Raw genomic sequence first — 444463 nt, forward strand, 5'->3', positions numbered from 1 at the left:
CCGGGTGAGGGGTAAAAATCAGCGGCCTTTTTTTAATGCAGTATTGTTAAATCTCTGTCCGCTTCAATCGCGTTTTTTTGCCCTCATTGTTCGAAATCATTCACCAATCATCAGGTTGCGACCGCCCTTGCGGAACTGCTCGGACATGCGCAATTCCGCCTTCATCCAGGTCTTGAAGGCCTGCACGTCGGGACGTTCGGTCTTGGCCGGGTCGGTAACGAAGTAGTAGCGGTTGGGCGGCTCGATGGCGACGTTGAACAGCCGCACCAGTTGCCCCTTGGCCATGGCGTCGCCGCTGACCAGCGCATCGCCCATGGCCACGCCTTGCCCGGCGATGGCCGCCGATTGCACCAGGTGCGCGTCGGAGAAGACGATGCCGTTGCGCACGTTGAGGTCGCGCACGCCGGCGGCGGCGGCCCAGAGCAGCCAGTCGGAGTGGTCGACCATGTGCAGGAACGGCAGGCTGGCGAGGTCTTCCGGCGAATCCAGGCCGCCGATGGAATTGAGCAGCGACGGGCTGCACACCGGAAAGGTGTCGAGGGTGGCGATCAGGTCGACGTGCAGGTCCGTCCAGTCGCCCACGCCGTAGGCGATGAACAGGTCGACGTCGCGGTTGGAGACGTCGTCGGGAATTCGTGGCGCGACCAGGTTCAGCTCCACCTGCGGGTGAGCGCGCTGGAACTTGCCGATCTGGTGGCACAGCCAGTAGGTGGCGAAGCCCGGTGTGCAGCTCACGCACAGGCGGCCGGAGACTTCCTCGGCGTTGGCGAAGCGCCGTGCCTCGTTGAGGATCGCCAGGGCGCGCTGGGTTTCCCGGGCGAAGCATTCGCCGTGGTAGGTGAGGGCGATGCCGCGGCCGACTCGCTCGGTAAGCGGGATGCCCAGGCAGTCCTCCAGGCTGTGCAACTGGTGGCTGACGGCGCTGCGGGTCAGGCTCAGTTCGCTGGCTGCGCCGGACAGGCTGCCCAGGCGGGCGACGGCGTCCAGCACGCGCAAGGCGGTCATCGAGGGGAAACGCATGGCTCGCTCCAATTTCGAAGTGGAGCCTTTATCCCTGAGCGGGGCGGTGGTGTCGAGTGGGGCGGGTGCGGGAGGAAAGTAGCCGTGAGGTTTTTGTAGGGCATGAAGTGTCTACGTTCCTGGCGCCCCTTTTGCGCATATCGCGGACGGAGTCCGCTCCTACGTGGGCGCATGACGCCGGTGTTCGCAGGGAGCGCCGAGTCATCCGCGATGGATTTCGCGGACAGGGTCCGCTCCTGCGGGGGAATACCGTGCCGTGCGGTTCGCGAGCAAGCTCGCTCCTACGAAGAGCCCATATCTCCGGCTTTTGGTTTTGCTCTGAAGACTTCCAGTGAAACATCCGCGCACTCCGAGCGCCCCTTCAGGAGGCCGAGTGGAATCGGAGTTTCAGGGGTTGAGCGGCATGGATGCCGCGAGAGCCGCGATGGGCCAGGGATGGCCCTTCGCGGCGTGCCCCTGAAACTCCGATGGAGCGAGGGAACCCCGGCGAAGCCGGGGCCGGATGCAGGGGCAAGACCTTTGGTTACTTTCTGGCGTTTGAGAAAGTAACTCGCCCGAGGGGGCGAAACAAAATCTCTCAGCACACGCCGAAGCGGCGCAGAAACACCCACCCCCGATTCGGCGGATAACGCCTTAGGCGTTATTCGCCCTACGAAGAGCAAGAGCATCGCGGACAGAGTCCGCTCCTACGAGAGCAGAAATCCCGGCGCTGGCCTGTAGGAGCGCCCCATGGGCGCGATCGCGGCATGGCCCGCTCCTACAGGGGAGTTCAGCCGGTTGTCAGCGCAACTTCTCCATCATCTGGTAGTACCACATCCCCGCCGCCAGCATCGGATTGCCGAACACGTCGCCCATGGGCACGCGGATGTGCTTGCACTGGGCGAAGGTGTCGAACTTCTCCAGATCGCCGGTCATCGCCGTGGCCATGATCTCGCCCATGATGTGGGTGGTTGCCACGCCGTGGCCGGAGTAGCCCTGGCAGTACCAGACGTTCTCCGACAGCTTGCCCAGCTGCGGGATGCGGTTCATCACGATGCCCATGGCGCAGCTCCACTGGAACTCGATGTCCACGCCCTTGAGCGCCGGGAAGGTGCGCTCGATGCACGGGCGCAGCTCGCCGGCGATGTCGCGCGAGTCGCGGCCGGAGTAGTTGGCGCCGCCGCCGAACAGCAGGCGGCCGTCGCCGGTCATGCGGTAGTAGTCGAGCACGAAGCGGCAATCGTAGACCGCCAGGTCCTGCGGGTTGATGCGCTTGGCCAGCTCGCCCAGCGGCTTGGTCGTGACGATGCCGCCCATGGCCGGGAAGATCATGCCCTTGAGCTGCTTGCGTTCCAGCTTGTGGTAGACGTCGCCGGCCAGCATCACCTGCGCGGCGTTGATCCGCCCGCCCGAGGTGACCACCGCCGGGCGCGGGCCGTGGACGATGTCCAGCACCTCGGAGTGCTCGAAGATCAGCGCGCCCAGGCTGGCGGCGGCCTTGGCCTCGCCGATGCACAGGTTGAGCGGGTGCAGGTGCATGTTGCGGGTGTTCTTGATGGCGCCGCAGTAGAGGTCGGACTCCAGGTGCGCGCGCACGCCGGCGCCGTCCAGCAGGGTGATCTCGTCGCCCAGGCCACGGCGCTTGGCTTCGTCGTAGGAAGCCTTCAGCTCGTCCATGTGCGAGGGTTTCATCGCCGCGTGCAGGTGGCCGAACTTCAGGTCGCACTGGATGCCGTACTTCTCCACGCGACTCTTGATGATCTCGTGGCCGCGCCAGCGCAGGTGCCAGATGAAGTCGTCGACGTCGTCGCCCAGCCACTGGCGCATCTGCTTGCTCATGGCGGCGTCGCCCGAGAGGCTGCCGGTGACCTGTCCGCCGTTGCGCCCGCTGGCGCCCCAGCCGACCTTGTTGGTCTCGACGATGGCCACCTTGTAGCCGCGCTCGGCCAGCTCCACGGCAGTGGCGACACCGGTGAAGCCGCCGCCGATGATGGCGATGTCGACGTTCACCTCGCCTTGCAGCGTGGGGTAGCTGGTTTCCTCGTTGAGGCTGGCGGAGTAGTAGGACTTCGCGCGCTCGGGGGCGGGAGTGGCGGGTTTCAGTGCAGCGTTCATTTCGGTGTTCCTGTTGTTATTCGTTTCCCCTCACCCTAGCCCTCTCCCGGAGGGAGAGGGGACGGTTCGGTGCGGGCTGTGAATTCGGTTTTTGCCGGGCGTTTCAGTGAGCGCAGGGCTCATCTCGGCACATTCGGCCCCCTCTCCCGCTTGCGGGAGAGGGCTGGGGTGAGGGGCTCTTGAGTAAGCGCCTCAACAGCGCACTCTCACGCCTGCGTCAGATACCACCGCCAGTCCTGCTCGCCGACCTCACCCATGAACTGGCGGTACTCGGCCTGCTTCACTTTCAGATAGACCCCGAGGAATTCATGCCCCAGCGCATCGCGTGCCCAGCTGGAGCGCTCCAGCGCGCGCAGCGACGTCAGCCAGTCGGTAGGCAGCAGCTCCTTGGCCTGGGCATAGCCGTTGCCTTCCACCGGCGCGCCCGGATCGATGGCCTCGCGGATGCCGCGATGGATGCCGGCGAGAATGCCGGCGGCGGCCAGATAAGGGTTGGCGTCGGCGCCGCAGATACGGTGCTCCACGTGGCGGGTATGCGCCGGGCCGCCCGGAACGCGCAGGCTCACGGTGCGGTTGTCGCAGCCCCAGGTTGGCGCCAGCGGCGCATAGCTGTTGGCCTGGAAGCGGCGGTAGGAGTTAGCGTTGGGGCAGAACAGCAGCAGCGAGTCGAGCAGGCTTTTCAGCATGCCGCCCACGGCCTGGCGCAGCAGCGGCGTACCGGCTGGGTCTTCGCTGGCGAACAGGTTGTTGCCCTCGGCGTCGGCCAGCGAGACGTGCATGTGCATGCCGGTGCCGGCCAGGTCGTCGAACGGCTTGGCCATGAAGCACGCCTGCATGCCGTGCTTGTGCGCCACGCCTTTCACCAGGCGCTTGTAGCGCACGGCCTGGTCCATGGCGAGCAGCGCTTCGCCGTGCTCCAGGGTGATCTCCACCTGGCCCGGTGCGTATTCGGAAATCGCCGTGCGCGCCGGAATGCCCTGGGCCTTGCACGCCGCATAGAGGTCGGCGAGGAAAGGCTCGATCTGCTCCAGCTCGCGCAGGCCGTACACCTGGGTAGCGCGCGGGCGGCCACCGTCGGCATCCAGCGCCGGTTGCGGGCGGCCGTTGGCGTCGCGCTTGGCGTCCAGCAGGTAGAACTCCAGCTCGCAGGCCATCACCGGGTGGAAGCCTTCGGCTTTCAGTTGGTCGATCACATGGATCAGCACATGGCGCGGGTCGGCGATGTCCGCCGGTTTGCCTTCCACGGGGTGCATGCTGACCTGCACCGCCGCCGTGGGAATCTGCCGCCAGGGCAGGCGTACCAGGCTGCCGGCCAGCGGGTAGGCGCGGCAGTCGATATCGCCGACGTCCCAGACCAGCCCGGAGTCCTCCACATCCTCGCCATGGAGGGTGAGCCCGAGGATGGTGCTGGGCAGCGGCCGGCCGGACTGGTACACGGCGAGCAGTTCCTCGCGGTGCAGCAGCTTACCGCGCGGCACGCCGTTGGCGTCGAGGATGAACAGCTCGACCATTTCGATATCGGGGTTCTGGGCCAGGAAATCCTGGGCTTCTTGCACGGAGGCGAAATTCATGGGGCTCTCGATAGCATCCAGGCGGATGCGCTGACGACCTGCAGGCCAGGGCCGCACCACGGGTGCGGGGATAAAAGGCAGGCAAGCGATGCAACGGGTTACGTCTTGTTCGAGGAGGGCGCATGCCCCCCTTGAGCGTAGTTCCGTCGATGGCGTTCGGGCGCGGCGGCCCGTCAGTGGTTGGCGCTATCCGGTGGACGCGCGTGGCGGCAATGCCAGAGCGCCCAGAAGGCCAGTTCGAGAGGCAGGGTCAGCGGTTGCAGTTCGAGCCAACGGGCATGTTTGCGCGGCAGACGGATAGCGCTGCCGGCCTTGCGGGCGGCGACGGGTTCCAGCGGTGCGGGCGAAACGAGCAGGTGCATGTTGGACGGGATGGCTGACGATGCGAGCAGCGTCGCACAGGCTCATGCGTTTATTAAATGTGATTTTCGAGATGCTTAGATTTGAAAAATCGAAACTGAACGCCCGAGGCTCATCGCCACGAGCGCCGTTCCAGACGCGTCGGGAGGGGATCGGATGCAGCCGGTCGTGTGCGCTGATGGGCAATCGAGCCTCCCCTACACTGGGTGCATCTTTCGTCAGAACCGGGTCAGCCCATGTGCCGCATCGTCTTCGCTCCCTCGATCCAGCGCCATGTCGCGCTGGAGGAGCGCGAGCTGTCGGCGCCGACCTTGCGCGCGGCACTGGAGGCGGTATTCGTCGAGGCGCCGGCCTTGCGTGGCTACCTGCTGGACGACCAGGGCGGGTTGCGCCGGCACCTGACGATCTTCATCGACGGCCTGCGCCTGCGCGACCGCGTCCGCCTGAGCGATGCGCTAGCGGCGGATAGTGAGGTCTATGTGGTGCAGGCTCTAAGTGGCGGTTGAGGAGGCGGACTATGGATGATCGACTGCTGGTAGCGACCCGCAAGGGGCTGTTCACCTTTCAGCGCGACGTGAACGGCTGGCAGGAAGCCCGCCGCGAATTCCTCGGCGAACCCCTGAGCGTGGTGCTCGCCGATCCTCGCGACGACACCCTCTATGCTGCGCTCAATCTCGGCCACTTCGGCTGCAAGCTGTGGCGCCAGCGTCCGGGCGAGGAATGGCAGGAAATCGCGGTGCCGGTCTACCCGCCGCAGCCCGACCCGCTGCCGGAGCCGAAGGAGGGCGATGCGCCCCCCGCGCCCTGGACCCTCCAGCAGATCTGGTGCCTGGAAACCGGCGGCGCGGCCGAGCCCGGCGTGCTCTGGGCCGGGACCATTCCCGGCGGACTGTTCCGCAGCGCTGACGGCGGCGACAGCTGGGAGCTGAACCGTCCGCTGTGGGACCGCCCCGAGCGCGCCCGCTGGTTCGGTGGAGGCTATGACTGGCCGGGTATCCATTCCGTCAGCGTCGACCCGCGCGACAGCCAGCACCTGACCGTGGGCGTGTCCTGCGGCGGCGTCTGGCAGAGCGATGACGGCGGCGCCAGCTGGCGCAACACCACGGCGGGCATGTACGCCGACTACATGCCGCCGGAACTGCGCGAGGACGGCGCCATCCAGGACCCGCACCGCCTGGTGCAGTGCCCGGCGCAACCGGACCGCCTGTGGGTACAGCACCATAACGGCATTTTCACCTCTACCGACGGCGGTGCGCGCTGGCACGACGTGCAGGTCAAGCCCTCCAGCTTCGGCTTCGCCGTTGCGGTGCACCCCACCGAGCCGGATACCGCCTGGTTCGTACCGGCGGTGAAGGACGTCTGCCGGGTGCCGGTGGACGGGCGCTTCGTGGTCACCCGCACGCGCGATGGCGGGGCCACTTTCGACGTGCTGGACAGTGGCCTGCCGCAGGGGCCGGCGTTCGATCTGGTGTACCGCCACGGCCTGGCGGTGGATGACGACGGCATCTGCCTGGCGATGGGCTCCACCACCGGTGGCCTGTGGCTGTCGGAAAGCGGCGGCGACCACTGGCAATGCCTGTCGGCCAACCTGCCACCGATCTACTGCGTGCGTTTCGGTTAGGTTCCGCGTCCGGCATTGCAGCGCCAGGGCAGGGGAGTGCCCCGGCGCGGCCTGCACTAAAACCCACCGCTGATCTGATGGGCAGATATCGGGCTAGTCACGCTGCGATAAACAATCTATAAAAATATAGATTGTTTATTTGTAGATCGTTGCCATGACCGTTACCACGCTCGACCCCGCCGACGCCTTGCGCCTGCACCAATCCGCCGAATCCGCCTGCCAGTTGCTCAAGGCCCTGGCCAATACCGACCGCCTGATGCTGCTCTGCCAACTGGCCCAGGGCGAGCTGAACGTCGGCGAGCTGGAGGCCTGCACCGGCATTGCCCAGCCGACCCTGTCGCAGCAGCTGGCGGTGCTGCGCCGCGAGGAACTGGTGGAAACCCGTCGCGAGGGCAAGCAGGTCTACTACCGCATCGCCAGTCAGCAGGCGCTGGCGGTGATCGAGACCCTGTATCGCCTGTTCTGCGTGGAGGCAACGGAATGATCGACTGGACCAGCTTCACTCCCGTCAGTGCCCTGGCCGGTGGCGTGCTGATCGGGCTGTCGGCGGGGCTCTTTGCCGTGCTCGATGGCCGCATCGCCGGCATCAGCGGTCTGCTGGGCGGGCTCTTCAAAGGTTCCGGCTGGCGGGGTGAGGGGCCGTTGTTCCTGCTTGGCCTGCTGGCGGCGCCCTTGTTGTGGGCGTTGTTGCGGCCGCTGCCGGAGATTCATTTCGAAGCGGGTTGGGCGACCTTGCTGGCGGCGGGGGTGCTGGTCGGCGTAGGCAGCCGTTTCGGTTCCGGCTGCACCAGCGGCCACGGCGTCTGCGGCCTGTCGCGGCTGTCCGGCCGCTCCCTGGTGGCAACCTTGTCGTTCATGGCCACCGGCTTCATCACCGTGTTCATTCTGCGTCACCTGCTGGGAGCCTGAAGCATGGGCAAGATCGTCGCGTTTCTGGCCGGACTGCTGTTCGGCGCCGGCCTGCTGCTGTCGGGCCTGGCCAACCCGGCGAAGGTGCTGGGTTTTCTCGATCTCGCCGGGCCCTGGGACCCGTCGCTGGCGCTGGTGATGGTCGCTGCCATCGGCACGGCGCTGCCGTTCTTCGCCTGGGCGCGGCGGCATGATCGGGCGCTGCTGGGCGGTCTCATGCAGTTGCCCAAGCGCCGCGACCTGGATGGCCAACTGATCGGCGGCAGCCTGTTGTTCGGTGTCGGCTGGGGCATCGCCGGCATCTGCCCGGGGCCGGCGCTGGTGACCTTCGCCGCCGGCTACTGGCAAGGCGCGCTGTTCTGCCTCGCCATGCTGGTGGGCATGGGGCTGCACGCCGGCTACGAATGGCAACGTGACGCGAAGAGGAGACCCGCATGAGCGCCACTATCCAACCCTTCTTCGATTCGGCCACGTCCACCTACAGCTATGTGGTGAGTGATCCGCAGACGCTGTGCTGCGCGATCATCGACCCGGTGCTGGACTACGACGCCGCCGCCGGGCGCATCGGTCATGCCAGCGCCCGGCGCATCGTCGATTACGTGCGCGAACAGGGCCTGGCCGTGGAGTGGCTGCTGGAGACCCACCTGCACGCCGATCACCTGTCCGCGTCGGCCTGGCTCAAGGGTGAACTGGGCGGCCGCCTGGCCATCGGTGCGAACACCACCCGGGTGCAGCGCACCTTTGCCGGGCTGCTCAACCTGGGCGGCAGCTTCCCCTGTGATGGCAGCCAGTTCGACCACCTGTTCGAAGACGGTGAGCGCTTCTTCATCGGCGAGCTGGAGGCCGAGGCATTGCACACACCCGGCCATACCCCCGCGTGCATGACCTATCGGATCGGAGATGCCGCTTTCGTCGGCGACACCCTGTTCATGCCCGACTACGGCACCGCCCGCTGCGACTTCCCCGGTGGCGACGCGCGTCAGCTGTACCGTTCCATCCAGCGGCTGTTCGCACTACCGGAAGAGACCCGGCTGTTCATGTGTCACGACTACCTGTCGGCGCACCGCGAGGAGCATGCGCACGAAACCACGGTCGCCCGGCAGCGCCAGGACAATGTGCACGTGCATGACGGTGTGGACGAAGAGACCTTCGTCAGCATGCGCCAGCAGCGCGATGCGACGCTGCATGCGCCGGCGCTGATCTGGCCGTCGATCCAGGTGAACGTGCGCGGCGGGGTGTTGCCCGAGGCGGAGGACAACGGCGTGCGTTACCTGAGGATTCCGCTGGATCGGATGTGATCGCCGCAGCGGACTCCGTCCGCGATGCTCTTGTGCAATGCGGATCGCGGACGGAGTCCGCTCCTACGAAAGCGAGGCAGACGCACCTGTAGGGGCAACTGTCTTCTACCGGATTATTCTCTGCCCACGTCCCCCTCACCCCAGCCCTCTCCCGGAGGGAGAGGGGGCAGTCCGAGCCGACTGACGCCAAGGTTTCATCCTGCATCGAACGGTCCCCTCTCCCCCTGGGAGAGGGCTAGGGTGAGGGCAGGCCCGAGCACAGGACGCTCTCGTAGGAGCGGGCCATGCCCGCGATCGTGCCCATGGGGCGCTCCTACAGGTCTGCTCCGGCGTTACAGGAGCAGACTGCGTATATCCCCCAGCAACTCACCCAGCCGTTTGGTGAACCGCGCCGCCGCCGCCCCGTTGATCACCCGGTGGTCATAGGACAGCGACAACGGAAGCATCAGCCTCGGCTGGAAGGCCTTGCCATCCCACACCGGCTGAATCGTCGCCTTGCTCACGCCGAGGATCGCCACTTCCGGCGCGTTGACGATGGGCGTGAAGCCGGTGCCGCCGATGTGGCCGAGGCTGGAGATGGTGAAACACGCGCCCTGCATGGCGTCGGCCGAGAGTTTCTTGGTCCGCGCCTTCTCCGCCAGCTCGGCGGCCTCAAGGGCGAGTTGCAGCAGCCCCTTCCTGTCCACGTCGCGGATCACCGGCACCAGCAGGCCGTCCGGGGTGTCCACGGCGAAGCCGATGTGCACGTACTTCTTGCGGATCAGCGCCTTGCCGCCGGGGGCCAGAGAGCTGTTGAAGTCTGGCAGTTCGCGCAGCAAGTGAGCACAGGCTTTCAGCAGGATCGGCAGGATGGTCAGCTTGGTTCCGGCCTTCTCGGCAACCGCCTTCTGCGCGATGCGGAAGGCCTCCGCCTCGGTGATGTCGGCGGACTCGAACTGGGTGACGTGGGGCACGTTGAGCCAGCTGCGATGCAGGTTGGCGGCGCCGACCTGCATCAGGCGGGTCATCGCCACTTCCTCCACTTCGCCGAACTTGCTGAAGTCGACTTCCGGGATCGGCGGGATGCCCGCGCCGCCGGTTGCTGCTGCCGCCGCGCCGGACTTGCTGCTTTGCAGTTGTTCCTTCACGAACGCCTGCACGTCTTCCTTGAGGATGCGGCCTTTCGGGCCGGTGCCCTTTACCTGCGCCAGCTCGACACCAAACTCGCGGGCGACCATGCGCACGGCCGGGCCGGCGTGAACCTTGGTGCCGTCGCGGCTGGGGGCGCCGACCGGAGCTGCGTCCGCAGCCTTGGGCGGTTCGGCGGCCTGCGTGGCGGGGGCGGTGGGTTTCTCCGCACTCGGTGCCGGCGAGGGGGCTGCTGCCGCAGGCGCACTAGCCGCCGGCGTACCGTCTGCGGTTTCCAGTTCGAGGATGTCGTCGCCTTCCTTGAGCGTGTCGCCGATCTTCACCTTGATGGCCTTCACCACGCCGGCCTTGGGCGCGGGGATCTCCATGCTGGCCTTGTCGGATTCCAGCGTCAGCAGGCTCTGGTCGGCTTCGATGCGGTCGCCGACCTTGACCATCAGTTCGATGATCTCGCCCTGTCCGTTGCCGATGTCCGGCACCTTGATGGTTTCCACGCCGCCACCGCTGGAGACAGGTTGCGGCGCGGGGGCGGCAGCCGGTTTCGGTGGTTCGGCGGCGGGCGGGGCAGACGTCTGGGCCGGAGCTTCAGCGGCGGCGCCTTCCGCTTCCAGTTCGAGAATCTCGTCGCCTTCCTTGAGGGTGTCGCCCACCTTCGCCTTGATGGCTTTCACCACGCCGGCGCGGGGGCAGGGGATTTCCATGCTGGCCTTGTCCGACTCCAGCGTCAGCAGGCTCTGTTCGGCCTCCACGCGGTCGCCGACCTTGACCAGCAGTTCGATGACTTCGCCCTGGCCATTGCCGATGTCGGGTACGCGGATGATCTCGCTCATCGTGCTTTCCTCAGCAATCCAGCGGGTTGGGTTTTTCGGGGTCGAGGCCGAACTTGGCGATGGCCTCGGCCACCACCTTAGGCTCGATGTCGCCACGGTCGGCCAGGGCCTCCAGGGCGGCCAGCACCACCCAGTGGCGGTCCACCTCGAAGAAGTGGCGCAGCCTGGCGCGGGTGTCGCTGCGGCCGAAGCCGTCGGTGCCCAGCACCTTGTATTCCTTGCTCGGAACCCACTGGCGGATCTGCTCGGCGTAGACCTTCATGTAGTCCGTGGAGGCGATCACCGGACCCCGGCGCCCGCCCAGGCATTCCTCGACATAGCTGGACCTGGGCTTCTGCCCCGGGTGCAGGCGGTTCCAGCGTTCCACCGCCAGGCCGTCGCGGCGCAGTTCGTTGAAGCTGGGCACCGACCAGACGTCGGCGCCGACGCCGAACTCCTCGCGGAGGATCTTCGCCGCCGCCTCGACCTCGCGCAGGATGGTCCCTGAACCGAGCAGCTGCACGTGGTGCGCGGCGGAGCGGCGGTCCTCGTCGAGCAGGTACATGCCCTTGATGATCCCGGCGGCGGCGCCCTCGGGCAGCGGCGGGTGCGGGTAGTTCTCGTTCATCACGGTGATGTAATAGAAGACGTCCTGCTGCTCCTCCATCATCTGCCGCACGCCTTCCTGGATGATCACCGCCAGCTCGTAGGAGTAGGTCGGGTCGTAGGTACGGCAGTTGGGGATCACCGAGGCCAGCACGTGGCTGTGGCCGTCCTCGTGCTGCAGGCCTTCGCCGTTGAGCGTGGTGCGCCCGGCGGTGCCGCCGAGCAGGAAGCCGCGGGTCAGGCTGTCGCCGGCGGCCCAGGCCAGGTCGCCAATGCGCTGGAAGCCGAACATCGAGTAGAAGATGTAGAACGGCAGCATCGGCTGGCGGTAGTTGCTGTAGGCGGTGCCGGCGGCGATGAAGGAGGACATGGCGCCGGCCTCGGTGATGCCTTCCTCGAGGATCTGGCCCTTCTTGTCCTCGCGGTAGAACATCAGCTGTTCCTTGTCGACGGGCTCGTAGAGCTGGCCGACCGAGGAGTAGATGCCCAGCTGGCGGAACATGCCTTCCATGCCGAAGGTGCGCGCTTCGTCGGGGATGATCGGGACGATGCGCGGGCCCAGCTCCTTGTCCTTGACCAGCTGCGAGATGATCCGCACGAAGGCCATGGTGGTGGAGATTTCCCGGTCGCCGGTGCCGTCGAGCATGGCCTTGAGGGTGTCGAGCGGCGGTGTCGGGATGCGCTCGCTGTTGCCGTGGCGGTGGGGCATGAAGCCGCCGAGGGTGGCGCGACGCTCCTTCAGGTAGCGCGCCTCGGCGCTGCCTTCCTCGGGGCGGTAGAAGGGCAGCTTGGCGAGGTCATCGTCGCGGATCGGGATGTCGAAGCGGTCGCGGAAGGCGCGCAGGCTGTCCACGTCGATCTCGTGGATGTTGTGGGCGATGTTCTTCGCCTCGCCCGTGCCGGTGCCGTAGCCCTTGATGGTCTTGGCCAGTACCACGCTGGGCTGGCCCTTGTGGTTCACCGCCGCATGGTAGGCGGCGTAGACCTTGTAGGGGTCATGGCCGCCGCGATTGAGCTTCCAGATTTCCTCGTCGGAGAGGTCCTTGACCATCTCCAGCAGCTCCGGCCGCGCGCCGAAGAAGTGCTCGCGCACGTACGCCCCGTCCTTGGCCTTGTAGTTCTGGTAGTCGCCGTCCACCGCCTCGTCCATGCGCGCCTGCAGCAGGCCGGCATGGTCCTTGGCGAACAGCGGGTCCCAGAAGCGGCCCCAGATCACCTTGATCACGTTCCAGTTGGCGCCACGGAACACACCTTCCAGCTCTTGGATGATCTTGCCGTTGCCGCGCACCGGGCCGTCGAGGCGCTGCAGGTTGCAGTTCACCACGAAGATCAGGTTGTCCAGCTTCTCGCGCCCGGCCAGGGAGATGGCGCCGAGGGATTCGGGCTCGTCGGTCTCGCCATCGCCGAGGAAGCACCAGACCTTCTGTTTGCCGGCAGGGATGAAGCCCCGGCTCTCCAGGTACTTCATGAAGCGCGCCTGGTAGATCGCCTGGATCGGCCCCAGCCCCATGGACACCGTGGGGAATTGCCAGAAGTGCGGCATCAGCCGTGGGTGCGGGTAGGAGGAGAGACCCTTGCCGTCCACCTCCTGGCGGAAGTTCACCAATTGCTCGTCGCTGACCAGCCCCTCGATGTAGGCGCGGGCGTAGATGCCCGGCGAGGCATGGCCCTGGAAGTAGATCAGGTCGCCGGCGTGTTCCTCGGTGGGGCCGTTGAAGAAGTAGTTGAAGCCGATGTCGTAGAGGGTCGCCGAGGAGGCGAAGGTGGAGATGTGGCCTCCCAGGGACGGGTCCTTGTGGTTGGCGCGCATCACCATGGCCAGGGCGTTCCAGCGCACCAGGGAGCGGATGCGGCGCTCCATGAACAGGTCGCCGGGCATACGCGCCTCGTGTCCGGCCGGGATGGTGTTGCGGTACGGCGTGGTGATGGCGTAGGGCAGTTGGGTGCCGGTGCGGCTGGCCAGCTCGCCGAGGCGGGTCATCAGGTAGCGGGCGCGGTCCTCACCTTCCTTTTCCAGTACGGATTCCAGCGCGTCCAGCCATTCCTGGGTTTCCACGGGGTCGATGTCGTGCATGGTCAGGGGTCCTGGTTACGGGGTCGGCTCTACGCTATGCCGGCTCCGGGGCCAGTCCCACCGCCAGTTTGGCGGAAAGGTCGAAGTCCGTTTCCGAACTTCGCTGCCTGCCGCCGGCACGCGCGCGTGGGTTAGAGCTTAGTCAGCCCGGGCGCGCCTGTCGGGGCAGGTCGTCGAATCAGCGCGTGCCGTCCAGTCGCAGGTCCTCGCCACGCGCCCATTGCGCCACTGCCAGCCGATTGCGTCCGTCCTGCTTGGCCTGGTAGAGCAGCCGGTCGACCGCCGCCACGAAGTCCAGCGGGCGATCCCCCGCATGCGGCACAGCGGTACCGACGCCCAGGCTGATGGTCAGCAGCGGGGCGACGCGGGACTGCTCATGGGCGATGCGCTGCTCGCGGATGACGTGGCGGCAGCGCTCGGCGACCTGGGCCGCCGCCTCGCTGTCGGTTTCCGGCAGCACCAGGACGAACTCCTCGCCGCCGAAGCGCGCGATGAAGTCGCGCGGGCGGTGCAGCGCGCCGGCCAGCGCCTTGCCGACGCTGCGCAGGCAGTCGTCGCCCTGGACGTGGCCGTAGTGGTCGTTGTACTGCTTGAAGTAGTCGATATCGAGGAGGACCAGCGACAGCGGCTGGCCGCTGCGCTGGGCACTGCCCCATTCGGTGTCCAGCACCGAGTCGAACATGCGCCGGTTGGCCACGCCGGTCAGGCCGTCCTTGTAGGAATACTCCTCCAGCTGGCGCTGCAGCATGATCAGCTGTTCCTCGGCGCGCTTGCGCTCGCTGATGTCGAACATGAAGCCGACCAGCGATTCCACCTCGCCGTTGGCGTCGCGCACCACGTGCACCACGTCGCGAATCCACACGTAGTCGCCGGTGGCGGTGAGCGCCCGGTAGTCGGCCTCGTGGTCGGTGCCCTCGCGCGACTGCGACACGCAGAAGCCCACGACCCGCTCACGGTCCTCGGGATGCATGCGTTCGGCCCAGTCGTTGGCGCTGATCCAGCTCGACTGGCTCCAGCCCAGCAGCGCTTCGATCTGCGGGCCGATGTAGGCGAAGGTCATGGTCTTCCAGTCGATCTTCCAGGGGATGGCCTGGGTCGATTCGAGCAAGGTCTTGTATACCGCGCTGTCGGAAGGGGCGTCGTACTGCATGTGCGCATCCTGGTGGCAAAGTGCCTTGTTTATACCGTACTCCCATGCCTCCCGGCGTGTCGCCGGGCGACAGAGAGGCTCGCCTGGCGCGCCTTCTCGACGGGCGGTCATCGGCCTGAACGCTCGTGTGCCCGGCGTCCTCAAGGTCCAGGTGGGTGGTAACGACATCTTCAGCAATTCATGACGCCATCTTCACACTCTCGGCGCTACGTTCTCCTCGCCCGACATCCGACACCCAGCCGTGCGATGTGAGCCCAGGAGCGGGCAGGGTCTCGGTGTGCCACAGAGCATTCCGGGTAGGGCAGGGAAGCAGCCTCGAATGCCAGCCAGCGGAAATCAAATGCCAATGCCCTTCGCCCGTAACGTGCGACGAATCCTTGCCAAGCGCTTGCTGGTGGTGCCGCTGGTGGTACTCGTCCTGGGGCTGATCAGCGGCTTCTGGCTCATTCGCCCGCCGGCCGCCGAGAACATCGCCCACGACCAGGCCAGTCTCGATGCGCTGCGCGAGCACTGGCGCAAGGGTGACCTGATCGTCCTGGTGCGCCACGCCGAGCGTTGCGACCGCTCCGATTCCCCCTGCCTGGCCTCGCCCGAAGGCATTACCGTGCGTGCCCAGGCTGAAGCCCAGGTGCTGGGCGAACACTTCCGCGTACTCGGCCTGACCGACAGCGACATCCTCAGCAGCCCGAAAATCCGCGCCGAGCAGACCGCTGCCTCGATGTTCGGCCAGGCCCCGGCGCAGCAGGAGTGGCTGGCCAGCTGCCGGGGCTCGATGCTGCGCGATGCCCGGCAACACAAGGTTCCCCACCGCAACCTGATCCTGGTGACCCATAGCGAGTGCATCGAGGATCTGGAGGCCACCGTGAGCATCGCCGAACCGGCGACACCCGACTATGCGTCGTCGCTGTTCCTCATCAGCGACGGCAGCACCGCACCCAAGCTGCTCGGCTACCTGGATGCCGATCAATGGGCCGCCGTCGCACCGATCCGTTGACCCCGCAAGGACCCTGCATGTCCGCAACACGTTTCTACCTGATCACCCTGGGTGTACCGCTGCTTCTGGCGGTACTGCTGTTCTGCACCTTCGACCTGACCAACCTGGATGTGCTGATCAGCAACCACTTCTACGACCCGCTGACGAAGACCTTCGTGCTGCAGCACGACCGTCTGTTCGAGAAGCTGACCCACAAGTTGCCGCGCATCCTGCCCAACTCCCTGGGTGAGCTTTCGGTGATCGGGATGGTGCTGTCCTTCGCCTGGACGCTGTTGCCCAAGGGACGCTTCACCGCCTGGCTGGAGCAGGTGCGGGTCGCGCCGGTGCTGCGCTGGTTCGTGGCGCATCGCCGCGACTTCATCTTCCTGGTGGTATCGATCGCCATCACCACCGGCATGGTGCATTACTTCAAGAGCCACACCAGTGTCTGGTGCCCGGTGGAAACCACGCTCTACGGCGGCGTCCACGAGAAGCGCGAGTGGTTCGAGAACTTCAGCCTGCTGCACGAGGCGGGCGAGGGGCGCTGCTGGCCGGGCGGCCATGCTTCCAGCGGTTTCACCCTGCTGGCGCTGTATTTCGTCGCCCGTCGTTATCGCTGGCAGCACGCCCGCAAGCTGTTCATTGCCGTGATGACCATCGGCATGATCTACGGCACCACCCGCGTGCCCCAGGGCTGGCACTTCGTTTCGCACACCTTCTGGTCGGCCATTCTCGTGTGGCTGACGATGCTGGGCACCGCCCTGGCGTTCTACGGGCGTGAGCGTCTGAGCCAGCCCGCTTTGGGTGCGATCCGGCAGACGCCGGAGTCGGTGGCCGAAGGGATTTCCGTCAGCGCGCGCTGATGCTGCTGGAGGCGCTGCCCAGGCGGTAGCGCTCCAGTTCCTGCGGCGTGAGTACGCGCATCTTCTGCGGTTCGATGCCCTGCATGTCGTCGGCCAGGGCAAGTGGGATGTCCATGTCGCGCAGGTAGCCGCGGGCGTTGTACGCGCCGCTGGCCAGGGACGAGTCGCCGCCCGGGTAGTAGGGACGGTGCAGGCCGACATAGCCGCGCACCGTCTTGCGCTTGCCGGCGGCCAGCAGGTAGACGCATGAGCCCTGGCACAGGCTGTTGGACGGCACCAGCGTCTCGAAGCCGGACTCGCGCAGCAGGCGCCCCATCTTGATCGACTCCGCCGCGCTGCCGCCGATGCTGTCGAGCAACGCCACCTTGCGCGCGAACTTCCCGGGATTGCCCATCAGACCCTTGAGCAGTCGCTCGTAGTCCCCAGGGGCGATGTCCTCGGAAATGCGCACCGCCAGCACCGGGCCGACCTTGCTGTGCTGCACCGGTTGCACCTCGACCTTGGCCAGGGCAGTGGCGGAACACAAAAGGGTGGCGCAGAGCAGGGTGACGCGGCGCATGGGTGGAAAGTCCTGTCAGAGGGTTCATTCAGAAGCCGCCGAAGATACCGCGAAGCACCGGCGCCTTGCACCTCCGAGTTGCCCGCCGGAGCTCAGCTCGCCCTGGACAGGCAGGTGCGCAGCAGGCGGCGCACCGATTTGTTGATCTTGCGCCGCTCGACGTCTTCCGGGCCGAACCAGCGGCAATCGGCGATCTCGTTTAGCGGTACGGGTTGCTGGGCCGGGTCGATCGGCGCCTCGAACACGTAGTGCAGCGTCTGGTACAGCTCCAGCGGCGCGAGGTAGCTGAGCTGCGCGGCGTGCAGGCCGGTTTCCTCGTTCAGTTCGCGCAAGGCGGCCTGGCCCGGGCGCTCGTCCCGTTCGATGCGCCCGCCGGGCAGGTTCCATTTCGACCGGGCCTTGCGGACGAAGAGGATCTTGTCGTCGAGACGGCAGATGACCGTCGCACGTTCCTTCAGCGATTTACCCATGGCGGCACCTCTGCGGCAAAACCAATCACTCTGCAAACCTCGGACGCGTCGCCATGGATGAAGAATTGCTGGGTGGGGTAGTCAGTTACGTAGATGAAATGCGCGGATGGTAAGGGCCGGGCTTCAGCGGCGTCTGTAGGGGGTTTCCTAGCATCCTGCTTCGACATCCTGACTCTCGAACGTCCGGGGTATTTTTTCTTCAGACGGCAGGGCGCGGTGGCATGTTCCTTGAGATTCTTCCCCATGACCCTTTCTCCTTACCTCAGAGCGCGGGTGCTTTTTTCTGTAAGCATAAGAGGTCGGAAGAAAATCTCCATCGGCTAAATGGGTTAGGCCAATAATCTCGACGTGCGGTGAAGTTCAGGGCCGGGACGGGGCCTGCACGGGCAGACGTACGCGGGCCTGGAGGCCGCCTTCGGGACGGTTGCTCAGCTTCACGTCGCCGCCCAGGCGTTGCATCGCGCGGTTGACGATGGACAGGCCCAGGCCTGCGCCATTGGGGTTGCCTTCGCTGTAGAACCGCTCGAAGGCCCGCTCCAGCCGGGCTTCCTCGATCCCCGGGCCGCTGTCCTGCACGGTCAGCAGCAGGTCGTCATCCTGGCGTTCGAGGGCGATGCGCACGGTGGCGCCAGCGGGGGAGAAGTTCACCGCGTTGCTGACCAGGTTCTGCAGGACCACTTCCAGCGCGCCGCGATCGCTTCGCGTGAGGTAATCGCCGCTGGCGATCTCAAGGTCCGGTTCCACCTGCTGGCGCAGCATCCAGGGCGTCAGCTCGGCGAGACTGTCGGTGATCAATGCCTGTACATCCAGCACCTTCCAGTGGCTACGGTCGGCGGCCGGCTCCAGGCGCGCCAGGGTCAGCAACTGGTTGACCACCCGGCTGAGCCGATCGACCCCATCGATCAGGAAGTCCAGGGCCTTCTGCCGCTCCTGCTCGCTGTCCGCCTGGGTGGCGTTCTGTGCGTGCAGGCGCAGGACCGCCAGGGGCGTGCGCATTTCATGGGCCGCGTCGGCGATGAAACGATGCTCGCGGTGGAGCAGGGATTCCACCTGGCTGAGCAGGCGGTTGAGCGCCGCCTGCATAGGCTCCAGCTCGCGCGGCAACGGCACCAGTTGCAAGGGTTCCAGCGAATCGGCATGTCGGCCACGGATCACCCGCGCCATGTTCTGCAGAGGTTCCAGCCCCCAGCCGATGGCCAGCCAGACCAGCAGCGCCAGCGCCAGGCTGCCGGCCAGGTAGGGCATCAGGGTGTGGCGCACGATGCGGCCGACCAGATCGTCGCGCACGTCGTAACGCTCGCCCACCCAGATCACCAGCTTCTGCGCCGGTACCGGCAGCACGAAGCTGCGCCACTGCTGGGCGTCGAGGGTCTCGTTGCTGAAGCCGGGAGCCTTGGGCGGCGTGTCGAAGGTCGGCGCGCTGGGGGAGCGCACATGCAGCTCGCCGTCATCGCTCCAGACGACGAAGGCCAGCTTGTTTTCGTACGGGTGGCCAGGGCGCCCCTCGCCGGACTGGCTGAGTGCCTCATTGAAGGCGTGGTACAGCGTCTGTCGCTCGGCGCCGGCCAGCGGCAGGCTCATCACACCCTGCAGCAGGCGGGCGTTCTGCGCCAGGTGGGCGTCGTAGATTTCGGCAATCTCGTGGCTGCTGTCATGGTAGTTGTACAGCGCCAGCAGACCCGTGCCCACCAGCAACAGAAGCATCACCCGCCACAGGGTGCGGCTGCGCAGCGAGGTCATCAGGCTTCCACCAGGTAGCCGATGCCGCGCACGGTGCGGATCAGGCCGCTGAACAGCTTCTTGCGCAGGTGCGAGATGTGCACTTCCAGGGTGTTGCTTTCGGCGCTTTCATCCCAGCCATAGAGCAGCTGGGTCAGGCGGTCGCGGGTGAAGACCCGGCCCGGTTGCGCCAGCAGTTCGTGCAGCAGCTGGTATTCCTTGGGCGTGAGCACCACGGCGCGGCCCTGGAAAAAGACCTGCTGGGTCGAAGGGTCGAGGCTCACCCCGGCGTGCTCGATCAGCACCCGCGCCCGACCGCTGCTGCGGCGCAGCAGCGCGCGCAGGCGGGCCTGGAGTTCATTGAGGTCGAAGGGTTTCACCAGGTAGTCGTCGGCGCCGGCGTCCAGCCCGGCGATGCGATCGTCCGTGGCGTCGCGGGCGGTGAGGATCAGCACCGGCACCGTCGAGCCCGACGCGCGCACGCGACTGAGCACCTGCAGGCCGTCGAGCCGTGGCAGCCCGAGGTCGAGCACCACCAGGTCGAACTCCTCGGTCTGCAGGGCGTGCAGTGCGCTTGCGCCGTCCTGCAGCCAGTCGATGGTATAGCCCTCCTGGCGCAGGCCGGTGCGTACGCCTTCGCCCAGGGCCTGGTCGTCCTCAACCAACAGCAAACGCATGATCAGTCCTGTCCTGCCTGGATTTCCCTGAGTAAAGCATCGAACTCGCCGCGCCGGGCCCGCTCATGGCCGGGTGGCCGTGGCTGCCGTCAGGGCTGTTGCTCGTGGCGGCTGTGGCGGCGGATCAGTGGCAGTTGCTTGCGCAGCGCGCGGTCGACGATACCGGGCAGCATGCCATTGATGCGCACGAAGAGTTTTTCCGGCCAGCCCAGGTACAGTTCGCTGCGTTCGGCTTCGATGGCGGCGAGCACGGCCCGGGCGACGTCGCGGGGGTCGTCGCTGCTGGCCTTGAGCGCTTCGTTGAGTGCCATTGCCGCCGCGCTGTTCATGCCGGTACGGGTGGTGCGCGGAGCGACGTAGAGCACGTTCACCGAGGTGTCCGCCAGCTCGCGGCGCAGGGCCTCGGAGAACCCGCGCAGGGCGAACTTGCTGGCGCAGTAGACCGCATAGCCGGGATAACCGATGGAGCCATAGATGGAGCCGACGTTGACCACCAGCGCCTGGCGTTGCTCGCGCAGGGTCGGCAGCAGCAGGCGGGTGAGGTGCAGGGTGGCGCCGATGTTCAGTTCGATCATGTCGTCGAGGCAGGGCTCTTCCAGCTGGTCGAGCATGGCGAACTGGTTGACCCCGGCGGCGTTGATCAGGAGGTTGGCGCCGCCGTTGCGCCGCAACGCATCCAGCACGGCCTGGCGATCGGCGCCATGGCGCAGGTCGGCGGCCTGCCAGCGCAGGTGTTCCGGGTAGCGCCGCATCAGCTCGTCCAGTGCCCCGGCGTGACGGCTCACCGCCAGGACCCGGGCGCCGGCCGCGCAGAGTTGCTCGGCCAGTGGCAGGCCGATGCCGCCGCTGGCGCCCGTCAGCACCACGCGGCATTCAGACAGACGCATGCTGCACCTCGTCCTGCTGTGCCCGGGCACGCGGCAGGCCACGGAACATGTCGGCGTACAGGCGGTAGACGACCTTGGCCGCGTGGGTCACCGCTTCCTGGTCGGCCGGGTCCTCCAGGCGGTTCATCAGGCGGCGGTAGGTCTGCATGTGGTCCTGGTCCAGCGCGCCGTGGGAGCTCAGGTAGCTGAAGGCTTCCGGGGGCAGGCCGAGGCTGCTGCGGATGCTGCCGGCGGCCTGGCTGGCGAGGGCGATGCTGGTGCCTTCGAGCACGTTGACCATGCCGAACAATCCCACCGGGTTGCCGCGCTGGATGAGGTCGTAGAGGAAGGCCACCATCAGCTCGATGGCCAGCGACGGGCGACCGCTGCGCACGGCTTCGGCGTCGCCGCCGCAGGCGGTGATGTCATCGAGAATCCAGCGTTCGTGGCCGTATTCCTCGTCGATGTATTCGCATACCGCGCCGCGCAGCCACTCCAGGTGTGCCGGCAGGCGCGCGCCGCAGGCCATCATCAGCGGAACGGTATGGCGGACGTGGTAATAGGCCTGGGTCAGGAAGGCGATGTAGCCCTCCAGGCTGACGGTGCCTGATAGTGCCTCGCGAATCACCAGGACGCCGAACAGCGCCTCGCGCTCCTGGGCGGTGGCGGATTGCAGGGTGTCGAAGAAGGGCATGGGACAACACCTCACTCGGTGACCATTTCGGAAAGGGTTTCGCGGTAGCGCTCGAGGATGGCCGCGCGGCGCGGGCGGCCATTGGGGGTGAGCAGGCCGCTGGCGCTGCTGAAGGGTTCGGGCAGGCGCGCCCAGCGGTGTACCCGGGCGTAATCCGGCAGCTGCTGGTTGCACTGGCGCACCGCCTGTTCCAGGGCCTGGTCGGTGCAGGCCGGGTCCACCGGCCAGAGCAGGGCGAGGTTCTGGTGCAGGCCTTCGCCGTGGACGAAGGCCTGGAGCACCATGCCGTTCTGCGTCAGTTCGGCTTCGATCCACTCCGGGTTGACGTTGCGGCCGAAGCTGGTGATGAACTGGTTCCTCTTGCGCCCGGCGAGGTACAGATAGCCGTCCTCGTCGAAGTGGCCGAGGTCACCGGTTGGCCACCACTGGCCAAGGTGCGGCGGTTCGCCGAGATAGCCGAGCATGGCCGAGCCGCTGACCAGCACCTCGCCATCGTCGGCCAGTTCCACCTGCACGTGGGGCAGGGGGCGGCCCACGCTGCCCGGCCGTTCCGCGCCGGGGCGGTTCAGGCAGACCACCGAGGCGCACTCGGAGAGCCCGTAACCCTCGAACACCGGCAGCCCGACGGCGGCGGCGCGCTGCAGCAGCGACGGCGCCACCCGTGCGCCGCCCACGGCGACGAACTTCAGCGGGCCGGTACGCATCCCGCCGCGCTCGATGGCGGTGACCAGGCCAAGCAGCAACTGCGGCACCAGGATCAGGCTCTGCGCCCCGCTCAGGGCGATGGCGCCGAGGAAGCGCTTCCAGTCCACGCTGCTCGAACCCCCCAGGCCAATCTGCTCACTGGACAGCAGGGTCAATGTGGCGCCGGCGTAAAGGGCGGCGTACAGGCCGAGGTTTTCCAGCAGCACTGCCAGCGGCAGGATGGCCAGATGACGGCTGGGCTCCGCGGGCCGGCTGGCGACTTCCAGCTCACGGGCGACACGCAGCAGGGCACCGGCATCCAGGCACACGCCCTTGGGCGTGCCGGTGCTGCCTGAGGTGTAGGTGATCTTCGCCGTGCCCAGGGGCAGGCCGGCGTCCACCACGGCCGGGCGGTACCAGAAGGTCTCGCCGCGACTGAAGCCGTTGCGGCGCAGTTCGTCCTCCATGCCGGGTTCCACCAGGGCCAGGCTGGCCTGGCTTTGCATCAGGCAGTGGGCGCGCTGGGAGGAGCTGAAGAAGGGCGGCAGGATCAGGCAGGGGCGTTGGCTGAACAGGGCGGCGAGGTCCCAGATCAGCGCCTCCGGGCCATTGTCCAGGGCCAGGGCCAGGGCGCCTCCCGGTTGTGCAGCGAGGTGCGCCGCGCGTTGTTCCACGGCCTCCAGCATCTGCGCATAGCTGTAGCGCTGGGTTGCGCCACGCAGCGCCAGCTGCTCGCCATGGTTGCGGGCGTGGTGGCGCAACAGATGCAGGAAGTCGTCCAGCTCAGGCTGCATGTTCGTGTCTCGCCCGGTAGAGCAGTACCGGGAAGCCCAGGCGCTGGTAGGTCCCGCTGTTCTCCAGTTGTTCGTGGCCGTAGCGGATGCTGCCGGCGAACACCTGGGGATGCTGGTCGTAGTAGGTGCCCCATTCGGCCAGCTCGCCGTTCAGTCGCGCCGGGTCGGCCGGCGCCAGGACCGTGGGTTCCAGGCCCAGGCGATGGAAGCTGTTGAGCAGCGTCGCCGCGCCGGTGAATGCCACCCAGCGCAGCCCGCGCGCGGCCAGCAGCCAGGTCATCGCGGCGATGATCAGGCGCGCGCTGCCGGCATTGCGGGCCGCCAGGTTGCCCACTTCCGCCAGCTCCTGGCGCGGCACGGCGTAGCCGGCGATGCGCGATACCGGGCTCTCCAGCGGCTCGTCCAGGTAGCGTTCGAGAAACAGCGACTCCCGTTGCGCCAGGCGGACGCCGGCCACCGCCACCAGCGCGCCGTGGCGGTCGCGCAGACTGAGCAGCTCGGGCAGGTAGTGATGCAGGTTGGCGTGGTGGGCGCGGCCGAAGCGCTCATGCACGAAGGCTTCGATCTCGCGTCGTTGCGGGTCGTCACGGCCAATCAGACCCAGGCTCGCCAAGTGCGTGTCGCGCGGGCCGAAACGGAACGGAAACAGCGACTCCCATTCGAATTGCGTCATGACTCCCCCCACGATGGTGATAACTCGTTTGGGGGAGTATTCGCCGCGAATCTGAATGCAATCTTAAGGGACGCGCCGTTCAGGCCATGTCGCTGCGCTCGAACTCCTCGGCGAGAAAGTCCAGCAGCGCCCGCACCGATGGCAGCAGTCCGCGCCGCGAGGGGAACACCGCATGAACCACCCCGGTGCGCGGCGACCAGTCCGGCAGCAGGTTGACCAGGTTGCCGTTGTTGAGGTCCTCGCATACCACCACCGCCGGCAGGTGCACCGCGCCGACCCCGGCCAGCGCGGCCTGGCGCAGCGCCATCAGGTCGTCGGTGACCAGTCGCGGGTGGTGGCGCACCTGGGCGCTGGCGCCCTTGGGGCCGTCCAGCTGCCAGTGGTATTCGCGTTGCACCGAGCCCCAGTGCAGCGTCGGCAATGCCGCCACGTCGGCAGGAATCGGCCGCGCCGTCAGCCGCTCGCGCAGCGACGGCGCGCCCACCACGCGCTGGCCGCTCTCGCCCAGCACCTTCATCACCAGGTCGGTGCTTTCCAGCGGCGGGAAGCGCACCCGCAGGGCCACGTCGATACCTTCCTGGATCAGGTCCACCTGGCGGTTGGTGGCGTCCACGTGCAGCGCCACCAGCGGGTGCTCGACCATGAAGCGCGCCAGCATCGGTCCGACCCAGAAGTTCAGCAGGGCGGTGGGACAGCTCAGGTGCACCACGCCCTGAGGCTCGGAGCGGTGGCGTTCGATCACCTCGGCGGCGCCCTCGGCTTCCACCAGCATCGCCAGGCAATGGCGGTAGTACTCCTGGCCGATCTCGGTCACCGAAAAGTGCCGGGTGGAGCGCTGGATCAGGCGGACGCCCAGGCGCTCCTCCAGTGAGGCGATGCGCCGGCTGAGCTTCGACTTGGGCTGGTCCAGGGCGCGACCGGCGGGGGCGAAGCCGCCATGTTCGACGACCTGGGCGAAGTAATAGAGATCGTTGAGGTCTTCCATTTCAGTGTTCTCCAGATGGAACTCTGAGGTGAATTATCGCCGTCTACCGACCACATTGTTGCAGATTTATCGTGTCTCCCATGCACTACAGGAGGCACCCCATGAAACAGATTCTCGGCATCTACAGCGCACCCCGGCCGCACTGGGTCGGCGATGGCTTCCCGGTCCGCTCGCTGTTCTCCTACGACAACCTGGGCGAGCACCTGAGCCCCTTCCTGCTGCTGGACCACGCCGGTCCCCATGACTTCACCCCCAGCGCCAGCCCGCGCGGCGTCGGCCAGCACCCGCACCGCGGCTTCGAGACGGTGACCATCGTCTACCAGGGCGAACTGGAACACCGCGACTCCAGCGGTGGCGGTGGCCGCATCGGCCCCGGCGACGTGCAATGGATGACTGCCGGCGACGGCATCCTCCACGAGGAATTCCACTCGCCGGAGTTCAGCCGCAGCGGCGGCACGCTGCACATGGCGCAGCTCTGGGTGAACCTGCCGGCCCGTGACAAGCGCACCGCCCCGGCCTACCAGACGCTGCTGGCGGCGGACATTCCGCAGATCGAGCTGCCCGACGGCGCCGGCACCCTGCGGGTGATCGCCGGCCGCTATGACGGCGCGGCGGGGCCGGCCCATACCTTCAGTCCGCTGGATGTCTGGGACATGCGCCTGAACGCGGGCCACACGCTGGACCTGCGGGTCACCGCGGGGCGCAACACCGCCCTGGTGGTCCTGCGCGGCAACCTGCGACTGGCCAGCGGCGAAAGCCTGCGTGAAGGGCAGCTGGCGTTGTTCGACCGGCGCGGCGACAGCCTGCTGCTGGAGGCGGACAGCGACGCCCTGGTCCTGCTGCTCAGCGGTGAGCCGCTAAACGAGCCGATCGTCGGCTACGGCCCCTTCGTGATGAACAGCGACCGCGAGATTCGCGAAGCCATCGACGACTTCCGCGAAGGTCGCTTCGGCCAGCTGAGCCGATGAGTGTCACATCCCGGACTTGGCGGGCGCCTAGTCTGGAACATCTCCCCCGCTGGAATGCGAGGGGCACCGAGGGCCGGGACGGCCCTTCCGAGGAGAACCACCATGAGCAACTTCTCTCAGATCGCCAACTTCAACGGCCAGCGTCCGGTGATCGACCCCGACGACACCGCCATGCTGCTCATCGATCACCAGAGCGGCCTGTTCCAGACGGTCAAGGACATGCCCATGACCGAGCTGCGCAACAACGCCATCACCCTGGCGCGGATCGCCACTCTGGCGAAGATTCCGGTCATCACCACCGCCTCGGTGCCGCAGGGGCCGAACGGCCCGCTGATCCCTGAAATTCACGAAGCCGCGCCGCACGCCCAGTACGTGGCGCGCAAGGGTGAGATCAATGCCTGGGACAACCCCGAGTTCGTCGCCGCCGTGGAGAAGACCGGCAAGAAGACCCTGATCATCGCTGGCACCATCACCAGCGTGTGCATGGCCTTCCCCAGCATCAGCGCGGTCAACGCCGGCTATCGGGTATTTGCCGTGATCGACGCCTCCGGCACCTACTCGAAGATGGCCCAGGAAATCACCCTGGCCCGCGTGGTACAGGCCGGCGTAGTACCGATGGACACCGCCGCGGTGGCCTCGGAAATCCAGCGCACCTGGAATCGCCCCGACGCCGCCCAATGGGCCGAGGCCTATAGCCTAATCTTCCCTCACTACCGTCTGCTGATCGAAAGCTACACCAAGGCGCAGCAGGTAGTGACCGAGCACGAAGTACTGGACTCGCAACGCTGACTCACCCCTTGCCCGGCGCTCGCGCCGGGCTTTCCAACTGCAAACGAGGAAATGCCATGAGCAAGCCCTACGTCCGTCTCGACAAGACCCAGGCCGCCGTACTGCTGGTCGATCACCAGGCCGGTCTGCTCTCGCTGGTACGCGACATCGAACCGGACAAGTTCAAGAACAACGTCCTGGCCCTGGCCGACCTGGCCAAGTACTTCAAGCTGCCGACCATCCTCACCACCAGTTTCGAAACCGGCCCCAACGGCCCGCTGGTGCCGGAGCTGAAAGACCTGTTCCCCGATGCGCCGTACATTGCCCGTCCGGGCAACATCAACGCCTGGGACAACGAGGACTTCGTCAAGGCGGTCAAGGCCACCGGCAAGAAGCAGCTGATCATCGCCGGCGTGGTGACCGAGGTCTGCGTGGCCTTCCCGGCGCTGTCGGCGCTGGAGGAGGGCTTCGATGTGTTCGTGGTGGCGGACGCTTCCGGCACTTTCAACGAGGTCACCCGCGATGCCGCCTGGCGCCGCATGGAGGCCGCCGGCGCGCAGATGATGACCTGGTTCGGCGTGGCCTGTGAGCTGCACCGTGACTGGCGCAACGACATCGAAGGGCTGGCGGCGCTGTTCTCCGCGCACATCCCGGATTATCGCAACCTGATCACCAGCTACAGCCTGCTGACCGCGAACAAGTAACGCGCGCCAGATGGCACAGCTCGCGCGGAGGCCGGAAGGGCAGCTCCCTCCGGCACTCCACGCGACCTGACGCCGGCGTCATGCCGGCGGCCGGGGAGGGTGGGCAAGCGGCGTGATGTAACGATTGCCGAGCGACCAGTGCGACACGCCGTGCCGCGCCTCCTGCAACAACTGGAAGAAGCGGATCAGGTAACCCGTCTCGAAACACTTGCGAGCCATGCCGACGCTGAAGCGCTGGCGCGCCAGGAACAGTGCATTCCACGGCGCGGACAAACCGTCCGGCGCCAGGCTGCACTGTGCCTCATGCATGCCGCGCCGCAGCAGGTCGAGGTTGCGGCCCTGGCTCGGCGTCAGCGGAATGCGCCGGCAATAAGGCGTCGCCGCAATCTCCCGGACATTGCTCAGCACCCGCAGGTGGGCCAGCCAGAAACCCTGCTCGATGTGCTCCCGCGTCGTCTCCAGCAACGCCAGCGCCGGTGCGTCGTTGCGTTGCAGCAACATCGTCCACAACGAATCGATGGCCTGCATGGCGGTCGCGTAGTGCGCAATCGCCGGATCAGGACCTGCGTTCATCGACATTCCCATCCGACCTGTTCCGTGGATGTTCCAGCGCGAGTTCATAGAGCTGGCGCGCCTCGCCCACCAGTGGCGCGAGCGCCGAGGCGAACCGCGCGGTGGCATGGATCAGGCCGCGATCGGCGTCGTCTTCCATCAGCCGCAACAGGTCCTCCACCGCCGTCAGGCGCCGCAGCGCGGCTTCATGCAACTGCTGGGGCGGCGCCAGCGCATTGATGAAGAACACGCCCTCGCCGGGTTGTGTGGCCAGGGGAACGAGTTGTAGTTCAAGCATGGTGTGCCTCCGGATGGAGGGCGGGGAAGGGCAGTGGGGAAGGGCGGTGCGCGGGGATAAAAGGGGGGAAGTGCATTGGCTGTGCTCCTCTATGGATGAGGAACCGCCAGTCAACCGTCCTACGGGTGGAGAGGCGGTCCGTGCAGGGGTAGGAACCCGGAACAGAGGAGCAAGAACCGGCAGGCCGAAGCCTCCCTACACGGACCGCCATAGAACACCACATCTGCAGGACGGACTGCTCCCGCATTTATGGCTTTGGCGCTATCGCTGTCGTTTGCTCATTGCTCGGGGTCCTACGCCCGGCCGCGGTGTTGCTGCGGCGACCAAGAGGCTAGAGACGGCGCTTGTAGGCCCGCAAGGCTAAAGGAACGTAAGACCTTTCGCTTGAAAGCTGCGACGGAACATCAGGACATTGCTGACGGAATGAAACAGGTCTCACCCGCGTACGATTCTGCCGACTGTTCAGAGTGGCCATTCACGAAGCCATTCCTTAGCTGTAGGAGCGACCGCTCAGCAGGACAATACCGACCGATACAAAACGGCCGGTTGCATCAGGCAGAAACCGGCCAAAAGCGGACTTTCAGACTGGGGAAGTAAATGCCTCATTTTCTTCGTTCGCTTGGGCAGCAAGCCGTCTTTATTCTCAGGCTGATGGCGCTATCGAATTAGACCAATAACAGGCAATATTATAACGCCTTATTGATACTATCCTTAGATATTCTCAGGAGGCCAGCGACGCCCTCGAGAAGGAATTCACGCCATGCACTCCTTGATCAAAATACACATCAAGAACTTTCGCTCATGTAAGGAGGCGATTTCACCCTACTGGTTGGCCAGAATAATATGGAAAAACCTACGCATCCTTGATGCGATCAGGTTGGTGTCTGCACCTAAAATATTTGCGAGGCAGGGTATGAGTCCTGGTTTTTATTTAAATAGCAAATAATGGCGAATAGCTGGAGCGGTTGATAGTTAAGGTCCGGAAGTTAAGGCCTGCAGTGCGTCTGGCTTGGGCTGGTTCCAATGAGATTATCGGTTTCCTAGACTGTTCGTAAGTAGGGCGTTGTATACGGGGCAATGAAAAGCCCTCCGGAGAGGGCTTTTGTAGATACACGAAGATTACTTCTTCAGAGCTGCTTTTTGCTCGTTGGAGCCATAGAGCTTGACCAGATTTTTTTCGATTGCTTTGTAAGCCAGATCTTCCTTGTCAGCTGCTGCTTTAAGCGCCTTGGCAGTTGGGAGCTTGTCCGGGCCCTCTGACACAGTTACCTCAACCTGCTGGAATCTCCTCTCTTTATCTGTCTCAAAGCTGTTGGCGGCTTTGGCTAGCTGCGATACCGTATAGGGGCTTCCGCTAATCATATGATCAAGAGTGATGCTGGTCGGCAAGTCTCCTAACTTAGTCGTTATGGTTAATTTTCTCTCAAGGCCATTTACGGTTCCCTTATGGAGAGGTCTTGGGTAGAATAAGTTCGTTGGGACAATAGTATATAGTATCGTATTTGTCTTTTCAGTGGCCACAACGTGGAGTTCAAGAACCATCGTTGGATCATCTTTCAAGCCATCGAATGGCTTAACGTCATCTGTTACAAGAATTGTAGGCGTGCTCGCGTGATAGTCTCCTAGCTTTCCAGTATCTGCGTTGTTCGCCTGTGCAAATTTATCCATAGCTGCTTTCCCATCACCATTCGGATAATACTTCCCGGCGATGACAAGAATGCAGAGGTCTTGGTCAGAGTTTGTAAGGGTTACGGTTTTTTCTCTTTCCTTGTCAAATTTGGCTGATGCCTCTGCAAGTGCTGCGTCGATAGCCTTTTTCTTTTTCTCGGGATCTGTTTCTGATTTATATAAGGCCATCGCTTGGTTTTTCGCTTTGAGCAATATACCCTCTTTTTCTTTAGCTATGGCCATTATGCTTTCTTCTTGTGGCCAATAAGGCTGCCTGCCCTCTATTGATAAGGAGCTTTTGCCGGATATTGTAACGTCCGAACTGAGATAGTCAGCCTTTGCTTTCATGTACTCTGCGAGGTAGTCAAGCCCTTGCTTTGCGACGAATAAGCCAATCTCTACCCCAAACGCACCTTCAGGCCGGGTGGATAGATAATCGCACCCACTACCATTTCTAATGAAAAGTCTGGTTTCAGCCCTGGCTACAGGGTTTTGTATGTTTATCTTTTTGTAGTCTACACTGCCAGTTCCGAAGACGTCTGACGTCGTCTGACTGGCACAGCCAAACAGAAAAATAATTGACGCGGCAGCTATCAGGGGTTTCATTTTGTTACTCCATTCGTAGTGATCAGCTTGGCGTAATTAACCCTTTGCTTGTTGCTTGGCTCGCAGCCGTTGTAAGAATTACTACTGCCGGAGTGAATGCCTAGAAGTAATAGCTTGTCTCTTTTGGTGTCATAGCCATATATGGGGGCCCCAGAGAATCCTGCAACACTATTGCAGGCGTGAATTAGGCATCCATTAGGGTACTGCTTTAATATCTTACAAAATCCTTCCCCGTAAGGGCTCCAGATAACTTTTTGGTTGTACTTTGACTTGACAATATTAGGGTCTGGCAAGTCATAGCTTCCGGCGTTGTCTAATATTTCGGCCAGGTTAGTGTGAATAACCATGGATGGAATGAATAGATCAGTATTCCATTCGATGTCTGAGCCGTCGGCAATCAAATCTGGTATTTCTGCATTGTCGGGTGTCTTTGTTTTAATAAATGATACGTCGCAATCAGTTCCGCAGTCGGTTATCTCTAGTCCTTTAATTGGGATGATCTCGTTTCCAGTAATTATGCTGTAGCTGCTGTTTATGCAGTGTTTGGCTGTAATCCATACGCCAGGTTTATATACGGAGATTGCGCATACGTGCCTAACGCTGGTGTCAACCAGCGAAGAAAGGTCACTCAGAGCTCTAAGGTAAGTTAGCCGTTTGGATGTTTCCGGATATGCACTTGAAGTGACGGTATCAAGCCCGGTAAAACAATCATAGACATAGCGCTCGTCCAGGCCGCCTTTGCATTTGCCTGACTGAGAAATTCGATTTTGCAAGTCAATCTTATCAACCCGGTTGCCCAGATAATTCTTTACCAGAATGCCGCCAGTAACTCCGTCCACAGTGATCTTATCTATATCTTTTGGCTTGGGTGTATCCAGAAAATTGTTCAATGGTACCTTGGGGATGTATTCGATAAGTGCATTGTCCGGGTGGTAGGCCCCAAGATCTGTGGAAGAGTAGGTCTTCCAGTATTGCTCATATATTTCAGTTTTTGATCCTGGGGTATCCTTCAGCTTTCTTTCTTGCTCAACTTGAAATTTTATAATTTTGTCAGGAGTTAAGAGCATATTCTTCATTTTGTTATTATTTGGGTCTAACCACCAGCGACCCGAATTTTCAGCTCCAGCTGCCGGAGCATTATCACCAATTAGATCGGCTGCATTAGAGATTGAGAGCGCAAAGGCAATGAAAAGCGCTGCGAGTGCTTGCGTTATGTTTTTCATGAGGCTCAATATCCTTATCGAGAGTGTGTTTTAGTCTCTGTAGACTATGCTCTGAAAAACGTCCAATTTTCTCAAAAATGATACAATATTTTGGCGGGATCGGGGAGTTGCTTGGGGGAGGAGGTTAAGCCAAGATTTCAGTTAGAAATTTTCGAAATAAGGATAAATATTAAATTAGTGAAATTCGTCTATGGTTGAGATTCTGAAGAATCTTTTCTTAAATTTTTTGGCTAATATTGCGCGTGGCATAAAATTCTTCTGAGCTTCTGTCGAGTTATCTCTCTGTAGCTGAAGCGCTATCTAGGAAATTTCATTTGGATACAACACTGAGATAAACAGAGTGCTAAGGGGCGAGTCGATTACTCGGGTGCCGTCGACGCAGGACAAGTCTGATTCGCAATCGTTAGAAAACACGGAGCGTCGGGATTAGCTACTAGGTGGGAGACTTGGCATACTGCGTTCTCTATCGAGGGTTAGATAATGACTACATGCAAAAACTGGAGTGCCGTATGCCAAAATCCAAGAGATGACAGTGGTGACCTTATCGTTGAGCTTCCGCCAGAGCTTCTGGGCAGGCGCGGAAGGGGTCTGGGGATTGAGAAAGAAAATGAGTGTTTCTCTTTGAAGCTCAAACAACATACTGGGGATGAAGGGGGTAGCAGACAATCCCTCTTAGGCTTGCTTCGAAGTCGGTACTCTGTCATTAGCATGCCGTAGCATGGACTGCTCAAGGGAAAGATATGGTCGCAACTGAGAAGCGCTATCCGCGGGCATCTTTTGGGCGAAAGCTGGAGAGGATTTGCTCCAGGTTGGACGAATCATCCGAACGAGTTGTCGAGCACGTCGACCCGCTTGGAGGAAAGCAACTCCCTCACATTGCGATTTCATCCCTTTGGGTCGTCGGATCTTACGCCCGGGGCGCATTGGAGTGCGGCGACCTTGATCTAGTGATGGAGTACAGCTCTTGGGATGGCTGGTTGCCGAGCAACGGGAAGATCTGCAAGACATTCTTTGGCACGCTTCCATTGGTGCGCTACTACTGCGGCACGCCGGACAAAAACACCTCAGGTGTCGTGTTTCCAGATGCTGTCTTAGTATGGTCAGGAAAGGGCTGCGACTGGAAAGGTGCCCTCGACTCTATTCAGATCGATCCGACTGCAGGCCGGGCTGCCCGTGAGACAGACTGCGTTCCACTGCGCGGTGAACAACTGCGCTGCTACGGCGGTGAGATGGTCGAGGTCGCCGAGCTGATCCAGCATGGTGTACTAGAGAGCGAGTTTATACCGTTCGAAGGCGAGATCCTTAGCCCTCTCAGAGACGATGAGATGGAGGCGTCGGAGAGGCGCCGGTTCGTGAATCTCGGCAAAAAGTCCCAAGAGCTCATTGCCCCTCTGTACCGGCTGATGCAGCAACGAGAGCCCTGGGGAGAATGGTCGCGGACATCCAATTCAGAGATGCATTGCGGGGGTTCTGTAGTTCGCCTAGGACGGCCTCACCTTGAGGTGAGCTGCTTCGACAATGATCCGACCAAATATCAGCTACTACTGGTTCCGCATCTTAGTGCTCGTGGACCCAACGGTGCATGGATTTTAAAGCGCGGAGCCAACCATCCTGACGTCAAGGCCTTTTCCAACCGACACGTGTTTGCCGTGTTCTCGAGCGGTTGCCCAGATGTCATTCATGAGTACGAAGGCTACTGGTGGGTTCGAACGCTCGATCTTTACGTGTCGCGTCAAGAGGCAGAAGAGGCTCTATTAAATTGGGAGCCTGCACCTGAAGACGAGATGGAGGTTGGTGAGGTAAGGGGGCTCGAAATCCTCAGGCTGCTGGGAGTCACAGATTCCGTCCAGATCGGAGATAGACAACTTGCGCTGACGTGGCGCGGAGCTCGCAATCTCGACAAAGGTCAGTCGACGCTCGCTGAGGTCGTTGAGGCGCTTCCTCTGGTTGAGGCCTTCGCGTATGGCGTCGAGGCATGAGAGAAAAAGGGGGACAGATTTATTTAAGTACTCTAATCCTGATCTCCAAGGCAGCTTTAGAGTAGAAAAATAAATCTGTCCCCTTTCGCCGTGTCCCCTTTTCGCTGTTCTCCAACCATATCCCCGATTACCGCAACCTGATCACCAGCTACAGTCTGCTGACCGCCAACAAGTAAGGCGGCCCGTCCAGGCGCCGCACGTGCAGGTGCGGCGGCTGGGCCCGGTGGTCCGGTCGGCTTCGTGAAGCCGGCCGGATGCACCGGACCTTTCCTGCGCGAGTGATTCGCCTCTGTTGGCCGCTAGTGGGCGACGACCCGGTTGCGCCCCGTCTGCTTGGCCTGGTAGAGGCGCTCATCCGCACTTTTCAGCACGGCCTCCGGCTCGCCGTCGCCAAAGGCGACGCCGATGGAAATGGTCAGGTGCCCGACGCCGGGCACCTCGGTCGCCTCGATGGCCCTGCGGATGCGTTCGGCGATGCCGCTGGCGATCTCCAGCGAGGTGTCCGGCAGCAGCAGGATGAACTCCTCGCCGCCGGAGCGGCAGGCCAGGTCCTCGCTGCGCGAGTGCTGCTGGAGCGTCGCTGCGACCTGCTTGAGCGCAACGTCCCCCGCATCGTGACCAAAGGTGTCGTTGACGCGCTTGAAGAAATCGATATCCAGGGCCAGCACCGAGTATTGCAAGCGGGTTTCCTGCAGCAGTTCCAGTGCCGAATCCAGTGCCCGCCGGTTGGCCAGTCCGGTCAGCGGGTCGCTCTGCGCTTCATGGCTGAGTTGGCCCAGCTTCTGTTGCAGCAGCTGAACGCCGGTGAGCAGCGCCTGGCGAATGGCGGCGGCTTCGGCATACCAGGCCTTCACGTCGTGCAGCTGCCCTGTGGTCTCCGGGGCGGAGAGGTGGTTCGCGCCCTTGGCCAGTTGCCGCAGGGGGCGGGTAATCAGCATCGCTCCCAGCCAGATCATCACCAGTCCGACCAGGCTCGCCGGGATGATGTCCATGAGCATGGCGATCATCAGCTGGCGCAGCGGCGCAAGGGTCACCGACCGTGGCTGCTGCGTGACCACCGCCCAGTTGGCATCCGGCACCGGCGCATAGCCGGAGAGCATCGCAATCCCCTGGTAGTTGATGATCGGCATTGCGCCGCTTTCACCGCGCAATGCGGCATCCACCGAGAGGCTCGCGCCCAGCACGTTGCCGAGCTTCGACGAGTCGGGGTGATAGAGCAGACGCCGGTTGCGGTCGGCGACGAAGGCGAAGGCGCCGTCATGCTGGAAGTGGCTGCTGATGATCGAGTGCAGCACGCTCTGCTTGAGGATGTACACCGAGCCGCCCACTACGCCGAGGAACTCCCCCGAGGGGCTGACGATGGGTTGGGAAATGAACACCACCAGATTCCCCGCCACCGAGACGTAGGCCTGGCTGACCAGCGGGCGGCGCTCCTTCAGCGCCTGCAGCACGCCCACCGAGCGCAGCGTGGTGCCGACGATCTGCAGCGAGTCCGGGTAGGCCTGCTGTACCCGGCCGTTGGCGTCGACGATGGCAATGGAGTTGAAGTACGAATCCTGCGCCTGCAGGCGCATGGCCTCGGCCCGGATGACCATCGGGTCGCCCATGTTTTGCGACAGGATGGCGGCGCTGTAGCTCAGGTTGCGGTGCGCCGAGGCGAGGAACTCGCCGATGCCGGAAGCGACTTTCGCGGCATAGGCACTGTTGGCCTCCAGCTGCGAATGAATCAGCGCGTCGCGTTGTACCCGGTAGGCGACGAACAGGCTGTTGCACAGGGTGGCCAGGGTGGTCAGCAGCACGAAGACCAGGATCAGCCCGCGCAGGGTGATGGTGCAGCGTCTGATCATGCCGGCCGCCACTCCGACCCTGGAGGGAGCAGGGCGGGGATTTGGGCGCTGGAAACTGCTGTTGCGGGGTTGGCGGGTTGGGCCATGGAGATGCTCGGATCCGGTCGGGTCGGGACGCGCCGCCATGCAGAGGCGCTTTGCAGAGCATAGGCAAGAGTCGGCGGATGGCCATGGTGCATTGTTTGGGGAAATGTGGCGAGCGAACGGCGGCAGGGACTCGGGGTGGATCAGTCCCGGGCAGGCGGCAAAGGCTGGAGTGGGTTCAGGGGCGACCGATCCTCATGTTGACGGGCCAGTTGACCGGGTGGCGTGTGGCAGGGTTTCCCCAGCAGGCGGCCATGTCGTCGGCGAACTGGCGCAGCAGGTCTTCGCGCCCGGCCTCCCTGGCGCTGCGCACGGCCGACCAGGTCGAGACGTAGCCGAGGAACTCCTCGAGGTTCCATTCCAGGTGAATGGAAATCTCCGGGCCCCGCAGTTCGGCGAAGGGGAACTCGATGGTCGCGTAGCCGTTGTCCACCAGCGAGCGTTCGGCGGGCCAGTAAGGCCCGATCTCCCGCCAGTAGAACTGCTCGAAGCGAACGCCCAGCGCGCCTTGCAGGCGCAGCACGCCGTAGCTGATCAGCGCCAGGATCGCATCGGGTTTCGCGATCCGCCGCACTTCGGCGTAGAACCTGGGCAGGTCGAACCAGTGCGCGGCCTGCGCGGCGGTGATCAGGCTGGCGCTGCGGCTGGGCAGGGGAAGGTCTTCCGCCTGGGCGCAGGCGTAATTGACGTTCTCCTGAGGCGCCGAGTGGGCGATCTGATCCCGGCTGGGATCGAAGCCGACCACGGCGTCGAAGTGTTCGGCCAACTGCCGGGTCAGCTGGCCGCTGCCACAGCCGACGTCGACCGCGAGCAGCCGGTCGGGCGCTATCGAGGCCAGGTAGGCGGCGAGTTCCGCCGGGTACTCGGGACGAAAGCGCGCATAGGCTTGTCCGCCCTGGTCGAACCAGTTCCTCAGGTTGTTCATGACGTGCATCCCTCGTTTCGAGGCCTTGCTTGACGCTGGCCAGGCGCAGCGGGAAACCCTGGGTTTCGAGTGCCTTGGCAGTGCCTTCCCGTTCGCGGCGGTGCCTGTTGAGCTTGTTACATCAGGGCTGATGCCATTGGCAAGGTGGCCGCCCGGTCCGACCGCGATGTGTCGAAAGGCCAGTAGTCCGGTGCAGCAGACATGGCGAACCACAGGGGGCGGATCGAAAGCTGGCCGAGCTGCTTCAACTGCTCCGCACGGCTGTTCAGGGCGAAGGTGATTTGCTATGTATCGACGTGCCCTTACGCCACTGCCGAAGTTCCTGCATGGACCAGATACTGTCGTTCCTGTCCGAGACCGTCCCCAAGGCCAAAACCGTAGAACAACTCACGCGCCCATTGCTGGCCCTGCTCGAAAGGGTCACCGGAATGGAGTCGACCTACCTGACGACCATCGACCTCGAACAGGGGGTTCAGCGAGTGGAGTTCGCTCGCAATATCGGTTCGATGGAAATTCCCGAGGGGCTGGTCGTGCCCTGGGAAGACACCTTGTGCAAGCGCGCGCTGGAACAGAACCGCCTGTTCTCGGATGACGTTGCCGAATGCTGGGGCGACTCGGATGCCGCCAAGGCCCTGGGCATCAAGACCTATGTGAGCGCACCCATCACCGCCCAGGATGGCCGGGTGCTCGGTACGGTGTGTGCGGCCAGTTCATCGAAGGTCGCCCGCTCTCCGGACGTCGAGCCGATCCTGAAGCTGTTGTCCGGGCTGCTGGCATATTCCCTGGAGCGGGAGCTCCTGGTCGAGCGCCTGCAATCGGCGAATTCCGAACTGGCGAAGCTGGCGCTGACGGACGCCCTGACGGGCCTGCCCAATCGGCGTGCCATCCTCGGCGAACTCGAGCGCATGTTCGCGCTGGCCCTGCGCGAGCGGATGTACGTGCTGGTCGGCGTCGTCGACCTGGACGGTTTCAAGTGCATCAACGATACCCACGGTCACCATGCTGGCGATGCCTTCCTGCAGGGCGTCGCCGGCCGGCTGCAGGGCAGCCTGCGCTCCAGTGACATCCTCGGGCGCGCCGGTGGCGATGAGTTCATCGTGATCGCCCTGGGGACGCCCGCTCCGCAGCAGGACCAGGCGAGCGACAGGCGGCATGCCGCCGGCCTGCTTCAGGAGCGGCTGACCAATGCCACGGTCGGGCGTTACGCGCTGGGCACCGGGCACGGCGATATCCAGTATGACGGCGCCAGCGTCGGCGTTGTCGCGGTGCTGCCCGACAGCGTGGACGTGGATGAGGCGATCAAGCTGGCCGACCGGGAAATGTACAAGGTGAAGCAGCGGCGCAAGGTCTCCGGGTAGCGCCGGAGCCGGGCGGCCCTCGGTCGCTCAGCGCTTCACGCAGACGAACAGCGCATTCCCGGACGCGCCGTCCCAGGGCGTGATCCGCTCGTAGTCATGCTCGAAGACCTGCACCTCGAAGTGCGGCTGCAGCAGCTCCTGCAGCTCGGCGAAGCTCAGGGCGACCATGGGGTGTTTGTCCTGCCAGGTCCGGGTCACCCCCGCCGTGGTTTTCTCGATGCTCAGGCGCAGTGCCTGCTGCTCGCCCTCGCTGCCGTAATACCAGCCCGAACCGAAGGTGAACCGGCTGCCCTCGTGCTCCACGGAATGGCGCACGAATGAGCGGTTGTCGATCTGCAGTTTGTCTACGCTGTTGAAGCAGAACACACCGCCATCCGCGAGCGCGCGGTGGACGCTGTCCAGGCACGCGCGCAGCTGCGCAAAGCCGGCGTTGTAGTGTATCGAGTAGAGGAAACAGGTGATCAGGTCCTGGGGCTCGTCTACCTGGAAGTCCGCCATGTCCTGCCGACTGAAGCCTGCCTCGGGGCAGCGCTGCTGGGCGATGTCGAGCATCGGCTGGTTGATGTCCAGGCCGGCGCTGCGGTAGCCGAAATCGACGAAATGGCGCACATGGGGGCCGGTGCCGCAGGCGAGGTCGAGGTGCCGGCGGCCCTGATTGCCGAACAGCTGGTGCAGCCGGCGCACGCAGTGGCTCTGCGCCTGATAGTCGATGTCGGCGCACATCAGGTCGTAGTAGGCGGAGAGATCGGTGTACAGCGCGTTGGAGGACATAGGCGGCCAGAGGGTTCGAAGGCGCGACATGGTACCTCAACCCCGCGCGCTTCTCGCCGAAACCAGACGCCTCGCACTTGTGGTGGCCCGCTTGAGGGAGGTCGCCCGGCAGACGCCATTGCGTTCCTTTGGCGGCCAACCTCGCCAACCCTGTGACTTCCCACGCTGCAGCGAGCATCGCAGCTGAAACAAGACTTATCAGGCAGGTCCGCCGTGCACCCCTTGAAAACCGAACTCCACAACGAGCTTCACGCTCGTCCCTCGATCTACTTCAGCGAACCGGCCTATGTCTTTCACCTGGCCCTGGTGGAAAACGGGCACGACCTGAAACGCCTGGTCGACCAGCTTTCCGGCATGGGGGCCGGGGAGGAGCAGCAGGAGGGCGCATGCGGCTTGCTGACCCTGGAGGGCTGCTCGGTCAAATGGGAGCGCCATACCGAATTCCTGACCCTGACCATGGTGGTCCCGAAGCCGGATGGGGGAGAGTCCTGGCCCGCGATTCCAGAACGCCTGCGATCCCTGATCAGCGGCTACGAGCACGCCCTGATCAACGCCACCCAGGTGCTGGTCGAGGCCGAGCGCAACTGCAAGGACCCGAGCGTCGATTACGGATTCAAGGACCCCGCCGGCTCCACCATCGGCGGCGGCGATGCCGTGGTCTGGAGTGACTTCAGGCTCAGCGAGAACGGGATGAATCGCATCCTGCTGGTGAACCGGGGCCTGAATGCCTACCGGCTTGGACGCATGGTTCGGCGCCTCCTGGAAATCGAGACCTATCGGATGATGGCGTCGCTGACCCTGCCTGCCGCCAAGGCCGTGCACGCGGAGATGAAGACCTGCGATCAGGAGCTCACCGTGCTCTCGGAGCAGAACGCGGTTGCCGCGAGCAGCGAGGTGAGACGAATCCTCGATGACATCGCCACCCTTTCCGCCAGGATCGTGCGCCTCACGGCACGCTACCGCCTGCGCTTCAGCGCGGCCGAGGCCTACTCGCAGATCGTGTTCGAGAGAATCGCGGAGCTTCGCGAAAGCCACGTGGGGGATTCCCAGCGGCTCGGTATCTTCATCGAGCGGCGCTTCCGTCCCACGGTGCGCTATTGCGCCGTCACCTATCAGCGCCTCGAGCGCCTGGGGGACAGCGTCGCCCATTTGGGCGAACTGCTTCAGGCCCGGGTCCAGGTAGAAGTCGAGGAGCAGAACTCGGCGATTCTGAAGAGCCTGAACACCCGCGCTACCGCGCAGATAAAGATCCAGAAGGCCGTCGAGGGGCTCTCGATCATCGCGATCAGCTACTACCTGCTGAGCCTCTTCAAGTTGCTGTACGAGGGCTTGCGGAGCATCGGCTTGCAGATCACGCCCTCGCAGGCCGGGGTCTACATCGTGCCCATTGCCGTGTTCATCATCTCGGCCATTGCCGCGCGTATCCGCAAGGCGAAGGAAGAGGGCAGCGAATAGCCCCGCCTCCTTGAGTGCCCGGTCAGCATAGCCTTGTCGCCGTGCCAGGCCGGGCGTTGCGCCAGGACGGCCGGTGGCCGTCTGCGGCGCTCGGCGGGCGACTGCGAATTTCGTTGCTCAGCAGCAACAAAAAACCTCGTTTCGCGGGGCGCCGGCGTGAGCTTAAATGCGCCCCGCAACCCACTCTTGCCGCCTCCCCTTGTGAAGTTGACCTTGCCTGGCCTCACCGACAGCCAAGGTGATTTTGCTCGCCCGGGGAGGCGGATTTTTTTTGCCGGGTGGGTGCGCAGGGCGGGGCGGCCAACGCGGCGAGGTGTACGCTGCGCAAGCCGTGGTTCGGCGTCCATCCATCCGCCCATCCTTTCCTTTCGAAAGACCCCATCCCTGGACCGTTCGGGCCATCAGCCCCTCGAAGCGGGCGAGGCGCCATTCCATCGGACCCTGTCAGCGCCGGGCAACCGGACGTGAAAACGTGGCTGCATGTCGACCATTTTTTTCATTGGGTTCGAACATATTTTTAATATTTTTCCTCAGTCCGAAGCTGACGCACCATGCGCGCCCCATTCCAATAACAACGTCCTTTGAGGCGATCGAAACAGGAGTGCCCTGGTGTACGAACTCCATGATCGGCGGCAGCGTGCCGCCCGGCGGACTTTCATCGACAGCCTGAAGCGCATCGGCTCCCGCTTCCCGGCACGGGATGGCACGCGCTAAGCGTCGACGCGCCCACCCGATACGAAAAAGTCCCGACCGGCATCACGCCAATTTCGCCCGCTGAGCGTCATGCGCTCAATTTCCATGAGTCAGCCATGAAAAAAATAACAAGCGTAATGGACACCACCATCCCGACCCATCAGCCCCATGGCGAGTCGAGCTCGCCGCGCAGCTTCCGCAAGTCCCTGGGCATTACCGCGCTCGTCGTCTTCGGGCTCGCGTACATGGTGCCGCTGGCGGTGTTCACCACCTATGGCCTGGTCACCCGGATGACCATGGGCCACCTGCCCACGGCCTATGCCATTACCCTGGCTGCCATGCTGCTGACAGCCTACAGCTACGGGCGCATGGTCCAGGCCCACCCGTACTCCGGCTCCGTCTACAGCTACACGCGCAAGACCTTCGGCGCCTGCTTCGGCTTCATGGCCGGCTGGACGCTGCTGCTCGACTACATCTTCCTGCCGCTGCTCAGCTACCTGCTGATCGGCATCTACATGTCCGAGTACTTCCCGACGGTTCCCGCGGCGGCGTGGATCCTGGGTTCCATCGCGCTGGTGACCTTCCTCAACCTCATCGGCATCGAGTCCATCACCCGCGTGAACTGGATTCTCATCGTTGCCCAGGCCGTATTCCTCGTGGTGTTCATCGCGCTCTCGCTGAGCCACCTGAACGGACAGGCCGAGCCGGTTTCGCTGCTCACGCCGATCTATGACGAGCACTTCAGCTTCCCGCTGGTGATGTCCGGTGCGGCGGTGCTGTGCCTGTCCTTCCTCGGTTTCGACGCCGTCTCGACCATGGCGGAAGAGACGCCCAACCCCAAGCGCCAGATTCCCGTGGCCATCATGCTGGTGACCCTGATCGGCGGCCTGCTGTTCATCATCGCCGCGTACTTCGGCCAGCTGGTATTCCCGGAGTGGACGACCCTGACGGACGCCGACTCCGCCTCGCTGGACGTGATGCGCCGCATCGGTGGCGAAGGGCTGGTGACCTTCTTCACCGCCACCTATGTGGCGGGCTGTTTCGCGTCCGCGATGGTGTCCCAGGCCAGCGTATCCCGCGTGCTCTTCGCCATGGGCCGCGATGGCGCGCTGCCACGGGCATTCGGCAAGCTGGTGTCGAAGAAGCGCGTGCCGGCCACCGCGATCATGCTGATCAGCCTGCTCTCGCTGATCGCGCTGTTCGTCACCCTGGATACCGTCGCCAACATGATCAGCTTCGGGGCGCTGTTCGCCTTCTCGGCGGTGAACCTGGCCGTGATCAAGCACTACCTGATCGACCGGAAACTGCGCGGCGCACGTCACTTCCTGAGCTACGGCGCGCTGCCGGCGCTGGGCTTCCTCAGCACCATCTGGCTCTGGTCCAGCCTGTCCGGCATGACCTTCCTGATCGGTTTCGCCTGGATGTGCCTGGGCTTCATCTGCCTGCTCAGCGCCACTCGCATGTTCCGCGATCAGTTGCCGGAACTGAACATGGCGGAGTGACAGTTCGCCTGCAAAGCCCCGCGGGGCGCGGATAGTTCTTTTCCTCTCCGAGCGTCCCGCTACTGGAAAAAATCAGTCTAAGAAGTCCCGGGCGTCCCGCCGGGACTTTGCTAACCTCAAATCCAGTAGGTGAGAACGCAGACTGATGCGCAAGTGGATAGCAAGGAGACGTGGGGCACGTTCCCGGGGTACACGGCTGCAAGTGCAAGAGTTGTCCCATAGGCCGCGTGAAGTGGAGAGGTTGAATCTCTTCCGCCAGATTCCTCAGAAACCTTGTAAGCCGGAGACCAGCGCCGGCCACCTACTAAACCCCCCAGAAACCAAAGCCCGACTTTCATGTCGGGCTTTTTCTTTTCCGCTCGCCGGTTGCGGGCTCGAGTGCGTACTCAGCGCTCGATGAAGCCGATCTAGCCAGCGAAGCGGCGAAGGAAATCCGCCACCGCCTCCAGCACGACCGCCTGCTGTTCGCGGTGCGGGACGTGGCCGCAGCCGGGCAGCGACTTCAGCACCGTGGGCACATCGGGCACCGAGGTGAAGCGCTCCGGGTGTGCCATCGAACCGTACTCGTCCTGCTCGCCGTGCAGGCTGAGGATCGGACACTTCACCCGCGCCAGTTCGGCATCCAGGTTCCAGTCGCTGAAGTCGTTCGACAACCAGGTGTCGACCCAGGCGCGCAGCACCCAGAAGGCCTTGTCGCCGTGGTACTTCTGCAGGCGCTCCAGCTGCCCCTCCCGGGCGAATTCCTGTTCGGCGGCGCGGATGCCGTCGCGGGTCTGGTGCTCGACGAAGGCCTGGGCCGACTCGGTGATCAGCGCCGCGCAGGCCTGCGGATGCCGCGCCACGCAGGCCACCGCCATGGCGCCGCCGACGCTGTGGCCGAACACCACGCAGCGTTCGAAGCCGAAGTGCCGTTGCAGCGCCGGGAAGCTCTCCCGCGCCTCGTCGTCGATGAAGTCCAGGGGCAGGGCGCCGGGGTAGCGCCCGGAGCGACCGAAGCCGAGGCGGTCGTAGGCGATCACCGGGCGGCCGGTGGTGCGTGCGAGATGCTCCGGGAAGTCCCGCCACAACGCCACGCAGCCCAGGGAGTCATGCAGCAGCACAATGGGCACGTCGCTCGCATCGGTGGGCGTCCAGTCCTGGGCGAAGAGCGGGCCTTTCCCGGTATCGATCCAGTGCTCGCGGATGCTGACGGGCGACGACATGAGGTTCTCCTGTGCGGCGGGGTTTCGTTCGGCCATGGTACGCCGGCGTGCCGGCTCATAAGGAAGCCTTAAGGCAGAAGCGGGATGATGACGACTCGCGGCCGGAGTTGTCCCGGATAGTGCTCACAACGGGTCCGGTCGCTTTTTTTCCCTTTCCCATGGGCGTCCGGTTGCGTTGCGAACCGCGACGCTGCATCCCCCCGGTCCTACGAAAAAACGGACGGAGGGCGAATGCCGCACGGTTCACTCCAGCCGCGAAAGAATGTCCCAGGCCAGTTTCACCCGCGCCTCGTTGGGGTAGTTGCGGTTGGCCAGCAGCACGATGCCACGCTGCTTGGTCGGCACGAACGCCACGTAGGCGCCGAAGCCCGCGGTGGCGCCGGTCTTGTTCACCCATACCTTCTGCTGCGGCGGCAGTGGCGGGGTGATGGCGGTGACCGTCTGGTTGCCCTGGATCATCTGGCTGCCGTTGTACTGCTGCAGCTCCGCCAGCTTGGGCGGGTAGGCGTACTGCTCCCAGATCAGGTCCTGGGTCATCGGGCCGACCTTGTAGTAGCCGGTGCGGGTGGCATCGAGCGCGGCCTGCATTTTCTCCCCCAGCTTGACCCGGCCCAGCTGGATCTCCACGAAGCGCAGCAGGTCGCGGCTGCTGGTGCGCACGCCGTAGGCCACGTCGGCCAGCACGTCGGGGTTGATCCGCACTGGCGCGTCGTCCTTGTCGTAGCCCTGGGCGTAGTAGCCCTGGCGGGTCACCGGCACCTCGATATGGGTGTTGGAGAGGCCCAGCGGGGCGAACACGTTGCGCTGCATCGCCGTCGTGAATGGCAGGTCGAGCGCGCGCGCGGTGGCGAAGCCGACCAGGGCGATGCTGGGGTTGGCGTAGGTGCGCTGGGTGCCGGCGAGGTACTGCGGCTGCCAATCGTTGTAGTACTCGGTGAGCTGCGCGGGCGTTTGCACCTCGTCGGGAATCTGCAACGGGAAGCCGCCGGCGGTATGGGTGGCGAGGTTGATCAGGCTGACCTTGTCCAGTGCGCTGCCGCGCAGCTCCGGGATGTACTGCGTGGGGCTGTTCTTCAGCGACAGCTTGCCGGCGGCCTGGGCGAAGGCGGCAAGGGTGACGGTGAAGGTCTTGCTGATCGAGCCGACCTCGAACAGCGTGTCGCTGGTGACCGGCTGGTGATTCTCCCGCGAGGCCAGGCCGTAGTTGTAGAAGCGCTGCTCGCCGTTATCGGTGACGCCGATCGCCAGCCCGGTGATGCCGTTTTCGCGCATCACCGCCTCGGCGGCCTTCTGCACCCTGGCGTCGAAGTCCGGCGCCATGGCGGCATTGGCCGGGGGAATGCTGGTGAGGGTGAGCGAGCAGCCGAGTGCGAGCAGGCCGGTCAGGCGCATGGCGAACATCCTGTTGCGAGGGACAAGGGCTGACCCTAGCACCGCCGCACCCATCCCTCCAGTGGCGAGCCCGGCGACAGCCTGCGCTACGCCGCCAACCCCGCCGGTGGTAGCATGCGCGCCCCATGCACTACGCCGACCTCGACCAACGCCTTGCCGACCTGGGAGCGCTGCCCCTGCACCGCGCCCGGATGCTGCGCGCCTGGCTGCAGGGCAGGGCGCTGGACAGCGGCACGAAGCGTCAGGCCAGCGAGGACTTCCTGCCGCTCAGCGTGCGCAACGGCGTGGCGGACATCGTCGCCGAACTTGAGCAACTGGCGCGCCTGCATTCCCGCCACCCCGGCGCAGACGGCTCCGAGCGCCTGCTGGTGCAGCTGCGCGACGGGCAGATGGTGGAAAGCGTGCTGCTGCCGCGGGGCGGCGTGTGCGTGTCCACCCAGGTCGGTTGCGCGGTGGGCTGCCTGTTCTGCATGACCGGCAAGAGCGGCCTGCTGCGCCAGGTGAGCGCCATGGAAATCCTCGTCCAGGTGGTGCTGGCCCGCCGTATCCGCGCGGTGAATCGCGTGGTGTTCATGGGCATGGGCGAGCCCGCGCACAACCTCGACAACGTGCTCGAAGCCATCGACCGCCTCGGCACCGATGGCGGCATCGGCCACAAGAACCTGGTGTTCTCCACCGTGGGCGACCCGCGTGTGTTCGAGCGCCTGCCGCAGCAGCGGATCAAACCGGCGCTGGCGCTCTCGCTGCACACCAGCAAGGCCGAGCTGCGCGAACGACTGCTGCCGCGCGCGCCGAAGCTCAGCCCGGACGAACTGGTGGAACTGGGCGAGACCTACGCCCGCCAGGTGGGCTATCCCATCCAGTACCAGTGGACGTTGCTCGACGGCATCAACGACGGGCAGGACGAACTCGACGGCATCCTGCGCCTGCTCAAGGGCAAGTTCGGCGTCCTCAACCTGATCCCCTTCAACAGCCTCGAAGGCGACCAGTACCGGCGCCCGGATGGCGAGCGCATCCTTGAGATCGTCCGCTACCTGCACAGCCAGGGCGTGCTGACCAAGGTGCGCAACAGCGCCGGGCAGGATGTCGACGGCGGCTGCGGGCAACTGCGCGCCCGCGCCACCGGTTTGATCGCCACGTCGCGCCGGCGCTCGCTGTCGTAGGAGCGGACTCCGTCCGCGATGCTCCTGCTCTATCCGCCGTCTTGCTCGGTGTTCCCGCGCCGCTTCGAAGTGTGCTGAAAGATTTTGTTTCGCCCCCTCGGGCGAGTTACTTCTTCCAAACGTCGGAAGGCCGCCCCCAAAGAAGTAACCAAGAAGGCTTGCCCCTGCATCCGGGTCCCGCTTCGCGGGACTGATTCGCTTCGCTCACCCTTCGGGCCAGCCTGCGGCTGTTACTACGCTGCGCTTCGTTTCCCTCGCTCCATCGAAGTTTCAGGGGCCCGCCGCGAAGGGCCATCCCTGGCCCATCGCGGCTCTCGCGACATCCATGTCGCTCAACCCCTGAAACTCCGATTCCACTCGGCCTCCTGAAGGGGCGCTCCGGTGTGTGCGGATGTTTCGCTGGAAGTCTTCAAGAGCAAAGGCAGAGCGTCCTGCTCCCGTAGGAGCGGACCTTGTCCGCGAAATCCATCGCGACGGAATGCGTGCCTACTGGAAATACACCTCGGCATGACGCCAGAACCTGTAGGACCGAGGGGGACGCCCAGTCCTTGCTCGCGAACCATGGCTGATCGCGGACGGAGTCCGCTCCTACGTAGACGTGAAGCTCAAGTGTTCCTCCGGCGGGAGCGGATGCATCCACGATGGATTTCGCGGACAAGGTCCGCTCCTACAAGGGACGGACGCACCGAGTTCAACCTGTAGGAGCGGGCCAAGCCCGCGATATCCCGATAAGCCGTCGACGGACAACCGCAGGTCGGCCCCAGGCAACTCCCGCGCCGCGCACCGACCTATGGTGACGGGCCCTTCACTGGATCGACCCGGAGCTGAGATGTCCGACTTCATTACCGTACTGCGCGAAACCTGTCCGACCCCGGTGCTGGACGCTACCAAGTGGAAGCGCATCGGCGGCGACCCGCACACCGTCAACCTCAATGCCTACCTCTCCAAAGACGGCAGCAAGATCATGGGCACCTGGATCTGCACCCCCGGCAAGTTCGAGGTGAACTACGAGAAGTGGGAGTACTGCCACTTCCTCGACGGCTACTGCATCATCACCCCTGAGGGCGAGCAGCCGATCCACCTGCGCGCCGGCGATGTGTTCGTCATCGAACCGGGCATGAAGGGCACCTGGGAAGTGGTGGAGACCGTGCGCAAGTACTTCGTCTTCGCCTGAACCGCGCGGAACGAGAAAAGGAGCCCAAGGGCTCCTTTTTTCATGCAACGAGGATCGACTCATCGCCCACCGACCAACCGGCCGCCGAGATGCAGCGCCGGCCGGTTATGCGTTCCCACGAGTAATGGGTACAGTGGCCGTCCCTTTCACCGGAAGAGAGTTGGCAAGATGGTCACCTGTTACCTGCGTTACGTACTGGACCCGTACAAGCTCAAGGAATTCGAGCACTACGGCCGGCTGTGGATCCCGCTGGTGGAGCGCTTCGGCGGCCAGCACCACGGCTATTTCCTGCCATCCGAAGGTGCGAACGACATTGCGCTGGCGATGTTCACCTTCCCGAGCCTGGCCGATTACGAACGCTACCGACAGCTATCGATGGAAGACCCGGACTGCCAGGCTGCCTTCCGTTATGCGGAAGAAACCCGCTGCATCATCAGCTATGAGCGGAGCTTCTTCCGGCCGGTGTTCGGCGCCTGATCAGCCGCGGCGGCGAACCTGTCCGTCCGGCGCCGGCTTTGCCGGCGGATCGCGGATAAGATCCGCTCCTACGAGATCAAGAGTTCCGGGTTATGCGCCCTACGAGCGACACCGACGTGACACTGTAGGAGCGGACCTTGTCCGCGAAATCCATCGCGGCGGAGTCCGTGGTTGCAGGTGCACGCCGGTGTATTACGCGAACCGGCCATCTCCGGCCTGCCGGCGGATCGCGGATAAGATCCGCTCCTACCCAGGTATCAAGTTCGGTAGGAGCGGACTCCGTCCGCGATCGCTACCCGTCGGCAGAGGATCAGCGAGAGCGCGCCATCAACGCCGCGCCACCACATCCCCGCTCCAGCCACCCCCCAGTGCGCGGAACAGGTCGACCAGGGCGAGCTGCCGCTGGGTGCTGGTCTCGATGTAGGCCGCTTCGTTGATGAAGTTGTTGCGCTGCGCGTCCAGGTAGCGCAGGTGGCTGTCGACGCCGCCTTCGTAGCGCGCCTTGGCCAGCTTCAGCGTCTCCTGGGTGGTGTTCACCAGGGCACGGCGGGCGGCCTCCTCGCGGCGCAGGGTATCGGTGGCGGCCAGCGCGTCGGCCACTTCGCGGAAAGCGGTCTGGATGGTGCCTTCGTAGGCGGCCACGGCGGAGTCCTTGCGCACCTTGGCCAGGTCCAGGTTGGCGCTGTTGCGCCCGGCATCGAAGATCGGCAGCGTCAGGTTCGGTACGAAACTCCAGGAACGCGAGCCGCCGTCGAACAGCCCGGACATTTCCGCGCTCGATGTGCCGAAGCTGCCGGTCAGGCTGATGCGCGGGAAGAACGCCGCCCGTGCCGCGCCGATGTCGGCGTTGCGCGCCTTGAGCTGGTGCTCGGCGGCGAGGATGTCCGGGCGCCGCTCGATCAGCTCCGACGGCGTGCCGGGCGCGATGTCCTGGATCAGCATGGCCTTGGGCTGCGGTACCTGCGGAATGCGTTTGGCCGCGTCCGGCGTGCCGAGCAGCAGCACCAGGGCGTTGAGTGCCTGCTGCTTCTGCCGGGCATTGCTTTCCAGTTCGGCGCGGGACTGTTCCACCAGCCCCAGCGCTTCCTGATAGTCCAGCGCGGTGGCGGCACCGGCCGTGCGGCGTTTGCCGATCAGGCCGAGGGAGTCCTCGCGGCTGGCCAGGGTCTGCTCGGTCAGCAGCAGTCGCCGCTGGGCGCCGTCGTAGCTCAGGTAGGCCTGGCTGACCTCGGCGACCAGCGCGATGCGCGCACTGCGGCCGGCTTCCTCGGTGGCCAGGTACTGCTCCAGGGCTGCGTCGGTCAGGCTTTTCACCCGGCCGAACAGGTCCACTTCGTACTCGGGCAGCGCCAGGCCGACCTGGTAGTTGCTGCTCACGCCGGAGCGCCCGTCACTGGACAGGTCGCCCGGCAGCCGCTGGCGATTGCCATTGGCCGTACCGCTCAGCCCCGGCACCTGCTCGGAGCGCTGGATGCGGTACTGCGCACGGGCCTGCTCGATGTCCAGCAGGGTCTGGCGCAGCGAGCGGTTGTTGTCCAGGGCGATATTCACCAGGTCGCGCAGCTCGCCGTCGACGATGAAAGTCTGCCAGTCCAGGTTGCTCGCGGCCTGGCCAGCCTGCGCGGCGGGGCCGCTCCAGTTCGCGGCCACCGGCGCTTCGGGGCGTTCATAGGTGGGGGCCATGGAGCAGCCGCCCAGGAACAGGGCTGGGGCCAGCGCCAGCAGCAGGGCCGACGCGGTAAAGGCGGGTTTGCGCATGGCGGTCACTCCGTGGCCTCGAGGGTTGTGTGGGCGGGCTTGGGTTTGCGGCGCAGCAGCGACAACAGCCAGACGAAGCAGATGGGCACGAAGATCACCCCCAGCAGCGTGGCGCTGAGCATCCCGCCGATCACCCCGGTGCCGATGGCGCGCTGGCTGGCGGCGCCGGCGCCGCTGGCGATGGTCAGCGGCACCACGCCGAGGATGAACGCCATGGAGGTCATGATGATCGGGCGGAAGCGCAGGCGGGCGGCCGCGATGGCGGCTTCGCGCAGGCTGTAGCCCTTCTCCCAGAGCTCCTTGGCGAACTCGACGATGAGGATCGCGTTCTTCGCCGCAAGGCCGATGATGGTGATCAGGCCGACCTTGAAGTACACGTCGTTGGGCAGGCCCACGACCATCACCGCGAGCACCGCGCCGAGGGCGCCGATGGGCACGATCAGCATCACCGACAGCGGGATCGCCCAGCTCTCGTAGAGCGCCACCAGCAGCAGGAACACCACCAGGATGGCGAGGGCGAACAGCTGGCTCGCCTGGCCGCTGGCGACCTTTTCCTGGTAGGACAGGCCGGTCCATTCGTAGCTGATGCCGGCCGGCAGCTCGGCGACCAGGCGTTGCATTTCGGCCATGGCTTCGCCGGTGCTCACGCCCGGTGCCGCGTCACCGGCGATGCGGATCGACGGGTAGCCGTTGTAGCGCACCAGTTGTACCGGGCCTTCTTCCCAGCGGGTGCTGACGAAGGCGGACAGCGGCACCAGCTCGCCGCTGGCGTTGGGCACGTAGAGCTTGAGCACGGCTTCCGGGGTCATCCGTTCGCCCTGTTCGGCCTGCACCACCACGCGTTGCTGGCGGCCGGCGTTGGCGAAGTCGTTGATCACCGACGAGCCGAAGGCGGTGGACAGCGCGCTGCTGATCGACTCGAAGCTGACGCCGAGGGTGCGCGCCTTGTCGCGGTCGATTTCCAGGCGCAGCTGCGGCGCCTCGGCAAGACCTTCCATCATCGCGTAGAGGATCTTCGGGTTGCCGTTGGCCTGCCCGAGCAGTTGGTCGCGGGCCGCCAGCAGCGCCTCGCGGCCGAGGCCGGCGCGGTCCTGCAGGCGCAGCGAGAAGCCGCCGGAGTTGCCCAGGCCGTCGATCGGCGGCGGGGTGACCGCCATGATCGCGCCATCGCTCAGGCCGGCGAAGCGCTCGTTGGTCAGCGCGGCTTCGGCGTCGGCGGACTGCTCGGCGCTGCGCACGGACCAGTCCTTCAGGGTCGGGAAGGACAGCGCGGCGTTCTCGCCCATGCCGGAGAAGCTGAAGCCCATCACCAGGAACACCGAATCCACCGCCTTGCGGGACATCAGGTAGCGCTCCAGCTCCTGGCCGGTGAGGTCGGTGCGCGCGCGGGTGGCGCCCGGCGGCAGCTGGATGTCGACGATCATGTAGCCCTGGTCTTCCACCGGCACGAAGGATTCCGGCAGGCGCACGTAGGTGTAGCCGAGCACGGCGATGATGCCGGCGTAGACCAGCATGTAGCGCCCGGCACGCTTGACCAGCGCGCTGTTGAGCAGGGTGTAGCGCTCGGTCAGGCGGGCGAAGGCACGGTTGAAGGCGCCGAAGAAGCCGCGTTTCTCATGGTGGCCCGCCGGGACCGGCTTGAGCAGGGTGGCGCACAGCGCCGGGGTGAAGGTCAGGGCGAGGAAGCCGGAGAACAGGATCGACACCGCCAGCGACAGCGAGAACTGCTGGTAGATCACACCCACGGAACCGGCCATGAACGCCAGCGGCAGGAACACCGCCGCGAGCACCAGGGTGATGCCGACGATGGCGCCGGACACCTGGCCCATCGCCTTGACCGTGGCGGCGGCGGGGGAGAGTCCTTCCTCGGCCATGATCCGCTCGACGTTCTCCACCACCACGATGGCGTCGTCCACCAGGATGCCGATGGCCAGCACCATGCCGAACATGGTCATCATGTTCACCGAGAAGCCCAGCAGGTACATCATCGTCAGCGTGCCCAGCAGGCACACTGGCACCACGATGGCCGGGATCAGGGTGTAGCGGACGTTCTGCAGGAACAGGAACATCACCAGGAACACCAGCACCATGGCTTCGATCAGGGTGTGGATCACCTTCTCGATGGCTACGTCGACGAAGCGCGAGGTGTCGTAGGGCACCGAGTACTCGACATCGTCGGGGAAGTTTGCCGACAGTTCGGCCAGGCGCTCCTTGACCAGTTCGGCGGTCTGCAGCGCGTTGGCGCCGGGTGAGAGCTGGATGGCGCCGGCCACCGCCGGCTTGCCGTTCAGGCGCGAGGAGAAGTTGTAGCTTTCGCTGCCTACTTCCATGCGCGCGACATCGGCCAGCTTCACGGTGGAACCGTCGGGATTGGCGCGCAGCACGATGCGGCCGAATTCCGCCGGGTCATCCAGGGTGCCTTTCACCGCCAGGGTGGCGGTCACTTCCTGGGCCGTGCTGCCCGGCGAGCTGCCGAAGGCGCCGGCCGGCACCTGCACGTTCTGCCCGCGAATGGCGTTGCTCACGTCATCGATGGAGAGGCCGTAGCCGACCAGCTTTTGCGGGTCGATCCAGACGCGCATCGCCGCTTCGGAAGAGAAGAACTGCAGCTTGCCGACGCCTTGTACACGGCGCAGCTCGTTGTTGATGTTGCGCGCGGCGTAGTCCCCCAGGGCGGTGGTGTCGCTGCGCTGGGCGCCTTCCTTGTAGTTGAGCGCATAGATCAGCAGGAAGCCGGCGCTGGTCTGCTCGACCTCCAGGCCCTGGGTGAGCACGGCCTGTGGCATGCGCGCCTCGGCCTTCTTCAGGCGGTTCTGCACGTCCACCTGGGCCAGCTCCGGGTTGGTGCCGGGCTGGAAGGTGACCACCACTTCGGCGGTGCCGTTGGAGTTGCTGGTGGACTCGAAGTAGAGCAGGCCCTTGGCGCCATTGAGCTCCTCCTCGATCACGCTGGTGACCGAGTCCACCAGCACCTGCGCCGAGGCGCCGGGGTAGGTGGCGGTGACGGTGATCTGCGGCGGCGCCACGTTGGGGTACTGCGCCACCGGCAGCAGCGGGATGACCAGCAGGCCGGCCAGGGAAATGAACAGCGCCACCACCCACGCGAAGTTGGGGCGCATGATGAAGAACTTGGACATGGAATATTCCTCGCGGCGAGCCCGGCCTTACTGGCGTGCCGCCTGTTGCTCCTGCGTCTGGCGCGGTTCGACCTTGCTGCCCGGCTGCAGGCCGGTGAGGCCGCCGACTATTACCCGGTCGCCGCTGGCCAGGCCCTGGCTGATCTGCCAGCGCGAACCCTGCATGGCGCCGGTCACGACCGGCCGGGATTCGACGCGGCTGTCGGCGCCGATCACCAGCACATGGGCGCTGCCGTCGCTGGCGCGTTGCACGGCGCGTTGCGGCACCAGGATGGCCTTGGCATCGCTGCCCTGGGGCGCGGTGACCCGCACGTACATGCCCGGCAGCAGCACGCCGTCGGGGTTGGCGAAGCTGCCGCGCAGCGAGACCTGGCCGGTGCCACGGTCCACCGAGATGTCGGTGAACAGCAGTTCGCCCTGGCGTTCATAGTTCGTGCCGTCGACGCGGATACTCAGTGCCTGGCTCTGGCCGGCGGACAGGTTGCCGCCCTTGAGCGCCTCGCGCAGGCGCAGCGCGTCGGCCACCGGTTGGGTGAAGTCGGCGTAGATCGGGTCGAGCTGCTGGATGCGTGCCATCAGCGTCGCCTCGCCCTGGCCGACCAGCGCGCCCTCGGTGACTAGTGCACGGCCGATGCGCCCGGAGATCGGCGCCTTGACCGAGGCATAGCCCAGGTTCAGCCGCGCGCTTTCCAGGTCCGCCTGGGCAGAGCGCACCGCGGCCTGGGAGCTGCGCATGTCGGCGGTGGCGCTGTCGAAGTCCTGCTGGCTGACCGCTTCGATCTTCACCAGCGGTTCGTAGCGTTTGACCCGGGCCTGCGCCTCATAGAGCGAGGCTTGCGCCCGCGCCAGCTCGCCCTCGGCACGGGATACGGCGGCCTTGAGCGGCGCCGGGTCGATCTGGAACAGCAGGTCGCCGGCCTTCACATCGGCGCCTTCGGCGAAACGCTTCTGCAGCACGATGCCGGCCACCCGGGCGCGGACTTCGGCCACGCGCATGGGCTCGATGCGCCCCGGCAGTTCCGAGGTCAACACCAGCGGCTCGGTGACCACCGCCACCACATCCACCGGACGGGCGACCTCGGCGGCTGCTTCCGGCTCGCCCGAAGGCCCGCAACCGGCCATCGCCATCGCCGCTACTAAAACACTGATCGTCCCTATTGCACGCACGCTGCCCATGATTCACCCGGGTCTGTCTAACTGGAAAGGTGCGTATGATCCTTTTAAATTTAAAATGAGTCAATATTGTCTCATTTGCTTCATGGTTGTATAAAATGTGTCATCTCCTTTCAAAACGGGGGTCTCTTTCTGCACAATGAGACAATCCGATATCCAGTTCCGAGGCTACGAATGACACTCACTGCCCACGATGAACGTCTTCTCAACGCGCTGGCCGTGGCCATCGTCGATCGCCCGCGGGCGACGCTGAAGGAGCTGGCGGAATCGGCGGGGGTGAGCAAGGCCACGTTGCACCGCTTCTGCGGCACCCGCGACAACCTGGTGCAGATGCTGGAGAGCTATGGCCATTCGGTGATCCGCACCATCCTCGAGGCTGCCGAGCTGCAGCAGGATCCGTCGCTGGACGCGCTGCGTCGGCTGATCGCCGAGCACCTCAAGCACCGCGACATGCTGGCCTTCCTGATCTTCCAGTTCCGCACCGAGAGCCTCGACGTGGAGACCGCCACCGAGCGCTGGAGCTACTACATCGACGCCGTGGACGCCTTCTTCCTGCGCGGCCAGCAGAACGGCGTGTTCCGCATCGACATCACCGCCGCGGTGTTCACCGAACTCTTCCTCTCGATGCTCTACGGCATGGTCGACGCCGAACGCTACGGCCGGGCGGCAAGCTCCAGCTCGGCCAGCGTGCTGGAGCGGTTGTTCCTGCAGGGGGCGCTGGTCCAGGCCGGATAGGGCATTGCGTCCAGGGCAGGGGCGATGGGTTTCCCGGCTTTCCCCAATGGTCGGGCGCTGATGTATTTACCGGCTACGCTGAACCTAAGGAACAAGGGCCAGGAGGGTGATTCGGCAGTAAGGCAGTAGAGTCAACGTGAGGCCGTGGAAATGGTTACGGGTTTCCCCGCTCCATTGCATTCCCGACGCGCCAGCGGCGGGAATGCGAAATGAATACGCGATCAGCCTGTGTTTCCTCCCCAACGCTTCTGGTCACCGCCATCGGTTCCTTCTCCGCAGAAGCTGTTATCACTTCGTTGCGCCATTGTTCTCACATGCGAATACTCGGCAGTAGCACCGTCCCCGAAGAGTGGACGGCGACTTCGGCCTTGCTCGACGGCGTGCATCAGGTGCCCGTCGCACGGGACTCGCGGGCCTATGTCGGCAGCGTCCTGGACCTCTGCGAATCCGAAGGGGTCACCCACGTGCTGCCGCTGACCGATGCCGAGATCGATGCCTTCGCGCTGCACCACCAGGCGTTCTCCCGGCGCGGGATCACGCTGTGCATGTCGCCGGTCGAAGGGGTGCGCATCAGCCGCGACAAGTGGCGCGTCTTCGAGGTGTTCCGCAGCGACCCGAACATTCACACCATCGCCACCTGGCTGCTGGAGGAGCTGCCCTCCACGGGGCTGGCCTTCCCGCTGATCGCCAAGCCGCGCGGGGGCCGCAGCAGCGAGGGGCTGGAGCGGATCTACGATGTACATGACCTGGTGTACTTCCGCCGCAAGCTCGATGGGCGCGGCTATATCGTGCAGCCGCTGCTCGAAGGCGAGGTGTGCGTGGTGGACGTGGTGCGCCAGCGCGACAGCGGATGTTCGGCGGCCATGGCCAGGCAGGAGCTGATGCGTACCTCCAACGGCGCCGGCATGACCGTCAGGATGCTCAACGACCCGCTGCTGATCGATGCGGCGCTCGGTGTCGCCCAGGCCCTCGACATGAATGGCTGCGTCAATGTCGAATTCCTCATGCACGATGGCGTGCCGCTGCTGATGGACATCAATCCCCGGTTTTCGGCCGGTGTGGCCTTCAGCCAGCTCTCGGGCTACGACATGGTGGCCAACCATTGGCGGTGCTTCTCCGGGGAGGCACTCGATGAGCCGGTCATGCCCGAGCCGCGCATCTATGTCCGCCGTATCGTGGAAGTTGAGCCCTGGGTCCCGGAGAGCTGAGTGGGCCGGACGAGTGGCTGGGCGCGACGCATTTCCGTACCATTGCCGGCCTTTTGCGCAACACCCGTCCCGAGCCGAACCATGAAACCCGCCCGCCTGCGTGCCGACATCCTGGCAGGACTGACCACGTCCTTCGCCCTGGTCCCCGAGTGCATCGCCTTTGCCCTGGTCGCCCACCTCAACCCGCTGATGGGCCTGTACGGCGCCTTCATCCTCTGCACCCTGACCGCGTTGTTCGGCGGTCGGCCCGGCATGGTCTCCGGCGCGGCCGGTTCGATGGCGGTGGTGATAGTCGCCCTGGTGGTGCAGCACGGCGTGCAGTACCTGCTGGCCACGGTGCTGCTCGGCGGTCTGGTGATGATTGCTTTCGGCCTGTTGCGCCTGGGCAAGCTGGTGAGGATGGTGCCGCACCCGGTGATGCTGGGCTTCGTCAACGGGTTGGCTATCGTCATCGCGCTGGCCCAGCTGGAGCATTTCAAGGACGGCGAACACTGGCTCAGCGGCAACCCGCTGTACCTGATGCTCGGCCTCGTGGCGCTGACCATGGCGGTGGTCTATCTGCTGCCGCGCCTGACCCGCGCGGTGCCGCCGGCGCTGGTGGCGATCCTCGGCGTGGGCCTGCTGGTCTACCTGTTCGGCCTGCCGACCCGCACCCTGGGCGACATGGCGCACATCGCCGGCGGCCTGCCGCAGTTCGCCCTGCCGGACATCCCCTGGAACCTGGACACCCTGCGGATCATCGTGCCCTATGCCTTCCTCATGGCGATGGTCGGCATCCTGGAAACCCTGCTGACCCTCAACCTCACCGACGAGATCACCGAGAGCCGGGGCTTCCCCGACCGCGAGTGCGTGGCGCTCGGTGGCGCCAACATCGTCTCCGGGCTGTTCGGCGGCATGGGCGGTTGCGCCATGATCGGCCAGACGGTAATCAACCTCAGCTCCGGCGGCCGTGGCCGGCTGTCGGGCGTGGTGGCCGGGGTGATGATCCTGCTCTTCGTGCTGTTCCTCTCGCCGCTGATCGAGCGCATCCCGCTGGCGGCGCTGGTGGGCGTGATGTTCGTGGTGTCGCAGCAGACCTTCGCCTGGGCCTCGCTGCGGGTACTGAACAAGGTGCCGCTGAGCGACGTGCTGGTGATCATCGCGGTGACCGCGATTACCGTGGCCACCGACCTTGCCATCGCCGTGTTCTGCGGCATCGTCATCGCCGCGCTGGACTTCGCCTGGAAGCACGCCCGTGAGTTGTACGCCGACGTGCACGACGAGGCCGATGGCAGCCGGCTCTACCGCGTGCATGGCACGCTGTTCTTCGCCTCCACCACGCCCTTCCTCAACCGGTTCGACCCGGCGGGCGACCCGCAGCAGGTCACCCTGGACTGCGCGCACCTGAGCTTCGTCGACTACTCGGCCATCGCCGCGCTGAAGACGCTGCGCGAGCGTTATGCCCGGGCGGGCAAGCACCTGCGTGTGGTGCATCTGTCGGAGCGCTGCAAGCAGCTGCTCAAGCGGGCGGGGGAGTAAGGCGTACGACCGTTCGCGGTTGTACGCCCTTTCAACAGTTACCCAGCGCTGACAGCGACGGACACCAGCGCCCCAAGATAGAGGCCGAAACCGAACACCAGGTGCGTGGCCAGGCTCTTGACCCGCGCCTTGCCCGGCGCCGGCGTCCGGGAGGCGGCGATGCCCAGGCCCAGCGCGGGCTGCATCACCAGGTAGGGCAGGGCGACCGTGACCAGGCCGAACAGCAGCGCCGGCAGCGGACCGGGCCGGGACAGCCAGTCGGGGCCGCTCAGTACCAGCAGTGCGGCAGCGAAACCGATGCCGATCAGGTAGTGGGCGATCCAGCCCAGCGCCCGTTCGCCGGGAACCGGCGCGGCCTTGCCGATGGCCGGGTGGTGGAAGCGGCCCTGGCGCATATGGCCGATCCAGCGGCCGACCAGGGCGTAGTCCAGCGAAGGGACGCCAAACACGCGCTTGAGCAGCAGCGCCCAGCCATCCATCAGCAGGGTGGCGACGATGCCGATGAGCAGGCTGTGAAGCAGGAAGGTGATGATCGGGTTCATGCGGGGCTCCTGAGCTAGTATGGTGAAACTCCGATCAACACAGCATTCCAGCTCAAGTCGACTTGAGGTCAAGCATGAAGGAAATGGATATCGGCCAGGTGGCGCGCTGGTCCGGCCTGCCGGTTTCGACCCTGCGTTACTACGAGGAGAAGGGGCTGATCCGCTCCATCGGCCGCAACGGCATGCGCCGGGTGTTCAGCGACGAGGTGCTGTCGCGCCTCTCACTGATCGCGCTGGGCCGCGAGGCGGGGTTCTCCCTGGAGGAGATCGGCGCCATCTTCGTCGGCGGCGCGCGGCCGGTGATCGATCGCGATCTGCTGCGGGAAAAGGCCGATGAGCTGGACCGCAACATCCGCCGGCTCAGCGCGATCCGCGACAGCCTGCGCCACGCCGCCGAGTGCCAGGCGCCGGATCACCTGGCCTGCCCGAAATTCCAGCGGTTGATGAACGTCGCCATCCGCGCCACGTCCCGTGGGCGGACGGAAAAGCCGCGCAGGGTGGTCCGTCAGTCCCGTGGCCGGGGCGGCGACAGCGAGGCGCCGGCGACGTAGAAGAAAGCGCCGATGACGATGCAGCCGGCGAGCATCACGAACACCCAGTACGGCGCCCACAGGCTCAGGACGAAGCCGACCAGCACCGGGCCGGCGGCGCCGCCGAGGTTCGACAGGTTCTGCGTGCCGTAGTACACGCCGCGCAGGTGCGGCGGGGCGATGCGGTCGATGAACATGTACTCGGCGGGGATCACGATGATCTCGCCGAGGGTGAACACCACCATCGCCAGCCCCCAGTGCACCACGTTCTGCGCCAGGCCGAAGCCGACGATACCCAGCACGAACAGCCCCAGCCCGACGATCAGCCAGCGTTGCAGGTGGTCGTTGTCGATGCGCTTGCCCAGCAGGTACTGCAGGGCGAGCACCGAGACCGCGTTGACGCCCAGCAACGTCTGGATCACCTGGTAGGCGTATTCCGTGCTGCTGGTGCTTACCAAATACTGCGACAGGTAGGCGGAGAACTGGCCGAACACCACGGCGGTGAGCACGCCGCCGACGGTGAAGTACATCAGTCGATGGTCCCTGGACAGCACGCCCATCACCGCGACGAAGGAGGGCGGCGCGCTGCCCCCGGCCGGGCGCATGTCGCGGTCGCCGTAACGCAGGAAGGCCAGCAGGAAAACGACGCCGAGGGCGGCGGAGACCATGAACGGCAGCATCTGGCTGACATGGGCCAGCGCCGCACCGATGAAGGGACCGATGGCGTAGGCGAGGTTGATCAGGGTGTAGCGGATGGAGAAGGCGCGGCCCTGCTCCCCCGCCGCGAGCAGGCGGCCGAACAGGGTCTTCACCACCACGTCGGTGACCGAATAGGCGAAGTTGAAGCCGAGCAGGAACACGAAGAACAGCCACAACTGCCGGGTCAGCAGCATGCCGAGGAAGGCGGCGACGAAGCACAGGCCGAAGCCGAGGATCAGCCGGAAGCCCGGCTGGCGGTCGATCAGGTAGCCGCCGTAGAGGCTCAGCAGCGCACCGCCGAACAGCGAACCGCCCATGACCAGGCCGATGCGGTCGACGGGCAGGTCGAAACGGGTCGACAGGTAGATGACCAGGTAGGGCAGGGTGATGCCGCGCGCCAGGGTCAGCAGGAAGGTGGCGCAGAGCAGCAGGTTGACCTGGAGCGGATAACGCTTGAGCGCGGCGAGCATTCCTTGCCTCGGCGGTGGCGAAACGGTGTGCCCCGATCCTAGCAGCACCACGATGGTGCGTGGCAATCGCCGGAGGCCCTGGCGGCCCCCCGGCGTGCCCGCAGCCTCAGCCGGCGGGTTTCTTTTCCCGCGCCCGCAGCGCCTTGACCGTCTCGCCACCCACGCCCCAGCTGTCGGTGGGGATCTCCTGGATCACCACGAAGGTGCTCGCCGGCGGCTTTCTCAGCACGCGTTCCAGCAGTTCGGTCACGCCTTCGATCAGTTGGCGGCGTTCCTCGGCGGTCACCCCTTCATCGGTGACCTGAATGTTCACGTAGGGCATCTCGGATTCTCCTTGGGTTTGTTACCAGGTGCCGGTGGTGGAACCACCGTCGACGTTGAGGATGGCACCGGTGACGAAGGTCGAGTCGGTCAGGTAGAGCACGGCGTCGACGACGTCCTGCGGCTTACCGATCCTGCCGGTGGGCGCGAGGCCGCCGAGGAAGGCGCGGGTCTGCTCATCGGTGGCGTGCATCGGGGTCTGGATGATCCCCGGCGCCACGGCGTTGACCTGCACGTGCGATCCCGCCAGCTCCAGGGCCAGGCCGCGTACCGCGCTGTTCAGGCCGCCCTTGATCAGGACCGGCAGCAGCGCCGGCACCTTGGCGTTGGGCTGCATGGCGATGGCGGCGGTGATGGTGACGATGTGCCCGGAGCCATTGGCGGCCATGTGCTGCGCGGCAGCCTGGGACGGGTAGAAGAAGCCCTTGAGGTTGGTGTCGACGATGCGCTCGACCTCCGCCTCGCTGTACTCGGTCACCGGCTTGGCGATGAAGATGCCGGCGTTGTTGACCAGGATGTCCACCGTGCCGAAGGCCTCGGTGGCCTGGGCGAACAGGCGCCGGGCGGTTTCCGGTTGGGCGATGTCGCCTTCCACCATCAGGAAGTTGGCCGGGTTGCCCAGCTTCTGTGCGGCCTCCTGCAGGCGGGCCAGGCTGCGGGCGTTGCCCACCACGTTGTAGCCGCGCGCCAGGTAGGCCTCGGCGATGGCGAAGCCCAGGCCGCTGGAGGCGCCGGTGACGATGACGGTCTTGCTCATGATCGAATCTCCTGAAGGTGAGGCGGGGCGGTGTGCCCGCGTCGTGGAGGTCAATCTAGGTTGCAAGCGCTACTTGAAAAATGGGGTTCATGGCATTTGAATTGATACCTCATGTAATGAATCGGCTGCGCCATGACCCGCCATTTCGACGATCTGCAACTGGGCAGCATCGAGCTGTTCTGCCTCGCCGCGGAAACCGGCAGCTTCACCGCCGCCGCCAACGAGGCCGGCATCACCCCTGCGGCGGTGAGCCGCTCGGTGGCGCGCCTGGAGGAGCGCCTGGGTGTGCGCCTGTTCGTCCGCACCACGCGGCAGATGCGCCTGACCGAGGGCGGGCGCAACTACTTCGAGCAGTGCCGCCAGGCCCTGGGTCAACTGGTGGATGCCGAGCGCGAGGTCACCGGCGGCCAGAGCGTGCCGTCCGGCCGGTTGCGCATCAGCGTGCCAACGCCCTACGCGCATTACCGCCTGCTGCCGCTGCTGCCGGAGTTCCGCCGGCGCTATCCGCAGGTGACGCTGGACATCCACGTCAGCAACCGCAACATCGATTTTGCCGACGAGGGTTACGACCTCGCGGTACGCGGCCGCGAGCCGGCGGATTCGAGCCTGGTGGCGCGGCGCCTGGAAGATGCCGAACTGGTGATCGTGGGCACGCCGGAATACCTGCGCCGCGCCGGCATGCCGCAGACGCCTGACGACCTCGCCCGCCACGACTGCATCCAGTACGACCTGCCCAGCACCGGACGCCCGGTGCCCTGGTCATTCCGGGTCAATGGCCGGGCCGTGGAAGTGGAAACCTCCGGTAATTGCACCGTATTGGAAGACCACCTGGCCACCGCGACGCTGGTGAAGCATGGCGGCGGGTTGATGCAGGCCTATCGCTTCACCGTGCAGGCGGAGCTGGCGGCCGGTGAGCTGGTGGAAGTGCTGCGCGACTACGGCGGCACCACGCGCCCCTTCCTGCTGATCTATCCCCACGCCCGACATGTGCCATCGCGGGTGCGGGCGTTCATCGAGTTCATGCTGGAGCAGCGGCAGGGGCGCTAGCGGCGGCTATCAGTGCGCCGGTGCCTTCTGCGCGGCCAGGTAGCCGCCCAGGCGCCGGCCCATCTCCTCGCCGAGGGCCTGCAGGCCGCTCATGGGGCGGATCATCACTTCGAACTCGACGATCTTGCCGGTTTCGTCGAAGCGGATCATGTCGATGCCCTTGAGGTCGCGGCCGTTGACCTGGGCGCTGAACTCCAGGACCACGCTCAGGCCGTCGGCGGTGGCCAGCTGGCGGTGATAGACGAAATTGCCGAACACCTGCAGCACGGTGCCGAGGATGGTCGCGGCCACCGGCGCGCCGGGGTAGGGCGTGTGGGCCATGGGCGAGCGGAACACGATGTTCGGCGCCAGCAGTTCCGGCAGGTTGGAGAAGTCCTTGCGGGCAACCATCTGGTGCCAGCGCTCCAGGGAAGCGGCGGCGTGGGTGTTCAGGTTGAGGGCGGACATGGGATTACCTCCTGATCGCTCTTGTCGTTTGATCAGGACGATACGGCCGCGCGCCGGACCTGCTCAATGATCGGAAATGACAGAAGACTGATCCTGCTGCGCAGTTGCCCGGCGGCCGACGCGCAGCAGATCGCAAGCAGGCCCTCAGTGGGTCCAGGGATTGATGAAGAAGCTCGCCAGTTGCGGATCGTCGCCCGGATCGACGTGCTTGACCGGACGCGGCAGGGCACCCAGCACGGCCTTCCAGAACGCCGCTGCCAGGGCGTCGCCCGTGTAGTAACGCACCAGCCAGGGGCCGGGGTTCTCCAGCAGCACGCGGGTGACCACGGTGCGGCCGACGCCCTGGCGGCGGTACTTCTTCAGCACGAACACGTCCGCCAGCTCCAGCGCGTCGATACCCGGCAATTCGCTGCCCTCGATCAGCACGAAGCCGGCGATGAAACCGTCGACCAGGATCAGGTTGGCGCTCCACTCCGGCTCGCTCCAGTAGCGCGCCAGGTGCTCCTCGTGGATGTAGAAGCGGCCGTCCACTTCCACGTCCTCCTGTTCCCAGTCCGAGGACTCGTAGGCGTAGAACTGGTAGAGGTTGCGGATCAGCTCGATGTGTTCCGGGCCGGTCGGTACCAGCTCGATGGGATGCTCGGTCATGTCGATGCTCGCGGCGGTGCGCGGGGCGCACGGCGGGGAAGGGCCATCAGGTAAGAGATATCAGGTAAGTGTCGCGCAAACCGCCGGCATTGCCAGCGGCGCTGCGGGGGTGTCCGTCAGATCATCGGGTCCCAGCGCTGCGACCAGTCCGGGTCCTGCGCCACCACCTCGCGCAGCAGGGTGAAGGCCTGTTGCAGCGCCTGGGAGTCGCGGTCGCGGGAGTATACGAGGTAGGTCGGGTAGCTGAACTCCGGCGCCTTCGGTACTCGGCGCAGCACCTTGCGGTCCAGGTAGCTCTGCACCACCCGCGTGCGGAAGTAGCCCGAGCCGCCGTTCTCCAGGATGTACTGCAGGGCCAGCGGGCCGAGGTTGAAGGATACCGGAGCCTTGGACAGCTCCGGCAGGGCACTGTCGTGCAGTTGGCGGAAGCCTTCGCCCCAGTCGATGTAGACGTAGGGCTCCGGGTTCTGCGCGCGCACCAGGATCAGCTTTTCCTCTAGCAGCTGTTCCACCTGCATCCCTGGCCAGTAGGTCGGGTGGTAGACCAGCGCCGCGTCGAGCACGCCCAGTTCCAGCTGGCGCAGCAGGCTCTGGCCGTCGCCGATCTCGGCGCGCACCGCGTGGTCGCCGATCACCTGGCGGATGCGGCTGACCCAGCGCAGCATCAGCGGGTTGCACAGGCTCACCTCGCCACCGATGTGCAGCACGTTGTGGATGCCCTCGGGCAACGGCAGGTCGCGCTGGGCGGACTCCCAGGTCTGCAGGATCTGGTTGGCGTAGGTGACGAAGGCCTCGCCGTCCGGGGTCAGGCGCGCGCCGGCGCGGTTGCGCACGAACAGCGTGCAGTTGAGGTGCGCCTCCAGTTTCTGCACCCGCGCGGTGACGGCGGTCTGGGTGATGTGCATGCGCTCGGCGGCGGCGACGAAGCTGCCGTGGCGGACGATTTCCAGGAAGGTGCGGGTGAGGTCGATGTCCATTCAAAGGCTTCTGCGCGAATCAGGCGGCCAGTTTAGCGGAAAGTGCGGCTAGCCCAGGTGGGCGAGCAGATCCCGGTGCAGCGCGGCGATCAGGTCGGTCTGGGTGATCACCCCGACCAGCTCGCCGCCTTCGAGCACCGGCAGGCAATGTAGGCCCCGGTCGGAGAGCAGCGGGATCAGCTCCACCGCATGGGCGTCGGCCTCGACATGCAGCACCGGGCTGCTCATCACCTGCCCAAGCACGCGGTCGCGGCGCAGGCCGAGGCTGCCGAGCAGGCGCTTGAAGCGGCCGCCCTTGCACCAGGGGGCGAGCAGGTCGATCAGGCTGACGATGCCCACCAGGCGGCGCTCCTCGTCGAGGATCGGCAGGGCCTTCAGGTGATGCTTCACCAGCAGGCGCAGGGCATCGCGGACCGGGGTTTCCGGGGCGGCGCAGACCAGGTCGCGGGACATCATCTGCCGCGCGCGGGTGTCGCCCATGCTGCGGCGCAGGGCGTGGCGCTCGGTGCTGCGGACGAGGCGTTCGAGGTCGTCGCGGGTGATGTCGACGAAGGCGCCCAGTTCGTCCAGCGCCTGGTCCAGGTCTTCGGCCTGGATGCCGACCCGCTCGCCGGGGGCGGGGTCGCGGGTGTGGTGATCGTCCTTCTGGATCGTCCGTCGGCGCGGGTAGGGCATGCGCGTGAGGTTGTTGAACAGCACCGCCAGCAGCACCAGCACGAGGCCGCCGCAGATCGCCGGCAGCGGCGCCATCCAGGCCGGTTCACCGGGCAGCGGCGCGGCGAAGACCATGCAGAAGGCCAGCGCGCCGCCTGGCGGGTGCAGGCAGCGCAGTGGGTACATCAGCAGCAGGCTCAGGCCCAGCGCGAGGGCGGCGCTGACCACGCCGGCCGGCAGCCAGAAGCCGAGCAGCAGCGCCACCAGCGAGGCGCACAGGTAGCTGCCGATCACCGACCAGGGCTGGGCCAGGGCGCCGGACGACACGGCGAACAGCAGGACTGCCGAAGCGGCCCAGGGCCCGGCGAAATGCAGCGCCACCGAGGAGCCGAACAGCAACCCGCAGGTAATGGCGCTGAGCAGGAAGGCCAGGCTGGCGCCGATCGATGCGCGCAGCCATTCGTGGGGGCGGGTGTGCGGAATGTCGGGAAGGTACGCGGCGGCGCGCTGCCGCCAGCCGGTCAGGGAGGGCATTGGAAGAAGGTCCGGAAAAAAGACGGGCTCTTGCGGCAAGAGCCCTGCAAAGTGCCGCAGGCGGCACGCGGGAGGCCCCGTCCCTGGGGCGGGAAGTTCAGGCGCGGAAGCGATCCGGCGGAGCGGGTTCCGGCAGCGGCTCGACTATCCGCTCGCAGCGCCGGCCGGTGGCGGCGGTCATGCGCCGGGCGGCGTCCGGATCGTCGGCGAAGGGCAGCAGCGCGGCCTGCTCGAAGCTGTCGCCGCGACAGGCGCGCCAGCAGGCGAGGGCGCAGGCCAGCAGGCCGGTGAGTGTCAGCAGCATCGTCGCGCTCCTCAGGCCGTGGCCGGCGTGCCCTGGCTCACCGGCTTGGCGCCGCGTACGGTGAGCCAGGTGTTCCAGGCCATCAGCAGCATGCCGCTGGCGAAGGTGGCGCCGCCGATCAGCCGCACGATGTAGCCCGGATGGCTGGCCGCCAGCGCTTCGACGAAGGAGTAGGTGAGGGTGCCGTCCTCGTTCACCGCGCGCCACATCAGGCCCTGGGTGATGCCGTTGACCCACATCGAGGCGATGTAGAGCACGGTGCCGATGGTGGCCATCCAGAAGTGCGCGTTGATCAGCCCGACGCTGTACATCTGCTCGCGGCCGTAGAGCTTCGGGATCATGTGGTAGAGCGCGCCGATGGAGATCATCGCCACCCAGCCCAGGGCCCCGGCGTGCACGTGGCCGATGGTCCAGTCGGTGTAGTGCGACAGCGAGTTCACCGTCTTGATCGCCATCATCGGCCCCTCGAAGGTGGACATGCCGTAGAACGCCAGCGATACCACCAGGAAGCGCAGGATCGGGTCGGTGCGCAACTTATGCCAGGCGCCCGACAGCGTCATCATGCCGTTGATCATGCCGCCCCAGCTCGGCGCCAGGAGGATCAGCGACATCACCATGCCGAGGCTCTGCGCCCAGTCCGGCAGCGCGGTGTAGTGCAGGTGGTGCGGGCCGGCCCAGATGTACAGGGTGATGATCGCCCAGAAGTGCACGATGGACAGGCGGTAGGAATAGATCGGCCGCTCGGCCTGCTTGGGCACGTAGTAGTACATCATGCCGAGGAAGCCCACCGAGAGGATGAAGCCCACCACGCTGTGGCCGTACCACCACTGGATCATCGCGTCGGTGGCGCCCGAGTAGATCGGGTAGGACTTGAGCAGCGTCACCGGCACCGCCAGGTGATTGACCACGTGGACCATCCCGGTGACGACGATGAAGGCGCCGTAGAACCAGTTGCCCACGTAGATGTGGCGCACCTTGCGCCGGGCGATGGTGCCGAAGAACAGGTAGGCGTACACCAGCCACAGCACCGTGACCCAAAGGGCGATGGGCCACTCCATCTCGGCGTATTCCTTGGAGGTGGTGATGCCCAGCGGGTAGCTGATCACCATCGCCACCAGGCTCGCCTGCCAGCCCCAGAACAGCAGGTTGGCCAGGGAGTCGGAGACGATCCGCACGCGGCAGGTGCGCTGCACCACGTAGAAGGACGTGGCGAACAGCGCGCTGCCGCCGAAGGCGAAGATCACCAGGTTGGTGTGGATCGGGCGGATGCGCCCGAAGCTGGTCCAGGGCATCTCCAGGCTCAGCTGCGGCCACACCAGCTGGGCGGCGATGAACACGCCCATGAGCATCCCGAGGATGCCCCAGCCCAGGGTGGTGAGGGTGAAGCGCCGAACGATGTCGTAGTTGTAGGTCGTTTCGTGATCGAGAGGTATCGCGCTGTCCATCGGGATTCCGTCGTACTTCGGTTGGCTGACGGCTCCCTGTCCGCCGAAGGGGTACCGGCGGACGGGCAATGGCGCGGGGACCAATTGCCGCAGGGGGAGCCGAAACAGTCTGAACAGACGGCAAGGATGCAACAAACGAATAATAATGCAGCGTCAGTGCATTAATTTTGATATCAACCCTTGTGACTGCCACGCAAGCGCTCTGGCGCGCCTTGCTCAGGATCAAGGTTGGCGTGCACGGCGCCGGAAATGACGAGGTAGCGCGTGCGGCGCAAGCATTCGAAAAACTGCTGCTTCAGTGCAATTCAATTCATTTAAATCCGCGTCCCGGGACGGTCTAGCATGGGCCTTCGCGATCACCGAGGGACCTCCTATGTCCGCCATCCCCACCGACCTCATCGACTGGCTGCAAACCCTGATGCGCGCCGAACGCGCCGGTGCTCGGGTGATGCTCGACAGCCTGCGGCAGACCGACGAGCCTGCTGTCCGCCAGCGCCTGGAACACCTGCACCAGGGCGAGGCGGAAAGCTGCCGGCGCCTGCGCACCTGCCTGGAGCGTCTGGGCGCGCAGCCGGACAGCGGCATCGGCGACTTCCACGCCAGCGCCATGGCCATCGACGACCTGGCGCTGCGCTTCGACTTCATCGGCCGTGGCCAGCGCTGGGTGGCCCGGCAGATCCGCCAGCGCCTGCCGGAGATCGAAGCGCCCTGGCTGCGCGAGGAGTTGCAGGTGGTACTGCGGTTGCATGAGGAGGGCGAAGGCTGAGGCCCGATCCGCTCAGCCCGAGGTCGCCCCCACCGACGCCAGCAGCCAGTCATGGAACAGCTGCGCCGAGGGTGACAGCTGGCGGTGCCGCAGCGACACCAGGTACTCGCCGCGCTCGGTCACCAGCGCATGCTCGGTCACCCGCTGCATCTCGCCCCTGGCGACCGCCTCGTCGGCCATGAAGCTCCACGCCAGGCCGATGCCCATGCCCTGTTGCACGGCGCGGTAGGCGAGGGTGAGCTGGTTGAATACCGGGTCGCTCTCGGCCGGCTGGTAGTCCTTGCCGAAGTGGCCGAACCAGTCGTGCCAGTCCAGGCAGCTCCAGGCCGAGGTATCGAGCTGCACCAGCGGCGCGGCGGCGAGTTGCTCCAGCGTGCGGATGGCGGAGACGTCGAGGTCCGGGCGCGCCACCGGGTAGACGATCTCCGGCAGCACGAACTGGCTGTTCAGCGTGGTCCAGTCGCCGGCGCCGTAGAGGATGCCGAGGTCGAAGTCCACCAGGCTGGCCTCGTCGATCTCGTTGATCGCATGCACATGTACGGCGATGCCGGGGTGCGCCTTGTTGAACTCGATCAGCTTGGGGAACAGCCAGAACTGCGCCAGGGCGTGGGTTGCCAGCACCGACACGGCGTTGCTCTGGTGCACATTGCGGATGCGCCGCACGCTGTGCTGCAGGCGGTCGAGCAGCATGTCCACGGTGCCCAGCAGCTCGGCGCCGGCAGCGGTGAGGGTGACGCCGCGCGGCTTACGCTCGAACAGCGGCACCTTGAGGCTCTCCTCCAGCGCGCGCATCTGCTTGCTCACCGCGCTCTGGGTGAGGAACAGCTCGGTGGCGGCCAGGGTGAAGCTGCCGCAGCGGCCGACGGCCTCGAAGGTGATCAGGGTTTCCAGGGGCGGCAGGGTGCGCAGGTAGCGGCTGATGGCGGTTCTCCGGTCGGCTCTTCGGTGAATCTCTTGAGACATTCCTGTGGGGAATGTCTGGGTGCGGATTTATCCTTGGTCAGACGCTAGCACAGGCGCTACCGTGGCGGCAGTTTCTGGGCATTTACCGATATAACGAGGTTGTTGGAGATGAAGCGCGGGGTGGTCTATGCAGGCATGGCGGGTGCGATCTGGGGCGGGGTCATCCTTGCGCCGTCGCTGGTGCCGGAATTCAACCCGCTGCTGATCAGCTCCGTACGCTTCGCCCTGTACGGCGCCATCTCCCTGCTGATCGCGCTGCCGGTGGCCGTCGGCCTGTTCCGAAGGGTCAGCCGCGAGGACCTGTCGATGCTGGTGCGCCTGTCGCTGGCCGGCAACCTGCTGTACTTCGCGCTGCTCTCGGCGGCGGTGCAGTTCGCCGGGGTGGCGGCGGCCTCGCTGATCAACGGCATCATGCCGCTGGCGATCAGCTATTGCAGCCGCTCCGAGCACGACTCGCTGCCTCTCTCGCGGATGAAATTCCCGCTGGCGCTGGTGGCCCTGGGCATCCTCTGCATCAACCTCGATCCCACTGCGCTGACCGCCGCCGGCGGTACGCCGGGCGAGCGCATCCTTGGCGTCGTCTGCGCCTTCTGCGGTGTTGCCTGCTGGTCCTGGTACGCCACGGCCAACGCGCGTTACCTGAAGGCCAGCCACTTCAACAGCCACGAATGGTCGACGCTGATCGGCGCGGTCACCGGCGTCATGGCCATCGTGCTGGCGGGCATCGGCGTGCTGGTCGCGCCGCAGGCGGTGCCCACCGGCATTGCGGCGGACCGCTGGATGGCGTTCCTCTGGGTGTCGCTGTTCCTCGCCGTATTCGGCTCCTGGGTGGCCAACGGCCTGTGGAACGCCGCGACCCGTCGCCTGCCGATGAGCCTGGGCGGGCAGTTGATCGTCTTCGAAACGCTGTTCGCCTGTGCCTACGCCTACCTGCACCAGCAGCGTCTGCCGAGCCCGATGGAGGCCCTGGCCATCGTCCTGCTGATTGTCGGCGTGCTCTGGGCCATCGGCCTGCACCGTGCTCCGGCGGAAGCTCCGGCGCGCGCCGTGGAGTCCTGAGTCAGGTCTTCGGGCTGCCCTGCAGGCGCGGGCTCCAGTCTTCCACCGCGCCATTCTCCAGACGCCGCTCCAGCGTCCGACGCCAGTTGGGCGCGAGCGGCAGTTCCAGGCATTGGCGCAGGGTATCGGCGTCCACGCGTTTGTCGAACAGCACGGCGGAGAGCCGCTGCAATGGCCAGTCGGCATGGCGCCGCTCCACCAGTTCCAGCGTCGCTCCGGCGGCCACCGAGCCTTCCTCCAGCACCCGGTAATACCAGCCGGTACGCCCGGACTCCTGCACGCGCAGGGCCATCTGCGCCACCTCGAAACGGTCATTGAGCTTCCAGCACGGCATCCGCCCCTGGGACACCTCCAGCAGTGCGGTGCCGGCACGAATCCTGTCGCCCAGGCAGACGTCCGCCTCGGTCCAGCCGTGGGAGCTGAAATTCTCGCCGAAGGCTCCGGGTCGACTCAGCAGTGGGTGTTCGCCGAGTTCGGCGCTCCACTGCGCGTAGTGCTCGCGGGGGTAGTGGTGGATGGCCTTTTCCACGCCGCCGTGGACGCGCAGGTCGCCTTGCTCGTCGCTTGCAAGGCCCAGGGTGGTGATCGACAGCGACTCCTGGCGCGGTGTCTTGGCGATGGCGCTGCGCGAGCCGGGACGAGTGAAGGGCACGGCGCGGCCGGTGAGAAGGGTGTCGAGGGAAATACTGGGCAGGCTCATGGACGCTCCCGTGGATGGTGTCGATCAAAAACTACCTGGACAAAATCGTTCAGATGGGTAGCCTTCGTCAAGGTATCGAATCGATACAAAGTGTCGCATCCAATGATTCCACCAAGGAGATCCCATGCAGAAGTACCGCCTCACCCTCCAGCGCCACGGTCAGTTGCTCGGCCATTTCGACTCCGACCTGCCCTGGGCGCGCGACGCCGTGCGTGCCATCGCGGACGCGCTAGATGGACAGGGCTTCGTCCTGGAGTTGCAGGTTGCCGACGGCGAGCGCCGTCTGCTGGAAAGCTCGCCGGCCGGTATCAAGCTGCTGGCCTGCGAGCCGCTGTATCGGCCGATGGCGCTGGAGAACCTGTAGCAGCAAGCTTGCTCGCGAACCTTGGACGCGCCGGCCTTGCCGGCGAATCGCGGACGGAGTCCGCTCCTACACGGGAGCGTGCCTGCCTGCTTTTGTCCTACAGGGAAGTCCATGCAACGTAGGAGCGGACTCCGTCCGCGATGCCTTAATCGACCTGGCCACCCTGAGCTGACGCGGCACGCAGAATGCGCCCGGCGTGCCGCCCCACCGGAACGGCCGCCGGGCCGGTAGTTAACGGGCACCCTGGCTCCGCTGCATCCTGCGCGGCGGAGTGTGCGATGGCTACAGGGTGACCACGACCTTGCCGAACTGCTGATTCGATTCCAGGTAGCGGTAGGCCTCGACGATCTCGTCGAACGCGAAGCGACGGGCGATGACCGGCCGCAGCGATCCGTCGGCCAGCCCCTCGACGATGAAATCCTTGGCCGCCTGCAGGCGCGCCGGGTCTTCCAGCACTTCGTAGACGCGGTAGCCGCGCAGCACCAGCGAGCGGCTCAGCACCTCGAACAGCGGGAAGGGCGTCGGTTCGGGGCTCAACCCGCCGTACTCGATGAGCATGCCGCCCTCGGCCATGGCGGCGGTCAGCGGCTCGAAGATCGGCCCGCCCACCGGGTCGAACACCACTCGCGCACCGACGTTGCCGGTGATCTCCAGCAACCGCGCGCGCAGTTCTTCCTCGTCGCTGGCGATCACCTCGGCGGCGCCCGCTTGCAGCAGCGCATCGCGTTTCGCCGAACCGCGGGTCACCGCGATCGGCACCGCGCCAACGCGCCGGGCAATCTGGATGGCGGCCAGGCCGACGCTGCTGGAGGCGGCGGTGATCACGACGAAGTCGCCAGCGCGCAACCCGGCGACCTGCACCAGCGCGCCGTAGGCGGTGAGGTACTGCATCCAGGTGGCGGCGGCATCGCTCCAGGCCTGCCCCGGCGGGTTCTTCACCAGGCGCGCCTGCGGCACCACCAGGTGTTCGGCATGGGTTGGCTGTTCCTGCATTGACGTGGGTGGCAGCACGCTTACCGCATCCCCGACAGCGAAGCCGTGAACCTTGCTGCCCACTGCCTCGACGATGCCGGTGGCCTCCAGGCCGAGGCCCGAGGGCAGTCGCGGGCTCTCGATGTAGCGGTCGGTGCGCAGCAGCACCTCGGCACGGTTCAGCCCCAGGGCCTTGACCCGGATGCTCACTTCGTCCGGGCCGGGCTGGCGGATTTCCAGCGGTTCGATACGCAGGACGTCCGGCCCGCCGATCTGGTGGAAGCGAACGGCCCGTGCGGTGACTTTGTCCATGTGAAGCTCCTATACGAAAGTGATTCGACGTAAAGCCACTATCCGGCATGGAAAAAAGGCAATAAATGGCGTATAGAAGCGTTGAGTCGAAACCAGGAGTTACGAATGGATCGTCTGACCAGTATGTCGGTGTTCGTTCGCGCGGTGGACCTCGGGTCCTTCGCGGCTGCGGCCGACGCCCTGGAAATGTCCGCGCCCATGGTGGGCAAGCATGTACGCTTTCTCGAAGAGCGCCTGGGCGTCCGCTTGCTACAGCGCAGCACGCGCCGGCAGAGCCTCACCGAGGCCGGGCGGATCTACTACGAACGCTGCCGCGCCTTGCTCGCCGATGCGGAGGCGGCGGACATCCTCGCCGCTGGTGAGGTGGCCGAGCCGCGTGGCCGGCTGCGGGTGGCCATGCCGGTGCATTTCGGCCGGCGCTGCGTGGCGCCGGTCCTGCTGGAACTGGCGCAGCGTTATCCGCACCTGGAACTGGACCTGCGCTTCAGCGACCGCCTGACCGACCTTGCGGAGGAGCAGATCGACCTGGCCATCCGTACCGGCGAGCCGGAGCCACGGGCCGGAGTGATAGCCCGCCGCATCGGCCGGCAACGCATGGTGGTGTGCGCCGCACCGGCGTATCTGGCGCAGCACGGCAGGCCCGCAGGCATCGAGGAACTGGCTCAGCATCAGTTGCTGGTCTATCACCGCTCCGGGCGGATCAACCCCTGGCTGTTCCCCCGCGAAGGGCAGGCGCCGGTGGAGTTCGCGCCGAACTCGCGGCTGCGTTTCGACGATCTGGCGGCCATCGCCGATGCGGCGGTTCGCGGCATGGGGCTGGCGTGGTTGCCTTACTGGCTGGCGGGCGAAGCCATCGTGGCCGGCGAGCTGGAAGAACTCCTGCCGGAGCAGCCGGGCTTCCTCTACGGCGTCCACGCCACCTGGCTGCAGACCACTCAGTTGCCGCGCAAGGTCCGTCTGGCCATCGATGCGCTGGTCGAGGTGATCCCCGGACTGGTGATGCCGGGGCTGGCGGAGTAGTGCGGCTGCGTCAGTTCGCCGGCGTGAGCCGCAGCACGCGATTGCGCCCGCCCTCGGCCAGCAGGTAACCGTCCTTGCCGTCGGGGACCAGGGCCTGGGGTGCCTTGAGGAAGGACAGCACGGTCTGCGGTTCGCCCTTGCCGTCCCACAGCAGCAGGCGCGCGCGGTGGGTGGAGTCTTCGCTGATCCAGATGCCGCGCTTGTCGCACATGACGAAGGTAGGCTTGTTCAGGCCGCCGAGGATTTCCGGGTCGCGGCCGTCGTCGCTGAGCTGGCGCAGCGTGCCTAGGTTCTTCTGGGTGTAGAGCAGGCGGCCGTCGCTGCAGCGGGTGATCGACTCGGCTTCGTCGAGGCGCTCGCGCACCACGTTCAGCTCGCCGTCGCTCCAGCGGTAGCGCAGCACCCGGCCGCTGTCGTGGCGGTCCTCGATGGCGTAGAGGTAGTCGCCGTCATCCCACAGCCCTTGCACCGAATTGCCCTGGAACAGCGTGCTGAGCTTGCCGTCCCGGAGCATCTGCACCGGCTTGTCGTCCGCTTCCTGGCTGAACACCCAGCCGCCACGGGCGGCGATCAGGCCGTCGGGCTTGGACAGGCCGTCGATCACCACCTTGCGCTCGCCGCCCGGGGTGATGCGCAGGATGTTGCCCTGGCCGTCCTTCAGCTCCTGGCTGACCAGCAGGCCACCGTCGGGCAGGGGCACTACGGATGCGGCCTTCTTCACGTCGCGTTGCGACACCTCGATGCGCCAGCCAGCGGCGGCCTGGACCGGGTAGAAGCTCTGCCAGCTGAAGAATCCGGCGGCAGCGGCAAGGATGATGGCGGTGGCCAGGAAGGCGATGCGCAGGAGGGAGCGGCGGGGGGAAAGGGTCATGGAGGGCGCGATCGAATCGTTATGGTCGGAAGGAACGGCTGGACATTCCCTGCCAGCCGGTACGGCCGTGCATGGTAGCGGCTGTCGCCGGCCACGGGATAGCGGAACCGCCGCACAGGCGCATTTGCCTGCATCCCGCAGAGTCGTCGGCAGGCCGCCGCCAGCGGGCGAGTTTTCGTACGGAACGCCGATGCGGGAGGAGAAAGAAGGCAAATTAGTGGCAAATGGCCTACAGTTCGTAAGTCCTTTGCTGAGGGCAATTCAGACGGCTGTTGCGGACAGGAAGTCAGCAACAGCCGTTTTTCTTTGTGTGCGGGATCAGTCGGCCAGGCGTACGACCGAATCGGCCCTGAGGGCAGTCATCTCGGCCCTGGGCTGGCGTACCGGCGTGCCGCGCAACAGGCCGGAGAGTTCAGTGGTGGCTACCGGCTTGCCGAACAGGTAGCCCTGGGCGGCCACGCAGCCAAGGCTTTGCAACTGGCGATGCTGGCCGGCGTTCTCGACGCCCTCGGCCACCACGTGCAGCCCCAGTTCGCGGCCCAGCGCCAGGGTGTTGGTCAGTACGGTGAGGCGGCGCGGGTCACCGCTGTTGAGGTTGGCGAGGAAGCCGCGGTCGAGCTTCAGCTCGGTGAACGGCAGCTCCACCAGCCGCTGCAGGGTGGAATGGCCGCAGCCGAAATCGTCGATGGCCAGCCCGCAACCCAGCAGGCGTAACCGCAGTACGTTCTCCAGGCTCAGCGGCGGTGCGTGCAGCGGCGAGGTTTCGGTCAGCTCGAAGGTGACGTTTCGCGGGTCGATTTCCCGGCGCTGCAATTCGCGCTCGACGCTGGCGGCGAAGCCGGTCTGGGCGATCTGCTCGGCCTCCAGGTTGAAGGACAGCTCAAGGTCCGTGCGCCCGTGGGCCCGCAGGGCGTCCTGGGCCTGTTCAATGAGGTCGAACAGCAGCGCATCGAGCATGCCGCCGCGACGCAGGGCCGGCAGGAACCGCTCGGGCAGCAGTACCTGGCCGTCCTCGCGGTGCCAGCGGGCCAGCACTTCGAAACCGTAGACCTGCGCGGTGGCCACCGTGACCTTGGGTTGCAGGGCCGCGCGTATCTCGCCGCGCCCCAGCGCCAGGCCGATATCGCCGTCGTCGACGCTGTCCCGCTCGCACGGCGCCGTGGCCTGCTGCGGGGATTGCAGGGCGAAATCGCTAAGCAGGGTCCGCAGGCGCTCCAGGGTGGCCGGCTCATTGCCCAGCCAGAACACCTTCATGCCCTGCAGTTGCAGCAGGTGCGCCAGCGCCGACCAGGTGCCCGGCGCCATCTCGCCGCTGACCACCACGCCATGGGCGAGCCGCTCGCGGGCCACGGTCTGGAGAAATTCCAGGCGCGGCACCGGGTCGATGCGCACATCGCACAGCAACAGGTGCACGCCGCCCACGCCGCGCAACCTGTCCAGCGCCAGGGCGTTGCTGGAAACCTCGGAGAGAAAGCTGTAGCCGAGATGGTGGAGGGCGGTCACCGCTGTCGTACGGTGCAGGCCGGATGCCTGCAGGATCAGCGCGGAAAGGGGGGGCATGGAATGCTCCGGTGGGCATTTGGGGTGGCAGCATTCTGTGGATTGGCGCGCGCTTGATGAGGCGTCGAATTCCACTCTTGCTGTCAGAGAAATCTCATTCGCAGATTTCTCCGACATCCCACCGCTCAGCGTTTTCCGTAGCCCTGCGTCACCCGGTCGATCACCACCGCCAGCGCGACGATGGCAAGGCCGGCCTCGAAGCCACGCCCCACGTTCAACGTCTGGATGCCCACCAGCACGTCCTCGCCCAGCCCGCGCGCGCCGATCATCGAGGCGACCACCACCATCGACAGCGCCATCATCACCGTCTGGTTGAGGCCGGCCATGATGCTCGGCATGGCTTCCGGCAGCTCCACGTGGCGCAGCCGCTGCCAGCGCGTGGCGCCCAGACAGCGCGCCGCCTCGCTCAGCGCCGGGTCGACCTGGCGCAGGCCCAGTTCGGTGAGGCGCACCAGCGGCGGCAGGGCATAGATCAGGGTGGCGAAGATCGCCGGCACCTTGCCCAGACCGAACAGCATCAGCACCGGAATCAGGTAGACGAAGCTGGGCAGCGTCTGCATGACGTCCAGCAGCGGCAACAGCACTCGCCGCGCCATGGGCCGGTAGGCTAGCGCGACGCCCAGCGGCACGCCGATCAGCACGCACAGGCCGGTGGCGACCAGCACCAGCGCGCAGGTCTGCAGCAGCTTGTCCCACAGGCCCACCACACCGATCAGGAACAGCAGTCCCACCAGGGTCAGGGCGCGTATCCAGCTGCGTCCGGCGTGCCAGGCAAGCAGCCCGACCAGCGCCAGCAGCAGCCACCAGGGCACGAGGCGCAGCAGGTTCTCCAGCGCCACCACCAGTTGCAGCAAAGTGTCGGAGAGCTGGCGCAGGCTGTCGCCGTAGTGCAGTACCAGATTGTCTACCCACTGGTTCACTGGCCCGGCAATGGAGTAGTGCAGGCCTTGCGGGAACTCCGAACTCATAGGGCGGCCTCGACCCGGGCGCGCTGCTCGGCCGGCAGCCAGCCCTGCCATACCTGCGGGTTGGCCTTGAGGAAGTCGCGCGCCGCGTCATGCGGGGGCTGGCGCGTTTCGCTCATCTTCGCCAGGGCGGCATTGAGCAGGTCGATGGGGATGTCGACCTTCTCGAACATCGCCACCAGCTCCGGGTATTGCTTGTGGAAGGGCGCGGAGACGCCCACCGACAGCTTCGCCGGCAGCGAGCGGCTGCCGCGTGGGTTGGGGTTGTCGGGGTCGGACAGGGTCTTCCAGGCTTCGGCGTCGAACGGCGGCTCTTCCAGGCGCACCAACTTGTAGCGGCCCATCAGCGGGGTGGGCGACCAGTAGTAGAACAGCACCGGCTTGCCGCGGCGGATGGCCGAGGCGATCTCGGCGTCCATGGCCGCGCCCGAGCCGCTGCGGAAGTTCACGTAGCTGTCCGCCAGGCCGTAGGCCTTGAGCTTCTGCGAGTTGACGATCTCCGAGGTCCAGCCGGTGGGGCTGTTGAGGAAACGACCCTTGTCCGGCGACTCGGCATCGCGGAACACCGCGCGGTAACGCGGCAGGTCGCTCACCGAGCGCAGCTCCGGGGCCTGCGCGGCGATGCCCTGCGCCGGGTCGCCGTGGACCACGTAGTCCGGCACCCACCAGCCTTCGTCGGCGTTCTTCACGATATCGCCCAGGCCGTAGACCTTATGTGCGGCTTCGGCCTTGACCCAGGCGGGACTGCGCCCGGCCCATTCCTCGGCGATGACCTGGATGTCGTTGCGCGCCAGCGCCGTCTCCAGGCTCACGGTGCTGCCGGGCAGGGTGTCGGTGGGGTAGCCGTAGCCCTGTTCCACCAGCAGGCGGAGCATCTCGGTGATCAGGCTGCCGCTCTCCCAGGTCAGTTCACCAAAGTGGATGGGTTTGCGTTCCTCGGCGGTGACGCCCTGGCCCAGCAGGCCCAGGGCGAGCAGGGCGGTGCCCAGCCAGCGGGTGATCGTGTGCATGTGCAGATCCTCGTCGTGCTCGGGGGAGGTACGTCAGCCTTGTAGAGTAGATGGTCCCTTCCGGCGCGACCGGCGAGGGCGCTCAAGGTGGCCTTGCGCCGCCTCGTTCCGGGCCTTGGTCAACAGGCTGGATGCGGTCTCGAAAAAGTTCGAGGCTTGCATCGGCCGGCGCCTGCCTCAGATCAGCCCTACGCCTTCCCCCCGGGATTAGAACGGAATCAACGACCCGGCAGGGCCAGTTTCGGAAGGAGTCGAATCATGAAACATCTACCTCATGTGGAAGGCGGCGCGGGCGACGGCAAGGTCGGACTGTTCGGCCTCACTTCACTGATCGTCGGCAGCGCCATCGGCTCGGGCATCTTCGCCTTGCCCGCCACGCTCACGGGCGGTGCCGGCGCCCTCGGTATTCTCTGCGGCTGGGCCATCGTGGCCTTCGGGATGCTTTCGCTGGTCTCGGTCTACCGCAATCTCACGCTGCGCCAGCCCAGCATCGATGACGGCATCTACGGCTGGTCCAAGGCCGGTTTCGGGCATATCGCCGGCTTCATCGGCGCCTACGGCCACGGCGCCGGCGATGCCATCGGCAACGCCTCCTACCTGGTGGTGATCTTCAGTGCCCTGGGTGCCTTCGGGGTGTTCTCCTACTTCGGCGACGGCACCACCTGGCCGGCGATCTTCGCTGCGTCCGCACTGTTGTGGGTGATCAACGCGCTGGTGCTGCGCGGGGTGAAAACCAGCACCACGGTGAACAACGTCGCCACCGTGGCGAAGGTCGTACCCATCGTCCTGTTCATCGGCCTGGCCCTCTACCACTTCGACAGCCGCGTGTTCATGACCGACTTCCGTGGCCAGAGCCACGGCACCTCGATCTTTGAACAGAGCAAGACGGTGCTGCTGGCCGCCATGTGGACGCTGATCGGCCTGGAGTCCGGGACCATCTACGCCACCCGTGCGCGCAAACTCTCCGACGTGGCCAAGGCCTCCACCCTCGGTGCGATCATCGTCTCGCTGCTGCTGGTGGGGACATCGGTGCTGGCGCTGGGCATCCTGCCCGCCGCGCAGATCACCCAGCTGCACCAGCCGTCGATGGCCGGGCTGATGGCCGCGATGGTCGGCCCCTGGGGCGGCATGCTGATCAATCTCTGCCTGATCGTCTCGGTGGTCGGCGCGCTGATCGCCTGGGTCGCCCTCAGCGCCGAGGAGGTGATGCTCTCCGGCCGTGGCCACAGCGCCACCGCCTGGCTCGGCCGGCTCAATGCCAACGGCGCACCGCGCAACGCCATGTGGCTCACCACCGGCATCGCCCAGGCCATGATGCTGGTGGCCGGCTTCAGCCATGCCGGTTACCTCGCGCTGCTGTCGTTCTCCACCTCGCTGGCGCTGATCCCCTACCTGCTGTCGTCGATGTACTCGTTCAAGAGCGCCTGCATCGGCCGTGGCTATGAAGGCGACAAGGCCCATGGCCGCTATTGGGAAATGGCCCTGTCCGCCTTCGCCGTGTGCTTCGTGCTGTTCATGCTCTATGGCGCGGGCCTGAAGTACGTGCTGCTGGCCGCTGTGGTCTGGGCCATCGGCCTGCCGCTGTTCATCCTCGGCAAACGCGAGCAACGGGAAAAACTCAGCGCCGTGGAATGGATCGTCTGCCTCGCCGTGATCGCCATGGCGCTGGCTGGCCTGCTCGGTCTGTGGAGCGGTCACCTGGTCCTCTGATACGTCCCCAATGCCCCGGCCCAAGCGGGCCGGGGCAGCTTCAAGGCCGCCCTGGGGCGGCCTTCTGCCATGCACCGTCCGGGCCATTTCCGGTCGACCCCCTGTTTCTCGCGTGTTACGGTCCAGAGACTCCCTCAACCGTCCGTTGTGGCTTCGCAGGCGCAACGGCACGAGCTGCAACCGGAGAAATGGCTCATGTCACGTCCCCCGCAACGAGGACCTGTCGACACGGCCATGGCCCCGCTCAGCGAGGTCTCAGCCACTGCGTTGCTGCAACTCTGGCTTGGCCAGTGCGCGCAGACCGCGGTGTTCCTGGATGTCGACGGAACCCTTCTGGACATCGCCGAAACCCCCGGCGCGGTGTACGTCCCGCCCGGACTGGTCGATGCGCTCAGCGAGCTGCATCGGCGTCTCGACGGTGCCCTGGCCCTGATCAGCGGCCGCCCGGTCGATGAACTCGACCGGCTGTTCCATCCCCTGCGCCTGCCCGCCAGTGGCGGTCACGGCGCCCACTGGCGCGAGACCGGCGAGAGCCCCTTGCGCCGCACCACCAGGGACCTGTCCGCCTGCGTGCGCGTACAGCTCAACGCACTCGCCTGCGCCCATGCCGGCGTATTGGCCGAGGACAAGGGCAGCAGCTTCGCCCTGCATTACCGCGCCGCGCCCGACAGCGCGCTGGCCCTGCGGGTGGCCCTGCAGGCGCTGCTCATCGCACCGGAAGGCGCCGGCTTGTGCCTGCTGGCCGGCAAGCAGGTCTACGAGATCGTCGCCGAGGGCGTCGACAAGGCCGGCGCGGTCCAGCGCCTGATGACCACCCCGGCCTTCGCCGGGCGTCGCCCACTGTTCGTCGGCGACGACATCACCGACCAACCCGCCCTGGCCCTGATGCCCAGCCTTCAAGGGCTGGGACTCTCGGTCGGGCGCACGCTGCCGGGGGCGAGTGCCGTCTTCGCCGACGCGGCGGCGGTTCGTACCGCACTCATAACGGCGGCAGGAGGAAACCATCGATGACTGAACGGCACGACGGAGCACTGGAACTGGGTCTGATCGGCAACTGCCGCGTGGCCGCCCTGGTCAACCCGATGGGGCGGCTGGTGTGGTGGTGCTACCCCAACTTCGATGGCGACCCGGCGTTCTCCCGGCTGCTGGCCGGTGACGAGGAAAAGGGCTTCGCCGACGTGCTGCTCGACGGCCAGGTCAGCCATACGTCCGAGTACCAGCGCAACACCGCGATCATCACCACCATTCTGCGCGACGACCGCGGCGGGGTGGTGCGCATCACCGACTTCGCGCCGCGCTTCCTGCAGTACGGCCGGGTGTTCCGTCCGGCCCAGCTGTGCCGGCTGATCGAGCCGCTGGAAGGGCTCCCCAGCGTCACCCTGCGCATACGCCCGACCCACGGCTACGGCAAGCCGCGCCGCAGCGTGGCGGGCTCCAGCCACATCCGCTACCTGGACGGCGACGAGCCGATCCGCCTGACCACCGACGCGCCGCTGTCCTACCTGCTCAATGAAACCCGCTTCGCCCTGCGCCACCCGGTGAGCATGGTGATCGGCATGGACGAGCCGCTGGACAACGCCCCCGGCGACATCGTGCGCGAGTTCCTCAAGCGCACCCAGGGCCACTGGCACGACTGGGTGCGGGGCCTGGCGATCTCCTTCGAGTGGCAGCAGGTGGTGATCCGCTCGGCCATCACCCTCAAACTGTGCAACTTCGAGGAAACCGGCGCGATCATCGCCGCCGCCACCACCTCGATTCCCGAGGCGCCCGGTTCCCGGCGCAACTGGGACTACCGCTACTGCTGGCTGCGCGACGCCTACTTCGTGATCCTCGCCCTCAATCGCCTGGGGGCCACCCGCACCATGGAGGGCTACATCGACTTCATCACCACCGTGGCCAGTGGCGACGCCGAGCTCAAGCCGCTGTACGGCATCATCCCCGACCTGGACCTGCGCGAGCGCGACGAGCCGGACCTCGCCGGCTTCCTTGGCCATGCCCCGGTGCGCGTCGGCAACCAGGCGGTGGAGCAGAACCAGCACGACGTGTTCGGTTCGGTGGTGCTCGCGGTGCTGCAGAGTTTCGTCGACGACCGCTTGCCCAGCCCCAGCAGCGAGGGCATGTTGCAACTGCTCGAATCCCTCGCCGAGAAGGCCGTGCACGCTGCCTTCGAGCCCGACGCCGGCATCTGGGAATACCGTGGCCGCCAGCGCATCCACACTCATTCCGCGCTGCTCTGCTGGGTCGCCTGCGACCGCGTCGGGCGCATCGCCCGCCGCCTTGGCCGGGCAGAGCAGGGCGCCGCCTGGATGGAGAAGGCCGCCCGCCTGCGCGAGCGCATCCTCGCCGAAGCCTGGAGCGAGCGGAAGCAATGCTTCACCGGGGCCTTTGGCCATGACGACCTCGATGCCAGCGTGCTGCTGATGAACGAGCTGGGCCTCATCGAAGCCGACGATCCGCGCTTCATCGCCACCGTCGAGTGCATCGGCCGCGAACTCAACGTCAACGGCCAGCTATTGCGCTACGCCGCACCCGATGACTTCGGCGTACCGGAAACCGCCTTCCTGGTGGTCAAGTTCTGGTACCTCGACGCGCTCGCCGCCATCGGCCGCCGCGACGAAGCCCGCGCCCTGTTCGAGGAGCTGATCGCCGCGCGCAACCGCTACGGCCTGTTATCCGAGGATTTGCACCCGCACACCGGCGAGCTCTGGGGCAACATCCCGCAGACTTATTCCATGGCGGGGCTGATCAATTCGGCCATGCGCCTCTCCATCGGCTGGGAGGAAGGTCTATGCCGCGCCTCGTGGTGATTTCCAACCGGGTGATGGTGCCCGATGAAAACCATCCGGCCGCGCCGGGCGGCCTCGCCGTCGCCATCGAGGCCGCCATGCGTGAGCACGAGGGCCTCTGGTTCGGCTGGAGCGGCCATGTGGCCGAGGAGCCGGGCCCGCTCACCACCCTCGAACGCAACAACCTCACCTACATCCTCACCGACCTGCACCCGCAGGACTTCGACGAGTACTACAACGGCTTCGCCAACCGCGTGCTCTGGCCCATCCTGCACTACCGGGTCGACCTCGCCGAGTTCAGCGAGGCGGACTTCGGCGGTTACCGGCGGGTCAACGAATTCTTCGCCGAGCGCCTGAGCCCGCTGCTGGAGCCGGACGACGTGCTCTGGGTGCACGACTACCACCTCATCCCGCTCGCCCTGGCCCTGCGCGCCCGCGGCCACGCCAACCGCATCGGCTTCTTCCTGCACATTCCCATGCCGCCGGCCGACCTGCTCACCGCGATGCCGCACCATGCCGAGCTGATCCGCGCGCTCACCGAATACAACCTGATCGGCTTCCAGACCGAGAACGACGCCAGCAACTTCGCCCGCTACCTGACCCGCGTGGTCGGCGCCGCCACGCCCGACGGCCGTCGCTACCACCTGGAGGACCAGCACTTCCGCGTCGGCGTGTTCCCGGTGGGGGTGGACGCCGACGGCTTCCGCAAGCTGGCCGAGGACGCCTCGCAGAGCCCGGCCGCCGATGACCTGCGCGAAAGCCTGGGCGGCCGCGCGCTGATGGTCGGCGTGGACCGCCTCGACTACTCCAAGGGCATTGTCAACCGCCTGGACGGCTACGAGCGCTTCCTGGAGCGCTACCCGGAGTGGCGCAACCGCGTGACCTGCCTGCAGATATCTCCCGGCAGCCGCCAGGACATCCCCGAATACGCCGACATCGACGCCGCCGTCAGCGCGCGGGTCGGGCACATCAACGGGCGTTTCGGCGCCGTGTCCTGGGTCCCGCTGCGCTACGTGGCGCGCAACCATCGCCGCGAGGACATCGCCATGGTCATGCGCCACGCCCGCATCGGCCTGGTGACGCCCCTGCGTGACGGCATGAACCTGGTGGCCAAGGAATTCGTCGCCGCCCAGGACCCGGACGACCCCGGCGTGCTCATCCTCTCCCAGTTCGCCGGCGCCGCCGCGGAACTGGGCGGCGCGCTGATCATCAACCCCCACGACCGCGACGCCCTGGCCGATGCCATCAACACCGCCCTGCATATGCCGCTGAACGAGCGCCGGGCGCGCCATCGCGACATGTACGCGGTGCTGCAGGCCAATGACATCAGGTTCTGGGGGCCGAGCTTCATCGATGCGCTGACCCGGCCGGGGAGGGCGTTGAACTGGTTGTCGAACCATTACCTCGGGCATTGAGGCAGGGTTGCTCTTCGTAGGAGCGAGCTTGCTCGCGAACCGAGGCTGCTCGCGGACGGAGTCCGCTCCTGCGTAAGAGCCGCATGTATCCGTAGGAGCGGACTCCGTCCGCGATGCTCGTGCTCTACGTAGGGCGGATAACGCTTGAGGCGTTATGCGCCCTACGAAAAACATCGCGGACCGAGTCCGCGCCGACGAAAGCGGCGTTTTGCACGGGGCAAGCCGCTCCGATTGAACAATCGAAAATTCACCCGCCCGACGGGCTGAAAGGCCCGTAAATCGGGACTTTGCGCCTACTCGACCCCCGCTCCGAACCCTCGACCGCCCGTCAATTCCCCTCACCGACGTGAAAAAAAACTACCAATTCCCTACGTCCCATGTATTCTGCTCCCGCTGCCTGCCCGGTAAAGCGCCGCGACTTGATGTTCTGTCTACACGATGTTCCATCTCCTCGGCACCTCTTCACTACGCATTCAGCTCATGGCCGGTCGGCAATTCGGCTGGCCCTTAGCAATCTACATCTGGAGACAACATCATGTCCGATCGTCAAAACGGCACCGTCAAGTGGTTCAACGCTGAGAAGGGCTTCGGCTTCATCACCCCGGAAAGCGGCCCGGACGTATTCGTTCACTTCCGTCAAATCGAAGGCAACGGCTACAAGTCCCTCGACGAAGGCCAGAAGGTCAGCTTCATCGTGACCGCCGGCCAGAAAGGCCCGCAGGCTGAGCAAGTTCGCGCCGTCTAATCGACGCCACTTGTCGAAAAAGCCCCGCATTCGCGGGGCTTTTTCATTTCTGCGGCAGTCAGACACTGCCCTCGCTCTCGATCACCAGAATGCGCGCCTCGCCTTGCGGGTGGGCCACATGCTCGGTGCCGATCGAGGCGTAGAAGATATCCCCTGTTTCCAGCATGACCCGATGCTCGCCCTCCGCATCGCGGTAATGCATCTCCACCCGGCCGTCGAGCACCGCGAACACCTCCTCACCGTCGTTGACGTGCCATTTGTACGGCTGGTCGGTCCAGTGCAGGCGGGTGGTGATGCCGTTCATGTTGGCGATATCCAGCGCGCCCCAGGGACGGCTCGCCGTGAATTGCTTGCCACGGATGATTTTCAAGGTGCGGTCGCTCCATCGAGTTTTCGCCGATGCTACGTGAGCAACGGCCGGACGGTACAGCAGGGGCGGCTCATCCATCGGCGCCTTCAGGTCATCCTACGACTCTGCCCGAACCAGTCGCTCGACCAGCCGCCGTGTCAGCGGGGCGATGACCAGCACCAGCGGGAAGGCGATGCACCAGCTGCTGAGCCAGGCGCCCAGCCAGAGCTGGGTGAGGCCGGGGACGAGGCCGACGGCGCGGAAGGTGGAGAGGCCGGAAACCAGCAGGGTCATCACGCCGGAGAGGATCAGCGCGAATAGCAGCGGGCTGTAGCGACGGGCGATCATGCGTGGGCCTCCAGCACGGTTTCCATGTGCGGCTGGTGCAGGCGCTGCAGGGTTTCGGCGAAGTGCTGGCCGAACATGCGCGCGGTCTTCAGGTCGCCGGGAGCGAAGTCCGGGGCGGTCTTGTCGGCCTGGGCCATCAGTCCGGTCCAGGAGCCGAGTCGGTTGGCGGCTTCGTCGTAGGGCACGCCCAGGTGCTGCTCGGGGAGGATTGGGTTGCCGGCCCAGAGCATCCCGTGCTGCATGCAGAAGGTGAACAGCGAGATCAGCGTGGACTGCTTGTCGCCGGCCGGCAGCGCCGAGACGGTGAAGCCGGCGGCGAGGCGGCCGCGCAGTTTCTGCTGGCGCCAGAGCGGGCCGGTGGCGTCCATCAGGGCTTTGAGCGGTGCCGAGACGCCGCCCAGGTAGGTGGGGCAGCCGAGGATCAGGCCGTGGTAGGCGAGCAGGGCGTCCGGGCGCTCGATCAGGTCCTGGGCCTTGAGCAGGTGCACGTCGCAGCCGGGCACCAGGCTGGCGCCGCTGGCGATGGTCTGGGCGATCCGCTCGGTGCGGCCACTGGCGCTGTGGTAGAGGATGGCGAGGGTCTTCATGGTTTCTCCGTGAGTTCACGCAAGGGGAAGGGCGCGTCCGGTGTGCTCGGAGCGGGCTTGGTGTAACCCTACGAGTTCAAGTGAACTTGAGGTCAAGGGAGAATTGCGAGGAGCGTCGAGGCTGAGGAGGTTGTTCGGCGTATCGGTGGCGAGCCGGTGTTTCCAGGGAAGGGAGATGGGTCGGTCGCGGTTGAGGGCGGGGACGGTCTGATCGTTTGGGAGCGGGGTACGCCCTCACCCTAACCCTCTCCCGGAGGGAGAGGGGACCGTACGGTGCAAGATGAGGTAGTGGCGTCAGCCGGCGCGGATTGCTCCCTCTCCCTTTGGGAGAGGGCTGGGGTGAGGGGCTCTCGGTCCGCTCAAAAATCAGGCCAACCCCAACACCCTCTCCAGCCACTCGCAGAACTGCCCAGCCTGTGTCGTCCGCTCGCTCTGCTGGTGCACCAGCAGCGACCAGTTCGGCCCGCGCACGGTCTGCTCGCATAGCGGCGTCAGCAGGCCGCTCTCCCGCGCATCGCCGGCCAGCAAGCGGCTCACCAGGGCAATCCCCAGGCCCTGGCCGGCCGCATCCAGCAGCAGCCCCGGATCGGAGAAGTTCAGCCCCGCGCTGCGCTGGCCGATATCGGCGCCGCCTTGCAGTTGCCAGTGCGCCCAGTCCATTTCCCGTTCGCCGTGCAGGGTGGTGCGCGTGTCCGCCGGCTGGTCGAGCAGGCGCGGATGGCAGGCGGGGTAGAGGCGGTCTTCCAGGAGGATGCGGAAGCGGCATTCGGCCTGGGCGGTGAGGTCGTCGCGCACCGCAATGTCGATGGTCTGGGTGGCCATGTCCGGGGTTTCGCTGGTGGTCAGCAGCCACAGGTCGATCTGCGGATGGCGTGCGTGGAAATCGCCCAGGCGCGGCACCAGCCAGTGGCGGGCGAAGGCCGGGGTGGTGTTGACCACCAGTTGGTTGGGTTTGCGGTACTGGTCCAGGCGGCGGATGCCGACTGCCAGTTGCTGCAGCAACGACTGGGTGGTGCTGAGCAGGTCGAAGCCGGCGTCGGTGAGGGCCACCTTGCGGCCACTGCGATAGAACAGCGGCTGCTCGACGAAGCTTTCCAGGCTGCGGATCTGCTGGCTGATGGCGGACTGGGTGAGGTGCAGTTCCTCCGCCGCCTTGTGGAAGCTGCCCAGCCGGGCTGCGGCTTCGAAGCCGCGCAGGGTGTTCAGGGGAGGCCAGTGTTTGAGCATGATCGATAAGTTCTGCTGATCAGATTTGCACAAAATCTATCGTTTGTTGTCGCTGTTTCACAGGCCTAGGATGGTTTCAGGCGCCGCTGAACCCTTTTCCTTCGATAAAAATTCCTAACCAAAGGCTTTGTGTATGCATCTCAACGATAGGCAGAACGGCTGGCGCATGCCTGCCGAATGGGTACCTCACGCGGCGACCTGGATGGCGTTCCCGCATAACCGTCCGCTCTGGGAGGGCGGCTGGGGCGTGACCCTGGAGCAGGTGCAGGAAGACTTCATCCGGGTGGCCAACGCCATCGCCCGTTTCGAGCCGGTGAAGCTGGTGGTAGACCCGTCCGCCGTGGCCCGTGCCGACGCGTTGTGCGGTCCGAATGTGGAACTGGTCGTGCTGCCCATCGATGACAGCTGGTGCCGCGACTCCGGGCCGACCTTCGTCTGCCATCCGCAACACGGCGTGGCCGGGGTGAGCTGGCGCTTCAATGCCTGGGGCGGCAAATCGGTGCATACCCTGGACGAGGGGCTGGGCCGGCGCGTGCTCAATCACCTCGGGCTGGACTGCTTCGGCACGCCGCTGGCCAACGAGGGCGGTGCTATCCACGTGGACGGCGAGGGCACGCTGATCACCACCGAGTCGGTGCTGCTCAATCCCAACCGTAACCCCGGCGTGAGCAAGCACGAGATGGAGGAAATCTTCGCCCGCCTGCTGGGCGTGACCAAGACCATCTGGCTGCCGGGCGACCCGCAGTACGTTACCGGTGACATGACCGACGGCCACGTCGATGGCGTCTGCGCCTTTGCACGTCCCGGCGTGCTGCTGGTGGATGCGACTCGCGATACTTCGAGCACCTATGCCGAAGTCGCCCGCGAGAATCGTCGCGCGCTGGAGTTGGCCACCGATGCCAAGGGCCGTTCCTTCGAGCTGATCGAGCTGTTCGAGGCCAGCGCGGCGGTGGACCCGGACGCGGAAGTCTTCTGCGCCTCCTACACCAACTTCTACCTGGCCAACGGCGCGGTGATCATGCCGGCCTACGGTATCGCCGCCGACGACGAGGCCGCTGCCGTGCTGGCTCGCGCCTTCCCCGGCCGCGAGGTAGTACCGGTGCGTATCAACCATCTGGCCCACGGTGGCGGCGGGGTGCATTGCATCACCCAGCAGCAGCCGGCCTGGCCGCTGGGAGGTCTGTGATGAGCAAGCTGACCGTTGCGGTGCTGCAGTTTTCCTGCAGCTGGGACCTGCCGCGCAACCTCGACGAAGCCGAGCGCCACGTGCGCGCGGCGGCCGCGGCCGAGGCCCGGCTGATCCTGCTGCCCGAGCTGTTCGCCACGCCGTACTTCTGCATCGAGCAGGACCACGCCCATCTGGCGCTGGCTCAGTCCTATGACGACAGCCCGCTGCTGCAACGCTTCGCCCGCCTCGCGGCGGAGCTGAACGTGGTGCTGCCGCTGAGCTGGTTCGAGCGCGCCAGCAACGCCTACTTCAACTCGCTGACCGTGGCCGATGCCGATGGCCGCCTGCTCGGGGTGTACCGCAAGACGCACATCCCCAACGCCATCGGCTACCAGGAGAAGGAATACTTCAGCCCCGGCGATACCGGCTTCCGCGTCTGGGATACCGCCGTCGGCCGCATCGGCGTGGGCATCTGCTGGGACCAGTGGTTCCCCGAAACCGCTCGCTGCCTGGCGCTGCAAGGCGCGGAAATCCTTTTGTTCCCCACCGCCATCGGTTCCGAGCCGGGCGCGGCGCACATGGATTCCCGCGACCACTGGCAGACCGCCCAGCGCGGCCACGCCGCCGCCAACCTGCTGCCGGTGCTGGCGGCCAATCGCATCGGCGAGGAAATCGCGCCCGGTGACGAGCGCCTGCGTATGCGTTTCTACGGCTCGTCCTTCATCACCGACCACAAGGGGGCGCTGCTGGCGGAAGCCGGGCGCAACGAGGCGACCGTGCTGGTGCGCGAGCTGGACCTGCACCTGGCCCGCGAAGAGCGCCTGACCTGGGGCGTGTTCCGTGATCGCCGCCCGGAAATGTACGGCCGCTTGCTCGGTCTCGACGGCCAACATCTTCACTCACGCTGGCAAAGCCAGGGAGTCTGACCATGAAATCGATGCTGATCGGCGCGCTGGGCCTGTCCCTGGTCTGCGCCCTGCAACCTGCGGCGGCGGAGGAGGAGAAGGTCCTGCGCCTGTTCAACTGGGCGGATTACTTCGCCCCCGACACCCTCGACGGCTTCACCCGCGAAACGGGCATCCGGGTGATCTACGACGTGATGGATGGCAGCGAGACGCTGGAAGCCAAGATGATGGCCGGGCACAGCGGGTACGACCTGGTCTTCCCCGGCGACACCGTGGCCGAGCGGCTGATGCGCGCCGGCGCGCTGCAGAAGCTCGACACGAGCAAGCTGGAGCACTTGCAGGAGATCGAGCCGGGGCTGCAGGCCCTGCAGACCCGCTATCCCTATTCGCGGCATGCCGTGGTGCCCTACACCTGGGGCAGCATCGGCCTGACCTTCAATCGCGCGAAGATCGACCAGCGTATGAGCGACGCGCCGGTAAACAGCCTCGACCTGCTGTTCAAGCCGGAGCTGGCCAAGCGCTTCGCCGACTGCGGCATCTCGCTGATCGACTCGCCGGACGAAGTGCTCGCAGTGGTGCTCAACTACCTCAAGCGTGACCCGCGCAGCGGCAAGCCGGAGGACCTGGCCGATGCCCTGGCGGTGCTCAATGGCATCCGTCCGTATATCCGCAAGTTCCAGTCGCAGCCGGTCACCCAACTGGTCAACGGCGACCTGTGCCTGTCGCTGGGCTACAGCGGCGACGTGATCCAGTCGCAGCGCGCCGCCGACGAGGCGGGCAAGAAGGAGCGTTTCGAATACCGCGTGCCGCGCGAAGGCACCTCGGTGTGGATGGACACCATGGCGATCCCCGCCGACGCGCCGCACCCGGAGTACGCCTACGCGCTGATCAACTACCTGATGCGTCCGGAGGTGATGGCGGCGATCAGCAACGCCACCGGCTACCCGACCTCCAACGCCAAGGCGCGGCCGATGGTGGATGCGAGCATGCGCAACAATCCGGACATCTATCTTGATGAGAGCGCCTACGCACGGCTGTTCCCCGGCAAGGACATTCCGCAGCGCGACATGCGTGCGCGGATGCGTACCTGGACAAGTTTCAAGACGGGCACTGGAACCGGTAGCTGAGGAGGCAGCATGATGACCCGCAGGAACCTGCTCGGCGCCGGCATGACGCTGGCGGCGGGGCTCGGGCTGGGCCTTGGCCGCGTAGCGCTGGGGACGGAGCGCTGGTACATGCCGGACGAGCACCGTCGGCAGGAACGGGTGTTCGTCGCCTACGCGGCGTCGCCCGAGATCTGGAAGGACTGGGCGGGTGCGGTGAACGCGACGATGGTGCGGCTGGCCCGCACCATCGCCGAGTTCCAGCCGGTGACAGTGCTTTGCCGGCCGGAGCAGCTGGCCGAGGCCAGGCGCGCCTGTGCCGGGCCCAATATTGACTTCCTGGCGCTGCCGCTGGATGACATCTGGGTCCGTGACTACGGCGGCTGCTTCCTGGTGAACGACGCCGGTGGCCTGGCCCAGGCCGATTTCAATTTCAACGGTTGGGGCGGCAAGCAGCAGGCCGGGCATGATGGCGAAGCGGCGGCGGCCCTGGCCGAGGACCTGGAAGCCCAGGCTTTCATCAGCAGGCTGTGCGGCGAGGGTGGCGGCATCGAGGTGGATGGCCAGGGTACGGCCATCTTCACCGAGAGCTGCTGGGTCAACGACAACCGCAATCCCGGCTGGACGCGCCCGCGCATCGAGGCTGAACTGAAGCAGCGCCTGGGGCTGAGCAAGGTCATCTGGCTGCCGGGCATTCGCGGCAAGGACATCACCGATGCCCATGTGGATTTCTACGCGCGCTTCGTCGAGCCGGGCGTGGTGGTGGTCAACCTGGACAACGACCCGCAATCCTACGACTACGCGGTGACGCGCCGGCACCTGGAAATCCTCAAGACCGCGACCGATGCCGAGGGGCGCCCGCTACGCCTGCACGGCCTGCCGCCGCCGCGCCATCCCAAGCCCAGCCAGTACAACCGCGACAATCCGGACTTCGCCGCCGGCTACATCAACTACCTGCCGGTGAATGGCGGGGTGATTGCGCCGCGCTTCGGCGATGCGGAAGCCGATGAGCACTGCCATGCGCTACTAGGGGAGCTGTATCCGGATCGGGAGATCGTGCAGCTGGATATCGACCCGATCGCGGCCGGGGGAGGGTGTATTCACTGCGTGACCCTGCAGATGCCGGCGGTGTGAGCCCAGCCGCCTGTTGCTATTTGTAGGAGCGAGTGCAGATGCGCAAACGACCCTAACACCGGCCTCGCCGGCGGATCGCGGGCATGGCCCGCTCCTACAGGGTGATGCTGGCGCTTCCTGTGAACCTGTCCAGGGCGTAGGGCGCATAACGCCTCTGGCGTTATCCGACATATGGCGGCGGATAACCCGTTCCGGGTTATGCGCCCTACGAACTGGATCAGTGCTCGGCGAATGCGGCCTCGACCAGCGCCGGCAAGGCCACACCCGCCGCGCTGGCGAGGGCGAAGTCGCGTTCGCCGTGCAGCGGTCCCGGCGTCGGGTTGATGTGCAGCAGCGTGGCGCCGGCGCGCCAGGCGACATGGGGGATTTCCGCTGCCGGGTAGACCACGCCGGAGGTGCCGATCGAGATCAGCAGGTCACAGTCCTCCGCGGCGGCGAAGGCCTGGTGCATGGCATTCATCGGCAGGCCTTCGCCGAACCACACCACGCCGGGGCGCAGCGGAGCGCCGCAATGGGCGCAGGCGGGCGGGGTGACGTGGCGGCCGGCTTCGGGCTCGTCCGGGATCGGCAGTGGCTCGTCCGGCTCGCGCTGGCAGGTGAAGCAGCGTGGGCGTTCGAGCTGGCCGTGGAGGTGGATGACGTCGTGGCTGCCGGCGCGCTCGTGGAGATCGTCGACGTTCTGGGTGATCAGCGTGAGCTTCGGCACCTTGCCGGCCAGCGCGGCGATAGCCAGGTGAGCGGGATTGGGCCGGGCGCGGTGTACGAGGCTGCGGCGCCACTGGTACCAGCCCCAGACCAGCGACGGGTCGGCGCGGAAGGCGTCGGCAGTGGCCAGCCGGGACGGCTCGAAGCGCGCCCAGAGGCCGGTGAGCCGGTCGCGGAAGGTGGGGATGCCGCTTTCGGCGGAAACCCCGGCACCGGTGAAGACCACGACATGACAGGCATCGCGCAGGGCTTCGAGCAGGGCGGGTTCGAAGGTCATGGCGCGCTTCCAGAAAGGCTGGACGCGTTGTCCAGTCGGTTGCGGCCAGCACCCTTGGCGCGGTACAGGGCCTGGTCGGCGGTGCCGATCAGGGCAGCGGCGGGGGCGTCCGAACCTGCCGGGAGAGTGGCGATGCCGATGCTGGCGGTTACCCGGCCGAACGGGCTGCCTACGTGGGTCAGGTTGCTCTGCCAGAGGTGCTGCAGGAACTGCTCGGCCACGGCCTGCGCCCCGGCGTTGTCGGTGTTGGGCAGGATTACCGCAAGCTCTTCGCCGCCATAGCGCGCCGCCAGGTCGCCGGGGCGCCGCACGCTGTCGGCCAGCAGTTGGCCGATGTTGCGCAGGCAGTCGTCGCCGGCGGGGTGGCCGTAGGTGTCGTTGAAGCGCTTGAAATAGTCGACGTCGATCAGCAGCAGGCTCAGCGGGCTCTGCTCGCGGTAGGCGCGGCGCAGTTCGGCGGTGAGGCGGTCGTCGAAGCTGCGGCGGTTCTGCAGGCCCGTGAGCGGGTCGCGCGAGGCCAGCACTTCGAGCTGGTGGTTGGCCTTGAGCAGTTCTTCGCGGGCGGCCACCAGCAGGCCTTCGGTGCGGATGCGGCGCTGGATCGCGAGGATCATCAGGATGCCGATGATGACGATCACCAACAGCAGGCCGACCGCGATGGCCACCGTGCGCATGGCATCGGCGCGCCAGGAGGCCAGGGCTTCGTCCTTGCCCAGGGCGACCGCGGTCACCAGCGGGTAGCGCTCATTCTTGCGGAAGGCGTAGATGCGCTCGATGCCGTCCAGCGAGGAGTTGAAGGAGGCGGTGCCGACCATGGCGTGGTCGAGGTAGCCGGTGAAGATCGGCGAGCGCGACAGCACGCGGCCCATGTCGGCCTGGCGGAACGGGTAGCGCACCAGCACCTGGCCGTTGCTGGTGGTGACGCCGATGGCGCCGTGCTGGCCGATGTCGATCTTGCCGAACAGCTGGAGGAAGTTCTCCACGCCCAGGGTGGCGGAGATGACGCCGGCGAAGCGGCCGTCGGGATGGTTGTAGCGGCGGCTGACGGTGATCACCCACTTGCCGCTGGAGCGGCTGCGGATCGGTTCGCCGATGTAGGCGTCGGTCGACGGGTTGTCGCGATGGTGAATGAAGAAGGAGCGGTCGGCGCTGGTAGCACCGGCTGGAACATTGCCATTGGAGACCATCAGCCAGTTGCCGTTGGCGTCGTAGATGACGATGCCATCGAGCTGATTGAGCAGCGATTGCTGGCGCTGAGCCAGGTGGCGCAGACGCTCCAGTTGAGCGGGGGTGGTGCCATCGGTTTCCAGGCGCTCGGCCAGGCCCAGGAGCAGCATGGAGCTCTGGGTGATGATGCCTTCGACGTAGGTGTCCAGCGCCTGGGTCAGGTTGAGGTTGTGGGTGTAGGCCTTGGCGAGGGTGCGTTCGCGGGCGGCCCACAGCTCCCAGGCGGTGGCCATTGCCACGGTCAGGCTGATGACCGTCAGCAGGAGTACGGCAAGGCGGATGTCGCGTTTCAATCGGGCCTCATTGAGTCAGTAGCGGTGGCGTCTGCCACCCGGCAGAGAGACGCCGGCTGGGCGCGCCGGGTTACGTTGCGCAGGTCAAACCGTCGACGGGCCGCTGAGTTGCACGCGGTTGCGCCCGTCCTGCTTGGCGCAGTAAAGGTGCTGGTCGCACCGCGCAAGCAGGTCGAGCGGTTCATTCAGGCCCTCTTCGCTGGCCAGCGCCGCCCCGAGGCTGATGGTGAGGTAGCGCAGGTCGTCGGGTCGGTGCTGGTGTTCGATGTTCAGGCTGGCCACCTGCTCGCGCAGGCGTTCGGCCACACGGCGCAGATCGTCGACGCTGCCGGTTTCAAGCAGTACGACGAACTCCTCGCCGCCATAACGATAGACGCTGGCGCGGCCGCCGCGCAGGCTGCCGACCAGGGATTCGGCGACCCTGCACAGGCAGCGGTCGCCGCTCTGGTGGCCGTAGTGGTCGTTGTAGGGTTTGAAGTAGTCGATATCCACCAGCAGCAGGGCGAAGGGCCGGCCGTGGGCGCGCATGCCGTCCCAGCTGGTCTTGAGCTGGGCGTCCAGGGCGCGGCGGTTGCCGACGCCGGTCAGCGCGTCGGTGCTGGCCAGCTCCTGAAGACGCAGGTTGAGCGAGGCCAGTTCGGCGCGCTGGCGGCGCTCCTCCTGGTCGGCGAGGAAGGCCTCGCGCACGCCGCGGATATTGGTCCAGCTGATGAACAGGCTGAACAGCGCCACCGGCAGGTAGACCAGGGTGAAGATCAGCACGGGCTTGGTCGCGCCGTCATGGATCAGCCAGACGTTATAGAGAATGATCGTCGAGATGATCGCCGAGATCAGGGCAATGCCCCTGAACGAATAGCGCACCCCGAGGTTGCCGAGGAGGATGAACACCACCGAGGCATAGAGGAAGAAGGGCACGTCGGGCGAGGCGCTGCGCTTGAGCAGTTCGAACCAGGCGAGGGTGGAGATGATGTCGTGCACCGGCATCAGCAGGTCCATCAGCAGAACGCTGCGGCTGAAGCGGAACACCAGGAAGATGTTGAGCAGGCCGATAAGGCTCAGGCCGGTGCGCAGCAGCAGCGATTCCTTTGCCATGTCTGGGATCAGCAGGGCGTCGGCCAGCACGTAGGAATCGTAGGCCGCCATGGCGATGAAGTTGATCGCCAGCAGGAAGCGCCGGTAATGCCGGATGACATAGGCCTTGTAGGCGACGCGCAGGCTGGGCGGCATCTTGCCCTGGGACTGCCGGGAAGGCTCGGCGGAAAACTCGGGTAGGGTCATCGGGGGGAGCCTGTGTCTGCCGTCCTGGCGAATGCTGGCCAGTGGCTAGAGTAGGGGGCGGTTCGAGCGCCGTCCAGCAGGTTGGTATACAGCGGGGCGAGCGCGGGGCTGGATTGGATCTTTCACCTGTGCCGCTAATGGATCTTTATGCGGTGCCAATGCATCGGCATGATGGCGCCATCCCCTGATTTCGAGGCCAGCATGTACGTACCCGCACACTTTGAGGAAAACCGCCCTGATGAGCTGCACCGGCTGATCCGCGAGCATCCGCTGGGCATTCTGGTGACCGCTCATGCCGGCGTGCTGGACGCCAACCACCTGCCTTTCGAACTGCTGCCGGACGGCGACAGGCCCCTGCTGCGTGCCCATGTCGCGCGCAACAACCCGGTATGGCAGGAGGCCGATGGCGAAGAGGTGCTGGTGATCTTCCGCGGTGACCACGCCTACGTCTCGCCCAACTGGTACCCGAGCAAGCACGAGGCGCATCGCCAGGTGCCGACCTGGAACTACCAGGTGGTGCATGTGCGCGGCCGCCTGAAGGTGATGGACGAAGAGCGTTTCGTGCGCGGCGTGGTCGGGCGCCTGACCCGTACCCACGAGGCGGGCGAGGAGCGGCCGTGGAAAATGAGCGATTCCACGCCGGAGTTCATCAGTGGAATGCTGGCGAACATCGTCGGCATCGAGGTGGAGATCAGCGAGATCGTCGGCAAGTCCAAGCTCAGCCAGAACAAGGAGGACCGGGATCGGCTGGGGGCTGCCGGGGAGCTGGAGCAGCGCGGCAGCGTGGAGCTGGGCGGGGCAATGCGGTCGGTGTAGGAGCGGACTCCGTCCGCGATTGCTTCCAGGCAACCTCATGGCCGGATCGCGCAGAGGCGCCGCTCCTACGGCAGCGCATTGGCAGCTATTCGTCGCATCGGCGTGGACTGGGGCCAATCGCGGACGGAGTCCGCTCCTACGCTCACGGGTGGTTTGTAGGATCGGGCCACGCCCGCGATCAGCGCGGAGGGTGCTATAGCCCGCCCAACAGGTCGTGGGAATCCAGCAGGCGCCAGGCGATTTCCGGATTTTTCTCCATGCTCCGGCGGATCGCAGCCGGGATGGCCTGGCGGGTCTTGCGGCAGAGGCCGGGCTGGTCGTCGAAGTCGAATTCGATGCCGCGCACGGTCCTCACTTCATTGAAGCCTGGGGCAATGTGCAGGCGGATGCCGAGCTGCTCGAAAAGCTTGTGCTGCATGCGCTGCAGGTCGGCCAGGTCCTTGAGGTTTTCCAGACGCTCCAGCAGGCGCTGCTCCTCGTGCCGGGTCAGCAGCAGGATGCGCAGGTCCGCGCTGGGATTCTCCAGCAGCCGCTCGCGGTGGCAGTCGCAGGCACCGGGCGGGCATTGCTGGCGGAGCGGGGGCGTGGAGGTCATGTTCCCGATCATAGCGGGGGATCGGGGCTTGTTGTAGGAGCGAGCTTGCTCGCGAACGAATTTCCCGGCGGCTCCGGCGCAGGGCGGTTCGCGAGCAAGCTCGCTCCTACAGGGTGAGTGACCGGCGGACTTAATGCGCCGGCTTGCGAATGGTCTTGAGCAGGTCTTCCGGGCTGATCTGCCCGACGATGTTGCTCACGCCTTCGCTGCCCGGCTGCGGCAGGCCGAGGATGTGGCCCTTGATCTTGCCGATCACATGCATCTCGCACGGCTTGCAGTCGAACTTCAGGGTCAGCACTTCGTCGCCGTGGATCAGCTGCATCGGCTGCACCTTGGTGCGCACGCCGGTGACGCCCTTGGCCTGTTTCGGGCACAGGTTGAAGGAGAAGCGCAGGCAGTGCTTGGTGATCATCACCGGCACTTCGCCCGTCTCTTCGTGGGCCTCGTAGGCGGCGTCGATCAGCTGCACGCCGTGGCGGTGGTAGAACGCGCGGGCCTTCTCGTTGTACACGTTGTACAGGAATGACAGGTGCGACTCCGGGTAGACCGGCGGCGGGTTGGTCTCGGCTTTGCGGCCACCGCGGGGGTGGGCCTGCACGCGGGCTTCGGTGAGCGCGTCGATGGCCTCGCGGCGCAGGGCCTTGAGCTGGGAGTTGGGGATGAAGAACGCCTGCGGGGCGTCCAGCTCGATGCTGTCGGCGTGGTACTGGGTGGTGCCCAGCTGGCCGAGCAGGTCGTGCAACTGCTCCAGCGCCTGCTCCGGCTTGTTGGCCGCGCCGAACGGGCCGTCCAGGACGACGCTGGCGGTGACGCCTTCCTCGCTGGTGGCGGTCAGTTCCAGGCGTTCCTCGCGCAGCCTGGCGACCCACGACAGGCCGACGCGACGCTCGGCGGAGGTCTTGAGCAGCGCCTGCTGCCAGTTGTGGTCGAGGTTGCGCGACAGCGGGTGGTTCGGGCGCAGGCGGTAGAGGCCTTCCGGCATCTCGTTCGGCTCGACGCGGTAGCGGTAGCGCTTCTCGCCGTCTTCCTCGAACTCGCCTTTAGGTTCGGCGATGTTGGCGCGGAAGCCGACCACTTCGCGCTTCACCAGCACGTTGAGGCCGTCGCCATTGGACAGCGGGTCCTTGGTCACCACCAGCAGATCGCGCTTGCCGACTTTCTCCACGGTGCCCACCGGCAGGCCGGTGAAGGTTGGCGAGTCGAAGGCGCCGATGTCGATCTTGCGTTCGCTGACGAAGTAGTCGGTGCTGCCGCGGTGGAAGGTCTTGTCCGGGTCCGGTACGAAGAAGTGGTCGGTGCGGCCGCTGGAGGCGCGGGCCAGGTCCGGGCGTTCGGCGAGGATGCCGTCCAGGCGCTGGCGGTAATAGGCGGTGATGTTCTTCACGTAGCCCATGTCCTTGTAGCGCCCTTCGATCTTGAAGGAGCGCACGCCGGCGTCCACCAGGGCGCTGAGGTTGGCGCTCTGGTTGTTGTCCTTCATCGACAGCAGGTGCTTCTCGAAGGCCACCACGCGGCCCTGGTCATCCTTCAGGGTGTAGGGCAGGCGGCAGGCCTGGGAGCAGTCGCCGCGGTTGGCGCTGCGGCCGGTCTGGGCATGGGAGATGTTGCACTGGCCGGAGAAGGCCACGCACAGCGCGCCGTGGATGAAGAACTCGATGGCGGCATCGGTCTCGTCGGCGATGGCGCGGATTTCCTGCAAGTTCAGCTCACGGGCCAGCACCAGCTGGGAGAAGCCGGCCTGATCGAGGAACTTCGCCCGTTCCAGGGTGCGGATGTCGGTCTGGGTGCTGGCGTGCAGCTCGATCGGCGGGATGTCCAGCTCCATGATGCCCATGTCCTGCACGATCAGCGCATCGACACCGGCGTCGTAGAGCTGGTGGATCAGCGCGCGCGCCGGCTCCAGCTCGTTGTCGTGGAGGATGGTGTTGATCGTGGTGAACACCCGCGCGTGGTAGCGATGGGCGAACTCCACCAGCTGGGCGATATCGCTCACCTCGTTGCAGGCATTGTGCCGCGCGCCGAAGCTCGGGCCGCCGATGTAGACGGCGTCGGCGCCATGCAGGATGGCCTCGCGGGCGATGGACACATCGCGGGCAGGGCTGAGCAGTTCCAGATGGTGTTTGGGCAGGGACATGGTTTCTTCTTTATCAGGCGTGCTTATCAGGTGTGGTACGGGCAATCGCGCATTGTACCGGCCAAACGCCGCGCCGGCATCCGTGGCGTGCCGGGCGGCGTGGCGGTTGGTCGCCTGAAGGGCAGGGCGCCTAGCTCAGGGCGCTGCCGATCACCTCATGGATGCGCTTGGCGATGTGGTCGACGTGGGTTTCCAGGGCGAAGTGGCCGGTGTCCAGCAGCTCGATCACCGCGTTGGGGTTGTCGCGGGCGAAGGCTTCGGCGCCCGGCGGGATGAAGATCGGGTCGTGCTTGCCCCAGATGATCAGCGACGGCAGCCGGGTGGCGCGGAAGAACGCCTGGAAGTCGGAGTAGAGCTTCAGGTTGTCCTGGTAGTCGTAGAACAGGTCGAGCTGGATGTCCTTGTTGCCCGGACGCTCGATCAGCAGGGCGTCGAGGGTGTAGGTCTCGGGGGCGATCAGGCTCGGGTCCGACGCGCCTTCGACGTAGTGCAGGCGAACACCTTCGCGGGTCAGCAGGGCGTCGTGCACCACCTGGCGGTTGGCGGCGGACGGATCGGCCCAGTAGGTGCGGATCGGCGCCCAGACATCGCCCAGGCCTTCCAGGTAGGCATTGCCATTCTGCGAGATCAGCGCGGTGACCCGCTCCGGGTGCGCCAGCGCGAGTCGCAGGCCGGTGGGTGCGCCGTAGTCGAAGACGTACAGGGCGTAGCGCTCAAGACCCAGCACCTCGACGAAGGCGCCGAGGGTGAGGGCGAGGTTGGCGAAGCTGTAGCGGTAGTTGCGTTCGGCCGGCACTTCGGTGAAGCCGAAGCCGGGCAGGTCGGGGGCGATGACATGGAAGCGTTCCGCCAGCAGCGGAATCAGGTTGCGGAACTGGTGCGACGAACTGGGGAAACCGTGCAGCAGCAGGAGCACGGGCGAGCCCGGCTGGCCGGCCTCGCGGTAGAACACGCGGACGCCGTCGGCGTCGGCGAAGCGGTAATGGATGGCGGTGTCGGTGTGGGCGATAGCGTTCATGTCGAGGTCCTTTTGTAACTGGTTAAAAGTTGTTTATGGGTTACTTCGAGGGCAAATCTGGACTCGCTTTTGTAACCTGTCAAACAAATTTATAAGGGTTACATTATTGGGCGGACGAACGGTCGCCTTGAGGTGATGTAACTTGCTAAATGGATATGAAGGGTTACGATGAGCGCATTCCCGTCAGGAGGCCGCCGTCATGAGCGCACCGACCCTCGAACCCTTCGTGATCGCCGATCACCCCGCGCTGGACATGATCAACACCGTGGCGGTGGTGGACGGGCAGTTGGTGGATTTCTGGCAGTCCGACGCCGACGTACTGGCCTGGCTCGAACGCATGGAACTGCGGCGTGATGGCGCCGGCCGATTCGCCAAGGGCGCGTTGCTGGACGCCGCCCGAACCTTGCGCGAGGCGGTGCGTGAATTGGTGCTCAAGCGCAAAGGCGGGCTGCGCGGCGACCCTTCGGCGCTCAACCGTTTCCTGCTGCAGGCGGCCAGCCATCCACGGCTGGTCTGGGAAGGCGCCGAGGCGCCGCGCCTGGAACGGGTCGGCGAACACGCATCGCCGGAACAACTGCTCGCGCCCCTGTCGGAACTCGCCGCCACGCTGCTGGCTGAAGGGGACTTCAACCTGGTACGCAAGTGCGAGCATCCCGATTGCGTGCTGTGGTTCTACGACCGCACCAAGTCGCACCGCCGGCGCTGGTGCAGCATGGCGGCGTGCGGCAACCGGCATAAGGTGGCGGAACACCGCAAGCGGCAGCGCGGGGAGTAGGGCCTCATCGTAGGACGTACAACCGTTCGCGGTTGTACGTCGATGCTCCGCGCGTATTTCGAGCTCCGTGGGCACGTCCGGAGTGCCCGGCTGCCCGGCAATCGCGGCTTCGTAGCCAGCCTCGGTGCGCTTCGGGGTCATGGTCAGGCGGCGTCAGTCGCATCTCCTCTGCTGCTTCTCTGCCGTACTGCCCAGTCGTGGCGCGGCCTGGAGAGGGGCTTGCAAAACTGCAAAGTCCCCCTGCAACCCTGTCTGTTCCGCGCTTTCGAGTGATCGGCAAAGATGTTTCCACGGTTCGGCACCACCCTCGAAACCACCGGACCTGGATCACCACCAAGACCTACCCACTCACGCAACGCAGAAGGAAAACATCATGACCGCTATCGCCAAAGCTGCTCCGGGCAAGACCCTGCTGAACCCGGCCGACCACACCCTGATCATGATCGACCACCAGTCGCAAATGTCCTTCGCGACCAAGTCCATCGACGCAGTGACCCTGCGCAACAACGCCGCCCTGGTGGCCAAGGCCGCCAAGGAATTCGACGTTTCCACCATCCTCACCACCGTTGCCGAGAAGAGCTTCTCCGGCCCGATCTTCGGCGAGATCAAATCGGTCTTCCCCGAGCACAACGTCATCGACCGTACCAGTATGAATACTTGGGAAGACCCGCGTATCGCGGTGGAGGTCAACAAGTTCGGCAAGCAGAAGATCGTCCTCGCGGGCCTCTGGACTTCGGTGTGCATCGTCGGCCCGGCGCTGTCGGCCATCGACCAGGGCTTCGAGGTGTACGTGATCGCCGATGCCTGTGGCGACGTGTCCACCGAAGCGCATGAAATGGCCCTGCAACGCATGATCCAGCTGGGCGCGCGCCCGATGACGTCGCTGCAATACCTGCTCGAACTGCAACGCGACTGGGCCCGTGGCGAAACCTACGACCAGACCGTGAAGACCTCCATCGAGCACGGCGGCGCCTACGGCCTGGGCCTGATCTACGCCAAGACCATGTTCAACGCCAGCGAAGGCCACTGATCGGCCTATTGCACCCAGCCCTCCCTCGCTTTAGCGGGGGAGGCCACCCCAGGAGGGAGAAGCATGAACGTGCCCGTGAGTCGAGAGTCCGTGACGCTGATCATCCGCCACCGGGCCAAGCCCGGCCGTGCGGCGGAGTACGAAGCCATCCTGCGTGAGCTGACCCACGCCGCCAGCGAGTTTCCCGGACACCTGGGCGTGGATGTGATGCACCAGGGCGACGACTTCACCTCCGTGCTGCGTTTCGCCAGCGCCAACGAACTGCAGGTCTGGCTGGACTCCGCGAAGCGCCGCGAGCTGATCGGCCGCGCTACGCCGCTGCTGACCGACGGCGACCAGCAGGAACTGCACAGCGACCACGAGTTCTGGTTCACCCCCGGGCAAGGCGACCAGCGGCAACCGCCGCGCTGGAAGCAGGCGGCGGTCTCCTACCTGGTGATCCTGCCGCTGGTGATGCTGGTGCCGCAGCTCTGGAAACCCCTGTTCGCATGGGTGCCGGCGCTGGGTGGTTTCGTCCCGGCCAACATACTGATCACCCTCACCATCGTGTTGCTGGTGGTCTACGTTTTCATGCCACGGGTCACGCGCCTGTTCTCCGCCTGGCTCAATGCCCGCTGATCGCAAGAGGAGCATTTCCATGAATGCCGACCTGATCCTGACCAACGGCCGCTTCCACACGGTCGATCGCGAAAAGCCCAGCGCCACCGCCGTGGCCATTGCCGATGGCAAGTTCATCGCCGTGGGCACCGATGCCGAAGCCATGGCCATGCGTGGCGGCGCCACCCGCGTCATCGACCTGAAAGGGCGCACGGTGATTCCCGGTCTCAACGACTCGCACCTGCACCTGATTCGCGGTGGCCTGAACTACAACCTGGAGCTGCGTTGGGAAGGTGTGCCGTCCCTGGCCGACGCCCTGCGCATGCTCAAGGAGCAGGCCCTGCGCACGCCCTCGCCGCAATGGGTGCGGGTGGTGGGCGGCTGGAACGAATTCCAGTTCGCCGAACGGCGCATGCCGACGATTGAAGAGCTCAACCAGGCGGCGCCGGACACCCCGGTGTTCGTCCTCCACCTGTATGACCGCGCGCTGCTCAACCGCGCCGCGCTACGGGTGGTGGGTTACACGAAGGACACGCCGAACCCGCCCGGCGGCGAGATCGTCCGCGACAGCAACGGCGACCCCACCGGCATGCTGATCGCCCGGCCCAACGCGATGATCCTCTATGCGACCCTGGCCAAGGGACCGAAGCTGCCGTTCGAATACCAGGTCAACTCCACCCGCCAGTTCATGCGCGAGCTGAACCGCCTGGGCGTCACCAGTGCCATCGACGCCGGCGGCGGCTTCCAGAACTACCCGGACGACTACCAGGTGATCCAGCAGCTGGAGAAGGACGACCAGCTCACCGTGCGCATCGCCTACAACCTGTTCACCCAGAAGCCCAAGGAAGAGCTGGCCGACTTCAAGAACTGGACCAGCAGCGTCACCTACGGCCAGGGCAGCGACTTCCTGCGCCACAACGGCGCCGGCGAGATGCTGGTGTTCTCCGCCGCCGACTTCGAGGACTTCCTCGAACCGCGCCCGGACCTGCCCGGCACCATGGAGGCCGAGCTGGAACCGGTGGTGCGCCACCTGGTGGAGCAACGCTGGCCGTTCCGCCTGCACGCCACCTACGACGAATCCATCTCGCGCATGCTCGACGTGTTCGAGAAGGTCAACCGCGATATCCCGTTCAACGGCCTGCACTGGTTCTTCGACCACTGCGAGACCATTTCGCCGAAGAACATCGAGCGGGTGAGGGCGCTGGGCGGCGGCATCGCCATCCAGGACCGCATGGCCTTCCAGGGCGAATACTTCGTCGACCGCTACGGCAAGCAGGCCGCCGAGATGACCCCACCGATCAAGCGCATGCTCTCCGAGGGCGTGCCGGTGGGCGCCGGCACCGACGCCACCCGTGTCTCCAGCTACAACCCCTGGACCTCGCTGTACTGGATGGTCAGCGGCAGGACTGTGGGCGGCATGGCGCTTTACCCCGAGGGGCTGTCCCGCGCCACCGCGCTGGAGCTGTACACCCACGGCAGCGCCTGGTTCTCCAACGAGCAGGGCAAGAAGGGCATGATCAAGGTGGGCCAGATGGCCGACGTCGCGGTGCTCTCGGCGGACTACTTCAGCGTGCCGGAGGAGGAGATCAAGACCATCGAGTCGGTGCTCACCGTGGTCGACGGCCGGGTGGTGTTTGGCAGCGGCGACTTCGAGCGCCAGGCACCGACCGCGCTGCCGGTGCTGCCGGACTGGTCGCCGGTGGCCAAGGTGCCGGGGCACTGGCGCCCGCAGGCGCCGCTGCAACGCGCCGTGCACCAGTGCGCCGGCTCCTGCGGCGTGCATGGCCACAGCCACGAGCGGGCACGCCAATCGAGTGTGCCGGTGAGTGACTTCCAGGGCTTCTGGGGCGCCTTCGGCTGTTCCTGCTTCGCCTTCTGATGATGACTCTGCGCGGGCCTCAGGGCCCGCGCTTTCCTTCCTTTTGCGCACTTCTCACAGACCAGCCGTCATGGCCGCGACGAGCAGCCCGGCGCCGATGTCGACCGGCGAGTCCCCGCGCATCCTCCAGTCCAGGCCCTAGCGGTGCGTCGGCTCGAACGGCGCGCAGCCGATGTCGCGGCAGGCCAGGTTCTCGCCGCTGAACTGCGCCGCATCCTGGTCGAAGATGTCGCGCAGCCAGTCGCTCACCGCCTGGAAGCGGCCGATGCGGCCGGCGTCGCGGTGGCTGAGCAGCCAGATTTCCCGCGCCACCACCGGGCCGGTCAGGCGCACCAGACCGTTGCGCTCGCCGAGGATGCACGGCAGCAGGGCCATGCCCAGGCCGGTTTCGCAGGCGTGGGTGAGGGTGGTCACGCTGCTGGCGCGCAGCGCATAGCTGGCGCTGGGGGCGAAGTGACGCAGCCACTGCATTTCCGGGGTGTCGTCGAGCTCTTCGCCATAGGCCAGCCAGGGCTGCTGCGGCCAGTCCTGCGGCGGCAGCTCGGCGAGCGCCGTGGCGGCGTACACCGAGAAACCGATGTCGGCGACCTTGCGCATCACCAGTGCGGCGTCCTCCTGCGGGCGCGCCAGGCGCAGGGCGAAGTCGGCCTCGCGGCGGGTGAAGGACAGCGAGCGGTTGGCCGGGACCAGTTGCAGTTGCAGGTTCGGGTAGGTGCGCGCCAGCTGCGGCATGTGCTGCACCAGCCAGTGGCTGAACAGGAAGTCGATTGACGTCAGGCGCACCGAGCCGGTGATGGCGCTGGCCTCGTTGCGGGTCTCCAGCAGCATGCTCTGCACGTCGCCGAGGATGCGCTCGCCGTAGGCGAGGAAGGCCTCGCCGGCGTCGGTGGGCTTGTAGCCGGCGTTGTCGCGGATGAACAGGCGCGTCTGCAGTGACGTTTCGGCCGCCACCAGGCGCCGGCTCATGGTCGAGGGATCGACGCCGAGCGCGCGGCCGGCGGCGCTCAGGCTGCCGTGGCGGGCCAGGGCGAGCAGGATCGGGATGTCGTTCCAGTCGAAGTTCATGGCGTTCTCCCGGCGATACGCCTGCTGATCAGAAGCGCACGTCGGCGGCGGGAATGACCTGGGCGCGCTGGCCGAAGCTGCTGATGCTGCCCAGCACGGCGTTGTGGTGGGCGCTGATCTGTGCGGCGCTGAGCACGGCGTTGTCCACCGTGGAGTGGGCGTCGCGCACCAGGGTCACTGCATAACCCTGGGCGAGGGCGCGACGGGTGGTGGTGTCGACGCAGTAGTCGCTCTGCAGGCCGCAGATCACCAGGTGCCCGATATCGCGCGCCTGCAGCAGGTCGGCCAGCTCGGTGCGCAGGAAGGAGTCCGGGGTGGTCTTGCGGACCTTGAGGTCGCCTTCGCCGGTCAGCAGGCGCGGCTCCAGTTGCCAGGCTTCGCTCTGGTAGGGCAGGTCGCTGTCTTCGTGCTGGATCAGCACCACCGGCACGCCGGCCTCGCGTGCCGCACGGCTCATGCCGTTGATGCGCTGCAGCACGTTGTCGATATCGAAGCAGGGGTTGCTGCCGGAGCAGAGGTCGGACTGCACGTCGATGATCAGCAGGGCGGTGTTCATGGGGAATCCTGAAAGTCTGAAAAGGGCGACCGCAGGATGTTAGCTGCCCGCGCCGACCGGGCCAATGCTGGCGATGGTTTCGCGGGTGCATCGCTCCCGCGCGGGGCGGGAGCGATGCACGGCTCAGAGGAACATGCCGCCCGAGGCTTCCACGCGCTGGCCGTTGATCCAGCGGCTGCCGTCGGAGAACAGCGCGGCGATGGCGCCGCCGATGTCGTCCGGCAGGCCGACGCGGCCCAGTGCGGTGTTGCTGGCGATCTGCCGGTTGATCTCGGCGTTGTCGCGCACCAGGCCGCCGCCGAAGTCGGTCTCGATTGCGCCGGGGGCGATGATGTTCACGCCGATGCCGCGCGCGCCCAATTCCTTGGCCTGGTACTTGGTCAGCACTTCCATTGCGCCCTTCATGGCCGCGTAGGCGGCGTAGCCGGGCAGGGCGAAGCGGGTCAGGCCGGTGGAAACGTTGAGGATGCGCCCACCGTCTTCAATCAGCGGCAGCAGTTTCTGGGTGAGGAAGAAGGGGCCCTTGAGCTGGATGTTCAGCAACTGGTCGAACTGCGCCTCGGTGGTCTCGGCGAAGGCGGCGTGGATGCCGATGCCGGCGTTGTTCAGCAGGAAGTCGAAGCGCTCACGGCCGAAGGTGCTGCGCAAGCCGTCGCGCACTTGCTGGGCGAAGGCGTCGAAGCTGGCGCTGTCGGCCACGTCCAGCGGCAGCATCAGGGCGCGGCCGCCGTGCTTCTCGATCTCGGCGACCACCGCGCGGGCTTCGTCGGCCTGGCTGCGGTAGGTGCCGATGATGTCGATGCCGGCAGCGGCGAGGTGCAGGGCGGCGTTGCGGCCGAGGCCACGGCTGGCACCGGTGATGAGGGCGATCTTGCGGGTCATGGCGAAGCTCCGGTTGAGGTGGGATGGAGAGAGCTTATTGTTCGCTGTCGTGGTGATAAATCTGCTGGTTTCGGAAATACTGGTCGGAGCTTCCGAACAATAGTCCGAACAAGAGCGACCCACCGCCATGATCCGTCCCGAGCTGCTGCGCACCTTCGTCCGCGTCACCGAACTGGCCAGCTTCACCCAGGCCGGCGAGCAGCTCGGCCTGCCGCGTTCCACGGTGTCCGAGCACATCCAGTCCCTCGAAACCCTGCTCGGCACCCGTCTGCTGCAGCGCACCACGCGCAGGGTCACGGCAACCCAGGACGGCCTGGTGCTCTACGAACGCAGCAAGGACATGCTGGCCCAGCTGGACGAATTGCAGGGCCTGTTCCGACAACAGGACGAGGCACTGACCGGGCGGCTGCGGGTGGACATGCCGACGGTGATGGCGCGCAAGCTGGTGATGCCGCGCCTGGGCGAATTCCTCGCGCGGCATCCGGCGCTGGAGCTGGAGGTGAGCTGCACCGATCGCCGTGTCGACCTGGTGCGCGAAGGCTTCGACTGCGTGGTGCGGGTCGGCGCGGTCAGCGATCCGTCGCTGGTGGCGCGCCTGCTGGGCCGCTCGCCCCAGGTCACCTGCGCCAGTCCCGCGTACCTGGCGACCCATGGCGTGCCGCAGAGTCTTGCCGACCTGGCGGGGCACCGGCTGATCCATTACGTCAGTGTGCTGGGCGCGCGACCGGTGGGCTTCGAATACCTGCAGAACGGCGAGACGTTTAGCCTGCCGATGGCCGGGGCGTTGTCGGTGAACAATGCCGAGGCCTACGAAAGCGCCTGCATGGGCGGGCTGGGGCTGATCCAGGTGCCGCTGCACGGCGTGCAGGACGACCTGGATGCGGGGCGTCTGGTGCAGGTGCTGGAGTCGGTGCCGCTGCCGCCCATGGACATTTCGCTGCTCTACGCCCATCGCCATCTGCCGCAGCGGGTGCGGGTGTTCATGCACTGGTTGACGCAGTTGCTGGGCGAGCCCGATGTGCTGGGCTCGCACTGGCTACCCGACCGGTCGTCCGGCGTTGCGGGAAAGTCAGCCTAGACTTGTCGATTCCGTCGTCGCCCAGGCGACCAAGCTGCATGCCGGTCATACCGACCGCGCCAGAATCAGGAGACTCACCATGTCCAGCCTGCAACGCATCAGCCCCTGCCTGTGGTTCAACGGCAAGGCCAAGGATGCCGCCGAGTTCTACACCGGCATCTTCCCCCATTCGCGGATCGTCCAGACCAGCTATTACCCCGAGGCGGAAAAGGACCGCCACGGCGGTGAGCCCGGCTCGGTACTGACGGTTGAGTTCGTGCTCGATGGCCAGACGTTCATTGCCCTGAACGGCGGGCCCGCCTTCACCTTCAACGAGGCAATCTCGCTGCAGGTGTTCTGCGACAGCCAGAAGGAGATCGACCACTTCTGGGACAAGCTCTCCGCCGGCGGGCCTGAGGAGTCGCAGATGTGCGGCTGGCTGAAGGATCGCTTCGGGGTGTCCTGGCAGATCTGCCCGCGGCATGTCGGCGACATGGTGGCCGACCCCGACCCGGTGAAGGCTTCGCGCACCCTGCAGGCGGTGATGGGGATGAAGAAGCTCGACATGGCGGCCATCGAGCGCGCCCACGCCGGCAACTGACGTCCGTCCGGGCGCCGCCGATGCCGGGCGGCGCGTGGCTATAGTTCAGGACGGGGTGTGAGCCGCCAGGCCGCCGCAGCGAGGATTTCAGCGATGTTCAGCCACATCACCGTCGGGACCGCCGACCTGCAGCGGGCCATCGCGTTCTACCAGCGCATCCTCGAACCCCTGGGCATCGGCCTGCTGGCGCACCGGCACAACCCGGAGCGCGCGGTCTTCACCCATCCGGACAGCGACATCGCGTTTTGCGTGTACGTGCCCATCGACGGGCGCCCGGCCAGTGTCGGCAATGGCAGCCTGGTGGCGTTCGAGGCGCGCACCCGCGCGCAGGTGGATGCCTTCCACCGGCGTGCGTTGGAGCTGGGCGGTGTCGACGAAGGTGGGCCGGGGCTGCGCCTGAATTATTCGCCGACCTACTACGGCGCCTACGTGCGTGACCTGGACGGCAACAAGCTGTGTTGCGTCTGTCACCTGGAAGAGTGAAAAGCGGCGACCACCCGCGGATGGCGCGGGTGGTGAAGCCGGGAACGGGTCAGATCCACTGGTCGTTGCGCTTGCGGCGTACGCGCAGCAGGGTCGGCAGGATCAGGCCGGCCAGCAGCCCGGCGCCGGCGATGCTGCCGCCGTAGGCCATGTAGCGCATCAGCACCTGCTTGTTCTCGTCGCCCAGTTGCGCCTGCACCGCGCGCAGGTCGGAGCGCGCCTGGCTCAGCTCCTTGTCCAGCGAGGTGCGCGCGGCCTGCAGTTCGTCGATCAGTTTCTTGCGCGTGTCCAGGGTTTCCTGCATGCCTTGCACGCGGGTCTTCCAGCTGTCGTTGATGCCGTCGAGCTGGCTGCTCAGCTCGGCCACCTTCTGTTCCAGTTGCGGCAGGCGCTCGGCCTGGCCGGGCTTGTCCTGCAGGTCGCGGCTGGGAATCCACACCGTGTTGCCGCTCTCGCTGCGCACCTGGCTGTAGTCGCCCTGGGTGCTCACCAGCTCGACCTTCTGCCCGGAGACAAGGGTGCCGACGATGCGGTAGCCATCGGTCGGGCCGCTGCGCACGTAGGTGGTCAGGCTGTCGTTCACCCAGCGGCTGTTACCGGGCGCCTCCTCGGCCAGGGCCGGCAGCGTGGTCACCAGCAGGCCACCGAGCAGGCAGGCGCCCAGGGCACGGGTCTGGAGGGAGGAAACACGGAGAGCGAGCGGGCGAGTCAGGGACATGGTTCATCTTCACATGGCGATAGGAACAAACCCGGCAAGCGGGAGTGAAAACGACGGCCCGGAAAGTTGTTATGAACAGGGCGGGAACTGACGCGATCCTGCGTCAAATGGCCAAGTGCCATGCGTCCCGCCCAGGTGGGCCGACAGCTGACAGACAGCCGACAGGCGCCAGGAGTTCACTGGGTGGCGAAGCGGGGGATGGGCGGCTGTCCGCGAACGGGACAGCCGGGCGCCGAGGTGCGGGGGATCAGGCGCGGCCTTCGGCGGCTTCGATGATGTCCAGCAGGTCGGTCAGGGTGTCTTCCAGGTATTGCCCGGCGCGGTAGTCCGGCTTCAGCGCATCGCCGCCGTCTATGACCACCTGCGGGCGTTCGATGAAACGGCCGACCAGCTCGAAGCGCTCATCCAGCACCGCCACCACCGGGATCGGGATGCGATCGAGCGCCAGCCGCTCGCGCAGGTCGTCCTCGGCGCGGCCCTTGGTGATCACCGCGAGGTCGATGAGTGGCTGGGTGCGTTGCAGGTAGTCCATCACGGTGACGTTGATCTGGCAGTCCGGGCACCACATTTCCCCGGCCACCAGCAGGTGATAGCGCCGCGACACGGCCTGGATGCGCTGGCGGGTGGTGGCGCTGACGGCATCGGCTGCGGTCAGTCTGGCCTGTACCACGCGCACTCCAGTGATCTCGTCCAGCAGTCCGTGGGCGACGAAGGCATCGAAGCCTTCACCGATGGAGAAAAGTTCCTCGTAGGAGGCCATGGGCGTTTCTCTTGCAGACGGGGGAACCGGCATCCCAGCAGAATTGCCGTGCGGGGGCAACCACGTGACGGTCGGAGCGCCGGCCGTCAGTCCCTTTTCGGCGCGCCGAGGGGAAACAGCGGGCGGTAGGGGCGGGCCTCGTCGACCGCGCGGGCGAACGAAGGGCGCGCCAGCAGGCGCGCGCGGTATGCCCGCAGCATCGGGTAGGCGTCGCTGATGCGGTGGGTCCAGTCGGCGTAGAACAGCGCCGGCGCCGCCGCGCAGTCGGCGAGGGTGAAGTCGTCGCCGCTGGCCCAGGCATCGCTGGCGGTCAGGTGGTTCTCCAGCCAGCGGTAGGCGAGTTCGAGCCGTTGGCTGGCGACCGTCAAGCCATCCTGGCGCTTGCCCGCATCGCCGGTCAGGGCGCCGGAGACGGCATGCTGCACCGGGCTCATCACGTGAAGATCGAAGAAGCGATCGAGGAAGCGCACCTGCAAGGCCGCCATCGGCTCTTCGGGCAGCCAGCGCTGCGCGCCGCCCTGGGTGAGCTGCAGGTACTCGATGATGATGCTCGACTCGGCGATGCTGCGCTCGCCGTCCAGCAGCACCGGGAACTTGGCCAGCGGCCACAGGCTCAGCCATTCCTTGGAGTGTTCCGGGGTGTCCTGGCCGAGGCAGCGGAATTCGAAGGGTATGTCGTTCTCGTACAGGGCGATCAGGACTTTCTGGGTATACGACGAGAAGGGATGACCAAACAGTACGAGGGACATGGCGGGATCACCTGCTGTTGCACGCGCCGTTTGCGGGTGGTTTCACCCTAGTTGCCCGTGGGGTTGGCGGCAAGGCGGAGATCCTTGGCCGGTGTGCTCCAGCACGTTCACCAGCGTTCCCGGCGGATCGTGCAGAAAGAGCCGGCACAGTCAGTGCGCCGGACGGGCCGGCGGCATGCGACGGCGGTGGATGCTGTAGAACTGGTAGAGCACGCCGAGGACGAACAGGAGCAGCGCGATCAGTACCGCCGTCTGCACGGGTGGCGAGTCCGGGCCGTGGCCGATGGGGTTGGCGGGGGGCAGGCGGGACAGCGATTCGTTGAGGGTGGGGATCATCATCAGGAAGAAACTGAAGCTCATCGCCGCCGTTGCCAGGTATTCGCCCAGTCCGCCGAGGGCGCTGATCCGTTGTGCGTAGCTGCCCACCGCCAGGGCGAGCAGGCAGAGGATGCCGATGGCGTGCCCGGCGTTGAAGCCGCCAGTGCTGGACAGGCCGAAAGCCGTCAGTACGCCGAGGATCATCCCGACGACGTACCAGCGCCCCGCGGGACTGCGCGGCTCGATGCGGCCCGCCTGGTAGAATGCCCACAACCCGGCGACCAGCGGCACCAGGCTGATGGCGGTATGCACGATACCCAGGGTGGACAGGGGATTGGCCATGACGAACACCTCGCGAGCGGACCTTCGTGGATAGGGACGCCACGCATCCACGAACTGTGCCGGAGCACGGAGGGGCGGGTGTGTTGTCAGGGTAGACGCAACCCACCGGGCCGCAGGGCTGCGCCCGACTCAGCCGACGAACGTCACAGGCGCTTGTTGAGCCAGCGCGCCAGGCGGTCGCCGCCGAACTGGATCAGGGTCACCAGCGCCACCAGCAGAATGATCACGGTGAGCATCACCTGGGTGTCGAAGCGCTGGTAGCCGTAGCGGTAGGCCAGGTCGCCCAGGCCGCCGGCACCGATCGCGCCGGCCATGGCCGAGGAGTTGATCATGGTCACCAGGGTGATGGTGAAGCCGGCGACGATGCCCGGCCGCGCCTCGGGCAGCAGCACGTTCCAGATGACGTGGCGGGGCTGGCAGCCCATGGCCTGTGCCGCTTCGATCAGCCCGTGGTCGACCTCGCGCAGGCTGACCTCGGCGATGCGCGCGAAGAACGGCGTGGCGGCGATGGTCAGCGGCACCACCGCCGCCCACACGCCGTAGCTGGTGCCGACGATCAGCCGGGTGAAGGGGATCAGCGCGACCATCAGGATCAGGAACGGGATCGAGCGCAGCACGTTGACCACGCTGCCCAGGCCCTGGTTGACCAGGCGCGCCTGGAAGATCCCGCCGGGGCCGGTGGTGACCAGCACCAGGGCCAGCGGGATGCCCACCAGGAAGACGATGGCGGAGGACGCGCCGATCATCAGCAGGGTGTCGAGCAGGCCTTGCAGCAGGCGATCAGGCATGGGTGAGCACCTCCAGGCGGTCGGCGACATCGCGGGCGCGTTCGAGTAGTTGCGGGGCGCTGGCGGCGGGCGCGGCGACGCTCAGCAGCAGGCGGCCGAGGGCGCGGCCCTGGATGCGCTCGATACTGCCGTGCAGCAGGCTGATACGGCTGCCCAGGGCCTGGGCGATGGCCAGCAGGTCCGGCTCCTGTTCGCGCACGCCGGTGTAGTGCAGGTCGAGGATGACTTCGTTGTCTGAAGGATGCTCCAGGCGCGCCAGCAGGTCCGGCGGCAGGTGCTGCTGCAGCGAACCGAGGAGGGTGCGGCTGACCTCGTGCTGCGGATTGCCGAAGACCTCCCAGACCTCGCCGTGCTCGACGATGCGCCCGCGTTCGAGCACCACCACGCGGTCGCAGATTTCGCGGATCACCGCCATCTCGTGGGTGATCAGCACGATGGTCAGGCCCAGGCGGCGGTTGATGTCGCGCAGCAGCGCGAGGATGGCCTGGGTGCTCTCCGGGTCCAGCGCCGAGGTCGCTTCGTCGCAGAGCAGGATTTCCGGCTGGTGCACCAGCGCGCGGGCAATGCCGACGCGCTGCTTCTGCCCGCCGGAGAGCTGCGCCGGGTAGGCGTGGCGCTTGTCTTCCAGCCCGACGAGTTGCAGCAGTTCGTCCACCCGCTCGGCGATGCGCGCCTTGGGCACGCCGGCCACGCGCAGGGGCAGGGCGATGTTCTGCGCGACGGTCTTGGCCGACATCAGGTTGAAGTGCTGGAAGATCATGCCGACGCGACGGCGCAGGCCGACCAGTTGCTGGGAGTCGAAGGTACCGATGTCCTCGCCGTCGATCAGCACCTGGCCGACGCTGGGTTGCTCCAGGCGGTTGAGGGTGCGGATCAGCGAGCTCTTGCCGGCACCGCTGCGGCCGATGATGCCGAACACTTCGCCACGGCGGACGGAGAGTTCGATGTCGCTGAGCGCCTCCACCGGGCCGTGGTGGCCGGCATAGGTCTTGCCCAGGCCGCGCAGGGCGATGTGCTGGGTGGCGAGTTCGAGATTGCGGTTGAAGCTGACCATGGTGGGGGCCTGTTCGTTGAGTCTGGGTGCGCTACCTGTAGGAGCGCCCCATGGGCGCGATCGCGGGCATGGCCCGCTCCTACAAGGGGCGTCGTGATTAATTCCAGCCCGGCTGGTAGAGCGAGCCGTGGGCCTTGTCCAGGGCGGCGCGGACCTGCGGCGAGTGCTGGTAGAGATCGACGAATTTCTTCAGCCGGCCGTCCGGGTCCTTGAAGTCGTCACGGGTGACGAACTGGATGACGTATTCCTTGTTCTCGATGCCGTCGAACAGCAGCGCGCTGCTCGGGTCGATGGTCCCGGCCAGGCGGATGTAGTGCGGGTAGCCCTGGGCGAGGTCGACGTCGTCCAGCGCGCGCACCAGCTGCACGGCCTCCAGCTCGATGATCTGGATGTGCCTGGGGTTGGCCACGATGTCGTCCAGGGTCGCCTTGTAGCCCACGCCGTCCTTGAGCTTGAGCAGCCCGGCCTTCTGCAGCAGCTGCAGGCCGCGGCCGCCATTGATCGGGTCGTTGGCGATGGCGACCTTGGCGCCGTCGGGCAGGTCGGCGATGGCCTTGTACTTGGTCGAGTACAGGCCGACGTTGTTGATGATCCCCGGCGCGAAGGCCTTCAGGTGCAGGCCGCCCTCGCGGTTGGCGTTCTCCAGGAAGGGCGTGTGCTGGAAGTAGTTGGCGTCGATGTCGCCGTGGTCGAGGGTGATGTTCGGCGCGTTCCAGTCGGTGAACTCCACCAGCTCGACCTTCAGGCCCTGCTGGGCGGCTTCCTTCACCGCCACTTCCAGCGGCGGGGCGAAGGCGGCGGTGGTGCCCAGGCGCAGGGTATCGGCCGCCTGGGCGAGGCCGGCGGCGAGGAGGCTCAGGGATAGGCCGAGGGTGAGCTTGAAGCGTGCATGCATGGCAACGAATCCTTATGGGTTTCAGGCCTTGATGGCCTTTTAAAGAGAGAAGGCTGGAGTCGCTCCAGTGGCGGTTGCCTGGCGGAAGCTCGCGCCGACGTGCCGTGCGGGCAGTCGGGCGCGGCCGGCGCCGAAGAGTTTTTCCCGCAGGGTGCCGTCCGCGTAGGCGGTCTTGTAGGCGCCGCGGTTCTGCAGTTCGGGCACCACGAGGTCGATGAAGTCGGCGTAGCTTTCCGGCTCCACGGTGCGGGTGAGGTTGAAGCCGTCGAGGCCGGCCTCGTTGATCCAGCCCAGTAGCTCATCGGCCACTTGCACGGGGTCGCCCACCAGCGTGGTGTAGCGCCCGCCGAGGGCGAGCTGTTCCAGCAGCTGGCGCACGGTGGCGTCGGTGCGGGCGACGGTCAGGGCCTTGGTGGCGGACTCGATGGCGTTGGTCTTCTCGTAGCGGATCGGCTCGTCCAGCGCGTAGCGCGAGAAGTCGATGCCGGTGGTGCTGGCGAAGTGCGCAAGGCCTGCCTCGGCACTGGCGAAGCGGCGGTATTCGGCGAGCTTGTCGCGGGCCTCGGCTTCGGTCGGCGCGACGATGACGTTGATGCCCATGAACACCCTGATGTCGTCCGCGCGGCGACCGGCATCCACGGCTGCCTGGCGGATGCGCTCCACCAGCACGCGGGTGGCTTCGCGGGTCTGCGCCGAGACGAACACGCACTCGGCATGGCGCGCGGCGAATGCCAGCCCGCGATTGGACGCGCCGGCCTGGAACAGCAACGGCGTGCGTTGCGGCGACGGCTGGCTGAGGTGATAACCCTCGACGTCGAAGAACTCGCCGTGGTGACGGACCTTGTGCACCTTGCCCGGCTGCGCGTAGACGCGACGCTGGCGGTCGGCGATTACGGCGTCGTCTTCCCAGCTGCCTTCCCAGAGCTTGTAGAGCACCTCCAGGTACTCGTCGGCGCGGTCGTAGCGGCGGTCGTGGTCGATCTGCCGCTCCTGGCCCATGGCGCGGGCGGTGCTTTCCAGGTAGCCGGTGACGATGTTCCAGCCGATGCGGCCATCGCTCAGGTGGTCCAGCGTCGAAAGCCGGCGGGCGAACGGGTAGGGCGCCTCGTAGGTGAGGTTGGCGGTGACGCCGAAGCCCAGGTGCTCTGTCGCGCCGGCCATGGCCGAAACCAGCATCAGCGGGTCGTTCACCGGCAGCTGGATGGCTTCCTTCGCGGTCAGTTCAATGCCGTTCTGGTAGACGTCGTAGACGCCGAGGATGTCAGCGAGGAACAGGCCGTCGAACAGGCCCTTCTCCAGCAGACGGGCGAGGTCGGTCCAGTGGCTGAGCTTGTTGAAGTCGCTGGAGCGGTCGCGCGGGTGGGTCCACAGGCCGTGATTGATGTGGCCGACGCAATTCATACTGAAGGCGTTGAGTAGAATCTGCTTCTGGCTCATGGGAAGTCCTTGCACGTGCGGCTTGGTAACTGCACTGCGGCACCGGTGGGGCGAATAACCCGGAACGGGTTATCCGCCGCAATGGCGGATAACGCCGTAGGCGTTATGCGCCCTACGTCGCTGATTCCGGGGACGACTGGCGCGAGCGTTTTCCCCTCACCCCAGCCCTCTCCCGGAGGGAGAGGGAGCAGGCCGTGCCGGCTGATGCTGTGGTTTCTCCCTGCACCGAACGGTCCCCTCTCCCGCGTGCGGGAGAGGGTTAGGGTGAGGGGCTTTTGTTGGCGCACGATGTGGAGCATCAGATCGTCCCCCGGCGCGGCGGCAGCTGGTCGTTGAGGTAGTAGTTGCCCACCGCGAAGTACTTCCAGCGCGCCGGGTCGTGCAGGGTGTGCACGCGGGCGTTGCGCCAGTGGCGGTCCAGGCCCAGCTCGGCGAGGCTGGCGCGGCTGCCGCCCAGTTCGATCAGCTTGGAGCCCGCCAGCAACGAGACCTCGGTGGTGATCGCCCGCGCCTCGGCCACGGCGATGGAGGCGGCGGCGACGCTCTCGGCGGTCGGTTCGGCGGTGGCGGCGTCGAGCACGCGGCCCGAGCGATCCAGCAGCGCTTCGGCGGCGTGCAGGCGGATCGCCAGGCGGCCGATTTCATTGATCGCCAGCGGGTCGTCGCTGGCCTTGTCCACGCCCGAATCGATCCACGGCCGCGCCTTCTCGCGCAGGAACGCAAGCGCGTCCTCGTAGGCTCCACGGGCGATGCCGACATCGATGGCGGCATGCAGGATCTGCGCGAAAGGGCCGACGGTGGTCGGGCGCTCGAAGGCGCTCTGGAACGGCACGATGTCGTCCTCGCTCACGGGTGCTCCATCAAATACCACGCTTCCGCTGCCGGTGGTGCGCTGGCCGAAGCCGGACCAGTCGTCGATTACTTCCACGCCCTTGGCGTCGCGTGGGATGAAGGCGAACTGCTGGATGCCCTCGTCATCGATCACCAGTGTTGGAATGCGCTGCGCGTAGAGCGCGCCGGTGCAGTAGAACTTGCGGCCGTGAATGCGCAGCTGGCCGCCTTCGCGCTTGAGGCGGGTGGTGCGGTCGTGGGCGGTACGCGTACCGATTTCCGCCAGCGCATTGCCGAAGCGCACGCCGGCCAGCACTTCGGCGAACAGGCGGGCTTTCTGCTCCTCGCTGCCGTTCACCCGCAGCAGTTCGACGGCGTAGAAATGGTTCTGCGGAATTTGCCCCAGCGAGCCGTCGGCGGCGGAGATGATGGCGATCACGCGCGCCACCGTGACGCGGGAAACCCCAGCGCCGCCATGCTCGCGGGGCACGGTGATGCCCCACAGGCCGGAGCGGCTGAAGCGTTCCAGTTCTTCCCAGGGCAGGCGGCGCTCTCTATCGCGGGCGATGGCGCCTTCGCGGAAGTCGGCGGCCAGCGCGCGGGCGACGTCGAGGGCTTCGTCGTCGCTGCGGATGATGTGGATGGGGCTGCTCTGCAGGGGAGAGTGTACGAGGCTGTTCATCGGCGCTCCTCAGATCCAGGAATGACGCGCCGGACGGGCGCCGTTGAGGTGGTAGGCGCCGACCGCCTGGACCTTCCAGCGCACCGGGTCGTGCAGGGTGTGCACGCGGGCGTTGCGCCAGTGGCGGTCGAGGTTGAATTCGGCGAGCGTGGCGCGGCTGCCGGCCAGCTCGAAGAGCTTCTCGCTGGCGGCCAGGCTGATCTCGGTGGTCAGCACCTTGGCCTCGGCCACGGCGATGGAGGCGCGGGCGGCGGACTCGTCGTCGATGGGCCGCGCGCTGACCTCGTCGAGCACATGGCCGGCGCGCTCCAGCAGCGCCTCGGCGGCGTGCAGTTCAACCTGCAGGCGGCCGATCTCGGCGACGGTGAAATGCTCTTCGCTGGCGTGCTCGACCTTCGCGTCGATGAAGGGCCGGGTGCGTGTGCGGATGAAGTCGATGGCGTCTTCCAGGGCGTTCGCCGCGATGCCGGCATCGATGGCAGCCTGGATCAGTTGCGAGACGGCGCCCTGGACATTCGGTACGTCGGCGAGGCGGCCGTTGTGGATCACCAGCGAACCGGCGACGGGCGCGTTGTCCAGCAACACGGTGCCGCTGGCGGTGGTGCGCTGGCCGAAGCCGGACCAGTCGTCGACGATGCGCAGGCCTTCCACGCCGCGCTCGACGAAGCCCATCACCGCACGGCCTTCTTCGTCGATGGCCTTCACCGCGACCCAGTGGGCGAACAGCGCGCCGGTGGAATAGAACTTCTCGCCGCTGACGCGGAAGTGTTCGCCGTCGCGAACCAGCCGTGCCTTGAGTTCGAGAGTGTTGCGGGTGTTGCGTTCGGGGCCGGCATTGCCGATGCGCCGGCCGCCCAGTACGCCGCCGAACAGCACGCGCTTCTGCGCGTCGCTGGCGACGTTGTCGATGACGTTGAGCAGGCCGAACTGGTTCTGCGGAATCTGCCCCAGCGCCGGATCGGCGGCGCAGATTACGCGGAAGACTTCGGCCACGGTGGCGTAGGAGACCTGCGCGCCGCCGTACTCGCGGGGGATGCTGATGCCGCCCAGGCCGAGGGCGGTGAAGTGCTCCAGCTCGCGCCAGGGCAGGGCGCGCTCGCGGTCGCGGGCGGCGGCTCCGGGTTTCGCCAGGCGGGCCACTTCGTGGGCGGCGGAGAGGGCCTGGGCGTCGTTGTCGATGCGGCGCGCCGGGAGTAGCCGGGGCGCCTGGTCACGAAGGTCCTTGGGTGCGGATTCGTTGGTCATGCGGTTACCTGAGGTTGTGCAGCAGGGAATTCCTTTCCTGGGGAGCTCTTCGTAGGAGCGAGCTTGCTCGCGAACGAACCCCGCTGCGGGGCGAAAGGTTCGCGAGCAAGGACTAGGCGTCCCCCTCGCTCCTACAGTTGACGCACGGCGCTTAGAACGCCGGAGCGATCTCACCCTTGTAGCGGGTCAGGATGAACTGGCGGACTTCCGGCGAATTCAGTGCCTTGGCCAGCTTCTGGATGCCCGGGTCCTGGATGTTGTCCGGGCGGGCGACGAGGAACTCGGCGTAGAGGTCCTTGCCTTTCTCCACGATCAGCGCGCTCTTGATATCGATCCCGGCTTCCAGCGCGTAGTTGGCGAAGACGAACGCCAGGTCCACCTGCTTCACCGCACGGGCCAGCAGGGCGCCTTCCAGCTCACGGATCTTCAGGTGCTTGGGGTTGTCGGTGATGTCGCGCTCGGTGGACTGCGGGTTGGTCGGGTCCTTGAGCTTGATCAGGCCATTCTCGGCCAGCAGCACCAGGGCGCGGCCGGTGTTCACCGGGTCGTTGGGGATGGCCACGCTGGCGCCGTCGGGCAGCTCGGCGAGGGATTTGTACTTGGTGGAGTAGGCGCCGAAGGGCTCGATGTGGATGCCCACCACCGGCACCAGGTCGGTGTGGCGGGTCTTGTTGAAGTCGTCGAGGAAGGGGCGGTACTGGTAGTAGTTGGCGTCGAGGTTCTTCTGCGCGAGCTGCAGGTTGGGCTGGATGAAGTCGGTGAAGACCTTGATGTCCAGGTCGACGCCTTCCTTGGCCAGTTCCGGTTTGACGAACTCGAGGATCTCGGCGTGGGGCACCGGGGTGGCGCCGACCACGAGTTTCTCCCCCGCGTGGGCGGAGAAGGCGACGACGGCTGCCAGGATGGCGATGGCCTTTTTCATGGGTGTTGCTCCTTGAACAGTTGGGGTGGGCCGTCGTGGGGTGGACGTGGGGCCTTGGTGGCAGCGGGGCCGGCTGCCGGCGGCTGGATCGCAAGTGCCGCTCCCGGGCGGGGAGTGGGCGGGGAGTTCAGCGCCTCGTGTAGCGCGCGACGAGGCGGTCGCCGCTCATCTGCAGGGCCTGCACCAGCAGGATCAGCAAGGCGACGGTGATGATCATCACGTCGGTCTGGAAGCGCTGGTAACCGAAGCGGATGGCCAGGTCGCCCAGGCCGCCGCCGCCGATCACGCCGGACATCGCGGTGTAGTCCACCAGCACGATGGCGGTGACGGTGACGGCGGCGATCAGCCCGGTGCGCGCTTCCGGCAGCAGGGTGTGCCAGATGATCTGCCAGGTGCTGGCGCCCATCGCCTGGGTGGCTTCCACCAGGCCGCGGTCGACCTCGCGCAGGGCGGTTTCCACCAGCCGCGCGAAGAACGGCGTGCAGCCCACCACCAGCGGCGGAATGGCGCCGGCAACGCCGAGCGAGGTGCCGGTGATCAGCGTGGTGACCGGGATCAGTACGATCAGCAGGATGATGAACGGCAGCGAGCGCAGCATGTTCACCACCACCGACAGCGTGCGGTACAGGCCGGGTTTCGCATGCAGCTGGCGCTTGCCGGTGAGGTACAGCAGCACGCCCAGCGGCAGGCCCAGCAGCACGGTGAAGGCCAGCGCACCGCCGAGCATGGCGAGGGTGTCCAGGCAGGCCTGGCCGAGGTCGTGCCAGTCGAGGTTGCGGAACCAGCCGTCCATCACTGTTCACCCCGGCGAAGCTTCGCCGCGCGGTGCGGCGCACGCAGGCGGTCGCCCTGGCCGAACAGCTTGTGGCGCAGGGTGCCCGGCTCGTACTCGCGCTTGAACAACCCGCGCGCCTGCAGTTCGGGCACCAGCAGGTCGACGATGTCGACGAAGGTTTCCGGCGCCACCAGGCTGGAGAGGTTGAAGCCGTCGACGTCGGTTTCCTCGACCCAGGCCTGCAACTGGTCCGCCACGGTCTGCGGCGAACCCACCAGCAGCGGGCCGTCGCCGCCCAGGGCGCAGTAGTCGGCGATCTCGGCGGCAGTCCACTGGCGCTCCGGGTCGGCGGCGCTGAAGGCGTCCACCGCGGACTGGATGGCGTCGCTCTGTACGTGGCGCAACACCTGGTCCGGCGCGTACTGGCCGAAGTCGATGCCGGTCCAGCCGGAGACCAGCGCCAGGGCGCCTTCGCGGTCGCTGTAGCGGCGGTAGTCTTCCAGCTTGGCCAGGGCCCCGGCGTCGGTCGGCGCGACGATCACGGTGAGCTGGTTCAGCACCAGTACGTCGCCCGGCTGGCGGCCGGCTTCCACGGCGAGGCGGCGCAGGTCGGCTACCTGGTCGCGGAGGATGCGTTTGGTCGGCGCAGCGACGAATACGCACTCGGCATTACCGGCGGCGAACGCCTTGCCACGGCTCGACGCGCCGGCCTGGTAAAGCACCGGGGTGCGCTGCGGCGACGGCTGGCTGAGGTGGAAGCCGGGCACCTCGAAGTGTTCGCCCTTGTGCTCGATGGGGTGCACCTTGCGCGGGTCGGCGTAGACGCCGCTCGCACGGTCAGCGACCACCGCGTCGTCATCCCAGCTGGCTTCCCAGAGCTTGTAGCAGACCTCCAGGTACTCCTCGGCCAGGGCATAGCGCTGCTGGTGGTTGAGCTGCTGCTTCAGGCCCAGGTTGCGCGCGCCGCTGTTGAGGTAGGAGGTGACGATGTTCCAGCCGGCGCGGCCACGGGTCAGGTGGTCGAGCGTCGAGATGCGCCGGGCGAAGGGGAACGGGTGCTCGAAGGACACCGAGGCGGTGATGCCGAAACCCAGGTGTTCGGTGGCCGCGGCCATGGCCGGGACGATTTGCAGCGGGTCGTTGGCCGGCACCTGCGCGCCGGCGCTGAGGGCGGCGTCGGCGTTGCCGTGGTAGACGTCATAGACGCCCAGCACGTCGGCCAGGAACAGCCCGTCGATCTTTCCGCGTTCGAGGGTTTTCGCCAGCTCGATCCAGTAGTGGATGTCGGTGTAGCGCGCGGCCTGCTGGTCGCGCGGGTGGCGCCAGAGGCCGGGTGAGAGGTGGCCGACGCAGTTCATGGCGAAGGCGTTTAGGCGGATCTGCTTGCTCATCGCGCTTCCTCAGTTCCAGTCGTGGCGCGGCGGACGCTTGTCGTTCAACAGCCAGTTGCCGACCAGGTGGTACTTCCAGCGCACCGGGTCGTGCAGGGTGTGCACGCGGGCGTTGCGCCAGTGGCGGTCGAAGGCATGGCGGGCGAGGGTGGAGCGGGTGCCGCCCAGCTCGAATAGCTTGTTCGTGGCGTCGATGGCGACCTCGGTGGTCAGCACTTTGGCCTTGGCCACGGCGACCGAGGCGCGGGCCACGCTGTCCTCGTCCGGTGCCGGGCGGGCGGCGTCCATCACCTTGCCGGCGCGCTCCAGCAGGGCGTCGGCGGCTTCGATGCGGATGCCCAGCTCACCGACCTGGATGATGGTCAGCGGGTCTTCGCTGGCCTTCTCCACGCCGGCGTCGATCCACGGGCGCGCCTGCTCGCGGACGAAGGCGATGGTGTCGCGCAGCGCGGCGCGGGCGATGCCGGCGTCGATGGCGGCGGTGGTGATCTGCGCGAACGGGCCGGCCAGGGTCGGCACGTCATAGGAGCGGTGTGTGGGGAACACGTTGAACGCCGGCACGCGCAGGCCTTCCACCAGCACGGTGCCGCTGGAGGTGGTGCGCTGGCCGATGCTGGCCCAGTCGTCGACGATCACCAGCCCGGGCGTGCCGCGCGGGACGAAGGCGAGCTGGGCGTTGTTCTGCTCGTCCAGGCCGAGCACGCCGATCCAGTGGGCGTAGAGCGAGCCGGTGCAGTAGCCCTTGCGGCCATCGATCAGCACGCTGTCGCCGTCATGGCGCAGGCGGGTCTGGATATCCTGGACGTTCTTGCCGCCGGTTTCCGACAGCGCGTTGGCGAAGCGATTGCCCTTGAGCGCGAGGTCGAAGAAGAAGCGCTTCTGCTCGTCGGTGCCCTGCAGGCGGATGTCTTCCAGCAGGCAGTAGTGGTTCTGCGGAATCTGCCCCAGCGACGGGTCGGCGGCAGAGATGATGGCGATGACTTCGGCCAGGGTGGCGTAGGACACCTCGGCGCCGCCGAACTCGCGGGGCACGGTAATGCCCCACAGGCCGCTGTTGGAGTAGACCTCGACGACCTCAGGCGGGACTTCGCGGTTGCGGTCGCGCTCGGCGGCGCCTTCAAGCAGGAAGGCGGCGACCTTGTGGGCGACTTCGATGGCCTCGGCGTCGGAGGATATCCGCTGCGCGTTGGGTTCGCGGATGTCGTAATGGGCGGATTCGGGGAGTGGGGGCATGGCAGTACAGCGACCTCGGCAGATGATTCGACCCGGCGTTCGGGTCTGTCTGATCAGGTCATTGCACAAGCTGTGCCGGAAATTAATTTCCTTTAAAATCAATGGCTTGATTGTTTTGTCCAACAGTTGAGACGCTGGGCGGACAGCAAAGTGTTGGGTGGGTGTTGCTGGAGCAACAGTGCTGGAACAGGGAGCGTCATCCCCGCGAACGCGGGGATCCAAAAAACAATGTAGGAGCGGACTCTGTCCGCGATGCTTTTGATTTCGGTGTTCCGCGCCGCTTCAGCGTGCGCTGGGACTTCTTGTTTCGCCCCCTCGGGCGACCTCCTTTGGCAAACGCCCCAAAGGAGGCAAAGGTCTTGCCCCGGACATCCGGTTTTTCGCTTGGGGCGAAAAATTCCCTCGTTGAAGCGAAGTTTCAGGGGCACGCTGCGAAGGGCCATCCCTGGCCCATCGCAGCTCTCGCGACATCCATGTCGCTCAACCCCTGAAACTTCGCTTCAACGAGGCCTCCTGAACGGGGCAGTCGGAGTGCGCGGGCGTTTCTCTGGAAGTCTCGAAGAGCCAAAGCCAAAGCCAAAGCCGGATCGGTTGGGCTCTTCGTAGGAGCGAGCTTGCTCGCGAACCGCATGGCACGGCATTCCCTTGTAGCGGCGGGCCAGCTTCGACGCACGTCTCCCGTAAGAGCGGACCTTGTCCGCGAAATCCCCCGCGGATGGCTCGGTATCGCCGGTAGGCATTGGCGTGATGCGCCCGTTCACGGATCGCGGGCATGGCCCGCTCCTGCAGGGGCGGCGCTGTCGAACAATCAGGCCAATTCCTGACAAACATCCACCCAATCCGCCGCCACCAGCTCCGCCAGGCGCTGCGGCTCGATCCTCACCGCGCTGTGAACCGCGCCAGCCGCCGGCAGCACCTCGTCGAACGCCTGCAACGACACATCGCAATACACCTGCAATGGAGTAGCCAGCCCGAACGGGCAGACGCCGCCCACCGGATGCCCGGTCAGCTCCACCACTTCCTCGGCGCCGAGCATCTTGGCCTTGCCGCCCAGGGCCTCCTTGAGCTTGCGGTTGTCCAGCCGCGCGTCGCCACGGGCGACCACCAGGACCGTGCGCTCGCCCACCCGCAGGGACAGGGTCTTGGCGATGCGGCCCGGCTCCACGCCGTGGGCCTCGGCGGCCAGGGCGACGGTGGCGGTGCTGGTTTCCAGCTCGATGATGGCGATGTCAGGGGCCTTTTCGGCGAAGAAGGCGCGAACCGATTCCAGGCTCATGGGCAGGCTTCCTGTATTGGGAAAACGTTCCAATCTAGGGAGCGGAGGAGGGCCTGTCCAGTCGCTGGCCCTGACCTGCCATCGGGTTCGGTGAACGCTCCGGTATTTCCGATGCCCGCATCCATATAGCGCGTGCCGTGGTTCTCGCCTTTTGTCGCGAGCCTCCGGATGGCCGGGCGCTTCCGGCGTTCCCGCCTATGCTCAGGCATCCTGCGCGCGCCGTGAAAAAAACTTCCGGGCCGATGTCGAATTCGCTGCGCGCCCTTCGACTAATCGTCAGGAACCGGGAATGCCCGGCCGCCACGATGACCCTAACAAGAGGAGAAAAACCATGCGTTTCATGGTGATAGTCAAGGCCACCGCCGAATCCGAAGCCGGCGTGATGCCCAAGGAAGAGCTGCTCGCGGCGATGGGGGCCTACAACGAGGAGCTGGCCAAGGCCGGCGTGATGCTCGCCGGTGAAGGCCTGCAGCCCAGTTCCAAAGGCGCACGGGTTCGCTTCGACGGCGCCTCGCGCACGGTCATCGATGGTCCCTTCGCCGAAACCAAGGAGCTGATCGCCGGCTACTGGATCTTCCAGACCGCCTCGCTGCAGGAGTGCATCGACTGGGTCAGGCGTTGCCCCAATCCCTTCGAGGGCCTGTCGGAGATCGAGATCCGGCAGATTTTCGAGGCCGAGGATTTCGGCGCCGAATTCACCCCGGAACTGCGTGAGCAGGAAGACCGCATCCGCGAGCAGATCGCTCGCAAATCCTGAAATAGGAGGAAACCGCCATGTTGATGAATGCCTACCTGACCTTTAACGGTAACTGCGAGGAAGCCTTCCGTTATTACGCCGAAGTGCTGAACGGCAAGCTGCCGGCGCTGATGCGTTTCTCCGATGCGCCGGGCTGCGAAGACATGCCGGCGGAGATGAAGAACCGCATCATCCACGTGCGCCTGGAGGTGGACGGCCATGTGCTGATGGGGTCGGACGCCTCGCCGCAATGCGGTACGTACGAAGGGGTGAAAGGTTGCTCGATCACCCTCAATGTCGACTCCAAGGCCGAAGCCCGGCGTATCTTCGATGCCCTGAGCAAGGGCGGCAAGGTCACCATGCCGCTGGACCAGACCTTCTGGGCCGTGCTGTTCGGCTCGCTGGAGGACCGCTTCGGGGTGCCGTGGCTGATCAACTGCGAGAAAGATGCCTGATAGGGCCCCCGCGTCGTCTGCCCCTACAGGAAGGCCACGCCCATTCTTGACCTGCGGACAATAAAAAACCGGCCACCAGGGCCGGTTTTTTCGTGACGCGCCGAACTCAGCGGTATTCGCAGAGGTAAGCGGTGTCCTGGGCGACTTTCAGCTGGAACTTGCTGTTGGCCGGCACGGTGAACTGGCTGCCGCCTTCGAAGGTTTCCCAGCTGTCGCTGCCCGGCAGCTTGACAGTCAGCGCGCCGGCGACGACGTGCATCACCTCCAGCTGGCTGGTGCCGAATTCGTATTCGCCGGGGGCCATCACGCCGATGGTGGCCGGGCCTGCGGTCATGTCGAAGGCGATGGATTTGACGGTGCCGTCGAAGTACTCGTTGACCTTGAACATGGGCTTCTCCTGCTAGAGGGGTGAAAAAAGGCTGGCCAGTATGCCCAAGGGCGCAGGCGGCGTCACTAGAGGCGGGGCTGGGACCGTGCGGTCAACGGCGAACCGCGGATTCAGCTGGTGACCGGCAGGGCGAGGGGCAGCAGGCGGGCGGTGTTGCGGGCGTCTTCCAGGGCGCGGTGCTGCTGCCCCTGGAAGTGCAGCCCGGCCAGGTGCAGGGCGGCATTCAGGCCGACCGGGCGCTTGAGTTGGCGGGCCTCGGCGAAGCGCTGCTTGAGGTTGATGTGCGGCACGCGGGCGAGGTGGCTGTCCAGGCGCTGGCGACGCCATTCGATCTCCAGCTGGTGGCGGTCGTAGTCGCCCCAACTGGTCCAGCCGGCCAGGCGCGGGGTGTGCTGCGCGAGCCAGCGCTCGAACTGCGGCCAGACCTCGCGCAAGGGGGCCGCCGCATCGACGTTGGCCTGAGTGATGTGGGTGAGTTCGCGGCAGAAGCTGGTCAGCAGTGGCCGGCGCTGCGGCCGGACGAAGCGCTGGAAGTGATCCAGCTCGCGACCGTCGGCCTCGGCGACGAGCGTCGCGCCGATTTCGATGATCTCCATTTCTTCGACTGGCCAGCCACCTTCCTCGGTGGTGGCTTCCAGGTCGATCACCAGCCAGTGGGGCATAGCGGATGCTCGCGGATGAAGGTTTCCGCAGTATGGAAGGGCTTTTCAGGACCGGCAAACCGCTGTGCTAGGCTCAGCGCCTTTTCGATGGCGAGGGGTAGGGCATGGCAAAAGTCGCTTTCATCGGCCTGGGCGTGATGGGGTATCCCATGGCGGGTCATCTGCAGCGCGAGGGGCACGAGGTGTGCGTGTACAACCGCACGGCATCGCGGGCGGCGCGCTGGGTCGAGCAGTTCGGTGGCGCCTCTGCCACGACGCCGCGCGAGGCGGTGCAGTGGGCGGAGTTCGTGATGTGCTGTGTGGGTAACGACGACGATCTGCGCAGCGTGATGCTGGGCGAGGACGGCGCGCTGGCCGGCATGCAGCCGGGTGCGGTGCTGGTCGATCACACCACGGCGTCGGCGCAGGTCGCGCGCGAGCTTTCGGTGCTGGCGGCGGAGCGTGAGCTGGGTTTCCTCGATGCACCGGTGTCCGGTGGCCAGGCCGGGGCGGAAAACGGCTCGCTGACGGTGATGGTCGGTGGCGATCCGCTGATCTTCAGGCGTGCTGAGTCGGTCATTGCCACCTACGCGCGGATGGTGCGGCTGATGGGGCCTGTGGGCAGTGGACAGCTGACCAAGATGGTCAACCAGATCTGTGTCGGGGGCTTGCTGCAGGGCTTGTCCGAGGCGCTGCACTTCGCCCGCAGCGCCGGCCTCGATGGCATGGCCGCCATGGAGGTGATCAGCAAGGGCGCGGCGCAGTCCTGGCAGCTGGAGAATCGTCACCAGAGCATGCTTGAGGGGCGCTTCGACTTCGGCTTCGCGGTGGATTGGATGCGCAAGGACCTGGGAATGGTGCTGGACGAGGCGCGCCGCAACGGCGCACAGCTGCCGGTGACCGCGCTGGTGGACCAGTTCTACGCCGAGGTGCAGGCCGCTGGTGGCGGGCGCTGGGATACGTCCAGCCTGATCACCCGTCTCAAGGACGGCTCGCAGGTCTGAGCGGGGAGGGTACCGCTACAAGGGTGACGGTAGCCGTTCGGTCTCAGGCGCGGAAGATGAAGTACACGGCGCCGAGCAGGCAGAGGCCGGCCCACAGGTAGTCGAGCTTCAATGGCTGCTGCATGAAGTACACGCTGAACGGCACGAACACTGCCAGGGTGATCACTTCCTGCATGATCTTCAGCTGGCCCACCGAGAGCGACGTGTAGCCGATGCGGTTGGCGGGTACCTGCAAGAGTACATGCAAGTAATCAATTATCTGGTATGTCCTGTAAGTATTGCTGAAATGGACAAGGCCTCGTGGGCGCATGGATTGCCGTTTTGATTTCAATTACATGAGGGTATCTAGTGCCGACTAGGCATGTGGTTCCAATGGGAGGTAGTTCGGGGCGAGCATTGAAAATGCTTCTGCATTCTAGAGCGGGGATTACAGGCCGTTTGAGTGGCGTACGCTACCGTGAAGTCCTCAGTTGCTTAGCAACGTAGTATGCGGTGACGAACGTCCGCATGTGAGGTTCCTGCGCTTCGAATCCCGGTAGCGGAGCGACTTGATGATGGTTTCCTCACGGTACGGCCGATGCGCTCGGTTTGTCCATTGGTGCACCGGGGATAGCGCTTGGTGAGCTTGTGCTGGATGCCATGCTCTTAGCTGGCACGGTCTAGAATGTACTGACCAAATCGGTTGGTCTGTCCGATGAAAGAGTTGCGGCGCAAGGTGCTCCTTCCAGTCTTCCAGCTTTCGGAGTTGACGATGGCGGACGATCCGCGCGCGCTCAAACGGGTCATCAAACAGGGTAAGGGACAACCAGGGTTTTCCTACTTTTACCGCTTTGTTCAGGACGATCATGCCGGGAGATGGTTCAGCTACAACTTATTTCCCGTGATCCTCGACAGGCATGCGGCGCCCTGGCCTCTCGGAAGCCTCTATATCCTTGCGCAGCTTGAGGCGGAAGCAAGCCCAGCAATGTCAACTTTTCAGGCCAAGGCCGATGATCTGGGTGCCTACAAGGAATGGCTTGACACTCAGGATTGTCCCGACGATCTGATTTTCCAATTCCCTAAGATAAAATTGCGGCGCCCAACATATCGCTATCGCGGCTACCTTCAACAGCAGATTCAAGCCGGCGAGGTTGCGCCATCTACTGCCAAGCGACGCATGGGAACCGTGGTCGCCTTCTATCGCTGGCTTATCGACAACAACTATTTCCAACCAGAGTACCCCCCGTGGGAGGAGACACAGTACCGGCTAATCTTCAAGACGACCGAGGGAGTTGCGGTATCCAAGAAAGGGGTTTCGACCGATGTGAGCATTCGTGCGCCTAAGTCGGAGGATCCCTTTGCGGGGAATATTCAGGATGGCGGCAAGTTGCGGCCTCTGACCGGAAAGGAACAGAACTGGATTCTCGAAGCCACCAAGGCGAAGGGCAACACGGAGTGCTACCTGATACAGCTCTTCATGCTAGCCACCGGGGCACGTATCCAGACGGCCGGCACGCTCCGCCTAACGCACTTTACGCATCCCAACCCGGGCTACGCTAAGGCGCTGACTGGCGATGGTCAGGTCTTCAAGCTGAAGGCTGGGCCGGGCACTGGCATTGATACCAAGAACGACAAGAACATCGTGCTGCAGGTCCCGCGTCCCGTCTATGAGTTGTTCCACATCTATGCACTGTCTGATCGCGCGAAAGTGCGGCGTGGCTGGTTCGCGGCCAAGCATGGCGAAACCACCTCCCCCTACCTGTTCCTGACGCAGCAGGGTAATCCCTACTATTTGGCCAAGGCGGAGGCCCTGCACTTCAACCCGAACCTCGACCGCCGCCATGACAAAACCGGCCAACCTGTGCGCCAGTTCCTCAAGGATCATGTCATTCCCTACGTGCGTGAGCATCACGACAAGCACTTCCACTACCGCATCCACGATCTCCGAGCTAGCTTCGGTATGAACATGACTGAGCTACTTATGGAGTTGGTGAGAAAAGAAGTAATCACCCTGAGCCGGGCGCGGATGATTGTGAAGGATCTGCTCTGGCATGAGAGCTATGCCACCACCGACCTGTACCTCGACTATCGCAGCCAGATGGAAGCCATCTACCAGGCGGTGAACGGCTATGGCAAGCAGCTGCAAGGGTGGATTGATCAGGCAATGAAAGGCATGGACGTGACCGATGAATAAGTCTGCCAAGCGTATCTTCGATGCACGCCCTACAGTTATCCTCGAGCTGCCGCTTGCCAAGAACACCCGCGTCCTGCATCCGGAGCAGGTCATTTTAAAGATTGGTCTCAAGTCCCACGATTTCGGTGCCTTCTGCTTCGCGTTGCGCTCAGACAGGCGGCGCAAGGTTGGCCAGCCTCGAGGGGTTGTGCTCGAGTCTTTCCTCAGTCAGCGCCCCAGCCAGATCTTGCAACTCATAAGGGCGCTCTCCCGGCTCATCACTGACGGCGGCAAGCGCATGGCGACAGCTAACGGCTATGCGCAGTGCCTCAAATCGTTTCTCGACTGGGCTGATGTCAATGGTTTATATGAATGTCTTGCCGGTGGCGATGCCACCCGCCACGCCTATCTGACCTGGGCAGCATACATCCACGAACGATATCGCCAGCAGGAGTTTGACGAGCACACGCACAACATGCGGCTTCATTTCATCGGCGAGCTTCTTGAAGCCACGACCGGTCTCGAAGATATCTCTCGCGGCACCCGCAAGATCAAAAGAGCGTGGAACCCCAATGGCAGCACCGAGCCATTAGCAGCGCAAGACTTCGCCCATTCCGTAGCCCTCAACCAGGCCCTGTTTGACGGCCTATGCGATCTGGCGCTAGAGCAGAGGCCCTTCCCCTATAAGTTGGTACTCCCGGCCACCCTTGGTTGGGCAGAGAACCACCTTTGGGTCTTTCCTATCCACTTATGGCGCTTGCCTCCACACCAATGGGGAACAGAACGGGAAAAGCTCAAGTACCCCTGTTGGGCCTATAACTATGCTGCCGGTTGCCTCTCTACCCCCGACGAGATCGCGCATCGGTATTCGATGTGGCGCGTTCCTTCAACTCGGCGCAAAGTAGCAAAGCGGCTCATTGCAAATGCGCAGGCTCTGATCAACGCCGCGAATGCCGACAAGCAGTTCTGGGTGAGGCGTAGGCTTGGCATGATTGCTCAGAATGCCTTCATGTTCCTGTTCATTTGCAACACTGGCGTCAACGAGTCGGGGCTTCGTGAAATTGAGACGGATGGTGAGGTCGACGCGGCTACCCTCAACCAGCAATACCGATCAATCAAATTCCGGGCTGGTGGTAAGCCGGTTCATCTGACAGTACCAGTAGCCTTCATGCCATTCCTTCGCCGCTTCTTGGAGCTGCGTCGATACTTGCTTAACGGCGAGGCCTTTCCGTATCTGTTCTTTGCGTATGGGAACACGAACGTGAAGCCGCCCGCCGGGCAGGTCGGTTCAGAACCCCTCAAATCCCTGTATAGAAACGTGCTGCGCTCGATCGATCCTCAGCTGCCCCCCATGGCGTCGCGCAAGCTCCGTGCTAGCGTGGCCGATTGGTATCAGCGCCATCACGACGCCTCGATCACCGCCAAAGTGTTGCAGAACACCGAGCAGACCGCGCTGAAATATTACGACGCCGGCTCGGTGACTGATCATCGCGAGGAATTGTCACTGTTCCTGGCATCGGTCTCCAACTCTGCGCGACGGCAGCGCGTCATATCGACCAAGCTGGCTGATACCCGTCCACTGGACGAAGGTGGATGCTGTGACGGCTTTGGGCATCCCGAGGCGTTAACTGACCTCGTGCCGGTCGAGCCAAATTGCAAGGACAGCCAGGGCTGTTTGTTCTGCACCCATCGGGTGCTCGTCGCCTGCGAGGAGGAAGTGCGCAAGGTGGCCTCCGCAGCCTTTGTAATGGAACAGGTGATTCTTGGCCCACAGCATGAGGAAGCCCTACGTCCCCTGATCGTCAAGTGCGACGAGGACCTCGAGAAAATTGCTGCCTTTCGAAATTGTCGCGTGATGGTTGAGCGGGTACGCCAAGATGTGTTCGAGAATGGCAACCTCACTCCCTTCTTCGCGGATAAGTTCCAGCTATTCCTCGAACTGGGAGTCATCGCATGAGGATCGAGGCACGCCTCGGCTTACCTGCCGGCGTACAAGGGCCCGACCAGTGGGAAGAGGACTGGGGAAGGTACCTGCCGCTGGACCACGTCATCTGCCGCGACGTGGATGGTACGCCACACACCGTTGGTGAGTTCGTCTGGCCATGGACGGCCTATACGGCTTACCACAAGAAACTCTTGCTGCACTTCTTCTACTGGAAGCCGTCGAGAGGAAAATGGGTTAGCGATGCCCAAGAAATCACCCCGGCGCGCGAAGCCCGCATGCGCGAACTGCAGTTCCTTATGACGCGACAGATCTACTACGGCAACGAATGCGCGCCAGCAACGCTGTATAACAAGCTTTCTATCCTGCATCTCGTCGCACTCTATGCCGAGGCGCGATCATATTCGGTGCATGAAGTGTTGACACAAACGGCACTTCTGGATGCTTGTGGTGCGAGCCTTCCGGATTACGCGATGGAGGCATGGATAAGTTGGGTGAGATTCCTGCGCCAATTAGATCCGCAAACGCAACTGGGATTCTCTATAGCACCAGCAAAGCTCTGGAGGGACGTTCAGCGACGGGCCAAGGAATATGACGCCAATCGTCGGCAGTTCCCACCTCTGCCGACGCGGGTCTACGCTGCGCTGATCAACAATCTCTCGGCGGAACTCGACGACATCGAGGCGCACAAGTCTCGATTGCTGGCGGCACTGAGAGAAGCCGTCACTGAGTATTGCCAGGCGAACGCGACCCGTACGACGGGCGACATTGCGATCTGCACTAATTTGATCGAAAAGCATCGCCTCGTGGGCTTCTTTAAAAGGCGCGGCTACAAAAAAGTATCTTATCCTTTGCGGACACTGGCTTGCGCAGTCGGCGAGATATTTCAAATGTGCAAGCTGCAGGTCCACGTGTTCAGCGGTATGCGTAACGCCGAAGCAGTCCACTTACCCTACCATTGCATCGCCAGCGAAGAAGGTCTTCACGGACGGAAGCACTGCTTAATCCTCGGCTCCACGACAAAGTTCAACAAGGGACGTCGGCTCAGAACAAAGTGGATTACTACCGAACGCGATGGCTTCCGAGCGATCCGCCTAGCTCAGCACTTCGCGGCTCTAATTTACGATGTCCTCGGTATTTCACCGAGCGAGGCCGAAGAGCTCAAGGACAGTTATCCGCTGTTCCCTTCAATCAGCTACCTGCCATGGGGGCGGCGAGGTACCTTGCAAGAGGGGAACATTAAGGTCGCCGGATGGGGGCTGGCTCACCTTGGGAATGCACCGCTCTCCCGCCTGTGCCCGCTTCTCCAGGAGGAGGATATCGCCGAGTTAGAGGAGATCGACCCCTTCCGCTGCTGGCGTGAAGAACCCAAGTTCGCGGTTGGCCAGCGCTGGCCCCTGACGACTCATCAGTTGCGTCGAAGCCTGGCTGTATATGCCAACGCCAGCGGTTTGGTCAGACTCTCGTCCTTGCGCAGGCAGTTGCAGCACATAACGCGGGAGATGGCCCTGTATTACGGGCGCGGCAGTACCTTCTGCAAGAACTTTATCGCAGACGATCCCAACGGATACAAAAAGCATGTCGCGATTGACTGGCAGGATGGTGAGGAGGAGGCCGAGATGTTGACCTTCGTGCGCGACGTGCTGAATAGTCCTGAACCCATGTTCGGTGGGGCTGGCACGTTCTACGAGCGCCAACGTGAGCGTGGCGATGTTATGTCGCGCGAGGAGGTTGCCAAGCAGATGAAGGCCGGGTTGCTCGCCTATCGTGATGGTCCACTGGGAGGATGCACGTGCCCGAGCGGGTGTAAAGCCCGCAAAGGTCTGAACCTCATTGACACTGTCTGCGTCACCGATGGCTGTAAACATCTGGTTGGTAAACACTCGAAGATCGTTCGGGTGATCCGTCTTAAGAGCGCAGCTATGACCCACATCACTCCTGGCTCGATCACCGAGGCGATGGAGCGGGAAGAACTGGAGGCGCTGGAGTCGGTGGAGCGGCAATGGCGGCCGAAGAAGCCCTTTGCATCGACTTCGAAGGGAGACTGACATGCCAGACATCCTTAAGGATTATTTCGAAGCGCTGGAGCGCCTGAAAAATGGCAAGCCAATCAATGTTCCGAAGGGGGGGCGAATCACGAACGATCTGGTATCTCTGGAGGCTGGAAGGAAGAAAGGCACGATCAAAAAGTCACGCCCAATCTTCCTCAACCTGATCGATGCCATTGACGCTGCGGCGAAGGAAGAGTCTAAACCTCGCAATGAAATGCGGGAGCGATTCGACGAAGTCAAGGCCGAAGCTGCTCGCTACCGGAGACTCTGGGAGGAGGCACTAGCTAGGGAGGTATCGTTGATCAAGCAGTTGTCGGAGGAGCGGGAAGTGTGGGCTAAGGAGCGAGCAGCGTTGATTGGAAGCAAGATCACTCCAATTAGGGGGGATAGGAAATGGGCCGATGAAAGTACCTAAAACTATTGGTAAGGACGCAAGCGGGCACCACGCCTTGTCGATCTGGGGCTGCCCCTGGACGAGCAGCATCAAACTCGTCTGTCTTTAACGCATCACTGCCACATCGTCGAATACCTGCTGACGCAACTGCGTGTATCTGGAAGTCTTAATCCAACTATAGGGAGGTGTAGGTGGTTTCCTTATAGCGCTTATGCGCGGCGCCTTCTCCCTGCGGTCTGTTGGGAGAGTTGCGCTCTCTGGAAAAATACCCGTGTGCTCGCTTAGGAGGGTAGGTATGGAGCAACCAATTGCTTTCGGAGAAATCACTTCATGGCGCGAAGTAGAGGAAGCAACAGTTGAGATATTCGGAGATATGCGCTCAGCAAGGGCTTGGTTAGGTGCACCGATGATTCGTTTCGCCGGTTTATCACCTGCGAAGGCCTGGGAACAGGGGCAGCATGAGCTGGTTATCGAGATAGTGAGGCAGGCTGCGGCTGGTTTCGTGTTTTAAGTTTTTGGCACCTAAGGATGGCTGCGTAAATGCACCGCACGTGGCCAGTCAATTGCATTGGTGCTGACCACCGTTTGCATCCGGCTTGACCAGTCACGCCGAAGAGGTGACGGGCAGAGAACGGCCAAAAGCGGTCTTTTCAACAGATACCGACGAAACTCCTCAACGGCGCCGGGCTCGTCGATCAACAGGCGTTACTGTGGGATGTTGCCCATGCCTATAGTGAGAGTCATCGGCACGTTTCAGTACCCCTTCGAAATCAACAGCATGTGCTTGCTTAGACGCTATCCTTGGGATGGATGGGATCGAAATCAGCGCAAGGGAAGAGGGATGATATGCGTGTTGCAAGCTTGAAAGTGGAAAATTTTCGAGGGATTAGAACTGCAGAGATTCTGCTTCCTGATCATGCGGTGATCGTCGGCGACAACAACATAGGGAAATCTACTCTTCTCGAGGCTATCGACCTTGTTCTGGGGCCGGAGCGCTTGTCACGTCGCCCGGTTATTGATGAACACGATTTCTACGCTAGCGAATACATTGGTCCCGAAGGACAGCCTGTCCCTATTAGCATTGAACTCGTGATTACTGGGTTGAATGCCGACCAGGAAATGCGCTTCAGAGACCATCTTGAATGGTGGGATAACGAGCACTCTGCAGTTCTCGAGGGACCTCCCGCTCAGGGGACAGATGCCAAAGGTGTCCAGTCCTGCCTACGCGTTGGTTTCACCGGTGGATATGACGCCGAGGAAGATGATTTCACCGGCTCAACGTACTTCGCTTCTCCTGCAAAGCAAGACGGTACATTTGATGCTTTTCGCAACACCGACAAACGGGAGTGCGGGTTCCTTTACCTTCGGACCGTGCGCACCGGAAGTCGAGCTTTAAGCCTAGAGCGGGGCTCGTTGCTCGACATCATTCTGAGGTTGCAGCAGGAAAAGAACTTCAAGATCTGGGAGGACTTGCTTGTCGAGCTTCGCGACCTTGAGGTTGCCGAAAAGCCGGAGCTTGGGATCAGCAAAATCCTTTCAAGTGTGCAGGTCTCTATCAGGAATTACATGCCGTTAGATGGCGGTACTGATCCCCACATGCGGGTATCTGACCTCACGAGAGAGTCCCTCCGTCGATCACTCACAGTGTTCATGGCCACGGGTGCTCAACGTAGCGACGGCACCGAACATGCCGCCCCGTTTCAACACCAGGGCACCGGAACGATAAACATGATGGTTTTGGCTCTGCTATCACTCATCGCGGAGCTGAAGCAGAACGTCATCTTTGCGATGGAGGAGCCAGAAATTGCCATCCCTCCCCATATCCAAAAACGCATCATCAATGGCGTCCGAGGTAAGTCAGCCCAAGCCCTGTTCACGTCGCACTCTCCGTACGTTCTTGAAGAATTCACGCCAAAGCAGATCGTCGTAGTTAGTCGGGAGGAAGGGCATCTGCAGGCAAGCGAGGCCGGGATGCCACCTGGCATCAAAGCCAAGCTCTACAGGCAAGATATCCGGCAGCGGGTCTGTGAAGCCTTGCTTGCACGGCGTGTGCTTCTTGCAGAGGGACGTACTGAATATGATGCCTGGCCCGCAGTGGCTCGCATGCTCCACAAGGAAGATCCTACCCGGTTCATGCCGTTAGAGGCATTAGGTATCCCCATCCTGGATGCCGGCAGCGACTCCCAGATAGCTGCTATGGGGGCTTACTACCGTGGCTTAGGGAAAACGGTGTACGCAGTTTTCGACCAGCAAGAGCCGGCACAGCGGCAGGCTATTACCGAGTCGGTTGACTTCCCTTACGAGGCTCCCGAAACAGGGTTTGAGAATGTCGTTCTCAACGGAACCGATGTGGCTGTGCTTCGCAAGTATGCTGCCGATCTGGTCGCCAGCGAATCTTGGCCATCAGACCTCAGAGAAAGGGTTCCAACAGATCAAACCACCGTTGACGAGCTAAAGGCGATCTTGAGCGTGCTGCTGAAACGTTGGAAAGGTGATGGAGCCGCTGCAGCGTTACTTTGCACTGCCACCAATCAAGGCCAGTTGCCTCCGTTCATCGTAGACACACTGGCCAAAATTTGTGCGACAGTCATTCCCCCAAAGCCAGCTGCTCCAGATCTCCTGGACGATGTTCTTGATTTGATCTAGGAGCGGCAATGCTAGAGCTAGACGACACTCGTAAGACGGTTATCGGCTGTCCTAGACACATGCTCGTCCTTGGAGGACCTGGGTCAGGAAAGACCACCGTAGCCCTACTAAAAGCGGAAGCGCTGATCGGCGAGCAGCAATTGAAAACCGGTCAGCGGGTGCTTTTCCTCAGCTTCGCCAGGGCGACTGTCGCGAGGGTAGCCGAACATGCGGGGAAGCTTTTGCCGGCATTAGAGCGCGGCAGGCTTGAGGTCAATACCTACCATGGTTTCACCTGGGGGCTACTGCGCAGCCATGGGTATCTGTTGCGCGCAGATAGCCCCATAACTCTTCTACCCCCGCCAGAGGCCGCATCTCGGTTGTCCAGCCTTCCCGAGGATCAGCGAGAGGCTGAAAAGCAACGGCTGCTGGCTGAGGAGGGGTTGCTTCATTTCGACCTTTTCGCGAGCAACGCAGCCCTGTTGCTTGAGAGCAGTAAAGCGCTGCAGCGCATCTACGGATCAAGCTATCCCCTGATCATCTTGGATGAGTTCCAAGACACGAATGAAGATGAGTGGCGGTTCATACGCGCACTTACGCCGCACAGCCAAATCATGGCGCTAGCTGATCCTGAGCAACGTATTTATGAATTCCGCGGAGCGAATGCGGCCCGGATACAAGAATACCAAGATGCTTTCAATCCGGACGTTTTCAACTTCGGACTAGAGAACCACCGAAGCAACGGAACGGACATCGTTCAGTTCGGGAACGACTTAATGAATGGGGTGAATAAAGGCAAGGCCTACAAGAACGTCGCGGTGCAAACGTATACCCCCCGGAAAGGCCAGTTGCACTTAGACTTCAAGAGGGTCGTGATCGGCATCATACGCCGCTTGCTGAAGGCCGGCAGAGATTGGTCCTTGACCATCCTCGTACCGAGTAAAGACTTCATGGCAGAGGTATCCGCTTACCTCTCCAGCGATGCTGATGAGCTACCACGGATTCCCCATGACGTGGCGTTCGACCAAGAAGCTGCTGCCCTGGCCGCTGTGACCATTGCGGCCCTCCTGGAGGGCGGACCCCATGCCGAATCGATCACATTGAAACTACTCGGGAATCTGTGTGCTCACGTCCGCGGCCGGCGAGGTGAAAAGAAGCCCAGCAAGCCAAACTTAGACCTTGTCGACGCCATAGACGGTGTGGTTGCAGGGCAGGAGCTGAAGAAAATTGCCCATAAAAGGGTGTTGGCGGCTGCGCAGGAAATCTCGCAGCAGCGTATGCAGTTAGAACTGTCAGGCGATCCTGCTGCCGACTGGATCGCCGTGCGCAAGCTCTTGGATGCCAGCGCCTGCGCTGAAATCAAACAGATCGCAGCTGATGGTCGCTTTGTTCGATTACTCGGCAAAGGAACTCTGCTGCGTGGCCGTCTAGGGGAAGTTTGGAGGAACACGCAGAGCTATGCCGGTGCCGAGGGCCTCGTTCGAGATGCACTTCTGCAGGAGCATTTCCAAGCTGCGACTAAGGAGTGGAAAGGTGTCCACCTGATGACCATGCACAAGTCAAAGGGCAAGGAGTTCACCGAAGTCCTTCTTTACGAAGGGCTGATGAAAGGCCGATACCTGACTGACAACGCCTCCGCTGAGCGCGAAAGGCAAGCCCGTTTGACTATGCGAGTAGCCGTGACTCGAGCGATGCAGCGAGCGACAATTCTGACTCCAAAAGGGCAGCGAAGAAGTCCTTTGCTCTAAGTAAGGTATCGATCGCCATGACCGGTAGTTGCTGGCTTAAGCCAGATCATTTAGGTCTTCTTGGCCGTTTGCTGCCTGTTGTAACCGTCCAGTTTGGGGCGTTAGCTAACCATTCCAACGAAGGATTGCCACATGGCCAAAGGATCCGGTGGAGCTGCAGCACCGTCAGAGACATTCAGTGATCAGGACGTGATGGAGGCGAGTTTTCGCCTGGAAGCGGTGACTGAGGCGGACGCGCCTGTACGAAAACTCTATCTGCGGACATACGAGCTTGCGGATGCTGAGACCCGGACTTGGCATGCAACGCCTGAGAGCGAATGGCCACTGCTGGCTTCCATCACCCCAAACCAGATCATCATGCGGCCTATCCATGTGAACCCGCATGCACAGCGCTATCTGTCGCCAAAGAATGGTCGTTTTATGACGGTCATCTATGCGGATGAAGTCGGCACCAAGTTGCCAGATGACGCAGCCACTGCGGCGAGTCACATTGAAATGCATTTACCTGGGAAGCTCTTTGATTCTCCGGAGTACGGCCTCGGTTTGCACAGGGATCTTGACCAGGTGTGGCAAGGCCTCTCGCGAATTCCGAATGCAACGATCCTAGTAGTTAGCCGGCACCCGGATCAGTACGCGGGCGACGGAGTAGTCTCCGTAGATGTTGAGGAACTCGACAAGCTGCGCCGCGGCTTCAATAGAATCACGACGAACGGCCGCCAGCTAATCCGCCAAAGCAAGCAAGGCCTTGTACACGACGATGTGCTCAACCGGATTGACCCCGAGCGATTCCAGCGAACAGTGCAGGTGGCTCCTCCCCTGGTCGAAGTTCGACGTGAGGGATCAAGGCAAGCCGCAAACCGGGAGCGCGCCGAGCGTAGATCCAATGTGCAGACCGTACGCAAGCAACTCGATGAGTTGGTGACTGAAGCTCCTCAGGAGCTGATGATGCTGCATGCTGAGATCGAGCGGGTGACCCTCGCCAAGATGATCGAAGCATTCAGAGCGAAGCTCGCAGGCAAATTCACCGAATCTGTCTGGCAGACATTCTTTGAGGTGAACAAGTTTGTCCTGAGCTTGGCGTTCGCTCGGCCTGTCGAGCTGGCGCATACGCAATTCCATGCCAAGGGGTCCACCTTGACCGGATCGGGGGCCCAGATCGGTGACTTCCTATTCAAGGAGCATGGCCAGGCGCTGGCCATCGTCGAAATCAAGACCCCAGAGACGATCTTGGTGCGAGCCAAGGCCTACCGCGGAGAGGAAGTATTTGGACCGAACTCAGAGCTCTCTGGAGCGGTGACTCAAGTCCTGTTCCAGCAAAGTGAACTCAAGCAACGTTGGATGCAACATCGGCATGACACTCCGGGAATGCAACTGTCAGGCGCCGACGCCATCAAGTGCGTGGTCGTCGCAGGAACCTTGCCAACTGATCCGATTCAATTGCGCAGTTTCGAGGTGTTCCGCAACGCCTGTAAGGACGTGGATGTCGTCACTTTTGACGAACTTCTCGCGAAGCTGGAATTTCTGAAGAAATACCTGACCCCCAGGGCCTGAGCAAGATTTAATCTGATCGCGCTACGCAGCTCTCACAGGCCAGCGCTTCTCTCCGCAAGTGAACTGCGCGCGGCTCTCGGCTTGCTCTATCGCGCCCTGCATTGCACGATTTCTTGGTCATCGCGCACCTTGCGGTGACCATGTCTCGTATTGCGGACGTACTTCGCTTCGAATACGAGGCCGATAGTAGTGAGGCGACTATGCGTTGCTGCCTGTCGAGAGGGGGTATGGCCGTGGAATCCGAAGCTCGGACTCATCCATATTCAGGGTGTTCAGTACCTGTCTGCGCTAGGGCGCAAGTGTCGGTGCGGCGCTGATCCATGCGCCCAGTTCAGCCAAGAATCAGGGGAAAGCGTGACCCGGAAATGCACCAAGCCAAGAAGGTAGACCAGTATTGCTTTGAGTGCCCAAGTGTATATCGGTATTGACGATATGTCGGGCCTGGTGGGTGTATGGCGTGTTTATCGCGGGTGTTAGCGGTGGTGATTTTTGCGTTTCTTGAAAGCAGCTCTCGATCTGGTGCGTAGCTACAGCTCTGACAGTTGAGGCAGAAGGAATGATGGATCGCAAGCGAGCTCAGTTGCGATCCGATACAGCTTCTCGACCGTGATGTTTACTTCGCCGCGCTCGATTCTCCCCATGTAGCTGCGGTCAATGCTGCAGGCTAACGCTAGCGCATCTTGGGAAATCCGGCAGGCCTTTCTCTGTGCCCGGATGCGTCCCCCCAACGCTCTCGCCAACTTATCCATGACCGCCCCAATCCCACGTGAGGCGGCACTATCGAGGGTTTGCGGACGTGTCGGCCACGGATTATAATCCGTATTTACTCCGCGTTAACTCTTCTGGTGCCTCAATGAAATCGGCCTCGTTTATTTTCGACAGGCGCCTGTATGAGCTGCTCCAAGAGGAGGGGCGAGCAAGGTTCACGACAAGTGAGCTGCGGGATGCCTATGCCAAGCGTCTGAAGGGCAAGACTCTTCGCATCAGTGATGTGCGCCGCTACGTATACGGGCAAATCCGCCGAATGCTGCGCATGGGCTGGGTTGTGCTGGATGACGAGCGCCGTTCTCGGGGACAGGTCTACCATTTGCGGCCGATTCCGGCTCATCTGCAACTGGAGTTGATCGACAATGGGTTTGAGGACAGCTTCAAGGCTGTTTGCCAGCAGCCCGAGCAGGAGCCTGCAGCTCTCGACGTTGATGCTGTACTGACTCAGCCTTCTATGGATGCGGATCAGCACTTGGAAGCGCTTCACAAAGAAATCCGTTTGGACTTCCTCACTTCGATGGGAGAGGCGGAGCGGTTCAAGCTTCTTTTGGATGATATGCCGTTTCTACGTGGCAAGGTCGAAGGTGAGTACTTGGAGGCCAGAGATCGCAGTTCACGCCTGCTGGGACATCTGCGTGCTATCGAAAAGACACTCAGGCTGCTTGCCGCCAAACAATGATCAGATCGTTACGAGACTGGCAAAGTAGCTGTATCACCACTGCGTTGGAGCACTTCGCCCTCGCACGACACTTCTTTTGTCAGGCCACACCGGGAGCCGGCAAGACGCGCATGGCTGCAGAACTGGCCGGCCGACTTCTTCAGCAGAGCAGAATCGATCTGGTGCTGTGCTTTGCGCCATCTTGCCAGGTCATTGAGGGGTTCCGTTCGACCTTTTCAGCGGTACTTGGGAGGCGCCTCGATGGCCAGATAGGGGCCGTGGGTGCGGCATTCACCTACCAGTCCATGGAATACCGAGATGAGGGCTTCTGGCAGCTTCTTGATAACTATCGTGTACTCGTGGTCTTCGATGAAATCCACCACTGTGCCGGCAATGATTCGCTGTCCAGCAACGTCTGGGGGCAACAGATACTTCATCGCATACAGGATCGTGCTGCCTTCACACTGGCGCTATCAGGCACGCCTTGGCGTACGGACGACAGGGCAATTGCCCTAGCCCGCTATTCCACGCCGGAAGGGCATCTGGTTTGCGATTATCGCTATGGTTTGAGAGATGCCATTGCCGACGGCGTATGCCGCTCCCCTCGAATTGTCCTGGTCGACAATCAAAAGGTGAAACTCACCGAGCAGCTAGGCACTGATAGCACCGTGCGACTGTTTTCCGGTATTGCGAAGCTGTTGGATGAATCTCCGGTCACCTACGAAGAATTACTGCGTCATGATGATGTGATCAATCAGCTACTCGACCTTGGCTGCAACCAGCTCAATGAGCTTCGCCTGATCAAGCCTGATGCGGCTGGATTGGTAGTTGCCACGGACATTGAGCACGCTCGGCAAATCGCTCAGGCTCTGGACGAAAAGGGTGAGGCTTGCTGCATCGTGACCAACAAAAGTCCAGATGCTCAGCAGATGATCAATGTGTTTAGGCACAGCGCCAGTCGTTGGATTGTCGCCGTCGGAATGATCAGTGAAGGCACCGACATTCCGAGACTGCAAGTGTGCTGCTATCTCAGCCGCATCCGTACCGAGTTGCATTACCGGCAGGTTCTGGGCCGGGTACTTCGTCGTACAGGGGAAATCGATGATCAAGCATGGTTATTTATGCTGGCGGAGCCGACGCTGCAAAGTTTTGCAGAGCGAATTGCGGATGACCTTCCGGATGATCTAGCGGTGCTGAAAGAGGTGCATATGCCAGGACTTACCCCAGGTTCGAAGCCTGGATTAATCGAGAATATAGGCAATATCCGAGGCCAGGGATATGGTGTCGAAGACCGTGCTGAACTGGCTGGCGAAGCTGGAGCGAGGAGCTCTATTTCTCTTGGAAGCTTTGCCGCTGAGCCAAGCTATCAGGTGAGCTTTTCCCATCATTACAGACAACAACTACTGGCTTGCTTTTGATATTCACTCAGATTTCGACCGTTAGTTTTGTGTCGTTGGGGAAGCCAATCCATGATTCTGTTTCTCGATTTTGATGGTGTTCTTCATCCCGATGCTGTTTACCTGCGGGGCACCCGCAGGATTGAACTGCGTGCCGCAGGTGAGCTGTTCATGTGGGCTCCGCAGTTAATCGAGGCGCTGGCCACACATCACGATATCCGTATCGTCTTGTCGACAAGCTGGGTGCGAAATCTAGGTTACCAAAAGGCCCGTAAGGTGCTGCCAGCTGAGCTGGGTGGGCGAGTAATCGGCGCGACCTGGCACTCGGCAATGAACCAAGGCTGGCCAGACTACATCCCCTGGGATCATCAGACCCGGTACGAGCAGATTGCGGCTTGGCTGGCCCGCCGGCTCGAACACTCTCCCTGGCTGGCCATCGATGACGATGCCGAGGGCTGGCCAGATTGCCTGCATAAGCACTTGGTCCTAACAGATCCCCGGTGCGGCCTGTCGGCGCCAGAGGCTCTGGCTGACCTGATTAGTAAGCTGCAGTTGCATGGTTGATTCCGACAGATTATCGATTATAGGGCTCTCATTCTGGTGCGGGCTTGAGGCTCGTCATGGTGAGGATTGACCGCTGGGATACGGCGTCCTCCTTCAGGTCAAACTTATTCCCGATGCGTGCAATTACGCGCGTCGGCTTGTGTCTTTCTCCTTGATGCCGTGGAGTGTCCGGAGCTGGCCCCATGATTCTGGACGGATCAGTGGGCCTGAACAGCAAGATGCCCGGCCTGCCCGAGTCGCGTGATAGGGGTTTGGTCGTTCACCCGGCCCTGCATTGCGATGCTATCGATTTTCAGGCCCGCCAAATGAGCTGAGATCGCCGGGCGCAATGGGTGTCTTTGAAAATCAAATTTTTAGTCGCGAAAAGTCAAGCTTTTCCGATCCGTTTGATAGGAGCATCCGAGCGGCATTCAATGCGGCTGAACAGCCGCCGACCGCAGGCCGGCTTGGTTCGGCGCGTCCTAATAACAAGAATGGAGTTGCCCGCATGTCACAGGCCGCCATCCGCCTGTTCGTAGACCTCTCCGTGGGCAAGAAGCTGTTCTGTGGTTTCGGCCTGGTGTTATTGCTCACCGCAGCGGTGACCGTCAGCGGTTTCCTGGCGGTCCAGGCCGTGTTGCAAGGGCATCGCCAGGTCGACCAGTTGGCGGCGGTGAACAAGGAGATCCTGCATGCGCGGCAACTGGAGCGCAGTTTCGCCGTTGAGCAAAGCGCCGAGAGCGCCAAGCAGGTGAGCGATAGTTTGCTCCGGGTGCAGGAGATGTTGGCCGGCTTGCCGCAGGACGACGCACCCTCCGAGCAGCAGCGCGTGCAGGAGATGCACGAGGCGGTGGCCGGGTATCTGAAACAATTCGGCAGTTACGTCGAGTTGCAGGGCAAGGCTCGTGCAGCGCGGGAGGACATGGGCAAGGCTGCCGCCGAGGCCCGAGATCAGTTCGATGCGGTCGAGCTGGAAATGTACGACAGCGTGCGTAAACAGCTGCAGCAGAGCGACCGTCCGGTCGGCAATGATCCCCTGGGGCTGGCGGAGACCGCCTCGAGCCTGAGCAAGTCCATGTTCGACCTGCGCAACCAGGAGACCCTGTTCATCATCGACGGCTCGGCCGAGGCCCTGAAGCAATGGGCCCTGGTCTGCGAAGACTTGCGCGGCGTCGCCGAGAGCATGGTGAGCGGATTGACCGATGAGCAGAAAGCCGTGATCGACACGGCATTGCAGGCCCTGGCTCGCTATCAGCAATCCTTTGGCGTCTACCAGCAGGTCCGCGAGCAGAGCCGTAGCAGCGAGAAGGCGATGATCGAGCGCGCGCGTTCGGTGCTGGACCTGGCCGAGGCAGCGCAACTCAAGGAGCGGCAGCACCTGACCGATGCCAGCCACTGGGCACTGGTACAGCTTGGCGCCATGGGTCTCGCCGCCGTGGTGATCGGCCTGCTCGCCACCGTGCTGATCTCCCGCTCGATCGTCGGGCCCTTGCGCCAGAGCGTGGGCTTTGCCCAGCGCATCGCCGGCGGTGACCTGAGCCAGGATCTGCCGCTGCAGCGGCGTGACGAACTGGGCCAGTTGATGGCGTCGATGCAGGACATGACCGGCAACCTGCGAACCCTGGTGGGGCGCATCGGCGGCGGCGTGGGGCAGATCGCCGCAGCGGCCGAGCAATTGTCGGAGGTCACCGCGCAGACCAGCGCCGGCGTGCAGAACCAGAAGGTGGAAACCGAACAGACCGCCACCGCCATGCACCAGATGGCCGCCACCGTACAGGAGGTGGCGCAGAATGCCGAGCTGGCCTCGCAAGCGGCGCGGGACGCGGATCGCGAGGCGCAGCAGGGCAACCAGGTGGTGCAGCAGACGGTGAGCCAGATCGACGAGCTGGCTGCGGAGGTCGAGCAATCGGCCGAGGCGATCGCCGCGCTGAACCATGAGAGCGAGCGCATCACCAGCGTGCTGGAGGTGATCCGTAGCGTCGCCGAACAGACCAACCTGTTGGCGCTCAATGCTGCCATCGAGGCTGCGCGGGCGGGGGATCAGGGGCGCGGTTTCGCCGTGGTGGCCGATGAGGTGCGGGCGCTGGCGCGGCGCACCCACGATTCGACCGAGGAAATCGAGGGCCTGATCGCCGGCCTGCAGCGCATGGCCAGGGGCGCGGTGGAGCAGATGGACAGCAGCCGCAGCCTGACCCAGCGCACGGTCGGTCTGGCGGCTCAGGCGGGCGATGCCCTGGCGCGCATTACCCTGTCGGTGAGCAGCATCGAGCAGATGAACCAGCAGATCGCGGCCGCCGCCGAGCAGCAGAGCGCAGTGGCGGAAAGCATCAGCGAAAGCGTGACCCGGGTGCGTGACATCGGCGAGCAGAGCGCCAGCGCCAGCCAGCAGACCGCGGCCTCCAGCGCCGAACTGGCGCGCCTGGGTGGGGCATTGCAGGACCTGGTTGCGCAGTTCCGTACCTAGGGAAGCAACTGATATCTGCCGGGACAACCCAGCCATCTCTTTCCACTATCCGTTCTGCCCTTTGGCATGAGATGGCAAATCCATTGTCGTCAATTGTCGATTCGCTCTGGCCATCTTTCGATAGCCTTCCGCAGCTTCCATTGGACCTCTGGTGGGGTCATTTCGACTGACCCATCTTCAAATCCGATGACCTCGGGAGGACTGCTTTGATGAAATTCAGGATTGAGGTGAAGTCAGATGCGGAGGCCGACATGCCATTCGACGTTGGTTTTCAGTCCGGGCTTTGTGGTCAGTCACTCTTCGAGTGTCCTTATGATCATCAGGATCCGGAGGGCCTCCGATTTCGCCATGAATGGCTGAACGGCTATTTGACGGCATTGGCCAGTCAGCGCATGACAGCGCCTTTTTAGGGCTCATGGGAACAGATTGACTGCCCCCTCTCTCCAAGAGTCCGCATCTGACCGATACCCGAACCTATTCGCAGCGGCTTCACCGTTGCCCCGCAGCTGGACTTCAGCCACAACCCTCGTTCATTGAATCCGTGAATGTCGTACGTGAGATTTGAACCCGTTCATAAATAAAAGAATGGGTGTTACGTTAATGTCATCATACGGCCCGGATCGAATAGAGGAAGACAGAAGATGCCGATCGTTTCTGATGTGAGCGAAGTCGATGTGGTCGTGGTCGGGGCCGGCATCACCGGTCTTTCCACTGCCTATGCCGTGCAAAAGGCGGGGCGCAGCGTGCTCGTGGTGGAGTCCCAGAGCGATGTCGGGGGACGAATCATGACACGGGAGAGAAATGGCGACCTCATCGAGGTCGGCCAGCAGTATTTCCTGTCGAGCTACGACCAGGCTCGGGAATTGCTCGAAGAAATCGGGATGATCGGTGAGATGGTCGAGGAAAACATTGGCGCCTCGCAATACATCGACAAGCACGGAAGATCGCGCCTCATCGCGAGCAAAACTGACCTGCTGCGCGTTCTGGGCGTGCGAGGCACCTTCGATCTGGCGCGTGCGACGCTTCAGTATTCAACGCTGGGCAAGCCGCTACCGAAATACCACCTCGACGCCTATATGGATGAGTATGACAGTGTCGTGGCGGAGGATGCATTGTCCTGGGCTGGCGAAAATTTCATGAATTACATCATGCGGCCGATGGTCTATGGCAACGGCGGTACGTCGCTGGAGCACACCAGCCTCTTCCAGGCCATTCGACTGTTTCGGAGCAATCTCAGCGCAAGTAAGCAGTATGGCTTTCGCGGCGGGAACCGGGCGCTACCCCGCAAGCTGGCGGAGTATGTTCCCGTCATGCTGAACGCTGAGGTCGACGAGCTCTTGATGGCGGGCGATGCAGTGATGGGCGTCAGGCTGGCGGATGGGCGCAGCATCAAGGCCGGGCACGTCATTCTCTGCACCACGCCGAATGTGTCGGCGCGCCTCACGCCCGACAGGTTCGGACGCGCCAAGGCATTTCTTTCCAACTTCAACCATACGCGCCTCGCGCTGGCGTTTTTCTATCTCGATCGCCCGGTGGACAGCGCGGGGGTCAGCTTCGGCACTCCTTACTCGGCAAAGCGCTACTTCAACCTGTCGATCAACCATACGGTGATGCGGCCGTTCCAGGTACCGAGCGGCAAGGCGGTCATCTCGGCATGGTCGGCCTATCCCGGCGCGGTGGAGTTGCTTGGGAAGTCCGATGACGAAATTCTTGCCATGGCCTTAGAGGAAATGAAGCTCTTCTACCCCGGCCTGTCCAAGGACTGGGTGGAGCATTCGGAGGTGGTGCGGCACAACTGGGGCTATGCGCGCCAGGCGGTGGGCGACGCCCGGCGGCTTCTGGACTTCAGGGCCGAGGCCGAGGGATGCAAGGGCCTGTCTTTTGCCAACGCCGATTTCAACCTGGTGTCCCTGGAGTCGGGGGTCATCATGGGCAAGCAAGCGGCGGCGCGCGCCGTCAAGAGCCTCGGCTGAACCATGACCCAGCGCGCTCTGGCGGTGCTGCCGGAGCGCGTGTCGGCGGCGAGGTCTGTCGCGGTGTAATTTCTCCCCCGGCGGCTGGCAACGCGGGCGCCGCCAGGATCGGCGGTATCCCGTTCTTCCGTTATTTTCCGAATCCGTCAGCGTGGTTTTGCCGGCGCTCCCTCGGCGCCTGTGTGCGGGTGTGTCGGAGTGGTCCAGTTTGGTCTCGTAGAGCAATCAGCTTCTCCATCCGAAGATTGGATTTGGCGCCCGCCCCGTCACCGCAGGTAGCGGGGAGCTGCCCGGCGCGTAATCTGGTCGTGTCCGGCGGATCATCCTACAATTTGCAATAACATTGGTTATGCTAATTATGATTCGGCGCGATGAGATGACTTGCTGCTCGGCTGATTGGTTATATGCGCTTTTGCCCGGTCCTTGATGGTCCGGAGCTTCATGGCACCCATGCTGACGGACGAATCCGCCTGAATCAGCGACTGATGCTGTCCATGCCCACGAGGCAGGCAGTGGTGGGGCGCTGCTCACTTTACTTTATCGATATAGAGGCCGATTTCAGCGATGCGCCCTGCCCAGGGCGCACGAGCGCTGTATTGCGGAGCCATCTATGAGCGAGGAGAGCTGACATGACGTTGCTCAAGACATTATTGGCCTGCAGCCTGGTAGGCAGCCTGGGACTGACCATGGTCGGCTGTCGAGAGGAGAAACGCCCGGAGGAGCCGCTACGGCCGGTCCGAACGCTCATTATCAAGCCGGCCACGGTCGGCGAAGAGGTTGCTCAGACGGGGGAGGTCCAGGCCGAGGTCGAGACCGACCTGGGCTTCCGCATTGGTGGCCGGGTCGCGACTCGAAGTGTCGAGGTGGGCGAGAGCGTTGCCAAGGGGCAGGTTCTGGCAACGCTTGACCCAAATGATGTCCAGAACGAGGTGCGTACCGCTGAATCCGAAGTGACGAGCGCGCAGGCGGCAGAGCAGCTCGAAAGGGCGGGGCTCGATCGGCAGCGCACGCTCTTTGCGAAACAGTTCGTCGCCCGTGCCCGGGTCGATGAAGCCGAGGCCAATTGGCGTGCCGCGAACGCAAAGCTCAATGTGGCGAAGACCCAACTGCTCACTGCGCGCAACAAGCTGACCTACACGGAGCTCCGGGCGCCGGATGCCGCCATCGTCAGCGCGGTGGCGGTCAATGCCGGGCAGGTCGTGGAGGCCGGGCAGTTGGCGATCAAGCTTGCCTCGACCCATGAGCGTGTGGCGGTCTTCAATGTGTCCGAACGGCTCTACACCTCCGTGCCGCCTGATGCGAAGGTCGAAGTGGCACTCGCATCCGATCCGACGGTCAAGGTCCTGGGTCCCATCCGCGACGCCAGCCCGACCGCGGATTCGGCGACGCGTACCTATCGCGTTCGTATCTCCCTGCCGGACGCCCCGCCTACCATGACATTGGGCGCAACTGTGACGGGGCGTCTTGCACTGCCTGGCAAGGCCCTCATTGCTCTTCCTGCGTCGGCCCTGACCAATGTCGATGGCAAGCCCGCGGTTTTTGTCGTCGAGCCGTCCACCCATGAACTCATCCGCAAAGCGATAGTGGTGGCGCGCTATACGGCCGACCAGGCCCTGGTCGAGTCCGGGCTGGCCGAGGGCGATGCCGTAGTCACGGCCGGGGTGAGCAAGTTCAGGCCGGGCCAGAAGGTCGCATACGACGCCGGGCAGGTGGCCAAATGAGCCCGAATCCGGCGCCCTCTGGGGAAAAGGGCGGATTCAATCTCTCGGCCTGGTCCATCGGCCAGAAGCCCCTGATGTTCTTCCTCATGCTCATCACGCTGGTGGGTGGAGCGATTAGCTACACCAAACTGAGTCGCAATGAAGATCCGGCATTCACCATCAAGACCATGGTCGTGGCGGCCCGTTGGCCCGGTGCGAACATCGACGATACGACCAAGCTCCTGACCGACCGCATCGAAAAGAAGTTGGAGGAAGTTCCCTATCTCGACCGGCTCGACAGCTACACGCGTCCCGGCGAGACCGTCATCATGGTGAACCTGCGCGATGATGCTCCGTCGCGAATCGTCCCCGATGCCTGGTACCAGGTTCGCAAGAAGATGGCCGATATCTCCGCGACGCTTCCGAGCGGAGTGCAGGGGCCGTTCTTCGACGACGAGTTCGGCGATACCTACGGGCAGATCTTCGGTTTTACCGCCGAAGGCTTCTCGGATCGTGAACTGCGCGACTATCTCGAAGGCGTGCGCGCGGAGCTGCTGCGTATTCCCAGCATTGGCAAGGTGCAGCTGATTGGCGTGCAGGAAGAGCAAATTGTCGTCGAGTTCTCGCCTGGCCGGCTTGCTGCCTTCGGGCTTGACGAGGAGGCGGTATTGCGGGCGCTGAAGGCGCAGAACGCTGTCATCCCGTCCGGCATGGTGCGCTTGCCCGACGACAAGATTGCATTGCGCGTGAGTGGCAGCTTTGCATCCGAGGAGAGCCTGCGAAGCGTGACCTTGCGGGCGAATGGTCGCTTCGTGCCGCTGACCGAACTGGCCACCATCCGCAGAATTCCGGCCGACCCGCCGGCGCCGCTGTTTCGCGTCAACGGCGAGAAGGCGCTGGGGCTTGCCATCTCGATGGCGTCGGGCGGCAACCTGCTCGAATTCGGAGAAGCGGTGCGCCATCGTATGGACTACGTCAGGATGGCGCTCCCCCACGGCATCGAGATGCTTCAGGTGGCCGACCAATCCGTTGTCGTGAAGCAGGCTGTCAGCGGCTTCCTGAAAGTGCTGGCGGAGGCGATCGCCATCGTGCTCGCGGTCTCCTTCCTCTCGCTCGGCGTCCGGGCCGGGCTGGTCGTCAGTATCTCGATTCCCTTTGTCCTGGCGCTGACCTTCATCGGCATGGAGCTGACCGGCATCGGCCTCCAGCGCATCTCCCTGGGCGCGCTGATCATCGCCCTGGGCCTGCTCGTCGATGACGCGATGATTACGGTCGAGGCCATGGTCGGGAAGCTGGAGGAGGGCTGGAACCTGAAGCGGGCGGCCAGCTTCGCCTACGAATCAACCGCTTTCCCGATGTTGACGGGCACGCTGGTGATGATCGCCGGATTCATCCCGGTTGGCTTTGCGGCATCGAGTGCGGGTGAGTACTGCTATTCGATGTTCATGGTGGTGCTGATTTCGCTGTCGGCCTCCTGGGTGGTCGCGGTCCTGTTCTCGCCGTTGCTCGGGACTCTGATCCTGCCCAAGTCGCTGCCGCATCACGATCATGGCGGGGGGCGGGTCATGAATGCCTATGGGCGGGCCCTGTCCTGGGTCCTGGGGCATCGTGCGGTGACTCTCACAGTCGCGGTGGGCGCCTTCGTGGCATCGCTGGGAGCCGCCGCCTATCTCGAACAGCAGTTCTTCCCACCCTCCGACCGCCCCGAGCTCCTGGTCAGCCTGACGCTGCCGCAGAATGCTTCCCTGGATGCGACGGAGCGCCAGGCGTCGAAGCTTGAGAAGCTACTCAAGGACGATCCCGATGTAGAGAGTTTCTCGACCTATATCGGCTCGGGCGCTATCCGTTTCTACCTGCCGATGGAGGTGTTGCTGCAGAACGAGAACGTCACCCAGACGGTGGTGATTGCGAAGGGCGTCAAGCAGCGCGATGCGCTGCAGGCCAGGCTTGCCGGGATTTTCAAGACGGAGTTCTCCGGACTCATTGCCCGTGCGACGCCCCTTGAGCTCGGCCCTCCGGTCGGCTGGCCGCTCAAGTATCGCGTCACTGGCCCTGAGCAGGCCAAGGTGCGCGACATTGCCGCGCGCCTCGCCAACGTACTCTCCGCCAACCCGGACACCCGAGAGGTCCATCTCCTGTCGGGCGAGCCGCAACGGAGTGTCCTGGTCAATATCGACCAGACCCAGGCGCGGGCACTGGGCCTTTCCTCCGAGGATGTCGCCAGCGCCATGGCGACGATCTTCTCGGGTTCGGCGGTGACCACCGTGCGCGACCAGGACCGGCTCGTCGACGTGATCGTGCGTGCGCAAGCCGGAGAACGTACCAATCTTGCCACGCTCGCCAATCTCCAGATCCGCACGGCCCATGGCGAGACCATTCCGCTGAGTCAGATCGCCAAGCTCAGTTACGGCGTCGAGGACCCGATCATCTGGAGGCGGCAGCGTCTTCCGCTGATCACCGTCCAGGGTGACGTAGGCGACGGGCTCGAAGCGGCGACCGTCGTGCAGGCCCTTGCGCCCGCCGTAGCGAAGTTCTCCGAGGGGTTGCCCAAGGGGTACAAGGTCGAAACGGGTGGAGCGGTGGAGGAGGCGGCAAAGGGCAGTTCGTCGCTCATGGCCGTTCTGCCGGTCACGGCGCTGGTCATGTGCGTGCTCCTGATGGTGCAGCTGCGCAGCTTCTCCCGCATGTTCCTGGCGCTGGCGATGGCGCCGTTCGGCCTCATTGGTGTCGTCCTGGCCATGTTGCCGACCGGGACGCCCATGGGCTTTGTCGCGCAGCTCGGCGTCATTGCCCTGGTTGGCATGATCGTGCGCAACGCGATCATTCTGATCGAGGAGGTGGACATCAATATCGAGCAGGGCCAGTCGCCCGATGAGGCCATCAGGCATGCAGCGATTCACAGGGCTCGCCCCATCGTGCTGACTGCCTGCGCAGCGATTCTCGGCATGATCCCGATCGCACCGCAGATATTCTGGGGGCCAATGGCCTTTGCAGTCATCGGCGGACTCGCCGTCGCGACGATAGTGACGCTCACCGTTCTGCCCAGCTCCATTTCCCTTCTGCTGCAATGGGAAAAGCGCAAGGGCCAACCGCAAGGGCCAGATACCTCCGAACATCTGCAAGCGGATGCCAAGGCCGGCTCGGCGGTTCGAACCTGATCGGTCAGCTTTACCGTTTGCCTACTGAAGAAGCCCTGATCGCTGTAAAGCGATCAGGGCTTTGTTGCATGAGTGCGAGGGTCCCCGATGCGGGCAGTCAACGCTGGCAGGGTGATCGGCTGGATGCTCAATTCGCGCTGGGGTCCTGCCAGCTCTTGCGGGCGCGCAGGTACACGACGATGTCCGAGTAGCCGAGGCGGGAGGCAATGCTCTCCCGATCCATGCCCTGCAGCTCCAGGTACTGTTCGAGCTCGATTCGCACGGCGGTCAGTATCTGGCGGTAATTGAGCGATTCTGCCTGGAGGCGGCGGCGCAATGTACGGGAAGTGAGGTGCAGGGCGTCGGCTGCGCTTTCCAGGCTGGGCACCATCCCATGTTCCAGCTCGAAGCGGATGCGCTTGGCCACGTCAGCGGCCAGGCCACTGAATTGGTGCAGGCGCGCCATTCGCCGCTCCAGTCCACTGACGATCATCTCGGCCAGTACGGGATGGTGCCCACGATTGGGGAAGTCGAGGATGCTCTCGTCGAATACCAGGCGTGTTTGAGGGCAATCGAATCGTACATGGGGACCAAACCACTCCAGGTATTCCTCATGATAAGGCGGGCGTGGATAGGCGAACTCTGCGCACAGCGGCGTCACGGGATACAGGCAGCCCTCGCGCAGCTGGGTCATGGTCACCACCAGGGTGTGTTCGCTGAAGTGCCGGCGTAGTCGTTCCGAACCTTCCACCCTGACTTCCATGATCAACTGACCGTTCTCCTGGAAGGCTCGCAGGAGATGCAGATCCGAACCCAGGCGGTAGAAGCGTTGCCAGTGCTGCAAGCCTTCGCGGACAGTGGCGCTGCATAGCGCCAGATCAACCAGTATGAAGCGCTCGTTGGCCTTGAATTTGCCGAACAGGTGCAAGCCGATGGCCGGATCGAGCTGGGCCGCGCGATCCCACAACTGCTCCAGTTGCGCGCGGTTGAGCTCCTCGGCATCCGTGTGTTCGCCGAGAAAACGGCACAGAACCTTGGCCATCTGGCCGCGAAGCACGGGTTGGGCAGGATTGACCACTTTTGTCCTGTTTTTGTCCGTTCTTGTTGTATTCATAAAACTCCACTTGCAGTTTCATGAGGGTATCCGGAGACGGCAGTTGGCGCCTTGCAATAGGGCTGGTCAAGCCGGACTCCCAGACTTACCGAGAACAATAATTATGGTCCGGATACGCTCCATACCCAGCGACTATGCGCAGGCGGAATGTCTGGCGATTTCCCGCGCGATGTCGGTCTGCCAAGCCCCGCATCGACTCGATGGCGCCACCGCGCACGAGGTGATGGCGTCCCCGAGTCGATCGAGGGACAGATGCCAGAGACCTCCATCCGCACCCTCAAGGCACAGGCGTATCGCCAGTAACCCGGCGAGGCTATAGCCGCCCACTCCCGTATTCAGATTCGATCCCTTTGCCGCCTGTGCCTGAGAACGCACGCGGCGGGATTTCATTCGCTCTGGAGAATCTCCAGCGTGAGCCTCGATTAGCCAAAAAACAATAATGGTGGAGTACCCAATGACTGACCTGAACACTGCCACGCTGCAAGTCCTGGCTGCCATGCAAGGCGCCCCTGTCGTGTCTCGCGAGCATTCCCGCGAAGCGATCCTCCTGCTTGAAAGCGACCTGCCCTGGGTCAATCTGCCGGATGGCTCGAATATCCAGCTGCTGCACGTCGACCTGAACCAGAACCTGTGGATCGTCCGCACTCGCATGAATCCTGGGTTCGGCGTCGATACGCACTATCACACCGGCCCAGTGTTCGCGGTCACGCTGAGCGGCGAATGGTTCTACGAAGAGTATCCGGACAAGGTGAACAAGGCCGGTTCCTATCTCTACGAGCCGGCGCATTCCGTGCACAGCCTGCGGGTGGCGGCGGATGCCGGCGAAATCGCGGACGTCTGGTTCGCCATTTTCGGTAGTAACGTCGACATCGACGAAAAGGGCGATGTCATCCGTATTATTGATGCCAAGGGCATGCTGGCGTTCTATCGTGCGGTCTGCGCCCTCGAGGGTAAGAACTGCGACAAGCTCATCGTGATCGGTGAGTGAGCATGGGGACGATCAACAGTGCATTTGTGACCGGCGCCGGCGGCTTCATTGGCCGCCATCTGGTGCGCCGGCTCCTGGCCGACCAGGTTTCCGTCGTGGCACTGATGATGCCTGGCGAACCGGTGCCGCCGGAGTGGGGCGAGCGAGTCCGGGTTGTCATCGGTGATGTGCGCGGGCTATTGGCGCTCCGCGAGCAGATTGGCCCGGTAGACGCGATCTTCCACCTTGCCGCCGTCGTGAGCGATTGGGGAAGCACCCCGTCCCATGTCGAGGTTACGGTCAAGGGAACCGAGCACGCCATTGAACTTGCCATCGGCTGGGATGCGCATTTCGTGGTGACGACCAGCATCTGCGTATTCGCCAATGCCCTGGCAAAGGGTGCTCTGAATGAGGACAGCCCGATTGGCGTTGCCGAATCTGCCTACGAGTTCTGCAAGCAGGAGCAGGAGCGTGTCACGCGGGAAGGTGTGGCGCGCGGGCTGAAAGGCAGCATCGTACGTCCGGCCAATGTCTTTGGCGTCGGAAGTGCGGCGTGGGTGAACACGCTGGTCGAGCTGCTGCGCGAAGGCGTGCCGTGCCGGTTTGGCTCGGGAGATTGGGATGCGGGCCTGGTGCACGTGAACAACCTCGTCGACATCCTGGTTACCGTGGCGCGCTCCGACTATGTCCAGGGCGAAGTATTCATTGCTGCCGATGGTTTCGGCGTGACCTGGAAGGAGTATCTGGAAGCGCTGGCAAGGGTTGCCGGCACTGAACCGCCGAAAAGCATGCCAAGCTGGCTTGCCCACGCCCTGGCCGGCGCCATGGAGTGGTGGGGGAACTTGCGCGGCCAGACGCAAAGACCGCGGCTGACTCGCCAGACATGCCACCTCATGGGCGGCCCCAATGAATTTTCCACCCTCAAGGCGCAACGCCTTCTGGGGTATCGCGCCCCCGTGAGTTTCGACTCGGCGATGGCGGAGCTGGCAGAGCATTTCCGGACACAACGCCAGAATGGGCAGAGCGGCGTGGCGTCACCCCTTCAGAGGAGTCAGGCATGAACAAGTGGGTTGGAGGTACTCCTCGGGTCGCCTTCATTTCCGGTGCCGGTAGCGGCATCGGTCTGCAGGTGGCCAAGGCACTGGTGGGAGAGGGCGCCAACCTGGCGCTGTTCGACCTGAAGATCGATGCGACGGTGATCGACGAGTTGCGCGCACTCTGCATGCGCCCGCAGCAGAAGGTGGAGGCATTCATCGTTGACATCACGCAGGCCGCCGAAGTCTCCGTTGCCGTTGATGCGGCTGCGGAAAAGCTCGGCGTGCCAGATTTCGCATTCAACTCCGCGGGCATTCTGCGCACGGGGCTGTTTACCGAGCTGTCCGCCGAGACGTTCGAGCTGGTCGTGCGGATCAATCTGATCGGCAGTCGGAACTTCGCCGCTGGCGTGTTGCGGCACATGGGGCGCGGAGGGCATCTGGTACTGGTCTCCTCGCTGTCCGGCATCATCGGTGCTTACACCCATGCCGCCTACTGTGCCTCGAAGTTCGGTGTCGTGGGCTTGGCGGAAGTTCTCCGATTGGAACAGAAGCCGCGAGGCATCGATGTTTCCGTCGTGTGCCCTGGAGAGATCGCAACGCCGCTGCTCACCTATGAACGCGAGCACGGTAGCAAGATCGCCGAGGCACTCAATGCCGGCGCTGGCGTGCTGTCGGTGGAGGAAGCGGTCGCCGGGATTCTTGCCGGTTTGCGGCGGCGCCAGTTCATGGTGACTCCGGGCAAGCGCGCCAGGTTCTTGCGTGCCTTGGCACGCAAGGCCAGCGGATTGCAGCGCTGGCTATCTGACCAGGTATTGGCCAAGGCGCTACAGGCTGAGTCCCGGTCCTGAGAGTCAGCAGCCAGCGTGTGGCTATCAGCTCTTTGTTCGAAACCAGAAGGAGCCCGAGTATGCATGTCTATCAACGATGGTGGTTGACTGCGCCTGGAATTGGTGTGGCTGTCGGGCTCTGCTTCATCGGGCTTCTTGCGGCGGGTTTCCTCGAGGACGCCAGCCTGCTGCACCGCGCCTCCGCCCCTGCAGAGGTCGGCGCGGCGCCGCTCCTTGCGATGGGTAGCCACCTGTTGCCCTGATGGCGTGCAGGCGCGTGAGTCGCGTCTTGTCAAAGTTATTGGCGTGATCTGCAAATACTTTGCGAGCGCCACCTTTCAGACTGGGGTCGTCGGTACTCGAGCCTGCAAACAGCCTTGGCTGGAGGTCGGAGGTCCACTATGCGAAGAGTCTTTATTGCGATCGTGGTTGTCGGCTTGGGCGCGGCTGCGGTTACTTCCGTCAGGTCGCCGATTCTGCTGGTCATTTCGCACCAGCAGCAACCTCCCACGGCGGGCATCAGTCTTTGGAGGGTCTTCTCAGGGCACTGATCCGGCCGACGCGAACGGCTGCGCAGCGGCGCAGTTTCTAGGCAGGCTTTGCTGATGAACCATCGGCGCCGGCCATTGGCGCATCTCGTGATGGCATTCCGGACCGGGTCTGCCGTCCCCCTGCCGATCAGGGGGACGAGCAAGCGCGGTTCCTTCCGTGATCAGAGGTGAGGGGGCGTTCCCAGTTCTGCCCAGACCTTGCCTATTTCCTTCCGCTGCGCTTCGGACATGCCTTCGGGCATGAAGAGGCGCATCTTTTCATCGGAAGTCAGAGGTACCTGCTCCGGAAGCGCGGCCCGGACGCTTGGCTGGCCCAGGTCCAGGCCGGGAGCGAAGTGTGTTGCCTGGGCGTTTCGCCCCGCATTGGCGGGCTTCAGCATGTAATTGATGAAGCTGTAAGCGGCCTTGGGATTTGGGGCGTTTCGCGGAATGGCGAAGCTGTCGATGAACAGCAGTCCGCCCTCCTGGGGAATGCTGTAGCGCAGGTTTCCTTTCCCGTTTGCCAGAGAAGCCAGGCCGTTCCAGGTTATCGCTGCGCAGATCTTCCCTTCGGAAAGCTCGGTGATGAACTGGGGAAAGGAGCTCGTCCATGCAGGAAGCCCCAGGGCCTGCAGTTCGCGCGCTGCTTTCTGAATGGTTCTCGCGTTCTGATGCTCTACGGATTTTCCCTTGTAGTTCAGGAGCAGCGAGACGGCCTGCTCGGGGACGCTTCCCAGGGTGGCGCCACATGATCTCAGCTTGCTGGCGTTGACTGGGTCGAACAGAAGCGTCCAGCTGTTTCCCGCTGGTTTTTGCAGGGCCTTGGTCACCTCGGCTTCATTGACGACTAGTCCGACGGTTCCCCACATGTAGGGGATCGCGTACCGGTCGGCACGGCTTCGTGAGGTGAGTCTGGCCAGTAGTTCGCTGCTGACGAATGTGCGGTTTGGTAGCGCGCTTGCGTCAAGTTCCGCCAGTTGCTGTGAGTCGATGAGGTGCTCGAGCTGGAAGTCGGAAGGGAAGATGACGTCGAAGTGTTGTCCGGATGCCAGTGCGCCATCCAACTCGGCGGCTGTCCGATACTCGCTGTACTGGACCCGGATTCCGGTTTCCTGCTCGAAGCTTCGTATGACTTCGGGGTCGATGTACTGCGCCCAGTTGAATACCCGCACGACTTCTTCAGCTGCCGCCTGCACTGTGGTGATACCCAGACAGGCACCGATCAACAGCCTGGCGAAACTGCTCGATTTTCGTGATGTCCGGATGCTGAATGACATCCGTCCTTGTCGCCCTGAACTCCTGGTCCCCAGCTCCATTTCGGCCTCGCTTTTCGTGCGTTGTTTTTATTTTTTGTTTCGAGTGTTACGTAAAGTAAATGAGTTGGTGCTGATTGCAAGATCTGTCTGCGAGATGCCTGTATCGAGATGAGCTGATTCGCAACGAAGTTGCTGGGGGAGGGAGGACGTCTGGAGGCGGTAGATGCAGAGCGAGGACCGATCAGGTCGGTCCGCCATGGCTGTATGGGAGGAGTGTTACGACCCAGTCACTCATCGACTGGATCGAGTTTCGCGAGGTCAGGAGGTGGTGCGTGGCGAAGCCAGAAGGGAGAGGGCCTGGCAGGCGTATTCCGTCTCGGCCTGTAAACGATCGTTGTCTCTGTGTACGCACCAGGCCACTACGAGCCCATCCACGAGTTGCACGAGTAGTCGGCTGACAGCCATCACGAGGTGGTCGTCGAGCTGATCCTCCGGCAGTTCCCTGAAGATGCTCTCGATGCCGTCGATAGCCTGCACATAGACCTTGTTCGCGAGTTCGGGATCGTTACGAAGCGCCCAGTTGAACAGTTCCGGCTGCGCGGCCGCGACCTCGGGGTGTGCGATGAACCAGTTGATCAGATGGCGAAGGATGCCCGTCGCCGAGTCGGCCAGGGTGGCACTTGCGGGCGAATGCTCCAGGGCTTGTTGAGGCACGCTGTAGAGGAGTTCGAAGACCGCGTAGAAGAGGTCTTCCTTCGTATGGAACAGGTAGTGAAGCGAGGCCAACGGGCTGCCAGCCGCTGCGGCAATGCGACGGGTCGTCGCCTTGGCGACGCCATGCTCGGCCACGACCTTGACGGTAGCCTCGACGAAGTCTTGCCTGCGAAGTTCTGCACCCAGTCTTGCCATTGTGAAAAGGCCTCCATCCTCTGGCCGTATCGAGCTGCATGCTCTGACGGTGGCGGATGCTACAGCATGACCATGAGCATCGTCATGGGAGTTGTATCAAGGTCTTACGGCTGCACAATTTTGGTAACAGATGTTTCCTTAATTCCCAGAATGGTGCGTCGGTGCACAGTTGACTGCTGCTGTTGGTAGCGTGCGTTAAATGCCTTGAAATCCTAAGTATTTGAATGAAAAGGACAAATTAAATCCTCTCGGGCCTGGCATGTGGATTGCTTTGGTCAAGCGACTTGGTCAAATGATCAAGTCGAATGATTCAGCGGTGGTGAAAGCCGGTCAAGCGGCGGCAACCTCCCTTTGAAGCTCCATGAGGAATTTCCGATGAGTGATGTGATTGAGCGTGCATTCTCTGGCGCACCCAGCGGTGGCGGAATTCGGTATTTGATCGTGGCGTTGGCGGTCTCTGCTGCCATCGGCTCCGCACAGGCCGCTGGCGGCGACGCTGCTGCGCTGGGTACGAAGTTGACTCCGTTGGGTGGCGAAGTTGCCGCCAGTGCCGACGGCACCATTCCGGCCTGGGTGGCGCCAGGTCCGCAGGGCGGGAACTGGACCTATGGCCAGCCTCGCGGTCAGTCCTGGAAGTTCAAGGGTGACAAGCCGCTCTATAGCATCACCTCCGCCAACGTCTCGCAGTACGAGGCCAAGCTTTCCCCGGGTCAGTTGGAAGTCTTCAAGAAGGTTCCCGGTTACCGCATGGACGTTTATCCGACCCGCCGCTCCTGTGGCGTGCCTGATTTCGTCGCCGAGAATACGAAGAAGAACGTAGGCTTCGCCAAGCTGGATGCCGATGGTTTGGCCCTGCAGGAAGCCCATCTGCCCGGCGTTCCGTTCCCCTTGCCCACTACTGGTGCCGAGGTGATGTGGAACATGAAGATGCGTTACCGCGGTCTGGGCTTCAACATGCCTAAGGATGCCGCCGGTATCTCGCCGCGTCGTGGCAGCGAGGATTGGCTGCACCTGGGCGTCGACATGTTCCAGCACACTCCCTGGGGCGTTAAGGGCAGCACGCTGTTCTCCGAGGTCGGCCGCACCGAGGTAGAGACCTTCTTCTCCTACAATGAGCCGGCTGCCTTCGCAGGTCAGGCGGGCGTGTCCAGCACCAAGGCTGGCGAGCAGACCACCACCTACTACTACTTCCCGGGGCAGCGTCGCGTTCGTCGCATGCCTTCGTACTCCTACGACGCGCCGCAGATCGGCCTCGATAACCAGGCCACCGTCGACGAGACCAACGTCTTCTTCGGCCCGCTGGATCGCTTCGACTGGAAGCTGGTGGGCAAGAAGGAAATGCTGGTGCCCTACAACGCCTTCGGTGCCTACGACATCTCCGCGAAAATCGAGGACGTGGCCAAGCGCGACTTCTTCGCTCCCGAGTACCGGCACTACGAACTGCACCGTGTGTGGGTCGTCGAGGCCAACGTTCGCGACGGGATGCGCCACCAGGCGCCCAAGCGTCTCTTCTATATCGACGAGGACAGCTGGAACCTGCTGATGGCCGTCGACTACGACAAGCAGGGGCAGATCTGGAAGGTGCGCGAGGGCTTCACCATTCCGGTCTACGAGACGGGCAGCTGCGACATGGAAGCGTCGGTGCAGTTCAACCTGATCGATGGCCGTTACGGCTACGACATGACCTCGATCGGTGCGGGCAAGGATGACCACCAATGGCTGAGCGAGACCACCAGCAGTCCGCGCCTGAAAGCCGATTTCTATACCTCCGACAACCTGCGCGCCATCAGCGAACGCTAAAGCCGCCGCCGTTCGAGAAGCCGACATGAAAAAAAGAACAATTACTCGGGCATCCGGGCTCGTCCTTGCTTGCACCACGCCGATGGCGTTGGCCTTCACCTTCGAGACCGACAACATCCGCGGTTCCTTCGACTCGACCATCGCCGCCGGCATGGCGGTGCGGACGCAATCCCAGGATTGCGACCTGATCACCGCCGGCGCTACCGGGCATCATCCGCCAAGCGGTTGCCAATCCCCGGTTGCCGGCTTTGGTGACCAGGGTGACCTGAACTACGACAAGGGCGATCTCTTCACCAACTACATCAAGGGCACCCACGAACTGCTGCTGAAGATGCCCGATGACTACAGCTTCATGGCGCGCGGGAGCTGGATCCGCGACTTCGCGGCCACCGATACCACCGGTGCTTTGAGCTATGGCTCGCCGCCGGACGTGCACAAGAACGGCCTCACCGACAATGCCCACGATGACCTGCGCTTCAAGGCGCGCCTGCTCGATCTGTGGGTGAGCAAGAGCTTCGACGTCGCCGATCACCGCGTTCGGGCACGCCTGGGCAACCAGGTGATCAACTGGGGCGAGAGCATCTTCACCCTGGGCGGTATCAACAACACCAACGCCTACGATATTTCCGCGCTGCTGCGTCCCGGCACCCAGCTCAAGGAGGCCGTACTGCCGGCTCCGATGCTCAGCGTCGCCTCGGGGCTTGGCGGCGGCGTCAATATCGAGACCTATTACCAGTTCGGCTGGAACAAGAGTGAAATCCCGCCGGTGGGTAGCTACTGGTCCACTACCAATGGACTGGGTGACGGCATGCAGGCGTATGGCTTGCACAGCAAGGACGCCAAGGATAGTGGCCAGTGGGGTATTTCCCTGCGCTGGCAGCCGCAGGACACCGACCTCAATCTGGGCCTATACGTGATGCGCTATCACGACAAGACGCCGGACCTGGGCATCCACTTCGACCCGACCACCTTCGAAGTCCTCAAGTATGAGTGGCAATACCCTGAAGACCGCATGATGTATGGCATCAGCGCCAACATGCCGGTAGGGGACTGGGCCGTTGGCACCGAGCTGTCCTACCGGCCGAAGGATGCGGTGACCCTCAACCCGAACGTGGATGGCTGCTTCAACCGGGGAGGCAAGTGCTGGAAGGACGAGAAGAAGTTCCAGTGGCACCTGACCGGCCTGTACAGCCAGACGCCGCAGAACTCCGGCAATTGGCTGGACTTCACCGGCGCCAGCGCGGGCACCCTGGTGAGTGAGCTGGTCGTGGTGCACTACCCGGGCCTGCACGAGGAGTACGACGGCGAGCCCCTGGCGCCCGGTCAGTACAGCTGGATCAGTGACCCGAATGTAGCGCCGACCTCCAAGGGCAGCAAGACGTCCTCCGGGATCAGCCTGGACTACAGCCTGACCTACGAGAACAGCCTGCTGCCGGGCTGGCAGGTCACTCCGGGGATGTTCTACTCCCGTGGCCTGGGCGGCCGCACGCCGAACCTGTCGCAGACCTGGACCGACGGTGCCAGCAGTATGAATCTCTACCTGAACTTCGTCCGCAACCCCGCGAGCTGGCAGGTGTCGTTCAACTACGCGAAGTTCATGGGCGGCGCGACCCCTTACGATCAAATGCTGGGCGATCGTGACTACGTCGGCGTTGTCGTGTCGCGTAGCCTGTGAGGACTGTTGTGAGCAAGAAAGTTGGAAGCACCAAGCGGGGGAGCCGTTGGCTCCCCCGCATCGAGAATGGGCTGTTCGGGCATCGCTGGCTTGTGCTGGCGTGCCTGGCGGTCTTCACCTTGTTCATGGGTTGGTTCGCCGTGCAGTTGCGCATGGATGCCGGCTTCGAGAAGCAGTTGCCGATCGGCCATGAATACATCGAAACCTATGAGGCCTATCGCGACGACCTGCTTGGCGCCAATCGCCTGACCGTGGTGGTCAAGGCGAAGAGTGGCAGCATCTGGTCCAAGGGCGCTCTGCAGCGCCTGTATGACGTGACCCAGGCGGTCAACTTCCTGCCGAACGTCTCGCGCAGCAGCGTGCGTTCGTTGTGGACGCCGAACGCCTTCGTCAACGAGATCACCGAGGAAGGCTTCCGCGCCGATCCGTTGATCCCGGGGACCGTGACGCCGGAGCGGCTGGACGACAAGATCGTCACCATGATCGCCAACTCGACGACCCAGGGCGGGTTCATCGGCACCCTCGTCTCCCGTGATCAGAGCAGCGCGATGATCACCGCGGACCTGCAGGAGTACGATGCCCAGGGACAGCGGCTGGACTACGTGGCCTACAACGACATTCTGGAAAAGCAGCTGCGCCAGAAGTTCGAAGATGGCGACTACGAAATCCAGATCATCGGCTTCGCCAAGCAGATCGGTGATATCGCCAAAGGCGCTTCCTCGGTCCTGGAGTTCTGCCTCCTGGCCTTGTTGCTGACTGGCGCGGCCGTCTACTGGTATTGCCATTCGCTGCGCTTCACCCTGCTGGCCCTGGGCTGCTCGCTGACCTCGCTGGTCTGGCAGTTCGGCAGCCTCCGGCTGATCGGCTACGGCCTCGATCCGCTGGCGGTGCTGGTGCCGTTCTTGGTGTTCGCCATCGGCGTGTCCCACGGGGTGCAGCAGATCAACTTCATCGTGCGTGAAATCGCCTGCGGCAAGAGCGCGGAGGAGGCGGCAAGGTCCAGCTTCAGCGGTCTGCTGATTCCGGGGACCCTGGCGTTGGTCACGGCCTTTGTATCCTTCGTGACGCTGTTGTTGATCCCCATCCCGATGGTGCGCGAACTGGCCATCACCGCGTCCCTTGGCGTGGGCTACAAGATCGTCACCAACCTGGTGATGCTGCCACTGGTGGCCTCGCTACTGCGTGTGGACGGTGCCTACGCTCAGGCCGAGGAGCTGTCCCGCGAGCGGCGTGCCCGCTGGCTGCACGGCGTAGCGCGTCTTGCCGAGTGGCGTAACGCCCGCTGGGTGCTGTGCCTGGCCGTCGTGGTATTCGCCACCGCGGTCTGGCAGAGCCGTGACCGCGTGGTGGGGACCCTGCAGGCCGGTGCGCCGGAGCTGCGCGCGGACTCGCGCTTCAACCGCGATGCGGTGGCGATCTCCAACAGTTACGACATTGGCCTGGACTGGCTCTCCGTAGTCTTCGAAGACAAGTCGGGGGCTGCGGGAGATGGCGCGGCGAATGCCTGTGAAAATGTTGCCCTGGGGCAGTATCAGGATCGCTTCGTCTGGACCATGCAGGCCGTGCCCGGCGTGCTGTCCGTCGCATCCTTCTCCGACAGCATGCGCCAGTTCAACCAGGGTTATAACGAAGGCAATCCGAAGATGAGCGCGGTGCCCATCGACCCGGCCAACTACTCCTCGATGGCGGCGGAAATCGCCCGCGTCGCCGGGATGATGCGCCCGGACTGCAGCATGACCGCCGTGCATCTGTTCCTGGCCGATCACAAGGCGACCACCATCAACGGTGTCATCGCGGCGGCCAAGGCCTTCCGCACGAAGTACCCCATGCCGGGGATCACCGTGCGCCTGGCGTCGGGCAATGCTGGCCTGCTTGCAGCGATCAACGAGGAGGTGGAGAAGAGCGAGACGCCGATGCTGCTGTATGTCTATGCGGCCATCGCCCTGCTGGTGTTCGCCGTGTACCGCGACGTGCGCGCCGTACTGGTGTGCTGCCTGCCGCTGACCATCGGGACCTTCATCGGTTACTGGTTCATGAAGGAACTGCAGATCGGCCTGACCATCGCGACCTTGCCGGTGATGGTGCTGGCGGTGGGGATCGGTGTCGATTACGCCTTCTACATCTACAACCGCCTGCAGCTGCACCAGGCCAGCGGCCAGACCATCGTCAAGGCCGTCGAGCACGCACTGCTGGAGGTCGGCGTGGCCACCATCTTCACGGCCATCACGCTGGCGGTCGGTGTCGCGACCTGGGCGTTCTCGGAGCTCAAGTTCCAGGCGGACATGGGCAAGCTGCTGGCGTTCATGTTCATCGTCAACATGGTCATGGCAATGACGGTATTGCCGGCATTTGCCGTGTGGCTGGAGCGGGTGTTTCCGCGCAAGCGCCCGGTGCGCATGATCGGCGCGCTGGTGCACTGAGGAGAACAGCATGGGATTCAAGCTTTCAAGCATGGCTGGGCTGATGGCCATCGCGCTGCCGCTTTCGGCGGTCAGTGCCGCGCCGCTACAGCCTGCGCCGGCCACCGTAGCAGTGAATGCAACGGCCGCGTCCATGCTCGCCGCTGTGTGGGCCACGGACCACCTGGTGGCAGTGGGGGATCATGGAGTGGTCCTGCTCACGGATGCGCAGGGGCGGAACCTTCGCCAGGCGCACTCGGTTCCGCTGTCGAGCCCGCTCACTGGGGTGTCCTTCGTCGACGCCCAGCAGGGCTGGGCCGTGGGTCATTGGGGTGCCATCGTGCAGACGACCGATGGCGGCAACAACTGGCAGATCCAGCGAGTGGATACCGAGGTGGATCGGCCGCTGTTCGCCGTGCACTTCTTCGATTCCCAGCACGGCGTCGCCGTCGGGCTGTGGTCGCTGGTGCTTACCACTGACGATGGTGGCAAGACCTGGAGCGAACAGACGCTGACGCCGCCGCCAGGAGCGAAGCGAGCCGACCTGAACCTCATGGGGCTCTTCAGCGATACGCGCGGAACCCTCTATGCGCCCGCCGAGCGTGGCCAGTTGCTGCGCTCGGACGACCGCGGCAAAAGCTGGAGTTACATCGATACCGGCTACAACGGCACCCTGTGGTCCGGGGCCGTCCTCGAGGACGGCAGCCTGTTGGTGGGAGGTCAGCGCGGAACGCTGTTGCATGGCAATGCCAATGGGCAGGGCTGGCAGCGGGTTCCTCTGCAGAGCAAGGGGTCGATCACCGCCATTTCGGTTTCCGGCCGCCAGGTCCTCGCGGTCGGGCTGGATGGACTCATGGTCAAGAGCGTCGATGGCGGGCAACGATTCGAGGAGCAGCAGGCACCTGAGAGTGTCTCGCTGACCGCCTCGGTCCTCGATGCGACGGGTTCACCCATGCTCTTTTCGCAGCGCGGGGTGCTAGCCGGGCAATAAGGTTTCGGAGGAGCTTCCAGCCGCTCGTTGCATCCTCCCTTCAAGGGGCCAGATTGCTCTGCCCCTTTTTTTTTCAAGTCCGTGGGCTGGTGCTGAAGGCAGCGCCAAGGTGTTGTTTCGACCGGCCTTTTATTTGCATAACAGTTGTTGCGTGAATTAAATCGCCTTGATAAATTGGCCTAAAATAATAAGGGCCGACCAGGAGACCTCTCATGCCTGAGACTCGTCGGAACGACACAATCGAAACCGTTTCGGGGCCCGCGCGCTTTCGTCAGCTGGGTGGCTGGCTGGAGCGCCCCGATGACCTGCAGCCCCAGCTGGAAGGGGATGTCAGCGCCGATGTGATCGTGGTTGGGGCGGGCTTTGCCGGTCTCTCCACGGCCCTTGAACTTACTGCGCTGGGCGCCAAGGTGGTGGTGCTGGAGCAGGAGTTCTCCGGTTTCGGCGCCAGTGGCCGTAACGCCGGTTACCTCGCCGGAGGGCAGGGGCTGGAGTACGAGCTGTTCCTCAAGCGCGTCGGGCGTGACAAGGCCCGGGCCATAGTGAAGTTCTACGACGAAGGCGTCAGCTACGTGGAACGGCGGCTCGATGAGCTGGGCATCGATTGCGACTACAACGCTACCGGCATCATCCGTGCGGGCGTGCACCCCTCCCAGGAAAAACGGCTTCGCGAGAGCATGCAAATGGGCATCGATCTGGGCTCGCCCGCGCAGTTCCTGGACAGCGCCGCCATGCGTGCCCGCGGCATCCCGCCGGCCTTCCTGTTCGGCAGCTATCTCCCCACCGGTGGCACCCTGAACCCAGGCAAGTACGTCCTGGGGCTGCGGCGCGCGGCGATTCAGGCTGGAGTCCGGCTCTACGAACGCACCCCGCTGCTCAGCTATAGCGAAGGCGCGGTGATCAAGTGCAAGACCGCGCGCGGCAGCGCCAGCGCTCGGCACCTGGTGTTCGCCACCAACGCCTATACCCCGCAACTGGGCCTGCTGCGCAACAAGGTCATGCCCATCAAGGTATCGGCGATCGAAACCGAACCGCTTTCCGCAGCGCAGCTCGCATCCTTGGGATGGCCCAACCGCGAAGGGATCACTACGTCCCATCTGACCATGGAAAGCCATCGCCTGACGGCGCACAACACGCTGGTCCTGACCACCAAGCGCATCAGCTACGTGTACGGCGGCAAGACGCCGAACGAGCCTGACAGCGCCGCCTACCAGTCATTGGCCGAAGGGCTCAATGCTCGCTTCCCGACCCTGCGCGGGCTGGGGATCGCACACTGCTGGAGCGGCTACATCAGCCTTGCCTTCGATGCCTTGCCGGTCGTAGGGGAAACAGGCTCGAAGCAGAACATTCTCTACACCGCAGGGTGTTCCGGGCATGGCGTGGGCACCCAGTCGTATATCGGCCAACTGCTGGCGGAGCGAATCGGCGGTATCGAGCATCCGTCCCTGTCGGCCTTGCGCCACACCACGCCGTCGCTGCTTCCCGAGCCCCTGCAGTGGTGCGCCATGACGCTGGCGCTGGGGACTGCAAACCAGCTGGACAGCTTTACCAATCGGCGCGTGCGAAAGGGCAGCGCTGGATAGGAGAGGGAGAGGTTCCCCCTAGCGAATCCCCCCGCTGGCACTGGGTTGCCGGTTCCGGAGGATCGACCCGGGACGGAATGAAATCAGCAGGAGCCACCTGTCGCTGGAGCGGCCTTCAACGAAGCCTCTCCCGTCAGGTGGAGCGACATCGTATTGCCTGAAGAAAGCTCCGCAGGGAGCTAACCAAAAAAGAACAATTGCGTGAGGTGCCGAATATGGCCAAGCAGTCCTCTTCTGGACATTCATTCGACCTGGGGCGAAGGCAACTGCTCAAGTTCGCCGGCGCCTCGATGGCTGTGGGCGGTCTGGGGCTTAGCGTCGGGCAGGCCAATGCCAGCGAGAAGGCCGGCGATGATCAAGGCTCGACCGGCGGTGCGGATGCGGTACTGGATGTCGTGATCATCGGCGCGGGGCTGGCAGGCCTGACCGCGGCGCGTGATCTGCAAATGGCGGGCTGCGATTCATTCGCCGTACTTGAGGCCCGCGACCGCGTGGGCGGGCGAACCCTCAACCATGACCTGGGCTCGGGGTTCGTCTCCGAGGCCGGTGGTCAATGGATCGGCCCCGGCCAGACGGCCGTGGCGGACCTCGCCCGTGAGCTTGAGGTGGACACTTTCCCGACCTTCTATGGGGGCCGGACCGTTGTCCTGGGCGGCGCCGACGGGCGTGTCGAGGTCGACATGCATGGGAGCTTCGGCACCGACGAGACCATTGCCGCAAAGCTCAGCGAGCTCTCTCGGGAGGTCCCTAGCGGGGCGCCGTGGAAGTCTCCCAGGGTCGCCGAGCTGGACAAGCTGTCGATGGGTGACTGGCTGGCCAGCCAGAACGTGAAGCCGGAGGATCGGCCCGGCTGGGATGCCAGCCTTACCCTGACCTGCGGGGTGATGCCGGCGAAGATGAGCCTGCTGCATTACCTATCGATGATCAACTCGGCCAGTTGCCGGTACGAGCAGCTGGATTCGATCAAGGACAGCGCCCAGGGAACGCGCCTGGTCGGCGGCTCCCAGATCCTTTCCATCAAGATGGCGCAGCAGTTAGGCCAAAAGGTCCGATTGGCCTGTCCGGTACGCAGGATCTCCGGATGGGACCAGAAGGTTGTCACCCTGCATACCGACCAGGGCGAGGTACGTGCGCGCAAGGTCATCATGGCGATCCATCCGGCGCTGTGCAATCAACTGCAGTTCGACCCACCGTTGCCTGAAGGGCGAGCCGCCCTGCAGCGCGCCTGGCCCGCGCACTCGCCAGCACGCAAGACAGTGATGGTCTACCCGCGCCCGTTCTGGCGCGACAAGGGGCTGAACGGCCACACCCTCCAGGTCAACGGCCCGGTTATCTGGGCGTACGACAACTCGCCGCCCGGTGGAGAGATCGGCGTCATCAACGCCTTCGTCATCAATGCGAAAGTCCCGTCCGACCTGGGCGAGGCCAAGCGCGTCCTGGCCCAGACCTATGCCCGAAGCCTCGGCGAGGAAGCCCTGAAGCCGACAGCCTACAGCGAGCACGACTGGGGGCTCGCCGATCCCTGGACCATCACCTGTGTCTCGGCAATCCCTCCGGGCTTCTGGAGCACCCATGGCGAGTCCCTCCACCCGAGCTGCGGAAACCTCTACTGGTCGGGAACGGAAACGGCGGACATCTGGGCCGGCTACATGGATGGCGCGGTGCGCTCGGGGCATCACAGCGCCCTGCAGGTCCTCAACGCATTGCGCCAGGTGTAGGAGAAAAAATGAAGAAGCTCATCGCACTGGGCGTGCTGGCCGTTATCGCGCTGCTTGCCGCCTTCTATGGCCGGGACTTGCTGGGCCTGTACCACCTGCAGAACTACATCACCACCTCGACCGAAGCCTACGAGGCGGAAGGTCCCTGGCCGCATCTGACGGATGTCTGCGCCGGTTGCCACGGTACCCGTGGCAGCTCGCTGCATCAGCGCTATCCGAGCCTGGCGGCACAACCCGCCCAGTACCTGACGACCCAGTTGCACAACTTCGCCAAGGGTCAGCGCATCTTCCCCAACATGCAGCCGTTGGCGATGACGCTCAGCGAGTCGGAGATCCAGCAGATCGCCGATTACTACTCCCGGCAGCCCGCCCCCGATAACGCTAGCTTCAGAGCAGACAGCGGGCTCCAGGCATCAGGCAAGCAGCTGGTGGCTACGCGAGGTTGCGTTGCCTGCCATGGCGAGAAGCTGCAGGGGCAGGGCCAGTTCCCGCGCCTGGCGGGGCAGGGCTACGAGTACCTGGTGGCACAGCTCGACGCCTTTGCCAGCGGCCATCGTAGCGAGCCCACCGGTGCCATGAAGGCCATGGCCGCTGCTTTGTCGGCGGACGAGCGAAAAGCCGTCGCGACCTATCTCGCGAGCCTCGCAACACAAAACAAATGACCGATTGAACATACAGAAACGAATCGAGAGCACCCACATGAGCTTTAGAGAATTCGCCGTTTGCCTTGCAGCATTCCTTCTCATCTTGTCCGGGCTTGTATTCGGCATCAAGTTCCTCAGAAAGCGGAACTACCTATTGGGACTGGAGTGGCTGGTCGTGGCCTTCTCGGCAACCAACGCGCTTCTATATTTCACGATGGGCTGGGTGGCATCCAGCTACATCTCGCTCTTCTGCGACGCCTTCTCGCGCGGCTTCGGCATCCCGATCGTCGCAGTCATTGGCATGATGGCGGTGACGCACGGCTACAAGCCATCGATCGCCAAGGACTTCCTCTTCTTTGGCGCGGCGATCGCCGGCACCTTCGTGCTGGTCCTGTCCAGTGCTATCGCCAAGCCGCTGCCGTATTTCTACGTGGTCATGTGGAGCCTCTACTCGGTTTACCTAGCGTTCGTCATCTGCAAACTGGCGAATGTCGGCGAGTACCTGCATGCAGTGGGGTTGACCGTCTCGCTGTTGGCGGGCCAAGCGATCGCCACCATCTACGATTTCTACAAAATTCCCGGCGACGACGAGACGAAAACCGTCTTCTACACCTTCGCCATGCTGGTCTGGGCCTACAACATCGGGCAGACGTACTTCGCCTACTGCGCCTTGGAGCGCGGCGGCAAGAAGGCCGGGGCCGTTTTGCAGGCTCGGTGATGGACGCCCGTTGCCTAGCGAATTCCTTGAAGCAGTCCTGATACGTAGAGGCCACGATGAGTGCCGATAACAATGAACTGCCTCAGCAGGCACGCCAACGGCGTTTGCTGCTGCAGGCACTGGGTAGCGCAGCCGTGATGGGCGGCCTGTCGCTGAGCGGGAGGGCAGCAGCACAGGCTTTGCAGTCCTCCTCCGATGATGTGCTCGATGTGGCGATCCTCGGTGGCGGCCTTGCCGGCCTTACCGCCGCGCGTGACCTGCTGAGTGCCGGTTGCGAGTCCTTCGTGGTGCTCGAAGCGAGGGGCCGGGTGGGTGGCCGGACCTACAATCACGACCTGGGCAAAGGCGTCGTTTCGGAGGCCGGCGGGCAATGGATCGGCCCGGGCCAGACCGCCGTCATGGACCTTGCCCGGCAGTTGGAGGTGGATACCTTCCCCACTTATTACCAGGGCAAGACCGTCTACCTGATGGACGATGCCCGAGTCGAGGAAGACGCCAGCGGTGGCCCGAACTCCAATGCCGCGCTGGTCGGCAAGCTGAACGAAATGGCCCGCTCCGTGCCCGCCGCCACGCCCTGGACGGCGCCGGATGCCGAGGCGCTCGACCAGCGGACCATCGGTCAATGGCTGGCGGAGCAGGGGGCGAGCAAGCTGGACAGGATTGGTTTCGACATGTCCATCAGCCTGAGCTTCGGCAGCTCGCCGGCCGGCGTGAGCCTGCTGCACTACCTGTCGATCATCAATACCTCGGGCTGCAGCCTAGAACGCCTCGAAGGCATCAAGGATGGTGCGCAGGAGACGCGTTTCGTTGGTGGCTCGCAGATCCTCAGCACCCGGATGGCCCAGGGGCTGGGCGACAAGGTCAGGCTCTCCTGCCCTGTGCGCCGGATCGTCGGCTGGGATCGGGATGTCGTCGAATTGCACACCGACCAGGGCGTCATCCGCGCTCGCCAGGTCATCGCCGCGATCAATCCCGCGCTGTGCAACCAGATCGCGTTCGACCCTCCGCTGCCCGAAGGGCGCGCGCAGTTGCAGCGCCTGTGGCCCGCACATGCGCCGATGCGCAAGACCGTGCACGTCTACGAGCGGCCTTTCTGGCGCGACAAGGGGCTGAACGGCCAGATCGTCCAGGTGGAAGGGCCGCTGATCTGGGCCTATGACAATTCGCCGCCGGACGGCAGCGTTGGCGTCCTCAACGCCTTCGTCCGGACCGGGCAGTTGCCCAGCGACCCTGCGCGCGCGCGTGACATCCTTTCCGCCATTTTCGCCCAGGGTATCGGGGATGAAGCCCTGCACCCGCTGCAGTTCCACGACCACGACTGGGGCAAGGTCGACCCCTGGTCGCTGACGTGCATCGCCCCCATGCCGCCGGGACTGTGGACCAGACTGGGCCAATTCCTGCGTCCTTCGGTTGGGCGACTGATCTGGTCCGGTACCGAAACCGCGGAAATCTGGCCGGGTGCCATGGATGGTGCGGTTCGCTCCGGCCATCGTGCGGCGCTGGAAGCCCTTCAAGGACTGGTTCAAGACAGGAAGCGTGCATGATGAAGCGAGTCATTCTTGCGGTCTCCGCGCTGGCGGTGGTCGCCGCTGCCGCAGCCGCGATCGTCTACGGGCCGCCGATGTGGGAGGGCTACCGCTTCATGGAGGCACTGGATGCCCACGACGCCCAGTACCAGGCCAACGGTGGCGCCTGGCCGCAGCAGCAGGACACCTGTGCGCTGTGCCACGGCGCCAATGGCCAGCCCGGCAACGGCCGTTATGCGGCGCTGGCCGGGCAGTCGGCTGCGTATCTGGAGGCTCAGTTGCACGCCTTCGCCCAAGGAAGCCGGCGCAGTGGGCCGATGGAGGCGCTCGCGGCGAGCCTGAGCGACGAGCAGATCAAGTCGCTGGCAAGCTACTACGCGCGACAGAAAGCGGGAATCACCGAGACGGTCATCGTGGATCGGGCGCTGGACGAGCAGGGCAAGGCGCTGGTGGCTGCGCGGGGTTGCGCCGCCTGCCACGGTGAGGGCTTGTCAGGTGGGCAGATCGGTCCGCGCATCGCCGGGCAGGGGCAGTACTACCTGAAGGATCAGCTCGATGCCTTCAGGCAGGGGCGGCGCAAGGACCCGAGCCAGGCCATGAATGCCATGGCCGCGACCTTGAGCGATGCGGATATTGCGGCGGTATCCCACTATCTGGCCAATCTGGCGCCCAGTGCCAGTCACTGAGCGCAGGCCGGTGAGCAGCGATGCTCATCGGCCTGGCCGTCCGGTAGGGAAATGCCAGGGCTCATTTCTTCCCGGCGCGGCCCTTTCCAGTGGCGGCCGGCTTCGCCTGTGCCACCGGAGGTGTGATCAGGGCAAGGACGGCACTGAGCAAGGCCTTCTTCCTGGCGGGGGTGAACCGGTTGGGCTCGATGGGCTTGGCCATCATCCAGCCATCGCCCATGGCACTGATCAGGTCGGAGAGCACGGAGGCGTCGATATCATCACGGATCATGCCATCCCGCTGCCCCTGGGCCAGAATCGAGGAGAAAACCTCCCTGAAGCGCGAGTAGCGCAGTTGGAAGACTTCGGCAAACGCCGGTTCATGTCGGGCATGGGCCATCAGCTGGAACAGCGCCAGCCAGGAGTTGGGCTCATCGGCCTTGGTCCAGTTCAGCCATTCCTTGATCAGCTCACCGATATCGAAGGATTCGACGTCTGCATCCAACAGGGTGTCGAACTCGTCGAACAGGTACTGCACGGCCGCCGTGACCATCTCTTCCTTGTTGGCGAAGTAGTAAGTTACGGCGCCGGTGGTGCACCCGGCCTGTTGCGCAACCTTGCGCATCGAGGCGCCGGCATAGCCTTCCTGGGCGATCACCGCGATCACCGCCAGCAGCAGTTCAGTTCGTTTTTCTTCATGATTGCCGACGGGCCTGCCGCGGCGTGCGCGCTGTACGGGTTTGGCTTCGGTGGTCGGGCGGCGAGTGCCCGCGGGGGCGGAGCGGCGAGAGTCAGGCATGGCGTCAGTGTATTCCGAGCGTGAAGGTTCGCGGCACAGGCGATCGAGGCGCCCAGCATAGGAAATTTACCGGGCGAACGCACCTGCTCCAGGGAAGGCGTCAGTCATCCGCCCGGAATATCGACGGGGTAATGCTGGTGAAACGGGGGACATCCTGCATGACCTCGAGAGTCTGCGGGGAAGACAGCGCCGCATCGATGGCGGCCTGGTCGCGGAAGCGCATGATCACCATCGCCACCAGTGGCTGCGCGCCGGCTGCTGGAAAGAGCACCTCGGCCGACTCCAGCCCGAATGCGGCCCAGGCGTCCTGCACCAGTGGAATGTGCGTGGCCAGGTAATAGTCACGATCGAAGGTTGCGTTTTCGCTGATCGGGTAGCTGACTGTCAGAGTTGCCATGGCTGCTTTATCTCCTTGTGCTTGGGCACGTCATGAGCCTCGGGGCCCATACGGCCCGCCGAGGCTCTCATGTTTCAGGCCTTGCCGCTACCGGCTACGGCCATGGCGCGAACCTCTACGCGCAGCTCGGGCAGCGCCAGTTGCGTGATGCCCACCGCGGTCCAGGCGGGATAGCGGCTGGGGAAATACTCATCCTTGACCTGGCCGAAGGCGTGGACTTCCCCTTGCAGGTCGGTATGGAAGGTCGTCAGTTCCACGACGTCGTCCAGGCTCGCGCCCGCTTCTTCCAGGACGTTTCGCAGGGCTTGGAAGGCCAGGTGGGACTGCTGGGTGATATCCTCGCCAATGGTCATATCGGCAGCGATGCCTACCTGGCCGGATACCCAGATGATGTCACCCACACGGTTGGCCTGGGAGAAGTGATAGTTGTCGTAGATCGCCTGGGTGTGGGGAGGATTGATCAGCTCCCGCTTCGAAGGTTGAGCACTCACGGCATGTCTCCATTTATGGGTTTTGTTGGATGACGCGGAAGCAGAAGGGGACCGATGCGCGACCTCGCCGACCCTGCAGGTGGGCTACAGGATTGCCCGGCAGCGCATCGGTGCCCCCTTCCGCTGATCAGCAGCGTAGCAATTGCTCGAATTATGAGCAACGACTGTTATTTTAATTGTCCAGCGATCATGCTTAGGCTGACGCGCGGGGGTGCATCGCGTGCCGCACTGATTCCGGTTTCACTGGCAGGTGGTGCCGAGGGGAGTGCGTGAGAGGTGCTGGGCGCGATTGACCCGCAGGGGAGGGAAAAGTGGAGCGTCCTTGCTCCGGAAACCGGTGTGCCACAGCGCTGGGTCAGGGGCCTGCGCCATGGCTGTCAGGCGTCACGATGTTCTGGGAGCGCCTGTCCAACCCGTATGCCGGTTGACGAAGCTGATGATGCTTCGTTTGGCCTCGCGTGCCTGGGGCAGTGCGGCAATCATCTGGAACACGTGCGGGAGCCGCTCCCAGACCTCGAGCTGAACCTGCACGCCCGCTGCAAAAGCCCTGGCAGCGGCACGGGTGGCGTCATCCAGCAGCATTTCTGTACTGCCAACCTGGAGCAGCAGGGGCGGCAATCCGCTGAAGTCACCGAACAGCGGGGAAACCGAAGGATGGGAGTGCATCTCGGCGGGTGCGTAGTAGCCACGGATGGCGACTGCGAACGCCAGCGTGAACATTGGGTCGCGCCGGGCGTTGTACAGGCCACTGGCGCCGCTGAGCGTGAAGTCCAGGAAGGGCGACAGCAGTGCCGCGCAGCTGGGCAGCGGTTTGTTCGCCGACTTCAGGTGCTGCAGCATGGCCAGCGCGAGATTGCCACCGGCGGAATCACCGGCAACGACGATGTCGCTGGGGGCGACGCCCTGGTCCAGTAGCCACTGATAGGCCGTCAGGCAGTTTTCCAGGGCCGTGGGGTAGGGGTGCTCGGGCGCAAGGCCATAGTCCACCAGCAGCGCTCTCGCCCCCAGGGGCTTGCACCAGGACGCCGCCATGCTGGCATACATGTCGGCCGTATAGGCTACGAAGGCCCCGCCATGGATGTAGAGGAGTACGCGCTCCGGCCGGCTGCCACGGTGTGACAGCCATTGGGCACGAACGCCGTCGCAGTCGACGTTTTCGCGCCTGACCTCGGCCAGTATCGCGCGCGGTGCTTGCCGATCCAGCTTGGCCATCTGCCCGCGCAGTTTCGGGATATCGATGTGCAGGCCGTGCCTCCACTTGGTGGACACGCGCAACAGCAGGTTGAGTAGTTCGCGGGTCCAGACGCCCCCACCAGGCTTCATGAAGCGGGTGTACGAGGGGGCACTGGTCAAGCGTCGTTCATGCTGTGTCATGGGGCACCTCAGCGCGGGGAGGGCGCGGCTTCCGGCCAGCGGTAGGCGCTCAGCTGCTCGCGCAGCTGCACCTTGCTGACCTTGCCGGTGGCGGTATGCGGCAGCTCGTCGATGAACACCACGTCATCGGGAATGCAGAACCTGGCGACCTTGCCAGGGTATTCGGCGAGGATTTCCTCCCGGCTCACTTCCCGGTCGGTTTTCTTCACCACCACCAGCAGCGGGCGTTCGTCCCACTTCGGATGGGCGATGCCCAGGGCCGCTGCTTCAGCGACCGCAGCATGGCTCATGGCGATGTTTTCCAGCTCGATGGAGCTGATCCATTCGCCCCCGGACTTGATCACGTCCTTGGAGCGGTCGGTGATCTGCATGAACCCATCGGCATCGAGGGTGGCGACGTCCCCGGTGGGGAACCAGCCGTCCAGCAGCGGGCAGGCATCCTTGCGGTAATAGCTGTCGAGCACCCAGTGGCCGCGAACCAGCAGGGCACCCGAGGTCTTGCCATCGCGAGGCAGCTCGTTGCCGTCGTCATCGACGATCTTTAGGTCGATGCCGAAGGGCGGACGGCCCTGCTTGACCCCGATGGCGAAGCGCGCTTCCTCGTCGAGGTCGAGGTGCGACTGCTTGAGCGTGTTGACCGTGCCCAACGGCGACATCTCCGTCATGCCCCAGGCATGCTGGATGCGGATGCCGAACTCCTGGTGGAAGGCTTGCATCAGCGCGGGTGGGCAGGCGGCGCCGCCGACGATCATGCGCTGCACGCTCGACAGTCGAGTGGCGTTCTTGCGCAGGTGCTGTAACAGGCTCAGCCAGACGGTCGGCACGCCGGCGGAGAAGGTCACCTGCTCATTCTCGAACAGCTCGAAAAGGCTCTCGCCGTCGAGCGCGGCACCGGGAAACACCAGCTTGGCGCCGACCAGAGGGGCTGAGTAGGGCAGACCCCAGGCATTGACGTGGAACATCGGGACGACCGGGAGGATCACATCGCGGGCGGACAGGCACAGGGCGTCCGGCAGCGAGCTGGCGAATGCGTGCAACATCGTCGAGCGGTGGGAGTACAGCACGCCCTTAGGGTTGCCGGTGGTGCCGGAGGTGTAGCACAGCGTGGCAGCGCTATCTTCGTCCAGGCGCGGCCAGATGAACTCGGCGGATTCCGCGGCGAGCAGTTCCTCGTAGCACAGCAGGTTCGGAATGTTGGCCGCCGGCATGTGCTGGCGATCGGTCATCGCTACCCAGTACTTAACGCCGGGGCAGTGGGGGGCGATGCTCTCGACCAGGGAGGTGAAGGTCAGGTCGAAGCACAGCACGTAATCGTCGGCATCATTGACTATCCAGCCGACCTGCTCCGGGAACAGGCGTGGATTGATCGTGTGCGTAATGGCGCCAAAGCCGGATACGCCATAGTACAGCTCCATGTGCCGGTAGCCGTTCCAGGCCAGGGTGCCGACGCGATCGCCATTGCGGACACCCAGCCGGCACAGGGCGTTGGCCAGCCGTTTGCTGCGCGCATGGGCGTCGGCATAGGTGTAGCGGTGAATGCCGCCCTCGAGGGTTCGCGAGACGATCTCGGTGTCGCCGTGGTATCGCTCGGCATGCTCCAAAAGTGAGGAGATGATCAGCGGCAGCTTCATCATTTGGCCTTGCATGTTTCTACCCGTTCTTATTGGTTTTAATCGCTGGGCGCGCGCCCGCGAGAGACCTGCTGATCTCGCACCGCGCGCCTACCTCTGGATGGTGATGCTCAGCCGACGGCGCGCCGGGAAACAGGCGGATTGACCTGGCGCAGGTTCGGTCTGAACGGCGTGAATTTCAGGCGGCTGTCCTCGATCGGGTCCTTGAGCATCATCTTCTTGTCCAGGCTGTAGTTCATGAACACCTTCCAGGGGTAGCCCTTGCCCTGGCGCGGCAGGAAGTTCTTGTCGCGCTGGATGTAGCCCGACTTCATGGAGTCCATGATCCCGTCGTTTAGGGCGTTGCCTTCGTCGTCATAGGGCGCCACGACCTCGAGCTGGTAGCGATCCATGTACTTGAACAGGCGGCACAGGTACTTCGCGGCGAGACTGACCTTCAGCGTCCAGGAAATGTTTGTGTAGCCGAAGATCCACGCCAGGTTGGGCATGTTTTCCAGCAGAACACCCTTGTAGGTCATCTGTTCGTTGACGGGGTAGGGGACGCCATCGATGGACAACTCCACGCCGCCGAGCAACTGCAGCTTTAGGCCGGTCGCCGTGACAATGATGTCCGCGGCCAGTCGCTTGCCGGACTTCAGTAGAATGCCGTTCTCGGTGAAGCGCTCAATGTGGTCGGTCTCGACGGAGGCCTTGCCCTGGCGGAACGCCTTGAACAGGTCACCATCCGGGACAGCGCAGAGCCGTTCGTCCCAGGGCTGGTAACTGGGAGTGAAGTGACGCATATCAACGCCCGGACCGACTTGCCGGCGCACGTGGGACAGGAGGAACTTGCGCATCAGCTTCGGCCATTTGCGGCAGGCAATGTAGACGGCGCGGTACATCAGGATGTTGCGCTTGCGTGCCAGCAGGTAGGCCCAGTTGCCCGGCAGGATGCGCGACAGCACGGCGGTCAGCTTGTCTTCGGCGGGCAGCGAGTAGATGTAGGAGGGCGAGCGCTGAAGCATGGTGACGTGGTCGGCCTTGTCCGCCATGGAGGGGATCAGCGTGGCCGCCGTTGCGCCGCTCCCGATGACGACGACCTTCTTGCCGCTGTAGTCCAGGTTCTCGGGCCAGTGCTGCGGGTGAATGCGGATACCCTTGAAGTTCTCCTGACCCGGGAAATGGGGGAGGAAACCCTCATCGTGATTGTAGTAACCGGTGGCGCAGATCAGGTATTTGCAGCGGTATTCGCGAACGACCCCAGTCTCCTCGTGGAGTGCGCTGACGATCCAGAGCCGATCCTGGGTCGACCAGTCCGCCCCGGTGATCTTCAGGCCATAGTGGATCTTGTCGCTGATGCCGAATTCATGCGCCGTTTCCTGGATGTACCGGCGCAGCGAGGTGCCGTCGGCCAGGATCCGGGTGCTGCGCCAGGGGCGAAACTTGTAGCCGTAGCTGAGCATGTCCGAGTCGGAACGGATGCCGGGGTAGCGGAACAGATCCCAGGTGCCTCCAATGCGATCGCGTCGTTCCAGAATGGCCAGGCTCTTGTCCGGGCACTCCTCGCGCAAATGGCAGGCGGTACCGATGCCCGACAGTCCTGCGCCAATAATCAATACGTCGTAATAATTTTTATTCATGACGTTCTCCGGACCTATTGCATGAACGATAAAACGGTTCCGGATAATTTATGTGTCAATGGGATTTTTATATTGACAATTGGCGACTGGTATTTGACATTGTGCGACATGTATAGCGATGTCGGAAGTGCGTGATGAGCAGCTTGATTCGGGCAACCAATCTATGGGGTTATGACGAATTGGTTCAAGAGTTGGGAGCCGATCCGAACAGGTTTTTATCGCGATTTCATATTCCGCCCGCCCGTCAACGCACGGATGATTCTTTTTATCTCTACCGCAACGCGGTGCTGATGCTTGAAGCAACGGCCGTCGAACTGAAGTGCCCGGATTTCGGCTTGCGCCTGGCCAAATGGCAGGGGCTTGAAATGCTGGGCGCCGTGGCGGTAATTGCAAGGAATTCGACTACGGTTCTTGACGCATTTCAAGCTATCGCCAACTACCTCTATATCCATAGCCCGGCATTGCTTTTGAAACTGCAAATAGACGAAGACGCGGGATGGGTGCAGTTCGAGTTCCAGATCAATGAACTGTCTACCCCCCAGCTTCGCCAGTCCTATGAACTGAGCATGGCCAATGCCATGCAGATACTGAAAATGCTCGCGGGGGAGACCGCGCACCCGATCTTGGTCTCCTTCCTTCACCCGAAGGTCAACGCCTTGAGCGTCTATGAAGGTGTCTTTGGCAGTGAGGTGTTGTTCGAGCAGAGTTGGTGTGGGTGGCGGGTTCCTCTTGCTCTGGTCAGACAGCCTATCGATCAGGCGGATGAGCAGACTTTATATTACGCAACCAACTACCTGAAGTCTCGCTATATGCCGGGAAGTGCCGACCTGACATTGCGAGTCGTTGAGTTGATCGGGCGACTTCTACCCACGGGGCAGTGCAATGTTGAGAATGTATCCATTGGGCTGGCCATGCATCCTAGAACTCTCCAGCGGCGATTGTTGAAGGAGGGGGTTCGATATGAAGACTTGCTGGATGGCGAACGAAAAACACTGGCCGATAAATACCTGAAAGAGTCGGGTTTGCATATGGTGCAGATTGCCGGACTCTTGGGGTATTCGGAACAGAGCGTATTCAGTCGATCCTGTCAGCGTTGGTTCGGAACGACGCCCCGGAAATATCGAGGCCAACTTCAGAAGGGTTGAAGTTGGCCGTGATTAAATTTCCGAGCCGATGTTCTTTCTGTTATCGACGAAGCAACTTGATTCCGAATGCCATCATCCAGGCGGGGAATATCAGGACGATAATGACCAGCAGCAGATAGGAAAGCTGGTCCACTTCCTGGAACATGCCTGCAATAAAGGCAATACCAAAGCACCAGCCGACGAGGGTGAGCGGCAGCAGAATGGAGCGGCTCCAACCTGCTTTCTTCAGCTGCGCCCCAACGACCAGCCCCCAGAACAGGACCAGAGGGCCTTCGCACCACCACAAGCCCTTCTGACTGGCGTTGGCGATTGCGGTCCAGGCGGCCTCGGCAGCGGCTTTAGTGGTCGCGTCCCCGGCGGCGTGAAGCTGCGCCAGGGGATTCACAGCGGCAAGCTGCAGGGAGGCGCCAGTAAGTCCCAGTACGACATAGATCGTAATCGCCAGTGCCGCCATATCGCCCTTGGTTCCCGCCTCCTGGCGTTGGGTGCTCCAGAGATAGCAGCCAATGGCGATCAGGGGCAGGTAGAACCCCAGCAGGTCTGAAAACATCGAGAAGCGGAAGAGTTGTCGTGCTTCTGCGGTCAGGGTGAGCATCGATGCCCCCTGCAGGGTGACTGCCATGTCACCGTTGGTGGCCGCCGCCATCAAGCCCACGTTGAGGTAGGCGAAGATTCCGCCAAGGATCGCGCTCCAGGCGGTCAGTCGCGCGGCAGTGTTCGAGTTTGCGTTCATGGTTCTCCACGAGCTCCGGGAGTGGTGGTCGGAATCGGTAGGTGGCGATGCCGATGGATCGCCACTGACCTCGGCGGACAGTCAACAGGAGCGCCGGCTGGTCTGCACTGGCATCCCTCGGGCACTTGGCTGGAGCAGCGACGAACGAGTGCCGAAGCATTTCCCAGAGCGCCTGGAACGGCTGCTGACTTTCGCGGACTCTATGCGCGCCTTCCATCTTTGCGCAACGACTGTTATGCAAAATAAATGATGGTGATATCTCGTCGCTGCCGTGCTCGCATGGGGGCGATCGGAGCAACCTGCGACCCGTGAATGAATAAACATAACGGATGTTGCGTAATTATTTTGGTCGTTGCTAGATTGGCGCTTCACATGCCGGCCGTGGATCGACGGCAAGTGCCCACTGGGGAACAGGGCGCTCCGGGAGAGGCGCGACACATTGTGGTCCGGGACGACCGTCTGCCCTGAGTTCGACGGGTTGTTGCAGCAATCCTGTAAAAGATGAATCCAGCCGTTCTGGCCCAAGAGGCCTGGGCGGGGTGTCCCGTGGGTGTAGAAATGAGTGACCTGATCCACTACCGCCTTGACGACTGCGTGGCTTTCATCAGCCTCGATCGTGATCCTCTCAACACCCTGGATCGTTCGTTGTGCCGGGCGCTGGTCGATGCGTGCGAACGCGCGGCCGCTGATCCGGCGGTTCAGGCCATGGTGATCCATGGCCACAACGGCCTGTTCAGTGCCGGGAGCGATGCAGGGGCGCCCAGCTCCGACGCTGATTCGGAGGGGTGGGGCATCCCCAGCACCTTGAGCCGATTGGCACGGATCCACAAACCGATGATCGCCGCGATCGGGGGCAAGGCTTTAGGCACCGGATTGGAGTTGGCGCTGGTGTGTGGATACCGGCTTGCTGAGCCCGAGGCCCGACTGGGGCTGCTGGATATCAGCGTCGGCCTGATTCCCGGGGGCGGTGGAACCCAGCGTCTACCGAGGCTGATCGGTGTCGAATCCGCGCTCAATCTGATCCTGTCGGGCGATCAGGTTAGCGCCGAGACAGCTCGCCTCCTGGGGATCGTCGATCGCCTGGCACCCAGCGCGGCGCTCCTGCTGGACGAGGCGCGCCACTATGCGCTTGAGCTGATCGCCTGTTACGCGCCTGCCCGACCCGCTGAAGCCTGGCCAGAGCCAGCAGAAGGGCTTCCTGATGATTTCCTCGCACGATATCGAATAGCTCATGAGCCGCGCTGGAGGAGCCGATTGGCACCACGGCTGGTGCTCTCTGCGATGGAGGCGGCCTGTCTGCTGCCCCTGGAAGAGGGGCTGGCGCGGGAGCTGGCGCTGTTCAAGCAGGCCGAGGCCTCCCGGCAAGCCAAGGCTCTGCGTCATGTGCACCTCGCCGAGCAGGAAATCGTTCGAGATCATGTCGCCGATTCGGCAACTGCACGCAGGCTCGGCAAGGTCGCCATTGTTGGGGCGGGTACCATGGGCGCCGAGATTGCCAGGAGTTTCGTCAATGCCGGTATTTCGGTGGCTCTCCTGGAATCCAATCGTCGTTCTCTGGAGAAAGGGCTGGCGCAGATCCAGGCTAGCTACCTGGCACTTGTCGACCAGGGCGCGATGGTTCGGGAACGCATTCGGCAGCGCATGGACCTGCTGTTCGGCACTTTGGATTTCAACGAGCTGTTCGATGCGGACCTCGTCATCGAGACGGTGGGAGGCACCCTCGAATCGAGGCGGCAGCTCTTCCTCCGCCTGGAAGAGGTCTGCAAGCCAGGCGCCATCCTTGCGACCGGTACTGCCTGCCACGAAGTGGATTCGATCGCAGAAGCCCTTTCACGGCCTGAGGCCCTGGTTGGTCTGCATTACTTCCGCCCAGCGGATGAAATGTTCCTGCTGGAAATTGTTCCGGGTGCGGCCACCAGCAGCGAGGCAGTCGCGGCCGTTGGTCAGCTTGCGCGCCAGGTAAGGAAACTACCGGTCGCTTGCGGGGCTGGATTCGGTTCCATCGGCAAGCGCATGTTCGAGGCCTACACCCGCGAGGCCAGCCGGTTGGTCCTTGAAGGCGCGTCGCCCGCACAGGTGGATCGCGCGCTGACCGCGCTGGACTTGAACATCGGGATCTTCAGTCTGCTGGACCTGATCGGTATCGATGTAAGCCGCATGCTGCAACTGGACCGGAGCATCTCGCATGTGAGAGATGCCAGTTACTGTCGTCTTGGCGAGGCGCTTTATTCGATGGGCCGCTTTGGCTGCAAGAGCGGCCGGGGGTTCTATCAGTACGATGGACTCCAGGCACAGGACGACGAGGAGGTCAACGCACTCGCGGTTCGCCTTGCCGACGAGTTGCGGATCGAGCGGCGTTCCCTGGATGACGAGGAAATACGTGAGCGGTGCCTGTTCGTGATGATCAACGAAGGTCTGCAACTGCTCGACGAGGGTGTCGCTCTACAAGCGCGGGATATCGACCTGGTGTGGGTTCACGGCTATGGCTTCCCGGCCCACCTGGGCGGCCCCATGCACTATGCCGAGCAGCTTGGGCTTGGCAACGTCCTGGCTGGAATTCAGCGCTATCGCAGTGCGCTGGGGGATTACGGCGAGCTGTGGTTCCAGCCGTCGAAGCTGCTGGACGCCCTGGTTACCGCGGAACGCGTTTGCCTGGAAAAGATTTGAGCCGGCCTTTCAACCCAATGTGGCGATCCTGCTGTTCGCCCGGAGTACGTTCATGCAAGACGATTTCACTCAGACCTTTTCCTTGGCCAACAAGACCGTTCTCATCACCGGGGCTTCGAGTGGCATTGGTGCGCATCTGGCGAAGGTAGCGGCTCGTGCTGGTGCGCGCGTGGTACTGGCGGCTCGACGAGTCGAGCGTCTGCAGGAGCTGGAGAAGGATATCGAGTGGTACGGGAAGCAGGCCTTTTCGGTTTCGATGGATGTTACCGATCGTACAGGCGTAGAAGCGGCATTCGACGCCGCCGAGGCACGCTTTGGCGTGGTCGACGTGGTGCTCAACAACGCCGGTATCGGCAATGGGCAGCGTCCGCTGGACATCGATGAAGAGAGCTGGCGCTTGATGCTGTCGACGAACCTCGATGGGGTCTGGCGTGTAGCCCAGGTTGCGGCACAGCGCCTGGCAAGGCACGGACGTTCTGGCAGTATCGTGAACGTCGCATCAGTGCTGGGGCTGCGCGTCGCCACCGGATACAGTCACTACTGCGCCGCCAAGGCTGGCGTCGTGCAGCTTACGAAGTCGTTGGCGTTGGAGCTTGCCCGTTACCACATCCGCGTAAATGCCATTGCTCCGGGCTATTTCAGCACGGAAATGAATGCGGACTTCTTTGCCGGCGGGAAGAGCGATGACTACATCCGCTCCGCGGTGCCGCTGCGCCGCCTGGGCAACCTCACCGAGCTGGAGGGGCCTTTCCTGTTGCTCGCCAGCGACGCCGGCTCGTTCATGACCGGCAGTGTCCTGGCTGTTGACGGTGGGCACCTGGTCAGCAGTATGTAAGCGGTGCGGTTCGCCCTATCAGGAATGCGAAGGGGCTCGTTCGGGGCCCCTCGCTGGCGTCGATGCCGTGTCAGGCCGGTTCGGCCTGCGTTGATGCCTGCCTGGCCGCGGTCACCTTCGACGAGCAGCGCAGGAAACGATAGTCATGGGCTGGGAGGTGCCGCGTGGCCAGCCAATAGCGCCAGGTGGACCAAGGCCACATGGAGAAATTCTTGCCGTCGGCCTGCTGGTACCAGCTGACGCAGCCGGAGTTCCAGACAGTGCCTTTGAGGGCATCCTGTACGCGCTCGTTGAAGCGGCGCTGGGCGTCAGGCCTGACGTCCAGGAAATCGGCGCCCCGAGCGCGCAATGCCTGTATCGACTCGAGGATGTAGTGCACCTGAGCCTCGATCATGAAAATGATCGAGTTGTGCCCGAGCGCGGTATTGGGGCCGACCAGCTGGTGCAGGTTCGGGTAACCGGCGACATGAACGCCCAGGTACGCTTCAGAACCGTCCTTCCAGTCTTTCATCAGTTCATGACCAGGCAGGCCGCTGCACGGGAAGTCCTTCATGTACAGGCGCGGATCGACCTGGAAGCCCGTGCCGTAGATGATGCAGTCGACCAGCAACTCGCGTCCGCTGCGAGTCACGACTGAGTGTTCGCGAATCTCGGCGATACCGTCATCGACCAGCTCGACGTTCGCCCGGTTGAACATCGGGTACCACTTGTTGGAAATCAGGATGCGCTTGCAGCCGAGCACATAGTCGGGCGTAAGTCGACGGACCAGGTCCGGATCCTGCACCTGGTGGCGGATGAACAGACCTGCCAGTGATTGCAGGCGCCGCGCCAGCCAGGGCGTGAAGATTGGCCATACGCGCGATTCGTTGCTCCAGTACAGCCGTGCGCGATGCAGCTTTCGCAGGAGCGGGACGCGAGCGAAGAGCGTCTTTCGCCACTGCGGATAGCGGCGCGTGTCGCGCGGGATGACCCAGGCAGGGCTGCGTTGCAGGACGTAGAGCTTATCAACCGCGGGAGCGATTTCCGGACAGTACTGGATCGCGCTTCCGCCGGTGCCGATGGAGATCACCCGTTTACCCCTGAGGTCGTAGCCGTGATCCCATTGGGCGGAGTGGAAGCTCTTGCCCTTGAAGCGTTCGATACCCTTGAACCTGGGGGTGGACGGTACATGGAGGGGGCCTGAGGCCAATACCACGTGTCGGGCGATGACTTCGTCTCCGCGCGTGGTGTTCAGGTGCCAGTGGCCTGTCGATTCATCGAAGTGCGCCGCGCAGACCTCGCTACCGGTGCGAATGTAGCGGCGCAGGCCATAGCGCCTGGTGGTATCGAGGATGTAGTCCTGAATCTCGTTCCAGGGTGCATAGCGTTGGCTCCAGTCCGCCTTGCCAGCGAAGGAAAACGAGTAGAGGTGCGATTGCACGTCGCAGGCGGCGCCTGGATAGCTGTTGTCTCGCCAGGTGCCGCCGACCTCATCTGCCTTTTCCAGCAGAACGAAGCGCGACTCACCGCGTTCGAGCAACTGAATGGCGGTGCAGAGGCCGCCGAAGCCGGCGCCGATAATCGCCACTTCGACGGTGAGTGGGGAAGAGGGGTTGGCAGATTCTGAGAGGACGCTACGGTCGGTCATTGGACGGCTCCATTGTTGTTGTGCGTGCTGGCACTTTAATGGGCCGACTTTTCGTGGGGATATGTTAGTGTTTCAGGCGAAGTTGATCTTTTCGGCAAGCCCTCATGACGACCCAACCTGTACTGGCTCTGCTCTACATGTTCAATGCGTTGCGCGCGCAGGGCCTGGATCCGGTGCCGTTGCTCGCCGATCACGGCTTGAACGAGGCGCAGTTGTCTCCTGCCGCGCGAATCGAGCGAGGCTTGGCCCTGCGCCTGATATGCGACTTGGCTCGTCTCTTGCCGAGGGAGGACCAGGGACTGGTCCTGGGACAGGCCTTCGGGTTCGCAGGCTATGGTCCGATCAGTTTTCTGTTGTTGACCAGTGAAACGGCCTATGAGGCCTTGCAGTCCGGCCTGCGTTATCAACGGCAGACCTTCCTGTTCAGCCCGCTGAGGTTCGTTCCGGGCGAACGCGAGAGCGCACTGTGCTTTGATCCACTGGAGCTGCCTGACCCGGCGCGACGTTTCCTGATCGACATCGAGATGGTCGGTACCTACAAGTTGATGCTTGACCTGTTGGCCGGCCTGAAGAAATCACCACTCGCGACATGGGTGGAGGTTCCTTACCCGACGCCTGCCGACATCGAACCCTATACATCTTTTTATGGCTGCCCGGTTCGTTTTGACAGCGACTGCGCGCGTATCTGGATACGCAATGAGCTGTTGCAGGAGCGCCTGCCCAGTGCTGACCCAACGGCGAATGGCTACTACCGCGGGCAGTGCGAGGAGTGGCTGCGGCGGCAGGCCGTAGAGCCGGAGTCCGTCAACCTGGCGGAGCAGATACGAAATCACCTGGCGCTGTTCCAGTCCGGGTTCCCTGCCGCCTCCCAGGTGGCACGGGCGTTTGGCATTGCCGAACGTACATTGCGGCATCGTCTGGCGGGGGGCGGCTGCAGTTTTCGCCAGTTGCTCGATGAGGCGCGATTCGCTCGCGCCCGCACCTTGCTCGGCGAGTCACAGCAGTCGGTCGAGCAGGTGGCCATGTCGCTGGGCTATGCCGAGGCGGCCGCCTTCATTCATGCCTTCCAGCGTTGGGCCGGGTGTTCGCCTGCAGCCTGGCGGCGATCATGGTCTGGCTGACGACAATCGTCCAGCATTGGCTGATCGGGCAAGCGCCGGCTCAGCAGCGGTGGTAGATTGCATCCCCGTCGACGCAGACCTGTCCTTGCGCCATAAGCTCGCCCAGGTGCTGCGAAATCGTGCGCGCCTCGGCATCCTCTACCCAGGCCGCATTGAAGCCCGGCGGGTACAACAATCGGCGTTCGACCAGTTGGGGCAATGACTGCGGCTTCTCGTCCAGCCATGCCAGGAGCCGGCGCTCGCGTTCGTCTATCTTGGCCGTGAAGATGGCCAGGTCGTGGAGGAACCGCTCGCGGTCGGTGTAGACGCCGCGATGGTGCGAAGTGACCCAGATCCGTGCCGGTATGGTTGCCAGGCGCGCCAGGCTGATACGGAAGTCATGCAGGCTGGAACAGGCGTCTCCGTAATAGGGACCGAATCCGGTCAGGTCGATATCGCCAATGAACAACACACCTTCCGGCTCGACCAGCAGGACCGTATGGCCAGCGGTATGGCCGGGCATGTGGATGGCGTGGATGCTGGATTGGCCGACATCCCACGACGCGCCGTCGGAGTAACCCTGCGCATCGGGGCGGGGTGCGTAATGGAACTCGCGCTGGAACTTGTGCAGGGTCTCCAGGGCGCGCGCGCCATCGCTTATGCCAAAGGTTGCGAGCATTCCTTCCCAGCTGCGGGCAGCCTGAAGATCGGCTTCATGCACGTAAACCCGCGCATCGGGCAGTCGATGCAGCCCGGCCATGTGGTCTTCATGCACGTGCCCCATCACGACCAGCTCCGTTGCGTCGAACAGCGGGCCGATGTGATTCGAGACAACTGGAGTATCGAAAGCCGCGAGGGTGTCCGAACCGCGGATCAGCACCTGGTTGCCATCCGGGTATTTGCCATTCTTCTCGCCGAAGAAGACCGATACGTGCCCGAAGTCGCATCGCTCGATACGGACTTCCGGGCTGGATTGGCTATGGGTCGACACCTTGTTGGACATCCTCGCGGCTTCCCCTCAGATCAGTTGCTTGAATACGGGGGAGCGGAATGGCTCGCCTGGGTTCAGTTTCGCCATTTCGTCGACGAACAGGCCGCCATTGCGTGCGAAATACGGATGCGTATCGGGCAGGGCACGGAACGTGGCATCGTCGCCGAAGAAGCGCAGGACCAGAGTATGACGGGTCGGACATTGAGCGTCGACGCCGGCGCCGCCATGCAGGGAGCGGGGGTGGATCAGGACCACATCCCCTGGCTCCACGTCCCAGGAGAGGATGTCGTAGGCGTCGGGGTTGGCCGCAAGCTCCGCGTCGATGTTTGGCAGGCGGGGCAGTACGTCGCCTTCGAAAAGCGGTTCGGTCGGGTCATTGGGGTTGGCGAAGGTGGTGCCGTTGTACTGGATGCCGTGGTGCGAGCTGCGCACAATCTCCAGGGCGTTCTTCTTGGGAATCGACTGGAAGCTGATCCAGGCGTTACCCCAATGCGCGCCGGCCCACGGTAGATATGCAGTGTCCTGGTGCCAGCAGCTGCGGGCGCCTTTCCCACCGGATTTGAGGAACACCTCTTCGGCGAAGTACCAGACATTCTGCGATCCCCACAGCTCAGCAAACAGCTGGGCAAAGGGCAGGGTGGTCACCAGTTCATCCAGGCGGGGCTTGGCGAGGGGATTGGCGTTATCGACATGCGAACGATGCTCGGTGCCGTCGAACATCGAGGAGGCATTCGGGCCTGGATTCTGGATAGCCCAGTCGAAAGCCTCTCGACATCTGGCCAGTTGCTCCGGATTCAGGCAACCCTTGATGATAATGGCGCCGTCTCGGTGGAATGCGTCACGCAGTGATTGGTCCATTGCGATATCTCCAGTTCTTATTGGCGTTGTAGTGGCCGAGGAGGTCGGCTTTTTTAGATATCAATCGTTACGTTAATTAGGTACTACAGACTGGCTGTCGTCAAGAAACATGATTTGACTTGTGAATGGGGTGTGATCGGAAAAGGGCTAGATCGTCGGCAGCGCCGGCCGGCTGCATGAGTGGGGCTTGTGGCCACGCAGCGGGGGAGATGGGCCAACCTGCAGATCAGTACCGGGACCGTGCGGGTAGGTCGCAACCAATGCCAACGTTATCGGCCATGTGGGCAGGACTTCGGTGGTTGACCGGGCAGGGCGCTGGTCACATTGGCTGTACCACCGGTAGTCATCTTGAGGAAGAGATGACTACCGGCGGTTCAGGTCAGGATGCGCTTCCGGCTAGGCCTTGACTAATACGCGCCTGGGCAAACGGACCGACAACAGTGTGGCGATGGCGGCCATGATGATCGCAGTTAGCAAGGCTGGGGCGGGGTCACTGTGGACTGCAAGCGAAGCAATGAAGGGTCCCATCGCCTGGCCGAACAGTTGCGCCATAGGGATGACCGTTGCAACCCGTCCGGTCCGGTCTACGTCAATGGCCAGCGTCGACTGGAAGGGCACGATGAAGATGCAGGTTATCTGGTAGGCGCATAGCAGGACTGCGAAGCGGTAGAGATCACCAGCATGCGTTGCGAACATGGCTGTTCCGATGATCATCATCCCCAGTGACGCAACGAAGACGGTGATTCCGGGGCGAAAGCGTTGCACGGTGATCATGGAAAGACTCGCGCCCACTACGCCGACCAGCAGGGTGGCGGATACCAGAGAACGAATGCCCTGGGCGTCATAGCCCACGGATTCTCCCAGCGGCTCGAGATATGCCCAGAAGGCGCTGATAGCAGCTACCTGAAGAAATGCTATGGCCAACGGCTTGAAATGCTGCGGTCGCCAAATAAAACCATGGCTTCCATTGCCAGGTAAGGACTCCAGCGCTTGGGGTATAAGCAGCGAGAGCAGCATTGAGAGGCCGCAGAGAGCTGCCAGGGCCACGAAGACGCTTTGCGAGCCGTAAACGGGAATGGTGAATACTGACAGGGCGGCTGCCGCGGCGGCTTGCGAAAGCAGTTGCAGGAAAACGGAGACTGCGAAGTAAGGGGTTGGATTGCTTGCTCGGACTACTACTGCCGTCGCGATCCAGACCAATATGCCTTCGGAGAGACCCGTTGCGCCGCGCAGGGCGATGATCGAGAGCTCTGTAGGAGCTGTCAGGCACAACAGATTGGTCAGTAAGCCTGCCAGGCTGGCCAGAATGCTGGCCGTGCGCACCCTGTTCAGCCTGACGTACAGGCTGGCGATAAAGATTCCGACGACCAATGCCAACAGCTCGGTCATGACAAAGAGCCCGACCTTGTCCAGGCTCAGTCGGCCTTCACTGAGCAGTGCGCCGATGAATACCGGGTAGATACCGCCTATGAGTACGCTGGCGCAGGCGATTGCCAGCGCCGAAAGGACGTTCGTCCTGGTGGGAACCAAATCATTTGCCGACACTATCGTGACCTCGGTGGATGAAAGGCAGGACTGATGGCCGTGTTGCTGCAGAGCCATTCATTTTGTTGTTGTTCTGATAACCCGCCTCATACCTGAGGCCGGACGACCGTCGGTCGCCTGAGATCCATGCGCTTGAAATCGCGCTTGGCTGTCCGTCTCACATGGCCTACATCCCCCATTATTCGGAGATGAACACATTGTGATAACGACAGTTATATGATTTTAGGCTAGGGGCCTTTTCTGCAGCCGACAAGTGGCGAATCAGCCTTATCAATGAGCTGTGTCGAAGGCAATCAGATGCAGTGATTGTTCAGCGATGAACGGCCGGCAAGACGTCGGACGAGGAGGGGAAGGCGGGGTGGCGTCGCTGATGCCGCCAGGCTGGAGGAGCGGAGATACAGGACCACCAGCCTGCATGTTAGGCAGACTGGTGGTGCACTTCAGGCGGAGATCAGCCACTCCGCGCCGCGCTCAGCAATCATGATCGCGGCGGCATTGGTGTTGCCACCCACCAGGGTCGGCATGATCGAGGCATCGATCACCCGCAGACCCTCGATACCGCGTACTCGCAGACGATCATCGACGACTGCCATGTCGTCCTGGCCCATCTTGCAGGTGCCAACCGGGTGGTAGATGGTATCGGTACGCCGGCGCAGCAGGGCTATCAGCTCTTCGTCGGTGTGCAGGTGCTCGCTATAAAGGTCCTTCAGGCCAAAGCGCATCATCGGGACCTGATCGATGATCTCACGGGCCATCCTGTAGCCCTTCAGCAAGGTTTGCACATCGTCGTCATGGCTCAGGAGGTTCGGGTCGATGCGTGGGGCGGCATGGGGCTCGGATGAAGAGAGTCCGACGCTGCCGATGCTCTTGGGCCTGAGGACGCACACGTGACAGCTGAACCCATGGCCCCAATGGAACTTGCGGTTATGGTCATCCACCGTGCCGATGACCGAATGCAGCTGTATGTCAGGGCGTGCCAGCTCCGGTGCGGTCCTGAGGAAACCGCCGGCCTCCGCGCAATTGCTGGAGAGCGGGCCGCGTTTATGTCGGGTGTAGTCGAGCAGCGCCTTGCCCATTTTCAGGCTGCCGCGCAGCGAGACACCGAGCAGTGAGGTGTCAGTGCTCTTGTAGCAGAGAACTACATCCGGATGATCCCGGAGATTCTGCCCGACACCGGGAAGTTCGTGCCGCACGGCAATACCCTGGGGCTTCAGTTCCGACTCCGGGCCAATGCCGGAGAGCATCAGCAGATGGGGACTGCCGAAGGTGCCCGCTGCCACCAGCACTTCCTTGCGAGCCTTGAGTTCCAGTCGTTTGCCATTGGCCAGTACCTGGACGCCGACCGCCTGTTTGCCCTGGATAAGTATGCGCTCGGCGTGGGCGTTGGTCAGGACAGTCAGGTTGCTGCGCTGGCTGATCGGTTTGAGGAAGGCGGTGGCGGTGCTCCAGCGGCGGCCATCACGAATGGTCACATCGTAATAGCCAATGCCTTCCTGTTCGGCGCCGTTGAAGTCCGGATTGTAACGATGGCCGGCCAGCCGGGCCGACTTGACGAAAGCCTCTGTGGCGGCGTGGCGGTGTGCCGGACCGACGAAGAGTTCGCCGTCCCCGCCATGGAAGTCGTCACCGCCCAGATGGTGCATTTCGCTCTTGCGGAAATAGGGCAGGACGTCGGCGAAGGACCAACCGTCATTGCCCAGGGATTGCCAGTCATCGTAGTCGCTGTGGTGGCCGCGGATGTAGATCATGCCGTTGATCGAGCTGCTGCCGCCCAGCACCTTGCCTCGCGGCTGGTAGCCGATACGCCCGCTAAGGCCGGCCTGCGGAGTGGTCTTGAACGCCCAGTTGACGTGCCGCGTCGGAAGAATGGCAGCGACGCCTACCGGCGTATGGATCAGCGGAGAAGTGTCCTCGGGGCCGGCTTCGAGCAGGCACACCTGGACATCGGGATTGGCAGTCAGGCGGTTGGCCAGGACGCAGCCGGCCGAGCCGGCGCCGACAATGACATAGTCGAATTGCATCTGTGCGATCTCGATTGTTCTTGTTTGGGAGTGGGGCCGTGAATTCTTGGCAGGCAAAGCGACAGAATTCTTGGCATTCCACGACTAGTTCTTGATTTGTCACGTCAGCTTGAAAACCCTCTGCAACCCAGATCTGACGGGCTCTTCGCTTACCGATGGGCGTGTTGCAAGAGGGGTATTTCTCAATTTAGGATAACAGTCGTTCGGTTATTTGCGTTGTGATTGTAGGCAATGCTGCTCGACCGGGTGTGCATCTGCGCTGTTAGCGCTTTTGTGTGACATGACTGTTTGAGGAAATCCTGATGCGTACAAGAATCACTGAGTTGACAGGCACCCGGTACCCGATCGTCCAAGGGGGCATGCAGTGGGTAGGGCGGGCAGAGCTGGCGAGTGCGGTATCCAACGCTGGCGGCCTGGGCATCCTGACTGCATTGACTCAGCCAACGCCTGACGCACTGGCCTCCGAGATTGCCCGCTGCCGTACGATGACCGACCGCCCGTTCGGGGTGAACCTCACCATCCTGCCGACCACCGTGCCGCCACCCTACGCGGACTACGCGACCGCCATCATCGAGAGCGGTGTGAAGGTGGTGGAAACTGCCGGTCGTAGTCCGGCCGAGCTGGTTGAGCGATTCAAGTCCGCCGGCGTCAAGATCATCCACAAGTGCACCTCTGTACGGCATGCGCTGTCGGCGGAGCGGGCAGGTGTGGACGCGGTCAGCATCGACGGCTTCGAGGCAGCCGGCCATCCCGGCGAGGACGATGTGCCTGGCCTGATCCTGATTCCGGCTGCAGCCGCTGCGCTGCGCATCCCCATCCTCGCTTCCGGCGGCATTGCCAATGGCGCCGGAATGGCTGCTGCCCTGATGCTGGGCGCCGAGGGCATCAACATGGGAACCCGCTTCATGCTGACCCGCGAGGCGCCCATTCACGAGGCGATCAAGTCGGCTATCGCGGCGGGTAGCGAGCTCGACACCAAGCTTATTTTCCGTGCTTTCCGCAACACCGGCCGGGTGTTCAAAAATGCCATTTCCGAAGAGGTCGTGGAGATCGAGCGCAATCCAGGCGCGCAATTCGAGGACATCAGGCACCTGGTTGCAGGGGCGCGTGGGCGCGCCGCGCTGGAAAGTGGGGAAGTGGACAGCGGGATCCTCTGGGCCGGGCAGGCTATCGGCCTGATCAACGACGTGCCGACCTGTGCCGAGCTGATCGAGCGGATCGTTGCGGACTGTCGCCAGGCTATCGCCCGTGGCGCCAACCTCGTTGGAGATGAACAGTGAGCTACGAGACGATCCGCTACGAGGTCGGCGACGATGGCATTCTGCTGCTGACCCTGTGCCGGCCGGAAAAGCTCAACGCCTTCACCGTCACCATGTGCGATGAGCTGGTGGATGCGTACCAGCGCGCCAGCCGTGACGACGCGGTACGAGCGATCGTGGTGACGGGCGAGGGTAAGGCCTTCTGCGCGGGCATGGATCTGTCGGTGGAGGGCAACGTCTTCGGCCTGGACGAAAGCCTCTCGCCTACGCTCGAGGATGTTCGCCAGCATCCCGATAAACTGGAGATCCTGCGAGGGGTTCGGGATACCGGCGGGCGAGTTGTACTGGCCATGTACGAATGCCTCAAACCCATTGTTGGTGCGATCAACGGTGCCGCCATTGGTGTGGGTTCCACCATGCTGCTGCCCATGGACTTTCGCTTCGCTTCGGCCAATGCCCGCTTTGGCTTCGTTTTCGGCAAGCTCGGGGTTACCCCGGAAGGCTGCTCGACGTGGTTCCTGCCCCGCATCGTGGGAATGGAGCAGGCGATGGAATGGATGTACCGGGCCGAAATCTTCAGCGCGGATGAAGCCCTGGAAAAAGGGCTGGTTCGCGCGCTTCTGCCGGCTGAATCCCTGGTGGACGAGGCGCGGGTCTTTGCTGCCGGGCTGGTCCGTGATCGCTCGCCAGTCTCGATTGCGCTGATCCGCCAGATGCTTTTGAAGCATCCGGCCCAGGCACATCCATGGGCAGCTCACGAAGTGGAATCCCTGGCGATGTTCTACACCAGCCAGGCCGATGGGAAGGAGGGTGTCCGCGCGTTCCTGGAGAAGCGGACGCCACGCTTCTCCGGCAAGGCCTCCAGTCTTCCGGGCTTCTATCCCTGGTAAGAGCCCAGGTCTGGTACAGGGGACAGGAAAAAGGGACTGGCGAGATTTTCGAGCCAGTCCCTTTTTCGTATTGCTGCGAATGGCGGCTTGCAGCGCTTGCTCGCCAATCAGACGTCGCTGTGCCACTTTGCCCGGTACTGCCCCGGGCTCTCTCCGGTCCACTGGCGAAACGCACGGTGGAAAGCACTGGCCTCCTGGAAACCCGCACGTTCGGCAATCTCCGCGATGCTCAAGCCTGGAGTGCGCAGGCACTCGAACGCGATGTTGCGGCGCACTTCATCCTTCAGCTGTTGAAAGGAAAATCCTTCCCGCTGCAGCTGGCGACGAAAGCTGGCGATGCTCATGCCGCGCTCGCCGGCCATCTCGGCCAGGGTCGGCCATTGCTGGTAGCAGCAATGCTTCAGTTGCCGATAGATCTCGTTGCCCAGCCCCTCTCGATTGCTGAACCGAATGATCAGCCAATGTGGCGAGGTGCGCAGGAACTCCCTCAGCGTCGTCTGGTTCTGAACGATGGGCAGGCTGAGGAAGCTGGAGGCGAACTCGATCTCGGTGGGGAGTGTCCCGTACGTCAGGTTGGGCCCCCAGAACAGATGATCATCACCATGGGCGGGGCGAGGATGCCCGAACTGGGCGCGCTCGATGGGAACACGTCGGCCGGCCAGCCAACACACTAGACCCAGTACTACGGTGAGGAAGGTTTCCTCCGCGACGCTGCGGATCGAGGGGTCGCTTTGTTGGCTGTTCAAGGTGATGACGGCGTGATCGCCGCGCACACACAAGGTGCCGCGAATATCCCTGAGGAACAGGCCCAGGCCGCTCAAGCACCTGCGAATTGCCTGGCCGATGTCAACCGCCTGTATCAGCCCCCGACTGAGCATGGCGAAGCTTCCGTTGGGCATCCCGTGGGAATCGAGACCGAGGAACTCATCGTCCAGCTCGTCCGCGATGGCCCGCCAGAGCCGGGCGAAGGTGGCAGCGTCGAGGCGGGCATCGGTGTCACGCAAGGCGTCGAGATCGACTCCGGCCCTGGTCAGTACGGCCTGCACTCTTTCCGGATCATTACCCAGGCCGTGCAGTGCCGCCTCGACGAAGTACCGTGAAACCGAATCCTTCTCTCGCATCGCTCGCTCTGGGGCTCCTGACCCGGGTTGCAAAAAGTGTCATCCGATCGGGACATTTTCGGCATAGGCGCCCATCGCCCGTCTCCCTAGACTCCGTTTCGCCCGAGCGCGCGTGACGCGCAGGCACCCCTGTATGACCCGTCGACATCCGACCGAAACGGAGCCACCCATGTCCAAGCCCGAAGTCTATATCGTCAGCGCAGTCCGAACCGCGATCGGTTCGTTCGGTGGCTCGCTCAAGGATATCCCACCGTGCCAGCTGGCCACTACCGTCGTAGGCGCTGCCCTGCAGAGGAGTGGATATGCGGCGGATCGGATCGGTCACGTGGTGCTGGGAAACGTCATTCCGACCGAGCCGCGCGACGCCTACGTGTCCCGTGTCGCGGCGTTGAACGCCGGCATCCCGCAGGAAGCACCGGCCTTCAACGTCAACCGGCTGTGCGGCTCGGGCCTGCAGGCGATCATTTCCGCCGCGCAGAGCCTTCTGCTGGGGGATACCGACGTCGCCATCGGTGGTGGCGTGGAGTCGATGAGCCGCGGCCCGTATATGCTGCCGGGCGCGCGCTGGGGCGGTCGCATGGGGGACATGCAGGCCGTCGACTACATGCTCGGAGCGCTGCACGATCCGTTGCATCGCATCCATATGGGCGTCACCGCCGAGAACATCGCAGAGCATCTGGGCATCACCCGGGAAGCTCAGGACGTATTGGCGCTGGAAAGCCAGAAACGTGCGGCGCGCGCCATCGCCGATGGCCACTTCCACGGCCAGATCGTGCCGGTGGAAGTGAAGTCGAGAAAGGGCGTTCAGCTCTTCGAAGTGGATGAGCATGTGCGGGCGGATACCTCGTTCGAGCAACTGGCCGCGATGAAGGCAGTCTTCAAGGAGGGCGGCAGCGTCACCGCCGGCAATGCCTCCGGTCTCAACGATGGCGCTGCAGCACTGGTCATGGCGACGGAAGCGGCGATCAAGGCCGACGGCCTGTCGCCGCTGGCACGGCTGGTGAGCTACGCGCAGGCAGGCGTCGATCCCAAGATGATGGGGCTCGGTCCGATTCCGGCCACTCTGCTGGCCCTGCAGCGCGCAGGCTTGCAGGTATCCGATCTGGATGTCATCGAGTCGAACGAGGCTTTCGCCGCCCAGGCCTGCGCCGTCACCCGCGAGCTGGGTCTTGACCCGGCCCGGGTCAACCCCAACGGCTCTGGCATCTCCCTGGGCCATCCGATTGGCGCCACGGGGGCGGTCATCGTCACCAAGGCGATTCATGAGCTGCATCGCATCAAGGGGCGCTACGCGCTGGCGACCATGTGCATTGGCGGCGGGCAGGGCATCGCGGCGATCTTCGAACGCGTGTGATGTCTGGTGATACCCAATCCAATGGATAACACAGGAGCGTTCTTACGCCCCTCAATACGAGTGAATGACCATGTCTGAATACAAAGCGCCTTTGCGCGAGATGCGATTCCTGCTCAACGAAGTCTTCGAGGTTGCCAAGCTCTGGGCCGAACTGCCGGCGCTGGCCGAGACCGTCGATGCCGAGACCGCTTCGGCGATCCTCGAAGAGGCCGGCAAGATCACCGGCGGCGTGATCGCCCCGCTGAACCGCAGCGGCGACGAGGAAGGCTGCAGCTGGAGCGCCGAAGGCGTGAAGACCCCGGCCGGCTTCCCCGAGGCCTACCGCACCTACGCCGAAGGCGGCTGGGTGGGCGTGGGCGGCGCGCCGGAATTCGGCGGCATGGGCATGCCGAAAGTAATCGGCGCCCAGGTCGAGGAGATGGTCAACTCCGCCAACCTGTCCTTCGGCCTGTACCCGATGCTGACCGCCGGCGCCTGCCTGTCGCTGCTCAACCACGCCAGCGAAGAACTCAAGGCCAAGTTCCTGCCGAACATGTACGCCGGCACCTGGGCGGGCTCCATGTGCCTGACCGAACCGCACGCCGGCACCGACCTGGGCATGATCCGCACCAAGGCCGAACCGCAGGCCGACGGCAGCTTCAAGATTACCGGCACCAAGATCTTCATCACCGGCGGCGAGCACGACCTCACCGAGAACATCATCCACCTGGTGCTGGCCAAGCTGCCCGACGCGCCGGCCGGCTCCAAGGGCATCTCGCTGTTCCTGGTGCCCAAGGTGATGGTCAACGCCGACGGTTCCCTGGCCGAGCGCAACGCCGTGTCCTGTGGCTCCATCGAGCACAAGATGGGCATCAAGGGTTCCGCTACCTGCGTGATGAACTTCGACGGCGCCACCGGCTGGATCGTCGACGCGCCGAACAAGGGCCTGGCCGCGATGTTCACCATGATGAACTACGAGCGCCTGGGCGTGGGCATCCAGGGCCTGGCCACTGGCGAGCGTTCCTACCAGAGCGCCGTGGAATACGCCCGCGAGCGCATCCAGAGCCGCGCGCCGACCGGCCCGGTGGCGCAGGACAAGGCCGCCGACCCGATCATCGTGCACCCGGACGTGCGCCGTATGCTGCTGACCATGAAGGCGCTGAACGAAGGCGGCCGTGCCTTCTCCAGCTACGTCGCCATGCAGCTGGACACCGCCAAGTACAGCGAAGAGCCCACCACCCGCAAGCGCGCCGAGGAACTGGTCGCCCTGCTGACTCCGGTGGCCAAGGCCTTCCTCACCGACATGGGGCTGGAAACCACTATTCACGGCCAGCAGATCTTCGGCGGCCACGGCTTCATCCGCGAGTGGGGCCAGGAGCAGCTGGTGCGCGACTGCCGCATCACCCAGATCTACGAAGGCACCAACGGCATCCAGGCGCTGGACCTGATGGGCCGCAAGATCGTCGGCAGCGGCGGCGCCTACGCCAAGCTGTTCACCGACGAGATCCGCGCCTTCACCGCTTCGGCGTCGGCTGAGCTTTCCGAGTTCACCGGCCCGCTGAACGCCGCCGTGCAGAACCTGGACGAGCTGACCGCCTGGGTCCTGGACCGCGCCAAGGGCAACCCGAATGAAATCGGCGCCGCGTCGGTCGAGTACCTGCACGCCTTCGGCTACACCGCCTATGCGTACATGTGGGCCCTGATGGCTCGCGCTGCGCTGGGTAAGGAGGGCCAGGACGAGTTCTACGCCAGCAAGCTGGGTACCGCGCGCTTCTACTTCGCCCGCCTGCTGCCGCGCATCCACTCCCTGAGCGCCTCGGTGAAGGCCGGCAGCGAGTCGCTGTACCTGCTGGACGCCGCGCAGTTCTGATAACGCTCCATGCATCCTGCCCCGATTCCGGGGCAGGATGTTTCTGCGTCTTCGTTCAGTTGAATACTTCGAACAGCCCGGCGGCACCCATGCCGCCGCCCACGCACATGGTCACCACCACGTAGCGAACGCCGCGACGACGCCCCTCCAGCAGGGCGTGGCCGACCATACGGGCGCCGCTCATGCCGTAGGGATGGCCGATGGCGATGGCACCGCCGTTGACGTTCAGGCGGGCGTTATCGATGCCCAGCTTGTCGCGGCAGTAGAGGACCTGGCAGGCGAAGGCTTCGTTGAGTTCCCACAGGCCGATGTCGTCGACACTCAGACCGTGCTGCTTGAGCAGCTTGGGCACGGCGAGCACCGGGCCGATGCCCATTTCCTCGGGTGCGAGACCCGCCACGGCGATGCCGCGATAGGCGCCCAGCGGCTCCAGATTGCGCTGCTCGGCCAGCCGACCGTCCATCAGCACGCAGGCGCTGGCGCCGTCGGACAGCTGGCTGGCATTGCCGGCGGTGATGCAGCCGCCCTCGATCACTGGCTTGAGGGCGCCGAGGTCCTCAAGGCGGGTCTGCGGCCGATTGCCTTCATCGCGGTCCAGGGTGAGCGGCTGGTAGCTGACCTTGCCGCTGGCCTTGTCGGTGACCGCGTGGCTGACGTTCACCGGGACGATCTCCCCGGCGAACAGGCCGGCCTGCTGGGCCGCCGCGGTGCGCTGCTGGGATTGCAGGGAATAGGCGTCCTGCTCCTCGCGGCTGATGCCGTAGCGCCGGGCGACCAGTTCGGCGGTCTGCAGCATGGGCATGTAGGCGTGTTCGGCATGGCGCAGCACCAGCCGGTCCTGCTCGCTCATGGCCCATTCCACGTGGCGGTTCTGCACGCGGCTGATCTGCTCCTGGCCGGCGCCAATGGTCACCTGCATGCCGTCGACCATGATCTGCTTGGCGGCGGTGGCGATGGCCATCAGCCCGGAGGCGCATTGGCGGTCCAGGGTCTGGCCGCTGACCGACAACGGCAGCCCGGAGGCGAGGGCGCTCATGCGCCCGAGGTTCCAACCGGCGGTGCCGGCGGGCATACCCGTGCCCATCACCAGGTCTTCGATTTCCGCCGCTTCGATGCCGGCGCGCTCGACGGCGGCACGGATGGCGAAGGACGCCATGGTGGGGGAGGTGGTGTTGTTGAAGGCGCCGCGGAAGGCTTTGCCGATTGGCGTGCGCGCGGTAGAAAGGATGACGGCTTCTTTCATGTTCTGTTCCTGCAGTCAGATGCGTTCGATATGGGTACGGCCGGACGCCACCAGGCGTTCGAGCAGCGGCGCCGGCTGGAACCACAGGGCGCCATAGGCTCCCAGGCTGTCGCGGTAATGGCGGATGCGCTCCAGTACATTGGAAAGGCCGAGGGTTTCGGCATAGTGCATCGGGCCGCCGCGCCAGGCGGGGAAGCCGTAGCCGTTGATCCAGACGAGGTCGATGTCGCCGCTGCGCAGGGCGATGCCTTCGTCTAGCAGCTGGATGCCTTCGTTGATCAGCATGAACAGGCAGCGGTCGTGGATTTCCGCATCGCTGATCGGTCGCCGGGCGATGCCCAGCTCCTGGGCGCTGCGTTCGGCGAGTGCGACGACTTCCGGATCGTCGCGGCGTTCGCGGCCTTCGTAGAGGTAGTAACCGCGGCTGGTTTTCTGCCCGTAACGCCCCAGCGCGTAGAGTTCATCGGCCAGCCTGCAGTAGCTCGGGTCATGGGCGATGGTGTCGCGCCGCGATTCGCGGATCAGGTAGCTCACGTCGATACCGGCGAGGTCGTGCATGGCGATCACCCCCATCGCCAGGCCCAGCTCGGTGAGCACTCCGTCGATCTGCGCGGGGCTGGCGCCCTCGAGCAGCAGGCGATGGGCCTCACGCGAGTAGGGCTCGAGCATGCGGTTGCCGATGAAGCCGAAGCACACCCCCGAGACCACGGGAATCTTGCCGATGCGGCGAGCAACCTTCAGGGTGGTGGCCAGCACCTCAGGCGCCGTTTTCTCCGCACGCACCACTTCCAGCAGGCGCATCACGTTGGCAGGGCTGAAGAAGTGCAGGCCGAGGACGTCCTGTGGACGCCGAGTCACGGCGGCGATGGCGTCGACATCCAGGGTGGAGGTATTGCTGGCGAGGATCGCGCCCGGCTTGCACACCTCGTCCAGGGTGCGGAACACCTGCTGCTTGATCGGCAGGCTTTCGAACACCGCCTCGATCACCAGGTCGGCCTCGGCCAGGTCGGCATAGTCCAGCGTGCCTTGCAGCAGGGCCATGCGCTGTTCGAGCTGCTCCGGTGTCAGCTTGCCGCGTTGTACGCTGATGGCGTAGTTCTTGCGAATCTGTGCAAGGCCACGCTCCAGCGCTTCGGCCTTGAGCTCCAGCAGGGTGACCGGAATACCCGCGTTGGCAAAGTTCATGGCGATGCCGCCGCCCATGGTGCCGGCGCCAATCACCGCGACCCGCTCAACGGGGCGCAGCGGAAGCTTGGCATCGATGCCCGGAACCTTGCCGCACTCGCGCTCGGCAAAGAACACATGGCGCAGCGCAGCGGATTCCGCCGAGGCTTCGGCGGTCTTGAACAGTTCGCCCTCGCGGCGCAGCCCTTCCTCCAGCGGCAGGATGCAGGCGGCTTCCAGTGCCGCCAGTGCGCGCTGGGGGGCCATCTGGGCTTTCCAGCGCTTCTGCTGGGCCTGGCGATAGTCGGCGAAGTAGCCAGCGGGAATCGAAGCGCCCGGTTGCGCCCAGCGCGACGCCGGCCGAGCCGGTGCACCCTGGTCCAGCAGCTCGCGCGCATAGCTGTGCGCGGCGTCGAGCAGTGGACTACCGTCGACGATGCGATCCAGCAGTCCGAGCTCCAGAGCGCGGCTGGCGCTCACGGGCTCCCCGCCAAGGATCATGTCGACCGAAGCCCCGATGCCGACCAGCCGTGGCAGGCGTTGGGTGCCGCCGGCGCCTGGCAGCAGGCCCAGTTTGATTTCCGGCAGGCCCAGCCGGGCGCCGGTCTCGGCGATGCGGTAGCCGCAGGCCAGCGCCAGCTCCAGGCCGCCGCCCAGGGCCAGACGGCCGATGGCAGCGATCAGCGGCTTGTCCAGCTGCGTCAGGCGCACCAGCAGGCTGGGCAGGTCGGGCCTGGCGAAGGAGGCAGGTGTACCGAATTCGGCGATATCAGCGCCTGCGCTGAAGGGCAGGTCGACGCCGTGCAGGATGATGGCGCGCACAGAGGTTTCGGCGGCGGCGCGCTCGCACGCATCCAGCAGCTGTTCGCGCAGCGGTTGGCCCAGTGCGTTGACGGGTGCGCGGGCGAGGCCGATGAAGGCGATGTCGCCGTCCTTGCGATAGTGGATCAGTTCAGTCATTGCGGTTCTCCAGATCGGCGCCGGGTCAGTACCAGGCGTCCTGCATGTCAAGGGCCAGGCTGTCGCCAGCCATCAGCAACCGGGCCAGGCCTTCCACCGGCGCGAGCTCCCAGGCCATGAAGTAGCGGGCGGCATGTACCTTGCCCTGGTAGAAGGACGCTTCGTCGCCGTCGGCGCCCTTCTCCAGTGCGGCGCTGGCTACCAGCGCCTGGCGCAGCCAGATCCAACCGACCGCGACGCGGCCGAAGAGGTCTAGATAGCGGGTGGCGTTGGCCAGGCCGCGCGTCGCGTCCTCCGCGACCTGTGCCTGCAGGCGCTCGGTGACCCGCTCCAGTTGCTCCAGGGCCCGTTCCAGCTGTTGCGCCAGCGGTGCGCAGTCGGCGGCGGCGTGGCCAAGACATTGGCGGATCGCCTCGCGCAGCAGGCGATAGCCGTCGCCGCCGCGCGGACCGAGCTTGCGGCCCAGCAGGTCGATGGCCTGGATGCCTTCGGTGCCCTCATGGATTGGGTTGAGGCGGTTGTCGCGGTACAACTGCTCCAGCGGGTATTCGCGGGTGTAGCCGGCGCCGCCGAGGATCTGGATGCCGAGGTCCGAGGCCAGCACGCCGTAGCGCGACGGGTAGGACTTGACCACCGGCGTCAGCAGGTCGAGCAGTTCGGCGGCGTCACGCCGTTGCTGCTGGTTATCGCCGGTATGAGCATCTTCCACCAGGCTGCTGGCATACAGGCACAGGGCCAGGCTGCCTTCGGCATGGGCCTTCTGCTGCAACAGCATGTGCCGTACGTCGGCGTGTTCGACGATGCGCACCTGCGGTGAAGACGGGGCCTTGCTGCCGGGCAGGCGTCCCTGCGGACGCTCCCGCGCATAGTCGAGCGCGTGGACGAAACTCTGGTAGCCCAGCGAGGCGGCGCCCAGGCCGATGCCGATACGGGCCTCGTTCATCATCTGGAACATGCAGGCCAGGCCCTGACCGGGCTCGCCCACCAGGTAGCCGAGCGCGCCGTCCCGTTCACCGAAGCTGAGCACGGTGGAGGTGGTATTGCGATTGCCCATCTTGTGCAGCAGGCCGGCCAACGCCACGTCATTGCGTTCGCCGCAGCTGCCGTCGGCTTGCACCAGGCGCTTGGGCACCAGGAACAGCGAGATGCCGCGGGTGCCCGCCGGCGCGCCCTCGATGCGGGCCAGGACCATGTGGACGATGTTCTCGGTGAGTTCGTGGTCGCCACCGGAAATGAACATCTTCTGGCCGAATACCCGGTAGGTACCATCGCCCGCCGGCCGTGCGCTGGTGCGCAGGTCGCCCAGGGCCGAGCCTTGGCCCGGTTCGGTGAGGGCCATGGTGCCGCTGAAGCGGCCGCTGAGCATGGCCGGCAGGAAGCGCGCCTTCAGCTCGTCGCTGGCGAAGCTCTTGATCAGGTTGGCGGCGCCAATACTGAGGAAGGAGTAAGCCACCGTGGAGATGTTTGCCGCGTTGAAGTACGCCATGCAGCTGCGCAGCAGCACTTCGGGCAACTGCAGGCCGCCGTCGGCGTAGTCATGGTGGGCGGCAAGGAAGCCCGCATCGGCGAAGGCGTTCCAGGCCTGCTGGGTTTCCGGAATCAGATGCACGCGCTCGCCGTCGAACCGGGGCTCGTTCTCATCGCCCTTGTGATTGCAGGGGGCGAAGTGATCCATGGCGATCTGACGCGCGGTTTGCAGGGTGGCATCGAAGACCGCGCGGTCGTGTTCCGCGTAGCGCGGCCGCGAGAGCAGTGCCTGGGTGTTGAGCACTTCGTAGAGCTGGAAGCGCAGCTCGCGTTCATTGAGGAGGTTCATGGCGCTACCTCGATGGTTTCCAGGGCACGGCGCAGCGGCTCCGGCAGTGGCACCGGACGGCGGGTGACGCGGTCGACGTAGACGTGGACGAAATGGCCTTGGGCTGATGCTTCGGTGTTGTCGTTGGCGAACAGGCCGACCTCATAGCGCACGCTCGAGGTGCCCAGGCGCGTCACGCGCAGCCCGGCGCGCACGAGATCGGGGAAGGCGATGGAGGAGAAGTAGCTGCAGTGGGTTTCCACCACCAGGCCGACCGCCGGGCTCTGGTCGAAATCCAGCACTTTGCGCTCCATCAGCCAGCCATTGACCACGGTGTCGAACCAGCTGTAGTAGACGACGTTGTTGACGTGCGCGTAGACGTCGTTGTCCATCCAGCGCGTGGTGATGTCGCGGAAGTAGCGATAGGCGTCGCGGCTGTGCGGTACGGGTTTGCTCACGGCTCAGGCCTCCTGCTTCAGGCGGCGCACGCGGATGTCCGCCTGCTCCTTGTGACCGGACATGTGCTCGTAGCCGCACAGGCGCGAGCAGTACTCACCGACCATCACGCTCGCCGCGTCGGTCAGCACGCGCTGGTAGGTGTGGGTCTTGATGAACTTGCCGACCCACAGCCCGCCGGTGTAGCGGCCGGCGCCCATGGTCGGCAGGGTGTGGTTGGTGCCGATCACCTTGTCGCCGTAGCTGACGTTGGTACGGTGGCCGAGGAACAGGGCGCCGTAGCGGGTCATGCGGGCGTGGTACCAGTCCGGGTCGCGGGTCATCACCTGCACGTGCTCGGAGCACAGGCGTTCGGCAACTTCCAGCGCTTCCTCGTCGGTGTCGCACAGGTAGATTTCGCCGAAGTCTCGCCAGGCGACGCTAGCCACGGGCGCGGTGTCCAGGCGCGACAGCACCAGCTCGATGGCGGCGGGCAGTTCCTCGGCGATCTTCTTGCTGGTGGTGACGCAGTAGGCCGGCGAGGTGGGGCCGTGCTCGGCTTGGCCCAACAGGTCGACCGCCACGAGTTCCGCATCGACGGTGTCGTCGCAGATCACCAGGGTCTCGGTGGGGCCGGCGAACAGGTCGATGCCGACGCGGCCGAACAGCTGGCGCTTGGCTTCGGCCACATAGGCGTTGCCGGGGCCGACAAGCATGTCCACGGCCTCGATGCTCTGGGTGCCGATGGCCATTGCCGCCACCGCCTGGACGCCGCCGAGGCAGTAGATTTCATCGGCACCGGCCAGGTGCATGGCGGCGACGATTTCGGCGCAGGGCTTGCCCTCGAAGGGCGGCGCGGCGGCGATCACACGCTTGACGCCGGCCACCTTGGCGGTGAGCACGCTCATGTGCGCGCTGGCGATCAGCGGATACTTGCCGCCGGGGATGTAGCAGCCGACCGAGTTGACCGGAATGTTGCGATGGCCGAGCACCACGCCCGGAAGAGTCTCGACCTCGACGTCGTGCAGCGAGTCCTTCTGGATTTGCGCGAAGCGGCGGATCTGCGCCTGGGCGAAGCGGATGTCCTCGAGGGTCCGCGGCGACAGGCTGGCGACGCAGGCATCGATCTGCTCCTGGGACAGGCGGAAGGTCTCCGGCGCCCATTGGTCGAACTTCTTGGAGTATTCGCGCACGGCGTCGTCGCCGCGTTGTTCGACATCGGCGAGGATGCCTTCGACGGTTGCGCGTACCTGTGCCTGGTTGCTGGCTTTGACTTGGGCCGACTGGCCTTTCTTCAGCTGCTGGATCATGGAGGCTTCCTGGGTTGGCCGCACGGGGCGGCGGTGCAGTGGAACAACGAGAACAGCGGGTACAGTGGGGCACCGCCGAGCATCAGCACTGAGTGTGCTGTCGCTCACGGTCGCTTCCTGTCGTTGTGATTTATCCGCGGCGGTCGTGCGTCGTCAGGCGGATGATCGCGGCACGAGCCATCCCGACACTTCGCGCAAGGCTTCGTCGAGGCTGCCGTTCGGAGGACCTTCGTCCAGCAGGCGGATGGCGCAATCGACCATCTCCGCCACTGGCTGATGTACCGTGGTCAGGTCGTTCTCCGGGCGGGCGGCATCGTCGATGTCGTCGAAGCCGACTACGGCGACGTCCTCGGGAACACGCAGGGAGGTATTCAGGCGCAGGTAGCTCAGCACGCCGAGGGCCATCAGGTCGTTGGCACAGAACACAGCGTCCACAGCAGGCTGGCCAGCGGCAAACAGATGAGCCGCCGCCTCGCGCCCGCCGTCGAACGTATAGCCGCCCGGAGCGCAAGCGACGAGGCGTAGGCCATGCAGGGCCAGGCCCTCCTCGAAGCCGCGCAGCCGGTCACTGGTGGTGGAGATGCCCGGGTCGCCGGAAACGAAGGCGCAGGCGCGCCGATTCCGGGTCATCAGATATTCGGCCACCGCCATGCCCATGCGCTGGTTGTCGCAGCACACCGACCAGACGTTCGCAGCCTCGACACGCCGGTTCACGAACACCACCGGCACGCCCTGGTGACCACAGAGTGTCGACATGTGCGAAGAAAGTCTGGCCGCGGTCACCACGATGCCATCGACCTGGTACTGCAGCAGTTGTGGGGTCAACGCGTCGGCGTCACCGCCCGGCGGGACCACGAACAGCAGCAACTGGCGGCCGGTTTGCCGCAGTTTCAGGGACAGGGCCTCCAGTAGCGCAGGGTAGAAGGGATTGCTCATGCCACCCATGACCAGCGCGATGATGCCGGTCTTGCGGCGGTTCAGCGAACGCGCGAGCGCGTTGGGCGTATAGCCCACCTCCTGGGCCAGGCCGAGGATTCGCTCGCGAAGCGCATCGGAGATGCGAGAGTCCTTGTCGAAGGCGCGGGTAATGGTGGAGGTGGCCACCCCGAGGCGTTCGGCGAGATGCTTGGCCGTCGTGCGTCCGGCCGGGAGGGGCGGGCGTTGGGCGGGGCAATCCGGTGAAGTCGTGGTACGCGTCATGTAGCAGTTCCGGCGGTAGTGCAAACGTGTGCACTGATGTTCGGCACCCTATCACCGTGGGTGGGAGTTGGCTGTGTTCATCATCTACGTGATGAGTCAGGTATTGATGGCGGTGAATGGTCGCCGAACAGGTTCGGGCCAGGAATGGTGCCAGCCTGCTGGGAAAGCTGCAGCGGAATATCTATCCGGCGCGAGGTGCGCAGCTATTGATGAGCAAGCTCGTACTTACGAGGAACAGACCGTCAGGCTCTTTCAGCTGACTCGCGCGCCACTATCTGTTGGCACAACTCGATGATTTGTTCGCGCATCCAGCGGTTGGCCGGGTCCTCGTCGGTGCTTTCGTGCCAGTACAGGTGGGTTTCCAGCTTGGGCACGTCGCTTATCGGCAGGTCGACGAAGTGCAGTCCGTGGTGGCGGGCGAAGCGCTCGGGCACGGTCACCATCATGTCGGTCTGCTGCACCATGGTGTAAGCCATCAGGTAGTGCTGCGAGCGCAGGGCGATCTTGCGTTGCCGGCCGACCTTGCCCAGCGAGAGGTCGACGTACCCCAGGCCGCTGCGGCGGCTGGAAATCTGGATATGCGACACCGACAGGTATTCCTCCAGCGTCAGCTTGTCCTTGGCCAGTGGGTGGCCCTGGCGCATGGCGCAGACGTAACGGCCCTCCAGCAGCTTGACGTGGCGTACCTGCGGATCGGTGTTCAGCGGCGCGTCCACGGCAAAGTCCAGGCGACCGGCGGCCAATTCCTTGGTGGTTTCGCGGCGCTTGGAGAGGAAACTCTCAACGCACACGTTTGGCGCCTGACGGCGTAGGCGCTGGAACAGCGGCGGCAGGATGATGGCCTCGGTGAGGTCGGCCATGCTGATGCGGTAGGTCTTGTTCGCCTGGGAGGGGGTAAAGGTGTGGCTTTCCTGCACTGAGACGCGCAGCAGCTGCAGTGCGTTGCGCACCTGCCCGATGATGTTCTGTGCCATCGGCGTGGGCACCATGCCCTGCGCAGTACGCATGAACAGCGGGTCGTTGAATGTTTCGCGCAGGCGGGCGAGGGCGTTGGAGACGGCGGGTTGGGTGATGCCGACGATCTGCCCGGCGCGCGTCAGGTTGGCTTCGGTGTAGATCGCATCGAAGACAATGAACAGGTTCAGATCGACCTTATTGAGGTTCATCCCAGGGCTCCGCTTGTAGTTGTTCTGGGGTCGATCATACCCGAACCTATGCTCAGGTCCATATCTGTTATGAATGGTTATCGATTTAGATAATAGGCTGTGTAAATTATGACGGCTGTTATAGTATTTTATCGACAAACAGCCCGCCGCCAGAAGGTAGCCACCCATGGATTTCGCTTATTCCGCCAAGGTTCAGGACCTGCGTGAGCGCGTCACCGCGTTCATGGAAGCCTACGTCTATCCCGCCGAGAAGGTGTTCGATGAGCAAGTGGCCCAGGGTGATCGCTGGCAGCCCACGCCCATCATGGAAGAGCTCAAGGCCAAGGCGAAGGCCGAAGGCCTGTGGAACCTGTTCCTGCCCGAGTCCGAACTGGGCGCCGGCCTGACCAATATGGAATACGCCCCGCTGGCCGAGATCATGGGCCGCTCGCTGATCGGCTCCGAGCCGTTCAACTGCTCCGCGCCGGACACCGGCAACATGGAAGTGCTGGTGCGTTACGGCAGCGAAGAGCACAAGCGCACCTGGCTGGAACCGCTGCTGCGCGGCGAGATCCGCTCCGCCTTCGCCATGACCGAACCGGGGGTGGCCTCGTCCGATGCCACCAACATGCAGGCCAACGCGGTACGCGACGGCGACGAGTGGGTCATCAACGGTCGCAAGTGGTGGACCTCCGGTGCCTGCGATCCGCGCTGCAAGATCATGATCTTCATGGGCCTGACCAACCCGGACGCGCCGCGCCACCAGCAGCACTCGATGATCCTGGTGCCCACCGACGCCCCCGGCGTGAAGATCCTCCGCCCGCTGCCGGTATTCGGCTACGACGACGCCCCGCACGGCCACGCCGAAGTGTTTTTCGAGAACGTCCGCGTGCCCTACGAGAACGTGCTGCTGGGTGAAGGCCGCGGCTTCGAGATCGCCCAGGGCCGCCTCGGCCCGGGCCGCATCCATCACTGCATGCGCTCCATCGGCATGGCCGAACGCGCGCTGGAACTGATGTGCAAACGCTCCGTCAGCCGCACCGCCTTCGGCCAGCCGCTGGCGCGCCTGGGCGGCAACGTCGACCACATCGCCAACTCGCGCATCGAGATCAACCAGGCCCGCCTGCTGACCCTCAATGCCGCGTACATGATGGACACCGCCGGCAACAAGATCGCCCAGAGCGAGATCGCCCAGATCAAGGTGGTGGCGCCCAACGTCGCCCTGCAGGTGATCGACCGTGCCATCCAAATGCACGGCGGCGCCGGCGTCTCCAACGACACGCCGCTGGCGAGCTTCTATGCGATGCAGCGCACCCTGCGCCTGGCCGACGGTCCGGACGAGGTGCACCGCGCAGCCATCGGCAAGTTCGAGATTGGCAAGTACGTGCCCAAGGAAATGCTGCGCAGCGGTCACTGATCGCAGTCCGCAACAAAAAAGGCCCGCAGATGCGGGCCTTTTTCATATTCACCATGCTGACTTCTGCGCTGTCGGCGAGTTGCTCTTCATACCGTCAACATTAATAGCGATCCAGCCAGCGCGGGCGGCATCACCAACGCTCCGAGGCTTAGGAAGCGCAGAGCGCTCACATGCTCGCCCTCTCGGCGAATCGCCACGAGCCATAGCAAGGTCGCCAATGATCCGGTGATGGAGAGATTCGGTCCCAGATCAACACCGATGAGCAAGGCCGCAGTCGTTTGTCCGGGTAACTCGACGACCTTGCCCAAGGATCCCGCAATCAGGCCCGCCGGGAGGTTGTTCATCAGATTGCTGGCGATGGCGGTAATCATGCCCGCTGCCAAGCTTGCGCCAGTTGTCGAGTGGCGCGCTACCGAAGCCAAAGCGTGCGCCATCGTTTCGATCAGACCTGTTTGCGCAACAGCCTCCACCAATACGAACAATCCCGCGACCAATGGGATGACACTCCAGGCTACGTGCCGCAGCACAGGCAGCGGGCTGCGTCGTTGTCGCAGATGAATCAGCCCTGTAGTGGCTGCCCCGGCACAGAACGTGGGCAGACCCAGTTGCAGGTTGAGCGCGGAGGCTACCAGCAACACGGCGCCTGTCATCACGATACCGAACGCGCACAGGCGAGCGCCTGGGGACAGGTGTTGCATTTCAAGCGTGACCGACAGGGGTTGTTGGAGCTGTTTACGTTGCGCCAGGCGTAATACCCAATACGTCAGCCCAATCGCCGCCAGCGAGGGCAGGGTGAAGTGACTGAGCCACTCCGACAACGGCGGCATCTGGCTACCAAATACCACCAGGTTCGCCGGGTTCGAGATGGGCAGCGCGAAGCTGGCGGCATTGGCGATGAAAGCGCAAATGAACAGGTAGGGCAGGGGCTCAGCCTTGGCGGCCTTGCAGGCCGCATATACGGCCGGAGTCAGTACGACCGCGGTGGCGTCGTTCGACAAGAAAATTGTGACCAGGATGCCGACCAGGAATACTAGGTCGAACAGGCGCTGCCCGGAGCCTTTGGCATGGCGGACTGCATACCTTGCCAGCCAGTCGAAGAGTCCCTCCTGCCTGGCCTGTTCCGCCAGCACCATCATGCCAATCAGGAACAGATAAACATCACTGCCTTCGACGATAGCTTTGAGTGCGATGTGCACCGGTATCAGTCCGAACACCGTAAGGATTAATGCAGCTCCCACGGCCCACACATATTCGGGCACACGCCACGGGCGCCAGATAACGCACCCGGTAGCGATGGCAGACACAGTCCAGACGAGCAAGTTGGCATTGAATACAGGCATGCGGTGACTCAGTTACCAGTCATGGGAGGGAGAACAGACGGTGGGGGCAGCGTCTAACTCAGTTCAGATGCTGCGCGTTTCCGGCGTATAGGGCTGTTGGATTTGCTGTCTTCCAAAGTGTGATCTCGTGAGACCATCATCTTCCAGCGTGGCACGGCCTTATGTAGCGCCCAGTTCTTAACGGACCATGAATATAAGTCCTTCCCGTTGAACTTCTAGTGTTTGCATATGCTAACGAGCGGCGCAGATCGTCGCGGCTGACCTTCTTCATCGAGGGCTCGGTACGATATTGGCCGGCGCAGTGGTATCTGGTCCTTCTTCGCGCATCCATGTCAGCACATGAAAGGGAGATCACCGAGCATTGGGCGGGTGTTGCCCTGGGAGTTGATGTGCTTACTTGGTCTCTAGAGCTGTGCTTCTCCAGCACCCCGAACCGCATATCCAAGATCCATTAGCCAAATTGAGAAACGATCTATCGAAAGATGCTGGGGCGTGATCGAGCCGTTGTCGAGATCCGGTCGGGTTGTGGCTACTGCTCATTGAGCGTCACTGGTGCAGGTGGAAACAGATGACGCTTCAGTTCCCTGTCGGACCGCGCGAGGGGGAGGCCGCTAGCGGCGAAACGTGATAATGCCCCAGTCGATCTGCAGAGCGCGAGCTTGTGAACAGGTAGTCCGGCCTTGAATTTGGGTGCAGCATTACCTGAATCATCCGTCGGAAAATACGCTCCACTCACGGCGACCTCGCTGCTTCGACAAAGAGGTCTATGGCAGTGAGGTGCTCTGCATGGCTGTTTGTCTGGACAGAGGGCTACGGAGTTCGCATGTAGTCATAAAAATGGACAAAAGGGGCTGGAGTTGTCCATCGATCCGCGAGATTTAATGGACAGGTGGAATATCTCTACCTCATTGATCTGGCAGAAAAATTCTATGTCCATCGATGAGAGGCTTGGATGTAGGTCTGGTATTCGAACAGCGCGATCCCCCAGCTGACCAGCGCCGCGACTATCCAGGGCTTGGTGTTGAGGGTCTTCAGGTGGCCGTACCAGGCGAAGGTCATGAACAGGTTGGAAAGCACCAGGAGAAAGGCGGTTTGCAGCCAGACCGGCATGGCGAGGAGCTCCATCTGAAGGATGTGCGAAGCCTAATGGATGCGGGATGAGACAGAAAGGGCTGGCCGTTGGCGGTGCATCCACTGATCCGGCCGGCTTGGCGAGAGGGGCGGCGGGCTATATCCTCGGCGCCCGGTTTCTACCTGCCTCCCCGCCCTAGCGAGAGCCCTCCCATGCAATGCCGTATCGGCTGTGGCGCCTGTTGCATCGCGCCGTCGATTTCCTCGCCCATTCCCGGAATGCCCGACGGCAAGCCGGCGGGCGTGCGTTGTGTGCAATTGGACGAGCGCAACCTCTGCAAGCTGTTCGGCGATGCGCGGCGACCGGCCGTCTGCGCTGCATTCGAGGCCGATGCCGAGGCCTGTGGCCAGAGCGACGAAGAGGCTTTGCATATCCTCACCGAGTGGGAGCGGATCACCGCGGCCTGAGTGACTTGGAGGTCACGATTTTAGAGGCCATACTGAGCCCCGTTCCGCTCAAGACCGCGGATTGCGAAGGGCGCCCGTGCCCGACAAACCAAGAATAAAGAGAGGTAAGACGATGCGTGGTGTACTGCGTATGACCCTGCTGGCCACTGCCGTGATGGGGCTGACCGGGACCGCGATGGCGGAAGACTGGCAGCTGGCGAAGGACGAGGACGGCGTCAAGGTCTACCTGAGCAGCGTGCCGGGTTCCAAGTACAAGGCCTACCGTGGCGTCGTCGACATCAAGGCCGACGTGGCGACCATCAATGCCCTGCAGGAAGACGCCAAGGGTTCCTGCAAGTGGATCCACGCCTGCGGCGAGATGCGTCTGCTCAAGAGCGAAGGCAACGATTCCTGGACCTACTCGAAGATCGACATGCCGTGGCCCGTGACCGGCCGCGACGTGGTGATCCATGTGACCAGCGAGAAGACCGCCGATGGCGGCATGATCCGTCACCTGAAGGCCGAGCCGACCTACATTCCGGAAGAGAAGGGCGAAATTCGCGTGCCGAAGCTGGTCGGCGAATGGAAACTGGTGCCCAAGGGCGCCGGTGTGACCGAAGTGACCTACCAGGTGCAGACCGAGCCGGGCGGCAGCATTCCGTCCTGGCTGGCCAACAGCTTCGTGGTGGATGCGCCGATGAACACCCTGAAGGGCCTGCGCAGCGCCGCCGAGAAGAAGTAAGCGCTGTCTGCCCAGACGAAAAAGCCGCCCTTGGGCGGCTTTTTCTTTTCCGGTAGGAGCATGTCGGTCGGCTCTTCGTAGGAGCGAGCTTGCTCGCGAACCGCTTGACGCTGGTGTCGCCGGGAGCCCTGTTCGCGAGCAAGCTCGCTCCTACAGGAGGCATTCCCGCCAAGGCAATAAAAAAGCCGCCCGAAGGCGGCCTTTTCTTGACGCCGTGGCGCTTACTTGCGGTCCTTGAGGGACACGAAGTCGCGCTGCGCGCTGCCGGTGTACAGCTGGCGCGGACGGCCGATCTTGTACGGGCCGGAGAGCATTTCCTGCCAGTGGGAGATCCAGCCCACGGTACGTGCCAGGGCGAAGATCACGGTGAACATGCTGGTCGGAATGCCGATGGCCTTCAGGATGATGCCGGAGTAGAAGTCCACGTTCGGATAGAGGTTGCGCTCCACGAAGTAGGGGTCGTGGCGGGCGATTTCTTCCAGCTTCATGGCCAGTTCCAGCTGCGGGTCGTTGATGCCCAGCTCCTGGAGAACCTCGTCGCAGGTCTGCTTCATGACCTTGGCGCGCGGGTCGAAGTTCTTGTACACGCGGTGGCCGAAGCCCATCAGCTTGAACGGATCGTTCTTGTCCTTGGCCTTGGCCACGAACTTCTCGATGTTCGAGACGTCGCCGATCTCGTCCAGCATGCGCAGTACGGCTTCGTTCGCACCGCCGTGGGCTGGGCCCCAGAGTGCGGCGATGCCCGAGGCGATACAGGCGAACGGGTTGGCACCCGAGGAGCCCGCCAGGCGCACGGTGGAGGTGGAGGCGTTCTGCTCGTGGTCGGCGTGCAGGATGAAGATGCGGTCCATGGCCTTGGCCAGCACGGGGCTGATCGGCTTGGTCTCGCACGGGGTGTTGAACATCATGTGCAGGAAGTTTTCTGCATAGTTCAGGTCGTTGCGCGGATACATCATCGGCTCGCCCTTGGAGTACTTGTACACCATGGCGGCAATGGTCGGCATCTTGGCGATCAGACGATGCGCCGAGACTTCCCGGTGCTTCGGATTATTGATGTCCAGGGAGTCGTGATAGAAGGCGGAGAGGGCACCGATCACGCCGCACATCACGGCCATCGGGTGCGCATCACGGCGGAAGCCGTTGAAGAAGGTCTTCAGCTGCTCATGAACCATGGTGTGGTTCTTGATGGTGCCGACGAATTGTTCCTTCTGCTCGGCAGTGGGCAGTTCGCCCTTGAGCAGCAGGTAGCAGGTTTCCAGGTAGTCGGAGTTCTCGGCGAGCTGCTCGATGGGGTAGCCACGGTGCAGCAGGACACCTTTATCACCATCGATGAAGGTGATCTTCGACTCGCAGGAGGCGGTGGACATGAAGCCGGGGTCGAAAGTGAAGTGGCCGGTGGAGGTCAGGCCGCGAACATCGACAACGTCGGGACCCAGCGTGCCGGAGAGGACAGGCAGTTCGACGGGGGCTGCGCCCTCGATGATCAACTGCGCTTTTTTGTCAGCCATGTAGGCCTCCTATTTATGCTTGAAATCATCTGTACGACCCCCCACGCAGGGCCCGCACCACTATAGAGAGATAAATCCGAATGTCAATCTGCACAATCGGCCTCGTTCGGCTCCTCCAAGCCTCTGTTTTGACGAAAAAAATTGCCTGTTTACGCCTTTTAGGGGGGTGCGGCAATTAGTCCTTAGGTGAAGGTCTTTCCGTTGTCATTAGGGGCCTAACTGTCTATACTCGGCGACCAGCCGCCAAGGGCCTTCCGGCCTTGCTTGATTGGTGGTTGTCACTCCCGAAGGTGATGGGTACCTGACAAGTGCACCTCCCGACAACTAGCCCTGCTCCTAAAGGGCTCTCAGTGTGAAAAAAGCCGTGAATAGCAAACGACCTGTAAACCTAGACCTAAGGACCATCAAACTCCCTGTCACCGCTTACACGTCCATTCTCCACCGCATCTCTGGCGTCATCCTGTTCGTGGGCATTGCCGTGCTGCTGTTCGCACTCGACAAGTCCCTCGCATCGGAAGAAAGCTTCGAGCAGGTGAAGGCGTGTCTGGCCAGCCCGTTGGCCAAGTTGGTGATCTGGGGCCTGCTGTCTGCGCTGCTGTACCACCTGGTAGCCGGTGTTCGTCACCTCGTCATGGACGCGGGTGTCGGTGAAACGCTGGAAGGCGGTAAGCGTGGTTCGAAAATCGTCATCGCCATCGCTGTGGTGCTGATCGTTCTGGCGGGGGTCTGGGTATGGTAACTAACGTCACTAACTTCTCGCGTTCCGGCCTCTATGACTGGATGGCTCAACGCGTTTCCGCGGTCGTTCTCGCGGCTTATGTTCTGTTCCTGCTGGGTTACCTGATCTCGCATCCGGGCATCTCGTACGCGGAGTGGCACGGTCTGTTCTCCCACAGCCTGATGAAGATCTTCAGCCTGTTGACGCTGGTTGCCCTGAGCGTGCACGCATGGGTCGGCATGTGGACCATCACTACCGACTACCTGACTCCGATGGCTCTCGGCAAAGCCGCGACCGTCGTGCGTTTCCTCGTCCAGGCAGTATGCGGCATGGCCATGTTCGCATTCTTCGTCTGGGGTGTGCAGATTCTCTGGGGTAACTGATCCATGGCTAGCAACCGTACTCTTTCTTTCGACGCCATCATCGTTGGTGGCGGCGGCGCCGGCATGCGTGCCGCGCTGCAACTGGCCCAGGGCGGCCACAAGACTGCCGTGGTGACCAAGGTCTTCCCGACCCGTTCGCACACCGTATCCGCCCAGGGCGGCATCACCTGCGCCATCGCTTCGGCCGACCCGAACGACGATTGGCGCTGGCACATGTACGATACCGTCAAGGGTTCCGACTACATCGGTGACCAGGACGCTATCGAATACATGTGCTCCGTCGGCCCGGAAGCCGTGTTCGAGCTGGAACACATGGGTCTGCCGTTCTCCCGTACCGAGCAGGGCCGCATCTACCAGCGTCCGTTCGGAGGCCAGTCCAAGGACTTCGGCAAGGGCGGCCAGGCTGCCCGTACCTGCGCCGCGGCCGACCGTACCGGTCACGCGCTGCTGCACACCCTCTATCAGGCCAACCTGAAGAACGGTACTTCCTTCCTTAATGAGTGGTACGCGGTCGATCTGGTGAAGAACCAGGACGGTCACGTCGTCGGTATCATCGCCATCTGCATCGAGACCGGCGAAACCGTCTACATCCGCTCCAAGGCCGTGGTACTGGCCACTGGCGGTGCCGGCCGTATCTACGCCTCCACCACCAACGCCCTGATCAACACCGGCGACGGCGTGGGCATGGCCCTGCGCGCTGGCGTACCGGTGCAGGACATCGAAATGTGGCAGTTCCACCCGACCGGCATCGCCGGCGCCGGTGTACTGGTCACCGAAGGCTGCCGTGGTGAGGGTGGTTACCTGATCAACGCCCATGGCGAGCGCTTCATGGAGCGTTACGCTCCGAACGCCAAGGACCTGGCCGGCCGCGACGTGGTTGCCCGTTCCATGGTCAAGGAAGTGATCGCCGGCAACGGCGTGGGCCCGAACAAGGACCACGTACTGCTGAAGCTCGACCACCTCGGCGAGGAAGTTCTGCACAGCCGCCTGCCCGGCATCTGCGAACTGTCCAAGACCTTCGCCCACGTCGACCCGGTTGTCGCTCCGATCCCGGTCATCCCGACCTGCCACTACATGATGGGCGGCGTTGCCACCAACATCCATGGCCAGGCCCTGACCATGGACGCCAACGGCAACGACCAGATCGTCGAAGGTCTGTTCGCGGTCGGTGAAGTGGCTTGCGTATCGGTACACGGCGCCAACCGCCTGGGCGGCAACTCGCTGCTCGACCTGGTGGTCTTCGGCCGCGCAACCGGTCTGCACCTGGAAAAGGCCCTGAAAGAGGGCATCGAGCACCGCGGCGCCTCCGAGAGCGACCTGGAAGCCTCGTACAAGCGTCTGAACGGCGTGAACGAGCGCACCAGCGGCGAAGAAGTCGCCCCGCTCAAGCGCGAGCTGCAATCCTGCATGCAGAACTACTTCGGTGTATTCCGTACCGGCGAATACATGCAGAAGGGCATCGCTCAACTGGCTGAACTGCGCGAGCGTATCGCGAACGTCAAGATCAACGACAAGAGCCAGGCTTTCAACACCGCGCGTATCGAAGCGCTGGAACTGCAGAACCTCCTCGAAGTGGCCGAAGCCACCGCGATTGCCGCCGAGCATCGCAAAGAGTCCCGCGGCGCCCACGCCCGCGAAGACTTCGAGGAGCGCGACGACGAGAACTGGCTGTGCCACACCCTGTACTTCCCGGGTGAGAAGCGCGTTGCCAAGCGTTCCGTCAACTTCGCGCCGAAGACTGTTCCGGCATTCGAACCCAAGGTTCGTACTTACTAAGGGTGCCCGCCATGTTGCAAGTGAGTGTTTACCGCTACAACCCTGAGAAGGACGCTGCGCCCTACATGCAGGACTTCCAGGTCGATACCGACGGCAAGGACGTGATGGTCCTGGACGTGCTGGCGCTGATCAAGGAACAGGACGAGGGCTTCTCCTACCGTCGCTCCTGCCGTGAAGGCGTCTGCGGTTCCGACGGCATGAACATCAACGGCAAGAACGGCCTGGCCTGCATCACTCCGCTGTCGGCCGCCGGCCTGAAAGGCGGCAAGCTGGTGCTGCGTCCGCTGCCGGGTCTGCCGGTGATCCGTGACCTCGTCGTCGATATGAGCATCTTCTACAAGCAATACGAGAAGGTGAAGCCGTTCCTGCAGAACGATACTCCGGCCCCGGCCATCGAGCGTCTGCAGACTCCGGAACAACGCGAGAAGCTGGACGGTCTGTACGAGTGCATCCTGTGCGCCTGCTGCTCGACCTCCTGCCCGTCGTTCTGGTGGAACCCCGACAAGTTCCTCGGTCCCGCTGCGCTGCTGCAGGCCTACCGTTTCCTGGCCGACAGCCGCGACACCAAGACCGAAGAGCGTCTGGCTTCGCTGGATGACCCGTTCAGCGTATTCCGCTGCCGCGGGATCATGAACTGCGTGAACGTCTGCCCGAAGGGTCTGAACCCGACCAAGGCAATCGGCCACGTACGTAACATGCTGCTGCAAAGCGGCACCTGATTCGCGGCCCAGGCCACGAGTCATTGCAAGAGCGACACCTGCACCGCCGGGACAATCCGGCGGTGCAGTACTGCGGACCCAAGCCCACAAAGCGGGGGTCCTGACTTGAAAACGTATATATGACCAGCAGGGGCATCCGGGCTGGTACCCGGACTATCTGCGGGAATCGGTGGCTAGAAGTCGCTGTGTATGACTTCAAGCCAAAGGATTTCTCAGGTGGAGTCCCCTTACCGAGGGTGACCAAGCATGCACGAAAGCGTAATGCAGCGGATGTGGAACAGTGCCCATCTATCCGGTGGTAACGCTGCCTACGTCGAAGAGCTCTACGAGCTCTACCTGCACGACCCGAACGCTGTGCCAGAAGAGTGGCGCACGTACTTCCAGAAGCTCCCCGCCGACGGCAATCCCGCTCCCGACGTCTCGCATTCCTCTATCCGTGATCATTTCGTACTCCTGGCCAAGAACCAGCGCCGCGCCGCGCCTGTTTCCGCTGGCAGCGTAAGCACCGAGCACGAGAAGAAGCAGGTTGAAGTCCTGCGTCTGATCCTGGCATACCGTCTGCGTGGACATCAGGCTGCGTCGCTCGATCCGCTGGGTCTCTGGGTGCGTACCGCTCCCTCCGATCTGTCGCTCGAACATTACGGGCTTACTGCTGCAGACCTCGACACCACCTTCCGTACCGGTGAGCTCTACATCGGCAAGGAAGAGGCTACCCTTCGCGAAATTCTCGACGCCCTGAAGCAGACCTACTGCAGCACCATCGGCGCCGAGTTCATGCACATCGTCGATTCCGAGCAGCGCCACTGGTTCGCCCAGCGCCTGGAAAGCGTGCGCGGCCGTCCGGCGTACTCCGCCGACGCCCGTTCCCACCTGCTCGAGCGCCTGACCGCTGCCGAAGGCCTAGAAAAGTACCTGGGCACCAAGTACCCGGGCACCAAGCGTTTCGGCCTGGAAGGCGGCGAGAGCCTGATCCCGATGGTCGACGAGATCATCCAGCGCTCCGGCTCCTACGGCGTCAAGGAAATCGTCATCGGCATGGCCCACCGTGGCCGTCTGAACGTCCTGGTCAACACCCTGGGCAAGAACCCGCGCGACCTCTTCGACGAGTTCGAAGGCAAGAAACTGGTCGAGCTGGGCTCGGGTGACGTGAAGTACCACCAGGGCTTCTCCTCCAACGTCATGACCACCGGCGGCGAAGTCCACCTGGCCCTGGCGTTCAACCCCTCGCACCTGGAAATCGTTTCCCCGGTGGTCGAGGGCTCGGTACGCGCCCGCCAGGACCGTCGCAAAGACGGCAGCGGCGACAAGGTCGTGCCGATCTCCATCCACGGCGATGCCGCCTTCGCGGGGCAGGGCGTGGTCATGGAGACCTTCCAGATGTCGCAGACCCGTGCTTACAAGACGGGCGGCACCATCCACATCGTGATCAACAACCAGGTCGGCTTCACCACCAGCCGTCAGGACGATGCTCGTTCCACCGAGTACGCGACCGACGTGGCGAAGATGATCCAGGCGCCGATCTTCCATGTGAACGGCGACGATCCGGAAGCGGTCCTGTTCGTGACCCAGCTGGCCGTCGACTACCGCATGCAGTTCAAGCGTGACGTGGTCATCGACCTGGTCTGCTACCGCCGTCGCGGCCACAACGAGGCCGACGAGCCGAGCGGCACCCAGCCGCTGATGTACCAGCAGATCGCCAAGCAGCGCACCACCCGCGACCTGTATGCCGACGCGCTGATCGCAGCCGGCGTGCAGACTGCCGAGCAGGCCCAGGAGAAGGTCGACGAATATCGCGACGCTCTCGACAACGGCCAGCACGTGGTGAAGAGCCTGGTGAAGGAGCCCAACAAGGAGCTCTTCGTCGACTGGCGTCCCTACGTGGGCCATGCCTGGACCGCGCGTCACGACACCCGCTTCGACCTGAAGACCCTGCAGGACCTGTCTGCCAAGCTGCTGGAGACCCCGGACGGCTTCGTCATGCAACGTCAGGTACAGAAGATCTACGAAGACCGCGCGAAGATGGCTGCCGGTGGCATGCCGATCAACTGGGGCTTCGCCGAGAACCTGGCCTACGCCACCCTGCTGTTCGAAGGTCACCCGGTACGCATGACCGGTCAGGACGTCGGCCGCGGCACCTTCTCGCACCGCCACGCGGCGCTGCACAACCAGAAGGACGACTCGGTCTACATCCCGCTGGCCCACCTGTTCGATGGCCAGCCGCGCGTCAGCCTGTACGACTCCTACCTCTCGGAAGAAGCCGTACTGGCCTTCGAATACGGCTACGCCACCACCATGCCGAATGCGCTGGTGATCTGGGAAGCCCAGTTCGGTGACTTCGCCAACGGTGCGCAGGTCGTGATCGACCAGTTCATCACCAGCGGCGAGACCAAGTGGCAGCGCCTCTGCGGCCTGACCATGCTGCTGCCGCACGGTTACGAAGGCCAGGGTCCGGAGCACTCCTCCGCGCGTCTGGAGCGTTACCTGCAACTGTGCGCCGAGCAGAACATCCAGGTCTGCGTGCCGACCACTCCGGCCCAGGTCTACCACATGCTGCGCCGCCAGGTGATCCGTCCGCTGCGCAAGCCGCTGATCGTGATGACTCCGAAGTCGCTGCTGCGTCACAAGCTGGCCATCTCGACCCTGGAAGATCTGGCCAACGGCTCGTTCCAGACCGTGATCAACGAGATCGACAACCTGGATCCGAAGAAGGTCGAACGCATCGTGCTGTGCAGTGGCAAGGTGTACTACGACCTGCTGGAGAAGCGCCGTGCGGAAGGCCGCGAGGACATCGCGATCGTGCGTCTGGAGCAGCTGTATCCGTTCCCGGAAGACGATCTGGCCGAGGTGCTGTCGCAGTACAAGAACCTCAAGCACATCGTCTGGTGCCAGGAAGAGCCGATGAACCAGGGCGCCTGGTACTGCTCGCAGCACCACATGCGTCGCGTCATCGCCGCGCACAAGAAAGGTCTCAACCTGGAATACGCGGGCCGCGAAGGCTCGGCAGCTCCGGCTTGCGGCTACGCTTCGATGCACGCCGAGCAGCAGGAAAAACTGCTGCAGGACGCCTTCACCGTTTAACGCCAACGCGCAGTTGATACCGAATTTAAGGAAACACACATAATGGCTATCGAAATCAAAGCCCCAACCTTCCCGGAATCGGTTGCCGACGGCACCGTTGCAACCTGGCACAAGAAGGTCGGTGAAGCCGTCAAGCGTGACGAACTGATCGTCGACATCGAGACCGACAAGGTCGTGATCGAAGTGCTCGCCGAGGCGGATGGCGTCCTGGCCGAGATCGTCAAGGGCGAGGGCGACACCGTTCTTTCCAACGAACTGCTGGGCAAGCTGAGCGAAGGCGGTGCCGCCGCTGCCGCTCCTGCTGCCGCCGCCGCTCCGGCTGCCGCCCCGGCCGCCGCTGCCCCGGCTGCTGCCGCTGACGACAACATCCTGTCGCCGGCCGCCCGCAAGCTCGCCGAAGAAAACGGCATCGACCCGAACAGCCTGGCCGGCACCGGCAAAGGCGGTCGCGTCACCAAGGAAGACGTTGTCGCTGCCGTTGAAGCCAAGAAGAGCGCCCCGGCTGCCGCTCCGGCCGCCAAGGCTGCTGCCCCGGCTGCCGCTGCCGCTCCGGTCTTCGCCGCTGGCGATCGCGTCGAGAAGCGCGTGCCGATGACTCGCCTGCGCGCCAAGGTTGCCGAGCGTCTGGTCGAAGCCCAGTCCTCCATGGCCATGCTGACTACCTTCAACGAAGTCAACATGAAGCCGATCATGGACCTGCGCAACAAGTACAAGGACCTGTTCGAGAAGAAGCACAATGGCGTGCGCCTGGGCTTCATGTCCTTCTTCGTCAAGGCCGCCACCGAAGCCCTGAAGCGCTTCCCGGGCGTCAACGCTTCCATCGACGGCAACGACATCGTCTACCACGGCTACCAGGACATCGGTGTGGCAGTTTCCAGCGACCGCGGTCTGGTCGTTCCGGTACTGCGTAACGCCGAGTTCATGAGCCTGGCCGAGATCGAGAACGGCATCGCCACCTTCGGCAAGAAAGCCAAAGACGGCAAGCTGTCCATCGAAGACATGACCGGTGGTACTTTCACCATTTCCAACGGTGGCGTATTCGGTTCCCTGCTGTCGACTCCGATCGTCAACCCGCCGCAGACCGCCATCCTCGGCATGCACAAGATCCAGGAACGCCCGATGGCCGTTAACGGTCAAGTGGTGATCCTGCCGATGATGTACCTGGCGCTGTCCTACGATCACCGGATGATCGACGGCAAGGAAGCGGTCAGCTTCCTGGTCACCATGAAGGACCTGCTGGAAGATCCGGCTCGCCTGCTGCTGGACGTCTGATACGTCAATTCACACGACGGCCCCGTACTACACGACGGCCCCGAGAGGGGCCGTCCGCTTCACCGGAATAAGGATTGAGACATGAGCCAGAAATTCGACGTGGTTGTGATTGGTGCCGGCCCCGGCGGTTACGTAGCCGCCATCCGTGCCGCCCAACTCGGCCTGAAGACCGCTTGCATCGAGAAGTACATCGGTAAAGAGGGCAAGGTCGCCCTCGGCGGTACCTGCCTGAACGTAGGCTGCATTCCGTCCAAGGCGCTTCTGGACAGCTCCTGGAAGTACAAGGAAGCCAAAGAGGGCTTCGAGGTTCACGGGATCTCCACCGGCGGCGTGAAGATGGACGTTCCGGCGATGGTTGCCCGCAAGGCCAACATCGTGAAGAACCTGACCGGCGGCATCGCCACCCTGTTCAAGGCCAACGGCGTGACCTCCTTCGAAGGCCACGGCAAGGTCCTGGCCAACAAGCAGGTCGAAGTGACCGGCCTGGACGGCAAGACCCAGGTGCTGGAAGCCGACAACATCATCATCGCTTCGGGCTCCAAGCCGGTTGAAATCCCGCCGGCCCCGCTGACCGAAGACGTCATCGTCGACTCCACCGGCGCCCTGGAATTCCAGAGCGTGCCGAAGAAACTGGGCGTGATTGGCGCGGGCGTCATCGGTCTGGAACTGGGTTCGGTCTGGGCTCGCCTGGGCGCTGAAGTCACCGTCCTGGAAGCCCTGGACAAGTTCCTCCCGGCTGCCGACGAGCAGGTCGCCAAGGAAGCCCTGAAGGTCCTGACCAAGCAGGGTCTGAACATCCGCCTGGGGGCTCGCGTCACCGGTTCGGAAGTGAAGAAGAAGCAGGTCACCGTGACCTTCACCGACGCCAACGGCGAGCAGAAGGAAACCTTCGACAAGCTGATCGTGGCCGTGGGCCGTCGCCCGGTGACCACTGACCTGCTGGCCGCCGACAGTGGCGTGACCCTGGACGAGCGTGGCTTCATCTACGTCGACGACCACTGCAAGACCAGCGTTCCGGGCGTCTACGCCATCGGTGACGTGGTCCGTGGCGCCATGCTGGCGCACAAGGCCTCGGAAGAGGGCGTGATGGTTGCCGAGCGCATCGCCGGCCACAAGGCCCAGATGAACTACGACCTGATTCCGTCGGTGATCTACACCCACCCGGAAATCGCATGGGTCGGCAAGACCGAGCAGCAGCTCAAGGGTGAAGGCGTCGAAGTCAACGTCGGTACCTTCCCGTTCGCCGCCAGCGGCCGCGCCATGGCTGCCAACGACACCACCGGCCTGGTCAAGGTCATCGCCGATGCCAAGACCGACCGCGTACTGGGCGTCCACGTGATCGGCCCGAGCGCCGCCGAGCTGGTTCAGCAGGGCGCGATCGGCATGGAATTCGGTACCAGTGCCGAAGACCTGGGCATGATGGTCTTCTCCCACCCGACTCTGTCCGAAGCGCTGCACGAAGCGGCCCTGGCAGTGAATGGCCACGCCATCCACATCGCCAACCGCAAGAAGCGCTAAGGAACGGGACCACGGCGGGGAGGGCGGCAGTCTTTTGCGAGGGGCTGCCGTCCACTCCGCCGGATCGTTTCTCCCCTGAGGGGGACTCGGTCACAGGTGGCGTGGTGCCACGAGCGCCGCGCCTTATGCGCAATACCCAAGACGAAAACGGTAGACAAGCATGAATCTCCACGAATATCAGGGTAAGCAGCTGTTCGCTGAGTACGGCCTGCCCGTATCCAAGGGCTTCGCCGTCGACACACCCGAAGAGGCCGCAGAAGCCTGTGAAAAGATCGGTGGTACCGAGTGGGTCGTTAAGGCCCAGGTACACGCTGGTGGCCGCGGTAAAGCGGGCGGTGTGAAGCTGGTCAAGAGCAAAGAGGACGCCAAGGCGTTCGCCGCCAACTGGCTGGGCAAGCGTCTGGTGACCTACCAGACTGACGCCAATGGCCAGCCGGTCAGCAAGATCCTGGTGGAATCCTGCACCGACATCGACAAGGAGCTGTACCTCGGCGCCGTTGTCGACCGTTCCAGCCGTCGCATCGTCTTCATGGCCTCCACCGAAGGTGGCGTGGACATCGAGAAAGTTGCGCACGAGACCCCTGAGAAGATCCTGAAGGCCACCATCGATCCGCTGGTTGGCGCTCAGCCGTTCCAGGGCCGCGAGCTGGCCTTCCAGCTGGGCCTGAAGGGCGACCAGATCAAGCAGTTCACCCACATCTTCGTTGGCCTGGCCAAGCTGTTCCAGGACTACGACCTGGCGCTGCTGGAAGTGAACCCGCTGGTGATCAAGAAAGACGGCAACCTGCACTGCCTGGACGCCAAGATCAACATCGACTCCAACGCCATGTACCGTCAGCCCAAGCTGCGCGCCATGCACGACCCGTCCCAGGACGACGCTCGTGAAGCCCATGCGCAGAAGTGGGAGCTGAACTACGTCGCGCTGGAAGGCAACATCGGCTGCATGGTCAACGGCGCTGGCCTGGCCATGGGCACCATGGACATCGTCAACCTGCACGGCGGCAAGCCGGCCAACTTCCTCGACGTTGGTGGCGGTGCCACCAAAGAGCGCGTGACCGAAGCGTTCAAGATCATCCTGTCCGACAGCAACGTCGCTGCCGTTCTGGTGAACATCTTCGGCGGCATCGTTCGCTGCGACATGATTGCCGAAGGCATCATCGGCGCCGTGAAAGAAGTCGGCGTGAAAATCCCGGTTGTCGTTCGTCTGGAAGGCAACAACGCCGACCTCGGCGCCAAGGTCCTGGCCGAGAGCGGTCTGAACATCATCGCGGCGACCAGCCTGACCGACGCTGCCCAGCAAGTCGTCAAGGCCGCGGAGGGTAAGTAATGAGCGTCCTGATCAATAAAGACACCAAAGTCATCTGCCAGGGCTTCACCGGCTCGCAGGGTACCTTCCACTCCGAACAAGCCATCGCCTACGGCACCAAGATGGTTGGCGGCGTGACCCCCGGCAAGGGCGGCACCACCCACCTGGGCCTGCCGGTGTTCAACACCGTCAAGGAAGCCGTGGAAGCGACCGGCGCCGATGCTTCGGTCATCTACGTTCCGGCTCCGTTCTGCAAGGACTCGATCCTGGAAGCGGCCTTCGGCGGCATCAAGCTGATCGTCTGCATCACCGAAGGCATCCCGACCATCGACATGCTGGAAGCCAAGGTCAAGTGCGACGAGCTGGGCGTACGCCTGATCGGCCCGAACTGCCCGGGCGTGATCACTCCCGGCGAGTGCAAGATCGGCATCATGCCGGGTCACATCCACCTGCCGGGCAAGGTAGGCATCGTGTCGCGTTCCGGCACCCTGACCTACGAAGCCGTGAAGCAGACCACCGACGCCGGCTTCGGCCAGTCCACCTGCGTGGGCATCGGCGGTGACCCGATCCCGGGCTCCAACTTCATCGACATCCTGAAGCTGTTCCAGGAAGACCCGAAAACCGAAGCCATCGTCATGATCGGCGAAATCGGTGGTTCGGCCGAAGAAGAAGCGGCTGCCTACATCAAGGCCAACGTGACCAAGCCGGTGGTGTCCTACATCGCTGGTGTTACCGCACCGCCCGGCAAGCGCATGGGCCACGCGGGCGCCATCATCTCCGGTGGCAAGGGCACTGCGGACGAGAAGTTCGCCGCCCTGCAGGACGCCGGCGTGAAAACCGTGCGTTCCCTGGCTGACATTGGCAAGGCCCTGGCCGAGCTGACCGGCTGGGCGGTCAAGTAAGCGCCTGGCTTACTTAACCCTTGGCTGTGCAGGGGCCACCTTCGGGTGGCCCCTGTCATTTTGCCTGCGCCGGACAAAGTGTCGATCACGCGACACTCCCGTTCATTTCGAGGACTATCTGACGTACGTCAGTGCAGCTCATCGGAATAGATCGTTAGGCTAGCAACTATATGAAGCGCCGCGTTCCCCACAAGGGAAGGCTCGCTCACCGTCAATTCCTACCCGGAGGCGACGGCGATTCCTGACCGTCACGGATGGCGGGATAAACAGAATGCAGGAGCAACCGGGCCACGAGCCCATGGAAAACCTCTGCTATCGGACTTCCAAGAACAAATCACCGTACCGATGACAGCAGCATCACAGGATGCGCAGGCTCGCCCCGAGTGAGTCGGCCAGTCCCATCCGATGCGGCTTCGTCACGTCTGTACGGTCGATCTGCCTTGGGAGGCCACGAAACCGTTTCAGCACTGTGGTATTTCCCTTCATGAACGTCTTGAAAGGCCAGGACATCCTGGCACTGGGTTTTATGACCTTCGCGCTGTTCGTCGGCGCGGGCAACATCATCTTCCCGCCGATCGTGGGCCTGCAGTCGGGGCCGCACGTGTGGATGGCCGCGCTGGGCTTCCTGATCACCGCGGTCGGCCTGCCGGTGATCACCGTCGTCGCGCTGGCCAAGGTCGGTGGTGCGATGGACACCCTCAGCCACCCGATCGGCCGTGTCGCCGGTGGGCTGCTGGCGGCCGTCTGCTACCTGTCGGTCGGGCCGCTGTTTGCCACCCCGCGTACTGCCACCGTCTCCTTCGAAGTGGGCCTGGCGCCGCTGACCGGGGAGGGCGCGCTGCCGCTGTTCCTCTACAGCCTGGTGTACTTCCTGGTGGTGCTGGTGATTTCGCTGTACCCGGGCAAGCTGCTCGATACCGTCGGCCGCTTCCTCGCGCCGCTGAAGATCATCGCCCTGGCCGCCCTCGGCATCGCTGCCTTCATGCTGCCCGCCGGCCCCATTGGCACCGCGGAGCCGGCCTACCAGGCCGCGGCGTTCTCCCAGGGCTTCGTCAATGGTTACCTGACCATGGATACCCTCGGCGCACTGGTCTTCGGTATCGTCATCGTCAATGCGATCCGCTCCCGTGGCGTGCAGTCGCCGCGCCTGATCACCCGCTACGCCATCATCGCCGGCCTGATCGCCGGGGTCGGGCTTGCGCTGGTGTACATCAGCCTGTTCCGCCTGGGTGCCGGCAGCCACGACATCGCCGCCGGTGCCAGCAACGGCGCGGCCGTCCTGCATGCCTACGTGCAGCACACCTTCGGCTCGCTGGGCAGTACCTTCCTCGCGGTGCTGATCGCGCTGGCCTGCCTGGTCACCGCCGTGGGCCTGACCTGCGCCTGCGCCGAGTACTTCTGCCGCATCCTGCCGCTGTCGTACCGCAGCCTGGTGATCCTCCTGGCGGCGTTCTCGCTGCTGGTGTCGAACCTGGGCCTGACCAAGCTCATCCAGTTCTCCATCCCTGTGCTGACGGCGATCTATCCGCCGTGCATCGTGCTGGTGGCGCTGAGCTTCTGCGCCAGCCTGTGGCGTTCGCAGACCCGCATCGTCGCCCCGGTGATGGTGATCTCCTTCGTCTTCGGCATCATCGACGCCCTCAAGGGCGCCAAGCTCGACGCCTGGATGCCGGGCTGGATGGAGCACCTGCCGCTGGCCGAGCAGGGCCTCGCCTGGCTGATCCCGTCGGTGGCCATGCTGGCCGCAATGGCGGTCCTCGACCGCCTGCTGGGCAAACCCCAGGAAGCCATGGCCTGACACCTGCCGCGTCAATGAACAAGGCCGCCCACAAGGCGGCCTTTTCATGTCTGTAGGAGCGAGCTTGCTCGCGAACCGCCTGGCACCTTCTGCGCCCGGTATAAAAGCGTTCGCGAGCAAGCTCGCTCCTACAGTTGGTCTTGGAACGCGGGCATCGAGCCGTGTCTTTCTCCGCGAATCTGGCGTCTATCCGCCGCGTATTCCTGCAATTTCCTAACGGCCCCGCGCAAGGACAAGCATGACCGACGTCGTCGATCTGTTCGATATCCAGTACCTGTGGAACCTGTTCGCCATCCTCTGGTTCCTCGTCTGCTGGATCGGCTACACCCGCTATGCCAAGGTCAAGGCCCGCGACACCGCGTGCCTGGCCAGCGTGCTGCACCTCTACCGCCAGGACTGGATGCGCCGCCTGCTGCTGCGCGACAACCGCGTGGCCGACGCCAGCGTGATCGGCAACCTGGAGCGCAACGCGTCGTTCTTCGCCTCCAGCACCCTGATCATCCTCGCAGGTATCCTGACTCTGCTGGGCTCCGCCGAACGCACCATCTCGGTACTGGCCGACCTGCCGTTCGTGGCGCCGCCGACCCGTGGCCTGTCGGAGTTGAAGCTGCTCTGCCTGGCGGTGGTGTTCGTGTACGCCTTCTTCACCTTCAGCTGGTGCATGCGCCAATACAATTTCGCGGCCGTGCTGGTGGCCTCCGCGCCGATGGTGGGGGAGCGCAGCGTGGGCGAACAGGAACGCAAGCTCTACGCCGAGCGCGCGGCGCGCGTGGTGTCGCTGGCGGCGCATCAGTTCAACCAGGGCCTGCGCACCTACTATTTCGGCCTGGCGATGCTCGCCTGGTTCATCAACCCGCTGATCTTCATGCTGGTGACCGCCGGGGTGGTGGGGGTGCTGTACCAGCGCGAGTTCCATTCCCGCGTGCTGCACGTGATGGTCTACACGCCGACGTCCCAGGGGGACACCCCGCGCGAAGACGACATCCCGGCCTGAGCAAACGCCGGATGCGACAAGGCCCGCAAATGCGGGCCTTGTGCTGTACAGCGGAAGAAGCGGCTTACTGCTGCTTCTGCTCTTCACCTGCGGGTGCCTGCGGCGCGGTAGCCGGGGCTGCCGGTGCAGCCGGAGCGGCTTCGGGGGCCGGCGGAGTCGTCGGCGCCGGGGTGGCCGGCTGCTCAGTGGCGGCGGGGGCGGCCGGCGCTTTCGGCTCTTCTTTCTTGCCGCAGGCGGCAAGGCCCAGACCGGCGATCAGCATCAGAGCGAGGGGAAGGGTTTTTTTCATGTGGTGCCTCCATGTGCGGCTTTCCTGTTGATAGCCCTTTGAGCACGCGCCCTTCGAATAAGTTCAATGAATATTCCTACAGCGTAGGTTTTCATCACTGTAGGTGGGGCGGGGGCGGGGTATGATGCGGGCCCGTGCAGTCATTCGGTCGCCCACGCCATGAGTGAAACCCCCATTCTTGAGCGCGCCCAGCGCTTTCTCTCGGCCTTGCCGCATTGCCGATTGCTGGGTATCAGCACCCATGCCGCCGACGCTTCCGGCCTGACGCTGCGCCTGCCTTACAGCCAGGCCATCGTCGGCAATCCGGAGACCGGCGTCATTCACGGCGGCGCGATCACCACGCTGATGGACACCACCTGTGGCATCTCCACCCTTTGCGTGCTGCCGCAGTTCGAGATCTGCCCGACCCTGGACCTGCGCATCGACTACATGCACCCGGCCGAGCCCGGCAAGGATGTGTTCGGATTCGCCGAGTGCTACCGCGTCACCCCGACCATCATCTTCACCCGCGGCATCGCCTACCAGGACGACCCTTCCGAACCCATCGCCCATGTGGTCGGCACCTTCATGCGCATGGGCAAGGCGGTTTCCGCCGGCAGCGTGAAGAGCAGCGTCGACGGGGAGGCTTCCGCATGAGCACGCCGAGCATCGAGCAGCTGGTGCGTGAAGCCCACGAGAGCAAGAACTACGACGGGCTGATCGAATCGATTCCCTACGCCAGGCTGATCGGCATCCGCTGCCTGCGGCTGGGCGACGAGGCACTCTTCCACCTGCCGGCCAACCCCGACAACATCGGCAACCCGACGCTGCCGGCCCTGCATGGCGGCGTCATCGCCGGTTTCATGGAGAACGCCGCGCTGCTGCACTTGCTGATGTTCATGGGCATTCCGCACATGCCCAAGATCATCGACTTCTCCATCGACTACCTGCGCGCCGGGCATTTCCGCGACACCTATGCGCAATGCCAGGTCTGGCGACAGGGGCGGCGAGTGGCCAACGTGGCGATCACCGCCTGGCAGACCACCCGCGCCGAACCCATCGCCACCGCACGGGCCCACTTCAAGGTCGACGGCGCCTGAATGGATACCCTGCTGATCCTGCTCGGTCTGCTGCTGATCCTCGCCGGCTACGCCTGGCTGATCATGCAGGCTTTCGGTCGCAGCCTGTTCTGGGGGATCGCCAGCCTGCTGCCGCCCCTGGCGCTGGTGTTCATGCTGCGCCACTGGAGGCACGCACGTGGCGCTGTGGTACTCGGTGGTCTGGGCTGCATTCCGCTGGTGGTCGGCCTGACGCTGCTGGCGGTCCACGACAGCGCGCGCCTGGAGGCCATTCTGCGCCTCGAGTGGTTGCGGCCCGAGCCGGCCGTCAAGCCGGAGCTGGCGATCCAGCTGCGTGGCGAGCTCAACGGCAAGCCGTTCGCGCCCGAGCAGGCCGACCTGATCGACGGGGTACTGAGCCTGCGGGAAGGGCAGGACTTCTACGCGCACCGCGAAGTACGCATTCGCCTGCCCGCACCCGTGGCGACAGAGAAGCCCCTGCGGCTCGACGTGCTGCCCAATGATTCCGGCACCTTGCCGGAGGTCGAGATCAGCTGGCTGGCGCCCGGCCAGGACCTGCCCGAAGCGGTCCGGCTTGCGCGCGGCTACAGCCTGCATCTGGATCTTGCGCCAGAGGCGCCCAATCGCATGGCCGGCGTCTTCCACCTGGTGCTCCCCGCGCCGATGCGCACCACCCTGAGCGGAAAGGTCGAGCTGTACACCAATTACCTGCGCTACCGCGATGGGCAGGTGGACACCCGCGTCGACTCCCAGGACACCCTGGCCTACGTGCTGCTCGACTACCTGCAGCGACGCTTTGCCCGGCGCGATATCGAGCTGGGCAGGTTGCCTCGACTGGATACCTCGCGCCCGCAGCTGGAGGTGCCGGTCAGCTTCAGTGTCGGTGGTGAGCCGCAGAGCGTGTCGCTGACCCTGGCCAAGACCGCAACTCGAGGCTGGGGCGTAAAGGGTGACCGGTATCCGAGCCTGGTCGACAATCCGAAGCCGGCCCCGGCGCAGCCATCGACCCAACCCGCCGAGGCGGCTGGCCAGCCCCCGGTGGCGCCGGAGATCGGCCAGGTCTCCATGCCGCGTCTGCAAGCCGCGCCGGAGCGTTTCGCCAATCGCCACATGCGCGTGCAGACCGAGCAGGGGCGCACGGCCGATGGGACCTTCGTCGGCCTGGATGGCGACGGCCGCCTGGTCATTCGCCACAGCCTGAGCGGCGCGGGAGAGGCGAGCTACGTCCTGCGCCCCAGCGAAGTGGTCAGCATCGAATTGCTCGCGCAATGAGTCTTCGGGGCAAACCCTTGAATTCGTTCAGGAAGCCCCCATCTCGCTGACATCGGCCGCACGACGCGGCATTTGTCATCCTCGGAGCGAGAAACAATGAGCGTGGAGACTCAAAAAGAAACACTGGGCTTCCAGACCGAAGTGAAGCAGTTGCTTCACCTGATGATTCATTCCCTGTATTCGAACAAGGAAATCTTCCTTCGCGAGCTGATTTCCAACGCCTCCGACGCCGCCGACAAGCTGCGTTTCGAGGCCCTGGCCAAGCCCGAGCTGCTCGAAGGCGGCGCCGAGCTGAAGATCCGTGTGAGCTTCGACAAGGACGCCAAGACCGTCACCCTCGAAGACAACGGCATCGGCATGAGCCGCGAGGAAGTGATCGCGCACCTGGGCACCATCGCCAAGTCCGGCACCGCCGACTTCCTGAAGAACCTCTCGGGCGACCAGAAGAAGGACTCGCACCTGATCGGCCAGTTCGGCGTGGGCTTCTACAGTGCCTTCATCGTTGCCGACAAGGTGGACGTCTTCACCCGCCGCGCTGGTGCGCCGGCCAGCGAGGGCGTGCACTGGTCGTCCAAAGGTGAGGGCGAGTTCGATGTGTCGAGCATCGACAAGCCCGAACGCGGCACTCGCATCGTCCTGCACCTGAAGGACGGCGAAGACGAGTTCGCCGACGGCTGGCGCCTGCGCAACATCGTCAAGAAGTACTCCGACCACATTGCGTTGCCCATCGAACTGCCGAAAGAGCATTACGGCGAGGAGAAGGACAAGCCGGCCGAGGCCGAGTGGGAAGTGGTCAACCGTGCCAGCGCCCTGTGGACCCGTCCGCGCACCGAGGTGAAGGACGAGGAATACCAGGAGTTCTACAAGCACATCGCCCATGACTTCGAGAATCCGCTGACCTGGAGCCACAACAAGGTCGAGGGCAAGCTGGAATACACCTCGCTGCTCTACGTCCCGGCCCGCGCGCCGTTCGACCTGTACCACCGCGAGGCCCCGCGCGGCCTGAAGCTGTACGTGCAGCGCGTGTTCATCATGGACCAGGCTGATCAGTTCCTGCCGCTGTACCTGCGCTTCATCAAGGGCGTGGTGGACTCCAACGACCTGTCGCTGAACGTCTCCCGCGAGATCCTGCAGTCCGGCCCCATCGTCGACTCGATGAAATCGGCACTGACCAAGCGCTCCCTGGACATGCTGGAGAAGCTGGCGAGCAGCGACGCCGAAGCCTACAAGGGCTTCTGGAAGAACTTCGGCCAGGTGCTGAAGGAAGGCCCGGCCGAGGACTTCGCCAACAAGGACAAGATCGCCGGTCTGCTGCGCTTCTCTTCCACCAGCGACGAGAGCGGCGAGCAGAGCGTTTCCCTGGCCGACTACATCGGCCGGATGAAGGAAGGCCAGGACAAGATCTACTACCTCACCGGCGAGAGCTTCGCCCAGGTTAAGAACAGCCCGCACCTGGAAGTCTTCCGCAAGAAAGGCATCGAAGTGCTGCTGCTCACCGACCGCATCGACGAATGGCTGATGAGCTACCTGCCGGAGTTCGACGGCAAGCAGTTCGTCGACGTCGCCCGTGGCGACCTGGACCTGGGCAGCCTGGACTCCGACGAGGACAAGAAGGCCCAGGAAGAAATCGCCAAGGCCAAAGAGGGCCTGGCCGAGCGCCTGAAGACCGCGCTGGGCGAGGAAGTCGCCGAGGTGCGCGTGTCCCACCGCCTGACCGACTCGCCGGCGATCCTCGCCATCGGCGAACAGGACCTGGGCCTGCAGATGCGCCAGATCCTCGAAGCCAGTGGACAGAAGGTGCCGGACTCCAAGCCGATCTTCGAATTCAACCCGGCTCACCCGCTGATCGAGAAGCTGGACGCCGAGCCCGACGAAGACCGCTTCGGCGAGCTGGCCCACATCCTCTTCGATCAGGCCGCCCTGGCCGCGGGAGACAGCCTGAAAGACCCGGCCGCCTACGTGCGCCGCCTGAACAAGCTGCTGGTGGAACTGTCCGCCTGAGCCGCCGCCTGAAAAACAAAGCCCGCTTCGGCGGGCTTTGTGCTTTCTTTATCCGCTCCACCCAACCGACAAGCAAAAAGGGGATTACCCAATGAGCCAGATCAGCGTGCAACCGGTCGCCTACAGCCAGGACGGCGTCTCCTTCGAAGGCCAGTTGGTATTCGACGCTGCCAGCAACGCGCAGCGCCCCGGCCTGCTGATGGCGCCGAACTGGATGGGCGTCAGCCAGGGCGCCGTGGATATCGCCCGCAAGGTCGCCGAGCGCGGCTACGTGGTGCTGGTGGCGGACCTCTATGGCAAGGATGTCCGTCCCAATGGCACGGAACAGGCCGCTGCCGCGATGATGCCGCTCAAGGACGACCGCGCGCTGCTGCGCAAACGCATGCAGCTTTCGCTCGCCACGCTGCTGGAGCAGGCCGGCAAGGCTCCGCTGGACACCACCCGGCTGGCGACCTTCGGCTTCTGCTTTGGCGGCTGTTGCGCCCTGGAGCTGGCCCGCGACGGCGCGCCGCTGGCAGCTGCCGTGTCCTTCCACGGTACCCTGGATACGCCGAACCCGGCCGATGCGAAGAACATCAAGGGCTCGGTGCTGGTCCTCGATGGCGCCATCGATCCCTTCGTGCCGCGTGAGCAACTGACTGAGTTCGCCAAGGAAATGATCGATGCCAAGGTCGACTGGGCACTGACCAGCTACGGCGGCGCCGCACATTCCTTCACCGACCCGCACGCGCAGATTCCGGGCAAGATGCAGTACGACGCCAAGGTGGCGCGCCGCGCCTTCGCCGCGATGTTCGACCTGCTGGACGAGCGCTTCGGCGGCTGAAGTCCCCCTGTGAGCAAGAACGCCGCGCCTCTATTGGAGGCGCGGCGTTTTTGTTTGCTCTTCTCTCTGTAGCGAGCTTGCTCGCGAACCGGGCCTCGCAGCGGAGGTCGTTCGCGAGCAAGCTCGCTCCTGCAAAAAGCCTTGCTCAGGGCGCGTTGGCCGGACGCTGCGCAGCCGGCTCGTCGGCACGGTAGCCTTTGGCGCCGAACCAGACGATGTACAGGTAGCACAGCAGCGGGACGGCGAAGGAGTGCAGCAGGCCGATGCGGTCGGCGAAGAAGGCCTGCACCAGCGGCATCACGGCGCCCCCGACGATGGCCATGCAGAGCAGGCCGGAGCCCTTGCTGGTGAGGTTGCCCAGGCCCTCCAGGGCGAGGGAGAAAATGGTTGGGAACATGATCGAGTTGAACAGCCCGATCAGGATCAGCGACCACATCGCCACGTGCCCGCCGACGCTTAGCGCCACGGCGATCAGCAGGGTGATGACCAGGGCATTGCAGGCCAGCATGCGGTTGGCCGGAATGGCGCGCATCAGGGCGCTGCCGATGAAGCGGCCGACCATCGCGCCGCCCCAGTAGAACGACAGGTACTTGCCGGCATGTTCAGGGGACAGCCCGGCGATGTCCGGCTGGCCCATCAGGCTGACCAGGTAGCTGCCGATGGAAACTTCGGCGCCGACGTAGGCGAAGATCGCGATCACCCCGAAGATCAGGTGGCGATGGGCGAACAGCGAATGCCGGCCCGCTGCGGCGCCGTCGCTGGGCTCGCCGTGGTGGATCTTCGGTAGGCGGAACAGGGCGATCAGCACGGCGATGGCGAACAGCAGCCCGGCCAGTACCAGGTACGGCGTCTTCACCGAGTCGGCCTCGCTGGCGGCGGAGCCGCCGATCTGCGAGGCCGCGCCGGCACCGATGGCAAGGATGGTCACCGACCCCACCAGCGGCCCGACCGTGGTGCCCAGGGAGTTGAACGCCTGGGTCAGGTTGAGGCGGCTGGCGGCGGTGGTCGCCGGGCCGAGCACGTTCACGTAGGGGTTGGCCGCGACCTGCAGCAGGGTGATACCGGAGGCGAGGATGAACAGCGCGGCGAGGAAGAAGGGATAGGACTGCGCGCTCGCTGCCGGGTAGAACAGCAGGCAACCGATCCCGGCGGTGGCCAGGCCGACGATGATCCCGCTCTTGTAGCCGACCTTCTCCACCAGCCGACCGGAGGGGAAGGACATGATGAAGTAGGCACCGAAGAAGCAGAACTGGATCAGCGACGCCTCCACGTAGGACAGGGTGAAGACTGCCTTGAGGTGCGGCACGAGGATGTCGTTGAGTGAGGTGATCAGGCCCCACATGAAGAACAGCAGGGTCAGCACGGTCAGGGCGCTGGTATGGCGATTGGCGTGCGATTGGTCCATCGCGGACTCCTTGGGCGGGGAGGGGCCGCGCTCAGCGCGGCAGTTCGATGCGCTCCGACTCGCCCGGCACCGTCGGCCAGTCGCGGGCGGACCAGCGTGCGCGGGCGTTGTCGATCAGCGCCGGGTCGCTGGCGACGAAGTTCCAGTTCATCCGTCGCGGCCCGTCCAGCGGCGCGCCGCCGATGATCACCGCGCGGCAGTCGGTGCAGGCGGAGAGGGTGAAGGTGGCGCCTTCGGGCAGCACCAGCAGTGCGTGCAGCGGCAGCGGCTCATCGTCGAGCAGGGCGTCGCCGTCGAGCAGGTACAGTGCGCGTTGCGGATGCTCGTCGGGAATCGCCAGGGTGGCGCCGGCGCTGAGGGCAAGTTCCGCATAGAGCGTCGGCGAGAGCACCGGGACCGGAGATTCGAGGCAGAAACCCGTGCCCGCGATCATGCGGATGCGCACGCCCAGGGCCTCGCTTTCCGGCAGGCTGGCGGCGGGGTGGTGGCTGTAGCTGGGCTCGCAGCCTTCCTGCTCGCGCGGCAACGCCAGCCAGACCTGCAGGCCGTGCAGGCGCGAGCCGTTGTGGCGCAGGGTTTCCGGCGTGCGTTCGACGTGGGCGACGCCGCGTCCGGCGGTCATCCAGCTGACGTCTCCGGGCAGCACCAGCTGGTCCGAGCCCAGGCTGTCCTTGTGCTGCACCTGGCCCTCGAACAGGTAGGTGAGGGTGGACAGGCCGATATGCGGATGCTGGCGGATGTCCATGCCGTGCTCGGGGGCGAAGGTGCTTTCGAGCATGTGGTCGAAGAACACGAAGGGGCCGACGCTGCGGCATTGCGCGGAGGGTAGGGGGCGCAGGATGGGAACGCCTTCGACGTCTTCGGCGCGTGGGCGGATGCTTAGCAGGGAGTCGCTCATGGACGTTTCCAACAGGTCTGATCTGGGCATGATAGACGCTTGCCGCCGCCCCGACCCGATTCGCGTCGGCACGCTGCCTGTCATCAGCCTGTCACGCCGATGTCATAGCCTCGCGCGGTCCCCAACAAGGAGCGCGACATGTCCATTTCCCGCCTGCCAGCGGCCCTGGCCCTCACCCTGGCTTCCGCCTTCGCCACCTCTGCCTTTGCCGAAGTGCGAGTCACCGGCCCGGTCGAGTACGGCGTCTTCGTCAGCAATTACAAGGATTACCAGCCCGGCGAGCGCGTGCTGACCAGCAGCCAGGAAAAGCTCGAGGCCACGACTCGCGTTCCGGCCAAGCTGGGCACCAAGTTCGGCCTGCGTTACCAGCTCAGCGGCAAGCAGGAAGGCGACGCTCCGCTGACCCTGCTGTACTTCACCCCCGGCGTGGTCACCCCGGACGGCCAGCGCCACGACAAGCTGGAAGTGGTGCAGAAGCTGGTGGTCGGCGCGCCGACCGACGTGATGGCCTACCAGTTCACCGAGAACCACGAAGTGGTGCAGGGACAATGGCGCTTCATGGTGTTCCAGGGCGATCGCCTGCTGGCGGAGAAGACCTTCACCGTCGAGTAAGTCCGGTTGGGTGAAAGCCCGTCGGTTGCCCGTGACGCTGTACACCTTAGAAATACGCCGCGCTCCATGGGAGTCGCGGCGTTTTTTCTGGCCTGCTTCCAGCCCTGACCGATATGCGGTCGGGCTCGCCGACAGGAACAGTACGGGCCTCCGTGTAGCCGGCGTTAAGCGGGCACGGCCTCGGAGTCCATCCATTGCGCCCGGACTTGCAGGATCTGCGGCAGGCAAGCGGCGAAAATCTCCACCAGTTCCGGATCGAAATGCCTGCCGCTCTCGCTGCGGATGTGGGCAACGGCGTCTTCCACCGACCACGCCGTCTTGTAGGGACGGACACTGGTCAGTGCATCGAACACATCGGCGATCGCCACGATGCGGGCCGCGTGGGGGATATCGTCCCCGGCAATTCCGTTCGGATAGCCGCTGCCGTCCCATTTTTCGTGGTGGTTCAGCGCGATGTTCGCCGCCATTTTCAGCATGCCGGAGGCGTGGTTGCCGATGATCCTGGCGCCGATCTCGGTGTGTTGGCGCATCACCGCCCATTCCTCGGGCGTCAGCCGGCTCGATTTGCGCAGGATAGCGTCGGGTATGCCGATCTTGCCCACGTCGTGCATGGGCGCCGCGTGCAGAAGGTCATCGGCGGCGCGCTCGCTGTAGCCGGCGGCCAGGGCGATGATCTTCGAGTAGTTGCTCATGCGGATGACGTGCAGGCCCGTTTCGTTGTCCTTGTATTCGGCGGCGGCCCCCAGGCACTGGACGATCTTCAGCCGGGTTTCCTGCAGCTCATGCGCCTGCACCAGGGACAGGTGGGTGCGCACGCGGGCCCGGACGATGTGCGGGTTGAAGGGCTTGGTGATGTAGTCGACCGCTCCCAGTTCCAGGCCTTGATGCTCGTTGTCCGCTTCCGCCAGCGCGGTCACGAAGATCACCGGGATCGCGGCCGTATGCGGGTCCTGCTTCAAGGTCTGGCAGACCTCGTAGCCGGACATGGCCGGCATCATGATGTCCAGCAGGATCAGGTCCGGGCGATCCGATCGTGCCAGCTCCAGCGCTGTCTGGCCGTTCTTGGCGAAGAGCAGGCGGTAATCGCCTTGCAGGGTATGGCGCAGCACATGCAGGTTGGTGGGCTCGTCATCGACCAGCAACAGGGTCGGGCGCGGGTCGGTCAGTTGAAAATGGTTCATGGTGTCGTCCTGCTCACGGCTCGCCCGGAGTGCTGTGTTCGCTGATCAGCCGTTGCACCAGGGCATGGGCCTGCTGAAACTCGAAGGCGTCCGTCGTCGAACGCAAGGTCTGGGCATGGGTGCGTTGCAGGCTGGTTTCCAGGCCGTTGCAGACGCTCTCCAGGATTTCGTCGTCCAGTTCGTTGTGTGCAAGGAGTTCGCGCAGCCGGTGCATGGACTGCAACAGGTCTTCGGCTGGTGCTGCCATTGCAGGGCTGCTGGCGCTGCGGCGCCTGGAGAGCTCCTCACGGACCGCCTCGAGGCTGGCGCGCAATTGCGGCAGCAGCGCGTGTGCTTCATCGGTGCGCCCCGCCTTCACCATGGCCTCCAGGTTACCGGCCAGTTCGGTTACCACGGGCAGGGCCAGGTTGCCGGCCACGCCACGAAGGCTGTGCAGGTTGAATCCGGCTTCTTCCCAATCGATCTCGCGGGCATCGGTGGCGAGTACCGGGTATTTTTTCGACGCCGAATCCAGCATTTGTTCCAGGGCGCTGACCAGCCGGCTTTCCTGGCCCCAGAGTACCGCCCCGCGTTCCCAGTCGATGGCTGCCGGGGAGAGGGCCTGGGCCGTGGCGGAAGGAGCGGGCCGATTCTGGAGATCCAGGACCATGGCGATCTCCTCGAACAAGCGCGGAACATCCAGTGGCTTGATGGCGAAGCCATCCATGCCTGCCAGCAGGGCTGCCCGGCGGTCTTCCGCCATGACGCTGGCCGTCAGGGCAATGACGGGCATGCGTGGCAGCCCGGTCATGCGCTCATGCTGGCGGATCAGGCGGGTGGCCTGCAGCCCGTCGGTGATGGGCATATGGACGTCCATCAGCGCCACGTCGAAATCGCCGGCCCTCAGGATTTCCACGGCCTCGGCGCCATCGTGCGCCACCGTGACCGAATGGCCATGGTTCTGCAGCGTCAGTGTCAGCAGCTCCAGGTTCTGCGGCACGTCGTCGGCGACGAGAATGCGCAGCGGTGGCAGGGTGCTGGTGCAGATCGGGTCGACCTGCGAGGCGGCCGGCGCGGGCGCTACTGCCAACGGAAGCCACACATGGAAGGTGCTGCCGCGCCCCGGTTCGCTCTCGACGTCGATGCGGCCGCCCATGAGTTCGGCGAGTTGCCGCGCGATGGTCGTACCCAGGCCGGTACCACCGAAGCGCCGGCTGATGGAGGCATCGGCCTGGGTGAAGGGCGAGAAGATGGACTCGATCTGCTGGGGCGTCATGCCGATGCCGCTGTCGCGTACCTGCACATGGACCAGCCCTTCCTTCTGTGCGAAGAGGACGTCCACGCCGCCCTGTTCGGTGAACTTGATGGCATTGCCGATGAGGTTGGTCAGGATCTGCAGCAGGCGCAGCGGGTCTGCCCGGAAGTGCTCGGGCATGCCCGTTGCGTAGTGCGTCGTCAGGGTCAGGTTCTTGGCCAGCGCGCCCAGTCGCAGCGACGACTCGACCTGCATGGCCAGGGCCTTGAGCGAGAACACGGTCTGTTCCAGCTCCAGTTGGCCCTTTTCCATCTTGGTCGTGTCCAGGATGTCGTTGAGCAGGCGCAGCAACGAGCGTGAAGACTGTCGGATGGTGTTGAGGTGATTGCGTTGGCCGGGCGCCAGGTCGGACTGCAGCAGCAGTTCGGTGAAGCCGATGATGGAGTTCATCGGGGTGCGGATTTCATGGCTCATGTTCGCCAGGAAACTGCTTTTTGCCGCCGTGGCCTGTTCGGCACGTTCGGCCGCCTCGCGCAGCGACGCCTCCAGGGCATGACGTTCGCTGATGTCGGTGACGAAGCCGACGAACAGCAGCTCGCCGGGCAGCTCGACGCGGCCGACGGCCAGGCGCACCGGCACCAGGTTGCCGTTCTTGCAGCGGCCCATGATCTCGCGGCTGGTCCCGATGATCCTGGGCTGCCCCGAGGTCAGGTAGTTGTGCAGATAGCCGTCATGACTGGAGTGGTGTGGTTCGGGCATCAGCATCTTGATATTGCGCCCGACGACTTCCTCTGCGTTCCAGCCGAACAGCCGTTCCGCCGCCGGGTTGAACGCCCGGATCATCCCTTTGCTGTCGATGGTGATGATGCCGTCGATCGCGGTGTCGAGCGTGGCGCGCAGTCTTGACCGGTTTTCATCCGCCTCCACGTACAGCTCACGGGAACGGATCAGCCCGTTGACCGCTGCCACCATCACGGTGACGGTGATGGTGAAGGAGGAAAGCCCGAGGGAGGCGAAGGTGGTATTGAGCATCAGGCCATTGTCGGCAACGCCGGTTTCGCCAATGAAGCGTACGGCGGCCATGCCGGTGTAGTGCATGCCCGCGATGGCCAGCCCCATGACGATACCGCTGACATAGAAGCGCTGCAGGCGGCCGAGTCGCGTCTGCTGTATGCCGTAGCGAATCCACAGCGCCAGGATTGCCAGGCTGACGGCGACCGCGATGGACAGTGAGAACATCACCGGCTCGTAGCGCATCTGCAAGGGCGTCTGCATGGCCGCCATGCCGGTGTAGTGCATGGCGCCGATGCCCGAGCCGACGATCACGCCGCTGATGACCAGCTGCGACAAGCTGACGTTGTGTTGAACCAACCTGTGCAGTGCGAACCAGGAGGCAACGCAGGCCGGCACGAACGAGAACAGCGTGACTCCCGTCAGGTAATGCACGTGAGTTGGCAACTCGAACGCCAGCATGCCGATGAAGTGCATGGTCCAGATGCCGCCACCCAGGGCAATCGCGCCGGTGCCGATTGCGGTATGGCGATAGAGGGGACTCCGGGTCTTGCGGGCGATCTGTGCCGATTGCAGCGCCATCGTGGACGAGAAAATCGACACGAAAAGCGACAGGAGTACCAGGCCGGGGTCGTACGTTCCGTGTACGAAAGAGGCGTGATGCGCAGAGTCGATGAAGAAGCTGCTCATTCCTTCCATGGGTTCACCTTGTTCGTCCGTGCAATTCGATGCGCTTTCATCATGTCTGGGTTTTCAAAGAACCGTGGGGGCGCGGCACCGTGCTCGGGAATGAGCAGGCGGCACAGCCACCGGGATGAGTGTCAGGGGGGTATTGGACCCGTCGTGTATTCCTGGCGGGTACGCGGAGCCCGATCTTGCGCAGTTGGTCGTGAGAGCGATGCAGCGATGGATGGCAAACATAGGAAACACGAATCGGGTAATGGACAGCATGGGCGCCGGGGGCAGGCAGTCGGGCGGAGTTGTGCGGGGCTGACACCGTCATCTGGCGTCTGGCGGCTCAAGGCCGGCCCTGGAGGGGTACGCCGTCCATGGAGAGTTGCTGGCTGTTCATGGGAAAGCGCTCAGGTGGCGAATGATAGCACATTGACCTCACCCCCTTGCTTATCCGTTAGCGACAGTTCCTGTCGCTCCATGGGGTGTGCCATGCCGCTCGGGCGATTTGTCGGGTGCGAGCATGACCCCAGGTTCTCTCGTGGGGGCGCGGTCAGAGCCACGCGACCGCGTCAGGCGAGCTATGGCCGCCAACAGGTCGGACTTTTCCTCGCCTACGAAAAAACCTGGATTGCGTCCTTCGGATTGGCAGGCGGGACACAGTTTGTTACTTTGCCTGCACGATAGTGCCAAATTGAGCGTGCAGTCAGAATCGACAGGGGTATCGGGGGCGCCCGCAAGCGCTCCAGCAGGCGAGTTACTGCGTGGTGGTCCGGCAGGAGCCGGGCGATCAGCAGCCGAGAGACGAATAAAAACAGCACCGGTCGCAACGACCGGGCAATAAATCTTGGCGGTCAAGGAGGTAATGCTGTCTATGAACAGTCGGATGGGGGGACGTTCGTCCATTTTCTGGGCGCCCCGGCGTGCAGGCGCGCTGATGGGACTCTTGCCGCTGCTGGTCGCAGGCTCGGCTCAGGCGCTGGAGTTCAAGCTGGCGGACAACGAGGTCACCGGTTCCCTGGACAGCACCCTGTCCTATGGCGCGATGTGGCGCGTGCAGGGGCGCGACAAGAGCAACATCTCGGACATCAACGCCGACGACGGCAACCGCAACTTCGATACCGGGTTGGTCTCCCAGGTGTTCAAGCTCACTTCGGACCTCTCGGCCAAGTATCAGAACTACGGCCTGTTCATGCGTGGCACCGCGTACTACGACACGCAGATCATGGACAAGCGCAACGACTACTACGACACCACCGATGGCGTGGTGCGGCCCAGCCAGTCGTATCCCCAGGACGATCACTTCACCGAAGACACGCGGCACATCGCCGGGCGCAAGGCCGAGTTGCTGGATGCCTACCTCTCCGGCAGCTGGGATGTCGCCGATCACCCGCTCACCGGCCGCGTCGGCCGCCAGGTGCTGAACTGGGGGGAGGGCGTGTTCTACCGGGGCGGGGTGAATACCATCAACCCGGTGGATGCCGCGCGCTTCCACCTGCCGGGCTCGGAACTCAAGGAAGTGCTGGTGCCGACCGAGGCGCTGAGTCTCAACTTCGGCCTGACCGAGGACCTGTCCATGGAGACCTTCTACCAGTGGAAGTGGAAGGAAACCCGTCTGGACTCGGTGGGCACCTACTTCTCCGACACCGACCTGTTCAGCGACGGCGGCAATACCGCCTATACCACCGAGGACAACCCTCAGATCAAGGAGCTGCTGGCCGGCTACCCGACCGTGGCTTCCCTCGGCCTGCTGGGCAACGGCCCGCACGGCCCGAACGCCTTCCTCGACCCGAACACCGGTACCTTCAAGGTCGCCAACGTCGGCAAGGATATCGATGCCCGTGACGACGGCCAGTTCGGCGTGGCCTTCCGCTATATCGCCGAGGAACTGAACTCCACCGAGTTCGGCTTCTACTTCGTCAACTACCACTCCAAGGAGCCGCAGATCGCCGTCGACCTGCGCGACTACCAGGGCGTAGACGTGGCGGCGCTGAACTCGCTGCTCGGGCCGCTGGGGCTGGGCGAGGCGGTGCCGGGGCTGTCGACCCTAGACATGGCCAGCAATGCTGAAGCCCGTCGCGACTATGTGGAAGACATCCGCATGTATGGCTTCAGCTTCAATACCACTCTGGGCGATGCCTCGGTGTCCGGCGAGATTGCCTACCGGCCGAACATGCCGATCAGCATCTCCGCCACCGATGACCTGCTCGGCGACCTGTTGACCCAGGGTGTGCTCGGCAAGACCAACCTGTACGACGACAGCGTCCCGGCCAGCCAGGCCTGTGCACCGGTGGCCGGCAAACAGCTGTGCCGGGGCGAGCTGTTCGAGAACTACGAGCGCGCCGAGACCTACAACATCTCGCTGTCGACCATCTACAACTTCGGCCCGCACCTGTCCTTCGACTCCATGACCGGCGTCGCCGAGGTGGCCTCCGAGCACATCCGTGGTAGCAGCCTGAAATACACCGCCTGGGACGGCAGCGAGCGCAAGTTCGTCGGCGCCCAGGACAAGGCGTACGTCGGCGGCGCCGACGACGACGTGCAGATCGATCGCGACAGCTACGGCTACACCCTGCTGCTCACCGGCAGCTGGAACGATGTCTACGCTGGGGTGAAGCTCGCGCCCTACGTCGTCTACCAGGAGGACTTCAGCGGCAACTCCGACCGTACCGGCAACTTCATCGAGGGGCGCAAGGCCTACACCCTGGGTATCGACGCCAGCTACCTGAACACCTTCGAGGTCGGCACCCAGTACACCAGCTACTACGGCGCCGGCTCCAGCAACTCCATGCGCGACCGGGACAACGTCTCGGTCACCGCGAAATACTCGTTCTGATCCGGAGAGAACCATGTACAAGAAGAGTTCCCTGATCGTCCTTGCGACCCTGGCGGCACTGGCCGTGACCGACGCCCGCGCGGCGGTTTCGGCTGACCAGGCGGCCAAACTCAAGAGCAGCCTGACCCCGATGGGTGCGGAGAAGGCCGGCAACGCCGCCGGCACCATCCCGGCCTGGACGGGAGGACTGACTTCGGCACCGGCCGGCTACAAGGGGCCGGGCGCGCACCATGTCGATCCCTTCGCCGGGGAGAAGCCGCAGTTCGTCATTACCAAGGCCAACCTCGACCAGTACAAGGCCAACCTGACGGCGGGGCAGATCGCGCTGTTCAATGCCTACCCGGACAGCTTCCAGATGCCGGTCTACGCCACCCACCGTACGGGCTCCGCGCCGCAGTGGGTCTACGACAACATCTTCAGGAACGCCACCAGCGCCAAGCTGGTGGAGGGCGGCAACGGTTTCTCCGACGCATACGGCGGCGTACCTTTCCCCATCCCGCAGAACGGCGTGGAGGCGGTGTGGAACCACATCGCCCGCTACCGCGGCACCTATATCGTGCGGCGCTCGTCCCAGGCCGGTGTGCAGCGCAACGGCGCCTACTCGCTGGTGACCAGCCAGGACGAGGCGCTGTTCCGCTTCTACGATCCCAAGGGCAGCTACGACAAGCTCGGCAACACGCTGTTCTACTACATGACCTTCACCACCGCGCCGGCGCGCCTGGCCGGCAACGGCGCGCTGGTGCAGGAGACCCTCGACCAGGTCAAGGAGCCGCGCCAGGCCTGGGGCTACAACCCTGGCCAGCGCCGCGTGCGCCGTGCTCCGACCCTGGCCTACGACACCCCCATCGAAGACTCCGATGGCCTGCGCACTGCCGACGACACCGACATGTACAACGGCGCGCCGGACCGCTACGACTGGACGCTGGTGGGCAAGAAGGAAATCTACATTCCCTACAACAACTACCAGGTCACCAGCCCCGAGGTTAAGTACAAGGACCTGCTCACCCCCGGCCACGTCAATCCCAAGTACACCCGCTACGAGCTGCACCGCGTCTGGGTGGTGGACGGCAAGCTGAAGCCCGGCGCGCGGCATATCTACTCGCGCCGCACCCTGTACCTCGACGAGGACAGCTGGGGCGCCGCCGTGGTGGACCAGTACGACGGCCGTGGCGAGCTGTGGCGCGTATCCCAGGCCTACCTGAAGAGCTTCTACGAGCAGCCGATGGTGTGGACGGCGCTGGACACCTTCCACGACCTCCAGGCCCATCGCTACAGCATCCAGTGGCTGGACAACGAAGAGCCCGGCACCGCCGACTTCAGCCAGGCGGCGCCGGACGATTCCAACTTCAGCCCCTCGGCATTGCGCCGCAAGGCCTCGCGCTGAGAGCGGAAACGACAAAGGCCCCGAAAGGGGCCTTTGGCTTTTTGCCGGGTGACTTTGCGTCTCGCACGGAACGCGCTTGCTTTTCGTAGGAGCGAGCTTGCTCGCGAATCTGTTTAGCACCTGACCCTGTCGGTGGAGTGCCTTCGCGAGCAAGCTCGCTCCTACGCATTCGGCGTCGTGCCAGCAGTTCAGTCCCCGCGATACTCGCAACCGCTGGTGCAGGTCTCGTGCACGCGTACCTTGGACAGCTCCGGCAGCAGCGGCTTGAGCTGTTGCCAGATCCAGCGGCAGAGGTTTTCGCTGGTGGGGTTTTCCAGCCCCGGAATGTCGTTCAGGTAGTTGTGGTCGAGCTGGTCGTAGATCGGCTTGAAGATCTGCTTGATCTCGGCGAAGTCGCGAATCCAGCCGGTATGCGGATCGACTTCACCCTCGATGTAGATGGCGGCCCGGAAGGAGTGGCCGTGCAGGCGACCGCACTGGTGCCCGGCGGGAACGTGGGGCAAGCGGTGGGCGGATTCGAAGGTGAATTCCTTGAACAGTTCCAAAATTGCGTGCTCTATGACGATCGCCGGCCCGGAGACGGGCCGGCCGGAAAATGGGCACTTAGTCTACCACCAACCCATGACCCAGGCCGGACGTTCCGGCCAATGGCTCAGCGGATCGCCAGGCGCTTCGCCAGGCGGTTGAGGTTGGCCCGGTCCAGCCCCAGCTCGCGGGCGACCGCCGCCCAGTTGCCGTCGTGGCGTTCCAGGCTCTGATGGATCATGCGGCGCTGGAAGGCATCGACCGCCGGGCGCAGTTCGCCTTCTACGTCTGCTTCAGCGCGCGCCTCCGTATGGGGAGCTGCAGTGGGCGCGGGCGGTTTCTGCTGCTCCAGCCCGAGATCGTCCAGCCCCAGGCTGAGGATGCGCGAACGCTGCGGATGGTTCGCCAGCGCCTTGAGCGAGGCGCGGCCGATCAGATGTTCCAGCTCGCGCACATTGCCCGGCCAGCCGTAGTCGAGCAGGGCGGCCTGGGCCTCGCGGGTCAGGCGCAGGCTGCGCAGGCCCAGTCGCGGGCGGTTCTCTTCGAGGAAGTAACCGGCCAGTAGCAGGACGTCATTGCCGCGCTCGCGCAAGGGCGGTACCCGCAGCGGGTAGACGCTCAGACGGTGATAGAGGTCGGCGCGGAAGCGGCCGGCGCGCACTTCTTCGGCCAGGTCGCGGTTGGTCGCGGCGATCAGGCGCACGTCGACATGGTGTTCACGGTCCGAGCCCACCCGTTGCAGCTGCCCGCTCTGCAGTACGCGCAACAGCTTGGCCTGGATCGCCAGTGGCAGCTCGCCGACCTCGTCGAGGAACAGGGTGCCGCCGTCAGCCAGCTCGAACTTGCCCCGCCGTTCGCCCACCGCGCCGGAAAAGGCGCCGCGCACATGGCCGAACAGCTCGCTCTCCACCAGGGTTTCCGGCAGCGCCGCGCAGTTCAGGCTGACCAGCGGTTGCTCGCGGCGCAGGGAGTTGGCGTGGATCGACTGCGCCACCAGCTCCTTGCCCACGCCGGTCTCGCCGGTGATCAGCACGCCCAGGTCGCTGCTGGCCACCACCTGGATTTCGCTCATCAGCGCCTGGTGCGCCTTGCTCTGGCCGATCAGTTCCCGCGGCTGGTCGCCGGAGGCGCGCTGGTAGGCATCGGCGCGCTGCTGCTGGTGTTCGGCACGCAGGGCGAGGTCGAGCATGCGCTGGCTGGCCTTCACCGTGGCGGCGGCGAGGCTGGCGAAGGCTTCCAGGTTGTCCAGGTCAGCGACGGAGAAACGCTCCGGGTCGAGGGCGTCGAGGGTCAGCAGCCCCCAGGGCTGCTCGTCGAGGAACAGAGGGCAACCCAGGCAGTCGTGCACTTCCAGGTGGCCATGCAGGCCCTCCACCAGGCCATCGTACGGGTCCGGCAGGCCGCAGTCGGCGGCGAAACGGGTCGGGCCGGGGTGTTCGAGGAGTGCGCGCAGGCGTGGGTGCTCGCTGATCCTGAAACGGCGGCCGAGGGTGTCGGGGCTGAGTCCGTCGACGGCCAGCGGCACCAACTGGTCGCCTTCCAGGCGCAGCAGGGCGGTGGCGTCGCACGGCAGCAGTTGGCGCAGCGCCTCCAGCAGGCGCCGATAGCGTTCGCTGTCGGGCAGCTCGCGGGAGAGATCGGCGACCAGCGGGAGCAGGGTGGCCAGCAAGGGGTTGCGGGTCATTTTGACTTCTCTGTAGTCACTTTGACTCATAAATGTTCTGGTCATTATGACCCATTAATTTCCAAAGGTCCCGAAAATACTGGGCTGCAGGGTTGGCACGTTTTCTGAAATGCATCTGACAGAAAGCACAGGCAGACCACTCTCTAACTGGCCAACCCGAGGAGATACCGATGCTGTCCACCGAACACCGTACCCTGGTCAAGGCCACCGTCCCGCTGCTGGAGACCGGCGGCGAGGCGCTGACCCAGCACTTCTACAAGATGATGCTGAGCGAATACCCGGAAGTACGTCCGCTGTTCAACCAGGCGCACCAGGCGTCCGGCGACCAGCCCCGCGCTCTGGCCAACGGTGTCCTGATGTACGCCCGCCACATCGACGAACTGGAGCAGCTCGGCCCGCTGGTGGCGAAGATCGTCAACAAGCATGCCGCCCTGCAGATCCTGCCGGAGCACTACCCGATCGTCGGCAGCTGCCTGCTGCGGGCGATCCGCGAAGTCCTCGGCGAGGAAATCGCCACCCAGGCGGTGATCGATGCCTGGGCCGCGGCCTACGGCCAACTGGCCGACATCCTGATCGGCGCCGAGGAATCGGTGTACCAGCAGAACGCCGAGCAGCCCGGCGGCTGGCGTGGTGCGCGGCGCTTCCGCATTGCCCGCAAGGATGTCGAGAGCGAAGAGATCACCTCCTTCTACTTCCAGCCAGTGGACGGTGGCGCGCTGCTGGACTTCCAGCCCGGCCAGTACATTGGCTTGCGCCTGGAGCTGGATGGCGAGGAGCTGCGTCGCACCTATTCGCTCTCCGATGCGCCCAACGGCCGCGAGTACCGCATCAGCGTCAAGCGTGAGGCGGAAGGCAAGGTATCCAACCATCTGCACGACGAGATGAAGGTGGGCGACGAGATCGACCTGTTCCCGCCGGCCGGCGACTTCTTCCTGCGCGACGGCCAGAAGCCGCTGGCGCTGATCACCGCCGGCGTGGGCATTACCCCGGCCCTGGCGATGCTCAAGCAGGCCCTGGACGCTGGACGCGAGGTGCACTTCATCCACTGCGCCCGTCATGGCGGCGTGCATGCCTTCCGCGACTGGATCGAAGCGCAGTCCGAGGCCCATCCGCACCTGCTGCATTACTTCTGCTACAGCGAACCGCGCGAGCAGGACGAGGCACATGCCGAGGGCTTTCTCAGTCGCGACCTGCTGGGCCAGTGGCTGCCGGCCAACCGCGACCTGGACGCCTATTTCCTCGGGCCCAAGCCCTTCATGGCCCAGGTGAAGCGCCATCTGCGCGAGCTCGGCGTGCCCGAGCAACAGACTCACTACGAGTTCTTCGGCCCGGCCAGCGTGCTGGAGGCCTGAAGCTGAAATACCCGGCCCGCTCGCGGGCCGGTCCAATCGAGGAGGTGTGTGATGGACGGTCTTTTCGCTTGCCCCAGACGGAACCTGGTGATGTCGTCGAGTCTGCTCGGCAGTGGGGTCGCGCTGTTTCTGGTGGGCATTACCGGAGCCTACGTCGTCGACGCCGGCCTGTCGCTGCCGGCGATAGTCGCGTCCCACGCGCTCACCATCCTCGGTCCTACATCGCTGAAGCTGGGTTATGTGCTGCGGCTCATTGCCCAGCATCAGATGCGCAAGGAAGGTTGGGAGGCATGCTGTGTTGCTGGTTGATCGCAAAGCTCTGTTGACCATCGCGCCGTTGTGGCGCCTGGGCTTCCGCCCATTCTTCCTCGGCGGCGCACTGTTCGCGCTGATCGGCATCGCCGCCTGGGCGGCGGTGCTGCTCGGCCTGTTGCCGGCCTGGGAACCGCTGGGCGGCTGGCTGGCCTGGCACCGTCATGAAATGCTCTTCGGCTTCGCCAGCGCCATCATTGCCGGCTTCCTGTTGACCGCCGTGCAGACCTGGACCGGCCGGCCCGGCGTCAGCGGGCGTCCGCTGATGATCCTGTCCTGCCTCTGGCTGGCGGCACGTCTCGCCTGGCTCGGCGGTGCGCCGCCGTGGCTGGTTACCCCGCTGGAACTGGCCTTCCTGCCGGCGCTGGCGTTCTTCGTCGGACGCAGCCTGTGGCAGGTGAAGCAGGTGCGCAACTACCCGGTGATTGCGGTGCTGACGCTGCTCACCCTGGCCGACGCGCAGGTGATGCTGGGCCTCTGGAGCGGCAACGAGAACTGGCAGCGCGGTGGGGTACTGGCCGCGCTCTGGCTGGTGGCGGCCCTGATGGGGTTGATCGGCGGGCGGGTCATTCCCTTCTTCACCCAGCGTGGCCTGGGGCGCACCACGCAGGTGCCGGCCTGGCCGTGGCTGGACAATGTGCTGCTGGCGGGCACGATGCTGGTGGCCGTGCTGACGGCGACTGGCTTTGGTCTCGCGCCGCAGCCGTTGGTGGGAGCGCTGTTCGCGGTACTTGCGCTGGGCCACCTGATCCGCCTGTGGCGCTGGCGCGACAAGGGCATCTGGGGCCTACCGCTGCTGTGGTCGCTGCACCTGGCCTATCTGTGGATGCTGCTGGCCCCGGCGGGGATGGCGGCGTGGAATTTCGGCGTGCCGGTCTCCGTCAGCCTGCCGCTTCACGCGTTGACGGTCGGTGGAGTGGGTGGCCTGATCCTGGCGATGATCGCCCGTGTCAGCCTCGGCCACACGGGCCGCCCCTTGCAGCCGCCGAAGGCCATGGCCTGGGCGTTCGCGCTACTGAACTTGGGTGTGCTGTGCCGGGTGCTGCTGGTGGTCTGGCTGCCGATGCAGGGCCTGAGCCTGGCGGCCGCCTGCTGGGTGGCAGCCTTCCTGCTGTTCGCCTGGCATTACGGGCCGATGTTCTGGCAGCCGCGGGTGGATGGGCAGCCGGGGTGAGTTGCCCCCGTAGGAGCGGACTCCGTCCGCGATGCTTCTGCTCTAGGTAGGGCGAATAACGCGCAGCGTTATCCGCCGTGATGGAGTTCACTGCCCCTGACGCAGGCGCTTGAGCTCGGTGTTCAACCAGGTAGAGGTGTCCTGCGTACCGCCTGGGCAACTGACCTGGTAGGGCTTGCCGCTCATGCTGCTCTTGCTGGCGGCGCGCTCGATGAAGTCTTCGGCGCTGCTCACCAGGTCCTTGTTCTCCAGGTAGTCGAGCTTCTTCTGCAGATGCGCGCGGGCCTCGTTGCCCGGGTACTCGCTGCCGTTGCGGATGAAGCGGCAATCACTGTGCTCGACAAAGTCCAGCAATTGGGTGATTTCCCGTTGCGCCTTGGCATTGAGGGCTGCGTGCGCGCCCGTGCAGGCCAGCAGGAACGCGGCGAAAAGGAGTGAAGCTGGACGGCGCATGGTGAGTCCCTGTCGAGTCGGTGAGTCGCGTCGATTATGTCAGCGGCTGCAGACGTTCTCCCAACCGGCCGCTGTCTACCAGTTCAAGGAACTCGTCGCCCATCCGCCGGCTTTCGTCCATCGCCTTGTGCCAGTAGCGCTCGCGACCGGCGTCGTCGCCCAGGTAGCGGTGGAAGTCCTTGCGGTCCGGCAGCTTGTTGTGCGGCAGCCGCGCCAGGTATTCCCTAGATGGCGCGAGCAGCAGCACGTCCTGCAGACGGCCGGCGTCGCCACGCCGCCAGGGCAGGCCCTTGTCGAACCAGCCGGGGATCACCTTGTCGGTGAAGTGCGGATAGAGCACCACGCCTTCGGGCAGGTAGGGCAGGTCGAGGTGATAGTCGAGCAGGCCGCCGTCGCGGTAGGTGCCGGGGCCGGCGCCGGGAATGTCGCGCACGCCTTCCATCACCATCGGGATGGAGCCGGAGGCGAGCAGCGCGTGGCGCAGGTTGACCAGGTCCAGGTGCAGGTAGCGCGAGGGGAAGTCCGACAGCGGTTCCAGCGGTGGTGCGCGACGCGCGTCATGGATGATCAGCCGCTCGAAGTGCCGGTGCAGATGGCGGCGGCCCACCAGGTTGTCGCGAATCACCGCGCCCAGCCCCAGGCCGAGGTTGGCCTTGCCGTCCTGGGAGAGGCGGCCGTGGCTCTTCACCACCACGACGTTGAGGCGGTACCAGGGGTTGTCCAGCACGCTGGCGTCGCGGCCGTCGAGCAGGTCGTCGAGCATCTTCGCGCAGCTGTTCGAGACATCGGTGATGCTCGCATTGCGGGCGAATCGCTGCTGGGTATAGAGCTCGCCAAGGCGACGGATACCCTCGGCGGGGTCAGGCAGGCAGGCGCTGGCGAAGCGCCAGGAGCCGATGGAGGCGCCAATCAGCGAGCGCTCGCGCGGTGCCCGTGGCAGCCATTCGCCGAACAGCGCCAGGTCCAGGCCCTGGATTCCCAGCGCCTTCGGGCCGCCGGCGGCGCCCGGGAGGATGCCGACGTCGGCGGGGGCCAGGCCCTGCTCGCGGATGCGCTTGAGGGCGCGGCTGCCGGCCTTGAGGGTGAGGGAGGGGGATTTGATCTGGATGGCGGTCATGCGGGCCTCGCGGGTGCAGGCCAGCGATTATAGAGCCTGTGTACAAGAAGCAAGGATACTTCAGCGGGTGAATGACGCTTGCCGATTCAGCTTGAATTAAGTCCTTCACCTTAGTCTGAGGACGATGTCATTTCAGACAAGGTATTTGCCCATGAAACCGCTGATCCTCCTGACTGCCGCCACCGCGCTGCTGCTCGGGGCCGCCGCGGCGATGGCCCACGACATCGGCCCGGACGAAGCGCTGCGCTTGCGCGATGCCGGCACCATCCGCGACTTCGAAGCGCTCAACCAGGCCGCGCTGGGCAAGCATCCGGGCGGATCGGTGTACGATAGCGAGCTTGAACTGGAACATGGCCGCTACCTCTACAAGGTCGATATCAAGGACGCCCAGGGCGTGAAATGGGATGTCGAACTCGATGCGGTGAGTGGCGCAATCATCAAGGATCGCCAGGACGACTGATGAAGATCGATTTGCCGCGCAGGGCCCTTCTGGCCATCGCGCTCGCCCTGTCGGCCGCTGCCGCGCAGGCCCATGACCTGAGCCAGGACGAGGCCCTGCGGTTGAGTCGTGAAGGGGTGATCCGCCCGTTCGAGGAAATCCTGCCTATCGCCCAGGCCCGCTACCCGGGTTCGAAACTGCTGGAGGCGGAGCTGGAGAAGGAACACGACGCCTACATTTATGAGGTGGAGTTGCTCACCGTCGATGGCGTGGTGCGCGAACTGGAACTGGATGCCCGCGACGGCCGCATCCTCAAGGATAAGGAAGACGACTGATGCGCCTGTTGCTGGTGGAAGACCACGTCCCCCTGGCCGATGAGTTGCTGGCGACCCTGGCGCGACAGGGCTATGCCGTCGACTGGCTGGCCGACGGCCGCGACGCGGCCGTGCAGGGTGCCAGCGAGCCCTATGACCTGATCATCCTCGACCTCGGCCTGCCGGGCCGCCCTGGCCTGGACGTGCTGCGCGAATGGCGCGGACTGGGGCTGGTAACGCCGGTGTTGATCCTCACCGCGCGCGGTTCCTGGGCGGAGCGTATCGACGGCCTGAAGGCCGGCGCCGACGATTACCTCACCAAACCCTTCCATCCCGAAGAATTGCTGTTGCGCATCCAGGCGCTGCTGCGCCGCGCCCGTGGCCTGGCCAACCAGAGCCAGCTGGAAGTGGCGGGGTTGACCTTGGATGAGGCGCGGCAATGCGTGCAGCAGGATGGCAAGGATGTCGATCTGACCTCCGCCGAGTTCCGCCTGCTGCGCTATTTCATGCTGCATCCCGGCCAGTTGCTGTCGAAGTCGCACCTCGCCGAACACCTCTACGACGGGGAGACCGAACGCGACTCCAACGTCATCGAGGTGCACATCAACCACCTGCGTCGCAAGCTCGGCCGCGAGATCATCGAGACCCGCCGGGGCCAGGGTTACCGCTATACCGGGACTGCCGGTGGAGCCGCCCGTTGATGTCGATCCAGCGCCGGCTCGGCCTCGGGCTCGGCGTGGTGCTGGTGGTGGTCGGCCTGGTACTGGCGCAGACCGGACTCTGGCTGTTCGACCAGGGCCTGCGTCGCTACCTGGCCGAGGGCCTGCAGGACGAAGCGGAAAGCCTGCTGGTGGGCATCATGCGCGGGCCGGCCGGCCTGCAACTGGATGACCAGCGGGTGGACGCCGTCTACGAGCGCCTGTTCTCCGGGCGCTATTTCGTCATTCGCTTCGATGACGTCACCTGGCGTTCCCGTTCGCTGTGGGACCGTGAGCTGGCATTGCCCGAACACAAGGGCCTGGTCCGGGATCTGGAAAAAGGCCCGGAGGGGCAGCGCCTGCTGGTCTATCGCGGCGACTACAAGCGCTATGGCAAGCAGCTGAGGATTGTCGTGGCGCAGGATTACACGCCGGTCCTCAAGCGCTTCAAACGTCTGCGCAACGTTGGCCTGGGCGCAGGTGCGGCGGCCTTGCTGTTGATCCTGGTCTTCCAGGGTTTCACCGTCCGCCGCGCACTGCGTCCGCTGGAGCGCGTGCGTCAGCAGATCGCGCAGTTGCAGGAAGGGCAGCGCAGCCAGCTTGACCGTCAGGTGCCGCAGGAACTGGAGCCGCTGGTGGAGCAGGTCAACCACCTGCTGCAGCACACCGAGGACACTCTGCGCCGCTCGCGCAATGCACTGGGCAACCTTGGCCATGCGCTGAAAACGCCCCTGGCCGTGCTGATCAGCCTTGCCGACCGCGATGAGGTGCGCGAGCACCCGGAGTTGCGTCGCGTGCTGCAGGAACAACTGGAGCAGATCGACCAGCGCCTGGCTCGCGAGCTGGGGCGTGCCCGCTTGGTGGGGGAAGCGCTGCCCGGCGCGCATTTCGACTGCGATGCGGAGCTGCCCAGCCTGTGCGAGATGCTGCGGCTGATCCATGGCGAACACCTGAATATCGAGTGGCAGGCTACGCCGGGCCTGCGGCTGCCGTTCGACCGTGAGGACCTGCTGGAGATGCTCGGCAACCTGCTGGACAACGCCTGCAAGTGGGCGGATGCCCGGGTTCGGCTGGCGGTGGAGAAGGGCGCCGAGACCTATCGGCTGAGCGTGGACGATGACGGCCCCGGGATCGCCGAGGACCAGCGCGCAAGTGTACTGGAGCGCGGCACGCGACTGGACGAGCAGGTCGCGGGGCATGGCCTGGGACTGGGTATCGCGCGGGATATCGCGGCGGCTTGTGGCGGCGGTTTGAAGCTGGAATCGAGCGCGCTGGGTGGGTTACGCGTGGTGGTCGAATTGCCGCGTCGCACGACCTGAGGTGTTGCTTTCGTAGGAGCGGACTCCGTCCGCGATTGACGCCGTGCCGTGCCGTGCCTGACGCCGGCCTTGCCGGCGGATCGCGGACAGAGTCCGCTCCTACGGGATAGATCGCCGGTCGGGCTGGCCCTCACCCTAACCCTCTCCCAGAGGGAGAGGGGACCGTTCGGCGTGCACGGAAGGATCGGCGTTAGCCGGCAAACAATGGCGCAGGAAGAGCGGCAACCTCACCAACTGCTGCGGACTGCCCCCTCTCCCTCGGGAGAGGGCTGGGGTGAGGGGAAAGCCCGAGCACCGAAAATCAGGGTCAGACGCGGAACTGATCCATCAACCCCTGCTGATGGTTGGCCAGCTTGTTCAGCGACTGGCTCACCTGCGCCGACTCCTGCGCCTGGCTGGACAGCGATTCGGTCACGTCACGAATCCCCGCCACATTGCGGTTGATCTCCTCGGCCACCGCGCTCTGCTCCTCGGCCGCGCTGGCGATCTGCAGGTTCATGTCGGTGATCACGCTGACCGCGTCACCGATGCGCTTGAGCGCGGCCACGGCCTGCTCGACCTGGCTCACGCTGTCCTGCGCCTGGCGATGGCTGTTGTTCATCGCGCCGACCACATCGCGGGTGCCGTTCTGCAGGCCCTCGATGACCTGGCGGATTTCCTCCACCGAATCCTGGGTGCGCCGCGCGAGGTTGCGCACCTCGTCGGCAACCACCGCGAAGCCACGCCCGGCCTCGCCGGCACGGGCCGCTTCGATGGCCGCGTTGAGCGCCAGCAGGTTGGTCTGCTCGGCGATGCCGCGGATCACTTCCAGCACCGAGCCGATTTGCTCGCTGCTCGCTGCGAGGCCTTCCACCTGGCTCATGGCGCTGCTCATGTCGCTGGCCAGTTCGTCGATCAGGCGGGTGGTGTTGTCGATCACGTTGAGACCGTCACGGGTCGCGCCGTCGGCACCCCGGGCGGCTTCGGCGGCCATGGCCGCGCTGTTGGCAACGTCGTGGGCGGTGGCGCTCATTTCCTGGGAGGCGGTGGCGACCTGGTCGACTTCACGGAACTGCTGCTGCATGCCCGCGCTGGTCTGGCTGGCGATTTCCGAGGACTGGTCGGCGGTGGCACGGGCGTCCTGCACCGAGGATTTCACGTCGCGGATGATCGGCTGCAGTTTGTCGAGGAAGCGGTTGAACCAGCCGGCCAGCTCGCCCAGCTCGTCCTTGCCCGAGTAATCCAGGCGCCGGGTAAGGTCGCCCTCGCCGCTGGCGATGTTGCGCAGCATGGCGGCGACGCCCAGGATCGGCCGGGTCACTCCACGGGCGGTGAGCCACATGGCGAACAGGCCGATCAGCACTGCGACCAGGCCGAAGCCAAGCTGGGAGAGGGTGCCCTGGGTGCGCTGCTCGTCGAGCTGCTCCTGCAGGGCGAGGGCCGGGCCGAGCAGTGTCTGTTGCGGCACTTCGAGGAGGACGGCCCAGGGCTTGGAGCCGGGGATCGGTTGCAGCGGCTCGATGACCTGCAACTGGTCATCCTGACGCAGTACCTGTTCGTGGTTGCCGGCAATGGACTGCATCAGCTGCGCGCCTTGCTGCGGATAGACCTCCTGCAGCTTCTTGCCCAGCAGCTTGGCGTCTGCACTGTGTCCGGCGAGCAGGCCGGCGGCGCTGACGATGCTGACCTTGCTCTGGCCGTCATACAGTTCCTGGCTGCCCTGGCGGCTGATCTCCTGGAGCTTTTCCAGGCTGATGTCCAGGCCCATCACGCCGACGATCTTGCCCTCCAGTTCCAGCGGGAAGGCGATGCTGGTCATCAGCATCTTGCGGTCGCCGACCTGATCGAAATACGGGTCGAGTACACAGGGTTGGCCGGTGGTCTTGGGGCAGGTGAACCAGGCGTTGTAGGGTGCGCCGCTCGGGCCGGGGCTGGTGTCGGCGAGGGTGGCTTCGTTGGTCGCTTCGGATTCGAGCTTGCCCGGCGTCGCCTGCGACCAGTACAGCGAAAAGCGCCCGGCATCGTTGCTGCCGATCTCGGCCTGGCCGGCGAACAGCTGGTCCTTGCCGTCCAGGGCGTTGGGTTCGAAGGCCACGTAGAGCCCCAGCAGTTCGGGGTTGCCTTCCAGGGCGGTCTTCACCTGGCGGGTGAGGTCCTCGCGCAGGTCGTAGGCATCGAGGAAGCGCTTCTGCGCCTGGTCGCGGAGGAACATCACCTGCCGCGAGAAGCCCTTGCCGTACTGGTAGGCGTCCATGATGTAGCGCTGTATGCGCATCGCCTGGACTTCACCGCGCGAGCGCAGGCGCGCCTGGGCGGCTTCGTCGAGCATGCGCGTGCTGGATTCCTTGACCAGCGCGGTGCTGTGCTGGGTGCGGAACACGGAGAGGCCGGACAACAGCGACACCACGCCCAGCAGGCAGAGGCCGGCGAGCAGCGTGATCTTCCATTGGATGGAAAGGCGGCGGAGAAGCATGGTCATGTCCTTGAGCAGGAAAACTCGGGGCTGCCGGGTTATCGGCCTTTTCCGCCCCTTCTTGATCGGTGGCAGGAGGAATCGCCAAAAAACAGGCGATTCTGGTGTGCCCGTTCCACAGGCAGCGTTTTCTCAGCAAAAAGTGTGCTCGCCAAGGCGAAAGTCCTGTCGAAATTGCGCCGTCTGTTATCCGAAAGGCTTTGATTCAACAGGCTTTTTGACAGGCCGGGAGGGGTTCGGCAGAGTACGCGCCTTTTGCCTGCCGCAAGACCTGCGGGCCCGGTTGTGAAGGAGAGATGAGATGAATGCGGTGCTGATCGCCGTTGGCTTGATGCTGGTGCTGAGCCTGTGTCGCGTGCATGTGGTGGTGGCGCTGATCGCCGGTGCCGTGACGGGCGGGCTGCTCGGCGGCCTGGGCATGGAGGGCACGCTCAAGGCGTTCAATGCCGGCCTGGGCGGCGGCGCGACGGTGGCGCTGTCCTACGCGATGCTGGGTGCCTTTGCCGTGGCCATCGCGCGCTCCGGCATGGCTCATGCGCTGGCCGACCGTGCACTGGCGATGCTTGGGCGGCACCAGGACGAAGCGCCGGCCGGCTTCAAGTGGCTGCTGATCGGGCTTCTGCTGCTGGTGGCGATCTCTTCGCAGAACCTGTTGCCGATCCACATTGCCTTCATCCCGCTGCTGGTGCCGCCGCTGCTCTATGTACTGACCCGGCTGCAAATCGACCGCCGGCTGATCGCCTGCGTGATCACCTTCGGCCTGATCACGCCCTACATGTTCCTGCCGGTAGGCTTCGGCAACATCTTCCTCAATGAAATCCTGCTGGCCAACGTCGCGCGCAGTGGCGTGGATGTCAACGGTGTGGACGTCAGCCGGGCCATGCTGATCCCGGCGCTGGGCATGGTCTGCGGCCTGCTGATCGCGGTGCTGTTCAGCTACCGGCGCAAGCGCAGCTATGACCTGGAGCGCATCGAGCAGGCCGAGCGGGTGAGTACGCCCTACAGCCCGATGAGCCTGGCGGTGGCAGGGGTGGCGGTGGTGGCAGCATTCGTCGTGCAACTGTGGCTGGACTCCATGATCCTCGGCGCGCTGGTGGGCTTCCTGGTGTTCTCCCTGTCTGGCGTGGTGCGCTGGAAGGAGGCCGACGACCTGTTCACCGAAGGCATGAAGATGATGGCGATGATCGGCTTCATCATGATCGCCGCCGCCGGTTTCGCCGAGGTGATGAAGGCGACCGGGCAGGTTGCCACCCTGGTCGAAGCGGCGGCCGCCTGGATCGGCCACAGCAAGGCCTGGGGCGCATTCCTCATGTTGCTGGTGGGGTTGCTGGTGACCATGGGCATCGGCTCGTCCTTCTCCACCGTGCCGATCATCGCGGCCATCTTCGTCCCGCTGGCGGTGCAACTGGGCTTCGGCCCGCTGGCCATCGTCAGTATCGTCGGCACCGCCGGCGCGCTGGGGGATGCGGGTTCGCCGGCGTCGGACTCCACCCTGGGTCCGACCTCGGGTCTCAACGTGGACGGCCAGCACAACCACATCTGGGATACCGTAGTGCCGACCTTCCTGCACTACAACCTGCCGCTGCTGGCCTTCGGCTGGGCGGCGGCGATGGTGCTGTAAGGCGGCATTCGCACCGCAAAAGTTGCACTCGGCAGGCCGACTGCTGACTAATGGGCAGGTTTCCCCCTTCTTCCGGACCTGCTCATGTTCGAATCGAAACTGGAATACCGGACGTTCCTGCTCCTCCTGGCGGTGGTCACCATCGCCTTTGCCTGGTTGCTGTTGCCGTTCTACGGCGCGGTGTTCTGGGGCACCATCCTGGCGATCATCTTCGCTCCGCTGCAGCGCCGCCTGCGCGTGCGCCTGAACGGTCGGAACAACCTGGCGGCACTGATCTCGCTGACGATCTGCCTGCTGATCGTGATCCTGCCGATGATCTTCATTGCCGGAGCGCTGGTGCAGGAGGGGACGACGGTCTACCAGCAGCTCAAGTCGGGCGATCTCAATTTCGCCGCGTACTTCAAGGCAGTGATGGATGCGTTGCCGCGCTGGGCCTACCACTGGCTGGAGCGTTTCGACCTGACCGATCTCTCCGGCCTGCAGGAGAAACTGTCCAGGGGCGCCATGCAGGTCAGCCAACTGGTGGCGACCAAGGCTTTCAGCATCGGTCAGAACACCTTCGACTTCGTCATCAGCTTCGGCATCATGCTCTACCTGCTGTTCTTCCTCCTGCGCGACGGCCCGGCCCTGGGGCGTCGCATCAAGCAGGCGGTGCCGCTGAGCGTCGATCACAAGCAGCACCTGTTCACCAAGTTCACCACGGTGATCCGCGCCACGGTGAAGGGCAACATCGCCGTGGCCGCGACCCAGGGCGCGCTGGGCGGGCTGATCTTCTGGTTCCTCGGCATCCAGGGCTCGCTGCTCTGGGGCACCCTGATGGCGTTTCTCTCGCTGCTGCCGGCCATCGGCGCGGGGCTGATCTGGGTGCCGGTGGCTGCTTACTTCCTGCTCACCGGGGCCATCTGGCAGGGCGTGGTACTGACTTTGTTCTGCGTACTGGTGATCGGCCTGGTGGACAACATCCTGCGCCCGATCCTGGTCGGCAAGGACACCAAGATGCCGGACTACGTGGTGTTGATTTCCACCCTTGGCGGCATGTCGCTGTTCGGGCTGAACGGCTTCGTCATCGGCCCGCTGATCGCCGCTTTGTTCATCGCCTCGTGGGATCTGTTCACCGGGCGTGAAGGCGAAACGCACACGCCAGCGGGGTAGGGCTGAGCACGAAAAGCCGTGAAGTCTTACGGCAGGAATCCAGCTCAATAAAAAACCCCGCCGAAGCGGGGTTTTTCATGCCTGTCGATCTCAGCCGGCGATGGCCAGACCCGTGTGCTGCAGGATGTCCAGCAGCGGCTGCGGGTACACGCCGAGGAAGAAGGCGAGCAGGGCGATGGCCACCAGCATCATGCCGCCAGCGCGCTGGGCCCAGTCCAGGGGCGCGTCGTGGCGCTTCATGTTCGGCTCGACCAGGAACATGGTCACCATGACGCGCAGGTAGTAGAACAGGCCGATGGCGCTGCCCAGTACCAGGGCGCCGACCAGCCACCACAGGTGGGCTTCGACGCCGGTGGCGACCACGTAGAACTTGCCGATGAAGCCGGCGGTCAGCGGGATGCCGGCCAGGGACAGCATCATCACGGTCATCACCGCGGTCAGCACCGGACGGCGCCAGAACAGGCCGCGGTACTCGAACAGCGCGTCGGCGTCGCGGCCGCTGTACGGAGTGGACATCAGGGTGACCACGCCGAAGGCGCCGAGGGTGGTGACGACATAGGTGGTCAGGTAGACGCCGACGGTTTCCACGGCCAGGCCCTTGCTCGCCACCAGCGCGATCAGCAGGTAGCCGAAGTGGGCGATGGAGGAGTAGCCGAGCAGACGCTTGATGTTGCTCTGGGTCAGCGCCAGCAGGTTGCCGATCAGGATCGAGGCGATGGCGATGACCGCGATGGCGTCATGCAGCAGACCGTTGTTCAGGGCCGCCGGAGCGATCTGGAACAGGCGCAGCAAAACGGCGAACACGGCGACCTTGCTGGCGGTGGCGAGGAACGCGGCCACCGGGGCCGGGGCGCCTTCGTAGACGTCCGGGGTCCACAGGTGGAAGGGTGCCAGCGACAGCTTGAAGCCCAGGCCGACGACCATCATGCCGACGCCGATGGACAGCAGCGGACCATGACTGGTGCCTTCGGCCAGGGACGCGCCGATGGCGGAGAAGCCCAGGCTGCCGGATTCGGCGTAGAGCAGGGCCATGCCGAACAGCAGGAAGGCCGAACCGGCGGCGGACAGCACGGTGTACTTGATGCCCGCTTCCAGGGTGCGCTTGTTGAAGAAGGCGTAGGCCACCATGCCGTAGACCGGCACCGACAGCAGTTCCAGGCCGATGAACAGGCCGGCCAGGTTCTGCGCGCTGACCAGCACCAGGCCGCCGGCGGTGGCCAGCAGCAGGAGCAGGTAGAGCTCTTCGCGGTTGCCCGGGTAGCTCTCCATGTAGGCATGGGCGAGCGTAGTGCAGGCCAGGGCGCCGATCAGGATCAGGGCCATGTAGAAGCAGGCGAAGTTGTCCACCAGCATCAGCGGGGTGACTTCGATCGGGGTGACTTTCAGCACCGGGAAGATCGACAGCAACGCCAGGTTCAGACCGATTACCGAGAGGGTGGCGGTCAACGAGTGGTTACGCTTCCAGGCTACCGCGAGCATCACCACCACCAGGGTGGCGCTGGTGATGAGCAGTGGCAGGAGCGCGATGAAGTGTTGGATCGTGAAGGTCATGTCGCGCTTACCGTGCTGCCAGGGTGGAGAGGGCGGAGCCCAGCCATTGCTGGACGCCGTGCATGGTTGCCGCGGAGGTGTCGAGGACCGGCTGCGGGTAGACACCGAGCAGGACCAGCAGTACCGCCAGGCCGAGCACCATGAGCAGTTCGCGGGCGTTCAGGCCGGCGATGGCGGTGTCGGACTTGGACGGGCCGAAGTACGCGCGGTGAATCATGATCAGCGAGTAGACCGAGCCGAACACCAGGCCGAAGGTGGCGATCACGGTGATCACCGGAACGACCTTGAAGCTGCCCAGCAGGATCAGGAATTCGCCGACGAAGTTACCGGTGCCCGGCAGACCCAGCGAGGCGGTGGCGAAGAACAGCGCCACGGCCGGCAGGTACGGAATGCGCGACCACAGGCCACCCATCTTGCGCATGTCACGGGTGTGCAGGCGCTCGTACAGCTGGCCGCACAGGATGAAGAGCGCGGCGGCGGAGAGGCCGTGGGCGATCATCTGGATCACCACGCCCTGCAGCGCCTGCGGGCTGCCGGAGTAGATGCCGATGATGACGAAGCCCATGTGCGACACGGAGGAGTAGGCGACCAGGCGCTTGATGTCGGTCTGGGCGAACGACAGGAAGGCGCCGTAGAAGATGCCGATCAGACCGAGGGTCATGGCAACCGGAGCGAACTCGGCGGAAGCGTTGGGGAACAGCGGCAGGCCGAAGCGGATCAGGCCGTAGGCGGCGGTCTTCAGCAGAATGCCCGCCAGGTCGACGGAACCGGCGGTCGGCGCCTGGGCGTGGGCGTCCGGCAGCCAGGAGTGCACCGGTACCACCGGCATCTTCACCGCGAAGGCGACGAAGAAGCCGAGCATCAGCAGCCACTCGGTGTGCGGCGGCATCTGGGTCTTCAGCAGGTCGGCGTAGTTGAAGGTCAGTACGCCGGTGCTGTTGTAGTGCACGAACACCAGGCCCAGGATCGCCACCAGCATCACCAGGCCGCTGGCCTGGGTGAAGATGAAGAACTTGGTGGCGGCGTAGATGCGGGTCTTCTTGCCGTCGTCCGAGCTATGACCCCAGAGCGCGATGAGGAAGTACATCGGCACCAGCATCATTTCCCAGAAGAAGAAGAACAGGAACAGGTCGACGGCGAGGAACACGCCGATCACGCCGCCCAGGATCCACAGCAGGTTCAGGTGGAAGAAGCCGATGCGGCGCTGGATCTCGTTCCAGGAGCAGAGCACGGAGAGCACGCCGAGCAGACCGGTCAGGGCGACCATCAGCAGGGACAGGCCGTCCATCGCCAGGTGCACGCTGATACCGAAGCGCTCGATCCAGGCCAGCTTGAACTCGAGGGTCCATTGCGGCTCGCCGCCCGGCGCGGGCGCCAGCTGGAAGTCACCGGTGTGCCACACCCACAGGCTGAGGGCGAGGGTCAGGGTCATCGACCCCAGCGCGACCCAGCGGGGCAGGGTCTTGCTGGTGTACTCGGCGATCCAGCAAAGGAAGCCGCCGATGAAGGGGATCAGGATTAGCCAGGGCAGAATCATGTCGGGCTCAATCTCATTCGTGAAGTTTTAAGCCAACAGCAGCGCGCCGAGGAGCAGCGCGGCGCCGCCCACCAGGGAAGCGGCGTACCAACGCAGGCGGCCGTTCTCGGTGAGGCTGAGGAGTTTGTGACCACCGCGGGCGGTGAGCGGAACCAGGACAAGCGACTTGTCGATCGGGTCCGCAGCCAGCAGGCGGCAGATCAGCAGGTAGGGTTTCACGAACAGCTTGTCGTACACCCAGTCGAAGCCCCAGGCATGGAACCACCAGGTGCCGAAGAAGCGGCCCGGCGCGCTCTGGGCGACGGCACTGACGAAGCGGCGCTTGCCGAGGAACAGCAGGCCCGCCAGCAGGATACCGGCGATAGCGATGGCGCCCGAGGCGATTTCCAGGCTGTGCTTGGCTTCGCCACCGGCGTGACCGGCGCTTTCCGGCAGGACGCCGGCCAGCGGCGGGGTGATCATCGCGCCGATGAAGGTGGACAGCACGATCAGGACGCCCAGCGGCAGCCAGTGGCTGATGCCATGGCCGGCGTGCGCTTCGGTCTTCGCTTCGCCGTGGAAAGCGATGAAGATCAGGCGGAAGGTGTACAGCGAGGTCATGAACGCGCCGACGAGCCCTGCGATCAGCAGGTTCTGGTGACCACTGGCGAAGGCTTCCCAGAGGATCTCGTCCTTGGAGTAGAAGCCGGCGGTCAGGAAGGGGAGGGCGGCCAGGGCCGCACCACCGACCACGAAGCTCGCATAGGCCAGCGGCAGCTTCTTCCACAGACCACCCATCTTGAAGATGTTCTGCTCATGGTGGCAGGCGACGATCACCGCACCGGAAGCAAGGAACAGCAGGGCCTTGAAGAAGGCGTGGGTCATCAGGTGGAAGATCGCGCCACCCCAGGCGCCCACGCCCAGGGCCAGGAACATGTAGCCGATCTGGCTCATGGTCGAGTAGGCGAGGATGCGCTTGATGTCGGTCTGCACCAGGGCGGCGAAGCCGGCCAGCACCAGGGTCACGGCGCCGACGATGCCGACCAGCTCCAGGACGTTCGGAGCCAGCTCGAACAGGCCGTGGCAGCGGGCGATCAGGTAGACGCCCGCGGTCACCATGGTGGCGGCGTGGATCAGCGCGGAGACCGGGGTCGGGCCGGCCATCGCGTCGGCCAGCCAGGTCTGCAGCGGCAACTGCGCGGACTTGCCGACGGCGCCGCCGAGCAGCATCAGTGCCGCCAGGTTGACCCACAGGTCGCCCTTGGCGAAGTGCTGCGGAGCCAGGACCAGCAGCTCCTGGATGTTCAGCGTGCCCAGGTGCTGGAACAGGATGAACATGCCGATGGCGAAGAACACGTCACCCACGCGGGTCACGATGAACGCCTTCAGCGCCGCATTGCCGTTGGGCACGTGGCTGAAGTAGAAGCCGATCAGCAGGTAGGAGCACAGGCCCACGCCTTCCCAGCCGAAGTACACGAACAGCAGGTTATCGCCGAGCACCAGGAACAGCATGCTGGCGATGAACAGGTTGGTGTAGGCGAAGAAGCGCGAGTAGCCGGCTTCACCGCGCATGTACCAGGAGGCGAACAGGTGGATCAGGAAGCCGACGCCGGTGACCACGCCGAGCATGGTGACCGACAGGCCGTCCAGGTAGAGGGTGAAGTTGGTCTTGAAGTCGCCAACGTTCATCCACTGCCACAGCACCAGGCTGTAGGCGCCACCTTCGGGCGGGTTGCTGTGGAAGCTCCAGATCGCCCAGAAGGCGGAGAGGGCCGCGAGGCCCACGGAGCCGACACCCACCAGTGCCGAGAAGTTTTCCGACCACTTGCCGCGGGAGAAAGACAGCAGCAGGAAGCCGACCAGGGGGAACAGGAATGTAAGGGGCAGCAGGTTCATCCGCGCATCTCGCTGGCAGCGTCGATATCGAGGGTATGGAAGCGGCGATACAGCTGGAGCAGGATCGCCAGGCCGATGCTGGCCTCGGCCGCGGCCAGGCTGAGCACCAGGATGAACATCACCTGGCCGTCGGGCTGCGCCCAGCGGCTACCGGCGACCACGAAGGCCAGCGCGGCGGCGTTCATCATCACTTCCAGGCTCATCAGTACGAACAGGATGTTGCGTCGTACCATCAGGCCCACCAGGCCGAAGCAGAACAGCACACCGGCGAGCGCCAGTCCGTGTTCGAGAGGGATTGCGTTCATGGTGTTATTCCTTCGCTTCGTGGCGGCCGAGGTGGTAGGCGGCGACCAGTGCCGCCAGCAGCAACATCGAGGCCAGTTCGACGACCAGCAGGTACGGGCCGAACAGGCTGATGCCCACGGCCTTGGCGTCCACGATGGTATGGCCGATGCCGGCACCGCTCGGGGTACGCGACAACATCCACAGCAGCTCGACCATCAGCACCAGGGACAGCGCGCCGGGGCCGATCCAGACGCCGGGCTTGAGCCACTTGCGTTCCTGTTCGGCGATGGCCGGGCCGAGGTTGAGCATCATCACCACGAAGACGAACAGCACCATGATCGCGCCGGCGTAGACGATGATCTCCAGGGCACCGGCGAACGGGGCGCCGAGGCTGAAGAAGGTCATCGATACGGCGAGGAGCGAAACGATGAGATAGAGCAGGGCATGCACCGGATTGCTGTTGGTGATGACCCGCAGGGTTGCCAGCACGGCGACGCCGGCGGCGAAGTAGAAAGCGAATTCCACGCGACGTCTCCTTACGGCAGCAGGCTCTTGACGTTGATCGGTTCGGCTTCGTTCTGCGCGGCGCCTTTCGGCTTGCCGGCAATCGCCATGCCGGCAACGCGGTAGAAGTTGTAGTCCGGGTTCTTGCCGGGGCCGGAGATCAGCAGGTCTTCCTTCTCGTAGACCAGATCCTGGCGCTTGAACTCGCCCATCTCGAAATCCGGGGTCAGCTGGATCGCGGTGGTCGGGCAGGCTTCTTCGCACAGGCCGCAGAAGATGCAGCGGGAGAAGTTGATGCGGAAGAACTCGGGGTACCAGCGACCGTCATCGGTCTCGGCCTTCTGCAGAGAGATGCAGCCGACCGGGCAGGCCACGGCGCACAGGTTGCACGCAACGCAGCGCTCCTCGCCATCGGGGTCGCGGGTGAGCACGATGCGGCCGCGGTAGCGCGGCGGCAGGTACACGGGTTCTTCCGGGTATTGCAGGGTGTCACGCTTGCGGAAGGCGTGACCGAAGATCATCACCAGGCTGCGCAACTGGGTGTAGGTGCCGTGCACCACGTCGAAAATGTACTTGATCATGGTCGTACTCCTTACTGGCTGGCCAGCACGACAGCGCCGGTCACCAGCAGGTTGATCAGGGTCAGCGGGAGGCAGAACTTCCAGCTGAAGGCCATCACCTGGTCATAGCGCGGGCGTGGGATGGAGGCCCGCAGCAGAATGAACATCATGATGAAGAAGCCGGTTTTCAGGGCGAACCAGATGAACGGGATCTGCGGCAGGATGCCGAAGGGACCGTGCCAGCCGCCGAAGAACAGGGTCGCCAGCAGCGCGGACACCAGCACGATGCCGATGTACTCGCCGACGAAGAACATGCCCCATTTCATGCCGGCGTACTCGATGTGGTAACCGTCGGCCAGTTCCTGCTCGGCTTCGGGCTGGTCGAACGGGTGACGGTGAGTCACGGCGACGCCGGCGACGAAGAAGGTCATGAAGCCGAAGAACTGCGGGATGATGAACCACATGTGCTCGGCCTGGTAATCGACGATGTCGCGCAGGCTGAACGAGCCGACCTGAGCCACGATGCCCATCAGCGACAGGGCCAGGAACACCTCGTAGGAGATGGTCTGGGCCGAGGCGCGCAGGCTGCCGAGGAGGGCGAACTTGTTATTGCTCGACCAGCCGGCGAACAGCACCGCATAGACGGTCAGGCCAGCCATGGCGAAGAAGAACAGGATGCCGATGTTCAGGTCCGCCACGCCCCAGGTCGGGGTGATCGGGATGACGACGAAGGCCACCAGCAGCGCCCCCATGGCGATCATGGGGGCGAGGGTGAAGATCATCTTGTCGGCGAACGGCGGGGTCCAGTCTTCCTTGAAGAACATCTTCAGCATGTCGGCGCCGAGCTGGAAGGCACCGAAGGGGCCGACCCGGTTCGGACCGTAGCGGTCCTGCCAGAGGCCGAGCAGGCGACGCTCGACCCAGCTGAGCAGCGCGCCGCAGACGACCACAGCGAGCAGGATGACGATGGCCTTGATGACCTCGATCAGGATGTCGACGATGGCGGGTGTCAGCCAGCTCATTGCGCAGCCTCCTGCAGACCTTCAGCGACAGCGCCGATGACACCGGCGGGAATGCCTTGCAGACCGATCGGCAGGGCGACCAGGCCAGCACCGAGCTCTTCGCTCACGCGCAGCGGCAGGCGCAGTTCCTGGCCCTTGACGGTCAGGCGGATGATCGCGCCTTCGTTGACGCCCAGACGGTCAGCCTCGGACTTGGCCAGGGCGACGTAGGTCTGCGGGATGCGCTCCTGCACCGGGGCGGCCTTGGCGGAGTTCTCCTCGCTGCCGAACAGATGATAGAAGGGCACCACCTTGAACTGGCTGGCGGCGGTGTGGAACGGCGCGGGAATCTCGCTGAACCACAGGGCCTGGCCCTTGGCCTCGATCAGGCGTACGCCCGGATCGCCGGCGCGCAGATGACCACCGACTTCGTCCTGGAACTTGTTCCAGGCCTGCGGGGAGTTCCAGCCCGGGGACCAGGCGAACGGAATCTGCTGACGCGGTTCGGCGCTGCCGGCGTAGCCTTCCATGGAGAAGGCGAACGCGGAGTCGATGTCCTGCGGCTGACGCGGCTCGCTGACATTGATGTTGGCGCGCATGGCGGTACGGCCGGAGTAGCGGTGTGGCTCGCGCGCCAGCTTCAGGCCCTTGATGCGGAACGCGGCGTTCGGCGCAGCGTCGCGGATGCCGGCCAGTTGCGGCTTGTCAGCGACGACAGCGTCGATCACGTGGTCCAGCTGGGTCCAGTCGACACGCTTGCCTTCGAGGGTGCTGTGCAGCGCATGCAGCCAGCGCCAGCCTTCGCGGACCAGGTTGTCGGCGTTGTAGTAGGTCGGATCGAAGACCTGGAAGAAGCGCTGGGCGCGGCCTTCCTGGCTGACCAGGGTGCCATCGCCTTCGGCGAAGCTGGCGGCCGGCAACAACACGGTGGCCTTGGCGGTGGTGGCGGTCTGCTGGTGGTCGGCGACCACGACGATCTTCGCGGCGGCCAGGGCGGCATCGACAGCGGCAGCGTCGGCGCGGCGGTACAGGTCGTTCTCCAGGATCACCACGGCATCGGCGGCGCCGGAGGTCAGTTGCTCCAGCGCTTTCTCGACGGATTCACCGCCGAAGAGGGCCAGGCCCAGGCTGTTGGCTTCCGGAACCACCAGGCTCAGGGAGCCGTTCTTCTCGCGGTTCTTCAGCGCGCTGGCGATGTTGGCTGCGGCTTCGATCAGGGCGTTGCTGCCCAGCGAGGTGCCGGAGATGACCAGCGGACGCTTGGCGGCCACCAGGGCATCGGCGATGCGCTGGGCCAGGGCGGCGGCTTCGGCGTCGAGGCCGGCCACGGCCGGGGCGCTCGGGTCGATGGCGTGGGCCACGGCGAAGCCCAGGCGCGCCAGGTCTTCGGTGGCGGCGTGCACGCATTCGGCGGCGACGTCGTCCAGGCGGGTTTCATCCAGGCTGGCGATGAACAGCGGGTTCATCTCATGCTGGGCGATGGTTTTCACCGCGGCGTCGAGCCACGGCTGGATCTTCATCGCGGCGGCCATGTCCTCGCCCTTGCCCTTCACCGACTGACGCAGGGCCAGGGCGATACGGGCAGCGGTCTGGGTCAGGTCTTCGCCGAGCACGAATACCGCGTCGTGGTCTTCGATGTCGCGGATGGTCGGCACCGGCAGCGCGCCGTCCTGCATGACTTTCAGGACCAGCTGCAGACGCTGCAGTTCGTCAGCGGAGATGCCGCTGTAGAAATTCTGCGCGCCGACCAGTGCGGACAGGGCGTAGTTGCTTTCCAGGCTGGCGCGCGGCGAGCCGATACCGATGACCTTGCGGCCTTTCAGCAGGGCAGCGGTCTGGTCCAGGGCGCCGTCCAGCGAGAGCTTCTGCTTGCTCAGCATCAGCTGCGGCTGGCGCGGACGGTCTTCGCGGTTGACGTAGCCGTAGCCGAAGCGGCCGCGGTCGCACAGGAAGTAGTGGTTCACCGAGCCGTTGTAGCGGTTCTCGATGCGGCGGATTTCACCGTAGCGCTCGCCGGGGCTGATGTTGCAGCCGCTGGAGCAGCCCTGGCAGATGCTCGGGGCGAACTGCATGTCCCACTTGCGGTTGTAGCGCTCGGAGTGGGTCTTGTCGGTGAACACGCCGGTCGGGCAGACCTCGGTCAGGTTGCCGGAGAATTCGCTCTCCAGCACGCCGTCCTCGATGCGGCCGAAATAGACGTTGTCGTGCGCGCCATACACGCCCAGGTCGGTGCCGCCGGCGTAGTCCTTGTAGTAACGGACGCAGCGGTAGCAGGCGATGCAGCGGTTCATCTCGTGGGCGATGAACGGGCCGAGCTCCTGGTTCTGGTGGGTGCGCTTGGTGAAGCGGTACCGGCGCTGGTTGTGGCCGGTCATCACCGTCATGTCCTGCAGGTGGCAGTGACCGCCTTCCTCGCAGACCGGGCAGTCGTGTGGGTGGTTGGTCATCAGCCATTCGACGACGCTGGCGCGGAACTGCTTGGCCTCTTCGTCCTCGATGGAAATCCAGGTGTTGTCGGTGGCGGGGGTCATGCAGGACATGACGAGACGACCGCGTTTGTCGTTCTCGTCGGTGTACTGCTTGACCGCGCACTGGCGGCATGCGCCGACGCTACCGAGCGCCGGGTGCCAGCAGAAGTAGGGGATGTCGAGACCGAGGGAGAGACAGGCCTGCAACAGGTTGTCCGCTCCATCGACTTCTAACGTCTTGCCGTCTACGTGAATCGTGGCCATGGGTCTAAGTCTTCGTTGGCCCGTTGTCAGCGGGCGTGGCTAATAGAAATCACGGTTTCATCGGGCCGGCGGCATGCCGCGGCACTGCAACGAAACAACGCCGGGCGCGTGCGCCCGGCGAACAAAGCATCAAGCGCCGACGGTCTGCGGTGCTTGTACGGCCTGAGCCTGGCGGGAAATGCCCGCTTCGAACTCGGGACGGAAATACTTCAGTGCGCTGCCCAGCGGCTCGACGGCACCCGGTGCGTGGGCACAGAAGGTCTTGCCTGGGCCGAGGAAGTTGACGAGCTGCTCGAGGGTTTCCAGGTCGCCCTGGGCACCTTCGCCTTTCTCCAGTGCGCGCAGGACCTTCACGCTCCACGGCAGGCCGTCGCGGCACGGCGTGCACCAGCCGCAGGATTCGCGGGCGAAGAACTCTTCCATGTTGCGCAGCAGGGAAACCATGTTGACGCTGTCGTCCACCGCCATGGCGAGACCGGTACCCATACGGGTGCCGACCTTGGCGACGCCGCCGGCGTAGAACAGGGCATCGAGGTGTTCCGGCAGGAGGAAGCCGGTACCGGCGCCGCCCGGCTGCCAGCACTTGAGCTTGTAGCCGTCGCGCATGCCGCCGGCGTAGTCCTCGAACAGCTCGCGGGCCGGCAGGCCGAAGGGCAGTTCCCAGATACCGGGGTTTTTCACCTTGCCGGAGAAGCCCATGAGCTTGGTGCCCATGTCCTCGCTGCCCGGACGGGCGAGGCCCTTGTACCAGTCGACGCCGTGCTCGACGATCGCCGGTACGTTGCACAGGGTCTCGACGTTGTTCACGCACGTAGGCTTGCCCCAGACGCCGACGGCGGCGGGGAAGGGCGGCTTGGATCGCGGGTTGGCGCGGCGGCCTTCCAGCGAGTTGATCAGCGCGGTTTCTTCGCCACAGATGTAGCGGCCGGCGCCGGTGTGCACGAACAGCTCGAAATCGAAGCCGCTGCCGAGGATGTTCTTGCCCAAGAGGCCTGCGGCCTTGGCTTCCTCGATGGCGCGGTTCAGGTTGCGGGCGGCGTCGACGTACTCGCCGCGCAGGAAGATGTAGCCGCGGTAGGCCTTGAGGGCGCGCGCGGAGATCAGCATGCCTTCCACCAGCAGGTGCGGCAGCTGCTCCATGAGCATGCGGTCCTTCCAGGTATTGGGCTCCATCTCGTCCGCGTTGCACAGCAGGTAGCGGATGTTGAGGGATTCGTCCTTGGGCATCAGGCCCCACTTCACGCCGGTGGGGAAGCCCGCACCGCCGCGGCCCTTGAGGCCGGAGTCCTTGACGGTCTGGACGATGTCGTCGGCGGCCATCTGCGCCAGCGCCTTGCGCGCGGCGGCGTAGCCGTTCTTCGACTGGTATTCCTCCAGCCAGACCGGAGCGCCGTCGTCACGCAGGCGCCAGGTCAGCGGATGGGTTTCGGCCGCGCGCGCAGTGCGGTTGGGCGTGCCGTAGGAGGTGAGGCGACTCATGCGTAGGCCTCCAGCAGTTTGGCGACGCCGTCGGGACGCAGGTCGCCGAAGGTGTCGTCGTCGATCATCATCGCCGGGGCCTTGTCGCAGTTGCCCAGGCAGCACACCGGCAGCAGGGTGAAGCGGCCGTCGGCGGTGGTCTGGCCGAGGCCGATGCCCAGCTGCTTCTGGATCTCGCCAACCACTGACTCGTGGCCGCCGATGTAGCAGACCATGCTGTCGCAGACGCGGATGATGTGGCGGCCGACCGGCTGGCGGAAGATCTGGCTATAGAAGGTAGCAACACCTTCGACGTCGCTGTCCGGAATGCCGAGGATATCGGCGATGGCCGGAATGGCGCCGTCCGGCACCCAGCCGCGCTGCTTCTGGACGATCTTCAGGGCTTCGATGGACGCCGCGCGGGAGTCCTCGTAGTGATGCATCTCGTGCTCGATGGCCGAGCGCTCGGTTTCGCTGAGTTCGAAACGATCAGTCTGGATAAGGGTACTCATGATCAGCGGTCCACGTCGGCCATAACGAAGTCGATACTGCCCAGATAGGCGATCAGGTCAGCGATCATGCTGCCGTTGATCACCGACGGAATCTGCTGCAGGTGCGCGAAGCTGGGCGTCCGGATACGGGTCCGGTAGCTCATGGTGCTGCCATCGCTCGTCAGGTAGTAGCTGTTGATGCCCTTGGTCGCTTCCACCATCTGGAAGGCTTCGTTGGCCGGCATGACCGGGCCCCAGGAAACCTGCAGGAAGTGGGTGATCAGGGTTTCGATGTGCTGCAGCGTGCGCTCTTTCGGCGGCGGCGTGGTCAGCGGGTGGTCGGCCTTGTATGGGCCTTCCGGCATGTTCTTCAGGCACTGCTCGATGATGCGCAGGCTCTGGCGCATTTCGCCCATCTTGACCATGCAGCGGTCGTAGGCGTCGCCATTGTGGGCCAGCGGAACTTCGAACTCGAAGTTCTCGTAGCCGGAGTAGGGGCGGGCCTTACGCAGGTCGAAGTCACAGCCGGTGGCGCGCAGGCCGGCGCCGGTGGTGCCCCATTCCAGCGCTTCCTTGGTGTTGTACTGGGCAACGCCGATGGTACGGCCACGCAGGATGCTGTTCTTCAGGGCGGCGGTTTCGTACTCGTCCAGGCGCTTGGGCATCCAGTCGAGGAATTCGCGGACCAGCTTGTCCCAGCCGCGCGGCAGGTCGTGGGCGACGCCGCCGATGCGGTACCAGGCCGGGTGCAGGCGGAAGCCGGTGATGGCTTCGACGACCTTGTAGGCGCGCTGGCGGTCGGTGAAGGTGAAGAACACCGGGGTCATCGCGCCCACGTCCTGGATGTAGGTACCCAGGTAGAGGAGGTGGTTCAGGATGCGGAAGAACTCCGACATCATGATGCGGATGACATCGACGCGCTGCGGCACCTTGATGCCGGCGAGCTTCTCGACCGAGAGCACGTACGGCAGGTTGTTCATCACGCCGCCGAGGTAGTCGATGCGGTCGGTGTAGGGAATGAAGCTGTGCCAGGACTGACGCTCGGCCATCTTCTCGGCGCCACGGTGGTGGTAGCCGATCTCCGGAACGCAATCGAGGATCTCTTCGCCATCCAGCTGCAGGATGATACGGAACGCACCGTGGGCGGACGGGTGGTTCGGGCCGAGGTTGAGGAACATGAAGTCCTCGTTCTCGCCGTGGCGCTTCATGCCCCAGTCTTCGGGCTTGAAGCGCAGGGCTTCCTGCTCGAGGTCCTGCTTGGCGGCGGACAGCGCGTAGGGATCGAACTCGGTGGCGCGCGCCGGGTAGTCCTTGCGCAGCGGGTGGCCTTCCCAGGTCGGCGGCATCAGCATGCGGGTCAGGTGCGGGTGACCGTTGAAGGTGATCCCGTACATGTCCCAGACCTCACGCTCGTACCAGTTGGCGTTCGGCCAGATACGGGTGGCGGTGGGCAGGTTGAGGTCGCCCTCGGACAAGGCCACCTTGATCATCACGTCACTATTACGCTCGAGCGACATCAGGTGGTAGAACACGCTGAAGTCGGCACCCGGCAGGCCGCGACGGTGGGTGCGCAGGCGCTCGTCGACACCGTGCAGGTCATAGAGCATGACGTACGGCTTGGGCACATTGCGCAGGAAGGTGAGGACGTCGATCAGGCGCTCACGGGCAACCCAGAGCACCGGCATGCCGGTGCGGGTGGCCTGGACGGTGAAGGTCTCGGCGCCAAAGCGGGAATTCAGTTCGACGACGATGTCTTGGTCGTCTGCCTTGTAAGGCGGGATGTACAGAGCGGAGTCTGCATTCATAGTCTTTAAGTCACTCGGTCAACGGTGGAGTGAAAACGGGCCTCTCGTGGAGGACCGGATCACACTTCGTCGGGGCTGCGCAGGTTGGTGACCGCAATGCGCTGTTCGCGCTTGAGATCCTTCTGGGCAGGCATGTCGGCGCGATAGACGCCTTGGTCGCCTACGACCCAGGACAACGGACGACGCTCCTGGCCGATGGATTCCTGCAGCAGCATCAGGCCTTGCAGGAACGCCTCCGGACGGGGCGGGCAGCCGGGGATGTACACGTCCACGGGGAGGAACTTGTCGACCCCCTGAACGACCGAGTAGATGTCGTACATGCCGCCGGAGTTGGCGCACGACCCCATCGAGATCACCCACTTGGGTTCCAGCATCTGCTCGTACAGGCGCTGGATGACCGGAGCCATCTTGATGAAGCAGGTGCCGGCGATGACCATGAAGTCGGCCTGACGCGGCGATGCACGGATCACTTCGGCGCCGAAACGGGCGATGTCGTGCGGCGCGGTGAACGCCGTGGTCATCTCCACGTAGCAGCAGGACAGGCCGAAGTTGTACGGCCAAAGGGAGTTCTTGCGACCCCAGTTGACTGCACCGTTGAGAACATCCTCCAGCTTGCCCATGAAGATGTTCTTGTGGACCTGCCCTTCGATGAGCGGGTCTTCTACCGTTTCGCGCTGTCCGATCGGGTATTGATCATTGGGCGCATCCGGGTCGATCCGGGTAAGTTTGTATTGCATCGCCAAAGCCTCATTGTTTTAGCTTCGCCTGCCGTGCGCGACGTGCCGCCGGTGCCCAATCGAGCGCGCCGATACGCCACAGGTAGACAAGACCTGCCAACAGAATTGCTATGAAAATGGTTGCCTCGATCAGACCGGCCCAACCGCTTTCACGGACGGACACGGACCAGGCGAAGAGGAAGAGGGCTTCGACGTCGAAGATCACGAAGAGCATCGCGACCAGATAGAATTTTGCCGACAGGCGCAGGCGTGCGCTGCCGGTAGGAACGATCCCGGATTCGAAGGGTTCGTTCTTGCTGCGACCAAATGCCTTACTGCCAAGCAGGCTGGAAACCCCTAGCATGAAGCCGAGCAGGCCCAGCACTCCTAAAAGGAAGGCGGCGAGTCCCCAGTGTTGAGCTGCAAGTTCAGCTGGATTGGGCATGCCGATACTCCTTCCTACAAAAACGATTGTCTTGGGTTCCGGGCTGCAATGGCCCGACTGCGCGAACCCGACAACTCAAGGATAGTGAGCTAAGGGTTCAGGTCATCTTTCCAATTTTATGCCCAAAGCCTTCTGCAAGTAAATTTTTCCAACACAAACAGACGCTTCTAAAACGGGCAAAAGGCTTTTGCATTTCCGTGAGCCCTTTGCTCGTGCGGTCCTGCGCGCCTAGTGTGCCGGTACTTGGGCTTTGGTCGAATGGTACTTTGGAGGTATATGACCGCAATAAATCGCCATCTAATAAATGATAAATATTATCATTTGCAGTGTCGTATATCCGTAACTTTACTACATATAAGCGGCGAGTCTTTTCTTCCGTCACTTCAGCAGCATTCAATTATCTCCTCGCGGTTTTGTCTGTCGCCCCTCGTTTTGGGGTGATTCATTTCTTTTTTGTGACCCACACCCAGTGCATTTCGCAGCGGATCGGCTCGCCTCCGGCGTCGTCGATCACGGTTACCTGAATCACGGCTTCTCCCTTGTCCTCCTCCACCATTGCACGACGCTGCGCCTCCGTCAGTGTGGCGATGGCGCGCAGCCCGCCGCTGGCGCGGCGCAGGTAGTCGACCTTGAGGTGCTTGATCAGCGGCAGCTTGTGATCGGGCAGGTTCATGCCGACCATGCAGCCACTCGCGGATTCGGCGAGCAATGCCATGGCGGCGGCGTGCACGCCGCCGATGTGATTGCGTGCGCGGCGGTGGTTGGCAAGGCTCATCCTGACTTCGTCACTGGCGAGTTTCTGGATGCGCACGCCAGCGGTGCCGGCGAAGCGCACCTGGGAGCAGAACAGGTGGCTCAGCAGTGGCTCGTGAAGCTGGCGCGGCAGACGTTGGATGAGGTGGGCGGCGAGGGCGAGGCGATTGCGCGTGGGCATGGGCATGGGCTTTCCGGTTCATGTTGAGGGAAGCCCAAGGCTGGCATGTCGTCGTGAGCCTGCCCTTGGCGGGCGAGGAGTGGGTGGTCGGCAGTTCGGTCAAGCGGAAAAACAAAACCCCGGCGGATGCCGGGGTTTTGCGATGCCTCCCAGCCCCGAGGGGGCTGGTTGAGCCGGTTCCGTATTAGTGGAACTGGTTCATGGTGTTGTCTTTACCCGAGGCTTTCAGAGCGGCTTCGCCAGCGAAGTACTCTTTGTGGTTGTCGCCGATGTCCGAGCCAGCCATGTTCTGGTGCTTGACGCAGGCGATGCCCTGACGCAGTTCCTGACGCTGCACGCCCTTCACGTAGGCCAGCATGCCCTGGTCGGCGAAGTAGCCCTTGGCCAGGTTGTCGGTGGACAGCGCGGCGGTGTGGTAGGTCGGCAGGGTGATCAGGTGGTGGAAGATGCCGGCGTGGGCGGAGCCGTCACGCTGGAAGGTACGGATCTTCTCGTCAGCGATCTGAGCCAGTTCGGTCTCGTCGTACTCGACGCTCATCAGCTTGGCGCGGTCGTAGGCGGAAACGTCCTTGCCTTCGGCGACGAACGCATCGAACACCTGCTGGCGGAAGTTCAGGGTCCAGTTGAACGACGGGCTGTTGTTGTACACCAGCTTGGCGTTCGGGATGACCTGACGGATGCGGTCAACCATGCCCTTGATCTGGCCAACGTGCGGCTTCTCGGTTTCGATCCACAGCAGGTCGGCGCCGTTCTGCAGCGAGGTGATGCAGTCGAGGACGCAACGGTCTTCACCGGTGCCCTTGCGGAACTGGAACAGGTTGGAAGCCAGGCGCTTGGGACGCAGCAGCTTGCCGCCGCGGTTGATCACCACGTCGCCGTTCTGCAGGTCGGAAGCGGAGATTTCTTCGCAATCCAGGAAAGCGTTGTACTGGTCGCCCAGGTCGCCCGGCTCGCGGGTCACGGCGATCTGCTTGGTCAGGCCGGCGCCCAGGGAGTCGGTACGAGCGACGATCACGCCGTCGTCGATGCCCAGCTCGAGGAACGCGTAGCGAACGGCGTTGATCTTGGCGAGGAAGTCTTCGTGCGGAACGGTCACTTTGCCGTCCTGGTGGCCGCACTGCTTCTCGTCGGAAACCTGGTTCTCGATCTGGATGCAGCAGGCACCGGCTTCGATCATCTTCTTGGCCAGCAGGTAGGTCGCCTCGGCGTTACCGAAACCGGCGTCGATGTCGGCGATGATCGGTACCACGTGGGTTTCGAAGTTGTCGATCTGGGCCTGTACTTCGGCTTCCTTGGCCTTGTCGCCGGCAGCGCGGGCGGAGTCCAGGGCGGTGAACAGCAGGTCCAGTTCGCGGGCGTCAGCCTGGCGCAGGAAGGTGTAGAGCTCTTCGATCAGGCCGGCAACAGCGGTCTTCTCGTGCATCGACTGGTCCGGCAGCGGGCCGAAGTCGGAGCGCAGGGCGGCAACCATCCAGCCGGAAAGGTAGAGGTAGCGCTTGTTGGTGGTCTTCAGGTGCTTCTTGATGGAGATCAGCTTCTGCTGACCGATGAAGCCGTGCCAGCAGCCCAGGGACTGGGTGTAGACGGAAGCGTCCGCATCGTACTCAGCCATGTCCTTGCGCATGATGGCTGCGGTGTACTTGGCGATTTCCAGACCGGTCTTGAAGCGGTTCTGGACGCGCATGCGGGCAGCGTACTCGGGGTTGATCGCGCTCCAGCTGTTGCCGTTCTTCTCTTTGAGCGCGGCGACTGCTTTGATCTCGTTCTGATATGCGGACATGGCCAATCCTTCAAAAGAATGTGTTTGGTTAAGCACCGACTACCCACATGAAACCGCACCTGAACGGTACTGACTGCGGGTTGCTCGCCGCGGGATGGCGAAGGGGCGACCGAAAGAAGGAGTGACGCTGGAGGAGTGGGGTGGCGCGGCGGTACAGACGCGTGACTGCAGCGGTGGCGTCCAGAATCGCTTGCCGGCTCGTGGCAGCCGTTGGGCGATGGTGGACGGCTGAATCCGTCACGTCGTGCTGTTACTCAGGCTTGCTTCCCCGTCCCTCAGGACAACCTCTTGCCAGTCGCAACCTCGTCGATCCGCCTTGTGGGCTTAACAACACGAACCGGCGCGACAGGTACGTCGCTGGCGCGGTCCGGAGGGCTTTGAGGCCCTCTGGTTAGCGGGAGCGAGGCCATCATGCACGTTCAAACGAGCGTTCGTCAAACGTTTTGTAGTGTTTTTTTTGGACTACTACACGAAGGTCTAAGGGGGACTGGCAAGTCACCTACGGAAGGCTTAGTCGACGACGTCGACCTTCACCCGCAGGCTGCTGTCGTTGCGGCCCTGGGTGCTGTACTGGCGGGCGAAGCCGCTCTGGGTGCTCTGGTTGCTCTGGCTGACGCCGCCGACTTCGATCCACTGGCCGAGCGGGCCGCTGATGCTGGTCTCGGTCGAGCTGGTGTTCATCGAACCCTGATAGTTGCCGTTGAAGCGGTCGTTGCGGGTGCTCAGGGTGATGTGCACGAGGTTGCCGGTGAGGCTGGCGGTCACGTACATGCCCTGGTTGGCGTCGCGGTACTCGGTCTGGCTGTAGACCTGGCCGTAGGGGCCGATGCCGGCGTTGGTCACGGGCTGGCTCTGGCCGATCTGGATGAACGCCGGCGAGCCCTCGGTGGCGCGCACCTGCTGGGTGCCGCCGCCGCGGCTGTTGGTGGAGCGGTTGATGATGCGCACCTGGTCGCGGCCATTCACCTCGCCTCGGCCGGTCTGGATTTCCACGTTGCCGGCGCTGACCGAGCCGTTCACCGAGTAGCCGCTCTGGTCGCTCCGGCTGCCGTCGCTGGTGTCGACGCTGATCAGCAGCTGGTGGGGGCGGGTGTCCAGTTGGCTGAGAACGCCTTGCAGCTCGCGGATCTTCGTCAGTTCGGCATTGACGATCAGCTGGTTGCCATAGGCGGTGACCCGGCCTTCGTTGCCCACTACCGATTGCGCTACCGGCAGCATCTCTTCAGCAGTGCGGTAGTTGAGCGGAATGACCTCGGTGCGGGGCGCAGCGATGGCGGCCAGGCTGATGCCGCAGGCGAGGAGCAGGGTGAGCGGTTGTCGGGTCAAAGCAGGAAGCTCCGCAGGTTCGGGTCGAGGAGGCTGGTGTTCCAGGTCTGTTCGAACTGTTCCAGCAGCTGACGGGCGCGGCCAGGGTTGTTGTAGTGGGCGTAGCCGGCGTGGTCACCCGGCTCCGGGCGCAATAGCAGGCCACAGTCGTCGGCCAGCAGGAAGGCGTGCTCTTCGCTGGGATAGTCGGGGTTGATCCGGCGGATCTGACAGTAACTGGACAGGCGCCGGCTGAGATTCAACAGGCGGTGGCCTTCCTTCACGGCGCGGCTGCTGTCGCGCACCAGGATCATCAGGCGGTTGCGCGGGTTGCCCAGCAGCAACCGGGTGCAGGCCTCCTGGATGCTGCTGTGGTGATACAGCCAGGGCTCCAGGTCGGGGGTGTAGAGGTAGAGCGTGCGCTGCGCCTGTTGCATCAGTGCCAGGGCGTGGGCGCGGGCGTCCTCTGGCTTGTTGAAGCGGTGCAGCTGGTCGCCTTCGCCAAGGCGGAACGGAGCGGGCTCCAGTGCCTCGGGGGGCAGGGCTTCGCTGGGCGGGTTATGGACGGTGAAACGCCCCGGAGACTGAAACTCGATGTCCGGCAGTTCTTCCGGCGGATCGTCTTGTTCCGGGGCGTTGTCCATCTCGAAGCCTCAGTCGCTTTCGCGCACCATGTCCACGTGGGGAAGGCCGGCGTCGAGGAATTCGCCGCTGGCTACCTTGAAGCCTAGCCGCTCGTAGAAGGGGATGGCGTAGACCTGGGCGGTCAACAGCTGGCGTTTCAGGCCCTGGCTTTCGGCTTGCTCGATGACGGCGCGCATCAACAGGTCGCCGACCTTCAGGCCGCGCCAGTCCTTGAGTACGGAAACGCGGCCGATGTGCCCGTCCGGCAGGAGGCGGGCGGTGCCGATGGCGTAGTCGCCTTCGAAGGCCAGGAAGTGCACGGCTTCGACATCCTCGGCGTCCCATTCGAGTTCCGGCGGCACCGATTGCTCGGCGATGAATACCGCCTCGCGAATGCGCCGCAGGTCGGCATTATCCTTTTGCCAGTCCGCCACGCGAACCCTGATCTTGCTACTCATCGGCGAACTCCAGACTGCCTTGTTTGATCAGTTCTCCCACGAGCTTACGCCCATCCTCATCGGCCAGCCATTGGCCGAGATTGCCTTCGTGCAGCGATTCGGCCGAGCACACCAGCTTGAGCAGTTCGCGCAGTTTCTCCGGCAGCACGACGGTCTGGCCGCTGGCGAACAGCAGCAGGCCGACGTCCACTTCGCTCCAGGCCAGGCGCGCGCTGGGGTTGCGGATCAGTACGGCGCCGTCGGTGATTGCGGCGGTCAGTTCGTCTTCCTCGATCTCTTCGCCCGCGACCAGTTCCGGGTAGCGCGGTTCGGTCATGAACTGGCCGAACCAGGTGAGCAGCAGGCGCTCGTCGCTCATGTGCTCCTGCAGCAGGTTCTTCAGGCGATCGAGGGCGTCGCGCTGGATCTTGTGCTGGTCTTCTTCGCCTTTGACTGCGGCCATGCCGGCGTCGCTGTAGCGCTCTTCATCGGAGAGGAACTGGGCGAGGAAGTCGGTGAAGTGGGTCAGCACTTCGGCGGCGCTGGGGGCGCGGAAGCCGACCGAGTAGGTCATGCAGTCGTCTTCGGCGATGCCGTAATGGGCGATGCGCGGCGGCAGGTAGAGCATGTCGCCGGGTTCCAGCACCCATTCGGCGCTCTCTTCGAATTCGGCGAGGATGCGCAGGTCGGCGTGCGGCAGCAGCGGACTGCTGGCGTCGCAGGTCTGGCCGATCTTCCAGCGGCGATGGCCGTGGCCCTGGAGGAGGAACACGTCGTAGTTGTCGAAGTGCGGGCCTACACCACCGCCGGGCGCGGCGTAGCTGATCATCACGTCGTCGATGCGCCAGCTGGGCAGGAACTTGAAGTGCTCCAGCAACTCGGCGACTTCCGGGATGAACTGGTCGACAGCCTGCACCAGCAGGGTCCAGTCACGCTCGGGCAGGTCCTTGAAGGCGTCTTCCTTGAACGGGCCGCGGCGCAGCTCCCAGGGGCTGTCGCCGTGCTCGACGACGATGCGCGATTCGATCATCTCTTCCAGGGCGAGGCCAGCCAGCTCGTCAGGGTCCAGCGGGCTCTTGAAGTCGGGGATGGCCTGGCGCACCAGCAAGGGCTTTTTCTGCCAGTAATCGCGGAGGAATTCTTCGGCGCTGATGCCGCCCAAAAGCTGAAGAGGAATAACAGGATTCATGGTTAAGTCCTTGAAACAAAAACGCCCGGCACAGCCGGGCGTGCAAAGTCAGGGCGAATCTCAGATGCGCTTGGCCTGGGCGGCGGCGTTACCGATGTAGTTCGCGGGAGTCAGTTTCTTCAGCTCGGCCTTGGCTTCGGCGGGCATGTCGAGGCCTTCGATGAACACCTGCAGGGCTTCTGCGCTGATGCCTTTGCCGCGGGTCAGCTCCTTGAGCTTCTCGTAGGGGTTCTCGATGCCGTAGCGGCGCATGACGGTCTGGACCGGCTCGGCCAGGACTTCCCAGCAGGCGTCCAGGTCTTCGGCGATGCGCGCGGCGTTCAGTTCCAGCTTGCCGATGCCCTTGAGGCTGGCTTCGTAGGCGATGACGCTGTGGGCGAAACCGACGCCCAGGTTGCGCAGCACGGTGGAGTCGGTCAGGTCGCGCTGCCAGCGGGAGATCGGCAGTTTGCTGGCCAGGTGCTGGAACAGCGCGTTGGCGATACCCAGGTTGCCTTCGGAGTTCTCGAAGTCGATCGGGTTGACCTTGTGCGGCATGGTCGAGGAGCCGATCTCGCCGGCGACGGTCTTCTGCTTGAAGTAGCCCAGGGAGATGTAGCCCCAGACGTCGCGGTCGAAGTCGATGAGGATGGTGTTGAAGCGCGCGATGGCGTCGAACAGCTCGGCGATGTAGTCGTGCGGCTCGATCTGGGTGGTGTAGGGGTTCCAGTTCAGGCCGAGGTCGCCTTCGATGAATTCGCGGGCGTTGGCTTCCCAGTCCACTTGCGGATAGGCCGACAGGTGGGCGTTGTAGTTGCCCACGGCGCCGTTGATCTTGCCCAGCAGTTCGACCGAGGCGACCTGCTTGATCTGGCGCTCCAGGCGGTAGACGACGTTGGCCAGTTCCTTGCCCAGGGTGGTCGGGGAGGCCGGCTGGCCGTGGGTGCGCGAGAGCATCGGCACGTCGGCGAACTTCACCGCCAGCTCACGGATGGCGTCGGCGATCTGGCGCATCAGCGGCAGCAGCACGGTATCGCGGCCTTCGCGCAGCATCAGGGCGTGGGACAGGTTGTTGATGTCCTCGGAGGTGCAGGCGAAGTGGATGAACTCGCTGACCTTGGCCAGTTCCGGCAGCTTGGCGGCCTGCTCCTTGAGCAGGTATTCCACGGCCTTGACGTCGTGGTTGGTGGTGCGCTCGATGTCCTTGATGCGCTGCGCGTGCTCCAGCTGGAAGTCGTCGGCAAGAGCGTTCAACAGGGCGTTGGCTTCGGCGGAGAAGGGTGCCACTTCCGGGATGCCGGCGTGGGCGGCGAGGCGCTGGAGCCAGCGAACCTCCACCAGGACGCGGAAACGGATCAGGCCGTATTCGCTGAAAATCGGACGCAGGGCGCTGGTTTTGCTGCCGTAACGGCCGTCAACGGGGGAAACCGCGGTAAGGGAGGAAAGCTGCATGGGGCGTTCTCGTGGCTGGAGGTCAACGAAAAGGGCGCACATCATACACGAAAGCGGCGCTCAGGTCGCCTTTGCGGCGACCGGCAGGAGGTGTTTCAGCCGCGCAACAAGGGGCGCAGTTCGTTGAGCATTTTCTTCCGCGCGAACAGCATCTGCCAGCGGTTGCCGCCGAGCTGTCGCCACAGGCGCGCGGAGCGGATGCCGGCCAGCAGCAGGGCGCGGATACGCGCGGCATTGGCGTTGATCTGCAGGTGGCGCATGTCGCCGTGCACCTGGATGCGCTGACGGAAGGTGCTCAGGGTGTCCTGGTAGAGACCGGCGCAGGAGGCGATGACGTTCTCGTGGACCAGGCCGAAGTGCTGCACCTGCTGCTGGATCTGGTCCAGGCGGCTACCCATGATGTCGAGCATGTCGTCGCGCTTGTTCAGCTGGCGTTCCAGGCCGATCAGCGACAGGGCGTAGCGCAGCGGCTCGCGCTGCAGGCTGTTGGGGTCGCGCTCGAGCGCGCTGACCAGGGCGCGGAAGCCTTCGCGCAGGTTGGCGGTATCGCCGCCATAGACATCGAGGGTGGTTTTCGGGTCGCGCACCAGCAGGCTGCCGAGCATGCAGCGCAGCGGCGCCTCGGGAATCTGGCCGGTGCGGGCGAGACGGTCTACCAATGCTGCGGATTCGAAAACGCCGGAGAGGGCAATGATCTGGTCGTGCAGATCGCTCATGTACGGTCCTTAGCGAACGCGGGTTCTGCGGATTCGATGACGCCGCCGCCGAGACAGATCTCGCCGTCGTAGAAGACTACGGACTGGCCGGGGGTAACGGCGCGCTGCGGCTCGTCGAACACCGCGCGATAGCCATTGGCGGTGCGTTCCAGCACGCAGTCCTGGTCGGCCTGGCGGTAGCGCACCTTGGCGCGCAGGGCCTTGGGCTGGTCCAGGTCGATGGGGTTGACCCAGTAGATGTGCGAGGCGTGCAGCGCGCGGGAGAACAGCCAGGGGTGGTCGTTGCCCTGGCCGACGACCAGGACGTTGCGCGCCAGGTCTTTCTCCAGCACGTACCAGGGGCTGTCATCGGCGTTCTTCAGACCGCCGATGCCCAGGCCCTGGCGCTGGCCGATGGTGTGGTACATCAGGCCGACATGCTTGCCGATGACGGTGCCGTCGGTGGTTTCGATGTCGCCCGGCTGGGCCGGCAGGTACTGCTTGAGGAAGTCGCTGAAGCGGCGTTCGCCGATGAAGCAGATGCCGGTGGAGTCCTTCTTCTTCGCAGTGGCCAGGCCGTATTTCTCGGCGATGGCGCGCACTTCGGGCTTCTCCAGTTCGCCGACCGGGAACAGGGTCTTGCCGATCTGCTCGCCGCCTACGGCGTGGAGGAAGTAGCTCTGGTCCTTGTTCGGGTCCAGGCCCTTGAGCAGTTCACTGCGGCCGTCGATGTCGCGGCGGCGCACGTAGTGGCCGGTGGCGATCAGGTCGGCGCCCAGGGCGAGGGCGTAGTCGAGGAAGGCTTTGAACTTGATCTCGCGGTTGCAGAGGATGTCCGGGTTCGGCGTGCGGCCGGCCTTGTACTCCTCGAGGAAGTGCTCGAAGACGTTGTCCCAGTATTCCGCGGCGAAGTTGGCGGTGTGCAGTTTGATGCCGATGCGGTCACAGACGGCCTGGGCATCGGCCAGGTCGGTCATGGCGGTGCAGTATTCGGTGCCGTCGTCTTCTTCCCAGTTCTTCATGAACAGGCCTTCCACCTGGTAGCCCTGTTCCTTGAGGAGGAGGGCGGAGACGGAAGAGTCCACGCCGCCGGACATGCCGACGATGACGCGGGTGTTCTGCGGGCTTTTCAGCGAAGAAGGGGTGGAATCAGGCATGGCAGCGCATCACGGGTGCAGGTAAAGGCGGGGATTCTACCAGAGCTGAGCGGCTGAGGCTCGGCTGCGGGCTCAGTCGCGGATCAGCGTCAGCGGGAAGCGCTCGCCCTTCAGGTAGTCGTCGATGCAGCGCAGGACCAGATGGCTGCGCCAGCGCTCGGGCTGGACGGCGAGTTCGTCGCGGGTCATCCAGCGGGCGCCGAGAATGCCGTCGTCCAGGGCGCGCTCGGGGTGGTGGCGCAGTGGGCGGGCGGCGAAGCAGACGCGCTGGTAGGTCACGCCATTGCTCGGTGCGGTGTACAGGTAGATGCCGGTGACGGCGGTCAGTTCGACGTCCCAGCCGGTCTCTTCAAGGGTTTCGCGCACGGCGGCCTCGATGAGGGTTTCGTTGGCTTCCAGATGGCCGGCGGGCTGATTGAAGACCTGTTTTTTGTCAGCGGACATTTCCTCCACCAGCAGGAAACGGCCCTGGTCTTCGACGATGGTGGCGACTGTGACGTGTGCAAGCCAGCGCATGGTTCTGTTCTCGTGGTTCGAAAGGTGCGAGTTTAACGCTGCAAGGCGCAGAAAGCAGAACCCCCGGGGGAGGGCCCGGGGGTTCTGTGTTACGCGAAGTACCTTACGCCAGTGCGTCGATCGCGGCGTTGAAGGTCGCGCTCGGGCGCATGACCTGCGAGGTCAGCTCCGGGTTGGAACGGTAGTAGCCACCGATGTCCGCCGGCTTGCCCTGCACGCCGTTCAGTTCGGCGACGATGGCCGCTTCCTTCTCGGTCAGGGTCTTGGCCAGGGGAGCGAAGTGAGCCTTCAGCTCGGCATCGTCGTTCTGCTCGGCCAGGGCCTGGGCCCAGTACATGGCCAAGTAGAAGTGGCTGCCGCGGTTGTCGATCTCACCGATCTTGCGCGACGGCGACTTGTTGTTGTCGAGCAGCTTGCCGGTGGCGATGTCCAGGGTCTTGCCCAGTACCTTGGCCTTGGCGTTGTCGGTCTTGATGCCTTCTTCCTCGAAGGAAACCGCCAGGGCCAGGAACTCGCCCAGGGAATCCCAGCGCAGGTAGTTCTCTTCCACCAGCTGCTGTACGTGTTTCGGAGCCGAACCGCCGGCACCGGTCTCGTACATGCCGCCGCCCGCCATCAGCGGAACGATGGACAGCATCTTGGCCGAGGTGCCCAGTTCCATGATCGGGAACAGGTCGGTCAGGTAGTCGCGCAGGACGTTGCCGGTCACCGAGATGGTGTCCAGGCCGCGCAGCTGGCGCTCCATGCTGGTGCGGATAGCTTCGTTGTAACCCTTGATGCTGATGTCCAGGCCGGTCAGGTCGTGGTCCTTCAGGTACAGCTCGACCTTCTTGCGCAGCTCGTTGTCGTGGGCGCGCTCCGGGTCCAGCCAGAAGATGGCCGGGGTGTTGGACTGGCGGGCGCGGGTAACGGCCAGCTTGACCCAGTCGCGGATCGGGGCGTCCTTGGTCTGGCAGGCGCGCCAGATATCACCGGCCTGCACTTCGTGCTGCATCAGGACCTTGCCGTCGGCGTCGACCACACGCATGGTGCCGTCGGCTTCCATTTCGAAGGTCTTGTCGTGGGAGCCGTATTCCTCGGCCTTCTGCGCCATCAGGCCGACGTTCGGTACGCTGCCCATGGTGGTCGGGTCGAACGCGCCGTTGGTTTTGCAGAAGTTGATCATTTCCTGGTAGATGCGGGCGTAGGTGCTTTCCGGCATTACCGCTTTAGTGTCTTTCTGCTTGCCGTCCTTGCCCCACATCTGACCCGAGTTGCGGATCATGGCCGGCATGGAGGCGTCGACGATCACGTCGCTGGGGATGTGCAGGTTGGTGATGCCCTTGACCGAGTCGACCATCGCCATTTCCGGACGGTGGCTGTACACCTCGTGGATGTCGTGCAGGATTTCTTCCTGCTGCGAGGCCGGCAGCGACTTGATCTTGTCGTAGACGCTGGAGATGCCGTTGTTCGGGTTCACGCCCAGCTCTTCGAACAGCTTGCCGTACTTCTCGAACACGTCCTTGTAGTAGACGGTGACGGCGTGGCCGAAGACGATCGGGTGGGAGATCTTCATCATGGTGGCCTTGACGTGCAGGGACCACATGACGCCGGTTTCCTTGCAGTCCTGCAGGGTCTGCTCGAAGAAGGCGCGCAGTTTGCTGCAGCTCATGAACATGCTGTCGAGGACTTCGCCTTCCTGCATCTTCAGGGTCTTCTTGGTCTCGACCTTGCCGTCCTTGCCGACGAACTCGATGCGGACTTCACCGGCCTTCGGGATGGTGACCGACTGTTCGCTGGAGAAGAAGTCGCCGCCACGCATGTAATCGGCGTGGGAGCGCGAGGCCATGCTCCACTTGCCCATGCTGTGCGGGTGCTTGCGGGCGTAGGCCTTCACGGCGGCCGGGGCGCGGCGGTCGGAGTTGCCTTCACGCAGGACCGGGTTCACGGCGCTGCCCAGGACCTTGGCGTAACGCGCGCGGATGTCGTTCTCTTCGGCGGTCTGCGGGTCTTCCGGGAAATCCGGAACGGCGAAGCCCAGTTTCTGCAGTTCGGCGATGGCGCCCTTGAGCTGCGGTACCGAAGCGGAGATGTTCGGCAGCTTGATGATGTTGGCTTCGGGGGCGGTGGCCAGTTGGGCCAGGTAGGCCAGGTCGTCTTCGATGGCCTTGTCGCCGAGTTTGTCGGCGAAGGAGGCCAGGATACGGCCTGCAAGAGAGATGTCGCGGGTTTCTACGTCGATGCCGGCGGAGGCGGCGAAGGCTTTTACGATGGGAAGCAGCGAGTAGGTTGCAAGGGCCGGTGCTTCGTCGGTGAAGGTGTAGGTGATCTTCGAGCGGATGGACATCTCGTTCTAACTCTCTTCTTTGCTGGGCGCGCACAGAGTCTCGAATCGCGTTGGTACACGCTTGCGTTCAACGAAGTGGTTGACCGACCTTCGAGATTTGCCGCGGGGATATTGGGGCGCCAGTAGAGCGTTGTACGACGGGTTCCTGGTGTGGACTCCGCCGTGGCGAGGAGAGAGTCTGGTCCCAGACTGCTCGGACCTCGATGACCATTAAGTCATGCCGGCCAGTATACCACCCTAAAGGCAGGGTGATGCGCGTCCCTTTTTTAGACTAAGGAATGATGTAGTTCGATCACCGACTTGTGAGCTACCCTCAGTGGCTGCAAGAGGGTTTCAACCAAAAAGCGGAGTTCAGCATGGGATACCAAAAGATCCAGGTGCCGGCCGGTGACAAAATCACCGTCAACGCCGATATGTCCTTGAATGTACCGAAGAACCCGATCATCCCCTTCATCGAGGGGGATGGCATTGGCGTCGACATCAGCCCGGTCATGATCAAGGTCGTCGACGCCGCCGTCGAGAAAGCCTACAAGGGCGACCGCAAGATTGCGTGGATGGAAGTCTACGCCGGCGAAAAGGCCACTCAGGTCTACGACCAGGACACCTGGCTGCCCCAGGAAACCCTGGATGCCGTGCGCGACTACGTCGTTTCCATCAAGGGCCCGCTGACCACGCCGGTCGGTGGCGGCATCCGTTCGCTGAACGTGGCCTTGCGCCAGCAGCTCGACCTGTATGTCTGCCTGCGTCCGGTGCGCTGGTTCGAAGGCGTGCCCAGCCCGGTGAAGAAGCCCGGCGACGTGGACATGGTGATCTTCCGCGAGAACTCCGAAGACATCTACGCGGGCGTCGAGTGGAAGGCCGGTACCCCGGAAGCCCAGAAGGTCATCAAGTTCCTCACCGAGGAAATGGGCGTCAAGAAGATTCGCTTCACCGACAACTGCGGCATCGGCATCAAGCCGGTTTCCCAGGAGGGCACCAAGCGCCTGGTGCGCAAGGCCCTGCAGTACGCCGTGGACAATGATCGCAGTTCAGTGACCATCGTTCACAAAGGCAACATCATGAAATTCACCGAGGGCGCCTTCAAGGACTGGGGCTACGAGCTCGCCCGCGACGAGTTCGGCGCCCAGCTGCTCGACGGCGGCCCGTGGATGCAGTTCAAGAACCCCAATACCGGCAAGAACATCGTGGTGAAGGACGTGATTGCCGACGCCATGCTGCAGCAGATCCTGCTGCGCCCGGCCGAGTACGACGTGATCGCCACCCTGAACCTGAACGGCGACTACCTGTCCGACGCCCTGGCGGCGGAAGTCGGCGGCATCGGCATCGCGCCGGGGGCCAACCTGTCCGACTCGGTGGCCATGTTCGAGGCGACCCACGGCACCGCGCCCAAGTATGCCGGGCTGGACAAGGTGAATCCGGGCTCGGTAATCCTCTCCGCCGAGATGATGCTGCGCCACATGGGGTGGCCGGAAGCGGCCGACCTGATCATCAAGGGTGTGAACGGCGCCATCGCGGCGAGAACTGTTACCTATGATTTCGAGCGCCTGATGGAAGGCGCCAAGCTGCTGTCCTGCTCGGAGTTTGGCGACGCGATCATCGCCAAGATGTAATCCTGGGCGGAGCGCCCATGAAAAAGGCCGGCTGATGCCGGCCTTTTTCATTGTTTTGATCCGAAAGGATCAGGCCTCTGCCGTGAGGTTCTGCATCTCGCTGCTCGGGGCAGTCTGGGCGGAGGGGGCGGACGTGTTGGCGGTGATGGGTTGAATGTTGACTGCATGCAACCCCTTCGGACCTTGCAGGATCTCGAAGCTTACGGGTTGGCCGGCCTTGAGTGTCTTGTAGCCATCCATCTGAATGGCCGAGTAATGAGCGAACAGGTCCTCATCTCGGCCCTCAGCCAGGATGAATCCATAGCCCTTGGCGTTGTTGAACCACTTGACCTTACCGCTGAGCATGCTGATATCCCTCTGCAAAGGACTCCATCGCTGGAGTATCATCCACTACGATTCCGCTACAGCCTTTATCAGGGGCTGGCGTCCGGAACTCCTGATACCCTCCGGGGGGTATCCTTTGGTTGTAACACCCTTTTGCCGTTAGTCAAGGCGGCGTCGTCTGGGCCTGAGAGACGTTTCAAACTCCGGTCGGCCCCCTCATTCACCCACTCGCAAAGCTTTTATTCCAGCATGCATGCAAGTAGCCAGATTCGACTAACATTCAATCAGGACCGCCCGGATCCATTGGAAGACGAAGGGACGGGGCTCGCGGTCGAGGAATCCAAGCCCGCGCTGAAGCCGCCCTCCATGTATCGGGTCATCATGTTCAACGATGATTACACCCCGATGGATTTCGTGGTTGAGGTGCTCGAGTTGTACTTCAACATGAACCGCGAGCAGGCAACCAAGGTCATGTTGACCGTGCATACTCAAGGCAAGGCGAACTGCGGGAGCTTTACCCGCGACGTCGCTGAAACCAAAGCCATGCAGGTCAATCAATATGCGAGGGAGAGCCAACATCCACTGTTGTGCGAAATAGAGAAAGAAGGTTGATGCGGATGTTTGGGAGCGAGGTGAAGTCATGTTGAATCGAGAGCTCGAAGTCACCCTCAATCTCGCCTTCAAGGAGGCGCGGGCGAAGCGGCATGAGTTCATGACCGTTGAGCACTTGCTGTTGGCGCTTCTGGATAACGAAGCTGCCGCAACGGTCCTGAGAGCGTGTGGCGCCAATCTGGACAAGCTGCGGCGGGACCTGCAGGAGTTCATCGACTCCACCACGCCACTGATTCCTCAGCATGATGAGGATCGCGAGACCCAGCCGACCCTGGGCTTCCAGCGCGTACTGCAGCGCGCAGTGTTCCACGTGCAGAGCTCCGGCAAGCGCGAAGTGACCGGCGCCAATGTGCTGGTGGCCATCTTCAGCGAACAGGAAAGTCAGGCGGTGTTCCTGCTCAAGCAGCAGAGCGTCGCGCGTATCGATGTGGTCAACTACATCGCCCATGGTATTTCCAAGGTGCCGGGCCATGCCGAGCATCAGGAAAACGAGCAGGACATGCAGGACGAGGAGGGCGGCGAGTCTTCGACCTCCAGTCATCCGCTGGATGCCTACGCCAGCAACCTGAACGACTTGGCGCGCCAGGGGCGCATCGATCCGCTGGTTGGCCGTGAGTCCGAAGTCGAGCGTGTCGCGCAGATTCTCGCGCGCCGCCGCAAGAACAATCCGCTGCTGGTCGGTGAGGCGGGCGTCGGCAAGACCGCCATCGCCGAAGGCCTGGCCAAGCGCATCGTCGACGGCCAGGTGCCGGACCTGCTGTCCGACAGCGTCGTCTATTCCCTGGACCTGGGCGCGCTGCTGGCGGGCACCAAGTACCGCGGCGACTTCGAGAAGCGCTTCAAGGCGCTGCTCAACGAGCTGCGCAAGCGTCCGCATGCGGTGCTGTTCATCGACGAAATCCATACCATCATCGGCGCCGGTGCGGCCTCGGGTGGCGTGATGGATGCGTCCAACCTGCTCAAGCCGCTGCTGTCCTCCGGTGAGATCCGCTGCATCGGCTCCACCACCTTCCAGGAATTCCGTGGAATCTTCGAGAAGGATCGCGCGCTGGCCCGTCGCTTCCAGAAGGTCGACGTCACCGAGCCGTCCGTCGAGGACACCTTCGGCATCCTCAAGGGGCTGAAGCCGCGTTTCGAGCAACACCACCACGTCGAATACAGCGACGAGGCGCTGCGCGCCGCCGCCGAACTGGCTGCGCGTTACATCAATGACCGGCACATGCCGGACAAGGCCATCGACGTGATCGACGAAGCGGGCGCCTACCAGCGCCTGCAGCCGGAAGAGAAGCGCGTGAAGCGCATCGAGGTGCCGCAGGTCGAGGATATCGTCGCGAAGATCGCCCGCATTCCTCCGAAGCATGTCTCCAGTTCCGACAAGGAACTGCTGCGCAACCTGGAGCGCGACCTGAAGCTGACCGTGTTCGGTCAGGCGGCGGCCATCGAGTCGCTGTCCACCGCGATCAAGCTGTCCCGTGCGGGCCTGAAGTCACCGGACAAGCCGGTCGGTTCCTTCCTGTTCTCCGGCCCGACCGGGGTGGGCAAGACCGAGGTGGCTCGCCAGTTGGCCAAGGCGCTGGGCGTGGAGCTGGTGCGCTTCGACATGTCCGAGTACATGGAGCGGCACACCGTGTCCCGTCTGATCGGCGCCCCTCCGGGCTACGTCGGTTTCGATCAGGGCGGCCTGCTCACCGAAGCGATCACCAAGACGCCGCACTGCGTGCTGCTGCTGGATGAGATCGAGAAGGCGCACCCGGAAGTCTTCAACCTGCTGCTGCAGGTGATGGACCACGGCACCCTGACCGACAACAATGGGCGCAAGGCGGACTTCCGCAACGTCATCCTGATCATGACCACCAACGCCGGCGCGGAAACCGCGGCGCGAGCCTCCATCGGCTTCACGCTGCAGGATCACTCGACCGATGCCATGGAAGTGATCAAGAAGAGCTTCACGCCGGAGTTCCGCAATCGCCTGGATACCATCATCCAGTTCGGTCGTCTCAGTCTCGAGACCATCAAGAGCATCGTCGACAAGTTCCTCACCGAGTTGCAGGCGCAGCTGGAGGACAAGCACGTGCAGATCGAGGTCAGCGACGCGGCGCGCAACTGGCTGGCGGAGAAGGGCTACGACCCGCAGATGGGCGCGCGTCCGATGGCGCGGCTGATCCAGGACAAGATCAAGCGGCCGCTGGCCGAGGAGATCCTGTTCGGCGAACTGGCCGAGCACGGCGGTGTGGCCCATGTGGACCTGAAGGATGGCGAGCTGGCCTTCGAGTTCGAAGTGACCGCCGCAGAACCGGCCTGATGATGCTCAGGTTTAAAAAATAAGGCGCAAACGAAAACGCCCGGCAATGCCGGGCGTTTTTCTGTGTGCCGGATTCGACTTCCGGCGCTACCGTCCGTCAGCGGGCGCGGTAGGTGATACGACCCTTGGACAGGTCGTAGGGCGTCAGTTCTACGCGAACCTTGTCGCCGGTCAGGATGCGGATGTAGTTCTTGCGCATCTTGCCGGAGATGTGCGCGGTAACGACGTGCCCGTTCTCCAACTCCACGCGGAACATGGTGTTGGGCAGGGTGTCGACGACAGTGCCTTCCATTTCGAAGCTGTCTTCTTTCGACATGCAGTAGAGCCCTCGGTATCTATGGTTGCCTGAAGTTTCAGGCCATTAAAAAAGGCACACATTGTGCCTGAAAATGCCCCGCAACGCCAACTGGCGTGTAATGGGTCAGTTCAGCACCACCCAGCGCTGGTTCACGAACAGCTCGATCGGCCGGTATTGGGTCTTGTAGTTCATCTTCCGGCAGTTCTTGATCCAGTAGCCGAGGTAGACCGCGTGCAGGCCAAGGCGGTGGGTCTCGGCGATCTGCCAGAGGATGGCGAAGCGTCCCAGGCTGCGACGTTCTTCGTCGGGATCATAGAAGGTGTAAACCGCCGAGAGTCCGTTGGGCAGCACGTCGGTAACCGCGACGGCCAGCAGGCGGCCCTGCAGGCGGAACTCGAAGAAGCAGCTGAACGGCAGGTCGCGCACCAGGAAGGTGGCGAACTGGTCGCGGCTGGGCGGGTACATGTCGCCGTCGGCATGGCGCTGTTCGATGTAGCGCATGTACAGCGCGTAGTACTCCTCGGTGAAGGTCGGTCGCTTGCGGATGACTTCCAGGTCGGAATTGCGCTTGAGAATGCGTTTCTGCTGGCGGTTGGGGAGGAAATTGGCGGCCGGAATGCGTGCCGGGATGCAGGCGGTGCAGTGCTGGCAGTGGGGGCGGTACAGGTGTTCGCCGCTGCGCCGGAAACCGACCTCCGAAAGCGAGGCGTACAGCTGTGCGTCCATGGGCTGGCTGGGGTCGAGGAACAGGGTGGTGGCCTGTTCCTCGGGCAGATAGCTGCATGGGTGCGGCTGTGTGGCGTAAAACTTCAGGCGGGCGAGCTCGGTCATCTTCAACCCCTGCGAGGACCCTCTGGCAAGTTTATGTCAGGCTGGGCTGGTCCGCTTGCGAAGTCCAGTCCTGCAGCGGCAATTGGTCGAGATGGCGACGCAGATAAGCGGCGAATTCGCGCCGGGAGATGGCGCGTGCGCCAAAGCTGTGCAGGTGCTGGGTCGGCATCTGGCAGTCAATCAGTTCGAAACCCGCAGTCTTGAGACGTTGCACCAGGGTGACGAACGCCATCTTGGAGGCGTTGTCCGCGCGGCTGAACATGGATTCGCCGAAGAACAGCCGACCGATGGCCAGTCCGTAAAGACCGCCGACCAGCTCGTCGTTGTCCCAGGCTTCTACGGAGTGCGCGATGCCCATGCGGTGCAGCTCGCAGTAGGCATTCTGCATCGGTGTGGTGATCCAGGTGCCGTCCGCGTAGTCGCGCGGGCCGGCGCAGCCGTGGATGACCTGTTCGAATGCCTGGTCGATGGTGATCTGGTAATGCTCCTGCCGGATGAACTTGGCCAGGCTGCGGGAAACGTGCAGTTCGTCGGGGAACAGTACGGTGCGCGGATCGGGTGACCACCAGAGGATCGGCTGGCCGTCCTGGTACCAGGGGAAGCAGCCGTGACGGTACGCCTGGATCAGGCGGCGTGGATCGAGGTCGCCACCGGCCGCGAGCAGGCCGTTGGGCTCGTGCAGGGCCTTGTCCAGGGGTGGGAAGTCGAAGTTGTCGCGGGAAAGCCAGTTGAGCATGGGCGGAGGAGGGGAGGGCGGGCCTCCCCTTTGACCGGTCAGTTGGCGTCGAGGAACTTCTCGGCGTCCAGCGCGGCCATGCAGCCTGCGCCGGCGGAGGTGATCGCCTGGCGGTAGACGTGGTCGGCCACGTCGCCAGCGGCGAACACGCCTTCGATGCTGGTCTGGGTGGCGTTGCCTTCGGAGCCGCCCTTGATCTTCAGGTAGCCGTCATGCATGGCCAGTTGGTCGACGAACAGCTCGGTGTTGGGCTTGTGGCCGATGGCGATGAATACGCCGGACAGGTCCAGTTGGCGGGTTGCGCCGGTTTCGGCGTCCTTCAGGCGCACGCCGATCACACCCATGTCGTCGCCCAGGACTTCGTCCAGGGTGGTGTTCCAGTGCAGGCGCACGTTGCCGTTCCGGGCCTTCTCGAACAGCTTGTCCTGCAGGATCTTCTCCGAGCGCAGCTTGTCGCGGCGGTGGATCAGGTGGACTTCCTTGGCGATGTTGGACAGGTACAGTGCCTCTTCCACGGCGGTGTTGCCGCCGCCGACCACGCAGACCACCTGGTTGCGGTAGAAGAAGCCGTCGCAGGTGGCGCAGGCGGACACGCCCTTGCCCATGAAGGCCTGCTCGGACGACATGCCCAGGTATTGTGCGGAGGCGCCGGTGGCGATGATCAGCGCGTCGCAGGTGTAGGTGCCACTGTCGCCCTTGAGGGTGAAGGGCTTCTGCTGCAACTCGGCAGTGTGGATGTGGTCGTAGACGATCTCGGTATCGAAACGCTGGGCGTGTTGCTGCATGCGCTCCATCAGGGCGGGACCGGTCAGGCCTTCCACGTCGCCCGGCCAGTTGTCGACTTCGGTGGTGGTGGTGAGCTGGCCGCCGGGCTGGATGCCGGTGATGACAACAGGCTTGAGGTTGGCGCGAGCGGCGTACACGGCAGCGGTGTAGCCTGCGGGGCCGGAGCCCAGGATGATCAGGCGCGAATGCTTGACTTCACTCATAAAAAGACTCCATAAGCCTTTGTCACGTAAGAGAATGCATGCTCCAATTGAGCAGCCGAAAATCGGTGATGGGCTATGCTACACCGAACCTCGGAAAGCCGGCAAAAGCGCCGTCGGACGCTTCCGGGCTCGCTGGCATCGGCTGGCCAAAGCCGTACAATAGGCCCGTTTGAGGCTCAACGACTCTCGGAAGCGCGCATAGCGCAGGAATAGACGCGTTTTGAAGGACACCACAGCAAGCCACGCCGCCGCCTGGCGCCAGCAATTGCACTACCGTCTGAAGGAGGGGGCCCTGATCGCGCTCGGCGCGCTCTGCCTCTACCTGTGGATGGCACTGCTCACCTATGATCCGTCCGATCCGGGCTGGAGTCACTCCAGTCACGTCGATCAGGTTCAGAACGCCGCCGGCCGCCTGGGTGCCCTGAGCGCCGACATCCTGTTCATGGTGCTGGGCTATTTTGCCTACCTGTTCCCGCTGCTGCTGGCGGTGAAGACCTACCAGGTCTTCCGCAAGCGCCACCTGCCCTGGGAGTGGAGCGGCTGGCTGTTCTCATGGCGCCTGATCGGCCTGGTCTTCCTGGTGCTGGCCGGTTCCGCGCTGGCCTACATCCATTTCCATGCCAATGGCAGCCACATGCCGGCCAGTGCCGGCGGTGCCCTGGGTGAGAGCCTGGGGCAACTGGGTGTCAATGCGCTGAACGTGCAGGGCAGCACCCTGCTGTTCCTGGCCCTGTTCCTGTTCGGCATGACCGTCTTCGCCGATCTGTCCTGGTTCAAGGTCATGGACGTTACCGGCAAGATCACCCTCGATCTCTTCGAACTGATCCACAATGCCGCCAACCGCTGGTGGAGCGCCCGTAGCGAGCACAAGCAGCTGGTCGCCCAGTTGCGCGAGGTGGATGAGCGCGTGGCCGAAGTCGCCGCGCCCATCGTTGCTGACCGCCGCGAGCAGGCCAAGGTCAAGGAACGCCTGATCGAACGTGAGGAAGCGCTGGTCAAGAGCGTGCAGGAGCGCGAGAAGCGCGTGGCGCCGAAGATCGACGTCCCGCCACCGCCCACCAAGCCGGCCGAGCCGAGCAAGCGCGTGCTGAAGGAAAAGCAGGCACCGCTGTTCGTCGATACCGCCGTGGAAGGCACCCTGCCGCCGCTGTCGATCCTCGACCCGGCCGCCGAGAAGAAGCAGAGCTACTCGCCGGAGTCCCTGGAGGCCATGTCGCGCCTGCTGGAGATCAAGCTCAAGGAGTTCGGCGTCGAAGTGGTGGTCGAGTCGGTGCATCCGGGCCCGGTGATCACCCGTTTCGAAATCCAGCCCGCCGCAGGCGTCAAGGTCAGCCGTATCTCCAACCTGGCCAAGGACCTGGCGCGCTCGCTGGCGGTGATCAGCGTGCGCGTGGTGGAAGTCATCCCCGGCAAGACCACCGTGGGTATCGAGATCCCCAACGAAGACCGGCAGATGGTGCGCTTCTCCGAAGTGCTGATGACGCCGGAATACGACGAGCACAAGTCCACCGTGCCGCTGGCCCTGGGCCACGACATCGGCGGCAACCCGATCATCACCGACCTGGCGAAGATGCCGCACCTGTTGGTGGCCGGTACCACCGGTTCCGGTAAGTCGGTGGGCGTGAACGCCATGCTCCTGTCGATCCTGTTCAAGTCCACGCCGGAAGAGGCGCGGCTGATCATGATCGACCCGAAGATGCTGGAACTGTCGATCTACGAAGGCATTCCGCACCTGCTCTGCCCGGTGGTCACCGACATGAAGGAAGCCGCCAACGCTCTGCGCTGGAGCGTCGCCGAGATGGAGCGCCGCTACAAGCTGATGGCGGCCATGGGCGTGCGTAACCTCGCCGGCTTCAACCGCAAGGTGAAGGACGCGGAGGAGGCCGGCACGCCGCTGACCGACCCGCTGTACCGCCGCGAGAGCATGGAAGACGAAGCGCCGCTGCTGCAGACCCTGCCGACCATCGTGGTGGTGGTCGACGAATTCGCCGACATGATGATGATCGTCGGCAAGAAGGTGGAAGAGCTGATCGCCCGTATCGCCCAGAAGGCGCGTGCGGCGGGCATCCATCTGATCCTGGCGACCCAGCGTCCGTCGGTGGACGTGATCACCGGCCTGATCAAGGCCAATATTCCGACCCGTATCGCCTTCCAGGTCTCCAGCAAGATCGACTCGCGCACCATCCTCGACCAGGGCGGCGCCGAGCAACTGCTGGGTCATGGTGACATGCTCTACCTGCCGCCGGGCACCGGCCTGCCGATCCGCGTCCATGGCGCCTTCGTTTCCGATGACGAGGTGCACCGCGTGGTCGAGGCCTGGAAACTGCGCGGCGCACCGAACTACATCGAGGACATCCTCGCCGGCGCCGATGAAGGCGGTGGTGGCGGGTCGTTCGAAGGTGGCGGCGAAGGCGGCGAGGGCAGTGAGGACGATCCGCTCTATGACGAAGCCGTGCGCTTCGTGACCGAAAGCCGCCGGGCTTCGATTTCCGCCGTGCAGCGCAAGCTGAAGATCGGCTACAACCGCGCCGCGCGGATGATCGAGGCGATGGAAATGGCTGGCGTGGTCACTCCGATGAATACCAATGGCTCGCGCGAAGTGATCGCGCCGGCCCCGATCCGTGATTGATTCGACTTCGAGGATTTCGATGCGTCTGATCCGCCTGTTGTTCGTTGCTGCGCTGGCTGTTGCCGGTGTCCAGGCCCATGCCGACGAGGCCGCTGCGCAGCGCCTGAGCGGTATGCTCACCAAGGCCCAGACCATGACCGCGCGCTTCTCCCAGCTGACCCTGGACGGCAGCGGCACCCGCCTGCAGGAAACCGCAGGTACCCTGGGCCTCAAGCGTCCGGGCCTGTTCCGCTGGCACACCGATGCGCCGAACGAGCAGCTGCTCATCTCCAATGGCGAGAAGATCTGGCTGTACGACCCGGACCTGGAGCAGGTGACCATCCAGAAGCTCGACCAGCGCCTGACCCAGACCCCGGCCCTGCTGCTCTCCGGTGACGTGTCGAAGATCGGCCAGAGCTTCGACATCACCGCCAAGGACGGCGGCAATGTGGTCGACTTCACCCTCAAGCCGAAGTCCAAGGACACCCTGTTCGACAGCCTGCGGATTTCCTTCCGCAGCGGCGTGGTGAACGACATGCAGCTGATCGACAGCGTCGGCCAGCGTACCAATATCCTGTTCTTCGACGTGAAGATGAACGAGGCGATGGATGCCAAGCAGTTCGTCTTCGAGGTGCCCAAGGGCGTCGACGTCATCCAGGAATGACCGAGGCCTCGCGCCCGTTTGAGTTATAGGTAAGCCCCGTGGATCTGTTCCGCTCCGCCCCCGTTTCCCAGCCCCTGGCCGCGCGCTTGCGCGCGACCAGCCTGGACGAGTACGTCGGCCAGGAGCACCTGCTCGCCCGCGGCAAGCCGCTGCGCGAGGCGCTGGAGCAGGGCGCGCTGCACTCGATGATCTTCTGGGGCCCGCCCGGGGTCGGCAAGACCACCCTGGCGAAGCTGTTGGCCCAGGTCACCGACGCGCACTTCGAGACCATCTCGGCGGTGCTCTCCGGCGTGAAGGAAATCCGCCAGTCGGTGGAAGTGGCCAAGCAGCACGCCGCGCAGTACGGCCGTCGCACCATCCTGTTCGTCGACGAGGTGCACCGCTTCAACAAGAGCCAGCAGGACGCCTTCCTGCCCTATGTGGAAGACGGCACCCTGATTTTCATCGGCGCGACCACCGAGAACCCGTCCTTCGAGCTGAACAACGCACTGCTGTCCCGCGCCCGCGTCTACGTGCTGAAAAGCCTGGACGAAGCGGCGCTGCGCCGGCTGGTAGAGCGTGCGTTGACCGAGGAGAAGGGCCTGGGCAAGCGCAATCTGAGCCTGCCCGACGACAGCTTCGCCATCCTCATGGCCGCCGCCGACGGAGATGGCCGGCGCCTGCTCAACCTGCTGGAGAATGCCTCGGACCTCGCCGAGGACAACGGCGAGATCAGCGCCGAACTGCTGCAGAACCTGCTGGGCGACTCGCGCCGGCGTTTCGACAAGGGCGGCGAGGCCTTCTATGACCAGATCAGCGCGCTGCACAAGTCGGTGCGCGGCTCCAGCCCCGATGGCGCGCTGTACTGGTATTCGCGCATGCTCGACGGCGGCTGTGATCCGCTGTACATCGCCCGCCGCGTGGTGCGCATGGCCAGCGAGGACATCGGCAATGCCGATCCGCGCGCGCTGACCCTGTGCCTCAACGCCTGGGACGTGCAGGAACGCCTGGGCAGCCCGGAAGGCGAGCTGGCCATTGCGCAAGCTATTGTCTATCTGGCCTGTGCGCCGAAGAGCAATGCCGTCTACAACGCCTACAACACGGCACGCCGTGACGTGGCCGAGAGCGGCTCGCTGGAAGTGCCGCTGCACTTGCGCAACGCACCGACCAAATTGATGAAGAACCTGGGCTATGGCGACGAGTACCGCTATGCCCATGATGAGCCGGATGCCTATGCGGCCGGGGAAGACTACTTCCCCGAGTCCATGGAACCGCGCCACTATTACCAACCCGTGCCGCGCGGGCTGGAGCTGAAGATCGGCGAGAAGTTGCGCCATCTGGCGAATCTCGACCAGAGCAGTCCGCGCAAGCGTAGAAAATCCTGAAGTGGCGCCCGCGAGCGCCGCCTGACACTAGACACGAGAACACACCATGCTCGATTCCAAACTGGTTCGTACCCAGCCGCAGGAAGTGGCCGAACGCCTGGCCACCCGTGGCTTCACCCTGGACGTGGCGCGCATCGAAGCGCTGGAGAGCCAGCGCAAGACCGTGCAGACCCGCACCGAGACCCTGCAGGCCGAGCGCAACTCGCGCTCCAAGGCCATCGGTCTGGCCATGAAGAATGGCGAAGACGTCGCGCCGCTGAAGGCTGAGGTCAATCGCATGGCCGAGGAACTGGAAGCCGGCAAGCGCGAGCTGGATGCCATCCAGGCTGAACTGGACAACCTGCTGCTGAACATTCCGAACCTGCCGCACGAATCCGTACCGGTTGGCGAAGATGAAGAGCAGAACGTCGAAGTCCGTCGCTGGGGCAACCCGCGTACCTTCGATTTCGAGATCAAGGACCACGTCGCTCTGGGCGAAAAACACGGCTGGCTGGACTTCGAGACCGCCGCCCGCCTGTCCGGCGCCCGCTTCGCCCTGATGCGCGGCCCGATCGCACGCCTGCACCGCGCCCTGGCGCAGTTCATGATCGACCTGCACACCCGCGAGCACGGCTACGAAGAAGCCTATACCCCGTACCTGGTGCAGGCCCCGGCGCTGCAGGGCACCGGCCAGCTGCCGAAGTTCGAGGAAGACCTGTTCAAGATCCAGCGTGAAGACGAAGCGGACCTGTACCTGATCCCGACCGCAGAAGTTTCGCTGACCAACATCGTGGCCGGGCAGATCCTCGACGCCAAGGAGCTGCCGCTGAAGTTCGTCGCCCACACCCCGTGCTTCCGCAGCGAGGCCGGCGCCTCGGGCCGCGACACCCGCGGCATGATCCGCCAGCACCAGTTCGACAAGGTCGAGATGGTGCAGATCGTCGAGCCGTCCAAATCCTGGGAAGCCCTGGAAAGCCTGGTCGGCAACGCCGAGAAGGTCCTCCAGGCCCTGGAGCTGCCGTACCGCGCCCTGGCGCTGTGCACTGGCGACATGGGCTTTGGCGCCGCCAAGACCTACGACCTGGAAGTCTGGGTGCCGAGCCAGGACAAGTACCGCGAGATTTCCTCCTGCTCCAACTGCGGCGACTTCCAGGCCCGCCGCATGCAGGCACGCTACCGCAACCCGGAAACCGGCAAGCCGGAGCTGGTGCACACCCTCAATGGCTCGGGCCTGGCCGTGGGCCGCACTCTGGTCGCCGTGCTGGAGAACTACCAGCAGGCCGACGGCTCGATCCGCGTACCGGAAGTGCTCAAGCCGTACATGGCGGGCATCGAGGTCATCGGCTGAGATGGACTTCCTGCCGCTGTTCCACATCCTGCGCGGACGTCGCGCGCTACTGGTCGGCGGCGGTGATGTCGCACTGCGCAAGGCGCGTCTGCTGAACGACGCCGGCGCGGTGCTGCGCGTCGTGGCTCCGGATGTGCATCCGGAGTTGCGCGAGCTGGTCGAGGAGGGCGCGGGTGAACTGCTCCTGCGCCCCTATGTCCAGGGCGATCTGCAGGATTGCGTGCTGGTTATCGCCGCGACCGACGATGAGCCGCTCAACGCCCAGGTCTCCCGCGATGCGAATGAGCGCGGCGTGCCAGTCAATGTGGTGGATGCACCTGCCCTGTGCAGCGTGATCTTCCCGGCCATCGTCGACCGTTCGCCGCTGGTGGTGGCGGTCTCCAGCGGCGGCGACGCGCCAGTGCTGGCGCGCCTGCTGCGCGCCAAGCTGGAAACCTGGATACCGGCGACGTACGGCCAACTGGCCGGTCTCGCCAGCCGCTTCCGCGAGCGCGTGAAGCAGCGCCTGCCGGATCTGCAGCAGCGCCGCAAGTTCTGGGAAGAGGTGTTCCAGGGACCGGTGGCCGAACGCATGCTCGCCGGTCAGCCGAGCGAAGCTGAACGCCTGCTGGCGGGCAAGCTGGAGTCGCCGCAGGCCGAATCCCGCGGTGAGGTTTATCTGGTCGGCGCCGGGCCGGGCGATCCCGATCTGCTGACCTTCCGCGCCCTGCGCCTGATGCAGCAGGCCGACGTGGTGCTCTATGACCGTCTCGTCGCGCCGGCGATTCTCGAACTGTGCCGCCGCGATGCGGACCGCCTCTACGTCGGCAAGCGTCGCGCGGACCATGCCGTGCCGCAGGACGAGATCAATCGCAAGCTGGTCGAGCTGGCCCTGCAAGGCAAGCGCGTGCTGCGCCTGAAAGGGGGCGATCCGTTCATCTTCGGCCGCGGTGGCGAAGAGATCGATGAACTGGCGGCCAATGGCATCCCGTTCCAGGTCGTGCCCGGCATTACCGCGGCCAGTGGCTGTGCCGCCTACGCCGGCATCCCGCTGACCCATCGTGACTACGCACAGTCGGTACGCTTCGTGACCGGTCACCTGAAGGATGGTACGACCGACCTACCTTGGAACGATCTGGTCGCGCCGGGGCAAACCCTGGTGTTCTACATGGGCCTGGTCGGCTTGCCGGTGATCTGCGAGCAACTGGTGCGCCATGGCCGTTCCGCCGATACCCCGGCAGCGTTGGTGCAGCAAGGCACCACCGTGCACCAGCGGGTATTCACCGGCACCCTGGCCAACCTGCCCGAGCTGGTGGCCGAGCATGAAGTCCATGCGCCGACGCTGGTGATCGTGGGCGAAGTCGTGCAACTGCGGGACAAGCTGGCCTGGTTCGAAGGGCAGCAATGAAGGTTATGCGCGGCGGTTCGTTGCCGCGCTGACCTGCTTTCGTAGGAGCGGACCATGTCCGCGATGAAGCCGGCAAGGCCGGCGTCAGGCAGGTTCGCGAGCAAGCTCGCTCCTACTAGAGCTGCACCCAACGTAGGAGCGGACTCCGTCCGCGATGCTCTTCGTCGGACATATAACCGCGAACGGTTCCTACGCCAACCTCAACCCTTACGCGCGATCCCCTTGCCCGGCAGATGCTCCCGCCCATGCGGCGTGGTGAAGTCCTGCTGCGGCCCCAGCGGCACGACGCCGGTCGGGTTGATGGTGCGGTGGCTGCCGTAGTAATGGTGCTTGATGTGCTGGAAATCCACCGTTCCGGCGACACCCTCCAGTTGATACAGCTCGCGCAGCCAGCCGGACAGGTTCGGATAATCCGCCAGGCGCCGCAGGTTGCACTTGAAGTGGCCGTGGTAGACCGCGTCGAAGCGGATCAGCGTGGTGAACAGGCGCACATCGGCCTCGGTCAGGTATTCACCCGCCAGGTAACGCTGCTCGCCCAGGCGCTCTTCCAGCCAGTCCAGCTCATTGAACAGGGTCTTGAAGGCTTCTTCGTAGGCATCCTGCGTCGTGGCGAAGCCGGCACGGTACACGCCGTTGTTCACCGTCGGGTAGATACGCTCGTTCAGCGCGTCGATCTGCGCCCGCAGCGGCTCCGGATAGAAGTCCAGCGGGTTGCCGGTGATCCCGTCGAAGGCCGAGTTGAACATGCGGATGATCTCCGCCGATTCGTTGCTGACGATGCGCTGTTCGTGTTTGTCCCACAGCAGCGGTACGGTGACGCGGCCGGTGTAGTGCGGATCGTCTTTCGTATAGCGCTGGTGGAGGAAGCCCAGGCCGTCGAGCTTGTCGCCGGTGGAGCCGAGCGCCTTGTCGAAGGTCCAGCCGTTTTCCAGCATCAGCCAGCTGACCACCGAAACGTCGATCAGCGACTCCAGGCCCTTCAGCTGACGGTAGATCAGCGTGCGGTGCGCCCAGGGGCAGGCCAGGGAAACATAGAGGTGATAGCGACCGGCTTCGGCGCGGAAGCCGCCTTCGCCGCTGGGGCCGGGGCGGCCGTCGGTGGTGATCCAGTTGCGGCGCTGCGCGTTCTCGCGCTGGAAGCGGCCGTCCTTGCTGGTGTCATACCACTGGTCATGCCAGCGGCCATCGATCAACTGTCCCATCTGCGTGCTCCAGAAAGCGGGTAGATGGGACCAGTCTATCGGTTAAGACTCGATTGATTGGCGCAAAAACAGGATTCCAGATATCAATTAAATCGATCTGTTGCGCGCAGCCCAGCGTTTATCGGCTTCCGCGAAGGCATCGTCGCGTGACAACCCCTGCGCTCGCAGGGCCAGAGCCATGGTTGCGCGTACCGCCAGTTCACCGTAGCCATCTTCGACTTCGCCACGCCAGAAGGCGGCCAGATGGGCGGGGTCGAGCGTTTCCGGCTTGACGTGACGCAGCGGCGACAGCGCCGGCCATTCTTCGTCCCAGGCTTCGCCATCGCGGCAGCCATAGAGGTGCGAGGTGGCGTCGGGGTTCATCTCGATCTCGCCGCCTTCGCCCTTGATGACGATGGCATAGTCGCCGAGCAATCGGCTGCCTTCGCGGTGCACTTCCTGGTAGCCGGGGTGGAAGATGCTCTGCAGCACGCAGGTGGCGCCCAGCGGATTGAGCAAACGCACGGCGGAGTGCATGGGCGAGCGCAGGCCGAGGGTGTTGCGCAGGTCGATCATCCGCTGCAGGCTCGGCATCCAATCCACCAGCGGGGCGAAGGCGATGCCGCTATCGTCCAGCGCGGTGCTCACCGAGCTCCAGTCGCGGCACAGCGGCAGGCCGAGCTGTTCCAGCAGTTGTTCGGTGTACAGGCGTCCGGCGGTGTGTGCGCCGCCGCCGTGCAGCAGGATGCGCGTGCCGCTGCCGGCCAGGCACTTGGCGGCCAGCAGGTACCAGGGCAGGTGGCGTTTCTTGCCGGCGTAGCTGGGCCAGTCCAGGTCCACGGCGATCTTCGGCGCCTGCAGGCGCGAACGCACGGCCTCGGTGAAACCGGCCAGCTCCTCGGCGCTTTCCTCCTTGTGTCGCAGCAGCATCAGGAAGGCGCCCAGTTGGGCATCTTCGACCTTGTCGTCGAGGATCAGGCCCAGCGCTTCGCGGGCTTCCTCGCGGGTCAGGCCGCGCGCGCCGCGCTTGCCCTTGCCGAGGATGCGCACGAACTGGGCGAACGGATGTTCTTCAGGTGTCTGCAGGACGAGCGGGGCGGCAGTCATAGGCAATTGGTCGGCTTCGGCAGGCCGGCGAGCTTGGCGGCAAGCTTGGCCGGGGTGCCCTTGAACAGGAGGTTGAGATGCAGGCTGCTGCCCTTTTCCGCTCCCAGTTTCTGGGCCACGTACTTGATCAGCGGGCGGTTGGCCGGGGAAAGCTGGAATTCGCCATAGAACTCGCGCAGCAGCAGGAGGATTTCCCAGTGCTCGGGCGTCAGGTGGATGCCTTCGTTGTGCGCCAGGGCCTCGGCGGCGGCATCGCTCCAGTCGTCGAGCTGCACCAGGTAGCCGTCCTTGTCCAGCGGTAGGGCGTGTCCGTTGATCAGTAGGGTGCTCATAGCCAGGCATTCACCTTGTCGAAGCGGGTGCAGAGTTCGACGAAACCGGGGTAATCGACCGCAATGACGCGGGCGGGCACGTCATCCATACCGCGCGCCTGCAGGTCTTCCAGCAGGGCGAAGAGTCCATTGGCGGCGGGCATCAGCTCCAGCGCTTGGCAGGGGGCGGTTCCGTCGCGCAGGGCGTAGACGGCGTCGCCGCTCAGCAGCAGGCCGTCGTCCGGGCCGAGCAGGTGCAGGCAGCTGGCGAGCCGGCCGTCGTTGAAGGGGGAGTGCGAGAGCAGGTGGAGGGTAGCCATCAGATCGTGATCACCTGGTCGTGGGTTTGCAGCAGGTCGCGCAGTGCGGCGGCGTCCAGTGCCTGTACCGGCAGGGTCAGGCGCGCAGCGTCCAGGCCGCGCTCACCGAGGCTGCGCTGGCTGACGTAGAGCGCTTCCACACCGAACAGCGGCAGGGCTTGCAGGTTGGCCTGCAGGTCCTTCTGTTCGAGGGTGGCCGGCCGCTGGCCGGGCGCGAGCTGGAACACGCCGTCATCGAGGAACAGCATCGAGATCGGCAGATCGAAGGCGCCGCCGGCCAGGGCGATGTCCAGCGCTTCGCGGGCAGCGGGGCCGGCCCAGGGCGCCTGGCGGCTGATGATCAGCAGGGATTTGGCCATCAGTCGCCTCCGAAGCAGACCAGGCGGTCCGCCAGTTGCGCCGCTTCATGCAGCTGGCCGAGGCCGGAAAGGTCCCAGGGCGCCTGCAGGTTGGCGGCAGGACGCGAATAGCGGTTGGCTTCCTCGCTGTTCAGCACGCCACGGCGCAGCGCGGCGGCGATGCAGACCACGCCATCGAGTTGGTTGTCGGCGACGAAACGGGTCCAACTGGCGGCTACGTCCAGTTCATCCTGGCCGGCCACGGCGTTGGCCGAGGCGCTGTACACGCCGTCCTGGTAGAAGAACAGCCGGGTGATTTCGTGCCCGCCGGCCAGCGCAGCCTCGGCAAAGCGCAATGCGCGTCGGGCTGCCGGTGAATGCGGCGGGGAGAAGAGGGCGATGACGAACTTCATGGAGCGGGCCTTCGCGACGAATTTTCGCAGGATGATACGGCACTATGTCGGTTTTTGCCGTGCCGCAGAAACGCAAAAGCCCCGCGAGGCGGGGCTTTTGACGTAGGGAATAATGGCGGAAGCGCAGAGATTCGAACTCTGGGGGCTGTTACACCCGGCGGTTTTCAAGACCGCTGCCTTAAACCACTCGGCCACACTTCCGCATGAGCGGGGCGCCATAGTACCGGATCGCAACACACTGTCAAACTCTGGTTATTCGGGGCTCTTTTGCCTCTGTTATGATGAATGGCACTACGGTCACGGACCCGTATCCCGCTTAAACAGGAGTGTCTCGACATGCAAGAACGGCAATATCTCGACTCCACAGCCGTGGAGCAGAAAGAGGTCAGCGGCGTCCTGCGCAATACCTACGGCCTGCTCGCGCTGACGCTGGCCTTCAGTGGCCTGGTGGCTTTCGCCTCGCAGCAGATGCGTCTGCCCTACCCGAGCGTCTTCGTGGTGCTGCTGGGCTTCTACGGTCTGTTCTTCCTCACCGTGAAGCTGCGCAACAGCGCTTGGGGCCTGCTCAGCACCTTCGCCCTGACCGGCTTCATGGGCTACACCCTTGGCCCGATCCTCAACCTGTACCTGGGCATGGCCAATGGCGCGAGTGTGATCTCGTCGGCCTTCTTCATGACTGCCCTGGTGTTCTTCGGCCTGTCCGCCTATGTGCTGACCACCCGCAAGGACATGAGCTTCCTGTCCGGCTTCATCACCGCAGGCTTCTTCGTGCTGCTGGGCGCCGTGCTGGTCTCGCTGTTCTTCCAGATCAGCGGCCTGCAATTGGCCATCAGCGCCGGCTTCGTGCTGTTCTCCTCGGCGATGATCCTGTTCCAGACCAGCGCGATCATCCACGGTGGCGAACGCAACTACATCATGGCCACCATCAGCCTGTACGTGTCGATCTACAACATGTTCCTCAGCCTGCTGCAGATCTTCGGCATCATGGGCAGCGACGACTGATCGTCCCGCAGTCCTGCAAAAAAGCCCGTCTCGACGGGCTTTTTTCATTTCCGGGGGCACTGGCTTGCACGACCGCGCATCCGGCCTTCATCACGTCCGCTCCTGAGTCCCTGCAATAGGATTGGCACAAAATTAATTATTTGTGCCAATATCGGAGTCTCAAACTATTCGGTTTGTGTCATAGCGGTCGTCGCCGGGCATGGCTTGAGCGTCAGGACAATGCACGGCTTGCGATCCTTCCTACTGAGATCATTCGCAAGGAATTCTCATGAGCACTGCTTGGCTCGGTCCCATGGACCAGATCGGCTATCTCGTTGATGACCTGGAACAGAGCATCGGACGCTGGCAACGGCAAATCGGTGTGGGGCCATGGACGGTCTTTCGTAACGTGACCCTGGAAGGGACATACCGTGGCGAGCCCGTGACCGTCACCATGGATGTCGGGCTCGGTTATCAGGGCGGGATGCAGATCGAGCTGATCCAGGCGACCAATTCCTCGAAGTCGCCGTACCGGGACGAGCAGGGGCGTGCGCTCCGGGGGATGCACCATGTCGCCTGGGTGGTCGATGACATCGACCAGGCGATGGAGCGCCTGACGTCCACGGGGCTGCGGGTGGTTTTCGAAGCGAGCAATCCCTCGACCCGCGTTGCCTACTTCGAAAATGAAGAAGAGCCCGGTGTGCTCTATGAGGTCATCCACGGCCTGGGTATGCGCGAGATGATTCAGCAGGGCATCGAGGCCGCCAGGACCTGGGACGGCTCTCCTTCCATTCATGTCATTGACGTCTCTGCGTGAGAACTCTGCATGTCGAATCGATTGAAAGATAAAGCGGCACTGGTGCTCGGCGTTGCGCCGGGGAACATCGGCGAAGCCATCGCCCGACGTTATGTGGAGCAGGGCGCGCGCGTACTGGTGGCCGGGCGCCGCCCCGATGCGCTGGCGGCTGTTGCCGACACGCTGGGCGTGCCTTGGCTGGCTTGCGACATCACCTCGCAGGCCGATATCGAGGCTCTCGTTGCTCGCGGCGTGGAGCGCCTCGGCGGGCTCGATATCGGGGTCAATGCGACGGGCTGGGGGCTCCTGAAACCTTTCCTGGAGCACAGCCAGGAGGACCTGGATACGATGAATGCAGTCCAGTTCACCGGGCCGTTCCAGTTCTTCCAGGCGCTGCTGCGGCACATGCCGAACGGTGGCTCGATCATTCAGGTTTCCTCGGTGACCGCCAGCATCATGTTCGACAACCATGCCGCCTACATGGGCACCAAGGCTGGCATCGACCATGTCATCCGCTGCATTGCCCATGAGTTCGGCCGCCAGGGCATCCGCGCCAATTCCATCGCGCCGGGTGGCGTGGCGGATGCGCCGATGTCGGGTGGCGGGCTGATGCACCCGGGCATCGCCACGCTTTACCACCGGGAGATTCCGCTGGGACGCAGCGGTGTTGCGGCAGAAGTCGCCGACGCTGCCCTGTGGCTGGCGAGCGACGAGTCCAGCTTCGTCACCGGGCAGGTCATCCATGTCAGCGGTGGCCAGACGCTGCGGCGCAATCCGTCGCTGGCCGAGGTCTATGCCGCCGCAACGGGCGCCGCCCCGGCCAACTGAGGCAGAAAAACGAAGCCCGCGCCCGACGATATCGGATGCGGGCTTTTTCCTGGGATATCCAGGTCAGCCGGCGGTGTATCCGCCGTCCACGGGCAGTACCGCACCGTTGACGTAGCTCGATTTCGGCGAGGCCAGCCAGAGCACCGCTTCGGCGATCTCCGAGGGTTCGGCCAGGCGGCCCAGCGGGCAGGTCGCGGCGATGTGTTCGCGCAACACGGGGTTGTCCGTCATGACCTTTTCCAGCAGCGGGGTACGGGTGCCGCCAGGGCAAACGATATTGGTGCGGATTCTGTCCTTGCCGAACTCCAGCGCTGCGCTGCGCGTGAGGCCGACCACGCCGTGCTTGCTCGCCGCGTAGGCGGCGCGGGTGGCAGTGCCGACAATCGCGGCGACCGAGCCGATATTGACGATGGAGCCGCCGCCCTGGCGACGCATCAGGGAGATCTCCCGCCGCATGCAGTGGTAGACGCCCTTCAGGTTCACATCCACGGTCAGGTCCAGCGGCTCGGCACGCCATTCAGGCGCGGGCTCCGTCTCGATATCGATGCCGGCGTTGTTCACGGCGAAATCCAGGCGGCCGAAGGTCGAGTCGATACGTTCGAAGGCGGCCCCGACGGCGTCCGCATCGGTCACATCCACCGCCAGGGTCAGTGCCGCTCCCGGCACCGGTTCGCCCGTCCCACGATCCAGCACCACCACGGTGGCGCCCGCTTCGACCAGGGCGTCGACACAGGCGCGGCCAATGCCCTGGCGGCCACCCGTTACAACGCCGACTTTTCCTGCAAGGTCTGAACTGCTCATCGATATCCTCATTGGGTTGCAATGGCCTGGGGCCAATAACTTGTGTGTGGGAGCGTGCGCCTCATGCCGGATGGCCGGCGGCGCTCTGGGCAGAGCCTGCCGCCTGCACCGGTTCCGCCGTTGCAATGTGGTTGGCGGCGATATAGGCGAAGGTCATTGCCGGACCGATGGTCGAGCCGGGGCCGGGGTAGGTCTTGCCCATCAGCGCGGCCGAGGTGTTGCCCACCGCGTAGCAGCCGGCCAGCACCGAGCCGTCGGCGCGCAGTACCTGGGCGAAGGCGTCGGTACGCAGTCCGCCCTTGGTGCCGAGCTCGCCCGGATCGAGGCGCAGGGCATAGAAGGGCGCCCGTTCTATAGAGCCGAGGCAGGGGTTCGGCTTGCAGTTGGAATCGCCGTAGTAGCGGTCGAACACGTTACCGCCCTTGCCGAACTGGGTGTCGATGCCGTCGGCGGCGAACTGGTTCATCTGCTTGACGGTGGCGGCCAGTCCGGCGGCGTCCACGCCGATCTTCTCCGCCAGTGCCGAGAGTGTCTCGGCGCGGTAGATCACCTTGTCCAGCCAGCCCTCCGGGATCTTCGAGTCCGGCTGCACGCTGCCCGGCAACAGGACGCCGCACGGGTAGCGCTTGCGGTACTCGGCGTCGAACACCAGCCAGGCCGGTACGTTGGCCCGGGTGCGTTGGTGGTCGGCGTACATGGCGTAGATGACGTCGGGGTAGGGCGCGGCTTCATTGATGAAGCGTTGCCCCAGTTGGTTGACCAGGACGCAGTGCGGGAAGGCGCGCTCGACGCAGAGTCCGCGCTGGCTGGCCTCGCCAGGCACCCCCACCGTGGGTACGCCCCAGGTGTGCTCCATCAGTGCGACCGATCCTCCAGCCTGCATGCCGGCACGAATACCGTCGCCAGTGTTGATCGGCGGTGCGGCGGTCCATTCCGCGCGAGTGGGCTTGGGCAGGTAGAGCTCGCGCATGGACTGGTTCGACTCGAAGCCGCCACAGGCGAGCACGACGCCACGGCGTGCGTGCAGGGAGAGGGTGCGACCCAGTCGAAGCACGTCGATGCCCACCACTCGGTCGTCTTCCTGGCGCAACGACTGCAGGGAGGTCTCCAGCCATAGCGGGATGCCGCGCTTGAGCAGAGCGGCACGCAGGCTTGCAACCAGTGCGTTGCCGAGGGTCAGGCGGCGGTCGCGGCGCGTGTGTCGACGCCAGCGGAGGTCGCTGACATAGCGCAGCGCCAGGCGGGCCGTGAGCAGCAGCCAGCCGGGTTCCTTGGCGAGGATGGTGTGCGCCTCCACCTGGGTCATGGCGATACGCCCGCCGATGAGCGTGGCCGGGGAGGCCGGGCGCAGCTGCTCGAAGGATTCGCCCAGGCGCGCTGCGTCGAAGGGGGCGGGTTCCATGGTGCGGTAACCCGGCTTGCCGCCCTTGTCCGGGTAATAGTCGGGGTAGCGGGGTACGGCCCGGAAATGCGTCTGAGCCTCTCGGGCCAGGTACTCGATCATCTCGGGACCGTTGGCCAGGTAGGCGTCAATGCGCGCCTGATCGAATTCCTCGCCGACCACGTCGCGCAGGTAGGTGACCGCTTCTTCATAAGAGTCACTGCCGCCAAGCGCGGCGATCTGGCTGTTGCAGGGGATCCATACGCCGCCGCCGGAGACCGCACTCGTGCCGCCGTAGACGTTGCTCTTCTCGATCACCAGCACCGACAGGCCGTTGTCATGGGCGCGCACTGCGGCCGTCAGTGCGCCTGCGCCGGAGCCGACGACGACCACGTCGTATTCATGGTCCCACTTCGCATCGCGTTGCTTGCTGGTCATGGCTGCATCTCTCCTTGGAAAGGGGGCCGGCGTTTTGTGCTGCATGGGGGCGCCCGAGTGCGTCATCTGCAGGGCTTGTCAGCAGGGCACGGCGGTGGGGTGGCGTGGTCTTGTCGAGCAATGTCACACAAAGTACAAGTTGTGACATCTTCGGCGCAAATTATTTTTTTGTGCCATTACATGAGAGAATGGGCGCGGATATATCTGGGCCGGACCAACCAGGCGGGCCCCTGAGCGGACGAAGGTGCACATGAGTCGACAGCTACGCTGGGGTGACGCCAGCCGGATGGGAAATGCCAGTGACGGCCGCTCGCTGATCCTGCGGGCGGCGTTGGAGGTAATGATCGAGGAGGGCGCCGAGAGCTTTTCGATCGATGATGTGGCCCAGCAGGCGAACATTTCGCGACGGACCCTGTATCGCTATTTCAGCAACAAGAAAGAGCTGATCCAGGCGGTCATCAGTGCGGAGAACGCTGCGTTCTTCGAGGAGATGCAGCACAGCGTGCAGGCCTTCGAGGATGACTTCGAGCGTTATCTCGAAGAGTGCGTGTGCTTCGCCGTGCGCTACCTGGATCGACACAATGGCGGCTTCCATCACAGCTATCTGGCGAAGAGTTCGACCTCGGACGTCTTCAGCTACATCCTCGAGAACATCGCCCCGATGTGGCACGGTGTGCTGGAAGAGCCGTATCGGCGCTTTGCCGAAAGCCATGGCTCGGCAGTCATGGCGCTGGACGATGTCATTGCGTTGATCAGCCGCGTCTGTCTCGCGTACTGCCTGGTGCCTGCCGATGAGGCGGCGATGCGCGCCCAGATGGCCATTCTCCAGCCGGTCCGCAGGCGCTAATGGACGTGAATTGAAGGATATCAGGCTGTTCCGGTCGTACGGATGACATCGTAGTCGCAGGCATCGTCGGACGATGCAGTCGCTGCTCGCCGGTCAGGTAACCGGCCGCCATACTCCACGGGACTCACTACATGGACGAGGAGAACGCCCCGTGTTTTTCCGGGCACTGATATTCGCGGCAACATGGATCTGTTTCTGGTACGCCAGTAGCTGGATCGTCACGCACTACATCGCGTCGGCCTCCGGAGCCTACTGGACGCTGGGGCTGATCGCGTTCCCCATCGTCTTTCCGCTCTACCTCACGACGGACTTCTGGATTCAGGATTCCTATGGGGCCTCCTGGCCCCGGCTTTCGCTGGCCTTGATCTGCCTTGCCGGCATGCTGCTCTATTATCCTGCATTGCTGGCGCTGCTCTGGCTGATTCGAATGCTGAGGCGGGTTGCCCTCTAGGGCGGGCGAAACCTGCCCCTGCCGTCCTGGTAGGTTCCCTGCAGGGACGTGTCCGTCCTTTAGCTTCCCTTTGTTAAAAGCCCGTCCTAGACGTTCTGGTGAAGGTCTGTCAGCATTTGTCGCCACGCTGGGCGGTTCTCTGGCGTTTGCATTTTGACGAGCCTGCACCAAGCTAGGTCGAGACGGTGCTTTCTGTTAAGGTTTGCGGATTCCGCGAAGCTCTCGCTGGGTCTTCACAATTACATTTCTGTGCAAAGGGGTGCTGCGTGATCAAGGTGCTGGTGGTCGATGACCACGATCTGGTGCGCACCGGAATTACCCGCATGCTGGCCGATATCGATGGTCTGCAGGTCGTTGGTCAGGCCGACTCCGGCGAGCGCGGGCTGCAACTGGCCAGGGAGCTCAAGCCCGACGTCGTGCTGATGGATGTGAAGATGCCCGGCATCGGCGGACTGGAGGCAACCCGCAAGCTGCTGCGCAGCCAGCCCGACGTGCGCGTGGTGGTGGTGACCGTGTGCGAGGAAGATCCCTTCCCGACGCGGTTGATGCAGGCCGGCGCTGCCGGCTACCTCACCAAGGGCGCGGCGCTCGAGGAAATGGTCCAGGCAATTCGCCAGGTATTTGCCGGTCAGCGTTACATCAGCCCGCAGATCGCCCAGAGCCTGGCGCTGAAGTCCTTCGAGCCCGAGAAGAACGCGTCGCCGTTCGATACTCTCTCCGAGCGGGAGATCCAGATCGCTCTGATGATTGCCAACTGCCACAAGGTGCAGAGCATCTCGGACAAGCTCTGCCTGTCGCCGAAAACCGTCAACACCTACCGTTACCGCATCTTCGAGAAGCTCTCGATCACCAGCGACGTGGAACTGGCGCTGCTGGCCGTCCGGCACGGCATGGTCGATACCAGCAACTGACGATGACCGCAGTATTCGATTCGGCGGCGTTCCTGGCCACCTGCAGCGGGCGGCCGGGCGTTTATCGCATGTTCGATGCGGACGCCAAGCTACTCTATGTCGGCAAGGCGAAAGACCTCAAGAAGCGGCTTTCCAGCTACTTCCGCAAGTCCGGTCTTGCGCCGAAGACCGCTGCGCTGGTGGCGCGGATCGCCCAGGTCGAGACCACCATCACCGCCAACGAAACCGAGGCGCTGCTGCTGGAGCAGACGCTGATCAAGGAATGGCGGCCGCCCTACAACATCCTGCTGCGGGACGATAAGTCCTATCCCTATGTGTTCCTCTCCAGCGAGGACAAGTTTCCCCGGCTGACCATCCATCGCGGTGCGAAGAAGCAGAAGGGGCGCTATTTCGGCCCGTACCCCAGTGCGGGGGCCATCCGCGAAAGCCTGGCGCTGCTGCAGAAGGCTTTCTTCGTGCGCCAGTGCGAGGACAGCTATTTCCGCAATCGCACGCGTCCCTGCCTGCAATACCAGATCAAGCGCTGCAAGGGGCCCTGCGTCGGGCTGGTCAGCGAAGAGGAGTACGCCGAAGACGTACGCCACTCGATCATGTTCCTCGAAGGGCGCAGCAATGTGTTGGCGGACGAGCTTTCCACCAGCATGGAGCAAGCGGCCATGCGCCTGGACTTCGAGAAGGCAGCCGAATTGCGCGATCAGGTGGCTATCCTGCGCCGCGTGCAGGACCAGCAGAGCATGGAAGGCGGCAGTGGCAACGTCGACGTGGTTGCCGCCATCGTTACGCCGGGTGGTGCCTGCGTTCATCTGATCAGCGTGCGCGGCGGCCGGGTGCTGGGCAGCAAGAACTTCTTCCCGCAGGTGGCGATCGAGGAAGAGGTGGGTGACGTGTTGCTGGCCTTCCTCGGGCAGTACTACCTCAGCCATCACGAACGCGACCTGCCCAGCGAGCTCATCGTCAACGCCGTGCACGAGGATTTCCCGGTGCTGGTGTCGGCGATCGAAGCGTCTCGCGGCAAATCGCTGGAAATCGCCCACCGCGTGCGCAGTACCCGTGCGCGCTGGCAGCAACTGGCCGTGACCAACGCCGAACAGGCCCTGGCCGCGCGCCTTGCCAATCGCCAGCACATGGCTGCGCGCTTCGAGGCGCTGGGCGAGGCGCTGGACCTCGCCGAGCCGCCGCAACGTCTCGAATGTTTCGATATCAGCCACTCCAGTGGCGAGGCGACTGTTGCGTCCTGCGTGGTGTTCGGGCCGGAAGGGGCGCTGAAGTCGGACTACCGCCGCTTCAATATCGAGGGCATCACCGCGGGCGATGACTATGCCGCGATGCATCAGGCATTGACCCGGCGCTTCAGCCGTCTGAAGGAGGGCGAGGGCAAGATGCCGGACATCCTCCTGGTCGACGGTGGCAAGGGCCAACTGGCGATGGCGCAGGAGGTGCTCCAGGAACTGGCGGTGGTGGGCCTGACGCTGCTCGGCGTGGCCAAGGGCGTAACCCGCAAGCCGGGGCTGGAAACGCTTTACCTGAACGACGCCGAACATGAATTCACGCTGCCGGCGGACTCTCCGGCGCTGCACCTCATCCAGCAGATCCGGGACGAGGCGCATCGTTTCGCGATTACCGGCCACCGTGCCCGCCGCGGAAAAGCCCGGCGTACCTCCACGCTCGAGGATGTGCCAGGCGTAGGGCCCAAGCGTCGCCGCGACCTGCTCAAGCATTTCGGTGGGTTGCAGGAATTGTCGCGCGCCAGTATCGAGGAGATTGCCAAGTCCCCCGGTATCAGTAAAAAGCTCGCCGAGCAGATTTATGCGGTCCTTCACAGCGAGTAGAATGCCGGCTCAACTCGCAGACTTCCTGACCCGATGAATATCCCGAACCTGCTCACTCTGCTCCGTGTTCTGCTCATCCCGATCTTCATCCTGCTGTTCTATTCCTCCTTCCCGGCCAGCCATCTGGTAGCCAGCGCCGTGTTCGCCCTGGCGGCTGCCACCGACTGGCTGGATGGCTACCTGGCGCGCCGCCTGGGGCAGAGCACGCCGTTCGGTGCATTCCTCGATCCGGTGGCGGACAAGCTGATGGTGGCGACCGCACTGGTGCTGCTGGTCGAAGCGCATGCGAACCTGTGGCTGACCCTGCCGGCGGTGATCATCATCGGTCGGGAAATCGTGGTATCCGCCTTGCGCGAATGGATGGCCGAGCTGGGGGCGAGGGCGCATGTGGCCGTTTCCAATCTCGGCAAATGGAAGACCGCGGCCCAGATGCTGGCCCTGATCATCCTTCTGGCCAATTCGCCCACGATGGGTTTCTGGGTAGTGGTGGGGTATGTACTGCTGATCGTTGCCGCCGTACTGACCCTGTGGTCGATGCTGCACTATCTGCTCGCCGCCTGGCCCCATCTCAATACCACCCCGAAAGAGAAATAAGTTTTTTTGAATCAAAGAGTTGACAGGGCTTTTCGAATCGATAGAATGGCGCCCGTCAACACGACGCGGGAATAGCTCAGTTGGTAGAGCACGACCTTGCCAAGGTCGGGGTCGCGAGTTCGAGTCTCGTTTCCCGCTCCAAATTTTGACGGCTTGCGATGTAAGCCGTTTGTTTCATGGCTGAGTAGCAGAGTGGTTATGCACCGGATTGCAAATCCGTGAACGCCGGTTCGATTCCGACCTCAGCCTCCAATAGAAAAGCCCTGTAAATCCAAGATTTACAGGGCTTTTTCTTTAGCAGACAATTGCGCCTGCAATTAGATTCCGCAAGTTACAGATTCAGAAGGGGGCCGGCAGGCAGTCCGGTCCGCTTCCGGCTCGCCAGAGCCTCTCACCGCTGAACAGCGCTACCGCCCGGATGGCGAAATCGGTAGACGCAAGAGACTTAAAATCTCTCGTCCGTAAGGGCGTGCCGGTTCGACCCCGGCTCCGGGCACCATCTTCCCTTTCTTCTTCTTCGAATTACGCGTTCGCCGTTGTGGCCTGCAGCCTGATGGGCGCGGTCCACCCGCAACGGCGCAGGCAATGCAGCGTAGTCGTGGAGTCATGCATCCAGGTGCGCCAAGGCCCGCAGTTTCTCCCCGGCATTGACGATGCGGCGCTTGCGTAGCGGCTCGGACGACTCATGGAAGTTCTGAAGTAGAACAGGCTCCCTGAAGTGATCCACGTCTGCCGGCTGCAAAGGGCCTTCTTCGGTTGCCAGATCTCTGCGGATACGGCCTACCAGACCGTCCAGCAAATGTGCGTCATGCTGTTCGTCCAGCTGGACCACGCGGCAGGCGACCGTTCCGCGTTCGGAATCCCGGAGCCTCATGACCAGGTTGCCATCCGGCCGCGAGGTGAAGTCCACCTCGAACTCCGGAAACTGGCGGCAGAGATAGTGGGTGGCAGGAAGTCGTTCGATCTTCATGGCAGGGGTCCTCTGCAGTGGGTGGCTTGAAGGAGCCGTTGCAGGGGACGTACCAGCCGTGGGCGCTGGAGAAGATGCTTTCAGATCATGGACTTGGAAGGCTTCAGTGAAAAATGCGTCGTGCAGCTTGCAGGACGCAGCCCCAATCGCAAGGCAATATGCACGATGCTTCGGATCAGTGAGGAATCGGATTCCGCGGCGTTGCGCTGGCGGGTTTTACCTTCGGCTTCTGCAGGCGGGCCCGCCGCATGGGGACTCGCAGGAGCGCCCAGAGGGTCACCACTGCCAGCAGCAGCCAACCCAGAATCATGAGAGTCACGAACGTGCCCGGATTCATATCGAAAGTCCTCGCCCCTCGGTAAGGGTAGACCACCACTCTTCACGCTGCGCCTCCTCAATGGAGTGGTCATGGCGTTGGAGGTTCCGGTAAATGGCTTGAAAGCCGGCCGCCTACCTGTTATCTGTATATGCATACAGTATATGAGGTGAGCCATGCATCAGTCATCGGAATCCGTCCATAAAGCCGCATCCGTGCACCCGCAGTGGATGTCATCTCACGCATACCCCGCTCACACCTACATAGTGCGCGCGCATGGCGATGGCATGACAGGAGCAGGAATTCACCATGATGACCTGTTGCTGGTCGACCGCTCCGAACTGGCGGCGGAAGGTGAAATCGTCGTCGCGGAGCTGAACGGAGAGGTCTTGATTCGCCGGCTGGCGATCATCGAGGGCGCTTTCGTCCTGCTGCCGGCGAGTGATCGCTTTCCGTCCATCAGGGTGGGGGACGGGGATGAATTAACGATCTGGGGCGTGGTGCGGGAGCGACTGCCGGGGTGTGGCGCGGCTGTCTGAAGGGTGCCGATGCTGACTTTTTGCCATTATTGGCGAACTCGCCGCCGAGGTTATGGTCAGATTCGCTGCCACCGGTCTCAGAGGCGATACCGCAAATGCTCGCAGGAGCACGGATCACCGCGTGCCGGGGCATTGTAAGGTGGCTGCAGCCTGATTAGACTGCGCGCAACTCGCACCCCTGTCCCCCTCGAAGGACTCCCATGATCAAGAAATGTCTGTTCCCGGCCGCTGGCTACGGCACCCGCTTCCTCCCGGCCACCAAGGCCATGCCCAAGGAAATGCTGCCGGTGGTGAACAAGCCGCTGATCCAGTACGCGGTGGAAGAGGCCCTGGAAGCCGGTCTCGGCGAAATCGGCATCGTGACCGGCCGTGGCAAGCGCTCCATCGAAGACCACTTCGACATCAGCTATGAGCTGGAACACCAGATTCGCAACACCGACAAGGAAAAATACCTGGTCGGCATCCGTCGCCTGATCGACGAGTGCACTTTCTCCTACACCCGCCAGATCGAAATGAAGGGCCTGGGCCATGCTATCCTGACCGGCCGTCCGCTGATCGGCGACGAGCCGTTCGCTGTGGTTCTGGCGGACGACCTGTGCCTGAACCTGGAAGGTGATAGCGTCCTTAAGCAGATGGTCAAGCTGTACAACCAGTTCCGCTGCTCCATCGTGGCGATCCAGGAAGTACCGCCGGAAGAGACCAACAAGTACGGCGTGATCGCCGGCGAGATGATCCGCGACGACATCTACCGCGTGAACACCATGGTCGAGAAGCCCAAGCCCGAAGAAGCGCCGTCGAACCTGGCGATCATCGGCCGCTACATCCTGACTCCGGACATCTTCGACCTGATCGAACAGACCGAGCCGGGCAAGGGCGGTGAAATCCAGATCACCGACGCCCTGATGAAACAGGCCCAGGACGGCTGCGTGCTGGCGTACAAGTTCAAGGGCAAGCGTTTCGACTGCGGTAGCGCCGAGGGTTACATCGAGGCGACCAACTTCTGCTACGAAAACCTCTACAAGACCGGCAAGGCCTGGTAAGTCCAGGGTTCTTCCCGGTTCATCGAAAAAGCCACCTTCGGGTGGCTTTTTCGTTTCCCGGCTTCCGAGTGGCATCACATCGAGGGCGGGATCGGCATGGCTTCCGAACCGGGTCCCAGTGGTTGGCCATAGCTGAACTCGACGTAGTTGCCGGCCGGGTCGCGCAGGCCGCAGTAATAGCCCACCGGGTAGGGTTCCTCTCGTGGCGCCCAGATCAGGCAGCCCGCGTCCTGCGCCTCCCTGGCGATCCGATCCACTTCCGCGTGGCTGTCGACGGCAAAGCCGAAGTGGCTGTAATCGTCGCTGGCCAGGTGGCGCGCCTCGCCGCCGGGCATGATGACGAAGATGAAGCTGTGCTCCTTGCCCGGCTCGGCCATCCAGACGATCCGCGAGCCCTTGCCCTCGCGCTGGTGGATAATGCGCATGCCGCAGAAGCGCTCGTAGAAGGCGATGCAGGCGTCCAGGTCGGGAACGTGCAGGGCGAGGTGGGTCAGGCTCGGTCGCATGGGGTACCTCCTTCGGTTCCTGGCAGGATAGGTCAGGGCGTATAAGGTATGCTGCCTGGCATATCCACGCGGAGAAGCATGATGTCTTTCGATTTTGACCTGTTCGTCATCGGTGCCGGTTCCGGCGGTGTGCGCGCTGCGCGCTTCGCGGCGGGCTTCGGTGCGCGGGTTGGCGTCGCGGAGAGCCGCTACCTGGGCGGCACCTGCGTCAACGTCGGCTGCGTGCCGAAGAAGCTGCTGGTCTATGGCGCTCACTACCATGAAGACTTCGAGCAGGCCGCAGGCTTCGGCTGGACAGCCGAGGGCACGAAATTCGACTGGCCGACCCTGATCGCCAACAAGAACCGCGAAATTCATCGCCTCAATGGCATCTACCGCAATCTCCTGGTCAACAGCGGTGTAACGCTGCTGGAGGGCCATGCGCAGCTGCGTGACGCGCACACTGTCGAGGTCGACGGACAGCGCTTCAAGGCCAAACATATCCTCATCGCCACCGGTGGTTGGCCGCAGTTGCCGGATATCCCTGGCAAGGAGCACGCCATCACCTCGAACGAGGCGTTCTTCCTCGAGCAGCTGCCGCGCCGCGTGCTGGTGGTGGGCGGCGGCTACATCTCCGTGGAGTTCGCCTCGATCTTCCACGGGCTTGGCGCCCAGACGACCTTGCTCTATCGACGCGACCTGTTCCTGCGCGGATTCGACCGCAGCGTGCGCGAGCACCTGCGTGACGAGCTGACCAAAAAGGGCCTCGATCTGCAGTTCAACGCCGATATCGCCCGGATCGACAAGCAGGCCGACGGCACGCTGCTGGCCACGCTCAAGGACGGTCGCGTGCTGGAGGCCGATTGCGTGTTCTATGCCACTGGGCGCCGGCCGATGCTGGATAACCTCGGGCTGGAGAACGTCTCGGTCGAGCTGGATGAGCGCGGCTTCATCAAGGTGGACGAGGCCTATCGCACCAGCGAGCCCTCAATCCACGCGATTGGCGATGTGATCGGCAAGGTGCAGCTGACCCCGGTCGCGCTGGCCGAGGGCATGGCGGTCGCGCGGCATCTGTTCCGCCCGGAGGAGTACCGCCCGGTGGACTACAAGCTGATCCCGACCGCCGTATTCAGCCTGCCCACCATCGGCACCGTCGGGCTGACCGAGGACGAGGCGCGCGCTGCCGGCCACAAGGTGAAGCTGTTCGAGAGCCGCTTCCGTCCGATGAAGCTGACCCTGACCGAATGCCAGGAACGGACCCTGATGAAGCTGATCGTCGATGCCGACAGCGACAAGGTGCTCGGCTGCCATATGGTCGGCCCTGAGGCCGGGGAAATCCTTCAGGGCATCGCCATCGCACTGAAGGCCGGGGCGACCAAGCGGATCTTCGACGAAACCATCGGCATCCACCCGACGGCGGCCGAAGAGTTCGTCACCCTGCGTACGCCGGTCGGTGCCTGATCCCGATCATCTCGGCGGAAACGAAAAAGCCGGTGCATTGCACCGGCTCTTTTGTGGGTCTGAGACGCCTCTCAGTTGGCGCGTTCCAGCGGGGCGTGGGCGGTGTCCTGGCGTTGGGAGTAGCGCTGGGCGAGTACCGCGCAGACCATCAACTGGATCTGGTGGAACAGCATCAGCGGCAGCAGGATCACGCCGACACTGCTGCTGGCAAACAGCACCGAGGCCATGGGCACGCCGGTCGCCAGGCTCTTCTTCGAGCCGCAGAAGACGATGGTGATGCGGTCTTCCAGGGGGAAGCCGAGGTAGCGGCCGAGCAGGTTGGTGGCGAGCAGCGCCAGGGCCAGCAACACGCAGCACGCGACTACCAGGCCGGCCAGTGCGGGCAGTGGAACCTGGTGCCACAAGCCCTCGATCACCGCGGCGCTGAAGGCGGTGTAGACCACCAGCAGGATCGAACCCTGGTCGACATAGCGCAGCACCGGCTTGTGGCGCTCGACCCAGGCGCCGATCCAGGGGCGCAGCAACTGGCCGGCCATGAAGGGCACCAGCAGTTGCAGGGTGATCTTGCCAATGGCGTCGAGGGTCGACATGCCAGTATCGCCCTGGGTGCCGAGCAGCAGTTGCACCAGCAGCGGGGTGACGAACACGCCGAGCAGGCTGGACGCGGAGGCGCTGCAGATCGCCGCAGGGATGTTGCCGCGAGCCAGCGAGGTGAAGGCGATCGCCGACTGCACGGTGGCGGGCAGGGCGCACAGGTAGAGCATGCCCAGGTACAGGTCCGGAGTGACCAGTGGCGACAGCACCGGCTTGAGCGCCATGCCCAGGATCGGGAAGAGAATGAAGGTACAGGCGAATATCAGCAGGTGCAGGCGCCAGTGGGTGGCGCCGGCGATGATCGCCTGGCGCGACAGCTTGGCGCCGTGGAGGAAGAACAGCAGCGCGATGCCCAGGTTGGTGATCCAGCCGAAGACCACCGCCGCCGTGCCTTCGCAGGGCAGCAGGCTGGCGACCGTCACGGTGGCGATCAGCGCCAGGGTGAAGTTGTCGGGGAGCAGGCGTGGGCGAGCCATGGGCGTCTCTCGTGTTGTTGTGTGGGCGACCGCATCCGGCGGAAGCGAGTGGGTAGATTGCACTCTAGTCACGACGAGATTTGCCGGCTAACGCCAGAGAGCCAGATTATGTCGCTGAACGGACAGCTCGCAGCTCATCGACATGGAGGTCCACCGAACAAACGCTGACCATCCCGCGCATGCGCTGGGCGATCACTTCTGCCCGATACCGGGGCAGCGTGTTCACCCGCAGGGAGATATCCATCCAGTCTTCCCGCCGTGACGCCTCGACCTCCGCTGGCACGTGGCCTTGCAGGGCGAACTGATTCAGCAGCCGGCAGAGGATGTCGGCGTCGATCTCGGCGCGGATCAGGTAGCGAACGTCCGCTGCGGCTTCGGTTGGAACCGCACGGTCCTGTTGTTCCGGGGAGAAGTCGGGAAGGGTGAGCGCGAGAAGGGTCATGGCAGCCGGCCGGTCAGATGGGGAGTGAGGAAGATTGTGCGGCTTGCCGGGGGGATTTATTTGCCTGTTTTCTGCCTTGATGAAGAGTTTTGTGCATTAATTATTCCCTGAGTAGTTGATCGGAGAATTATCAATGCCGGTATCCCTGGATGCCCAAGACAAGAAGATCCTCGCCCTGTTGCAGGAGGAGGCGACGCTGTCCACCGCCGAGATCGCCGAGCGCATCGGTCTTTCCCAGTCGCCGTGCTGGCGCCGGATTCAGCGCTTGAAGGACGAGGGCGTGATCCGCAAGCAGGTGACCCTGCTGGACCGCAAGAAGATCGGCATGAACACCCAGATATTCGCCCAGGTGAAGCTCAACGCCCACGGGCGCAACCACCTTACGGACTTCGCCCAGGCCATCGGCGAGTTCCCCGAGGTGCTCGAATGCCATGTGCTGATGGGCGCGGTGGATTTCATGCTGCGCATCGTCACCGAGGACGTGGATGCGTACGAGCGCTTCTTCTTCGAAAGGCTGTCCCAGGTGCCGGGCGTGCAGGAGATCAACTCCATCGTCGCCCTGTCCGAGATCAAGTCCACCACCAGCCTGCCGCTGCCGCGCGGCTGAAGGGCGCCGGCGTGGCCGGCGCCCGGACGATCACACGCCGCCGAGGTAATCCATCTTGCCGACCTCCACGCCGTTGTGGCGCAGGATGTCGTAGGCGGTGGTGATGTGGAAGTAGAAGTTCGGATTGACGAAGCCGAGCAGGAAATCGGCACCGCTGAAGCTGATTTCGCGGGTGCGCAGCTTCAGCTCGATGGTGCGGTTCTCCGCGCCTTCGAATTGTTCCGGCTTCAGGGTATTGAGGAAGTCGATGGTCCTGCTGATCCGCGCCTGCAGCTCGGCGAAGGTGGTTTCCTCGTCGGGATAGCTCGGCACTTCGACGCCGGCCAGGCGCGCGCCGGCGCCCTTGGCGGAGTCACTGGCGATCTGCACCTGGCGCGCCAGCGGGAACATGTCCGGCGCGAGGCGGGCGTTGATCAGGACGGAGGGATCGATGGACTTGGCTTCGGCATGGGCGGCAGCCTTGGCGAGGATCGCCGAGAGGTTGCCGAGCATGCGGATGAAGACGGGAACGGAAGCCTGGTAGATCGAGAAGGACATGCTGCGTACTCCAGACAGGGGAAAAGGGCGCTCGCCATGTGCGAGACGACTGTCGGAGTCTACTGCCGGACCTGCGGCTCTGTCGCCTGGCTTCAGCGCCTGGCAACGCGCGGCGACGGGCAGCGGCTGGTGTCGATCTCGCCGACGTACGGGTTGCCCCAGCCCATCACGCAACCGACCATCTGGTTGCGCTGGCGCTCCCAGGTTTCCACCGGGTACTGCTTGCTCCAGGCGGTGAACAGCTGGCGGTCCTGGCTGGAAAGCTTCAGGCCGTAGCGGTCGCTCATGTAGAAGTAGGTGCGGGCGATCATTCCGCGGATCTGCGGACGGGGCATCGCCTTGCGCGCCTTGAAGTCCACCACCATCGGGCAGGCGCCGTATTGCGGCGGCTGCTGCGGCAACCAGGCGAAGCTGAAGTTGGCGCGGTCGCCATTCACCTCGCCAATGCTGGGCACCAGGTTGTGCAGGTCGGCCTCGGCCTTCTGGTACACACGGTCATTGCGCGTGCAGTTCTTGCGTCCGCCGTTCTGCCAGCACTGGCGCTGGTGGCCGATCACCCAGGCCGGGACGATGTGTTCCCACTCGATGCGCGAGGCGCGGTTGGCGTTCTTGCGCGGGGCGTAGCCGCAGCTCTTCAGGTCCACCGTGTTGCCGCTGTAGCGGCAGCCGCAATAGAACTCCACCGACTGCCGGGCATAGAGCTTGCGACCGATCTTCTTGGCTTCCTCGAAGGTGCGCGGTGCGGCAGCGGAGGCAACGGCAGGAATGGTGAGAAGCAGCAGCAGGGACAGGCAGCGTCGGAACATGAGGTATTCCTTACGAAAGTGCCTGCATCTTACTGATTGGAAAAGAATTGCCAATCGTGGCAATCGAATGGCAAGCCTGCCTTGAGCCTGTCGAGCGAGGTTTTCAGGTGGATTTTTTTGGGCAGAGCGTCATTGCGGGGGCAATCAGCGGATTTTCTTTACATTAAGGATTATGTTTTAAGTTTAACTATATGAAATTAAACAATTTATTTTTAGTTATCCTTTCCGATGTCTGACCTGCACAGTGCTTGGAGGGATTGGTATCCTGAAGCCTTCCCAGCGATTCCGGAGCCACCCATGAAGAATCTCGGAAGCCTCGCGCTCATTGTCTGCTGCGCCCTGGCGACACCCGTGTTTGCGCAGCAGCGCTTCTCTGGCCATGTCGAGCCGCAGTACCAGGGGCAACCGCCGGCTCAGTCGCAATGGCAGCAATCGCCACCGGTGGTTCAGCGGATCTATGTCAGTCCGGGGGCCAGTGGCAGCGTGAGCGGTTCGTCGAACTGGCAGCGCCAGGATGGGTACGGCGGCATGCAGGTGCCGAGCGGCTACGGCGAGTCGCGTTCGAGCACGGTGATCATCGATCAATCCGGAGGGGGCGTCCGGCAGAGCATCGAATACCCGGGCGGAACGGTGTACCCGTATACGCGGCCCTGACGGCTCACTCGGTCAGGTCGCTGCGAGTCAGGCGGGATTTGCGCAGGCCACCATGGCTGTAGAACAGCCCGGTATCGCCGCGCCAATGGAACAGGGTGGCGAGGAAGGCGGAGCTGACACGGCCGACATCCCAGCTGCGCAGTTTGCGGTAGGCCCAGTGCCAGCTGTCGGCATTCGAAGAATCGCCCATGGAATCGTCCTTGATTCGGAAAGCGGAAGTACCAAGGACGTTAGTGCGCAGGACGGGGCTGCGCAAGTCTCCGCTCCCGCGCACGGTCCGGCGTTCAGCTGGCCGCCGCCTCCTCGACGTATTCCTTGAGCCAGCGCAGCACCTCCACGGCGTCCCAGCGGCTGGGATCGAACATCGCATAGGCCTGCCCCTGGTAGCCGACCACGTCCAGCGGACGGTGGTAGCCGGCGCGCTGCAGCAGCGCCTCGATCTCGGCGAAGCAGGTGTTGAAATGCGTGCGGCTGAAGGGCGTCTTGCCTTCGGTGACCAGCCCCTCGAGCAGCAGCTCCTGGACGGCATCGCTCACCTCTTCGATAGCCATATGATTCACGGTGTATTTCAGCTGATGGATACTCACCATCGCTCTGCTCCTTGAGAGGGGCTGACCCTCGTTATGCGGCGCTCCGTGAAGCTGGCCCGTCGCGCCTTTCGTCATCGTTGAGTGAATGTTCTCAAAATACTGTATGCATGAACAGTATTTTGTGATTACCATTGCCTCGCTGTCTGACCGAATCCATGGAAGCCCGCCGGACGCCCACAGGCGCACGGGGTCCGTCGACGAATGAGGAGGGTGTAGCGATGCTGCGAAAACTGATGGCGTGCGGGATGCTGGCGATACTGATGGTGCTGGTGGGCTGCGCGGAGCCGCCGATGGACGTGCCCAGGGCCAATGGCGCCTATCTGATCATCGAAGGGCGCGAGGCTTGGGCGGTGTTGATCGCCGACGGCAAGCGCATTGAGGAGCGCGGTACGGTGCACGACGCCATCCGCCTGCCGAAGGAGCGCTCCAGCATCGCCGCCAGCTATGTGATCGACACGCCAAACTGCGGCCGGCTGCAGTGGCTCACCGAGACGGAAGGCGATTCCGTGGTGCGCCTGACCCCCGGTGACGATGAGCAGGATTTGTCCGCCTGCCGGATCAGCGGCGGTCTCAGTCGGGTCTGGACGGCGCTGGATTATTCGAGCTGACAGCACCCGGTCGGGCGACGAAAATTGTTGCAATTGGTACGGAAGTCTTCACGATTTTTTCACGAGCGCGGGCGGAGTATGAATCCCAGCTAAAGGATTAGCTCCCCAATGAAAAAGCCCGCATACGAGCGGGCTTTTTTATGCCTGCGATTCGGCCGGACGCGCCGTCAGCGCGGGCCGCGAGCGGTCAATTGCGCGCGACCTGGAAGGCCTCGCCAGTGGCAAAGAAGGCTCCGCCGGCCTGGTAGTGAATGGTGCGCAGATCATCGCTGGGGAAGTGCCAGCGGCCATTGGAGAAGGCGCGCTCGTCCGCATAGGCGGCGACCACCTCGGCGATGAACAGGTCGTACTTGTCCTGGTTGTTCGGCTCGCTGATTACCTTGCATTCCAGATAGGCCACGCAGCCATCGACGATCGGCGCCTCGATCCGGCGCGCCCGCGAGGTGCGGATATCCAGTTGCTCGAACTTGTTCATCTCGCCGCCATTGCTGGAGCCGACCGCCAGGGTCAGCTCCGCCTGCTGGCGCGAGGGCAGCTGGATGACGAAGGCCCCGGCGCCTTCCACCAGATGACGCGACCAGGTGTTGCGGTCGAGTACCAGCAGCAGCTTGGGCGGGTCGAAGTCCAGCGGCATGACCCAGGCGGCGGCCATCACGTTGGCGACGCCATCGTGTTCGCTGGTGACGATAGTACTCGGGCCGTGGTTGAGCAGCAGGTAGGCCTTGTTCAGCGGTACGTTTTTCAGGTGACTCATCGAGTGTTCCTCGGGGCCGGATCAGAGCAGCAGGCCATTCACCGGCTTCAGCGGTTCGGGCAGGGGCGACTCGCCGAGGATTTCCAGCACGGCGATTTCCAGGTTGCGGCTCATGGCGTCCAGCGGCAGGTCGTTGGGTTGGGTGTCGAACGGGTCGGCGATCTGGTCACCCAGGGCGTCCAGGCCAAAGAAGGTGTAGGCCAGCACGCACACCGCCAGCGGGGTGAACCAGCCGATGCTGTCGACCAGGCAGAACGGCAGCAGGAAGCAATAGACGTGCACGATGCGGTGCAGCATCAGGATGTAGGGGTAGGGAATCGGCGTGTTGCGAATCCGCTCGCAGCCGCCCAGCACGTAGGAGAGCCGGGTCATCTGCTGGTCGATGGCGGCCAGGGTGATGTCGCCGGCGCCGGCCTCGCGGGCACGTTTGGCGAAGCGCTCGCCGAGGCTGGCCAGCAGCGCGTTGGTCGGGGTGGCGCTGGCGTTCAGTGCAGCGGCCTCATCGGCGCCGAGCAGGCGGCGCACGTCCTCGCTCTGCGGGGTGCCGCGCAGGTGGTCGCGCAGCACATAGGCGAAGGCGATCAGTGGGTTGCACAGGCCACGGCGGACTTCCGCATCCAGATCGGGCAGCAGCGAGCGGGTCTGGCGGGCCAGGTTGCGCGTGACGATCAGCAATTCGCCCCACAGGGTGCGCGCCTCCCAGAAGCGCTGGTAGGCCACGTTGTTTCGGAAGCCGAGGAAGATGGCGAGCGTCAGGCCCCAGAGGGTGAAGGGCGTGGAGGTGATGACCACCTTGTAGTGGTAGAGCGTGCCGTGGGTGGCGACCACCAGCGAACTGAGCAGCACCGTGTAGAGCACCTTGCGCCAGATGGCCGGGATGATCGAGCCCTTGAGCGAGAACAGCAGGACCCAGAGTGTCGGGGTTTGCGGGCGGAGGATCATGCGGCGGCATCCGGAGGCGGCGGAGCGGGCATGATAGCTGAGATGGGTGGGGTGGCGGTGGGCGCGGTGGTCAACCGTAGGAGCGGACTCCGTCCGCGATAGGTCCGCATCGCGCCGGAGCCCATCGCGGACGGAGTCCGCTCCTACGCAGGGCTGTCAGCCCTGCTGGTACAGCTTCACGATCGCCGAGAAGTCCAGCTGGCCGTTGCCCTGGTTGCTGAAGGTCTGGAACAGCTGCTGGGCCAGCGCGCCGAGCAGCACCGGCTGGCGCACCTGGCGGGCGGCCTCGCTGGCCAGGCCCAGGTCCTTGAGCATCAGGTCGGTACCGAAGCCGCCGCTGTAGCCGCGCGCCGCCGGGGCGCCGGTGAGCGGGTTGTTCACTTCCGAGCTCCAGCAGCGGCCGCTGGAGGTGTTGATGATGCCGGCCAGCACCTCGGCATCCATGCCCAGCTTCACGCCCAGGGACATGGCTTCCGCCACGCCGATCATGGAAATGCCCAGCAGCAGGTTGTTCGCTACCTTGGCCACCTGGCCGTTGCCGGTGCCGCCGCAGTGCACGATGTTCTTGCCCATGGCCGCCAGCACCGGGCGGGCACGCTCGAAGTCGGCCTGCTCGCCGCCGACCATGAAGGTCAGGGTGCCGGCCGTTGCACCGGCGGTGCCGCCGGAGACCGGTGCGTCGAGCATCGGGTTGCCGTGGGCGACGGCGGCGGCGGAGACCTCGCGGGCGTTCAGCGGGTCGATGGTGGAGGAGTCGATCAGCAGCACACCGGGCTGCACGTTGGCCAGGATGCCGTTGTCGCCGAGGAAGACCTGCTTCACGTGGGCGGCGGCAGGCAGCATGGTGATGATCACCTCGACGTCGTCGCGGGCCACGTCAGCCGGCGAGGCGAGGGCGCGGGCGCCGAGGGCGACGGCCGCTTCCACGGCCTTGGCGGAAAGGTCGAAGACGCTCAGGTCGAAGCCGGCCTTGAGCAGGTTGGCGGCCATGGGGCCGCCCATGTTGCCGAGTCCGATGAAACCGATGCGCATGGGGTTGTCCTCTTGTTCTGATGGTCGGACAGGAAACAGGCCCCGGCCCGCCAGCATCCTGGCTGGCGTCCGGGGCGGTTGGGGCGGGAAGGGCTTACTTGAGGTGGATGGTGGTGTTCACCGCGCCGCCCACTTCGTTCTCGTCGAACCAGCGTTCGGTGACGGTCTTGGTCTGGGTGTAGAACTGCACCACCTGCTTGCCGTACGGGCCGAGGTCGCCCAGCTTGGAACCGCGCGAACCGGTGAAGGAGAACATCGGCACCGGCACCGGGATCGGCACGTTGATGCCGACCTGGCCGACGTCGATCTCTTCCTTGAAGTGCCGCGCGGCCGCGCCGGAGCGGGTGAACAGGGCGGTGCCGTTACCGTTGGGGTTGGCGTTGATCAGCTCGATGGCCTCGTCGAAGGTCTTGGCCGACACCACGCAGAGCACCGGGCCGAAGATTTCCTCGCGGTAGATGGTCATCTGCGGGGTGACGCCGGAGAACACGGTCGGGCCGACGAAGTTGCCCTTGGCGTAGCCGACCACCTGCGGGTTGCGGCCGTCCAGTTCCAGCTTGGCGCCTTCCTGGGCGCCGCGTTCGATCAGGCCGCTGACGCGATCCAGCGCCGCGCAGGAAACCAGCGGGCCGACGTCGGTGTTGGCCTCGGTGCCGCCGCTGACCTTGAGGCTCCTGGCCTTGGCCACCAGGTCGGGAATCCATGCGTTGGCTTCGCCCACCAGGATGACCACCGACAGCGCCATGCAGCGTTGCCCGGCGGCACCGAAGGCGGCGCCGGCGATGGCGTTGAGGGACTGCTCCTTGTTGGCGTCGGGCAGCACGATGGCATGGTTCTTCGCGCCCATCATGCACTGCACGCGTTTGCCGGCCTGCGAGGCGCGGTTGTAGACGTGGGTGCCGACACGGGTCGAGCCGACGAAGGACACGGCCTTGATGTCCGGGTGGTCGCAGATGGCGTTCACCACGTCCGGGCCGCCATGGATCACGTTGAGCACGCCCGGCGGCACGCCGGCTTCATGGGCCAGCTCGACCAGGCGCATGGTCACCATCGGGTCCTGTTCTGACGGCTTGAGGACGAAGGTATTGCCGGTGGCAATGGCCATCGGGAACATCCACAGCGGGATCATCGCCGGGAAGTTGAAGGGAGTGATGCCGGCGCAGACGCCGATGGGCTGCAGGAGGGTGAAGGTATCGACGCCGCCGGCCACGTTGTTGGCCAGCTCGCCCAGCTGCAGGTTGCCGATGCCGGCCGCGTGCTCGACCACTTCCAGGCCGCGGAACACGTCGCCTTCGGCGTCCGGCAGGGTCTTGCCCTGTTCGGCGGTGAGGATCGCCGCCAGTTCCTTCATGTTCTCGCGGATCAGCTGCTGGTACTTGAGGAAGATGCGCGCGCGGGTGCCGATGGGCGTCTTCTTCCAGGTCTTGAACGCGGCCTTGGCGCTGGCCACGGCGCGGTCGACTTCCTCGGCGGTGGCGAAGGGCACACGGGCGAGGACTTCCTGGGTGGCGGGGTTGATCACATCGCGCCATTCGGAGGTGGTGGACTCGACGGGCTTGCCGTCGAGGAAGAGTTTGACGGTAGGGACGGCAGTTGCGGTCATCGGGATTCTCCCAGCCTGAGGCTTTCTTGTTGTCTGGATCGATCCTAACAGTGCATTTTTGATGTTCTCAATGCGGTGATGTGCAAGTATGGTCTGCGTTTTTGCACAATTGCCGCAGAGTGGGGCGATCATGGATTGGGATAACCTGCGTTTCTTCCTCGAGCTCTCCCGCGCCGGCAAGCTCACCGTGGCCGCCCGCCGCTTGGGCGTGGACCACACCACGGTCGCCCGTCGCCTGCAGGCGCTGGAGAAGAGTATTGGCGCGCAACTGCTGGTACGCGAGCCGGGCGGCTACCGCCTGACCGAGGCTGGCCATGGCCTGCTGCCCCAGGCCGAGGCGATGGAGAGCGCCTGCAAGGTGATCGAGAAACGCCTGGCCGGGACCGAGGACAATCTTTCCGGCAAGGTGCGCATCGGCGCCACCGAGGGCTACGGTTCGACCCTGCTGACTTCGCAACTGGTGGAGCTGAACCGGCGCCATCCGCACCTCGGCGTCGACCTGCTGGCGGTACCGCGTGCCTTGCAGCTGTCGCGCCACGAGGCGGATATCGTGATCACCCTGGAGCGGCCGGGGCGCGGCCCCTACCTGATTACCCGGCTGACCGACTACGTGCTGCGCCTCTATGCCTCCAAGGACTACCTGGCCGAGCGCGGGCCGATCCGCAACCGCGACGACCTGCGCGAGCACGCGCTGGTGGGCTACGTCGACGACCTGCTGTACAGCAAGGAACTGCAATACCTCGACGAAATCGGCCGGCCGCTGCACATGGCGCTGCGTTGTACCAGCATTCTCGCCCAGCAGCGCGCGGTGGCGGAGGGCGCGGGGCTGGCGATCCTGCCGGCGTTCGCGGCCGCCGAAGACCCGTCGTTGCAGCCGGTGCTGGCGGGGGAGATCGAATTCGTGCGGACCTTCTGGATGCTGATGCCGACCGAGCTCAAGGACATCGCGCGGATGCGCACCACCTGGGATTTCCTGCGGGAGAAGGCGGAGGGGAGCCAGGAGGTGCTGATGGGGCGGATGGGGTAGTGCGCGGGATTTGCGCGCGCGTGGCGCGCTGATCGCGGGCATGGCCCGCTCCTACAAGGTACGTGCGGAATTCACCTGTAGGAGCGGGCCATGCCCGCGACAGGCGGACAACGTCCGCCTCAACGAAAACGGGCGGCCTATTGGCCGCCCGTTTTCATGTTACGCCAGACCGACGTAAAGGTTCTGCACGTCGTCGTTGCCGTCCAGGGCATCGAGGAAGGCTTCAACCTCTTCCAGTTCGGCGCCGGACAGGCTGACCGGGTTCTTCGCCTTGTAGCCCAGCTTCGCCGAGGCGACGGTGAAACCGTGCTCCGGCAGGGCGCGGCAGACGGCGTCCAGGTCGGTGGAGTCGGTGAGGAACAGGGTGTCGCCGTCTTCCTCGCCCGGCTCGAAGTCCTGGGCGCCGGCTTCGATGGCGGCCAGTTCCGGATCGGCGTCGGCGCTGGCCGGGGTGGCCTCGACCATGCCCAGATAATCGAAGTCCCAGGCTACCGAGCCGGACGCGCCCAGCTGGCCCTTGCGGAACAGCACGCGGATTTCCGCGACGGTGCGGTTCACGTTGTCGGTCAGGCACTCGACGATCACCGGCACGCGGTGCGGGGCGAAGCCTTCGTAAACCACGCGCTCGAAGCTGGCGCCGCCGTCCAGCAGCCCGGCGCCTTTCTTGATGGCGCGCTCCAGGGTATCGCGAGGCATCGAGGCCTTCTTGGCCTGCTCGACGACCAGACGCAGTTTCGGGTTCATGTCCGGATCGGCGCCGTTACGCGCGGCAATCATGATTTCCTTGGACAGTTTGCCGAAGATGCGGCCCTTGGCGTTGGCTGCGGCTTCTTTGTGTTTGGCTTTCCACTGGGCGCCCATAGTGATCTCTAGCTGGCGGTGACTGATGGACGGCAAGTCTAAGGGCTGGCGCGGCCGCTGGCGATATCTGGCGGACCGGCGCGTGATTTTCCGCGGGCGATTAACCCGGCTTGACATCGTCATGACGGCGGATAACGCCGGAGGCGTTATCCGCCCTGCACGGAACTGTTGTAGATGGGCGGGGCTTTTCGTAGGAGCGAGCTTGCTCGCGAACTGCCCAGGGATGGAGTCGCCGGGAAGTCCGTTCGCGAGCAAGCTCGCTCCTACAGGTTGTCGCTGCCCTGGGCAGAGAGAAAGGCGTACAGCCGCTCATCCAGCGAGTGCGCGACGTTGAAGCGCATCCACGGCACGCTGCGGCCGTCGGGCATGAACAGCTGGCCGGGGAACAGCAGGATCTTCGCCTCCTTGGCCCGGCCGGCGAGCAGGGTGGCGTCGTCCACGGCGCGGTGCCGGGCCCAGAGGAACAGCCCCGCGCGCGGCTCGTGGAAGATTTCCAGGCCGGCCGCTTCCAGCCGCCGCGCCACGCTGTCGTGGGCCTCGCTCAATTGATCGCGCAATTGCTTCACATGCTTGCGGTGGCGGCCCTGGAGGAGGATGTCCAGCGCCAGGGTCTCGGTGAGCTCCGAGCTGGTCAGGCCGCTGACCATCTTCAGCGGCACCAGCTCCTCGATCAGTTCCGGGTGGGCGGCGATGAAGCCGGTGCGCAGCGCCGGGGCGATGACCTTGGACAGGCTGCCGATGTAGATCACCCGCGCCAGCTGGTCGAGGTTGGCCAGCAGCAATTGGCCGGCGGGGTCGAGGTCGGCATAGATATCGTTTTCGACGATGAGGAAGTCGTATTTCTCCGCCAGTTGCAGCAGACGGTGGCTGGCCGCGAGGGACAGGCTGCCGCCGGTGGGGCTCTGCAGGCGCGCCTGGGTGAAGTAGACCTTGGGCCGGTGCTCGCGGGCCAGTTGCTCCAGGCGGTCGAGGTCCAGCCCGTCGGCGCTGCGCGGTACGCCCAGCAGCTGAGCACCCTGCAGGCGCAGGTTGAGGAACAGGTTGTGGTAGCCGGGCTCGTCCACCAGCACCGGGTCGCCGCGCTGTACCAGGTAGCGCACGGTCAGGTCCAGCGCCTGGCTGGCGCCGGCGGTCAGCAGGATCTGTTCGGGGCTGGCGGCCACGCCGGCATCACCCAGGCGGTCGGCCAGCTTGCCGCGCAGCCTGGGGTTGCCCTTGCTGTGGCCGTAGTTGCCGAACTGCGAGGGTTCTTCCCGCGCCAGGCTGCGCAGCCCGCGCAGCAGGCCCTCGCCATCCAGCCAGTGCTCGGGCAGCAGGCCGACGCCGGGGCGCAGCTCCATGCCCAGCGGCTGGAACACCTTGTGCAGCAGCAGATGGGCGTCGAAGTCGAACTCCGGCGGCGCTTCGCTGCCGGCACTGTCGTCGATGACCGGGCCGCGCACGTAGAAGCCGGCGTTGGGCACCGCATTCAGGCAGCCGCGCGCCACCAGCCGGTCATAGGCTTCGACCACGGTGAAGTGGCTGACGCCGTTGGCCTGGGCGAACTTGCGGATCGAGGGCAGCTTGGCGCCGGGACGCAGGCGCTGCTCGTCGATGGCCTGGGCGATGCCTTCGACGATCTGGGTGACCAGGGGAATGTCCGAAGTGGAGTCGAGCAACAGCATCCGAAGGTCCGTTCAGGTGAGGGGAAATCTGTACAGGTCCCGCGACCATAACAGCACTGCAGGCAGTCCATCGCCCCTGTGCATGGCGTACCGGCGCGCCGGCCAGCAGTATCGGCCCCGTGATGCGGCAGCGCGCCGCACCGGCCTGATAACAAGGAATCGCCATGCGTGACACAGCTTACAACATCGACCCATCGAGCATTTCCGCCGAAGAGTGGCAGGCGCGTTGCGACCTCGCCGCGCTGTACCGGCTGATCGCGCATTTCCGCTGGACCGACCACATCGACACCCACATCTCCGCGCGAGTGCCGGGCGAGCCGGGGCATTACCTGATCAACCGCTACGGCGTGCTGTTCCACGAAATGCGCGCCTCGGACCTGGTGAAGGTCGACCACGCCGGTGATGTCATCGACCCGCGCTTCGGCCCGAAAAGCGTCAACCGCGCCGGCTTCAACATCCACTCGGCCGTGCACGCCGCCCGCGAGGACGTGGCCTGCGTGATCCATACCCACACCGCCGCCGGCATCGCCGTGTCCGCCCAGGAAGACGGCCTGCTGCCGATCAGCCAGCACGCGCTGAAGTTCTACAACCGCCTGGGCTACCACGACTACGAAGGCATCGCCCTGGACCCGGACGAGCGCTCCCGCCTGGTGCGCGACCTGGGCAGCCACATGGTGATGATCCTGCGCAACCACGGCCTGCTGGCTACCGGGCGCTGCATCGCCGAAGCCTTCAACCAGATCTACTTCCTCGAACGCGCCTGCCAGGCGCAGGTCCAGGCCCTGGCCGGTGGTCGCCAGCTGCGCTACCCGCCACAGGCCGTGTGCGAGCGCGTCGCTGTGCAGGAAGAGGAAGCGCTGGCCGACGGCCTGCACCTGCTGGCTTGGGAATCGGCGCTGCGCCTGATCGAGGACGGCGAGGCGGAATACCGTAGCTGATCCGTTTCATTGTGCCCCGGCCCGTAGAGGCCGGGCGCCTGCGTGCTTTAACCATCTGCCAACAACAAAGCCAAGAGGTGGAAATGAAGAACCCGATTCTGGGAGCCCTGCTCATGGGCGTGGCGTCCGGCGCCATGGCCGCGGACCTGACCGTGATCTCCTTCGGCGGCGCCAGCAAGGACGTGCAGACCGAAGCCTTCTACAAACCCTTCGAGAAAGCCGAGGGGATGAAGGTGATCGCCGGCGAGTACAACGGCGAAATGGGCAAGATCAAGGCCATGGTCGACACCGGCAGCGTCAACTGGGACGTCGTGCAGGTCGAGGGGCCGGAGCTGCTGCGCGGCTGCGACGAAGGCCTGTTCGAACACCTGGACCCGGCGCAGCTGGGCAAGCCCGCGGACTACGTACCGGGCACCGTCTCCGACTGCGGCGCCGGCCTTCTGGTGTGGTCGATGGCCATGGCCTACGACGCCAAGCGCCTGCCCAACGGCCCGACCGGCTGGGCGGATTTCTGGGACACGCAGAAATTCCCCGGCAAGCGCTCGCTGCGCAAGGGCGCCAAGTACACCCTGGAGATCGCCCTGCTGGCGGATGGGGTGAAGAAAGAAGACCTGTACAAGGTGCTGGCGACGAAAGAGGGTGTGGACCGGGCCTTCAAGAAGCTCGACCAGATCAAGCCATCGATCCAGTGGTGGGAATCCGGTGCGCAGCCGATGCAGTTCCTTGCCAGCGGCGACGTGGTGATGAGCACTGCCTATAACGGCCGTGTGTTCGCCGCCCAGGAAGAGGGCGCGCCGATGAAGGTGGTGTGGAATGGCAGCCTGTACGCCATCGACTCCTGGGCGATCCCAAAGGGCAGCCCGAACAAGAAGGCCGCCGAGGATTTCATCGCTTTCTCGCTCAAGCCTGAGCAGCAGAAGATCCATACGGTGAAGCTGGGCTATGGCTCGGTCAACCTGGGGACTACCGCGCTGCTCGATCCCAAGCTGGTGGAGCGGCTGAACACCGCGCCGGCGAACCTGGAGCAGGCGGTGCCGGTGAACTTCGCCTTCTGGGTAGACCATGGCGAGGACCTGGAGCAGCGCTTCAATGCCTGGGCGGCGAAGGGCTGATCCGGGGGCTGGCGTAGTTCGCACCTGCGGGGATGGGTGTTCCCCTGTAGGAGCGGGCCATGCCCGCGATCGCGCCCATGGGGCGCTCCTACAGGCTGACTCCGCTGGCGTAGGAGCGGACCTTGTCCGCGAAATCCAACGCGGAGGAATCCGTGCCTGAAGGGGGCGACCTCTGGCGGGCGCCTGTAGAGCGGACTTTGTCCGCTATCGCGGGCATGGCCCGCTCCTACAGGTTGAGCGCGGCGCGGCTCTTGTAGGAGCGGACTTTGTCCGGGTGGCTACACCTTCCGCCACACACTCGCCAACCACGGCTGCTGCTCCCGCGGCAGCCCTGCCGGCCGGTAGTAGTGCTCCAGCTCTACAAAACCGGCCGCCTCCAGCAACTGCTTCCAGTTCTCCCAATCGTGATAGGAGCCGTAGCGCGGCCCGTTCCAGCCCTCGTCGTTCTGGCCGCGTGGGTTGGAGGCGAACAGCACGCCGCCGGGTTTCAACGCTGAATGCAATTGGCCGAGTACGCGTGGCAGTTCCTGGCGCGGTACATGGAACAGGCTGGCGTTGGCATAGATGCCGTCGAAACGTTCGGCAGGCAGGTCGAGGGCGAGGAAGTCCTGCTGCCACACCTCGCAACCGCTGGCCTCGCGGGCCATGGCGACGAAATTCGGACAGCCGTCCAGCCCGACCGGCATGTGGCCCATGGAGCGGAACACGCACAGGTCGCGGCCGGGGCCGCAGCCGAAGTCGAGCAGGGCGAAGGGCGGTTCGGCCTGGATATGACGCAGCAGGGCAGCGATGTTCTGGCTGACATCGTGCTCCCAGGTGCCTTCGCGGAAGGCGTCGGCGGTGGCCTGGTAGTGCTCCAGGGTCAGCCGGGAAATAGCGCGCAGGGTCTGGTCGTCGAGGCTCATGGCGGCATTGGATGATTCGTCGGAGCTGCCATCTTAACGCGACTTTGAAAGTCAGCCGCGGCAAACAACGGTCGACGCGCAGACCTAGACTGGCGGCATGACCGACCGGAGTCCGCCCATGAACGCCCTTGCACGACAGATCGCCGAACTGGACTGGCCGACCCTGGCCGCGCAACTCGACGCCAGCGGCCAGGCGCTGATCTCCGGCCTGCTCAGCCGATCCCAGTGCGAGACGCTACGTGCACTCTACGATCAGGATGCTCCGTTCCGCAGTCGCGTGGTGATGGCCCGGCACAACTTCGGCCTGGGTGAGTACCGCTATTTCGCCTATCCCTTGCCGGCGCTGGTGCAGGCGCTTCGCGAGGCTTTCTACCCGCCGCTGCGGCGCATTGCCAATATCTGGCATCAGCGCATGGACACCGGAATCAGCTACCCGGAAACACACGCTGACTTCCTCGCCCAATGCCACGCGGCCGGCCAGTTGCGCCCAACCCCCTTGCTGCTGCGCTATGGTGCCGGCGACTACAACTGCCTGCACCAGGACCTCTACGGCGAACTGGCTTTCCCGCTGCAGGTGGCGATCCTGTTGTCGCGGCCTGGCGAGGAGTTCGAGGGCGGTGAGTTCGTCCTCACCGAGCAGCGGCCGCGCATGCAGTCGCGGGTGGAAGTGGTGTCGCTCAGGCAGGGCGATGCTGTGGTGTTCGCCGTGGCCCAGCGACCGGTGCGGGGCGTGCGCGGTTATCACCGGGTGAACCTGCGCCACGGCGTCAGCCGACTGCACGGCGGGGAACGCTACACCCTCGGGGTGATCTTCCACGACGCGCTCTGAGCGCTACCTTCGGCGCATCCCGATGCCGATCACCTTCGCCGGGGCGCGGCTCAGGTCTTGTAGCGGCCCCCGGCATACTGCTTCAGCCAGGCCATCAGGCCGCGCTGCGGCGCCGCCACCGGCTGTTCCACCAGCAGTGCGGCGCTGGCCTTCTGGCGGAAGTCGAGCAGCCGGGTCATGGCTTCGGCGATCTCCTGCCGTGCCTCCAGGCAGGGTCCCAGCACGGCCTTGTCGATGCGATAGACCGCGCCATCGCTGAGTGCGGTGAACTGCGCCTGCCAGGCGGAACCGGTGAGCACGCCGGCTTCGCCGATCACTTCGCCCGGCCCCATGCGGCCGGCTTCGAGGGTTTGCCCGCCGTGGGGCAGGGTCACGCTGACCACCCCGGTGTCGATGATCAGCAACTGGTCGCTGACATCGCCGGCCGCCAGCAGCACCTCGCCGGACTTGAAGGTCCGCCGCTGCATGGTCGCCGCCAGCTCGTCGCGCTCCGCGTCGGCCAGGGCGTCGAACAGGCCTGAGCGCACCAGCAGCGCACGGGCGCGGTTGGCGTGCTCGCGGGCAGGGAGATCGACCTCGCTGAGCAGCTCGATGCCGGCGGCCTGCAGGTGGCGGAAGGCCAGGTCGAAGAGCTGGTTGCGCGCTTCGCGCTTCTCGCCCATGGCCGCGACGAAACCGTTGAGTTCGTATTCCACGCCTTCGGGCGAGGACTTGCGCACGCTCACCGTCGGCGCCGGGTTGGCCAGCAGCATGCGGCAGCCGCCCAGCGCGCGTTCCAGCGCGTCGATGGCCTTGCGCGGGCGCACCCGCGGGCTGAGGGTGAGGCTGAGGCTCAAGCCGTAGAGGTTGGCCGGCCGGCTGAGGTTGAGCACCTTGGCCTTGGCCGCCAGGGAGTTGGGCACCACTGCCAGGGTGCCCTGGGCGGTCTGCAGGTAGGTGGAGCGCCAGTCGATCTCGGTGACCTTGCCTTCGATGCCGTCGATGGAGATCCAGTCGTCCAGTTGGTACGGCTTGGTGGTGTTGAGCACGATGCCGGAGAACACATCGCTCAGCGTGCTTTGCAGCGCCAGGCCGAGGACGATCGCGACCACCCCGGAAGTGGCCAGCAGGCCCTTCACTGGCAGCTCCAGCACATAGCCGGCGGCGGCGATGCTGGCGATGAGGAAGATCAGCGCGCCGACCACATCCTGCAGCAGCCGCCCGGCGTGGCCGACGCGTTGCACCAGGAGGAAGCCGAGCACCACCGTCAGGCAGCGCGCGGCGAACAGCCACCAGATAATCTGCATGCCGGTGGCGACCATGTGGCTGGGCAGGTCGTCAGCCCAGGGCGCGGCGCCCAGCGGGTTCATTCCGGCGTTGAACAGCAGCAGGCTGAACAGGAGGAAGCAGAGTACGCGCGCGGCCAGGCGCCAGTGCGGATGAGCCATGCCGAGCAGGCGCCAGAGCAGCAGGTCGATCAGCAGCAGCGCCGGTGCGGCGAACAGCGGGTGTTGATTGAGCAGGGCGGGCATCGCGCCTCTCCGTGGGACGATGCGCAAAAGATGGCACAGAAACGCGCATCTGGCAGCCGCCTCAGCCGGCGTTCGGTCGACGTGCGAGCTCCGCCCAGTCGGGGACTTCGATTTCACCGGCGACCCACGGCGAGCGGCCGCCGGTGTCGAACAGCACCAGGGTCTCGCCGTATTCCGGCGTTTCGCCTTCGGGCTTGTTCAGGTTCTCCATCAGGCGGTCGAAGCACTCGCTGTGGGTCACCAGCACCAGGTTGCGCCGGGCGGTCTTGTGCTGGCGGATCCGGCCCAGCAGGTCATCGTTCTTGCAGGTGAAGAGCCAGTCCTGGCGGGCGACGCTGTGCTCGAACATCAGGTCCGCCGTCTGCGCGGTGCGGGTCAGCGGGCTGCTGTAGATGTCAGTGGTCGCCAGGCCATAGTGGGCGATGGCCCGGCCCAACCCCTTGGCCAGTTCGGCGGCGCGCGCGGTGATGCCGTCGGCCGCGCCCAGGCAGGGGGCGCTGGAGCGGTCGCAGCGTTCCATGTGGCGGACCAGCAGGATCACCCCGCCCTGTGTCCAGCGTTGCTGGAAGGCGTTGCGGTCGGGGTTGTCCAGTGATCCGGGCAGGATCGAACGCCAGGCGCACAGCGCCAGGGTGATGCCGGTCAGCAGGAGGAGAGCCAGGTAGGGGTTTCTGGCGATGGATCGTACGGCGTGTGTGGGGTTCACAGCGATCCCGGGTCAGAGTGCGAAAGGGCACATGTTGACCGGCGGGAATGACAAACGTGCTACGGAATTGGTGAATCGATGGTTTTCTAGGTTCTGTACGAAAGTCGTCGAGCGAAGGTGAGGCGAGGCAAAAATCGGTGAGGACGCGGAGTTAACTGCAGTTAATGAGCAGTCGGAATCGATTTTTAACGAAGCATCACCGATGCGCAGACACTTTTCGTACAGAACCTAGTGCTCGGACTCCACCACGCTGACCGTCGCCGTGGTCCCTGCGCGCAGGCGGTCGCGCCCGGCGTAGGCGGGGTCGATGGCGATGCGCACCGGGATGCGCTGGGCCAGTTTGACCCAGGTGTAGGTCGGGTTGATGTTGGCCAGCAGGCGGCTGCCGGGCAGGTTCTCGCGGTCGGTGATGGCGAAGGCGATGCTTTCCACCGTGCCGTCGAAGCGCTCGCCGCTCATCAGCTCGACGTGCACCCGAGCGCCTTCGTGGATGCGTGGCAGCTTGGTTTCCTCGAAGTAGCCACTGACGTGGAAGGAGTCGCTGTCCACCACGGCCACCAGCGCGGCACCGGCGGTGGCGTAGTCGCCGGCGCGGGTCAGCAGGTTGGTCACGTAGCCGTTCACCGGCGCCAGCACGCGGGTGCGCTCCAGGTCCAGGCGTGCCTGGCGCAGCGCCGCTTCGGCCAGGCTGACGTTGGCCTGGGCCAGGCCCAGGTTGGCCTGTTCGCGCAGCAGCTGGGCTTCGGCCACGGCCACGTCGGTGCTGGCCTTTTCCCATTCCTCGTTGGAGATCGCCGAGCGCGCCTTCAGCGCTCGCCGCCGGGCCTCTTCGCTCTTGCGCTGATGCAGCAGCGCCTGGTTGGCGACGATGGCCGCCTGCGACTGCCCCAGCGCTGCCCGCGCCACTTCCACCGCGCGTTCGGCGTGCTGCACTGCCAGCTCATAGCGGGCCGGGTCGATGGTCAGCAGCAGGTCGCCCTTGTTCACGTGCTGGTTGTCCTGCACGCGCAGCTCGACGATGCGCCCGGTGACATCCGCCGACAGCGACACCACGTCGGCCCGCACACGGGCGTCACGGGTCCAGGGTGCGCGGGTGTAGTAGACCCAGGCGTAACTGGCCAGCACCAGCGCGAGCGCCACCACGGCGAGGGTGATCAGCGGCGGGATCGCCTTGCGGACGTCGAGCATGTCAGTGCAGTGCCCCCATGAGCAGGATCAGGCTGGCGCAGATGCAGGTGTAGAGCGCGCCCTCGAACAGCGCTTCGTGCCAGACCCGGTGCAGCACGCCGAGGCGGCGCAGCGCCCAGTCCAGCAGCAGGAAGATCGGCAGGGCGAGGAGCAACGCCTGGGCCAGCGGCGGCAGGTAGACGCCGCCCAGTTCGATATCAACGGGCATGGAGCGGCTGTTCCCCATGGTCGTCGTGGAAGCGCGCGGCTTCGCTGTAGAGGTCGCGGAAGCGTTCCAGCAGGGCGGCAGCCACCAGTAGGGCGACGCCGCTGACGAACAGCGGGCGCATCGCCTCGCCGCCGGAGTGGGGCAGCTGGCCCTGTAGTTCGTCCAGCTCCGTGCCCAGCTCGCGCATGGCCGGCAGCACCCGTTGCAGGGGCGCCGCCGGCGGCTGGTCGAGGCAGGCGGCGAGTTCGTCCAGCACCAGTGACAGGCGTTCGCGCAGCGGTTCCGGCAGGCCGTCGGGGTTGAGGCTCTCGCGGCGCAGCTGGTGCAGCACCACGCCCAGGGTCATGCTCGCCAGGCTGCACTGGAAGCGCTCGCCGGATAGGCTGTCGCGGGCCGCCGGCAGCAATCCGAGCATGATCGCCAGGCGGTCCACCATGCGGCTCTCGAAGAGGAAGCGGCGTGCCTCGCTGGGCTTGGACAACAGCACCGCGCGCACCTCGGCACGGGTGCGCCGCGACTGTCGGCGCAGGCGCGCATCGGCGTCGAAGGGGAACACCCAGGCGTACACCAGCAGCGCCAGCACTCCGGCGCAGACATAGCCGCCGGCGAACTCGAACCATTGCAGCGAGGTGTTGATCCAGGCGCCCTGGTTCTGCGGGCCCACCAGCAGGAAGGTGGACAGCCCCAGGCCGATGCCGATCCCGGCGGTCTGCGGGTTGGCCAGGCCGACGGCGATCACGTAGAGCAGCGGGGTGAGGAATAGCGCGAGCATCTCGAAGTCGCCGACGCTGGGCAGCAGCAGGAACTGCAGCAGCGCCGCCGCCACCAGCGCCAGGGCCAGCCCGCGCAGGTAGGCCTGGCTGGCCAGCAGCGGGCGCGGGAAGGTCGCCAGCATGGAGCAGAGGATGCCGACCAGGATCATTCCGGCGCGGGCACCGTCCCAGGCGGTTTCCACCCAGATCCAGCCGGCGCAGCACAGGGCGATGAAGGCGCGGCTGGCGTTCATCAGCGCGAGGTGGACGTCCAGGTGCAGCGAGTGGGCCTGGCTGCGGTGAGAGATGCGATTGCAGGGCCGGCCATCCTGGATCGCATCGCTCAGCTCGATCATCTCGTCCAGTTGCTGCATCAGCCGCGCCTGCTCGATGCGCAGCGCCCAGGCCAGGGAGCGCAGCGAAGTGGGCAGGCCATCGGCCAGCTCCTCGGCCTGGCGCGCGGCGGCGTCGAAGCGTTGGCGCAGGCGGGTGATGCGCTTGCGCACCGGGGCGGGCAGGGCGCGGCCGTATTCGGCCAGCTCTTCCAGGCACGCCAGTTCGTCTTCGCGCAGGCGCTGTACCGATTCCGGGAGCGGTCCGGTGAGGCGGGCCTGGATCAGCTTGCGCTGGCGGCGCAGGATGGCCAGCCGCGAGGTCATCAGCACCATCTGGTTGGCCAGCAGCTGCACCAGTTCATCGGCGCCGCGCAGGCGCGGCGCGTCGAAATACAGGTGGCGGCGCAGCATTTCCAGCGCGGAGATTTCGCCCAGCAGCTTCATCTGCCGCTGCTGGAAATCCTCTTCGGCTTCCTCGCCACGGATCACCGCCGCGGCGTGCACCGCAATCAGCCGGATGAGCTGGTCGACCTTGGCGAAATAGCCCCGCGCCACGCTCTGCGGGCGGGCGAAGAACAGGCTGACCAGGGTTACGCAGGCCACCCCGAGCAGGGTCTCGGTGACCCGGGTAATGGCCAGGGTGTAGGTGGAGTCGGGGGCGGGCTGGGCCAGCAGCGCGACGATCACCGCGGTGAAGCCGCTGAGCACGAAGGCGTGGGAGTGGGTGAAGCGCAGCAGGGTGCCGCCGGCGGTGCAGATCGCCAGCCAGGCCGCCAGGGTGATGATGAAAGGCAGCGGCGCCTGCGGGAACAGCGCCATGATCGCCACCGCGACGAAGGCGCCGACGGTAGTGCCGATCACCTGGGAGAAGCTCTTCTGCAGGGTCATCCCGGCCAGCGGGGTGCTGATGATCACCACCGTCATGGTCGCCCACTTGGGCTGTTCCAGGTCCAGCAGGAAGGCCAGGTACAGGGTCAGCAGCCCGGCGAGCACGGTGCGCAGGGCGAACAGCAGGGTATCCCTGCCCGGATGAATGACAGCGCGCAGGTACAACAGCAGCGATGGCATGCCGGCCCCCTCGTGTCGACGCCCCCGGCGCAGGGCCAGGGCTGGTCAAAACAGTGTGGTCGAGGATTGCCGAGGTGGGGGGATTTCTTCGTGCCTCAGCCGGTGTTGTCCTGCGACTGCACCAGGCGCTCCTGGATGAAGTCGAGGAAGCACTGGATGCGCAGGGCCAGCTGCGAGTTGCGGTAATACACCGCGTGGATCGGCTGGCGGCGCTCGCTGGTCAGCTCCGGCAGCACCCGCACCAGGCGCCCGGCGCGGATGTCGGCGCCGGTCATGAAGCCGGCGAGGCAGGCGATGCCCTGGCCGCTCAGGGCCAGCTGGCGCAGGGTTTCGCCGCTGGAGGCGGAGAGCTGCGGGGTGATCGCCAGGGTGTCGCCACCGGCATGGCGCAGCGGCCAGATGTTCAGTGCCTCGGGCTGGGTGAAGCCGAGCAGGGTGCGGCCCAGCAGGTCGTCGAGGTCGACCGGCATGCCGTGGCGTTCCAGGTATTCCGGCGAGGCCAGCAGGTTCAGCCGGCTGCTGCCCAGGGGGCGGGCGTGCAGGCTGGAGTCGGCGAGCTGGCCGATGCGGATGGCGATGTCGGTGCTCTGTTCCAGCAGGTCGATGTTCAGGTCGTTGGTGTTGAGCTGCAGCTCGATGTCCGGGTAGCGCTCGCGGAAGGCGCCGATGTGCGGCACCACGGCATGCAGCATGAAGGGCGAGGCGGCGTTGATCCGCAGGCGCCCGGCGGGGGACTGCTGGCGCAGGGCCAGGCGCTCTTCCAGGGCATCCATCTGTTCGAGGATGTGCCGGGCGTGTTCGAGGAAGAACTCGCCTTCCTCGGTCAGCTTCATCCGCCGCGTGGTGCGGTTGAGCAGGGTGGTGCCGAGTTTCTCTTCCAGCTTCGACAGCGCGCGGCTGACGGCCGAGGGAGTGAGGCCCAACTGTTCGGCGGCGGCGGTGATGGAGCCGCAGTCGATCACCGTGGCGAAGGTCTTGAGTTCGTCGGAGTGGGCTTTCATCGGCGGGCCTGTTCGGGGAGCGGCGGGGTGGATTGTAGAGGGCTCGGAGCTGCGATGTCCTTTGTAGGAGCGCCCCATGGGCGCGATCGCGGGCATGGCCCGCTCCTACAGGTCAGCGCCGATATTCCAGCGTGCGTAGGAGCGGACTCTGTCCGCGATTGGCTAAAACACGGCTCCGGCCTTCGGGATGGTGCCACACCCACCCATCGCGGACGGAGTCCGCTCCTACGGTGGGGGGCAGCAAGGGTCAGAACGTCCCCGGATAAGCCCCGCCATCGAGCAACAGGTTCTGCCCGGTCAGATAGCTCGCCTGCACGCTGCACAGGAAGGCGCAGAACGAACCGAACTCCTCGGCGGTGCCGAAGCGCCCGGCGGGAATCGCCTTGCGCTCGGCATCCACCAGTTCACCCAGGTCCTGGCCGCCGAGCTCGGCGGCACGTTGGAAGCCGCTGCGCAGACGGTCGGTATCGAAGGAGCCGGGCAGCAGGCCATTGATCGTCACGTTGTTGCCGGCCACCCGGTGCTGGCGGGCGAGGCCGGCGACGAAGCCGGTCAGTCCGCTGCGCGCGCCATTGGACAGGCCGAGCACGTCGATCGGTGCCTTCACCGCGCCGGAAGTGATGTTGACGATGCGTCCGAAACCGCGCTCGGCCATGCCGTCGATGGTGGCCTTGATCAGCTCGATGGGGGTGAGCATGTTCAGGTCCAGGGCGCGCAGCCAGTCCTCGCGCTCCCAGTTGCGGAAGTCGCCGGGCGGCGGGCCGCCGGCGTTGTTGACCAGGATGTCCACCTGCGGACAGGCGGCCAGCAGCGCGGCGCGTACCTCCGGCTGGCTGATGTCGCCGGCCACTTCGCGCACTTCCACGCCCAGCTGGCGCAGTTCTGCGGCGGTGGCGGCGAGGGTGTCGCCGTCACGGGCGTTGATCGCCAGGTTCACGCCCTCGCGGGCCAGCGCCAGGGCGCAGCCCTTGCCCAGTCCCTTGCTGGCGGCGCAGACCACGGCCCAACGGCCCTTGATGCCCAGATCCATGATGTTCTCCTGTGTTCGATGGGATTGGCGGTATTCCTGTAGGAGCGCCCCATGGGCGCGATCGCGGGCATGGCCCGCTCCTACAGCGCGGAATGCCCCTACGCATGAATGTCACCCCGCGCAATGGGGCAGTCAGGCAATGACCGCCGGCACGGGTAAACGAGTGATCCATTTACCGTTCCCCTGGCCAGACTTCAAGCGGCGCAGCGCGTCAGGCAGTTCGGCGAAGTCGAAGAACTGCTTCGCCGGTGCCTGCAGGCGCCCGTCGGCAACGCTGCACATCAGGCTCGCAGCCGCCTGGCGCAATACCTGCCAGTCCAGCGCATCGCCGTGGGCATGGATGCTGTTGAGCGCCACTTCATGCAGCGAGATTGCGGTGCTGAAGGTCGGCAGCGGCGCGCTCTCCTGGCGGTCCTGGATGCACACCAGGTGGCCGTTGTAGCCCAGCAGCGGGGCGAGGCTGGCGGCGTGGCTGCCGCTGATGGTGTCGAACACCCCATGCAGGCGGCGCGGGCCGAGGGCCGCGCGCAGCTGCTCGGGCCATTGTGCGTCGCGGTAGTCGAACACGCCGGCGATGCCCAGTTGCAGCAGGTGCTCGCGGTGCTTCGGGGCCGCCGTCACCCATACGCGCAGGCCGCGCTGCACGGCCAGTTGCGCCAGCAGGTAGCCGACCGCGCCGCCGGCGCCGGTCACCAGCACGTCGCGGTTGTTGCAGGCCGGGAGCTTGTCCAGCGCCTGCCAGGCGGTCAGGCCGGGGCAGGGCAGGCTGGCGGCGGTGGCGTCGTCCAGGGCGTCCGGCACCGGGTAGAGCGCATGGGCGTCCAGCAGGGTGTATTCGGCGAAGCTGCCGCCACGGGACAACGCCTGGTGGTAGGCGACGCGAGTGCCGATGCGCAGGTTCACCGCGCTACCCGCTGCGATGACGATGCCGACGCCATCCACGCCGGGTACCTGGCCCAACTGCCAGTCGTCGCGGCCCCAGTCGATCATCTTCCAGTCCACCGGGTTCAGGGCGATGGCAGTGTTGGCCACCAGCACCTCGTCCGATCCGGGCATGGGCAGCGGCAGGTGGGCGAGGTTCAGGCCGTCGAGGCCGGCGCCGGGCGTCCAGGTCCAGGCGGCGTATTGAGTTGTGCTCATGAAGACTCCTTGGAAACGGCAAAGCCGCCCACGAAGGGCGGCTGGTCGGATGAGGCTCAGGCCGAGGCCAGGCTTTCCGGGCTGGAGGTGCGCTCGTTGCGGTCCAGGCGGCCGCTCAGGGCGGTCAGGCCGAAGGCGGCGAGGGTGACCACGGCGGCGATCCAGGGCGTATGGCCCAGGCCCAGGTGGCTCACCACCAGGCCGCCGGCCCAGGAACCACCGGCCACGCCGAGGTTGAAGGCGGCGATGTTGAAGCCCGAGGCTACGTCCACCGCATCCGGCGCCACGCGCTCGGCCTGTTGCACCACGTACACCTGCAGGCCCGGCACATTGCCGAAGGCCACGGCGCCCCAGGCCAGCACGGTGAGCACCACCAGCCACGGGTTGCCGGCGGTGAAGGTCAGCACCAGCAGCACCGCCGCCAGCAGGCCGAAGATGATCTTCAGCGCGCTCACCGGGCCGCGCTTGTCGGCCAAGCGACCGCCCCAGATATTGCCGATGGCGACCGACACACCATAGGCCAGGAGCACGACGCCGACCATGTTCGGGCTGAAGCCGGCCAGGTCCTGGAGGATGGGCGCGAGGAAGGTGAAGGCGATCAGCGAGCCGCCGTAGCCCACCGCCGTCATCGCGTAGACCAGCAGCAGGCGCGGTTGCATCAGCACGCGGGCCTGGCGCAGCAACGGCGCCGGCGGGGTGTGCTGGATGTTCTTCGGCACGAACAGCAGGCTGCCGAGCAGGGCGACCACGCCGAAGGCGGCGACCACCAGGAAGGTCACGCGCCAGCCCAGGTGCTGGCCGATGAAGGTGCCCAGCGGGATGCCGGTGACGAAGGCCACGGTCATGCCGCTGAACATGGTGGCGATGGCGCTGGCGGCCTTGTCCTTGCTCACCAGGTTGGTGGCGATGATCGATCCGACCGAGAAGAACACGCCATGGGCGAGACCGGTGAGGATGCGCGCGATGATCAGCGATTCGTAGCTGGGCGCCTGCCAGGCCACCAGGTTGCCGAGGGTGAACAGCGCCATCAGGCCGACCAGCAGCGCCTTGCGCGGGATGCGCCCGGTGAGGGCGGTGAGCAGCGGCGCGCCGATGGCCACGCTGAGGGCGTAGAGGCTGACCAGCAGGCCGGCGGAGGGCAGGGTGACGCCCAGGTCGGCGGCGATGGTGGGGATCAGGCCGACGATGACGAACTCCGTCGTGCCGATGGCGAAGGCGCTCAGGGTCAGCGCCAGGAGTGCGAGGGGCATGGGTGGGACTCCGGGTAATGGAATGCGATGGGGGCATTGTCCCGGCTCGGGTCCTTGAGAAAAATGTGGTGAACGGCAAATGAAAGTTGAGTTGAATTCACGAATCGAGCGCCCGTCTAAGCTGGGGCGATCCATGAGGAGGAATCGACCATGCATTACACCGGCACCTGCCACTGCGGCGCGGTGCCATCGCCTTCGAGGCGGAGCTGGATGAACTGGTGCGCTGTGACTGTTCGTTGTGCAGCAAGCGCAATGCGTTGATGGCGACCGTGCCGAAGGATCGGTTCCGGCTGACCCGCGGCGAGCAGGCGTTGCGTTTGTATCGCTGGAACAGTGGGGTGGCGATGCATTACTTCTGCGGGACGTGCGGGATCTACGTCTATCACCAGCGGCGCAGCAATCCGGCGCTGCTCAGTGTGAATGCCTGTTGCATCGATGGGCTCGATGCGGAGTCGTTGCCGGTGCGGCGGGTGGATGGCAGGAGCATGAGTACCGTTGCGGGGGCGTCGTAGGGTGCATAACGCCTCTGGCGTTATCCGCCGTCTGGGCCGGTGTTTCTGCGCCGCTTCGGCGTGTGCTGAAGGTTTTTGTTTCGCCCCCTCGGGCGACCTACTTTGGCAAACGACCCAAAGTAGGCAAAGGTCTTGCCCCTGCATCCGGCCCCGGCTTCGCCGGGGTTCCCTCGCTCCATCGGAGTTTCAGGGGCACGCGTCGACGGGCCATCCATGGCCCAACGACGCTCTCGCGACATCCATGTCGCTCAACCCCTGAAACTCCGATTCCACTCGGCCTCCTGAAGGGGCGCTCCGGTGCGTGCGGATATTTCTCTGGAAATCGTTAAATCCAGAGCCAGCGCGGTGCGCATGCTTCCGTAGGAGAGATCACGCCTAGCCCTTGTCAGCGAAATCCCTCGCGGCGGACCTCGTTCCAATCGGAAAAGCCGCATATCGCCGCCTGTGTAGGAGCGGGCCATGCCCGCGATCCGAATTGTGCCTTGCGAATCGCGGGCATGGCCCGCTCCTACGGGGATTCCGTGCACTCACAAAAAAGCCCCGCATTGCGCGGGGCTCTTTCATTCACTCGTCACTCAAGCATGCGGACGCAGCTCGGTGCTCAGGCCGGCCTGGGCGATCGTTGCGATCGCCTGGTCGCGTGCGGCCTCGGAGTCGTACAGCTTGCTCTTCAGCAGTTCTGCACCGGTGTTATCGCGGACCACGAAGAAGTTCTTGCCGCCCGGCGACATCTGGCGCTTGTAGCGCTCGACGGCGGCACAGGAGCTGCGGAGGCTGTTGATGGCCTGCTCGGCTGCCTCCTGTGTCGGGTAGGCGTGACTTTCCAGCAGGGTGCCGTGGGCAGTGTTCTTGAGAAGAAAACGGCGGCTGCCGCTGCTGAGTTCCTTGATTTCATACCAACCGGGCATGTGTAGCTCCAGATAACCGGTGTCAACGACCTGCAGGTGGTCCCGCAGGGTGACAGGCCAGTGTAGGAGTACGGGCGTCCTATTTGTATAGGAAAAGTCCTATGAATCAGAGGGTTACTGTATCAATTTGTCTCGACAAGTCGTTCTCGCCGGTACGTCGTACGCCGCGCCTGCGTCCTGCCCCAATAAATCGCGGGCAAGAAAAAGCCCCGCACCAGGCGGGGCTTCTTCCTTATATACCGAGCTAGCGGTCCATCAGTTGCCAGCGGCGGCTGCGGTCATGTCCGACACGCTCTCGCCACGGTGCTGGCTGAACTGCGGGGCCAGGGAGCCGATGATCATGCCGAGGGCACTGCAGATCAGGCCGACCAGCTGCGGCGGCCAGAAGTCGCCTTCCTGGTGGCCCAGCTCCAGCGATACCCAGCCGATCAGGCCGCAGGCGATGGCGGTCAGGGCGCCCTGGGTGGTGGCGCGCTTCCAGAACAGGCCGAAGAACAGCGGCACCACGGCGGCGACCAGAGTCACCTTGTAGGCGTTGCCGACCATCTCGTAGATGCTGGCGTTGGAGAACAGCGCGAACACGCAGGTGGCGACGGTCATCGCCAGTACGCTGCAACGCATGGCCAGCAGGGCCTGGCGGTCAGTCATCTCCGGCAGGAAGTGCTTGACGATGTTCTCGGTCAGGGTCACCGACGGGGCCAGCAGGGCGCCGGAGGCGGAGGACATGATGGCCGAGAGCAGGGCGCCGAAGAACATGATCTGGGCGAACAGCGGGGTACGCTCCATGATCAGGTGCGGCAGGATCTGCTGGGAGTCTTCAGCCAGCCAGTGCTGGACCATCGCCGGGTCGATCATCTGCGCGGCGTAGATCAGGAAGATCGGCAGCATGCAGAAGGTCAGGTAGCAGCAGGCACCGGTCATGGTGGCGCGCGAGGCGATCTTCTCGGTCTTGGCCGACATCACGCGGGCATACACGTCCTGCTGCGGGATCGAGCCGAACATCATGGTCACCGCCGCACCGAGGAAGGCGACGATGTCCTTGGCCGAGGTGCCGTGCAGGAAGGTGAACTTGCCTTCGCTGGCCGCGTGGCTAATCACGTTGACCGGGCCGCCGGCCATGCCGCCAATCAGCCAGACCAGGTAGAACAGGCCGGCGACGATGATGATCATCTGCAGGAAGTCGGTCAGCGCCACGGACCACATACCGCCGAACAGGGTGTGCAGCAGCACGATCACGGTGCCGATGATCATGCCCTGGGTGGTGGTGATGCCGCCGTCGGAGAGTACGCTGAAGACCACGCCCAGCGCGGTGATCTGCGCGGCGACCCAGCCCATGTAGGAAATGATGATCACCAGGCTGGTGAAGATTTCCACGTGCTGGCCGAAGCGCTTGCGGAAGAAGTCACCGATGGTCAGCAGGTTCAGGCGATAGAGTGGACGGGCGAAGATCATGCCCACCAGCATCAGGCAGCCGAACGAGCCGAACGGGTCTTCGATGATCCCGGCGAAGCCTTCTTCGAGGAAGGTGGCGGGAATGCCCAGCACGGCTTCGGAGCCGAACCAGGTGGCGAAGACCATGGTGACGACGAGGGGGAAGGACATGCTTCGGCCGGCAGCCGCGTAGTCCGAGGAATTGTGTACGCGGGTGGTAGCGTAGAAACCGACAGCTACGGTGATCAGCAGATACACCGCTACAAACCAGATCAGCATTTGTTCGTTCCGTTGGCTCGCCGCGAACCGCGCCGCCGGGGACGAACCCGGGCAGAGGTGCCGCGACTGACAAGTTGTTTTTGTTGTGTTGCGCGGCAGCGGGTTATCCGGTGCACCAGGCAGGGGGAGCCGGAGAAACGTAACCAGTTGCGTCAACGGGCCGCAGTCTGCCAAATCCGTCAAATATGTCAAACACTTGAATCGTTCATGAGTAAAAAAAATTACATCTCCGGACGGATGGTGCGCTTAAAGGATTGATTTGATTGGCTGCTAACGATTCTGGATGACCAAATAGTCGATTATTTTTTACGACCCCTGTTTGATAAGCAGAACATCCTCCAAGGCGCTAGGCTCTTGGCTCAGGGCATTGCCGAAGGACACTCATGTTCGATCATCCCGACCTCGCGCAATTGCTTTCCAGCTACGGCTATCTGGCACTGTTCGTCGGCTGCCTGCTGGAGGGCGAGACCATGCTCCTGCTGGCCGGCCTCGCGGCGCATCAGGGGCTGATGGGCTTTGTGCCGGTGCTGTTCTGGGGCTGTGTCGGCGGCACCTGCGGCGACCAGTTGCTGTACTGGGCCGGCCGCCGCGCCGGAGGGCGGGCGCTGCCCTGGCTGCAGCGGCGCGGCCTGGCGGTGGAGCGGGTGACCGGGCTGATCGAGCGCCATCCGCTGCTGGCGATCTTCGCCGTGCGCTTTCTCTACGGCATGCGCCTGGCCGGGCCGCTGCTGATCGGCGCCAGCCGCGTGGCGCCGCTGCGTTTCCTGCTGATCAACCTGCTCGGTGCGTTCTGCTGGGCGCTGCTGTTCGCCGTCGCCGGCTACTGGGCCGGGCAGGTGCTGGAGAGCTGGCTCGGCAACCTGAAGCCCTACCGGCTGCCGATCCTGCTCGGGGTGGTGCTGCTGGGCGTTGGCTTCGAACTCTGGCGGCGCCGGCGTGCGCGGTCTTCCTCCCATTCGCCCCGCCGATAGGCGGCGCCTTGATGCAGAGCGGTTTGGATTCGCGCCCATGGCGATTAGAATTGCCGCTCTTTCGTTCAAGGATGCAGTCATGAGCCTCTACCAGCCCGGCATTCTCGCCACCCCGGTTCCCGCCCACGCCCGCCACCTGTTCTTCGACCTGACCTCGCTGCAGGACCTGCCGGCCGCCCTGGATCGCCTGGTGCAGTTCGCCGATGGCCAGGCGGCCGTCGTCGGTTTCGGCGAGTCGCTGGTGCGCGCGCTCGGCCGTGGCATCGATGGGCTGCGCGAGTTCCCGGCGATTGCCGGCGTCGGCGTGGACAACCCGTCGACCCCGCATGCCCTGTGGGTCTGGTTGCGCGGTGAGGAGCGCGGCGAACTGCTGCTGCGCACCCAGCAATTGCAGGCGCTGCTGGCACCGGCGCTGGAGCTGGCATCGCTGACCGAAGCCTTCCGCCATGGCGACGGCCATGACCTGACCGGCTACGAGGACGGCACCGAGAATCCGCAGGATGACGACGCCATCGCCGCCGCCATCGTCGACAACGGCGTGGACGGCCTGGCCGGCGGCAGCTTCGCCGCCATCCAGCAGTGGCGTCACCAGCTGCAGGATTTCGCCACGCTGCCCCAGGCCGAGCGTGACGACATCATGGGCCGTCGCCTGAGCGACAACGAGGAGCTGGAGGACGCGCCGGAATCCGCCCACGTCAAGCGCACCGCCCAGGAGAGCTTCGACCCCGAGGCCTTCATCGTGCGCCGTTCCATGCCCTGGACCCACGGCCAGGACGCCGGCCTGATGTTCCTTGCCTTCGGCTGCACCCTCGACGCCTTCGAGGCACAACTGCGCCGCATGAGCGGTCTGGAAGATGGCATCACCGATGCGCTGTACCGCTTCAGTCGCCCGCTCACCGGCGGCTACTACTGGTGCCCGCCGCGCAAGGATGGGGTGCTGGACCTGCGTGCGCTGCTCGGCTGATCTGCCGCTGCACGCCGTAAGCCCCGCCATTGAGCGGGGCTTTTTTGTGGGCGCTGCGCGCCCATTTCGTGGATGAGATCCGCTCCTGCAGGTGATGCGGCGTGCTCTTCGTAGGGGCAACTATCTTTTTCCCGAAAGTCTGTGCCTGTGTTTCCCCCTCACCCCAGCCCTCTCCCTAGGGGAGAGGGGGCAGATTGTGCCGGCTGACGCTAAAGTTTCATCCTGCACCGTACGGTCCCCTCTCCCTTTGGGAGAGGGTTAGGGTGAGGGCAGGTCCTCGCGCAGGACTTCATGCAGGAGCGGCCATGCCCGCAGCCAGCATGGCACTGGCTGACCGGCCACCACCAATGGCCCCCCGATCTTCCCCGGAATTGGCGGTTGGCCCTCACCCCCGCCGGGCGTAGCGTGGACTCATCCAGTCACTCTCCGAGGAACCCGCCATGCCCGCAGCCCCTTCCCTGAAACTCCTGATCACAGGCCTCGCCCTGGCCCTGAGCCTGCCGGTCTTCGCCCACGGTACGGGTGAAGAGACGGTCGCCACCCAGCAGGAACACAAGCTTCCCGATGCCGCGGGCAAGAAGGGGCTGATGCTCACCGTCTCCTACGAGCCGGGGCAGTCGTCCGGCCCCCACGTGCACAGTGGCTCGGTGTTCGCCTACGTGCTCGAAGGCGCGGTGATCTCCCAGCTGGAAGGGCAGAAACCGGTGACCTACCAGGCCGGCCAGTCCTGGTACGAAGCTCCGAACACGCCGCACCTGGTCTCGCGCAACGCCAGCAACCAGAAACCGGCCAAGTTGCTGGTGTGGATGCTGCTGGACGAGAACGCCCCGGTGCTCACGCCGCTGAAGAAATAAACGCACAAATAAGAACCCCGCCAATCGGCGGGGTTTTTCATTGCAGCGGGTGCGTCATTCCGGTACTGCGCGCCTTGCTTCGTAGGGCGCATAACGCGCCAGCGTTATGCGCCGCAAGGGCCGGCGGATAACCGGTTCCCGGTTATGCGCCCTACGCGGATCAAGCGTCACTCCGTCGCGCCGGGGACCTTGCGCGGGGCCATGAAGAACATCCAGGTCAGCGCCAGGAAGTACATGGTCGGGATCAAGGTGAAGAGGATCGCGTAGTTGTTGTGGGTGACGGTGAGGATGTAGCCGACGATCTGGGTCATGAACATGCCGCCAATCGCCGCGCACATCCCGCCGAAGCCGAACACCGTGCTCATCATGTGCTTGGGCGTGTAGTCCATCACCAGGCTCCAGATGTTCGCCGTCCAGGCCTGGTGCGCGCCCACCCCCAGGGCGATGGCGGCCACGGCGATCCACAGGCCGCTGGCCCTGGCGGCGAAGATCACGCCGATGATCGCGCAGGCGCAGATGAGCATCGACAGCAGGCGCGCGTTGATGGCCTTCATGCCGCGGCCGATCAGCCAGGACGACAGGATGCCGCCACCGATGCTGCCGAAGTCCGCGGTCAGCCAGATCAGCATCAGCGGGATGCCCATCTGCGTGACGCTGATGCCCAGGCCGTATTGCTGGTTGAGGAAGGGCGGCAGCCAGTAGAGGTAGAACCAGAACACCGGTGCGGTCAGCGAAAGGGCCAGGGCGAAGGCCCAGGTACCGCGCATGCGCAGGATGGCGGAGAAGGGTACGCGCTCGGCCGGCGGCTCGTCGGCTGCCTGGATGTAGTCCAGCTCGCTCTGCTTCACCGTCGGGTGTTCTTCGGGGTTGAAGTACTTCAGGCTCCACAGCACTACCCAGACGAAACCCAGCGCGCTCATGCACAGGAACGCCGCCTGCCAGCCCCAGGCCGCGAGGATCAGCGGCAGCAGCGCGGGAGTGAGCATGGCGCCGACGTTGGTGCCGGCATTGAAGATGCCGGTGGCGACGGCGCGCTCGCCGGCCGGGAACCACAGGCGCGTGGTCTTCACGCAGGCCGGGTAGTTGGCCGCCTCGGTCAGCCCGAGGATGAAGCGGCAGATCATGAAGCCGGCCGCCGAACTGGCCAGCCCGTGGGCGCCGGTGGCGAAGCTCCACAGCAGCACGGCGAAGAAGAACGCGCGCTTCACGCCGATGCGGTCGATCAGCCGGCCCTGCAGCACGAAGCCGATGGCATAGCCGACCTGGAACCAGAAGTTGATGTTGGCGTAGTCCATGGCCGTCCAGGCCATTTTCTCGGCGAGAATCGGCTGCATCACGCCCAGGGCGGCGCGGTCGATGTAGTTCAGGGTGGTGGCGAAGAACACCAGGGCGAGCATGCCCCAGCGGACCTTGCCGACGGCCATGGCGCCACGCACCTTGCCGAAGAAGGAGGAACCGTGCGGAGCGACGGCGGCGAGGGGAGCGGATTGCGTATGGATCATGATCGGGGCCATCCGTTATGGGGCTGGCGTGCAGCCCTGAGAATTATTGTCGTGTCGCAAGCCGAATGCGTGCTCCACCGCCGGGCGGCGAGGAGGGCAGGAAGGCTTGCGCTGGCTGGCGGAAATCAGTGCGCGCGGCAGTGGCCGAGCAGCGGACACAGGCCTGGCATCAGGCGGGCCAGGCGAGTCTGCGGATAGGGGACGGAGGCGGCGGGGCGAGGTTGAGGTACGTACATGAGCAGTTACCCGTTCTTGAAATTGTTATGGATGACACGCAGGCCATCTCGCAGCGGCGGGTGCATCTCCTCCAGACAAGGGCAGGCGCCTGGGGAGCGGCCGGATTGCGTCGGCGTGGCTAAATGTTGAGCAGAGGCCGGAACCGGGTCAATTCGATAAACGGCCTTCCGTTCGGTAATCGAACACAAAACTAACCAGTTAGTACACTTTAAATTGCTGCGCGCCCCGGCCGCCAGAATAATCGATCCAGGCCGGGGACCCTTCCGACAAGCACCCTCACCACGCCCGGCAGGAGTCAGAAGATGCAGCGTTCGATCGCCACCGTTTCCCTCAGCGGGACCCTGCCGGACAAGCTCGAAGCCATCGCCGCCGCCGGGTTCGACGGCGTGGAAATCTTCGAGAACGATCTCCTCTACTACGGCGGCAGCCCCCGCGACGTGCGCCGGTTGTGCGAAGGCCTCGGCCTGGCGATCACCCTGTTCCAGCCGTTCCGCGACTTCGAGGGCTGCCGCCGCGACCGCCTGCCGCGCAACCTCGACCGCCTGGAGCGCAAGTTCGACCTGATGCAGGAGCTGGGCACCGACCTGGTGCTGATGTGCAGCAACGTCGCCGCCGACTCCCTCGGCGAGCGCAAATTCCTCCTCGAAGACCTCGGCCTGGCCGCCGAGCGCGCCGGCGCCCGTGGCCTGCGCGTGGGTTACGAGGCGCTGGCCTGGGGCCGCCACGTGAACACCTGGCAGCAGGTCTGGGACCTGGTGCGCGAGGTGAATCATCCGGCGCTGGGCGTGATCCTCGACAGCTTCCACACCCTCTCGCTGAAGGGCGACCCGGCCGGCATCGCGCAGATTCCGGGGGAGAAGATCTTCTTCGTGCAGATGGCCGACGCGCCGATCCTGGCCATGGACGTGCTGGAGTGGAGCCGGCACTTCCGCAACTTCCCCGGCCAGGGCGAGTTCGACCTGGCGGGCTTCCTCGCGCCGATCCTGAAAAGCGGCTATCGCGGCCCGCTGTCGCTGGAGGTCTTCAACGATGGCTTCCGCGCCGCGCCGCCGCGCGCCAATGCCGCCGACGGCCTGCGCTCGCTGCTCTATCTCGAAGAGAAGACCCGCGCCCGACTGGAGCGCGAAGGCCTGTCGCAGGAACAGCTGGACTGCCTGTTCGCGCCACCGCCGGCCGGTCAGCTGGACGGTGTGGAATTCCTCGAATTCGCCGTCGACGAAGCCCTCGGCGCGCGCCTGGGCAACTGGCTGGAGCGCCTGGGCTTCGCCCGCGCCGGCGAACACCGCTCCAAGGCGGTGAGCCTGCTGCGCCAGGGCGACATCAACATCGTGCTCAATACCGAACCCTATTCCTTCGGCCACAGCTTCTTCGAGGCCCACGGCCCGTCGCTGTGCGCCACCGCGTTGCGGGTGCGTGACGCCGCCAGTGCCCTGGAGCGGGCGCAGGCCTACAAGGGGCAGCCGTATCGCGGGCTGGTCGGCCCCAACGAACGGGAGATTCCCGCCGTGCGCGCGCCGGACGGCAGTCTCATCTACCTGGTGGAAGAACGCGCCGCCGGGCAGACCATCTATGACGTGGACTTCCGCCTCGACCCGGCTGCGCAGCCCAGCGGCAAGCTGCAACGCATCGACCACATGGCCATGGCGTTGCCGGCGGATGGCCTGGACAGCTGGGTGCTGTTCTACAAGGGGCTGTTCGACTTCGAGGCCGACGATGAAGTGGTGCTGCCCGACCCCTACGGCCTGGTGAAGAGCCGCGCCCTGCGCAGCGCCAACGGCAGCGTGCGCCTGCCGCTGAACATCTCGGAGAACCGCAACACCGCCATCTCCCATGCGCTGTCCAGCTATCGCGGCTCCGGCGTGCACCACATCGCCTTCGCCTGCGAGGACATCTTCGCCGAGGTGGAGCGGGCCAAGGATGCCGGGGTACCGCTGCTGGAAATCCCGCTCAACTACTACGACGACCTGGCCGCGCGCTTCGACTTCGACGACGAGTTCTTGAGCGAGCTGGCCTACTTCAACGTGCTCTACGACCGCGACGCCAATGGCGGCGAGCTGTTCCACGTGTACACCGAGCCGTTCGAGGAGCGCTTCTTCTTCGAAATCATCCAGCGGCGCGGCGGCTACACCGGCTATGGCGCGGCTAACGTCGCCGTGCGCCTGGCGGCCATGGCCCAGGCGCGCAACGGCACCACGCGCCGGCCGCGCACCTAGGTCGGCATCGTGCTTGGCCTCGGGTGCGCTCGGGTCGCATAATCCGCGCACCTACCAGTGCATAGCAGGCGCCTTGGCGCCTGCCGAACGAAAGCCGAGCCCATGACCGACAGCGCCACCCAGCCGACCCCCGCCGACACCGCGCGCCGGGGGCGCAAGAACAACCCGGAGAAGACCCGCGAAGACATCCTCCAGGCGGCCATCGTCGAGTTCGTCCAGCAGGGCCTTTCCGGCGCGCGGGTGGACGCCATCGCCGAGCGCATGAACACCTCGAAGCGGATGATCTACTACTACTTCGGCAGCAAGGAGCAGCTCTACCAGGCGGTGCTGGAGAAGCTCTACGGGGACATCCGCGGCACCGAGCAGACCCTGCACCTGGCCGAGCTGGAACCGCTGGAGGCCATGCGCCGGCTGGTGGACTTCACCTTCGACCACCACGATCACAACGTCGACTTCGTGCGTATCGTCTGCATCGAGAACATCCACTACGGCCAGTTCGCCTCGGGCTCGGAAACCATCCGCTCGATGAGCAGCAACATCCTGCGCACCATCGAGGACATCCTCCGTCGCGGTGCCGCCAGCGGCGTGATCCGCGAGGGGCTGCAGGCCATCGACGTGCACATGCTGATCAGCGGGTTCTGCTTCTATCGCGTGTCCAACCGGCACACCGTCGGCTCGCTGTTCCAGATCGAGCTGGAAGACGCGGCGATCAAGGCGCGGCACAAGGAAATGATCATCGAGGCGGTGTTGCGCTACGTGCAGCCGTAAGCTGGGCCGAACGCGTAGGAGCGGGCCATGCCCGCGATTGCATCCGGCGCGTGTCGATCTACCCGGTAATTAATTCTGTGCCACGCCAACGCCGGCCCTGCCGGCGGATCGCGGGCATGGCCCGCTCCTACAGGTTGGAATCGGCGCAGGAGCGTTACATCGCGGCGAAATGCGCCAGCATCCGCTCGGCGTCCGCTTCCACGCCGCTGAACAACTCGAACGCCTTCACCGCCTGGAACACCGCCATGTTGCCGCCATCCAGCGTGCGGCAGCCGAGGCTGCGGGCGTGCTTGAGCAGCTCGGTCTCCAGCGGGAAATAGATGATCTCCGCCACCCACAGGCGCGGGTGCAGCAGCTCCAGCGGCAGCGGCGCGCCGGGCAGCTTGGCCATACCCACCGGGGTGGTGTTGACCAGCCCGTCGGCCTCGGCGACCGCGCCGGCAAGATCATGGCCGACGCGAGCACGCTGGCCGCCAAAATGCGCGTTGAGGTTGTCCACCAGCGCCTGGGCGCGGGCCGCATCCACCTCGAAGATCGTCAGCTGCTGCACGCCTTCGCTGAGCAGCGCGTGGGCCACCGCAGCGCCCGCGCCCCCCGCACCCAATTGCACCACGCGCTCGCGCGGCGCATCGGCGAGATTGCGCCGGAAGCCTTCGGCAAAGCCCAGGCAGTCGGTGTTGTGACCGATGCGCTTGCCGTCTCGCAATACCACGGTGTTCACCGCGCCGATGCCGCGCGCCTCGTCGGACAGTTCGTCCAGCAGCGGAATCACTGCCTGCTTGCAGGGGAAGGTGATGTTCAGCCCGGTGTAGCCCATGCGCTCGGCGGCGGTCAGCAGGTCGGGCAGGGCGCTGGCGTCGACACCGAGGGTGTCCAGGTCGATCAGCCGGTACAGGTAGCGCAGGCCCTGGGCGTCGCCCTCGCGCTCGTGCATGGCCGGGGTGCGCGAAGCCTGGATGCCGGCGCCGATCAGGCCGGCCAGTACGGTGCGTTGTTCGTTCATGGCGCTCACCCTTTCAGTATTTGGAGAAGTGCCGGATGCCGGCGCGATAACCGTCGCTGCCCAGCCCGGCGATGACGCCGACGGCGATGGCGGAAACGAAGGAGTGGTGCCGGAATTCCTCGCGTGCGTGCACATTGGACAGATGCACCTCGATGACCGGCAGTTCCACGGCGGCAAGCGCATCGCGGATGGCCACCGAGGTGTGGGTCCAGGCCGCCGGGTTGATCAGGATGCCGGCGCAGCGGCCGCGTGCCTGGTGGATCCAGTCGATCAGCTGGCCTTCGTGGTTGGTCTGCCGGAAGTCGATCTCCAGGCCGTACTCGGCGCCGGTGCGCTCGCAGAGCGCGGCGATGTCGTCGAGGGTCTCGTGGCCGTAGGTGGCCGGCTCGCGGGTGCCCAGCAGATTGAGATTGGGGCCGTTGAGCACGAGGAGGGTGTGAGGCATGAGGGTGGGTGGCTCCGTTGTTATATGGCCACGATAAAAGGCCTGTGGGAGCAAAATGTACCAAATAGTTAATTTGGTCAATGGAGGGGGTGAGCGGTTTAGCCTAGAAGTATGTGATGATTCAGCCGGCATCAGGCAGCCAAAATCGGCGAATTTGGCGTCAGTTGGCATGTAATGAAAGTGGCCGTCGGCGCGACATTCTGTGCGGTGATCGCCCGTGGCGGCGGACTTTGTCCGCCTATCGTGGGCAAGGCCCGCTCCTACGAGATCAAGAGCCCCTCACCCTAACCCTCTCCCGGAGGGAGAGGGGATCGTTCGGTGCAGGATGAAGTCGTCGTATCAGCCGGCTCGGACTGCTCCCTCTCCTGGGGGAGAGGGCTGGGGTGAGGGGAGGCCCAAACTCAACACTCACAGGATGTAGGGCGAATCACGCGCAGCGTTATCCGCCAAAGCCCGCGGCGGATAACCCGTTCCGGGTTATGCGCCCTACGATGCTGTAGGAGCGGACCTTGTCCGCGAATGGCGGGCATGGCCCGCCCCAAAAGCGGTGGGTGCCCGCGCAAAACCTTCGGGCAAAAAAAGACCCGCCATTCGGCGGGTCAGCGAGGGGACGTCGGATCAGATATGCAGGGCATGCCCCAGCGCGCGCAGCGCCGCTTCCTGCACCGCCTCGCCCAGGGTCGGGTGGGCGTGGATGGTGCCGGCGATGTCTTCCAGGCAGGCGTTCATCTCCAGCGACTGCACGAAGGCCGTGGACAGCTCGGAAACCGCCTTGCCCACGGCCTGCCAGCCGAGGATCAGGTGGTTGTCCTTGCGTGCCACCACGCGGACGAAGCCGTCATTGGATTCCAGGGTCATGGCGCGGCCGTTGGCGGCGAACGGGAAGGTTGCCGTCAGCACCTCATGGCCGGCGGCTTTCGCCTGCTCCGGCGAGAGGCCGACCACCACCACTTCCGGATCGGTGAAGCACACCGCCGGGATCGCCGTGGGGGTGAAGGCGCGGCGCTTGCCGGCGATGATCTCGGCGACCATCTCGCCCTGGGCCATGGCGCGGTGGGCCAGCATGGGCTCGCCGGCGATGTCGCCGATGGCCCAGACATTGCGCATGGACGTCTTGCACTGCTCGTCGATCTTCACCGCGCGGCCGTTCATGTCCAGGCTCAGGCTTTCCAGGTTCCAGCCCGTGGCATTGGGATGGCGGCCGACGGCGACCAGTACCTGGTCGGTCTCGATCACCCGTTGCGAGCCGGCGCCATCCTGCACGCGCAGGCCTTTGCCGTCCGGCTCCAGGCCCATCACGCTGTGGCCGAGGTACAGCTCGATGCCCAGCTTGCGCAGCGCATTGGCCACCGGCTTGGTCAGTTCCTCGTCATAGGTCGGCAGGATGCGCGGCTGCGCTTCCACCACCGTGACTTCCACGCCGAGCTTGCAGTACGCGGTTCCCAGTTCCAGGCCGATATAGCCGCCGCCGACTACCGCCAGGCGCTTGGGCAGTGCCTTGGGCGCCAGGGCTTCGGTGGAGGAGATGACGTTGCCGCCGACCGGCAGGAAGGGCAGCTCAACGGACTTGGAACCGGCCGCCAGCAGCAGGTGCTCGGTGTGGATGTGCTGGGTGCCGCCTTCGGTGAGGTCGACCTCGACGGTCTTGCCGTCAACGATCTTCGCCCAGCCGTGCACCACGGTGACGCCGTGCTTCTTCAACAATGCGGCGACGCCGGTGGTCAGGCGGTCGACGATGCCGTCCTTCCATTCCACGGTGCGCTGGATGTCGATGCTCGGTGCCTGCACGCTGATACCCAGCGGCGACTTGCCGGCGAACTCGCGGGCTTTCAGGTATTCCTCGGCGGCGTGGATCAGCGCCTTGGAGGGGATGCAGCCGATGTTCAGGCAGGTGCCGCCGAGAGAGGCGCCTTCCACCAGCACGGTGCGGATGCCCAGTTGGCCGGCGCGGATCGCCGCGACATAGCCGCCGGGGCCGCCACCGATCACCAGCAGGGTGGTTTCGAGAGTCTGGTTCTGTTTCACGGTTAGGCTCCAGTGACCGCGTGGGCCGTCAGTCGATGAACAGGGTGGCGGGATGTTCGAGCAGGGCGCGTACGGCCTGGATGAAGGCCGCCGCGTCCATGCCGTCGACCACCCGGTGATCGAAGGACGAGGACAGGTTCATCATCTTGCGCACCACGACCTGCCCGTTGACCACCATGGGCCGCTCGACCATGCGGTTGACCCCGACGATGGCCACTTCCGGATGGTTGATCACCGGCGTGCTGACGATGCCGCCGAGCGCGCCGAGGCTGCTCAGGGTGATGGTCGAGCCGGAGAGTTCCTCGCGGCTGGCCTTGCCGTGGCGCGCGGCCTCGGCCAGGCGTGCCACTTCCGCGGCGTTGCCCCACAGGTCGCGGGATTCGGCGTTGCGCAGCACCGGCACCATCAGGCCGGCGTCGCTCTGGGTGGCGACACCCAGGTGCACGGCGCCGTAGCGGGTGATCACGTCGGCCTCGTCGTCATAGCGCGCATTGAGCTGCGGGAAGTCGCGCAGGGCGACGACCAGGGCGCGGGCAATGAACGGCAGCAGGGTGAGCTTGCCGCGCGCGGCGGCGTGCTTGGCATTGAGGTGGACGCGCAGGGCTTCCAGGTCGGTGACGTCGATTTCCTCGACGTAGCTGAAGTGCGGGATGCGCCGCTTGGCCTCGGCCATCTTCTTCGCGATCATGCGGCGCAGGCCAATCACCGGGATCTGGTGCTCGTCGTGGCGCGCGGCATAGCCGGAGGCGATGGTGGCGCCGCCGTGTTCCAGGTAGTGCTCCAGGTCCTCGTGGGAAATGCGCCCGGCCGGGCCGCTGCCCTGCACGAACTGCAGCTCCACGCCCAGGTCGCGGGCGCGCTGGCGCACCGCCGGGGAGGCCAGCGGCTTCTCGCCCGGTGCACGGCGCGGGGCCGGCGTCGGGGCAGGGCGGGTGGCCGGGGCGACCGGCTTGCTCTCGGCGCGGGGCGCGGGTTTGGGCGCTTCGGCGACGGGAGCCGGCTTGGCTTCCGGCTTGGCTGCCGGAGCTTCTTCGTGGGCCTTGGGCTGCGCGGCCTCCTTGAGGTTGCCCTGGCCTTCCACTTCCAGGCGGATCAGCTCGCCGCCCACGGCCATCACCTGGCCCGGAACGCCGCCCAGGGCGAGGATCTTGCCGGCCACGGGGGAGGGAATCTCCACCGTTGCCTTGTCAGTCATGACTTCCGCCAGCAGCTGGTCCTCATGGACCTCATCGCCGACCTGGACGTGCCACTCCACCAGCTCGACTTCGGCGATGCCTTCGCCGATGTCCGGCATCTTGATGATGTGAGTGCCCATTCAGACCTCCATGGCGCGTTTGAAGGCCGCGCCGACGCGCGCCGGCCCGGGGAAGTAGTCCCATTCCTGGGCGTGCGGGTAGGGGGTGTCCCAGCCGGTCACGCGCGCGATGGGGGCTTCGAGGTGGTGGAAGCAGTTTTCCTGGACCAGCGACATCAGCTCGGCGCCGTAGCCGCAGGTGCGGGTGGCCTCGTGGACGATGACGCAGCGGCCGGTCTTTTTCACCGACTCGACGATGGTGTCCAGGTCCAACGGCCAGAGGCTGCGCAGGTCGATGATCTCGGCGTCGATGCCGGTCTCCTCGGCGGCGGTCTGGGCCACGTAGACGGTGGTGCCGTAGGTCAGCACGGTCAGTTCGGAGCCGGGGCGGGCGATGGCGGCCTTGTCCAGCGGCACGCTGTAGTAGCCTTCCGGCACCTGGCTGGCCGGGTGCTTGGACCAGGGCGTCACCGGGCGGTCGTGGTGGCCGTCGAACGGACCGTTATACAGGCGCTTGGGTTCGAGGAAGATCACCGGGTCGTCGTTCTCGATGCAGGCGATCAGCAGGCCCTTGGCGTCGTACGGGTTGGACGGCATGACGGTACGCAGGCCGCAGACCTGGGTGAACATCGCCTCCGGGCTCTGGCTGTGGGTCTGCCCGCCGTAGATGCCGCCGCCGCAGGGCATGCGCACCACCATGGGCACGGTGAAGTCGTTCACCGAGCGGTAGCGGATGCGCGCCGCCTCGGACACCAGCTGGTCGGTGGCCGGGTAGACGTAGTCGGCGAACTGGATTTCCACCACCGGGCGCAGGCCGTAGGCGCCCATGCCGACGGCGGCGCCGATGATGCCGCTCTCGGAGATCGGCGCGTCGAACACCCGTGAGGTGCCGTATTTCTTCTGCAGGCCTTCGGTGCAGCGGAACACGCCGCCGAAGTAGCCCACGTCCTGGCCGAACACCACTACGTTGTCGTCACGTTCGAGCATCACGTCCATGGCCGAGCGCAGGGCCTGGATCATGGTCATGCTGGTGACCGCCTGGGCGTTCTCGTGTTGCTGGTTCACGGCATTCATACCCCGAGCTCCTGGCGCTGCCGGCGCAGGTGTTCCGGCAGGTCCTTGTAGACGTCGTCGAACAGGTTGGCGGCGCTGAACACGTGGCCGTCCACGAGCGAACCGTGGCGTTCGGCCTGTTTCTGCGCGGCGATCACTTCGGCTTCCAGCTCCTTCTGCAGCGCTTCCTGCTGCTCGTCGGACCAGATGCCGAGGGCGATCAGGTGCTGCTTCAGGCGGGCGATCGGGTCGCCCAGGGGGAAGTTGGTCCAGTCGTCGGCCGGGCGGTACTTGGACGGGTCGTCCGAGGTCGAGTGCGGGCCGGCGCGATAAGTGACCCACTCGATCAGGCTCGGGCCGTGACCACGGCGGGCGCGCTCGGCGGCCCACTGCGAGGCGGCGTAGACGGCGAGGAAATCGTTGCCGTCGACCCGCAGCGAGGCGATGCCGCAGCCCACGCCACGGTTGGCGAAGGTGGTGCCTTCACCGCCGGCGATGGCCTGGAAGGTGGAGATCGCCCACTGGTTGTTGACCACGTTGAGGATTACCGGCGCGCGGTACACGTGGGCGAAGGTGAGGGCGGTGTGGAAGTCGGATTCGGCGGTGGCGCCGTCGCCGATCCAGGCGGACGAGATCTTGGTGTCGCCCTTGATCGCCGAGGCCATGCCCCAGCCGACGGCCTGGATGAACTGGGTGGCGAGGTTGCCGGAAATCGAGAAGAAACCCTTCTCGCGGCTGGAGTACATGATCGGCAGCTGGCGGCCCTTGAGCGGGTCCTGCTCGTTGGAGAGCAGCTGGCAGATCATGTCCTTGAGCGGGTAGTCGCGGGTGATCAGGATGCCTTGCTGACGGTAGGTCGGGAAGGTCATGTCGCCGTCGCGCAGGGCCATGGTGTGGGCGGTGGCGATGGCCTCTTCGCCCAGGCACTGCATGTAGAAGGACATCTTCTTCTGGCGCTGGGCGGTGAGCATGCGTGCGTCGAAGATGCGCGTCTTGAGCATCAGGCGCATGCCGCGCAGCAGCTGCTCGTGGCTCAGGTCCGGGGCCCAGGGGCCGACGGCGTTGCCCTGGTCGTCGAGCACGCGCACCAGGCTGAAGGCCAGGTCGGTGGTCTGCGCGGGTTCGACGTCGATGGCGGGCTTGCGCACCTCGCCGGCGGGCGACAGGTGCAGGTAGGAGAAGTCGGTCTTGCAGCCCGGGCGTCCGGTGGGTTCGGGGACGTGCAGGCGGAGCGGAGCGTAGTCGGTCATGGCGGGTCTCCAGTTGTGATCGTGGGTGTGGATCAGCGAACGGAAGAGGCCGTGCCTGGCGGGCGCACCCGGCCGGGTAAGGCTACGGTGCGGGTGCCGCGCGGGGTCGCGTGGCGGGTGGTGACATCACTCATGGTGAGGTCCTCGGTTGTTGTAGTTGTGGTTTCAGTATAGGTGTGACCGATTGGTTTTTTGCTCCAAATTGACTAGTTCCGAGCTTACGGATTAGTGTGTTTGCACCATAAAAACAACCACTTGTAGTACCGAGCAAAATGGCTGATCTAGACCGCACCGACCTGAAAATCCTCCGCGCCCTGGCCGACGATGGCCGCCTGTCCTGGCGCGATCTCGCGCAGAAGATCGGCCTGTCGCTGACCCCGACCCTGCGCCGGGTGCGCCGGCTGGAGGACGAGCACTACATCCAGGGCTACTTCGCCCGGCTGGACGAGGAACGCCTGTCCGGCGGCATGAGCGTGTTCGTCTCGGTGTCCCTGGAAAAACAGACCGGCGATTACCTCGCGCGGTTCGAGGAACGCATCGTCCAGGCGCCCCAGGTGATGAGCTGCTTCCAGATGACCGGGGATGCGGATTACGTGCTGCGGGTGGTGGTAAAGGACCTGTCGGCGTATCAGCTGTTCCTGACCAATACGCTGACGCAGATTCCGGGGGTGGCGGGGATCAAGTCGGCGTTTGCGTTGAAGTCGGTGATGTTGCGGTCGGCGCCGCCGATCTAGCCGGAAGCCATGGCGCGGCGTCGGGCCTTTCGCGGATAAGATCCGCTCCTACGAAAGCAGCGCCGGATTCCACCTGTAGGAGAGACGGGGCGTCTAGCCCTTGTCCGAGAATCCGTCCGGCCCATTGCGAGCCCTCTGGCTGACTGTAAGAGCAACAGCCTTCTTGGAGACTCGTGCCAGTGCATGCCCTCACCCCAACCCTCTCCCCGAGGGAGAGGGGGCAGATCGTGCCGGCTGATGTCGCGGTTTCATCCTTCACTGAACGGTCCCCTCTCCCCTTGGGAGAGGGTTAGGGTGAGGGCCGACCCGAGCGCAGGAGTTTCCCTGTAGGAGAGACGGGGGCGCCTAGCCCTTGTCCGCGAATCCTTCCGGTCCATCGCGGGCCTTCCGGCTGAGCGCAGGACAAGCCGACATTGTTGCGTAACCTGAAGAAATCCATTGCCGAAGCCGCTCTGTGTCCCGAGCGGCACTTCGACTAGATTTAATGGCTGTGGGCCACGATCGACGCGACCCGCGTGATCCCCGAGGTGCCTGCCATGAAATCCACTCTTTCCCTTCTGTTCGCCGTCCCCGCCGTGCTGCTTTCCCTCTCTGCTTTCGCCGATGAAGCGCCGGTCTACCAGTACGGCATGCCGCTGGACGTGGCCAAGGTGCTGCGCATCGAGCAGCCCAACGAACTCTGCGAAGTCAGCCTGGCCACCATGACCTATCTGGACTCCCACGGGCAGGTCCATTCCGTGCGCTACCTGCGCCAGACCGAGAAGTGCAGCGACGTCTGAGGCCGTTTCCGCCGGTGGTGAGTCCCGCTCAACGGTAGGAACTCAAGTCAGGGTTTCGTCAGTTTTGGTGCGAAAAAGCTGCGCCGCGCCCCGAAAATCCGCACAATGCACATTTGAGCTATCTTGAAACGCCGTTACACCCACCGGAAGTGTGCATTGTGAACAGTTCACAATGTTCCACATGCTCAAAATTTCCGCGTCGTTCCTGATTGGCTTTTCCGGCCCGCTATTTGCGTTGGCCGGGAGTCTTCAACCAATCCTCGCGGAGATCCCCCACGATGAGTTCCCCCAGTGAATTCCCCCTGAGCGCGACGCCCAGGGAAGGGCGCAAGGGCCTGCTGCCCATCGCCATGGTCCTGTTCAGCTTCACCTTCTTCACCGGTACCATGTTCGCCGGCGGCAAGATCGGCATGGCCTTCGACTTCGTCGACATGCTCTGGGTCGCCTTCATCGGCAACGTGCTGCTCGCCCTCTACGCCGCCGCCCTGGGCCTGATCGCCTCGCGCAGCGGCCTGAACACCGTGCTGATGGGCCGCTTCTGCTTCGGCGAGCGCGGCAGCAAGCTGTCCGACTTCCTCCTCGGCTTCGCGGAACTGGGCTGGTACGCCTGGGGCACCGCCACCGTGGCCATCGTGCTGGTGAAGATGCTGTCGTTGCCGGAATGGCTGAACATCCCGCTGATGGTGGTGTTCGGCCTGCTGTTCTCGGTCACCGCGATCATCGGCTTCAAGGGCCTGGACATCATGTCCCGCGTGTCGGTGCCGTTGATGTTCATCCTGCTGGTGGCGTCCATGGTTATCGCCACCGGCCACGCCGGCGGCTGGAGCGGCCTGCTGGCGAAGGAGCCGAGCCAGACCCTGACCTTCTCCGCCGCCGTGACCATGGTCTTCGGCACCTTCGCCAGCGGCGCGACCCAGGCCACCAACTGGACCCGCATGGCCCGCAGCGGACGCATCGCGGTGATCGCCAGCGTGGTCGCCTTCCTCATCGGCAACGGCCTGATGATCGTCGCCGGCGCCTGGTGCGCCATCGTCTACCAGAACGCCGACATCGTCGAAGTGATGGTGCTGCAGGGCCTGTCCTTCGCCGCGGTGATCATGCTCTGCCTGAACCTGTGGACCATCCAGGGCCCGACCATCTACAACGTCTCCGCCGCCGCCTGCCACCTGGTGCGCAGCGAGCGCCGCCGCAGCATGACCCTGCTGGCCGCCGGCATCGGCATCATCCTCGCCATCGGCGGCATGTACGAATGGCTGATCCCGTTCCTGGTGCTGCTGGGCTCGATCATCCCGCCGTTGGGTGGCGTGATCATGGCGGACTACTGGTACCGCAACCGCGGCGAATACCCGGCGCTGGTGGGCAGCCACATCCCGGCGTTCAACGTTTCGGGCCTGGTGTCCTACGCGGTGGGCGCGGGCCTGGCCTACGCTTCGCCGTGGATCGCGCCGCTGGTGGGCATCGCCGCATCGGCCCTGTGCTACATCGTCCTCACCGAAGTCACCCGCGCCCGCGCGCCGGTGGCCGAGCCGCGCGCTTGAGCCTGAGCGTCGAGGAAATCCTCCGCTTGCCGGGGCTGGAAAGCCTCGCGCTGCGGGCCGGCGCGCGCAACCTGCATCGCAGCGTGCGCTGGTCCTACGTGGCGGAGAACGTCGGCATCGCCGACTGGGTGATGGGCGGCGAGCTGGTGTTCGTCACCGGCATCAACCACAGCCGCGACGAAGCCAACCTGCTGCAGCTGGTGCGCGAAGGCGTCGCCAGCGGCATCGCCGGCATCGTCATCCTCACCGGCGACGAGTTCATCCAGCGCATACCGCCCTCCGTGGTACAGCTCGCCGAAGCGGAAGGCCTGCCACTGATCGAGCAGCCCTACGCACTGAAGATGGTCATCGTCACCCACCTGATCGGCACGGCGCTGGTGCAGATGACCCAGGTGAAGACCTCGCGCCGCGACATCCTCGGCCAGCTGCTCAGCGGCGATTACCCGAGCCTGGAGATCGTCCGCCGCCGCGCCCGGTATCTGGAGCTGCCGCTGGAAACGCCGCGCCGCCTGGTGGCGCTGCGGCTTTCGGGCGTCGACGGGCTGTTCCAGCAGCAGGAACCGGAGGAGGCTGAGCGCGCGCTGCAACTGACCCGCCAGCGCCTGCTCGACCATCTGGAGAGCTGGCAGCAGGAACGCCCCGAGCGCCTGCCGGTGGTGATCCAGGGCGACCTGTTCGTCCTGCTGCTGGCGGATGCCGAACGGGCCGAGCTGCACGCGCTGGCTACCGAGTTGCAGCAGGAACTGGCGCCGCTGCGCGCCTATCTCGGATTGTCTGCCCGCGCCCATTCGTGCGCGGAATTCCCCCGCGCGCTGCTCGAAGCCCGCCAGGCGCTGGACGTCGCCGAAGGCATGCAGGCGCCCGCCGGCTTCTGCGACTACCGTGAGCTGGGTGTGCTGCGCCTGCTGCGGGCGATCCCCGATCGCGCGGTGGTCGAGCAGTTCATGAAGGACACCCTCGGCCCGCTCACGGAGCCGGGCCGCAAACAGCCGCAGCTGCTGATCGAGACGCTCGACGCGCTCGTTCAGGAGAACGGCAATGCGCTCAAGGCGGCCCAGCGCCTGGGCATCCACCGCAACACCCTGAACCAGCGGATCGCGCGGATCGAGGCCCTCAGCGGCCAGTCCCTGGACGACGCGCAATTCCGCCTGAATACCTCCGTGGCGCTGCTCATCTGGCGCATGTCCACTGCGCCGCGCCACGAATAGCCTGAAGAGGAAGAAAGAGCCATGAAGATCATCAACGCCTCGCTGCGCAAGCAGACCGGCCTGTTCACCATCCGCTGCGAAGGCGACGTGATTGCCGAGGTCGTGCAGCAAGCCGGCACCGTCGCTGCGAGCGGCGACGACATCGACGCCCGTGGCAACCTCGCCATTGCCCCGCTGGTGGAGCCGCACATCCACCTCGATGCCACCCTGACCGCCGGCGAGCCGGAATGGAACATGAGCGGCACGCTGTTCGAGGGCATCGAGCGCTGGGCGCAGCGGAAGGAAACCATCACACACGAGGACACCAAGTCCCGCGCTCACACCACCATTCGCATGCTGGCCGCCCACGGCATCCAGCACGTGCGCACCCACGTCGACGTGACCGATCCGACCCTGGCCGCGCTCAAGGCCATGGTGGAGGTTCGTGAAGAGGCGCGGCACCTGGTGGACCTGCAGATCGTTGCCTTCCCGCAGGAGGGCATCGAGTCCTACGAGGGCGGCCGCGAGCTGATGGAAGAGGCGATCCGCCTGGGCGCGGACGTGGTCGGCGGCATCCCGCACTTCGAGAACACCCGCGAGCAGGGCGTCAGCTCGATCAAGTTCCTGATGGACCTGGCCGAGCGCACCGGCTGCCTGGTGGACGTGCACTGCGACGAGACCGACGACCCCAACTCGCGCTTCCTCGAAGTGCTCGCCGAGGAAGCCCGTGTGCGCGGCATGGGCGGTCGCGTCACCGCCAGCCACACCACCGCCATGGGCTCCTACGACAACGCCTACTGCTCCAAGCTGTTCCGCCTGCTCAAGCGCTCGGGCATCAACTTCGTCTCCTGCCCGACCGAAAGCATCCACCTGCAGGGCCGCTTCGACACCTTCCCGAAACGCCGTGGCGTGACCCGCGTAGCCGAGCTCGACCGCGCCGGCATGAACGTCTGCTTCGGCCAGGATTCGATCAAGGACCCGTGGTACCCGCTGGGCAACGGCAACATCCTGCGCGTGCTGGATGCCGGCCTGCACATCTGCCACATGATGGGCTTCGAGGACCTGCAGCGCGCGCTCGACCTGGTCACCGACAACAGCGCCCGCGCACTGAACCTGGGTGCTCGCTACGGCATCGCCGTCGGCCGTCCGGCCAACCTGCTGGTGCTGGGGGTGGAGAGCGACTACGAAGCGGTGCGCCAGCAGACCAAGGCGCTGTATTCGATCCGCAACGGCCGCGTGCTGATGAAGCGCGAGCCGGAGAAGGTGGAGCTGGTCGAGGGCTGATCGCTTCGCTCTCCGCAGGGCGCCGGAGTATCTGGTAGGAGCGGGCCATGCCCGCGACCTGCATCGCACGGCTGCATGAGTCGAAACGGCGGAGCTGACCTGTAGGAGCGCCCCATGGGCGCGAATCGCGGGCATGGCCCGCTCCTACGGGAACGGTACGTCTTCCATCCGCGATCTGCGCCATCCCCTTCAGACTTGATACCCACGCACCGGGTGGACAATCTGGATCATTGTCATTCCGTTGCTGTCTACAGGCGCGTCAATGGGCCTCCGCTTGCCTGTCGTTGCCGAAAAGCGCTTATGATTCAAGGCTGTAACTGATCGGGTAGGGCCAATGGAGTCTGCTGTCGAACGCTACAAACGGCTGGTCGCCGAAGCCCTTGCGCGTTATTTCCCCCGTACCACCGAATACCTGCGCGCCGAGCGCGAAGCGGCGCAGCCGCAGCCCCGTGCGCGTGGCAAGGCGAAAGGCGCGACTAAGGCCCCTGCCAAACGCACCCCTAAAGCAAAGAAGGAAGGCGACGCGCCTGCACCCAAGCGCCCGCGAGCACCCGCCGCAGCCGGCATCTACGGCACCGCCAAGGCGCCCGATGAACAGCACGCCCTCGACATGCGCCAGCGCGTGGCCCAGGCCGCCGCCCACGGGGTGGTCAGCCTGCCGTCGGATGAGCAATGGGCGATGATCCTCGCGCCCGAACCGCTGACCCGCATCTTCGCCGGCGCCGGTTCCGGCAAGTCCACCACCCTGGTCCTGCGGGTGGTCTACATGCTCTGCCACCTGGGCATCGAGGCCGAGAAGGTGACGGTGATTTCCTTCACTAACGCCTCCTGCGCGCAACTGCGCGAGCAACTGGTGAAGGTGCTCGGCTACTGGGGCCATTCGTTCGACGCGGCGCAGGCACGGCAGTGCGTGCGCACCTTCCACTCGGCCATGGGCACCCTGGCGAAAGTGGCGCTGAAGAACCCGCGCTGGTTCGAGCAGCTCGATGAGCGCACCCCGGCCGACGAACTGGACAACCCCTTGCTCGCCGGCCGCCTGCGCCCGGCGCAGCAGCGCCTGCTCAAACAGGTCTACCAGCAGTGCTACGCCGATCAGGCCCCGTTCCGCACGCTGGTGCATCAACTCCTCGAACTGCCGCCACCGCCCGAAGCCGGCGAAGACGGCAAGCCGCCACGCATCGGCAAGGCGCCGCTGGATGCCTTCAAGCTGGCCGGCGAGTTCACCGCGCTGCCGCTGTTCGAAGCCTTCTACGCCCAGGCCGGATTCATCGAGAGCATCGGCCTGCGCATCGCTCAGCTGCAGCCGAAAAAACTCGATTGCCCGCCCCGCGAGCGCCAGTTCATCGAAGCGCTGCAACTGTTCTGGGCGGCCTTCGATGCCGCCTTGCAGGAGCAGGGCCTGCTGACCTTCAACCTGGCCTTCCAGCGCCTCACCGACCAGCTTGGCGACGGCAAGCTGCCGGCCGAAGCACTGACCCCGTTCCAGCACCTGCTGATCGACGAGTTCCAGGATGTTTCGCCGCAGATCGTGCAATGGCTGCAGGCGCTGCACCGCGACCTCGCCAAGCGCGGCGAGGCGGTCAGCCTGATGGCCATCGGTGACGACTGGCAGTCCATCTATGCCTGGCGCGGCAGCTCGCCGGAGCTGTTCATGGACTTCGACCGGCACTTCCCCAGCAAGGGCCGGCGCAAGAGCCGCGTGCTGCTGCTGGAGACCAACTACCGCAGCATCGACCCGGTGATCCGCGACGGCGATCGGGTGCTGGCGGGCGTGGCGAACAAGCAGGCCAAGACCTGCCGCGCCTTCAAGTCGGCGGAGGCGGGCGACCATGGGGTGAAGCTGGTGCAGCGCTTCGATGCGCGCAACAACCTGCCGACCCTGCTGGAGGAAATCCGTAAGCAGTGCGAGCACGTCGCCGCGCGCGGTTCGCGGGAGAAGACCGCCGTGCTGCTGCTCAGCCGTCGCAATGAAACCCTGCAGACCATCCTCGGCGAGCTGGACCGCAAGCTGCCGGTGAAGGGCATGACCATCCACCGCGCCAAGGGTTTGCAGGCGGAAGTGGCGATGATCGTCGACGACTGCGCGCCGCCGGAGAAGCACCCGCTCCGCAGCGCGCTGTACGCGGCCTCGGGCTTCTTCGCCAGCAGCTACGACCAGGCCCAGCAGGACGAACAGCTGCGCCTGGCCTACGTGGCGATTACCCGTGGCGTGAGCCGGGTGCTCTGGTTCACCCGCAAGGCGCAGGGGCCGACGGCGATCCTGGCGATGCGGCGTAGCGTGGAAACGGTTCCCGCCTGAGAATCAGTCGTCGCGGGTAAGGACTTCCAGCAGTTCGATCTCGAACAGCAGGTTGGAGTTGGGCTGGATGTGCGCGCCGACCTGGCGCTCGCCGTAGGCCAGGTGCGCGGGCACGAACAGCTTGCGCTTGCCGCCGACCTTCATGCCCATCAGGCCGATATCCCAGCCCTTGATCACGCGACCGGTGCCGATCACGCACTGGAAGGGGCGGCCCTTGTCGTACGACGAGTCGAAGACGGTGCCGTCTTCCAGGGTGCCCTTGTACTGGGTGGTGATCAGGGCGCCCTTGACCACGGCCTTGCCGTCGCCGACGACGATATCTTCGATCTGCAGTTCGCTGCTCATGGCGTTCTCCGGTGATGCGGGTGCGGCATGACCGCCGCGAGGGCGTGGGTTTTCGCAGGATTCGTCGTGGATGGCAAGACGCGCGGTTCAGCCGGCGAGGTTGCGCAACTGGCCGGTGGCCACGCCAATCAGGGTGCGCAGGCCCATTCCCAGTATCACCACCGTGGCGGCGGCCAGCAGGAGCAGCGCCACGCCATTGGTGAACGGCCCCGGTGCGTGAGCCGCGTAACGCAATGCGCAGCCCGCCGCAGCGGCCAGCGGGAAGCCCACCGACCACCAGGCCAGGCGGAACGGGCAATTGCGGGCGAGGTGGCGCAGGCGGCCGACGAGCACCGCCAGCATGAACAGCGAGAGCATGTACAGCGCGCTGGCGAAGCGGTCGACGTCGCCGACGATGCTGACATAGGCGGAAAAACCGACGGCGAAGGGCGCCAGGAGGATCAGCAGAGAGGGTTGCAGGCCGACGCCTAGGGGTTCCTCGAACAGCAGGCGGGAGAGGATCAGGGTGAACAGCGGCACGGCGAAGAACAGTGCCACCGCCAGGGAGAAGAAGGCGATGTCGTCGGTGCCTTCCCACTGCAGCAGCGGCACGGCCAGCGGAATGTCCGCCAGGCCCACCACCGGCACGATCCACGCCGGAGTTGCATGGGCTGCGTGCTGGCGCTGACTAAGCCAGCGGGAAATGATCAGCCAGGCAAAGGGCAGCATACCGAGCGTGCCGATGACCCAGGAGGCGCGCGCCAGCGTCACGCTGTAGCTGACCAGGGGAATGGGCAGCAGCAACAGGCTGATGAACAGCGTGCCGAACAGGTTGCCGGCGATGGGATGGAGGAATTCGGCCTTCACTGCGTGTGGGGCGGTAACGGCCTTGATCGCATAGCCGATGCCGACTGCGACGAAGGCCAGCAACGCCAGCAGGCCGATAGCCTGGGATACCCATGGCGGCGCACCGTAGATCACCGTGGCCAGTTTCCAGGCGGAGCACAGTCCCGCGAGCCCCATCACCGAGCCGAACAGGGCGACGGGCAGATAACCCAGGCGGCCCTCGCGGGCGGTTTCCTTCGGTGCGCCAAAGGCTGCAGCGGTGTCGATGTTCTCTGTCATTCGCGAATTTTCCTCATCGATGCGCGCTGCTCAGTGCGAATCCGGGCGCGCCCGGGTTCCGTGTCGCACAGCGTAGATGGGAAAAATCTGACAGCAATACCTCTGTGGGTGGATGGCGCGGCCGGCGCTCCGGGGGCTTAGCCGGCCAGCTCGGCGAGGGCCCAGTCGCGGAAGGCAATAACCCTTGGGTCGTCGGCGCTGGCCTGCGGGTAGACCAGGTTGTAGGCATAGTCCTCAGCCACCGGCACGCCCAGTTCGAAGGGCTGCACCAGCAGTCCCTGTTCCAGCTCGCGGCTGACCAGGGCGCGGTCGGCCAACCCGACGGCGCCGCCTTCCAGGACTGCCTGCACCACGTGGCTGGTGTCGTCGAAGGCCACGCAGTTGCTGGCGTCGAAGTCCTCCATGCCCGCCGCCGTCATCCAGCGCGCCCAGTCCGGCCAGGGCGCACCCTCGGTTTCGCAGTCCACGAAGCACAGGGTGTGGGCCAGCAGGTCTCGCGGCTCGCGCAGGGGTGGCCCTTCAGTCAGCAGGCTCGGGCAGCACACCGGCACGATCAGCGTATCGAACAGCCGCTCGGCCCGCAGGCCGGGGTAATGGCCGCTGCCGAAGCGGATGGCCAGGTCGATATCGTCCACGGCAAAGTCGCGCAGCTCGTCGCTGACGTCGAAGCTGAGCTTCAGCCCCGGATGCAGCGCGCGAAACGCTGGCAGGCGCGGCAGCAGCCAGTGGGTGGCGAAGCGCGCGGTCAGCGAGACGCGCAGCTGCTCGGCGCTGCGCGACAGGCGCCGGGCGCGCACGGTGGCGCGGCGCAGCAGGTCGAGGGATTCCGCCGCCGCTTCCAGCAGCAGCGCGCCGCCGGGCGTCAGCTGGATGCTGCGGCTGGTACGGGTGAAGAGGGTGAGGCCGAGCTGGTCCTCCAGCTCCTTGATCTGGTGGCTGACCGCCGCTGGCGTGAGGCCGACTTCCTCCGCCGCACGGGTGAAATTGAGGTGCCGGCCGGCCGCCTCGAAAGTGCGCAGCGAACGGATACCGGGGAATGGGCGGCTCATCGATCTTCAAGTCCTGTTTGATGATCCATCGAGAAATACTCGTTTCTCCTGGTCTCGTCAAAGTCGGATAGTGATTGCACTTGATGATCGACCAGAGGAAGCCAGCGCCATGTCAGCCGCCATCCACCCCTATATCACCCAGCGCAATGCCCAGCCGGCCAGCGCCGATGACCTCGCGCCCCTGGCCTTCGCCGGTTACGCGCACTTCACTGCCATGCAGGTACGTGACGGCGGCATTCGCGGTCTCGATCTGCACCTGGAGCGCCTGCGCAACGCCTCGCAGCGGCTGTTCGGCCGGAGCCATGCCGATGAGGAGATTCGCGCCGCCCTGCGTGCCGCTCTGGCGCAGGCCCCGACCGATGTGTCGCTGCTGGCGACCGTCTATTCCCCCGCTGGCGAGTTCACCGTGGCCGGGCCTGAACACCGCCCGGAGCTGCTGGTGCGTACCGCGCCGCCGTCCGACGGGCCGCAGGGGCCGCTGTCGCTGGCCATTGCCGGGCACGAGCGGGTGCTGCCGGAAATCAAGCACGTCGGCGAGTTCGCCAAGACCTGGTACCTGCGCGAAGCGGTGGCGGCGGGCTTTGACGACGCGGTGTTCAGCGACCATCGCGGCCGGCTTAGCGAGGGCACCATCTGGAACCTGGCGTTCTGGGACGGCGAGACGGTGATCTGGCCGAAGGCGCGGATGCTGGGCGGTACCACCATGGGTATCCTGCGGCGCCAATTGGAGAAGCTCGGTGTACGCCAGTCGGTGCAGTGCATCGACCGCCAGGACCTGCCGCGACTGGCCGGCGCCGTGGTGATGAACTCCTGGACGCCGGCGGTGCCGGTGAACCGCATCGGCGAGGTGAAAATCCCGGCGGCGCCGGAATTCGTCGAGTTGCTGCGACGCGCCTTCGAGGCCGAGCCACGGGTGAAGCCCTGAGGGTCCAGCGGTTCGCAAGCAAGCTCGCTCCTACCAAAAGCAGTGCTGCCTGATCCTGTAGGAGCGAGCTTGCTCGCGAACAGCGGCATCACTCCAGATGCACAGCAAATCCATTGATGTGAGGGGCGATCTCCTCGCGCAGGGTCAGCGCGGGAATGTCGTAGTCGCCGCCATTCTGCCGGCGGAAGGGGATGGGTGCGGTGGTCTGGAGGCTGTCCAGGCGCGCGCCCAGTTCCTGTTCGATCTGCGCATAACGCGCCTCATCGACGCGGCTGGTGCGGTACACCAGGTAAGGCGGCAGCACGTCGAAGCCGGGGTAGTGCAGCACGCCGTGGTGGATCGGGAACAGCAGGTCGTCGATCGGCCCGTTGATGCCGCGCGGGCTGTAGTGCGACTCCCAGCCGCCGGCGGTGACCACCAGCATGGCGCGCTTGCCGGCGAGGTTGCCCTCGCCGTAGCGGTCGCCCCAGCGCGCATCGGAATGCTCGCCGACGCCGTAGGCGAAGCCATAGGCATACACGCGCTCGACCCAGCCCTTGAGGATTGCCGGCATGGTGAACCACCAGAGTGGAAATTGCAGGATCAGCACGTCGGCCCAGCGCAGCTTTTCCTGCTCGGCGGCGATATCCGTGCTCTGCCGGCCGGCGGCGTAGGCGCGCTTGGAATCCAGCGACGGATTGAAGCGTGCTTCCGGATCGCGGTCGAGGCTGTCGGCGGCATCCAGGGTGGCCTTCCAGTTCATCGCGTAGAGGTCCGAGACCTGCACGTCGTGGCCGGCGGCCTGCAGGCGGCGCACGGCGAAATCCTTCAGCGAACCGTTGAGCGAGCGCGGCTCGGGGTGGGCGTAGACGATCAATACCTTCATGACGGCTTTCCTGCGAACGGTGGGATGGGCGCAGGATGCGATTCGCCGAGGTATAGTGGAAATGAATATCCGGTATCCCAGGTATATGAATGAATAATCTGCGCAGGCTCGACCTCAACCTGCTGGTGACCCTGGACGTGCTGCTCTCCGAGCACAATGTGACCCGCGCGGCGGAGCGGCTGAATTTCTCCCAGCCTTCGGTGAGCGTGCACCTGGCAAAGCTGCGCGACATCTTCAACGACCCGTTGCTGCTGCCCGGCCCACGCGGCATGCGGCCGACGGCGCGGGCAGAATCCCTGCGCGAGCCGCTGCGCATAGCGCTGGAGGCGCTGGAGCAGGCGGTGGCGCCGTCCGCACCCTTCGATCCGGCCCAGGCACAGAACACCTGGCGTATCGCCGCGACCGACTACGGCGAATCCACCATCCTGCTGCCGGCCTTGAGTGCCATTCGTAGTCGCGCGCCGGGTACGCGCCTGGCCCTGCTGCAATTGTCGCCGCCGCGTATCGCCCGGCAGGCCGAGCAGGGCGAGATCGACCTGGCCTTCCACACCACCGAAGGCAGCCCGCCGGGCATGCGTCGCCGCACGCTGTTCACCGAGCGCTATCTGCTGGCCGGCCGCGCCGGGCACCCGAAGCTCAAGCGCAAGCCGACCCTGGCGCAGTTCTGCCAGTTGGAGCACGTGATGGTGTCGCCCGATGGCGGCGGTTTCAGCGGCGTGACCGACGAGACGCTGGCGGCGGTCGGCCTGAGCCGGCGCGTGGCGTTGTCGGTCCCGCACTTTCTCTTCGTCATCTCGGCGGTGGCAAGCAGCGACCTGGTGGCCATGGTGCCGGCGCGGCTGGCGAGGGATAACCCATTGCTGCGGGTGGTGGAGGCGCCAGTGGAGGTGCCGGGGTACGAGATGTCGATGCTCTGGGATGAGCGCTCGCACCGCGACCCGGCGCACCAATGGCTCAGGGAGCAGATTGCCGGGGCGGTGTGACGGTGTTCGACGGTAGGAGCGGGCCATGCGCGCGATCGCGGGCATGGCCCGCTCCTACAGGGTGCTAGACCCAGCGCCGCACCCGGCGGCAATAGGCGTCGAAGTTCGCCCCGAAGCGTTGCCGCAGCGCCTGCTCCTCAGGGACGATCTGGAAGCGGTTGATGTACAGCACGAAGGCAACCACTCCCAGCACGGCGGGCAGGGAGGCGAGGGCTATGCTCCAGGCCAGCAGCACGATGGCGAAGCCCAGGTACATCGGGTTGCGCGTGTGGCGGTAGATGCCGGCGACTACCAGCGAGGATGCGCTTTCCGGTTTCAGCGGATTGACGGTTGTGCGGGCGCGGCGGAAGGACAGTACGCCGGCCAGGCATACCGCGATTCCGCCCAGCAGCACCAGTAGCGCCAGCCACAACCGGCCGCCGAATGGCGGCAGTGGGCGGGCCGGTAGCCACATCAATACGCCGAGGATTACCGCCACCAGGGGCGGGGGAATACGGTGTTCGAGCCAGTCCATGCTGCATCTCCGTGCTGTGCCAGGTCGCCCCGCAGCTGTCGGTGCGCAGGGTGTATAACGTTCGACGTTATACGCCGTTTCACCCTGGTCGCCGAGCACTTGGAAGCCAGGCATGGAGCCGCGATTTCGGAGGCTCCAGGCTTGATCGTGGAGCCGGTAATGAGCTCGGTGTATCGGCGTACAACCGCGAACGGTTGTACGCACGTTAGCGAATCAGGGGAGCTGGCGCAGGCAACTGCCGAGTATGCAGGGTGGGGTTGGCAGCTGGAGGGCGCTGCGGGCTGCTTGCAGTCGCGTCTCTTCGTAAGAGCACAGCATCAAGTGCGCGGTCAGCAGGCTGGCGCAGATGATGAGTGCGATCAGCAGCGGGATGAACCTGGACATGGCATCGGCCTCGTCGACTAACCCCATGCTTCGCACGTTAGTCTCGTTGGCCTTCCCGCCAAATCGTCCGCTTGGACTAGCCAAGGGTGGCCACGCTGCGCAGGATCAGGCGCACCAGCATGGTCTGCCGGGTCACGCCCGTCTTGGAGAAGGTCGAGCGCAGGTGGGCGCGCGCGGTGTTGCGGCTGATGCCCAGCTCGTCGGAGGCTTCGTCCAGGGTCAGGCCATTGGCCAGCAGCATGGCCAGTTGCGCCTCGGCCGGGGTCAGGTCGAACAGTGCCTTGACGATTTCCTGGGGCGCGCGGGATTCCTGCTCCGGGTCGCTGACGAAGATCACCACCGAGGGGCAGTGCTTGCCCTCGTTCCACTCGCTCAGCGGCACCGAACGCACGATGATGCCCAGGTCGGAGCGGCCGGAGGGGCGTTGCACGCGCATGGCTTCGACCACCGACGGGTGGGTGCTCTTCTGCGATTGCAGGGCCTGTTTCACCAGGCGGCGGAACTCCTGGCTGTCGCGCGGGGTGCCGACCTGCAGGGTGTCGCCGCTGATCTTCAGGCCATCCTTTTCGCTCAGCAGGTTCTCGGCGACCTGGTTGGTCTGCAGGATCTTGCCGGTCTCGTCGAGGATGATGGTGCCGACCGCGAACTGATCCACCGCGCCGGCGTAGAGGTTGCGTTCGGTCTCGATGCGGTTGATCTGCGTATGCAGCACCACCGAACGCTCGAGATGCGGCACGAAATAGGCCAGCAGGGCCTTGTCGTTTTCAGTGAAGCCCGGGGATTCGACCCCACGGCTGATGCGGATGCGGCACAGGGCGCCATCGCTGGTGCGGATGTCCGCGCCGAGGATGTGGAACACACCCACCGGTTCGAGGAAGTTGCGGTAGAACTCCGACGCCAGCCACTCCTCGCGGGAGACGAACTCGTCGAGGATCACCACCTGGCCGCTGGGCAGGTCGACGAACGGGTCGAGGTTGAAATAGTACTGGTTATAGGACGCCACCACTTCGGCGGAACTGCCGTTGGTATTGACCATCAGTCCTTCGTTCTGGTCGCTGGGCGGACGCAGGATGAAGGTGGTGTACTTGCCGTCGAGGAACTGGTTGAGCTGGCTCAGGAAGGACTGCCACGGCGTGGGCTCCAGGGGGCCCTGATACAGATTGCCGAGCATTCCGCTGAACTGGTCGAGCGAAAGCGAGTGTGCCATTGGTGAACCATTTCTTATTTTTGTAGTACGAAAACGCCGACGAGATTAGTCAGCGTTTTCCGCAAAAGGCAATCCGTCCTTCAAGGCAGGGGACGGGTGGTTCAGGCCGGTTCGGCCTGCGCCGCGCACACGATGAAATCCTTGCGCTCGGACAGGTTCGCCGGCAGGTCGGCCACGTTGGTGTAGAACTGCTCGTACCACTTGCGCAGCTGGTACACCGGGCCGTCGCCATCGCACAGCAGCGGGTTGTCGACGCGGGTCTTGGTGTGCCAGATCGCCACGTCCTCGTAGAACGCCAGGCGCGCCTGCTCCACGTAGGCCTGGGCCATGGCGCGGTTTTCCTCGGCGGACAGCCCCGGCACCTTCTTCACCAGCACGCCGTAGCGCAGGGTGAAGCTGTTGTGGTCGATCGGCACGTGGCAGTTGAGCAGGATCGAATGGATCGGCTGGCCGCCCATGGCGCCGGTCATCTCGGTGATCTGGTAGGCCGGGCCGTAGTAGGTGGCCACGGTGGTCAGCTCGCTATCGCCGGACAGGCGGGCACTGCGGCCGCGCATCACCTGGGTGGCGGTATGCGCCTCGAAGTGGTTGCTGAACTCGTCGATGGGCGCGCCGTGGACGCTCTTGAAGTGCGCCATGTCGGAGACGTTGTCCACCAGCTCGCGGCAGTTGGTGTCGATCTTGATATCGGCCATTTCCCATTCGGCCCACGCGTCGTCATAGCAGGCGTCGATGCGCGGGATGGCTTGTTCGGCGATCGGCGGGTTGCCTTCCGGGTCGTTCCAGACGAACAGCAGTTGGTTCTGTTCCATCACCGGCCACGACTTGATCTTCGCCCGCGGCGGAATGCGCTTGGCGTAGGGGATGTCGTCGCACACGCCGTCGGCGCCCCAGCGCCATTCGTGGAACGGGCAGCGCAGGCTGTTGCCTTCCACGCAGCCTTCGCTCAGGTCAGCGCCCATGTGCGGGCAATAGCCGTCGAGGATGTTCAGCTGGCCATCTTCGCCCTGGAACGCCACCAGGCGGGTGCCGAAGACATCCAGGCGGTGCGCCTTGCCATCGCGGTACTGGCTGGCCAGACCCAGGCAGTGCCAGCCGCGCGCGTAGCGGTCTTCGATGGGGCGGGCTTCGATTCGGTGCAGCGTGCTCATCTTGTTGTTCTCCCGTCGGGTGCCGCAGGCAGAGTGTGGGGGGCGGCAAGGGCCTGGTTGGATTCTGCAATCCAGAGCGGTGACGGCATCGTCTGAATGGACGATGGCCCGGGAGGAGGGGATCGATTTACTGGCCCACACAACAACAAGACGCGGGAATTCGCGATGATCCGCATACTCGATGAAATCATCCTCGATGCCGAGCACATCGATACGGTGATGCAAAACCTGGCAGAGCTCTATCTGCCGTCCTGCGCCGAGCGCGGCCTGAGCCTGGAACAGCGCTGGGTGTCGCCGCCGGTGGCGGTACCGGGGCAACCCAATACCCTCTGGCTGCTCTGGCAGGTGCCGGATGTCTGGGGCTACTACGGCATGCGCAGCCGCCTGGGCGCGCAGGCCATGCAGTTCTGGGCGCAGGTGGATGGCCTGTGCCTGAGCCGCCGGCGCCATGTGCTGGGCGATCCCGGCCAGCCGCTGGAGCGCCAGGGAGGGCTGAGCCATGTGGGCTGAAAGCGTACAGCTCGACCTCGTCCCCGGCGCCAACCCTTCGGATCTCGACGCCGTGCTGCGTGAGCGTGTCGGTGACCTGCCGGGCTTCCGGCACCTGGCCCTGGGCGCCAACCTGCCCGGCTGCTGGGGCGCCTCGGACTGCACCCTCGACCTGATCTTCGAGCAGAACCCCGGCGACGTCCTGGCCGAGCGCCTGGCGCACGTACCCGGCGCGGCCCGCCTGGAACGCCATGCCTACCGTCGCATCGGCGGTGGCCTGCGCGATCCGCAACTGACCGGCGGCATCTGGCGCACCCTGCTGCTGCACGTCAGGGCCGATGCCACCCCTGACCAGCGCGAGGCGCTGGTGCGCGAGACGCTGCTGATGCCGGCGTACATACGGGGCATCCGCAACTGGCAGCTCTCCGAAGTCATCGGCGACAGCCGCTGGAGCTACGTCTGGCAGCAGGAATTCGCCGAGCTGGGCGACCTGCAGGGCGAATACCTGGCGCATCCCTTTCACTGGGGCTGGGTCGATCGCTGGTTCGACCCGGAATTCCCCGAATGGCTGGTCGACTCCATCTCCCACGCCTATTGCCCCTTCGACAGCAGCCTGCTGAGCCTGACCCAACGGAGTGCCTCCTGATGCGCGCAGTGATCATCCAAGGTGTCGGCGGCGCCGAAGTGCTGCAGCTGGCCGAGGTCGAAACGCCGCGTCCCGGCCCCGGCGAAGTGCTGGTGCGGGTGCGCTATGCCGGCGTCAACCCGGCCGACTGGAAATGCCGCGAGGGCTATCTCGCCGGCTTCTTCGAATACCGCTTCCCGCTGGTGCTGGGCTTCGATCTGTCCGGCACGGTGGCCGAAGTAGGCGAGGGCGTGGACGACCTGCCGGTCGGCACCCCGGTGTTCGCCCAGAGCGACATCGGCGCCGGCAAGTGGGGCGCCTACGCGGAATACGCCTGCGTCTCCCGTGCCTCCGTGGTGCGCATGCCGCAATCGCTGGACTTCGCCGCCGCCGCTGCGGTGCCGACCCCGGCCCTGGCCGCCTGGGCCGGGCTGTTCGACGAGGGTGGCCTGCAAGCCGGCCAGCGCCTGCTGGTGCATGGCGGCGGCAGCGCGGTGGGCGGTTTCGCCATCCAGCTCGCCCGGCATGCCGGCGCACGGGTCGCCACTACCTGCAGCGGCGATAACCGCGAGCACGTTACCGCCCTGGGCGCCGAGTGCGCCATCGACTACCGCCGCGACGACATCGGCGCGGTGCTGCGCGACTGGTCTGCCGACGGCGTCGACCTGGTCCTCGACTGCATCGGCGGCGGCAGCCTGCCGGACCCGCTGGGGCTGCTGCGCAAGGGCGGCATCCTGGTGTCGATCCTCACCCTGGCGCCGGGCGACGGCGCGCCGGACATGGCCGCCGCAGAGCGTCTGGGCGTACGCATGGCAGTGGCCTACAGCCGCATGCCCAGCGGCGCCACCCTGCAGCGCGTGGCCGACCTGCTGGCCAATGGCACGCTGGTGCCGCCGCGCCTGGAACAGTTGCCGCTGGCCGACGTGGCCGTGGCCCATACCCGCCTGCAACAGGGCGCGGCCCGTACCAAGCAGGTCCTGCTGGTGACGGCGGACTGAAAAAGAGGAATGACCATGAGCGTTCGACAAGGCCAGGTGGCCGTGATCACCGGTGCCGCCAGCGGCATCGGCCGGGGCCTGGCGGAACATGCGGCGAAACGGGGCCTGCGCCTGGTGTTGGCCGACCGCGACCAGGCCGGTCTCGATGACCTGGCCGAGCAACTGCGCGCCGGCGGCAGCGAGGTGCTGGCGCGGGTGACCGACGTGGCCAATGAAGCGGACCTTGCGGCCCTGCGCGACGCCGCGCTGGCGCGGTTCGGCGGTGTCGATCTGCTGTTCAACAACGCCGGCGTGATGCAGACCGGCGCCAGCTGGGAACTGAGCGCGGCGCAGTGGCAGCGCATGATCGACATCAACCTGGTGGGCGTGATCAACGGCCTGCGGGTCTTCATGCCGACCCTGCTGGCCCAGGGTCGCCCGGCCCACGTGATCAATACTGCGTCTCTCGCCGGCCTGCTCACCAGCCCATTCCTGGCCGCCTACACGGTGACCAAGCAGGCGCTGGTGGCGCTCTCCGAAGTGCTGCACCACGAGATGGTCGCCCTCAACGCGCCGATCGGCGTCTCGGTGCTCTGCCCGGGGCCGGTGGCCAGCCGCATCATGGCCTCCGACCAGGCGGGCGAGGGCGCCGGCGCCGCGCTGGGCGCGCTGCTGGAGCAAAGCATTCGCCAGGGCATGTCGGCGGACGAACTGGCCTCAGTGGTGTTCCAGGCGATCGACGAGAAGCGCTTCTGGATCCTGCCGCACCCGGACTTCAAGCCTGCGCTGCAGGCCCGCACGCAAAGCATCCTCGACGAGACCAACCCGGTCTTCCTGATGGCCGACGTATAAAAGGAGTGACCATGGCCCTCGATCCCCATATGCAGGCGCTGCTCGAACAGTTCGCCGGCGCCTTCGCCCTCGACTTCGACACCCTCGACGCCCCCACCTACCGCAGCTTCGCCGACCAGGGCCTGCCGGGCGAACCCGTTGCCCTGGCCGAGGTGCGCGACCTTTGCCTGGCCGATGGGCTGCCGGCGCGGCTGTATCGCCCGAGCGCCGAAGCCGGCCTGCCGCTGCTGGTGTTCTTCCATGGCGGCGGCTTCGTCGCCGGCACTATCGACACCCATGACGACCTCTGCCGTCGCCTGGCCCAGGCCACTGGCGCTGCCGTGGCGTCGGTGGGCTACCGGCTGGCGCCGGAAACCCGCTTCCCGGGGCCGGCGGAAGACTGCTACCGCGCCACCTGCGAACTGGTCGAGCGTGCCGCCGAACTGGGCGCCGACGGCTCGCGCCTGGCCCTGGCCGGCGACAGCGCCGGCGGCAACCTGGCCATCGCCGCCGCACGCCTGCTCGCCCAGCGCGGCGGGCCGCGCCCGAGCGCGCTGTGCCTGTTCTACCCGGTGACCGACCAGAGTTGCGGCACCGCCTCCTACCGCGAATTCGCCAAGGGCCACTTCCTCGAAGCCTCGATGATGCATTGGTTCTGGCGCCAGTACCTCGGCCAGTGGCCCGCGCCGCTGGATGTGCTGGCCTCGCCGCTGCACGCCACCGACCTTGGCAGCCTGCCGCCGACCCTGCTGCTGAGCGCCGAATACGACCCGCTGCGCGACGAGGGCGAAGCCTTCGCCGAGCGCGCCCGCGCCGCTGGCGCCGAGGTCGCCCTGGTGCGCGCCGAGGGCATGATCCACGGCTTCGCCAGCTTCGCGCCCTTCGCCCCCCGCGCCGCCGCCTACCTCGCGGAAGCGGCGGGATGGCTGCGTGGCAACCTGGCCTGAGGAGACGGACATGACGCTGGACAGTCCGCTGCACCTGATCGAAGCCCTGCGTCGCGGCCAGCCGGTGGTACTGGTCGACGGCGAGGATGACGGCGGCGATGGCATGCTGCTGCAGGCCGCCGAGTTCATCGACGACGCCGCGCTGAACTTCTTCGCCCGCGAGGCGCGCGGGCTGATCTGCCTGGCGCTGACCGACGCGCGCTGCCAGGAACTTGGCCTCAAGCCGATGACCGACAGCCCGCGCGGCGAAGGCAAGGGCTTCATGGTCTCCATCGAGGCCGCGCAAGGCATCAGCACCGGCATCTCCGCTGCCGACCGCGCGCGCACCGTGCAGGTCGCGACGAATCCGGCCAGCGGCCCGGCGGACCTGGTCAGCCCCGGCCATATCTTCCCGCTGCGCGCCTTGCCCGGCGGAGTGATGAGCCGCGCCGGCCATGCCGAAGCGGCCTGCGACCTGGCCCGCCTGGCCGGCTTGCAGCCGGCGGCGCTGATCGCCGGCATCCTCGACGAGGAGGGCGAGAACGCCCGTGGCGAAACCCTGCGCGCCTTTGCCCAGCGCCATGACCTGCGCATGGGCGGCATCGCCGAGCTGATCCACCACCGCATCCTCCACGAAGGCACCATCGCCCGCAGCGGCGAATACCGCATCGACACCCGCCACGGCCCGTTCCAGGTGTACGCCTACCACGACGCCTTCAAGGACGTGGTGCACCTGGCCCTGGTGCGCGGCGAAGTGAACCCGGCGCAGCCGGTGCTGGTGCGCGTGCAGGCGGTGGAAACCTTCCGCGACCTGCTGGCCGGCGAGCCGCCGCGCGGGCCGCAGCAATGGAGCCTGGACCGTTCCCTGGCGCGCATCGCCGCCGAAGGCTGCGGCGTGCTGGTCCTCTTGGCGCAGCAGGAAAGCGCTGCCGCCATACTCGACCAGCTGAGCCACGGCCTGCACCTGCAGGCGCCGAATTTCCCCCAGCGTACCCTGGGCGTCGGCGCGCAGATCTTGCGCGACCTGGGCGTGCACCAGATGCGCCTGATGAGCTTCCCGGCGCCCTACAAGGCGGTGTCCGGCTTCGACCTGGAGGTCGTCGAGTTCGTCCCCTTCACCCCGGCCCAGGAGGCTTGAGATGACCCCGCAAGACGCGCTGGACAAGGTATTCGCACCCGCCCAACTGGCCGGCCTGACCCTGCGCAACCGGGTGATCAAGACCGCCACCTTCGAGGGCATGTGCCCGGGCGGCATGCCCAGTGAGGACCTGGTTGCGCACCACGCGCGCATGGCCCGTGGCGGCGTTGCCCTGAGCACCGTGGCCTACTGCGGCGTCTCGCCGGACGGCCTGACCTTCCCCGACCAGATGTGGATGCACGAAGGCGTCTTCGCCAAGCTGAGCGAACTGGCCGGTGCGGTACACCGCGAGGGCGGGGCGGTATCGGCGCAACTGGCCCACTGTGGCTTCTTCAGCCGCAACCGCCCGCAGAACATCCCGCGCCCGCTCGGCCCCAGCGCCTGCATCAACCAGTACGGCCTGTTCTCCGGCGTGCCCTTCGCTGGCGCCATGGGCGACGCGGACATCCGCAAGACCCTCGACGAATACCGCAACGCGGCGGCCTTCGTGAAACGCGCCGGCTTCGATGCCATCGAAATCCACATGGGCCACGGCTACCTGCTCAGCCAGTTCATCTCCCCGGCCACCAACAAGCGCACCGACGCCTACGGCGGCTCGCTGGACAACCGCCTGCGCCTGCCCCTGGAAGTGCTGGCGGCGGTGCGCGAGGCGGTGGGCGACGACTTCCCGATCCTGGCCAAGCTCAACCTCAGCGACGGCTTCGCCGGCGGCCTGGAGATCGACGAATCCTGCCGCGCCGCCCAGCGCCTGGCCGAGCACGGCCTGAACGCCCTGGTCATGAGCGGCGGCTTCACCAGCCGCTCACCGATGTACCTGTTCCGTGGCGAAAGCCCACTGCAGCAGATGATCCCGCTGGAGCCCAACCCGCTGCAGCGCACCGCGATGAAATGGTTCGGCGGCCGCCTGTTTGCCAGCTCGCCTTACGCCGAAATGTACTTCCTCGACCAGGCCCGCCGCGTACGCCAGGCCACCGACATGCCGCTGGTGTACCTGGGCGGCGTGAGCACCCGCGACAGCCTGCAACGCGCCATGAGCGAAGGCTTCGACTTCGTCGCCATGGGCCGCGCCCTGCTGCGCGACCCGGACCTGGTGCGCAACATCCAGCAGCAGGCCGGGCGCTACGAGAACGGCTGCAACCACTGCAACCAGTGCGTGGCGACCATGGGGCTGCCGGGTGGCATCCGCTGCGTGCTGAACCGGCCGGAGAGTTTTGCGGCGGTTCGGTGATTCGTAGTCGCGGCATCAAGAAAAACGGCCTGCACCGGAAGATGCAGGCCGTTTTCTTTTGTATCGCACTCACAACAGGAGCAAAGGGACAGATGTGTTTCTACTCTAAATCTCGTTGGCGGGGCAGGGTTAGAGTAAAGGAAATAAATCTGTCCCCTTTTCTTATAATTTTGTGTGGCAGATCTTTGGGGTGTTGTCTTCAAAAATCGTACTTGTGATTGTCTTTGTTTTTTTGTCTATGTTTGCGTTTATAAATTCATCTCCGCACTTTGAGTGCACTTCCGAGAAGGTATTTGATTTCTGGTTATATATGAATATTCTATATATGTCGTATGTGCCATTTCCGTCATCAGAATGCCATATTGAGAAGTCTAAATTTTTATCGAAATTATAGTCGGCTATTTCCATATTTAATGGTTTTTCCGTGTCAAATTCTATTTTTCTCTTTAAGTTTACTTTGTTTGAGATTTCAACTGCATTGCCTTTTATTTTTACAGTGAATTTGCTGTTGTCTGATGGAGAGAAAACGACGTTTTCTGCGTGCAAGGCCGGCGAGAGAAGTAGAACCAATGTTGGGGCAACGTTTTTTTTTGAGGGTCATATTTGTCCGGGCTCTCCGCGGTTGACGATGGACTGGCTCAGGAGTGGAGTTTGGAAAATAAATCTGTCCCCTTTTTTCTTTTTTTAATTCTATTTTCTTTTCCAGCGTGTCTCCGTTGATTATCTCTACTTCGTTATTACTTATTATTATCGTGACCTTGCTGTCGCCTGACGGGAAGAAGATCAGTGATCTCTGCTTTGGTAGAGGTGCAGATAAGCAAAGCAAGGATAGAGGTTGTCAATAATTTTGGTTTTATTGATATTTTTTGATGCTGATGGAAGGACAGATGAACAATGCTAATTCTCGCAATATAGCCTGCATCCCTCTCCTGGACTTGGGAATGGTGATTTAGGCTCGTCGAAGTACTGTATTATCCAGTAGAAGTACGGCTCTTTTATTCCTTGGAATCCTGGGTAAGTGAAGTATTTTGATTTTTCTCCCCTAAAGCTAATTGCATTGTCGCAGTCACCGTCCAGCCAAAATCTATCCATGTTAAATTCTTTTTCTTCCTTGGCAGGTCGGACAGGACAAAAATTGCCGTTACTTCCTTTGATTAGGCCGTTTGGATAAGTGGAGCTCCAAGCGTTTTCACTTTCATTGCGATCGTTGCTAATGATGTTAAATATGGTCGCTCCAATCCACAGCGGACGACCATTTATCAGGACCTGTCCCAAATATTTCGATGTTCTTCCTGTTGCGTCCTTTTCTACCTGGTAGTCCCCGTCGTAAAGCACATTGCCATCTTCATCAAATTCATATAATTCATCAGATACGCCAATGTATAAGGCTCTGACGGGCCAGGGTTTGGGGGGGGGGAATGCGATGTTCAGTGGCTCGCCTTTGGATAGAGATTTGAAGATGTTTTGCGTTGCTATGGTTTTTTTTGGTGGGGCTGGATATTGGTACCAAGTTCCCATTTCTTCGCTATAGAATCCCTCGTTGGTCTCAGTTTTCCTTTCGGCTAGTGAAGCTTGCGACATGCAGAGTAGGGTGAGTAATGTGAGAAATTTAAATTTCATTTTAATGAGTTTCTATGGTGCGCTCATGTGTAGATGGTGTTTATGTACATCATCGGTTTTTATGAATATCGTATTTCCTACAAGGCCAACTTGGTTGTAGGTGAGTTGCCAAGGTCCTCCGAGCCATCCGAGGTCTCCGGCCATTTTATGCTCTGCAAGATACGTATGTACCGCTAAGGAGAAATCCCGCTTTCTGATGCTGTTTACAGAGGTTGCTGGGGGATTTCCGAGAGGGTTAGAGTCCGGGTCAGTGTTGCGATGGAAATGTATTGTTACTTCGGCTTCTCCACCCGTTTGAGTAGTCACGCGCGTTCGGAAGTGAGTGATATCTAATGATGCGGCATAGCGATGAAGAGATGAGCCGAAATGTGGTCGCCAAGCTCCGGTCGAACGCGCATAGTGGATGTCCAGCTCCTCCATCAATTCTAATAATAGTTCCAGCGTTCTAGGATAGGTGCGCCGCAAGGTTTCTCCGGCAGTCATCATTAGCGATGGCTGACCATTGTTTGACAAGAATGTTCTGGTGCTGCGCCCCCCGTTGGTTGATTGCGGGTCAAATATTATGGTTCTTGTGCCATTTTCTATCGAGGCTGTAAGCGCGTGTTGTGGGGATTCCTGGAGTTGCTCTTGGTAAATCTCTTCTAGTATTTCTCTAAATGCGCTGTTCGCTATTAGTGGATGATGAGAGCCATAGGCTCGGCTAGAGTCCGACCACAACTGGCGAGTCATTATGTAATCACCCAGATTTAGGGCGGAATTCTGCTGTGTGTGCGTCTGAGTCAAGTTTTGCTGAGACCCCGCTGGAGGATATTCTAATGCGTCTCTATTTAGGTCGTTTGGATGTTGTTGGATTATTGTGTGGTTTTCAGCAGAAGCACCAGCGGTCACCGATACGGCAAGCCAAGGCTGCACGGAGTGCTCACTATCTATTGCAGTGCTGAGAGCGTGGAACGGAATTTCGTATGGATCGCCAATTTCGGAGTCAAAAGACGGCTCTTTTATATAGGCGCGGTATCTGCCTGGCCCGTTTATTTTGAGAGTCAGCAAGGTTGCAGGCGGTGTATGAGTTACCGATTGGCCAGTAGTGCCCGTAGAAATGATAATCCAAACTCCTTCCTGGTCATCTGACTCTTTGAGCCACACATAAGGGATTGAGCTTGCCGCGCGTTGAGTGATAGTCCCATTCTCCTCGTGTTGGTTCATCGATAAATATATCTTTATCCAATGCGTGGTCGGAATGACATACGTATTTACCTGTGGTTCGCCTAGTTGTTGGGAAGAGTCTATGGCCTGTGGTTGATTGGTGATTTCGTTCATTTGATACCTTCAGAGCGGTCAAGGGACATCAGGAAAGGAAAGGCGATTGAGTTGGCCTCAACATTGATCTGCTTTTGCTTTCCATCCTCCAGCTTGAACTCGCCAATGCGTTTCCAACTGCCATCATCTCGGCAGATATCCAGAGCAATGGGTTGGCCGATCTGGTCTTCGGGGACTAGCCATATCATTTTGTAGGAGTGGCGCTTGGCCGTTTCTTTGCTCAACAGCCCTATTGAAAAACCTTCCGCGTCGGATTTGCCTCGGATGATCTTTCCGGAACGTAGAGTGAATCGATATCCCAAGCCAGCGATTGGGGTGCCGATTGAACTGAAATGGATATGTGCACTGCATGGATGGGCATGCATCTGGTCCTTTCTCCTTGATTCGGCTCCATTGCTCAGCAACAGCCGCATTCATCGTCCGTGGAAAGCTCTACTTCGCTGATCGTCCAGCCACCTTGGCCGATATAGGCGGTTGCATTGGGGCCTTCGTGACTGACAACCTCGATACTTTTCCCGCTTTCATCGGTTACGCCCGATGCCAGAACCAATCCAGATGGACTGACAACTTTGTAGAACCGGTCGGGAATCGGCTTCTTGTGCTGATCAATCAGAGCAAGAACTCCGCGATACTTCCCGCTGCTGATGGGGGGCAGAATTTGTAGCGCTGCGTCGAGATGGGCCGGCCCTCGATGCTCGAAATGCGCCGACTTGATCAGGTGATCGCCCTGGGTGCCGTATTCGATGCCGTGCTGGTCGATCTGGATGTAACTGCCGCCCGCGTTGATGATGATTTTCTTCTTCGCGGTGAAGTGGACTTCGTTCTCGGTGCTGACGATGTCCACGGCCTTGCGGGCGAGCAGCTCCATGCGGTCGTTCTGGGCCTGGACGCTGACCGCGCCCTGGTTGGCGATGAGCTTCATGCCCAGCTTGCGTACGAACAGGCTCAGGCCTTCGCCCACGCCAATGAACAGGCGCTTGACCACGCTGATATCGGCTTCGTGGCCGGCGTTGAGGATCAGGTTGCGCTGGGCGGCCAGTTGCAGGTGATGGCCGCTGGTGAGGGCGATGCCTTGCGGCGCACTGAGCAGCAGCACCGCGGCCTCCAGCTGGTCGACCTGCTCGTTCATGAGCGCGAGCTGCGCCAGCACATCGGCCGGATCGGCCTTGGCCGTTTCGGCATCGGCGGAGAGCTTCTGCATCTCATCGCTGGCCTGTTGCAAGCGGGCGATGGCTTCCTGCATGGCCAGTACCTGGCCTTGCGCACCCGGCTGTACATCGGCGCTGATGAACACACCTTTACCTGCCCGAACCGAGCCCCAGCCATCGGTACGCAGCTCGAAGCCTTCGCCACGTTTCTGCTTCTGCGCATCCACCAGGTGCCCGAGGTTCAGCTGGCTCTTGCCGCTGTATTCGGTGCTGAGCTTGATGTGCTCCTGACCGCGCGTGTCATCCATCCGCAGCTTGTTGTTAGCCGGGGTGCGCAGGACGTTGCGCTTGTAGTTCTGGATCGTGACGTGGTCGGAGTGCAGGTTGTCGTGCAGGGCGTGGGCAATGAACGGGCGGTCCGGGTCGCCCTGTTCGAAAGCGATGGCCACTTCGGTGCCGGCCAACAGGGGCAGGTGCAGGCCGTAGGTGTCGCCGGCATAGGGGCGTGCCAGGCGTAGCCACATGCTCTCGCGGCCGGCAGGCCAGGTATTGCGGTCGAAGAGGAAGTTGACGCGGTAGCGGCCTTCGCCGTCGATATGGCCGCAGGGATCGTTCTGTTGCGGGCTGGTGACGCGGGCGGGGATGGTGCCGGCGATCACCGGTTTGGCCGGTACGTCAGGGCGGAAGCAGATGTGTTCGGCGTAGGGGATGGCTTCGAATTGCACCTCGTAGCTGCGGTCGCGGGCGGCACTGCTGTACAGGCGGACGATCACCGCGCCGGGAGTAAAGGCTTGCGGGGCGCCGTCGATCTTCAGCTCCTGGCCGGGGGCGAGAACCGGGCTGCTGGTGCGGCCGGTCAGGCGGGTGCGTTGGTTGAGGTAGCGCTCGTGGGCGAGGCGGGCGTAGAAGTAGCCGCTTTCGCTTTGCAGGTCTTCGTCCTGGGCGTAGGCATCGCCAAGTTTCTGGTGTGGTTCGCCGTAGTGGTAGGCGTCGCCGTAGGTGGTTGCCGGCGATTGGATCAGGTCGGCGGAGGCGTCCAGTTGTGCGCCGGCTTCGCGATGGTAGTAGGCGCGGTTGCTGACCTGTTGCGGCACGATCCTGTGGCTGGCTTGCAGGTCCCAGACGGCGTCCTGGCCGGTGCTTTCCAGGCCGGCCAGCGGGCGGAGCGGCAGCAGTGGTGCGGGCAGGTAGTGGCGCTGGTCGTCGTGCAGCTCCACCACGTCGATTTTTAGCCGTGCGTCCATGCTGAAGCGGTACCAGATGCCGACTTCGGCCAGCAGGCGCTGGATGAAGGCGAGGTCATCCTCGCCGTACTGCATGACCTGCTCGCGGTCGGGGTAGTCGCGGGTCAGTTCGAAGAGGAAGTCCTGGCCGCGCAGCCCATGGTGGCGCAGCACCTGCTCGACGATCTCCGGCACGCTCTGGTTCTGGAAGATGCGGTACTGGCAGCCGCGGGCGAGCAGCTTCAGGCGCGGCTCCAGAGTGACCTCGTAGCGCGCTTCGTCGCGGGAGCCGGAGAGGCGTTTGAAGCCGGTGATGACGCCGTGCAGGGTGCGCAGCGGTGCGACAACAGGTGGCGTATAGCCGGGGATGCCCAGTTGCTCGGGCAGTGCGCGTAGGTTGAAGCTGGCGTCCTTGAGCAGCATCTCGCCGGCACTGATATCCCGGCTGATGCTGGTGAATTCGATGCGGTAGGCGAAGGTCTGGCTCAGGGCTTCTTCGCCGGTGAAGGCCAGTACATCCAGTGGTGCTTCGACGCCATGGACGGTGAGGCTGTGGCGGCTATGGTCGAAGAAGGTACGCAGTTCATTGAGCATGGGGCGGCTCCTTCGTTTCGACTCCCGAATGGGTCGACTGCACGGAGCGCATGACTGCGGGTATGAGCGAAGCGGCAGCGATTTTCATGGCGATGCATCCCCGTAGTACGCGACGGCGAAACGGCTCTGGATCGCGTACCTTCGGGGATGCAGCGGCGCGGGGATAGACCGCGAAAGTGGAAACGAAACCTTCCTACTTCATCTACGGAATTTGCGCTCGGGTGCTGACAGAAATGGCTGCTGGTCATCTCTCCGGGCGCTAAAAGAAAACGGCCTGCACCGAACGATGCAGGCCGTTTTGTCTTGCTCCAGAGGCCATACCGGCCCCCGAGGATTACCGCACTTAGAAGTCGACTCCGAAGCTGATAGTGCCGCTCAGGCCATGGCTGTCCGAGCCTTGCAGGCCCTGTGCGTTGGCGCTGACGGTGACCGCGCCGGCGCGGGCGGTGAGGCCGGCGCCGACCTTGAACAGGTCGCGGTCATTGAAGGCCGAGACCTGTTCCACGGCGAAGCCCTGGACCGCCCCCTGGCTCTTCACCTCGGGATTGCCGAAGGCGTGCTCGTAGCCCAGGTTCAGCCCCGGCTCCAGGCTCCAGTCGCCGACGCGGGACTGGCTGAAGCCCAGGTTCAGGCCGCCGACCAGGCTGGTGACGGTCTTGTCGACGGTGTCGACGTCCAGGCCCAGTTCGCTGCCGTGTTCAGTGAAGCTGTCCAGGCGGACCTGGCTGACGCGCACGCCGACGGTCGGCTCCAGCGTCAGGTCGCCGCTGTGGGTGCGGTAGCCGAGGTTGGCCAGGGCACTGAACAGGCTACCCTGGGTGTCGCCCTTGGCGCGGCCCAGGTCGTAGCCGAGGTCGCGGCGGCTGTCGTAGTCGACGTAGCCGGCGTCCAGGCGCAGGTCGGCGTAGGCGCCTTGTTCCAGGCTGTCGAAGGCGTAGCGGCCGCCCAGGGTGATGAAGGTGAGGTCGGCGTCGGCGGAGGCGCCGGCGCTGGCCACGTCGCCGTTGGAGTAGCCAAAGCCCGCGCGGGCGCTGGTCTGGTTGTCGAAGCGGTGGGTCAGGCCGACCAGTACGCCCTGGCTGTGCTCGTTGCTGCTGGAGGCATGGGAGGAGCCGTCGGTGCCGACGTAGCTGGCCAGTGCGCTCATCCACAGCTGGTTCTCGCCTTCGCGCAGGTCGCGGCCACTGGCGTAGGGGGCGATGGCGCTGTCGATCTGCATGGGCTGGCGCAGCAGGTAGCTGGCCGAGTCGGCGTGGATCTGTCCGCCGACGCGCTGTTCCAGGCCGCCCAGGCTGCCGGCGTCGATGGCCGATTGCAGGTAGTAGTTGTAGGCGCTGTAGCGGCCGGACAGGTCGCTGTCCTGCAGGGCGGCGAGCAGGCCGGCGCCGGCCGCGGCGTTGCCGGCGAGCCCCGCCTGGCCGGGCAGGGTGCCGTAGCGCACCATCTTGCCGCGCAGCACGTAAATGGTTTCCTGGTCCAGGCCCAGGCCTTGCTTGAGGTAGTTGTCGACCGAGCCGTAGCTGGCGGTGATCTGGTCGAGGCCGGCCTGCAGGTAGCTTTCTTCCACACCCAGCAACGGCGCATAGACGGCGGCCATTGCCGGCGCGTAGGCGCTGAGCTTGGCCAGGGTGGCGCTGATGCTGCCGGCGCTGTAGCTGTTGGTGGCCAGGTAGTCCTGCATGATGGTGGCCGAGTCGACGCCGGCGATGGACTGCAGCATGGCGGCGGTCCAGCCGGTGCGGTCCTTGCCGGAGGTGCAGTGGAAGATCACCGGGTCTTCGGCGCTGGCCAGTTCCATGAACAGTTCGCGGTAGCGCGCCCGCTGGCCGGCGTCGGTGACGAAGTCGCGGTTCAGGTCGCGCATCCATTCCTTGGCGGCGGCGGGGCTGGTGAGGGGCGGGTACACCTGTTCGCCGCCGATGATGTTGATGTTCTCGTAGCGCGCACCGGCGGGGAGGACGTCCGGTGCCTGGGTGATTTCGCCGGGGGTGCGCAGGTCGAAGATTTCGCCGATCCCCAGTCCTTCGAGGATGGCCTTGTCGTTGCCCTTCAGGGTCAGGGCGTTGGAGCGGTAGAACACGCCGGAACGCATGACGCCGCCGTTTGCGGTGACGTCGGCCTGAGAGGTGCCGGCGACGTCGCGGAAGTTGTCCGCACCGGTGAGGCGCGGGGTATCCAGCGAGAGGTCGAGGGCGAGGGCGGAGGTGTGCGGCAGGCAGAGCAGAGCAGCGGGGATGAGCAGTCGCTTGGCCACGAGGGATGATCCTTATCGAGGGTGGTGGTCATGACGCTGTGCGATGAGCCCGGCGGCTCATGCACGGGTGCGTCATCGTTTCCGGCGCGAACACTACCGCGCCAAAATGAAATTCTCGGGACGAAAAAAAACCGGACGCCCCGGTGAGGGACGTCCGGCCTGGCAGGCTTACTGACCGAGCTTGCGCAGGTTGCTGGCGGTGAAGTAGCTGGCGTCGAAGCGAGCGTCGTTCAGGTGGGCGGTGCCGCCCATGCCGTTGACCAGGCGGTCGACCAGGTAGGAGCCGGCGATCAGGTCGTGGTACACCGCGACGCGGGCGTGGAAGGCCTGGATCTCGTAGGCGTAGACCGAGGTCTGCACGTTGGTGCGCCACAGCTGGCCCTTGGCGTCGTAGTTGTCGGCGAGGGCGGCGGTCCAGCTGTCCTCGTCGAGGTACAGGCGGCGCTTGGCGTAGATGTGGCGGCTGCCCGGACGCAGGGTGCCTTCCAGTACCCACACACGGTGCAGTTCATAGCGCACGGCGTCGGGGTTCAGGTGGCCGTTCTCGGTGAGCAGGGCGTTCAGGTCCTGGTCCGGGTCGTCGAGCTTGTAGTTGTTGTACGGGATGTACATCTCCTGCTTGCCGACCATCTTCCATTCGTAGCGGTCCGGGGCGCCGTTGAACAGGCGGTCCTCGTCCATCACGCGGAAGCCACCGGCACCGTACGGGGTGTCGTAGCCGACGGTGGGAGCGCGGCGCACGCGGCGGGTGCCGGGGATGTACTGCCAGCTCTGGCGGGGCTGGGCCACCGGGTTGCTGAACTCGTTGGTGAGGATGATTTCGCCTTTCTTGCGCACCGGCTCCAGGGTGCTGATCATCGCGTAGGCCTGGATACCGTCGTAGGCCTTGGCGTCGCCGGTGGGGTTATCCCAGGGTGAGAGGATCTGGTAGTGGACCTTCTCGAACACGCGGCTCTGGTTGGACAGGGTCAGGGCCATCAGGTAGGTGGCTTCTTCCTTCCAGGCGCGGCTGGGCAGGTTGTGGTTCCAGATCAGCTCGTAGCCGTTCTTCGGAATCGGGAAGGGCGAGGCGCCGTAGGCGTTGGTGACACCGTAGCCGTCACTGACCAGCTGGGCGTTGGCGGCGTTGTACTTGATGTTGTTTTCCACGGCTTCGGAGTAGCGGAAGTCGCGGTGGCTCGGGTAGACGACCAGCTTGTAGGTCTGAGGATAGCGCTTGAACAGGGCCTTCTGGCCGTCGGACAGCTTGCTCGCGTACTGGTCCATGTTCTGCGCGGTAATGGTGTACAGCGGCTTCTCGTCCGGGTACGGATCGGGACGCTTGTGGCCGGTGCCGTCGAACTTCACCTGGGGCGGCGCGCCGCGCCATTTGCCGGTCCAGGCAGGAATGCTGCCGTCGGCGTTGCCGGCTTTCTCGGCGCCCATCGGGGTCAGGTCCTTGCCCAGGCGGGCGATTTCCTCAGGGCTGGCCTGGGCATGGGCGTTAAGGCTGGCGGCGGCCAGGCCGATGGAGATGAAGAGGGGCAGCAGGCGGGTTTTGCACGTCATTTTCTTGTTCTCCTCGATATCAGGATCAGAAGCTGTATTTCGCGCTGAGCGAGACGTTGTCGCGGTCGGACAGGGCGGTTTCGCTCGGGTTGCCGAGGAACACGTTGTAACGGGCCTCGATGGCGAAGTTGTTCAGGTAGCGCCAGGTGGTGCCGACGCCCAGGCGGTCGTCGCCTTCGCCCAGGCCGAAGCTGCCGGGCATCGACGAGTTGCCGTTGACGGCCTGGCTGAAGATCAGCGGAACGCTGAGGTCCCAGCCGTTGAAGACGTTGTTGTAATCAAGGGTGAGGTTGACGGTGTAACCCCAGGCCGACTTGTCGTAGTACAGGGCGCCGGTGTTGGGGGTCTCGACCATCGCGTAGCCGCCGGTGCCGGTGGGTACGAAGACGTCGAAGCTGGGTGCCTTGTCGTTGCTCAGCACGCGGTTGTAGCCCACCTCGCCGGTCAGGGTGACGTTGTCGGCGAAGGGCTGGTTGCCATAGGAGTGGATGAAGGACATCAACGCTTCCATGGTCTTGGCGCGCACCGGGTGCGGCACCAGGCCGGTATCCACCAGCACCGGCTGACCGTCGCGGTAGCTCAGTTCGCCGCTGACGTTGGTGTCGCCCAGCACGGTGGAGAAGCTCGCGCCGTACAGGTCGATGTCGTCGAAGTAGCGCACCTGGTACTCGGCCTGGTTCCAGTGGCTGAGGAAGTCCAGCTGCGGCGACTTGTCGTGGAAGCGCACGTAGTACAGGCCGAACTCGGTGTTGTTGAGTTGCTCGGCGCTGTAGGTCATCGCCAGGCCGAACTGGCCGGAGTCGTCGGGCTTGTCGTCGCCGATGCGGCGGGTCAGGCCGAAGGCATCGCTGTAGCCGCCACGGTCCATCTGGTCGGTGATGGAGAAGTAGCTGCCGACGCCGTCGATCTCGGTCTTCTCCCACTTGTACTGGTAGTAGGCCTGCACGCCGAGGGCGTCGGTGAGGGCGTACTGGACGAAGGCCTGGCCAACCGGCAGGAACAGTTCCTTGATCTCGATGCCGGGGGTGTTGGCCTTGGTGGCGTCCACCGGGCTCATCGCGCCGGAGATGCCGAAGCCGTTGAACAGGCTTTCACCCCAGCTCACCACCTGGTTGCCGAGGCGCGCGTTGAGCGCGTGGCCGTCCAGGTCCCAGGTGCCGTAGCCGTAGGTGTCGAGCATGCGCACGCCGTCGCCATGCTGGTCGACGGTGTCCTCGGGGAATTCGTCGGCCTTGTTGCAACGGCCGGCGGCGACGCAGTTGGAGGTGCCGGTGGTGTTGTCGTTGCTGTGGTGATAGACGTCGTCGTAGAAGCCGGTGGCGCGGGCGAACAGGCCGAAGTCGTCGCGGAACTTGAAGTCGGCCTCGGTGAGGAAGCTGGCGCGGTTGTTGATCAAGCTGCCGCGATCGAAGGCGTTGTTGCCGTCGTCGATGTTGGCGATCGCCGGGTTGCTGCCACCGTTGGACAGCGCGTGGGCGCGCTTCTCGGTACGCCAGGCGAGGCCGTAGCTGACGGTGGTGTTCCAGTTGACCTTGAGGTCGTCGTTGACATCGAACGACAGTGCCTGGGCCTGGCTGGCCAGGAACAGGCTGGAGGCGCTGATCGCAACGGCAAGGGGCATCGGCTGGAAGGCGATTCTTATTCTTGTCATTTCGTCCTCTGCTCGGGCAGGCACGTTCGTCCAGACCCGGAACTGTGTTGGCGGGAGTGTGGCGGGGCTGACTATGTGGTCACCCGGATTCGTCAACATCGTCCGAAGGGACTAAGCCGGCGGGACGGTGCCGGAGGCCCTCCCGGGCTAGTCCCATCGGACGATGTTCGGCTCATGGGCTGCGCGAAAAATCGCCGAGGATGCGTGGGTCGGACCCACGCCAGCTCCCGGAGAAAACAGCGCATGAACGCAAGGGCGAGCGGCCAGCGGAGCCGCGAGTGGGACCACGAATGCGACGTACTGGTGGTGGGCAGTGGTGCCGGTGGCATGACCGCCGCGCTGCGTGCCCGCGACTTCGGCATGGACGTGCTGGTGGTGGAGAAGAGCGACCGTTACGGCGGCACCTCGGCGGTGTCCGGCGGTGGCATCTGGATTCCCTGCAACCATCGGATCGCCGCCCTCGGCGGCCAGGATTCGGCGCAGGAAGCGATCCGCTACATCCGCACCGTGACCCGGGACCTGGTGACCGACGGCCGTATCGAGGTCTACGTCGAGCACGGCCGGCGCATGGTCGAATACCTGGAGGCGAACAGCCGGGTGCGCTTCGAGGCGCAGCCCGAGTACGCCGACTATTACCCGGAAGTCCCGGGGGGCAAGCCGGGCTTCCGCTCCATGGACCCGCTGCCGTTCGACGCCCGCGAGCTGGGCGAGGAATTCGCGCGGATGCGCGAGCCGTCGCCGGGTACCCTGATGATGGGCCGCGTCGCCATGACCATGAAGGAAGCGCGCGTGCTGCTCTGTCGTGGCCCCGGCTGGGTCGGGCTGACGATGAAGATTCTCTGGCGCTACTGGCGCGACCTGGGCGGACGCCTGAGTTCGAAGCGCGACCGCTTCCTGACCCTGGGCAACGCCCTGGTCGCCGCGCTGCGCCGTTCGCTGCTCGATCGCCAGGTACCGCTATGGCTGGAGGCGCCGCTGCAGGGCCTGATCGAGGAAGACGGCCGGGTGGTGGGCGCCGAACTGCTGCACAAGGGCCGTCCGCTGCGGGTGCACGCCCGCAAGGCGGTGGTCATTGCCGCCGGTGGCTTCGAACGCAACCAGGCGATGCGCAGCCAGTACCATCCACAGCCATCGCAGAGCCAGTGGAGCGCCACGCCGCCGTACAACAGCGGCGATGGCATCCGCGCCGGCCAGGCACTGGGCGCGGCCACCGCGCTTATGGAACATGCCTGGTGGGCACCGACCACCCACGTCGAAGGCGAGGAAAAGCAGCGCGCGCTGTTCGTCGAGCGCACCCTGCCGGGTTGCGTGCTGGTGGACTCCGCCGGCCAGCGCTTCGTCAACGAAGCCGCGCCCTACACCGACATCGTCTACGCCATGTACGGCCATAACACCGAGCAGGCGCGCAGCGTGCCGTGCTGGATGGTGTTCGACGCCGAGTTCCGCCGCAAATACCCCTGCGGCGCCTTGCTGCCGGGCTACGCGCAACCCGACAACCGCCTGCCCAAGCACCTGCACGGCTACTACCACAAGGCCGACAGCATCGCCGAACTGGCCACTGCCATCGGCGTCGACGGCGCGGGCCTGGCCCGCACGCTCGAGCGCTTCAACCGCAATGCGGCGCTGGGCCAGGACCCGGACTTCCACAAGGGCGAGTCGGCCTTCGACCGCTATTACGGCGACCCCACCGTGCTGCCCAACCCGTGCCTGGCGCCGCTGCTCAAGGCGCCGTTCTACGCGGTGCAGATCAACGCCGGCGACATCGGCACCAAGGGCGGCCTGCTCACCGACGTGCATGCCCGCGTGCTGCGCGAAGACGGCAGCGCCATCGACGGTCTGTACGCCATCGGCAACTCCGCCGCCTCGATGATGGGCACCACCTATCCGGGCGCCGGCTCCACCATCGGCCCGGCGATGACCTTCGGGTTCCTCGCTGCCGAGCACATCCAGCAACAGGCCGGGCAGACTCACGCCCGCTCCAGCCAGGAGGCTTCCAACAATGTCTGAACAGGCTCCCCGCATCGCCCTGGTCACCGGCGCCAGCCGTGGCGTCGGCAAGGGCATCGCCGAGGCGCTGGGCGCCGCCGGCATGACCGTCTACGTCACCGGTCGTTCGCTCAAGTCCGGCGCTGCCACGCTGCGCGGCCAGGTGATGCACGGCTCCATCCATGAAACCGCCGCGGCCATCGACGCCGCCGGTGGCAAGGGCATCGCGGTGCAGTGCGACCATGGCGACGACGCGCAGGTGCGCGCGCTGTTCCAGCGCATCGAGGCCGAGCAGGGCCGGCTGGACCTGCTGGTGAACAACGCCACCTTCATCCATGAGCAACTGATCGAGCCCGGCCCGTTCTGGGAGAAGCCGCTGGAGATGGTCGACATCCTCGACATCGGCCTGCGCTCGTCCTACATCGCCAGCTACTACGCCGCGCCGCTGCTGCTGCGCGCGCCGAAAGCGCTGGTGGCCTTCGTCTCCTCGTTCGGCGCCGGCTGCTACATGCACGGCCCGGCCTACGGCGCGCAGAAGGCCGGCGTGGACAAGCTGGCGGCGGACATGGCCATCGACTTCGAGAACAGCGCGGTCGGCGCCGTTTCCCTGTGGCTCGGCCCGCAGCTGACCGAGCGCACCGCCATCGCCGGCCAGGCCAAGTCCGAGCAGTACGAAGCCTTCCTGGCGATGGCCGAGACGCCGCAGTTCAACGGCCGGATCATCCGCGCGCTGCTGGACGATCCGAAGCTTGCGGAGCTTTCCGGGCAGACCCTGGTCAGCGCGGAACTGGCGCTGCGCTACGGCATCAAGGACAGCGACGACCGCCAGCCGCCGTCCTGGCGCGACCAGCTCGGCGGCCCGCGTGTGCAGCACCCGGCGCGGGTGCTCTGAGGCAGTACTGTCCGTGAAGTGAAATAAAAAACGGCCCCTTTCGAGGGGCCGGTTTTTTCATGATGCGGGATCAGGCGATGCGGCGCAGCGCCTTGCGGCCCTTGTTGGTGCGGGTGTGGCGGAACAGGTCCTTGGGATCGTTTTCGTCGTCGTCCGCGCCCCAGGGCACCAGGTCGATACGTTCGCCGAGGTTCAGCCGGGTCGCCTGATCGTTCACGTAGCGCAGCGCGGAGTAGTCTTCCAGGGCGAAGCCGACCGAGTCGAAGATGGTGACCTGCTCGGCGCTGTCGCGCCCCGCGACCTGGCCAGCCAGGACGCGCCAGAGGTCCACCACCGGGAAGTCCGCCGGCATCTGCTGGATCTCGCCCTCGACCCGCGACTGCGGCTCGTACTCGACGAACACTTTGCCGGCGCGCAGCACGTCCGCGTGCAGCTCGGTCTTGCCGGGGCAGTCGCCGCCGACGCCGTTGATGTGCATGCCGGGCTCGATCATTTCCGGGGTGAGGATGGTCGCGTAGGCCTTGTCGGCGGTCACCGTGGTGACGATGTCGGCGCCACGCACCGCCTCGGCGGTGGAGCTGCAGCGGATGACTTTCAGGCTGGGGAATTCCGCCAGGTTGCGGATCAGCTTTTCGGTCGCCAGCGGGTCGATGTCGTAGACGGCGATTTCCTCGATGCCCAGGTGGGCATGGAAGGCCAGCGCCTGGAATTCGCTCTGCGCGCCGTTGCCGATCAGCGCCATGCGCCGGGAGTTCGGCCGTGCCAGGGCGCGGGCCGCCATCAGCGAGGTGGCGCAGGTGCGCAGCGCGGTCGCCACGGTCAGTTCCGACAGCAGCACCGGGTAGCCGGTCTCGACGTCGGCCAGCACGCCGAAGGCCATGACGGTGTAGAGCCCGCGCTGGGTGTTCTGCGGGTGGCCGTTGACGTACTTGAAGGCGTAGCGCACCGGGTCGGACACCGGCATCAGCTCGATGACGCCGATGTCGGAATGGTTGGCGACGCGGGCCGATTTATCGAAGGATTCCCACCGTACGAAGTCCTGCTGGATGGTGTCGGCCAGCTCGCCGATGAAGCGTGCGACTCCGATTTCCTGTACCAGTTGAGACATCGTGGGGACATCGACGAAGCGAGTCATGGCGGGACCTCCAGCTATTTTGATTGGTATTGGAATGACAGCTCTGGCATCCCCGACGCCAATGCTCGCCAGGTCCTTTCGCAGGGTGTCCGCAGTCGGCCGGAGAGGGCGATTGCGCGTCGTGGGATGCCGCCATTCTCCCACCCGGCCTGGCGAAATCCCGGCTGTAATGGCGGGGCGCGCCGACCGATACGGCTGTATTCGTGATCGCGCACAGCCGATTCTGCTGTGCGGGACGCGTGGGTCATGCCGGTGGTTCTGCGCTCGAAAATCAGCGGGAGGCGAGGGGCAGCGGGGTTACCGCGCCGACTCCTTGATGGTGGTCAGTTCGGGGTGGGCGACGAGCTTGTCGATGTGCAGGCTTTCGTCGTTCAGCCAGGTCTCGGTGAGCGCGCGATAGTGCTCCATGTCCCGGCAACGCATGCGTACGCTGTAGTCGAAGGTGCCGCTGATCAGCTGGCAGTGCAGCACTTCCGGGCAGGCAATGACGCAGGCCTCGAAGGCCTTCTGTGCGGTGCGTCCGCTCTGGTTCGACAGCGCAACCAGCACCAGCAGCGAGAGGCCCGAGGCGATCTTCTGTTCGTCGATGACCGCGCCGTAGCCACGGATGATCCCGTGCTTCTCCAGCTTGCGCACGCGCTCCTGGCAGGGGCGCGGGGTGAGATGCACCAGGGAGGAAAGCTTGCCGTAGGTGATGCGGCCCTGGTGGCGAAGAATCCTGATGATCTCTTCGTCGATGCGGTCCAGCGTGAATGACGACGCGGTGTCCTGGTCTTTGGCACTCATGGTTTCTAGCACTGTGGTTAAACGGAAAGGGCTGCCGGACGCGGTGTCCGGCAGCCCTTGCCTTTATGGGGTACCGCTCTGTGGTCTGTCAAAGACCGCCGCAGGTTCGATCAGATCTCGCGGGCCAGCTCGGCGCCATTGCCACGGCGGTTCAGCACGACGAGATAGACCAGGCCGAGAGCGATCCAGCCGAGCCCCAGCGACTGGGCTTCGACGCTCATGCTTACCAGCACGTAGGCGATGATCACCAGGCCGATCAGCGGGAAGACCAGGTGCTTGAACACCTGCCCAGTCTTCTGGCGGATGAAGTAGTGGTTGATCACCGCGAGGTGCAGCAGGCAGAAGCCGGTCAGCGCGCCGAAGTTGACCAGCGAGGTGAGCACGTCCGGGGCGTCGAGGAAGTAGATGCCGATGCCCAGGGAGAGCACGCCGACCAGGTACAGGCTGATGTGCGGGGTCTGGTACTTCGGATGCACCTTGGCCAGCACGCGCGGCAGCTTGCCGTCGCGAGCCATGGAGTAGAGCAGGCGGGAGACGGCGGCCTGCGAGGTGATCGACACGGTCACGCCCCAGGCCAGCGCGGTGGACACGGCGGTGAGGGTAGACAGCCAGCTGCCGCCGGCCGCTTCGGCGATTTCATAGAAGGCGGTGTCCGCCGACTTGAAGGTCATGCCGGCGGCCAGGTCGGTGGCCAGCCAGGTCTGCACGATGAAGATGCCGCCCATGACGAACAGCGCGATCAGCGAGGCGCGACCGATCTGCTTCGCCGGGTCGCCTTTGACTTCCTCCGCGAGGGTGGAGATCGCGTCGAAGCCGAGGAAGGACAACACCGCGATGGACACCGCCTTCATCACCAGCCCGAGGTTGAAATGCTCCGGCTGCAGCAGCGGTTCCAGCGTCAGGCGACCGTTGCCCAGCCCGCCTTCCAGCGCGTGGTAACCCACAGCGAGGAAGATCGCCAGCACCACCAGTTCGGCGATCAGGAACAGCAGGTTGAAGCGCGCCGCCAGGGTGATGCCGCGCAGGTTGATGAGGGTGGCGGACACCAGGAAGATCAGCATGAACACCAGCTTGGGGATCGCCGGGAACAGGTGGTTCAACGCCAGCGCGCTGAACACGTAGAGCAGCGGCGGGATCAGCAGGTAGTCGAGCAGCAGCACCCAGCCGGCAATGAAGCCGACGTTGGGGTGGATGCCGCGCTGGGCATAGGAGTACACGGAGCCGGCGATGGGGAAGGCGCGGGACATGGCGCCATAGCTGAGCGCGGTGAAGAGCATCGCCACCATGCCCACCAGGTAGGCCATGGGCACCATGCCATGGGCGTCGGCATGGACCCAGCCGTACACGCCGAAGGGGGCGATGGGGATCATGAAGATCATGCCGTAGATCACCAGGTCGCTCAGGGTGAGACTACGGCGGAGCTGTTGCTTGTATCCGAACTGTTCGATGGCCACGGGCAAATCCTCTGGGAACGGCAGCTTTAAGAACCTGTCTGCGATCTGCTGCGCGTCGGCAGAACTGCGTTGAAATCGGTCTCGGGGTGCTCATTTACTGCGTGTAAATTCCGCTCCCTCGACCAATTTCGCCTTGTTCTGCTCTAGCTCGCGAGATCGCAAACAGGCTCTAAGGGTTCGGCGCTCATGCGCTGAATTGTTCTTGTTGTCAGAACCTGCCCGGCCCTCGCACGCAGCGAACCGGGCGGGGTCCTCAGAGCCAGGGAGCCAGGCGTTCCGCCCAGGTCTCCACCCCTTGCGGGGTCCGCAGTCCGTCATTGCGGATTTCGATCAGCACGGCGTCCAGGCCGCGTTCGTCGCCATGTACCGGGACGGTCATGTCCTCCAGTGGGTCGATGACATAGGGTTGGTTCGAGCCGATTTCCTCGCCGCATTGGCGCAGCCCGTCGATGATCCGGTTCGCGTAGCCCTCGGCCTTGCCGAAGAGCACGCCGGCGACCCATGGGCGCGGCTCGCCCCGGTAGCGGGGCGTGAAGCTGTGGACCCCGACGAGGCGTGGTGTGCGTTGCGCCGCGATGCGTCCGTCAAGCAGCTCGGTGAGCTGCCGGTGGAAGGGTTCGAAGAGGCTCGACTCGCGCTCCTGCCGGGCAGCGGCCGACAGGCCCTGGTTGCCGGGGATCGGGTAGATCTCGCTGTGCTCGGGGATGGCATCGGGCGCTGCCAGCGGCCGGTTCAGGTCGATCAGCAGGCGCGAGTAATTGGCCACCAGCAGCGTGGCGTCCAGGCGGGCCGACAGCGCCCGCGCCAGGTCCAGCGCGCCGATGTCCCAGGCGATGTGCTCCTGCGCCGCCTCGTCGTCCAGCCCCAGTTGCCGCAGCGCTTCGGGGATGTAACGGCTGGCGTGCTCGCAGACCAGCAGCACCGGGCTCGTGCCTTGCGGGTTGACGATCTCGAACGGCGGGCGCCGGTAGAGACCGGATTCAGTAGTAGGTTGCATAGGCTTCACACAGTTGTTCTTCGCTGAGGTCGCGAGTCAGGGCCAGTTCCTGGCGCTTCATGGCGAAGTAGGTTTCCAGCAGGGCCGGCGGCAGCTCGTTGCACAGTTCGTCGTCGGCCATCAGCAGGCGCTGGGCTTCGTCGAGGGAGCCGGGCAGGGCCTTGATGCCGAGCCTCTCGCGGTCCGCGGCGCTGAGGCTGTGCGGGTCCACGTCGGTCACCGCCGACAGCGGCAGTTCCTGTTCGATGCCCAGGCGGCCGGCGATCAGCACCGCGGCCATGGCCAGGTGCGGGCTGGCGGTGGCATCCATGGGGCGGAATTCGAGGTTGAACTGGCGCGCTTTCGGCTTGCCGCCGATGTCCACCACCGGGCAGATGCGCAGCGCCGCTTCGCGGTTGCGCAGGCCCAGGCAGGCGTAGGCGGCGCTCCAGTGGTGCGGCTTCAGGCGCAGGTAGGAAACGGCGGTCGGCGCGGTCAGGGCGCAGAGCGCGGGCAGATGACGCAGCACGCCCGCGGCCCAGTGCTCGGCGAGCTTGGACAGGTTGGTGGCGCTGCTCTCGTCATAGAACACCGGCGTGCCATCCAGGCGTTGCAGGCTCAGGTGCAGGTGCACGCCATTGGTCACCGCGCCGGGGGCGAGCAGGGGAGTGAAGCTGCTGCGCCAGCCGAACTGCCGGGCGATCTCGCGGGTGATTTCGCGTACGTTCACCGCGCGGTCCGCCGCCGCAACGCCCTGGGTCGGCCGGCAGGTGACTTCGTACTGGTTGCGGCCGTACTCGGGCAGGAACATTTCCGGCTCCGCGCCAACCTGCTCCAGCGCACTCATCAGCCAGCCGCCGAAGTTGCCGGTCTGCCGCTGGGCCTGCAGGGAGAAAGCGGCAGCGTGCTGGTCCGGCAGGCCGAGCAGGTTGAATTCGTGTTCGAAGGCGGCGGTGACCTGCAGGTCGAGCTGGCGGTAGCGGGCAATCTCGTTGCGCAGCAGGGTGCGCGGGCACACCGGCCAGGGCGATCCGTCGGTCAGCACCAGGTCGCCGTGCAGGTAGTCCAACGGCGCCGCCTGCTGGTCGGGACCGCTTTCCAGGCGTACCCGGCTGCCCGGATCGGGGAGCAGGCGCAGGTCGCCGTGGCTGCCCCAGGGGTTATCGTCGGCGATGATGTCCTGGGGTGTCAGCGCGCTGTTGGCCGGCACCCAGCCGCAGCCGCTGGCCAGTTGATCGGCGGCTTCCGACTCGGGAAGCGAACGGCCGCGGGTGATGCCGCAGAGGTCGGTGGTGACGAAGCTGGTCAGACGCATTGGCGTGCCGCGATTGTTATTGTTCTGGCTCATGGCGTTCTCCTGGCTTCAGGCCAGTGCGGCGATTCGTGCGAGCACGGTGTCGGTGTCGGCGATCCAGCAGTAGCCCTTGATCGCGTCCAGGCAGGCCTGGTGGCGTTCCGGGGTATGGGTCGCGCAGGCGTCTTCCACCAGGGTGACGAGGTAGCCGCGGTCGGCGGCATCGCGCACCGCCATGTCGACGCACTGGTCGGTGACCACGCCGCAGACGATCAGGTGGCGGGTGTTCAGGTTGCGCAGGACGTAGTCGATGGCGGTGGAGTTGAAGACGCCCGAGGACGTCTTCGGCAGGACGATTTCGTTCTCGGTCGGCGCCAGGGCGTCGATCACCTGGGCGTCGGGGCTACCCTTGGGCAGGTGCATGTCCGACAGCTTGTGGTCCAGCGAGCGGTCGCGGCCGTCGGCGGTCAGGCTTTCGATGATGGTGTGCAGCACTTCGCCGCCCACGCCGCGCATCGCGGCCAGCAGGCGCCGCTGGTTCGGCACCACGGTGGCCTCGACGCGCTCGTAGAAGTAGCGGTGCTTGGTCGGATCGACGTGGGCGTCGCGGCCGGGGATGACCCAGGCATTCTGCATGTCGACGAACAGAATGGCGGTCTGACCCGGCGTGAACGGCAGGTCGCGGGGCGATTGGTGGGGCAGGCTGAACACGGTTATTCCTCCAGGATGTGGCTGCCGAAGGCAGCACGCAGGTGATCGATGCCTTCGAGGCGTTCGTCGAGGTGGCCGTCCATGCGCGCCACCAGGCTGGCAATCAGGGCTTCGACCTGGGCTGTGGCGGGCACCAGGGTGTCGAAGGGCGAGGGCGATTCCACCGGGGCGCTGACGATCAGGTCGGCGAATTCGCGCAGCGGCGAGTCGTACACGTCGGTGAACAGCACCACGCGTGCGCCGCGCGCCTTGGCGACCTTGGTCACGCCCAGCGCCTGCGCCTGGTAGCGGCGGTAGTCGAACACCACCACCAGTCCCTGACGGTCGATGTCATTGAGCTGGTCCGGCAGCGCGGCGCCGTCGTCCAGCAGCAGGCAGCCGCTGCGCAGCATGCGCAGGTGCGCCACCAGGTAACCGGCGAGGAAGCGGCTGAAGCGGCCGCCATGGCAGAACACGCGGGTGCGCGTATCGAGCAGCCAGTCGCCGAGCAGGCGGATGTCGTCGGCCTGGGTCAGCGCCAGGGTGCGCTGGATGCCTTCGCTGGCATCGCTGAGGAAGTTCGACCAGGTGTCGTTGTTGCTCATCCCCTCGCGGCGTCCGGCGAGCAGCGTGCGCGGCGAGCGCAGGCGGTCATCCACTTCGGCCATCAGCGCATTCTGGAAATCGCTGTAGCCGGCGAACCCGAGTTTCTTCACCAGGCGCAGGATGGTCGGGTCGCTCACGCCGGCCTGCCGGGCCAGTCGCGACATCGGCCCCAGGCCCAGGCGCGGGTAGTCGTCGAGCAGGGCGCGCAGCACCTTGCGCTCGGCTTTGGTGAGGTCCACTTCGGGGGAATTCAGGCGGTCTTTGAGTGTGAGCATGGTGGCGTCCCTTGGCGTGCTCTATTTGTATAATGCACTTCATAAATTGGCAATACGTTATTTTTGTAGTGTTCACTACATTGCGATGGAAGCGTTCTGCATGCCGGATGAGCCGGCCGTTTCGCGGTTGGCGATGGGATGGGCGTAGCGGCGTACAACGCGAACGGTTGTACGCCCTACGAAGGCTGGCGTGGCCTCAGGCGTGGGCCAGGGCGTAATCCAGTGCCGCGCAGACTGCGACTATCTGTGCCTCATTGCACCGCTGGGGGCTGGTGCGCGGGCTGTCCGGGTAGACCTCGGTGGTGGTGGTGTAGCGCGCGCCGGTGATGGAGGCGCACAGCCCGTACTCCACCAGGGGGTATTCGATCACGCCACGTGCGACCACCGGCGAGCCGATGATCTCGCCCTTGTCGTCCGGCGGCGCGATGTGGGTCACCCGCTCGACCGCGGCGATAATGGCCTGTTGAAACGCCGGTTGCGGGTTCTCGCGGTCATCCACCAGGTAGAAGCCATCCGGAACCCGTTCCGGCTCGTGCACCTTGCCGTCACGCGCGGCCAGCGCCGGGACGAACTCGCTGGCATCGCTGTCGGTGGTCTCGTGCAGGTCGATGTGCAGCAGGAACTGGCCGCGCAGCGGGGCCAGCAGTTCGATCAATGCGGTGGACTCGCGGGCGGGGCCATCGGCGCGGAAGTTTCGGTTAGGGTCGATGGCGTCATGGTTCCAGCGGTTGATGCGCTCGTAGCCCCAGGGGTTCACGCAGGGTGCCACCAGCAGGTTGGCCTTGCCGGCGTACTCGGCGGCGCATTCTTCCAGGAACCCCAGCGCGCCCATCACGCCGCTGGTTTCGTAACCGTGCACACCGCCAGTCACCAGGGCGGCGGGCAGCGCGGCGTTCCAGTCGCGGCTGCGCAGGGCATACAGGGTGTAGGTCTCGCCGGCATAGTCGAGCCGGCCGTAGGCCACTTTGTCGAAACGCTCGGACAGCGCCTCGATGCGCGGCAGCACATCCTCGTCATAACGGCGCTGGCGCGACTGGCGTGCGCGCCATAGGTTGCGCTCGGCTTCGCCCCAGGGTTGGCCGGGGGTTCCCACGGGATAGAAGGCGGCTGTCGTCATCGTGCGCTCACAGGCTGGGGAAACAGGATGGGAATTTATCGGCGGCGTCCTTATCTTGATTTCAATGTGCTTGATGGGCGCTCTCCGAAGACTTTGCGGTAGTCCATCGCGAAATTGCCAAGATTGCAGAACCCGCATTGGGATGCGATTTCCGCCACGGTGGTTCCGGGCGGAGCCCGTAAGAGCATCTCGCGGGCGTGGCGCAGACGTACCTGCTTCACGAAGCCCATTGGCGAGTAACCGCGGCTTTTCCTGAAGGAGTAGAACAAGCTGCGCACGCTGACATTGGTGAGCAGGGCCAGTTGCTCCACCGTGATGGGCTGGTCCCAATGCGCCTCGATATATTCCTCTACCAGCCGGACCGTCTGGGGAGCTATGTCTCGCCGGGCGTTCAGTGCGTGGCTGAAATTGTGGCTACTGGCCTTGAGAAACATGACGATGAGCGCCTGCTCAAGCTCGCTCAGGGCCGTCAGGGGAAGATCGGTCTCGCGCGTTTCTGCCTCGCCAATGAGGAAGCACAGCAATCTCCACCATTGCCGACCGGCCGGCGTATCGAGGTTGAGGGCCGGATCGAAGACGATATCCCCTTTGACTTCTGCGCCAATCAGGCCGGCGAGTTTCCGCTGCACTGCGGAGGCATCGAGCAAGAGTGCAATCTCTTCAATGTTGGGGCTGGTGTGCAGCGAGGTTCGTTCGCCCGGTGATGCGATCAAGGCTCGTCCTTCTTCAAGGCTTACAGTCTTGCCGCGCGTTTCCCCCCAGCCTTCCCCGACAATGGCAATAGGCACTGCGTAATGAGTTGACGCGGCAGTGTAGTAAGTCTGGTCCACTGCCGTTCTGAAGTTTACATACGAGATGCCAATGTCATTGAGTTGACAGTGATTGCCCCTGGCCTTGAAGTTCTTGTGGTCATGGGGAACTGAAAAATGCAGCTCACCGTAAAAAGGTTGGGCCGCGGCTGTCATCTCTTCGATATCGCTGGTCTGGATGACCCTGTATCGATCGAGTGGCTTTCTGTCTGTCTGAGTATTCATCGGCGGTCCCTGCAACTTTGCACTGCACTATTGCACGATTTGGATGGGATTTGCATTTTGCGGGTAGACGGAGGCTTCCCGGGAAAACAATATCTTCTGCCGGTCGATGCGCCGATTTTCAGTAGCGAGTGGAGGTGTTTGGGACTTGCTGTGGAAAGACTGGAGCCTCTTGCTACGCTGAGCTCTGAGCTTGTCAGGCTAAGAGTGGCTCTGAAGGCAGGGAAGCAATGAAGATGGGAGTGCCGAGTTGAAGCTACAAGGAAAGTTGCGAAGCTATCTATTCTTCCTCGCGATCCTGGCCATATACGGTGAGGCTGCTGAAGTTGATGACTCAGCGGAGCTGGCAAAGAAAGCATTAAACCCTGTCGCGGACATGTATAGCCTGCCGGTGCAATACAACTGGGACCAGAAAATGGGACCAACCGGCGAGGGCATGCATAGCGTTACGAATATTCAGCCGGTCCTGCCATTTACACTGAATGACGAGTGGAATCTTATTTCCCGCACTATTCTTCCGGTCATTGACCAGCATGGTTTGGCACCGGGTGGAGTTGCGGACAAATCCGGCGTCGGTGATGTAACGCAGAGCTTCTTCTTTTCTCCGAAGAACCCGACGGAGAGTGGCTGGATACTGGGTGCCGGGCCGGTGCTGTTGATTCCTACTGGCAGCAACGAACTATTGAGTAGTGAGCAGTGGGGGGCCGGTCCGACAGCTGTCGCATTGAAACAATCGAACGGCTGGACGCGTGGCATGCTGGCAAATCACATCTGGGGGATGGACGGAAGTCCGCCGGACGATAAGGACAAGGTCAACCAGACGTACCTGCAACCCTTCTTTTCGTACACCACCAGCACCTATACGACCTACGGCATAAACACCGAGTCCACCTACGATTGGCAGTCTCGTGAATGGTCAGTGCCGGTCAACCTGACCGTTACCCAGTTGTTCAAGATCGACGGGCAGCCGCTTACCGTACAGACAGGGCCGAGATACTGGCTGGATAGCCCCGAAGACGGAGCGCAAGGGTGGGGCTTCCGCGCTGCGGTGACCCTGCTGTTTCCACGTTGAAAGAACCCTGTTGATGACATTGATATCGATGGGGTGAATGGCAAGGGCGGAGACTGCCCTTGCTCAGAGTTTGCAGATTATCGAGCTGGCTCTCATTAAAAGTCCGACAGGTTTTGGACAAGGATAAAAAGAATGAAGTTTGCCTTTGCCCCAGTCCTTGCGGTGGGTTTGTTCGCGTTGCCAGTGTCGGCAATGGCCGGGGGAATCATGCTGTACGAGGTCGGCACCGATAACGTTGGCCTTGCCAACGCCGGTGCCGCCGCCCGGGCCCAGGGGCCCAGCACCCTGGCCAGCAACGTGGCGGGCATGGCGCTGTTGAAAGGCACCCAGATCACCGCCGCCGGGCAGCTGTTGCACAGCAACCTGGAGTTCCATACCGACTCGGACACCAACATCGACGGCGGTAACAGCGGCAATGCGCTGGAGTGGCTGCCGGGCGGGAGTTTCTTCGTCACCCAGGAACTGAACGACGGCTGGTCGGTGGGCTTTGCCGCGTACGGCGACTTCGGTCTCAGCCTCAACTACGACAACGACTGGCAGGGTCGTTACTTCCTGCAGAACGGCACCATTGCCGGCATGACGCTGATGCCTTCGGTGGCCTATCGCATCAACGATCAATGGGCCGTGGGCCTGGGCGTACGTGCCTTCTACGCCGCACTCGACTCGAAGCTGGCGGTGGACAACGATCCCTACGGCGTCCTGGATCGCCCCGATGGGCGCATGAAGTACAAGGACAACGACTGGGCCCTCGGTGGCAACCTCGGGGTGATCTATGAGCCCCGGGAAGGCACCCGGCTGGGCCTGAGCTACACCAGCGAGATCCACGTCAAGTTCGAGGATCGCATGGATCTGGAAGGGTTGGGGCCGGTTGCCACGACCGCGCTGAGCAACCGTGGTGTGCTCGATGCGAACACCCAGCTCGACATGAACGTCCCGCAGACCCTGACGCTGAGTCTCTACCAGCAGCTCGATTCGCAATGGGCCTTGCTGGCGAGCCTCAACTGGCAGGACTGGTCGCGTTTCGGTGAAATCGGGATCGACCTGGACAGCCCCAATCCTCATTCGGCCACCCTGGAAGCGGACTACAAGGACACCTGGCACGCCTCGGTGGGCGCCCAGTACCGCTTCGATCCGCAGTGGCTGTGGAACATGGGCCTGGGCTACGACAGCTCTGCCGTCAGCGACCACAACCGTACCCTGACCGTCCCCATGAGCGACAACTGGCGCCTGGGGACCGGCTTCACCTATTCGCTGGACAAGAATACCGACATCAACTTCAGCTACGAACTGGTGTGGATGGGCGACATGCCTATCGATCAGCAGAAGCCGTTGCCGGCCAATGATCCCAAGCGCGTCTCGGGCGAATTCGACGATGCCTGGATCCAGGCTTTCGCCGCAAGCGCGACCTGGCGCTTCTAGTCACGCTATAGCGGCTCTTGCGTAACCCGTCTCGCCAGGCCCGATTTCAGCGCCGGGCGATCTGTATGCCATTGGAGGGTCAATCCCATGCGTCGCATTCGATTCGCTGCTGTTCTTCTTCCCATCGCCAGTCTGGTTGCTTGCGTTTCCAATGAGCAGTTCCTGGCTTCCAATCAGGATGCGGCCACCAAGGCTGCAACCAGTCGTGCTTCCTTCGACCTCAATTGTCCGAGCGTTACTCCGACAATACTTTCGAACAAGGTCATCGAGACTCGATTTGGTTATGCCCGTACCGAGTACACCATCGGTGTGCGTGGTTGCGGTAAGCAGGCCGTTTACCTGGCCTACTGCCTGGATGCCCATAACTGCAATGCACTGGATGACAGCACTCAAGCACTCGAGATGTAGCGTTCGCGCCTGAATATGCCCGGCATTCATCGAGGCGATTGTTCTTGTTGAATAGGGCTGTGTTTCGTCAGCGATTCCGTGCTTTCCCTATTTCCATAAACAGGATTCAAGAAATGAAATCCAAGCTTATGCTCGTTGCCTTGTGCGCCAGTTCTCTCGTGCTCTCCGGTTGTGCCAGCAAGTATGTCGAGCCGGACCAGTATTCCGGTTTCCTCAAGAACTACAGCATCCTGAAGGAGGAAAAGTCTCCCTCCGGCGCGGACGTGATGCGCTGGGTTGAACCCGGCCTGAACGGCAACAGCTTCACCAGCGTGTACCTCGAGCCCAGCCAGCTCTACCCGCAGCCCCAGGCCACGGAGCAGGTTCCGCAGAGCACGCTGCAGGGGGTTACCCAGTACTACGACCAGGCGCTCAAGCGCGAGGTCTCCCAGGTATTGCCGGTGGTCTCCAAGCCTGGCCAGGGCACCCTGGTCGTGCGTCCGGCGATCACTGCCGTCACCGCCAAGACCGAGGGCCTGAAGCCCTACGAAGTGATCCCGATCGCCCTGATCGTCGCGGGCATCACTACTGCCACCGGGCATCGTGACATGGACACCGACATTGCCACCGAAGCGGCCTTCCTCGATGGCGGCAGCGGCAAGCTGGTGGCCGAGGTCGTGCGCAAGGGCACCGGTACCGAGCTGGAGAACTCCTCCCAGGTGATGACGGCGAAGGATGCCAAGCCGGTCCTGGATGCCTGGGCTTCGGACCTGGCCAAGTCGATCCGGGCGATTCAGAACGTACAGTGAATTCGAGAACGGTCAGCGGACAGTCTCTGAGAAACGAGACTGTCTCCGCTATCGAATTCAGGAACCTGCCATTCAACGGGAACACAGCGATGCAAACCTGCCCAAAGAACACATCCATGCTCACCCACTGCGTGCGCGTCGCCGGTGCGCTGGGGATGTCCTTCGCACTGACCTGCTCGGCGACCGAGCAGGCCGCGATTCCGCCGTCGCTGGTGACGCCGGACCGCGTTGAAACCCGCTTCGGCCCGCTCAATTTCCGCGATGGCGTGCCGGATGCTGAAACGACGGCGAAGCTTTACGAAGAGCACGATTTCAGCCTGGCCTACCGCGCCTTCATGGACAACATGCGCGGCGTCAGCATCGCCTCGTTGCGCAAGGGGATGCAGAGCCTGGGTGTGAAGGACAACGAAGTCCTCATCTTCTCCGAGCTGATGGACTCCAAGTCGCTGTTCCTCACGGCCAACGCCGACACCGTCTACGTCATGGGTTCCATCGACCTGAGCAAGGGCCCGGTGGTGCTGGAAGCGCCGCCCGAGTTGCTGGGGGTGGTGCAGGACGCCTGGTTCCGCTGGGTCATCGACGTAGGCGCGTCGGGGCCGGACCGGGGGCAGGGCGGCAAGTACCTGATCGTGCCGCCGGACTACAAGGGGCCGCTGCCGCAGGGCGGCTTTTTCGTGGCCCATGCCCGCACCAATCACGTCCTCTGGTTCGGCCGTTCCTTCCTCAAGGACCACAGCGATCCGAAACCGGTCGCCGACACGATCCGCCAGTACACCAAGGTCTATCCCTACGAGCCGGGCGGCGTCGGCACCTCGCTGGCCGAGTTCCTGGCCGGCAAGGCCCCGCTCGGACGTCCCGCACCGGTACCGCCCACGGTATTCCACGAGGGCAGCGACAAGTTGGTCAACACCGTGCCGCCGAGCGACTGGACCTTCTTCGAGATGCTCAACCAGATCGTGCAGGAGGAGCCGGCCACCTCGCTGGACCCCGAGCTGATGGGGCCGATTGCCGCGCTGGGTATCGTCAAGGGCAAGCCCTTTGCGCCTGACGCGCGCATGAAGGGCATCATGACCCGAGCGCTGGCGGTGGGTAACGCCACGGCGCGCACGCTGTTCATGAGCCCGCGCGATCCGAGCTGGTTCTACTACCCGAAATCCTCGTGGTTCAACTTCCTGTTCGAGACCGGCTACGAGTTCGAGACGCCGATCCCGATGATCACCAAGGAGGGCGTCAAACCTTTCCCGGCCACCGGCTACCGCACCATGGATGCGCGCACCAACTTCTTCTACGGCATCACCGGCATCACGCCGGCCATGGCCATGCGCCTGCCGGGTGTGGGCTCGCAGTACCTGCTGGCGACCATGGATGGCGACAAGCAGCATTTCGATGGCGGCAAGACCTACAAGGTGACCCTGCCCAAGGGGATTCCCGAGGCGAACTTCTGGTCGCTGACCGCCTACGACAACATGACCCGTTCGATGCTGGAAACGCCGCAGCGCTTCCCGCGTGCCGGCAGCCAGAGCTATCCGTCGCCCGCCGCAGAAGCCGGCGCCGATGGTTCCACCACGGTCTACTTCGCGCCGGAGCAGCCCAAGGGCGTGGCGCGTGGCAACTGGATCCAGACCATGCCGGGCAAGGGCTGGTTCGTCATCCTGCGTCTGTACAGTCCGCTCGAGCCGTTCTTCACCAAGCAGTGGCGTCCGAGCGAAATCGAGTTGGTCAAATAGCCTTCAGCTCTGCAGCACCCTCGGCAATCCCCCGCCAGGACGGCGGCGGGATTGCCTGCTGTCCCAGGAATCCCACCGTACCGAGCCCAAGGAGGGTTCAACCATGCATCTCCTCAAATCTCTGCCGATGATCGGCGCCCTGGCCCTGGCAATCGCCGCTCCGGTGATGGCCGCCGATATTCCGCTGGGCGTGACCGTCGAGTCCGACGAGATCGTGACCAAGGTCATTTCCGTCGATGCCACGGATCGTCGCGTCGTCGTCGAGGGCGTAGCGGGCAAGCCCGTTACCGTCCAGGTCACCGATGTGGCCCAGGACCTTGGGCATCTGAAGGCGGGTGACCACATCGCGGCGCTGGTCGTGCATTCGGCTGCGTTCGATCTGGATACCCAGGTTCAGACCCAGGCGCTGGGTGGTTTCACGGAAGAGGGCATTGCCCTGGCCACGCCGAGCAACCCGCATCCGGGTGGCGATGCCTTCCGCATGGCGCGCGTGCAGCTGAAGATCATCAACATCAACCTGAAGAAGCACGAGCTCACCTTCGAAGGGCCGAATGGCACCAACAAGGTCATCTCCGTGGAGGATCCGAAGCTGCGCAGCAAGATGGGCGCGCTGAAGGTCGGGCAGACGCTCAACGTGACCTACGAGGACACCCTGCAGATCATCACCGCTCACCCGGTAGCGCAGGCTGGGGATTCCACCACCTCCACCAATTGATGCGGTCCCCCGGAGCTCCTGTCGAGTGACAGGAGCTCCGGGGCTGGACCCGACAATGGATAACTGACGGAGTTGATCAAGCGCTTGATGACTTCGGCCGTTTTATAGCTATCGACGGGAGCAGTGGCCTCAGGCGCTGAGTACGCGGCAGGCTTGCTCCGGAATGGTCACCGACACGGCCTGGCCCACGCGCAGGCCGATGTCCTGGCAGGGCGTGCTGAGGGCGGTCAGGGAGACTCCGGAACACTGGACGGTGGTCTCGATGGTCGCGCCGATGTCGCGGATGAAGGTCACGGTTCCGTCCAGGCGATTGGCCGCCGGTGCCTGCGCCGTCGACAGCTGCAGGTCCTCCGGGCGCACCAGCATGCGCACGCTGGCCCCCGGCTGGATGCTGGGGCAATGCGCGGCATGCAATGCCGCGCCGCCAGGCAATTCGACCCGGCCATTGCCCAGCACGGTCGCCGGGAAGATGTTGCCCGAGCCGATGAAATCCGCGACGAAGGCGTTGGCCGGGTTGCGGTAGATCTCGATCGGCGTGCCCACCTGCTGGACGCGGTGTTCACCGAGCACCACCACGACGTCGGCCATGGTCATGGCCTCGCGCTGGTCGTGGGTGACCATGATGGTGGTGATGTTCAGGCGCTGCTGCAGCTGGCGGATCTCCACCTGCATCGACTCGCGCAGCTTGGCGTCCAGCGCCGACAGCGGCTCGTCGAGCAACAGCAGCTTGGGGTGCGAAGCGATGGCGCGGGCGATCGCCACCCGCTGGCGCTGGCCGCCGGACAGCTTGGCCACCGGCCGGTCGACCATCTGCTGCAGCTGGATCATCTGCAGCAGCTCGGCGACGCGCGCCTGCTGCTCGGCCTTGCCGACACCGCGCAGCTTCAGCGGATAGGCGATGTTCTCGCCGACGGTCATGTGCGGGAACAGCGCCAGCGACTGGAACACCATGCCGAAGTTGCGCTGGTGCGCGGGAGTCTGGCTGATGTCTTCGCCGTCCAGGAGGATCTCGCCGCCGCTGAGGCTTTCCAGGCCGGCGATCATGCGCAGCAGCGTGGTCTTGCCGCAGCCCGAGGGGCCGAGGAAGCAGACCAGCTTGCCCTGCGGCAGGTGCAGGTTCACGTCTTTCACGGCGCAGGCGGCGCCGTAGTGCTTCTCGACGTTGTGCAGTTTCAGTCCATTCATTTCTTCACCTCGAATCAGAACGACACGCCACTTTCGCCAACCAGCTTCTCCAGCGCCCAGATGAGGACGAAGTCGATCAGCACGATCAGCACGGCGAACGAGAACACGGTGGGGTCGAGCGAGGACACGGTGCGGCTGTACATCCAGATCGGCACGGTCATCACGTCGATGTTGTAGAGGAAGTAGGTCACGGTGAATTCGTTGAACGAGACGATGAAGGCCAGCAGCATCCCGGCGAGGATGCCCGAGCGCATCAGCGGCACGACCACGTCGACGATGGCGCGCAGCGGCGGGGCGCCGAGCATCTGCGCGGCTTCCTCGACCTCGCTGCCGATGGCGACCATGGCCGCCGTGCAGTTCTTCACTACGAAGGGCAGGGCGAGGATCACGTGGGCAATGACCAGGCGCGAGGTGTCCAGGTGCAGCGGCAGGCTGTCGAACACCAGCAGCAGGGCCAGGCCCAGCACCACCATGGGGAACACCAGCGGCAGCGACATCAGTTGCAGGGCGACGGCCTTGCCGCGGAACTCGCAGCGGGTCAGCGCATAGGCGGCGGGAACCGCGACCAGGGTGGCGAGGACCATCGTCAGGCAGGACACCAGCAGGCTGGTGCTCAGTGCCTTGCCGAGGCTGAGCACGTCGCTGGCGTCGGGCGAGACGAAGGTGTGCCAGGCGGCCTGGTACCACTGCAGGCTGTAGCTGCTGGGCGGGAAGTCGAGGTTCGCCGCGCCGCTGAAGGACATCACGATCATGGTCAGGATCGGCAGCACGGCGAGCAGCAGGATGCCACCGGAGAGCACCAGGGCGAAGCGTCCGGTGTCGCCCGGCAGGGTGGGTTGGCGGCGGGACAGGTTGCTCATTGCGAGGCCTCCAGGATGCGCCGGCGACGGCCGGTGACGACTTCCGACAGGGTCATGATCGCGAGGGTGGTGACGATCAGCACCACGCCGGCGGCGGAGGCGGCCGGCCAGTTCATCAGCGGGGCGATCTGGTCATGCACCATCACCGCGAGCATCGGTACGCGCCGCCCGCCCAGCAGCAGCGGAACCACGAAGCTGCTGGCGTTGTAGGCGAACACCAGGGTGGCGCCGGTGAGAATGCCCGGCAGGCTCATCGGCAGCACCACCTGGCGGAACACCTGGAAGCGGCTGGCGCCGAGGGTCGCAGCGGCCTCCTCGTAGCTGCGCGAGATGCCGCGCATGGCGCTGGCGATGGGCAGCACGGCGAGCGGAAAGGCGGTCTGCACCAGGCCCATGAGCACGCCGTTCTGGTTGTACAGCAGCATCACCGGCCGCTTGATCAGGCCCAGGGCCAGCAGCGCCTTGTTGAGCATGCCCGCCGGGCCGAGGATCACCAGCCAGCCGTAGCTCTGCAGCAGCAGGTTGACCAGGAGTGGCAGCAGCACGGCGGCGAGGAATATCCGCCGCAGCAGGGGCGATTGCAGGCGCGACATGCTGTAGCCGACGGGGATCGCCAGCAGCACGGCGATCAGCGCGCTGACGAAGGCCAGGCGCAGCGTCAGCAACAGCGACTTGAGGTAGTAGGGCTGCAGCAGCTGGGCGTAGCTGGCCAGGCTGAAGCCGGTCCATTCGGCGCCTTTCTCGCCGACGCTCATGCGCACCACCAGCAGGCTGGCGGCGATGAGCACGATGAGGAAGCACAGGGACGGCGTGAGGAACAGCCAGGCCCGCGCCGTGGGTGAAAACGCCCGGGCCGGGCGCAGGGGCGCCACGCCGACCGGGCGGGTCGGATTGCTCGATTGCATAGTACGTTTCTCGTCAGAACGGAGAATGTCCGCATCGCGCGCAGGTGGTTCCGGCCACTGGCGCGCGACGATTCATGGCCGCCGTGGCGGCCATGGCTGCATCAGGAAGAGAAGATTTCCGTGTAGCGGCGGATCCACTGTTCGTGGACGGTGGAGAGGAAGGCGTTGTCGTGCATGATCGCCTTCTCCGCGATCTGCTCCGGGGTGAGGATGTACGGGCTCTTGCGCGCTTCGGCGGAGATGACCGCCTTGGCGTTGACCGGGCCGTTGAAGATGTCCTCGGCCATCTTGCCCTGCACGTAGGGGTCGAGGGAGTGGTCGATGAAGGCGTGGGCCAGGTCGGTGTCGCCCGGACGGTTCTTCGGCAGCACCGAGAGCATCAGGTCGGTGTAGAAGCCTTCCTTCATGCCGAAGGTGGCGCCCAGGCCGTAGTTGGGGTCGCGGATCTGCTTGGGGAAGAACGCCGGGGCGTAGAGGCCGCCGATATCCAGCGAGCCGGTGCGGAACAGCTCGGCGATCTGGTTGGGGTTCTCGCCCAAGGTCATGACCCGGTCCTTGAGCTCTTCGAGCTTCTTGAAGCCGGGCTCGATGTTGTGTTCGTCACCGCCGGCCAGCTTGGCGGCGATGATGATCAGGTCCATGGCCTCGGTCCAGTTCGGCGGCGGCAGGAACAGGCGCCCGGCGTAATTCTCATCCCACAGGGCCGCGTAGCTGTCGGGCACGTCCTTCACCGAGCGCGTGCTGTACACCAGGCTGTTGCACCACAGCAGGTAGCCGATGCCGTGGCCGTCGGCGCCGGTCTGGTATTTGGCCGGGACGTCCTTGAGGTTGGGGATGCGGTTGAGGTCGGGTTTCTCCAGCAGCCCGGCGCTGGCCAGGCCCTCGGCGCCGACGCCGGCCAGGGTGATGACGTCGTACTGCGGGCGGTCGCCGCCGGCCTTGAGCTTGGCGACCATTTCCGAGGTGCTGCCGGTGCGGTCGGCGATCACCTTGGCGCCGGTCTTGGCCTCGAAGGTCGCGGCGATGTTGCGCAGCGCCGCAAGGCCGGTGTCGTCGGACCAGGTGAGCAGGCGCAGGGTCTTGCCCTGGAAGCGGTTATCGCTGGCGCTGGCCCGGATGAATGGCATGGACAGGGCAGCCGCAGCCACCGAGGCAGCGCCGACCGTTTTGATGAATTGTCTTCTGCTGAAATCACGCTCGCCCATCGGGGACTCCTTTGCTCTTATCGCTTTTGTTTAGGAAGGTCACGGGTGTGCTGCGGGAGGTCAGGGCTGTCGACCCCCGCCTGCCGGATTCGCCTGGCGGCCCCGGAATCCGGAGGGCGCAGGCTGTTCGGCGGGGTCATCCTGCGACCTCGGCGTGGTGCCAACAATCGAAAAAATGTCATCGAAGCCATGTCCTGCATGCATGGCTGGCGTGCGCCCATGAGCAGGCCGCAGGCCTCCTCTGGCAGGCCCGCACTAGAGCGGTTCGAGGAAAAAAGACGCGCCGGGAGGCCGGCGCGTGAGGGGAAATGCTCCCCGGAAAAATCCCTGCCGCCCGGGTGCGGCAGGGAGCGATGCATCAGCCTTGGCTGCTCATCCAGGTCGCCTGGTCGATCTCGATCAGGGTCGGCAGCGAACTGGCGCTGGCTTCGCGCAACGCGGCGCGCAGGGCCGCTTCGTCACTGGCACGATGCGCCTTGCAGCCCAGCGCCCTGGCGGCGCCGACGAAGTCGGGGGTGTAGATGTCGACGCCGACCGGCTCGATGTCGCGGTTGACCATGTAGCGCTTGATCTCCTCATAGCCGTGGTTGTTCCACAGCAGGACGATCAGCGGGACGTGCGCTTCCACCGCGCTGGCCAGTTCCGGCAGGGTGAACTGCAGCCCGCCGTCGCCGATCAGGCACAGCACCGGGCGTCGCGTGGCATCGCCCAGCCAGGCGCCGATGGCGGCCGGCAGGGCGTAGCCGAGGGTGCCGTAGCCGGTGGAGGAGTTGAACCAGCGGCGCGGCTTCTCAAGGTCCAGGGTCAGGTTGCCGGTGTACACCGGTTGGGTCGAGTCACCGACCAGTACGGCTTCGGGCAGCTCCTCCAGTGCAACGTGCAGGAAGCGGGTCTGGGCGCGCAGGTTGTCGTCCAGGGTGGCCAACACCCCTTCGCGCACTTTGGCGGCGCGGCGGCTGCCCCAGTGTTCCGTATCGACCGCCGGATTCCGGTCCTCCAGGGCGCCCAGCAGGGCATCCAGGGCCAGCCCGGCATCGGCCACCAGCGCGGCGCGCGGCGGATAGTTGCGCACGGTCTGGTCGGGATCGATATCGACGCGCAGCAGTGCGCCAGGAATCTTGAAGCCGCCGGCGAAGGTCACGTCGTAGTCGGTTTCGCCCAGCTCGGTGCCCACCGCGAGGACCACGTCGGCCTCGTTGACCAGTTCGCGGGCGGCGTCGGTGGACTGCGTCGAGCCGATCAGCAGGGGGTGCCTCGAGGGCAGCAGGCCCTTGGCGTTGATCGTCAGCGCCACCGGCGCCTGCAGGCGCTCGGCCAGTCGCTGCAGGGCCGGGCCGGCATCGACGGCACCGCCGCCGGCGAGGATCAGCGGACGCCGTGCGCCCGCGAGCAGGCCGGCCATCTCGGCCACCGCTTCCGGCGCGGCGCCAGCGCGGGATACCCGGACCGGCTGGCTCGACAGCAGCGCGTCGGCGTTCTCCACCAGCACGTCGAGAGGAATCTCGATATGCACCGGACGCGGCCGTCCGGCCTGGAACTGGGCAAAGGCGCGGGCCAGCACCGCCGGCAGTTCGGCGGCCGACATCAGCGTGTGGGAGAAGGCACTGCAACCGGCGACCAGGCTGCTCTGCGACGGCAGCTCGTGCAGCTTGCCGCGCCCGCCGCCGAGCTGGCTGCGCGCCTGCACGCTGGAGATAACCAGCATCGGAATCGAGTCCGCGTAGGCCTGGGCCATGGCCGTGGCGATGTTGGTCATGCCCGGGCCGGTGATGATGAAGCACACGCCGGGCTTGCCACTGGTGCGCGCGTAGCCGTCGGCCATGAAGCCGGCGCCCTGTTCGTGGCGCGGCGTGACGTGGCGGATCGTCGAGCGGGCCAGCCCGCGATAGAGTTCCACGGTATGCACGCCGGGGATGCCGAACACCTGCTCGACACCGTAGCCTTCGAGCAATTTCACCAGTACTTCGCCGCATGTGGCCATGGACTTTATCCTTATTGCTTTGTCGTCGGTCTGGCGCGCCTTCGCGGTGTATTTCGCCGGGGCAACGGGAGCCGTGGCGTGCAGGCAGGCGAGGGGCGCGCATGGGAGTCCGCATTGGACCTGTCGGCCGAGGGCGCTGACAAACCAAAATTTGTCATACTAGGTATGTCTTCACCTCATGCCTGAGCCCCGATGAAGCGCCTGCCTCCTTTGCCTGCCCTGCACACCTTTCTGGTCACCGCGCAATGCTGCAACTTCACCCGCGCGGCTGGTCTGCTGCATATCACCCAGGGGGCGGTGAGCCGGCAGATCGCCGGCCTGGAAAGCCACCTGGGCTATGCGCTATTCCAGCGTCAGGCGCGTGGCTTGACCCTCACGCCCCAGGGCCGCGAACTGTTGCCGCGTATCCAGCAGGTGTTCGCCTTGATCGAGGAGGCGATGGAAACGGTCGGTGGCAAGCGCGAGGCGCTGCAGCTCAAGGCACCCACCTGCATCATGCGTTGGCTGCTGCCGCGCCTGTTGCAGTGGCAGACCGAGCGTCCGGACGTGCCGGTGGAGCTGACCACCACCATGCAGCACTCCGTGGATTTCCGTAGCGAGGAGTTCGACGCCGCGGTGGTCTACAGCCTGCAGAAGGCGGAAGAGGGCCCGGCCTGCCACCGTCTGTTCTACGAGCAACTGACCCCGGTCTGTGCTCCGCAACTGCTCGACGGCCCGCTCCCCCTGGGTGCGCTGGCGGACCTGGAGCGGCACATGCTGCTGCACCCCACTCGCGACCAGCGCGACTGGGAGGCCTGGTTGCGTGTGGCCGGCACGCGGGTCAGCAACATGGGCAAGGGCCAGCATTTCGACACCCTGGACCTGGCCGTTTCGGTGGCCGCCCAGGGCGCCGGGGTGGCCATGGGCGACTGGGCGCTGATCGGTGACGACCTTCGCGCCGGGCGCCTGGTCACGCCTTTCGAGTTGAAGGTGCGCACCGGTGCAGCGTACTACCTGGTCTACCCCGAACGCCGCGATACGTCGCCGCAATTGCGCGAGCTGATCGACTGGCTGTTGCTGCAAGCGGCCGAGCCATCGGAGCAGCCAAGCGCCTGATGCCGCGTCGGCAAAGGCGTGCTCCGTCACACCGGGTGCGGCTCGCCACGATGAAGAGCCGCAACCTAGAGAGCCTGCTTCTCGCTGCTTTCGACTGAGCGAAATTTCCAGCACATTACTAGGAAAATTACTTTTGAAAAGTCTGAAGTAATTATTTGCATCGCCCTATTTTTCCTAGCGCATCAAGCTGCGACAACTGCAACCACACCACGCCGTAGAGGTCCTGGTGTACGCGGACCGGAGCGTCTGAAAAGCTCCGGCCGTGCTGCTGTTCCTTACTGCCAAAGCCCGGCGCCAATACGCCAGGCACACAACAACAATCGGCGAATACAGGCCCGCGAAACAGCGGTCTGTCAGAGGAATATCACCATGTCCTTGCTTGCGCACTTCTCCCGTTCGACATTCTCCCCAACGTCCGCCGATTCGTTTCGCCGCCTGACGCTCTCAGCCGTCGCGCCCGTGCGCTGAACCTCCGCCGAATGCTTCGCCGTGCCCGACGGCGCGGTTCACCCTGCCCGGAGTTCGGTCATGCGACTGGAGATCTTCCGCACCCTGTGGGGCTACACCCGTGGCTGGCCGCAGGCTATCGCCGAACTGCGCGAAGCCGGTTTCGACGGCCTGGAAGCGCGCCTGCCCGCCAATCCCGCCCTGCGTGCCGAGTACGCACGCCTGCTGGCCGGGGAGGGGGTGCCCTACATCGCGACCCTGTTTACCGCCCATGACGTGCTGCCCGACCAGTCGGCCAGCCCGCAGGTGCACCTCGACGACCTGCAGCGCAAATTGGGCGACGCCGCCGAGTTGTCGCCGCGCCTGGTCAACGTCCTGGCCGGCAACGACCGCTGGCCGCTGGCCGCGCAGGTCGACTTCTTCGGCCGCGCGCTGGAGCTGGCCGCCGCGCAGGAACTGACCTGCCTCTTCGAGATTCACCGCGCCCGCTCGCTGTACAGCCCCTGGGTCACCCTGGAGCTGATCCGCCAGGTTCCCGAGCTGCGCTTCACCACCGACATCAGCCACTGGGTGGTGGTCTGCGAGCGCCTGCTCGACGACCCCGCCGACGACCTCACGCCCTTCGTCGAGCGCGTGCAGCACATCCAGGCCCGCGTCGGCTACGACCAGGGTCCGCAGGTGCCGCACCCCGGCGCGCCGGAATACGCCAACGCGCTGGCCTTCCACCAGAAACACTGGGAAGCGGTATGGCGCGCCCAACGGGCCCGTGGCCAGCAGGTCACCACCCTGACCCCGGAATTCGGCCCGGACGGCTATCTGCATCGCCTGCCGTTCACCAATGCCCCGATCGCCGATCTGTGGGCGCTGAACCGCTGGATGGCTCAGGAAGAGCGTCGTCACTTCCAGCGTTTCCTCGAATCCTGACCCTGGAGCCATCGACCATGCAGGCGCAGGCGTACGAAACCATCGTCATCGGTGAGCACATGTGGAGGCGGGCGCTGCAGAGCTGCAACCCCCTGCGCCGCAAGGTTGCCGACGATGAACTGGCACTGCCGGAGCGGACGCGCAAATCGTCCGGAGTCGGCCATTTGAAAAAACAGACGCAGCCTTCCTGAGCCGCGCGCAACCCTAGACTGGAGCAATCACGATGCTGAAAACCACCCGCACCCTCCTGGCCGCCGCCGTTGTCGGCGCCACCCTGTTGGGCACCCTGCAAACCGCCAGCGCCGCCGTGACCAGCACGCCGGGGCAGTTCAAGGTCGGCATGGAAATCACCTATCCGCCCTTCGAGTCCTACGACGGCGACAAGGTAGTGGGTTCCGACCCCGAGCTGGCCGAACTGCTGGCCAAGCACATGGACCTCAAGACGAGCTTCGTGAACACCAAGTTCTCCGGGCTGATCCTGGGCCTGAACGCCGGTCACTTCGACGCGGTGATCTCCGGCATGTACGTCACCCCCGAGCGTGCCACCCAGGCCATGGCGATCCCTTACGCGCAGACCGGCGCGGCCATCATGGTCCCGGCTGACAGCAAGGAGCGCCCGGCGAAGCCTGAAGACCTCTGCGGCAAGAAGATCGGCCTGGAGAAGGGCACCACCTGGGTGCCGAAGTTCGAGGAGCTGTCCAAGACCTACTGCGTACCCAACGGCAAGGGCCCTATCAGCGTGAGCGAATACCCGTCCGCGCCGGAAGTGACCCAGGCGCTGCTGTCGAAGAACGTCCAGGCCCAGGTGGAGATTTCCGGCGCCGCGCACATGATCGCCGAGCGCTCCAAGGGCCGCGTGGTGGTCAGCTCCACCGAGCTGATCTACAAACAAACCTTGGGCATGTACGTGAAGAAGGGCAATCAGGAGCTGTACGACGCACTCAAGACCGCCTTCCAGAAGACCAAGGACAGCGGCGAATTCGCTGCCCTGCTGAAGAAGTACGCTCTGGAAGACGCTCCGGCGACCGAGTGATTCCGCTTTAACGCAACATGAAAGACGGGGCTGGCCTCGCGCCAGCCTCGTTCGCCGAGGTCTCCATGCAATTCGACTGGTCCTACTTCTTCTCCCTGTTCTCCTTGCCGGATTTCTGGAAGGCCTGCGTCACGGTGATCGAACTGAGCGCCCTGACCTGGCTGATCGGCATGGTCCTGGGCTTCCTCCTCGCCTGTGCCAAGCTCTCGGGCTCGCGCTGGCTGCGTGTGCCGACGGCGCTGTACATCTGGTTCTTCCGCAGCGTGCCGCTGCTGGTGCTGGTGGTGTTCGTCTACAACCTGCCGCAACTCTTCCTGGCCAGCGGCGCGCTGCTGTCCGATCCGTTCATTTCCGGCCTGCTCGCCCTGGTGCTGACCGAGGCGGCGTACATGGCCGAGATCCATCGCGGCGGCCTGATCTCCGTGGCCAAGGGCCAGAAGGAAGCCGGTCGCGCCCTGGCCATGGGCGGCATCGGCATCCAGCGCCTGATCGTCATTCCGCAGGCGTTCCGCATCTCGCTGCCGACGCTGATCAACGAGTACGTCACCGTGGTCAAGCTGACCTCGCTGGTCTCGGTGATCTCCCTCACCGAACTGCTGCAGGTCGGCGAGCGCCTCTATGCGCAGAACTTCCTGGTGATGGAAACCCTGTCGGCGGTCGCCATCTACTACGTGCTGATCGTGACCCTGTTCGGCTGGGGCCTGCAGTACCTGGAGCACCGCCTGGACCTCAACGCCCGCAAGCCGGAAACCCTGGCCGGCGAGCAACTGGAACGCCTGCGCAAGAACCTTCCGGCCACCCCGGTGGCTGGCCGCGAGGCCGCTCCGGCCGGTGCGCCGCCGGCGCTGCAGCTCAAGGGCATCCGCAAGAGCTATGGCAAGCACGAGGTACTCAAGGGCGTCGACCTGAGCGTGGGCAACGGCGAAGTGGTTTCGATCATCGGCCCGTCCGGCTCCGGCAAGACCTCGCTGATTCGCACCGTCAACGGCCTGGAAGGCATCGACGGCGGCACCACCGCGCTCTTCGGCAAGCCCTACATCGAAGCCGGCAAGCCCAACCCGGCGCGCCTGCGCGAGGGAGTGCAGCACATCGGCATGGTGTTCCAGAACTTCAACCTGTTCCCGCACCGTACCATCCTCGACAACGTCACCCTGGCGCCGCGCTTCCACGGCCTGGCCGGCCGCGACATCTGCGAGCAGAAGGCCCTGGCGCTGCTGGACAAGGTCGGCCTGCTGGCCCATGCGCACAAGTATCCGCACCAGCTCTCCGGCGGCCAGCAACAGCGCGTGGCCATCGCCCGTGCGCTGGCCATGGCGCCGGCGATCATGCTGTTCGATGAGCCGACCTCGGCGCTGGACCCGGAGCTGGTGGGCGATGTGCTCAACGTGATCCGCGACCTGGCGAAGGAAGGCATGACCATGGTGATCGTCACCCACGAGATGGACTTCGCCATGTCGATTTCCGACCGGGTGCTCTTCATGGAGCACGGCCAGGTGCAGGTCGATGCCGCACCGGCACGCATCCGCAATGGTGAATGCGGCGAGCGGGTGATGCGCTTCATCGGCCTGGAGCGCCAGGCCGAGCAGGATGAGGCCCAGCGCCGGGAGTTCCTCGCCGGCTGACGTAGAATGGCCAGGCGGCGCGCGGGTGCGCCGCCTGGAAATCTTCCCCCGGACGGAACAAAGGCCCGGCGCAGCAAGCGCCGGGCCTTTGCATTGGGTCGCCGGAAAGCCTGGAGGCAATCACGCCCGCCAGCTTCGGGCGCCATTTCGCTATCGACCTCAACATCTCGGGGACCGCTCGAGTTCGAAATCATCTAAGTATCCTGAACCTCCTTCTGGACGGAAGCTGGCACTAAGCTACCTTTCACCATAAGAGCTAGCGGCAGCAGGGTCTTTCTATGGATAGATGTTTCGTGCTGCCATTCCGGCTGGCGGGGCGGCACCTGGCGGTGAGCCTGGACTCGGTGGTCCGTGTGCTCCCCGCTTTGCTGTGGACGCCGCTCCCCGGCGCTCCGGATACGGTGTTCGGGCTGGTCAACGTGCGCGGGCAGGTGTTGCCTGTGGTGGACCTGGCCCGGCGCTTCGCCTGGCCGTCGGCCCCTCCGGCTCTGTGGCAGCCCTTTCTCTGGCTGAAGACACGGCAGCGCGAGCTGCTGGTGCCGGTGGAGGCCGTGGAAGCTGCCGCCAGTTGCGCCGCCGAAGACTTTTCCCCCGCCCCCCATCCGCAGGTGCCCTCGGCGCTCCTCAAAGGTGTAGTCCGCACTGCCGAAGGACTGTTGCTGATCCAGGATGTGGAGCAGGTACTCTCCGACGCGGACGAAGAGTGCCTGGCAGAGGCCCTGATGCTCGCACGAGGCGCCAATGGACGTGGTTGAGCCTGTCTGCTCGGCACGGGTACTGGAGGTGCTGCAGCATAAGGTCCACCAGCATCTGGGGCTGGATTTCTCCGGTGCACGGAGCGACGAGCTGCTGCGCCGTTTCAGACTGCTGGCTCTGGATCAGGGCAATGCGGACCTGGCGGAGTGGCTGGAGGCGTTGGCCTTCGCCGAGTGGGACGAGGCCCGGGTGCAGGCGCTGACACCCGTATTCACAGTGGGGGAGACCTATTTCCGCCGGGATGCCGAGGCCTTCGACTGGCTGGCCCGCCAGCACCTGCCGCCCCTGATAGCGCAGCGTCGCGACCAGGGTTGCCGGCACCTGCGTATCTGGAGCTCGGCCTGCTGCACGGGAGAGGAAGCCTACGGCCTGCTGTTCCTGCTCGACGGTCTGTTAGGCACGGAACGCGCCAGCTGGTCGATCGAGCTGTTTGCCAGCGACTTGAACCAGGCCTTCCTGCAGCGCGCGGAGCAGGGTTGCTATGGTCAGAATGCCTTCCGTCGCAATAATGAGGACGACTTTCGCCACCAGTATTTCCAGCCAGAAGGCCGGCACTGGCGGGTAAGGCCGCAGTGGCGCGGGCGCATCCGCTTTTTCACGCACAATCTGGTGCAAGGCTCTCTACCCGACGCCAGCAAGGGGCTGGCAGGGTTTGACCTGATCCTCTGCCGCAATGTGTTGATGTATTTCTCCCCGGAGCAATCGGCCGGCGTCCTGCGCCGCCTGCTGAAATGCCTGCGCGGCGACGGCCTGCTGCTGCTGAGCGCGGTGGACGCGGGGCTGGCCACCCATGCCGGTTTCTCGGGCTTCTGGGCTGGCAGCAACTATGCATTGGGGCCCGGAAGCCGCCTGCCGCCCCCTCTCGTCGTGGCGCCACCACCGCCGGTAGTTCGGTCCTTCCAGTGGCAGCCGCAGCTCCCGTCGCGGGCGAAGACACCCGAGCCGGCGCCGGCTCCAGCGGAAAGTCCCGTCGAGCGCTCCCGCGACCTGTGCTGGCAGCAGGCCACGCAGGCGCTGCAGCACGGCCACTATCCGCAAGGCCGACAGGCCCTGCTGAACTACCTGGCCAGCCCCGGGCTGACCCAGGTGCACAAGCACCAGGCTTGCCTGCTGATGGCTCGCAGCTGGGCGGACCAGCTGCGTGACGACGAAGCGGAGTCCTGGGTGCAGCGTGCCCTGGCGCTGAACCCCACCTCGGCCACCGCTTACTGGCTGGAAGCCATGCTGGCGCAGCAGAGGGGGGACGAGCGAGCCGCCCTGGTGGCGCTGCAGAAAGTGTTGTACCTGGAGCCCGAATTCATCCTCGGCCACTTCCACATGGCCCGGCTGCTGCGCGGGCGCGGCCAGTTGGCCGCCAGCGAGAAGGCCTTGCGCAACTGCCGTGAGCTGCTCGGCCGCCAGCCCCCCGACGCGGCAGTGCCTGAAGGAGAGGGCTTGAGCTGCGCGCAATTGCTGCGGCTCTGTGAGCAACTGATGGAGGCGCGGTCGTGACGGGCGAGACCAGCAAAGGCGATTGGGCGGAAATCCACGAGCGTCTGGCGGAGTTCGAGCGGCGCATCGAAAGCGGTTTCGCCATCAGCCCTGAGGAGCGGGAAGAGCGGCTGGCGGCGCGTAGCCGCGACTGGGCGCGCAGCGCCGAACCGGAACAGGCGGACGCCTGGCTGGAAGTGCTCCGCTTCAGTCTCGGCCAGGAGATCTACGCGGTAGAGGCCAGGCATGTTTCGGCGGTAATGCCACTGGCGCAGTTCACTCCGTTGCCGGGCACGCCCCCCTTTGTCCTGGGGATAGTCAACGTGCGCGGGCACATCGTCTCGGTGCTGGACCTGCGGGTGTTCTTCGAATTGCCCATGCAAGGCATTTCCGACAGGAACTACCTGGCGGTACTGCGCGGGCCGGAAATGGAGTTCGGCCTGCTGATCGACCGGGTGCACGGCATCACGCGCATCCAGCGCGACAGCTTGCAGCCTGGGCTGGCGAACCTGTCCGGCATTCGGGCGAACTACTTGCTGGGGGTCACCCCGGATCAATGGACGGTGTTGGACGGTGCGCGCCTGCTTGGAGATTCCGGCCTGCGCGTCAATGCAACCGATTAGGCACAAGGAGAAAGGACCATGCTGGGCAATGTCATGAACCTGCGCATCGGCAGCAAGCTGCTGCTGGCCTTCGCCGCCCTGATCCTGGCGTTCGGCTCGCTGCTGTTCTTCACGCTGGAAAGCTTCTCCGACCTTCAGGCAACGGAGGCCGCGCAGTTCAAACGGCGCTATGTGCGGATCTCCGACGTGAAGGAACTGCTGCTGAATCTCACCTTGCAGAGGGCGGAACTCCAGCAGGCGCTGCACGACGGTTCGCTGGAGAAGCGTGACGACAGCGTGCAGCGCTATACCGCCGCCAACGACGAAGTGCTCGATCGTCTGCGCGCAGAGGCGGTGGATGACCAGGTGACCTTCGACCTGCTGGATCAGATGAAGGTCCTGCGCGCCGACTACGTGCGTACGCGCGACAACGAACTGATTCCGCTCATCGCCAGTGGCCGCCTGGATGAAGCGCGTAACGTGATGAGCGGGGCGCAGCACCAGAAACTGGAAAAGATCTACGACCTCGGTCAGCAACTGGTAGCCCATACCGACAAGCGCATCCACGCGGGCATGGAGCAATCGGCGAGCATCCTGCAAGCCCTGCGTGAACGGATCTTCTTCTGCAGCCTGGTCCTGGTGCTGGTCAGCGGGGTGCTGGCCTGGTTGCTCAGCCGTCATATCGCGCAACCTCTGTGGCGCCTGACCAGCTGGGCCGAGCAGATCGGTCGTGGCGAAATCCCCCGGGACATTCCCAGCTCCACCCGCCAGGACGAGGTGGGCCGCCTGACCATGGCCTTCGACAACATGAGCCGTTACTTGCGCGATCTCGTGCAGGAGTTGAACGAAGGGATTTCAGTGCTGGCCACCGCCAGCGAAGAAATCCTTGCCGTCACCACCCAGGTGGCGTCGGGCACCCAGGAGACCGCCACCGCCATCAGCGAGATCGCGACCACGGTGGAAGAGGTGAAGCAGACCGCGGTTCTCTCCGGCACAAAATCCCAGGCGGTCACCGAAAGTGCCGAGCGCACCCGCCAGGTGGCCCAGGTCGGGCGCCAGTCGGTGGAAGAAACCCTCAAGGGGATGAGTCAGATCCGCGCGCAGATGCAGGCGGTAGCCGAGAGCGTGATGCGCCTGGGCGAGCAGAGCCAGACTATCGGTGAGATCGTCGCCTCGGTGAACGACCTGGCCGAGCAGTCCAACCTGCTCGGGGTCAACGCCTCGATCGAGGCGGTGAAGGCGGGCGAGGCCGGCAAGGGCTTCTCGGTGGTGGCGCAGGAGGTGAAGACCCTGGCCGAACAGTCCAAGCAGGCCACGGCACAGGTACGCAGCATCCTCGGCGACATCCAGAAGGCCATGACCCGGGCGGTCATGCAGGCGGAGGAGGGCAGCAAATCGGTGGAGAGCGGTTACGAGCGCGCCCAGGTCAGCGGCGAGACGATCCGCTCGCTGAGCAGCAGCATCGAGGAATCCAGCGAGATGGCCGTGCAGATCGCGGTCACCAGCCAGCAGCAGATGATCGGCATGGACCAGATCGGCACGGCGATGGAGAACATCCGCCAGGCCAGCCAGGACAACGTCGGCGGCACCCGCCAGGTCGACATGGCGGCGCGCAACCTGCACCAGCTGGGCCTGAAACTCAAGGGGCTGGCCGGCCAGTTCAAGTTGTGAGGTCGCCATGAGTCTGAATCGGGAAGCCCTCAGACAGCGCCTGCTGGCCAGTTTCCGCAGTGAGGCGCAGGAGCGCCTCGGTGTGCTTGGCGATTGTCTTGCCGGCTGGCGCGAGGGCACGACGTCAACGGATTCGGTGGAGTCGCTGTTTCGCGAGGTGCATAGCCTCAAGGGCGCCGCCCGGGCCGTCGGGGCCGGGGAGATCGAGCAGATCTGCCATGCCTGGGAAAGTCTGCTGGCCGCGGTACGCCACGGCCGTCTGGAGCTTACGCCGGAGCGCATCGAACTGTGCCGCAGCACACTCAAGACGGTGCAACGGCTGCACGACGGCCAGACCGTGGAAGAGTATGACCAGAAGCACCTGATCGAGTGCCTGGAAGCCGCTGCCCTTGGCAACCCCGTCGACCTGCCGGAGGCCTTGCAGAAGGCCGTGGAGTTGCCGCTGACGGACCCGGCGACCGTGCGGGTATCGGCCCAGCGCCTGGATGCGCTGCTGTTCCAGAGCGAGACGCTGTTGCAGTACAAGCTGGAGGCTCAGGCCCACGCGCTCAGCCTGCAGGCGCACGTGGCCGCCTTCGAGCCGCAGCGCACCAAGCGTCTGCTTGGCGGTGGTGTGCTGCGGCAGTTGCGCGACGGGCTGGACGAGCTGCCGTCAGCCACCGCCGACGCCCTCAGAGGCGTGCTCGACTACCTGGACTGGAGCCTGCTGCAACTGGACCGCCTGCACTTCAATGCCAGCCGCCTGGCGAAGACCGGCACTCATCTGGCACAGGGCCTGGAACAGCTGTCCGGCAGCCTCGACGACGAGCTGCAGCGGGTGTTGCTGCTTTCGGGCAGCGCCCTGGTGGAAGGCTTGCCGGCCATGGTCCAGGACCTTGCCGGCCAGGCCGGCAAGCGTGTCGACTTCGAGGTGAAGGGCTCCAGCTTGCAGGTGGACAAGCGCATTCTCGACGAACTGCGCATCCTGCTCACTCACCTGCTGCGAAACGCTATCGACCATGGCCTGGAGCAGCCCGATGTGCGTAGCCGCATGGGCAAGCCGCCGGCGGGCCGCCTGCAACTGGAGCTGATCCAGGAGTCGGCTGACCGCTTCGAACTGCGGGTCAGCGATGACGGCGGCGGCATCGATCTGGCGCGGCTCAGGGACAGCGCGGTATCCCGTGGCCTGCTCAGCCCGGAGCAGGCCGAGGTACTGTCGGACGCCGAGGCCGGCAAGCTGATCTTCGTCTCGGGCCTGTCCACCAGCCAGATCATCACAGACCTTTCCGGCCGCGGCCTGGGCATGGCCATCGTGCAGGAAACCGTGGAGCGCCTGGGAGGGCGCATCGAGGTGGATTCCCAGGCGGGCAAGGGCACCTGCTTCCACTTGCACCTGCCCCTCAGCCTGTCCACCTTCCGGGCGGTGATCGTGCGCGACGCCGTTCGGGTCTTCGCCGTGCCGGCACTGGCGGTGGAGCGTTGTCTGCGGCTGCCGGCGAGCGCCATGAAGAATCTGGAGAACCGCCCCACGGTCACGGTGGACGGCGAAGTGCTGCCGCTCTGGACCCTGGCGGAAGTGCTCGGGCTTGGCCATCTCGACCCGGGGGAGGGTGACCTCACCCTGTTGTTGCTGAAAGTGCGTGGCGAGCGATTCGTGCTGCTGGTGGAGGAGTTGCTGGGGGACCAGGAGATCATCGTCAAGGGCCTCGGCCGCCAGCTCATACGGGTGCGCAACCTGCTCGGCGCCACGGTGCTGGGAGACGGCCAGTTGGTGCCGATCCTGCATCCGGGGGACCTTTACCGCAGCGCCCTGGAAACCCAGGGTTCGAGCTTCGCCCAACAGCACACGACGCGCCCCGACAGCACGCGCCAGCGCTTGCTGATAGCCGAGGACTCCTTCACCTCGCGGGGCCTGCTCAAGGCGATTCTCGAAGGTGCGGGTTTCCAGGTGACGACCGCCAACGACGGGCTGGATGCCTGGAACGCACTGAAGCAAGGGCAGTTCGACTTGCTGGTCTCGGATGTGGAAATGCCCCGGCTGGACGGTTTCACGCTGACCAGCCGTATTCGTGCGGACCGTGAACTGTCCGGCCTGCCGGTGGTGCTGGTGACGGCGAGGAGTGCGGCCGAGGACCGTGCCCGCGGCCTGGAGGCCGGCGCCAATGCTTACCTGGTGAAGAGTGGCTTCGAGCAGGACAGCCTGCTGGACGCCATCCGTCGGTTGATCTGAAGGGGGCGCCGATCAAGGGATCGGTGCCAGGGAGAGGCAGGGCCATGCGCATACTGATAGTGGATGATTCGCCGGTTGCCCGCCTGCTGCTGCGCGCAATTTTCGAGGCTGAGGGGTTCCTGGTGAAGGAGGCCGCAACCGGGGAGGAAGCGCTCAAGGTGCTGCTGAGCTTCACGCCCGACATCATCACCATGGACGTGCACATGCCCGGCATGGACGGCTACGAAACCACCGAACACATTCTCGAGCGCTATGCGCTGCCGGTGGTGGTGATCACCGCCAGTGCCAACGCCTATGCCTCGGCCACCGCCATGCGCGCCCTGGAGGCCGGCGCCCTGGCGGTGCTGGACAAGCCCAGGGGCCCGGATGCCGATGATTTCAACGAACGGGTCAGCGAGATAGTGCGCACCCTGCGCAGCATGGCCCAGGTGAGGATCGTGCGGCGCCCGCGCAAGGCCAATGTCGACCTCGCGCGCCAGCAGACGCTCGCGGAACTGGTGGCGCAGAGCTTACAAACGCCGCCACAGCTGGTGGCCATCGCCGCCTCGGCGGGCGGGCCCGCCGCGCTCAAGAGTCTGCTGGAGCGCCTGCAGCCGCCTCAACCCTGGCCGCTGGTGCTGGTGCAGCACATCGCCACGGGCTTCCTGCCAAGCTTTCGAGACTGGCTGGCGACCCTCACCCATCTGCCCGTGCTGATCGCCGAGGACGGCTCGGCGCTGGAGCCGGGCCGGCTCTACCTCGCGCCCGACGGCTGCCATCTGGGGGTCACCGGCAACTGCCGGGTGGCCCTGGATGGCGGGCCGCCGGAGGAACTGGTGCGGCCCTCGGCCAACTTCCTGTTCCGCTCCGTCGCCCGGCACTTCGGCGCCCATGCCATCGGCATCCAGCTCTCGGGAATGGGCCGCGATGGCGCGGAAGGCTTGGCGGCGATGCGCCAGCGCGGCGCGCTGACGCTGGTGCAGGAGCCGTCCAGCGCCATGATTGATTCCATGCCCCAGGCGGCCATAGGCCTGGACGCAGCCCGGCAGGTGCTGACGCCGGACGGAATGTCGACATTGCTCAACCGGATCGCCGAACACCTGGCGGCCAAGAGGGAATGAAGGGGATGGACACCATGTACACGGATGCCGAAATCCTGGTGGTGGAAGACAGCCCGACGCAGGCCACCGAGCTGCAGTACATGCTCGAATCGGTCGGATGCAAGGTGAGTCTTGCACGCAACGGCGTCGAGGCGCTGAGTATGATTGCCGTGCGCCGGCCGACCATTATCATCAGCGACATCGTGATGCCGGAGATGGACGGCTACGAGTTGTGCCGGCGGGTCAAGGGGGGGGCCCAGACCCAGAATATCCCGGTCATTCTCGTCACTTCCCTGGCCGATGCCCGCGACGTGGTGCACGGATTGGCCTCGGGCGCCGACAACTTCATCGTCAAGCCATTCGATGAGAAGTACCTGATGTCGCGCATTCGCTACTTCCTGGTGAATCTGGAGCTGCGCACCCACGAACGGGTGCAGATGGGCGTGGAGGTGGTGCTGGAAGGGGAGCGCCACTTCATCACCGCCGGCCGCCAGCAGATCCTCGACCTGCTGATTTCCACCTACGAGCAGGGTGTGCGGCTGAACCACGAACTGCAGCTCAAGCATGACGAGCTGGCGCGCAGCAACTCGCTGCTCAACTGCCTTTTCCACTTCACCAGCGGCCTGACCGACGCCCGCGACGAACAGCACGTGATCGATGCCGCACTGCGGCGCATCCTCGAATTCCCCGACGCTGGCGGCGCGTGGCTGCTGATGACCGATGCGCGCGAGTCGGACAATGCGGTGCGCCTGGCGGGCTTGCGCACGCGCGGGAAGGGCTATGACCCGGATGTCGTCGCCCGATGCGCCAGCGACTGTCCGTGCCGGCATGCCTGGGTCAGCGATGGCCTGGTCCAGCCGAGCAACTTCGAGGGCTGCCCGGCTCTTGTCGCGCTCCCCGGCAAGCCGGTGCACGCAAGCATCCCGTTGGTCCTGGCTGGCGAGATCATCGGCATGCTCAACGTGGTGCAGCGCGATGCCCGGGCCTGGCCCGAGGAGGCCCTCCATGCCCTGGCATCCATTGGTCGCCAACTGGCCATGGCCCTGGGCCGGGTGCGTCTGTTCGAGAGCATGGAACAGTTGGTAGAGCAGCGCACCGAGGCACTGGCACAGAGCGAAGCGCTGCTGCGCAGGGTGCTGGACAGCCTGCCAGTAGGGGTCCTGGTGACCGACCAGCAGGGGCGGCTGGTCATGAGCAATCCGGAAAGCAGCCTGATCTGGGGCGGGCCGCTTTCCATCGCCTCGGAAGGCTACGAGCAATACCGCGGCTGGTGGGCGGAGAGCGGCGAGCCAGTGACGGCGGAAAACTGGTCGGCGATTCGCGCAGTGCGCCAGGGACAGGTGTCGCGTAACGAAGTCATCGACATCCAGACCTTCAAGGGCGGGCAAAAGACCATCCTCAACTCGGCTGTGCCCTTCTTCGACAGGAGCGAGGTCATCCAGGGCGCGATCGTGGTGTTTCAGGACATCACCGAGCAACGCAATCGCGATCTGGAGATGCGGACCCTGACACGAGCCGTAGAGGCCAGTGTCAACGCAGTGGTGATCACCGATAACGAACAGCCTGACCAGCCCATCGTCTACGTCAACCCGGCCTTCGAGCGCATCACCGGCTACTCGGCCGAAGAGGTGCTGGGGCGCAACTGCCGTCTCCTCCAGGGCGAGGACCGGGCTCAGCCGAGCCTGGACAGTATCCGCCGGCTCCTGGCAGCCCAAGAGGAGGGCGGTGCGCTGCTGCGCAATTTCCGCAAGGACGGCTCTGCGTTCTGGAACGACCTCAAGGTGTCGCCGGTGGTGAACGACCGCGGCAAGGTCAGCCACTTTGTCGGAATTCTCCACGACGTTACCGAAAGCAAACGCTACCAGGACGAACTGGAGCACCAAGCCAACTACGACAGCCTCACCGGCCTGCCCAACCGCAACCTGCTCAACGACCGCATCAACCAGGCCATTGCCCTGGCCGCGCGTAACCATAGCCGCTTCACGCTGGCCTTCATGGACATCGATCGCTTTAAGGTGGTCAACGACAGCCTCGGCCACAACGCCGGCGACCAGTTGCTGGTCCAGATCGCCAACCGCCTGCGGGAGAGTGCCCGGGAGATCGATACCGTGGCGCGTCTGGGCGGCGACGAATTCATCGTCCTCCTGGTGGAAATCGACCAGCTGAGCGAGCAGGTGACCCTGCTCGAGCGACTCAAGCAGAGTATCGCGGCGCCCATGATGCTGGACGAGCAGGAAGTGGCGGTCAGCTGCAGCATCGGTTTCTGCTGCTATCCCAGCGATGGCCGCGACGCCGTCACGCTGCTGCGCAACGCCGACACGGCGATGTACCAGGCCAAGCACCAGGGGCGTAACCGCATCTGTGCCTTCATGCCGGAGATGAACGAGCAGGTGCAGAAGCGCTTGTCGATGGAGCAGGAAACCCGCCTAGGTCTGCAGAACCAGGAGTTCATGGTGGTCTACCAGCCGCAGATGGACCTGCAGAGCGGGCGCCTGTGCGGATTCGAAGCACTGGTACGCTGGAACCGCAACGGCAGGATGGTCAGCCCGGACGAGTTCATTCCCCTCGCCGAGGAAACCGGCTGGATAGTCGCCATCGACTTCTACGTGCTCGATATGGCCTGCCGGCAACTGTGCACCTGGCGTGACGCGTTCAATCAGGGACTGACCATGGCGGTCAACCTCTCCGCCATCAGCTTCGCCGAGGCCGATTTCGTCGAGCGCGTGCTGGGCCTTCTCGAGCTCCACCACATCCCGCCTCACTGGATCAAGATCGAGCTGACCGAGAGCATCCTGATGACCAACGCTGACGATGTCCTCCTGAAAATGCGCGCGCTCAGCGCCGAGGGCATCCACTTCTCCATCGACGACTTCGGCACCGGGTATTCGTCCCTCGGCTACCTCAAGCATTTCCCCTTCAGCCAGTTGAAGATCGACCGCAGCTTCGTCGACGGTGTTCTCACCGAGCCCGACAGCGCCTCCCTGACACGCTCAATGATCTCCATGGGCCACAACCTCGGCATCAAGGTCATCGCCGAAGGGGTGGAGAGTGTGGAGCAACTGGGTTTTCTGCGTGCCGCCGGTTGCGACGAGATGCAGGGCTACTACTATTCCCCGCCGCTACCACCCTTGGCCTGCCTGCAGTTCCTCCAGGACGACCCGGCGCTGCCCCTGCCGGTGAACATCCTCGACGGCGGCGACCGTTACCTGCTGGTAGCCGATGGTGACGCCGGCACCTTTGACGTGCTCCGGCAAGCGTTGCGCCTGGAGAACTACCGGGTACTCAGCGCTGACTCCAGTGAAGCGGCATTCAAGCTCATGGTGACCCACCCGGTGGATGTGGTACTGGCCGGCCTTTCCCTGACTGACCAGGACGGGGTGGATTTCCTGCGGCGGATCAAGGTGATCCACCCGGAGGCGATTCGCATGGCCCTCTGCGGTGCCGCCGAGGTGGGAGGCATCCTCAAGGCGGTAAACGAGGGCGTGATCCATCGCTTCGTCACCGATCCCTGGGCCCCGGACGACCTGCGCAACCAGTTGCGCGATGCTTTCCAGCAGCGCGAACTGCACCGCGAGGTCAAGCGCATGCGCGAGGAACTGGGGCGAGCGTAGAGGCAAGGGGCGGATGCGGTGGGCGGCTTGGGCGATTGGATAGCGGCAAGGCGCCAGCGCGCTACAGTGAATCGGGCATGAGAAGAAACTGAGGGCGGTAGTGCAGTCCTGCCGGTGAACGACTAGAACGAAAAGCCCCGGGGCTTCGAGGCTGCTCTTCACCTGCTGGGCCACTCGCGCCCGGCAGAACCCACCCCTGAACAGATAGCCGCAGGGTAGACGCACCGCCGATCGCCGGGGTCGCTGGTAGCTACGAGATGTTCGTAGCCAAGCCGAACGGCCCTCCACAAGCCACTGATAATCGGAGGATTAATCAGGAGGCGGTCGTGAAGCTTGAAAAGCGAAGTATCGAGTTTGTCCCTCACGCTGAGCGCTATGGCACGCCCAGACGGTTGTTCACTATCTGGTTCAGCTCCAACTTCCAGGTAACGGCCCTGATGGTCGGTACCTTGGGTATCGCCTCGGGGTTGAGCTTCGCCTGGACATTGCTCGGCCTGCTGATCGGCAATCTCGTCGGCACCATCTTCATGGCCGCGCATTCCGCTCAGGGGCCTCACCTGGGCGTTCCGCAGATGATCCAGAGCCGCGCGCAATTCGGTGTGCATGGCGCCGCGATTCCCTTGCTGGTGATGGTCATCGCGGCGGTGCTGTTCCTGGCCGCCAGTGGCGTGCTGATGCGCGATGCCCTGAAGGCGCTGGTGCCTGTCACCGATGACCAGGCCATCGTGATGGTGGGCATTCTGACCTTCGTCATCGGGTTCGTGGGCTATGAGCTGATCCACCGCCTGGGGGCGTGGATGAGCCTGGCGTCAACGATCGTATTTGCCTGCGCGCTGGTCCTGATCCTGCTGCTCCCCGCCAATGCGGCCCCGACAACGGTGGCTGGCGCGGGCTTCTCGCTGACGGCCTTCAACCTGGTTGTCGCCCAGGCGGCGTCCTGGACGCTGGGTTATGGCCCCTACGTGGCGGACTACTCACGCTACCTGCCGGCCAATGTCAGTACGCGCGCCACGTTCTGGACGACCTACTGCGGCTGCGCGCTCGGCTCCTTCGCCATGATGGCGCTGGGTGCCCTGATGGCCGTCCTGGTCCCGGCTGCGCTCGGGCATGACCCGGCAACCTCGATTGCCATGCTGTTCGGCCCCTGGGCACCGCTGGCGCTGGGCGTTATCGCGCTCGGGGTGATCCAGTACAACGTGTTGTGCCTGTACAGCGCCTACATGTCGTCGGTGACGATCTTCGGAGCCTTTGGCGAGCTACGGCAGGTCACGGCATCGGCAAAGGCCCTGGTGATGGCGGTGCTGAGCATCGCCGCAACCCTGATCGCCATCGCCACCCAGTATCGGTTTGACACCTTCTTCGCCGACATCCTGATTGGCCAGCTCTATCTGCTGATCCCCTGGAGCGCGATCAACCTGGCTGACTACTACTGGGTATGTCGCGGTCACTACGATGTGGGCGAGTTGTACGACGCCAACGGTCTGTACGGACGCTTCAATCGAAAAACGCTGGCGGTGTACGCCACATCGATCATCGGCACGCTGCCGTTCATGAAGCTGTCGTTCTACACCGGCTTCGTAGCGGATTGGCTGGGGGCGGACATCAGTTGGATCGTCGGCCTGGTCCTCGCCGGCGCGCTGTACTGCATGGTGAACAGCCAGAGCGCAAGCACGCAGCGCCAACTCCAGTTCCCAGTTCCTGATTGATGCCCGGGGCAGATCGCCGTCGCGAAGCTGCCCGCGGAACCTGTCTGCATTGAAGTGCGCCGGTGCGCCTGCTTAGACGTTACCGGTGCGCAGCAACGGCTCCAGCAACGCCCGCATGCTCCGCCAGTGGGAGCCTTCCCAGAACACCTGGTCGCAATGGTCGCAGGAGAGGAACAGCGCCTGTCGCTCGGCCACCCTCGGCGGTACCCGCGAGCGCGCCTGTTCCGCCGGCAGTTCGCGCAGCGGGTGGTTGCAGCGCAGGCAGCGGCTGAAGGGCCGGGCGCTGCGGGCGAGGTCGAGGCGTTCGAAGAGCTCCGCCAGTTGCTCCCGTGGCTTGAGGGCGTGCAGGTAGCAGCCGTGGCTGATGATGCTGCGCTTGAGCAGCTCGCGGTCGCGGGTGAGCACGATGCGGCCTTCGTGTGCGCTGATCTGCGCGATCTCGCTGTCGTCGAAGGCGTTCTCGTAGAGGGTGTCGAAACCGCTCATGCGCAAGAGCGCCGCGAGGCCGCCCAGGTGGGCGTCGGCGACGAAGCGCAGCACCCGCAGGGGGCTGGCGCGCACGCGCAGCAGCGGGCTGATGTCCAGGCGCTCGAACATGGGGTAGACCGCCAGGCGGTCGCCATCGAGGATGGCGCGGTCGAAGTCCACCGACTCGCCGTCGAGCAGGATCAGTTCCACCTCGGTGTGAGGGATGCCCAGTGCCTCGATCATGTGCTTGACCGTCGCGCCGTCCGGGCAGGCGCAAGCGAACTCGCGTCGGCGGCGGTCGGCGGGCAGGAAGTCGTTGAGCTCCTCGTAGAAGCGAAAGGTCGCGCGGGTCATGCCGTTGAGTATGGCAGGCCCGCGCGGGCAGGGCGGTTCAGCTCCGCAAGGGCGGTTCGTTCCCTGTCACAGCGGGTATTGGCTGGTGAGCACGACGCCCAGTTGGTCGAAGTCGATGAAGCGCTGGCAGCTGTCCATCATCACCGCGAGGTTGTCCTGGAATTTCGCCTCGTCGCCCGGCGCGTCGAAGAAGGCCATGGGGTCGGTCATCGCGGCCGGCGGGAAGCATTCCTCGACGATAGCGGCGAGCGGCGTGGCGCCAGGGGTGAGCACCTGCACCACGAGGTTCTGCACGTAGAGGAAGTTGTCCTGGGTGTCGATGGCGACCCGCATGTGGTGGTTCTGCCAGATGTCCAGCCAGGCGGCGTGGGTCAGGCGCGGCGGCAGCTGCAGGAAGGCCAGCTGGGAGAAACCGTGGGTGCGCTGGCCGGCCTGGGCGGGGAAGCGGGTGTTGGGGATCGGCACCGATTCGCAGACCAGGTAGCCGGCGATCCGCGCACAGGCGGCCTGCAACGCCTCCTCGTACGGGCGGCGGAATTCGCCCACGGCGCTGTCGACCCAGAAGCTCACCACCGCGTGCGGCAGCGGGCCGGCCTGCTCCTGGCGCAGGCCATCGGCCGGACGCACGTCGGCATCATCCAGGTTGAGCTGCAGATGGCGTGCGCCCAACTGGGCCAGGCGCGGCGCCAACCCGGTGCGCAACTGCTGGATGAAGTCCTCGGCATCGGCGCGGCTGTCACGCCAAACCAGGTAGATGACCTTCTGCATGGCAAAGCTCCTCGTTTACGACAGGACCCATTCGGGCGAAGAGCTGCAACCATGCATGGGGTGTCGGCCGGCGCCATCGTCTGTGCGGACTAGCCGGCTACTGGGACCTTCCTCCCCGCTGCCGGGGAGGAGGGTGGAGCGTCACTTGGGCTGGGCGACCACGCGCAGGTACGGCTTGAGGGTCTTGAAGCCCTGCGGGTATTTCTTCTGCGCGTCCTCGTTGGACACCGAGGTCGGGATGATCACGTCGTCGCCCGGCTTCCAGTTCACTGGCGTCGCCACCGTGTGCTTGGCGTTGAGCTGGATGGCATCGAGCAGGCGGAGGATCTCGTCGAAGTTGCGCCCGGCGCTCATCGGGTAGGTCAGGGTGGCTTTGATCTTCTTGTCCGGGCCGATCAGGAACACCGAGCGCACGGTCGCGTTGTCCACCGCCGTGCGCGGGCCGCCGCTGGCGTTGGGGTGGATCATGTCGTAGAGCTTGGCCACCTTCAGGTCGTCGTCGCCGATGAGCGGGAAGTTCACCGCGTGGCCCTGGGTTTCGGCGATGTCGCCGACCCAGGCGTGGTGGTCGCTGACCGGGTCGATGCTCAGGCCAACCACCTTGGTGTTGCGCTTGTCGAATTCCGGTTTCAGGCGGGCCACGTAGCCCAGCTCGGTGGTGCAGACCGGGGTGAAGTCCTTCGGGTGGGAAAACAGGATCGCCCAGTGATCGCCGATCCACTGGTGGAAGTTCAGGGTGCCTTCGGTGCTGTCTGCGGTGAAGTCGGGGGCTTCATCGCCTATTCGTAGGGACATTTCCGTTCTCCGTATGGGATTGGGGTGTCTGGACAGGCCGCGCGAGCCGAAGGGCGGGCCGTGGGCTGGAAAGTATAGGTGGCCGTTCGGCATGCCGCCCGGGGGGTAGCGGATCAGCGGTCGTGCCGGGGCGCGCGGGGGCTGCTAAGCCTGTTCTGTGGAGGTCGTCGGATGCGTGCTGGTCGACGTGGCTCGCGGTGCAGGGATGCCGCGTGCATGCACGTCGGGAAGGGTGGCGGTCTTCTTCCGGTG

Annotated in this window: 400 protein-coding genes, 4 tRNA genes and 3 pseudogenes; 188 read left to right on the top strand and 219 right to left on the bottom strand. The window is 64.5% G+C overall.

Going from position 1 to position 444463, the window contains the following annotated elements:
• Window positions 1-96: 96 nt before the first annotated feature.
• The 4 genes from ACQ5BL_RS03950 to ACQ5BL_RS03965 all read right to left on the bottom strand — a co-directional run bounded on the left by ACQ5BL_RS03950 (window position 97) and on the right by ACQ5BL_RS03965 (window position 5047).
• Complete coding sequence (locus tag ACQ5BL_RS03950; protein WP_243804947.1) at window positions 97-1020, bottom strand: LysR substrate-binding domain-containing protein; 924 nt, start codon at window positions 1018-1020, stop codon at window positions 97-99.
• A gap of 780 nt (window positions 1021-1800) precedes the next feature.
• Window positions 1801-3114 (bottom strand): NAD(P)/FAD-dependent oxidoreductase, encoded by a 1314-nt coding sequence (locus ACQ5BL_RS03955; protein ID WP_243804946.1) that lies wholly within the window; start codon window positions 3112-3114, stop codon window positions 1801-1803.
• Between the two features lie 206 nt (window positions 3115-3320).
• On the bottom strand, window positions 3321-4685 hold the full coding sequence (locus tag ACQ5BL_RS03960) for a glutamine synthetase family protein (protein ID WP_243804945.1): 1365 nt from the start codon (window positions 4683-4685) through the stop codon (window positions 3321-3323).
• 173 nt (window positions 4686-4858) lie between these two features.
• A complete protein-coding gene (locus tag ACQ5BL_RS03965) occupies window positions 4859-5047 on the bottom strand; it encodes a hypothetical protein (protein ID WP_243804944.1) in 189 nt (62 codons plus the stop codon).
• Window positions 5048-5281: 234 nt separating this feature from the next.
• On the opposite strand from ACQ5BL_RS03965, the gene ACQ5BL_RS03970 reads away from it, so the two are divergent.
• The 6 genes from ACQ5BL_RS03970 to ACQ5BL_RS03995 all read left to right on the top strand — a co-directional run bounded on the left by ACQ5BL_RS03970 (window position 5282) and on the right by ACQ5BL_RS03995 (window position 8873).
• The gene (locus ACQ5BL_RS03970; RefSeq protein WP_243804943.1) at window positions 5282-5551 is read left to right on the top strand and encodes a MoaD/ThiS family protein; all 270 of its coding nucleotides are present in this window, start codon (window positions 5282-5284) and stop codon (window positions 5549-5551) included.
• A gap of 11 nt (window positions 5552-5562) precedes the next feature.
• Window positions 5563-6666 carry a WD40/YVTN/BNR-like repeat-containing protein gene (locus tag ACQ5BL_RS03975; protein WP_243804942.1) on the top strand — a complete coding sequence of 368 codons (1104 nt, stop codon included), beginning with the start codon at window positions 5563-5565 and terminating at the stop codon, window positions 6664-6666.
• A 154-nt stretch (window positions 6667-6820) separates the two neighbouring features.
• On the top strand, window positions 6821-7150 hold the full coding sequence (locus ACQ5BL_RS03980; protein ID WP_243804941.1) for an ArsR/SmtB family transcription factor: 330 nt from the start codon (window positions 6821-6823) through the stop codon (window positions 7148-7150).
• On the top strand, window positions 7147-7575 hold the full coding sequence (locus ACQ5BL_RS03985) for a YeeE/YedE family protein (RefSeq protein WP_243804940.1): 429 nt from the start codon (window positions 7147-7149) through the stop codon (window positions 7573-7575). Before ACQ5BL_RS03980 ends, ACQ5BL_RS03985 begins: the two co-directional genes overlap by 4 nt.
• A 3-nt stretch (window positions 7576-7578) precedes the next feature.
• Window positions 7579-8013 carry a DUF6691 family protein gene (locus tag ACQ5BL_RS03990; RefSeq protein ID WP_243804939.1) on the top strand — a complete coding sequence of 145 codons (435 nt, stop codon included), beginning with the start codon at window positions 7579-7581 and terminating at the stop codon, window positions 8011-8013.
• Complete coding sequence (locus ACQ5BL_RS03995; protein WP_243804938.1) at window positions 8010-8873, top strand: MBL fold metallo-hydrolase; 864 nt, start codon at window positions 8010-8012, stop codon at window positions 8871-8873. Before ACQ5BL_RS03990 ends, ACQ5BL_RS03995 begins: the two co-directional genes overlap by 4 nt.
• 332 nt (window positions 8874-9205) lie before the next feature.
• Here the strand turns inward: ACQ5BL_RS03995 and aceF are convergent, their stop codons facing one another.
• The 3 genes from aceF to ACQ5BL_RS04010 form a co-directional block, all read right to left on the bottom strand.
• The gene (aceF, locus tag ACQ5BL_RS04000; RefSeq protein ID WP_430292785.1) at window positions 9206-10831 is read right to left on the bottom strand and encodes a dihydrolipoyllysine-residue acetyltransferase; all 1626 of its coding nucleotides are present in this window, start codon (window positions 10829-10831) and stop codon (window positions 9206-9208) included.
• Between the two features lie 10 nt (window positions 10832-10841).
• On the bottom strand, window positions 10842-13490 hold the full coding sequence (aceE, locus tag ACQ5BL_RS04005) for a pyruvate dehydrogenase (acetyl-transferring), homodimeric type (RefSeq protein WP_243804936.1): 2649 nt from the start codon (window positions 13488-13490) through the stop codon (window positions 10842-10844).
• A 178-nt stretch (window positions 13491-13668) separates the two neighbouring features.
• Window positions 13669-14640 carry a GGDEF domain-containing protein gene (locus ACQ5BL_RS04010; RefSeq protein ID WP_207886544.1) on the bottom strand — a complete coding sequence of 324 codons (972 nt, stop codon included), beginning with the start codon at window positions 14638-14640 and terminating at the stop codon, window positions 13669-13671.
• A 340-nt stretch (window positions 14641-14980) separates the two neighbouring features.
• Here ACQ5BL_RS04010 and ACQ5BL_RS04015 point away from each other — a divergent pair, with 340 nt between their 5' ends.
• On the top strand, window positions 14981-15634 hold the full coding sequence (locus tag ACQ5BL_RS04015) for a histidine phosphatase family protein (protein ID WP_243804935.1): 654 nt from the start codon (window positions 14981-14983) through the stop codon (window positions 15632-15634).
• A gap of 17 nt (window positions 15635-15651) precedes the next feature.
• Window positions 15652-16476 carry a phosphatase PAP2 family protein gene (locus tag ACQ5BL_RS04020; RefSeq protein ID WP_243804934.1) on the top strand — a complete coding sequence of 275 codons (825 nt, stop codon included), beginning with the start codon at window positions 15652-15654 and terminating at the stop codon, window positions 16474-16476.
• Here the strand turns inward: ACQ5BL_RS04020 and ACQ5BL_RS04025 are convergent.
• The 10 genes from ACQ5BL_RS04025 to ACQ5BL_RS04070 all read right to left on the bottom strand — a co-directional run bounded on the left by ACQ5BL_RS04025 (window position 16463) and on the right by ACQ5BL_RS04070 (window position 24597).
• Window positions 16463-17035 (bottom strand): hypothetical protein, encoded by a 573-nt coding sequence (locus tag ACQ5BL_RS04025; protein WP_207886547.1) that lies wholly within the window; start codon window positions 17033-17035, stop codon window positions 16463-16465. The genes ACQ5BL_RS04020 and ACQ5BL_RS04025 overlap by 14 nt on opposite strands.
• 92 nt (window positions 17036-17127) lie before the next feature.
• Window positions 17128-17505: an NUDIX hydrolase gene (locus ACQ5BL_RS04030; protein WP_430292786.1), complete on the bottom strand. Its 378-nt coding sequence runs from the start codon at window positions 17503-17505 to the stop codon at window positions 17128-17130.
• Window positions 17490-17750 (bottom strand): hypothetical protein, encoded by a 261-nt coding sequence (locus tag ACQ5BL_RS04035; RefSeq protein WP_207886549.1) that lies wholly within the window; start codon window positions 17748-17750, stop codon window positions 17490-17492. Before ACQ5BL_RS04035 ends, ACQ5BL_RS04030 begins: the two co-directional genes overlap by 16 nt.
• A 115-nt stretch (window positions 17751-17865) precedes the next feature.
• Window positions 17866-19245, bottom strand: a complete 1380-nt coding sequence (locus ACQ5BL_RS04040; RefSeq protein WP_243804933.1) for a sensor histidine kinase — start codon at window positions 19243-19245, stop codon at window positions 17866-17868.
• Window positions 19245-19901: a response regulator gene (locus tag ACQ5BL_RS04045; RefSeq protein ID WP_243804932.1), complete on the bottom strand. Its 657-nt coding sequence runs from the start codon at window positions 19899-19901 to the stop codon at window positions 19245-19247. The genes ACQ5BL_RS04040 and ACQ5BL_RS04045 overlap by 1 nt, the downstream gene beginning before the upstream one ends.
• An 89-nt stretch (window positions 19902-19990) precedes the next feature.
• Window positions 19991-20788, bottom strand: coding sequence for an SDR family oxidoreductase (locus ACQ5BL_RS04050; protein WP_243804931.1), 798 nt, complete (start codon window positions 20786-20788; stop codon window positions 19991-19993).
• Complete coding sequence (locus ACQ5BL_RS04055; protein WP_243804930.1) at window positions 20775-21461, bottom strand: TenA family transcriptional regulator; 687 nt, start codon at window positions 21459-21461, stop codon at window positions 20775-20777. Before ACQ5BL_RS04055 ends, ACQ5BL_RS04050 begins: the two co-directional genes overlap by 14 nt.
• Before the next feature lie 11 nt (window positions 21462-21472).
• Window positions 21473-22939, bottom strand: a complete 1467-nt coding sequence (locus tag ACQ5BL_RS04060; RefSeq protein WP_243804929.1) for an AMP-binding protein — start codon at window positions 22937-22939, stop codon at window positions 21473-21475.
• Window positions 22929-23612: a thermostable hemolysin gene (locus tag ACQ5BL_RS04065; RefSeq protein WP_243804928.1), complete on the bottom strand. Its 684-nt coding sequence runs from the start codon at window positions 23610-23612 to the stop codon at window positions 22929-22931. Before ACQ5BL_RS04065 ends, ACQ5BL_RS04060 begins: the two co-directional genes overlap by 11 nt.
• A gap of 79 nt (window positions 23613-23691) precedes the next feature.
• Window positions 23692-24597 carry a LysR family transcriptional regulator gene (locus tag ACQ5BL_RS04070; protein WP_243804927.1) on the bottom strand — a complete coding sequence of 302 codons (906 nt, stop codon included), beginning with the start codon at window positions 24595-24597 and terminating at the stop codon, window positions 23692-23694.
• Window positions 24598-24698: 101 nt separating this feature from the next.
• Between ACQ5BL_RS04070 and ACQ5BL_RS04075 the strand changes: the two genes are divergently transcribed.
• The 3 genes from ACQ5BL_RS04075 (at window position 24699) to ycaC (ending at window position 27037) form a co-directional block, all read left to right on the top strand.
• Window positions 24699-25565, top strand: coding sequence for a pirin family protein (locus ACQ5BL_RS04075; RefSeq protein ID WP_243804926.1), 867 nt, complete (start codon window positions 24699-24701; stop codon window positions 25563-25565).
• Window positions 25566-25667: 102 nt separating this feature from the next.
• Window positions 25668-26354, top strand: coding sequence for a hydrolase (locus ACQ5BL_RS04080; protein WP_207886558.1), 687 nt, complete (start codon window positions 25668-25670; stop codon window positions 26352-26354).
• Window positions 26355-26410: 56 nt separating this feature from the next.
• Window positions 26411-27037, top strand: coding sequence for an isochorismate family cysteine hydrolase YcaC (ycaC, locus tag ACQ5BL_RS04085; protein WP_243804925.1), 627 nt, complete (start codon window positions 26411-26413; stop codon window positions 27035-27037).
• Between the two features lie 78 nt (window positions 27038-27115).
• Here the strand turns inward: ycaC and ACQ5BL_RS04090 are convergent, their stop codons facing one another.
• The 4 genes from ACQ5BL_RS04090 to ACQ5BL_RS04105 form a co-directional block, all read right to left on the bottom strand.
• The gene (locus tag ACQ5BL_RS04090) at window positions 27116-27610 is read right to left on the bottom strand and encodes a hypothetical protein (protein WP_243804924.1); all 495 of its coding nucleotides are present in this window, start codon (window positions 27608-27610) and stop codon (window positions 27116-27118) included.
• The gene (locus ACQ5BL_RS04095) at window positions 27594-27887 is read right to left on the bottom strand and encodes a hypothetical protein (protein WP_243804923.1); all 294 of its coding nucleotides are present in this window, start codon (window positions 27885-27887) and stop codon (window positions 27594-27596) included. The genes ACQ5BL_RS04090 and ACQ5BL_RS04095 overlap by 17 nt, the downstream gene beginning before the upstream one ends.
• A 1119-nt stretch (window positions 27888-29006) precedes the next feature.
• Entirely contained in the window at window positions 29007-30161 is a 1155-nt protein-coding gene (locus tag ACQ5BL_RS04100) for a hypothetical protein (protein WP_243804922.1), read from the bottom strand.
• Window positions 30158-31384: a hypothetical protein gene (locus ACQ5BL_RS04105; RefSeq protein WP_243804921.1), complete on the bottom strand. Its 1227-nt coding sequence runs from the start codon at window positions 31382-31384 to the stop codon at window positions 30158-30160. The genes ACQ5BL_RS04100 and ACQ5BL_RS04105 overlap by 4 nt, the downstream gene beginning before the upstream one ends.
• A gap of 740 nt (window positions 31385-32124) precedes the next feature.
• On the opposite strand from ACQ5BL_RS04105, the gene ACQ5BL_RS04110 reads away from it, so the two are divergent.
• A complete protein-coding gene (locus ACQ5BL_RS04110) occupies window positions 32125-33363 on the top strand; it encodes a hypothetical protein (RefSeq protein ID WP_243804920.1) in 1239 nt (412 codons plus the stop codon).
• Window positions 33364-33662: 299 nt separating this feature from the next.
• Here the strand turns inward: ACQ5BL_RS04110 and ACQ5BL_RS04115 are convergent, their stop codons facing one another.
• Window positions 33663-35210 (bottom strand): sensor domain-containing diguanylate cyclase, encoded by a 1548-nt coding sequence (locus ACQ5BL_RS04115; protein ID WP_243804919.1) that lies wholly within the window; start codon window positions 35208-35210, stop codon window positions 33663-33665.
• A gap of 262 nt (window positions 35211-35472) precedes the next feature.
• Window positions 35473-36219 carry a class I SAM-dependent methyltransferase gene (locus tag ACQ5BL_RS04120; protein ID WP_243804918.1) on the bottom strand — a complete coding sequence of 249 codons (747 nt, stop codon included), beginning with the start codon at window positions 36217-36219 and terminating at the stop codon, window positions 35473-35475.
• 326 nt (window positions 36220-36545) lie between these two features.
• Here ACQ5BL_RS04120 and ACQ5BL_RS04125 point away from each other — a divergent pair, with 326 nt between their 5' ends.
• On the top strand, window positions 36546-37577 hold the full coding sequence (locus tag ACQ5BL_RS04125; protein WP_243804917.1) for a sensor domain-containing diguanylate cyclase: 1032 nt from the start codon (window positions 36546-36548) through the stop codon (window positions 37575-37577).
• A gap of 27 nt (window positions 37578-37604) precedes the next feature.
• Here ACQ5BL_RS04125 and ACQ5BL_RS04130 read toward each other — a convergent pair whose 3' ends face one another.
• Window positions 37605-38348 (bottom strand): class I SAM-dependent DNA methyltransferase, encoded by a 744-nt coding sequence (locus ACQ5BL_RS04130; protein WP_243805117.1) that lies wholly within the window; start codon window positions 38346-38348, stop codon window positions 37605-37607.
• 213 nt (window positions 38349-38561) lie between these two features.
• Between ACQ5BL_RS04130 and ACQ5BL_RS04135 the strand changes: the two genes are divergently transcribed.
• Both ACQ5BL_RS04135 and ACQ5BL_RS04140 read left to right on the top strand, forming a co-directional pair.
• Window positions 38562-39803 carry a DUF3422 domain-containing protein gene (locus tag ACQ5BL_RS04135; RefSeq protein ID WP_243804916.1) on the top strand — a complete coding sequence of 414 codons (1242 nt, stop codon included), beginning with the start codon at window positions 38562-38564 and terminating at the stop codon, window positions 39801-39803.
• A gap of 809 nt (window positions 39804-40612) precedes the next feature.
• On the top strand, window positions 40613-41998 hold the full coding sequence (locus ACQ5BL_RS04140; protein ID WP_243804915.1) for an APC family permease: 1386 nt from the start codon (window positions 40613-40615) through the stop codon (window positions 41996-41998).
• A gap of 407 nt (window positions 41999-42405) precedes the next feature.
• Here the strand turns inward: ACQ5BL_RS04140 and ACQ5BL_RS04145 are convergent, their stop codons facing one another.
• Together ACQ5BL_RS04145 and ampC are read right to left on the bottom strand one after the other, a co-directional pair.
• A complete protein-coding gene (locus ACQ5BL_RS04145) occupies window positions 42406-43200 on the bottom strand; it encodes an alpha/beta fold hydrolase (RefSeq protein ID WP_243804914.1) in 795 nt (264 codons plus the stop codon).
• 243 nt (window positions 43201-43443) lie between these two features.
• Window positions 43444-44592 carry a class C beta-lactamase gene (gene ampC / locus ACQ5BL_RS04150; RefSeq protein WP_243804913.1) on the bottom strand — a complete coding sequence of 383 codons (1149 nt, stop codon included), beginning with the start codon at window positions 44590-44592 and terminating at the stop codon, window positions 43444-43446.
• A 125-nt stretch (window positions 44593-44717) separates the two neighbouring features.
• Here ampC and ACQ5BL_RS04155 point away from each other — a divergent pair, with 125 nt between their 5' ends.
• The 3 genes from ACQ5BL_RS04155 to ACQ5BL_RS04165 all read left to right on the top strand — a co-directional run bounded on the left by ACQ5BL_RS04155 (window position 44718) and on the right by ACQ5BL_RS04165 (window position 47406).
• A complete protein-coding gene (locus ACQ5BL_RS04155; protein WP_243804912.1) occupies window positions 44718-45755 on the top strand; it encodes an RNA methyltransferase in 1038 nt (345 codons plus the stop codon).
• Between the two features lie 829 nt (window positions 45756-46584).
• Window positions 46585-46929 (top strand): cupin domain-containing protein, encoded by a 345-nt coding sequence (locus ACQ5BL_RS04160; RefSeq protein WP_207882888.1) that lies wholly within the window; start codon window positions 46585-46587, stop codon window positions 46927-46929.
• Between the two features lie 168 nt (window positions 46930-47097).
• Window positions 47098-47406: an NIPSNAP family protein gene (locus ACQ5BL_RS04165; RefSeq protein WP_243804911.1), complete on the top strand. Its 309-nt coding sequence runs from the start codon at window positions 47098-47100 to the stop codon at window positions 47404-47406.
• 327 nt (window positions 47407-47733) lie between these two features.
• Here ACQ5BL_RS04165 and ACQ5BL_RS04170 read toward each other — a convergent pair whose 3' ends face one another.
• The 3 genes from ACQ5BL_RS04170 to ACQ5BL_RS04180 are packed head-to-tail and all read right to left on the bottom strand — an operon-like array spanning window position 47734 to window position 53477.
• Window positions 47734-49164: an efflux transporter outer membrane subunit gene (locus tag ACQ5BL_RS04170; protein ID WP_243804910.1), complete on the bottom strand. Its 1431-nt coding sequence runs from the start codon at window positions 49162-49164 to the stop codon at window positions 47734-47736.
• A 5-nt stretch (window positions 49165-49169) separates the two neighbouring features.
• Entirely contained in the window at window positions 49170-52301 is a 3132-nt protein-coding gene (locus ACQ5BL_RS04175; RefSeq protein ID WP_243804909.1) for an efflux RND transporter permease subunit, read from the bottom strand.
• Window positions 52302-52328: 27 nt separating this feature from the next.
• Entirely contained in the window at window positions 52329-53477 is a 1149-nt protein-coding gene (locus tag ACQ5BL_RS04180; RefSeq protein ID WP_243804908.1) for a MexC family multidrug efflux RND transporter periplasmic adaptor subunit, read from the bottom strand.
• A 171-nt stretch (window positions 53478-53648) separates the two neighbouring features.
• Here ACQ5BL_RS04180 and ACQ5BL_RS04185 point away from each other — a divergent pair, with 171 nt between their 5' ends.
• From ACQ5BL_RS04185 to ACQ5BL_RS04195, 3 genes are all read left to right on the top strand, one after another.
• On the top strand, window positions 53649-54209 hold the full coding sequence (locus ACQ5BL_RS04185; protein WP_243804907.1) for a TetR/AcrR family transcriptional regulator: 561 nt from the start codon (window positions 53649-53651) through the stop codon (window positions 54207-54209).
• 314 nt (window positions 54210-54523) lie between these two features.
• Complete coding sequence (locus tag ACQ5BL_RS04190; RefSeq protein WP_243804906.1) at window positions 54524-55417, top strand: ATP-grasp domain-containing protein; 894 nt, start codon at window positions 54524-54526, stop codon at window positions 55415-55417.
• An 81-nt stretch (window positions 55418-55498) separates the two neighbouring features.
• Window positions 55499-56935 carry a SulP family inorganic anion transporter gene (locus tag ACQ5BL_RS04195; RefSeq protein ID WP_207882902.1) on the top strand — a complete coding sequence of 479 codons (1437 nt, stop codon included), beginning with the start codon at window positions 55499-55501 and terminating at the stop codon, window positions 56933-56935.
• 38 nt (window positions 56936-56973) lie between these two features.
• Here the strand turns inward: ACQ5BL_RS04195 and ACQ5BL_RS04200 are convergent, their stop codons facing one another.
• Window positions 56974-57477 (bottom strand): DUF2938 domain-containing protein, encoded by a 504-nt coding sequence (locus tag ACQ5BL_RS04200; RefSeq protein ID WP_243804905.1) that lies wholly within the window; start codon window positions 57475-57477, stop codon window positions 56974-56976.
• Window positions 57478-57551: 74 nt separating this feature from the next.
• Between ACQ5BL_RS04200 and ACQ5BL_RS04205 the strand changes: the two genes are divergently transcribed.
• Complete coding sequence (locus tag ACQ5BL_RS04205; protein ID WP_243804904.1) at window positions 57552-58028, top strand: helix-turn-helix domain-containing protein; 477 nt, start codon at window positions 57552-57554, stop codon at window positions 58026-58028.
• Here ACQ5BL_RS04205 and ACQ5BL_RS04210 read toward each other — a convergent pair.
• From ACQ5BL_RS04210 to ACQ5BL_RS04220, 3 genes are all read right to left on the bottom strand, one after another.
• Entirely contained in the window at window positions 57983-59176 is a 1194-nt protein-coding gene (locus ACQ5BL_RS04210) for an MFS transporter (protein WP_243804903.1), read from the bottom strand. The genes ACQ5BL_RS04205 and ACQ5BL_RS04210 overlap by 46 nt on opposite strands.
• Window positions 59177-59282: 106 nt before the next feature.
• Window positions 59283-59498 carry a tautomerase family protein gene (locus ACQ5BL_RS04215; protein ID WP_243804902.1) on the bottom strand — a complete coding sequence of 72 codons (216 nt, stop codon included), beginning with the start codon at window positions 59496-59498 and terminating at the stop codon, window positions 59283-59285.
• 21 nt (window positions 59499-59519) lie between these two features.
• A complete protein-coding gene (locus ACQ5BL_RS04220) occupies window positions 59520-60254 on the bottom strand; it encodes an SDR family NAD(P)-dependent oxidoreductase (RefSeq protein ID WP_243804901.1) in 735 nt (244 codons plus the stop codon).
• 132 nt (window positions 60255-60386) lie between these two features.
• On the opposite strand from ACQ5BL_RS04220, the gene ACQ5BL_RS04225 reads away from it, so the two are divergent.
• A complete protein-coding gene (locus ACQ5BL_RS04225; RefSeq protein WP_243804900.1) occupies window positions 60387-61301 on the top strand; it encodes a LysR family transcriptional regulator in 915 nt (304 codons plus the stop codon).
• Window positions 61302-61310: 9 nt separating this feature from the next.
• Here the strand turns inward: ACQ5BL_RS04225 and ACQ5BL_RS04230 are convergent, their stop codons facing one another.
• From ACQ5BL_RS04230 to ccoN, 6 genes are all read right to left on the bottom strand, one after another.
• Entirely contained in the window at window positions 61311-61748 is a 438-nt protein-coding gene (locus tag ACQ5BL_RS04230; RefSeq protein ID WP_243804899.1) for a nuclear transport factor 2 family protein, read from the bottom strand.
• A gap of 144 nt (window positions 61749-61892) precedes the next feature.
• Window positions 61893-62396, bottom strand: a complete 504-nt coding sequence (locus ACQ5BL_RS04235) for a GNAT family N-acetyltransferase (protein WP_207882917.1) — start codon at window positions 62394-62396, stop codon at window positions 61893-61895.
• 116 nt (window positions 62397-62512) lie between these two features.
• Window positions 62513-63373 (bottom strand): LysR family transcriptional regulator, encoded by an 861-nt coding sequence (locus tag ACQ5BL_RS04240; protein WP_243804898.1) that lies wholly within the window; start codon window positions 63371-63373, stop codon window positions 62513-62515.
• A 48-nt stretch (window positions 63374-63421) separates the two neighbouring features.
• Window positions 63422-64561, bottom strand: a complete 1140-nt coding sequence (locus ACQ5BL_RS04245) for an HPP family protein (RefSeq protein WP_243804897.1) — start codon at window positions 64559-64561, stop codon at window positions 63422-63424.
• Between the two features lie 97 nt (window positions 64562-64658).
• Window positions 64659-64865: a hypothetical protein gene (locus ACQ5BL_RS04250; protein ID WP_207882923.1), complete on the bottom strand. Its 207-nt coding sequence runs from the start codon at window positions 64863-64865 to the stop codon at window positions 64659-64661.
• 11 nt (window positions 64866-64876) lie between these two features.
• Complete coding sequence (gene ccoN / locus ACQ5BL_RS04255; protein WP_207882925.1) at window positions 64877-66310, bottom strand: cytochrome-c oxidase, cbb3-type subunit I; 1434 nt, start codon at window positions 66308-66310, stop codon at window positions 64877-64879.
• A gap of 373 nt (window positions 66311-66683) precedes the next feature.
• On the opposite strand from ccoN, the gene ACQ5BL_RS04260 reads away from it, so the two are divergent.
• A complete protein-coding gene (locus ACQ5BL_RS04260; RefSeq protein ID WP_243804896.1) occupies window positions 66684-67076 on the top strand; it encodes a DUF892 family protein in 393 nt (130 codons plus the stop codon).
• 12 nt (window positions 67077-67088) lie between these two features.
• Here ACQ5BL_RS04260 and ACQ5BL_RS04265 read toward each other — a convergent pair whose 3' ends face one another.
• Entirely contained in the window at window positions 67089-68039 is a 951-nt protein-coding gene (locus tag ACQ5BL_RS04265; protein ID WP_243804895.1) for a LysR substrate-binding domain-containing protein, read from the bottom strand.
• Window positions 68040-68147: 108 nt separating this feature from the next.
• Between ACQ5BL_RS04265 and ACQ5BL_RS04270 the strand changes: the two genes are divergently transcribed.
• Window positions 68148-69098, top strand: a complete 951-nt coding sequence (locus ACQ5BL_RS04270; RefSeq protein ID WP_243804894.1) for a DMT family transporter — start codon at window positions 68148-68150, stop codon at window positions 69096-69098.
• Window position 69099: 1 nt separating this feature from the next.
• Here ACQ5BL_RS04270 and ACQ5BL_RS04275 read toward each other — a convergent pair whose 3' ends face one another.
• On the bottom strand, window positions 69100-69798 hold the full coding sequence (locus ACQ5BL_RS04275; RefSeq protein ID WP_243804893.1) for an MOSC domain-containing protein: 699 nt from the start codon (window positions 69796-69798) through the stop codon (window positions 69100-69102).
• A gap of 124 nt (window positions 69799-69922) precedes the next feature.
• Here ACQ5BL_RS04275 and ACQ5BL_RS04280 point away from each other — a divergent pair, with 124 nt between their 5' ends.
• Window positions 69923-70162 (top strand): cytoplasmic protein, encoded by a 240-nt coding sequence (locus ACQ5BL_RS04280; protein WP_243804892.1) that lies wholly within the window; start codon window positions 69923-69925, stop codon window positions 70160-70162.
• Window positions 70163-70444: 282 nt separating this feature from the next.
• Here the strand turns inward: ACQ5BL_RS04280 and ACQ5BL_RS04285 are convergent, their stop codons facing one another.
• Complete coding sequence (locus ACQ5BL_RS04285) at window positions 70445-71446, bottom strand: zinc-dependent alcohol dehydrogenase family protein (RefSeq protein ID WP_243804891.1); 1002 nt, start codon at window positions 71444-71446, stop codon at window positions 70445-70447.
• Window positions 71447-71551: 105 nt separating this feature from the next.
• Here ACQ5BL_RS04285 and ACQ5BL_RS04290 point away from each other — a divergent pair, with 105 nt between their 5' ends.
• Complete coding sequence (locus tag ACQ5BL_RS04290) at window positions 71552-72466, top strand: LysR family transcriptional regulator (RefSeq protein ID WP_243804890.1); 915 nt, start codon at window positions 71552-71554, stop codon at window positions 72464-72466.
• A gap of 10 nt (window positions 72467-72476) precedes the next feature.
• On the opposite strand, the gene ACQ5BL_RS04295 is transcribed toward ACQ5BL_RS04290, so the two are convergent.
• The 4 genes from ACQ5BL_RS04295 to ACQ5BL_RS04310 form a co-directional block, all read right to left on the bottom strand.
• Window positions 72477-73337 (bottom strand): hypothetical protein, encoded by an 861-nt coding sequence (locus ACQ5BL_RS04295; protein WP_243804889.1) that lies wholly within the window; start codon window positions 73335-73337, stop codon window positions 72477-72479.
• 318 nt (window positions 73338-73655) lie between these two features.
• Entirely contained in the window at window positions 73656-74897 is a 1242-nt protein-coding gene (locus ACQ5BL_RS04300; RefSeq protein WP_243804888.1) for an EAL domain-containing protein, read from the bottom strand.
• Window positions 74898-75022: 125 nt separating this feature from the next.
• Window positions 75023-75865 (bottom strand): ABC transporter permease, encoded by an 843-nt coding sequence (locus ACQ5BL_RS04305; protein ID WP_243804887.1) that lies wholly within the window; start codon window positions 75863-75865, stop codon window positions 75023-75025.
• Complete coding sequence (locus ACQ5BL_RS04310; protein WP_243804886.1) at window positions 75862-76872, bottom strand: ABC transporter substrate-binding protein; 1011 nt, start codon at window positions 76870-76872, stop codon at window positions 75862-75864. The genes ACQ5BL_RS04305 and ACQ5BL_RS04310 overlap by 4 nt, the downstream gene beginning before the upstream one ends.
• A 258-nt stretch (window positions 76873-77130) precedes the next feature.
• On the opposite strand from ACQ5BL_RS04310, the gene ACQ5BL_RS04315 reads away from it, so the two are divergent.
• From ACQ5BL_RS04315 to ACQ5BL_RS04335, 5 genes are all read left to right on the top strand, one after another.
• Entirely contained in the window at window positions 77131-78582 is a 1452-nt protein-coding gene (locus ACQ5BL_RS04315; RefSeq protein WP_243804885.1) for an amino acid permease, read from the top strand.
• 234 nt (window positions 78583-78816) lie between these two features.
• Window positions 78817-79593, top strand: a complete 777-nt coding sequence (gene otsB / locus ACQ5BL_RS04320; protein WP_207882949.1) for a trehalose-phosphatase — start codon at window positions 78817-78819, stop codon at window positions 79591-79593.
• A complete protein-coding gene (locus ACQ5BL_RS04325) occupies window positions 79590-81389 on the top strand; it encodes a glycoside hydrolase family 15 protein (protein WP_243804884.1) in 1800 nt (599 codons plus the stop codon). Before otsB ends, ACQ5BL_RS04325 begins: the two co-directional genes overlap by 4 nt.
• Window positions 81371-82783 (top strand): alpha,alpha-trehalose-phosphate synthase (UDP-forming), encoded by a 1413-nt coding sequence (gene otsA, locus ACQ5BL_RS04330; protein ID WP_207882952.1) that lies wholly within the window; start codon window positions 81371-81373, stop codon window positions 82781-82783. Before ACQ5BL_RS04325 ends, otsA begins: the two co-directional genes overlap by 19 nt.
• Before the next feature lie 535 nt (window positions 82784-83318).
• The gene (locus ACQ5BL_RS04335; protein ID WP_015477564.1) at window positions 83319-83528 is read left to right on the top strand and encodes a cold-shock protein; all 210 of its coding nucleotides are present in this window, start codon (window positions 83319-83321) and stop codon (window positions 83526-83528) included.
• A 58-nt stretch (window positions 83529-83586) separates the two neighbouring features.
• On the opposite strand, the gene ACQ5BL_RS04340 is transcribed toward ACQ5BL_RS04335, so the two are convergent.
• The 4 genes from ACQ5BL_RS04340 to ACQ5BL_RS04355 form a co-directional block, all read right to left on the bottom strand.
• On the bottom strand, window positions 83587-83898 hold the full coding sequence (locus ACQ5BL_RS04340; protein WP_243804883.1) for a cupin domain-containing protein: 312 nt from the start codon (window positions 83896-83898) through the stop codon (window positions 83587-83589).
• Between the two features lie 96 nt (window positions 83899-83994).
• Window positions 83995-84225: a DUF2798 domain-containing protein gene (locus tag ACQ5BL_RS04345; RefSeq protein WP_243804882.1), complete on the bottom strand. Its 231-nt coding sequence runs from the start codon at window positions 84223-84225 to the stop codon at window positions 83995-83997.
• A complete protein-coding gene (locus ACQ5BL_RS04350) occupies window positions 84222-84812 on the bottom strand; it encodes a flavodoxin family protein (protein WP_243804881.1) in 591 nt (196 codons plus the stop codon). The genes ACQ5BL_RS04345 and ACQ5BL_RS04350 overlap by 4 nt, the downstream gene beginning before the upstream one ends.
• Window positions 84813-85178: 366 nt before the next feature.
• Window positions 85179-86039 (bottom strand): LysR substrate-binding domain-containing protein, encoded by an 861-nt coding sequence (locus ACQ5BL_RS04355; protein ID WP_243804880.1) that lies wholly within the window; start codon window positions 86037-86039, stop codon window positions 85179-85181.
• Window positions 86040-86172: 133 nt separating this feature from the next.
• Between ACQ5BL_RS04355 and ACQ5BL_RS04360 the strand changes: the two genes are divergently transcribed.
• From ACQ5BL_RS04360 to ACQ5BL_RS04375, 4 genes are read left to right on the top strand one after another with little or no spacing between them, the layout of a single operon-like run.
• Window positions 86173-87225 (top strand): agmatine deiminase family protein, encoded by a 1053-nt coding sequence (locus tag ACQ5BL_RS04360; protein WP_243804879.1) that lies wholly within the window; start codon window positions 86173-86175, stop codon window positions 87223-87225.
• Window positions 87225-88133: an N-carbamoylputrescine amidase gene (gene aguB / locus ACQ5BL_RS04365; RefSeq protein ID WP_243804878.1), complete on the top strand. Its 909-nt coding sequence runs from the start codon at window positions 87225-87227 to the stop codon at window positions 88131-88133. The genes ACQ5BL_RS04360 and aguB overlap by 1 nt, the downstream gene beginning before the upstream one ends.
• A 2-nt stretch (window positions 88134-88135) precedes the next feature.
• The gene (locus ACQ5BL_RS04370) at window positions 88136-89239 is read left to right on the top strand and encodes an extracellular solute-binding protein (RefSeq protein ID WP_243804877.1); all 1104 of its coding nucleotides are present in this window, start codon (window positions 88136-88138) and stop codon (window positions 89237-89239) included.
• Window positions 89240-89248: 9 nt separating this feature from the next.
• Window positions 89249-90349 carry an agmatine deiminase family protein gene (locus ACQ5BL_RS04375; RefSeq protein WP_243804876.1) on the top strand — a complete coding sequence of 367 codons (1101 nt, stop codon included), beginning with the start codon at window positions 89249-89251 and terminating at the stop codon, window positions 90347-90349.
• 217 nt (window positions 90350-90566) lie between these two features.
• Here ACQ5BL_RS04375 and ACQ5BL_RS04380 read toward each other — a convergent pair whose 3' ends face one another.
• The 3 genes from ACQ5BL_RS04380 to ACQ5BL_RS04390 form a co-directional block, all read right to left on the bottom strand.
• Complete coding sequence (locus ACQ5BL_RS04380) at window positions 90567-91331, bottom strand: SIR2 family NAD-dependent protein deacylase (protein ID WP_243804875.1); 765 nt, start codon at window positions 91329-91331, stop codon at window positions 90567-90569.
• Window positions 91328-92851, bottom strand: coding sequence for a sensor domain-containing diguanylate cyclase (locus ACQ5BL_RS04385; protein WP_243804874.1), 1524 nt, complete (start codon window positions 92849-92851; stop codon window positions 91328-91330). The genes ACQ5BL_RS04380 and ACQ5BL_RS04385 overlap by 4 nt, the downstream gene beginning before the upstream one ends.
• 84 nt (window positions 92852-92935) lie before the next feature.
• Entirely contained in the window at window positions 92936-94129 is a 1194-nt protein-coding gene (locus ACQ5BL_RS04390) for a GGDEF domain-containing protein (RefSeq protein WP_430292787.1), read from the bottom strand.
• Window positions 94130-94330: 201 nt separating this feature from the next.
• Between ACQ5BL_RS04390 and ACQ5BL_RS04395 the strand changes: the two genes are divergently transcribed.
• Window positions 94331-94945 (top strand): FMN-binding negative transcriptional regulator, encoded by a 615-nt coding sequence (locus ACQ5BL_RS04395; RefSeq protein ID WP_243804872.1) that lies wholly within the window; start codon window positions 94331-94333, stop codon window positions 94943-94945.
• 193 nt (window positions 94946-95138) lie between these two features.
• On the opposite strand, the gene ACQ5BL_RS04400 is transcribed toward ACQ5BL_RS04395, so the two are convergent.
• The 3 genes from ACQ5BL_RS04400 to ACQ5BL_RS04410 all read right to left on the bottom strand — a co-directional run bounded on the left by ACQ5BL_RS04400 (window position 95139) and on the right by ACQ5BL_RS04410 (window position 98692).
• Window positions 95139-95540 carry a hypothetical protein gene (locus tag ACQ5BL_RS04400; RefSeq protein ID WP_243804871.1) on the bottom strand — a complete coding sequence of 134 codons (402 nt, stop codon included), beginning with the start codon at window positions 95538-95540 and terminating at the stop codon, window positions 95139-95141.
• Between the two features lie 130 nt (window positions 95541-95670).
• A complete protein-coding gene (locus ACQ5BL_RS04405) occupies window positions 95671-97674 on the bottom strand; it encodes a peptidase U32 family protein (RefSeq protein ID WP_243804870.1) in 2004 nt (667 codons plus the stop codon).
• A gap of 130 nt (window positions 97675-97804) precedes the next feature.
• Window positions 97805-98692, bottom strand: coding sequence for an alpha/beta fold hydrolase (locus tag ACQ5BL_RS04410; RefSeq protein WP_243804869.1), 888 nt, complete (start codon window positions 98690-98692; stop codon window positions 97805-97807).
• Window positions 98693-98891: 199 nt separating this feature from the next.
• Here ACQ5BL_RS04410 and ACQ5BL_RS04415 point away from each other — a divergent pair, with 199 nt between their 5' ends.
• From ACQ5BL_RS04415 to ACQ5BL_RS04430, 4 genes are all read left to right on the top strand, one after another.
• Window positions 98892-99467: a CGNR zinc finger domain-containing protein gene (locus ACQ5BL_RS04415; RefSeq protein ID WP_243804868.1), complete on the top strand. Its 576-nt coding sequence runs from the start codon at window positions 98892-98894 to the stop codon at window positions 99465-99467.
• A 373-nt stretch (window positions 99468-99840) separates the two neighbouring features.
• Entirely contained in the window at window positions 99841-100497 is a 657-nt protein-coding gene (locus ACQ5BL_RS04420) for a hydrolase (protein WP_207882975.1), read from the top strand.
• 63 nt (window positions 100498-100560) lie between these two features.
• Window positions 100561-101115 (top strand): antibiotic biosynthesis monooxygenase, encoded by a 555-nt coding sequence (locus ACQ5BL_RS04425; RefSeq protein ID WP_243804867.1) that lies wholly within the window; start codon window positions 100561-100563, stop codon window positions 101113-101115.
• A gap of 19 nt (window positions 101116-101134) precedes the next feature.
• Window positions 101135-102973: an amidohydrolase gene (locus ACQ5BL_RS04430; RefSeq protein ID WP_243804866.1), complete on the top strand. Its 1839-nt coding sequence runs from the start codon at window positions 101135-101137 to the stop codon at window positions 102971-102973.
• Window positions 102974-103111: 138 nt separating this feature from the next.
• Here ACQ5BL_RS04430 and ACQ5BL_RS04435 read toward each other — a convergent pair whose 3' ends face one another.
• The 3 genes from ACQ5BL_RS04435 to ACQ5BL_RS04445 form a co-directional block, all read right to left on the bottom strand.
• Complete coding sequence (locus ACQ5BL_RS04435; RefSeq protein ID WP_207882980.1) at window positions 103112-104038, bottom strand: LysR family transcriptional regulator; 927 nt, start codon at window positions 104036-104038, stop codon at window positions 103112-103114.
• A gap of 28 nt (window positions 104039-104066) precedes the next feature.
• Window positions 104067-104594, bottom strand: coding sequence for a cysteine hydrolase family protein (locus tag ACQ5BL_RS04440; protein ID WP_243804865.1), 528 nt, complete (start codon window positions 104592-104594; stop codon window positions 104067-104069).
• 123 nt (window positions 104595-104717) lie between these two features.
• Window positions 104718-105476, bottom strand: coding sequence for an SDR family NAD(P)-dependent oxidoreductase (locus ACQ5BL_RS04445; protein ID WP_430292788.1), 759 nt, complete (start codon window positions 105474-105476; stop codon window positions 104718-104720).
• A 127-nt stretch (window positions 105477-105603) separates the two neighbouring features.
• On the opposite strand from ACQ5BL_RS04445, the gene ACQ5BL_RS04450 reads away from it, so the two are divergent.
• The 3 genes from ACQ5BL_RS04450 to ACQ5BL_RS04460 all read left to right on the top strand — a co-directional run bounded on the left by ACQ5BL_RS04450 (window position 105604) and on the right by ACQ5BL_RS04460 (window position 107617).
• Complete coding sequence (locus ACQ5BL_RS04450) at window positions 105604-106554, top strand: LysR family transcriptional regulator (RefSeq protein WP_243804863.1); 951 nt, start codon at window positions 105604-105606, stop codon at window positions 106552-106554.
• Window positions 106555-106633: 79 nt separating this feature from the next.
• A complete protein-coding gene (locus tag ACQ5BL_RS04455) occupies window positions 106634-107134 on the top strand; it encodes a VOC family protein (protein ID WP_243804862.1) in 501 nt (166 codons plus the stop codon).
• Between the two features lie 93 nt (window positions 107135-107227).
• Complete coding sequence (locus ACQ5BL_RS04460; protein WP_243804861.1) at window positions 107228-107617, top strand: VOC family protein; 390 nt, start codon at window positions 107228-107230, stop codon at window positions 107615-107617.
• A gap of 49 nt (window positions 107618-107666) precedes the next feature.
• On the opposite strand, the gene ACQ5BL_RS04465 is transcribed toward ACQ5BL_RS04460, so the two are convergent.
• From ACQ5BL_RS04465 to ACQ5BL_RS04535, 15 genes are all read right to left on the bottom strand, one after another.
• The gene (locus ACQ5BL_RS04465; RefSeq protein ID WP_243804860.1) at window positions 107667-108335 is read right to left on the bottom strand and encodes a TIGR04211 family SH3 domain-containing protein; all 669 of its coding nucleotides are present in this window, start codon (window positions 108333-108335) and stop codon (window positions 107667-107669) included.
• A 247-nt stretch (window positions 108336-108582) separates the two neighbouring features.
• The gene (locus ACQ5BL_RS04470; RefSeq protein ID WP_243804859.1) at window positions 108583-109095 is read right to left on the bottom strand and encodes a thioredoxin family protein; all 513 of its coding nucleotides are present in this window, start codon (window positions 109093-109095) and stop codon (window positions 108583-108585) included.
• An 86-nt stretch (window positions 109096-109181) separates the two neighbouring features.
• Window positions 109182-109844 carry a glutathione S-transferase family protein gene (locus tag ACQ5BL_RS04475; RefSeq protein ID WP_243804858.1) on the bottom strand — a complete coding sequence of 221 codons (663 nt, stop codon included), beginning with the start codon at window positions 109842-109844 and terminating at the stop codon, window positions 109182-109184.
• 150 nt (window positions 109845-109994) lie between these two features.
• Window positions 109995-110504: a hypothetical protein gene (locus ACQ5BL_RS04480; RefSeq protein WP_243804857.1), complete on the bottom strand. Its 510-nt coding sequence runs from the start codon at window positions 110502-110504 to the stop codon at window positions 109995-109997.
• 143 nt (window positions 110505-110647) lie between these two features.
• Complete coding sequence (locus ACQ5BL_RS04485; RefSeq protein WP_243804856.1) at window positions 110648-111322, bottom strand: methionine ABC transporter permease; 675 nt, start codon at window positions 111320-111322, stop codon at window positions 110648-110650.
• A complete protein-coding gene (locus tag ACQ5BL_RS04490; RefSeq protein WP_430292789.1) occupies window positions 111285-112346 on the bottom strand; it encodes a methionine ABC transporter ATP-binding protein in 1062 nt (353 codons plus the stop codon). Before ACQ5BL_RS04490 ends, ACQ5BL_RS04485 begins: the two co-directional genes overlap by 38 nt.
• Before the next feature lie 97 nt (window positions 112347-112443).
• Entirely contained in the window at window positions 112444-113241 is a 798-nt protein-coding gene (locus ACQ5BL_RS04495) for a MetQ/NlpA family ABC transporter substrate-binding protein (protein WP_430292790.1), read from the bottom strand.
• A 39-nt stretch (window positions 113242-113280) separates the two neighbouring features.
• Complete coding sequence (locus ACQ5BL_RS04500; protein WP_243804853.1) at window positions 113281-114678, bottom strand: LLM class flavin-dependent oxidoreductase; 1398 nt, start codon at window positions 114676-114678, stop codon at window positions 113281-113283.
• A 298-nt stretch (window positions 114679-114976) separates the two neighbouring features.
• Window positions 114977-116191, bottom strand: coding sequence for an SfnB family sulfur acquisition oxidoreductase (locus tag ACQ5BL_RS04505; protein WP_243804852.1), 1215 nt, complete (start codon window positions 116189-116191; stop codon window positions 114977-114979).
• 9 nt (window positions 116192-116200) lie between these two features.
• On the bottom strand, window positions 116201-117436 hold the full coding sequence (locus tag ACQ5BL_RS04510) for an SfnB family sulfur acquisition oxidoreductase (protein ID WP_243804851.1): 1236 nt from the start codon (window positions 117434-117436) through the stop codon (window positions 116201-116203).
• Between the two features lie 151 nt (window positions 117437-117587).
• Window positions 117588-118358 carry a MetQ/NlpA family ABC transporter substrate-binding protein gene (locus ACQ5BL_RS04515; RefSeq protein ID WP_243804850.1) on the bottom strand — a complete coding sequence of 257 codons (771 nt, stop codon included), beginning with the start codon at window positions 118356-118358 and terminating at the stop codon, window positions 117588-117590.
• A gap of 127 nt (window positions 118359-118485) precedes the next feature.
• On the bottom strand, window positions 118486-119151 hold the full coding sequence (locus ACQ5BL_RS04520; RefSeq protein WP_243804849.1) for a methionine ABC transporter permease: 666 nt from the start codon (window positions 119149-119151) through the stop codon (window positions 118486-118488).
• Window positions 119151-120524 (bottom strand): LLM class flavin-dependent oxidoreductase, encoded by a 1374-nt coding sequence (locus ACQ5BL_RS04525; protein WP_243804848.1) that lies wholly within the window; start codon window positions 120522-120524, stop codon window positions 119151-119153. Before ACQ5BL_RS04525 ends, ACQ5BL_RS04520 begins: the two co-directional genes overlap by 1 nt.
• 9 nt (window positions 120525-120533) lie before the next feature.
• Window positions 120534-121757 carry an SfnB family sulfur acquisition oxidoreductase gene (locus ACQ5BL_RS04530; protein ID WP_243804847.1) on the bottom strand — a complete coding sequence of 408 codons (1224 nt, stop codon included), beginning with the start codon at window positions 121755-121757 and terminating at the stop codon, window positions 120534-120536.
• Window positions 121758-122565: 808 nt separating this feature from the next.
• The gene (locus tag ACQ5BL_RS04535; protein ID WP_243804846.1) at window positions 122566-123033 is read right to left on the bottom strand and encodes a YbaK/EbsC family protein; all 468 of its coding nucleotides are present in this window, start codon (window positions 123031-123033) and stop codon (window positions 122566-122568) included.
• Window positions 123034-123364: 331 nt separating this feature from the next.
• Between ACQ5BL_RS04535 and ACQ5BL_RS04540 the strand changes: the two genes are divergently transcribed.
• Window positions 123365-123790, top strand: coding sequence for a YciI family protein (locus ACQ5BL_RS04540; RefSeq protein ID WP_243804845.1), 426 nt, complete (start codon window positions 123365-123367; stop codon window positions 123788-123790).
• Between the two features lie 17 nt (window positions 123791-123807).
• Complete coding sequence (locus ACQ5BL_RS04545) at window positions 123808-124224, top strand: VOC family protein (RefSeq protein ID WP_243804844.1); 417 nt, start codon at window positions 123808-123810, stop codon at window positions 124222-124224.
• Between the two features lie 106 nt (window positions 124225-124330).
• On the opposite strand, the gene ACQ5BL_RS04550 is transcribed toward ACQ5BL_RS04545, so the two are convergent.
• On the bottom strand, window positions 124331-124612 hold the full coding sequence (locus tag ACQ5BL_RS04550; RefSeq protein ID WP_207883024.1) for a pyrimidine/purine nucleoside phosphorylase: 282 nt from the start codon (window positions 124610-124612) through the stop codon (window positions 124331-124333).
• Between the two features lie 110 nt (window positions 124613-124722).
• Window positions 124723-125274, bottom strand: a complete 552-nt coding sequence (locus ACQ5BL_RS04555; RefSeq protein ID WP_207883026.1) for an exonuclease domain-containing protein — start codon at window positions 125272-125274, stop codon at window positions 124723-124725.
• Between the two features lie 104 nt (window positions 125275-125378).
• Here ACQ5BL_RS04555 and ACQ5BL_RS04560 point away from each other — a divergent pair, with 104 nt between their 5' ends.
• Window positions 125379-126257 (top strand): NAD(P)-dependent oxidoreductase, encoded by an 879-nt coding sequence (locus ACQ5BL_RS04560; protein WP_243804843.1) that lies wholly within the window; start codon window positions 125379-125381, stop codon window positions 126255-126257.
• A gap of 43 nt (window positions 126258-126300) precedes the next feature.
• Here the strand turns inward: ACQ5BL_RS04560 and ACQ5BL_RS04565 are convergent.
• Window positions 126301-126495: pseudogene (locus ACQ5BL_RS04565) on the bottom strand (DMT family protein); the annotation flags it as partial.
• 456 nt (window positions 126496-126951) lie between these two features.
• On the opposite strand from ACQ5BL_RS04565, the gene ACQ5BL_RS04570 reads away from it, so the two are divergent.
• From ACQ5BL_RS04570 to ACQ5BL_RS04605, 8 genes are all read left to right on the top strand, one after another.
• The gene (locus tag ACQ5BL_RS04570; protein WP_430292791.1) at window positions 126952-128430 is read left to right on the top strand and encodes a hypothetical protein; all 1479 of its coding nucleotides are present in this window, start codon (window positions 126952-126954) and stop codon (window positions 128428-128430) included.
• A complete protein-coding gene (locus tag ACQ5BL_RS04575; RefSeq protein WP_430292792.1) occupies window positions 128423-130366 on the top strand; it encodes a hypothetical protein in 1944 nt (647 codons plus the stop codon). Before ACQ5BL_RS04570 ends, ACQ5BL_RS04575 begins: the two co-directional genes overlap by 8 nt.
• Window positions 130363-132399: a hypothetical protein gene (locus ACQ5BL_RS04580; RefSeq protein WP_430292793.1), complete on the top strand. Its 2037-nt coding sequence runs from the start codon at window positions 130363-130365 to the stop codon at window positions 132397-132399. The genes ACQ5BL_RS04575 and ACQ5BL_RS04580 overlap by 4 nt, the downstream gene beginning before the upstream one ends.
• Window position 132400: 1 nt before the next feature.
• Window positions 132401-132817 carry a hypothetical protein gene (locus tag ACQ5BL_RS04585; protein WP_430292794.1) on the top strand — a complete coding sequence of 139 codons (417 nt, stop codon included), beginning with the start codon at window positions 132401-132403 and terminating at the stop codon, window positions 132815-132817.
• Between the two features lie 274 nt (window positions 132818-133091).
• A complete protein-coding gene (locus ACQ5BL_RS04590) occupies window positions 133092-133307 on the top strand; it encodes a hypothetical protein (protein ID WP_430292795.1) in 216 nt (71 codons plus the stop codon).
• 335 nt (window positions 133308-133642) lie between these two features.
• Window positions 133643-135442 carry an ATP-dependent nuclease gene (locus ACQ5BL_RS04595; RefSeq protein ID WP_430292796.1) on the top strand — a complete coding sequence of 600 codons (1800 nt, stop codon included), beginning with the start codon at window positions 133643-133645 and terminating at the stop codon, window positions 135440-135442.
• An 8-nt stretch (window positions 135443-135450) separates the two neighbouring features.
• Entirely contained in the window at window positions 135451-137169 is a 1719-nt protein-coding gene (locus ACQ5BL_RS04600; RefSeq protein WP_430292797.1) for a UvrD-helicase domain-containing protein, read from the top strand.
• Window positions 137170-137301: 132 nt separating this feature from the next.
• Window positions 137302-138720 (top strand): Shedu immune nuclease family protein, encoded by a 1419-nt coding sequence (locus ACQ5BL_RS04605; protein WP_430292798.1) that lies wholly within the window; start codon window positions 137302-137304, stop codon window positions 138718-138720.
• A 527-nt stretch (window positions 138721-139247) separates the two neighbouring features.
• Here ACQ5BL_RS04605 and ACQ5BL_RS04610 read toward each other — a convergent pair.
• The gene (locus ACQ5BL_RS04610; protein WP_430292799.1) at window positions 139248-139469 is read right to left on the bottom strand and encodes a helix-turn-helix domain-containing protein; all 222 of its coding nucleotides are present in this window, start codon (window positions 139467-139469) and stop codon (window positions 139248-139250) included.
• A gap of 104 nt (window positions 139470-139573) precedes the next feature.
• Between ACQ5BL_RS04610 and ACQ5BL_RS04615 the strand changes: the two genes are divergently transcribed.
• From ACQ5BL_RS04615 to ACQ5BL_RS04655, 9 genes and pseudogenes are all read left to right on the top strand, one after another.
• Entirely contained in the window at window positions 139574-140167 is a 594-nt protein-coding gene (locus ACQ5BL_RS04615) for a hypothetical protein (RefSeq protein ID WP_430292800.1), read from the top strand.
• Entirely contained in the window at window positions 140164-141564 is a 1401-nt protein-coding gene (locus ACQ5BL_RS04620) for a DEAD/DEAH box helicase (RefSeq protein WP_430292801.1), read from the top strand. Before ACQ5BL_RS04615 ends, ACQ5BL_RS04620 begins: the two co-directional genes overlap by 4 nt.
• Before the next feature lie 51 nt (window positions 141565-141615).
• Window positions 141616-142107, top strand: a complete 492-nt coding sequence (locus tag ACQ5BL_RS04625) for an HAD domain-containing protein (RefSeq protein ID WP_430292802.1) — start codon at window positions 141616-141618, stop codon at window positions 142105-142107.
• A gap of 1399 nt (window positions 142108-143506) precedes the next feature.
• Window positions 143507-143692, top strand: a pseudogene (locus tag ACQ5BL_RS04630) (HAMP domain-containing protein); the annotation flags it as partial.
• Entirely contained in the window at window positions 143687-144550 is an 864-nt protein-coding gene (locus tag ACQ5BL_RS04635) for a methyl-accepting chemotaxis protein (RefSeq protein ID WP_430292874.1), read from the top strand. The pseudogene ACQ5BL_RS04630 and the gene ACQ5BL_RS04635, both read left to right, overlap by 6 nt.
• 209 nt (window positions 144551-144759) lie before the next feature.
• The gene (locus ACQ5BL_RS04640; RefSeq protein ID WP_430292803.1) at window positions 144760-144960 is read left to right on the top strand and encodes a hypothetical protein; all 201 of its coding nucleotides are present in this window, start codon (window positions 144760-144762) and stop codon (window positions 144958-144960) included.
• 231 nt (window positions 144961-145191) lie between these two features.
• Window positions 145192-146523 carry a protoporphyrinogen/coproporphyrinogen oxidase gene (locus ACQ5BL_RS04645; protein WP_430292804.1) on the top strand — a complete coding sequence of 444 codons (1332 nt, stop codon included), beginning with the start codon at window positions 145192-145194 and terminating at the stop codon, window positions 146521-146523.
• Between the two features lie 629 nt (window positions 146524-147152).
• Complete coding sequence (locus ACQ5BL_RS04650) at window positions 147153-148244, top strand: efflux RND transporter periplasmic adaptor subunit (protein WP_430292805.1); 1092 nt, start codon at window positions 147153-147155, stop codon at window positions 148242-148244.
• Window positions 148241-151381 carry an efflux RND transporter permease subunit gene (locus ACQ5BL_RS04655; protein WP_430292806.1) on the top strand — a complete coding sequence of 1047 codons (3141 nt, stop codon included), beginning with the start codon at window positions 148241-148243 and terminating at the stop codon, window positions 151379-151381. Before ACQ5BL_RS04650 ends, ACQ5BL_RS04655 begins: the two co-directional genes overlap by 4 nt.
• Before the next feature lie 127 nt (window positions 151382-151508).
• Here ACQ5BL_RS04655 and ACQ5BL_RS04660 read toward each other — a convergent pair whose 3' ends face one another.
• Window positions 151509-152402: an AraC family transcriptional regulator ligand-binding domain-containing protein gene (locus ACQ5BL_RS04660; RefSeq protein ID WP_430292807.1), complete on the bottom strand. Its 894-nt coding sequence runs from the start codon at window positions 152400-152402 to the stop codon at window positions 151509-151511.
• A 526-nt stretch (window positions 152403-152928) separates the two neighbouring features.
• On the opposite strand from ACQ5BL_RS04660, the gene ACQ5BL_RS04665 reads away from it, so the two are divergent.
• From ACQ5BL_RS04665 to ACQ5BL_RS04680, 4 genes are read left to right on the top strand one after another with little or no spacing between them, the layout of a single operon-like run.
• Window positions 152929-153462: a 2,4'-dihydroxyacetophenone dioxygenase family protein gene (locus ACQ5BL_RS04665; protein WP_430292808.1), complete on the top strand. Its 534-nt coding sequence runs from the start codon at window positions 152929-152931 to the stop codon at window positions 153460-153462.
• Window positions 153463-153464: 2 nt separating this feature from the next.
• Window positions 153465-154502: an NAD-dependent epimerase/dehydratase family protein gene (locus ACQ5BL_RS04670; protein WP_430292809.1), complete on the top strand. Its 1038-nt coding sequence runs from the start codon at window positions 153465-153467 to the stop codon at window positions 154500-154502.
• Complete coding sequence (locus tag ACQ5BL_RS04675) at window positions 154499-155326, top strand: SDR family NAD(P)-dependent oxidoreductase (protein ID WP_430292810.1); 828 nt, start codon at window positions 154499-154501, stop codon at window positions 155324-155326. The genes ACQ5BL_RS04670 and ACQ5BL_RS04675 overlap by 4 nt, the downstream gene beginning before the upstream one ends.
• A 59-nt stretch (window positions 155327-155385) precedes the next feature.
• A complete protein-coding gene (locus ACQ5BL_RS04680) occupies window positions 155386-155568 on the top strand; it encodes a hypothetical protein (protein WP_430292811.1) in 183 nt (60 codons plus the stop codon).
• A gap of 449 nt (window positions 155569-156017) precedes the next feature.
• Here the strand turns inward: ACQ5BL_RS04680 and ACQ5BL_RS04685 are convergent, their stop codons facing one another.
• Window positions 156018-157112, bottom strand: a complete 1095-nt coding sequence (locus tag ACQ5BL_RS04685; RefSeq protein WP_430292812.1) for an extracellular solute-binding protein — start codon at window positions 157110-157112, stop codon at window positions 156018-156020.
• Between the two features lie 297 nt (window positions 157113-157409).
• Window positions 157410-158000, bottom strand: coding sequence for a TetR/AcrR family transcriptional regulator (locus ACQ5BL_RS04690; RefSeq protein ID WP_430292813.1), 591 nt, complete (start codon window positions 157998-158000; stop codon window positions 157410-157412).
• Window positions 158001-158375: 375 nt separating this feature from the next.
• On the opposite strand from ACQ5BL_RS04690, the gene ACQ5BL_RS04695 reads away from it, so the two are divergent.
• From ACQ5BL_RS04695 to ACQ5BL_RS04740, 10 genes are all read left to right on the top strand, one after another.
• Window positions 158376-159800, top strand: a complete 1425-nt coding sequence (locus ACQ5BL_RS04695) for a DUF1329 domain-containing protein (RefSeq protein ID WP_430292814.1) — start codon at window positions 158376-158378, stop codon at window positions 159798-159800.
• Between the two features lie 25 nt (window positions 159801-159825).
• Window positions 159826-161475 (top strand): DUF1302 domain-containing protein, encoded by a 1650-nt coding sequence (locus tag ACQ5BL_RS04700; protein WP_430292815.1) that lies wholly within the window; start codon window positions 159826-159828, stop codon window positions 161473-161475.
• A 125-nt stretch (window positions 161476-161600) separates the two neighbouring features.
• Window positions 161601-163895, top strand: a complete 2295-nt coding sequence (locus ACQ5BL_RS04705) for an efflux RND transporter permease subunit (protein ID WP_430292816.1) — start codon at window positions 161601-161603, stop codon at window positions 163893-163895.
• Between the two features lie 10 nt (window positions 163896-163905).
• A complete protein-coding gene (locus tag ACQ5BL_RS04710; protein ID WP_430292817.1) occupies window positions 163906-164865 on the top strand; it encodes a WD40/YVTN/BNR-like repeat-containing protein in 960 nt (319 codons plus the stop codon).
• Window positions 164866-165077: 212 nt separating this feature from the next.
• The gene (locus ACQ5BL_RS04715) at window positions 165078-166448 is read left to right on the top strand and encodes an NAD(P)/FAD-dependent oxidoreductase (protein ID WP_430292818.1); all 1371 of its coding nucleotides are present in this window, start codon (window positions 165078-165080) and stop codon (window positions 166446-166448) included.
• 215 nt (window positions 166449-166663) lie between these two features.
• Window positions 166664-168166, top strand: coding sequence for a flavin monoamine oxidase family protein (locus ACQ5BL_RS04720; RefSeq protein WP_430292819.1), 1503 nt, complete (start codon window positions 166664-166666; stop codon window positions 168164-168166).
• Window positions 168167-168174: 8 nt separating this feature from the next.
• Complete coding sequence (locus tag ACQ5BL_RS04725; protein ID WP_430292820.1) at window positions 168175-168828, top strand: c-type cytochrome; 654 nt, start codon at window positions 168175-168177, stop codon at window positions 168826-168828.
• A gap of 37 nt (window positions 168829-168865) precedes the next feature.
• A complete protein-coding gene (locus tag ACQ5BL_RS04730) occupies window positions 168866-169528 on the top strand; it encodes a hypothetical protein (RefSeq protein WP_320516431.1) in 663 nt (220 codons plus the stop codon).
• A 56-nt stretch (window positions 169529-169584) separates the two neighbouring features.
• Window positions 169585-171072 (top strand): flavin monoamine oxidase family protein, encoded by a 1488-nt coding sequence (locus tag ACQ5BL_RS04735; protein WP_430292821.1) that lies wholly within the window; start codon window positions 169585-169587, stop codon window positions 171070-171072.
• A complete protein-coding gene (locus tag ACQ5BL_RS04740; RefSeq protein ID WP_320516433.1) occupies window positions 171069-171740 on the top strand; it encodes a c-type cytochrome in 672 nt (223 codons plus the stop codon). Before ACQ5BL_RS04735 ends, ACQ5BL_RS04740 begins: the two co-directional genes overlap by 4 nt.
• Before the next feature lie 61 nt (window positions 171741-171801).
• Here the strand turns inward: ACQ5BL_RS04740 and ACQ5BL_RS04745 are convergent, their stop codons facing one another.
• The 6 genes from ACQ5BL_RS04745 to ACQ5BL_RS04770 form a co-directional block, all read right to left on the bottom strand.
• Window positions 171802-172518 carry a TetR/AcrR family transcriptional regulator gene (locus ACQ5BL_RS04745; RefSeq protein ID WP_430292822.1) on the bottom strand — a complete coding sequence of 239 codons (717 nt, stop codon included), beginning with the start codon at window positions 172516-172518 and terminating at the stop codon, window positions 171802-171804.
• A 100-nt stretch (window positions 172519-172618) separates the two neighbouring features.
• Window positions 172619-172915 (bottom strand): EthD family reductase, encoded by a 297-nt coding sequence (locus ACQ5BL_RS04750; protein WP_430292823.1) that lies wholly within the window; start codon window positions 172913-172915, stop codon window positions 172619-172621.
• Window positions 172916-172989: 74 nt separating this feature from the next.
• Entirely contained in the window at window positions 172990-173406 is a 417-nt protein-coding gene (locus ACQ5BL_RS04755; RefSeq protein ID WP_430292824.1) for a RidA family protein, read from the bottom strand.
• A 384-nt stretch (window positions 173407-173790) separates the two neighbouring features.
• Window positions 173791-174759 (bottom strand): alpha/beta hydrolase, encoded by a 969-nt coding sequence (locus ACQ5BL_RS04760; RefSeq protein WP_320516437.1) that lies wholly within the window; start codon window positions 174757-174759, stop codon window positions 173791-173793.
• Window positions 174760-174788: 29 nt separating this feature from the next.
• Window positions 174789-176426 (bottom strand): 3-(methylthio)propionyl-CoA ligase, encoded by a 1638-nt coding sequence (locus ACQ5BL_RS04765; protein WP_430292825.1) that lies wholly within the window; start codon window positions 176424-176426, stop codon window positions 174789-174791.
• 95 nt (window positions 176427-176521) lie between these two features.
• A complete protein-coding gene (locus ACQ5BL_RS04770; RefSeq protein WP_430292826.1) occupies window positions 176522-178030 on the bottom strand; it encodes a flavin-containing monooxygenase in 1509 nt (502 codons plus the stop codon).
• A gap of 134 nt (window positions 178031-178164) precedes the next feature.
• On the opposite strand from ACQ5BL_RS04770, the gene ACQ5BL_RS04775 reads away from it, so the two are divergent.
• Window positions 178165-179175: an AraC family transcriptional regulator gene (locus ACQ5BL_RS04775; protein ID WP_430292827.1), complete on the top strand. Its 1011-nt coding sequence runs from the start codon at window positions 178165-178167 to the stop codon at window positions 179173-179175.
• Between the two features lie 40 nt (window positions 179176-179215).
• Here ACQ5BL_RS04775 and ACQ5BL_RS04780 read toward each other — a convergent pair whose 3' ends face one another.
• The gene (locus tag ACQ5BL_RS04780) at window positions 179216-179908 is read right to left on the bottom strand and encodes a hypothetical protein (protein ID WP_430292828.1); all 693 of its coding nucleotides are present in this window, start codon (window positions 179906-179908) and stop codon (window positions 179216-179218) included.
• Window positions 179909-180466: 558 nt separating this feature from the next.
• On the opposite strand from ACQ5BL_RS04780, the gene ACQ5BL_RS04785 reads away from it, so the two are divergent.
• Window positions 180467-182575, top strand: a complete 2109-nt coding sequence (locus ACQ5BL_RS04785; RefSeq protein WP_430292829.1) for a 3-hydroxyacyl-CoA dehydrogenase NAD-binding domain-containing protein — start codon at window positions 180467-180469, stop codon at window positions 182573-182575.
• Window positions 182576-182627: 52 nt separating this feature from the next.
• Window positions 182628-183410: an SDR family NAD(P)-dependent oxidoreductase gene (locus ACQ5BL_RS04790; RefSeq protein WP_430292830.1), complete on the top strand. Its 783-nt coding sequence runs from the start codon at window positions 182628-182630 to the stop codon at window positions 183408-183410.
• A 70-nt stretch (window positions 183411-183480) separates the two neighbouring features.
• Here the strand turns inward: ACQ5BL_RS04790 and ACQ5BL_RS04795 are convergent, their stop codons facing one another.
• Window positions 183481-185037 (bottom strand): flavin-containing monooxygenase, encoded by a 1557-nt coding sequence (locus tag ACQ5BL_RS04795; RefSeq protein ID WP_430292831.1) that lies wholly within the window; start codon window positions 185035-185037, stop codon window positions 183481-183483.
• 104 nt (window positions 185038-185141) lie between these two features.
• Here ACQ5BL_RS04795 and ACQ5BL_RS04800 point away from each other — a divergent pair, with 104 nt between their 5' ends.
• Complete coding sequence (locus ACQ5BL_RS04800; protein ID WP_430292832.1) at window positions 185142-186158, top strand: AraC family transcriptional regulator; 1017 nt, start codon at window positions 185142-185144, stop codon at window positions 186156-186158.
• A 40-nt stretch (window positions 186159-186198) separates the two neighbouring features.
• Here the strand turns inward: ACQ5BL_RS04800 and ACQ5BL_RS04805 are convergent, their stop codons facing one another.
• The 4 genes from ACQ5BL_RS04805 to ACQ5BL_RS04820 form a co-directional block, all read right to left on the bottom strand.
• Complete coding sequence (locus tag ACQ5BL_RS04805) at window positions 186199-187140, bottom strand: MBL fold metallo-hydrolase (protein WP_430292833.1); 942 nt, start codon at window positions 187138-187140, stop codon at window positions 186199-186201.
• Window positions 187141-187155: 15 nt separating this feature from the next.
• Window positions 187156-187986 (bottom strand): phytanoyl-CoA dioxygenase family protein, encoded by an 831-nt coding sequence (locus ACQ5BL_RS04810; protein ID WP_430292834.1) that lies wholly within the window; start codon window positions 187984-187986, stop codon window positions 187156-187158.
• Between the two features lie 396 nt (window positions 187987-188382).
• Window positions 188383-189588 carry an MFS transporter gene (locus ACQ5BL_RS04815; RefSeq protein WP_430292835.1) on the bottom strand — a complete coding sequence of 402 codons (1206 nt, stop codon included), beginning with the start codon at window positions 189586-189588 and terminating at the stop codon, window positions 188383-188385.
• A gap of 383 nt (window positions 189589-189971) precedes the next feature.
• Complete coding sequence (locus ACQ5BL_RS04820; RefSeq protein ID WP_430292836.1) at window positions 189972-191552, bottom strand: GMC family oxidoreductase; 1581 nt, start codon at window positions 191550-191552, stop codon at window positions 189972-189974.
• Between the two features lie 302 nt (window positions 191553-191854).
• Between ACQ5BL_RS04820 and ACQ5BL_RS04825 the strand changes: the two genes are divergently transcribed.
• Both ACQ5BL_RS04825 and ACQ5BL_RS04830 read left to right on the top strand, forming a co-directional pair.
• Window positions 191855-192832 (top strand): NAD(P)H-dependent flavin oxidoreductase, encoded by a 978-nt coding sequence (locus tag ACQ5BL_RS04825; protein WP_430292837.1) that lies wholly within the window; start codon window positions 191855-191857, stop codon window positions 192830-192832.
• Window positions 192829-193701, top strand: a complete 873-nt coding sequence (locus ACQ5BL_RS04830; protein ID WP_430292838.1) for a crotonase/enoyl-CoA hydratase family protein — start codon at window positions 192829-192831, stop codon at window positions 193699-193701. Before ACQ5BL_RS04825 ends, ACQ5BL_RS04830 begins: the two co-directional genes overlap by 4 nt.
• A 107-nt stretch (window positions 193702-193808) precedes the next feature.
• On the opposite strand, the gene ACQ5BL_RS04835 is transcribed toward ACQ5BL_RS04830, so the two are convergent.
• Window positions 193809-194822 carry an AraC family transcriptional regulator gene (locus ACQ5BL_RS04835; RefSeq protein ID WP_430292839.1) on the bottom strand — a complete coding sequence of 338 codons (1014 nt, stop codon included), beginning with the start codon at window positions 194820-194822 and terminating at the stop codon, window positions 193809-193811.
• A gap of 169 nt (window positions 194823-194991) precedes the next feature.
• Here ACQ5BL_RS04835 and ACQ5BL_RS04840 point away from each other — a divergent pair, with 169 nt between their 5' ends.
• Window positions 194992-196176, top strand: a complete 1185-nt coding sequence (locus ACQ5BL_RS04840; RefSeq protein ID WP_430292840.1) for an acetyl-CoA C-acyltransferase family protein — start codon at window positions 194992-194994, stop codon at window positions 196174-196176.
• A gap of 70 nt (window positions 196177-196246) precedes the next feature.
• On the top strand, window positions 196247-198025 hold the full coding sequence (locus tag ACQ5BL_RS04845; protein WP_430292841.1) for an acyl-CoA dehydrogenase C-terminal domain-containing protein: 1779 nt from the start codon (window positions 196247-196249) through the stop codon (window positions 198023-198025).
• Window positions 198026-198080: 55 nt separating this feature from the next.
• Here the strand turns inward: ACQ5BL_RS04845 and ACQ5BL_RS04850 are convergent, their stop codons facing one another.
• From ACQ5BL_RS04850 to ACQ5BL_RS04880, 7 genes are all read right to left on the bottom strand, one after another.
• Window positions 198081-199268: an acetyl-CoA C-acyltransferase gene (locus ACQ5BL_RS04850; protein WP_430292842.1), complete on the bottom strand. Its 1188-nt coding sequence runs from the start codon at window positions 199266-199268 to the stop codon at window positions 198081-198083.
• A 15-nt stretch (window positions 199269-199283) separates the two neighbouring features.
• Window positions 199284-201392, bottom strand: a complete 2109-nt coding sequence (locus ACQ5BL_RS04855; protein ID WP_430292843.1) for a 3-hydroxyacyl-CoA dehydrogenase NAD-binding domain-containing protein — start codon at window positions 201390-201392, stop codon at window positions 199284-199286.
• Between the two features lie 25 nt (window positions 201393-201417).
• A complete protein-coding gene (locus ACQ5BL_RS04860) occupies window positions 201418-203208 on the bottom strand; it encodes an acyl-CoA dehydrogenase (protein WP_430292844.1) in 1791 nt (596 codons plus the stop codon).
• Complete coding sequence (locus ACQ5BL_RS04865) at window positions 203205-203645, bottom strand: acyl-CoA thioesterase (RefSeq protein ID WP_430292845.1); 441 nt, start codon at window positions 203643-203645, stop codon at window positions 203205-203207. The genes ACQ5BL_RS04860 and ACQ5BL_RS04865 overlap by 4 nt, the downstream gene beginning before the upstream one ends.
• 3 nt (window positions 203646-203648) lie before the next feature.
• The gene (gene hisD, locus ACQ5BL_RS04870) at window positions 203649-204932 is read right to left on the bottom strand and encodes a histidinol dehydrogenase (protein WP_430292846.1); all 1284 of its coding nucleotides are present in this window, start codon (window positions 204930-204932) and stop codon (window positions 203649-203651) included.
• Window positions 204933-205085: 153 nt separating this feature from the next.
• Window positions 205086-206132: a LacI family DNA-binding transcriptional regulator gene (locus ACQ5BL_RS04875; RefSeq protein ID WP_430292847.1), complete on the bottom strand. Its 1047-nt coding sequence runs from the start codon at window positions 206130-206132 to the stop codon at window positions 205086-205088.
• 242 nt (window positions 206133-206374) lie between these two features.
• Complete coding sequence (locus ACQ5BL_RS04880) at window positions 206375-207298, bottom strand: LysR family transcriptional regulator (protein ID WP_430292848.1); 924 nt, start codon at window positions 207296-207298, stop codon at window positions 206375-206377.
• 166 nt (window positions 207299-207464) lie between these two features.
• Here ACQ5BL_RS04880 and ACQ5BL_RS04885 point away from each other — a divergent pair, with 166 nt between their 5' ends.
• Window positions 207465-208694, top strand: coding sequence for an acyl-CoA dehydrogenase (locus ACQ5BL_RS04885; protein ID WP_430292849.1), 1230 nt, complete (start codon window positions 207465-207467; stop codon window positions 208692-208694).
• A gap of 86 nt (window positions 208695-208780) precedes the next feature.
• On the opposite strand, the gene ACQ5BL_RS04890 is transcribed toward ACQ5BL_RS04885, so the two are convergent.
• Window positions 208781-210034, bottom strand: coding sequence for an arsenic transporter (locus tag ACQ5BL_RS04890; RefSeq protein WP_430292850.1), 1254 nt, complete (start codon window positions 210032-210034; stop codon window positions 208781-208783).
• Between the two features lie 942 nt (window positions 210035-210976).
• Window positions 210977-211144: pseudogene (locus ACQ5BL_RS04895) on the bottom strand (DMT family protein); the annotation flags it as partial.
• A gap of 174 nt (window positions 211145-211318) precedes the next feature.
• On the opposite strand from ACQ5BL_RS04895, the gene ACQ5BL_RS04900 reads away from it, so the two are divergent.
• Window positions 211319-211573: a YkgJ family cysteine cluster protein gene (locus ACQ5BL_RS04900; RefSeq protein WP_207883032.1), complete on the top strand. Its 255-nt coding sequence runs from the start codon at window positions 211319-211321 to the stop codon at window positions 211571-211573.
• A gap of 112 nt (window positions 211574-211685) precedes the next feature.
• A complete protein-coding gene (locus tag ACQ5BL_RS04905) occupies window positions 211686-212294 on the top strand; it encodes an START domain-containing protein (protein ID WP_207883034.1) in 609 nt (202 codons plus the stop codon).
• A 221-nt stretch (window positions 212295-212515) separates the two neighbouring features.
• Here ACQ5BL_RS04905 and gltA read toward each other — a convergent pair whose 3' ends face one another.
• A complete protein-coding gene (gene gltA, locus ACQ5BL_RS04910; RefSeq protein ID WP_207883036.1) occupies window positions 212516-213802 on the bottom strand; it encodes a citrate synthase in 1287 nt (428 codons plus the stop codon).
• A 352-nt stretch (window positions 213803-214154) separates the two neighbouring features.
• Here gltA and sdhC point away from each other — a divergent pair, with 352 nt between their 5' ends.
• From sdhC to ACQ5BL_RS04965, 11 genes are all read left to right on the top strand, one after another.
• Window positions 214155-214541, top strand: a complete 387-nt coding sequence (sdhC, locus tag ACQ5BL_RS04915) for a succinate dehydrogenase, cytochrome b556 subunit (RefSeq protein WP_207883038.1) — start codon at window positions 214155-214157, stop codon at window positions 214539-214541.
• A complete protein-coding gene (gene sdhD, locus ACQ5BL_RS04920) occupies window positions 214535-214903 on the top strand; it encodes a succinate dehydrogenase, hydrophobic membrane anchor protein (RefSeq protein ID WP_207883040.1) in 369 nt (122 codons plus the stop codon). Before sdhC ends, sdhD begins: the two co-directional genes overlap by 7 nt.
• A 3-nt stretch (window positions 214904-214906) precedes the next feature.
• Window positions 214907-216679: a succinate dehydrogenase flavoprotein subunit gene (gene sdhA / locus ACQ5BL_RS04925; protein ID WP_207883042.1), complete on the top strand. Its 1773-nt coding sequence runs from the start codon at window positions 214907-214909 to the stop codon at window positions 216677-216679.
• A gap of 11 nt (window positions 216680-216690) precedes the next feature.
• On the top strand, window positions 216691-217398 hold the full coding sequence (locus ACQ5BL_RS04930) for a succinate dehydrogenase iron-sulfur subunit (RefSeq protein WP_207883044.1): 708 nt from the start codon (window positions 216691-216693) through the stop codon (window positions 217396-217398).
• 246 nt (window positions 217399-217644) lie between these two features.
• On the top strand, window positions 217645-220476 hold the full coding sequence (locus ACQ5BL_RS04935) for a 2-oxoglutarate dehydrogenase E1 component (RefSeq protein WP_207883046.1): 2832 nt from the start codon (window positions 217645-217647) through the stop codon (window positions 220474-220476).
• Between the two features lie 42 nt (window positions 220477-220518).
• The gene (gene odhB / locus ACQ5BL_RS04940; protein WP_207883048.1) at window positions 220519-221748 is read left to right on the top strand and encodes a 2-oxoglutarate dehydrogenase complex dihydrolipoyllysine-residue succinyltransferase; all 1230 of its coding nucleotides are present in this window, start codon (window positions 220519-220521) and stop codon (window positions 221746-221748) included.
• A gap of 81 nt (window positions 221749-221829) precedes the next feature.
• Window positions 221830-223266, top strand: a complete 1437-nt coding sequence (gene lpdA, locus ACQ5BL_RS04945; RefSeq protein ID WP_207883050.1) for a dihydrolipoyl dehydrogenase — start codon at window positions 221830-221832, stop codon at window positions 223264-223266.
• Window positions 223267-223426: 160 nt separating this feature from the next.
• Window positions 223427-224593, top strand: coding sequence for an ADP-forming succinate--CoA ligase subunit beta (gene sucC / locus ACQ5BL_RS04950; RefSeq protein ID WP_017518067.1), 1167 nt, complete (start codon window positions 223427-223429; stop codon window positions 224591-224593).
• Window positions 224593-225474, top strand: coding sequence for a succinate--CoA ligase subunit alpha (gene sucD / locus ACQ5BL_RS04955; RefSeq protein WP_207883052.1), 882 nt, complete (start codon window positions 224593-224595; stop codon window positions 225472-225474). The genes sucC and sucD overlap by 1 nt, the downstream gene beginning before the upstream one ends.
• A 484-nt stretch (window positions 225475-225958) precedes the next feature.
• Window positions 225959-227272, top strand: coding sequence for a branched-chain amino acid transport system II carrier protein (gene brnQ / locus ACQ5BL_RS04960; protein WP_243804842.1), 1314 nt, complete (start codon window positions 225959-225961; stop codon window positions 227270-227272).
• Between the two features lie 238 nt (window positions 227273-227510).
• Window positions 227511-228266 carry a DUF599 domain-containing protein gene (locus tag ACQ5BL_RS04965; protein WP_243804841.1) on the top strand — a complete coding sequence of 252 codons (756 nt, stop codon included), beginning with the start codon at window positions 227511-227513 and terminating at the stop codon, window positions 228264-228266.
• A 64-nt stretch (window positions 228267-228330) separates the two neighbouring features.
• Here the strand turns inward: ACQ5BL_RS04965 and ACQ5BL_RS04970 are convergent, their stop codons facing one another.
• Window positions 228331-228555 carry a hypothetical protein gene (locus ACQ5BL_RS04970; RefSeq protein ID WP_243804840.1) on the bottom strand — a complete coding sequence of 75 codons (225 nt, stop codon included), beginning with the start codon at window positions 228553-228555 and terminating at the stop codon, window positions 228331-228333.
• Between the two features lie 159 nt (window positions 228556-228714).
• Between ACQ5BL_RS04970 and ACQ5BL_RS04975 the strand changes: the two genes are divergently transcribed.
• The 5 genes from ACQ5BL_RS04975 to ACQ5BL_RS04995 all read left to right on the top strand — a co-directional run bounded on the left by ACQ5BL_RS04975 (window position 228715) and on the right by ACQ5BL_RS04995 (window position 233709).
• Window positions 228715-229191 carry a PaaI family thioesterase gene (locus tag ACQ5BL_RS04975; protein ID WP_207883060.1) on the top strand — a complete coding sequence of 159 codons (477 nt, stop codon included), beginning with the start codon at window positions 228715-228717 and terminating at the stop codon, window positions 229189-229191.
• On the top strand, window positions 229188-229634 hold the full coding sequence (locus ACQ5BL_RS04980) for a PaaI family thioesterase (RefSeq protein ID WP_207883062.1): 447 nt from the start codon (window positions 229188-229190) through the stop codon (window positions 229632-229634). Before ACQ5BL_RS04975 ends, ACQ5BL_RS04980 begins: the two co-directional genes overlap by 4 nt.
• A complete protein-coding gene (locus tag ACQ5BL_RS04985; protein WP_243804839.1) occupies window positions 229635-230885 on the top strand; it encodes an MFS transporter in 1251 nt (416 codons plus the stop codon).
• Window positions 230886-230981: 96 nt separating this feature from the next.
• On the top strand, window positions 230982-232886 hold the full coding sequence (htpG, locus tag ACQ5BL_RS04990) for a molecular chaperone HtpG (RefSeq protein WP_207883066.1): 1905 nt from the start codon (window positions 230982-230984) through the stop codon (window positions 232884-232886).
• A gap of 91 nt (window positions 232887-232977) precedes the next feature.
• The gene (locus ACQ5BL_RS04995; RefSeq protein WP_243804837.1) at window positions 232978-233709 is read left to right on the top strand and encodes a dienelactone hydrolase family protein; all 732 of its coding nucleotides are present in this window, start codon (window positions 232978-232980) and stop codon (window positions 233707-233709) included.
• A 145-nt stretch (window positions 233710-233854) separates the two neighbouring features.
• Here the strand turns inward: ACQ5BL_RS04995 and ACQ5BL_RS05000 are convergent, their stop codons facing one another.
• Both ACQ5BL_RS05000 and ACQ5BL_RS05005 read right to left on the bottom strand, forming a co-directional pair.
• Window positions 233855-235114 (bottom strand): sugar MFS transporter, encoded by a 1260-nt coding sequence (locus ACQ5BL_RS05000; RefSeq protein ID WP_243804836.1) that lies wholly within the window; start codon window positions 235112-235114, stop codon window positions 233855-233857.
• A 31-nt stretch (window positions 235115-235145) separates the two neighbouring features.
• Entirely contained in the window at window positions 235146-236012 is an 867-nt protein-coding gene (locus tag ACQ5BL_RS05005) for a pirin family protein (protein ID WP_207883072.1), read from the bottom strand.
• Window positions 236013-236150: 138 nt separating this feature from the next.
• On the opposite strand from ACQ5BL_RS05005, the gene ACQ5BL_RS05010 reads away from it, so the two are divergent.
• On the top strand, window positions 236151-236624 hold the full coding sequence (locus tag ACQ5BL_RS05010) for a DUF3859 domain-containing protein (RefSeq protein ID WP_207883074.1): 474 nt from the start codon (window positions 236151-236153) through the stop codon (window positions 236622-236624).
• 164 nt (window positions 236625-236788) lie between these two features.
• Here ACQ5BL_RS05010 and ACQ5BL_RS05015 read toward each other — a convergent pair whose 3' ends face one another.
• Window positions 236789-237805 (bottom strand): response regulator, encoded by a 1017-nt coding sequence (locus tag ACQ5BL_RS05015; protein WP_207883076.1) that lies wholly within the window; start codon window positions 237803-237805, stop codon window positions 236789-236791.
• 13 nt (window positions 237806-237818) lie between these two features.
• Entirely contained in the window at window positions 237819-240632 is a 2814-nt protein-coding gene (locus ACQ5BL_RS05020; RefSeq protein ID WP_430292851.1) for an MHYT domain-containing protein, read from the bottom strand.
• A gap of 976 nt (window positions 240633-241608) precedes the next feature.
• Between ACQ5BL_RS05020 and ACQ5BL_RS05025 the strand changes: the two genes are divergently transcribed.
• Both ACQ5BL_RS05025 and ACQ5BL_RS05030 read left to right on the top strand, forming a co-directional pair.
• On the top strand, window positions 241609-243558 hold the full coding sequence (locus ACQ5BL_RS05025) for a DUF1302 domain-containing protein (RefSeq protein ID WP_243434464.1): 1950 nt from the start codon (window positions 241609-241611) through the stop codon (window positions 243556-243558).
• Between the two features lie 13 nt (window positions 243559-243571).
• Complete coding sequence (locus ACQ5BL_RS05030) at window positions 243572-244942, top strand: DUF1329 domain-containing protein (protein ID WP_207883082.1); 1371 nt, start codon at window positions 243572-243574, stop codon at window positions 244940-244942.
• Window positions 244943-245130: 188 nt separating this feature from the next.
• On the opposite strand, the gene queD is transcribed toward ACQ5BL_RS05030, so the two are convergent.
• Both queD and norR read right to left on the bottom strand, forming a co-directional pair.
• Window positions 245131-245487, bottom strand: coding sequence for a 6-carboxytetrahydropterin synthase QueD (gene queD / locus ACQ5BL_RS05035; protein WP_017516521.1), 357 nt, complete (start codon window positions 245485-245487; stop codon window positions 245131-245133).
• A 107-nt stretch (window positions 245488-245594) separates the two neighbouring features.
• Entirely contained in the window at window positions 245595-247151 is a 1557-nt protein-coding gene (gene norR, locus ACQ5BL_RS05040; protein WP_207883084.1) for a nitric oxide reductase transcriptional regulator NorR, read from the bottom strand.
• A gap of 170 nt (window positions 247152-247321) precedes the next feature.
• Between norR and hmpA the strand changes: the two genes are divergently transcribed.
• From hmpA to ACQ5BL_RS05055, 3 genes are read left to right on the top strand one after another with little or no spacing between them, the layout of a single operon-like run.
• Window positions 247322-248503 carry an NO-inducible flavohemoprotein gene (hmpA, locus tag ACQ5BL_RS05045; protein WP_207883085.1) on the top strand — a complete coding sequence of 394 codons (1182 nt, stop codon included), beginning with the start codon at window positions 247322-247324 and terminating at the stop codon, window positions 248501-248503.
• Window positions 248504-248554: 51 nt separating this feature from the next.
• Complete coding sequence (locus ACQ5BL_RS05050) at window positions 248555-248812, top strand: transmembrane sensor/regulator PpyR (protein ID WP_207883087.1); 258 nt, start codon at window positions 248555-248557, stop codon at window positions 248810-248812.
• Window positions 248799-249989 (top strand): NnrS family protein, encoded by a 1191-nt coding sequence (locus tag ACQ5BL_RS05055; RefSeq protein WP_207883089.1) that lies wholly within the window; start codon window positions 248799-248801, stop codon window positions 249987-249989. Before ACQ5BL_RS05050 ends, ACQ5BL_RS05055 begins: the two co-directional genes overlap by 14 nt.
• Before the next feature lie 87 nt (window positions 249990-250076).
• On the opposite strand, the gene ACQ5BL_RS05060 is transcribed toward ACQ5BL_RS05055, so the two are convergent.
• Both ACQ5BL_RS05060 and ACQ5BL_RS05065 read right to left on the bottom strand, forming a co-directional pair.
• Complete coding sequence (locus ACQ5BL_RS05060) at window positions 250077-250442, bottom strand: DUF5329 domain-containing protein (RefSeq protein WP_243804834.1); 366 nt, start codon at window positions 250440-250442, stop codon at window positions 250077-250079.
• 34 nt (window positions 250443-250476) lie between these two features.
• A complete protein-coding gene (locus ACQ5BL_RS05065; RefSeq protein WP_243804833.1) occupies window positions 250477-251559 on the bottom strand; it encodes a patatin-like phospholipase family protein in 1083 nt (360 codons plus the stop codon).
• A gap of 151 nt (window positions 251560-251710) precedes the next feature.
• Here ACQ5BL_RS05065 and ACQ5BL_RS05070 point away from each other — a divergent pair, with 151 nt between their 5' ends.
• The 4 genes from ACQ5BL_RS05070 to ACQ5BL_RS05085 are packed head-to-tail and all read left to right on the top strand — an operon-like array spanning window position 251711 to window position 254329.
• Window positions 251711-252019, top strand: a complete 309-nt coding sequence (locus tag ACQ5BL_RS05070; RefSeq protein WP_207883096.1) for a PepSY domain-containing protein — start codon at window positions 251711-251713, stop codon at window positions 252017-252019.
• Window positions 252019-252333: a PepSY domain-containing protein gene (locus ACQ5BL_RS05075; RefSeq protein WP_243804832.1), complete on the top strand. Its 315-nt coding sequence runs from the start codon at window positions 252019-252021 to the stop codon at window positions 252331-252333. The genes ACQ5BL_RS05070 and ACQ5BL_RS05075 overlap by 1 nt, the downstream gene beginning before the upstream one ends.
• Window positions 252333-253013, top strand: a complete 681-nt coding sequence (locus ACQ5BL_RS05080; RefSeq protein ID WP_207883100.1) for a response regulator transcription factor — start codon at window positions 252333-252335, stop codon at window positions 253011-253013. Before ACQ5BL_RS05075 ends, ACQ5BL_RS05080 begins: the two co-directional genes overlap by 1 nt.
• Window positions 253010-254329, top strand: a complete 1320-nt coding sequence (locus ACQ5BL_RS05085) for an ATP-binding protein (RefSeq protein ID WP_243804831.1) — start codon at window positions 253010-253012, stop codon at window positions 254327-254329. The genes ACQ5BL_RS05080 and ACQ5BL_RS05085 overlap by 4 nt, the downstream gene beginning before the upstream one ends.
• Before the next feature lie 307 nt (window positions 254330-254636).
• Here the strand turns inward: ACQ5BL_RS05085 and ACQ5BL_RS05090 are convergent, their stop codons facing one another.
• Window positions 254637-256781 (bottom strand): methyl-accepting chemotaxis protein, encoded by a 2145-nt coding sequence (locus ACQ5BL_RS05090; RefSeq protein ID WP_243804830.1) that lies wholly within the window; start codon window positions 256779-256781, stop codon window positions 254637-254639.
• Window positions 256782-257082: 301 nt separating this feature from the next.
• On the opposite strand from ACQ5BL_RS05090, the gene ACQ5BL_RS05095 reads away from it, so the two are divergent.
• Both ACQ5BL_RS05095 and ACQ5BL_RS05100 read left to right on the top strand, forming a co-directional pair.
• The gene (locus ACQ5BL_RS05095; RefSeq protein WP_430292852.1) at window positions 257083-258402 is read left to right on the top strand and encodes a Na+/H+ antiporter family protein; all 1320 of its coding nucleotides are present in this window, start codon (window positions 257083-257085) and stop codon (window positions 258400-258402) included.
• A gap of 84 nt (window positions 258403-258486) precedes the next feature.
• The gene (locus tag ACQ5BL_RS05100; RefSeq protein ID WP_243804828.1) at window positions 258487-259554 is read left to right on the top strand and encodes an AI-2E family transporter; all 1068 of its coding nucleotides are present in this window, start codon (window positions 258487-258489) and stop codon (window positions 259552-259554) included.
• Between the two features lie 90 nt (window positions 259555-259644).
• Here the strand turns inward: ACQ5BL_RS05100 and nuoN are convergent, their stop codons facing one another.
• From nuoN to ACQ5BL_RS05225, 25 genes are all read right to left on the bottom strand, one after another.
• The gene (nuoN, locus tag ACQ5BL_RS05105; protein ID WP_207883110.1) at window positions 259645-261105 is read right to left on the bottom strand and encodes an NADH-quinone oxidoreductase subunit NuoN; all 1461 of its coding nucleotides are present in this window, start codon (window positions 261103-261105) and stop codon (window positions 259645-259647) included.
• 7 nt (window positions 261106-261112) lie between these two features.
• A complete protein-coding gene (gene nuoM / locus ACQ5BL_RS05110; RefSeq protein ID WP_207883112.1) occupies window positions 261113-262642 on the bottom strand; it encodes an NADH-quinone oxidoreductase subunit M in 1530 nt (509 codons plus the stop codon).
• 27 nt (window positions 262643-262669) lie between these two features.
• Window positions 262670-264517 carry an NADH-quinone oxidoreductase subunit L gene (gene nuoL / locus ACQ5BL_RS05115; protein ID WP_207883114.1) on the bottom strand — a complete coding sequence of 616 codons (1848 nt, stop codon included), beginning with the start codon at window positions 264515-264517 and terminating at the stop codon, window positions 262670-262672.
• The gene (gene nuoK / locus ACQ5BL_RS05120; RefSeq protein WP_207883115.1) at window positions 264514-264822 is read right to left on the bottom strand and encodes an NADH-quinone oxidoreductase subunit NuoK; all 309 of its coding nucleotides are present in this window, start codon (window positions 264820-264822) and stop codon (window positions 264514-264516) included. Before nuoK ends, nuoL begins: the two co-directional genes overlap by 4 nt.
• Before the next feature lie 4 nt (window positions 264823-264826).
• Complete coding sequence (nuoJ, locus tag ACQ5BL_RS05125) at window positions 264827-265327, bottom strand: NADH-quinone oxidoreductase subunit J (protein ID WP_207883116.1); 501 nt, start codon at window positions 265325-265327, stop codon at window positions 264827-264829.
• Window positions 265328-265338: 11 nt separating this feature from the next.
• Window positions 265339-265887, bottom strand: coding sequence for an NADH-quinone oxidoreductase subunit NuoI (gene nuoI, locus ACQ5BL_RS05130; protein ID WP_015477483.1), 549 nt, complete (start codon window positions 265885-265887; stop codon window positions 265339-265341).
• A gap of 11 nt (window positions 265888-265898) precedes the next feature.
• Window positions 265899-266888, bottom strand: coding sequence for an NADH-quinone oxidoreductase subunit NuoH (gene nuoH, locus ACQ5BL_RS05135; protein WP_017517114.1), 990 nt, complete (start codon window positions 266886-266888; stop codon window positions 265899-265901).
• Window positions 266885-269599 (bottom strand): NADH-quinone oxidoreductase subunit NuoG, encoded by a 2715-nt coding sequence (gene nuoG / locus ACQ5BL_RS05140; protein WP_243804827.1) that lies wholly within the window; start codon window positions 269597-269599, stop codon window positions 266885-266887. The genes nuoH and nuoG overlap by 4 nt, the downstream gene beginning before the upstream one ends.
• Before the next feature lie 129 nt (window positions 269600-269728).
• Window positions 269729-271078, bottom strand: a complete 1350-nt coding sequence (nuoF, locus tag ACQ5BL_RS05145) for an NADH-quinone oxidoreductase subunit NuoF (RefSeq protein ID WP_207883118.1) — start codon at window positions 271076-271078, stop codon at window positions 269729-269731.
• Window positions 271075-271575: an NADH-quinone oxidoreductase subunit NuoE gene (nuoE, locus tag ACQ5BL_RS05150; protein WP_169887231.1), complete on the bottom strand. Its 501-nt coding sequence runs from the start codon at window positions 271573-271575 to the stop codon at window positions 271075-271077. The genes nuoF and nuoE overlap by 4 nt, the downstream gene beginning before the upstream one ends.
• Window positions 271572-273353, bottom strand: coding sequence for an NADH-quinone oxidoreductase subunit C/D (nuoC, locus tag ACQ5BL_RS05155; RefSeq protein ID WP_243804826.1), 1782 nt, complete (start codon window positions 273351-273353; stop codon window positions 271572-271574). Before nuoC ends, nuoE begins: the two co-directional genes overlap by 4 nt.
• 59 nt (window positions 273354-273412) lie before the next feature.
• The gene (locus ACQ5BL_RS05160; RefSeq protein ID WP_017517109.1) at window positions 273413-274090 is read right to left on the bottom strand and encodes a NuoB/complex I 20 kDa subunit family protein; all 678 of its coding nucleotides are present in this window, start codon (window positions 274088-274090) and stop codon (window positions 273413-273415) included.
• Between the two features lie 10 nt (window positions 274091-274100).
• On the bottom strand, window positions 274101-274514 hold the full coding sequence (gene ndhC, locus ACQ5BL_RS05165; protein ID WP_015477476.1) for an NADH-quinone oxidoreductase subunit A: 414 nt from the start codon (window positions 274512-274514) through the stop codon (window positions 274101-274103).
• Between the two features lie 97 nt (window positions 274515-274611).
• Window positions 274612-274911: a hypothetical protein gene (locus ACQ5BL_RS05170; protein ID WP_243804825.1), complete on the bottom strand. Its 300-nt coding sequence runs from the start codon at window positions 274909-274911 to the stop codon at window positions 274612-274614.
• A 45-nt stretch (window positions 274912-274956) separates the two neighbouring features.
• On the bottom strand, window positions 274957-275448 hold the full coding sequence (locus ACQ5BL_RS05175; protein ID WP_243805116.1) for a DUF4442 domain-containing protein: 492 nt from the start codon (window positions 275446-275448) through the stop codon (window positions 274957-274959).
• 184 nt (window positions 275449-275632) lie between these two features.
• Window positions 275633-277228: an isocitrate lyase gene (locus tag ACQ5BL_RS05180; RefSeq protein ID WP_207883123.1), complete on the bottom strand. Its 1596-nt coding sequence runs from the start codon at window positions 277226-277228 to the stop codon at window positions 275633-275635.
• Window positions 277229-277738: 510 nt separating this feature from the next.
• Window positions 277739-278554, bottom strand: a complete 816-nt coding sequence (locus ACQ5BL_RS05185) for a secretin N-terminal domain-containing protein (protein ID WP_243804824.1) — start codon at window positions 278552-278554, stop codon at window positions 277739-277741.
• A complete protein-coding gene (locus tag ACQ5BL_RS05190; protein ID WP_243804823.1) occupies window positions 278551-279177 on the bottom strand; it encodes a histone acetyltransferase HPA2 in 627 nt (208 codons plus the stop codon). Before ACQ5BL_RS05190 ends, ACQ5BL_RS05185 begins: the two co-directional genes overlap by 4 nt.
• 9 nt (window positions 279178-279186) lie before the next feature.
• The gene (locus tag ACQ5BL_RS05195; protein ID WP_207883129.1) at window positions 279187-279615 is read right to left on the bottom strand and encodes a GNAT family N-acetyltransferase; all 429 of its coding nucleotides are present in this window, start codon (window positions 279613-279615) and stop codon (window positions 279187-279189) included.
• Entirely contained in the window at window positions 279608-280783 is a 1176-nt protein-coding gene (locus ACQ5BL_RS05200) for a cupin domain-containing protein (RefSeq protein WP_243804822.1), read from the bottom strand. Before ACQ5BL_RS05200 ends, ACQ5BL_RS05195 begins: the two co-directional genes overlap by 8 nt.
• A 60-nt stretch (window positions 280784-280843) precedes the next feature.
• A complete protein-coding gene (gene purB, locus ACQ5BL_RS05205; protein WP_243804821.1) occupies window positions 280844-282214 on the bottom strand; it encodes an adenylosuccinate lyase in 1371 nt (456 codons plus the stop codon).
• Window positions 282215-282309: 95 nt separating this feature from the next.
• Window positions 282310-282930 (bottom strand): high frequency lysogenization protein HflD, encoded by a 621-nt coding sequence (gene hflD / locus ACQ5BL_RS05210; RefSeq protein ID WP_207883134.1) that lies wholly within the window; start codon window positions 282928-282930, stop codon window positions 282310-282312.
• The gene (gene mnmA / locus ACQ5BL_RS05215) at window positions 282927-284066 is read right to left on the bottom strand and encodes a tRNA 2-thiouridine(34) synthase MnmA (RefSeq protein ID WP_243804820.1); all 1140 of its coding nucleotides are present in this window, start codon (window positions 284064-284066) and stop codon (window positions 282927-282929) included. The genes hflD and mnmA overlap by 4 nt, the downstream gene beginning before the upstream one ends.
• Before the next feature lie 72 nt (window positions 284067-284138).
• Window positions 284139-284582 carry an NUDIX hydrolase gene (locus tag ACQ5BL_RS05220; RefSeq protein WP_243804819.1) on the bottom strand — a complete coding sequence of 148 codons (444 nt, stop codon included), beginning with the start codon at window positions 284580-284582 and terminating at the stop codon, window positions 284139-284141.
• A gap of 103 nt (window positions 284583-284685) precedes the next feature.
• Window positions 284686-286908 (bottom strand): NADP-dependent isocitrate dehydrogenase, encoded by a 2223-nt coding sequence (locus ACQ5BL_RS05225; protein WP_243804818.1) that lies wholly within the window; start codon window positions 286906-286908, stop codon window positions 284686-284688.
• Between the two features lie 356 nt (window positions 286909-287264).
• Between ACQ5BL_RS05225 and icd the strand changes: the two genes are divergently transcribed.
• On the top strand, window positions 287265-288518 hold the full coding sequence (gene icd / locus ACQ5BL_RS05230) for an NADP-dependent isocitrate dehydrogenase (RefSeq protein WP_207883139.1): 1254 nt from the start codon (window positions 287265-287267) through the stop codon (window positions 288516-288518).
• 69 nt (window positions 288519-288587) lie between these two features.
• Here the strand turns inward: icd and cspD are convergent, their stop codons facing one another.
• Complete coding sequence (gene cspD / locus ACQ5BL_RS05235) at window positions 288588-288863, bottom strand: cold shock domain-containing protein CspD (RefSeq protein WP_207883141.1); 276 nt, start codon at window positions 288861-288863, stop codon at window positions 288588-288590.
• Window positions 288864-289091: 228 nt separating this feature from the next.
• Between cspD and clpS the strand changes: the two genes are divergently transcribed.
• Both clpS and clpA read left to right on the top strand, forming a co-directional pair.
• The gene (gene clpS, locus ACQ5BL_RS05240) at window positions 289092-289454 is read left to right on the top strand and encodes an ATP-dependent Clp protease adapter ClpS (protein ID WP_207883143.1); all 363 of its coding nucleotides are present in this window, start codon (window positions 289092-289094) and stop codon (window positions 289452-289454) included.
• Window positions 289455-289482: 28 nt separating this feature from the next.
• On the top strand, window positions 289483-291756 hold the full coding sequence (gene clpA / locus ACQ5BL_RS05245) for an ATP-dependent Clp protease ATP-binding subunit ClpA (RefSeq protein WP_207883145.1): 2274 nt from the start codon (window positions 289483-289485) through the stop codon (window positions 291754-291756).
• A 97-nt stretch (window positions 291757-291853) separates the two neighbouring features.
• Here clpA and infA read toward each other — a convergent pair whose 3' ends face one another.
• The 4 genes from infA to trxB all read right to left on the bottom strand — a co-directional run bounded on the left by infA (window position 291854) and on the right by trxB (window position 294610).
• Window positions 291854-292072 (bottom strand): translation initiation factor IF-1, encoded by a 219-nt coding sequence (infA, locus tag ACQ5BL_RS05250; protein WP_002553999.1) that lies wholly within the window; start codon window positions 292070-292072, stop codon window positions 291854-291856.
• A gap of 105 nt (window positions 292073-292177) precedes the next feature.
• Window positions 292178-292885 carry an arginyltransferase gene (locus tag ACQ5BL_RS05255; RefSeq protein ID WP_243804817.1) on the bottom strand — a complete coding sequence of 236 codons (708 nt, stop codon included), beginning with the start codon at window positions 292883-292885 and terminating at the stop codon, window positions 292178-292180.
• Window positions 292886-292916: 31 nt separating this feature from the next.
• Complete coding sequence (gene aat, locus ACQ5BL_RS05260; protein WP_243804816.1) at window positions 292917-293621, bottom strand: leucyl/phenylalanyl-tRNA--protein transferase; 705 nt, start codon at window positions 293619-293621, stop codon at window positions 292917-292919.
• A 38-nt stretch (window positions 293622-293659) separates the two neighbouring features.
• Window positions 293660-294610, bottom strand: coding sequence for a thioredoxin-disulfide reductase (gene trxB / locus ACQ5BL_RS05265; protein ID WP_243804815.1), 951 nt, complete (start codon window positions 294608-294610; stop codon window positions 293660-293662).
• Window positions 294611-294830: 220 nt separating this feature from the next.
• Between trxB and ftsK the strand changes: the two genes are divergently transcribed.
• The 5 genes from ftsK to cysG are packed head-to-tail and all read left to right on the top strand — an operon-like array spanning window position 294831 to window position 301960.
• Window positions 294831-297239 (top strand): DNA translocase FtsK, encoded by a 2409-nt coding sequence (gene ftsK / locus ACQ5BL_RS05270; protein ID WP_243804814.1) that lies wholly within the window; start codon window positions 294831-294833, stop codon window positions 297237-297239.
• Window positions 297240-297258: 19 nt separating this feature from the next.
• On the top strand, window positions 297259-297882 hold the full coding sequence (lolA, locus tag ACQ5BL_RS05275; RefSeq protein ID WP_045214800.1) for an outer membrane lipoprotein chaperone LolA: 624 nt from the start codon (window positions 297259-297261) through the stop codon (window positions 297880-297882).
• A 38-nt stretch (window positions 297883-297920) separates the two neighbouring features.
• Window positions 297921-299246 carry a replication-associated recombination protein A gene (locus tag ACQ5BL_RS05280; protein ID WP_207883156.1) on the top strand — a complete coding sequence of 442 codons (1326 nt, stop codon included), beginning with the start codon at window positions 297921-297923 and terminating at the stop codon, window positions 299244-299246.
• Between the two features lie 46 nt (window positions 299247-299292).
• Complete coding sequence (serS, locus tag ACQ5BL_RS05285; RefSeq protein ID WP_243804813.1) at window positions 299293-300573, top strand: serine--tRNA ligase; 1281 nt, start codon at window positions 299293-299295, stop codon at window positions 300571-300573.
• A gap of 1 nt (window position 300574) precedes the next feature.
• The gene (gene cysG, locus ACQ5BL_RS05290; RefSeq protein ID WP_207883160.1) at window positions 300575-301960 is read left to right on the top strand and encodes a siroheme synthase CysG; all 1386 of its coding nucleotides are present in this window, start codon (window positions 300575-300577) and stop codon (window positions 301958-301960) included.
• 200 nt (window positions 301961-302160) lie between these two features.
• On the opposite strand, the gene ACQ5BL_RS05295 is transcribed toward cysG, so the two are convergent.
• From ACQ5BL_RS05295 to ACQ5BL_RS05325, 7 genes are all read right to left on the bottom strand, one after another.
• The gene (locus ACQ5BL_RS05295) at window positions 302161-303162 is read right to left on the bottom strand and encodes a glutathione S-transferase family protein (RefSeq protein ID WP_243804812.1); all 1002 of its coding nucleotides are present in this window, start codon (window positions 303160-303162) and stop codon (window positions 302161-302163) included.
• 87 nt (window positions 303163-303249) lie between these two features.
• Window positions 303250-304248: a glycosyl transferase family protein gene (locus ACQ5BL_RS05300; protein ID WP_243804811.1), complete on the bottom strand. Its 999-nt coding sequence runs from the start codon at window positions 304246-304248 to the stop codon at window positions 303250-303252.
• On the bottom strand, window positions 304245-304580 hold the full coding sequence (locus tag ACQ5BL_RS05305) for a TusE/DsrC/DsvC family sulfur relay protein (protein ID WP_243804810.1): 336 nt from the start codon (window positions 304578-304580) through the stop codon (window positions 304245-304247). The genes ACQ5BL_RS05300 and ACQ5BL_RS05305 overlap by 4 nt, the downstream gene beginning before the upstream one ends.
• A complete protein-coding gene (gene tusB / locus ACQ5BL_RS05310) occupies window positions 304577-304882 on the bottom strand; it encodes a sulfurtransferase complex subunit TusB (RefSeq protein ID WP_243805115.1) in 306 nt (101 codons plus the stop codon). The genes ACQ5BL_RS05305 and tusB overlap by 4 nt, the downstream gene beginning before the upstream one ends.
• Window positions 304879-305238, bottom strand: coding sequence for a sulfurtransferase complex subunit TusC (gene tusC, locus ACQ5BL_RS05315; protein ID WP_243804809.1), 360 nt, complete (start codon window positions 305236-305238; stop codon window positions 304879-304881). Before tusC ends, tusB begins: the two co-directional genes overlap by 4 nt.
• Window positions 305238-305630 (bottom strand): sulfurtransferase complex subunit TusD, encoded by a 393-nt coding sequence (gene tusD / locus ACQ5BL_RS05320; RefSeq protein ID WP_243804808.1) that lies wholly within the window; start codon window positions 305628-305630, stop codon window positions 305238-305240. The genes tusC and tusD overlap by 1 nt, the downstream gene beginning before the upstream one ends.
• A 113-nt stretch (window positions 305631-305743) precedes the next feature.
• A tRNA-Ser gene (locus tag ACQ5BL_RS05325) sits at window positions 305744-305831 on the bottom strand.
• A 135-nt stretch (window positions 305832-305966) separates the two neighbouring features.
• On the opposite strand from ACQ5BL_RS05325, the gene ACQ5BL_RS05330 reads away from it, so the two are divergent.
• The 3 genes from ACQ5BL_RS05330 to ACQ5BL_RS05340 all read left to right on the top strand — a co-directional run bounded on the left by ACQ5BL_RS05330 (window position 305967) and on the right by ACQ5BL_RS05340 (window position 308235).
• Window positions 305967-306632 carry a Bax inhibitor-1/YccA family protein gene (locus tag ACQ5BL_RS05330; RefSeq protein WP_207883173.1) on the top strand — a complete coding sequence of 222 codons (666 nt, stop codon included), beginning with the start codon at window positions 305967-305969 and terminating at the stop codon, window positions 306630-306632.
• A 268-nt stretch (window positions 306633-306900) separates the two neighbouring features.
• Entirely contained in the window at window positions 306901-307428 is a 528-nt protein-coding gene (locus tag ACQ5BL_RS05335) for a VOC family protein (RefSeq protein WP_243804807.1), read from the top strand.
• Between the two features lie 9 nt (window positions 307429-307437).
• Window positions 307438-308235: an SDR family oxidoreductase gene (locus tag ACQ5BL_RS05340; RefSeq protein ID WP_243804806.1), complete on the top strand. Its 798-nt coding sequence runs from the start codon at window positions 307438-307440 to the stop codon at window positions 308233-308235.
• A 63-nt stretch (window positions 308236-308298) separates the two neighbouring features.
• On the opposite strand, the gene ACQ5BL_RS05345 is transcribed toward ACQ5BL_RS05340, so the two are convergent.
• Both ACQ5BL_RS05345 and ACQ5BL_RS05350 read right to left on the bottom strand, forming a co-directional pair.
• Window positions 308299-309036: an SDR family NAD(P)-dependent oxidoreductase gene (locus ACQ5BL_RS05345; protein WP_243804805.1), complete on the bottom strand. Its 738-nt coding sequence runs from the start codon at window positions 309034-309036 to the stop codon at window positions 308299-308301.
• A 61-nt stretch (window positions 309037-309097) separates the two neighbouring features.
• On the bottom strand, window positions 309098-310855 hold the full coding sequence (locus ACQ5BL_RS05350; protein WP_243804804.1) for an FAD-dependent oxidoreductase: 1758 nt from the start codon (window positions 310853-310855) through the stop codon (window positions 309098-309100).
• Between the two features lie 250 nt (window positions 310856-311105).
• Between ACQ5BL_RS05350 and ACQ5BL_RS05355 the strand changes: the two genes are divergently transcribed.
• The 8 genes from ACQ5BL_RS05355 to ACQ5BL_RS05390 all read left to right on the top strand — a co-directional run bounded on the left by ACQ5BL_RS05355 (window position 311106) and on the right by ACQ5BL_RS05390 (window position 315986).
• A complete protein-coding gene (locus tag ACQ5BL_RS05355; RefSeq protein ID WP_243804803.1) occupies window positions 311106-311702 on the top strand; it encodes a TetR/AcrR family transcriptional regulator in 597 nt (198 codons plus the stop codon).
• 73 nt (window positions 311703-311775) lie between these two features.
• Complete coding sequence (locus ACQ5BL_RS05360) at window positions 311776-312153, top strand: hypothetical protein (protein WP_243804802.1); 378 nt, start codon at window positions 311776-311778, stop codon at window positions 312151-312153.
• A gap of 266 nt (window positions 312154-312419) precedes the next feature.
• A complete protein-coding gene (gacA, locus tag ACQ5BL_RS05365; RefSeq protein WP_152222817.1) occupies window positions 312420-313064 on the top strand; it encodes a response regulator transcription factor GacA in 645 nt (214 codons plus the stop codon).
• Window positions 313065-313066: 2 nt separating this feature from the next.
• Window positions 313067-314893, top strand: coding sequence for an excinuclease ABC subunit UvrC (gene uvrC, locus ACQ5BL_RS05370; protein WP_243804801.1), 1827 nt, complete (start codon window positions 313067-313069; stop codon window positions 314891-314893).
• Window positions 314894-314926: 33 nt separating this feature from the next.
• A complete protein-coding gene (pgsA, locus tag ACQ5BL_RS05375; RefSeq protein WP_207883189.1) occupies window positions 314927-315487 on the top strand; it encodes a CDP-diacylglycerol--glycerol-3-phosphate 3-phosphatidyltransferase in 561 nt (186 codons plus the stop codon).
• A gap of 65 nt (window positions 315488-315552) precedes the next feature.
• Window positions 315553-315628 (top strand) — tRNA-Gly (locus tag ACQ5BL_RS05380).
• Window positions 315629-315665: 37 nt separating this feature from the next.
• Window positions 315666-315739: transfer RNA gene (locus ACQ5BL_RS05385), tRNA-Cys, on the top strand.
• 160 nt (window positions 315740-315899) lie between these two features.
• Window positions 315900-315986: transfer RNA gene (locus tag ACQ5BL_RS05390), tRNA-Leu, on the top strand.
• A gap of 105 nt (window positions 315987-316091) precedes the next feature.
• Here ACQ5BL_RS05390 and ACQ5BL_RS05395 read toward each other — a convergent pair.
• On the bottom strand, window positions 316092-316457 hold the full coding sequence (locus ACQ5BL_RS05395) for a DUF3509 domain-containing protein (RefSeq protein WP_207883191.1): 366 nt from the start codon (window positions 316455-316457) through the stop codon (window positions 316092-316094).
• A 492-nt stretch (window positions 316458-316949) separates the two neighbouring features.
• On the opposite strand from ACQ5BL_RS05395, the gene ACQ5BL_RS05400 reads away from it, so the two are divergent.
• Window positions 316950-317312 carry a LexA family protein gene (locus ACQ5BL_RS05400; protein WP_243804800.1) on the top strand — a complete coding sequence of 121 codons (363 nt, stop codon included), beginning with the start codon at window positions 316950-316952 and terminating at the stop codon, window positions 317310-317312.
• A 200-nt stretch (window positions 317313-317512) separates the two neighbouring features.
• Window positions 317513-318352, top strand: a complete 840-nt coding sequence (gene galU, locus ACQ5BL_RS05405) for a UTP--glucose-1-phosphate uridylyltransferase GalU (RefSeq protein ID WP_207883194.1) — start codon at window positions 317513-317515, stop codon at window positions 318350-318352.
• A gap of 74 nt (window positions 318353-318426) precedes the next feature.
• Here galU and ACQ5BL_RS05410 read toward each other — a convergent pair whose 3' ends face one another.
• Window positions 318427-318858 (bottom strand): VOC family protein, encoded by a 432-nt coding sequence (locus ACQ5BL_RS05410; RefSeq protein ID WP_243804799.1) that lies wholly within the window; start codon window positions 318856-318858, stop codon window positions 318427-318429.
• Between the two features lie 81 nt (window positions 318859-318939).
• Between ACQ5BL_RS05410 and gorA the strand changes: the two genes are divergently transcribed.
• Window positions 318940-320298 (top strand): glutathione-disulfide reductase, encoded by a 1359-nt coding sequence (gorA, locus tag ACQ5BL_RS05415; RefSeq protein WP_243804798.1) that lies wholly within the window; start codon window positions 318940-318942, stop codon window positions 320296-320298.
• A gap of 71 nt (window positions 320299-320369) precedes the next feature.
• Here the strand turns inward: gorA and ACQ5BL_RS05420 are convergent, their stop codons facing one another.
• The gene (locus ACQ5BL_RS05420; RefSeq protein WP_243804797.1) at window positions 320370-321368 is read right to left on the bottom strand and encodes a bile acid:sodium symporter family protein; all 999 of its coding nucleotides are present in this window, start codon (window positions 321366-321368) and stop codon (window positions 320370-320372) included.
• A 106-nt stretch (window positions 321369-321474) separates the two neighbouring features.
• Window positions 321475-321810 (bottom strand): hypothetical protein, encoded by a 336-nt coding sequence (locus ACQ5BL_RS05425; protein ID WP_207883202.1) that lies wholly within the window; start codon window positions 321808-321810, stop codon window positions 321475-321477.
• Window positions 321811-321943: 133 nt separating this feature from the next.
• Between ACQ5BL_RS05425 and ACQ5BL_RS05430 the strand changes: the two genes are divergently transcribed.
• Window positions 321944-322417, top strand: a complete 474-nt coding sequence (locus ACQ5BL_RS05430; protein ID WP_243804796.1) for an Lrp/AsnC family transcriptional regulator — start codon at window positions 321944-321946, stop codon at window positions 322415-322417.
• A 30-nt stretch (window positions 322418-322447) separates the two neighbouring features.
• On the opposite strand, the gene ACQ5BL_RS05435 is transcribed toward ACQ5BL_RS05430, so the two are convergent.
• Window positions 322448-322954: a DUF1993 domain-containing protein gene (locus ACQ5BL_RS05435; RefSeq protein WP_243804795.1), complete on the bottom strand. Its 507-nt coding sequence runs from the start codon at window positions 322952-322954 to the stop codon at window positions 322448-322450.
• Between the two features lie 92 nt (window positions 322955-323046).
• On the bottom strand, window positions 323047-323760 hold the full coding sequence (locus ACQ5BL_RS05440) for an endonuclease (protein ID WP_430292853.1): 714 nt from the start codon (window positions 323758-323760) through the stop codon (window positions 323047-323049).
• 297 nt (window positions 323761-324057) lie between these two features.
• Between ACQ5BL_RS05440 and ACQ5BL_RS05445 the strand changes: the two genes are divergently transcribed.
• Window positions 324058-324414 (top strand): hypothetical protein, encoded by a 357-nt coding sequence (locus ACQ5BL_RS05445; protein WP_243804793.1) that lies wholly within the window; start codon window positions 324058-324060, stop codon window positions 324412-324414.
• Window positions 324415-324418: 4 nt separating this feature from the next.
• On the opposite strand, the gene ACQ5BL_RS05450 is transcribed toward ACQ5BL_RS05445, so the two are convergent.
• Together ACQ5BL_RS05450 and ACQ5BL_RS05455 are read right to left on the bottom strand one after the other, a co-directional pair.
• Entirely contained in the window at window positions 324419-324604 is a 186-nt protein-coding gene (locus ACQ5BL_RS05450) for a hypothetical protein (protein ID WP_207883212.1), read from the bottom strand.
• Window positions 324605-324698: 94 nt separating this feature from the next.
• Window positions 324699-325004, bottom strand: coding sequence for a transcriptional regulator (locus ACQ5BL_RS05455; RefSeq protein ID WP_207883214.1), 306 nt, complete (start codon window positions 325002-325004; stop codon window positions 324699-324701).
• A gap of 218 nt (window positions 325005-325222) precedes the next feature.
• Between ACQ5BL_RS05455 and ACQ5BL_RS05460 the strand changes: the two genes are divergently transcribed.
• Window positions 325223-325612: a hypothetical protein gene (locus tag ACQ5BL_RS05460; protein ID WP_243804792.1), complete on the top strand. Its 390-nt coding sequence runs from the start codon at window positions 325223-325225 to the stop codon at window positions 325610-325612.
• A 187-nt stretch (window positions 325613-325799) separates the two neighbouring features.
• Here the strand turns inward: ACQ5BL_RS05460 and ACQ5BL_RS05465 are convergent, their stop codons facing one another.
• From ACQ5BL_RS05465 to ACQ5BL_RS05480, 4 genes are all read right to left on the bottom strand, one after another.
• Window positions 325800-326366 carry a flavin reductase family protein gene (locus ACQ5BL_RS05465; RefSeq protein ID WP_243804791.1) on the bottom strand — a complete coding sequence of 189 codons (567 nt, stop codon included), beginning with the start codon at window positions 326364-326366 and terminating at the stop codon, window positions 325800-325802.
• 21 nt (window positions 326367-326387) lie between these two features.
• Window positions 326388-327308 carry a bestrophin family protein gene (locus ACQ5BL_RS05470; protein WP_243804790.1) on the bottom strand — a complete coding sequence of 307 codons (921 nt, stop codon included), beginning with the start codon at window positions 327306-327308 and terminating at the stop codon, window positions 326388-326390.
• Window positions 327309-327464: 156 nt separating this feature from the next.
• Window positions 327465-328340: a 3-hydroxyisobutyrate dehydrogenase gene (mmsB, locus tag ACQ5BL_RS05475; protein WP_243804789.1), complete on the bottom strand. Its 876-nt coding sequence runs from the start codon at window positions 328338-328340 to the stop codon at window positions 327465-327467.
• A gap of 94 nt (window positions 328341-328434) precedes the next feature.
• Window positions 328435-329943, bottom strand: coding sequence for a CoA-acylating methylmalonate-semialdehyde dehydrogenase (locus ACQ5BL_RS05480; protein ID WP_243804788.1), 1509 nt, complete (start codon window positions 329941-329943; stop codon window positions 328435-328437).
• A gap of 130 nt (window positions 329944-330073) precedes the next feature.
• Here ACQ5BL_RS05480 and ACQ5BL_RS05485 point away from each other — a divergent pair, with 130 nt between their 5' ends.
• On the top strand, window positions 330074-330970 hold the full coding sequence (locus tag ACQ5BL_RS05485) for a LysR family transcriptional regulator (protein ID WP_243804787.1): 897 nt from the start codon (window positions 330074-330076) through the stop codon (window positions 330968-330970).
• Window positions 330971-331129: 159 nt separating this feature from the next.
• On the opposite strand, the gene ACQ5BL_RS05490 is transcribed toward ACQ5BL_RS05485, so the two are convergent.
• Window positions 331130-331831: a YebC/PmpR family DNA-binding transcriptional regulator gene (locus tag ACQ5BL_RS05490; protein ID WP_207883228.1), complete on the bottom strand. Its 702-nt coding sequence runs from the start codon at window positions 331829-331831 to the stop codon at window positions 331130-331132.
• Window positions 331832-332094: 263 nt separating this feature from the next.
• A complete protein-coding gene (locus ACQ5BL_RS05495) occupies window positions 332095-333495 on the bottom strand; it encodes a PLP-dependent aminotransferase family protein (protein WP_243804786.1) in 1401 nt (466 codons plus the stop codon).
• A 164-nt stretch (window positions 333496-333659) separates the two neighbouring features.
• On the opposite strand from ACQ5BL_RS05495, the gene ACQ5BL_RS05500 reads away from it, so the two are divergent.
• A complete protein-coding gene (locus ACQ5BL_RS05500; RefSeq protein WP_243804785.1) occupies window positions 333660-334433 on the top strand; it encodes a class II aldolase/adducin family protein in 774 nt (257 codons plus the stop codon).
• Window positions 334434-334516: 83 nt separating this feature from the next.
• The gene (locus ACQ5BL_RS05505) at window positions 334517-335545 is read left to right on the top strand and encodes an ABC transporter substrate-binding protein (protein ID WP_243804784.1); all 1029 of its coding nucleotides are present in this window, start codon (window positions 334517-334519) and stop codon (window positions 335543-335545) included.
• Window positions 335546-335823: 278 nt separating this feature from the next.
• Here the strand turns inward: ACQ5BL_RS05505 and ACQ5BL_RS05510 are convergent, their stop codons facing one another.
• Complete coding sequence (locus ACQ5BL_RS05510; RefSeq protein ID WP_243804783.1) at window positions 335824-336450, bottom strand: class I SAM-dependent methyltransferase; 627 nt, start codon at window positions 336448-336450, stop codon at window positions 335824-335826.
• A 118-nt stretch (window positions 336451-336568) separates the two neighbouring features.
• Between ACQ5BL_RS05510 and ACQ5BL_RS05515 the strand changes: the two genes are divergently transcribed.
• On the top strand, window positions 336569-337279 hold the full coding sequence (locus ACQ5BL_RS05515) for a 2OG-Fe(II) oxygenase (RefSeq protein WP_243804782.1): 711 nt from the start codon (window positions 336569-336571) through the stop codon (window positions 337277-337279).
• Window positions 337280-337329: 50 nt separating this feature from the next.
• Here ACQ5BL_RS05515 and ACQ5BL_RS05520 read toward each other — a convergent pair whose 3' ends face one another.
• From ACQ5BL_RS05520 to ACQ5BL_RS05560, 9 genes are all read right to left on the bottom strand, one after another.
• Complete coding sequence (locus ACQ5BL_RS05520; RefSeq protein WP_207883238.1) at window positions 337330-338790, bottom strand: mechanosensitive ion channel domain-containing protein; 1461 nt, start codon at window positions 338788-338790, stop codon at window positions 337330-337332.
• A 61-nt stretch (window positions 338791-338851) separates the two neighbouring features.
• The gene (locus ACQ5BL_RS05525; protein ID WP_430292854.1) at window positions 338852-339496 is read right to left on the bottom strand and encodes a histidine phosphatase family protein; all 645 of its coding nucleotides are present in this window, start codon (window positions 339494-339496) and stop codon (window positions 338852-338854) included.
• A 228-nt stretch (window positions 339497-339724) separates the two neighbouring features.
• Entirely contained in the window at window positions 339725-340684 is a 960-nt protein-coding gene (locus tag ACQ5BL_RS05530; RefSeq protein WP_207883242.1) for a biotin/lipoyl-binding protein, read from the bottom strand.
• A gap of 1 nt (window position 340685) precedes the next feature.
• Window positions 340686-340892 carry a DUF1656 domain-containing protein gene (locus ACQ5BL_RS05535; protein ID WP_207883244.1) on the bottom strand — a complete coding sequence of 69 codons (207 nt, stop codon included), beginning with the start codon at window positions 340890-340892 and terminating at the stop codon, window positions 340686-340688.
• Complete coding sequence (locus ACQ5BL_RS05540) at window positions 340882-343047, bottom strand: FUSC family protein (RefSeq protein WP_243804780.1); 2166 nt, start codon at window positions 343045-343047, stop codon at window positions 340882-340884. The genes ACQ5BL_RS05535 and ACQ5BL_RS05540 overlap by 11 nt, the downstream gene beginning before the upstream one ends.
• Window positions 343048-343142: 95 nt before the next feature.
• Window positions 343143-344048 carry a LysR family transcriptional regulator gene (locus ACQ5BL_RS05545; RefSeq protein WP_243804779.1) on the bottom strand — a complete coding sequence of 302 codons (906 nt, stop codon included), beginning with the start codon at window positions 344046-344048 and terminating at the stop codon, window positions 343143-343145.
• Between the two features lie 247 nt (window positions 344049-344295).
• Window positions 344296-345078: an SDR family oxidoreductase gene (locus tag ACQ5BL_RS05550; RefSeq protein WP_243804778.1), complete on the bottom strand. Its 783-nt coding sequence runs from the start codon at window positions 345076-345078 to the stop codon at window positions 344296-344298.
• A gap of 132 nt (window positions 345079-345210) precedes the next feature.
• Window positions 345211-346218, bottom strand: coding sequence for a zinc-binding dehydrogenase (locus ACQ5BL_RS05555; RefSeq protein WP_243804777.1), 1008 nt, complete (start codon window positions 346216-346218; stop codon window positions 345211-345213).
• A gap of 56 nt (window positions 346219-346274) precedes the next feature.
• Entirely contained in the window at window positions 346275-347468 is a 1194-nt protein-coding gene (locus tag ACQ5BL_RS05560) for an MFS transporter (RefSeq protein ID WP_207883254.1), read from the bottom strand.
• Between the two features lie 218 nt (window positions 347469-347686).
• Between ACQ5BL_RS05560 and ACQ5BL_RS05565 the strand changes: the two genes are divergently transcribed.
• Entirely contained in the window at window positions 347687-347980 is a 294-nt protein-coding gene (locus ACQ5BL_RS05565; protein ID WP_243804776.1) for a GFA family protein, read from the top strand.
• A gap of 575 nt (window positions 347981-348555) precedes the next feature.
• Here the strand turns inward: ACQ5BL_RS05565 and ACQ5BL_RS05570 are convergent.
• Both ACQ5BL_RS05570 and ACQ5BL_RS05575 read right to left on the bottom strand, forming a co-directional pair.
• Window positions 348556-348888: a DUF1508 domain-containing protein gene (locus tag ACQ5BL_RS05570; protein ID WP_243804775.1), complete on the bottom strand. Its 333-nt coding sequence runs from the start codon at window positions 348886-348888 to the stop codon at window positions 348556-348558.
• Between the two features lie 255 nt (window positions 348889-349143).
• Window positions 349144-350598, bottom strand: a complete 1455-nt coding sequence (locus tag ACQ5BL_RS05575; protein ID WP_243804774.1) for a sodium:solute symporter family protein — start codon at window positions 350596-350598, stop codon at window positions 349144-349146.
• A gap of 383 nt (window positions 350599-350981) precedes the next feature.
• On the opposite strand from ACQ5BL_RS05575, the gene ACQ5BL_RS05580 reads away from it, so the two are divergent.
• The 3 genes from ACQ5BL_RS05580 to ACQ5BL_RS05590 all read left to right on the top strand — a co-directional run bounded on the left by ACQ5BL_RS05580 (window position 350982) and on the right by ACQ5BL_RS05590 (window position 353387).
• Complete coding sequence (locus ACQ5BL_RS05580; RefSeq protein ID WP_243804773.1) at window positions 350982-351569, top strand: DedA family protein; 588 nt, start codon at window positions 350982-350984, stop codon at window positions 351567-351569.
• Between the two features lie 79 nt (window positions 351570-351648).
• Window positions 351649-352533, top strand: a complete 885-nt coding sequence (locus ACQ5BL_RS05585; protein WP_243804772.1) for a Dyp-type peroxidase — start codon at window positions 351649-351651, stop codon at window positions 352531-352533.
• Window positions 352534-352973: 440 nt separating this feature from the next.
• Window positions 352974-353387, top strand: a complete 414-nt coding sequence (locus tag ACQ5BL_RS05590; protein ID WP_243804771.1) for a cupin domain-containing protein — start codon at window positions 352974-352976, stop codon at window positions 353385-353387.
• A 167-nt stretch (window positions 353388-353554) separates the two neighbouring features.
• Here the strand turns inward: ACQ5BL_RS05590 and ACQ5BL_RS05595 are convergent, their stop codons facing one another.
• Entirely contained in the window at window positions 353555-354889 is a 1335-nt protein-coding gene (locus ACQ5BL_RS05595; protein ID WP_243804770.1) for an MFS transporter, read from the bottom strand.
• A 539-nt stretch (window positions 354890-355428) separates the two neighbouring features.
• Here ACQ5BL_RS05595 and quiC point away from each other — a divergent pair.
• Together quiC and ACQ5BL_RS05605 are read left to right on the top strand one after the other, a co-directional pair.
• On the top strand, window positions 355429-357339 hold the full coding sequence (quiC, locus tag ACQ5BL_RS05600; protein ID WP_243804769.1) for a 3-dehydroshikimate dehydratase QuiC: 1911 nt from the start codon (window positions 355429-355431) through the stop codon (window positions 357337-357339).
• Between the two features lie 102 nt (window positions 357340-357441).
• Window positions 357442-358107 (top strand): TetR/AcrR family transcriptional regulator, encoded by a 666-nt coding sequence (locus tag ACQ5BL_RS05605; RefSeq protein WP_243804768.1) that lies wholly within the window; start codon window positions 357442-357444, stop codon window positions 358105-358107.
• Window positions 358108-358261: 154 nt separating this feature from the next.
• Here the strand turns inward: ACQ5BL_RS05605 and ACQ5BL_RS05610 are convergent, their stop codons facing one another.
• From ACQ5BL_RS05610 to ACQ5BL_RS05635, 6 genes are all read right to left on the bottom strand, one after another.
• Window positions 358262-359110: a shikimate dehydrogenase gene (locus tag ACQ5BL_RS05610; RefSeq protein ID WP_243804767.1), complete on the bottom strand. Its 849-nt coding sequence runs from the start codon at window positions 359108-359110 to the stop codon at window positions 358262-358264.
• Window positions 359111-359123: 13 nt separating this feature from the next.
• On the bottom strand, window positions 359124-359555 hold the full coding sequence (gene aroQ / locus ACQ5BL_RS05615; protein WP_243804766.1) for a type II 3-dehydroquinate dehydratase: 432 nt from the start codon (window positions 359553-359555) through the stop codon (window positions 359124-359126).
• Window positions 359556-360173: 618 nt separating this feature from the next.
• Window positions 360174-361580 (bottom strand): dihydrolipoyl dehydrogenase, encoded by a 1407-nt coding sequence (gene lpdA / locus ACQ5BL_RS05620; RefSeq protein WP_243804765.1) that lies wholly within the window; start codon window positions 361578-361580, stop codon window positions 360174-360176.
• A 28-nt stretch (window positions 361581-361608) separates the two neighbouring features.
• Window positions 361609-362895, bottom strand: coding sequence for a dihydrolipoamide acetyltransferase family protein (locus ACQ5BL_RS05625; RefSeq protein ID WP_243804764.1), 1287 nt, complete (start codon window positions 362893-362895; stop codon window positions 361609-361611).
• Window positions 362896-363948: an alpha-ketoacid dehydrogenase subunit beta gene (locus tag ACQ5BL_RS05630; protein ID WP_207883282.1), complete on the bottom strand. Its 1053-nt coding sequence runs from the start codon at window positions 363946-363948 to the stop codon at window positions 362896-362898.
• Window positions 363945-365177 (bottom strand): 3-methyl-2-oxobutanoate dehydrogenase (2-methylpropanoyl-transferring) subunit alpha, encoded by a 1233-nt coding sequence (locus tag ACQ5BL_RS05635; protein ID WP_243804763.1) that lies wholly within the window; start codon window positions 365175-365177, stop codon window positions 363945-363947. The genes ACQ5BL_RS05630 and ACQ5BL_RS05635 overlap by 4 nt, the downstream gene beginning before the upstream one ends.
• Window positions 365178-365449: 272 nt before the next feature.
• On the opposite strand from ACQ5BL_RS05635, the gene ACQ5BL_RS05640 reads away from it, so the two are divergent.
• The 6 genes from ACQ5BL_RS05640 (at window position 365450) to ACQ5BL_RS05665 (ending at window position 372998) form a co-directional block, all read left to right on the top strand.
• Window positions 365450-365911 carry an Lrp/AsnC family transcriptional regulator gene (locus ACQ5BL_RS05640; RefSeq protein ID WP_207883286.1) on the top strand — a complete coding sequence of 154 codons (462 nt, stop codon included), beginning with the start codon at window positions 365450-365452 and terminating at the stop codon, window positions 365909-365911.
• A gap of 536 nt (window positions 365912-366447) precedes the next feature.
• Entirely contained in the window at window positions 366448-366690 is a 243-nt protein-coding gene (locus ACQ5BL_RS05645) for a DUF2790 domain-containing protein (RefSeq protein WP_207883288.1), read from the top strand.
• A gap of 278 nt (window positions 366691-366968) precedes the next feature.
• Window positions 366969-368228 carry a cytosine permease gene (gene codB, locus ACQ5BL_RS05650; protein WP_243804762.1) on the top strand — a complete coding sequence of 420 codons (1260 nt, stop codon included), beginning with the start codon at window positions 366969-366971 and terminating at the stop codon, window positions 368226-368228.
• Window positions 368225-369436 carry a PucR family transcriptional regulator gene (locus ACQ5BL_RS05655; RefSeq protein ID WP_243804761.1) on the top strand — a complete coding sequence of 404 codons (1212 nt, stop codon included), beginning with the start codon at window positions 368225-368227 and terminating at the stop codon, window positions 369434-369436. Before codB ends, ACQ5BL_RS05655 begins: the two co-directional genes overlap by 4 nt.
• A 21-nt stretch (window positions 369437-369457) precedes the next feature.
• A complete protein-coding gene (codA, locus tag ACQ5BL_RS05660) occupies window positions 369458-370699 on the top strand; it encodes a cytosine deaminase (RefSeq protein WP_243804760.1) in 1242 nt (413 codons plus the stop codon).
• Between the two features lie 334 nt (window positions 370700-371033).
• Window positions 371034-372998, top strand: coding sequence for a DEAD/DEAH box helicase (locus ACQ5BL_RS05665; RefSeq protein WP_243804759.1), 1965 nt, complete (start codon window positions 371034-371036; stop codon window positions 372996-372998).
• Between the two features lie 3 nt (window positions 372999-373001).
• On the opposite strand, the gene ACQ5BL_RS05670 is transcribed toward ACQ5BL_RS05665, so the two are convergent.
• From ACQ5BL_RS05670 to gcvA, 3 genes are all read right to left on the bottom strand, one after another.
• Window positions 373002-373343 (bottom strand): FKBP-type peptidyl-prolyl cis-trans isomerase, encoded by a 342-nt coding sequence (locus ACQ5BL_RS05670; RefSeq protein ID WP_207883299.1) that lies wholly within the window; start codon window positions 373341-373343, stop codon window positions 373002-373004.
• Window positions 373344-373430: 87 nt separating this feature from the next.
• Window positions 373431-374447 (bottom strand): SLAC1 anion channel family protein, encoded by a 1017-nt coding sequence (locus ACQ5BL_RS05675; protein WP_243804758.1) that lies wholly within the window; start codon window positions 374445-374447, stop codon window positions 373431-373433.
• Between the two features lie 137 nt (window positions 374448-374584).
• On the bottom strand, window positions 374585-375496 hold the full coding sequence (gene gcvA / locus ACQ5BL_RS05680) for a transcriptional regulator GcvA (protein ID WP_243804757.1): 912 nt from the start codon (window positions 375494-375496) through the stop codon (window positions 374585-374587).
• A 109-nt stretch (window positions 375497-375605) separates the two neighbouring features.
• On the opposite strand from gcvA, the gene ACQ5BL_RS05685 reads away from it, so the two are divergent.
• Window positions 375606-376421, top strand: coding sequence for an aminotransferase class IV family protein (locus ACQ5BL_RS05685; protein ID WP_243804756.1), 816 nt, complete (start codon window positions 375606-375608; stop codon window positions 376419-376421).
• Window positions 376422-376509: 88 nt separating this feature from the next.
• On the opposite strand, the gene ACQ5BL_RS05690 is transcribed toward ACQ5BL_RS05685, so the two are convergent.
• Complete coding sequence (locus ACQ5BL_RS05690; RefSeq protein ID WP_243804755.1) at window positions 376510-377286, bottom strand: NAD(P)H-dependent oxidoreductase; 777 nt, start codon at window positions 377284-377286, stop codon at window positions 376510-376512.
• Window positions 377287-377375: 89 nt separating this feature from the next.
• On the opposite strand from ACQ5BL_RS05690, the gene ACQ5BL_RS05695 reads away from it, so the two are divergent.
• Window positions 377376-378269 carry a LysR family transcriptional regulator gene (locus ACQ5BL_RS05695; RefSeq protein WP_243804754.1) on the top strand — a complete coding sequence of 298 codons (894 nt, stop codon included), beginning with the start codon at window positions 377376-377378 and terminating at the stop codon, window positions 378267-378269.
• A gap of 64 nt (window positions 378270-378333) precedes the next feature.
• Here ACQ5BL_RS05695 and ACQ5BL_RS05700 read toward each other — a convergent pair whose 3' ends face one another.
• The 4 genes from ACQ5BL_RS05700 to ACQ5BL_RS05715 all read right to left on the bottom strand — a co-directional run bounded on the left by ACQ5BL_RS05700 (window position 378334) and on the right by ACQ5BL_RS05715 (window position 381525).
• Entirely contained in the window at window positions 378334-378783 is a 450-nt protein-coding gene (locus ACQ5BL_RS05700; protein WP_243804753.1) for a methyltransferase family protein, read from the bottom strand.
• A 213-nt stretch (window positions 378784-378996) separates the two neighbouring features.
• A complete protein-coding gene (locus ACQ5BL_RS05705; RefSeq protein ID WP_207883311.1) occupies window positions 378997-379167 on the bottom strand; it encodes a hypothetical protein in 171 nt (56 codons plus the stop codon).
• A gap of 76 nt (window positions 379168-379243) precedes the next feature.
• Complete coding sequence (locus tag ACQ5BL_RS05710) at window positions 379244-380374, bottom strand: LuxR C-terminal-related transcriptional regulator (protein ID WP_207883313.1); 1131 nt, start codon at window positions 380372-380374, stop codon at window positions 379244-379246.
• A 101-nt stretch (window positions 380375-380475) separates the two neighbouring features.
• Window positions 380476-381525 (bottom strand): Rieske 2Fe-2S domain-containing protein, encoded by a 1050-nt coding sequence (locus tag ACQ5BL_RS05715; RefSeq protein WP_207883315.1) that lies wholly within the window; start codon window positions 381523-381525, stop codon window positions 380476-380478.
• Window positions 381526-381690: 165 nt separating this feature from the next.
• Here ACQ5BL_RS05715 and ACQ5BL_RS05720 point away from each other — a divergent pair, with 165 nt between their 5' ends.
• From ACQ5BL_RS05720 to ACQ5BL_RS05750, 7 genes are read left to right on the top strand one after another with little or no spacing between them, the layout of a single operon-like run.
• Window positions 381691-382035: a hypothetical protein gene (locus tag ACQ5BL_RS05720; RefSeq protein ID WP_243804752.1), complete on the top strand. Its 345-nt coding sequence runs from the start codon at window positions 381691-381693 to the stop codon at window positions 382033-382035.
• Entirely contained in the window at window positions 382025-382660 is a 636-nt protein-coding gene (locus ACQ5BL_RS05725) for a Dabb family protein (RefSeq protein WP_243804751.1), read from the top strand. Before ACQ5BL_RS05720 ends, ACQ5BL_RS05725 begins: the two co-directional genes overlap by 11 nt.
• Window positions 382660-383637 carry an NADP-dependent oxidoreductase gene (locus tag ACQ5BL_RS05730; protein ID WP_243804750.1) on the top strand — a complete coding sequence of 326 codons (978 nt, stop codon included), beginning with the start codon at window positions 382660-382662 and terminating at the stop codon, window positions 383635-383637. Before ACQ5BL_RS05725 ends, ACQ5BL_RS05730 begins: the two co-directional genes overlap by 1 nt.
• Before the next feature lie 15 nt (window positions 383638-383652).
• Window positions 383653-384468: an SDR family NAD(P)-dependent oxidoreductase gene (locus tag ACQ5BL_RS05735; RefSeq protein ID WP_243804749.1), complete on the top strand. Its 816-nt coding sequence runs from the start codon at window positions 383653-383655 to the stop codon at window positions 384466-384468.
• A gap of 11 nt (window positions 384469-384479) precedes the next feature.
• A complete protein-coding gene (locus tag ACQ5BL_RS05740) occupies window positions 384480-385394 on the top strand; it encodes an alpha/beta hydrolase (RefSeq protein ID WP_243804748.1) in 915 nt (304 codons plus the stop codon).
• A 10-nt stretch (window positions 385395-385404) separates the two neighbouring features.
• A complete protein-coding gene (locus ACQ5BL_RS05745) occupies window positions 385405-386511 on the top strand; it encodes a 3,4-dihydroxy-2-butanone-4-phosphate synthase (RefSeq protein WP_243804747.1) in 1107 nt (368 codons plus the stop codon).
• 1 nt (window position 386512) lies between these two features.
• Window positions 386513-387739 carry an NADH:flavin oxidoreductase gene (locus tag ACQ5BL_RS05750; RefSeq protein WP_243804746.1) on the top strand — a complete coding sequence of 409 codons (1227 nt, stop codon included), beginning with the start codon at window positions 386513-386515 and terminating at the stop codon, window positions 387737-387739.
• A gap of 162 nt (window positions 387740-387901) precedes the next feature.
• Here the strand turns inward: ACQ5BL_RS05750 and ACQ5BL_RS05755 are convergent, their stop codons facing one another.
• The 8 genes from ACQ5BL_RS05755 to ACQ5BL_RS05790 all read right to left on the bottom strand — a co-directional run bounded on the left by ACQ5BL_RS05755 (window position 387902) and on the right by ACQ5BL_RS05790 (window position 399094).
• Window positions 387902-388147 carry an XAC2610-related protein gene (locus ACQ5BL_RS05755; RefSeq protein WP_430292875.1) on the bottom strand — a complete coding sequence of 82 codons (246 nt, stop codon included), beginning with the start codon at window positions 388145-388147 and terminating at the stop codon, window positions 387902-387904.
• Window positions 388148-388636: 489 nt separating this feature from the next.
• Window positions 388637-389359 carry a hypothetical protein gene (locus ACQ5BL_RS05760; RefSeq protein WP_243804745.1) on the bottom strand — a complete coding sequence of 241 codons (723 nt, stop codon included), beginning with the start codon at window positions 389357-389359 and terminating at the stop codon, window positions 388637-388639.
• Window positions 389360-389371: 12 nt separating this feature from the next.
• Window positions 389372-390676 (bottom strand): hypothetical protein, encoded by a 1305-nt coding sequence (locus ACQ5BL_RS05765; protein WP_243804744.1) that lies wholly within the window; start codon window positions 390674-390676, stop codon window positions 389372-389374.
• Window positions 390673-391089, bottom strand: a complete 417-nt coding sequence (locus tag ACQ5BL_RS05770; protein WP_430292855.1) for a hypothetical protein — start codon at window positions 391087-391089, stop codon at window positions 390673-390675. The genes ACQ5BL_RS05765 and ACQ5BL_RS05770 overlap by 4 nt, the downstream gene beginning before the upstream one ends.
• Window positions 391074-393641, bottom strand: a complete 2568-nt coding sequence (locus tag ACQ5BL_RS05775; RefSeq protein WP_243804742.1) for a type VI secretion system Vgr family protein — start codon at window positions 393639-393641, stop codon at window positions 391074-391076. The genes ACQ5BL_RS05770 and ACQ5BL_RS05775 overlap by 16 nt, the downstream gene beginning before the upstream one ends.
• Before the next feature lie 343 nt (window positions 393642-393984).
• The gene (locus ACQ5BL_RS05780; protein ID WP_243804741.1) at window positions 393985-395895 is read right to left on the bottom strand and encodes a tyrosine-protein phosphatase; all 1911 of its coding nucleotides are present in this window, start codon (window positions 395893-395895) and stop codon (window positions 393985-393987) included.
• Window positions 395896-396063: 168 nt separating this feature from the next.
• Window positions 396064-397443, bottom strand: coding sequence for a DUF1329 domain-containing protein (locus ACQ5BL_RS05785; RefSeq protein WP_243804740.1), 1380 nt, complete (start codon window positions 397441-397443; stop codon window positions 396064-396066).
• 25 nt (window positions 397444-397468) lie between these two features.
• Window positions 397469-399094, bottom strand: coding sequence for a DUF1302 domain-containing protein (locus ACQ5BL_RS05790; RefSeq protein WP_243804739.1), 1626 nt, complete (start codon window positions 399092-399094; stop codon window positions 397469-397471).
• A 243-nt stretch (window positions 399095-399337) separates the two neighbouring features.
• Between ACQ5BL_RS05790 and ACQ5BL_RS05795 the strand changes: the two genes are divergently transcribed.
• Both ACQ5BL_RS05795 and ACQ5BL_RS05800 read left to right on the top strand, forming a co-directional pair.
• Window positions 399338-401101, top strand: a complete 1764-nt coding sequence (locus tag ACQ5BL_RS05795) for an FAD-dependent oxidoreductase (protein WP_243804738.1) — start codon at window positions 399338-399340, stop codon at window positions 401099-401101.
• Window positions 401094-401972, top strand: a complete 879-nt coding sequence (locus ACQ5BL_RS05800) for an SDR family NAD(P)-dependent oxidoreductase (protein ID WP_243804737.1) — start codon at window positions 401094-401096, stop codon at window positions 401970-401972. Before ACQ5BL_RS05795 ends, ACQ5BL_RS05800 begins: the two co-directional genes overlap by 8 nt.
• 70 nt (window positions 401973-402042) lie before the next feature.
• Here ACQ5BL_RS05800 and ACQ5BL_RS05805 read toward each other — a convergent pair whose 3' ends face one another.
• The 9 genes from ACQ5BL_RS05805 to ACQ5BL_RS05845 form a co-directional block, all read right to left on the bottom strand.
• The gene (locus ACQ5BL_RS05805; protein ID WP_243804736.1) at window positions 402043-403107 is read right to left on the bottom strand and encodes an ornithine cyclodeaminase; all 1065 of its coding nucleotides are present in this window, start codon (window positions 403105-403107) and stop codon (window positions 402043-402045) included.
• A 297-nt stretch (window positions 403108-403404) separates the two neighbouring features.
• Window positions 403405-403893: an Lrp/AsnC family transcriptional regulator gene (locus ACQ5BL_RS05810; RefSeq protein WP_207883343.1), complete on the bottom strand. Its 489-nt coding sequence runs from the start codon at window positions 403891-403893 to the stop codon at window positions 403405-403407.
• 110 nt (window positions 403894-404003) lie between these two features.
• On the bottom strand, window positions 404004-405347 hold the full coding sequence (locus ACQ5BL_RS05815; protein WP_243804735.1) for an APC family permease: 1344 nt from the start codon (window positions 405345-405347) through the stop codon (window positions 404004-404006).
• 253 nt (window positions 405348-405600) lie between these two features.
• Window positions 405601-406344, bottom strand: a complete 744-nt coding sequence (locus tag ACQ5BL_RS05820) for an N-formylglutamate amidohydrolase (RefSeq protein WP_243804734.1) — start codon at window positions 406342-406344, stop codon at window positions 405601-405603.
• A complete protein-coding gene (locus ACQ5BL_RS05825; RefSeq protein ID WP_243804733.1) occupies window positions 406328-407671 on the bottom strand; it encodes a glutamine synthetase family protein in 1344 nt (447 codons plus the stop codon). Before ACQ5BL_RS05825 ends, ACQ5BL_RS05820 begins: the two co-directional genes overlap by 17 nt.
• Before the next feature lie 15 nt (window positions 407672-407686).
• Window positions 407687-408328 (bottom strand): isochorismatase family cysteine hydrolase, encoded by a 642-nt coding sequence (locus ACQ5BL_RS05830; protein ID WP_207883351.1) that lies wholly within the window; start codon window positions 408326-408328, stop codon window positions 407687-407689.
• Window positions 408329-408330: 2 nt separating this feature from the next.
• Window positions 408331-409188 carry a MurR/RpiR family transcriptional regulator gene (locus tag ACQ5BL_RS05835; RefSeq protein WP_207883353.1) on the bottom strand — a complete coding sequence of 286 codons (858 nt, stop codon included), beginning with the start codon at window positions 409186-409188 and terminating at the stop codon, window positions 408331-408333.
• A gap of 196 nt (window positions 409189-409384) precedes the next feature.
• Window positions 409385-410305 carry a M14 family metallopeptidase gene (locus tag ACQ5BL_RS05840; protein WP_243804732.1) on the bottom strand — a complete coding sequence of 307 codons (921 nt, stop codon included), beginning with the start codon at window positions 410303-410305 and terminating at the stop codon, window positions 409385-409387.
• A gap of 50 nt (window positions 410306-410355) precedes the next feature.
• Window positions 410356-411339, bottom strand: a complete 984-nt coding sequence (locus tag ACQ5BL_RS05845) for an AraC family transcriptional regulator (protein ID WP_243804731.1) — start codon at window positions 411337-411339, stop codon at window positions 410356-410358.
• Window positions 411340-411631: 292 nt separating this feature from the next.
• Between ACQ5BL_RS05845 and ACQ5BL_RS05850 the strand changes: the two genes are divergently transcribed.
• The 6 genes from ACQ5BL_RS05850 (at window position 411632) to ACQ5BL_RS05875 (ending at window position 417465) form a co-directional block, all read left to right on the top strand.
• Window positions 411632-412408, top strand: coding sequence for a transporter (locus tag ACQ5BL_RS05850; RefSeq protein ID WP_430292876.1), 777 nt, complete (start codon window positions 411632-411634; stop codon window positions 412406-412408).
• A 132-nt stretch (window positions 412409-412540) separates the two neighbouring features.
• Window positions 412541-413827 carry an OmpP1/FadL family transporter gene (locus tag ACQ5BL_RS05855; RefSeq protein WP_279577188.1) on the top strand — a complete coding sequence of 429 codons (1287 nt, stop codon included), beginning with the start codon at window positions 412541-412543 and terminating at the stop codon, window positions 413825-413827.
• Between the two features lie 87 nt (window positions 413828-413914).
• Window positions 413915-414235: a hypothetical protein gene (locus tag ACQ5BL_RS05860; RefSeq protein WP_207883363.1), complete on the top strand. Its 321-nt coding sequence runs from the start codon at window positions 413915-413917 to the stop codon at window positions 414233-414235.
• Window positions 414236-414348: 113 nt separating this feature from the next.
• On the top strand, window positions 414349-415023 hold the full coding sequence (locus ACQ5BL_RS05865) for a DUF3313 domain-containing protein (protein ID WP_243804729.1): 675 nt from the start codon (window positions 414349-414351) through the stop codon (window positions 415021-415023).
• Between the two features lie 116 nt (window positions 415024-415139).
• Window positions 415140-416750 carry a DUF1254 domain-containing protein gene (locus ACQ5BL_RS05870; protein ID WP_243804728.1) on the top strand — a complete coding sequence of 537 codons (1611 nt, stop codon included), beginning with the start codon at window positions 415140-415142 and terminating at the stop codon, window positions 416748-416750.
• Between the two features lie 103 nt (window positions 416751-416853).
• The gene (locus ACQ5BL_RS05875) at window positions 416854-417465 is read left to right on the top strand and encodes a hypothetical protein (RefSeq protein ID WP_430292856.1); all 612 of its coding nucleotides are present in this window, start codon (window positions 416854-416856) and stop codon (window positions 417463-417465) included.
• Between the two features lie 129 nt (window positions 417466-417594).
• Here the strand turns inward: ACQ5BL_RS05875 and ACQ5BL_RS05880 are convergent, their stop codons facing one another.
• From ACQ5BL_RS05880 to ACQ5BL_RS05900, 5 genes are all read right to left on the bottom strand, one after another.
• A complete protein-coding gene (locus ACQ5BL_RS05880; RefSeq protein WP_207883369.1) occupies window positions 417595-418650 on the bottom strand; it encodes an ABC transporter ATP-binding protein in 1056 nt (351 codons plus the stop codon).
• Between the two features lie 14 nt (window positions 418651-418664).
• Window positions 418665-419510 carry an ABC transporter permease gene (locus ACQ5BL_RS05885; protein WP_243804726.1) on the bottom strand — a complete coding sequence of 282 codons (846 nt, stop codon included), beginning with the start codon at window positions 419508-419510 and terminating at the stop codon, window positions 418665-418667.
• Window positions 419507-420415, bottom strand: a complete 909-nt coding sequence (locus ACQ5BL_RS05890) for an ABC transporter permease (RefSeq protein ID WP_243434462.1) — start codon at window positions 420413-420415, stop codon at window positions 419507-419509. Before ACQ5BL_RS05890 ends, ACQ5BL_RS05885 begins: the two co-directional genes overlap by 4 nt.
• A 101-nt stretch (window positions 420416-420516) precedes the next feature.
• The gene (locus ACQ5BL_RS05895; RefSeq protein WP_243804725.1) at window positions 420517-421620 is read right to left on the bottom strand and encodes an ABC transporter substrate-binding protein; all 1104 of its coding nucleotides are present in this window, start codon (window positions 421618-421620) and stop codon (window positions 420517-420519) included.
• Window positions 421621-421978: 358 nt separating this feature from the next.
• Window positions 421979-423601 (bottom strand): 5-guanidino-2-oxopentanoate decarboxylase, encoded by a 1623-nt coding sequence (locus ACQ5BL_RS05900; protein WP_243804724.1) that lies wholly within the window; start codon window positions 423599-423601, stop codon window positions 421979-421981.
• A gap of 192 nt (window positions 423602-423793) precedes the next feature.
• Between ACQ5BL_RS05900 and ACQ5BL_RS05905 the strand changes: the two genes are divergently transcribed.
• From ACQ5BL_RS05905 to ACQ5BL_RS05965, 13 genes are all read left to right on the top strand, one after another.
• Complete coding sequence (locus tag ACQ5BL_RS05905; protein WP_243804723.1) at window positions 423794-424696, top strand: LysR substrate-binding domain-containing protein; 903 nt, start codon at window positions 423794-423796, stop codon at window positions 424694-424696.
• Window positions 424697-425224: 528 nt separating this feature from the next.
• Window positions 425225-426067, top strand: coding sequence for a sugar phosphate isomerase/epimerase family protein (locus ACQ5BL_RS05910; RefSeq protein ID WP_207883380.1), 843 nt, complete (start codon window positions 425225-425227; stop codon window positions 426065-426067).
• Between the two features lie 17 nt (window positions 426068-426084).
• Window positions 426085-426258 (top strand): hypothetical protein, encoded by a 174-nt coding sequence (locus tag ACQ5BL_RS05915; protein ID WP_243804722.1) that lies wholly within the window; start codon window positions 426085-426087, stop codon window positions 426256-426258.
• A 32-nt stretch (window positions 426259-426290) separates the two neighbouring features.
• Window positions 426291-427100 carry an ABC transporter substrate-binding protein gene (locus ACQ5BL_RS05920; RefSeq protein ID WP_207883384.1) on the top strand — a complete coding sequence of 270 codons (810 nt, stop codon included), beginning with the start codon at window positions 426291-426293 and terminating at the stop codon, window positions 427098-427100.
• 65 nt (window positions 427101-427165) lie between these two features.
• A complete protein-coding gene (locus ACQ5BL_RS05925) occupies window positions 427166-428722 on the top strand; it encodes an amino acid ABC transporter permease/ATP-binding protein (protein ID WP_243804721.1) in 1557 nt (518 codons plus the stop codon).
• Window positions 428723-429015: 293 nt separating this feature from the next.
• On the top strand, window positions 429016-429477 hold the full coding sequence (locus ACQ5BL_RS05930) for a chemotaxis protein CheW (protein ID WP_207883388.1): 462 nt from the start codon (window positions 429016-429018) through the stop codon (window positions 429475-429477).
• Window positions 429464-430969, top strand: coding sequence for a CheR family methyltransferase (locus tag ACQ5BL_RS05935; protein ID WP_243804720.1), 1506 nt, complete (start codon window positions 429464-429466; stop codon window positions 430967-430969). Before ACQ5BL_RS05930 ends, ACQ5BL_RS05935 begins: the two co-directional genes overlap by 14 nt.
• Window positions 430966-431571, top strand: a complete 606-nt coding sequence (locus tag ACQ5BL_RS05940) for a chemotaxis protein CheW (protein ID WP_243804719.1) — start codon at window positions 430966-430968, stop codon at window positions 431569-431571. Before ACQ5BL_RS05935 ends, ACQ5BL_RS05940 begins: the two co-directional genes overlap by 4 nt.
• Before the next feature lie 18 nt (window positions 431572-431589).
• The gene (locus ACQ5BL_RS05945; RefSeq protein WP_243804718.1) at window positions 431590-433221 is read left to right on the top strand and encodes a methyl-accepting chemotaxis protein; all 1632 of its coding nucleotides are present in this window, start codon (window positions 431590-431592) and stop codon (window positions 433219-433221) included.
• A 7-nt stretch (window positions 433222-433228) separates the two neighbouring features.
• The gene (locus ACQ5BL_RS05950; protein ID WP_243804717.1) at window positions 433229-435430 is read left to right on the top strand and encodes a hybrid sensor histidine kinase/response regulator; all 2202 of its coding nucleotides are present in this window, start codon (window positions 433229-433231) and stop codon (window positions 435428-435430) included.
• A gap of 44 nt (window positions 435431-435474) precedes the next feature.
• On the top strand, window positions 435475-436530 hold the full coding sequence (locus tag ACQ5BL_RS05955; RefSeq protein ID WP_243804715.1) for a chemotaxis protein CheB: 1056 nt from the start codon (window positions 435475-435477) through the stop codon (window positions 436528-436530).
• A gap of 14 nt (window positions 436531-436544) precedes the next feature.
• Entirely contained in the window at window positions 436545-440120 is a 3576-nt protein-coding gene (locus ACQ5BL_RS05960) for an EAL domain-containing protein (protein ID WP_243804713.1), read from the top strand.
• 326 nt (window positions 440121-440446) lie between these two features.
• Complete coding sequence (locus tag ACQ5BL_RS05965) at window positions 440447-441826, top strand: purine-cytosine permease family protein (protein ID WP_243804711.1); 1380 nt, start codon at window positions 440447-440449, stop codon at window positions 441824-441826.
• A gap of 72 nt (window positions 441827-441898) precedes the next feature.
• Here ACQ5BL_RS05965 and ACQ5BL_RS05970 read toward each other — a convergent pair whose 3' ends face one another.
• The 3 genes from ACQ5BL_RS05970 to ACQ5BL_RS05980 all read right to left on the bottom strand — a co-directional run bounded on the left by ACQ5BL_RS05970 (window position 441899) and on the right by ACQ5BL_RS05980 (window position 444211).
• Window positions 441899-442648, bottom strand: coding sequence for a Mut7-C ubiquitin/RNAse domain-containing protein (locus ACQ5BL_RS05970; protein ID WP_207883402.1), 750 nt, complete (start codon window positions 442646-442648; stop codon window positions 441899-441901).
• Window positions 442649-442714: 66 nt separating this feature from the next.
• The gene (locus ACQ5BL_RS05975) at window positions 442715-443416 is read right to left on the bottom strand and encodes an EthD domain-containing protein (protein ID WP_207883404.1); all 702 of its coding nucleotides are present in this window, start codon (window positions 443414-443416) and stop codon (window positions 442715-442717) included.
• Between the two features lie 141 nt (window positions 443417-443557).
• Window positions 443558-444211: a peroxiredoxin gene (locus tag ACQ5BL_RS05980; protein ID WP_207883406.1), complete on the bottom strand. Its 654-nt coding sequence runs from the start codon at window positions 444209-444211 to the stop codon at window positions 443558-443560.
• Window positions 444212-444463 lie beyond the last annotated feature (252 nt).

Source organism: Pseudomonas sp. B1-22, assembly GCF_050474425.1.
GTDB lineage: Bacteria > Pseudomonadota > Gammaproteobacteria > Pseudomonadales > Pseudomonadaceae > Pseudomonas.

What these genes read in the sequence shown, in the direction of transcription:
- ACQ5BL_RS03950 (WP_243804947.1), bottom strand. Translation starts at nt 1,020, where the DNA reads ATGCGTTTCCCCTCGATGACCGCCTTGCGCGTGCTGGACGCCGTCGCC.
- ACQ5BL_RS03955 (WP_243804946.1), bottom strand. Translation starts at nt 3,114, where the DNA reads ATGAACGCTGCACTGAAACCCGCCACTCCCGCCCCCGAGCGCGCGAAG.
- ACQ5BL_RS03960 (WP_243804945.1), bottom strand. Translation starts at nt 4,685, where the DNA reads ATGAATTTCGCCTCCGTGCAAGAAGCCCAGGATTTCCTGGCCCAGAAC.
- ACQ5BL_RS03965 (WP_243804944.1), bottom strand. Translation starts at nt 5,047, where the DNA reads ATGCACCTGCTCGTTTCGCCCGCACCGCTGGAACCCGTCGCCGCCCGC.
- ACQ5BL_RS03970 (WP_243804943.1), top strand. Translation starts at nt 5,282, where the DNA reads ATGTGCCGCATCGTCTTCGCTCCCTCGATCCAGCGCCATGTCGCGCTG.
- ACQ5BL_RS03975 (WP_243804942.1), top strand. Translation starts at nt 5,563, where the DNA reads ATGGATGATCGACTGCTGGTAGCGACCCGCAAGGGGCTGTTCACCTTT.
- ACQ5BL_RS03980 (WP_243804941.1), top strand. Translation starts at nt 6,821, where the DNA reads ATGACCGTTACCACGCTCGACCCCGCCGACGCCTTGCGCCTGCACCAA.
- ACQ5BL_RS03985 (WP_243804940.1), top strand. Translation starts at nt 7,147, where the DNA reads ATGATCGACTGGACCAGCTTCACTCCCGTCAGTGCCCTGGCCGGTGGC.
- ACQ5BL_RS03990 (WP_243804939.1), top strand. Translation starts at nt 7,579, where the DNA reads ATGGGCAAGATCGTCGCGTTTCTGGCCGGACTGCTGTTCGGCGCCGGC.
- ACQ5BL_RS03995 (WP_243804938.1), top strand. Translation starts at nt 8,010, where the DNA reads ATGAGCGCCACTATCCAACCCTTCTTCGATTCGGCCACGTCCACCTAC.
- aceF (WP_430292785.1), bottom strand. Translation starts at nt 10,831, where the DNA reads ATGAGCGAGATCATCCGCGTACCCGACATCGGCAATGGCCAGGGCGAA.
- aceE (WP_243804936.1), bottom strand. Translation starts at nt 13,490, where the DNA reads ATGCACGACATCGACCCCGTGGAAACCCAGGAATGGCTGGACGCGCTG.
- ACQ5BL_RS04010 (WP_207886544.1), bottom strand. Translation starts at nt 14,640, where the DNA reads ATGCAGTACGACGCCCCTTCCGACAGCGCGGTATACAAGACCTTGCTC.
- ACQ5BL_RS04015 (WP_243804935.1), top strand. Translation starts at nt 14,981, where the DNA reads ATGCCAATGCCCTTCGCCCGTAACGTGCGACGAATCCTTGCCAAGCGC.
- ACQ5BL_RS04020 (WP_243804934.1), top strand. Translation starts at nt 15,652, where the DNA reads ATGTCCGCAACACGTTTCTACCTGATCACCCTGGGTGTACCGCTGCTT.
- ACQ5BL_RS04025 (WP_207886547.1), bottom strand. Translation starts at nt 17,035, where the DNA reads ATGCGCCGCGTCACCCTGCTCTGCGCCACCCTTTTGTGTTCCGCCACT.
- ACQ5BL_RS04030 (WP_430292786.1), bottom strand. Translation starts at nt 17,505, where the DNA reads ATGGGTAAATCGCTGAAGGAACGTGCGACGGTCATCTGCCGTCTCGAC.
- ACQ5BL_RS04035 (WP_207886549.1), bottom strand. Translation starts at nt 17,750, where the DNA reads ATGGGGAAGAATCTCAAGGAACATGCCACCGCGCCCTGCCGTCTGAAG.
- ACQ5BL_RS04040 (WP_243804933.1), bottom strand. Translation starts at nt 19,245, where the DNA reads ATGACCTCGCTGCGCAGCCGCACCCTGTGGCGGGTGATGCTTCTGTTG.
- ACQ5BL_RS04045 (WP_243804932.1), bottom strand. Translation starts at nt 19,901, where the DNA reads ATGCGTTTGCTGTTGGTTGAGGACGACCAGGCCCTGGGCGAAGGCGTA.
- ACQ5BL_RS04050 (WP_243804931.1), bottom strand. Translation starts at nt 20,788, where the DNA reads ATGCGTCTGTCTGAATGCCGCGTGGTGCTGACGGGCGCCAGCGGCGGC.
- ACQ5BL_RS04055 (WP_243804930.1), bottom strand. Translation starts at nt 21,461, where the DNA reads ATGCCCTTCTTCGACACCCTGCAATCCGCCACCGCCCAGGAGCGCGAG.
- ACQ5BL_RS04060 (WP_243804929.1), bottom strand. Translation starts at nt 22,939, where the DNA reads ATGCAGCCTGAGCTGGACGACTTCCTGCATCTGTTGCGCCACCACGCC.
- ACQ5BL_RS04065 (WP_243804928.1), bottom strand. Translation starts at nt 23,612, where the DNA reads ATGACGCAATTCGAATGGGAGTCGCTGTTTCCGTTCCGTTTCGGCCCG.
- ACQ5BL_RS04070 (WP_243804927.1), bottom strand. Translation starts at nt 24,597, where the DNA reads ATGGAAGACCTCAACGATCTCTATTACTTCGCCCAGGTCGTCGAACAT.
- ACQ5BL_RS04075 (WP_243804926.1), top strand. Translation starts at nt 24,699, where the DNA reads ATGAAACAGATTCTCGGCATCTACAGCGCACCCCGGCCGCACTGGGTC.
- ACQ5BL_RS04080 (WP_207886558.1), top strand. Translation starts at nt 25,668, where the DNA reads ATGAGCAACTTCTCTCAGATCGCCAACTTCAACGGCCAGCGTCCGGTG.
- ycaC (WP_243804925.1), top strand. Translation starts at nt 26,411, where the DNA reads ATGAGCAAGCCCTACGTCCGTCTCGACAAGACCCAGGCCGCCGTACTG.
- ACQ5BL_RS04090 (WP_243804924.1), bottom strand. Translation starts at nt 27,610, where the DNA reads ATGAACGCAGGTCCTGATCCGGCGATTGCGCACTACGCGACCGCCATG.
- ACQ5BL_RS04095 (WP_243804923.1), bottom strand. Translation starts at nt 27,887, where the DNA reads ATGCTTGAACTACAACTCGTTCCCCTGGCCACACAACCCGGCGAGGGC.
- ACQ5BL_RS04100 (WP_243804922.1), bottom strand. Translation starts at nt 30,161, where the DNA reads ATGAAACCCCTGATAGCTGCCGCGTCAATTATTTTTCTGTTTGGCTGT.
- ACQ5BL_RS04105 (WP_243804921.1), bottom strand. Translation starts at nt 31,384, where the DNA reads ATGAAAAACATAACGCAAGCACTCGCAGCGCTTTTCATTGCCTTTGCG.
- ACQ5BL_RS04110 (WP_243804920.1), top strand. Translation starts at nt 32,125, where the DNA reads ATGGTCGCAACTGAGAAGCGCTATCCGCGGGCATCTTTTGGGCGAAAG.
- ACQ5BL_RS04115 (WP_243804919.1), bottom strand. Translation starts at nt 35,210, where the DNA reads ATGATCAGACGCTGCACCATCACCCTGCGCGGGCTGATCCTGGTCTTC.
- ACQ5BL_RS04120 (WP_243804918.1), bottom strand. Translation starts at nt 36,219, where the DNA reads ATGAACAACCTGAGGAACTGGTTCGACCAGGGCGGACAAGCCTATGCG.
- ACQ5BL_RS04125 (WP_243804917.1), top strand. Translation starts at nt 36,546, where the DNA reads ATGGACCAGATACTGTCGTTCCTGTCCGAGACCGTCCCCAAGGCCAAA.
- ACQ5BL_RS04130 (WP_243805117.1), bottom strand. Translation starts at nt 38,348, where the DNA reads ATGTCCTCCAACGCGCTGTACACCGATCTCTCCGCCTACTACGACCTG.
- ACQ5BL_RS04140 (WP_243804915.1), top strand. Translation starts at nt 40,613, where the DNA reads ATGAAAAAAATAACAAGCGTAATGGACACCACCATCCCGACCCATCAG.
- ACQ5BL_RS04145 (WP_243804914.1), bottom strand. Translation starts at nt 43,200, where the DNA reads ATGTCGTCGCCCGTCAGCATCCGCGAGCACTGGATCGATACCGGGAAA.
- ampC (WP_243804913.1), bottom strand. Translation starts at nt 44,592, where the DNA reads ATGCGCCTGACCGGCCTGCTCGCACTCGGCTGCTCGCTCACCCTCACC.
- ACQ5BL_RS04155 (WP_243804912.1), top strand. Translation starts at nt 44,718, where the DNA reads ATGCACTACGCCGACCTCGACCAACGCCTTGCCGACCTGGGAGCGCTG.
- ACQ5BL_RS04160 (WP_207882888.1), top strand. Translation starts at nt 46,585, where the DNA reads ATGTCCGACTTCATTACCGTACTGCGCGAAACCTGTCCGACCCCGGTG.
- ACQ5BL_RS04165 (WP_243804911.1), top strand. Translation starts at nt 47,098, where the DNA reads ATGGTCACCTGTTACCTGCGTTACGTACTGGACCCGTACAAGCTCAAG.
- ACQ5BL_RS04170 (WP_243804910.1), bottom strand. Translation starts at nt 49,164, where the DNA reads ATGCGCAAACCCGCCTTTACCGCGTCGGCCCTGCTGCTGGCGCTGGCC.
- ACQ5BL_RS04175 (WP_243804909.1), bottom strand. Translation starts at nt 52,301, where the DNA reads ATGTCCAAGTTCTTCATCATGCGCCCCAACTTCGCGTGGGTGGTGGCG.
- ACQ5BL_RS04180 (WP_243804908.1), bottom strand. Translation starts at nt 53,477, where the DNA reads ATGGGCAGCGTGCGTGCAATAGGGACGATCAGTGTTTTAGTAGCGGCG.
- ACQ5BL_RS04185 (WP_243804907.1), top strand. Translation starts at nt 53,649, where the DNA reads ATGACACTCACTGCCCACGATGAACGTCTTCTCAACGCGCTGGCCGTG.
- ACQ5BL_RS04190 (WP_243804906.1), top strand. Translation starts at nt 54,524, where the DNA reads ATGCGAATACTCGGCAGTAGCACCGTCCCCGAAGAGTGGACGGCGACT.
- ACQ5BL_RS04195 (WP_207882902.1), top strand. Translation starts at nt 55,499, where the DNA reads ATGAAACCCGCCCGCCTGCGTGCCGACATCCTGGCAGGACTGACCACG.
- ACQ5BL_RS04200 (WP_243804905.1), bottom strand. Translation starts at nt 57,477, where the DNA reads ATGAACCCGATCATCACCTTCCTGCTTCACAGCCTGCTCATCGGCATC.
- ACQ5BL_RS04205 (WP_243804904.1), top strand. Translation starts at nt 57,552, where the DNA reads ATGAAGGAAATGGATATCGGCCAGGTGGCGCGCTGGTCCGGCCTGCCG.
- ACQ5BL_RS04210 (WP_243804903.1), bottom strand. Translation starts at nt 59,176, where the DNA reads ATGCTCGCCGCGCTCAAGCGTTATCCGCTCCAGGTCAACCTGCTGCTC.
- ACQ5BL_RS04215 (WP_243804902.1), bottom strand. Translation starts at nt 59,498, where the DNA reads ATGCCCTACGTGAACATTCAGGTCACCGATGAAGGGGTGACCGCCGAG.
- ACQ5BL_RS04220 (WP_243804901.1), bottom strand. Translation starts at nt 60,254, where the DNA reads ATGAGCAAGACCGTCATCGTCACCGGCGCCTCCAGCGGCCTGGGCTTC.
- ACQ5BL_RS04225 (WP_243804900.1), top strand. Translation starts at nt 60,387, where the DNA reads ATGACCCGCCATTTCGACGATCTGCAACTGGGCAGCATCGAGCTGTTC.
- ACQ5BL_RS04230 (WP_243804899.1), bottom strand. Translation starts at nt 61,748, where the DNA reads ATGTCCGCCCTCAACCTGAACACCCACGCCGCCGCTTCCCTGGAGCGC.
- ACQ5BL_RS04235 (WP_207882917.1), bottom strand. Translation starts at nt 62,396, where the DNA reads ATGACCGAGCATCCCATCGAGCTGGTACCGACCGGCCCGGAACACATC.
- ACQ5BL_RS04240 (WP_243804898.1), bottom strand. Translation starts at nt 63,373, where the DNA reads ATGGACATCGACCTCACCCGCACCTTCCTGGAAATCGTCCGCCACGGC.
- ACQ5BL_RS04245 (WP_243804897.1), bottom strand. Translation starts at nt 64,561, where the DNA reads ATGCCCTCCCTGACCGGCTGGCGGCAGCGCGCCGCCGCGTACCTTCCC.
- ACQ5BL_RS04250 (WP_207882923.1), bottom strand. Translation starts at nt 64,865, where the DNA reads ATGCTGCTGACACTCACCGGCCTGCTGGCCTGCGCCCTCGCCTGCTGG.
- ccoN (WP_207882925.1), bottom strand. Translation starts at nt 66,310, where the DNA reads ATGGACAGCGCGATACCTCTCGATCACGAAACGACCTACAACTACGAC.
- ACQ5BL_RS04260 (WP_243804896.1), top strand. Translation starts at nt 66,684, where the DNA reads ATGTCCGCCATCCCCACCGACCTCATCGACTGGCTGCAAACCCTGATG.
- ACQ5BL_RS04265 (WP_243804895.1), bottom strand. Translation starts at nt 68,039, where the DNA reads ATGTCTCAAGAGATTCACCGAAGAGCCGACCGGAGAACCGCCATCAGC.
- ACQ5BL_RS04270 (WP_243804894.1), top strand. Translation starts at nt 68,148, where the DNA reads ATGAAGCGCGGGGTGGTCTATGCAGGCATGGCGGGTGCGATCTGGGGC.
- ACQ5BL_RS04275 (WP_243804893.1), bottom strand. Translation starts at nt 69,798, where the DNA reads ATGAGCCTGCCCAGTATTTCCCTCGACACCCTTCTCACCGGCCGCGCC.
- ACQ5BL_RS04280 (WP_243804892.1), top strand. Translation starts at nt 69,923, where the DNA reads ATGCAGAAGTACCGCCTCACCCTCCAGCGCCACGGTCAGTTGCTCGGC.
- ACQ5BL_RS04285 (WP_243804891.1), bottom strand. Translation starts at nt 71,446, where the DNA reads ATGGACAAAGTCACCGCACGGGCCGTTCGCTTCCACCAGATCGGCGGG.
- ACQ5BL_RS04290 (WP_243804890.1), top strand. Translation starts at nt 71,552, where the DNA reads ATGGATCGTCTGACCAGTATGTCGGTGTTCGTTCGCGCGGTGGACCTC.
- ACQ5BL_RS04295 (WP_243804889.1), bottom strand. Translation starts at nt 73,337, where the DNA reads ATGACCCTTTCCCCCCGCCGCTCCCTCCTGCGCATCGCCTTCCTGGCC.
- ACQ5BL_RS04300 (WP_243804888.1), bottom strand. Translation starts at nt 74,897, where the DNA reads ATGCCCCCCCTTTCCGCGCTGATCCTGCAGGCATCCGGCCTGCACCGT.
- ACQ5BL_RS04305 (WP_243804887.1), bottom strand. Translation starts at nt 75,865, where the DNA reads ATGAGTTCGGAGTTCCCGCAAGGCCTGCACTACTCCATTGCCGGGCCA.
- ACQ5BL_RS04310 (WP_243804886.1), bottom strand. Translation starts at nt 76,872, where the DNA reads ATGCACACGATCACCCGCTGGCTGGGCACCGCCCTGCTCGCCCTGGGC.
- ACQ5BL_RS04315 (WP_243804885.1), top strand. Translation starts at nt 77,131, where the DNA reads ATGAAACATCTACCTCATGTGGAAGGCGGCGCGGGCGACGGCAAGGTC.
- otsB (WP_207882949.1), top strand. Translation starts at nt 78,817, where the DNA reads ATGGCCCCGCTCAGCGAGGTCTCAGCCACTGCGTTGCTGCAACTCTGG.
- ACQ5BL_RS04325 (WP_243804884.1), top strand. Translation starts at nt 79,590, where the DNA reads ATGACTGAACGGCACGACGGAGCACTGGAACTGGGTCTGATCGGCAAC.
- otsA (WP_207882952.1), top strand. Translation starts at nt 81,371, where the DNA reads ATGCCGCGCCTCGTGGTGATTTCCAACCGGGTGATGGTGCCCGATGAA.
- ACQ5BL_RS04335 (WP_015477564.1), top strand. Translation starts at nt 83,319, where the DNA reads ATGTCCGATCGTCAAAACGGCACCGTCAAGTGGTTCAACGCTGAGAAG.
- ACQ5BL_RS04345 (WP_243804882.1), bottom strand. Translation starts at nt 84,225, where the DNA reads ATGATCGCCCGTCGCTACAGCCCGCTGCTATTCGCGCTGATCCTCTCC.
- ACQ5BL_RS04350 (WP_243804881.1), bottom strand. Translation starts at nt 84,812, where the DNA reads ATGAAGACCCTCGCCATCCTCTACCACAGCGCCAGTGGCCGCACCGAG.
- ACQ5BL_RS04355 (WP_243804880.1), bottom strand. Translation starts at nt 86,039, where the DNA reads ATGCTCAAACACTGGCCTCCCCTGAACACCCTGCGCGGCTTCGAAGCC.
- ACQ5BL_RS04360 (WP_243804879.1), top strand. Translation starts at nt 86,173, where the DNA reads ATGCATCTCAACGATAGGCAGAACGGCTGGCGCATGCCTGCCGAATGG.
- aguB (WP_243804878.1), top strand. Translation starts at nt 87,225, where the DNA reads ATGAGCAAGCTGACCGTTGCGGTGCTGCAGTTTTCCTGCAGCTGGGAC.
- ACQ5BL_RS04370 (WP_243804877.1), top strand. Translation starts at nt 88,136, where the DNA reads ATGAAATCGATGCTGATCGGCGCGCTGGGCCTGTCCCTGGTCTGCGCC.
- ACQ5BL_RS04375 (WP_243804876.1), top strand. Translation starts at nt 89,249, where the DNA reads ATGATGACCCGCAGGAACCTGCTCGGCGCCGGCATGACGCTGGCGGCG.
- ACQ5BL_RS04380 (WP_243804875.1), bottom strand. Translation starts at nt 91,331, where the DNA reads ATGACCTTCGAACCCGCCCTGCTCGAAGCCCTGCGCGATGCCTGTCAT.
- ACQ5BL_RS04390 (WP_430292787.1), bottom strand. Translation starts at nt 94,129, where the DNA reads ATGACCCTACCCGAGTTTTCCGCCGAGCCTTCCCGGCAGTCCCAGGGC.
- ACQ5BL_RS04395 (WP_243804872.1), top strand. Translation starts at nt 94,331, where the DNA reads ATGTACGTACCCGCACACTTTGAGGAAAACCGCCCTGATGAGCTGCAC.
- ACQ5BL_RS04400 (WP_243804871.1), bottom strand. Translation starts at nt 95,540, where the DNA reads ATGACCTCCACGCCCCCGCTCCGCCAGCAATGCCCGCCCGGTGCCTGC.
- ACQ5BL_RS04405 (WP_243804870.1), bottom strand. Translation starts at nt 97,674, where the DNA reads ATGTCCCTGCCCAAACACCATCTGGAACTGCTCAGCCCTGCCCGCGAT.
- ACQ5BL_RS04410 (WP_243804869.1), bottom strand. Translation starts at nt 98,692, where the DNA reads ATGAACGCTATCGCCCACACCGACACCGCCATCCATTACCGCTTCGCC.
- ACQ5BL_RS04415 (WP_243804868.1), top strand. Translation starts at nt 98,892, where the DNA reads ATGAGCGCACCGACCCTCGAACCCTTCGTGATCGCCGATCACCCCGCG.
- ACQ5BL_RS04420 (WP_207882975.1), top strand. Translation starts at nt 99,841, where the DNA reads ATGACCGCTATCGCCAAAGCTGCTCCGGGCAAGACCCTGCTGAACCCG.
- ACQ5BL_RS04425 (WP_243804867.1), top strand. Translation starts at nt 100,561, where the DNA reads ATGAACGTGCCCGTGAGTCGAGAGTCCGTGACGCTGATCATCCGCCAC.
- ACQ5BL_RS04430 (WP_243804866.1), top strand. Translation starts at nt 101,135, where the DNA reads ATGAATGCCGACCTGATCCTGACCAACGGCCGCTTCCACACGGTCGAT.
- ACQ5BL_RS04435 (WP_207882980.1), bottom strand. Translation starts at nt 104,038, where the DNA reads ATGAACTTCGACTGGAACGACATCCCGATCCTGCTCGCCCTGGCCCGC.
- ACQ5BL_RS04440 (WP_243804865.1), bottom strand. Translation starts at nt 104,594, where the DNA reads ATGAACACCGCCCTGCTGATCATCGACGTGCAGTCCGACCTCTGCTCC.
- ACQ5BL_RS04445 (WP_430292788.1), bottom strand. Translation starts at nt 105,476, where the DNA reads ATGACCCGCAAGATCGCCCTCATCACCGGTGCCAGCCGTGGCCTCGGC.
- ACQ5BL_RS04450 (WP_243804863.1), top strand. Translation starts at nt 105,604, where the DNA reads ATGATCCGTCCCGAGCTGCTGCGCACCTTCGTCCGCGTCACCGAACTG.
- ACQ5BL_RS04455 (WP_243804862.1), top strand. Translation starts at nt 106,634, where the DNA reads ATGTCCAGCCTGCAACGCATCAGCCCCTGCCTGTGGTTCAACGGCAAG.
- ACQ5BL_RS04460 (WP_243804861.1), top strand. Translation starts at nt 107,228, where the DNA reads ATGTTCAGCCACATCACCGTCGGGACCGCCGACCTGCAGCGGGCCATC.
- ACQ5BL_RS04465 (WP_243804860.1), bottom strand. Translation starts at nt 108,335, where the DNA reads ATGTCCCTGACTCGCCCGCTCGCTCTCCGTGTTTCCTCCCTCCAGACC.
- ACQ5BL_RS04470 (WP_243804859.1), bottom strand. Translation starts at nt 109,095, where the DNA reads ATGGCCTCCTACGAGGAACTTTTCTCCATCGGTGAAGGCTTCGATGCC.
- ACQ5BL_RS04475 (WP_243804858.1), bottom strand. Translation starts at nt 109,844, where the DNA reads ATGTCCCTCGTACTGTTTGGTCATCCCTTCTCGTCGTATACCCAGAAA.
- ACQ5BL_RS04480 (WP_243804857.1), bottom strand. Translation starts at nt 110,504, where the DNA reads ATGGCCAATCCCCTGTCCACCCTGGGTATCGTGCATACCGCCATCAGC.
- ACQ5BL_RS04485 (WP_243804856.1), bottom strand. Translation starts at nt 111,322, where the DNA reads ATGTCGCCGACCGCCTGGAGGTGCTCACCCATGCCTGATCGCCTGCTG.
- ACQ5BL_RS04490 (WP_430292789.1), bottom strand. Translation starts at nt 112,346, where the DNA reads ATGGTCAGCTTCAACCGCAATCTCGAACTCGCCACCCAGCACATCGCC.
- ACQ5BL_RS04495 (WP_430292790.1), bottom strand. Translation starts at nt 113,241, where the DNA reads ATGCATGCACGCTTCAAGCTCACCCTCGGCCTATCCCTGAGCCTCCTC.
- ACQ5BL_RS04500 (WP_243804853.1), bottom strand. Translation starts at nt 114,678, where the DNA reads ATGAGCCAGAAGCAGATTCTACTCAACGCCTTCAGTATGAATTGCGTC.
- ACQ5BL_RS04505 (WP_243804852.1), bottom strand. Translation starts at nt 116,191, where the DNA reads ATGAACAGCCTCGTACACTCTCCCCTGCAGAGCAGCCCCATCCACATC.
- ACQ5BL_RS04510 (WP_243804851.1), bottom strand. Translation starts at nt 117,436, where the DNA reads ATGACCAACGAATCCGCACCCAAGGACCTTCGTGACCAGGCGCCCCGG.
- ACQ5BL_RS04515 (WP_243804850.1), bottom strand. Translation starts at nt 118,358, where the DNA reads ATGAAAAAGGCCATCGCCATCCTGGCAGCCGTCGTCGCCTTCTCCGCC.
- ACQ5BL_RS04520 (WP_243804849.1), bottom strand. Translation starts at nt 119,151, where the DNA reads ATGGACGGCTGGTTCCGCAACCTCGACTGGCACGACCTCGGCCAGGCC.
- ACQ5BL_RS04525 (WP_243804848.1), bottom strand. Translation starts at nt 120,524, where the DNA reads ATGAGCAAGCAGATCCGCCTAAACGCCTTCGCCATGAACTGCGTCGGC.
- ACQ5BL_RS04530 (WP_243804847.1), bottom strand. Translation starts at nt 121,757, where the DNA reads ATGCCCCCACTCCCCGAATCCGCCCATTACGACATCCGCGAACCCAAC.
- ACQ5BL_RS04535 (WP_243804846.1), bottom strand. Translation starts at nt 123,033, where the DNA reads ATGAGCCTGGAATCGGTTCGCGCCTTCTTCGCCGAAAAGGCCCCTGAC.
- ACQ5BL_RS04540 (WP_243804845.1), top strand. Translation starts at nt 123,365, where the DNA reads ATGCGTTTCATGGTGATAGTCAAGGCCACCGCCGAATCCGAAGCCGGC.
- ACQ5BL_RS04545 (WP_243804844.1), top strand. Translation starts at nt 123,808, where the DNA reads ATGTTGATGAATGCCTACCTGACCTTTAACGGTAACTGCGAGGAAGCC.
- ACQ5BL_RS04550 (WP_207883024.1), bottom strand. Translation starts at nt 124,612, where the DNA reads ATGTTCAAGGTCAACGAGTACTTCGACGGCACCGTCAAATCCATCGCC.
- ACQ5BL_RS04555 (WP_207883026.1), bottom strand. Translation starts at nt 125,274, where the DNA reads ATGCCCCACTGGCTGGTGATCGACCTGGAAGCCACCACCGAGGAAGGT.
- ACQ5BL_RS04560 (WP_243804843.1), top strand. Translation starts at nt 125,379, where the DNA reads ATGGCAAAAGTCGCTTTCATCGGCCTGGGCGTGATGGGGTATCCCATG.
- ACQ5BL_RS04570 (WP_430292791.1), top strand. Translation starts at nt 126,952, where the DNA reads ATGAAAGAGTTGCGGCGCAAGGTGCTCCTTCCAGTCTTCCAGCTTTCG.
- ACQ5BL_RS04575 (WP_430292792.1), top strand. Translation starts at nt 128,423, where the DNA reads ATGAATAAGTCTGCCAAGCGTATCTTCGATGCACGCCCTACAGTTATC.
- ACQ5BL_RS04580 (WP_430292793.1), top strand. Translation starts at nt 130,363, where the DNA reads ATGAGGATCGAGGCACGCCTCGGCTTACCTGCCGGCGTACAAGGGCCC.
- ACQ5BL_RS04585 (WP_430292794.1), top strand. Translation starts at nt 132,401, where the DNA reads ATGCCAGACATCCTTAAGGATTATTTCGAAGCGCTGGAGCGCCTGAAA.
- ACQ5BL_RS04590 (WP_430292795.1), top strand. Translation starts at nt 133,092, where the DNA reads ATGGAGCAACCAATTGCTTTCGGAGAAATCACTTCATGGCGCGAAGTA.
- ACQ5BL_RS04595 (WP_430292796.1), top strand. Translation starts at nt 133,643, where the DNA reads ATGCGTGTTGCAAGCTTGAAAGTGGAAAATTTTCGAGGGATTAGAACT.
- ACQ5BL_RS04600 (WP_430292797.1), top strand. Translation starts at nt 135,451, where the DNA reads ATGCTAGAGCTAGACGACACTCGTAAGACGGTTATCGGCTGTCCTAGA.
- ACQ5BL_RS04605 (WP_430292798.1), top strand. Translation starts at nt 137,302, where the DNA reads ATGGCCAAAGGATCCGGTGGAGCTGCAGCACCGTCAGAGACATTCAGT.
- ACQ5BL_RS04610 (WP_430292799.1), bottom strand. Translation starts at nt 139,469, where the DNA reads ATGGATAAGTTGGCGAGAGCGTTGGGGGGACGCATCCGGGCACAGAGA.
- ACQ5BL_RS04615 (WP_430292800.1), top strand. Translation starts at nt 139,574, where the DNA reads ATGAAATCGGCCTCGTTTATTTTCGACAGGCGCCTGTATGAGCTGCTC.
- ACQ5BL_RS04620 (WP_430292801.1), top strand. Translation starts at nt 140,164, where the DNA reads ATGATCAGATCGTTACGAGACTGGCAAAGTAGCTGTATCACCACTGCG.
- ACQ5BL_RS04625 (WP_430292802.1), top strand. Translation starts at nt 141,616, where the DNA reads ATGATTCTGTTTCTCGATTTTGATGGTGTTCTTCATCCCGATGCTGTT.
- ACQ5BL_RS04635 (WP_430292874.1), top strand. Translation starts at nt 143,687, where the DNA reads ATGACCGGCAACCTGCGAACCCTGGTGGGGCGCATCGGCGGCGGCGTG.
- ACQ5BL_RS04640 (WP_430292803.1), top strand. Translation starts at nt 144,760, where the DNA reads ATGAAATTCAGGATTGAGGTGAAGTCAGATGCGGAGGCCGACATGCCA.
- ACQ5BL_RS04645 (WP_430292804.1), top strand. Translation starts at nt 145,192, where the DNA reads ATGCCGATCGTTTCTGATGTGAGCGAAGTCGATGTGGTCGTGGTCGGG.
- ACQ5BL_RS04650 (WP_430292805.1), top strand. Translation starts at nt 147,153, where the DNA reads ATGACGTTGCTCAAGACATTATTGGCCTGCAGCCTGGTAGGCAGCCTG.
- ACQ5BL_RS04655 (WP_430292806.1), top strand. Translation starts at nt 148,241, where the DNA reads ATGAGCCCGAATCCGGCGCCCTCTGGGGAAAAGGGCGGATTCAATCTC.
- ACQ5BL_RS04660 (WP_430292807.1), bottom strand. Translation starts at nt 152,402, where the DNA reads ATGGCCAAGGTTCTGTGCCGTTTTCTCGGCGAACACACGGATGCCGAG.
- ACQ5BL_RS04665 (WP_430292808.1), top strand. Translation starts at nt 152,929, where the DNA reads ATGACTGACCTGAACACTGCCACGCTGCAAGTCCTGGCTGCCATGCAA.
- ACQ5BL_RS04670 (WP_430292809.1), top strand. Translation starts at nt 153,465, where the DNA reads ATGGGGACGATCAACAGTGCATTTGTGACCGGCGCCGGCGGCTTCATT.
- ACQ5BL_RS04675 (WP_430292810.1), top strand. Translation starts at nt 154,499, where the DNA reads ATGAACAAGTGGGTTGGAGGTACTCCTCGGGTCGCCTTCATTTCCGGT.
- ACQ5BL_RS04680 (WP_430292811.1), top strand. Translation starts at nt 155,386, where the DNA reads ATGCATGTCTATCAACGATGGTGGTTGACTGCGCCTGGAATTGGTGTG.
- ACQ5BL_RS04685 (WP_430292812.1), bottom strand. Translation starts at nt 157,112, where the DNA reads ATGTCATTCAGCATCCGGACATCACGAAAATCGAGCAGTTTCGCCAGG.
- ACQ5BL_RS04690 (WP_430292813.1), bottom strand. Translation starts at nt 158,000, where the DNA reads ATGGCAAGACTGGGTGCAGAACTTCGCAGGCAAGACTTCGTCGAGGCT.
- ACQ5BL_RS04695 (WP_430292814.1), top strand. Translation starts at nt 158,376, where the DNA reads ATGAGTGATGTGATTGAGCGTGCATTCTCTGGCGCACCCAGCGGTGGC.
- ACQ5BL_RS04700 (WP_430292815.1), top strand. Translation starts at nt 159,826, where the DNA reads ATGAAAAAAAGAACAATTACTCGGGCATCCGGGCTCGTCCTTGCTTGC.
- ACQ5BL_RS04705 (WP_430292816.1), top strand. Translation starts at nt 161,601, where the DNA reads ATGGGTTGGTTCGCCGTGCAGTTGCGCATGGATGCCGGCTTCGAGAAG.
- ACQ5BL_RS04710 (WP_430292817.1), top strand. Translation starts at nt 163,906, where the DNA reads ATGGGATTCAAGCTTTCAAGCATGGCTGGGCTGATGGCCATCGCGCTG.
- ACQ5BL_RS04715 (WP_430292818.1), top strand. Translation starts at nt 165,078, where the DNA reads ATGCCTGAGACTCGTCGGAACGACACAATCGAAACCGTTTCGGGGCCC.
- ACQ5BL_RS04720 (WP_430292819.1), top strand. Translation starts at nt 166,664, where the DNA reads ATGGCCAAGCAGTCCTCTTCTGGACATTCATTCGACCTGGGGCGAAGG.
- ACQ5BL_RS04725 (WP_430292820.1), top strand. Translation starts at nt 168,175, where the DNA reads ATGAAGAAGCTCATCGCACTGGGCGTGCTGGCCGTTATCGCGCTGCTT.
- ACQ5BL_RS04730 (WP_320516431.1), top strand. Translation starts at nt 168,866, where the DNA reads ATGAGCTTTAGAGAATTCGCCGTTTGCCTTGCAGCATTCCTTCTCATC.
- ACQ5BL_RS04735 (WP_430292821.1), top strand. Translation starts at nt 169,585, where the DNA reads ATGAGTGCCGATAACAATGAACTGCCTCAGCAGGCACGCCAACGGCGT.
- ACQ5BL_RS04740 (WP_320516433.1), top strand. Translation starts at nt 171,069, where the DNA reads ATGATGAAGCGAGTCATTCTTGCGGTCTCCGCGCTGGCGGTGGTCGCC.
- ACQ5BL_RS04745 (WP_430292822.1), bottom strand. Translation starts at nt 172,518, where the DNA reads ATGCCTGACTCTCGCCGCTCCGCCCCCGCGGGCACTCGCCGCCCGACC.
- ACQ5BL_RS04750 (WP_430292823.1), bottom strand. Translation starts at nt 172,915, where the DNA reads ATGGCAACTCTGACAGTCAGCTACCCGATCAGCGAAAACGCAACCTTC.
- ACQ5BL_RS04765 (WP_430292825.1), bottom strand. Translation starts at nt 176,426, where the DNA reads ATGCAAGGCCAAATGATGAAGCTGCCGCTGATCATCTCCTCACTTTTG.
- ACQ5BL_RS04770 (WP_430292826.1), bottom strand. Translation starts at nt 178,030, where the DNA reads ATGAATAAAAATTATTACGACGTATTGATTATTGGCGCAGGACTGTCG.
- ACQ5BL_RS04775 (WP_430292827.1), top strand. Translation starts at nt 178,165, where the DNA reads ATGAGCAGCTTGATTCGGGCAACCAATCTATGGGGTTATGACGAATTG.
- ACQ5BL_RS04780 (WP_430292828.1), bottom strand. Translation starts at nt 179,908, where the DNA reads ATGAACGCAAACTCGAACACTGCCGCGCGACTGACCGCCTGGAGCGCG.
- ACQ5BL_RS04785 (WP_430292829.1), top strand. Translation starts at nt 180,467, where the DNA reads ATGAGTGACCTGATCCACTACCGCCTTGACGACTGCGTGGCTTTCATC.
- ACQ5BL_RS04790 (WP_430292830.1), top strand. Translation starts at nt 182,628, where the DNA reads ATGCAAGACGATTTCACTCAGACCTTTTCCTTGGCCAACAAGACCGTT.
- ACQ5BL_RS04795 (WP_430292831.1), bottom strand. Translation starts at nt 185,037, where the DNA reads ATGACCGACCGTAGCGTCCTCTCAGAATCTGCCAACCCCTCTTCCCCA.
- ACQ5BL_RS04800 (WP_430292832.1), top strand. Translation starts at nt 185,142, where the DNA reads ATGACGACCCAACCTGTACTGGCTCTGCTCTACATGTTCAATGCGTTG.
- ACQ5BL_RS04805 (WP_430292833.1), bottom strand. Translation starts at nt 187,140, where the DNA reads ATGTCCAACAAGGTGTCGACCCATAGCCAATCCAGCCCGGAAGTCCGT.
- ACQ5BL_RS04810 (WP_430292834.1), bottom strand. Translation starts at nt 187,986, where the DNA reads ATGGACCAATCACTGCGTGACGCATTCCACCGAGACGGCGCCATTATC.
- ACQ5BL_RS04815 (WP_430292835.1), bottom strand. Translation starts at nt 189,588, where the DNA reads ATGGCTCTGCAGCAACACGGCCATCAGTCCTGCCTTTCATCCACCGAG.
- ACQ5BL_RS04820 (WP_430292836.1), bottom strand. Translation starts at nt 191,552, where the DNA reads ATGCAATTCGACTATGTCATTGTCGGCGCCGGCTCGGCCGGCTGCGTC.
- ACQ5BL_RS04825 (WP_430292837.1), top strand. Translation starts at nt 191,855, where the DNA reads ATGCGTACAAGAATCACTGAGTTGACAGGCACCCGGTACCCGATCGTC.
- ACQ5BL_RS04835 (WP_430292839.1), bottom strand. Translation starts at nt 194,822, where the DNA reads ATGCGAGAGAAGGATTCGGTTTCACGGTACTTCGTCGAGGCGGCACTG.
- ACQ5BL_RS04840 (WP_430292840.1), top strand. Translation starts at nt 194,992, where the DNA reads ATGTCCAAGCCCGAAGTCTATATCGTCAGCGCAGTCCGAACCGCGATC.
- ACQ5BL_RS04845 (WP_430292841.1), top strand. Translation starts at nt 196,247, where the DNA reads ATGTCTGAATACAAAGCGCCTTTGCGCGAGATGCGATTCCTGCTCAAC.
- ACQ5BL_RS04850 (WP_430292842.1), bottom strand. Translation starts at nt 199,268, where the DNA reads ATGAAAGAAGCCGTCATCCTTTCTACCGCGCGCACGCCAATCGGCAAA.
- ACQ5BL_RS04855 (WP_430292843.1), bottom strand. Translation starts at nt 201,392, where the DNA reads ATGACTGAACTGATCCACTATCGCAAGGACGGCGACATCGCCTTCATC.
- ACQ5BL_RS04860 (WP_430292844.1), bottom strand. Translation starts at nt 203,208, where the DNA reads ATGAACCTCCTCAATGAACGCGAGCTGCGCTTCCAGCTCTACGAAGTG.
- hisD (WP_430292846.1), bottom strand. Translation starts at nt 204,932, where the DNA reads ATGATCCAGCAGCTGAAGAAAGGCCAGTCGGCCCAAGTCAAAGCCAGC.
- ACQ5BL_RS04875 (WP_430292847.1), bottom strand. Translation starts at nt 206,132, where the DNA reads ATGACGCGTACCACGACTTCACCGGATTGCCCCGCCCAACGCCCGCCC.
- ACQ5BL_RS04880 (WP_430292848.1), bottom strand. Translation starts at nt 207,298, where the DNA reads ATGAACCTCAATAAGGTCGATCTGAACCTGTTCATTGTCTTCGATGCG.
- ACQ5BL_RS04885 (WP_430292849.1), top strand. Translation starts at nt 207,465, where the DNA reads ATGGATTTCGCTTATTCCGCCAAGGTTCAGGACCTGCGTGAGCGCGTC.
- ACQ5BL_RS04890 (WP_430292850.1), bottom strand. Translation starts at nt 210,034, where the DNA reads ATGCCTGTATTCAATGCCAACTTGCTCGTCTGGACTGTGTCTGCCATC.
- ACQ5BL_RS04900 (WP_207883032.1), top strand. Translation starts at nt 211,319, where the DNA reads ATGCAATGCCGTATCGGCTGTGGCGCCTGTTGCATCGCGCCGTCGATT.
- ACQ5BL_RS04905 (WP_207883034.1), top strand. Translation starts at nt 211,686, where the DNA reads ATGCGTGGTGTACTGCGTATGACCCTGCTGGCCACTGCCGTGATGGGG.
- gltA (WP_207883036.1), bottom strand. Translation starts at nt 213,802, where the DNA reads ATGGCTGACAAAAAAGCGCAGTTGATCATCGAGGGCGCAGCCCCCGTC.
- sdhD (WP_207883040.1), top strand. Translation starts at nt 214,535, where the DNA reads ATGGTAACTAACGTCACTAACTTCTCGCGTTCCGGCCTCTATGACTGG.
- sdhA (WP_207883042.1), top strand. Translation starts at nt 214,907, where the DNA reads ATGGCTAGCAACCGTACTCTTTCTTTCGACGCCATCATCGTTGGTGGC.
- ACQ5BL_RS04930 (WP_207883044.1), top strand. Translation starts at nt 216,691, where the DNA reads ATGTTGCAAGTGAGTGTTTACCGCTACAACCCTGAGAAGGACGCTGCG.
- ACQ5BL_RS04935 (WP_207883046.1), top strand. Translation starts at nt 217,645, where the DNA reads ATGCACGAAAGCGTAATGCAGCGGATGTGGAACAGTGCCCATCTATCC.
- odhB (WP_207883048.1), top strand. Translation starts at nt 220,519, where the DNA reads ATGGCTATCGAAATCAAAGCCCCAACCTTCCCGGAATCGGTTGCCGAC.
- lpdA (WP_207883050.1), top strand. Translation starts at nt 221,830, where the DNA reads ATGAGCCAGAAATTCGACGTGGTTGTGATTGGTGCCGGCCCCGGCGGT.
- sucC (WP_017518067.1), top strand. Translation starts at nt 223,427, where the DNA reads ATGAATCTCCACGAATATCAGGGTAAGCAGCTGTTCGCTGAGTACGGC.
- sucD (WP_207883052.1), top strand. Translation starts at nt 224,593, where the DNA reads ATGAGCGTCCTGATCAATAAAGACACCAAAGTCATCTGCCAGGGCTTC.
- brnQ (WP_243804842.1), top strand. Translation starts at nt 225,959, where the DNA reads ATGAACGTCTTGAAAGGCCAGGACATCCTGGCACTGGGTTTTATGACC.
- ACQ5BL_RS04965 (WP_243804841.1), top strand. Translation starts at nt 227,511, where the DNA reads ATGACCGACGTCGTCGATCTGTTCGATATCCAGTACCTGTGGAACCTG.
- ACQ5BL_RS04970 (WP_243804840.1), bottom strand. Translation starts at nt 228,555, where the DNA reads ATGAAAAAAACCCTTCCCCTCGCTCTGATGCTGATCGCCGGTCTGGGC.
- ACQ5BL_RS04975 (WP_207883060.1), top strand. Translation starts at nt 228,715, where the DNA reads ATGAGTGAAACCCCCATTCTTGAGCGCGCCCAGCGCTTTCTCTCGGCC.
- ACQ5BL_RS04980 (WP_207883062.1), top strand. Translation starts at nt 229,188, where the DNA reads ATGAGCACGCCGAGCATCGAGCAGCTGGTGCGTGAAGCCCACGAGAGC.
- ACQ5BL_RS04985 (WP_243804839.1), top strand. Translation starts at nt 229,635, where the DNA reads ATGGATACCCTGCTGATCCTGCTCGGTCTGCTGCTGATCCTCGCCGGC.
- htpG (WP_207883066.1), top strand. Translation starts at nt 230,982, where the DNA reads ATGAGCGTGGAGACTCAAAAAGAAACACTGGGCTTCCAGACCGAAGTG.
- ACQ5BL_RS04995 (WP_243804837.1), top strand. Translation starts at nt 232,978, where the DNA reads ATGAGCCAGATCAGCGTGCAACCGGTCGCCTACAGCCAGGACGGCGTC.
- ACQ5BL_RS05000 (WP_243804836.1), bottom strand. Translation starts at nt 235,114, where the DNA reads ATGGACCAATCGCACGCCAATCGCCATACCAGCGCCCTGACCGTGCTG.
- ACQ5BL_RS05005 (WP_207883072.1), bottom strand. Translation starts at nt 236,012, where the DNA reads ATGAGCGACTCCCTGCTAAGCATCCGCCCACGCGCCGAAGACGTCGAA.
- ACQ5BL_RS05010 (WP_207883074.1), top strand. Translation starts at nt 236,151, where the DNA reads ATGTCCATTTCCCGCCTGCCAGCGGCCCTGGCCCTCACCCTGGCTTCC.
- ACQ5BL_RS05015 (WP_207883076.1), bottom strand. Translation starts at nt 237,805, where the DNA reads ATGAACCATTTTCAACTGACCGACCCGCGCCCGACCCTGTTGCTGGTC.
- ACQ5BL_RS05020 (WP_430292851.1), bottom strand. Translation starts at nt 240,632, where the DNA reads ATGGCGCTGCAATCGGCACAGATCGCCCGCAAGACCCGGAGTCCCCTC.
- ACQ5BL_RS05025 (WP_243434464.1), top strand. Translation starts at nt 241,609, where the DNA reads ATGGGGGGACGTTCGTCCATTTTCTGGGCGCCCCGGCGTGCAGGCGCG.
- ACQ5BL_RS05030 (WP_207883082.1), top strand. Translation starts at nt 243,572, where the DNA reads ATGTACAAGAAGAGTTCCCTGATCGTCCTTGCGACCCTGGCGGCACTG.
- norR (WP_207883084.1), bottom strand. Translation starts at nt 247,151, where the DNA reads ATGACCCGCAACCCCTTGCTGGCCACCCTGCTCCCGCTGGTCGCCGAT.
- hmpA (WP_207883085.1), top strand. Translation starts at nt 247,322, where the DNA reads ATGCTGTCCACCGAACACCGTACCCTGGTCAAGGCCACCGTCCCGCTG.
- ACQ5BL_RS05050 (WP_207883087.1), top strand. Translation starts at nt 248,555, where the DNA reads ATGGACGGTCTTTTCGCTTGCCCCAGACGGAACCTGGTGATGTCGTCG.
- ACQ5BL_RS05060 (WP_243804834.1), bottom strand. Translation starts at nt 250,442, where the DNA reads ATGCGCCGTCCAGCTTCACTCCTTTTCGCCGCGTTCCTGCTGGCCTGC.
- ACQ5BL_RS05065 (WP_243804833.1), bottom strand. Translation starts at nt 251,559, where the DNA reads ATGACCGCCATCCAGATCAAATCCCCCTCCCTCACCCTCAAGGCCGGC.
- ACQ5BL_RS05070 (WP_207883096.1), top strand. Translation starts at nt 251,711, where the DNA reads ATGAAACCGCTGATCCTCCTGACTGCCGCCACCGCGCTGCTGCTCGGG.
- ACQ5BL_RS05075 (WP_243804832.1), top strand. Translation starts at nt 252,019, where the DNA reads ATGAAGATCGATTTGCCGCGCAGGGCCCTTCTGGCCATCGCGCTCGCC.
- ACQ5BL_RS05080 (WP_207883100.1), top strand. Translation starts at nt 252,333, where the DNA reads ATGCGCCTGTTGCTGGTGGAAGACCACGTCCCCCTGGCCGATGAGTTG.
- ACQ5BL_RS05090 (WP_243804830.1), bottom strand. Translation starts at nt 256,781, where the DNA reads ATGCTTCTCCGCCGCCTTTCCATCCAATGGAAGATCACGCTGCTCGCC.
- ACQ5BL_RS05095 (WP_430292852.1), top strand. Translation starts at nt 257,083, where the DNA reads ATGAATGCGGTGCTGATCGCCGTTGGCTTGATGCTGGTGCTGAGCCTG.
- ACQ5BL_RS05100 (WP_243804828.1), top strand. Translation starts at nt 258,487, where the DNA reads ATGTTCGAATCGAAACTGGAATACCGGACGTTCCTGCTCCTCCTGGCG.
- nuoN (WP_207883110.1), bottom strand. Translation starts at nt 261,105, where the DNA reads ATGACCTTCACGATCCAACACTTCATCGCGCTCCTGCCACTGCTCATC.
- nuoM (WP_207883112.1), bottom strand. Translation starts at nt 262,642, where the DNA reads ATGATTCTGCCCTGGCTAATCCTGATCCCCTTCATCGGCGGCTTCCTT.
- nuoL (WP_207883114.1), bottom strand. Translation starts at nt 264,517, where the DNA reads ATGAACCTGCTGCCCCTTACATTCCTGTTCCCCCTGGTCGGCTTCCTG.
- nuoK (WP_207883115.1), bottom strand. Translation starts at nt 264,822, where the DNA reads ATGAACGCAATCCCTCTCGAACACGGACTGGCGCTCGCCGGTGTGCTG.
- nuoI (WP_015477483.1), bottom strand. Translation starts at nt 265,887, where the DNA reads ATGATCAAGTACATTTTCGACGTGGTGCACGGCACCTACACCCAGTTG.
- nuoH (WP_017517114.1), bottom strand. Translation starts at nt 266,888, where the DNA reads ATGAGCTGGCTGACACCCGCCATCGTCGACATCCTGATCGAGGTCATC.
- nuoG (WP_243804827.1), bottom strand. Translation starts at nt 269,599, where the DNA reads ATGGCCACGATTCACGTAGACGGCAAGACGTTAGAAGTCGATGGAGCG.
- nuoF (WP_207883118.1), bottom strand. Translation starts at nt 271,078, where the DNA reads ATGAGTCGCCTCACCTCCTACGGCACGCCCAACCGCACTGCGCGCGCG.
- nuoC (WP_243804826.1), bottom strand. Translation starts at nt 273,353, where the DNA reads ATGAATGCAGACTCCGCTCTGTACATCCCGCCTTACAAGGCAGACGAC.
- ACQ5BL_RS05160 (WP_017517109.1), bottom strand. Translation starts at nt 274,090, where the DNA reads ATGCAATACAAACTTACCCGGATCGACCCGGATGCGCCCAATGATCAA.
- ndhC (WP_015477476.1), bottom strand. Translation starts at nt 274,514, where the DNA reads ATGCCCAATCCAGCTGAACTTGCAGCTCAACACTGGGGACTCGCCGCC.
- ACQ5BL_RS05175 (WP_243805116.1), bottom strand. Translation starts at nt 275,448, where the DNA reads ATGCCCACGCGCAATCGCCTCGCCCTCGCCGCCCACCTCATCCAACGT.
- ACQ5BL_RS05180 (WP_207883123.1), bottom strand. Translation starts at nt 277,228, where the DNA reads ATGTCCGCATATCAGAACGAGATCAAAGCAGTCGCCGCGCTCAAAGAG.
- ACQ5BL_RS05190 (WP_243804823.1), bottom strand. Translation starts at nt 279,177, where the DNA reads ATGGACAACGCCCCGGAACAAGACGATCCGCCGGAAGAACTGCCGGAC.
- ACQ5BL_RS05195 (WP_207883129.1), bottom strand. Translation starts at nt 279,615, where the DNA reads ATGAGTAGCAAGATCAGGGTTCGCGTGGCGGACTGGCAAAAGGATAAT.
- ACQ5BL_RS05200 (WP_243804822.1), bottom strand. Translation starts at nt 280,783, where the DNA reads ATGAATCCTGTTATTCCTCTTCAGCTTTTGGGCGGCATCAGCGCCGAA.
- purB (WP_243804821.1), bottom strand. Translation starts at nt 282,214, where the DNA reads ATGCAGCTTTCCTCCCTTACCGCGGTTTCCCCCGTTGACGGCCGTTAC.
- hflD (WP_207883134.1), bottom strand. Translation starts at nt 282,930, where the DNA reads ATGAGCGATCTGCACGACCAGATCATTGCCCTCTCCGGCGTTTTCGAA.
- mnmA (WP_243804820.1), bottom strand. Translation starts at nt 284,066, where the DNA reads ATGCCTGATTCCACCCCTTCTTCGCTGAAAAGCCCGCAGAACACCCGC.
- ACQ5BL_RS05220 (WP_243804819.1), bottom strand. Translation starts at nt 284,582, where the DNA reads ATGCGCTGGCTTGCACACGTCACAGTCGCCACCATCGTCGAAGACCAG.
- ACQ5BL_RS05225 (WP_243804818.1), bottom strand. Translation starts at nt 286,908, where the DNA reads ATGTCCATCCGCTCGAAGATCACCTACACCTTCACCGACGAAGCACCG.
- icd (WP_207883139.1), top strand. Translation starts at nt 287,265, where the DNA reads ATGGGATACCAAAAGATCCAGGTGCCGGCCGGTGACAAAATCACCGTC.
- cspD (WP_207883141.1), bottom strand. Translation starts at nt 288,863, where the DNA reads ATGCTCAGCGGTAAGGTCAAGTGGTTCAACAACGCCAAGGGCTATGGA.
- clpS (WP_207883143.1), top strand. Translation starts at nt 289,092, where the DNA reads ATGCATGCAAGTAGCCAGATTCGACTAACATTCAATCAGGACCGCCCG.
- clpA (WP_207883145.1), top strand. Translation starts at nt 289,483, where the DNA reads ATGTTGAATCGAGAGCTCGAAGTCACCCTCAATCTCGCCTTCAAGGAG.
- infA (WP_002553999.1), bottom strand. Translation starts at nt 292,072, where the DNA reads ATGTCGAAAGAAGACAGCTTCGAAATGGAAGGCACTGTCGTCGACACC.
- ACQ5BL_RS05255 (WP_243804817.1), bottom strand. Translation starts at nt 292,885, where the DNA reads ATGACCGAGCTCGCCCGCCTGAAGTTTTACGCCACACAGCCGCACCCA.
- aat (WP_243804816.1), bottom strand. Translation starts at nt 293,621, where the DNA reads ATGCTCAACTGGCTTTCCCGCGACAACTTCGACTTCCCACCCCTGGAC.
- trxB (WP_243804815.1), bottom strand. Translation starts at nt 294,610, where the DNA reads ATGAGTGAAGTCAAGCATTCGCGCCTGATCATCCTGGGCTCCGGCCCC.
- lolA (WP_045214800.1), top strand. Translation starts at nt 297,259, where the DNA reads ATGCGTCTGATCCGCCTGTTGTTCGTTGCTGCGCTGGCTGTTGCCGGT.
- serS (WP_243804813.1), top strand. Translation starts at nt 299,293, where the DNA reads ATGCTCGATTCCAAACTGGTTCGTACCCAGCCGCAGGAAGTGGCCGAA.
- cysG (WP_207883160.1), top strand. Translation starts at nt 300,575, where the DNA reads ATGGACTTCCTGCCGCTGTTCCACATCCTGCGCGGACGTCGCGCGCTA.
- ACQ5BL_RS05295 (WP_243804812.1), bottom strand. Translation starts at nt 303,162, where the DNA reads ATGGGACAGTTGATCGATGGCCGCTGGCATGACCAGTGGTATGACACC.
- ACQ5BL_RS05300 (WP_243804811.1), bottom strand. Translation starts at nt 304,248, where the DNA reads ATGACTGCCGCCCCGCTCGTCCTGCAGACACCTGAAGAACATCCGTTC.
- ACQ5BL_RS05305 (WP_243804810.1), bottom strand. Translation starts at nt 304,580, where the DNA reads ATGAGCACCCTACTGATCAACGGACACGCCCTACCGCTGGACAAGGAC.
- tusC (WP_243804809.1), bottom strand. Translation starts at nt 305,238, where the DNA reads ATGGCCAAATCCCTGCTGATCATCAGCCGCCAGGCGCCCTGGGCCGGC.
- tusD (WP_243804808.1), bottom strand. Translation starts at nt 305,630, where the DNA reads ATGAAGTTCGTCATCGCCCTCTTCTCCCCGCCGCATTCACCGGCAGCC.
- ACQ5BL_RS05330 (WP_207883173.1), top strand. Translation starts at nt 305,967, where the DNA reads ATGCAAGAACGGCAATATCTCGACTCCACAGCCGTGGAGCAGAAAGAG.
- ACQ5BL_RS05335 (WP_243804807.1), top strand. Translation starts at nt 306,901, where the DNA reads ATGAGCACTGCTTGGCTCGGTCCCATGGACCAGATCGGCTATCTCGTT.
- ACQ5BL_RS05340 (WP_243804806.1), top strand. Translation starts at nt 307,438, where the DNA reads ATGTCGAATCGATTGAAAGATAAAGCGGCACTGGTGCTCGGCGTTGCG.
- ACQ5BL_RS05345 (WP_243804805.1), bottom strand. Translation starts at nt 309,036, where the DNA reads ATGAGCAGTTCAGACCTTGCAGGAAAAGTCGGCGTTGTAACGGGTGGC.
- ACQ5BL_RS05350 (WP_243804804.1), bottom strand. Translation starts at nt 310,855, where the DNA reads ATGACCAGCAAGCAACGCGATGCGAAGTGGGACCATGAATACGACGTG.
- ACQ5BL_RS05355 (WP_243804803.1), top strand. Translation starts at nt 311,106, where the DNA reads ATGAGTCGACAGCTACGCTGGGGTGACGCCAGCCGGATGGGAAATGCC.
- ACQ5BL_RS05360 (WP_243804802.1), top strand. Translation starts at nt 311,776, where the DNA reads ATGCAGTCGCTGCTCGCCGGTCAGGTAACCGGCCGCCATACTCCACGG.
- uvrC (WP_243804801.1), top strand. Translation starts at nt 313,067, where the DNA reads ATGACCGCAGTATTCGATTCGGCGGCGTTCCTGGCCACCTGCAGCGGG.
- pgsA (WP_207883189.1), top strand. Translation starts at nt 314,927, where the DNA reads ATGAATATCCCGAACCTGCTCACTCTGCTCCGTGTTCTGCTCATCCCG.
- ACQ5BL_RS05395 (WP_207883191.1), bottom strand. Translation starts at nt 316,457, where the DNA reads ATGAAGATCGAACGACTTCCTGCCACCCACTATCTCTGCCGCCAGTTT.
- ACQ5BL_RS05400 (WP_243804800.1), top strand. Translation starts at nt 316,950, where the DNA reads ATGCATCAGTCATCGGAATCCGTCCATAAAGCCGCATCCGTGCACCCG.
- galU (WP_207883194.1), top strand. Translation starts at nt 317,513, where the DNA reads ATGATCAAGAAATGTCTGTTCCCGGCCGCTGGCTACGGCACCCGCTTC.
- ACQ5BL_RS05410 (WP_243804799.1), bottom strand. Translation starts at nt 318,858, where the DNA reads ATGCGACCGAGCCTGACCCACCTCGCCCTGCACGTTCCCGACCTGGAC.
- gorA (WP_243804798.1), top strand. Translation starts at nt 318,940, where the DNA reads ATGTCTTTCGATTTTGACCTGTTCGTCATCGGTGCCGGTTCCGGCGGT.
- ACQ5BL_RS05420 (WP_243804797.1), bottom strand. Translation starts at nt 321,368, where the DNA reads ATGGCTCGCCCACGCCTGCTCCCCGACAACTTCACCCTGGCGCTGATC.
- ACQ5BL_RS05425 (WP_207883202.1), bottom strand. Translation starts at nt 321,810, where the DNA reads ATGACCCTTCTCGCGCTCACCCTTCCCGACTTCTCCCCGGAACAACAG.
- ACQ5BL_RS05430 (WP_243804796.1), top strand. Translation starts at nt 321,944, where the DNA reads ATGCCGGTATCCCTGGATGCCCAAGACAAGAAGATCCTCGCCCTGTTG.
- ACQ5BL_RS05435 (WP_243804795.1), bottom strand. Translation starts at nt 322,954, where the DNA reads ATGTCCTTCTCGATCTACCAGGCTTCCGTTCCCGTCTTCATCCGCATG.
- ACQ5BL_RS05440 (WP_430292853.1), bottom strand. Translation starts at nt 323,760, where the DNA reads ATGTTCCGACGCTGCCTGTCCCTGCTGCTGCTTCTCACCATTCCTGCC.
- ACQ5BL_RS05445 (WP_243804793.1), top strand. Translation starts at nt 324,058, where the DNA reads ATGAAGAATCTCGGAAGCCTCGCGCTCATTGTCTGCTGCGCCCTGGCG.
- ACQ5BL_RS05450 (WP_207883212.1), bottom strand. Translation starts at nt 324,604, where the DNA reads ATGGGCGATTCTTCGAATGCCGACAGCTGGCACTGGGCCTACCGCAAA.
- ACQ5BL_RS05455 (WP_207883214.1), bottom strand. Translation starts at nt 325,004, where the DNA reads ATGGTGAGTATCCATCAGCTGAAATACACCGTGAATCATATGGCTATC.
- ACQ5BL_RS05460 (WP_243804792.1), top strand. Translation starts at nt 325,223, where the DNA reads ATGCTGCGAAAACTGATGGCGTGCGGGATGCTGGCGATACTGATGGTG.
- ACQ5BL_RS05465 (WP_243804791.1), bottom strand. Translation starts at nt 326,366, where the DNA reads ATGAGTCACCTGAAAAACGTACCGCTGAACAAGGCCTACCTGCTGCTC.
- ACQ5BL_RS05470 (WP_243804790.1), bottom strand. Translation starts at nt 327,308, where the DNA reads ATGATCCTCCGCCCGCAAACCCCGACACTCTGGGTCCTGCTGTTCTCG.
- mmsB (WP_243804789.1), bottom strand. Translation starts at nt 328,340, where the DNA reads ATGCGCATCGGTTTCATCGGACTCGGCAACATGGGCGGCCCCATGGCC.
- ACQ5BL_RS05480 (WP_243804788.1), bottom strand. Translation starts at nt 329,943, where the DNA reads ATGACCGCAACTGCCGTCCCTACCGTCAAACTCTTCCTCGACGGCAAG.
- ACQ5BL_RS05485 (WP_243804787.1), top strand. Translation starts at nt 330,074, where the DNA reads ATGGATTGGGATAACCTGCGTTTCTTCCTCGAGCTCTCCCGCGCCGGC.
- ACQ5BL_RS05490 (WP_207883228.1), bottom strand. Translation starts at nt 331,831, where the DNA reads ATGGGCGCCCAGTGGAAAGCCAAACACAAAGAAGCCGCAGCCAACGCC.
- ACQ5BL_RS05495 (WP_243804786.1), bottom strand. Translation starts at nt 333,495, where the DNA reads ATGCTGTTGCTCGACTCCACTTCGGACATTCCCCTGGTCACCCAGATC.
- ACQ5BL_RS05500 (WP_243804785.1), top strand. Translation starts at nt 333,660, where the DNA reads ATGCGTGACACAGCTTACAACATCGACCCATCGAGCATTTCCGCCGAA.
- ACQ5BL_RS05505 (WP_243804784.1), top strand. Translation starts at nt 334,517, where the DNA reads ATGAAGAACCCGATTCTGGGAGCCCTGCTCATGGGCGTGGCGTCCGGC.
- ACQ5BL_RS05510 (WP_243804783.1), bottom strand. Translation starts at nt 336,450, where the DNA reads ATGAGCCTCGACGACCAGACCCTGCGCGCTATTTCCCGGCTGACCCTG.
- ACQ5BL_RS05515 (WP_243804782.1), top strand. Translation starts at nt 336,569, where the DNA reads ATGAACGCCCTTGCACGACAGATCGCCGAACTGGACTGGCCGACCCTG.
- ACQ5BL_RS05520 (WP_207883238.1), bottom strand. Translation starts at nt 338,790, where the DNA reads ATGCCCGCCCTGCTCAATCAACACCCGCTGTTCGCCGCACCGGCGCTG.
- ACQ5BL_RS05530 (WP_207883242.1), bottom strand. Translation starts at nt 340,684, where the DNA reads ATGCTCGACGTCCGCAAGGCGATCCCGCCGCTGATCACCCTCGCCGTG.
- ACQ5BL_RS05535 (WP_207883244.1), bottom strand. Translation starts at nt 340,892, where the DNA reads ATGCCCGTTGATATCGAACTGGGCGGCGTCTACCTGCCGCCGCTGGCC.
- ACQ5BL_RS05540 (WP_243804780.1), bottom strand. Translation starts at nt 343,047, where the DNA reads ATGCCATCGCTGCTGTTGTACCTGCGCGCTGTCATTCATCCGGGCAGG.
- ACQ5BL_RS05545 (WP_243804779.1), bottom strand. Translation starts at nt 344,048, where the DNA reads ATGAAAGCCCACTCCGACGAACTCAAGACCTTCGCCACGGTGATCGAC.
- ACQ5BL_RS05550 (WP_243804778.1), bottom strand. Translation starts at nt 345,078, where the DNA reads ATGGATCTGGGCATCAAGGGCCGTTGGGCCGTGGTCTGCGCCGCCAGC.
- ACQ5BL_RS05555 (WP_243804777.1), bottom strand. Translation starts at nt 346,218, where the DNA reads ATGAGCACAACTCAATACGCCGCCTGGACCTGGACGCCCGGCGCCGGC.
- ACQ5BL_RS05560 (WP_207883254.1), bottom strand. Translation starts at nt 347,468, where the DNA reads ATGCCCCTCGCACTCCTGGCGCTGACCCTGAGCGCCTTCGCCATCGGC.
- ACQ5BL_RS05570 (WP_243804775.1), bottom strand. Translation starts at nt 348,888, where the DNA reads ATGCCCGGTTGGTATGAAATCAAGGAACTCAGCAGCGGCAGCCGCCGT.
- ACQ5BL_RS05575 (WP_243804774.1), bottom strand. Translation starts at nt 350,598, where the DNA reads ATGCTGATCTGGTTTGTAGCGGTGTATCTGCTGATCACCGTAGCTGTC.
- ACQ5BL_RS05580 (WP_243804773.1), top strand. Translation starts at nt 350,982, where the DNA reads ATGTTCGATCATCCCGACCTCGCGCAATTGCTTTCCAGCTACGGCTAT.
- ACQ5BL_RS05585 (WP_243804772.1), top strand. Translation starts at nt 351,649, where the DNA reads ATGAGCCTCTACCAGCCCGGCATTCTCGCCACCCCGGTTCCCGCCCAC.
- ACQ5BL_RS05590 (WP_243804771.1), top strand. Translation starts at nt 352,974, where the DNA reads ATGCCCGCAGCCCCTTCCCTGAAACTCCTGATCACAGGCCTCGCCCTG.
- ACQ5BL_RS05595 (WP_243804770.1), bottom strand. Translation starts at nt 354,889, where the DNA reads ATGATCCATACGCAATCCGCTCCCCTCGCCGCCGTCGCTCCGCACGGT.
- quiC (WP_243804769.1), top strand. Translation starts at nt 355,429, where the DNA reads ATGCAGCGTTCGATCGCCACCGTTTCCCTCAGCGGGACCCTGCCGGAC.
- ACQ5BL_RS05605 (WP_243804768.1), top strand. Translation starts at nt 357,442, where the DNA reads ATGACCGACAGCGCCACCCAGCCGACCCCCGCCGACACCGCGCGCCGG.
- ACQ5BL_RS05610 (WP_243804767.1), bottom strand. Translation starts at nt 359,110, where the DNA reads ATGAACGAACAACGCACCGTACTGGCCGGCCTGATCGGCGCCGGCATC.
- aroQ (WP_243804766.1), bottom strand. Translation starts at nt 359,555, where the DNA reads ATGCCTCACACCCTCCTCGTGCTCAACGGCCCCAATCTCAATCTGCTG.
- ACQ5BL_RS05625 (WP_243804764.1), bottom strand. Translation starts at nt 362,895, where the DNA reads ATGGGCACTCACATCATCAAGATGCCGGACATCGGCGAAGGCATCGCC.
- ACQ5BL_RS05630 (WP_207883282.1), bottom strand. Translation starts at nt 363,948, where the DNA reads ATGAATGCCGTGAACCAGCAACACGAGAACGCCCAGGCGGTCACCAGC.
- ACQ5BL_RS05635 (WP_243804763.1), bottom strand. Translation starts at nt 365,177, where the DNA reads ATGACCGACTACGCTCCGCTCCGCCTGCACGTCCCCGAACCCACCGGA.
- ACQ5BL_RS05640 (WP_207883286.1), top strand. Translation starts at nt 365,450, where the DNA reads ATGGCTGATCTAGACCGCACCGACCTGAAAATCCTCCGCGCCCTGGCC.
- ACQ5BL_RS05645 (WP_207883288.1), top strand. Translation starts at nt 366,448, where the DNA reads ATGAAATCCACTCTTTCCCTTCTGTTCGCCGTCCCCGCCGTGCTGCTT.
- codB (WP_243804762.1), top strand. Translation starts at nt 366,969, where the DNA reads ATGAGTTCCCCCAGTGAATTCCCCCTGAGCGCGACGCCCAGGGAAGGG.
- codA (WP_243804760.1), top strand. Translation starts at nt 369,458, where the DNA reads ATGAAGATCATCAACGCCTCGCTGCGCAAGCAGACCGGCCTGTTCACC.
- ACQ5BL_RS05665 (WP_243804759.1), top strand. Translation starts at nt 371,034, where the DNA reads ATGGAGTCTGCTGTCGAACGCTACAAACGGCTGGTCGCCGAAGCCCTT.
- ACQ5BL_RS05670 (WP_207883299.1), bottom strand. Translation starts at nt 373,343, where the DNA reads ATGAGCAGCGAACTGCAGATCGAAGATATCGTCGTCGGCGACGGCAAG.
- ACQ5BL_RS05675 (WP_243804758.1), bottom strand. Translation starts at nt 374,447, where the DNA reads ATGACAGAGAACATCGACACCGCTGCAGCCTTTGGCGCACCGAAGGAA.
- gcvA (WP_243804757.1), bottom strand. Translation starts at nt 375,496, where the DNA reads ATGAGCCGCCCATTCCCCGGTATCCGTTCGCTGCGCACTTTCGAGGCG.
- ACQ5BL_RS05685 (WP_243804756.1), top strand. Translation starts at nt 375,606, where the DNA reads ATGTCAGCCGCCATCCACCCCTATATCACCCAGCGCAATGCCCAGCCG.
- ACQ5BL_RS05690 (WP_243804755.1), bottom strand. Translation starts at nt 377,286, where the DNA reads ATGAAGGTATTGATCGTCTACGCCCACCCCGAGCCGCGCTCGCTCAAC.
- ACQ5BL_RS05695 (WP_243804754.1), top strand. Translation starts at nt 377,376, where the DNA reads ATGAATAATCTGCGCAGGCTCGACCTCAACCTGCTGGTGACCCTGGAC.
- ACQ5BL_RS05700 (WP_243804753.1), bottom strand. Translation starts at nt 378,783, where the DNA reads ATGGACTGGCTCGAACACCGTATTCCCCCGCCCCTGGTGGCGGTAATC.
- ACQ5BL_RS05705 (WP_207883311.1), bottom strand. Translation starts at nt 379,167, where the DNA reads ATGTCCAGGTTCATCCCGCTGCTGATCGCACTCATCATCTGCGCCAGC.
- ACQ5BL_RS05710 (WP_207883313.1), bottom strand. Translation starts at nt 380,374, where the DNA reads ATGGCACACTCGCTTTCGCTCGACCAGTTCAGCGGAATGCTCGGCAAT.
- ACQ5BL_RS05715 (WP_207883315.1), bottom strand. Translation starts at nt 381,525, where the DNA reads ATGAGCACGCTGCACCGAATCGAAGCCCGCCCCATCGAAGACCGCTAC.
- ACQ5BL_RS05720 (WP_243804752.1), top strand. Translation starts at nt 381,691, where the DNA reads ATGATCCGCATACTCGATGAAATCATCCTCGATGCCGAGCACATCGAT.
- ACQ5BL_RS05725 (WP_243804751.1), top strand. Translation starts at nt 382,025, where the DNA reads ATGTGGGCTGAAAGCGTACAGCTCGACCTCGTCCCCGGCGCCAACCCT.
- ACQ5BL_RS05730 (WP_243804750.1), top strand. Translation starts at nt 382,660, where the DNA reads ATGCGCGCAGTGATCATCCAAGGTGTCGGCGGCGCCGAAGTGCTGCAG.
- ACQ5BL_RS05735 (WP_243804749.1), top strand. Translation starts at nt 383,653, where the DNA reads ATGAGCGTTCGACAAGGCCAGGTGGCCGTGATCACCGGTGCCGCCAGC.
- ACQ5BL_RS05740 (WP_243804748.1), top strand. Translation starts at nt 384,480, where the DNA reads ATGGCCCTCGATCCCCATATGCAGGCGCTGCTCGAACAGTTCGCCGGC.
- ACQ5BL_RS05745 (WP_243804747.1), top strand. Translation starts at nt 385,405, where the DNA reads ATGACGCTGGACAGTCCGCTGCACCTGATCGAAGCCCTGCGTCGCGGC.
- ACQ5BL_RS05750 (WP_243804746.1), top strand. Translation starts at nt 386,513, where the DNA reads ATGACCCCGCAAGACGCGCTGGACAAGGTATTCGCACCCGCCCAACTG.
- ACQ5BL_RS05755 (WP_430292875.1), bottom strand. Translation starts at nt 388,147, where the DNA reads ATGGAAATAGCCGACTATAATTTCGATAAAAATTTAGACTTCTCAATA.
- ACQ5BL_RS05760 (WP_243804745.1), bottom strand. Translation starts at nt 389,359, where the DNA reads ATGAAATTTAAATTTCTCACATTACTCACCCTACTCTGCATGTCGCAA.
- ACQ5BL_RS05765 (WP_243804744.1), bottom strand. Translation starts at nt 390,676, where the DNA reads ATGAACGAAATCACCAATCAACCACAGGCCATAGACTCTTCCCAACAA.
- ACQ5BL_RS05770 (WP_430292855.1), bottom strand. Translation starts at nt 391,089, where the DNA reads ATGCGGCTGTTGCTGAGCAATGGAGCCGAATCAAGGAGAAAGGACCAG.
- ACQ5BL_RS05775 (WP_243804742.1), bottom strand. Translation starts at nt 393,641, where the DNA reads ATGCTCAATGAACTGCGTACCTTCTTCGACCATAGCCGCCACAGCCTC.
- ACQ5BL_RS05785 (WP_243804740.1), bottom strand. Translation starts at nt 397,443, where the DNA reads ATGACGTGCAAAACCCGCCTGCTGCCCCTCTTCATCTCCATCGGCCTG.
- ACQ5BL_RS05790 (WP_243804739.1), bottom strand. Translation starts at nt 399,094, where the DNA reads ATGACAAGAATAAGAATCGCCTTCCAGCCGATGCCCCTTGCCGTTGCG.
- ACQ5BL_RS05795 (WP_243804738.1), top strand. Translation starts at nt 399,338, where the DNA reads ATGAACGCAAGGGCGAGCGGCCAGCGGAGCCGCGAGTGGGACCACGAA.
- ACQ5BL_RS05800 (WP_243804737.1), top strand. Translation starts at nt 401,094, where the DNA reads ATGTCTGAACAGGCTCCCCGCATCGCCCTGGTCACCGGCGCCAGCCGT.
- ACQ5BL_RS05805 (WP_243804736.1), bottom strand. Translation starts at nt 403,107, where the DNA reads ATGACTCGCTTCGTCGATGTCCCCACGATGTCTCAACTGGTACAGGAA.
- ACQ5BL_RS05810 (WP_207883343.1), bottom strand. Translation starts at nt 403,893, where the DNA reads ATGAGTGCCAAAGACCAGGACACCGCGTCGTCATTCACGCTGGACCGC.
- ACQ5BL_RS05820 (WP_243804734.1), bottom strand. Translation starts at nt 406,344, where the DNA reads ATGCAACCTACTACTGAATCCGGTCTCTACCGGCGCCCGCCGTTCGAG.
- ACQ5BL_RS05825 (WP_243804733.1), bottom strand. Translation starts at nt 407,671, where the DNA reads ATGAGCCAGAACAATAACAATCGCGGCACGCCAATGCGTCTGACCAGC.
- ACQ5BL_RS05835 (WP_207883353.1), bottom strand. Translation starts at nt 409,188, where the DNA reads ATGCTCACACTCAAAGACCGCCTGAATTCCCCCGAAGTGGACCTCACC.
- ACQ5BL_RS05840 (WP_243804732.1), bottom strand. Translation starts at nt 410,305, where the DNA reads ATGACGACAGCCGCCTTCTATCCCGTGGGAACCCCCGGCCAACCCTGG.
- ACQ5BL_RS05845 (WP_243804731.1), bottom strand. Translation starts at nt 411,339, where the DNA reads ATGAATACTCAGACAGACAGAAAGCCACTCGATCGATACAGGGTCATC.
- ACQ5BL_RS05855 (WP_279577188.1), top strand. Translation starts at nt 412,541, where the DNA reads ATGAAGTTTGCCTTTGCCCCAGTCCTTGCGGTGGGTTTGTTCGCGTTG.
- ACQ5BL_RS05860 (WP_207883363.1), top strand. Translation starts at nt 413,915, where the DNA reads ATGCGTCGCATTCGATTCGCTGCTGTTCTTCTTCCCATCGCCAGTCTG.
- ACQ5BL_RS05865 (WP_243804729.1), top strand. Translation starts at nt 414,349, where the DNA reads ATGAAATCCAAGCTTATGCTCGTTGCCTTGTGCGCCAGTTCTCTCGTG.
- ACQ5BL_RS05870 (WP_243804728.1), top strand. Translation starts at nt 415,140, where the DNA reads ATGCTCACCCACTGCGTGCGCGTCGCCGGTGCGCTGGGGATGTCCTTC.
- ACQ5BL_RS05875 (WP_430292856.1), top strand. Translation starts at nt 416,854, where the DNA reads ATGCATCTCCTCAAATCTCTGCCGATGATCGGCGCCCTGGCCCTGGCA.
- ACQ5BL_RS05880 (WP_207883369.1), bottom strand. Translation starts at nt 418,650, where the DNA reads ATGAATGGACTGAAACTGCACAACGTCGAGAAGCACTACGGCGCCGCC.
- ACQ5BL_RS05885 (WP_243804726.1), bottom strand. Translation starts at nt 419,510, where the DNA reads ATGAGCAACCTGTCCCGCCGCCAACCCACCCTGCCGGGCGACACCGGA.
- ACQ5BL_RS05890 (WP_243434462.1), bottom strand. Translation starts at nt 420,415, where the DNA reads ATGCAATCGAGCAATCCGACCCGCCCGGTCGGCGTGGCGCCCCTGCGC.
- ACQ5BL_RS05895 (WP_243804725.1), bottom strand. Translation starts at nt 421,620, where the DNA reads ATGGGCGAGCGTGATTTCAGCAGAAGACAATTCATCAAAACGGTCGGC.
- ACQ5BL_RS05900 (WP_243804724.1), bottom strand. Translation starts at nt 423,601, where the DNA reads ATGGCCACATGCGGCGAAGTACTGGTGAAATTGCTCGAAGGCTACGGT.
- ACQ5BL_RS05905 (WP_243804723.1), top strand. Translation starts at nt 423,794, where the DNA reads ATGAAGCGCCTGCCTCCTTTGCCTGCCCTGCACACCTTTCTGGTCACC.
- ACQ5BL_RS05910 (WP_207883380.1), top strand. Translation starts at nt 425,225, where the DNA reads ATGCGACTGGAGATCTTCCGCACCCTGTGGGGCTACACCCGTGGCTGG.
- ACQ5BL_RS05915 (WP_243804722.1), top strand. Translation starts at nt 426,085, where the DNA reads ATGCAGGCGCAGGCGTACGAAACCATCGTCATCGGTGAGCACATGTGG.
- ACQ5BL_RS05920 (WP_207883384.1), top strand. Translation starts at nt 426,291, where the DNA reads ATGCTGAAAACCACCCGCACCCTCCTGGCCGCCGCCGTTGTCGGCGCC.
- ACQ5BL_RS05925 (WP_243804721.1), top strand. Translation starts at nt 427,166, where the DNA reads ATGCAATTCGACTGGTCCTACTTCTTCTCCCTGTTCTCCTTGCCGGAT.
- ACQ5BL_RS05935 (WP_243804720.1), top strand. Translation starts at nt 429,464, where the DNA reads ATGGACGTGGTTGAGCCTGTCTGCTCGGCACGGGTACTGGAGGTGCTG.
- ACQ5BL_RS05945 (WP_243804718.1), top strand. Translation starts at nt 431,590, where the DNA reads ATGCTGGGCAATGTCATGAACCTGCGCATCGGCAGCAAGCTGCTGCTG.
- ACQ5BL_RS05950 (WP_243804717.1), top strand. Translation starts at nt 433,229, where the DNA reads ATGAGTCTGAATCGGGAAGCCCTCAGACAGCGCCTGCTGGCCAGTTTC.
- ACQ5BL_RS05955 (WP_243804715.1), top strand. Translation starts at nt 435,475, where the DNA reads ATGCGCATACTGATAGTGGATGATTCGCCGGTTGCCCGCCTGCTGCTG.
- ACQ5BL_RS05960 (WP_243804713.1), top strand. Translation starts at nt 436,545, where the DNA reads ATGTACACGGATGCCGAAATCCTGGTGGTGGAAGACAGCCCGACGCAG.
- ACQ5BL_RS05970 (WP_207883402.1), bottom strand. Translation starts at nt 442,648, where the DNA reads ATGACCCGCGCGACCTTTCGCTTCTACGAGGAGCTCAACGACTTCCTG.
- ACQ5BL_RS05975 (WP_207883404.1), bottom strand. Translation starts at nt 443,416, where the DNA reads ATGCAGAAGGTCATCTACCTGGTTTGGCGTGACAGCCGCGCCGATGCC.
- ACQ5BL_RS05980 (WP_207883406.1), bottom strand. Translation starts at nt 444,211, where the DNA reads ATGTCCCTACGAATAGGCGATGAAGCCCCCGACTTCACCGCAGACAGC.